The sequence below is a fragment of the Nocardia sp. NBC_00403 genome, assembly GCF_036046055.1.
Classification (GTDB): domain Bacteria; phylum Actinomycetota; class Actinomycetes; order Mycobacteriales; family Mycobacteriaceae; genus Nocardia.
In genome coordinates, this window is the sequence record NZ_CP107939.1 from 1,490,567 (window position 1) to 1,949,308 (window position 458,742).

Annotated in this window: 423 protein-coding genes, 7 tRNA genes, 3 pseudogenes and 1 riboswitch (1 of these 434 running past the window's edge); of the genes and pseudogenes, 253 read left to right on the plus strand and 180 right to left on the minus strand. The window is 66.5% G+C overall.

Annotation, left to right across the window (positions count from 1 at the left end; genetic code table 11):
- The first annotated feature begins 102 nt into the window (after window positions 1-102).
- From OHQ90_RS06425 to OHQ90_RS06450, 6 genes are all read left to right on the plus strand, one after another.
- Window positions 103-852, plus strand: a complete 750-nt coding sequence (locus tag OHQ90_RS06425) for a hypothetical protein (RefSeq protein ID WP_328408222.1) — start codon at window positions 103-105, stop codon at window positions 850-852.
- A gap of 488 nt (window positions 853-1,340) precedes the next feature.
- Complete coding sequence (locus tag OHQ90_RS06430) at window positions 1,341-2,384, plus strand: GNAT family N-acetyltransferase (RefSeq protein WP_328408224.1); 1,044 nt, start codon at window positions 1,341-1,343, stop codon at window positions 2,382-2,384.
- Entirely contained in the window at window positions 2,372-2,758 is a 387-nt protein-coding gene (locus OHQ90_RS06435) for a hypothetical protein (RefSeq protein WP_328408226.1), read from the plus strand. Before OHQ90_RS06430 ends, OHQ90_RS06435 begins: the two co-directional genes overlap by 13 nt.
- Window positions 2,755-4,047, plus strand: a complete 1,293-nt coding sequence (locus OHQ90_RS06440) for a KamA family radical SAM protein (protein WP_328408228.1) — start codon at window positions 2,755-2,757, stop codon at window positions 4,045-4,047. Before OHQ90_RS06435 ends, OHQ90_RS06440 begins: the two co-directional genes overlap by 4 nt.
- Before the next feature lie 147 nt (window positions 4,048-4,194).
- Window positions 4,195-5,628 (plus strand): MFS transporter, encoded by a 1,434-nt coding sequence (locus OHQ90_RS06445; protein WP_328412619.1) that lies wholly within the window; start codon window positions 4,195-4,197, stop codon window positions 5,626-5,628.
- A gap of 388 nt (window positions 5,629-6,016) precedes the next feature.
- Complete coding sequence (locus OHQ90_RS06450) at window positions 6,017-7,294, plus strand: ROK family transcriptional regulator (RefSeq protein ID WP_328408230.1); 1,278 nt, start codon at window positions 6,017-6,019, stop codon at window positions 7,292-7,294.
- A gap of 81 nt (window positions 7,295-7,375) precedes the next feature.
- On the opposite strand, the gene OHQ90_RS06455 is transcribed toward OHQ90_RS06450, so the two are convergent.
- Complete coding sequence (locus OHQ90_RS06455; protein WP_328408232.1) at window positions 7,376-9,013, minus strand: DUF2207 family protein; 1,638 nt, start codon at window positions 9,011-9,013, stop codon at window positions 7,376-7,378.
- Between the two features lie 273 nt (window positions 9,014-9,286).
- Here OHQ90_RS06455 and OHQ90_RS06460 point away from each other — a divergent pair, with 273 nt between their 5' ends.
- A complete protein-coding gene (locus tag OHQ90_RS06460; protein WP_328408234.1) occupies window positions 9,287-10,201 on the plus strand; it encodes a neutral zinc metallopeptidase in 915 nt (304 codons plus the stop codon).
- 110 nt (window positions 10,202-10,311) lie between these two features.
- Here the strand turns inward: OHQ90_RS06460 and OHQ90_RS06465 are convergent, their stop codons facing one another.
- On the minus strand, window positions 10,312-11,553 hold the full coding sequence (locus tag OHQ90_RS06465) for an ammonium transporter (RefSeq protein WP_328412620.1): 1,242 nt from the start codon (window positions 11,551-11,553) through the stop codon (window positions 10,312-10,314).
- Between the two features lie 167 nt (window positions 11,554-11,720).
- Entirely contained in the window at window positions 11,721-12,545 is an 825-nt protein-coding gene (locus OHQ90_RS06470) for a hypothetical protein (RefSeq protein ID WP_328408236.1), read from the minus strand.
- Window positions 12,546-13,005: 460 nt separating this feature from the next.
- Between OHQ90_RS06470 and OHQ90_RS06475 the strand changes: the two genes are divergently transcribed.
- The 4 genes from OHQ90_RS06475 to OHQ90_RS06490 all read left to right on the plus strand — a co-directional run bounded on the left by OHQ90_RS06475 (window position 13,006) and on the right by OHQ90_RS06490 (window position 20,695).
- On the plus strand, window positions 13,006-15,702 hold the full coding sequence (locus OHQ90_RS06475; protein ID WP_328408238.1) for a DNA polymerase III subunit gamma and tau: 2,697 nt from the start codon (window positions 13,006-13,008) through the stop codon (window positions 15,700-15,702).
- 291 nt (window positions 15,703-15,993) lie between these two features.
- A complete protein-coding gene (locus OHQ90_RS06480) occupies window positions 15,994-17,208 on the plus strand; it encodes an acetyl-CoA C-acetyltransferase (RefSeq protein ID WP_328408240.1) in 1,215 nt (404 codons plus the stop codon).
- A gap of 82 nt (window positions 17,209-17,290) precedes the next feature.
- Entirely contained in the window at window positions 17,291-19,441 is a 2,151-nt protein-coding gene (locus OHQ90_RS06485; protein ID WP_328408242.1) for a 3-hydroxyacyl-CoA dehydrogenase NAD-binding domain-containing protein, read from the plus strand.
- A 126-nt stretch (window positions 19,442-19,567) separates the two neighbouring features.
- Window positions 19,568-20,695, plus strand: coding sequence for an esterase-like activity of phytase family protein (locus OHQ90_RS06490; protein WP_328408244.1), 1,128 nt, complete (start codon window positions 19,568-19,570; stop codon window positions 20,693-20,695).
- 46 nt (window positions 20,696-20,741) lie between these two features.
- Here OHQ90_RS06490 and OHQ90_RS06495 read toward each other — a convergent pair whose 3' ends face one another.
- The gene (locus OHQ90_RS06495) at window positions 20,742-21,194 is read right to left on the minus strand and encodes a MarR family winged helix-turn-helix transcriptional regulator (RefSeq protein WP_328408246.1); all 453 of its coding nucleotides are present in this window, start codon (window positions 21,192-21,194) and stop codon (window positions 20,742-20,744) included.
- A 92-nt stretch (window positions 21,195-21,286) separates the two neighbouring features.
- Between OHQ90_RS06495 and OHQ90_RS06500 the strand changes: the two genes are divergently transcribed.
- The 3 genes from OHQ90_RS06500 (at window position 21,287) to OHQ90_RS06510 (ending at window position 26,221) form a co-directional block, all read left to right on the plus strand.
- Entirely contained in the window at window positions 21,287-21,769 is a 483-nt protein-coding gene (locus OHQ90_RS06500; RefSeq protein WP_328408248.1) for an SgcJ/EcaC family oxidoreductase, read from the plus strand.
- A 41-nt stretch (window positions 21,770-21,810) separates the two neighbouring features.
- Window positions 21,811-22,461: an SgcJ/EcaC family oxidoreductase gene (locus OHQ90_RS06505; RefSeq protein ID WP_328408250.1), complete on the plus strand. Its 651-nt coding sequence runs from the start codon at window positions 21,811-21,813 to the stop codon at window positions 22,459-22,461.
- 190 nt (window positions 22,462-22,651) lie between these two features.
- Entirely contained in the window at window positions 22,652-26,221 is a 3,570-nt protein-coding gene (locus OHQ90_RS06510; protein WP_328408252.1) for a protein kinase domain-containing protein, read from the plus strand.
- A 24-nt stretch (window positions 26,222-26,245) separates the two neighbouring features.
- Here the strand turns inward: OHQ90_RS06510 and OHQ90_RS06515 are convergent, their stop codons facing one another.
- Window positions 26,246-27,562 (minus strand): class I SAM-dependent methyltransferase, encoded by a 1,317-nt coding sequence (locus tag OHQ90_RS06515; protein WP_328408254.1) that lies wholly within the window; start codon window positions 27,560-27,562, stop codon window positions 26,246-26,248.
- The gene (locus OHQ90_RS06520) at window positions 27,559-28,998 is read right to left on the minus strand and encodes an FAD-binding oxidoreductase (protein ID WP_328408256.1); all 1,440 of its coding nucleotides are present in this window, start codon (window positions 28,996-28,998) and stop codon (window positions 27,559-27,561) included. The genes OHQ90_RS06515 and OHQ90_RS06520 overlap by 4 nt, the downstream gene beginning before the upstream one ends.
- Before the next feature lie 229 nt (window positions 28,999-29,227).
- Between OHQ90_RS06520 and OHQ90_RS06525 the strand changes: the two genes are divergently transcribed.
- Entirely contained in the window at window positions 29,228-29,662 is a 435-nt protein-coding gene (locus tag OHQ90_RS06525; protein ID WP_328408257.1) for an SRPBCC family protein, read from the plus strand.
- Between the two features lie 49 nt (window positions 29,663-29,711).
- On the opposite strand, the gene OHQ90_RS06530 is transcribed toward OHQ90_RS06525, so the two are convergent.
- From OHQ90_RS06530 to OHQ90_RS06550, 5 genes are read right to left on the minus strand one after another with little or no spacing between them, the layout of a single operon-like run.
- The gene (locus OHQ90_RS06530; RefSeq protein ID WP_328408258.1) at window positions 29,712-30,062 is read right to left on the minus strand and encodes a VOC family protein; all 351 of its coding nucleotides are present in this window, start codon (window positions 30,060-30,062) and stop codon (window positions 29,712-29,714) included.
- 16 nt (window positions 30,063-30,078) lie between these two features.
- Window positions 30,079-30,894, minus strand: coding sequence for a MerR family transcriptional regulator (locus OHQ90_RS06535; RefSeq protein WP_328408259.1), 816 nt, complete (start codon window positions 30,892-30,894; stop codon window positions 30,079-30,081).
- Window positions 30,895-30,942: 48 nt separating this feature from the next.
- A complete protein-coding gene (locus tag OHQ90_RS06540) occupies window positions 30,943-31,647 on the minus strand; it encodes a hypothetical protein (protein ID WP_328408261.1) in 705 nt (234 codons plus the stop codon).
- Window positions 31,648-31,697: 50 nt separating this feature from the next.
- Complete coding sequence (locus tag OHQ90_RS06545; protein ID WP_328408263.1) at window positions 31,698-32,516, minus strand: SGNH/GDSL hydrolase family protein; 819 nt, start codon at window positions 32,514-32,516, stop codon at window positions 31,698-31,700.
- A 20-nt stretch (window positions 32,517-32,536) separates the two neighbouring features.
- Window positions 32,537-33,244 carry a hypothetical protein gene (locus OHQ90_RS06550; protein WP_328408264.1) on the minus strand — a complete coding sequence of 236 codons (708 nt, stop codon included), beginning with the start codon at window positions 33,242-33,244 and terminating at the stop codon, window positions 32,537-32,539.
- A gap of 67 nt (window positions 33,245-33,311) precedes the next feature.
- On the opposite strand from OHQ90_RS06550, the gene OHQ90_RS06555 reads away from it, so the two are divergent.
- Window positions 33,312-33,827, plus strand: a complete 516-nt coding sequence (locus tag OHQ90_RS06555) for a MarR family winged helix-turn-helix transcriptional regulator (RefSeq protein WP_328408266.1) — start codon at window positions 33,312-33,314, stop codon at window positions 33,825-33,827.
- Between the two features lie 27 nt (window positions 33,828-33,854).
- Here OHQ90_RS06555 and OHQ90_RS06560 read toward each other — a convergent pair whose 3' ends face one another.
- A complete protein-coding gene (locus OHQ90_RS06560; protein WP_328408268.1) occupies window positions 33,855-34,454 on the minus strand; it encodes a hypothetical protein in 600 nt (199 codons plus the stop codon).
- 127 nt (window positions 34,455-34,581) lie between these two features.
- The gene (locus tag OHQ90_RS06565) at window positions 34,582-35,058 is read right to left on the minus strand and encodes a hypothetical protein (protein ID WP_328408270.1); all 477 of its coding nucleotides are present in this window, start codon (window positions 35,056-35,058) and stop codon (window positions 34,582-34,584) included.
- 321 nt (window positions 35,059-35,379) lie between these two features.
- Here OHQ90_RS06565 and OHQ90_RS06570 point away from each other — a divergent pair, with 321 nt between their 5' ends.
- The 3 genes from OHQ90_RS06570 (at window position 35,380) to OHQ90_RS06580 (ending at window position 37,026) form a co-directional block, all read left to right on the plus strand.
- Window positions 35,380-35,712, plus strand: a complete 333-nt coding sequence (locus OHQ90_RS06570; protein ID WP_328408272.1) for a YbaB/EbfC family nucleoid-associated protein — start codon at window positions 35,380-35,382, stop codon at window positions 35,710-35,712.
- Window positions 35,713-35,728: 16 nt separating this feature from the next.
- On the plus strand, window positions 35,729-36,337 hold the full coding sequence (recR, locus tag OHQ90_RS06575; RefSeq protein WP_328408274.1) for a recombination mediator RecR: 609 nt from the start codon (window positions 35,729-35,731) through the stop codon (window positions 36,335-36,337).
- Between the two features lie 65 nt (window positions 36,338-36,402).
- The gene (locus tag OHQ90_RS06580; protein ID WP_328408276.1) at window positions 36,403-37,026 is read left to right on the plus strand and encodes a LysE family translocator; all 624 of its coding nucleotides are present in this window, start codon (window positions 36,403-36,405) and stop codon (window positions 37,024-37,026) included.
- 33 nt (window positions 37,027-37,059) lie between these two features.
- Here the strand turns inward: OHQ90_RS06580 and OHQ90_RS06585 are convergent, their stop codons facing one another.
- Window positions 37,060-37,704, minus strand: a complete 645-nt coding sequence (locus OHQ90_RS06585) for a hypothetical protein (RefSeq protein WP_328408278.1) — start codon at window positions 37,702-37,704, stop codon at window positions 37,060-37,062.
- 43 nt (window positions 37,705-37,747) lie between these two features.
- Complete coding sequence (locus OHQ90_RS06590; protein WP_328408280.1) at window positions 37,748-37,957, minus strand: hypothetical protein; 210 nt, start codon at window positions 37,955-37,957, stop codon at window positions 37,748-37,750.
- A gap of 165 nt (window positions 37,958-38,122) precedes the next feature.
- Here OHQ90_RS06590 and OHQ90_RS06595 point away from each other — a divergent pair, with 165 nt between their 5' ends.
- The 4 genes from OHQ90_RS06595 to OHQ90_RS06610 all read left to right on the plus strand — a co-directional run bounded on the left by OHQ90_RS06595 (window position 38,123) and on the right by OHQ90_RS06610 (window position 46,477).
- Window positions 38,123-41,659 carry a transglutaminase family protein gene (locus OHQ90_RS06595; RefSeq protein WP_328408281.1) on the plus strand — a complete coding sequence of 1,179 codons (3,537 nt, stop codon included), beginning with the start codon at window positions 38,123-38,125 and terminating at the stop codon, window positions 41,657-41,659.
- A gap of 69 nt (window positions 41,660-41,728) precedes the next feature.
- Window positions 41,729-44,509: a circularly permuted type 2 ATP-grasp protein gene (locus OHQ90_RS06600; RefSeq protein WP_328412622.1), complete on the plus strand. Its 2,781-nt coding sequence runs from the start codon at window positions 41,729-41,731 to the stop codon at window positions 44,507-44,509.
- On the plus strand, window positions 44,506-45,420 hold the full coding sequence (locus OHQ90_RS06605; RefSeq protein WP_328408282.1) for a transglutaminase family protein: 915 nt from the start codon (window positions 44,506-44,508) through the stop codon (window positions 45,418-45,420). Before OHQ90_RS06600 ends, OHQ90_RS06605 begins: the two co-directional genes overlap by 4 nt.
- 4 nt (window positions 45,421-45,424) lie before the next feature.
- Entirely contained in the window at window positions 45,425-46,477 is a 1,053-nt protein-coding gene (locus OHQ90_RS06610; protein ID WP_328408284.1) for a zinc-binding metallopeptidase family protein, read from the plus strand.
- Between the two features lie 9 nt (window positions 46,478-46,486).
- On the opposite strand, the gene OHQ90_RS06615 is transcribed toward OHQ90_RS06610, so the two are convergent.
- From OHQ90_RS06615 to OHQ90_RS06635, 5 genes are all read right to left on the minus strand, one after another.
- Window positions 46,487-47,197, minus strand: a complete 711-nt coding sequence (locus OHQ90_RS06615; RefSeq protein WP_328408286.1) for a type 1 glutamine amidotransferase — start codon at window positions 47,195-47,197, stop codon at window positions 46,487-46,489.
- The gene (locus tag OHQ90_RS06620; RefSeq protein WP_328408288.1) at window positions 47,194-48,432 is read right to left on the minus strand and encodes a MurT ligase domain-containing protein; all 1,239 of its coding nucleotides are present in this window, start codon (window positions 48,430-48,432) and stop codon (window positions 47,194-47,196) included. The genes OHQ90_RS06615 and OHQ90_RS06620 overlap by 4 nt, the downstream gene beginning before the upstream one ends.
- Before the next feature lie 38 nt (window positions 48,433-48,470).
- Complete coding sequence (locus tag OHQ90_RS06625; RefSeq protein WP_328408290.1) at window positions 48,471-49,112, minus strand: pyridoxamine 5'-phosphate oxidase family protein; 642 nt, start codon at window positions 49,110-49,112, stop codon at window positions 48,471-48,473.
- A gap of 83 nt (window positions 49,113-49,195) precedes the next feature.
- The gene (locus OHQ90_RS06630; protein ID WP_328408292.1) at window positions 49,196-50,971 is read right to left on the minus strand and encodes a hydroxysqualene dehydroxylase; all 1,776 of its coding nucleotides are present in this window, start codon (window positions 50,969-50,971) and stop codon (window positions 49,196-49,198) included.
- Between the two features lie 305 nt (window positions 50,972-51,276).
- On the minus strand, window positions 51,277-52,254 hold the full coding sequence (locus tag OHQ90_RS06635; protein ID WP_328408294.1) for an EamA family transporter: 978 nt from the start codon (window positions 52,252-52,254) through the stop codon (window positions 51,277-51,279).
- Between the two features lie 108 nt (window positions 52,255-52,362).
- Between OHQ90_RS06635 and OHQ90_RS06640 the strand changes: the two genes are divergently transcribed.
- The gene (locus OHQ90_RS06640; protein ID WP_328412624.1) at window positions 52,363-53,259 is read left to right on the plus strand and encodes a LysR family transcriptional regulator; all 897 of its coding nucleotides are present in this window, start codon (window positions 52,363-52,365) and stop codon (window positions 53,257-53,259) included.
- Between the two features lie 59 nt (window positions 53,260-53,318).
- Here the strand turns inward: OHQ90_RS06640 and OHQ90_RS06645 are convergent, their stop codons facing one another.
- Together OHQ90_RS06645 and leuA are read right to left on the minus strand one after the other, a co-directional pair.
- Window positions 53,319-54,941: a MinD/ParA family ATP-binding protein gene (locus OHQ90_RS06645; RefSeq protein WP_328412626.1), complete on the minus strand. Its 1,623-nt coding sequence runs from the start codon at window positions 54,939-54,941 to the stop codon at window positions 53,319-53,321.
- A gap of 516 nt (window positions 54,942-55,457) precedes the next feature.
- Window positions 55,458-57,251 (minus strand): 2-isopropylmalate synthase, encoded by a 1,794-nt coding sequence (gene leuA / locus OHQ90_RS06650; protein WP_328408296.1) that lies wholly within the window; start codon window positions 57,249-57,251, stop codon window positions 55,458-55,460.
- 272 nt (window positions 57,252-57,523) lie between these two features.
- On the opposite strand from leuA, the gene OHQ90_RS06655 reads away from it, so the two are divergent.
- From OHQ90_RS06655 to OHQ90_RS06675, 5 genes are all read left to right on the plus strand, one after another.
- Window positions 57,524-58,291, plus strand: a complete 768-nt coding sequence (locus OHQ90_RS06655; protein ID WP_328408298.1) for a sulfite exporter TauE/SafE family protein — start codon at window positions 57,524-57,526, stop codon at window positions 58,289-58,291.
- 60 nt (window positions 58,292-58,351) lie between these two features.
- Window positions 58,352-58,522, plus strand: a complete 171-nt coding sequence (locus OHQ90_RS06660; protein ID WP_328412628.1) for a DUF1272 domain-containing protein — start codon at window positions 58,352-58,354, stop codon at window positions 58,520-58,522.
- Window positions 58,523-58,569: 47 nt separating this feature from the next.
- Complete coding sequence (locus OHQ90_RS06665) at window positions 58,570-60,153, plus strand: alpha/beta hydrolase (protein ID WP_442941335.1); 1,584 nt, start codon at window positions 58,570-58,572, stop codon at window positions 60,151-60,153.
- Between the two features lie 61 nt (window positions 60,154-60,214).
- Window positions 60,215-61,834, plus strand: coding sequence for a GMC oxidoreductase (locus OHQ90_RS06670; protein WP_328408301.1), 1,620 nt, complete (start codon window positions 60,215-60,217; stop codon window positions 61,832-61,834).
- Between the two features lie 123 nt (window positions 61,835-61,957).
- Complete coding sequence (locus OHQ90_RS06675) at window positions 61,958-62,803, plus strand: ion transporter (RefSeq protein ID WP_328408303.1); 846 nt, start codon at window positions 61,958-61,960, stop codon at window positions 62,801-62,803.
- Here OHQ90_RS06675 and OHQ90_RS06680 read toward each other — a convergent pair.
- The 4 genes from OHQ90_RS06680 to OHQ90_RS06695 form a co-directional block, all read right to left on the minus strand.
- Window positions 62,781-63,992: a low temperature requirement protein A gene (locus tag OHQ90_RS06680; protein ID WP_328408305.1), complete on the minus strand. Its 1,212-nt coding sequence runs from the start codon at window positions 63,990-63,992 to the stop codon at window positions 62,781-62,783. The two genes, OHQ90_RS06675 and OHQ90_RS06680, sit on opposite strands and share 23 nt — an antisense overlap.
- A gap of 67 nt (window positions 63,993-64,059) precedes the next feature.
- Entirely contained in the window at window positions 64,060-64,518 is a 459-nt protein-coding gene (locus tag OHQ90_RS06685; RefSeq protein WP_328408307.1) for an SRPBCC family protein, read from the minus strand.
- Between the two features lie 279 nt (window positions 64,519-64,797).
- Window positions 64,798-64,980, minus strand: a complete 183-nt coding sequence (locus OHQ90_RS06690) for a DUF1918 domain-containing protein (RefSeq protein ID WP_328408309.1) — start codon at window positions 64,978-64,980, stop codon at window positions 64,798-64,800.
- Window positions 64,981-65,025: 45 nt separating this feature from the next.
- Window positions 65,026-65,619: a TetR/AcrR family transcriptional regulator gene (locus OHQ90_RS06695; RefSeq protein WP_328412630.1), complete on the minus strand. Its 594-nt coding sequence runs from the start codon at window positions 65,617-65,619 to the stop codon at window positions 65,026-65,028.
- 61 nt (window positions 65,620-65,680) lie between these two features.
- On the opposite strand from OHQ90_RS06695, the gene OHQ90_RS06700 reads away from it, so the two are divergent.
- Both OHQ90_RS06700 and OHQ90_RS06705 read left to right on the plus strand, forming a co-directional pair.
- Window positions 65,681-66,256: a dihydrofolate reductase family protein gene (locus tag OHQ90_RS06700; RefSeq protein ID WP_328408311.1), complete on the plus strand. Its 576-nt coding sequence runs from the start codon at window positions 65,681-65,683 to the stop codon at window positions 66,254-66,256.
- A 37-nt stretch (window positions 66,257-66,293) separates the two neighbouring features.
- Entirely contained in the window at window positions 66,294-66,872 is a 579-nt protein-coding gene (locus OHQ90_RS06705) for a dihydrofolate reductase family protein (protein WP_328408313.1), read from the plus strand.
- A gap of 54 nt (window positions 66,873-66,926) precedes the next feature.
- On the opposite strand, the gene OHQ90_RS06710 is transcribed toward OHQ90_RS06705, so the two are convergent.
- Window positions 66,927-67,337: a YjbQ family protein gene (locus tag OHQ90_RS06710; protein WP_328408315.1), complete on the minus strand. Its 411-nt coding sequence runs from the start codon at window positions 67,335-67,337 to the stop codon at window positions 66,927-66,929.
- A 442-nt stretch (window positions 67,338-67,779) separates the two neighbouring features.
- Between OHQ90_RS06710 and OHQ90_RS06715 the strand changes: the two genes are divergently transcribed.
- Both OHQ90_RS06715 and OHQ90_RS06720 read left to right on the plus strand, forming a co-directional pair.
- Window positions 67,780-69,045, plus strand: a complete 1,266-nt coding sequence (locus tag OHQ90_RS06715) for an aspartate kinase (RefSeq protein WP_328408317.1) — start codon at window positions 67,780-67,782, stop codon at window positions 69,043-69,045.
- Between the two features lie 3 nt (window positions 69,046-69,048).
- Window positions 69,049-70,083: an aspartate-semialdehyde dehydrogenase gene (locus tag OHQ90_RS06720; protein WP_328408319.1), complete on the plus strand. Its 1,035-nt coding sequence runs from the start codon at window positions 69,049-69,051 to the stop codon at window positions 70,081-70,083.
- 94 nt (window positions 70,084-70,177) lie between these two features.
- Here the strand turns inward: OHQ90_RS06720 and OHQ90_RS06725 are convergent, their stop codons facing one another.
- Window positions 70,178-70,750 carry a TetR/AcrR family transcriptional regulator gene (locus OHQ90_RS06725; protein WP_328408321.1) on the minus strand — a complete coding sequence of 191 codons (573 nt, stop codon included), beginning with the start codon at window positions 70,748-70,750 and terminating at the stop codon, window positions 70,178-70,180.
- A gap of 92 nt (window positions 70,751-70,842) precedes the next feature.
- Between OHQ90_RS06725 and OHQ90_RS06730 the strand changes: the two genes are divergently transcribed.
- Entirely contained in the window at window positions 70,843-71,262 is a 420-nt protein-coding gene (locus tag OHQ90_RS06730; protein WP_328408323.1) for a nuclear transport factor 2 family protein, read from the plus strand.
- A gap of 65 nt (window positions 71,263-71,327) precedes the next feature.
- A complete protein-coding gene (locus OHQ90_RS06735) occupies window positions 71,328-72,356 on the plus strand; it encodes an aminotransferase class IV (RefSeq protein ID WP_328408325.1) in 1,029 nt (342 codons plus the stop codon).
- Here the strand turns inward: OHQ90_RS06735 and OHQ90_RS06740 are convergent.
- On the minus strand, window positions 72,263-73,612 hold the full coding sequence (locus tag OHQ90_RS06740) for a serine hydrolase domain-containing protein (protein ID WP_328408327.1): 1,350 nt from the start codon (window positions 73,610-73,612) through the stop codon (window positions 72,263-72,265). The two genes, OHQ90_RS06735 and OHQ90_RS06740, sit on opposite strands and share 94 nt — an antisense overlap.
- Before the next feature lie 73 nt (window positions 73,613-73,685).
- Window positions 73,686-73,934: a hypothetical protein gene (locus OHQ90_RS06745; RefSeq protein ID WP_328408329.1), complete on the minus strand. Its 249-nt coding sequence runs from the start codon at window positions 73,932-73,934 to the stop codon at window positions 73,686-73,688.
- Window positions 73,935-74,310: 376 nt separating this feature from the next.
- On the opposite strand from OHQ90_RS06745, the gene OHQ90_RS06750 reads away from it, so the two are divergent.
- Window positions 74,311-74,742, plus strand: a complete 432-nt coding sequence (locus tag OHQ90_RS06750; protein WP_328412632.1) for a Fur family transcriptional regulator — start codon at window positions 74,311-74,313, stop codon at window positions 74,740-74,742.
- 66 nt (window positions 74,743-74,808) lie between these two features.
- A complete protein-coding gene (locus OHQ90_RS06755) occupies window positions 74,809-76,278 on the plus strand; it encodes a catalase (protein WP_328408330.1) in 1,470 nt (489 codons plus the stop codon).
- Between the two features lie 662 nt (window positions 76,279-76,940).
- Here OHQ90_RS06755 and OHQ90_RS06760 read toward each other — a convergent pair.
- A complete protein-coding gene (locus OHQ90_RS06760) occupies window positions 76,941-78,431 on the minus strand; it encodes an HNH endonuclease signature motif containing protein (RefSeq protein ID WP_328408331.1) in 1,491 nt (496 codons plus the stop codon).
- A 203-nt stretch (window positions 78,432-78,634) separates the two neighbouring features.
- Here OHQ90_RS06760 and bla point away from each other — a divergent pair, with 203 nt between their 5' ends.
- From bla to OHQ90_RS06795, 7 genes are all read left to right on the plus strand, one after another.
- Window positions 78,635-79,537, plus strand: coding sequence for a class A beta-lactamase (bla, locus tag OHQ90_RS06765; protein WP_442941447.1), 903 nt, complete (start codon window positions 78,635-78,637; stop codon window positions 79,535-79,537).
- Window positions 79,538-79,655: 118 nt separating this feature from the next.
- A complete protein-coding gene (locus OHQ90_RS06770) occupies window positions 79,656-80,348 on the plus strand; it encodes a hypothetical protein (RefSeq protein ID WP_328408333.1) in 693 nt (230 codons plus the stop codon).
- A 560-nt stretch (window positions 80,349-80,908) separates the two neighbouring features.
- Window positions 80,909-81,403, plus strand: coding sequence for a hypothetical protein (locus OHQ90_RS06775; RefSeq protein ID WP_328408335.1), 495 nt, complete (start codon window positions 80,909-80,911; stop codon window positions 81,401-81,403).
- A 352-nt stretch (window positions 81,404-81,755) separates the two neighbouring features.
- On the plus strand, window positions 81,756-82,436 hold the full coding sequence (locus OHQ90_RS06780) for an arsenate reductase ArsC (protein WP_442941336.1): 681 nt from the start codon (window positions 81,756-81,758) through the stop codon (window positions 82,434-82,436).
- 304 nt (window positions 82,437-82,740) lie between these two features.
- A complete protein-coding gene (locus OHQ90_RS06785) occupies window positions 82,741-83,655 on the plus strand; it encodes an SCO2523 family variant P-loop protein (protein ID WP_328408337.1) in 915 nt (304 codons plus the stop codon).
- 70 nt (window positions 83,656-83,725) lie between these two features.
- Window positions 83,726-84,952, plus strand: a complete 1,227-nt coding sequence (locus OHQ90_RS06790; protein WP_328408339.1) for a cytochrome P450 — start codon at window positions 83,726-83,728, stop codon at window positions 84,950-84,952.
- Window positions 84,949-85,539, plus strand: coding sequence for a TetR/AcrR family transcriptional regulator (locus OHQ90_RS06795; RefSeq protein WP_328408341.1), 591 nt, complete (start codon window positions 84,949-84,951; stop codon window positions 85,537-85,539). The genes OHQ90_RS06790 and OHQ90_RS06795 overlap by 4 nt, the downstream gene beginning before the upstream one ends.
- Window positions 85,540-85,594: 55 nt before the next feature.
- Here OHQ90_RS06795 and OHQ90_RS06800 read toward each other — a convergent pair whose 3' ends face one another.
- Window positions 85,595-86,836 carry an FAD-dependent monooxygenase gene (locus OHQ90_RS06800; RefSeq protein WP_328408343.1) on the minus strand — a complete coding sequence of 414 codons (1,242 nt, stop codon included), beginning with the start codon at window positions 86,834-86,836 and terminating at the stop codon, window positions 85,595-85,597.
- 102 nt (window positions 86,837-86,938) lie between these two features.
- Between OHQ90_RS06800 and OHQ90_RS06805 the strand changes: the two genes are divergently transcribed.
- Window positions 86,939-87,559, plus strand: coding sequence for a TetR/AcrR family transcriptional regulator (locus OHQ90_RS06805; RefSeq protein WP_328408346.1), 621 nt, complete (start codon window positions 86,939-86,941; stop codon window positions 87,557-87,559).
- Here the strand turns inward: OHQ90_RS06805 and atzF are convergent.
- From atzF to OHQ90_RS06820, 3 genes are all read right to left on the minus strand, one after another.
- Window positions 87,556-89,295, minus strand: coding sequence for an allophanate hydrolase (gene atzF, locus OHQ90_RS06810; RefSeq protein ID WP_328408348.1), 1,740 nt, complete (start codon window positions 89,293-89,295; stop codon window positions 87,556-87,558). The two genes, OHQ90_RS06805 and atzF, sit on opposite strands and share 4 nt — an antisense overlap.
- Window positions 89,296-92,943: an urea carboxylase gene (gene uca / locus OHQ90_RS06815; RefSeq protein ID WP_328412634.1), complete on the minus strand. Its 3,648-nt coding sequence runs from the start codon at window positions 92,941-92,943 to the stop codon at window positions 89,296-89,298.
- A gap of 69 nt (window positions 92,944-93,012) precedes the next feature.
- Window positions 93,013-93,720, minus strand: coding sequence for a GntR family transcriptional regulator (locus OHQ90_RS06820; protein WP_328408350.1), 708 nt, complete (start codon window positions 93,718-93,720; stop codon window positions 93,013-93,015).
- Window positions 93,721-94,098: 378 nt separating this feature from the next.
- Here OHQ90_RS06820 and OHQ90_RS06825 point away from each other — a divergent pair, with 378 nt between their 5' ends.
- The gene (locus OHQ90_RS06825) at window positions 94,099-94,443 is read left to right on the plus strand and encodes a hypothetical protein (RefSeq protein ID WP_328408352.1); all 345 of its coding nucleotides are present in this window, start codon (window positions 94,099-94,101) and stop codon (window positions 94,441-94,443) included.
- Window positions 94,444-94,483: 40 nt separating this feature from the next.
- Here OHQ90_RS06825 and OHQ90_RS06830 read toward each other — a convergent pair whose 3' ends face one another.
- The 4 genes from OHQ90_RS06830 to OHQ90_RS06845 form a co-directional block, all read right to left on the minus strand.
- On the minus strand, window positions 94,484-94,960 hold the full coding sequence (locus OHQ90_RS06830) for a dihydrofolate reductase family protein (protein WP_328408354.1): 477 nt from the start codon (window positions 94,958-94,960) through the stop codon (window positions 94,484-94,486).
- A 280-nt stretch (window positions 94,961-95,240) separates the two neighbouring features.
- A tRNA-Pro gene (locus tag OHQ90_RS06835) sits at window positions 95,241-95,314 on the minus strand.
- Window positions 95,315-95,373: 59 nt separating this feature from the next.
- Complete coding sequence (locus OHQ90_RS06840) at window positions 95,374-97,017, minus strand: hypothetical protein (protein ID WP_328408356.1); 1,644 nt, start codon at window positions 97,015-97,017, stop codon at window positions 95,374-95,376.
- Between the two features lie 40 nt (window positions 97,018-97,057).
- Window positions 97,058-98,020, minus strand: a complete 963-nt coding sequence (locus tag OHQ90_RS06845; protein WP_328408358.1) for a metallophosphoesterase — start codon at window positions 98,018-98,020, stop codon at window positions 97,058-97,060.
- 133 nt (window positions 98,021-98,153) lie between these two features.
- On the opposite strand from OHQ90_RS06845, the gene OHQ90_RS06850 reads away from it, so the two are divergent.
- Window positions 98,154-98,618 carry a GatB/YqeY domain-containing protein gene (locus tag OHQ90_RS06850; protein WP_328408360.1) on the plus strand — a complete coding sequence of 155 codons (465 nt, stop codon included), beginning with the start codon at window positions 98,154-98,156 and terminating at the stop codon, window positions 98,616-98,618.
- Window positions 98,619-98,678: 60 nt separating this feature from the next.
- Here OHQ90_RS06850 and OHQ90_RS06855 read toward each other — a convergent pair whose 3' ends face one another.
- The gene (locus tag OHQ90_RS06855; RefSeq protein WP_328408362.1) at window positions 98,679-101,048 is read right to left on the minus strand and encodes a penicillin-binding protein; all 2,370 of its coding nucleotides are present in this window, start codon (window positions 101,046-101,048) and stop codon (window positions 98,679-98,681) included.
- A gap of 344 nt (window positions 101,049-101,392) precedes the next feature.
- On the opposite strand from OHQ90_RS06855, the gene OHQ90_RS06860 reads away from it, so the two are divergent.
- Window positions 101,393-101,716, plus strand: coding sequence for a WhiB family transcriptional regulator (locus OHQ90_RS06860; RefSeq protein ID WP_305082794.1), 324 nt, complete (start codon window positions 101,393-101,395; stop codon window positions 101,714-101,716).
- Between the two features lie 62 nt (window positions 101,717-101,778).
- Here OHQ90_RS06860 and OHQ90_RS06865 read toward each other — a convergent pair whose 3' ends face one another.
- Window positions 101,779-102,933 (minus strand): ArsA family ATPase, encoded by a 1,155-nt coding sequence (locus OHQ90_RS06865; protein WP_328408368.1) that lies wholly within the window; start codon window positions 102,931-102,933, stop codon window positions 101,779-101,781.
- Window positions 102,930-103,949 carry an ArsA-related P-loop ATPase gene (locus OHQ90_RS06870; RefSeq protein ID WP_328412636.1) on the minus strand — a complete coding sequence of 340 codons (1,020 nt, stop codon included), beginning with the start codon at window positions 103,947-103,949 and terminating at the stop codon, window positions 102,930-102,932. The genes OHQ90_RS06865 and OHQ90_RS06870 overlap by 4 nt, the downstream gene beginning before the upstream one ends.
- A 183-nt stretch (window positions 103,950-104,132) precedes the next feature.
- Between OHQ90_RS06870 and OHQ90_RS06875 the strand changes: the two genes are divergently transcribed.
- The 3 genes from OHQ90_RS06875 to OHQ90_RS06885 are packed head-to-tail and all read left to right on the plus strand — an operon-like array spanning window position 104,133 to window position 105,619.
- On the plus strand, window positions 104,133-104,303 hold the full coding sequence (locus OHQ90_RS06875) for a hypothetical protein (protein WP_328408369.1): 171 nt from the start codon (window positions 104,133-104,135) through the stop codon (window positions 104,301-104,303).
- Between the two features lie 16 nt (window positions 104,304-104,319).
- On the plus strand, window positions 104,320-104,778 hold the full coding sequence (locus OHQ90_RS06880) for a RidA family protein (protein WP_328408370.1): 459 nt from the start codon (window positions 104,320-104,322) through the stop codon (window positions 104,776-104,778).
- Between the two features lie 43 nt (window positions 104,779-104,821).
- Complete coding sequence (locus OHQ90_RS06885; protein ID WP_328408371.1) at window positions 104,822-105,619, plus strand: MBL fold metallo-hydrolase; 798 nt, start codon at window positions 104,822-104,824, stop codon at window positions 105,617-105,619.
- A 114-nt stretch (window positions 105,620-105,733) separates the two neighbouring features.
- Here OHQ90_RS06885 and OHQ90_RS06890 read toward each other — a convergent pair whose 3' ends face one another.
- Together OHQ90_RS06890 and OHQ90_RS06895 are read right to left on the minus strand one after the other, a co-directional pair.
- Window positions 105,734-106,408 carry a Crp/Fnr family transcriptional regulator gene (locus OHQ90_RS06890; RefSeq protein WP_011206875.1) on the minus strand — a complete coding sequence of 225 codons (675 nt, stop codon included), beginning with the start codon at window positions 106,406-106,408 and terminating at the stop codon, window positions 105,734-105,736.
- Window positions 106,409-106,556: 148 nt separating this feature from the next.
- Entirely contained in the window at window positions 106,557-106,799 is a 243-nt protein-coding gene (locus OHQ90_RS06895) for a hypothetical protein (protein ID WP_328408377.1), read from the minus strand.
- 118 nt (window positions 106,800-106,917) lie between these two features.
- On the opposite strand from OHQ90_RS06895, the gene nth reads away from it, so the two are divergent.
- Genes nth through OHQ90_RS06915 form a run of 4 tightly spaced genes read left to right on the plus strand, consistent with a single transcriptional unit; the run spans window position 106,918 to window position 110,253 of the window.
- Entirely contained in the window at window positions 106,918-107,724 is an 807-nt protein-coding gene (gene nth / locus OHQ90_RS06900) for an endonuclease III (protein ID WP_328412638.1), read from the plus strand.
- Window positions 107,721-108,350 carry a TlpA family protein disulfide reductase gene (locus OHQ90_RS06905; protein WP_328408379.1) on the plus strand — a complete coding sequence of 210 codons (630 nt, stop codon included), beginning with the start codon at window positions 107,721-107,723 and terminating at the stop codon, window positions 108,348-108,350. The genes nth and OHQ90_RS06905 overlap by 4 nt, the downstream gene beginning before the upstream one ends.
- Window positions 108,347-109,063 (plus strand): NUDIX hydrolase, encoded by a 717-nt coding sequence (locus OHQ90_RS06910; protein WP_328408381.1) that lies wholly within the window; start codon window positions 108,347-108,349, stop codon window positions 109,061-109,063. Before OHQ90_RS06905 ends, OHQ90_RS06910 begins: the two co-directional genes overlap by 4 nt.
- Window positions 109,060-110,253 (plus strand): MarP family serine protease, encoded by a 1,194-nt coding sequence (locus tag OHQ90_RS06915; RefSeq protein WP_328408383.1) that lies wholly within the window; start codon window positions 109,060-109,062, stop codon window positions 110,251-110,253. The genes OHQ90_RS06910 and OHQ90_RS06915 overlap by 4 nt, the downstream gene beginning before the upstream one ends.
- A gap of 35 nt (window positions 110,254-110,288) precedes the next feature.
- Here OHQ90_RS06915 and OHQ90_RS06920 read toward each other — a convergent pair whose 3' ends face one another.
- The 4 genes from OHQ90_RS06920 to acs form a co-directional block, all read right to left on the minus strand.
- Complete coding sequence (locus OHQ90_RS06920; protein ID WP_328408385.1) at window positions 110,289-111,224, minus strand: alpha/beta fold hydrolase; 936 nt, start codon at window positions 111,222-111,224, stop codon at window positions 110,289-110,291.
- 73 nt (window positions 111,225-111,297) lie between these two features.
- A complete protein-coding gene (locus OHQ90_RS06925) occupies window positions 111,298-111,804 on the minus strand; it encodes a phage holin family protein (protein ID WP_328408387.1) in 507 nt (168 codons plus the stop codon).
- Window positions 111,805-111,843: 39 nt separating this feature from the next.
- A complete protein-coding gene (gene nhaA / locus OHQ90_RS06930) occupies window positions 111,844-113,061 on the minus strand; it encodes a Na+/H+ antiporter NhaA (RefSeq protein WP_328412640.1) in 1,218 nt (405 codons plus the stop codon).
- Between the two features lie 180 nt (window positions 113,062-113,241).
- Window positions 113,242-115,197: an acetate--CoA ligase gene (gene acs / locus OHQ90_RS06935; protein WP_328408389.1), complete on the minus strand. Its 1,956-nt coding sequence runs from the start codon at window positions 115,195-115,197 to the stop codon at window positions 113,242-113,244.
- A gap of 442 nt (window positions 115,198-115,639) precedes the next feature.
- Here acs and OHQ90_RS06940 point away from each other — a divergent pair, with 442 nt between their 5' ends.
- From OHQ90_RS06940 to OHQ90_RS06955, 4 genes are all read left to right on the plus strand, one after another.
- Window positions 115,640-117,247 (plus strand): peptide ABC transporter substrate-binding protein, encoded by a 1,608-nt coding sequence (locus OHQ90_RS06940; protein ID WP_328408391.1) that lies wholly within the window; start codon window positions 115,640-115,642, stop codon window positions 117,245-117,247.
- Between the two features lie 63 nt (window positions 117,248-117,310).
- Complete coding sequence (locus tag OHQ90_RS06945; RefSeq protein WP_328408393.1) at window positions 117,311-118,237, plus strand: ABC transporter permease; 927 nt, start codon at window positions 117,311-117,313, stop codon at window positions 118,235-118,237.
- Window positions 118,230-119,183, plus strand: a complete 954-nt coding sequence (locus tag OHQ90_RS06950) for an ABC transporter permease (RefSeq protein WP_328408395.1) — start codon at window positions 118,230-118,232, stop codon at window positions 119,181-119,183. Before OHQ90_RS06945 ends, OHQ90_RS06950 begins: the two co-directional genes overlap by 8 nt.
- An 8-nt stretch (window positions 119,184-119,191) precedes the next feature.
- On the plus strand, window positions 119,192-120,883 hold the full coding sequence (locus OHQ90_RS06955) for an ABC transporter ATP-binding protein (RefSeq protein ID WP_328408397.1): 1,692 nt from the start codon (window positions 119,192-119,194) through the stop codon (window positions 120,881-120,883).
- A gap of 71 nt (window positions 120,884-120,954) precedes the next feature.
- Here the strand turns inward: OHQ90_RS06955 and OHQ90_RS06960 are convergent, their stop codons facing one another.
- The gene (locus OHQ90_RS06960; RefSeq protein ID WP_328408398.1) at window positions 120,955-121,821 is read right to left on the minus strand and encodes an alpha/beta fold hydrolase; all 867 of its coding nucleotides are present in this window, start codon (window positions 121,819-121,821) and stop codon (window positions 120,955-120,957) included.
- 87 nt (window positions 121,822-121,908) lie between these two features.
- On the opposite strand from OHQ90_RS06960, the gene OHQ90_RS06965 reads away from it, so the two are divergent.
- A complete protein-coding gene (locus tag OHQ90_RS06965; RefSeq protein ID WP_328408400.1) occupies window positions 121,909-122,385 on the plus strand; it encodes a MarR family winged helix-turn-helix transcriptional regulator in 477 nt (158 codons plus the stop codon).
- Window positions 122,386-122,401: 16 nt separating this feature from the next.
- A complete protein-coding gene (locus tag OHQ90_RS06970; protein ID WP_328408402.1) occupies window positions 122,402-123,148 on the plus strand; it encodes an oxidoreductase in 747 nt (248 codons plus the stop codon).
- 562 nt (window positions 123,149-123,710) lie between these two features.
- Here OHQ90_RS06970 and OHQ90_RS06975 read toward each other — a convergent pair.
- On the minus strand, window positions 123,711-124,550 hold the full coding sequence (locus tag OHQ90_RS06975) for an HAD-IB family hydrolase (RefSeq protein ID WP_328408404.1): 840 nt from the start codon (window positions 124,548-124,550) through the stop codon (window positions 123,711-123,713).
- A 478-nt stretch (window positions 124,551-125,028) separates the two neighbouring features.
- Here OHQ90_RS06975 and ssd point away from each other — a divergent pair, with 478 nt between their 5' ends.
- The 7 genes from ssd (at window position 125,029) to OHQ90_RS07010 (ending at window position 130,109) form a co-directional block, all read left to right on the plus strand.
- A complete protein-coding gene (ssd, locus tag OHQ90_RS06980) occupies window positions 125,029-126,141 on the plus strand; it encodes a septum site-determining protein Ssd (protein ID WP_328408406.1) in 1,113 nt (370 codons plus the stop codon).
- Entirely contained in the window at window positions 126,138-127,325 is a 1,188-nt protein-coding gene (locus OHQ90_RS06985; protein WP_328408408.1) for a TadA family conjugal transfer-associated ATPase, read from the plus strand. The genes ssd and OHQ90_RS06985 overlap by 4 nt, the downstream gene beginning before the upstream one ends.
- Window positions 127,322-128,113, plus strand: coding sequence for a type II secretion system F family protein (locus OHQ90_RS06990; protein ID WP_328408410.1), 792 nt, complete (start codon window positions 127,322-127,324; stop codon window positions 128,111-128,113). The genes OHQ90_RS06985 and OHQ90_RS06990 overlap by 4 nt, the downstream gene beginning before the upstream one ends.
- Before the next feature lie 171 nt (window positions 128,114-128,284).
- Entirely contained in the window at window positions 128,285-128,899 is a 615-nt protein-coding gene (locus tag OHQ90_RS06995; protein WP_328408411.1) for a type II secretion system F family protein, read from the plus strand.
- Between the two features lie 195 nt (window positions 128,900-129,094).
- Complete coding sequence (locus OHQ90_RS07000; protein ID WP_328412642.1) at window positions 129,095-129,280, plus strand: DUF4244 domain-containing protein; 186 nt, start codon at window positions 129,095-129,097, stop codon at window positions 129,278-129,280.
- A 26-nt stretch (window positions 129,281-129,306) separates the two neighbouring features.
- Window positions 129,307-129,648 (plus strand): TadE family type IV pilus minor pilin, encoded by a 342-nt coding sequence (locus OHQ90_RS07005; RefSeq protein WP_328408413.1) that lies wholly within the window; start codon window positions 129,307-129,309, stop codon window positions 129,646-129,648.
- Window positions 129,645-130,109: an Rv3654c family TadE-like protein gene (locus OHQ90_RS07010; RefSeq protein ID WP_328408415.1), complete on the plus strand. Its 465-nt coding sequence runs from the start codon at window positions 129,645-129,647 to the stop codon at window positions 130,107-130,109. The genes OHQ90_RS07005 and OHQ90_RS07010 overlap by 4 nt, the downstream gene beginning before the upstream one ends.
- A 326-nt stretch (window positions 130,110-130,435) precedes the next feature.
- On the opposite strand, the gene OHQ90_RS07015 is transcribed toward OHQ90_RS07010, so the two are convergent.
- Window positions 130,436-132,811 (minus strand): DEAD/DEAH box helicase, encoded by a 2,376-nt coding sequence (locus OHQ90_RS07015; protein ID WP_328408416.1) that lies wholly within the window; start codon window positions 132,809-132,811, stop codon window positions 130,436-130,438.
- Between the two features lie 436 nt (window positions 132,812-133,247).
- Here OHQ90_RS07015 and OHQ90_RS07020 point away from each other — a divergent pair, with 436 nt between their 5' ends.
- The 6 genes from OHQ90_RS07020 (at window position 133,248) to OHQ90_RS07045 (ending at window position 139,955) form a co-directional block, all read left to right on the plus strand.
- Window positions 133,248-133,454 carry a cold-shock protein gene (locus tag OHQ90_RS07020; RefSeq protein ID WP_011206895.1) on the plus strand — a complete coding sequence of 69 codons (207 nt, stop codon included), beginning with the start codon at window positions 133,248-133,250 and terminating at the stop codon, window positions 133,452-133,454.
- Between the two features lie 446 nt (window positions 133,455-133,900).
- Complete coding sequence (gene topA, locus OHQ90_RS07025; protein WP_328412644.1) at window positions 133,901-136,711, plus strand: type I DNA topoisomerase; 2,811 nt, start codon at window positions 133,901-133,903, stop codon at window positions 136,709-136,711.
- Window positions 136,712-136,796: 85 nt separating this feature from the next.
- Window positions 136,797-137,300, plus strand: coding sequence for a DinB family protein (locus OHQ90_RS07030; RefSeq protein WP_328408418.1), 504 nt, complete (start codon window positions 136,797-136,799; stop codon window positions 137,298-137,300).
- A gap of 366 nt (window positions 137,301-137,666) precedes the next feature.
- Window positions 137,667-138,872, plus strand: coding sequence for a DNA polymerase III subunit delta' (locus OHQ90_RS07035; protein WP_328408420.1), 1,206 nt, complete (start codon window positions 137,667-137,669; stop codon window positions 138,870-138,872).
- 98 nt (window positions 138,873-138,970) lie between these two features.
- Window positions 138,971-139,046, plus strand: a tRNA-Thr gene (locus OHQ90_RS07040).
- A gap of 528 nt (window positions 139,047-139,574) precedes the next feature.
- Window positions 139,575-139,955, plus strand: coding sequence for a hypothetical protein (locus OHQ90_RS07045; protein ID WP_328408422.1), 381 nt, complete (start codon window positions 139,575-139,577; stop codon window positions 139,953-139,955).
- A gap of 110 nt (window positions 139,956-140,065) precedes the next feature.
- On the opposite strand, the gene OHQ90_RS07050 is transcribed toward OHQ90_RS07045, so the two are convergent.
- Window positions 140,066-140,710, minus strand: coding sequence for a dihydrofolate reductase family protein (locus OHQ90_RS07050; protein ID WP_328408424.1), 645 nt, complete (start codon window positions 140,708-140,710; stop codon window positions 140,066-140,068).
- A gap of 387 nt (window positions 140,711-141,097) precedes the next feature.
- On the opposite strand from OHQ90_RS07050, the gene OHQ90_RS07055 reads away from it, so the two are divergent.
- A complete protein-coding gene (locus tag OHQ90_RS07055) occupies window positions 141,098-141,589 on the plus strand; it encodes a hypothetical protein (protein ID WP_328408426.1) in 492 nt (163 codons plus the stop codon).
- Window positions 141,590-141,688: 99 nt separating this feature from the next.
- On the opposite strand, the gene OHQ90_RS07060 is transcribed toward OHQ90_RS07055, so the two are convergent.
- Entirely contained in the window at window positions 141,689-142,738 is a 1,050-nt protein-coding gene (locus tag OHQ90_RS07060; RefSeq protein ID WP_328408428.1) for an alpha/beta fold hydrolase, read from the minus strand.
- 246 nt (window positions 142,739-142,984) lie between these two features.
- On the minus strand, window positions 142,985-143,254 hold the full coding sequence (locus OHQ90_RS07065; protein WP_328408430.1) for a hypothetical protein: 270 nt from the start codon (window positions 143,252-143,254) through the stop codon (window positions 142,985-142,987).
- A gap of 47 nt (window positions 143,255-143,301) precedes the next feature.
- On the opposite strand from OHQ90_RS07065, the gene OHQ90_RS07070 reads away from it, so the two are divergent.
- The 3 genes from OHQ90_RS07070 (at window position 143,302) to OHQ90_RS07080 (ending at window position 144,254) form a co-directional block, all read left to right on the plus strand.
- Window positions 143,302-143,478, plus strand: a complete 177-nt coding sequence (locus OHQ90_RS07070; RefSeq protein WP_328408432.1) for a hypothetical protein — start codon at window positions 143,302-143,304, stop codon at window positions 143,476-143,478.
- Window positions 143,479-143,543: 65 nt separating this feature from the next.
- A complete protein-coding gene (locus OHQ90_RS07075) occupies window positions 143,544-144,008 on the plus strand; it encodes a DUF2752 domain-containing protein (protein ID WP_328408434.1) in 465 nt (154 codons plus the stop codon).
- Between the two features lie 57 nt (window positions 144,009-144,065).
- Complete coding sequence (locus OHQ90_RS07080) at window positions 144,066-144,254, plus strand: hypothetical protein (protein WP_328408436.1); 189 nt, start codon at window positions 144,066-144,068, stop codon at window positions 144,252-144,254.
- A 19-nt stretch (window positions 144,255-144,273) separates the two neighbouring features.
- On the opposite strand, the gene OHQ90_RS07085 is transcribed toward OHQ90_RS07080, so the two are convergent.
- The 3 genes from OHQ90_RS07085 to OHQ90_RS07095 form a co-directional block, all read right to left on the minus strand.
- A complete protein-coding gene (locus tag OHQ90_RS07085) occupies window positions 144,274-145,623 on the minus strand; it encodes a M1 family metallopeptidase (protein ID WP_328412646.1) in 1,350 nt (449 codons plus the stop codon).
- Entirely contained in the window at window positions 145,623-149,594 is a 3,972-nt protein-coding gene (locus OHQ90_RS07090) for a Pls/PosA family non-ribosomal peptide synthetase (protein ID WP_442941338.1), read from the minus strand. The genes OHQ90_RS07085 and OHQ90_RS07090 overlap by 1 nt, the downstream gene beginning before the upstream one ends.
- A 149-nt stretch (window positions 149,595-149,743) precedes the next feature.
- Entirely contained in the window at window positions 149,744-150,166 is a 423-nt protein-coding gene (locus OHQ90_RS07095) for a MarR family winged helix-turn-helix transcriptional regulator (protein ID WP_328408438.1), read from the minus strand.
- Between the two features lie 83 nt (window positions 150,167-150,249).
- On the opposite strand from OHQ90_RS07095, the gene OHQ90_RS07100 reads away from it, so the two are divergent.
- Window positions 150,250-151,668, plus strand: coding sequence for a DHA2 family efflux MFS transporter permease subunit (locus OHQ90_RS07100; RefSeq protein WP_328408440.1), 1,419 nt, complete (start codon window positions 150,250-150,252; stop codon window positions 151,666-151,668).
- 1 nt (window position 151,669) lies between these two features.
- Here OHQ90_RS07100 and OHQ90_RS07105 read toward each other — a convergent pair whose 3' ends face one another.
- A complete protein-coding gene (locus OHQ90_RS07105) occupies window positions 151,670-152,314 on the minus strand; it encodes a LysE family translocator (protein WP_328408442.1) in 645 nt (214 codons plus the stop codon).
- A gap of 139 nt (window positions 152,315-152,453) precedes the next feature.
- Window positions 152,454-152,567, plus strand: a riboswitch (SAM riboswitch).
- A 46-nt stretch (window positions 152,568-152,613) separates the two neighbouring features.
- Between OHQ90_RS07105 and OHQ90_RS07110 the strand changes: the two genes are divergently transcribed.
- Entirely contained in the window at window positions 152,614-153,936 is a 1,323-nt protein-coding gene (locus tag OHQ90_RS07110; protein WP_328408444.1) for an aminotransferase class V-fold PLP-dependent enzyme, read from the plus strand.
- Between the two features lie 110 nt (window positions 153,937-154,046).
- Window positions 154,047-154,646: a Uma2 family endonuclease gene (locus OHQ90_RS07115; RefSeq protein WP_328408446.1), complete on the plus strand. Its 600-nt coding sequence runs from the start codon at window positions 154,047-154,049 to the stop codon at window positions 154,644-154,646.
- Between the two features lie 6 nt (window positions 154,647-154,652).
- Here OHQ90_RS07115 and OHQ90_RS07120 read toward each other — a convergent pair whose 3' ends face one another.
- From OHQ90_RS07120 to OHQ90_RS07130, 3 genes are all read right to left on the minus strand, one after another.
- Window positions 154,653-155,204, minus strand: a complete 552-nt coding sequence (locus OHQ90_RS07120; protein WP_411999740.1) for a flavin reductase family protein — start codon at window positions 155,202-155,204, stop codon at window positions 154,653-154,655.
- A 111-nt stretch (window positions 155,205-155,315) separates the two neighbouring features.
- A complete protein-coding gene (locus OHQ90_RS07125; protein WP_328408448.1) occupies window positions 155,316-155,789 on the minus strand; it encodes a YbaK/EbsC family protein in 474 nt (157 codons plus the stop codon).
- 49 nt (window positions 155,790-155,838) lie between these two features.
- Window positions 155,839-156,153, minus strand: a complete 315-nt coding sequence (locus OHQ90_RS07130) for a 2-oxo-4-hydroxy-4-carboxy-5-ureidoimidazoline decarboxylase (protein WP_442941448.1) — start codon at window positions 156,151-156,153, stop codon at window positions 155,839-155,841.
- Between the two features lie 197 nt (window positions 156,154-156,350).
- Between OHQ90_RS07130 and OHQ90_RS07135 the strand changes: the two genes are divergently transcribed.
- From OHQ90_RS07135 to OHQ90_RS07155, 5 genes are all read left to right on the plus strand, one after another.
- A complete protein-coding gene (locus tag OHQ90_RS07135) occupies window positions 156,351-157,172 on the plus strand; it encodes a crotonase/enoyl-CoA hydratase family protein (protein WP_328408450.1) in 822 nt (273 codons plus the stop codon).
- A gap of 89 nt (window positions 157,173-157,261) precedes the next feature.
- Window positions 157,262-157,768 (plus strand): MarR family winged helix-turn-helix transcriptional regulator, encoded by a 507-nt coding sequence (locus OHQ90_RS07140; RefSeq protein WP_328408451.1) that lies wholly within the window; start codon window positions 157,262-157,264, stop codon window positions 157,766-157,768.
- Entirely contained in the window at window positions 157,765-159,633 is a 1,869-nt protein-coding gene (locus OHQ90_RS07145) for an MDR family MFS transporter (protein ID WP_328408452.1), read from the plus strand. The genes OHQ90_RS07140 and OHQ90_RS07145 overlap by 4 nt, the downstream gene beginning before the upstream one ends.
- A gap of 147 nt (window positions 159,634-159,780) precedes the next feature.
- Window positions 159,781-161,016 (plus strand): sensor histidine kinase, encoded by a 1,236-nt coding sequence (locus OHQ90_RS07150; protein WP_328408454.1) that lies wholly within the window; start codon window positions 159,781-159,783, stop codon window positions 161,014-161,016.
- A complete protein-coding gene (locus OHQ90_RS07155) occupies window positions 161,004-161,648 on the plus strand; it encodes a response regulator transcription factor (protein WP_328408456.1) in 645 nt (214 codons plus the stop codon). Before OHQ90_RS07150 ends, OHQ90_RS07155 begins: the two co-directional genes overlap by 13 nt.
- Before the next feature lie 136 nt (window positions 161,649-161,784).
- On the opposite strand, the gene OHQ90_RS07160 is transcribed toward OHQ90_RS07155, so the two are convergent.
- A complete protein-coding gene (locus OHQ90_RS07160; protein ID WP_328408458.1) occupies window positions 161,785-163,293 on the minus strand; it encodes an alpha/beta fold hydrolase in 1,509 nt (502 codons plus the stop codon).
- A gap of 55 nt (window positions 163,294-163,348) precedes the next feature.
- A complete protein-coding gene (locus tag OHQ90_RS07165) occupies window positions 163,349-164,533 on the minus strand; it encodes a serine hydrolase domain-containing protein (protein WP_328408460.1) in 1,185 nt (394 codons plus the stop codon).
- Window positions 164,534-164,825: 292 nt separating this feature from the next.
- Here OHQ90_RS07165 and OHQ90_RS07170 point away from each other — a divergent pair, with 292 nt between their 5' ends.
- Together OHQ90_RS07170 and OHQ90_RS07175 are read left to right on the plus strand one after the other, a co-directional pair.
- The gene (locus OHQ90_RS07170; RefSeq protein WP_328408462.1) at window positions 164,826-165,065 is read left to right on the plus strand and encodes a hypothetical protein; all 240 of its coding nucleotides are present in this window, start codon (window positions 164,826-164,828) and stop codon (window positions 165,063-165,065) included.
- A gap of 164 nt (window positions 165,066-165,229) precedes the next feature.
- Window positions 165,230-168,268 carry an AfsR/SARP family transcriptional regulator gene (locus OHQ90_RS07175; protein WP_328408464.1) on the plus strand — a complete coding sequence of 1,013 codons (3,039 nt, stop codon included), beginning with the start codon at window positions 165,230-165,232 and terminating at the stop codon, window positions 168,266-168,268.
- Window positions 168,269-168,355: 87 nt separating this feature from the next.
- Here the strand turns inward: OHQ90_RS07175 and OHQ90_RS07180 are convergent, their stop codons facing one another.
- Window positions 168,356-168,847, minus strand: coding sequence for an inorganic diphosphatase (locus OHQ90_RS07180; RefSeq protein ID WP_328408466.1), 492 nt, complete (start codon window positions 168,845-168,847; stop codon window positions 168,356-168,358).
- A gap of 152 nt (window positions 168,848-168,999) precedes the next feature.
- On the opposite strand from OHQ90_RS07180, the gene dacB reads away from it, so the two are divergent.
- From dacB to hpt, 4 genes are all read left to right on the plus strand, one after another.
- Window positions 169,000-170,463, plus strand: a complete 1,464-nt coding sequence (dacB, locus tag OHQ90_RS07185) for a D-alanyl-D-alanine carboxypeptidase/D-alanyl-D-alanine endopeptidase (protein WP_442941339.1) — start codon at window positions 169,000-169,002, stop codon at window positions 170,461-170,463.
- 13 nt (window positions 170,464-170,476) lie between these two features.
- Window positions 170,477-171,592: a zinc-dependent metalloprotease gene (locus OHQ90_RS07190; RefSeq protein ID WP_328412654.1), complete on the plus strand. Its 1,116-nt coding sequence runs from the start codon at window positions 170,477-170,479 to the stop codon at window positions 171,590-171,592.
- Window positions 171,593-171,623: 31 nt separating this feature from the next.
- On the plus strand, window positions 171,624-172,691 hold the full coding sequence (tilS, locus tag OHQ90_RS07195; RefSeq protein ID WP_328408468.1) for a tRNA lysidine(34) synthetase TilS: 1,068 nt from the start codon (window positions 171,624-171,626) through the stop codon (window positions 172,689-172,691).
- A gap of 77 nt (window positions 172,692-172,768) precedes the next feature.
- A complete protein-coding gene (gene hpt / locus OHQ90_RS07200; RefSeq protein WP_328408469.1) occupies window positions 172,769-173,326 on the plus strand; it encodes a hypoxanthine phosphoribosyltransferase in 558 nt (185 codons plus the stop codon).
- Between the two features lie 12 nt (window positions 173,327-173,338).
- Here hpt and OHQ90_RS07205 read toward each other — a convergent pair whose 3' ends face one another.
- From OHQ90_RS07205 to OHQ90_RS07215, 3 genes are read right to left on the minus strand one after another with little or no spacing between them, the layout of a single operon-like run.
- Window positions 173,339-174,097, minus strand: coding sequence for a cyclase family protein (locus OHQ90_RS07205; protein WP_328408471.1), 759 nt, complete (start codon window positions 174,095-174,097; stop codon window positions 173,339-173,341).
- Between the two features lie 20 nt (window positions 174,098-174,117).
- Window positions 174,118-176,355, minus strand: coding sequence for a serine/threonine-protein kinase (locus OHQ90_RS07210; RefSeq protein ID WP_328408473.1), 2,238 nt, complete (start codon window positions 176,353-176,355; stop codon window positions 174,118-174,120).
- Window positions 176,352-178,778, minus strand: coding sequence for a serine/threonine-protein kinase (locus OHQ90_RS07215; RefSeq protein ID WP_328408475.1), 2,427 nt, complete (start codon window positions 178,776-178,778; stop codon window positions 176,352-176,354). The genes OHQ90_RS07210 and OHQ90_RS07215 overlap by 4 nt, the downstream gene beginning before the upstream one ends.
- A gap of 252 nt (window positions 178,779-179,030) precedes the next feature.
- Here OHQ90_RS07215 and OHQ90_RS07220 point away from each other — a divergent pair, with 252 nt between their 5' ends.
- Complete coding sequence (locus OHQ90_RS07220) at window positions 179,031-180,500, plus strand: amidase (protein ID WP_328408477.1); 1,470 nt, start codon at window positions 179,031-179,033, stop codon at window positions 180,498-180,500.
- 69 nt (window positions 180,501-180,569) lie between these two features.
- Here the strand turns inward: OHQ90_RS07220 and OHQ90_RS07225 are convergent, their stop codons facing one another.
- The 3 genes from OHQ90_RS07225 to OHQ90_RS07235 all read right to left on the minus strand — a co-directional run bounded on the left by OHQ90_RS07225 (window position 180,570) and on the right by OHQ90_RS07235 (window position 184,421).
- On the minus strand, window positions 180,570-181,460 hold the full coding sequence (locus OHQ90_RS07225) for a LysR family transcriptional regulator (protein ID WP_328408479.1): 891 nt from the start codon (window positions 181,458-181,460) through the stop codon (window positions 180,570-180,572).
- Window positions 181,461-181,908: 448 nt separating this feature from the next.
- Window positions 181,909-182,724 (minus strand): SDR family oxidoreductase, encoded by an 816-nt coding sequence (locus OHQ90_RS07230; RefSeq protein WP_328412656.1) that lies wholly within the window; start codon window positions 182,722-182,724, stop codon window positions 181,909-181,911.
- 77 nt (window positions 182,725-182,801) lie between these two features.
- Window positions 182,802-184,421, minus strand: coding sequence for an aldehyde dehydrogenase family protein (locus tag OHQ90_RS07235; RefSeq protein WP_328408481.1), 1,620 nt, complete (start codon window positions 184,419-184,421; stop codon window positions 182,802-182,804).
- Between the two features lie 162 nt (window positions 184,422-184,583).
- On the opposite strand from OHQ90_RS07235, the gene OHQ90_RS07240 reads away from it, so the two are divergent.
- Window positions 184,584-185,882, plus strand: coding sequence for a PucR family transcriptional regulator (locus tag OHQ90_RS07240; protein WP_328408483.1), 1,299 nt, complete (start codon window positions 184,584-184,586; stop codon window positions 185,880-185,882).
- A 23-nt stretch (window positions 185,883-185,905) separates the two neighbouring features.
- On the opposite strand, the gene OHQ90_RS07245 is transcribed toward OHQ90_RS07240, so the two are convergent.
- Window positions 185,906-186,130: a DUF2277 family protein gene (locus tag OHQ90_RS07245; protein ID WP_328408485.1), complete on the minus strand. Its 225-nt coding sequence runs from the start codon at window positions 186,128-186,130 to the stop codon at window positions 185,906-185,908.
- Window positions 186,131-186,364: 234 nt separating this feature from the next.
- On the opposite strand from OHQ90_RS07245, the gene OHQ90_RS07250 reads away from it, so the two are divergent.
- A complete protein-coding gene (locus tag OHQ90_RS07250) occupies window positions 186,365-187,198 on the plus strand; it encodes a DUF1266 domain-containing protein (protein WP_328408487.1) in 834 nt (277 codons plus the stop codon).
- Here the strand turns inward: OHQ90_RS07250 and OHQ90_RS07255 are convergent.
- Window positions 187,178-188,125, minus strand: a complete 948-nt coding sequence (locus OHQ90_RS07255; protein WP_328408489.1) for a hypothetical protein — start codon at window positions 188,123-188,125, stop codon at window positions 187,178-187,180. The two genes, OHQ90_RS07250 and OHQ90_RS07255, sit on opposite strands and share 21 nt — an antisense overlap.
- Before the next feature lie 386 nt (window positions 188,126-188,511).
- Between OHQ90_RS07255 and ftsH the strand changes: the two genes are divergently transcribed.
- The 19 genes from ftsH to OHQ90_RS07350 all read left to right on the plus strand — a co-directional run bounded on the left by ftsH (window position 188,512) and on the right by OHQ90_RS07350 (window position 207,555).
- Window positions 188,512-190,911, plus strand: coding sequence for an ATP-dependent zinc metalloprotease FtsH (gene ftsH, locus OHQ90_RS07260; protein ID WP_328408491.1), 2,400 nt, complete (start codon window positions 188,512-188,514; stop codon window positions 190,909-190,911).
- Window positions 190,912-191,187: 276 nt separating this feature from the next.
- Window positions 191,188-191,769, plus strand: a complete 582-nt coding sequence (folE, locus tag OHQ90_RS07265) for a GTP cyclohydrolase I FolE (RefSeq protein WP_328412658.1) — start codon at window positions 191,188-191,190, stop codon at window positions 191,767-191,769.
- Window positions 191,770-191,831: 62 nt separating this feature from the next.
- On the plus strand, window positions 191,832-192,659 hold the full coding sequence (folP, locus tag OHQ90_RS07270) for a dihydropteroate synthase (RefSeq protein ID WP_328412659.1): 828 nt from the start codon (window positions 191,832-191,834) through the stop codon (window positions 192,657-192,659).
- Window positions 192,656-193,027: a dihydroneopterin aldolase gene (gene folB, locus OHQ90_RS07275; RefSeq protein ID WP_328408492.1), complete on the plus strand. Its 372-nt coding sequence runs from the start codon at window positions 192,656-192,658 to the stop codon at window positions 193,025-193,027. The genes folP and folB overlap by 4 nt, the downstream gene beginning before the upstream one ends.
- Before the next feature lie 108 nt (window positions 193,028-193,135).
- Window positions 193,136-193,681, plus strand: coding sequence for a 2-amino-4-hydroxy-6-hydroxymethyldihydropteridine diphosphokinase (gene folK / locus OHQ90_RS07280; RefSeq protein ID WP_328408494.1), 546 nt, complete (start codon window positions 193,136-193,138; stop codon window positions 193,679-193,681).
- Window positions 193,678-194,154: a DUF3180 domain-containing protein gene (locus OHQ90_RS07285; protein WP_328408496.1), complete on the plus strand. Its 477-nt coding sequence runs from the start codon at window positions 193,678-193,680 to the stop codon at window positions 194,152-194,154. The genes folK and OHQ90_RS07285 overlap by 4 nt, the downstream gene beginning before the upstream one ends.
- Window positions 194,155-194,224: 70 nt before the next feature.
- Complete coding sequence (locus OHQ90_RS07290; RefSeq protein ID WP_328408497.1) at window positions 194,225-195,184, plus strand: DUF6779 domain-containing protein; 960 nt, start codon at window positions 194,225-194,227, stop codon at window positions 195,182-195,184.
- 185 nt (window positions 195,185-195,369) lie between these two features.
- The gene (locus tag OHQ90_RS07295) at window positions 195,370-196,302 is read left to right on the plus strand and encodes a Rossmann-like and DUF2520 domain-containing protein (protein WP_328412661.1); all 933 of its coding nucleotides are present in this window, start codon (window positions 195,370-195,372) and stop codon (window positions 196,300-196,302) included.
- Window positions 196,302-197,255 (plus strand): pantoate--beta-alanine ligase, encoded by a 954-nt coding sequence (panC, locus tag OHQ90_RS07300; protein ID WP_328408499.1) that lies wholly within the window; start codon window positions 196,302-196,304, stop codon window positions 197,253-197,255. The genes OHQ90_RS07295 and panC overlap by 1 nt, the downstream gene beginning before the upstream one ends.
- A 15-nt stretch (window positions 197,256-197,270) precedes the next feature.
- Window positions 197,271-197,762, plus strand: a complete 492-nt coding sequence (panD, locus tag OHQ90_RS07305; protein ID WP_328408501.1) for an aspartate 1-decarboxylase — start codon at window positions 197,271-197,273, stop codon at window positions 197,760-197,762.
- Between the two features lie 5 nt (window positions 197,763-197,767).
- Window positions 197,768-198,565, plus strand: coding sequence for a type III pantothenate kinase (locus OHQ90_RS07310; protein WP_328408503.1), 798 nt, complete (start codon window positions 197,768-197,770; stop codon window positions 198,563-198,565).
- A gap of 183 nt (window positions 198,566-198,748) precedes the next feature.
- Window positions 198,749-199,369: a cysteine dioxygenase gene (locus OHQ90_RS07315; RefSeq protein ID WP_328408505.1), complete on the plus strand. Its 621-nt coding sequence runs from the start codon at window positions 198,749-198,751 to the stop codon at window positions 199,367-199,369.
- A gap of 8 nt (window positions 199,370-199,377) precedes the next feature.
- Window positions 199,378-199,800, plus strand: coding sequence for a rhodanese-like domain-containing protein (locus OHQ90_RS07320; RefSeq protein ID WP_328412663.1), 423 nt, complete (start codon window positions 199,378-199,380; stop codon window positions 199,798-199,800).
- Window positions 199,801-200,097: 297 nt separating this feature from the next.
- Window positions 200,098-201,564 carry a lysine--tRNA ligase gene (gene lysS / locus OHQ90_RS07325; protein WP_328412665.1) on the plus strand — a complete coding sequence of 489 codons (1,467 nt, stop codon included), beginning with the start codon at window positions 200,098-200,100 and terminating at the stop codon, window positions 201,562-201,564.
- A gap of 116 nt (window positions 201,565-201,680) precedes the next feature.
- Window positions 201,681-202,040 (plus strand): histone-like nucleoid-structuring protein Lsr2, encoded by a 360-nt coding sequence (locus OHQ90_RS07330; protein ID WP_328408507.1) that lies wholly within the window; start codon window positions 201,681-201,683, stop codon window positions 202,038-202,040.
- Window positions 202,041-202,254: 214 nt separating this feature from the next.
- The gene (locus OHQ90_RS07335; protein WP_442941341.1) at window positions 202,255-202,878 is read left to right on the plus strand and encodes an FHA domain-containing protein; all 624 of its coding nucleotides are present in this window, start codon (window positions 202,255-202,257) and stop codon (window positions 202,876-202,878) included.
- A 159-nt stretch (window positions 202,879-203,037) separates the two neighbouring features.
- Window positions 203,038-203,709 (plus strand): anthrone oxygenase family protein, encoded by a 672-nt coding sequence (locus tag OHQ90_RS07340; protein ID WP_328408511.1) that lies wholly within the window; start codon window positions 203,038-203,040, stop codon window positions 203,707-203,709.
- A 75-nt stretch (window positions 203,710-203,784) separates the two neighbouring features.
- Window positions 203,785-204,726, plus strand: coding sequence for an esterase/lipase family protein (locus tag OHQ90_RS07345; RefSeq protein ID WP_328408513.1), 942 nt, complete (start codon window positions 203,785-203,787; stop codon window positions 204,724-204,726).
- Between the two features lie 267 nt (window positions 204,727-204,993).
- Window positions 204,994-207,555 (plus strand): ATP-dependent Clp protease ATP-binding subunit, encoded by a 2,562-nt coding sequence (locus OHQ90_RS07350; protein WP_328408515.1) that lies wholly within the window; start codon window positions 204,994-204,996, stop codon window positions 207,553-207,555.
- Between the two features lie 64 nt (window positions 207,556-207,619).
- Here OHQ90_RS07350 and OHQ90_RS07355 read toward each other — a convergent pair whose 3' ends face one another.
- The 5 genes from OHQ90_RS07355 to OHQ90_RS07375 form a co-directional block, all read right to left on the minus strand.
- Window positions 207,620-208,417, minus strand: a complete 798-nt coding sequence (locus OHQ90_RS07355; protein WP_328408517.1) for an LLM class flavin-dependent oxidoreductase — start codon at window positions 208,415-208,417, stop codon at window positions 207,620-207,622.
- Window positions 208,418-208,446: 29 nt separating this feature from the next.
- A complete protein-coding gene (locus OHQ90_RS07360; RefSeq protein WP_328408518.1) occupies window positions 208,447-208,716 on the minus strand; it encodes an SHOCT domain-containing protein in 270 nt (89 codons plus the stop codon).
- A gap of 173 nt (window positions 208,717-208,889) precedes the next feature.
- Window positions 208,890-209,576: a response regulator transcription factor gene (locus tag OHQ90_RS07365; RefSeq protein WP_328408520.1), complete on the minus strand. Its 687-nt coding sequence runs from the start codon at window positions 209,574-209,576 to the stop codon at window positions 208,890-208,892.
- Entirely contained in the window at window positions 209,576-210,937 is a 1,362-nt protein-coding gene (locus OHQ90_RS07370; protein ID WP_328408522.1) for a sensor histidine kinase, read from the minus strand. Before OHQ90_RS07370 ends, OHQ90_RS07365 begins: the two co-directional genes overlap by 1 nt.
- Window positions 210,934-211,086, minus strand: a complete 153-nt coding sequence (locus tag OHQ90_RS07375; protein ID WP_328408524.1) for a hypothetical protein — start codon at window positions 211,084-211,086, stop codon at window positions 210,934-210,936. Before OHQ90_RS07375 ends, OHQ90_RS07370 begins: the two co-directional genes overlap by 4 nt.
- Here OHQ90_RS07375 and OHQ90_RS07380 point away from each other — a divergent pair.
- Together OHQ90_RS07380 and OHQ90_RS07385 are read left to right on the plus strand one after the other, a co-directional pair.
- Complete coding sequence (locus tag OHQ90_RS07380) at window positions 211,085-211,987, plus strand: ABC transporter ATP-binding protein (protein WP_328408525.1); 903 nt, start codon at window positions 211,085-211,087, stop codon at window positions 211,985-211,987. The two genes, OHQ90_RS07375 and OHQ90_RS07380, sit on opposite strands and share 2 nt — an antisense overlap.
- Window positions 211,984-212,847: an ABC transporter permease gene (locus tag OHQ90_RS07385; RefSeq protein ID WP_328408527.1), complete on the plus strand. Its 864-nt coding sequence runs from the start codon at window positions 211,984-211,986 to the stop codon at window positions 212,845-212,847. The genes OHQ90_RS07380 and OHQ90_RS07385 overlap by 4 nt, the downstream gene beginning before the upstream one ends.
- Window positions 212,848-212,950: 103 nt before the next feature.
- Here OHQ90_RS07385 and OHQ90_RS07390 read toward each other — a convergent pair whose 3' ends face one another.
- On the minus strand, window positions 212,951-213,586 hold the full coding sequence (locus OHQ90_RS07390; RefSeq protein ID WP_328408529.1) for a TetR/AcrR family transcriptional regulator: 636 nt from the start codon (window positions 213,584-213,586) through the stop codon (window positions 212,951-212,953).
- Between the two features lie 109 nt (window positions 213,587-213,695).
- On the opposite strand from OHQ90_RS07390, the gene OHQ90_RS07395 reads away from it, so the two are divergent.
- From OHQ90_RS07395 to OHQ90_RS07420, 6 genes are all read left to right on the plus strand, one after another.
- Window positions 213,696-214,343, plus strand: coding sequence for an FMN-dependent NADH-azoreductase (locus tag OHQ90_RS07395; protein WP_328408531.1), 648 nt, complete (start codon window positions 213,696-213,698; stop codon window positions 214,341-214,343).
- Window positions 214,343-214,663: a DMT family transporter gene (locus tag OHQ90_RS07400; protein WP_328408533.1), complete on the plus strand. Its 321-nt coding sequence runs from the start codon at window positions 214,343-214,345 to the stop codon at window positions 214,661-214,663. Before OHQ90_RS07395 ends, OHQ90_RS07400 begins: the two co-directional genes overlap by 1 nt.
- A gap of 461 nt (window positions 214,664-215,124) precedes the next feature.
- A complete protein-coding gene (locus OHQ90_RS07405; protein ID WP_328408534.1) occupies window positions 215,125-215,340 on the plus strand; it encodes a ferredoxin in 216 nt (71 codons plus the stop codon).
- On the plus strand, window positions 215,337-216,737 hold the full coding sequence (locus tag OHQ90_RS07410; RefSeq protein ID WP_328408536.1) for an NAD(P)/FAD-dependent oxidoreductase: 1,401 nt from the start codon (window positions 215,337-215,339) through the stop codon (window positions 216,735-216,737). The genes OHQ90_RS07405 and OHQ90_RS07410 overlap by 4 nt, the downstream gene beginning before the upstream one ends.
- Before the next feature lie 37 nt (window positions 216,738-216,774).
- Window positions 216,775-218,052: a cytochrome P450 gene (locus OHQ90_RS07415; protein WP_328408538.1), complete on the plus strand. Its 1,278-nt coding sequence runs from the start codon at window positions 216,775-216,777 to the stop codon at window positions 218,050-218,052.
- A gap of 352 nt (window positions 218,053-218,404) precedes the next feature.
- Window positions 218,405-218,845, plus strand: coding sequence for an OsmC family peroxiredoxin (locus tag OHQ90_RS07420; RefSeq protein ID WP_328408539.1), 441 nt, complete (start codon window positions 218,405-218,407; stop codon window positions 218,843-218,845).
- A 70-nt stretch (window positions 218,846-218,915) separates the two neighbouring features.
- On the opposite strand, the gene OHQ90_RS07425 is transcribed toward OHQ90_RS07420, so the two are convergent.
- The 4 genes from OHQ90_RS07425 to mhuD all read right to left on the minus strand — a co-directional run bounded on the left by OHQ90_RS07425 (window position 218,916) and on the right by mhuD (window position 221,043).
- Complete coding sequence (locus OHQ90_RS07425; protein ID WP_328408541.1) at window positions 218,916-219,338, minus strand: hypothetical protein; 423 nt, start codon at window positions 219,336-219,338, stop codon at window positions 218,916-218,918.
- 114 nt (window positions 219,339-219,452) lie between these two features.
- Window positions 219,453-220,277, minus strand: coding sequence for a CbtA family protein (locus OHQ90_RS07430; RefSeq protein ID WP_328408543.1), 825 nt, complete (start codon window positions 220,275-220,277; stop codon window positions 219,453-219,455).
- On the minus strand, window positions 220,268-220,462 hold the full coding sequence (locus tag OHQ90_RS07435) for a CbtB domain-containing protein (protein ID WP_328408545.1): 195 nt from the start codon (window positions 220,460-220,462) through the stop codon (window positions 220,268-220,270). Before OHQ90_RS07435 ends, OHQ90_RS07430 begins: the two co-directional genes overlap by 10 nt.
- Window positions 220,463-220,728: 266 nt before the next feature.
- A complete protein-coding gene (gene mhuD / locus OHQ90_RS07440) occupies window positions 220,729-221,043 on the minus strand; it encodes a mycobilin-forming heme oxygenase MhuD (protein ID WP_328408547.1) in 315 nt (104 codons plus the stop codon).
- 1,128 nt (window positions 221,044-222,171) lie between these two features.
- On the opposite strand from mhuD, the gene OHQ90_RS07445 reads away from it, so the two are divergent.
- Entirely contained in the window at window positions 222,172-222,915 is a 744-nt protein-coding gene (locus OHQ90_RS07445; RefSeq protein ID WP_328408549.1) for an alpha/beta fold hydrolase, read from the plus strand.
- A 3-nt stretch (window positions 222,916-222,918) separates the two neighbouring features.
- Here the strand turns inward: OHQ90_RS07445 and OHQ90_RS07450 are convergent, their stop codons facing one another.
- Window positions 222,919-223,797, minus strand: coding sequence for an A/G-specific adenine glycosylase (locus tag OHQ90_RS07450; RefSeq protein ID WP_328412666.1), 879 nt, complete (start codon window positions 223,795-223,797; stop codon window positions 222,919-222,921).
- A gap of 168 nt (window positions 223,798-223,965) precedes the next feature.
- Here OHQ90_RS07450 and OHQ90_RS07455 point away from each other — a divergent pair, with 168 nt between their 5' ends.
- Both OHQ90_RS07455 and OHQ90_RS07460 read left to right on the plus strand, forming a co-directional pair.
- Window positions 223,966-224,589 (plus strand): carbonic anhydrase, encoded by a 624-nt coding sequence (locus tag OHQ90_RS07455; protein ID WP_328408551.1) that lies wholly within the window; start codon window positions 223,966-223,968, stop codon window positions 224,587-224,589.
- A gap of 122 nt (window positions 224,590-224,711) precedes the next feature.
- The gene (locus OHQ90_RS07460) at window positions 224,712-225,386 is read left to right on the plus strand and encodes a hypothetical protein (RefSeq protein ID WP_328408552.1); all 675 of its coding nucleotides are present in this window, start codon (window positions 224,712-224,714) and stop codon (window positions 225,384-225,386) included.
- A 651-nt stretch (window positions 225,387-226,037) separates the two neighbouring features.
- Here the strand turns inward: OHQ90_RS07460 and radA are convergent.
- Window positions 226,038-227,444: a DNA repair protein RadA gene (gene radA, locus OHQ90_RS07465; protein ID WP_328408554.1), complete on the minus strand. Its 1,407-nt coding sequence runs from the start codon at window positions 227,442-227,444 to the stop codon at window positions 226,038-226,040.
- Between the two features lie 112 nt (window positions 227,445-227,556).
- Window positions 227,557-228,225 carry a hypothetical protein gene (locus OHQ90_RS07470; RefSeq protein ID WP_328408556.1) on the minus strand — a complete coding sequence of 223 codons (669 nt, stop codon included), beginning with the start codon at window positions 228,223-228,225 and terminating at the stop codon, window positions 227,557-227,559.
- A 360-nt stretch (window positions 228,226-228,585) separates the two neighbouring features.
- On the opposite strand from OHQ90_RS07470, the gene carD reads away from it, so the two are divergent.
- The 6 genes from carD (at window position 228,586) to OHQ90_RS07500 (ending at window position 233,077) form a co-directional block, all read left to right on the plus strand.
- A complete protein-coding gene (gene carD, locus OHQ90_RS07475) occupies window positions 228,586-229,074 on the plus strand; it encodes an RNA polymerase-binding transcription factor CarD (RefSeq protein ID WP_011206964.1) in 489 nt (162 codons plus the stop codon).
- Between the two features lie 2 nt (window positions 229,075-229,076).
- Window positions 229,077-229,775: a 2-C-methyl-D-erythritol 4-phosphate cytidylyltransferase gene (gene ispD, locus OHQ90_RS07480; RefSeq protein WP_328408557.1), complete on the plus strand. Its 699-nt coding sequence runs from the start codon at window positions 229,077-229,079 to the stop codon at window positions 229,773-229,775.
- A 2-nt stretch (window positions 229,776-229,777) separates the two neighbouring features.
- Window positions 229,778-230,245, plus strand: coding sequence for a 2-C-methyl-D-erythritol 2,4-cyclodiphosphate synthase (gene ispF, locus OHQ90_RS07485; protein ID WP_328412668.1), 468 nt, complete (start codon window positions 229,778-229,780; stop codon window positions 230,243-230,245).
- Between the two features lie 66 nt (window positions 230,246-230,311).
- Window positions 230,312-231,739, plus strand: coding sequence for a cysteine--tRNA ligase (gene cysS, locus OHQ90_RS07490; RefSeq protein WP_328408558.1), 1,428 nt, complete (start codon window positions 230,312-230,314; stop codon window positions 231,737-231,739).
- Window positions 231,739-232,719, plus strand: a complete 981-nt coding sequence (gene rlmB / locus OHQ90_RS07495; RefSeq protein ID WP_328408559.1) for a 23S rRNA (guanosine(2251)-2'-O)-methyltransferase RlmB — start codon at window positions 231,739-231,741, stop codon at window positions 232,717-232,719. Before cysS ends, rlmB begins: the two co-directional genes overlap by 1 nt.
- 79 nt (window positions 232,720-232,798) lie before the next feature.
- Entirely contained in the window at window positions 232,799-233,077 is a 279-nt protein-coding gene (locus OHQ90_RS07500) for a DUF4190 domain-containing protein (RefSeq protein ID WP_328408561.1), read from the plus strand.
- A gap of 3 nt (window positions 233,078-233,080) precedes the next feature.
- On the opposite strand, the gene OHQ90_RS07505 is transcribed toward OHQ90_RS07500, so the two are convergent.
- The 7 genes from OHQ90_RS07505 to kstR form a co-directional block, all read right to left on the minus strand.
- Window positions 233,081-233,890: an enoyl-CoA hydratase/isomerase family protein gene (locus OHQ90_RS07505; RefSeq protein WP_328408563.1), complete on the minus strand. Its 810-nt coding sequence runs from the start codon at window positions 233,888-233,890 to the stop codon at window positions 233,081-233,083.
- A 701-nt stretch (window positions 233,891-234,591) separates the two neighbouring features.
- Complete coding sequence (locus tag OHQ90_RS07510) at window positions 234,592-235,767, minus strand: acyl-CoA dehydrogenase family protein (RefSeq protein ID WP_328408565.1); 1,176 nt, start codon at window positions 235,765-235,767, stop codon at window positions 234,592-234,594.
- A 260-nt stretch (window positions 235,768-236,027) separates the two neighbouring features.
- Entirely contained in the window at window positions 236,028-236,873 is an 846-nt protein-coding gene (locus tag OHQ90_RS07515) for a metal ABC transporter permease (protein ID WP_442941449.1), read from the minus strand.
- Between the two features lie 29 nt (window positions 236,874-236,902).
- The gene (locus tag OHQ90_RS07520) at window positions 236,903-237,790 is read right to left on the minus strand and encodes a metal ABC transporter ATP-binding protein (protein WP_328412670.1); all 888 of its coding nucleotides are present in this window, start codon (window positions 237,788-237,790) and stop codon (window positions 236,903-236,905) included.
- 189 nt (window positions 237,791-237,979) lie between these two features.
- Window positions 237,980-238,843, minus strand: coding sequence for a metal ABC transporter solute-binding protein, Zn/Mn family (locus OHQ90_RS07525; RefSeq protein WP_328412672.1), 864 nt, complete (start codon window positions 238,841-238,843; stop codon window positions 237,980-237,982).
- 246 nt (window positions 238,844-239,089) lie between these two features.
- The gene (otsB, locus tag OHQ90_RS07530; RefSeq protein WP_328408569.1) at window positions 239,090-241,660 is read right to left on the minus strand and encodes a trehalose-phosphatase; all 2,571 of its coding nucleotides are present in this window, start codon (window positions 241,658-241,660) and stop codon (window positions 239,090-239,092) included.
- Between the two features lie 282 nt (window positions 241,661-241,942).
- Entirely contained in the window at window positions 241,943-242,671 is a 729-nt protein-coding gene (gene kstR, locus OHQ90_RS07535) for a cholesterol catabolism transcriptional regulator KstR (protein ID WP_328408571.1), read from the minus strand.
- Window positions 242,672-242,878: 207 nt separating this feature from the next.
- On the opposite strand from kstR, the gene OHQ90_RS07540 reads away from it, so the two are divergent.
- From OHQ90_RS07540 to OHQ90_RS07565, 6 genes are read left to right on the plus strand one after another with little or no spacing between them, the layout of a single operon-like run.
- Entirely contained in the window at window positions 242,879-245,050 is a 2,172-nt protein-coding gene (locus OHQ90_RS07540; RefSeq protein ID WP_442941342.1) for an acyl-CoA dehydrogenase family protein, read from the plus strand.
- Window positions 245,051-245,075: 25 nt separating this feature from the next.
- Entirely contained in the window at window positions 245,076-246,140 is a 1,065-nt protein-coding gene (locus tag OHQ90_RS07545) for an acyl-CoA dehydrogenase family protein (RefSeq protein WP_328408575.1), read from the plus strand.
- Window positions 246,125-247,285 (plus strand): acyl-CoA dehydrogenase family protein, encoded by a 1,161-nt coding sequence (locus OHQ90_RS07550; protein ID WP_328408577.1) that lies wholly within the window; start codon window positions 246,125-246,127, stop codon window positions 247,283-247,285. Before OHQ90_RS07545 ends, OHQ90_RS07550 begins: the two co-directional genes overlap by 16 nt.
- A 34-nt stretch (window positions 247,286-247,319) precedes the next feature.
- A complete protein-coding gene (locus OHQ90_RS07555) occupies window positions 247,320-248,246 on the plus strand; it encodes a bifunctional MaoC family dehydratase N-terminal/OB-fold nucleic acid binding domain-containing protein (protein ID WP_328412674.1) in 927 nt (308 codons plus the stop codon).
- A complete protein-coding gene (locus tag OHQ90_RS07560; RefSeq protein WP_328408578.1) occupies window positions 248,243-248,644 on the plus strand; it encodes a MaoC family dehydratase in 402 nt (133 codons plus the stop codon). Before OHQ90_RS07555 ends, OHQ90_RS07560 begins: the two co-directional genes overlap by 4 nt.
- Window positions 248,637-249,815 carry a lipid-transfer protein gene (locus tag OHQ90_RS07565; protein ID WP_328408580.1) on the plus strand — a complete coding sequence of 393 codons (1,179 nt, stop codon included), beginning with the start codon at window positions 248,637-248,639 and terminating at the stop codon, window positions 249,813-249,815. The genes OHQ90_RS07560 and OHQ90_RS07565 overlap by 8 nt, the downstream gene beginning before the upstream one ends.
- Before the next feature lie 134 nt (window positions 249,816-249,949).
- On the opposite strand, the gene OHQ90_RS07570 is transcribed toward OHQ90_RS07565, so the two are convergent.
- Window positions 249,950-250,162 carry a hypothetical protein gene (locus tag OHQ90_RS07570; RefSeq protein WP_328408582.1) on the minus strand — a complete coding sequence of 71 codons (213 nt, stop codon included), beginning with the start codon at window positions 250,160-250,162 and terminating at the stop codon, window positions 249,950-249,952.
- 37 nt (window positions 250,163-250,199) lie between these two features.
- Between OHQ90_RS07570 and OHQ90_RS07575 the strand changes: the two genes are divergently transcribed.
- Window positions 250,200-250,640 carry an NUDIX hydrolase gene (locus OHQ90_RS07575; protein ID WP_328408584.1) on the plus strand — a complete coding sequence of 147 codons (441 nt, stop codon included), beginning with the start codon at window positions 250,200-250,202 and terminating at the stop codon, window positions 250,638-250,640.
- Here OHQ90_RS07575 and OHQ90_RS07580 read toward each other — a convergent pair whose 3' ends face one another.
- Complete coding sequence (locus tag OHQ90_RS07580; RefSeq protein WP_328408586.1) at window positions 250,641-251,042, minus strand: MerR family transcriptional regulator; 402 nt, start codon at window positions 251,040-251,042, stop codon at window positions 250,641-250,643.
- A gap of 40 nt (window positions 251,043-251,082) precedes the next feature.
- Between OHQ90_RS07580 and OHQ90_RS07585 the strand changes: the two genes are divergently transcribed.
- Window positions 251,083-251,970, plus strand: coding sequence for an NAD(P)H-binding protein (locus tag OHQ90_RS07585; RefSeq protein WP_328408588.1), 888 nt, complete (start codon window positions 251,083-251,085; stop codon window positions 251,968-251,970).
- A 76-nt stretch (window positions 251,971-252,046) separates the two neighbouring features.
- Here OHQ90_RS07585 and OHQ90_RS07590 read toward each other — a convergent pair.
- Both OHQ90_RS07590 and OHQ90_RS07595 read right to left on the minus strand, forming a co-directional pair.
- Window positions 252,047-252,166, minus strand: a pseudogene (locus tag OHQ90_RS07590) (DUF397 domain-containing protein); the annotation flags it as partial.
- 128 nt (window positions 252,167-252,294) lie between these two features.
- Window positions 252,295-253,077 carry a TetR/AcrR family transcriptional regulator gene (locus OHQ90_RS07595; protein ID WP_328408590.1) on the minus strand — a complete coding sequence of 261 codons (783 nt, stop codon included), beginning with the start codon at window positions 253,075-253,077 and terminating at the stop codon, window positions 252,295-252,297.
- Window positions 253,078-253,141: 64 nt separating this feature from the next.
- On the opposite strand from OHQ90_RS07595, the gene zapE reads away from it, so the two are divergent.
- The 6 genes from zapE (at window position 253,142) to OHQ90_RS07625 (ending at window position 259,105) form a co-directional block, all read left to right on the plus strand.
- Window positions 253,142-254,173: a cell division protein ZapE gene (gene zapE, locus OHQ90_RS07600; RefSeq protein WP_328408592.1), complete on the plus strand. Its 1,032-nt coding sequence runs from the start codon at window positions 253,142-253,144 to the stop codon at window positions 254,171-254,173.
- A gap of 536 nt (window positions 254,174-254,709) precedes the next feature.
- Window positions 254,710-255,654 (plus strand): DUF4129 domain-containing protein, encoded by a 945-nt coding sequence (locus OHQ90_RS07605; RefSeq protein WP_328408594.1) that lies wholly within the window; start codon window positions 254,710-254,712, stop codon window positions 255,652-255,654.
- Window positions 255,651-256,148, plus strand: coding sequence for a hypothetical protein (locus OHQ90_RS07610; RefSeq protein WP_328408596.1), 498 nt, complete (start codon window positions 255,651-255,653; stop codon window positions 256,146-256,148). The genes OHQ90_RS07605 and OHQ90_RS07610 overlap by 4 nt, the downstream gene beginning before the upstream one ends.
- A gap of 268 nt (window positions 256,149-256,416) precedes the next feature.
- Window positions 256,417-257,379 (plus strand): AAA family ATPase, encoded by a 963-nt coding sequence (locus OHQ90_RS07615; RefSeq protein ID WP_328408597.1) that lies wholly within the window; start codon window positions 256,417-256,419, stop codon window positions 257,377-257,379.
- A complete protein-coding gene (locus OHQ90_RS07620) occupies window positions 257,376-258,650 on the plus strand; it encodes a DUF58 domain-containing protein (RefSeq protein ID WP_328408599.1) in 1,275 nt (424 codons plus the stop codon). Before OHQ90_RS07615 ends, OHQ90_RS07620 begins: the two co-directional genes overlap by 4 nt.
- Entirely contained in the window at window positions 258,647-259,105 is a 459-nt protein-coding gene (locus tag OHQ90_RS07625; protein WP_328408601.1) for a hypothetical protein, read from the plus strand. Before OHQ90_RS07620 ends, OHQ90_RS07625 begins: the two co-directional genes overlap by 4 nt.
- Here OHQ90_RS07625 and OHQ90_RS07630 read toward each other — a convergent pair whose 3' ends face one another.
- On the minus strand, window positions 259,106-259,972 hold the full coding sequence (locus tag OHQ90_RS07630; RefSeq protein ID WP_328408603.1) for a MaoC/PaaZ C-terminal domain-containing protein: 867 nt from the start codon (window positions 259,970-259,972) through the stop codon (window positions 259,106-259,108).
- Between the two features lie 205 nt (window positions 259,973-260,177).
- Window positions 260,178-261,878, minus strand: a complete 1,701-nt coding sequence (gene kstD / locus OHQ90_RS07635; protein WP_328408605.1) for a 3-oxosteroid 1-dehydrogenase — start codon at window positions 261,876-261,878, stop codon at window positions 260,178-260,180.
- 114 nt (window positions 261,879-261,992) lie between these two features.
- On the opposite strand from kstD, the gene OHQ90_RS07640 reads away from it, so the two are divergent.
- From OHQ90_RS07640 to OHQ90_RS07660, 5 genes are all read left to right on the plus strand, one after another.
- Complete coding sequence (locus OHQ90_RS07640) at window positions 261,993-263,663, plus strand: FAD-binding protein (protein ID WP_328408607.1); 1,671 nt, start codon at window positions 261,993-261,995, stop codon at window positions 263,661-263,663.
- A gap of 1 nt (window position 263,664) precedes the next feature.
- Window positions 263,665-264,450 carry a 2-keto-4-pentenoate hydratase gene (locus tag OHQ90_RS07645; RefSeq protein WP_328408609.1) on the plus strand — a complete coding sequence of 262 codons (786 nt, stop codon included), beginning with the start codon at window positions 263,665-263,667 and terminating at the stop codon, window positions 264,448-264,450.
- Window positions 264,451-264,460: 10 nt separating this feature from the next.
- Window positions 264,461-265,372 (plus strand): acetaldehyde dehydrogenase (acetylating), encoded by a 912-nt coding sequence (locus OHQ90_RS07650; protein ID WP_328408610.1) that lies wholly within the window; start codon window positions 264,461-264,463, stop codon window positions 265,370-265,372.
- Window positions 265,373-265,384: 12 nt separating this feature from the next.
- Window positions 265,385-266,419, plus strand: a complete 1,035-nt coding sequence (gene dmpG, locus OHQ90_RS07655; RefSeq protein WP_328408612.1) for a 4-hydroxy-2-oxovalerate aldolase — start codon at window positions 265,385-265,387, stop codon at window positions 266,417-266,419.
- 242 nt (window positions 266,420-266,661) lie between these two features.
- Complete coding sequence (locus OHQ90_RS07660; protein ID WP_328408613.1) at window positions 266,662-267,189, plus strand: hypothetical protein; 528 nt, start codon at window positions 266,662-266,664, stop codon at window positions 267,187-267,189.
- A 37-nt stretch (window positions 267,190-267,226) separates the two neighbouring features.
- Here the strand turns inward: OHQ90_RS07660 and hsaB are convergent, their stop codons facing one another.
- Genes hsaB through hsaA form a run of 4 tightly spaced genes read right to left on the minus strand, consistent with a single transcriptional unit; the run spans window position 267,227 to window position 270,795 of the window.
- A complete protein-coding gene (hsaB, locus tag OHQ90_RS07665) occupies window positions 267,227-267,802 on the minus strand; it encodes a 3-hydroxy-9,10-secoandrosta-1,3,5(10)-triene-9,17-dione monooxygenase reductase subunit (protein WP_328408615.1) in 576 nt (191 codons plus the stop codon).
- A gap of 20 nt (window positions 267,803-267,822) precedes the next feature.
- The gene (gene hsaC, locus OHQ90_RS07670) at window positions 267,823-268,728 is read right to left on the minus strand and encodes an iron-dependent extradiol dioxygenase HsaC (protein WP_328408617.1); all 906 of its coding nucleotides are present in this window, start codon (window positions 268,726-268,728) and stop codon (window positions 267,823-267,825) included.
- Window positions 268,728-269,606: a 4,5:9,10-diseco-3-hydroxy-5,9,17-trioxoandrosta-1(10),2-diene-4-oate hydrolase gene (gene hsaD / locus OHQ90_RS07675; RefSeq protein WP_328408619.1), complete on the minus strand. Its 879-nt coding sequence runs from the start codon at window positions 269,604-269,606 to the stop codon at window positions 268,728-268,730. The genes hsaC and hsaD overlap by 1 nt, the downstream gene beginning before the upstream one ends.
- Window positions 269,607-269,631: 25 nt before the next feature.
- Entirely contained in the window at window positions 269,632-270,795 is a 1,164-nt protein-coding gene (gene hsaA, locus OHQ90_RS07680) for a 3-hydroxy-9,10-secoandrosta-1,3,5(10)-triene-9,17-dione monooxygenase oxygenase subunit (RefSeq protein WP_328408621.1), read from the minus strand.
- Between the two features lie 198 nt (window positions 270,796-270,993).
- Between hsaA and OHQ90_RS07685 the strand changes: the two genes are divergently transcribed.
- Window positions 270,994-272,205 (plus strand): Rieske 2Fe-2S domain-containing protein, encoded by a 1,212-nt coding sequence (locus tag OHQ90_RS07685; protein WP_328408622.1) that lies wholly within the window; start codon window positions 270,994-270,996, stop codon window positions 272,203-272,205.
- Window positions 272,205-272,534, plus strand: a complete 330-nt coding sequence (locus OHQ90_RS07690; RefSeq protein ID WP_328408624.1) for a hypothetical protein — start codon at window positions 272,205-272,207, stop codon at window positions 272,532-272,534. Before OHQ90_RS07685 ends, OHQ90_RS07690 begins: the two co-directional genes overlap by 1 nt.
- A 111-nt stretch (window positions 272,535-272,645) precedes the next feature.
- Here OHQ90_RS07690 and OHQ90_RS07695 read toward each other — a convergent pair whose 3' ends face one another.
- Window positions 272,646-273,056 carry a cupin domain-containing protein gene (locus OHQ90_RS07695; protein WP_328408626.1) on the minus strand — a complete coding sequence of 137 codons (411 nt, stop codon included), beginning with the start codon at window positions 273,054-273,056 and terminating at the stop codon, window positions 272,646-272,648.
- Window positions 273,057-273,074: 18 nt separating this feature from the next.
- Window positions 273,075-274,133 (minus strand): saccharopine dehydrogenase NADP-binding domain-containing protein, encoded by a 1,059-nt coding sequence (locus OHQ90_RS07700; RefSeq protein ID WP_328408628.1) that lies wholly within the window; start codon window positions 274,131-274,133, stop codon window positions 273,075-273,077.
- A gap of 96 nt (window positions 274,134-274,229) precedes the next feature.
- On the opposite strand from OHQ90_RS07700, the gene OHQ90_RS07705 reads away from it, so the two are divergent.
- The gene (locus OHQ90_RS07705) at window positions 274,230-275,153 is read left to right on the plus strand and encodes an AraC family transcriptional regulator (RefSeq protein WP_328408630.1); all 924 of its coding nucleotides are present in this window, start codon (window positions 274,230-274,232) and stop codon (window positions 275,151-275,153) included.
- Window positions 275,154-275,211: 58 nt separating this feature from the next.
- Here OHQ90_RS07705 and OHQ90_RS07710 read toward each other — a convergent pair whose 3' ends face one another.
- The 3 genes from OHQ90_RS07710 to OHQ90_RS07720 form a co-directional block, all read right to left on the minus strand.
- Window positions 275,212-276,267: a saccharopine dehydrogenase NADP-binding domain-containing protein gene (locus OHQ90_RS07710; protein ID WP_328408632.1), complete on the minus strand. Its 1,056-nt coding sequence runs from the start codon at window positions 276,265-276,267 to the stop codon at window positions 275,212-275,214.
- Window positions 276,268-276,419: 152 nt separating this feature from the next.
- Window positions 276,420-277,172, minus strand: a complete 753-nt coding sequence (locus OHQ90_RS07715; protein ID WP_328408634.1) for a DUF427 domain-containing protein — start codon at window positions 277,170-277,172, stop codon at window positions 276,420-276,422.
- Between the two features lie 41 nt (window positions 277,173-277,213).
- Entirely contained in the window at window positions 277,214-278,044 is an 831-nt protein-coding gene (locus OHQ90_RS07720) for an NAD(P)H-binding protein (RefSeq protein WP_328408636.1), read from the minus strand.
- A gap of 194 nt (window positions 278,045-278,238) precedes the next feature.
- Between OHQ90_RS07720 and OHQ90_RS07725 the strand changes: the two genes are divergently transcribed.
- The 4 genes and pseudogenes from OHQ90_RS07725 to OHQ90_RS07740 all read left to right on the plus strand — a co-directional run.
- A complete protein-coding gene (locus OHQ90_RS07725; RefSeq protein ID WP_328408637.1) occupies window positions 278,239-279,558 on the plus strand; it encodes a DUF2716 domain-containing protein in 1,320 nt (439 codons plus the stop codon).
- A gap of 618 nt (window positions 279,559-280,176) precedes the next feature.
- The gene (locus tag OHQ90_RS07730) at window positions 280,177-280,575 is read left to right on the plus strand and encodes a hypothetical protein (RefSeq protein ID WP_328408639.1); all 399 of its coding nucleotides are present in this window, start codon (window positions 280,177-280,179) and stop codon (window positions 280,573-280,575) included.
- Between the two features lie 110 nt (window positions 280,576-280,685).
- Window positions 280,686-281,252: a TetR family transcriptional regulator gene (locus tag OHQ90_RS07735; protein WP_328412676.1), complete on the plus strand. Its 567-nt coding sequence runs from the start codon at window positions 280,686-280,688 to the stop codon at window positions 281,250-281,252.
- Window positions 281,245-281,349, plus strand: a pseudogene (locus OHQ90_RS07740) (DUF397 domain-containing protein); the annotation flags it as partial. The gene OHQ90_RS07735 and the pseudogene OHQ90_RS07740, both read left to right, overlap by 8 nt.
- Before the next feature lie 226 nt (window positions 281,350-281,575).
- Here the strand turns inward: OHQ90_RS07740 and OHQ90_RS07745 are convergent.
- The 6 genes from OHQ90_RS07745 to OHQ90_RS07770 form a co-directional block, all read right to left on the minus strand.
- Window positions 281,576-282,010: a MarR family winged helix-turn-helix transcriptional regulator gene (locus OHQ90_RS07745; RefSeq protein WP_328408641.1), complete on the minus strand. Its 435-nt coding sequence runs from the start codon at window positions 282,008-282,010 to the stop codon at window positions 281,576-281,578.
- A gap of 169 nt (window positions 282,011-282,179) precedes the next feature.
- Window positions 282,180-283,235, minus strand: coding sequence for an acyl-CoA dehydrogenase family protein (locus OHQ90_RS07750; RefSeq protein ID WP_328408643.1), 1,056 nt, complete (start codon window positions 283,233-283,235; stop codon window positions 282,180-282,182).
- A complete protein-coding gene (locus OHQ90_RS07755; protein WP_328408645.1) occupies window positions 283,232-284,263 on the minus strand; it encodes an acyl-CoA dehydrogenase family protein in 1,032 nt (343 codons plus the stop codon). The genes OHQ90_RS07750 and OHQ90_RS07755 overlap by 4 nt, the downstream gene beginning before the upstream one ends.
- Window positions 284,264-284,318: 55 nt before the next feature.
- Complete coding sequence (locus OHQ90_RS07760) at window positions 284,319-285,461, minus strand: acyl-CoA dehydrogenase family protein (protein WP_328408647.1); 1,143 nt, start codon at window positions 285,459-285,461, stop codon at window positions 284,319-284,321.
- The gene (locus OHQ90_RS07765) at window positions 285,461-286,348 is read right to left on the minus strand and encodes an enoyl-CoA hydratase (RefSeq protein ID WP_328408649.1); all 888 of its coding nucleotides are present in this window, start codon (window positions 286,346-286,348) and stop codon (window positions 285,461-285,463) included. Before OHQ90_RS07765 ends, OHQ90_RS07760 begins: the two co-directional genes overlap by 1 nt.
- A complete protein-coding gene (locus tag OHQ90_RS07770) occupies window positions 286,348-287,901 on the minus strand; it encodes a FadD3 family acyl-CoA ligase (RefSeq protein WP_328408651.1) in 1,554 nt (517 codons plus the stop codon). The genes OHQ90_RS07765 and OHQ90_RS07770 overlap by 1 nt, the downstream gene beginning before the upstream one ends.
- A gap of 97 nt (window positions 287,902-287,998) precedes the next feature.
- Between OHQ90_RS07770 and OHQ90_RS07775 the strand changes: the two genes are divergently transcribed.
- The 5 genes from OHQ90_RS07775 to OHQ90_RS07795 all read left to right on the plus strand — a co-directional run bounded on the left by OHQ90_RS07775 (window position 287,999) and on the right by OHQ90_RS07795 (window position 293,782).
- Complete coding sequence (locus OHQ90_RS07775) at window positions 287,999-289,189, plus strand: acyl-CoA dehydrogenase family protein (RefSeq protein WP_328408653.1); 1,191 nt, start codon at window positions 287,999-288,001, stop codon at window positions 289,187-289,189.
- Window positions 289,186-289,995, plus strand: a complete 810-nt coding sequence (locus OHQ90_RS07780; protein WP_328408655.1) for an SDR family oxidoreductase — start codon at window positions 289,186-289,188, stop codon at window positions 289,993-289,995. Before OHQ90_RS07775 ends, OHQ90_RS07780 begins: the two co-directional genes overlap by 4 nt.
- Before the next feature lie 1,148 nt (window positions 289,996-291,143).
- Window positions 291,144-291,878 (plus strand): hypothetical protein, encoded by a 735-nt coding sequence (locus tag OHQ90_RS07785; protein WP_328408657.1) that lies wholly within the window; start codon window positions 291,144-291,146, stop codon window positions 291,876-291,878.
- Window positions 291,879-291,980: 102 nt separating this feature from the next.
- Window positions 291,981-292,589, plus strand: coding sequence for a TetR/AcrR family transcriptional regulator (locus OHQ90_RS07790; RefSeq protein ID WP_328408658.1), 609 nt, complete (start codon window positions 291,981-291,983; stop codon window positions 292,587-292,589).
- A gap of 8 nt (window positions 292,590-292,597) precedes the next feature.
- Entirely contained in the window at window positions 292,598-293,782 is a 1,185-nt protein-coding gene (locus tag OHQ90_RS07795; RefSeq protein WP_406235800.1) for an acetyl-CoA C-acetyltransferase, read from the plus strand.
- Between the two features lie 213 nt (window positions 293,783-293,995).
- Here OHQ90_RS07795 and OHQ90_RS07800 read toward each other — a convergent pair whose 3' ends face one another.
- Complete coding sequence (locus OHQ90_RS07800) at window positions 293,996-294,370, minus strand: cupin domain-containing protein (RefSeq protein ID WP_328408660.1); 375 nt, start codon at window positions 294,368-294,370, stop codon at window positions 293,996-293,998.
- A gap of 32 nt (window positions 294,371-294,402) precedes the next feature.
- A complete protein-coding gene (locus OHQ90_RS07805) occupies window positions 294,403-294,777 on the minus strand; it encodes a cupin domain-containing protein (RefSeq protein ID WP_328408662.1) in 375 nt (124 codons plus the stop codon).
- Window positions 294,778-294,860: 83 nt separating this feature from the next.
- Between OHQ90_RS07805 and OHQ90_RS07810 the strand changes: the two genes are divergently transcribed.
- The gene (locus tag OHQ90_RS07810) at window positions 294,861-295,307 is read left to right on the plus strand and encodes a MarR family winged helix-turn-helix transcriptional regulator (RefSeq protein ID WP_328408664.1); all 447 of its coding nucleotides are present in this window, start codon (window positions 294,861-294,863) and stop codon (window positions 295,305-295,307) included.
- 508 nt (window positions 295,308-295,815) lie between these two features.
- On the opposite strand, the gene OHQ90_RS07815 is transcribed toward OHQ90_RS07810, so the two are convergent.
- From OHQ90_RS07815 to OHQ90_RS07830, 4 genes are all read right to left on the minus strand, one after another.
- Window positions 295,816-296,907, minus strand: a complete 1,092-nt coding sequence (locus OHQ90_RS07815) for an NAD(P)H-dependent flavin oxidoreductase (protein ID WP_328408666.1) — start codon at window positions 296,905-296,907, stop codon at window positions 295,816-295,818.
- A gap of 64 nt (window positions 296,908-296,971) precedes the next feature.
- On the minus strand, window positions 296,972-297,730 hold the full coding sequence (locus tag OHQ90_RS07820) for a CoA-transferase subunit beta (RefSeq protein ID WP_328408668.1): 759 nt from the start codon (window positions 297,728-297,730) through the stop codon (window positions 296,972-296,974).
- On the minus strand, window positions 297,727-298,611 hold the full coding sequence (locus tag OHQ90_RS07825; RefSeq protein WP_328408669.1) for a CoA transferase subunit A: 885 nt from the start codon (window positions 298,609-298,611) through the stop codon (window positions 297,727-297,729). The genes OHQ90_RS07820 and OHQ90_RS07825 overlap by 4 nt, the downstream gene beginning before the upstream one ends.
- 4 nt (window positions 298,612-298,615) lie before the next feature.
- The gene (locus OHQ90_RS07830) at window positions 298,616-299,392 is read right to left on the minus strand and encodes an enoyl-CoA hydratase family protein (protein ID WP_328408671.1); all 777 of its coding nucleotides are present in this window, start codon (window positions 299,390-299,392) and stop codon (window positions 298,616-298,618) included.
- Between the two features lie 74 nt (window positions 299,393-299,466).
- On the opposite strand from OHQ90_RS07830, the gene OHQ90_RS07835 reads away from it, so the two are divergent.
- The 3 genes from OHQ90_RS07835 to OHQ90_RS07845 all read left to right on the plus strand — a co-directional run bounded on the left by OHQ90_RS07835 (window position 299,467) and on the right by OHQ90_RS07845 (window position 302,275).
- Window positions 299,467-300,264, plus strand: a complete 798-nt coding sequence (locus OHQ90_RS07835; protein WP_328408673.1) for an SDR family oxidoreductase — start codon at window positions 299,467-299,469, stop codon at window positions 300,262-300,264.
- 49 nt (window positions 300,265-300,313) lie between these two features.
- On the plus strand, window positions 300,314-301,225 hold the full coding sequence (locus OHQ90_RS07840) for an SDR family oxidoreductase (RefSeq protein WP_328408675.1): 912 nt from the start codon (window positions 300,314-300,316) through the stop codon (window positions 301,223-301,225).
- Window positions 301,226-301,951: 726 nt separating this feature from the next.
- Window positions 301,952-302,275, plus strand: a complete 324-nt coding sequence (locus OHQ90_RS07845; protein ID WP_328408677.1) for a hypothetical protein — start codon at window positions 301,952-301,954, stop codon at window positions 302,273-302,275.
- A 280-nt stretch (window positions 302,276-302,555) separates the two neighbouring features.
- Here OHQ90_RS07845 and OHQ90_RS07850 read toward each other — a convergent pair whose 3' ends face one another.
- Both OHQ90_RS07850 and OHQ90_RS07855 read right to left on the minus strand, forming a co-directional pair.
- On the minus strand, window positions 302,556-302,972 hold the full coding sequence (locus OHQ90_RS07850) for a helix-turn-helix domain-containing protein (RefSeq protein WP_011207048.1): 417 nt from the start codon (window positions 302,970-302,972) through the stop codon (window positions 302,556-302,558).
- A 363-nt stretch (window positions 302,973-303,335) separates the two neighbouring features.
- Window positions 303,336-304,499, minus strand: coding sequence for a steroid 3-ketoacyl-CoA thiolase (locus OHQ90_RS07855; protein ID WP_328408679.1), 1,164 nt, complete (start codon window positions 304,497-304,499; stop codon window positions 303,336-303,338).
- Window positions 304,500-304,598: 99 nt separating this feature from the next.
- On the opposite strand from OHQ90_RS07855, the gene OHQ90_RS07860 reads away from it, so the two are divergent.
- Window positions 304,599-305,909 carry a cytochrome P450 gene (locus tag OHQ90_RS07860; RefSeq protein WP_328408681.1) on the plus strand — a complete coding sequence of 437 codons (1,311 nt, stop codon included), beginning with the start codon at window positions 304,599-304,601 and terminating at the stop codon, window positions 305,907-305,909.
- Window positions 305,910-305,990: 81 nt separating this feature from the next.
- Here OHQ90_RS07860 and OHQ90_RS07865 read toward each other — a convergent pair whose 3' ends face one another.
- Genes OHQ90_RS07865 through OHQ90_RS07885 form a run of 5 tightly spaced genes read right to left on the minus strand, consistent with a single transcriptional unit; the run spans window position 305,991 to window position 310,488 of the window.
- Entirely contained in the window at window positions 305,991-306,407 is a 417-nt protein-coding gene (locus OHQ90_RS07865) for a nuclear transport factor 2 family protein (protein ID WP_328408683.1), read from the minus strand.
- Entirely contained in the window at window positions 306,404-307,294 is an 891-nt protein-coding gene (locus OHQ90_RS07870; RefSeq protein WP_328412679.1) for a TIGR03619 family F420-dependent LLM class oxidoreductase, read from the minus strand. The genes OHQ90_RS07865 and OHQ90_RS07870 overlap by 4 nt, the downstream gene beginning before the upstream one ends.
- Window positions 307,295-307,305: 11 nt before the next feature.
- A complete protein-coding gene (locus tag OHQ90_RS07875) occupies window positions 307,306-308,472 on the minus strand; it encodes a thiolase domain-containing protein (RefSeq protein WP_328408685.1) in 1,167 nt (388 codons plus the stop codon).
- Complete coding sequence (locus OHQ90_RS07880; protein ID WP_328408687.1) at window positions 308,469-309,500, minus strand: thiolase domain-containing protein; 1,032 nt, start codon at window positions 309,498-309,500, stop codon at window positions 308,469-308,471. The genes OHQ90_RS07875 and OHQ90_RS07880 overlap by 4 nt, the downstream gene beginning before the upstream one ends.
- A 10-nt stretch (window positions 309,501-309,510) precedes the next feature.
- Window positions 309,511-310,488 (minus strand): Zn-ribbon domain-containing OB-fold protein, encoded by a 978-nt coding sequence (locus tag OHQ90_RS07885; RefSeq protein ID WP_328412681.1) that lies wholly within the window; start codon window positions 310,486-310,488, stop codon window positions 309,511-309,513.
- A gap of 142 nt (window positions 310,489-310,630) precedes the next feature.
- Here OHQ90_RS07885 and OHQ90_RS07890 point away from each other — a divergent pair, with 142 nt between their 5' ends.
- Entirely contained in the window at window positions 310,631-311,668 is a 1,038-nt protein-coding gene (locus tag OHQ90_RS07890) for an LLM class F420-dependent oxidoreductase (protein ID WP_328412683.1), read from the plus strand.
- 22 nt (window positions 311,669-311,690) lie between these two features.
- Window positions 311,691-313,247: an acyl-CoA synthetase gene (locus OHQ90_RS07895; RefSeq protein WP_328408689.1), complete on the plus strand. Its 1,557-nt coding sequence runs from the start codon at window positions 311,691-311,693 to the stop codon at window positions 313,245-313,247.
- 825 nt (window positions 313,248-314,072) lie between these two features.
- Here the strand turns inward: OHQ90_RS07895 and OHQ90_RS07900 are convergent.
- The gene (locus OHQ90_RS07900) at window positions 314,073-315,071 is read right to left on the minus strand and encodes a sigma-70 family RNA polymerase sigma factor (protein WP_328408691.1); all 999 of its coding nucleotides are present in this window, start codon (window positions 315,069-315,071) and stop codon (window positions 314,073-314,075) included.
- 217 nt (window positions 315,072-315,288) lie between these two features.
- Here OHQ90_RS07900 and OHQ90_RS07905 point away from each other — a divergent pair, with 217 nt between their 5' ends.
- Window positions 315,289-315,708, plus strand: a complete 420-nt coding sequence (locus OHQ90_RS07905) for a VOC family protein (protein ID WP_328408693.1) — start codon at window positions 315,289-315,291, stop codon at window positions 315,706-315,708.
- A 58-nt stretch (window positions 315,709-315,766) separates the two neighbouring features.
- Here the strand turns inward: OHQ90_RS07905 and OHQ90_RS07910 are convergent, their stop codons facing one another.
- A complete protein-coding gene (locus OHQ90_RS07910) occupies window positions 315,767-316,549 on the minus strand; it encodes a crotonase/enoyl-CoA hydratase family protein (protein WP_328408695.1) in 783 nt (260 codons plus the stop codon).
- A gap of 61 nt (window positions 316,550-316,610) precedes the next feature.
- On the opposite strand from OHQ90_RS07910, the gene OHQ90_RS07915 reads away from it, so the two are divergent.
- Both OHQ90_RS07915 and OHQ90_RS07920 read left to right on the plus strand, forming a co-directional pair.
- Window positions 316,611-318,260: an acyl-CoA synthetase gene (locus OHQ90_RS07915; protein ID WP_328412685.1), complete on the plus strand. Its 1,650-nt coding sequence runs from the start codon at window positions 316,611-316,613 to the stop codon at window positions 318,258-318,260.
- Between the two features lie 129 nt (window positions 318,261-318,389).
- The gene (locus OHQ90_RS07920; RefSeq protein ID WP_328408697.1) at window positions 318,390-319,220 is read left to right on the plus strand and encodes a thioesterase family protein; all 831 of its coding nucleotides are present in this window, start codon (window positions 318,390-318,392) and stop codon (window positions 319,218-319,220) included.
- Between the two features lie 61 nt (window positions 319,221-319,281).
- Here the strand turns inward: OHQ90_RS07920 and OHQ90_RS07925 are convergent, their stop codons facing one another.
- Window positions 319,282-320,472: an FAD-dependent oxidoreductase gene (locus OHQ90_RS07925; RefSeq protein WP_328408699.1), complete on the minus strand. Its 1,191-nt coding sequence runs from the start codon at window positions 320,470-320,472 to the stop codon at window positions 319,282-319,284.
- 100 nt (window positions 320,473-320,572) lie between these two features.
- Here OHQ90_RS07925 and OHQ90_RS07930 point away from each other — a divergent pair, with 100 nt between their 5' ends.
- Window positions 320,573-321,244: a TetR/AcrR family transcriptional regulator gene (locus OHQ90_RS07930; RefSeq protein WP_328408700.1), complete on the plus strand. Its 672-nt coding sequence runs from the start codon at window positions 320,573-320,575 to the stop codon at window positions 321,242-321,244.
- 114 nt (window positions 321,245-321,358) lie between these two features.
- Here the strand turns inward: OHQ90_RS07930 and OHQ90_RS07935 are convergent, their stop codons facing one another.
- Window positions 321,359-321,625, minus strand: coding sequence for a hypothetical protein (locus OHQ90_RS07935; RefSeq protein WP_328408701.1), 267 nt, complete (start codon window positions 321,623-321,625; stop codon window positions 321,359-321,361).
- Window positions 321,626-321,683: 58 nt separating this feature from the next.
- Complete coding sequence (locus OHQ90_RS07940; RefSeq protein ID WP_328408702.1) at window positions 321,684-321,944, minus strand: AbrB/MazE/SpoVT family DNA-binding domain-containing protein; 261 nt, start codon at window positions 321,942-321,944, stop codon at window positions 321,684-321,686.
- A gap of 111 nt (window positions 321,945-322,055) precedes the next feature.
- Between OHQ90_RS07940 and OHQ90_RS39345 the strand changes: the two genes are divergently transcribed.
- Together OHQ90_RS39345 and OHQ90_RS07945 are read left to right on the plus strand one after the other, a co-directional pair.
- Window positions 322,056-322,340 (plus strand): Scr1 family TA system antitoxin-like transcriptional regulator, encoded by a 285-nt coding sequence (locus OHQ90_RS39345; protein ID WP_442941346.1) that lies wholly within the window; start codon window positions 322,056-322,058, stop codon window positions 322,338-322,340.
- The gene (locus OHQ90_RS07945; protein WP_328408703.1) at window positions 322,330-322,539 is read left to right on the plus strand and encodes a DUF397 domain-containing protein; all 210 of its coding nucleotides are present in this window, start codon (window positions 322,330-322,332) and stop codon (window positions 322,537-322,539) included. Before OHQ90_RS39345 ends, OHQ90_RS07945 begins: the two co-directional genes overlap by 11 nt.
- Window positions 322,540-322,686: 147 nt before the next feature.
- On the opposite strand, the gene OHQ90_RS07950 is transcribed toward OHQ90_RS07945, so the two are convergent.
- Both OHQ90_RS07950 and OHQ90_RS07955 read right to left on the minus strand, forming a co-directional pair.
- A complete protein-coding gene (locus tag OHQ90_RS07950; RefSeq protein WP_328408704.1) occupies window positions 322,687-323,796 on the minus strand; it encodes an acyl-CoA dehydrogenase family protein in 1,110 nt (369 codons plus the stop codon).
- Window positions 323,797-323,825: 29 nt separating this feature from the next.
- A complete protein-coding gene (locus OHQ90_RS07955; RefSeq protein ID WP_328408706.1) occupies window positions 323,826-325,019 on the minus strand; it encodes an acyl-CoA dehydrogenase family protein in 1,194 nt (397 codons plus the stop codon).
- 156 nt (window positions 325,020-325,175) lie between these two features.
- Here OHQ90_RS07955 and OHQ90_RS07960 point away from each other — a divergent pair, with 156 nt between their 5' ends.
- From OHQ90_RS07960 to OHQ90_RS08015, 12 genes are all read left to right on the plus strand, one after another.
- Window positions 325,176-325,364 carry a ferredoxin gene (locus OHQ90_RS07960; RefSeq protein WP_328408708.1) on the plus strand — a complete coding sequence of 63 codons (189 nt, stop codon included), beginning with the start codon at window positions 325,176-325,178 and terminating at the stop codon, window positions 325,362-325,364.
- A 141-nt stretch (window positions 325,365-325,505) separates the two neighbouring features.
- Window positions 325,506-326,405: a 3-oxoacyl-ACP reductase gene (locus tag OHQ90_RS07965; protein WP_328412687.1), complete on the plus strand. Its 900-nt coding sequence runs from the start codon at window positions 325,506-325,508 to the stop codon at window positions 326,403-326,405.
- Between the two features lie 301 nt (window positions 326,406-326,706).
- The gene (locus OHQ90_RS07970; RefSeq protein ID WP_328408710.1) at window positions 326,707-327,471 is read left to right on the plus strand and encodes an MlaE family ABC transporter permease; all 765 of its coding nucleotides are present in this window, start codon (window positions 326,707-326,709) and stop codon (window positions 327,469-327,471) included.
- Window positions 327,472-327,475: 4 nt separating this feature from the next.
- On the plus strand, window positions 327,476-328,327 hold the full coding sequence (locus tag OHQ90_RS07975; protein ID WP_328408712.1) for an MlaE family ABC transporter permease: 852 nt from the start codon (window positions 327,476-327,478) through the stop codon (window positions 328,325-328,327).
- Window positions 328,328-328,333: 6 nt separating this feature from the next.
- The gene (locus OHQ90_RS07980; protein WP_411997502.1) at window positions 328,334-329,554 is read left to right on the plus strand and encodes an MCE family protein; all 1,221 of its coding nucleotides are present in this window, start codon (window positions 328,334-328,336) and stop codon (window positions 329,552-329,554) included.
- Window positions 329,551-330,579 carry an MCE family protein gene (locus OHQ90_RS07985; protein WP_328408714.1) on the plus strand — a complete coding sequence of 343 codons (1,029 nt, stop codon included), beginning with the start codon at window positions 329,551-329,553 and terminating at the stop codon, window positions 330,577-330,579. The genes OHQ90_RS07980 and OHQ90_RS07985 overlap by 4 nt, the downstream gene beginning before the upstream one ends.
- Complete coding sequence (locus tag OHQ90_RS07990; RefSeq protein WP_328408716.1) at window positions 330,576-331,640, plus strand: MCE family protein; 1,065 nt, start codon at window positions 330,576-330,578, stop codon at window positions 331,638-331,640. Before OHQ90_RS07985 ends, OHQ90_RS07990 begins: the two co-directional genes overlap by 4 nt.
- Window positions 331,637-332,899: an MCE family protein gene (locus OHQ90_RS07995; RefSeq protein WP_442941347.1), complete on the plus strand. Its 1,263-nt coding sequence runs from the start codon at window positions 331,637-331,639 to the stop codon at window positions 332,897-332,899. Before OHQ90_RS07990 ends, OHQ90_RS07995 begins: the two co-directional genes overlap by 4 nt.
- Window positions 332,896-334,146 (plus strand): MCE family protein, encoded by a 1,251-nt coding sequence (locus OHQ90_RS08000; protein WP_442941348.1) that lies wholly within the window; start codon window positions 332,896-332,898, stop codon window positions 334,144-334,146. Before OHQ90_RS07995 ends, OHQ90_RS08000 begins: the two co-directional genes overlap by 4 nt.
- Window positions 334,143-335,570: an MlaD family protein gene (locus tag OHQ90_RS08005; protein WP_328408718.1), complete on the plus strand. Its 1,428-nt coding sequence runs from the start codon at window positions 334,143-334,145 to the stop codon at window positions 335,568-335,570. The genes OHQ90_RS08000 and OHQ90_RS08005 overlap by 4 nt, the downstream gene beginning before the upstream one ends.
- Window positions 335,567-336,400 carry a hypothetical protein gene (locus OHQ90_RS08010; protein WP_328408719.1) on the plus strand — a complete coding sequence of 278 codons (834 nt, stop codon included), beginning with the start codon at window positions 335,567-335,569 and terminating at the stop codon, window positions 336,398-336,400. The genes OHQ90_RS08005 and OHQ90_RS08010 overlap by 4 nt, the downstream gene beginning before the upstream one ends.
- Window positions 336,397-336,885: a h domain protein gene (locus OHQ90_RS08015; RefSeq protein ID WP_328408720.1), complete on the plus strand. Its 489-nt coding sequence runs from the start codon at window positions 336,397-336,399 to the stop codon at window positions 336,883-336,885. Before OHQ90_RS08010 ends, OHQ90_RS08015 begins: the two co-directional genes overlap by 4 nt.
- Before the next feature lie 39 nt (window positions 336,886-336,924).
- Here the strand turns inward: OHQ90_RS08015 and OHQ90_RS08020 are convergent, their stop codons facing one another.
- From OHQ90_RS08020 to OHQ90_RS08050, 7 genes are all read right to left on the minus strand, one after another.
- Window positions 336,925-337,875, minus strand: a complete 951-nt coding sequence (locus OHQ90_RS08020; RefSeq protein WP_328408722.1) for an SDR family NAD(P)-dependent oxidoreductase — start codon at window positions 337,873-337,875, stop codon at window positions 336,925-336,927.
- Between the two features lie 42 nt (window positions 337,876-337,917).
- A complete protein-coding gene (locus tag OHQ90_RS08025) occupies window positions 337,918-339,867 on the minus strand; it encodes an SDR family NAD(P)-dependent oxidoreductase (protein ID WP_328408723.1) in 1,950 nt (649 codons plus the stop codon).
- A gap of 33 nt (window positions 339,868-339,900) precedes the next feature.
- Window positions 339,901-341,409: an acyl-CoA synthetase gene (locus tag OHQ90_RS08030; RefSeq protein WP_328408725.1), complete on the minus strand. Its 1,509-nt coding sequence runs from the start codon at window positions 341,407-341,409 to the stop codon at window positions 339,901-339,903.
- A gap of 517 nt (window positions 341,410-341,926) precedes the next feature.
- The gene (locus OHQ90_RS08035) at window positions 341,927-343,375 is read right to left on the minus strand and encodes a sensor histidine kinase (RefSeq protein ID WP_328412693.1); all 1,449 of its coding nucleotides are present in this window, start codon (window positions 343,373-343,375) and stop codon (window positions 341,927-341,929) included.
- A 53-nt stretch (window positions 343,376-343,428) separates the two neighbouring features.
- Entirely contained in the window at window positions 343,429-344,163 is a 735-nt protein-coding gene (locus tag OHQ90_RS08040; RefSeq protein WP_328408727.1) for a response regulator transcription factor, read from the minus strand.
- Between the two features lie 899 nt (window positions 344,164-345,062).
- On the minus strand, window positions 345,063-346,631 hold the full coding sequence (locus OHQ90_RS08045) for an alpha,alpha-trehalose-phosphate synthase (UDP-forming) (RefSeq protein ID WP_328412695.1): 1,569 nt from the start codon (window positions 346,629-346,631) through the stop codon (window positions 345,063-345,065).
- A gap of 101 nt (window positions 346,632-346,732) precedes the next feature.
- On the minus strand, window positions 346,733-346,903 hold the full coding sequence (locus tag OHQ90_RS08050) for a hypothetical protein (RefSeq protein WP_328408728.1): 171 nt from the start codon (window positions 346,901-346,903) through the stop codon (window positions 346,733-346,735).
- A 165-nt stretch (window positions 346,904-347,068) separates the two neighbouring features.
- On the opposite strand from OHQ90_RS08050, the gene OHQ90_RS08055 reads away from it, so the two are divergent.
- From OHQ90_RS08055 to OHQ90_RS08065, 3 genes are all read left to right on the plus strand, one after another.
- Window positions 347,069-347,902, plus strand: a complete 834-nt coding sequence (locus OHQ90_RS08055) for an alpha/beta fold hydrolase (RefSeq protein WP_328408730.1) — start codon at window positions 347,069-347,071, stop codon at window positions 347,900-347,902.
- Window positions 347,903-348,033: 131 nt separating this feature from the next.
- A complete protein-coding gene (locus OHQ90_RS08060) occupies window positions 348,034-348,276 on the plus strand; it encodes an MbtH family protein (RefSeq protein ID WP_011207082.1) in 243 nt (80 codons plus the stop codon).
- 109 nt (window positions 348,277-348,385) lie between these two features.
- Window positions 348,386-348,457 (plus strand) — tRNA-Thr (locus OHQ90_RS08065).
- 307 nt (window positions 348,458-348,764) lie between these two features.
- Here OHQ90_RS08065 and OHQ90_RS08070 read toward each other — a convergent pair.
- Complete coding sequence (locus OHQ90_RS08070) at window positions 348,765-349,190, minus strand: HIT family protein (RefSeq protein ID WP_328408732.1); 426 nt, start codon at window positions 349,188-349,190, stop codon at window positions 348,765-348,767.
- A gap of 119 nt (window positions 349,191-349,309) precedes the next feature.
- Between OHQ90_RS08070 and OHQ90_RS08075 the strand changes: the two genes are divergently transcribed.
- On the plus strand, window positions 349,310-350,386 hold the full coding sequence (locus OHQ90_RS08075) for an alpha/beta fold hydrolase (protein WP_328408734.1): 1,077 nt from the start codon (window positions 349,310-349,312) through the stop codon (window positions 350,384-350,386).
- Between the two features lie 29 nt (window positions 350,387-350,415).
- Here the strand turns inward: OHQ90_RS08075 and OHQ90_RS08080 are convergent, their stop codons facing one another.
- On the minus strand, window positions 350,416-350,793 hold the full coding sequence (locus tag OHQ90_RS08080; protein WP_328408737.1) for a PH domain-containing protein: 378 nt from the start codon (window positions 350,791-350,793) through the stop codon (window positions 350,416-350,418).
- Window positions 350,794-350,975: 182 nt separating this feature from the next.
- Here OHQ90_RS08080 and purD point away from each other — a divergent pair, with 182 nt between their 5' ends.
- The gene (purD, locus tag OHQ90_RS08085) at window positions 350,976-352,244 is read left to right on the plus strand and encodes a phosphoribosylamine--glycine ligase (RefSeq protein ID WP_328412697.1); all 1,269 of its coding nucleotides are present in this window, start codon (window positions 350,976-350,978) and stop codon (window positions 352,242-352,244) included.
- A gap of 6 nt (window positions 352,245-352,250) precedes the next feature.
- Here the strand turns inward: purD and OHQ90_RS08090 are convergent, their stop codons facing one another.
- Window positions 352,251-353,213 (minus strand): M23 family metallopeptidase, encoded by a 963-nt coding sequence (locus OHQ90_RS08090; RefSeq protein ID WP_328408739.1) that lies wholly within the window; start codon window positions 353,211-353,213, stop codon window positions 352,251-352,253.
- Between the two features lie 167 nt (window positions 353,214-353,380).
- Between OHQ90_RS08090 and OHQ90_RS08095 the strand changes: the two genes are divergently transcribed.
- From OHQ90_RS08095 to OHQ90_RS08115, 5 genes are all read left to right on the plus strand, one after another.
- On the plus strand, window positions 353,381-354,544 hold the full coding sequence (locus OHQ90_RS08095; RefSeq protein WP_328408741.1) for a pyridoxal phosphate-dependent aminotransferase: 1,164 nt from the start codon (window positions 353,381-353,383) through the stop codon (window positions 354,542-354,544).
- A 128-nt stretch (window positions 354,545-354,672) separates the two neighbouring features.
- Window positions 354,673-355,311: a TetR/AcrR family transcriptional regulator gene (locus OHQ90_RS08100; protein ID WP_328408743.1), complete on the plus strand. Its 639-nt coding sequence runs from the start codon at window positions 354,673-354,675 to the stop codon at window positions 355,309-355,311.
- 83 nt (window positions 355,312-355,394) lie between these two features.
- Window positions 355,395-356,816 (plus strand): adenylosuccinate lyase, encoded by a 1,422-nt coding sequence (gene purB, locus OHQ90_RS08105; protein WP_328408745.1) that lies wholly within the window; start codon window positions 355,395-355,397, stop codon window positions 356,814-356,816.
- A gap of 78 nt (window positions 356,817-356,894) precedes the next feature.
- Entirely contained in the window at window positions 356,895-357,332 is a 438-nt protein-coding gene (locus OHQ90_RS08110) for an HIT family protein (RefSeq protein WP_328408747.1), read from the plus strand.
- Window positions 357,333-357,463: 131 nt separating this feature from the next.
- On the plus strand, window positions 357,464-358,423 hold the full coding sequence (locus tag OHQ90_RS08115; RefSeq protein ID WP_328408748.1) for an alpha/beta hydrolase: 960 nt from the start codon (window positions 357,464-357,466) through the stop codon (window positions 358,421-358,423).
- Window positions 358,424-358,486: 63 nt separating this feature from the next.
- Here OHQ90_RS08115 and OHQ90_RS08120 read toward each other — a convergent pair whose 3' ends face one another.
- Window positions 358,487-359,932 (minus strand): MFS transporter, encoded by a 1,446-nt coding sequence (locus tag OHQ90_RS08120; RefSeq protein ID WP_328408750.1) that lies wholly within the window; start codon window positions 359,930-359,932, stop codon window positions 358,487-358,489.
- Window positions 359,933-360,087: 155 nt separating this feature from the next.
- Between OHQ90_RS08120 and OHQ90_RS08125 the strand changes: the two genes are divergently transcribed.
- Both OHQ90_RS08125 and OHQ90_RS08130 read left to right on the plus strand, forming a co-directional pair.
- The gene (locus OHQ90_RS08125) at window positions 360,088-360,438 is read left to right on the plus strand and encodes an ArsR/SmtB family transcription factor (protein ID WP_328408752.1); all 351 of its coding nucleotides are present in this window, start codon (window positions 360,088-360,090) and stop codon (window positions 360,436-360,438) included.
- A 373-nt stretch (window positions 360,439-360,811) separates the two neighbouring features.
- On the plus strand, window positions 360,812-362,998 hold the full coding sequence (locus OHQ90_RS08130) for a S9 family peptidase (RefSeq protein WP_328408754.1): 2,187 nt from the start codon (window positions 360,812-360,814) through the stop codon (window positions 362,996-362,998).
- Window positions 362,999-363,009: 11 nt separating this feature from the next.
- Here the strand turns inward: OHQ90_RS08130 and OHQ90_RS08135 are convergent, their stop codons facing one another.
- Window positions 363,010-363,477, minus strand: coding sequence for a MarR family winged helix-turn-helix transcriptional regulator (locus OHQ90_RS08135; RefSeq protein WP_328408756.1), 468 nt, complete (start codon window positions 363,475-363,477; stop codon window positions 363,010-363,012).
- A 129-nt stretch (window positions 363,478-363,606) separates the two neighbouring features.
- On the opposite strand from OHQ90_RS08135, the gene OHQ90_RS08140 reads away from it, so the two are divergent.
- Together OHQ90_RS08140 and OHQ90_RS08145 are read left to right on the plus strand one after the other, a co-directional pair.
- The gene (locus OHQ90_RS08140; RefSeq protein WP_328408758.1) at window positions 363,607-364,254 is read left to right on the plus strand and encodes a nitroreductase family protein; all 648 of its coding nucleotides are present in this window, start codon (window positions 363,607-363,609) and stop codon (window positions 364,252-364,254) included.
- 82 nt (window positions 364,255-364,336) lie between these two features.
- Window positions 364,337-365,038, plus strand: coding sequence for a DUF2334 domain-containing protein (locus tag OHQ90_RS08145; RefSeq protein WP_328408760.1), 702 nt, complete (start codon window positions 364,337-364,339; stop codon window positions 365,036-365,038).
- Between the two features lie 155 nt (window positions 365,039-365,193).
- Here the strand turns inward: OHQ90_RS08145 and OHQ90_RS08150 are convergent, their stop codons facing one another.
- Window positions 365,194-366,648 carry a glutamate decarboxylase gene (locus OHQ90_RS08150; protein WP_328408762.1) on the minus strand — a complete coding sequence of 485 codons (1,455 nt, stop codon included), beginning with the start codon at window positions 366,646-366,648 and terminating at the stop codon, window positions 365,194-365,196.
- A gap of 124 nt (window positions 366,649-366,772) precedes the next feature.
- Between OHQ90_RS08150 and OHQ90_RS08155 the strand changes: the two genes are divergently transcribed.
- Window positions 366,773-367,654, plus strand: a complete 882-nt coding sequence (locus OHQ90_RS08155; protein ID WP_328408763.1) for a glutaminase — start codon at window positions 366,773-366,775, stop codon at window positions 367,652-367,654.
- Window positions 367,655-367,776: 122 nt separating this feature from the next.
- Entirely contained in the window at window positions 367,777-369,141 is a 1,365-nt protein-coding gene (locus tag OHQ90_RS08160; protein ID WP_328408765.1) for a dipeptidase, read from the plus strand.
- Window positions 369,142-369,145: 4 nt separating this feature from the next.
- On the opposite strand, the gene OHQ90_RS08165 is transcribed toward OHQ90_RS08160, so the two are convergent.
- Window positions 369,146-369,790 carry an MBL fold metallo-hydrolase gene (locus tag OHQ90_RS08165; RefSeq protein ID WP_328408766.1) on the minus strand — a complete coding sequence of 215 codons (645 nt, stop codon included), beginning with the start codon at window positions 369,788-369,790 and terminating at the stop codon, window positions 369,146-369,148.
- Between the two features lie 136 nt (window positions 369,791-369,926).
- Here OHQ90_RS08165 and purS point away from each other — a divergent pair, with 136 nt between their 5' ends.
- Entirely contained in the window at window positions 369,927-370,163 is a 237-nt protein-coding gene (purS, locus tag OHQ90_RS08170; protein ID WP_328408768.1) for a phosphoribosylformylglycinamidine synthase subunit PurS, read from the plus strand.
- On the plus strand, window positions 370,160-370,837 hold the full coding sequence (gene purQ, locus OHQ90_RS08175; RefSeq protein ID WP_328408769.1) for a phosphoribosylformylglycinamidine synthase subunit PurQ: 678 nt from the start codon (window positions 370,160-370,162) through the stop codon (window positions 370,835-370,837). Before purS ends, purQ begins: the two co-directional genes overlap by 4 nt.
- Window positions 370,838-371,452: 615 nt before the next feature.
- Here the strand turns inward: purQ and OHQ90_RS08180 are convergent.
- Entirely contained in the window at window positions 371,453-371,812 is a 360-nt protein-coding gene (locus OHQ90_RS08180; protein ID WP_328408770.1) for a hypothetical protein, read from the minus strand.
- Window positions 371,813-371,979: 167 nt separating this feature from the next.
- Between OHQ90_RS08180 and OHQ90_RS08185 the strand changes: the two genes are divergently transcribed.
- The 3 genes from OHQ90_RS08185 (at window position 371,980) to OHQ90_RS08195 (ending at window position 374,922) form a co-directional block, all read left to right on the plus strand.
- Window positions 371,980-372,405 carry a MarR family transcriptional regulator gene (locus tag OHQ90_RS08185; protein WP_328408772.1) on the plus strand — a complete coding sequence of 142 codons (426 nt, stop codon included), beginning with the start codon at window positions 371,980-371,982 and terminating at the stop codon, window positions 372,403-372,405.
- A 210-nt stretch (window positions 372,406-372,615) separates the two neighbouring features.
- Window positions 372,616-373,602 carry an aliphatic amidase gene (locus OHQ90_RS08190; protein ID WP_328408774.1) on the plus strand — a complete coding sequence of 329 codons (987 nt, stop codon included), beginning with the start codon at window positions 372,616-372,618 and terminating at the stop codon, window positions 373,600-373,602.
- 21 nt (window positions 373,603-373,623) lie between these two features.
- Window positions 373,624-374,922 (plus strand): M18 family aminopeptidase, encoded by a 1,299-nt coding sequence (locus OHQ90_RS08195; RefSeq protein ID WP_328408776.1) that lies wholly within the window; start codon window positions 373,624-373,626, stop codon window positions 374,920-374,922.
- On the opposite strand, the gene OHQ90_RS08200 is transcribed toward OHQ90_RS08195, so the two are convergent.
- Complete coding sequence (locus OHQ90_RS08200) at window positions 374,871-376,178, minus strand: glycosyltransferase 87 family protein (protein WP_328408778.1); 1,308 nt, start codon at window positions 376,176-376,178, stop codon at window positions 374,871-374,873. The genes OHQ90_RS08195 and OHQ90_RS08200 overlap by 52 nt on opposite strands.
- A 246-nt stretch (window positions 376,179-376,424) precedes the next feature.
- Here OHQ90_RS08200 and purL point away from each other — a divergent pair, with 246 nt between their 5' ends.
- Window positions 376,425-378,719, plus strand: coding sequence for a phosphoribosylformylglycinamidine synthase subunit PurL (gene purL, locus OHQ90_RS08205; protein ID WP_328408780.1), 2,295 nt, complete (start codon window positions 376,425-376,427; stop codon window positions 378,717-378,719).
- Window positions 378,716-380,479, plus strand: coding sequence for an alpha/beta hydrolase (locus tag OHQ90_RS08210; protein ID WP_328408781.1), 1,764 nt, complete (start codon window positions 378,716-378,718; stop codon window positions 380,477-380,479). Before purL ends, OHQ90_RS08210 begins: the two co-directional genes overlap by 4 nt.
- A 59-nt stretch (window positions 380,480-380,538) precedes the next feature.
- On the opposite strand, the gene OHQ90_RS08215 is transcribed toward OHQ90_RS08210, so the two are convergent.
- A complete protein-coding gene (locus OHQ90_RS08215; RefSeq protein WP_328408783.1) occupies window positions 380,539-380,829 on the minus strand; it encodes a YiaA/YiaB family inner membrane protein in 291 nt (96 codons plus the stop codon).
- Window positions 380,830-381,294: 465 nt separating this feature from the next.
- Here OHQ90_RS08215 and OHQ90_RS08220 point away from each other — a divergent pair, with 465 nt between their 5' ends.
- The 3 genes from OHQ90_RS08220 (at window position 381,295) to OHQ90_RS08230 (ending at window position 384,265) form a co-directional block, all read left to right on the plus strand.
- Window positions 381,295-383,028: an alpha/beta hydrolase gene (locus OHQ90_RS08220; RefSeq protein ID WP_328408785.1), complete on the plus strand. Its 1,734-nt coding sequence runs from the start codon at window positions 381,295-381,297 to the stop codon at window positions 383,026-383,028.
- Window positions 383,025-383,672 carry a CPBP family intramembrane glutamic endopeptidase gene (locus OHQ90_RS08225; protein ID WP_328408787.1) on the plus strand — a complete coding sequence of 216 codons (648 nt, stop codon included), beginning with the start codon at window positions 383,025-383,027 and terminating at the stop codon, window positions 383,670-383,672. Before OHQ90_RS08220 ends, OHQ90_RS08225 begins: the two co-directional genes overlap by 4 nt.
- 224 nt (window positions 383,673-383,896) lie before the next feature.
- Entirely contained in the window at window positions 383,897-384,265 is a 369-nt protein-coding gene (locus tag OHQ90_RS08230; RefSeq protein WP_328412699.1) for a sterol carrier family protein, read from the plus strand.
- A gap of 93 nt (window positions 384,266-384,358) precedes the next feature.
- Here OHQ90_RS08230 and OHQ90_RS08235 read toward each other — a convergent pair whose 3' ends face one another.
- Window positions 384,359-385,633, minus strand: coding sequence for a YhgE/Pip domain-containing protein (locus tag OHQ90_RS08235; RefSeq protein WP_328412701.1), 1,275 nt, complete (start codon window positions 385,631-385,633; stop codon window positions 384,359-384,361).
- Window positions 385,634-385,861: 228 nt separating this feature from the next.
- Between OHQ90_RS08235 and purF the strand changes: the two genes are divergently transcribed.
- From purF to purM, 6 genes and pseudogenes are all read left to right on the plus strand, one after another.
- Window positions 385,862-387,466, plus strand: coding sequence for an amidophosphoribosyltransferase (gene purF / locus OHQ90_RS08240; protein ID WP_411997469.1), 1,605 nt, complete (start codon window positions 385,862-385,864; stop codon window positions 387,464-387,466).
- Window positions 387,467-388,033: 567 nt separating this feature from the next.
- Window positions 388,034-389,614: an ABC transporter substrate-binding protein gene (locus tag OHQ90_RS08245; protein WP_328408789.1), complete on the plus strand. Its 1,581-nt coding sequence runs from the start codon at window positions 388,034-388,036 to the stop codon at window positions 389,612-389,614.
- A gap of 98 nt (window positions 389,615-389,712) precedes the next feature.
- Complete coding sequence (locus OHQ90_RS08250) at window positions 389,713-390,723, plus strand: ABC transporter permease (RefSeq protein ID WP_328412705.1); 1,011 nt, start codon at window positions 389,713-389,715, stop codon at window positions 390,721-390,723.
- 92 nt (window positions 390,724-390,815) lie between these two features.
- Window positions 390,816-391,676, plus strand: a pseudogene (locus OHQ90_RS08255) (ABC transporter permease); the annotation flags it as partial.
- 520 nt (window positions 391,677-392,196) lie between these two features.
- Window positions 392,197-393,933: an ABC transporter ATP-binding protein gene (locus OHQ90_RS08260; protein ID WP_328408790.1), complete on the plus strand. Its 1,737-nt coding sequence runs from the start codon at window positions 392,197-392,199 to the stop codon at window positions 393,931-393,933.
- 208 nt (window positions 393,934-394,141) lie between these two features.
- The gene (gene purM, locus OHQ90_RS08265) at window positions 394,142-395,221 is read left to right on the plus strand and encodes a phosphoribosylformylglycinamidine cyclo-ligase (protein WP_328408791.1); all 1,080 of its coding nucleotides are present in this window, start codon (window positions 394,142-394,144) and stop codon (window positions 395,219-395,221) included.
- A 179-nt stretch (window positions 395,222-395,400) separates the two neighbouring features.
- Here the strand turns inward: purM and OHQ90_RS08270 are convergent, their stop codons facing one another.
- The 4 genes from OHQ90_RS08270 to ygfZ all read right to left on the minus strand — a co-directional run bounded on the left by OHQ90_RS08270 (window position 395,401) and on the right by ygfZ (window position 398,696).
- A complete protein-coding gene (locus OHQ90_RS08270; protein ID WP_328408793.1) occupies window positions 395,401-395,619 on the minus strand; it encodes a DUF3073 domain-containing protein in 219 nt (72 codons plus the stop codon).
- A gap of 174 nt (window positions 395,620-395,793) precedes the next feature.
- Window positions 395,794-396,747 carry an asparaginase gene (locus tag OHQ90_RS08275; RefSeq protein ID WP_328408794.1) on the minus strand — a complete coding sequence of 318 codons (954 nt, stop codon included), beginning with the start codon at window positions 396,745-396,747 and terminating at the stop codon, window positions 395,794-395,796.
- A 55-nt stretch (window positions 396,748-396,802) separates the two neighbouring features.
- Window positions 396,803-397,504 carry an MOSC domain-containing protein gene (locus tag OHQ90_RS08280; RefSeq protein ID WP_328408796.1) on the minus strand — a complete coding sequence of 234 codons (702 nt, stop codon included), beginning with the start codon at window positions 397,502-397,504 and terminating at the stop codon, window positions 396,803-396,805.
- A 73-nt stretch (window positions 397,505-397,577) separates the two neighbouring features.
- Window positions 397,578-398,696, minus strand: a complete 1,119-nt coding sequence (ygfZ, locus tag OHQ90_RS08285; protein ID WP_328408798.1) for a CAF17-like 4Fe-4S cluster assembly/insertion protein YgfZ — start codon at window positions 398,694-398,696, stop codon at window positions 397,578-397,580.
- 185 nt (window positions 398,697-398,881) lie between these two features.
- On the opposite strand from ygfZ, the gene OHQ90_RS08290 reads away from it, so the two are divergent.
- The 6 genes from OHQ90_RS08290 (at window position 398,882) to OHQ90_RS08315 (ending at window position 407,381) form a co-directional block, all read left to right on the plus strand.
- Window positions 398,882-399,802, plus strand: coding sequence for an aminodeoxychorismate lyase (locus OHQ90_RS08290; protein ID WP_328408800.1), 921 nt, complete (start codon window positions 398,882-398,884; stop codon window positions 399,800-399,802).
- 183 nt (window positions 399,803-399,985) lie between these two features.
- Window positions 399,986-401,485 carry a cytochrome ubiquinol oxidase subunit I gene (locus OHQ90_RS08295; protein WP_328408802.1) on the plus strand — a complete coding sequence of 500 codons (1,500 nt, stop codon included), beginning with the start codon at window positions 399,986-399,988 and terminating at the stop codon, window positions 401,483-401,485.
- Between the two features lie 10 nt (window positions 401,486-401,495).
- Window positions 401,496-402,563 carry a cytochrome d ubiquinol oxidase subunit II gene (gene cydB / locus OHQ90_RS08300; RefSeq protein ID WP_328408804.1) on the plus strand — a complete coding sequence of 356 codons (1,068 nt, stop codon included), beginning with the start codon at window positions 401,496-401,498 and terminating at the stop codon, window positions 402,561-402,563.
- A gap of 4 nt (window positions 402,564-402,567) precedes the next feature.
- Complete coding sequence (locus OHQ90_RS08305) at window positions 402,568-404,439, plus strand: ABC transporter ATP-binding protein/permease (RefSeq protein ID WP_328408806.1); 1,872 nt, start codon at window positions 402,568-402,570, stop codon at window positions 404,437-404,439.
- Window positions 404,440-404,480: 41 nt separating this feature from the next.
- Complete coding sequence (gene cydC / locus OHQ90_RS08310) at window positions 404,481-406,379, plus strand: thiol reductant ABC exporter subunit CydC (protein WP_328412707.1); 1,899 nt, start codon at window positions 404,481-404,483, stop codon at window positions 406,377-406,379.
- Between the two features lie 561 nt (window positions 406,380-406,940).
- The gene (locus tag OHQ90_RS08315; protein WP_328408808.1) at window positions 406,941-407,381 is read left to right on the plus strand and encodes a hypothetical protein; all 441 of its coding nucleotides are present in this window, start codon (window positions 406,941-406,943) and stop codon (window positions 407,379-407,381) included.
- Window positions 407,382-407,554: 173 nt separating this feature from the next.
- Here OHQ90_RS08315 and OHQ90_RS08320 read toward each other — a convergent pair whose 3' ends face one another.
- The 6 genes from OHQ90_RS08320 to OHQ90_RS08345 form a co-directional block, all read right to left on the minus strand.
- Window positions 407,555-408,259 carry an FABP family protein gene (locus tag OHQ90_RS08320; protein ID WP_328408811.1) on the minus strand — a complete coding sequence of 235 codons (705 nt, stop codon included), beginning with the start codon at window positions 408,257-408,259 and terminating at the stop codon, window positions 407,555-407,557.
- A gap of 285 nt (window positions 408,260-408,544) precedes the next feature.
- Window positions 408,545-408,850, minus strand: a complete 306-nt coding sequence (locus tag OHQ90_RS08325) for a DUF1416 domain-containing protein (protein WP_014981486.1) — start codon at window positions 408,848-408,850, stop codon at window positions 408,545-408,547.
- A 4-nt stretch (window positions 408,851-408,854) separates the two neighbouring features.
- Window positions 408,855-409,688, minus strand: a complete 834-nt coding sequence (locus tag OHQ90_RS08330; protein WP_328408814.1) for a sulfurtransferase — start codon at window positions 409,686-409,688, stop codon at window positions 408,855-408,857.
- A 31-nt stretch (window positions 409,689-409,719) separates the two neighbouring features.
- Window positions 409,720-410,217, minus strand: coding sequence for a DUF4395 domain-containing protein (locus OHQ90_RS08335; RefSeq protein ID WP_328408816.1), 498 nt, complete (start codon window positions 410,215-410,217; stop codon window positions 409,720-409,722).
- Window positions 410,218-410,508: 291 nt separating this feature from the next.
- Window positions 410,509-410,946, minus strand: coding sequence for a thioredoxin family protein (locus OHQ90_RS08340; protein ID WP_328408818.1), 438 nt, complete (start codon window positions 410,944-410,946; stop codon window positions 410,509-410,511).
- On the minus strand, window positions 410,943-411,758 hold the full coding sequence (locus OHQ90_RS08345; protein WP_328408820.1) for an LmeA family phospholipid-binding protein: 816 nt from the start codon (window positions 411,756-411,758) through the stop codon (window positions 410,943-410,945). The genes OHQ90_RS08340 and OHQ90_RS08345 overlap by 4 nt, the downstream gene beginning before the upstream one ends.
- 239 nt (window positions 411,759-411,997) lie before the next feature.
- On the opposite strand from OHQ90_RS08345, the gene OHQ90_RS08350 reads away from it, so the two are divergent.
- From OHQ90_RS08350 to pstB, 6 genes are all read left to right on the plus strand, one after another.
- Window positions 411,998-412,765, plus strand: coding sequence for a winged helix-turn-helix transcriptional regulator (locus OHQ90_RS08350; protein ID WP_328408822.1), 768 nt, complete (start codon window positions 411,998-412,000; stop codon window positions 412,763-412,765).
- A 2-nt stretch (window positions 412,766-412,767) separates the two neighbouring features.
- Window positions 412,768-413,661: a mycothiol synthase gene (gene mshD, locus OHQ90_RS08355; RefSeq protein ID WP_328412709.1), complete on the plus strand. Its 894-nt coding sequence runs from the start codon at window positions 412,768-412,770 to the stop codon at window positions 413,659-413,661.
- A gap of 245 nt (window positions 413,662-413,906) precedes the next feature.
- A complete protein-coding gene (gene pstS / locus OHQ90_RS08360; RefSeq protein ID WP_328408824.1) occupies window positions 413,907-415,022 on the plus strand; it encodes a phosphate ABC transporter substrate-binding protein PstS in 1,116 nt (371 codons plus the stop codon).
- An 88-nt stretch (window positions 415,023-415,110) separates the two neighbouring features.
- Window positions 415,111-416,082 (plus strand): phosphate ABC transporter permease subunit PstC, encoded by a 972-nt coding sequence (gene pstC, locus OHQ90_RS08365; protein ID WP_328408826.1) that lies wholly within the window; start codon window positions 415,111-415,113, stop codon window positions 416,080-416,082.
- The gene (pstA, locus tag OHQ90_RS08370; RefSeq protein WP_328408828.1) at window positions 416,082-416,984 is read left to right on the plus strand and encodes a phosphate ABC transporter permease PstA; all 903 of its coding nucleotides are present in this window, start codon (window positions 416,082-416,084) and stop codon (window positions 416,982-416,984) included. The genes pstC and pstA overlap by 1 nt, the downstream gene beginning before the upstream one ends.
- Window positions 416,985-417,002: 18 nt before the next feature.
- The gene (pstB, locus tag OHQ90_RS08375) at window positions 417,003-417,779 is read left to right on the plus strand and encodes a phosphate ABC transporter ATP-binding protein PstB (protein ID WP_328408829.1); all 777 of its coding nucleotides are present in this window, start codon (window positions 417,003-417,005) and stop codon (window positions 417,777-417,779) included.
- Between the two features lie 168 nt (window positions 417,780-417,947).
- Here pstB and phoU read toward each other — a convergent pair whose 3' ends face one another.
- On the minus strand, window positions 417,948-418,610 hold the full coding sequence (gene phoU / locus OHQ90_RS08380; RefSeq protein WP_328408830.1) for a phosphate signaling complex protein PhoU: 663 nt from the start codon (window positions 418,608-418,610) through the stop codon (window positions 417,948-417,950).
- Between the two features lie 302 nt (window positions 418,611-418,912).
- Between phoU and OHQ90_RS08385 the strand changes: the two genes are divergently transcribed.
- Genes OHQ90_RS08385 through OHQ90_RS08395 form a run of 3 tightly spaced genes read left to right on the plus strand, consistent with a single transcriptional unit; the run spans window position 418,913 to window position 421,577 of the window.
- Window positions 418,913-419,977, plus strand: coding sequence for a multicopper oxidase domain-containing protein (locus OHQ90_RS08385; protein ID WP_328408832.1), 1,065 nt, complete (start codon window positions 418,913-418,915; stop codon window positions 419,975-419,977).
- Window positions 419,978-419,982: 5 nt separating this feature from the next.
- Window positions 419,983-421,164: a ZIP family metal transporter gene (locus OHQ90_RS08390; RefSeq protein WP_328408834.1), complete on the plus strand. Its 1,182-nt coding sequence runs from the start codon at window positions 419,983-419,985 to the stop codon at window positions 421,162-421,164.
- Entirely contained in the window at window positions 421,161-421,577 is a 417-nt protein-coding gene (locus OHQ90_RS08395; RefSeq protein ID WP_328408836.1) for a Rieske (2Fe-2S) protein, read from the plus strand. Before OHQ90_RS08390 ends, OHQ90_RS08395 begins: the two co-directional genes overlap by 4 nt.
- Before the next feature lie 369 nt (window positions 421,578-421,946).
- On the opposite strand, the gene OHQ90_RS08400 is transcribed toward OHQ90_RS08395, so the two are convergent.
- From OHQ90_RS08400 to OHQ90_RS08410, 3 genes are all read right to left on the minus strand, one after another.
- Window positions 421,947-424,121, minus strand: a complete 2,175-nt coding sequence (locus OHQ90_RS08400) for an LCP family protein (RefSeq protein WP_328408838.1) — start codon at window positions 424,119-424,121, stop codon at window positions 421,947-421,949.
- A 167-nt stretch (window positions 424,122-424,288) separates the two neighbouring features.
- On the minus strand, window positions 424,289-425,431 hold the full coding sequence (gene dusB, locus OHQ90_RS08405) for a tRNA dihydrouridine synthase DusB (protein WP_328412710.1): 1,143 nt from the start codon (window positions 425,429-425,431) through the stop codon (window positions 424,289-424,291).
- Window positions 425,432-425,586: 155 nt separating this feature from the next.
- Window positions 425,587-426,453 carry an SDR family oxidoreductase gene (locus OHQ90_RS08410; protein ID WP_328408840.1) on the minus strand — a complete coding sequence of 289 codons (867 nt, stop codon included), beginning with the start codon at window positions 426,451-426,453 and terminating at the stop codon, window positions 425,587-425,589.
- Between the two features lie 745 nt (window positions 426,454-427,198).
- On the opposite strand from OHQ90_RS08410, the gene OHQ90_RS08415 reads away from it, so the two are divergent.
- Window positions 427,199-427,399 carry a hypothetical protein gene (locus tag OHQ90_RS08415; RefSeq protein WP_328408842.1) on the plus strand — a complete coding sequence of 67 codons (201 nt, stop codon included), beginning with the start codon at window positions 427,199-427,201 and terminating at the stop codon, window positions 427,397-427,399.
- A gap of 90 nt (window positions 427,400-427,489) precedes the next feature.
- Here OHQ90_RS08415 and OHQ90_RS08420 read toward each other — a convergent pair whose 3' ends face one another.
- The 3 genes from OHQ90_RS08420 to OHQ90_RS08430 form a co-directional block, all read right to left on the minus strand.
- Window positions 427,490-428,455 (minus strand): acyl-ACP desaturase, encoded by a 966-nt coding sequence (locus tag OHQ90_RS08420; RefSeq protein WP_328408844.1) that lies wholly within the window; start codon window positions 428,453-428,455, stop codon window positions 427,490-427,492.
- A gap of 328 nt (window positions 428,456-428,783) precedes the next feature.
- Window positions 428,784-429,374, minus strand: coding sequence for a DUF937 domain-containing protein (locus OHQ90_RS08425; protein WP_328408846.1), 591 nt, complete (start codon window positions 429,372-429,374; stop codon window positions 428,784-428,786).
- A 157-nt stretch (window positions 429,375-429,531) separates the two neighbouring features.
- Window positions 429,532-429,604, minus strand: a tRNA-Lys gene (locus OHQ90_RS08430).
- 870 nt (window positions 429,605-430,474) lie between these two features.
- Between OHQ90_RS08430 and OHQ90_RS08435 the strand changes: the two genes are divergently transcribed.
- From OHQ90_RS08435 to OHQ90_RS08460, 6 genes are all read left to right on the plus strand, one after another.
- Window positions 430,475-431,140 carry a TetR family transcriptional regulator gene (locus OHQ90_RS08435; protein ID WP_328408848.1) on the plus strand — a complete coding sequence of 222 codons (666 nt, stop codon included), beginning with the start codon at window positions 430,475-430,477 and terminating at the stop codon, window positions 431,138-431,140.
- Between the two features lie 94 nt (window positions 431,141-431,234).
- A tRNA-Glu gene (locus tag OHQ90_RS08440) sits at window positions 431,235-431,307 on the plus strand.
- Between the two features lie 28 nt (window positions 431,308-431,335).
- Window positions 431,336-431,409, plus strand: a tRNA-Asp gene (locus tag OHQ90_RS08445).
- Between the two features lie 59 nt (window positions 431,410-431,468).
- Window positions 431,469-431,545: transfer RNA gene (locus OHQ90_RS08450), tRNA-Phe, on the plus strand.
- 202 nt (window positions 431,546-431,747) lie between these two features.
- Window positions 431,748-431,930: a hypothetical protein gene (locus OHQ90_RS08455; RefSeq protein WP_328408850.1), complete on the plus strand. Its 183-nt coding sequence runs from the start codon at window positions 431,748-431,750 to the stop codon at window positions 431,928-431,930.
- Between the two features lie 488 nt (window positions 431,931-432,418).
- A complete protein-coding gene (locus tag OHQ90_RS08460) occupies window positions 432,419-433,120 on the plus strand; it encodes a polyprenol monophosphomannose synthase (RefSeq protein ID WP_328412712.1) in 702 nt (233 codons plus the stop codon).
- A gap of 85 nt (window positions 433,121-433,205) precedes the next feature.
- Here OHQ90_RS08460 and OHQ90_RS08465 read toward each other — a convergent pair whose 3' ends face one another.
- Both OHQ90_RS08465 and OHQ90_RS08470 read right to left on the minus strand, forming a co-directional pair.
- Window positions 433,206-434,702, minus strand: a complete 1,497-nt coding sequence (locus OHQ90_RS08465) for an HAD-IB family hydrolase (protein WP_328408852.1) — start codon at window positions 434,700-434,702, stop codon at window positions 433,206-433,208.
- Window positions 434,702-437,161, minus strand: coding sequence for a glycerol-3-phosphate 1-O-acyltransferase (locus tag OHQ90_RS08470; protein WP_328408854.1), 2,460 nt, complete (start codon window positions 437,159-437,161; stop codon window positions 434,702-434,704). The genes OHQ90_RS08465 and OHQ90_RS08470 overlap by 1 nt, the downstream gene beginning before the upstream one ends.
- Window positions 437,162-437,345: 184 nt before the next feature.
- Between OHQ90_RS08470 and OHQ90_RS08475 the strand changes: the two genes are divergently transcribed.
- Together OHQ90_RS08475 and nbtS are read left to right on the plus strand one after the other, a co-directional pair.
- Entirely contained in the window at window positions 437,346-438,122 is a 777-nt protein-coding gene (locus OHQ90_RS08475; RefSeq protein ID WP_328408856.1) for a DUF2127 domain-containing protein, read from the plus strand.
- Window positions 438,123-438,179: 57 nt separating this feature from the next.
- Window positions 438,180-439,490 carry a nocobactin biosynthesis salicylate synthase NbtS gene (nbtS, locus tag OHQ90_RS08480; RefSeq protein ID WP_328408858.1) on the plus strand — a complete coding sequence of 437 codons (1,311 nt, stop codon included), beginning with the start codon at window positions 438,180-438,182 and terminating at the stop codon, window positions 439,488-439,490.
- A gap of 64 nt (window positions 439,491-439,554) precedes the next feature.
- Here the strand turns inward: nbtS and OHQ90_RS08485 are convergent, their stop codons facing one another.
- The gene (locus tag OHQ90_RS08485) at window positions 439,555-441,198 is read right to left on the minus strand and encodes a (2,3-dihydroxybenzoyl)adenylate synthase (protein ID WP_442941350.1); all 1,644 of its coding nucleotides are present in this window, start codon (window positions 441,196-441,198) and stop codon (window positions 439,555-439,557) included.
- 213 nt (window positions 441,199-441,411) lie between these two features.
- On the opposite strand from OHQ90_RS08485, the gene OHQ90_RS08490 reads away from it, so the two are divergent.
- Window positions 441,412-442,290, plus strand: a complete 879-nt coding sequence (locus tag OHQ90_RS08490) for an oxidoreductase (protein WP_328408860.1) — start codon at window positions 441,412-441,414, stop codon at window positions 442,288-442,290.
- A 78-nt stretch (window positions 442,291-442,368) separates the two neighbouring features.
- Here OHQ90_RS08490 and OHQ90_RS08495 read toward each other — a convergent pair whose 3' ends face one another.
- Both OHQ90_RS08495 and OHQ90_RS08500 read right to left on the minus strand, forming a co-directional pair.
- Window positions 442,369-442,992 (minus strand): disulfide bond formation protein B, encoded by a 624-nt coding sequence (locus OHQ90_RS08495; RefSeq protein WP_328408862.1) that lies wholly within the window; start codon window positions 442,990-442,992, stop codon window positions 442,369-442,371.
- Window positions 442,992-443,156: a DUF5993 family protein gene (locus OHQ90_RS08500; RefSeq protein ID WP_328408864.1), complete on the minus strand. Its 165-nt coding sequence runs from the start codon at window positions 443,154-443,156 to the stop codon at window positions 442,992-442,994. The genes OHQ90_RS08495 and OHQ90_RS08500 overlap by 1 nt, the downstream gene beginning before the upstream one ends.
- Window positions 443,157-443,506: 350 nt before the next feature.
- Between OHQ90_RS08500 and OHQ90_RS08505 the strand changes: the two genes are divergently transcribed.
- Complete coding sequence (locus OHQ90_RS08505; RefSeq protein WP_328408866.1) at window positions 443,507-443,977, plus strand: carboxymuconolactone decarboxylase family protein; 471 nt, start codon at window positions 443,507-443,509, stop codon at window positions 443,975-443,977.
- 295 nt (window positions 443,978-444,272) lie between these two features.
- A complete protein-coding gene (locus tag OHQ90_RS08510; RefSeq protein WP_328408867.1) occupies window positions 444,273-445,364 on the plus strand; it encodes a 3-deoxy-7-phosphoheptulonate synthase in 1,092 nt (363 codons plus the stop codon).
- 193 nt (window positions 445,365-445,557) lie between these two features.
- Here the strand turns inward: OHQ90_RS08510 and OHQ90_RS08515 are convergent, their stop codons facing one another.
- Window positions 445,558-446,103, minus strand: coding sequence for a class I SAM-dependent methyltransferase (locus OHQ90_RS08515; RefSeq protein ID WP_328408869.1), 546 nt, complete (start codon window positions 446,101-446,103; stop codon window positions 445,558-445,560).
- Between the two features lie 79 nt (window positions 446,104-446,182).
- Entirely contained in the window at window positions 446,183-446,752 is a 570-nt protein-coding gene (locus OHQ90_RS08520) for a GNAT family N-acetyltransferase (protein WP_328408871.1), read from the minus strand.
- A gap of 104 nt (window positions 446,753-446,856) precedes the next feature.
- Here OHQ90_RS08520 and OHQ90_RS08525 point away from each other — a divergent pair, with 104 nt between their 5' ends.
- Entirely contained in the window at window positions 446,857-447,780 is a 924-nt protein-coding gene (locus tag OHQ90_RS08525) for a sigma-70 family RNA polymerase sigma factor (protein WP_328408873.1), read from the plus strand.
- 61 nt (window positions 447,781-447,841) lie between these two features.
- Here the strand turns inward: OHQ90_RS08525 and OHQ90_RS08530 are convergent, their stop codons facing one another.
- Window positions 447,842-448,078: a hypothetical protein gene (locus OHQ90_RS08530; RefSeq protein ID WP_328408875.1), complete on the minus strand. Its 237-nt coding sequence runs from the start codon at window positions 448,076-448,078 to the stop codon at window positions 447,842-447,844.
- 172 nt (window positions 448,079-448,250) lie between these two features.
- Here OHQ90_RS08530 and OHQ90_RS08535 point away from each other — a divergent pair, with 172 nt between their 5' ends.
- The gene (locus OHQ90_RS08535) at window positions 448,251-449,429 is read left to right on the plus strand and encodes a pyridoxal phosphate-dependent aminotransferase (protein WP_328408877.1); all 1,179 of its coding nucleotides are present in this window, start codon (window positions 448,251-448,253) and stop codon (window positions 449,427-449,429) included.
- Window positions 449,430-449,437: 8 nt separating this feature from the next.
- Here the strand turns inward: OHQ90_RS08535 and OHQ90_RS08540 are convergent, their stop codons facing one another.
- Entirely contained in the window at window positions 449,438-450,124 is a 687-nt protein-coding gene (locus tag OHQ90_RS08540; protein ID WP_328408879.1) for a trimeric intracellular cation channel family protein, read from the minus strand.
- A 110-nt stretch (window positions 450,125-450,234) separates the two neighbouring features.
- Entirely contained in the window at window positions 450,235-450,879 is a 645-nt protein-coding gene (locus OHQ90_RS08545) for a LysE family translocator (RefSeq protein WP_328408881.1), read from the minus strand.
- Between the two features lie 138 nt (window positions 450,880-451,017).
- Between OHQ90_RS08545 and OHQ90_RS08550 the strand changes: the two genes are divergently transcribed.
- From OHQ90_RS08550 to OHQ90_RS08565, 4 genes are all read left to right on the plus strand, one after another.
- The gene (locus OHQ90_RS08550; RefSeq protein ID WP_328408883.1) at window positions 451,018-452,676 is read left to right on the plus strand and encodes a DNA repair helicase XPB; all 1,659 of its coding nucleotides are present in this window, start codon (window positions 451,018-451,020) and stop codon (window positions 452,674-452,676) included.
- Window positions 452,677-452,717: 41 nt separating this feature from the next.
- A complete protein-coding gene (locus OHQ90_RS08555) occupies window positions 452,718-453,386 on the plus strand; it encodes a DUF3239 domain-containing protein (RefSeq protein ID WP_328408885.1) in 669 nt (222 codons plus the stop codon).
- Between the two features lie 53 nt (window positions 453,387-453,439).
- Window positions 453,440-454,078, plus strand: coding sequence for a LysE family translocator (locus OHQ90_RS08560; protein WP_328408887.1), 639 nt, complete (start codon window positions 453,440-453,442; stop codon window positions 454,076-454,078).
- 72 nt (window positions 454,079-454,150) lie between these two features.
- A complete protein-coding gene (locus OHQ90_RS08565; RefSeq protein WP_328408889.1) occupies window positions 454,151-455,545 on the plus strand; it encodes a M1 family metallopeptidase in 1,395 nt (464 codons plus the stop codon).
- A gap of 7 nt (window positions 455,546-455,552) precedes the next feature.
- Here OHQ90_RS08565 and OHQ90_RS08570 read toward each other — a convergent pair whose 3' ends face one another.
- Window positions 455,553-456,377 (minus strand): hypothetical protein, encoded by an 825-nt coding sequence (locus tag OHQ90_RS08570; protein ID WP_328408890.1) that lies wholly within the window; start codon window positions 456,375-456,377, stop codon window positions 455,553-455,555.
- 314 nt (window positions 456,378-456,691) lie between these two features.
- Here OHQ90_RS08570 and OHQ90_RS08575 point away from each other — a divergent pair, with 314 nt between their 5' ends.
- Window positions 456,692-457,219, plus strand: coding sequence for an LppU/SCO3897 family protein (locus tag OHQ90_RS08575; protein ID WP_328408892.1), 528 nt, complete (start codon window positions 456,692-456,694; stop codon window positions 457,217-457,219).
- A gap of 16 nt (window positions 457,220-457,235) precedes the next feature.
- Here the strand turns inward: OHQ90_RS08575 and OHQ90_RS08580 are convergent, their stop codons facing one another.
- A protein-coding gene (locus OHQ90_RS08580; protein WP_328408894.1) for a helicase-associated domain-containing protein crosses the window boundary here: on the minus strand, window positions 457,236-458,742 show its 3' portion. 791 nt of this gene lie beyond the right edge of the window; 1,507 of the gene's 2,298 nt are visible here — the last part of the coding sequence; its start codon lies off the right edge, out of view; its stop codon occupies window positions 457,236-457,238.

A 458,742-nucleotide genomic window follows, 5' to 3' on the forward strand; every position in this document is an offset into this window, starting at 1 on the left:
TTGCCTATTTGGAATCTGTCTGCGTTTTTCCCTCGTCCCCTCGTGATTTCTCGTCGATGCTTTGCCCTCGGAAGCTCCACCTGAGATGAGGGATTGCAGTACATGAGGATGAGGAAGCTAGCCGTTGTCGCGGCGCTGGTGACCATCGCGACCGGGGTTGCTTCGGGCACCTCCGGCGCGGCGCCGGCGGCGACCGAACAGACCGGCGACGCAATCAATTTCACCGCCCAGACCACCGAAACGCAGTCGATCGTGACGATCGATGCCGGCTCGCTCGTCGTCGAGGACGACGCACTGAAGATCAAGGCCGCCGACGGCACTGTTGTCGCAGGCACGCCGCTGAAGTTCCGCATCGATGAGTTCGAGTTCCCGATCGCGACCGAAATCTCCGGCCGCACGGCGACTCTCACTCCGCAGATCGATGCGGCCAAGGCGGTCTACAAGCCGGTTGCCCTGCCGTATGAGGACAAGGCGCCGTGGAAGACCGAGTACGACCGTGAGCTGGCCGCCTGGACCCGGCTGACGAGCACCATCTCTATGGGTGCGACCGTCGGCACCCTGGTCGGCGGGCTCGGCGGCGCGGCCATCGGCTGCGTCCTCGGCGGCATCCTGGCCGGCACGGTCGCCCTCGGCACCATCGTCGGCCTGTTCGGTCCGTTCCTCCCCGCGGCTGCTGTCGGCTGCATTGCGGGTGTTGCCCTGGTCGGTGCGGTCGGCACCGTGCTGGGTCAGATCTTCGTCACGGCTCCGGTGGCGATCGGTGCGGTGATTCAGTACTTCACCACCATCAACCAGCCGTTCAACGCGCCGGCTGCCCCTGCCGCACCTGCTGCTCCGGCTCCGGCCAAGTAGGTCGCTGCGCGCAACCGACATCCGCGGTCGTCACCGCCGCGGAAACAGGCCCCGCCCGGTTTTCGACCGGGTGGGGCCTTTCGCTGTGGTCGGTCCGACCAGGCGGTTCTTCGGGCCACCGACGGATCGCAACCGTCGCCGCGTCCAGCCGGGCAGAATCCGGGTGCCGATGATGCGGGCGTCGCGAACTCCGGCCGCCACCCGGGTTCCCATTCCTGGACAGGATTCGGGTAGATCGGAAACCGCAGGGGCCCAGGAAGTTGCGGGCCGAGCGGGTGGAGTATCTGCGTCCTCTGAGACTCGGTCACAGCAACAAAGTGGCATCGCCGCGAGGTAAGGCCCGGTGTGCCGTTCCGGATTTTCACGCCTGGGGAGATGACCAAAATGTCGATACGTTACTCATCGTACCGACGGGTAACGGTACGATAATGAGCGATAAAGACTCCGGTGGGATCGCGTCTCATCGATCGGGAATCTGCAGGTGAGAGATGCATACGGAACTGAAATCCGTCGTGGACTGTCCTTCGGAATGGGCCACGCTCGAAGCCTCGACCCCGGACTATGCGGTGTCCACACGCTGGCTGGAGACGATGGGGCCGCTGCTTCCTGGCGAGCCGCGTTGGTTCGTCGCCAGCGTGGACGGGCAGCCGCAGGTCGGCCTGTACACCCGCTGGCTGGACGATCCGCCCACCGAGCCGCGGTACGACATTGCCGCAATCCTGCGCGGCGACATTCCGGCCTTCGGGGAACGTCTCGCCGCCGCGCCCGCGGCTGCCGCCGAGTCGCTGTACCCGGCCGTGCTGGCGCTGCAGCCCGGCTATACCTGTGCCGCCGCCGGTCCCGGTGCAACGGACCCGGCAATGTTGCACAACACCCTGCAGACTCTCAGCGGCTGGGCTGAACAACAGGGTGCGAAATCGGTGTCATTTCTCTATGTGCCCGAGCGACAACGTCTTCTGCATAAAGTCCTGGCCGACTTCGGCGCCCAACCGGTCTCGCTGTACCCGACCTGTGTGATGTCGGTCGACTTCGGTGATGTCGAGGAATTTTTGGCGCAACTGCCCCGCCAGCGCCGCGGTGACCTGCGGCGGCTGTTGCGCCGTATCGACGAGAGCGGGATGACGCTCGGAGAGGACGATCTCGGTGCGGTCCGCGACCAGGTCCTCGAGCTGCGCTCGAGCACGTTGCACAAGTACGATTCCGTCGCCGAGCGGGATGTCCAAGCCGCGACGCTGGATCGGATGATTCGCCATTACTCGCCCGAAGACCGCGTCGTGACCACGATCCGGCGCGCGGAACAGGTCGTCGGTTTCGTGCTGGCGCTGCGCCACGGCGACACCCTGCGGGCACTGTGGTGCGGACAGCAGCCGGATGCCTACGGCGCCTATTTCGTGATGGCCTACTACGGGCTGGTGGCGGCCGCGCTGAAACGTGGTGTCACCCATATCGACTACGGCACTCTCAAGTGGCCGCTGAAGATGTCTTTCGGCTGCGTCCTGGAGGAGCTGGCGGGTTATACGTGGACGCCGTGAACCCGGCCGCCGGAAGTCGGCTGTTCCTGCCCGGCCAGGCGATTTCACTGCTCGGCGATGGTGTGGCCGTGCTCGCGATTCCGCTTCTTGTACTGCAGTTGACGCACAACCGCGAGCGGTCGTCCTGGCATGGGCTCGGCGCCGAGTTCCGATCCGGTCTGCGCTATCTCGGCACGTCGCCTGTCGTATTGTCCCTCGCGGTATTGCAGGTAGTAGGTCTTCTCGCGGAATTCGAGCACAACGATCCTCGCCCGGCGTTCCTGACCGGTGCCGCACTCATCGCGGTGTCCACTCCGCTCGTCTGGATTACCGGACTCCGCCGACACAGTGACGTGTTCCCTCAGCACAGCGACGAGAAATTGGTGGCCCCATGAAACTGTACGTCGGCGAGCGGCTCGAAGAGATCGCCCGCGGGCGCGGCCTGCCCGATGACTATCTGCGTGACCTGCGCGTGGTGAGCAGCGTGCTGCCGTTCCGAGTGAATGAATATGTCATCGACGAACTCATCGACTGGTCGGCGGCACCGGACGACCCGATCTTCCGGCTCACCTTCCCGCATCGGGACATGCTGCCGACCGAGGTGTTCGCGAGTATCGCCGGACTGCACGACGCGGGCGCCTCGCGGGAGGTGCTGAACAAGGCGGCCGCGCAGGCGCGCGCAGAGCTCAACCCACATCCCGGTGGCCAACTCGAGGCCAACGTCCCGGTCCTGCATGGGCGGCCGGTGCTCGGTCTGCAGCACAAATACCGGGAGACGGTGCTGGTTTTTCCGTCGCAGGGACAGACCTGCCACGCCTACTGCGGCTACTGCTTCCGCTGGGCCCAGTTCGTCGGCAGCGAAACCCGCCAGGCGCTGTCCACGCCCGCAACCCTGGAGACGTATCTGCGGGAGCATCCTGAAGTCACGGACGTGCTGTTCACCGGTGGCGACCCGATGATCATGCGGACCGCGGTGCTGCGCCGCTGGGTGGATCCGCTCTTGGCACCCGACCTGGAGCATGTCGCGACGCTGCGATTCGGGACCAAAGCGCTTTCTTACTGGCCCGCCCGGTTCACTGAGGACGCGGATTCCGACGACCTGCTGCGGCTGCTCGAACAGTGCACCGCCGCCGGCCGGCATGTCGCGGTCATGGCGCACTTCTCCCACCCGCGTGAACTGCAGACGGCCACCGTGCAGCGAGCCCTGGCGCGGGTGCGGGAGACCGGCGCTGTGGTCCGGGCCCAGGCGCCGCTGGTCGCGCACGTCAATGACAACGCCGCAGCATGGGCTGAGCTGTGGCAGCAGCTGGTGGGGCTCGGCGCGATTCCCTATTACATGTTCGTCGAGCGAGACACCGGCGCCCGCAACTACTTCGAAGTACCGCTGGCGCGCGCACTGGACATCTACGTCGATGCGATCGCGCGCGTCTCCGGGCTGGCCCGCACCGCCCGCGGCCCGGTCATGTCCACGCACATCGGTAAGGTTTTGATCGACGGCGCTCCCACCATCCTGGGCACAAAGGTCTTCGCCCTGCGACTGCTGCAAGCCCGAGATCCGAATCTGGTCGGCGACCAATTCTTCGCCCGCTATGACCCCACCGCCCACTGGCTGGGGGACCTGGAACCAGCACTGGGCACCAAAATCCCCTGTAGTGCAGGTGATTTCGCCGATGCGGCTACGTGACTCGGAAGCGGTCGGTGCACTGCCTGGTTGAGCCGTCTGCTCCGGCTGAGCTGGTGGTCACGTGATCACAGCGACCAGGCGGTTTGTGCACCTGCATTAGATGCGTTGACATTTAATGCGCATGCATCTAAATTTACCGGCGTGACTATGACAGCTACCGCCCCAGAGGCGTTGAACACCGCATCAACCGATCACGTCCCAGGTCGTTGGGGGCCCAAGCTGTGGGCCGTGCTGTTCGTGGCGGGCCTGGCGATGTTCCTCGACGCACTCGACGTGTCGATGGTCGGCGTCGCACTCCCGTCCATCGGATCGGAACTCGGGCTGAACACCGAGAGCCTGCAGTGGATCGTCAACGGCTACATCCTCGGCTACGGCGGCCTGCTGCTGCTGGGTGGCAGGGCCGCCGATCTGCTCGGCCGCCGCCAGGTCTTCCTGACCGCGTTGGTGGTCTTCGGTGTGGCCTCGCTGGCGGGCGGACTCGTCGACGACGGCGCGCTGCTCATCGCGAGTCGCATCGTCAAGGGCGTCGCCGCCGCGTTCACCGCACCGGCTGCCCTGTCGATCATCACCACCACCTTCAAAGAAGGTCATGATCGCAACCGTGCGCTGTCGATCTTCACGGTCTTCGGCGCCACCGGATACGCCTCCGGGTTGATCGTTTCGGGTCTGCTCACCGGCATCGATTGGCGGCTGACCTTCTACGTGCCGGTCGTTGTCGTCGCCGCAGTCGTCGTCACCGCCTACATCGTGGTGCCGCGCAACATCGAAAAGGAAAAGGGCCGCATCGACTTCGCGGGCGCCGCACTGCTGACCGGTGGCATGCTCGCCGCCGTCTACACGATCGTCACCGCACCCGAAAAGGGCCTCACCGCAAGCGTGCTCGCCACCGCCGTCGCCGCCGTCGCGCTGCTCAGCGCGTTCTTCGTGGTGGAGAACAAGGTCGCCCATCCACTGGTCCGGCTGAGCATCTTCAAGGTCAAGTCGATCGTGCGGGCCAATCTGGCCGCGCTGGCAATCTTCGGTTCCTACATCAGCTTCCAGACGATCGTCTCGCTGTACTTGCAGAACACCCTCGGCTGGGAGCCGCTGAAGATGGCGCTCGCGCTGGCTCCGGCGGGCATCATCGTGGCGATCCTGTCGCCGGTCGCGGGCAAGCTCATCGACCGCTACGGCACGACTCCGATGATCATCGCCTCGATGGCCTCGTTCGTACTCGGCTACCTCTGGTTCATCGCCTTCGGCGGCAGCGCGGACCCGACCTACGTCGTCGACTACCTGCCTGCCTTCCTGCTGCTCGGCCTCGGCTTTGCGCTCGGCTTCTCCTCGGTCATGGTCCAGGCCACCGAGGGCATCGCCGACCACGAGCAGGGCCTGGCCTCGGGTCTGGTGCAGACCTCCGGTCAGATCGGCGGGGCGGTCGTGCTCGCCGTCGTCACCGGTCTGATCAGCGGTGGCGCTGCAACCAGCATCGCCCAGTACCGGCCCGGCCTGTACCTGGTCACCGTGGTCGCGCTGATCGGACTCGCCGCCTCGGCCACCGCACTGCTGGCCCGCCGTCAGGTGGTTGCCGAAGCCGCGTAAGGGGAAAGCAAGTCACCCGATGGGGTCGCCGTATCGGCGGCCCCATTCGGCATTTCTGGACCCATCGTGCGCTGGGCCACAGGGGATCGGAACCCGGTGTGGGCCAAGGATTTCGGAGCGCGCTACTATGTTGGGATTCGCCCGAGCTGTCGAGGGGGCTTGGTGGGCGGCGATTTCGGTGTTAACTTTGATCCCATGTCTACCAGCCGCCCGACCGCACTGCGGGTCACTTACGTGACCGCCGCACTGGGTCTGCGGCTGCCGCTGACGCGGGAACTGTGTCGTTCCTGCCGCTGCAGCTGAGCGATTCTTCGCACTCGCGCGCTGCCTCGTCGCCACACATGTAGGCACGTCCCGTAGTTACGGGACTTCGGCAAGGAATCTTCATATGTCCCTCACTCTCGAGCGACCCCTCTCCCGGGTTGCGAACGGTCGTGTTCGTGTTCAGCGTCCCGTTGTCGCACCGGAACTCCGCATCGCCGACAATCCGGCGGCAGCCGTGCTACGCGCCGCGACCGGTGGTCCGGTTTCCCGCGACAATGCCGCGCGCACAACGGGTTTGAGCATCGCGACGGTCAACCGTCAGGTGTCCGCGCTGCTCACCGCGGGCCTGCTGCGGGAACGTCCCGACCTGACCGCTTCGGGTGCGGTGGGGCGTCCGCGGGTGCCTTTCGAGATCGACCACGAGGCGTACCTGACCCTCGGCATTCACATCGGCGCCGCAGCCACCAAGATCATCGCGGCCGATTTGCGCGGGCGGATCCTCGGTGGACTCGCCATCGCCACCCCGCAGACCGGTCAGGACTTCGCGACCACGACCGTCGCCCGCAGCGCCAAGGCTTTCCTGCAGCGCTGGCACCGGCGCAAGGCGCTGTGGGCCGGTGTCGCGATCGGCGGTCGGGTCGACCCGCTCACCGGCGTGGTCGACCACCCCAAGCTGGAATGGAAGGGCGCACAGATCGGCTCGGTGCTCGGCGAGGTGCTCGAGCTGCCGGTTTCGGTCGCGCCGCATGTGGAGGCCATGGCGGCTTCCGAGCTGCTGCTTCCGACTCCCGACCAGCGTGACGCGCGCGGCGCCGGATCCGAACGCGGCAGCAGCCTGTACTTCTACGTCCGCGAAACCGCCGGTGTCGCAGTCACATTGGACGGCCGTGTGCACACGCCGAGCAACGGGCCCGGCTCGATCGCGCACCTGCCGACCGGCTCCGATGTCGTGTGCCCCTGCGGCCGGCGCGGCTGCCTCGAGGTGACGGTCGGTGACCGGTCGCTGCACGCGCGGGCCGTCGGACGCGGGATCATTCCGGCTTACAACGGCACCGCGGGTTCGACCATCGCCGATCTGTACCGGGCCGCCGAGGCGGGTTCCGAGCCGGCCGAGGAACTGCTTGCGGAGCGGGCGACCACGCTCGGCCAGACCGTGGCGCTGGTCCGGGACATGCTCAACCCGGACCGGGTGATTCTGGGCGGTCAGGCCTTCACCGGCTACCGCCCGGCCGTGACCCACGTGGCGCGCGCCTTCCAGCAGTCCTCGACCCTGCCGCCCACCGACATCCGAATCAGCGGATTCGGCGGCAAGGTCCAGGAGTTCGCGGCTGTGGTCACCTCGCTCAGCGCGCTCTACGCGGATCCGTTGTCCGCGATGCGCCGCACCGTGACTGTGGACTGATCGCTGGGACGACCGATCGCTAGGAGCTGACGGCCGGGCCATGAGCCCGGCCGTCGGTGTGCTCCGCCGGCTTGCCCTGACCTACCTGTTGCCGCCCGAAGTGCTGAAGAGTCCTTCGAGCGCGGTGATGAAGAATGGGAAGTGGCCTGCGAAGCGCTGGAGGTTGCGGTCGCGTTCGAAGCTGCCGAACCAGTAGAGGCCGGGTTGGGAGTCCGCGGCGGGGTTCAGGTCACGGAAGGCGCGGATCCAGTTGTCGGCGCGGCCGCTGATCACGGTGAAGGGGAGCGCCCTGGAGAACACGAGTTCCTGGTCGGCGGGCGGAATCTGTTCGCGCACAGTCACATCGAGGCCGCGCTGCAGTGCGCGGACCTGCCCGGCGAGCGCGCGGCCCGGTGCGGTGCGGGCAGGCAGGTAGCGGGGCAGCAGCAAGGTCGCGATGCCGGCGAGCAGGATGGCGACGCCGACCAGGGCGTGGCCGGAGGTGGCGGCGAGTGCGATGGTCGTCGCGATGCCCGCGACGATCAGGCCACCGCCGAGCCAGCTCGTCGGACCGAGGCCGGACCGTGCGATGAACGCGCCGCGGGCAACCGCGTCGGCGAGCATGGCGGTGCGGACCGGCTGGGCCTGCACGCGTCCTGGCGCGCGAAGCTCGGTGATGGTGACCGAGTCCGTGCCCGCGGGCAGCAGGGTCTGGTAGACCGCCTTCTCGTAGTCGCGCAGTTGGTCGTCGGGAGCGTTGACCCGGTTGATCCGCCAGTCGGAGTCGCCGATCGGAGTGATCCACAGATAGCGTCGCACCGCGAGATCCACCACCGTGGCTGCGATGTCGGCGGGGTCAGCGTGTTCGTCGAGCACCAGGCCTGCTTCGCCGGGCAGGATGCCGTCGGGGGAGGTGAACTGCACCCGGTCGCCCTCGCGCAGCAGCGGATCGATGGTGTTCGATCCGGTTCCGGCAGCGGCGTTTTCGCGCCGCGCCCGCAGCACGAAGGCGGCAAGTCCGGCCAGCGCGAGCAGTAGCACTCCGAAGGCGACGAGAACCGGTGTGGTGACAGCGAACGGGCCGGATTCGCCGCCGCCGTGGACGTCGGCGTTGGACGGGACCGTGCCGGGCGGCAGCTGCAATGTCAGGTCGATGGTGTCGCCCTTGTGCAGATCGGTCTGCTCCCAGAAGAGCACCCCGTCCGCCTCGATGTGCAGGTCGGAGCACTGTCTGAGGTTCCCGGGCGGGCCGAGTTTGCAGTCTACGATGCCCATTTCGTAGGACGGGCTGATCAACGATGCGCTGATCGAGGCGACATCGGCATTGATTATGCCCAGCCAGCGGAAGACCTGGGTGCCCGGCGCATCACTGACGGTGTTGTGGATCGCGTAGGTGAAGGTGGACTCGCCTGGTTTCGCGTCGATGGTGAACTGATCGTTCGCGACCGTCGCGGTGCCGGAGCCGTTGGTGTCGACATCGGTGACCTTGAAGACGCGTTCGACGTCCGCGCCGACCTTGAGCCGCAGCGGCAGCGACATCTTGAACTCGCCGCCGGCAGGCACGACCACCTGCTCGACGACCTCGAGCACACCCAGCGTGCTGAGTTTCAGATCGGCGGTGATGTGCACACCATCGGGCTCGGGCTGAGCGTGGGCAAACGGAGCGGCCGCAATCATTCCCGCGGTTGCGAGAATCAGCGCTGCGGCCCTAGCAGCGGCGCCCCCCCGAAAAGTCAGCATGGCTGCCTACTCTAGACAAGTTGCTATTCTGCGTCAGCGGCTGTCGGCGATCATGAGATGAGGGGGTACGGGGGAGTGACACAACCACCGTACGGTTATCGACCGGTTCCGCCTGGTGGGCGTCCGGTTCCGCCGCCGCCCGGCTATGGGCCCCCGCCCGGATACGGCCCACCGCCCGGCTATCAACCGCCTCCGGGATATGGCCCGCCGCCCGCATACGGTCCGCCCCCTGGTTATCCGCCGCCCGGATTCCGCCCGCCTATGCCGCCGCCGATGCCCTACGGCCCACCCGGCCGTCCGCCCGGCCCGCCCCGTAAACGTGGCGGTGGTTTGACGGCGCTGCTGCTGGTCATCGTGTTCCTGGTGGCGGGTTCCCTGGTGCGCTACGCGATTTCGACGGGTAGGCACAGCGCCGAGTCGTCGGGACCCGCGCCCAGCTTCACCTTCACGCCGGATCCCAGTGGCGCGGCAGGCCGCGCGGAGACAGGGACCAACCCGCTGCTGACCGATCCGAGCTCGACCCTGGTTCCCGCGCGCTGCAACTACTCGCCGTGGGGCACTCAGGTGGACGCGGCACGCAAGTTCTTCGAGTCGGCCGCGGGCTGCCTGGAGGCGGCATGGAAACCGGTGCTGGCCAAGTCGAATCTGCCGTTTCAGCCGCCTGCGCTCAATGTCAGCGCGACGACCTCGGGCATCACCACGCCGTGCACCGGAACCACCAGTAATTTCGCGGCCTTCTACTGCCCGGCGAACAAGACCATCTACATGCCGATCAGCCAGCTGCAGACCGAGCTGTTCAAAGACAACTGGGTGGTCTACCTTTCGGTGTTCGCGCACGAGTACGGCCATCATGTCCAGGCCATGTCGGGAATCCTGCGCAAAGCCAACAGCGAGCGGGTCGACGCGGGCGCGCGCAGCGAAAAGGGTCTGGAGCTCTCGCGCCGAGTCGAGTTGCAGGCCAACTGTTTCGACGGCATGTACATGGCGTCCGCGTCCGGCGGCGGCTCGCTGACCGGCAACCAGATCAGCCTTGCCAAGCGGGATGCGCACGGCCGCGGCGATCAGCGCGGCGATATGCGCGATCACGGCACCGCGGAGAACGGCGGCACTTGGTTCGAGACCGGTGTGGATAAAAACCGTGCGGCACAGTGCAATACGTTCACCGCTCCGGCTGGTGCGGTGAGCTGACAACGGCGTACGGCGGCACGGGCCCGGCGGCGGCACCTGCTGTTCGCCCGTGGACCGGTGTCGTCACAACACCGGTCCGATGCGGCAGCCAGGTGCTGCGTTCTCGCGGGTCAGCGGTCCCGGTCTTCGGCGCCGCCGTGCGGGTGGCCGAAGTGTCCCTCACCGAACCGGCGCGGCGCATGTCCGTGCACGCCTTCGGCATACGCGGTCTCGGCGTGCAGTGCGAAGTCGATGCCGGCGGTCTCGTCTTCCTTGGTCACCCGGAAGCCGATGACACGGTCGATGCCTTTGCCGAGTGCGAAGGTCACACCGAACGCGTACGCCGCGACCACGAGCACGCCGACGAGCTGCTTGCCGAGCTGGGTCGCACCGCCGCCGTAGAGCAGGCCCTCGACGCCGCCGGTCATCACCTGGTTGGCGAGCAGGCCGATCAGCAGCGTGCCGACGACACCACCGACGAAGTGCACGCCGACCACATCGAGCGAGTCGTCATAGCCCGCCTTGAACTTCCAGCCGACCGCGAACGAACACACCACGCCGGCCGTGAGCCCGACGATCAGCGCGCCGAGGGTGTTCACCGAACCACACGACGGGGTGATGGCGACCAAACCTGCCACCACGCCGGAGGCCGCACCGAAGGTGGTCGGCCGCCCGTCCCTGATCTGTTCGACCGCGAGCCAGCCGAGCATGCCGAGGCAGCCCGCGACCAGTGTGTTCAGGAACACCGCTGCCGCGACACCATTGGCGGACAGTGCCGATCCGGCATTGAAGCCGAACCAGCCGAACCACAGCAGACCCGCGCCGAGCAGCACGAAGGGCAGGTTGTGCGGACGCATCTGATCAATCCGGAAGCCGATGCGCGGGCCGAGCACGATTGCCAGCGCGAGCGCGGACGCACCGGAAGCGATCTCCACGACAAGCCCACCCGCGTAGTCGAGTGCACCGAAGGAGGCCAGCCAGCCGTCCGGACCCCACACCCAGTGCGCGATCGGCACGTACACCACCAGCGCCCACAACGGCACGAACGCCATCCAGCCGGAGAACTTCGCGCGGTCCGCGATCGCACCACTGACCAGTGCCGCGGTCAGGATGGCGAAGGTCAGCTGAAAGGTGGCGAACAGCAGCTCGGGAACCGAACCGTGCACGGTGTTCGGGTCGATGCCCGTCATGCCGAAGTGGCCGAGGTTGCCGATCAGGCCGCCGCCCGCGTCCTCGCTGAAGGCCAGGCTGTAGCCGGCGAGCAACCAGACCACGGTCACCAGTGGGATGGCGATGAAGTTCATCATCAGCATGTTGAGTACGCCGGTCGAGCGCACCATCCCGCCGTAGAAAATGGCCAGGGCCGGTGTCATCAGCAGCACAAGTGCAGTGCTGATGAGCAGCCAGGCGGTGGCCGCGGGATCGATGGTTGAAGACACGGGTAACTCCTTTCACGCAGGAATGCGTTGCAAGGAAATTACCGAATGGTCACGGTCCGGCCGCGCACCACCAGGTGTTTTAGCCGAGCGCGGCCCGTGGATCAGCGTTTCGGCTTACGGGCGAGCGCTCGCGCACCGCGACGGCCCGGCACCGGGAGGTCCTCGCGGACCGCCATCCACTCGGCGGTGGTGAGCCACAGCTGCTGGGTGCGCGCGTCGGCGGTGTCGTGGAAGACCCGGCGGCCGCGGTCGTCACGCAGATCGTGGGCGAGGACCGACCAGCGCGGCGGGCGGCCGTGCTCGGTCAGGTGCTCGTCGAGGAAGCCCGCGACCAGGGTGCCGATGGCGTTGACCGGGCGTAGCGAGACCCGGTTGCCGTACTTGGCGGAGTGGAAACGCCGTGCCGCGCACAGTGATCCTGGCTCGGCATTCGAGGCGATCCAGCCGGCGCGCTGAGCGCGCTCGATCAGCCAGAGGTGTTTCACCGCGCCGGGTGCGATATCGCCGATTCGGTCCCTGATCAGGGCCATCACCGGCTCGGACTGCAATACGTCGCGCCGGATGGGGCCGGTGCCGTGCGCGGTCCAGTGGTCGTGGGCCAGCTGGGCGAGGACACGGCCGAAATCGTCGATGCTGCGCTGGGCGCGGCGGCCGAGACGTTCGATGCGCTCGGCTTCGCGTCGCATCTCGTTCTGTGCGGTGAGGGTCCGGATGGCAGCCATGGTCGGCACCTGGCCGCGCTCGAGTAGTTCCAGGATCGCTGCGGCGGTCGCCGGGTCGGCGGCGGCGGCCACCGGCAGCGAGTCGCGCTTGATCGCGAAATCCTGTGGGCTGATCGCCCGGCTCAGCAGGTCGACGGCCGTATGGTTGTCGGCGAAGTCGGTGCTCGAAAGCCAGGCGGCGGCGATGTCGTCACAAGACGGCACGGGGAAACGGCCCTCCGGTGGAAGCGTCAGTGTTCGGCGAACTGCCTGCGGATTCCAGGTTGTGCCCCGGTCGGGATGAGGGACCGGCCGGGGCCACCAACCTGATGAAGGTTTGGCTACCGAAGTTGCCGATAACCACGGTAGCCAGCCGATAGCGTCGATGTCACTCGAGTTGATGGTTTCGTTATCTCCACAAACGGGCGGAAAACCGGGGCGTGAGTTCAACTAATGCTTGCCAAGAGGGGTGGTCAAACGACAAGGTGTCGGATTCGACCCCCGCTCGGCGGGCGATTGCTCTCCCGTTGCCGCCTTCGTCGCTGATCATCCGGGCCGAAATAATCTTTGTGCATCTTGTGATCTACATCACGTTTCGGGGCATGGGTTGGCGGCTGCCGCGCCGCGCCGGGTGCGTGCGCCTGCGGGAATGTTCTTTGTCGGTGCGCGCCGGTAACCTCTGGCCGTGGCTCTGTACCGGAAGTACCGACCGGCAACATTCGCTGAGGTGGTGGGCCAGGAGCACGTCACCGACCCACTGAGCACCGCCCTCGACACCGGCCGGATCAGTCATGCCTACCTATTCTCCGGCCCGCGTGGCTGTGGCAAGACCTCCTCGGCCCGCATTCTCGCGCGCTCGCTGAACTGTGTGCAGGGCCCGACCTCGACGCCGTGTGGTGTGTGCCCCTCCTGTGTAGCGCTCGGCCCCGGCGGCCCAGGAAACCTCGACGTGATCGAGCTGGACGCCGCGAGCCACGGCGGTGTCGACGACACTCGTGAACTGCGTGATCGTGCCTTCTATGCGCCCGCCGAGTCCCGGTACCGGGTATTCATCGTCGACGAGGCGCACATGGTCACCACCGCGGGTTTCAACGCGCTGCTGAAGATCGTCGAGGAGCCGCCCGCGCACCTGATCTTCATCTTCGCCACCACTGAGCCGGAAAAGGTGCTGCCGACCATCCGCTCCCGGACCCATCACTATCCGTTCCGGCTGCTGCCGCCCGCGACTATGCGTGGACTGCTCGGAAAGATCTGTGAGCAGGAGAACGTCCCGGTCGACGAGGCGGTGTATCCGCTGGTGATCCGCGCGGGCGGCGGCTCGCCGCGCGACAGCCTGAGCGTGCTGGACCAGCTGCTGGCCGGCGCGGGCCCCGAAGGCGTCACCTATCCGAGGGCGGTCTCGCTGCTCGGCGTCACCGATGTCGCGCTGATCGATGACGCCATCGATGCCCTGACCGTCGGTGACGGTGCGGCCCTGTTCGGCACCGTCGACCGGGTCATGGAGGCCGGCCACGATCCCCGCCGCTTCGCCGTCGACCTGCTGGAACGCCTGCGTGACCTGATCCTGCTCCGCGCCGTCCCCGACGCCGCCGATCGCGGCCTCGTCTCCGGACCGGGCGATGTGCTCGAGCGCATGCGCGACCAGGCGCAGCGTCTCGGTCCTGCCACCCTGGCTCGCCATGCCGAACTGCTGCACGAAGGTCTCGGTGAGATGCGTGGTGCGACCGCGCCCCGGCTGTTGCTCGAAATCGTCTGTGCCCGAATGCTGTTGCCCTCGGTATCGGATGCCGAATCGGCGACCCTGCAGCGCATCGAGCAGCTCGAACGCGGCATTGCCGGTGGCGTGGTCCCGCAGGCGACAGGTGCAGGCGTCGCATCGCCGAGCCCCGCGCCCGCCTCGGCACCGGTCGCGCCTGCGCAGGGCTCGGCCGCGGAGCCACCGCGTCGCCGCGGGGCGGAACTGCTGGCGGCGGCACGACGGGAGACTCGTGCCTCGAGCGAAGGCTCCGGAGTCGCCGAACCGAATGCCGCCGCGGGCCGGAATGCGCCCCCGCAATCGACCGCGCAGGCTCCCGCCGCCAAGCAGTCGGCTCCGCCGGCTCAGCACGCTCCGGTCCCCGACTCGACTTCTGTCGTTGAACCCGCTTCCGGCATTGGGCAAATCCCGGGCGCTGGACGTACCCCGGGCCAGGGAGAAGCCCCGGGCGCCGAGCAGGTTGTGGGCGCTGAGCAGGTTGCGAGCACTGAGCACGTTGCGGACGCTGGGCGCATCGCGAACGCTGCGTCGGCTCCGATCGCTCAGGCGACCCCCGTTGCCGCGGCTGCTCCGGTTGCCGAGCACGCCCCGGCAGTTGAGCCGCCGCCGGGCGGCCAGACCTCGGTCGCTGAGCAAACCTCTGCAGCTGGGAACGCATCAGCTGGTGGGCAGGTCTCCGGCGTTGGGCGAATCCCAGCCGCTGGAGATGTGTCGGTTCCTGGGCAGGCCTCGGTCGCTGGGCGGACCTCGGTTGCCGCTCACGCTCCGGACGCTGCCCCGGCCGCAGAGTCTACGGAATCCGCACCAGTGCAACAGATTTCGATGCCAGCGGCAACGGGTCGTGAGGAAGTCGATCCGGAATATGCTGCGTCAGCGCAGGCTCCAGCGGCCGCTCCGGTGCAGCAGGACGCCGATTTGTTGCGGGCGGTCGAGGCGGCTTGGGCGGATATTCGCGCGAAGGTGCGGGAGTTCGGGCCCACCGTGCAGGCATTGCTGTCCGGGGCGTCGGTGTCGCGGCTGGAGGGGAACGTGATCGTGTTCGCCCATCAGCACGCGCCGTTGGCGCAGCGCCTGTCCGATCCGCGGAATCTCGCGGCGGTCCGATCTGCGGTGCAGGCCGTGCTCGGCCGCGATCACGAGGTGCGATGGGAGGCCGGCGCGCCCGCGCCGCGACCGGCGGCGACCGCGGCCGCGGCAGGTCGCGGGCGGGGTGCGGGCGCCCGCGAAACCGGAAATGCGTCGGCACGTGAACCCGGCGCCGCGACGGGCCGCGGTTCGGATGCCGCCGCGCCGCCGCGATTCTCGCGGCCGAGCCAGGCTCGTGGCGCGGCCGCGGATACCGCGGGGAGCGGGAGTGGGCAGCGGCCGAGCGATGGTCCCGACGTACGGTCGCGTGCGGCCGAGGACGACATTCCGCCGCCGGATTTCCCCGACCTACCGGATGACCCGGGGCCGGTGGACTATGCGCCGGTGGATGGGGTGCCGCCACCTGCGACTCCGGAGGAAGAGCGGGAGATGCTGGCCGAGTCGGCAAAGCCGGTGGCCCCCGGCGAGCGGCGCGACCCCGACGAGATCGCTCTCGAATTGCTCGCGAGTGAGCTCGGTGCCACACGGCTGGATGGTTGACAAGCCCCGCCTCGACGACGTTAAGTTAACCGGAGTTCGCACACCACGGTAGTATGAACGGGTGGCCGTGAGCTCCGGTATGGCGAAGTTCTATGGTATGCCCAGGCGTCTGGGCGTCCGGAATGTTCGTCCGCCGCTGCTTGCCGAGTTTTATACAGCGTCAGGACGGTCGGTCGAAGGATCGGTCGACGAGGTTACCCGCGGCCGCGCCGGATAGGCGGCGCCACCGCAGAGAGCGCTTGGACGGACGGAAGTTCGGCCTTCGCACCCCAAGGAAGGAAACACTCCGATATGACCACAGAGGCCTACATCTACGAGGCCATCCGCACTCCACGTGGCCGCGGCAAGAAGACGGGTTCGCTGCACTCGGTGAAGCCGATCGACCTGACTGTTGGTCTGATCCAGGAGCTGCGTAACCGCTTCCCCAACCTCGAAGAGGACCGGATCTCCGACCTCATCCTCGGTGTTGTCAGCCCGGTCGGCGACCAGGGTATGGACATCGCGCGCACCGCCGTGACCGTGGCGGGCCTGCCCGACACCGTCGGCGGCTTCCAGCTCAACCGCTTCTGCGCCTCCGGCCTCGAGGCCGTGAACCTGGCCGCGCAGAAGGTCCGCTCCGGCTTCGACGACCTGGTCATCGCCGGTGGCGTCGAGTCGATGTCCCGTGTGGCCATGGGCTCCGACGGTGGCGCCTGGGCACTGGACCCGGCCACCAACTACGACACCTACTTCGTTCCGCAGGGTGTTTCCGCCGACCTGATCGCCACCATCGAGGGCTTCAGTCGCGATGATGTCGATGCCTACGCGGTGCGCTCGCAGGAGCTGGCCGCCGCTGCCACCACCGGCGGTTACTTCGCCAAGTCGGTCGTCCCGGTCAAGGACCAGAACGGCATCATCGTGCTGGACAAAGACGAGCACATGCGTCCCGGCACCACCGCAGAGGACCTTGCCAAGCTGAACCCGTCCTTCGCCGTCGTCGGCGAGATGGGTGGCTTCGACGCCGTCGCGCTGCAGAAGTTCCACTTCGTGGAGAAGATCAACCACGTGCACCACGGCGGCAACAGCTCGGGCATCGTCGACGGCGCCGCGCTGGTGCTGGTCGGCACCGAAGAGGCGGGCAAGGCCTCCGGCCTGACCCCGCGTGCGCGCGTCGTCGCCACCGCCACCAGCGGCGCCGACTCCACCATCATGCTGACCGGACCCACCCCGGCCGCCAAGAAGGCGCTGGCCAAGGCGGGCCTGACCCTCGACGACATCGACCTGGTCGAGATCAACGAGGCGTTCGCCTCCGTGGTGTTGAAGTTCCAGAAGGACCTGAACATCCCGGACGAGAAGCTGAACGTCAACGGCGGCGCCATCGCGATGGGCCACCCGCTCGGCGCCACCGGCGCGATGATCACCGGCACCATGGTCGACGAGCTCGAGCGCCGCAACGGCCGCTACGCGCTGATCACCCTGTGCATCGGTGGCGGCATGGGCGTCGCCACCATCATCGAGCGCGTCTAAACCCCAACCGAGACTTCAGATTCCACAGCGGCGTTCGCGTCAGGCCCGCGGACGCCGCTAATCCACAAGGAGACACAGAGCTGTGAGCGAGACCAACATGATCGGTTGGGAGCAGGATTCGGACGGCATCGTCGTATTGACGATGGACGACCCGAACCAGGGCGCCAACACGATGAACGAGCTGTACAAGAACTCGATGACCGCGACCGTCGAGCGCCTCGAAGCCGAGAAGGACAACATCACCGGTGTGGTGCTGACCTCGGCGAAGAAGACCTTCTTCGCGGGCGGCGACCTGAAGAACATGATGAAGGTCGGCCCGGAAGACGGCCAGGCCCTCATGGACGAGCTCGCCAACATCAAGGGCGCGCTGCGTCGCCTGGAGACCCTCGGCAAGCCGGTCGTCTCCGCGATCAACGGCGCCGCGCTCGGCGGTGGCCTGGAGATCACCCTCGCGACCCACTACCGCATCGCGGCCGACGTGCCCGGCGTGCAGCTCGGCCTCCCCGAGGTCAGCCTCGGCCTGCTGCCGGCCGGTGGCGGTGTCATCCGTACCGTGCGCATGCTCGGCCTCCAGGGCGCGCTGATGCAGGTGCTGTTGCAGGGCAACAAGTACCGCCCGGCGAAGGCCAAGGAAGTCGGACTGATCAACGAGGTCGTCGGCTCGATCGAGGAGCTGGTGCCCGCCGCGAAGGCGTGGATCAAGGCCAACCCCGAGGGCGGCGTGCAGCCCTGGGACAAGAAGGGCTTCAAGATCCCCGGTGGCACTCCGTCCACCCCGGCGTTCGCGGCGAACCTGCCCGCGTTCCCGGCCAACCTGCGCAAGCAGCTCAAGGGCACCAATATGCCTGCGCCGCGGGCGATCCTGTCCGCCGCGGTCGAGGGCGCGCAGGTCGACATCGACAACGCGTCGCTCATCGAGTCGCGCTACTTCGTGCACCTGCTGACCGGCCCGGTCGCGAAGAACATGATTCAGGCGTTCTTCTTCGACCTGCAGTCGATCAACAACGGTGGCTCGCGACCCAAGGATGTTCCGAAGAAGGAGATCCGCAAGGTCGGCGTGCTCGGCGCGGGCATGATGGGCGCGGGCATCGCGTACGTCTCCGCCAAGGCGGGCTACGAGGTCGTGCTGAAGGACGTCACCATCGAGGCGGCCGAGCGCGGCAAGAACTACTCCGAGAAGATCGAGGCCAAGGCCCTCTCGCGTGGCAAGACCACCGAGGAGAAGTCGAAGGCGCTGCTGGACCGGATCACGCCGTCCGCGGATGCGGCCGACTTCGCCGGTGTCGACTTCGTCATCGAGGCTGTCTTCGAGAACACCGAGCTCAAGCACAAGGTGTTCCAGGAGATCGAGGACATCGTCGACGCGGACGCACTGCTCGGCTCGAACACCTCCACCCTGCCGATCACCGGTCTCGCGACCGGCGTGAAGCGCCAGGAGGACTTCATCGGCATCCACTTCTTCTCGCCGGTCGACAAGATGCCGCTGGTGGAGATCATCAAGGGTGAGAAGACCTCCGACGAGGCGCTGGCTCGGGTGTTCGACTACACCCTCGCCATCAAGAAGACCCCGATCGTCGTCAACGACAGCCGTGGCTTCTTCACCTCGCGCGTCATCGGCACCTTCGTCAACGAGGCGATCGCCATGCTGACCGAGGGCATCGAGCCTGCGACCATCGAGCAGGCAGGTCTGCAGGCGGGCTACCCGGCCGCGCCGCTGCAGCTGTCGGATGAGCTGAACCTCAAGCTCATGCAGAAGATCGCCAAGGAGACCCTCGAGGCCGCCGCACACGGCGACGCCACCCTGGGCAAGAAGCGTCACCCGGCCCAGGACGTCATCGACTACCTGGTCGAGCAGGGTCGCCCGGGCCGCCTGGAGAAGGCCGGCTTCTACGACTACGACGAAGACGGCAAGCGCATCGGCATCTTCCAGGGCCTGCGCGATCACTTCAAGACGACCGCCGATTTCACGGTGCCGCTGCAGGATCTGATCGACCGCATGCTCTTCATCGAGGCGATCGAGACTCAGAAGTGCTTCGACGAGGGTGTGCTGATCACCACCGCCGACGCCAATATCGGCTCGATCTTCGGCATCGGTTTCCCGGCCTGGACCGGTGGCGTGCACCAGTTCATCGTCGGCTACCCGGGCGGCCAGGAAGCCTTCGTGGCCCGCGCCGACTACCTCGCCAAGACCTACGGCGAGCGCTTCGAGGTCCCGGCCTCGCTGCGTAAGTAGGCTGCGGCTTCGCAATAACGGCAAAAGCCCGTCATCGCTGCGTGCGGTGGCGGGCTTCGTCGTCTCTGGCAGTGATTTCGGGCGCTGTTCACCTGTCCGGCCGATCGCCTCGATACCGTGGCCGTCGTGGCCAGACGTAGACAAACCCTGTTCGCGGCGACCCTCGCGGTCGCGTGTGTCATTGCACCTGTCGCGAATGCGGCACCCCCGCGGGGCGCACCCGAACCGGTTGTGTTCGACGCTGCCGCATCCGTGCGGCTGCTCGGTGCGCAGGTCGTGCCGCACAACCTGGACTTCGACGGCACCACTGTCGGTGGCCTGTCCGGTATCGACTTCCAGCCTCGGACCGGCGAATACGTCCTGATCAGTGACGATCGTTCGGAGCAGAATCCGGCGCGGTTCTATACCGCGCGTTTCGGTGTGGACGAGACTGGTGTCGGCCCGGTGACCTTCACCGGGACGCATCCGCTGCGCACTCCGGACGGCGCTGTGTATGCGCCGAAGTCGTTGGACCCCGAGGAAATTCGGGCCGACCCGTGGACCGGTGACTACTTCTGGAGCCAGGAGGGTGAGCGGACCGAGACGGTCCGTGCCGATCCTTCGGTGCAGATCGCGCGATCCGACGGCAGCTTCGCGGGCCGGCTGCCCATTCCGAACAACGAGCGCATGCAACCTGCGGCGGGTCCGCGCCAGAACCTTGCGCTGGAAGGTGCGACCTTCGCCGCAGGTGGCGCGCTGTTCGTGACATCGGTGGAAGGACCGCTGCTGCAGGATGGTCCGGTCGCGACCACCGCGTCCGGCGCGCTGTCGCGGATCACGGTGCAGGCGCGCTTCGGCCCGCTGCTCGCGCAGTACGCGTACCCGCAGGAGCCGGTGTTCGCGGAGTCTCGGCCGGAACCCGGGCTCGGCATCAACGGTGTCGCTTCGATACTGGCCGCCGACCCGATCGATCCGACGAAATTCCTGGTGCTGGAACGGTCTTTCGTGTTCGGCGTCGGCAATAAGATCAGGATCTACGAGGCCGACATCAGCGCCGCTACCAATATTCTCGATGCACCGCTGGGCGACGCGCGTCCGGTCGCGAAGCGCCTGCTCGTCGACCTCGCCGACGTCGGTCTGCCGGACATCGACAATGTGGAAGGCATGACCTGGGGTCCGCGCCTGCCTTCGGGCGAACGGACCCTGGTCCTGGTCAGCGACAACAACTTTGCCGACCAGCAGCGCACCCAATTCATCGCCTTGGCCGTCCGTTGAACGCCGGCCCGTCGAACGCGGTGCCCGCCGTGCCGGCGGGCTTTCGTTATGAGTTGCGCAGCTCCTCCGCGGCCTCGCGGTACGCGTCGGCGGCCCGGGTGAAGTAGTCGAACAGCACTTCGCGCTGCTCGGGTGAATACCCTCCGATGATCTCGCCGATCCGGCGGCGGGCCGGGGCGAGGATCTCGTCGAGATCCGCAGGCTTGTCGACCAATTCGACGATGACTTTGCGACGGTCGCCCGGCACCGGGACGCGGCGCACGTAGCCGGCTTCCTCTAGCCGGTCGATCAGTCGGGTGGTCGGTCCGGTGGTCAGGCCGCTGCGGGCGCCGAGTTCGCCGGGGCTCATCGGACCGGTGAGCTCGAGGATGTTGAGCGCGTACAGGTCGGTCGCACCCAGGTCCACGGCTCGCGCACCGGCCTGTCCATGCAGCATGACCGCGCTCAGGTAGCGGCGGTAGACCTCGCTCGCGTCCTGGCGCATCGATGGTGTTGACACGGATACCTCTCTCTTCTAATATCTTCTTCAACGAAGAAACTTCTTCAGAGAAGAAAGATCTTCTAAGAAGAAATCTATCACGGAGGACCATCATGAGCAGCGACGACACCATCTTCGATACCGCGGACCGCAGCGCGCAGAGCCGGGAAATCCAGGGCGTGATCGCGGAACTGATCGACGCCTGGGGCCGCGGCGACGCCGACGCCTACGGCGCGGTCTTCACCGAAGACGCGACCTACACGAGCTTCCTCGGCACCTACTACCGCGGTCGCGGCGACATCGTCACCGCGCACCGCGCCCTGTTCGCCGGGGTGCTGAAGGGCACCCGGCTCGCCGACGACGTGCTGGACATCCGCTTCTACGGACCCGATACCGCGATCCTCACCAGCCGAGGCGACACCTACAAGGGCAAGCCGAAGCGGGCCGACCAGTTGTCCAAGACGCAGACCTACACCCTGGTCCGCCGGGACGGCCGCTGGTCGATCGCCGCCTTCCAGAACACCAAGCGCAAGAAGCTGCTCGAGCGCATCACCTACCTGTCCACTCCGGCCGCCCGCCCTGCTGCCGAACGCTGAGTCCTGTTTCCGCCCAGAACTTTTCACTCGAAGGAGCCGTCATGAACACCGACACCACGACCACCGAGACCGCAGCAACCGCGCCCCGCCCGCGCCGCCGCATCATGTCCCGCGTACTCGCCGCCTCCGCCATCACCCTCGGCGTCGCCGCGGGCGGCGGCTACCTCTGGCTGGACAAGACCTCCGACGTGCACAACCTCGGCACCACCGCATGCACCACCGTTACACCGTCCGGCGCCGCCGCTGCACCGCAGTCGCTACAGGAGATCTGTGACCTGCTCGACGAGCTCACCGGCGCCTGGGGTCGCGGCGACGCCGACGCCTACGGCGCGGTGTTCACCGAAGATGCCACCTACACCAGCTACGTGGGCACCTACTACCAAGGCCGCGCCGATATCGCCGAGGGACATCGTGCCCTGTTCGACGGATTCGTGAACGGCACGAAGCTGGCCGACTCGATCCTCGGCATCCGTTTCTACGGACCCGATACCGCCGTGGTGACCAGTCGTGGCGACACCTACAAGGGCGACCCGAAAAGCCCCGAAGACTTGTCCAAGACCCAGACCTACACCATGGTTCGGCAGGATGGTCGCTGGCTGATCGCCGCTTTCCATAACACTCAGCGTAAGAACGTCATGGAACGAATCTCGTTTCTGTACGACCCGGATACCAGGCCTGCCGCCGAGCGCTGAGACGACCGGTTTCCGGAGCAGGCGTGGTCGAAACCATGCTGTTGGGAAAGCCATCCACTCGGTGTCATTCCGCGCTACGTTGGAGGTGCGTAGACATATCGGACATCGCGAGAACTCTTCGCGGTGTCCGAGGTCCGCGTGCCGCATGATCGCCGGTGACGCCGATTCGATGTGAATTCGAGGTGGTCACATGAATCCACAGACGCGTTCGGGCAAGGTGAGCCCCGAGTCGACTCCGGCCGAATCGGATACGCAGCGACAGCCGTCCATCGGGATTGCCGACGAGTTGGAGGCAATGGGCCTGTCCGGCGCTGTCGAGATCGGCCGGGGCGGCTTCGGGGTGGTCTACCGCTGCATTCAGCAGGCACTCGACCGGGTGGTTGCGGTGAAGGTGCTGTCGTCGGAAATCGACGAGGAGAGCCGCGAACGGTTCCTGCGTGAGGAACAGGCCATGGGCCGGTTGTCCGGCCACCCGAACATTGTCGACATCCTGCAGGTCGATGTCACCCCGACCGGACTGCCGTTCATCGTGATGCCCTACTGCACGCGTGGTTCGCTCGAGCAGCTCATCCGCAATCGTGGGCCGCTCACCTGGGCGGATTCATTGCGCGCCGGGGTGAAGCTGGCCGGTGCGATCGAGAGCGCGCACCGCGCCCACATCCTGCACCGGGACGTGAAGCCGGCGAACGTACTGCTCAGTGGTTATGGCGAACCACAGTTGACCGATTTCGGCATTGCGAGGATTCCGGGCGGTTTTCAGACCTCGAGCAGTTTGATCACAGGCTCACCCGCGTTCACCGCCCCGGAGGTGCTGAAGGGCCAGGACCCGACTGTCCGCTCGGACGTGTACGGGCTCGGCGCGACATTGTTCGCCCTGCTCACCGGGCACGCTGCCTATGAAAGGCAGGCGGGGGAGAAGGTCATCGCGCAGTTCCTGCGGATCACCACCCAGCCGGTGCCCGACCTGCGCGAGCAGGACATTCCCGCCGACTTGGCCGCCGCGATCGAGCAGGCCATGTCCACCGACCCGCGCGAGCGGCCGGACACGGCCTACGACCTCGGCGAAATGCTGCGCAACGCGCAACGCGAGCACGATCAGGTGCCCGACGAGATGGCGCTGCTGGATACCGCCGTCGCGCCCGAATCGGCCGAGAACGCCGGCGTCGAATCGGCGGTCGCTCGACCCGCGGTGACCGCCCGCCGGAGTTGGCCGTTGACGCTGCGGCCCGCGGTGTCGCAATACTCGACCACGAACGGTCCGAACACGTGGCCGCCGACGGCAGTGACCAAGTTTCGCCCGCCGACTCCGGCCAGGGACCCGGTCCCGCGTCCCCGGCTGCTGGACACGCTGCGGGCGGGCGGGCGGCGCAGGCTCGCGGTGATCCATGCACCGGCCGGGTTCGGCAAGAGCACGGTGGCCGCACAGTGGCGAGCCGAACTGACCGAGGGCAGGGTGGCGGTCGCCTGGATCGGGATCGATCGTGCCGACGACAACGAGATCTGGTTTCTCGCCCACCTCATCGAGGCCATCCGCCGGGTCCGCCCCGATATCGGTGAGGGGCTCGACCAGGTGTTGGAGGAGCGGCCCGCCGACGCCGTCGCGTTCGTCATCGCCACGCTGATCGATGAGATCCACGCGGCGGGTTCCACCATCGTGGTGGTCGTCGAGGACTGGCACCGGGTCACCGACGCGGGCGCGCACCGGGCAATGGAGGCGTTGCTGGACAACGGATGCCACCACCTGCGCTTCGTGGTGACCAGCCGGGAACAGTCGGGTCTGCCGACCAGCAGGCTGCGGGTCTACGACGAGCTGGTCGAAATCGGGTCGTCGGCGTTGCGCCTGACCGCGGCGGAGACCAGGCAGATTCTGGTGGAGCGCAACGGTTTCGCGCTCACCGACACGCAGGTGGAGGAGATTCACACCGCCACCGACGGCTGGCCCGCCGCCATACAATTGGTGAGTCTTTCCTTACGCGGCAACGCCGATCCGGCCCAATTGATCGCCAATCTTTCCGAGGGCAATCACGGCATCCGTGAGTATCTCGCGGAAAATGTCCTGGACACACTCGAGCCCCAGATGCTCGACTTCTTGACGTCGATCTCGGTGACCGAGCGGGTGTGCGGTTCGCTCGCCGCGGCGCTGTCGGAGGATCCCGAGGCCGAACAGCTGCTGGAGCAGGCGGAGCAGCGCGAGCTGTTCCTCCAGCGCATCGCGCACGATCCGGAGTGGTTCCGGATGCAGCCGCTGTTCGCCGAGCATCTGCGCGCCCGGCTGGAGCGTGCCAACCCCGGCCGGCTCAAGGCGTTGCACCGCAAGGCATCCCGCTGGTATGCCGAGCATCAGCTGCTGCGCAAGTCGGTCGATCACGCGCTGTCGGCCACCGATCTGAAGATGGCGCTCGATCTGCTCGAGGGCGGCGGCATGGATCTGATCGACGGGTCCCGGCTCGCGACCCTGCTCGGCACCGTGGCGAAACTGCCTATGCAGCAGGTTTCTTCGCGATCCAAGCTGTTGATGGCGGTCGCGCGCGCCAATGTCAATCTGCAGCAGTCCAGTGCGGCGCGCACCGCGCTCGGTCGGCTGTCGAATGTGCTGGCCCGCGGATCGTCCACCGACGTCGAGGTGATCAGGCAACGGTGCGAGGCCGCGGTGCTCGCCGCCGCGGATTCGATTGCGAGAGACCACACCGAGGGCGTGCTCGACCGGGTGGCCGACTGCCTGCAGCGGCCGGATGAACTGCCTGCGTGGACGGTGTCGACCGCGGCGAACCTGACTTCGTTCGCGCGGTTGTGCGACTTCGATTTCGATGGCGCCCGCGAGATCCAGGAGTGGGCTGCGGAGTATCACGCACGATCGAAGGACCCGCTCGGCGCGGTCTTCGGACTCTGCGGGCAGGGCGCCGCGGCATATGAGCAACTCGATATCGCCACTGCCACAGTATGTTTTCAGCAGGCCTTCGAGACCGCACGCATTCGGTCGGGTCCGCGCTCGCACGGGGTGCGGGTGGCCGCCGCATTGCTCGGTGAATTGAGTTACCGCCGTGGTGATCTGACGATGGCCGATCGGCTGCTCGACGAAAGTCATCAGCTTGTCACCCGGGTCGGGCCGGTCGACTTCCTGATCTCGACCTTCGTCATCGGCGCCAGGGTCAAAGCGGTGCTCGGTGATATGCACACCGCCACCGCCCGGCTCGACGAAGGCGATCGGATCGCCTCCGACAACCGGCTGAGTCGGCTGGCCGCGCACATTCGTGCCGAGCGGCTGCGACTGGGACTGCTCACCGACACCGCGGCCAGGCGCGCGATCGATTCGGCAGGCTACGAGTCCGATACCTCCGGCACCATCCATCACGCCCACCGCATGACGGGGGCGGGCGCGCTGGCCGCGGAGGCGGAGGAGATCGCCGCCATCCGGGCACTGCTCGCCCAACGTCAGCTGCGTTCCGACGACCGCGCGGTGCGCAGAGCCCGCGCGCTGCACGCCAGGATGGTCGAACAGCATCGTCCCCGTGCGGAATTGGATACCGCGCTCTTGCTCGCCGAGTGCCTGGCCGACTCCGGTTGGGTCGGTGAGGCCACCGGACTGCTGCTGCCCGCGGCCCACACGTGTGCGGACCTCGGTTGGACTCGGCCACTGTTGGACGCCGGCCCCGGCGTGGTTGCCATTATTCGGGTGCTGCGCGCCGAAATGCATTCGGGCACTGGGCAATCCGGAGACGCGACACTGCCCGCTCTGTTCCTGGATGAACTCCTGGACTGAGCGGGCAGGTGCGCGATCGTGGTGCTATCCCTGCCACCAGGAGCGCAGCGGCAAGCCGGACTCACCGTTCGGGCCCAGCTTGACACCGAGTACCTGGTGCAGCTGAACCACGTTGCGCTGGAAGCCGAGTCGGCACCCTGCCATATACAGGCCCCACACCTTTGCGGTGCCCTCGCCGACTTCCTCGACGCACGCATCCCAGTTGGCGACCAGATTCTTACACCATTCGTGCAGGGTGAGGGCGTAGTGCTCGCGTAGGTTCTCCTCGTGCACCACCTCGAGCCCGACGTTCTGGATCTCGGAAATGATGCGGCCCGAACCGATCAGCTCACCGTCGGGGAACACGTAGCGGTCGATGAAGTCGCCTGCCTTGGTGCTGCGCAGGTTGTCGGGCCGGGTGATGGAGTGGTTCAGGAACAGGCCGCCGTCGCGCAGCTTGCTCTGGATGTACTCGAAGTAGTACGGGTAGTTGTGCACGCCGATGTGTTCGGTCAACCCGATCGAGGACACCGCGTCGAAGCCGACCTCGGGAATGTCGCGGTAGTCGGAGTGGCGCACCTCGGCCAGCTCGGACAGCCCCTCCTCGGCGATCTTCTGCTGCGCCCATTCGGCCTGCTCGGCCGAGAGCGTCGCACCGATGACCTTGACGCCGCGCTTGGCCGCGTAGCGGACCATACCGCCCCAGCCGCAGCCGATATCGAGCAGCCGGTCGCCTGTCTTCAGGCGCAGCTTGTCGAACACCAGGCGGTACTTGTTCTCTTGCGCCTGCTCCAGCGTCCACTGCTCGTCCTCGTAGACCGCGCAGGTGTAGGTCATCGATGGGCCGAGGACGTACTCGTAGAAGGTATTGGAGACGTCGTAGTGGTGGTGGATGGCCTCGGCGTCGCGAGTCTTGGAGTGGCGCAGCCCCTCGAGCGCGATCCGGCGCCAGCGCGGCAGGGTCTCCTGCGGCGGCGGCGCAATCGGGCGCAGCCGCTCCCAGCCGAGCGAGCGGGCGATCGTCACCAGGGCCAATGCCGAGGGGCGGCGGAACTTCAGCCCGTCCATCGCCTTGAGGATCTCGTAGGGATCGCCGGGGTGCACGCCGGCGGCCGTCATATCACCGGAGATGTAGGCGCGGGCCATACCGAGATCGCCCGGCGCGGTCGCCAGGTAATTGATACCGCGCGGGTTCTTCACCTCGAGCGCGAACTCCGAGTCCTCCGGGCCGGTCGCACTGCCGTCGTAGGCGGTGAACCGGATGGGAATTTCGCCATCGAGCAGCGTTTCGAAGACCTCAGCAATGCTGAGTTTGGTTCCCAGATCGGCGAAGACATCGGAACGGTCCTTGAATGTCGTCATTTGCGTTGCACCGCCTTCGAGTACAAGTCCAGCAGTCGCTGGTCCGGGTCGTAGCGCTTCTTCAGTTCGGTGTACGTCTCGCCCCCATAGAGGGCCGCGAAATCATCCTTGCCGTAGTACGAATCCGAGTACAGGGACTTATGACCGTCGAACTCGGTGACCGTCTGCTCGATGGCGCGGTTGGCCGCGCCCTCGGGCTGACCTGCGACCGTCGCAACAGCCGACCAGAATCCGACGTTCACGTAGGTGCGGTTGGGCTCCAGCGGGTACAGCGGCCACGGCCGACCGGTCCGCGCCTGGGCGCCGGTGTCGCGCAGCCGCAGCGGGCACAGCCACAGCGGCTCGATCGGGATCGCGCGCAGGAACCACTCGACGAAATCGGCGGTCCGCTCGACCGGGACCTCGATATCTTGCACGACGCGCTCGCGCGGTAGGTTGCCCTGGCGGGCCTCCAGCCGGTCGCCGATGTGGTAGCGATGGTCGAGCGCGATGAGCTTCCAGTAGAAGCTGCTGCGCCGGTAGCGCTTCGGCCAGAACCGGCGGTACTTCGGGTTCTGCGCGCCGAACGCCCGCGAGCACCAGAACCAGTCGGTGTCCCAGCGCCACAGGTAGTCGTGGATGGTCAACCTGTCGCGCTTGGGACGAGCGGAATCGTGCTGGATGGACCGGTAGTAGATGTCCATATCGGTGTAGTCGCTGACCGGGCCCGGCTCGTCGGTCTGTCGGCCGAGGGTCAGGTAGCTTTCCTCGGCGGTGAACACGACGCCGTCGAGATAGTCGACGCGTTCGCCGTCGTAGGTCTTCGCGGTGACGATCTCGGCCAGCGTGGCTTCCAGCGCCCGCAGGTCGTGGAAGCGGATGTGCCGCAGCGCCACGTAGGGCTGCACGGTCTCCAGCTCGATCTTCAGCCGCACGGTGTAGCCGAGCGTGCCGTAGGAATTCGGGAAGCCGCGGAACAGATCGGCGTTCTCGCCGTTCGGTGTCGCGGTGATGATCTCACCCGCCCCGGTCAGCACGTCCATCTCCAGCACCGACTCGTGCGGAAGGCCGTTGCGGAAGGAGGTGGACTCGATGCCGAGGCCGGTGACCGCGCCACCGAGGGTGATCGTCTTGAGTTGTGGAACCACCAGCGGCGCCAGCCCATAGGGCAGGGTGGCGGCGACTAGATCCTCGTAGGTGGTCATGCCCGCCACATCGGCGGTTTTGGCGGCGGCGTCCACCACAATGACCTTGGCCAGACCGGAAACATCGAGTCCGGGTGCGGGATTCTCGGCCCGGGCCCGGAACAGATTCGATGTCTTCTTCGCCAACCTGACGTTGGCGTCGTCGGGTATCGCGCGGTAACTCGCCAGTAGGCGGTCGACTCCCGCTCGATGCGCGGCGAACCCTGATTCGTGTGTGGCCGGCGCGTGTCCGGCCTTCCCCAACAGACTCACTGCCACTCCTCGACGCTAGTACGCACCTCGGTGCTCAGCCACCGAGAGGGCGCTGACGAGGGATAAATGTCACGCATCTGTTGCATCGGGAATACCTCCCGGAATGAGCCTTGCGGGAGCCTAACAGTGTGGCCGCGGCGGCGCAGCCGAACCTGGACGATGGCCCGGCCGCCGGGCAGGGCAGGATGGAGGGCGGTCGTTATACCGCATTCGGACAAGGGAGCTCATTGTGGGACAGGTCAGCGCCAGTAGTTCGATCGCCGTCTCGGCGGATCCGCAGCGCGCGCTCGAGGCCATTGCGGACTACGAGACGGTGCGTCCGCGCATCCTCTCCTCGCACTACAGCGACTACAAGGTCATCGAGGGCGGCAAGGGCGCCGGCACCGTGGCCGAGTGGACACTGAAGGCCACCGAGAAGCGCACCCGCAATGTGCATGCCGTCGTCACGGTGTCGGATTCGATGGTGACCGAGCGTGATTCGAACTCGACGATGGTGAACACCTGGACGGTGACGCCCGACGGTACGGGCTCGCAGGTCACGCTGCGCACCTCGTGGAAGGGTGCGGGCGGCGTCGCCGGTATCTTCGAGGGAATCTTCGCCCCCTTGGGACTGAAGAAGATTCAGGCCGAGGTGCTCGGAAACTTGCAGCGCGAACTGGCCTGACACAACACCTGGAAGCCCCGGCGAAAGCCGGGGCTTCGGTGTCGGTGGATCATGCCGCGCCGATATCGAAGAGGTTGCCCTCCGGATCCGCCAATGTCGCCCACTTCGCGCCGAACTCGTCGAAGTCGCCGATGTGCTCGGCGCCGAGGCCGATTGCCCGATCGATCTGCTCGCGCCAGTCGGCGGCGTGTAAGTCGAGATGGATCACATTCTTGCCGGGCGTCTTGTCCGGCACCTGGATGAACATCAGCACCGGCGCCAGGCCGGAGCCCATGCCGACCGTCGCGAAATGCGCGTTTGCCTCCGGATCCACCGGCTTGTCGAGCAATTCGGACCAGAAGGTCGCAAGCGCGGCGGCATCATGACAGTCGAACGTGATGTGTCCGAGTGTGAGTGTCATCGAGATTCTCCTCTGGCTAGAGCAGGCCGATGGGCCAGCAGACTTCGGTTCGGTAAGCCTCGGGGTCGTCGATCTGGTCGGGGCCGAGCACATACAGCTCACGGACGGGTTCGGCCAGTGCGTTGTCGTGCTCGGCGACATAGCTGCCCAGCGCGCCGTAGGTGCGGTCGACATCATCGAACGATCCATTGTGTACGGCGATCGCGAACCGGCGGGCGGGCAGCTCGATGAGTGTGAGTTCCTCGGGCAGCATCATCCGGGTGCCTGCCGGGACGGGGACGAACGCGACGACCTCGCCCACCTCTTCGGCAAAGAACTCCATCGAGTAGGTGGCGCCCGCGATACCGGCCGGCGCCATCTTCGCCGCCTCCAGCGTCTCGTAGAGCAGTGGAAAGGCCGAATCACACCAGGGGCCGACCGCCGGCCTGGTGACCGTGTCGACGAACGCGAGGACCGGCATCGCCGGAATCGAACGGTATTCGACGACAAGCGGTGCGGCGGGTGTCAGCAGCGAACGCAGTGAGGCGACCACGTCCTTGGTGCGCTGCAGTTCGGCCTCCATCCGCGCCAGGTGCGCGCGCAGCGCGGCGTTTCTGGTGTCCTCGTCGGAGGCGGCGAGCACGGCCTTGATCTCGGGCAGCGGCATATCCAATTCACGCAGCCGCCTGATCAAATGAGCCTGTGCGACCTGATCGGTCGAGTACCGCCGATACCCGGAACCGGGATCGACCGCGGTGGGCTCGATCAGCTCGATGTCGTGGTAGTACCTCAGCGTTTTCACGCTGAGGTACGTCAGCCGGGCGAACTCCCCGATGGAGACGGTCGCTGTCATGGCTTCCAGCGAACACCCTCCAATGAGGGGAGAGTCAAGCGGCCCGTGTCATCGCACCGGGTCCGGCATCGGCGCGGTGATGGTGGTGAGGTATTGGATGGCGGCCATAATCGCGATCGGCGCGGAGACGAACAATTGCCCGGCGACCGCGCCGAGTGCGCCGACCGCCAGCACACCGCCGAGGCAGCCGGCGGCGGCGGCTGGGAGGAACGCGCCGAAAAGCCCGACAATGGTCGCCGCGGCGACGGTGCCGGCCGCGACAGCGCCGAGCACACAGCCGACTGCTGCGCCGCCGATGCTGCCCGCCATGGTGCCGACCATTGTGCCGCTGGCGATCGTGGTGATCATGCGGTTCCAGGCCGCTTGTTCGCGCTGGTAGGGGGTCCGGAAGTCGGCCGTGTCCTCGAATGGCAGTGCGACAGGCGTGTAGACGGCGTGGTCCAGATCGAGGTGCGGGGTGAGGGTCGCGGTGTGGCCGTCGATGCGCGCGTCGATCGGGAAGACGAAATCATCTATCCGGAACGACAATTCGGCACCCCCGAGCAGAGTCCGATCGGGCGCGCGGATGGTGAACAGTCCGTCTTGCGCCGACATCGCGGCTTCGGTTTCCACGATGGCCGCGCCGTCGACGAGTCGTGCGGTGAAACCGGTTGGGCTGCTGGAGGTTTGATCGTCGGCTGTGGCTGCTACCGGGCAACCCAGCAGCACGCTGGACGCCAGCGTGATGGCGAGGACGACATTCTTGAATCGCATGGTCGAGTCCGTTCGGATGCTGTGGAACTGAGGAATGGTCGCCGGACAGCTCAGATGAGATCGGCCAGCGCGGCTACGACAGCGGTGGCGACCTGCCGCTGGCCGAGATCGGTCAGATGGACGCCGTCCTCGAGATGCGTGTCCGGCGTCGGCGTCGTGCGGGCGAGCACATCGATCGTCGGTTCGGGCCGTTCCATAAGGATCTGTGCGGTTACCTCGAGGTCCTTTGCCGACCAGCTGATCTGCGCTCGTTCGAAGTGGAGAAAAGCAGAAACGCGTGCCTCGTCCACCGCCGTCGGGGTAAGCCAGATCCATTCGGCGGAAGTCAGCTGGGATACACGTTCGTGCAGCCAGCCGAAGTTGCGCTCGGTTTCGGCGATGCTGACCAGTCGTGGTCCTTCCGGGCCGCCGATTCGCTGGGCATCGTTGGCGCCGAGCTGGCACAGCACCCAGTCCGGCTGGTGAAATCCCAGTCCCGGTAGCGAACTCAGCGCCTGTGTTGTGGTGGATCCGGACACGGCCAGGTTGGTCAACCTGATCGCGTCGTTCGGCCGTCGGATCGCGAGCAACTGCCGCAGGATCTCGAACCACGACAGCCGATCCGCCGTGCTGCTTTCGCCGATGGCGACCACGTGCTGTCCAGCGGCGAAGGGCAGTTGGTCGACCTGGGTCGCGATCACGGGGTCTTCGAGCAGCGTCGCAGCAGTTCGGTGGGTGCGCGCGGTGAAATCGGCACAGCGAGCCTGGTATGCGCCGACATCGAGTGTGAACAATCCGGCGATCTGCTCATCGGTGAGGCCGTTCAGATACGGCAGCGACTTCGCGGGCTGTTGGAAGCGCAGCAGTTTTTCGAGCATGTCGGGATTCATCGGTGATGCTCCTATCGAATTCAGTTGTTGGACAACGGAGTCGGGCGACGCCCGATCAGGAAGCCGACCGCGATCAGCCAGGCCAGTCCGGTGAAACGAGAGATGGGCAGCAGGAAAGCGGCGACGGGGAAAGTCAGAACGAGCGTGCTCAGCACCGAAGCCACCGCGATGGCCAGCCCGATCCGGATCACCCATGACGCGAAAAGCCGTGCGGGCAGGGCTGTTATCGCGATGCCCGCGATGAGCAGGCCGGTCGAAACGACGGTGCCGGGTCCGCCGACCAGGAAAGCGAGGTTGTGCAGCGCACGGACCAATGCGGGTTCCGCGGTGACCCCGCGCACGGTCAGGACCCAGGTGACCAGGCCGGAAGATGCGAGGAAGGCCACCGCGAGCACTCCGCCCGCCAGTGCGAGGGTGATGCCGGGGGCTTGTCTGCCCAGCGCGCGCAGGCGGGCCGTCACCGTCGCGACATAGATCGTCAGCGGGATCGTGCAGGCGAATTGCAATACCGCTCCGGTGCGCACCGCGTCCGGATAGGTGCGGAAGTACGTCAGCGCGTCGTCGGGGGAGCTGAACGGCGACGGGAACGGGGTTCCCTCCGCGCGGAACGTGCTGACGAGGAGCCCGGCGATGAACAACGCGGCGGTCATGAAGCCGAGGAGGCCGAGGGGCGGCTCGATCTCCTGCGGTGGCCGCAACGGTGGGTTGGCGGTTTGCGGTGTGGACACGGCTATCACTTCTCCTAAGTGAATCATTCATTCGAGTGAACGATATCGACATGGGTACGATAGCCCCGTGACCGAAGGTGAGCAAGTGCGGCGAGGCGACGGCGTGCGACGGCCGATGCGAGCGGTGTCGTTTCAGCTCGCTCAGCTCGGAGCGCATGCCACGCAGCGATTCGCCGAACGGATCGCCGAGATCGGGCTCACACCACCGGATGTCGGACTACTGCGGATGATCGCGAGTCAACCGGGTCGCAGCCAGCGTTCGCTGGCCGCGGAACTCGGCGTCGTGCCGAGCCGGGTGGTCACGCTGATCGACCAATTGGATGAGAAAGGCCTGGTCGAGCGGCGGCGCAGCGCGAAGGACCGCCGCAACCACGAGCTGTACCTCACCGGTGACGCCGAGCGACTGCTCGGCCGCATGGCGCAACTGGCCGTCTCGCATGAGGACGATCTGTGCGGCGATCTCGACGATGACGAATACGAGCAACTCGCCACGCTGCTCGGGCGCATCGCCGGTCGGCAGGGATTGGCTCCCGGCATTCATCCCGGTTACAAGACCATGTCCGGCGGCGGATCGGCCGGATAAGCGCCGATGTGGCCGAGCCGGATCCCGTCAGGGGGTAGCGAGGGCGAAGGTCAGCAGCAGTGTGGTCTGCAGGGCGCCGCGCCACCAGGAGTAGCCGAACCAGACGCCGGGGGTGACCTCGCGGATCTCGTCGTAGACGGGCGGGGCCGGGGAGGGGGTGTAGTTCAACGCCCAGGTCGGCATCCCATCGGCGATGGCGGGTGCGGTGTACACGTCCGCGCGCCAGCCTTCGATGCCCGCGCCGGTGATCCTGTTCATCAGGTAGTCGCCGTCGGGGCCGGTGTAGAAGGTCTTGCCGATCCATATTGCGGGCACGATCGACTGCGCGTAGATCGGCTGGAGCACCCAGCCGTTCTTCACGCCCATCGGGGCTTCTCCCGGTGTTGCGTCACGGAAAATGGCGATCTGCTGAGCCAGTCCGCAGCGCGAGCGCAGCGAAGCGATGGTTGCGGCGCGGTTGTCCGGATAGAGGACACAGCCGCCGCCGTAGTCGCGCGCCGCCACGACCGTGGAATCGTCGGTGCTGCCGGAGTCTGCCGAGGCAGTGGGGGCGTAGGCCGCTAGGAAGAGGTTCGGAAATCCGAGCGACAGCGTCAGTGCGCTCAGCAGAACTCGGCACGTACTCATCGCTGTCTCCAGAACTCACCGCATCATCAGGTCTCCCCCCACGTTCGAGGGTAAGGCGGCGCTGCCTGTCGGTAGCTGGGAATACCTGCGGCAGTGTCCAAGTCGAGATCTGCTCGCCGGCGGCTGTTCACGGAGTCGCGAGAGCGAAGGACAGAATCAGCATCATTGCCGGCGGTGCGTCATCGCGCCACCAGGAGTAGCCGAACCAGACGTCGGGGGTGATCTCGCGGATTTCGTCGTATACCTGCGGTGTCGGCGACGGGGCGTAGTCCAGCGCCCAGGTCGGCTCGCCGTCCAGGATCGCGGGTGCGGTATAGACCTCGGCGCGCCAGCCTTCGATGCCCGCGGTGGTGAGTCTGTTCATCAGGTAGCCGCCGTCGGGGCCGGTGTAGAAGGTCTTACCGATCCAGATGGCGGGCGACCACGACCGGATACTCACCGGGCGGATCACCCAGCCGTCCGTCACCCCCATGGGGACCGCGCCGCGTGGCGCGTCGTCGAAGATTGCATCCTGCTGTTCGGGGGAGCAGCGAAATCGCAGCGAATCTATCGTCGCCGCACGGTTTCCCGGATCGAGCAAACACCCGCCGCCATAGTCGGACACACCGTCGGCTCCGGCGTCCGCTGCTGCCGAGGAAATGCCTAACAAGCTGGCAAAACCCAGGGAACACGTGAGAATGCAGAGGATGAGTGCTCGGTTTGTGTCCATGCTATCTCCGGACTTGCGACACCGGCTTCCACCGGTTTCCGGCCCACTTCGATGGTAGGCCGCTCACGATCGTCTCCCCTTGGTTGGCAATCAATCCGTTACCAACCTTTGGTCGGCGGAGCCCGGGACGGCCGACCATTCGCCGATGCCGATCGGGGGAATGATCGAATCGGGGCTAGGCTGGACGGCGATACTTTCCGCAGAGAGGAACCAGCCGTGCAGCCCGGTGGTCAGTTCGACATGCAGCAATTACTCGCCCAGGCGCAGCAGATGCAGCAGGCGGTGATGGAGGCTCAGGCCGAGATCGCCGCGACCGAAGTCGAGGGTCAGGCCGGCGGTGGTTTGGTCAAGGTGACGATCAAGGCCACCGGTGAGGTGCTTTCGCTGACCATCGACCCGAAGGTCGTCGACCCCGACGATGTCGAGGGGCTGCAGGACCTGGTGATCGGCGCGGTCAACGACGCGATGTCCAACGCGCAGCAGATGGCGTCGCAGCGTCTCGGTCCGCTGGCGAGTGGCGGATCGCTGCCCGGTCTGCCGGACTTCTGATTCGGGGACGGAGCAGTTGTACGAGGGTCCGGTTCAGGATCTGATCGATGAACTCGGCAAGTTGCCGGGCATCGGTCCTAAAAGCGCGCAGCGCATAGCCTTTCACTTTCTGCAGGTGGAGCCGCCGGAGATCGACCGGTTGCAGGCCGCCCTGCAGAAGGTGCGTGACGGCGTGCAGTTCTGCGTGGTCTGCGGCACGGTTTCCGACAACGAGATGTGCCGTATCTGCGCCGATCCGCGCCGCGATCGCACCATGATCTGCGTGGTGGAGGAGCCGAAGGATGTGCAGGCCATCGAGCGCACCCGCGAGTTCCGCGGCCGCTATCACGTGCTCGGTGGCGCACTCGATCCGCTCAGCGGCATCGGCCCCGATCAGCTGCGGATTCGGGAGCTGTTGGCGCGCATCGGGAACCAAGAGGACGGCATCGATGTCACCGAGGTGATCATCGCAACCGACCCGAACACCGAGGGTGAGGCGACGGCCACCTACCTGGTGCGGATGCTGCGCGATTTCCCCGGCCTCAGCGTGACCCGCCTCGCCTCCGGGCTGCCGATGGGCGGCGATCTGGAATTCGCGGACGAGCTGACGCTCGGCCGCGCGCTGTCGGGTCGGCGCGCGCTGTAGCCCACCGATTCCAGCGGTGGTTTTCAGGGGTTGCGCTGCGCTGGACGCGGGTTACTGTGTCGGGGATGAGCATCGAATTTCTGCTGACCACGCTCGTCATCGTCGCCACTCCCGGCACCGGGGTGCTCTTCACGCTGGCCGCCGGGCTATCGCGTGGCGCGCGGGCCAGTGCGATCGCGGCCTTCGGATGCACGCTCGGGATCATCCCGCACATGATCGCCGCGGTCACCGGTCTTGCCGCGCTGCTCAACGCCAGCGCGGTCGCGTTCCAGACGTTGAAATATCTCGGTGTCGCCTACCTGCTGTACATGGCGTGGAACACCTTCCGTGACAAGGGCGCACTCGCCGTGCCGGAGGACGCGCCGGGTGAGCACACCGCGCCGTCGGCACGTCAGGTGATCACCTCGGCGGTATTGCTGAACATCCTCAACCCGAAGCTGACGATCTTCTTCTTCGCCTTTCTGCCCCAGTTCGTGCCGACCGGAGCGCCGAATGCGTTGGTGCGCATGCTCGAACTGAGCGGCATCTTCATGCTCGCGACGTTCGTCGTATTCGCCGTGTACGGCGCGTGCGCCGCAGCCGTGCGCAACCACGTCATTTCCCGTCCGATGGTGGTCACCTGGATGCGGCGCATCTTCGGCGCTTCGTTCATCGCTCTCGCGGGCCGGCTTGCCGTCCAAAATCAGTGAACCGCAGGCCTGTCGCCGCAGCGAGGGTTCGGATCAGAGGTCGACTCGGGTCCAGGCGAGGGTGTGCAGGCGAGTGCGGTCGTCGGTGGCCCACTCCCAGATCAGGTCGGCGACGGTCGAGGCGTCGGTGAGCGTGGTGCCGAAGTGCTTGTTGGGCGCGCCGTCTCGGTACTCGACGGTGAACGTGCCCGATTCGTCGCGATAGGTCTGCATGTAGACCTGGTCGGCGCGTTCCACGATCAGATACGGGTTCGGTGGGGCGAGCTCGGAAACCCACAGCTGCGCGGTTGCTTTCGTGAGATACGGGAATTCGCCCGCCCCACCGTGCGTGACGGCGGCGGGAACGCTGCCCGCCGGATCGATCAGCCAGGCGAGCTGGGGGTCGTAGACCGCGTATTTCAGCGGTGTCGCGAGCGCGAACAGCAACTGGCGGACGTAGCCGATCGCGTCATAGGGGCAGGGCACGTGCAGCACCGCACCGGTCGCCGCGCCACCGACCGCATCCGTGCCGAGGAAATGGTCGTCCTCGGGTAACTCGGCGTTGCGTCTATTCAGCTCCGCCGCCAGCAGCGCCACCACGTCTGTCTCGGCAAGACCCTGCTGGGTGGACAGGTAGGTGTCCACTTCGGCGAGCGTCGAAGCAGCACCGGACGGCAACAAGACGTGGTCGTAGTTCACCCCGGACAGGGTACGGGGCGGCTATCACGGCCCGACCGCGCGTTCAGGCGGTGCGGGTGCCGGGGGTGGTCGGTTCGGTGCATGCACAGCCGCCCGCGATATCGGCGCAGTCGATGACGAAGGCGTGCCGGGCGTGGTCGAGATCGATGCAGTCTTCGTCGGTGCATTCGGCGATCCGGCCGAGGTGGACGATGATGGTGCCGTGACAGTGGTCGACTGCGGATTCGCAGGACCGACACGTGGGTGCGCGCATATGACCTCCAGACGAGATCGATTCGTAATTCGGTCCTATCACCCGGGCGGGCGCGTCGGCGGGAAGTCGGCTGCGTGTCGCGCCACGGCATCGAGAACGCGGCTGTCCGGACACTGGCGATCCATGTCCCTCCGCATGTGCGCCACGGTGTGGTGAACTTGCTGTATGGGCATCAAGGTGTCGCTCGAACACCGGACCTCCTACACCTTCGACCGGCTCGTGGAGATTCATCCCCACGTGGTGCGGCTGCGGCCCGCACCGCACTCCAGGACCAGAATCGACGCCTACTCGATGCGGGTGACGCCCGCCGATCACTTCTGCAACTGGCAGCAGGATGCCTTCGGGAATTTCCTTGCCAGGCTGGTTTTTCCGAACCCGGCCGGCGAGCTGTCGATCACCGTCGGGCTGATCGCCGATCTCGAGGTGATCAACCCGTTCGATTTCTTCATCGAGGACTACGCCGAGCACTTTCCGTTCGGCTACAGCAGGGAACTCCTCGCGGATCTGGAGCCGTACCTGCGACCGGTGGACGAGGCTGGACCAGGTTCGGGACCCGGCGAGTTGGTCCGCGACTGGGTGCGCGCTCATGTGCCGAGCGACCAGCCGCGCACCATCGACTTCCTTGTCGCGATCAATCAGGCGCTGCGTCAGGACGTCGGCTACACGATCCGGATGGAACCCGGGGTGCAGTCACCCGACCACACGCTGCGCACCGCGATCGGGTCGTGCCGCGATTCGGCCTGGCTGCTGGTGTCCATCCTGCGCGAGCTCGGCTTGGCCGCGCGATTCGTCTCCGGATATCTGGTGCAGCTGGCCCAGGATGTCCCCGCACTCGACGGGCCGTCCGGTCCGCCCGCCGACTTCACCGACCTGCATGCGTGGACCGAGGCCTATCTGCCCGGCGCCGGATGGGTCGGGCTCGACCCGACCTCGGGTCTTTTCGCAGGCGAGGGGCACATTCCCTTGGCCGCGACACCGCATCCGACTTCCTCGGCCGCGATCACCGGTGCCACGGGCCGGACCAAGGCGACCATGGATTTCGCCAACACCGTCCGGCGCGTCCACGAGGATCCCCGAGTCACGTTGCCCTACACCGGATCCCAATGGGAGCGCATCACCGCATCCGGTGCCGCGGTCGACGCGCGGATGACCGCCGACAAGGTCGAGTTGACCATCGGCGGCGAGCCGACCTTCGTCTCGATCGATGATCAGACAAGCCCCGAATGGACCACCGACGCCGACGGCACGCACAAGCGTGAACGCGCGATCGATCTGGCCGATCGGCTGCGCCGGATCTACGCTCCGACCGGTCTCGTCCAGTACCGGCAGGGCAAGTGGTACCCCGGAGAACCGTTGCCCCGCTGGGAGATTGCTGCCGCATGGCGCACCGACGGCGAGCCGGTGTGGACCCGCCCCGACCTGCTCATCGACCCGTGGTCGCCACCGCGGGTCCTCGACTGGTCACCCGAAGGTGCCGCGTCGAGTGTCGAGCCGATGGCCGAACACACTGCACTGCAAGACAATTCCGTCGGCATGGTCGACACTTCGGCGATGCTGGGTCCTGGGCAGCCGGATCGGTCCACCGACCGTGCGGCAGTTCGGCGCATGCAGCGGCCCGTGTCCGCCGCTCGCGATTCGGCGCGCGCGCTGATCGCACATGTCGCCGCGCGCATCGGGCTGCCGGACACGCAGGTCCGGCCGGCCTTCGAGGATCCGCTGGCACGGCTGGCCGGTGTGGTCGGCGCGCCGGTCGGCGACCCCGTGGCGCCGGCCGAGGACATCGAACCGGATGCGGATTCGGCACCGGCGCGCCGCGCCCTGCTCGAGAAGCTCGATGCATCGGTGACCGAACCCGCCGCGTACGTGCTGCCGCTGTATCGGCGCGAGGACGGTTCCGGGTGGGCCAGCGCCGACTGGCGCTTGCGGCGTGGCGCGACGCCGCAGCACCCCGAGGGCCGAATTGTGTTGACCGACGGCGATTCTCCGGCCGGGCTGCGGCTACCGCTGGATTCCATCTCCTGGCGCACACCGCGGACGCCGCCGGACCGCGACCCACTGTGCGTCGGACCGCTGCTCGCGCCGCGAAGCGAACCGCCCGCAGTGGTCGAAGATCCGGACTGGGAGCCGACCACGGCACTGGTCGGCGAGGTGCGCAACGGCAGGCTGCACGTATTCCTGCCGCCACTGGCGGAACTCGACGACTTCCTCGATCTGGTGCGCCACGTAGAGGCGGCCGCGGCGGCGCTGGGCCCGTCCGGTCAGCCGGTGGTGCTGGAGGGTTACCCACCGCCGGTCGATGCCAGGCTGCGCACTCTGTCGGTGACTCCCGACCCCGGGGTGATCGAGGTGAACGTGCAGCCCACGGCGTCGTTCGCCGAGCAGTGCGAGCTGTTGTCGACGCTGTACGAGCAGGCGCGACTGGCGCGACTGAGCACCGAATCGTTCGATGTCGACGGCAGCCACGGCGGCACCGGCGGCGGGAACCACATCACCCTCGGCGGTGTGACGCCCGCGCAGTCACCACTGCTGCGCCGCCCCGACCTGCTGGTGTCCATGCTCACCTACTGGCAGCGGCACCCGGCGCTGTCCTATCTGTTCGCGGGCCGATTCGTCGGTCCCACCTCGCAGGCTCCGCGGGTGGACGAGGGCCGCGAGGACGCGCTCTACGAGCTAGAGATCGCCTTTGCCGAAATAGCCAGGCTGAGTGGAGAGTCGGCGCCGAAAGACGCCTCGCCGTGGTACGTCGATCGCGCGCTGCGTCATCTGCTCACCGACCTGACCGGCAACACCCACCGCGCCGAATTCTGCATCGACAAGCTCTACAGTCCCGAAACCGCAAGGGGTAGACTGGGATTGGTGGAGCTGCGCGGCTTCGAGATGCCGCCGCATTTCCAGATGGCGATGGTGCAATCGCTGCTGGTGCGCGGCCTGGTCACCCGATTCTGGTCGCAGCCCTTGCGGGCGAAGCTGATTCGGCACGGCGCGAATCTGCACGGCCGCTTCCTGCTTCCGCATTTCTTGATGGACGATATCGCCGAGGTCGCCGCGGATCTGCGCGCGCACGGCATCGATTTCGACACCAGCTGGCTGGACCCGTTCACCGAATTCCGTTTCCCGCGCATCGGCACCGTGGTGCTCGGTGCTGTCGAGATCGAACTGCGCGGCGCGATCGAACCGTGGAACACCCTCGGCGAGCAGACCGCCGAGACCGGCACCGCCCGCTACGTCGACTCTTCGGTGGAGCGGCTGCAGGTGCGCGTGGTCGGCGCCGATCGCGACCGTTTCGTGCTGACCTGCAACGGCATGCCGGTGCCCTTGCTCGCCACCGACAAGGCCGATGTGCAGGTGGCGGGAGTGCGCTATCGCGCATGGCAGCCGCCGAACTCGCTGCACCCATCGATCACCGTCGACGCGCCGCTGGTTTTCGACCTGATCGACGCCGAGACCGGACTTTCGCGCGGTGGCTGCACCTACCACGTGGCACACCCCGGGGGCATGGCCTACGACGACCCACCGGTGAATGCCGTGGCCGCGCAATCGCGCCGCAATCGGCGCTTCGAGGCGGCCGGGCACACTACCGCTCGGGTCGATCCAGGGGAACTACGTGCGAAGATGACAGCACAGTCCACCGATATCGGTGCGCCGGGCATTCTCGACCTACGCCGGGCCAGGACGGTATGGAGACTGGTCAGCAATCGGTAGGTCGACTGCGCGTCCATCCGGCGCGCAACGGCAACCTCTGGCAGCGGAAGTGAGGTCGGCGCGGTGACCATGCGCGACGAAGCGCAGCGTGCGGAGGACCACGAGGGTACCGGCCTCGACGTGCGCGAACAGATCGCCGAACAGTTCGCCCGCTATCGCGCCGAGGGTGTGGACAGTGCGGCCTACGACGAATGCGGCCGCCCGATGAACGGCTACTACGACGAACTGGTCGATGGCGACGGCCGGGTGCGGCGCATGTGGTCGGAGCTCTCCGCCGACTTCGTCGAGCTGGGCACCACCGGGCTCGGCAGGCTCGACAGCCGGGTGCGCAGGCTGATCGACGATGACGGCATCTACTACACCGAGGTGATCTCACCGCAAGATCCGGCGCTTCCGACGCCGTGGCGGCTCGACCCCATCCCACTGCTGGTTTCCGCCGACGACTGGACTCGGCTCGAAGCCGGCCTCGTGCAGCGGTCGCGGGTGCTCGACGAAGTACTGACCGACATTTACGGCGCGCGTCGCACCATCACTTCGGGCCTACTGCCGCCGGAGGTGGTTTTCGGCAGCAACGGCTACGTTCGGGCCGCGCACGGCATCACGGTGCCCGGTCGGCATCAGCTGTTCCTGCACGCCTGCGATATCAGCAGATGGAGTGACGGGCAGTTCCGCGCCATCGCCGACTGGGCGCAGGCCCCGTCCGGCGCGGGCTATGCGCTCGCGGATCGCCGCGTGGTGTCGACAGCGATCCCGGAGGCGTTCGAGCATTCCAATCCACGGCCGCTCACCCCGTTCGCGCGGGCGATGCGGCTGATGCTGATCGAATCCGCGCCGAACGCCGACGACGACCCCGTCGTGGTGGTGCTGAGTCCTGGCGTGCACTCCGAAACCGCTTTCGATCAGGCCTATCTCGCGTCGACATTGGGCTTTCCGCTGGTCGAGAGCGCGGATCTGGTGGTGCGTGACGGCGCGCTGTGGATGCGCTCGCTCGGCACGCTGAAGCGCGTCGATGTGGTGTTGCGCCGCGTGGACGCCGAATTCTCCGATCCGCTGGATCTGCGCCCGGATTCCCGACTCGGTGTGGTGGGTTTGGTGGAGGTGCTGCGGCGCGGCGCGGTGACCGTGGTGAACACCCTCGGCAGTGGGCTGCTGGAGAATCCCGCGCTGCCCGGATTCCTGCCGCAGATCTCGCGAGCACTGCTCGGTGAGGAGTTGGTGCTCGACAGTGCACCCTCGTACTGGGGTGGCGACAACGCCGAACGGTCGCACTTGATCGCGAATCTCGACCGCCTCATCATTCGGTCGACCGTCGACGGCTCGACGAACTTCGGGCCCGAGTTGTCCGCCGAGCAGCGTTCGGAACTCGCGGCGCGGATCGAAGCCCGTGGCTGGCAATGGGTGGGCCAGGACCCCGCCCAGTTTTCGGTGGCTCCTGCCGTCCAGGGCTACGGGGGTCTCGCCGCGTCGCCGGTCGGGATGCGGTTGTTCTCGCTGGCCCGCCGCGGTGGTTATACGGCGATGGCGGGCGGTCTCGGTCAACTGCGACAGCGCTTGCAGCCGGAACGGGTGGTCATCAAGGTTGCCGCCAAAGACATTTGGGTGCGCGCCGCGCCCACCGCTGTCGCCGCCATCGCCGCCGAGCCGGTGCACGAGGAACGCGAGCGCCGCGGCCCCGCCCTCGAAGCCGTCAGCTCGCCGCGCGTCCTCAACGACCTGTTCTGGATGGGCCGCTACAGCGAACGAGCCGAATCGGTGGTGCGCCTGCTCATCGCGACCCACGACCAGTACCAGGACTTCCGCTACCGCCCGTGGCTCGAAGGCGCGGACGCGGTCACGGCACTGATGTCGGCCCTGGCACGAACAACCGGAACGCTCGCGCCGGTCGATGACAGCCCGACGGCCGATTCGACCGATGACCGACAAGATGCGGACGATGTCGACGGGGCGTCGAGCACTGCGGCCAGTAGTTCAGCGCAGCAACAGCAGTCGATGTCAGCGAGCGCGCCGGAACAGGCTGCCAGCGGCGATCGGCCACCGGTCGCGGGGGCCTCGCGAGAAGGATACGAATATCTCGTGCGGCTGACCACCGATCAGGGCACGCCGGGTTCGCTGGCCTTCGCGATCGATCGGTACGAGGCGGCGGCGCGTGCGGTGCGTGATCAATTGTCAGCTGACACCTGGATGATTCTCAGTGCGGTAGATCATGCGTTGATCGAATATCGCGACACCGAGGGCGACCAGGAGGCCGCGTTGTCGGCCGTGCATTCGCTGTCGCTTGCCGCGCTGCTGTCGCTGTCGGGGATCGGCGCCGAATCGCTGGTGCACGACACCGGTTGGTACGTCATGGATATCGGTAAGCGCATCGAACGCGGGATCGCGCTGACCGCGCTGTTGTCGGCGGCGCTGACCGAGACCTATCCAGCGGAGGCCGAGCGGGTGGTGACCGAGGCGGTGCTGCGCGCCACCGAGTCCTCGGTGAGTTACCGTCGGCGCCACCGGGATTCGGTGCGGGTCTCGGCGGTCGCCGGCCTGTTGTTGTTCGACGCGGCCAATCCGCGCTCGCTGGCATATCAACTCGAGCAACTCGAGGTGGACTTCCAGGCGCTGCCCGCGGCGTCCGGATCGTCACGGCCACAACGATTGCTGGCCGACGCGCAACGGATGCTGCGCCGCGTCGACCCGAATGATCTGGACGTCACCGACGCCGACGGCAGGCGTACCGAATTGGCGGAGCTCCTGGAGGGTGTGCACTTGCGGCTGCGGAAGATTTCCGAATCGTTCGAGACCACGAGATTGGCGCTGCCAGTGGGTATTCAGCCGCTGTGGGGCAGCACACGGGTTGTCGGATGATCGGCCGCAAGGATTCCGCTCGTCGCTATCGGGTCGCGCATCGAACCACCTACTCGTACTCCGATGAGGTGAGCAGCTCGTATGGGCGCGCTTATCTCACGCCTCGGCAATTCCCCGGGCAGCGGCTGCTCTCACACGAGATCGACATCGATCCGGTGCCGTCGGATCGGTCGATCGGCACCGACGTCTACGGCAACACCACCTCCTACTTCCATGTCACGGCCGAACATCGAAAACTCGTCGTCACCGGCGCATCCGTGGTCGAGGTGGACATCCCGGACCACACCGACATCGGTCCGGCCGCCGAACCATGGGAGCACGCCCGACCGTCCGCGACCACCGGGCCGCTGGCGGTCGAGTTCACCCTGGACCTGCAACCGCCCGAAATCACTCCCGAAGTCACCGCCTATGCGGCCGAATCCCTGACACAGCGGCGACCGCTGCTGGACGCGGTGCGAGAGTTGAACACTCGAATCCATGCCGACTTCACCTACAGGTCGGGCTCCACCACCGTCTCCACCAAGGTCGCCGATGTGTTCGCCGCGCGCGCGGGCGTCTGTCAGGACTTCGCCAGGATCGGTGTCGCCTGCCTGCGGTCACACGGCCTCGCCGCCCGATATGTATCGGGTTATCTCGCCACCGATCCGCCGCCGGGCAAGGAACGGATGGTCGGCGCCGATGCCACCCACGCCTGGTCGGCGGTGTGGCTGCCGGGCGAGGCCGCACATGATCGGACCGGTCGTTGGATCGCCTTCGATCCCACCAACGATCAGTTGGCCGACGAGCGCTACGTCACCGTCGCGTGGGGTCGTGACTATGCCGACGTGCCACCGTTGCGCGGCATCATCTACACCGACGCCAAGGAAAGCTCTATTACCGTTTCGGTCGATGTCGCACCGGTAGCGGGGTAGCGGCGTGCGCGATTTCACCTGTCCGAACTGCGGCCAGCAATTGGCCTTCGAGAACTCCGTGTGCCTGTCGTGTTCCAGCCCACTGGGTTTCAGCCTCGCCGATCGCGCATTGCTGGTGATCGCCGATGCCACCACCGCGGAGCCGAACGGACATCCGGGCGGCGCGGTGGACGGGCGCAGGTTCCGCCTGTGCGACAACTTGCATGTCGCGCAGTGCAATTGGTTGGTGCAAGTCTCCGATGGTGCAACCGTGTCCGGTGGTCCGGTGCTCTGCGAGTCCTGCCATCTGACCCGCACCCGCCCGCACGACTTCGACGCCGCGGGCCTGCAGGCCTTCGCCGAGGCCGAAGCGGCCAAGCGCCGACTGATCATGGAGTTGGCGGAACTCGGACTGCCGATCGTCGGCCGCGACCAGAACCCGGAAACCGGTCTCGCGTTCGATCTGCTCTCCAGTGCGACAGACAGGGTCACCACCGGACACAAGAACGGCGTGATCACGCTGGATCTCGCCGAGGCGCACGACCCGCATCGCGAGCAGCTGCGCATAGAAATGGACGAGCCATACCGCACCCTGCTCGGCCACTTCCGCCACGAAATCGGGCACTACTACTTCGCGGTGCTCGTCGCTGATGACGAGGCACTGCAACGCTTCCGGGGTCTATTCGGCGACCCGTTCGCCGACTATCAGGCCGCGCTGGATCGTCACTATTCCGAGGGCCCCCCGCCCGGCTGGGACGGCAGCTACGTCTCCTCCTATGCCACCATGCACGCCGCCGAGGATTGGGCCGAGACCTTCGCCCACTATCTGCACATCCGCGACACCCTCGATACCGCGGCGGCTTTCGGCTTCGCACCGGCGGGCGCCACCCTCGACCGCCCGCAAGTAGGCCGTGCGGGCTTCGACAAGATCATCGACCTCTGGCTGCCCCTGGCCTGGGCCCTCAACATGGTCAACCGCTCCATGGGCCACCCCGACCTCTACCCCTTCGTCCTGCCCGACCCGGTGCTGGAGAAGATGCGCCTGGTCCACGAATTGTGTGGCGCCGCGGCCGGCTGAATGCTCCGGTCAGGCCCGCAGGCGTTCTCTGCGGAGTTGTTCGACCTCGGGGAGGTCCAGTGGTGCCAGCTCGGATACGCCGAGGGCACGGGCGAGTAGCAGGTCGGCGAGTTCGGGGTTGCGGGCCAAGGCCGGGCCGTGCATGTAGGTGCCGAGGGTGGAGCCCTGGACGACGCCTTCGAGCCCGTCGCCGACTCCGTTGCCGACACCGCGGGTGACATGGGCGAGGCCGGTCGCGTCGGGGCCGAGTGTGGTTCCGCCGCGGTGGTTTTCGAAACCGGTGAGCGGTGCGGTGAGACCGGCGAGCATGGGCGTGGTCGTTACCTCGCCGATGGCGCGCTTCTGCTGGGGTGCGGTGGTGACATCGATGAGGCCGACACCGTCGACGCGTTCGCCCGACGAGGTCTCATACCAGTTGCCGAGCACCTGGATGGCCGCGCAGATGGCAAGCACCGGTGCGCCTTTCGCCGCAGCCTGCTGTAGGCCGGGGTAGCGCTGCAGATGCCGGGTGGCCAGGCGCTGCGCCGAGTCCTCTGCGCCGCCGAGGGTGTAGATGTCCAGCGAGTCGGGAACCGGGTCGGCCAGGGTGATTTCGACGATCTCCGCGTCGTGGCCGCGCATCCGCAGCCGCTGTCGCAGCACGAGTGCATTGCCGCCGTCGCCGTAGGTGCCCATGACATCGGGCAGCACGAGCCCGATCCGCACTGTCGATTCTGTCATGCCGTCCGCCCCTCCAGGTCGCGGTTGAGATCACGGAACGCGGTGTAGTTCGCCAGCACCTCGACCCGGCCCGCGGGGCAGGAAGCGATGGCGCGCAAGGGATCCGCCACCGTGGTGTGTTCGACTCCGGCGTAGGTGAGGCGCACCGCCAGATCGGTGGCGCGCTCGCCCGCGGCAACCACCTGCACGCCCTCGAAGTGTTCGAAGCGCACGTCCCACAGCCAGGACAGATCCTCGCCGTCGGGCACCTGTCCGTTCACCGCGATCACCAGTCCGGCCGCGGTCGGCTCGATCATCGATAGCGCTTCTTGCCAGCCGGCCGGATTCTTCGCGAGCAGCAGGCGTGCGGTGTGCTCGCCGACCTGCACGGTCCGGTAGCGGCCCGCGATCTCCCGCACCGTTCCGGTCGCGGTCGCCGCCGCTGCCGGGTCGGCGCCGAGCGCGACCGCGGCGGCCACCGCCTGGGCGGCATTGCCGCGATTGGCGCGGCCGGGCAGGGCAAGCCGCAGCGGCAGTCGCAGACCTTCTGGGCCACAGAGCTTTTCGCCGTCGAGCCACCAATCCGGTTCCGGGCGTTGGAAATCTGTGCCGGTGCTGCGCCAGTGCGTGCCCTCCCAGAGGATCGGCTCGCCGCTGCGCGGACAGCTTGTCGCGTCCATCGCCCAGCCGCTGCCCGCAGCCACCCACACCACTTTCGGATGGTCGTAGGCAATGGAGGTCACCAGCACATCGTCGCAATTGGCGATCACCACGGCGTCGGGGTGTTCGGCCAGCCCGGCCCGCAGTTTGCGCTCGATCATGTTGATCTCGCCGACCCGATCCAACTGGTCGCGGCTGAGGTTCAGCAGCACGACGGCGGCCGGATTCAGCGCATCGGTCACGTGCGGCAGGTGCAGTTCATCCACCTCGATCGCGGCCAGCGGCGCGCCGAGATGGGTGCTCAGCGCGGCGACGATCCCGGCGTCCATGTTGGCGCCGTCGGCCTGCGTGGCCACCGCACCGAGGCCGCCCAGCGCGGCCGTGGTCATCCGCGTTGTGGTCGACTTGCCGTTGGTGCCGGTCACCAGCACCGTGCGTTTGCCACGGCCGAGCTGCTCCATCACCGTCGGATCGATCTTCAGTGCGATCAATCCACCGATCATCGAGCCTTTGCCGCGTCCGGCCTTCTGTGAAGCCCAAGACGCCGCGGCTGCCGCTCGCAGTGCAAGCCGCCCACGCACCGAAATATCTGCCACGCCGCGAGTCTATGTGGTGGGCTCGGGACCCGCGCTGGTCAGTCGCGGTAGAGCTTGGCGTTGTAGTTCTCCGGCGAGTAGTAGTGCTCGAGTTCCTCGATCGACTCGGTGATATCGCTGTGGACCTCTTTGACCAGGCAGGCGGGGCTCGGCAGGGTATCGACGGGCCACTGCTGCGGCTCCCACAGGTGGCTGCGAATGAACGCCTTGGCGCAGTGCAGGAAGATCTGCTCGACCTCGACCTCGACCGCGAGGATAGGGCGATGGCCCTTGACCACCATGTCGTCGAAGTAGGGCGCATCACGCACCAGGCGGGCGCGACCGTTGATGCGCAGGGTCTCGCGGCGGCCCGGGATCAGGAACAGCAGGCCGATGTGAGGGTTGGCGAGGATATTGAGGTAGCCGTCGGCACGGCGGTTGCCGGGACGTTCGGGTATCGCGAGGGTCCGATCGTCGAGCACCTGCACGAAGCCGGCCGGATCACCCTTGGGGGAGGCGTCGCAATTGCCGTCGGCGTCGCTGGTGCTCATGATCAGGAACGGCGAGTTCGCGATCCATTCGCGGTCCCTCGGGTGCAGCGTGGTGCGTTCCTTGTTCGCGGCGCGCGGCATGATTTCGCCGAGCAGCTGCCTGAGTTCGGTGGTGCCGGTGATCTCGTCGGTGCCGATGCTCTCGCGCATACTTCGATTGAACACCCGGTAGCGGCAGCGCCGCGATCGAATTCTGTTCCGGTGCGGGGAGATCGATCACACTTGTGCGCGCCTCAGATCTGGACGTCGAACAGGTTCGGTTGTCCCGCGGCATAGCGATCCGCGTCGATGCGACGGAACGGCTCCAATTCGGCGGCGCGATACAGCGTGTACATCCGGCACCGCTCGGCATTCGAGCCTGCCACATCGAGTAGCGCGTTCACCGCGGCCCGCGCGGATTCGTTGGCACCCTCCATGGTCGCGAGGTCGACGTTGGTGCGCACGTAATCGCCTGCCAGGAAAAGGTTTTCCAGCGCACCGTGTGGCTGCGGCCGATACTCCCATGATCCCGCGGTGTTGATGAGCAGCGGATCGGCGTTGGCGTTGCGCTGTTGGTCGGCCTGCCAGGTGATGCCGGGATCGAGGAACCACGAATGCAGATCGGCGTCGTGCAGCACCGCACCGCGGTCGTTGAGGTGCGCGGTCATCTGCGCCCACACCTCGCGTGCGATCTCCTCGCGAGTGCACTCCTTGGCCGGCTTGCCGTACAGCATGCCCGGGGTATTCCAGTCCGAGATGTCGACCGAGAGGCAGTCCTGCACGGTGCCGTCACCGAATTCGGTGAGCTTCCTGGTCCACAGCTGATTCTGGGTGATCGAGGTGAGCGACCACGGCGCATCGATGAAGGCGGTGTGCCCGCGTGAGATATCGGCGGGTGTGCGCAGGTAGAACTGGATGCCGTTCATCCAGTCGACGAACAATCCGTCCATTGCGGACAGGTCGGGCCGGACCGCGAGCACGTCCGGCGACCACAGCGCACGGGCCCGCTCGGCGGACAATGCCACCACGAAGTAGTCGGCGTCGACAGTGCGCTGCACGCCGTTCTCGTCGACGACGCGGGCCCCAGTGATCCGGCGATCGCGCACATCCAGCCCGCACACCTCGGCGCCGAGCGCGAATTGCACGCCGAGCTCACGCAGCCGGCGCACCCACGGGTCGATCCACGTCGCATTCGTCGGTCCGTTCAGCACGCGGTCCAGCGCGCCGTCGTTGCCGATCTCGAAGGGATTGCCGAGGAATTGCTCGCCCATATTGCCGATGGTGCGGACGCTGGCGATATCCTCCTTGGCCGCGACCATGATGCTGGTCAGGGTGCGGGAGAGCAGCGCGCGGAACTCGTGGGAGCGCTGATGTCCGCCGACATAGTCGCGCCAGGACATGTGCTCCCACTGCCCGAACCGGCGCGCGTCGCAGCTGGAGTTGAAGACGAGCAGGCGATCGGCGAAGTACAGACCTTCGGCCGCAGGCATTTTCAGCGCTGTGCTGATGGTCGCACCGACCGTCTCCCGGAACATCTCCGGGCGGAACGCGGTGCGGGCCCGTGGTCCGAGCGGAAGCCGGAAATCGTCGCCGTCGCGCCGGGCGAACCGCGCCTCCGGCACACCGATCAGGTTGTTCCAGACACCGTTCGGATTGCCGGGGAAGGGGATCCGCCGCATCGTGTCCGGAATATGTTGATAGAAGCCGGGAAAGAAACGGAACCCGTGTTCGCCGGGGAGATCCGGCCGACCCGCCGACCCGGTGCCCGGCACCGGAATACTGCGTGCCTTGCCGCCGAGCGCTCGACGCTCATAGACGGTGACCTGAAAACCACGCTCGGCCAGTTCGTGCGCCGCGGTCAACCCGGCGACCCCGCCGCCGAGCACCGCGACCCGCCTGCTGCCCGGACTTCCGGAAGCGGGCGCGGGCTGTAGCCCACCTGCGGTCAATGCCCCCGCTGTCGCCACCCCCGCCGCGACGGTGCCACGAAGCATCGCTCTTCGCGACACGGTCCATCGCTGTTCTGCCATGCGCAACTCTGCTGCCCAGCCTTTTCGGGACTACTAACACGCACTGCACACTGTAAAGCGGCCTATTCGGGGTCTAGCTACCCCACCCTGGTTAACCGCCGCCTGATGGTAAACCTCGGGGCTCTCGGCCGGGGGTGAACGAACGAACCAGCGCTGCCTTCGCGAGCGCTGATCGCCCGGCCCCTCGTGGCGGGACCGGGCGATCTGCACTGGCGCGTGTCGATATCGGCCGGCTACCGGGTAGGGATCGATCCGACGTGAGTCGATCGGTTCGGCATCACCCGGCCCAGCGGTACGACCGTGCGTCAGGCCTCCGCGAGTCGAGGTCGGCCGGCAAGTGTCGGCACCGGTGCTTCCTCGGAGGGGCGTGCAGTAGTCGGCTCCGGCGCTGGTTTGTTCGCGCCGACCCGGCTGCCCGCGGTCGTTGCCGCGAAGGCGCCGGCGATCACGATCAGCCCGCCGAGCACCGACAACACCGAGGGGGTCTCGCCGAGCGCGGCCCAGGCGGCGACGATGCCGACGACCGGGACGAGCAGCGACATGGGCGCGACCGTGCTCGCCGGGTAACGGCTCATCAGGTATGTCCACAGTCCCGAGCCCGCGACCGTACCGAGCACGACGATGTAGGCGAGACCGAGCAGCGCGGGCCAACCGGTGGGGGAGCCGATATCGGTCATGGCATCCAGACCCGTGGTCGGTCCCTCGATCAGTGCGGACAGCGCGAACATCGGGATCGGGGACACCACTGTCATCCACAGGGTGAGATGCAGCGGGTTGACCGCACCACAGGTCATCGCCAGCCGCGAGCCGATATTGCCGAAGGCCCAGCCGAGCCCGCCCGCCAGCGTGAGCAGCATCGGCAGCAGCGGGGCGTGCTGCGCGCGGTCCAGGCCGATCACCGCGATGCCCGCCACCGCGACGGCGATGCCGAGCAGTTGGATCGGCCGCAGCCGCTCCCGCAGGAACAGCGCACCGAGGACGACGGTGAACGGCGCCGAGGATTGCAGCACCAATGAGGCAAGCCCCGTCGGCATTCCGGCTCGCATCGCGGTGAACAGGAACGCGAACTGCAAGATGCCGAATCCGGTGCCGTACAACAGCAACCAGCGCAGCGGCACCTTCGGGCGCGGAATGCAGAACACGACCGGCACCGCGATCACCGCGAAGCGCAGTGCGGCGAAGAAGAAGGGCGGAAAGTGGTCGAGCCCGACCCGGATGGCGATGAAGTTCAGCCCCCAGAGCAGGACGACGGTAAGGCCGAGCAGGCGGTCACGGTTGGTCACGCTTTCTATCGTGAACAGCTCGACTCATAAGAACAATCGAATTAATATGCACTATTTATGTAGCATTACTGAATGGTTACTTCGGACGGCGCATCGGCAGGGCCGCCCATGGCGGTCGAACGCTTGCGGGTGTTGCGCGAATTCGCGGACCGCGGCACTGTCGCGGCCGTCGCGACGGCGCTGTCGATGACACCGTCCGCGGTGTCGCAGCAACTGAAGGTGCTGGCCAAGGAGGCCGGTGTCGCACTGCTCGAGCCCGACGGCCGCCGGGTTCGGCTCACCGACGCGGGGCAGGCCCTCGTGCTGCGCGCCGACGAGGTGCTGGCAGCCATGGACCGGGCCGTCGCCGAGATGGCGCATTATCGGGGCTCGCCGCGCGGGCGGGTCCGGGTGGCGCTGTTCCCGTCGGGTGCCGCACTGCTGCTGCCGTACGTGCTGCCCGCGATGGCCGACAGCGGAGTCGAGGTCGTGGCCGGTGACGTAGACCTGCCGCCATCCGAGGTGCCGCGCCTGCTCGCGGACTACGACATCGTCCTCACTCATCGGGACGAGCGCGCCTCCTCGATCGCCGGTCCACGGGTCACCACCAGGGTGCTCATGCGGGAACCCACCGATGTCGTTGTCGCGCCGACACATCCGCTCGCCGGCCGCACCGAGGTGACCCCCGCCGAGCTCGCCGATGAGACCTGGCTGAGTGTGCGCGGCGGCTTCCCCGTCGACGACGTGCTCCGCTCGATCGCGACCATGACCGGTGTCGAGCCACGTATTGTGCAGCGCCTCAACGATTTCCGGGTAATCGAGACCCTCGTCGCCGCGGACTACGCGGTGGCGCTCATGCCCCGCTTCGCGGTAGCCCACCCCGATCTCGCGGTGCTGCGCCTGTCCGGCGTCCGCGCCGCCCGCCTCTACGAACTGGCCACCCGCCCGCACGCCGAGCAGCGGCCCGCCATCGCCGCCGTGCTGGCGGCCTTCGAATCCGCGGCCCGTCGGGTGACTGCCGAATAGTGCCGCGACAAACAGCGCGGCCCGGCGCAAAAGCGCCGGGCCGCTGAGGTTTCGAACTATTAGTACCGTCCGGGCGGGCCGCCTCGGTGCTGCTGTGAACCGAGGTAACCGAAATCGTCGGCCACCATGGCGGCAAGCTCCAGCAGTGCGCGCCGGGTCGGCTTGCTCACCAATTCCAGGTCGATTTCCGCGCCCTCGGCGAGATGGTCGTCGAAGGGCACCACCTGCACGGCGCGGGTGCGGTCGAGGAACAGCTTGCGCAGCTGGTCGAGGTCGACCGTCGAGGCGCCGCGGCGCGATGCGTTGACCACCACGACGGTGCGCTCGACGAGCTTGCTGTACCCGTGGTGGTCCAGCCAGTCCAGCGTGGCCGATGCGCTACGCGCGCCGTCGATGGCGGGCGAGGTGACAAGCACCAGCGAACTGGCCATGTCCAGCACGCCTGCCATCGCCGAGTGCATCAGGCCGGTGCCGCAGTCGGTGAGGATGATGTTGTAGAACGACTGCAGAATGCCGATGGCCTGGCGATAGTCGGCCTCGCTGAAGGCCTCCGAGACCGCCGGGTCCTGTTCGCTGGCAAGCACTTCCAGCCGGCTCGGCGCCTGCGAGGTGTGCGCGCGGACATCCGAGTACCTGGTGATGTGCTCGTCTTCGAGCAGGTTGCGCACGGTGGATCGGGTCTGGCGTGGCACCCGGTGGCCGAGCGTGCCGAGGTCGGGGTTGGCGTCGATCGCGATCACGCGATCACCGCGCAGCGTCGAGAACGTCGATCCGAGCCCGACTGTGGTCGTGGTCTTGCCGACGCCGCCCTTGAGCGAGAGGATCGCAATTCGGTAGTCACCGCGCACCGGTTGATTCACCCGGTCCACGAGATCGCGGTAGACCACGTCGGCCGCGGATTCGCCGGGATTGACCACACCGCCGGTGGCCTTGTGCACGGCCCGGCGCCAGCCGCTGCGCGGCGCCTTACGTGCGCGCTTGAGCAGGTTCAGGTCGTTGACCGAATGCCCGGGCTGTCCCGGCTGCGGCATGTGCTGCGGCTGAAAGGGCTGCTGCGGCTGATGGGGATTGTGTTCGCCCTGCCAGCCGGGAGGCGGCACTTGGCCGCCCATCGGTCCGGGTCCGGGCTGCCCGAGAGGCGGCTGACCCATGGGCGGGCCGGGCTGCTGGTACATCTGCTGCTGCGGCGGCGCGGGCGGCTGCATCGGCGGGGGCGGCGGCGCCCAGCTGTAGATCGGCCCGCTGCTCTGATCGGCCTGCGGCTGATCCTGCGGCACGCGCCGGACGAGTCCGTCGGGACCGATCTCCTGCCGGTACTCGCTGTAGTTCTGCTGCTCGGGCGCGGGTTGCACCGGATGGCTGCCGCTCTCGGTCGGACCGGCCGGCCCACCGGGCTGATAGGGGCCCGGCTGATACGGCCCTGGCTGGTAGGACTCTGCGTGCGGAATCGGCTGCGGGAACTGCCCGGTGCTGTACGGCGCGAACGGTTCCTGCGCACCGGGCGGTGCGAATCCGTCGGGCGGACCGTAGGACTGCTGCGGCGCGAACGGTTCCTGCGCACCGGGCGGACCGTAGGACTGCTGCGGCGCGAACGGTTCCTGCGCACCGGGCGGTGCGAATCCGTCGGGCGGACCATAGGACTGCTGCGGCGCGGCCTGTGCATACGAGGTGGTCTGGTCCATCGGACCCGCAGCAGGCGGGAAGCCAGCGAACTGCGGCTCCGGTTCCGGCGGCGCGGGCGCGGCCGGTAGCTCGGCAGCGGGCAGGTCCGCCGAATCCGTTGTGGATTCTTGCGCTTCGGCGTCGCCGGACAGCTCGGGCGTGACCTCGGCGGCCGACGGTTCGACCCCCTCGTCAGGCGCTGCGTGGTGTCCGTCGGCTTCGGTGGTGACCTCGGCCGTATCTACCGAATGACTCTGCAGCCAGGGCGGAGAAGTCGGGTTGTGGTCGTTTGTAGTCACAGTTCCCCCATCTGCTCGGGAATTCGAGCAGAGAGCTCGGCGCTTGAGTGCGAACCAACGCTAGCACGGGGTTCGGTGACCCGCCCCGCAGTGCTGACAGCGGACGCGCCAGGCAGACACGCCACTGATGTGGCCCGATTGTCGGTCTCTGCCAACAGGATCGAGAGACGGACGCCCCGGTCGGCGACTATGTCGCGCACCAGGACGTCCGGCTCCTACCGTACTCGTCGACCGAGATCAGTGGGCCCGGTTCACCGCGGAGACCACCCCGCGCAGCGACGCGGTGGTGATCGACGTGGCGATACCGACACCCCAGACCACCTTGTCGCCGATCGCGCACTCCACGTAGGCGGCGGCCTGCGCGTCATCGCCGGCGGACATCGCGTGCTCCGAATAATCCAGCACGCGTACGTCGTAACCGATGGTTGCCAGCGCGTCCACGAACGCGGCGAGCGGCCCGTTGCCGTTGCCGTTGATCTCCTGCTCGACGCCGTCGAGCTTGACGATCGCGGAAATGGCATCGACGCCGCCATCGGTTTCCGACGCGGTCACCTTCTGCCGCATCCGCTCCAGCGGCAGGATCGGGCTCAGGTACTCCTCGGAGAAGACGTCCCACATCTCCTTCGGGGTGACCTCGCCGCCCTCGCCGTCGGTGATCTTCTGCACCGCCTGGGAGAACTCGATCTGCAGCCGTCGCGGCAGCACCAGGCCGTGATCGGTCTTCATGATGTAGGCGACGCCGCCCTTGCCCGACTGCGAGTTGACTCGGATGACGGCCTCGTAGGTGCGGCCGACGTCCTTCGGGTCGATCGGCAGATACGGGACCTCCCAGACGATGTCGTCCACGTCGGAGTCGGCCGCGTCGGCCGTGGCCTTCATCGCGTCCAGGCCCTTGTTGATGGCGTCCTGGTGACTGCCGGAGAACGCGGTATACACCAGGTCGCCACCGTAGGGGTGGCGCTCGTGCACCGGCAGCTGGTTGCAGTACTCGACGGTGCGACGGATCTCGTCGATGTTGGAGAAGTTGATCTGCGGGTCCACGCCGCGCGAGAACAGGTTCATCCCCAAGGTGACCAGGCAGACGTTGCCGGTGCGCTCGCCGTTGCCGAACAGGCAGCCCTCGATGCGGTCCGCGCCGGCCTGGTAGCCCAGCTCGGCGGCGGCGACCGCGGTGCCGCGGTCGTTGTGCGGGTGCAGCGACAGCACGATCGAGTCGCGGCGGGCCAGGTTGCGGCTCATCCACTCGATCGAGTCGGCGTAGACGTTCGGGGTCGTCATCTCGACGGTCGCGGGCAAGTTGATGATCATCGGCTTGGCCGGGGTCGGCGCGATGATCTCGGTGACCGCGTCGCAGACTTCCTTGGCGTAGGACAGCTCGGTGCCGGTGTAGGACTCGGGGCTGTACTCGTAGCGCCAGTTGGTGTCCGGGTACTGCTGCTCGATCTCCAGGCACAGCTTCGCGGCATCGGTGGCGATCTTCTTCACCGCGGCCTGGTCTGCACGGAACACCACACGCCGCTGCAGGACCGAGGTCGAGTTGTAGAAGTGCACGATCACGTTCGCCGCGCCCGCGCACGCCTCGAAGGTGCGCTCGATCAGCTCGGCACGGCACTGGGTCAGCACCTGGATGGTGACGTCGTCGGGGATCGCACCGTCTTCGATGATCTCGCGAACGAAGTCGAAGTCCGTCTGGCTCGCCGAAGGGAAGCCGACCTCGATCTCCTTGTAGCCCATCCGCACCAGCAGGTCGAACATGCGGCGCTTGCGGGCGGGGCTCATCGGGTCGATGAGCGCCTGGTTGCCGTCGCGCAGGTCGACGGCACACCAGCCGGGCGCGCGATCGATGATCTTGTCCGGCCAGGTGCGGTCGGGCACCGCGATCGGCTCGACCTCCTCGGCGAAGGGCCGGTACCGGAAGGTCGGCATCGAGGAGTTCTTCTGGGTGTTCCAGCCGGGCTGGTCGGCCGGGGCGGGCTTCGACGGCGAGGCGATGGTGCGCGAGCCGGATACGAAGACATCAGCGGTGGACATACGGTTTCTCCGAGTGGGTGTGGTGGATCCCATATATACGGGTCGACCGGCGCGGCAGAACCCCGCGACGGGAGGCCGGTCCGATCAGACCCCGTCGCGGCGGCTGAGAAGAAGTGCCCGCTGCATGATGTCCGGGAGTTTACCGTGTCGCGATGCGGGCCCGAAAGCCCGGTCCTGTCATCCGGTCATCCGATGTTGCCGATAGCGTTCCGACCGGGCATACACACGCTTGTACGGACTCGGTCCGACGGGACGTCGAAGGAACTGTTCTTATGACTTGGCTGGAACAACTGGCCGTTTTCGGCGCGGGCATCGCGGCGGGCGGCATCAACACCATCGTGGGATCGGGCACTCTGATCACCTTCCCGGTGCTGCTGGCATTCGGATTGCCGCCGGTGACGGCAAACGTGTCGAACACGATCGGCCTGGTCCCAGGGGGGATCAGCGGCGCGATCGGGTATCGGCGCGAACTCGAAGGCCAGCGGGCCAGGCTGCTGCGGCTGGGCACCGCGTCGCTGTTGGGCGGCACCACCGGCGCGGTGCTGCTGCTGACGCTCCCCGCATCGGCATTCAAGGCGATCGTGCCGGTGCTGATCATCGCCGCGCTGGTGCTCGTCGTGGTGCAGCCGAGGTTGGCGCGCTGGGTGAAGCAGCGCAGGGAGACCGACACCGGCCCGGAACCCGAGCACGGCGGCTTGATCTTGTTCGTCGCGGTTTTCGCCGCGGGCATTTACGGCGGCTACTTCGGCGCGGCCCAGGGTGTGCTGTTGATCGGATTGCTCGGAGTGTTCGTACACGAGGACATCCAGCGCCTGAACGGGGTCAAGAATGTGCTCGGACTGCTGGTGAACGCCGTGTCCGCGGTCGTGTTCACGATGGTCGCCGATGTCGATTGGCGAGTGGTCGCGCTCATCGCGGTCGGCTCGGTCATCGGCGGACAGCTCGGCGCCAAGATGGGCAGGCGGTTGCCGCCGAACGTGCTGCGCGGGGTGATCGTCGTCGTCGGGATCATCGCGGTCGTCCGGCTGTTGATGGCATAGGTCCGGACACAAAGATCTACCGTGGGACGTGACGATGGAGGTAGCAGCATGGCACTCGAGATGCGCACAGTGTGCGAGCGCTGCGATGTCGGCCTGACCGCGGACGGTCCGGCCCGAATCTGTTCGTACGAGTGCACGTTCTGCGAACCGTGCAGTCGGGCTATGGACGGCGTGTGTCCGAACTGCGGCGGCGAACTGGTGACCAGGCCGAGGCGAGTGGTAACCGCCTGACCTGACCTCACATAAGGAGGACGACGCGGGCATGGTGTGGGCACAGGATGAGCGCTGTGGGTAAGTCGAGGATCGCCGTATTCGGCGTGTTGATCGCGCTGATGCCCGCGTTGGGCGGCTGCGGTGCGTCGGCCGAGCGGGAGTCGAAGCAGCAGCAGTCGAGAGCGGCCGAGCTGGTCGCGCAGGCCGATGCCGCGCCGACGCCGCGCCTGGACTGGGCGCCGTGTGCGGAGCCCGCATCGAGCAGGTACCAGTGTGCTGTCGCGGCCGTTCCGCTCGACTATGCGCAACCGAATGGGGCGACCATTCCGCTCGCGGTCCTCCGCCAGACCGCGGGCGACCCGGGCGGTCGCATCGGCACGCTGTTCACCGCGGCCGGTGGACCGGGGGGATCGGGACTCGAACAGGCAGCCCTCGGCGAACTCTTCCCCGGCGAGGTGAGTCGTCGATTCGATGTGATCATCTTCGATCAGCGCGGGGTGGGACGCAGCTCACAGGTGCGCTGCTTCGCCGATCCCGAAGCGCAGCAGCGATTCTGGGCGAATTCCCCGCAGCCGCCCGGCAATGCCGAGCAGGAGCGCGCCGCCGAGCGTGGCAGTCGCGAGCTGGCGGCGGGTTGCGCGGCCCACAGCGCCGCGCTGCTGCCGCATCTCACCACCGTCGACGCCGCGCGCGACCTCGACCTGTTGCGTCGCGCGGTCGGCGACGCCAAGCTCACCTATACGGGCGCCTCCTATGCGAGCTATCTCGGCGAGGTCTACGGCGCGCTGTTCGGGGACCGAGCCCGCGCACTGCAACTCGCCGCGATGATCGATCCGGACGCGTACACGAACAACGCGGGCGCCGCGGTCGCCGACACCGCGATCGGCACCGAGGAAGTGTTCGGCGAGTTCGTCCGGTTGTGCACCCAGGCCGGCCAGCCGAAGTGCGCGTTCGCCGGCGAGGATGCGCGGGCCCGCGATCGCGCCCTGCTGGACCGGTTGCGGCAGGGCCCCGTCGAGGTCGGGCGCGGCGAGACCGCGGTGCAGGTGAGCTATGGCGAAGTCGTCCAGGCACAGGCGATGTTGCTCTACGACTCGCAGCAGGGCTGGTCCGCGCTTGCCGAGCTGCTTGCCGAACTGGAACGCGGTGCCGACGGCAATCCCGGCACCGTGCGGAAAATTTTTGCCGCAGAACCTCTCTCGTTGAATTTCCTCGACTCCTTCACCGCGATCACCTGTGCGGACAGCAACTTTCCCGAACGACCGGACCAGTGGCCCGAGCTGGCGCGCGAATTCTCCGGCAACGCACCGACTTACGCCGCATTCTGGCTGTACCTGCGGCAGCCGTGCGCCTCGTGGTCCACACCACGGGACGGCTATCCGCAGCGGTATACCGGCCCGTGGACATTGCGCTCGGAGGTTCCTGCCCTGCTGTTCAACAATCGTTTCGACCCGGTGACCCCGCTGGCGTTCGCGAAGCGCGCACAACAGGAGCTCGGCAATGCGCGGCTGGTCGTCGTCGTCGACGGTTACGGGCACGAGCCGGCCGGCGACTGCCCCCGCCGGCTACAGGAGCGCTATCTGATCGACCTGCGACTCCCGGATCCCACCGTCTCCTGCACTGCCGATCGGGCGCCGTTCGGCGGATGACGCGACGGCCATTTGCCGTGTAATCTGCGCTCGGCCATGCGTGATGAGGGAGGTGGCCTGGGTGCAGAGACGTGCCTTTTTCAGGGCGGCTGGTGCTGCTGCGTTGCTGGGTGCCGGGGGCACGGCGCTGAACGTCGGGACTGCTGTGGCGGATCCGGTCTGGCATGGGTTGTTCCGCACCTGGGTGCCGGAAATCTTTGCGCCACTTCCTGATCCGCCTGCACACTCGCCCGCAATCGTGATCGGATCCGGTTTCGGGGCTGCGGTCACCGCATTGCGCCTTGCCGAAGCCGGGATCGCGAACACGGTGCTGGAGCGCGGCTCGCGCTGGCCGAACGATCCGTGGCGGGAGATCTTCACCAGCGACGACCTGCCGGACGGCCGCGGCTTCTGGCATCGCAACACCTTCACCGGTGTCACCAAGGTGCCGATGCAGTTCGCCAGATTCGGCGGCGTGCTCGACTGCACCGAGTACCCCGGCATCGATGTGTGGCGGGCGGCGGCCGTCGGTGGCGGTTCGGTGATCTTCACCGGCGCGATGGTCGCACCCGAACGCCGGTTCTTCGACCATGTCTTCGGTGGCACCGTCGACTACGGCGAAATGGACCGCATCTACTACCCGCGGGTGCGAGAGATGTTGCGGCTCAACCCGGTTCCCGCGGACCTGTACGGCTCGGCACCCTTCACCCACTCCCGCGCCTGGGACGACCAGGTGCGCAGGGCCGGCTACCAGCCGATACCCAACGACTCGATTTTCAACTGGGACATCCTGCGCGGCGAACTCGCGGGCGGCACCCGCCCGTCGGCGATCGCGGCCCGCAGCAACCTCGGCAACTCCAACGGCGCGAAGTTCGACCTCAATCAGAACTACCTGCGGTACGCGCAGGGCACCGGCAAGTCCGCGGTGTATCCGGGCCATCGGGTCGAGGCCATCGCGCAGGAGTCGGGCGGCCGGTATTCGGTCATCGTCGCCAAACTCGCGCCGACCGGCGAAGTGCTCGGCACCCGCACCCTCACCTGTGATCGGCTGTTCCTCGGCGCCGGCTCCATCGGCACCTCGGAACTGCTGGTTCGGGCTCAGGCCACCGGCACACTGCCGAATCTCAACGAACACATCGGCGACGGCTGGGGCAGCAACGGCGACGTTGTGCTCGCCCGTGGCGCAAGCGAACTGGCAGGACTCGGTCAGGCGGTACCGAGCGTCAGCCGGATCCTCGACGAATCGGCGGTGCCGCTGACCCTCGAAAGTTGGTACGTCCCCGGCATTCCGTTCGAGACCGGCGCGCTGGCCTCGCTCGGCATGGTGCTGGATCCGACGCGGGCTCGATTCGGTTACGACCGGGCGAGCAACCGCGTCGGGCTGTCCTGGCCGACCCGGAACCGGGACGAGACGGCGGCCGCCGCCCGCGCGGTCGACCAGCGCATCGCCGAACGATCCAATGCGCTGGTCCAATTCGGCGCCCTCGGGTACGACGCGAACGCGAATTTCACCGCCCACCCGCTGGGCGGGGCGGTGCTCGGCCTGGCCACCGACCGCAACGGCCGGGTGCACGGCCACCCCGGCCTGTACGTGATGGATGGCGCCGCCATTCCCGGCAGCACCGCGACGGTCAACCCGTCGCTCACCATCGCCGCGCTGGCCGAGCGGAACATCGAAGCGATCGTGCGCGCCGGGAAATAGCCGCTGCGATCGGGGCGGGTCTGCACCGAGAAGGTGATCAAGCCGTTGCACGTGTGGGGAGTGCGCTCGGCGGCGGCCGATTACTCTCGGCCGGGATCGTTCGGCGTCGAAGGGATTCCTCACGTGGCAGCTCCGACCACCGTCTCGGGTATCGACGAAGCGCCGGAGCCGGACCGCTTCTTTCGCAAGCCGCCCGCCCTGTGGAGCGACCTGGTGATGCTGGCGCTTGCCGTCGTCTCCGTGGTGCTGGTCGCCTGGGTCACCTTTTTCCCGGTCGCAGCACACACCTACCGGGTGATCGTGATCATCGACTACTCGGTGTGCGCGATTTTCGCCGCGGAGTTCCTGTGGCGCTGGCGCCGGGCGGGTTGGCCGTGGACCTACCCGTTCATCTATTGGTACGAGGTGCTGGGCATGATCCCGGTAACCAGCCCGTTCGTCCGAGGGTTCCGGTTGCTGCGGATCGTGGTGATCGCGGTCCGCGTCGGTCGCGTCGCGGACCGGGCACTCGGCGATCGGGTAACCGCCGCGGTGGTGAACCGGTTCGTGAAGACAATCGTCGACGTCATCAAACGGCCGATGACCATCGCCGTCCTCGACGAGGTCGGGCATGTGCTTCGTTCGGGTCACTACACCCGCAATATCGCGGCGGCGTTGCAAGAGAACCGCGTCGAAATGGACGAGATGATCCTGGAGCTCATCAAGAAGGACCCGCAGGCCGGGCGGGTCCGCTACATCCCGTTCCACGACGACATCATCCGGCTGATCGCCGACACCACATTCCGCATCGTGTTCCAGGTGCTGGAGGATCCGCGGACCGACGAGCTGGTCTCGGACATGCTGCGCGAGAACATCGACCAGATCAGGACGGCCGTACACAACGGCGTGCGCGTCGAGCCGTCCGCCTACGGCCCGTCACACCCCGAGGCGTCGGTGCGCCACCACCTCAGTCGTGTACCGCGTGCCTGATCTCGTCGCGCGGCTGCGCGTACCTGGTTGTCTCCCAGAGGATCAGCACAACGAGCACCGCGCACAGGATCGACAGTGACGCGAGGGCGGGCAAGGCAGCCGCCAGTGGGATCAGCGCGAGCAGCGCCACCGCGGCCACCACACGCACGACCGTGACCTTGCCCGTCGCGTAGTGCTTGAACCCGACGAGTGCGAGCAGATACAGCACCACGCCGCCGTACAGGCAGAACAGCGGGACTCCGTACAACGCGTCCTTCAGGGTGTGGTGCGATGCGTCGCCCACGTAGTAGAGGACTTTCTTCAAACCGAGCGACAACGCGATGATTCCCACGATCATCGGGAAGTGCCAGAACGTGTAGCAATTCCGGGCGATCTTGATCTGGCGTTCGCCCTCGGCCTCGGCGAGCGCGTGTTCCACCGACAGCGCGGCGACGTCGAAATATGCCCACCACAGCAGCCCCGAGATACCGAGGCCGAGTAGGGCGCCGACCGCGATCGGCCACGAGATGGGCAGCCCGGCCACGCCGATACCGATGGAGACGATCGATTCGCCGAGCGCCACGATGATGATCAGCCCGTATCGCTCGGAAAAGTGACTGGCCGAATTCACCCGCCAGTCCTCACCTGCCAGGAATGTCCACAGCATGTCGCCCACGATCGCGGCAGTCCACAGGCCGATCTGCACTGTGCCCGAGGTCGTCGCGGCAATCACCAACAGGGTGGTGCCGATTGTGATCGAACCTGTCCCCCACTTCATCGCCTGCCTGCGCAATTGCGCATCTTCCGCGCTGGCCAGCCGGAACATGACCAGGTGCACCAGCCGCACGACCAGGTACGCGATCGCGAAAATCAGCGGGCCGTACCAGCCGCCCTCCAGATCGCGGAACGCCTCGGGAATGGTGAGCGCCGCCAGGAACACCCCGCCCATGGCGACGAACATGGCGATCCGGGTGATGCCCTCGTCGGCGCGCAGGACATTGCCGAGCCAGGAGTACGCGATCCAGACCCACCACATCACCGCGAGCACCAGCGTCGCGCGCAGCAGGTTCTTGGCGCTGGTCTCCTCGGCGGCCAGGCCGGTCACCATGGTGAAGGCGAAGACGAGAACGAGGTCGAAGAACAACTCGAGCTGAGTTACCGAATCACCTTCGGAAACCTGCCGCAGCCGAATCCTTGTGGAACCGATCATGACGCACATTTTCGCACCTCTGTGCGACAGGTGCGCGCCGGATCCGCTGCGCACAGGCTACTGGCTGCTACCCGGCCTCGATCGTTTCGGTCTCCGAAAATCGCTCGGCGAAATCGATGAAGTTCGCCACCACCTCCTCATTCGAACGCCGCAGCGTGCGACTGACAAGGAGCCCGGGAACCGGAATCGGCAGATACAGCTCGACGTGATACCAGACGTCGGTGCCGTCCTTGCCATCGGAGATTTCGAACCAGCCCCCGCCCTTCACGCCGCGCGTGCTGTCGGTGACCTCCCACGCGGACCGGCTGTCGGTCCAGTCGTATTCCAGGACCTGTAGATCCGAGCCGCCGATCAATTCCGCCTTGACGAACACCCGTCGCGGCCGACCCTGGTCATCCCGGGAAGCGACGCGTGCATCGAGGTAGGAGTTCGACCATTCGGGAAGCGATTCGACCGCGGCCAGAGCATCCATCACCTGATCAGGGTCGGCATCGACGACGAATCGGATATCGGTTTTTGTGCGCATCCATACCTCCGCCCCCGCCCATTTACATCGGCGATTGTGCCCAGCGACACATACCGTCGTCAACTGTGTGGTCAGTGGCTGAGACCACCTCGGGTCGCCGACGTATCGCGCATCACGCCGATGTCGACCGATCGCCAACGGGGCGAACGAATTCCGGATTCGCGGCGGCGCCGAAAAGCGAATTCGCCGGTCCAGCCGACTTGTCATCGGGGGATCGGTGCGTGCGGTGGCGGGGCATGGCCGATCGCTGTCCGGCCAGGCCGCGGGTGTTCGGGCCTGCTACTTAGACTCGATCACCGCGTCCGGTCCCGGATAGACGAGCGACTCGTGCCCGTCGGCGAAACGCACCAGGTAGGGCGGTCCGCCTTCGGGTCCGCGGACTTCGATGATCTCGCCGTGGCGGTCACCTTGGCCCACAACGTGCCCGTGTACCAGCAGTTGGTCTCCGACATTCGCCATCATTGCTCCATTATCGAATGCAAGTGATGCGCGTCACAAGCGCCGATGTCAGTCCCGGCCCCCGATGATCCTTTCGACCGCGGCCTCGATCAGTTCTTGGCTCTGTTCCTCGGTGAATACTTCCGGCAGCGTGAGCCGGTCCACGATCAGCCAGTTCAGTGCCAAATAGAGCAGCAGCACCGATTTCTCGTCGCCGGGCAACCCGGAGTCGAGGTGGTTGCGCACATTCAAGTCGATGTCTGCGCGCACTCGTTCGGTGAGTACGGTGCGCAGTTCCGGCCGCCTGGTGGCCTCCAGTCGAAGCTCGAGCAGGGCCAGGTAGCCGGTGCGGAACGCCTCGATGCGTGCAACGACCTCCCGCATGAGCTCGGTGATGTTCGCGCGGGTCCTCGGCCCCTCTGTCAGCTTGGTCATGGTCGCCTCGCTCGGCTGTAGCCGCTCGTAGAACCGGCTACCGACCTGGGTCAGCAGGTCGTCGCGGTTGGCGAAGTAGTTCGATGCCGTCCCTGCGGGCACGCGCGCTTCCTTGTCCACCGCGCGGAAGGTCAGCCCACGTGCGCCTTCCTGCGCGAGCACCTCGATGGCCGCATCGATCAACGCTTGCCGTCGTTCCGGGTTGGTCCGCACTTGACACCACTCCATCTGTAGTACTACTTTCACGAAATCACTTCAGGCAGAGTACAACGGATGAGGCGGTTTGGGTATGCGAAAGCTTGTTTACTACGTCGCGGTTTCTCTCGACGGATACATCGCGGGTCCGGCGGGCGAGTACGACTTCTACCCGTTCGACGCCGAGATGGCGGCCTGGATCAACCAGCGGTACCCGGAGTTCGTCCCCACCTTTGCGCGCTCACACTTCGATATGGCGCTCGACGAACCCGGCAAGCGTTGTGACGCGGTGCTGATGGGTCGCGGCTCCTATGAACCGGGCCTGGCCGCCGGTGCGACCAGCCCTTACGCACACATGAAGCAATACGTCGTTTCCAGCACGCTCGGCCGAATCGATGACCCGAAGGTAGAGCTGGTCGAGAGCGACCCGGTCGGCCTCGTGCAGCGGTTGAAGAAGGAAGAAGGCGGCGATATCTGGCTCTGCGGCGGCGGCAAGCTCGCCGCGCAACTGCTCGACGAGCTCGATGAATTGATCATCAAGAGCTACCCGGTCGTCGCGGGTGGCGGCATACCGGTCTTCGCCGGCGAGTTCCGACCGACACTGTTCGCGCCGACGCAGCGCAAGGAATTCGGCAACGGTGCGCAGGTCACCTGGTTCACCAGGGCCTGACGACACCCCCGACTACTCCAGAGAAAGCGGTACCGATATGCGAAAACTGGTCTACTTCGTCGGGATGTCCCTCGACGGTTACATCGCGGGCCCGAATGGTGAGATCGACTTCCTCCCAGTGCCGGAAGACATGCTGAGCTGGATTCGCACCGAGTATCCCGAAACGCTGCCCACCCATGCGCGCCCGCATCTGGGGTTGGCCGTGGATGAACCCAATCGCAAGTTCGACACCCTGGTGATGGGTCGCGGCACCTACGAGCCCGGCCTTGCCATCGGCGTGACCAGCCCGTACGCCCACATGCGGCAGTACGTGGTGTCGAGCACGCTGGGTCGGATCGACGACCCGGCGGTGGAACTGGTCGAGAGCGACCCGATCGGCCTGGTCCGCGCGCTGAAGCAGGAGGACGGCATGGACATCTGGCTCGCGGGCGGCGGCAAATTCGCGGCCGCCCTGCTCGACGAGATCGATGAGCTCGTCATCAAGGGTTATCCGGTGGTGGCGGGTACCGGCACACCTGCCTTCGCGGGCGAGTTTCGTCCGACGCTGTTCACGCCGACGCAGCGTCGCACGGTCAGCACCAATGGCACACAGGTCACGTGGCTGCGCCGGGCCTGATCGGCCGACAGCGGCACGATCGGGAAGCGTGGGTCGCGAATTGCGCTCCTGAGCTCATGCGCTGGTGAGGAAGGACAGGCGCACCTGGCGGTCGGGATTGTCGACATTGAGATCGACGAGGGCGATCGACTGCCAGGTGCCCAGCGTCAGCGCGCCGCCGATGACCGGGATGGTGGCGTAGGGCGGGATCAGCGCAGGCATGACGTGGGAGCGGCCGTGGCCGCGGGATCCGTGCGCATGCCGCCAGCGGTCGTCGGCGGGTAGCAGGTCGCGCAATGCGGCGAGCAGGTCATTATCGCTGCCCGCGCCGAGTTCGAGCACCGCGATTCCCGCGGTGGCATGTGGCACGAAGACGTGCAGCAGACCGTCGCCGCCCGCCTCCCGCGCGAACTGCGCGCACTGCGGCGTGATGTCGTAGACGACTTCGCTGTGCCCCGTTGCCACCTCGAACACCGTGCTCTTCATGGTTTCCATCGTGCGGGTAGCCGCGGTGTCGCTCAACCGGACTCGCCGTACCAGTGCACTCGGCGCGCAGCCGCGACGCCGAAGCCTTCGCCACCGTCTTCACTCCGGATGCGGACTACGTCACATTCCTCGGCGCCCACACACGCCGGATGTGGTGGTCGTGCATGGCAAAGGCGCAGTGTGAAGGGCCGCAAGCGACGCAACCGCCGCAACACCAAAGTCCAGACGACCGTGCTCGTTCGGCGGGACGGCGAGTGGCTGATCGCGGCGTTCGGAGAACACCAAGTATCGCTGGTTGCTGGAAGCCCTTTCGGCCGAGTTCGATTCGCGAATGGCCCCTTCGATCCTCGTGAGCTGAGGAGGTACCGACAAATCCACTGGACCCGAGTCGGTAGTCTTGGTGGCTGTCAGCAGCTGATTGTCGATCTTGGAGGACCCTGTCGTGGCTCTCGTGGTTCAGAAGTACGGAGGATCCTCGGTAGCAACCGCCGAGCGCATCCGGCGCGTCGCTGAACGGATCGTGGAGACGAAGAAGCAGGGCCACGATGTGGTGGTCGTCTGCTCGGCGATGGGTGACACCACCGACGAACTGCTGGACCTGGCGCAGCAGGTGGCGCCCGCGCCGCCGGCCCGCGAAATGGACATGCTGCTCACCTCCGGTGAGCGGATCTCCAACGCGCTCGTCGCCATGGCCATCCATTCGCTCGGCGCCGAGGCGCGCTCGTTCACCGGCTCGCAGGCCGGCGTGATCACCACCGGCGCGCACGGCAACGCCAAAATCATCGATGTCACCCCGAGTCGGCTGCGCAGCGCGCTCGACGAAGGGCTCGTCGTGCTCGTCGCGGGCTTCCAGGGCGTCAGCCAGGACAGCAAGGACGTCACCACGCTCGGCCGCGGCGGCTCCGACACCACCGCGGTCGCACTTGCCGCGGCGCTGGAGGCCGACGTCTGCGAGATCTACACCGATGTGGACGGCGTCTTCACCGCCGACCCGCGGATCGTGCCGGACGCCCAGCAGCTCGAGCAGGTCTCCTACGAGGAGATGCTGGAGCTCGCGGCCTGCGGCGCCAAAGTGCTGATGCTGCGCTGCGTGGAATACGCGCGCCGCTACAACGTTCCCGTGCATGTGCGCTCGTCCTACACCGACAAGCCGGGCACCTACGTTTACGGATCGATGGAGGACATCCCCTTGGAGAAAGCAATCCTCACGGGCGTCGCGCACGACCGCAGCGAGGCCAAGGTGACAGTGGTCGGACTGCCGGACGAACCGGGCTACGCGGCCAAGGTCTTCCGGGCCATCGCCGATGCCGAGATCAACATCGACATGGTGTTGCAGAACATTTCCAAGATCGATACGGGCAAGACCGACATCACCTTCACCCTGCCGAAGACCGACGGTGCGCGTGCGGTGGAGATGCTGACCAAGCGTCAGGACGAGATCGGGTTCTCCCAGGTGCTGTACGACGACCACATCGGCAAGGTGTCGCTGGTCGGCGCGGGCATGAAGAGCCACCCCGGCGTGACGGCTACCTTCTGTGAGGCGCTGGCGCACGCGGGCGTGAACATCGACCTGATCTCCACCTCGGAAATCCGGATCTCGGTGCTGGTCCGGGATAGCGAACTGGACGAGGCCGTCAAGGTGCTGCACCGGGCCTTCGATCTCGGCGGCGACGAGGTCGCCGTTGTCCATGCGGGAACGGGGCGATAAGCCATGGGAGTTCGGGTAGGCGTCGTCGGCGCGACCGGTCAGGTCGGCGCTGTCATGCGAAAACTGCTGGAGGAGCGTAACTTCCCGGCCGACGAGATCCGGTTCTTCGCCTCGTCGCGCTCGGCGGGCAAGACGCTGCCGTGGCGCGGCGGCGAGATCGTCGTCGAGGACACCGAGACTGCCGATCCCTCCGGTCTCGATATCGCACTGTTCTCCGCGGGGGCGACTATGTCGCGCGTGCAGGCGCCGCGTTTCGCGGCGGCGGGGGTCACGGTCATCGACAATTCGTCGGCCTGGCGCAAGGATCCCGAGGTCCCGCTGGTCGTCAGCGAGGTGAACCCGGAGCAGACGCGCAATCTGGTCAAGGGCATCATCGCCAACCCGAACTGCACGACCATGGCGGCGATGCCGGTGCTCAAGCCGCTACATGATGTGGCAGGGCTGCGGCGCCTGATCGTTTCCAGCTACCAGGCGGTGTCCGGCAGCGGGCTCGCCGGGGTCGAGGAGCTGGCTTCCCAGGTGCGCGCCGTGGTCGGCGACGCCGAAAAGCTGGTGCACGACGGCAGTTCGGTGCAGTTCCCCGCGCCGAACAAGTACGTCGCGCCGATCGCTTTCGACGTGATCCCGCTCGCGGGCGCGCTCGTCGACGACGGTTCCGGCGAGACCGACGAGGATCAGAAGCTGCGCAACGAGAGCCGCAAGATCCTCGGCCTGCCCGAACTGCTCGTGAGCGGTACTTGCGTGCGTGTCCCGGTCTTCACCGGCCATTCGCTGTCGATCAATGCCGAATTCGCGGAACCGATTTCGGTGGAGCGCGCCAAGGAACTGCTGGCCAAGGCGCCGGGTGTCAAGCTCGTCGATGTGCCGACCCCACTGCGGGCTGCCGGCATCGACGAGTCCCTCGTCGGTCGCATCCGCCAGGATCCCGGTGTGCCGGAAGGTCGTGGTCTCGCCCTGTTCATCTCGGGCGACAACCTGCGAAAGGGCGCTGCCCTCAACACCATTCAGATCGCCGAGGTCCTGCTCGCCGACCGCTGAGTCCGGCAGGGCGCATCGAACCATCGAACGGCGCGGTGGTCCACAACGGGTGGACCACCGCGCCGTTCGACGTTCGTGCCGCATTCGACGCGGTTCAGTGCCGCCGTAGGCCGTCGAACATGACCATGAAGCTGCGCCGGCGCTGATCGTCGTTCGCGCCGGTGCTCTGCGCAGCGATGAAGGTGCCCTTGATGATTCGCATCAGGTCGTCGATACCGATATCGGTGCGGACCGCGCCGGATTTTTGGGCGCGCCGGAGTAATTCGGCGATCGCGCGGTTCATTTCGGCTACGGGTGCGAGGTGCTCGGGGGAGAGCTGTCCGCCGACGGCGTCGGCGAGGTCGCGTTTCAGACCACCGTCGGTCACCATCACGTCGAGGAAGTCGAAGAAGGCCCGGCCAGGGTCGTCGGCGGTGGACAGGTCGCGTGCTTGCGATGTCATACGCTCGATGCGGTCCACGATCGCGGCTTCGAACAGGGCTTCCTTGGTGGGGAAGTGTCGGTAGACGGTGCCCGCGCCGACGCCGGCCCGTCGTGCGATCTCGTCCAAGGGCACCGAAAGACCTTCGGCCGCGAACGCCTCCTGGGCGGCAGCCAGCACGCGGTCGCGGTTGCGGCGTGCGTCGGCGCGCAGCGTCCGCGGTTCCTGTTTCGGCGGATCGGTCACGAACGACGAGTTTACTGCCCCCATTGACAAACGGGGCGACCGTTCCGAATTATAAGCGGGGTATACGTTCCGCTTATTTGGAGAGGTGTTTCATGGTGGAGTCTTCGGTGGAAAGCCCGCGCGAGCTGGTCGAACGCTTGTTTGCGAGCCTGCCCGCGCGCGATGCCGACGCGTTCGTACAACTGCTCGCAGCCGATGCGGTGTTCGAGATGCCCTTCGTCGTGCCCGGCATGCCGACTCGATTGGTCGGTCGCGAGGAGATCCGGGCCCATCTCACACAACGCTGGTCGGACCTCTCGGGCATCGAAGTGCACGACATCTATCCCGAGGTGCACGAGACCACTGATCCCGAGGTGATCCTGGTGGAGGCAGAGGTCGACATGACGGTGCCCGGCGCGCAGCGGGCTCGGATCCGTACCTCTGTCAACGTCGTCCGGGTGCGCGACGGAAAGGTCGTGCTGTTCCGCGATTACATGGATACGGCTCGACTCGCCCGGCACGCCGAGCGCTGATCGGGGTGGCGGGCGGGCCGAAAATTGGCTCGCCCGCACGCCGTTTCGGTTGCTAGCCTCCGGCAATGGCGAACCCGCATGCTCAGGTGTACTTCGGCGACCGGATCGTTGCCGCCGACGCGGCATCGGTGAATGTCGCATCCTCGGCAGTTCTCTACGGCCTGAGTGTCTACACCGTGTTCCCGGTGCATGTGGATGGATCGGCGCGCACCGCTTTCCGGTTGGACGATCACTTCCGGCGACTCGAAGAGTCCTGCAAGATCATCGGCATCGATCGTTTCGCCGCCGAGTGGGATTTCGTCAAGTTTCGGGCCGCCGTTGTCGAGCTGATCGAACGGAACGCGCCCGTCACCGATGTCTTCGTGCGGGCGACAGTGCATGTCGTCGAGTCGATTCCGGGCACCAGGGTTCGTGGCTGTGCGATTCAGGTGAGCATGTTCGTTTATGACGCGGTGCCGATCGTCCCGCAGGACGGCATGCGGCTGAAATCCAGTCCGTGGCGGCGCATTCCAGACAATGCGATTCCTTCGCGCGCGAAAGTCAACGGCGCTTATGTGAATTCGGTGCTGGCCAAGCAGGATGCCATCGACAGCGGCTACGACGACTGCATCTTCCTCGACGGCAACGGCCATGTCTGCGAACTCAGTGCGGCCAACATTTTCCTGGTCCGCAATGGCACCCTCATCACCCCCGACGTGTCCTGCGACATCCTCGACGGCATCAACCGACGCACCATCCTCACCCTCGCCGCCGAGGACGGCATTCCGTTCGTCGAACGGACGGTAGATCTGACCGAGCTGTATATCGCCGACGAGGTTTTCGTCTCCGGCACGTCCGCGGGTGCGGCTCCGGTCACCGAGGTCGACGGCCGACTGATCGCCGATGGCCGCCCGGGACCGATCTCTCAGGCATTGCGCAAACGCCACGCGGCGGCACTGCGCACCGACGAACTGCACGGCTGGGTCACGAATCTGGCCGAGCCATCGGTCCAGCAGCCGATTCAGCGAATCCCGGGCGTGCGCGGATCGGGGCCGAGGCATACCAGAATGACGCAGCCGGGCGCGGTGTCCGCGAACGGTGGGGCCAGCGGGTAGTTCAAGCAGGCGAAGACATTGCAGCCCGGATATGCCGCCGGCCCGATTCCGAAGACCGCGAGCAGGATGTTGTTATCGACGAATCGGCTCGCATCCAGTCGCACCGGCGGCTCGATGTAGGGGCCCGGGTCGGGAAGCGGCCTTTCGTCGAACGCGGCGAACAGCCTGCGGAAGAATTCGTACGGCAGTTCCGCGATGTTCTGCACGATTCCGGACAGGCCCTGGCTGCTGACGTTCCCGTAGACCCCGGTCCAGACCACAGTCAGGTCCAGGCTGGGGATGATGAAGACGTCCTGCATGCCGAGCCCGGACATCGCATACACATCGGGGGGTAGGAAGGTGGCGGTCTCCGCGCACCCGGGCCCGGTCCAGAAGAGGTACCCGTAGCAACTGTTCGTCGCCGAGGGCTCCCGCGCCTGCCGCAGATACTCCTGCGACACGAGTTGTTTGGTGCCCCAGCGCCCGTTGTTGCTCACCAGCAGGCCCAGCTTCGCGAAATCGTTCGGCGGGATCATCAGGTGCGCGTATCCGTAGGTGTGTCCGGAGCGATCGCGCGCCCAGTAGTAATCGCCGCGAGCAATGCCGAGCGGATCGAACAGCTCCCGCTGCGCGAATTGTTGCAGTGGTTCGCCGACCGCCAATTCGATGACATACGCGAGCAGGTCGACATTGCGCTGGCTGTAGCTGAACGCCGTGCCGGGCGGGTCGTTCAGTGGTACACCGAGCGCCTGCACCGCGCTGTTCGGGTCGATTGGAATCACTCCCGTAATGCCCTCGGTGAGCACTCCGACTTGCATGCCCGAGCTCTCGGTGAGCAGGTTCTCCACCGTGATCGACCGATGGACTTCGTCACCGAGTCCCGGCGGCAGATATCGATCGATCGGCGCATCGATGTCGAGTTTGCCTTGGTCCCATGCCATTCCGGCGAGCACCGAGACCACGCTTTTGGTCGCGCTCCAGATATTCCACGCGACGTTTCCGGTTTGATCGTTCGTCGGCCCCTCGCCGATCAGACAGTTGTGCCGGAAGACCTGCACATTCAACCGATTCCGCTCGCCGGCGAAGGCCATTGCTTCGGCCAGCCGCTGCGAATCCAGCCCCACCTGTTCCGGCGCCGCCCGCTCCGGTTCCCGCCCGGACGACACCCCGCATGTCCGCTGCTCGGCCGAGGTCGCCTGCGCACTCCCGGCGAACACACTCCCCGCCACCAGCGATACCGCCGCGATTCCTGCCAGGAATCCGTAGAAACGCCCCATGGCCAAAGGCTATCGTGCCGGCACCCGATGCACCGGGCAACAGGCTGAGCGTCGGCCAGGCAAAAATTTGGCGCTACAAGGAGACCGAATTGCCGGGTTGCCCGAGGGCGCAGAGCAGTTCCGCCCCCTCCAGCACTCGGCGCGGCCCGATCTGATCGGGCAGAACCGTTGCCGCTGACTGCGTTCCGGCGTGGTCAACGTCCACAACCGGCGCAGGCACCCCGGCGGCGACCGTGTCGATGACGCGCGTCGCGAGCTCGGACCTTCGCACACCGGTGGCATCGATCGTGGTGATGGCGATGGCAGCCGCGAGGGATGCCATAGCCGCATCCCTCGACCACCGCGTCGCGGACCACGAATCGAGCGCTCCGAATGGGAGCGTCACCGAATATGCGAAGCGCCGCCAGATCGTCAGACCTGGCGGCGCTGAGCCGCCGGACGCCACGCCAGCGTCACGACTCGGTGCCGACGTCCCACAAGCGCCTCTCGGCGAGTGGTCGCTCGAAGCGACAAAAGGGGTGAGGCCCGGGGCTGTCCGGACGCCGACAGAGGTGGTCAACCGTGCCGCGCTGCGATCTATTCCGCATCGTCGAATGTGACTCACGCCACGCGACGGCACGCTCTCGGCACACGAGGTGTGATTACTTGACAAACTCATTCTCTTGACTAATTCCAGAAAAGAGGCAACCATCGTGGGCATGCACACCGACATCACCGATCCGCGCGAACAGTTGCGCGCGGCAGGCCTGCGGGTTACTGCCCCGCGGGTCGCGGTGCTGAATGCGGTCGCAGCCCGACCGCATTCGGACGCCGATCGGCTGGCCGCCACGGTCCGGGAAGCATTGGGTTCGGTATCCACGCAGGCCGTCTACGACGTGCTTCGGGCCTGCGTGCACGCCGGAATCCTGCGGCGTATCGAGCCGGCCGGTTCGGCCGCGCGCTACGAGACCCGGACCGGGGACAACCACCATCACCTGGTGTGCCGAAGCTGCGACACGGTCGTGGACGTGGACTGTGTTGTGGGCAGCGCCCCCTGCCTGGAACCCGTGGACGACCACGGTTTCACGATCGATGAGGCAGAGGTCGTCTTCTGGGGTCTGTGCAGTACCTGTCGTTCCCGAGAACGGTAGTCACCCCGACAGCCCGGGACAGCCCATCCCCGGGACGTTTGTTCCATCAACCGAGGAGGCTTCGACATGACCGAGCCGACAACCACCAACACCGGTACCCCGGTGCAGAGCGACGACGAGTCGCTGACCGCGGGCGCCCAGGGCCCCATCCTGTTGCACGACCATTACCTCATCGAGAAGCTCGCCCAGTTCAACCGTGAGCGGGTGCCGGAGCGGATCGTGCACGCCAAGGGTGCGGGCGCCTACGGTGAGCTGGTCGTGACCAACGATGTCAGCCGCTACACCAAGGCCAAGCTGTTCCAGCCGGGCGCGCGGACCGAGTCGCTGGTGCGTTTCTCCACGGTGGCCGGTGAGCAGGGCAGCCCCGACACTTGGCGCGACCCACGCGGTTTCGCGGTGAAGTTCTACACCGAGGACGGCAACTACGACCTCGTCGGCAACAACACTCCGGTCTTCTTCATCACCGACCCGATCAAGTTCCCCGACTTCATCAGGTCCCAGAAACGCCTGCCCGGCAACGGACTTCGCGATCACACCATGCAGTGGGACTTCTGGACCCTGCGCCCGGAGACCGCGCACCAGGTGACCTGGCTGATGGGTGACCGTGGCATCCCGAAGACCTACCGCCACATGAACGGCTACGGTTCGCACACCTACCAGTGGATCAACGCTGCGGGCGAGCGCTTCTGGGTGAAGTACCACTTCAAGACCGACCAGGGCATCGACTACCTGACCCAGGCCGACGCCGACCGGATCGCCGGCGAGAACGCCGACTATCACCGCAAGGACCTCTGGGACGCGATCGAGCGCGGCGAGTTCCCGAGTTGGACGGTGCACGTGCAGGTCATGCCGGTCGCCGAGGCCGCGGGCTACCGGTTCAACCCGTTCGACCTGACCAAGGTGTGGTCGCACCAGGACTACCCGCTGATCGAGGTCGGCAAGTGGACCCTGAACCGCAACCCGGGCAACTACTTCGTCGACATCGAGCAGGCCGCCTTCGAGCCGTCGAATATCGTTCCCGGCATCGGTTTCTCGCCGGACAAGATGCTGCTGGGCCGGGTGTTCGCCTATGCAGATGCGCACCGCTACCGGATCGGCACCAACTATGCGCAGCTGCCGCCGAACCGCGCCAAGGCCGCCGAGGTGAACTCCTATTCCAAGGAGGGCTCCATGCGCTACGAGTACAACGACGCGAGTGTGCCGGTGTACGCGCCGAATTCCTTCGGCGGCCCGCACGCCGACCCGGAACAGGCGCCGGATGGCGGCATCTGGGAGTTCGATCCTACGGTCGTGCGCGCGGGCTACCTCGAGCACGCCGAGGATGGCGACTTCACCCAGGCGGGCACCTTGGTACGTGAGGTGCTCGACGATGACCAGCGAGATCGCTTGGTGAACAACATCGTCGGCCACGTACTCGGTGGGGTGCAGGAGCCGGTGCTGAGCCGGGTCTTCGAGTACTGGAAGAACGTGGACTCCGATCTGGGCAAGCGGGTCGAGGAAGGCGTGCGTGCAGGACTGAACGGCGCATCGGCGTAGCAGACCAGGACGTCGGGCGGGTGCTCACCTCGCTAGGTGTGCACCTGCCATGCCCTCAACTTTCAGGCGTCGCGATGGAGCGGTGGCGTGCGGGGCGTTCGAGCCGGGTGTCATCATCTGCGTCGGCCAATGCACAGCAGTCGGCCTCAGGCGCGGAGAGCAATTCGGAGACGTCCAGCAAGGCGCGCCCTCCCGAGCTTTCCGGGCAGTGCTGGGTGCGTCGTGTGCCGTACCCGACTTGCTCTGCCGCGGCTTGGGCGGGCAGGCACACAGCTTCCAGCGTGGTCGACTGGCTGTGGTTGCGTTGCGGGCATTTCGAAGTGACGAGTGCCATTTGGGGTGACGGGCGCAGAGGCACTGTTGTTCTGGGTGAGGGTGGGGCCTCAGGCGTTGAGAGCAGTTCGGAGATATCCAGCAGGGCGCGCCCTCCCCGGGTTTCCGGGCAGTGCTGGGTGCGTCGTGTGCCGTACCCGGCTTGGTCTGCCGCGGCTTGGGTATGCAGGCATTCGGCTTCCAGCGTGGTCGACTGGCTGTGGTTGCGTTGCGGGCATTTCGAAGTGACGACGCACAGCCGTTGGTGCTCTGGGCGAGCGTGGGCGGCCAGTTCTACGCGCGCGGCAGTTGGTCTGTGTTGGGTGCGCGCGGGTCACTCGGACTGTTGTTTATGCCGCATGACTGTCTGGCCGCTGGAGTTGCTTCAGCCGGTGGCGGTGTTGTTGTCGCTGTTGTTCGTCGCGGTGATGGATGCGGGCCATTGCTTCGGCAAGGAGTTCGCCGGGGTGGTGGCGATGGTTGATCTGTGGTGTGCGGGTGGGGTCGATGTGTGGCGGGGCGATCCATGCGGTGCGGCCGGGGTGCTGCGAATCCGGTCCCAGCACAATAGTTTTCCAGCCGCCCGGCCCATCGTGGACGAGGGCGTGGCAGTGATCGCAGGCCAGGGTTTCGTTGCCGATATCGGTCGGGCCGCCCTTGATCCAGTCGGTCACGTGATGGGTGGCGCACAGGCTGGCGGGGGCATCGCAGCCGGGGCGGGTGCAGCCGCGCACCGATGCGATCAATGCCATCCGCTGTGCCGCGGTGGCGAGTCGTTTGGCGCGCCCGAAATGTAGTGGCAGTCCGTTGTGGTCGAACACTGCAAGGAAAGGCTGTGACTGTTCGGCGAGCTGCAACGCTTCAATGAGGGGGACGGTGCCGCCCGTTGCGGTGGTCGCGACTCCGGCCGCGCGTTCGACGTCGGCGATGCTCATCGTCAGGATGGTGGAGACCGGCAGCCCGCGATATGCGCCGAGCTTGTCGGCCGACATCCCGGGTTGCAGCAGCGCTACCAGGGCATCGTGATTGCGCTGCGCGGCGGTGCGGGTGTCGCGTGCGGCCGCGGCAACCATCGCTTCGCGGTCCACGTATTCGCAATCGCCGGAAGGGCTTTCCGGATCGTCGGGGTTGTTCATCCCGGGCCGGGCCAACTTGGCGACCACGGGATCCAGCAAGGCGCGCAGAGTGGGGGTGAGCTCGCCGCGGATGGGGGACATGCCATCGGCGCGCTGGCGTCCGATCATGATTCCGCGCATCCGCTTGCGATCCTGGTCGTCGGTGAGCTTTCCATCCGGGTCCAGGTAGGCGAGGATCGCATCGCCCACCTTGGCGATATCGTCGGGTGAACCGGTGCGTGCGTGTTCGGCCAGAACCTCTTCGGCCGCTTCGAATTCCGGGTCCGCGGTCGAACCGGGGACTCGCTTCAATATCGCACCGATCCGGTTGGCATGGTCGGCGGAGATGTCCCCATCCGCCAGGGCGGCAGCGGTCCGAGGGTGTCGTGGCTCATGCGTTTCCCCCGACATGTCGCGCCAGGTGCCGAGGCAGTGCGCTGCCGCGATGCGACGGCCCGCTTCCTGACTGGACAGGCGCAGGGTTTCCATCAGGAATCCCTTCGGTCCGTGCGCCCCTGCTCGGGCCGGAATGTGGCGTTCGACGACCTCCACGGTCAACCGATTGGCGAGCGCCGTCAGCATTCGTGCGCTGCGTTCGACATCGCGCAGCAGTTGGGTGACTTTGTCGTCGGATAGACCGGTGAGAGGTTGTTCGAGCAGGTCGGTGACGGCGCTGAGCAACGGGTCGGCGACCCGTTGCTCAGCTATCTCACCGTTCGAACTCATGTTCTAATAATATCGAGCAGGACTGGCTTTTGCACTAGAAAACGCCATCTGATCTGCGCCTTTTCACAATATGGTCGTGATCCGGGCAGGGGAGACGTCGCCGGGAAGTGTGCTGCGTGCTACGTGGTGTCTCACGGACCATCTGGGCATAGGCCCGTTTGTTCGGCTACCCGACCGCCTGACACAGTGAGGGCATGTTTCGGCTGACACGTAACTATCGGGTAGTCATCGCCGCCGCGCTCGCGCTTCCACTGCTCGCCGCCTGCGGCACCGATTCGCAAGCGGCGCAAGAGCTTCCGAGCACGGCCGCGCCGGTGCGGGCCGCCGCACGGATCGCGGACCTGGAGATGCGCTACGAATCCCAGATCGGTTTGTTCGCCGTGGACACCGCCACCGACAAAACCGTATCGAACAGCGCCAACCAGCGTTTCCCGTTGTTGTCCACGTTCAAGACCCTTGCCGTGGCGGCATTGCTGAAGGCCCATCCGCTCGACACCGGATATTTCGACCGCGTCATCCAGTTCGCCGAGGCCGACCTCGTCGCGAACTCACCCGTCACCAGCACGAAAGTAGCCACCGGAATGTCGGTCGCCGAGCTGTCCGAAGCGGCGATCACCCGCAGCGACAACACCGCCGCCAACCTGCTGCTGCGCGAACTCGGCGGCCCCGCGGAGGTGACAGCGTTCCTGCGCACACTCGGCGACCAGGTGAGCAGGCTGGACCGCTGGGAACCCGAACTCAACTCCGCCGTCCCCGGCGATCCACAGGACACCACCACCCCCGCCGCGCTCGCCGCCGACTATCGCGCCTTGGTCCTCGGCGACGCGCTCGGCAGCCCGGAGCGTGACCGATTGATCTCCTGGTTGAAGGCAAATACCACCGGCAACAAGCGAATTCGCGCCGGTGTCCCCGCCAACTGGACAACCGGCGACAAGACCGGCACCGGAGCCTACGGCTGCCTGAACGACGTGGCGATCACCTGGCCCGACGGCGGCCGAGCCCCGATCGTCATCGCGGTACTCACCCGCAAAGGCACCGCGGACGCCACGGGAGATGACGCGGTAATCGCAGACGCCACCAAGCTCGCGACCGAATCCCTGCGCTGATTCTCGACAGCTCACCCTCGTCCTCGCGGCCGGAACCAAGGTTGCTGTTCGAAATTGGAACGGTCGATTTCGAGCGAGTCCGGTTCCCCGAGCAACCCGTGCGACGTAGCTTGACCCAGTGGCTGCCGACGACGACACCTCATCGCCGAACACTAGCCAGGAGCCTGTCGGTCCGCCCGAACCGCCGGCTCCGGAGGTGTCGTCGTCGGACCTGGCAGCCCTCCAGCGCCAACTGGAACTCGCGAAGCGCAGCGGGCGGTACGCGCTGATCACCGCGATTGTCTCGGCTGTGATCTCGGCCAGCGCGTCGGCGTGGTCATCTATCCACGTGAGCAGCACGGCCATGGACCGGCAGCAGCGATTCGCGGCAGCGCAGGCCGTCCGGTCGAATCGCGAATCCGTCTACGTGGATTTCGTTGCTGCTTACAGTGGCCTCGTAGGGCAGCTGGGTCGGCTGCGCGCCGCCTTGCAGTTCCATCCACCGGATTTCGTGTACCTGTCATCGGAATTCAACAAGCTCTTCGAACCGATGCAAATCCTGCTACGTGCCGAAACCGCAGTCCGTATCGTGGGCAGCGAGATGGGCCCAGCCCTCGCCCGCTGGGATAAGACACTGCGGGCACTCACCGTGGGCCCCGAGTCCTTGGAGGTCGTCCGGGACCATCTCGATCAATACCGGGGTCGGTTTACAGACGACGACCAATGGCGTCGAATCTCGACCGTGGGAATATCGGCGATCGAGAGATTCTCGACGAACACCGCCGTGGATGAGATCGCCGAGCGCGCCCGCGAAGACCTGGGCTCCGGATGATCACATCGGCGAAACCGGTCGCCGAAGCTCGGGCTGATCAGTTCGGCGAGGTATCGCGGCCAGGGTTCGAACCGGCATCCGTCGACGCGGCCTGCGGTCCTCGCGGCCGCCGCGCTGTCGCTGGTGCGTGAACGCAAGTCCGATGCTGTGGACCTCGACGGCACCGACGCGGAGCTCGCCGAATCCATCGACTGACAGCCGCGCCGTAAACCGCTCCGCCCCTGACCGTTCCGGTCAAGGGCGGGCGGTTTCGATCGCTTGTCACAGGCTGCGGCTACACCGCACTACAGCAGGCCCCACCAATACAGCAGGGTAGCCAGTATCCACACGACCACGGTTTCCATCGCCGCTCCAATCTCCTTGGCGCCCTCATCTCCATCATCCGCCGATTCGGGCTCACATGGTGGTAACTCGACCGGTTCCCGCTGATATCGACGGCTCTACCTGCGGTCTTGTGCCTACAAGATCTTCTTAAGGGCGTGCCAAGCTCCGGGCTGCATTGTTTGTGTCAACACCGGAACACACCGGAAAACAAACACCGGACCCGACAAGGACAGACGATGATCGGCAAGCTGACCACCGCCCTCGCTCTCACGACCACCGCAGGCGCCCTGGTGTTCGGCGCGGGCACCGCGATCGCGGACACCACCGGCCACCCCGGCGCCGCGCTCACCGGCCAGGCTACCTGCACCCACAAGAGCGATCGAATCGAGATCGAGATCGCCGCCCCCATCGTTTACGCGCAGGTAGGCTACCGGCCCGGCGAACACCAGTTGATCCGGTACCGCACCGTCGTCTACGACGCGGCCAAGGGCACCCTGGCCGTCGCGAGCGAGTGGGAGAAGGGCAAAGCCACCGACACCAAGGCTGCCGACATGGACGGCGCGGAGCTGAAGGTGCTTCGCAACGACCCGAACGCCTACAAGGTCATCCAGCAGGTCGAGTGGCTGGCGCCGGACGGGGAGAACCCCGTCGCCGGCACAGATCTCTACGCCACCGGCTACCAGATCAAGGACGGCCGCACCGTCCTCGGCACTTTCGAGTACTGCCAGTAGGCAGCGCCAGGGGAAACAAGCCACCACCGGGGGGTGGGAACCGGGCACGACCTGTCTTCGAGGGGTTGACAGGTCGCGCCCAGGGAAAAGGCCAGCCGGGCCGGTCCACGAGGGGTGACCGGTCCGGCCGGCTTTCGTTAGAGCGCAGACACTTTCGGATGGCTCTTCCAGGAGCTGACCGGCAACCGCCACTGCCGAAGGTAACCATTCGATGCACGCCGACGATCCCACCCAGGTATGGGTCGGGCCGGTTCACGAGGGGTGACCGGCCCGGCCGCTTTTCCACCGAACATGGTCGGTGTCACCGGCTGTTCGTTTGCCGGACCTGATCAGGGGCTGACAGTCTGGAAAGGTGTCTCAGCCCGAAGCGTCCGACCCGACCGAAAGCTCAGCCACTCCGACCCCGTACCGTCTTTTGTCGCTCGATCATCAGACCGCCCTGGACAACGCCGAGTTCCGGCTGCGCGAAGAGTTCGCGACCATGTTCGATCAGGAGACGATCCACCGCTTCCTGTACGGCTCATACGAGGGTTTCGCCGCCCGCGCCACGGTGACGATCTACCTGCCACTGCTCGCCGAAAGATTCGGCAGGCAGCGTCTGCAGGCCCTGGCCAAGGTGGAAGGTAAAGTCCCGCAAACCCGTCCGACCGTGCTGTTCTTGTGCACGCACAACGCGGGCCGCTCCCAGATCGCCCTCGGCTACTTCACCCACCTCGCCAAGGGCCGCGCCGTCGCCTGGTCCGGCGGCTCGGACCCGAGTGGCGCCCTCAACCCGGCCGCGATCGAGTCCATGGCCGAGATCGGCATCGACATCGCCGACGAATACCCCAAGCCGTGGACCGACGAAATCATTCGCGCCACCGATGTCATCGTCACCATGGGCTGCGGCGACACCTGCCCGCTCGTGCCCGGTCCCCGCTACGAGGATTGGATCATCGAAGACCCGGCCGGTCTCGACATCGAGCAGGTCCGCCCTATCCGCGACGACATCGGCTCTCGCATCGAGAAGTTGCTCACCGAACTCGGCGTGTAGTTGTGACGTTGCGACCCTGGCGCCGCCGATCGGCCAGGCGGTCACGGAATTACTTGCCCCGGTGTCCGTTTCGGAACCTGATCGCCGAACATTGTGCGTCGATCAGCTGCTCTGCTCACTGGGGTTGGCGCACACTCGAAGACGTCGGTGTTCGCGGCATGGAGAACGGGGGGCTGATGCGTATTCGGCCACGGCAACTGCTCGACACCCGTCCCGCCACCGCGTTCAGTCTGGCCGACGCTACCCTGATCGGGCTCGACGAGCTGGCGTATGCCCGCCGGGACGCGGAAAGAGGCAAGCGCGCATGCTCGTCTTCTCGACCTCCGACAAGGGCGGCGCCGGCCGATCGGTGACCAGCTGCAACCTCGCCTACCGACTGTGCCTGAGCGGCAAGAACTCCGCATATCTCGACTTCACGTTCGGCTCGCCGACGGCGGGAGCATTGTTCGAGATCGACGACGTCGCACGTGGCGCGACTTCCGGCGGACTGCACTCGTATCTGCTCGGCGGTGTCGGATTCCCCGCCGGAGTCGATGTCCCTGCGATGACCGACCGGGCTGCCTTGCGCAGTTCGGCTTCTCGCTCGGCCGAGCTGGTGTTGTTTCCCGGCGACGAGGGTGGTGCCGAATTCCTGACCGTCAACGACGACATGGTGCATCGGTGCGCGGATCTGCTGTCGCAATTGGAGCGCACATTCGAGGTGGTCGTTGTCGACCTCAGTGCCGGGCGTTCGGCCGCATTGGAGTTGGCGCTGAGAGCCACTGCGCTGCCGCAACTTCGAGCGCATACCGTGCGCTGGCTGGTGTTCCATCGTTGGAGTAGGCAGCCCATTCTGGCGGCGGCCGGGCTGATGCACGGCCCGAACGGGTTGCTGCGGGTCGGGCGGGAATGGGGGCACGATGCGGGTTGTCTGCTCGAATCGGTTCGGTATGTCCGAACGGCAGTCCCGTCGGTCGCCGCGCTGAGCATGATGAGCCACCCTGCTCAGGCGGCATGGTTGGCCGATCAAGACGCGGTGCTCGAACGGCTCGCCTCGAGCAATCGGCTGGGCGCGAGCGCACTGCTGGGCACAACACCGGTGGAGCCCGTGCTGCAATGGCGTGAACAGGTCATTCTCGATGTGGATGTCGACGCGCACATTGCCAACCCGGCGACCGCCGACGCGTTCGTCGAGCTGGCGCATCGGCTCCTCGACGATCGGACATGGGAATCGTTCTGACGCGGAACACCAGATTCAGGACCTCCGGGACACGGTAGACAAAATATTGAATCTGTCTTACCTTCACTACATGTTGCTCCAAGAGTATCGTAATGCTCCGAGGTTCGAACTGCGGTCGGGTGCGACGTGGAAGTCGCCGTGGGGGATGTATACCGCGCTGCGTGAGCAGGATCCGGTGCATCATGTGGTGCCGGAGGGGCGGCCCGAGCACGACTACTGGGTGCTCACTCGGCACGCGGATGTGTATGCGGCAGTGCGGGATACGGAGACGTTCTCCTCCAGCGAAGGGCTGACGGTGGAGTACGGGGAGCTCGAGCAGATCGGGCTGACCGACAATCCGCCGCTGGTGATGCAGGATCCGCCGGTGCACACCGAATTTCGGCGACTGGTTGCGCGTGGGTTCACGCCGCGGCAGGTCGTCGACGTCGAGCCGGTGGTGCGTGGCTTCGTCAGGCAACGCCTGGATCAGCTGGCCGAGCAGGGTGGGGGCGACATCGTCGAGCAACTGTTCAAGCCGCTGCCGAGTATGGTTGTCGCGCACTATCTCGGGGTGCCGCCGGAGGATCGCGGGCGCTTCGACGGATGGACCGATGCGGTGGTTGCGGGGAGTATCGACGCGCGCAACACCCATGCGCAGCAGGCTTCGATCGAGATGCTCGGCTACTTCGCCGAACTGATCAAACGGCGTCGCACCGACCCGGGCGACGACACCGTGTCGCTATTGGTGCAGGCGGGCCTGGCCGCGGACGACGACGATGTGCGCGGCCTCGTCCAGATCCTTGCCTACACTTGGACGATGGTTGCGGGCGGCAATGACACGACAACCGGATTGCTCGGTGGCGCGGTGCAATTGCTGCAGCAGCGCCCAGAGCAGCGCGCGGAGCTCGTGGCCGACAAGGACCGCATCGAGATCGCGATCGAGGAACTCGCCCGGCTGACCTCGCCTGTGCAGGGACTGGCCCGGACAACGACCCGAGAGGTCGAATTGCACGGCACGACGGTGCCAGCGGGACGCAAGGTGCTGCTGGTCTACGGCGCGGCCAACCGTGACGACCGGGCCTACGGTGCCGACGCCGAGGAACTGGACATCGACCGGAATCCCCAGCGGATACTGACCTTCGGCCACGGCCCGCATCACTGTCTCGGTGCGGCGGCAGCGCGGATGCAGGCCCGAGTTGCCTTGGCGGAGTTGCTGGATCGCTTTCCCGACTACGTCGTCGACATCGATGCGATCCAGTATGCATCGGGCCCGTACGTGCGCAGGCCGACCATGATCCCGTTCCGGTGCACGGCATGAACGGTGACTGGTTGGCCGACGGCCGGGCCGAACTGGCGTCCGAACGCATCCTCGACGCGGTGCGCACGCTGTTCTTGGAGAAGGGTGTCAGCGGGGTCGGTATGGCCGAAGTCGCCGATGCTGCAGGGTGTTCCAGGGCGACGCTCTACCGCTACTTCGACAACCGTCAGGCGCTGTATGTGGCCTTCGCGGGTCGCGAGGCGCGGCAATTGGTCGAGCGGGTGTGGCGCGATCGGCCCGACGATGCGAGCGCCGACCGTGCCGAGCAGCTGCTCGACGGCGTTGCCGCGGTGCTCGCCGAGGTGCGCAAGACGCCGCACCTCGCGGTGTGGTTCGAGCCTGCCAACTCCGGAATCGTTGCCCAGCTGTCGAATTCGTCGCACGTGATCGATGCGATCGGCACCGGATTCGTCGCGGGCTATCGTCCCCGATTGGCCGCGGCCGCGGCGCGGATGCTCGGGCAGTGGGTGGTGCGGGTGGTCGTTTCTTTGCTGACGCTGCCCGGCGCGGGGGCGGACGAGGAGCGAGCGATGCTGCGAAACTTCCTGCTGCCCTTCCTGCTCGACGAGCGGACCGTCATCGAATGACCATGACCGGCGCCGTGGTGGAGCGCCGGTCATGGTTGGTTCCTACGGCGGGCAATTACCCGACGGCCTGGGTCGAGTAGTCGGGCAGGTCGTAGGTGTCGGTCCCGCTGAGCATCTTCATCATCAGCGGCTTCATGATCTTGGCGGTCATCAGCTTGCTGACCATATGACCCGCGCGAATCCCGAAGCGGGTCTTCGGGGTCATCGCCTTCAGGCCGCCCGGCGGCAGCTCCTGCGCCTTGGCGACGAACGGCCGCAGCACCTCTTCGTAGCGGGTGAGCGCCTGCTGCGGATCACCGGCGTGCGCGACGATTTCGCCGGCCAGCACGTACGCGCCGACCAGGGCCATCGCGGTGCCCTGACCGGTGAGTGGCGAGCCACAGTAGCCCGCGTCGCCGAGCAGTACGACGCGGCCCTTCGAGTAGGTCGGCATGTCGATGCGCGCCAGCTCGTCGAAGTAGAAGTCGCCCGCCTCGGCCATGGCATCGCTCACCGTGTTCGCAATGGTGCCGCCGCCTGCCAGCCGCTCGCGGATCAGCTGCTGCTGTGCGGGGATATCGCGGCGCAGTGCCGGATCGGCGTCGGTGCGCATCGTGATGATCGCCTTGCAGGTGGTCGGGTCGTAATCGGGACGGAGACCGACATTGGTCGCGCCGACCAGTGAGTTCATCGTGAACCAATTGTCTTCGGTGCCTGCGGGGGTCGGCAGCGTGAAGAAGGACATGTACCCGCCGAGGTAGGTCGAGAACTCCGCTTCCGGGCCGAACACCAGGCGCCGGGTGGCGGAGTGCAGTCCGTCCGCGCCGATCACGATGTCGAAGCGTTCGGTGCTGCCGGAGGTGAAGGTGACATCGACGCCGGTGTCGTCCTGGCTGATGTCGGTGATCCATGTGCCGTAGCGGTAGTCGACGCCGCCCGCTTCGGCGAGCGCGTCGAGCAGTACTTGATTGAGGTCACCGCGGGTGAGTTCGATTTCGGCCACGGCGCCCTTGCCGTCGAACATCTCGGCGGGCATGCGCAGCAGCTCCTTGCCTTCGCTGTCCACCATGACGATGCCGCGCTCGTCGAGCTGGACCTTCCGGATGCCGGGCATCAGGCCCATCCGCTCCGCGACCTCGCTGCTCGGCCCGCGCAGGTCGACGGCCTGACCGCCGGGGCGGGGCGCGTCGGCGCGCTCGACCACGGTGGCCCGGATGCCGGCTCGGAGCAGCTGCAGAGCAACGGCATTGCCGCCGATACCGCCGCCGGAAACGAGGACGCGAGGCTGGTCGGTGGGGGTGGCGGAGTTGGCATTCATGTTCTGATCCCTTGCTTTGACTCGAATGTCTTAGACATATGTTTAACAGAGTCTTGCACATTTGTCTAGTACAAATGTGCAAGACGGACGTACAGTGAAGGCATGGGAAACAGAGAAGAGCTGCTCACGGCGGCGCGCACCTGCCTCTACCAGCGCGGATTCGCGGCGACCACGGCTCGCGACATCGCGGATTCCGCCGGGGTGAGCCTGGCGGCGATCGGGTACCACTTCGGATCGAAGGACCAATTGATCAGCGAGGCGATCACCGAGGCGATCGGCGACGGCATCGACGATGAACTGGAAAACCTGATCCGGACGGTGGGCGCGGGACGTTCGCTCGCCGAGTCGTTTGCCGCGACTTGGGCAGGCATCGGCGCGATCTTCCTTCGCAACAAGGAAGGCATTGTCGCGTCTGCGGAGAACATCATCCGGGTCCATCGATCGTCGGATGGGCAACGCTACATGGAAAGGGCTGGTGCGCAAGCCGTCAGTGAAATCGCGGCAATCCTCGGCAAGGTGTACCCGGAGCTGTCACAGATACAGGCCGATGCGGTCGGCCGGTTGTATTACACGCTGCTGAACGGTCTTTCGATCCAGTGGATCAGCAATCCGGACGGCACGCTGCCGACCGGTGACGACTTCGCTGTCGCCCTTGCCGCACTGGTCCCGCAACCGGCAGCGCCCGGGGGTGTCCCGGGCGCTGCCGGTGCGGAGCCGGCCTAGTTCTGGCGCTGGAGATAAGCCTGCCAGCCGCCGAACGAGGTGATATCCGTCGCCGCCTCGGCGGCGTCATACGTGCAGGCGAAACCGATAACCGAACGCCCATCGGACAATTCGATGCTGGTCAGCGCCATCGGCGCGGGCAGCGCGGCAAGGAAGCGGCCGAGGCCGGCCTCCGAGACCCGGAACAGCTCGCCCAGGATCGGCGCACCGAGACCGTCGCCGTGCCGGACAAGTCCGGGCTTGGGCGGCGTGGTGTCCAGCGCGGTGAGCCGGTAGGCGGCGGTCGTCGTGATCTCGCCTGCGAACCTGGCCCCGATCTCCGCCAACTGCCAGTGCAGCGGTTGGTCACGCAGGTGCGCACCGAACACCGCGAGTTCGGTACCCCGATCGACCAGCGCGGGGGGCGGGTCGGCGCCGACGATGCGGGCGGCGATATCGACCGCGACCTGGTCGGCGAAGGCAGGGACGACGACCATCACCCCGAATGGCAAGCCCGCCGCGGTGGGCAGCCCGGGGGCGGCCACCGCCGCCATGTCCAGCAGGTTGCAGAAGTTGGTGTAGGTGCCCATCCGCCGATTGATACCCACTGGGTCCGCCTGGACCGCGGCGATACTCGGGTGCTCGGTGGTCGTCGGCAACAGCAGCCCGTGGAAGTCGGCGAGCAGCGCGGTCGCCGTGACTCGCACCCGCGCAAGGGTGTCGAGATCGTCCGCGAATCCGGGACCGGTCGTCGCGCGTGCGGCGTCGATGATGGCCGTCACCGTCGGATCCGCGCCCGCAGGCGCGGTGTCGAGGAACTTGCCGACCGCCGCATAGCGTTCGGCGACGATCGCGCCGTCGTAGAGCAGTCGGGCCGCGTCGAGCAGCGCCGAGATATCGACTTCTTGCGTGGCGATTCCGGAATCGGTGACAGCGACGACGGTTCGGACGAAAGCCTCGCGGTAGGGCTCGCTCAGGGCCGCGAGATCCTCGGCGCGTGGAACGGCAAGGCGCAGTTGGTCCGGCGCGGCGAGACGGACGTCCGCGGGCCAGCTCCGGCTGCGTGGATCACGGATCTCCGGGCCGGCCATCAAGGCCGCGGCGGCGACGGCCCGATCGAGGTCGGTGGCGAAGACCGTGACGGCGTCGTAGTCGGCGCACGCCGGGATGACGCCGTGGGTCGGGATGATGCCGAGCGTCGCCTTGATGCCGACGATGCCGTGCAGTGCCGCGGGCACCCGGCCGGACCCCGCGGTGTCGGTGCCTATGCCGATATCCGCGATTCCCAGCGCGACCGCGACCGCCGATCCCGAACTCGAACCGCCGGAGATCAGCTCCGGATGATGCGCATTGCGTACCGCGCCGTACGGGCTGCGGGTGCCGACGAGGCCAGTGGCGAACTGGTCCAGGTTGGTCTTGCCGAGCACGATCGCGCCCGCCGCGACCAACCGCTGCACGGCCGCCGCGGTGACCGTCGCGGGGTAGGCGAATTCGGGGCAGGCCGCGGTGGTCGGCAGCCCGGCCACATCGATGTTGTCCTTGACCGCCACCAAGATCCCGGCCAGCGGCAGCGCCGCACCCTCGGCGAGCCGCTGTTCGACGGCGGCCGCGTCGGCGGCGACGTCGCCTTCCTCGCGCAGCGTGATCCATACCTCTTGTCGATCCACCTCGGCGATGCGCCGATAGGCGGCGGCGACTCGCTCGGTGGGCGAACGCTGCGGCTGCGCTGCGATGTTGCCTAGGACGCCTGCGGTCATTCAGTCGACTCCGATCACGGCTAGAGGGGTGCCCGGTTCCACTTTGGCGCCGGGGGTCGCCAATACCTTCAGCACCGTGCCCGGGCCCGGGCTGTGCACCGGTAGTTCCAGTTTCATGGCTTCGAGGATCGCGACCGGCGCGCCCGCGGCCAGCCGCTGACCGACCTCGATCTCGACCCGCCAGACATTGCCGATCATCGGTGCGGTCACCACCGTCGCGTTCGGCGGCAGTCCGGCCAGCGGGTCGACGGCGGGTTCGATCGGGGTTTCGACCGTCGAGCCGCGTTCGAACTCGCCGGCAGCCCGCCAGGCGTTCTTCTCCGCTGCGAAGGCGATGGCCTGCCTGGTCTCGAACTCGGCGATGGCGTCGGCATTGTCGGCGAGCATGCGCAGATGATCGGTGAGGGCGAAGGTGCCCTCGCTCACCTCGGCGTCGAATCGGCCCGCCTGCGCGGCGGCGCGATATTCGAGCAGCTGCTCCGCGTTCACCTCTTCCCACACGATGCGGTCGAAGAACCGGAACAACCAGGGCGTGCCCGCCTCGAACGGCGCGGACTGGCGGTAGCTCGACCAGATCGGCACGGTCCGGCCGATCAACTGGTAGCCACCGGGGGAGGCCATGCCGTACACGCACAGGTACTTGCCGCCGATGCCGACCGCATCCGAGGGGGTCCAGGTGCGCGCCGGATTGTATTTGGTGGTGACGAGGCGGTGCCGCGGGTCGAGCGGAACGGCAAGCGGCGCACCGAGATACACATCACCGAGACCGAGCACGAGATATTCCGCGTCGAAGACCGCCGAGCGGACGTCCTCGACGCTGTCGAGTCCGTTGATGCGGCGAATGAATTCGGTATTCGAGGGCAGCCAGGGCGCGGTGTCGCGAACACCGCTGCGGTAGCGGTCGATCGCCGCGGCGATGGACGGGTCGTCGAACGACAGCGGGAGCCGGATCGTGCGGCTCGGCACGACGAGTTCGTGGGTGGCGGGCAGTTCACGCTCGAGGTCGATCAGCGTGCCGAGCAGCCGATGCTGCGGCAGCACATCGGGATCGAAGTGCATGTGCAGCGAACGGACGCCCGGCGTGACATCGATGATGCCGGGTAGTCCGGAGCCCGCCAGCGCCTCGGCGAGGGCGTGTACCCGCATGCGCAGACCGAGATCGAGGACCATGTCGCCGTATTCGACCAGGATGTTGTCATCGCCGCCGCGGAGATAGGCAACTCGCGGTCGATCGGCGTCCGCGTCGAGCGCACCGAGTATCCCGCGATCATGCAGTCCGGCACGAGGATTCGCGATGGTGTCGCGCGCGCGTGCGATGTTGGAGCCGGATTCCGACGGCCGAAGCGCAGCGGCCGCCGCGTCGCCGACGGGCACGAATCGAATGGTGTCGCCCGGGCGCAACTGGCCCAGCTTCCAGCGATGCGCAGAGACCACCGTCAGCGGGCAGGCGAATCCACCGAGGCTCGGGCCGTCCGGGCCGAGCAGGATCGGAGTGTCGCCCGAGACATTCAGTGTGCCGACGCTGTACGGGTTGTCGTGCAGATTGGACGGATGCAGCCCGGCGTCGCCGCCATCGGTGCGCGACCAGGCCGGCTTGGGTCCTTCGAGCCGGATGCCCGTGCGATTCGCGTGGCTGCCGACCTTCCACGGATGCGCGTAGAACTGGGCCATGTCCGTGTCGGTGAAATAGGCGGGGGAGGTCTGTGGGCCCTCGCCGACGGCCAGGTGCCAGACGTGCGTGAACTCCGGTCGTTCCTCGATCGGGACCTCGCGCGGTTCGGCGAGGTCGGTCCGCGGCGGCAGCACACCGAGAACATCGCCTGCGACAACGGCTTTCCCGGTGACGCCGCCGAAGCCGCCGAGGGTGAAGGTGGCCGCACTGCCGTGATAGAGCGGCGCATCGATGCCGCCACGCACCGCGAGGTAGGTGCGCAGTCCGGTTTCGGTCGGTGCGCCGACATCCAGAATCGAGCCCGCCGCAACGGAAATCGGCCGCCACATGTCCGCAGGCCGTCCGTCGACGGTGATCTCGACCTGGGCGCCGGTGACACACACGACGCTGGGTTCGCAGAAGCGCAGTTGTGGGCCCTGCAGGGTGCATTCCAGCGCGGGCGCGCCCACCGGATTCCCGACGGCGGCGTTGGCCTGGGTGAACGACAGGTCGTCCATCGGGCCGGAGGGGGGAATTCCCACCTGCCACAGGCCGATTCGGCCCGGGTAGTCCTGGATGGTCGTCATGGTCCCGGCGCGCAGGACATCGATGCGACGGCCATGTGGGCGGATGTCGGCCAGCGTTGTCGTGACGTGCTGCGCGCTCAGCACTCTGGCATCGGCGCCGGCCGCGCGCAGCTGCGGGAGATTGGTCTGCACCCCGTAGATGCGGGTTGCGGCCAGCGCGTCGGCCAATTCCGCGAAGGCCGCCGCACGGGTGAGCCCGGCCGCGATCACCTTCGCAAGCAGCGGGTCGTAGTAAGGGCTGACCTCGGTACCGGTGTCTATCCACGTGTCGATCCGGGTGCTGGTGCTTGGTTTGCGTCTCGATCGGGTGGCTTCGTCGACGGTTTTCGACTTCGGATCGTTGTCCGTGCCGCCCACCCAGGTCTGCGCCGGGAACGTGGCGGCGGTGATCAGCCCGGCGCTCGGCCGGTAGTCGTGTCCGGGGTCCTCGGCGTAGACCCGTGCTTCCACGGCCCAACCCTCGATGACGGGGCCGCTCTCGGGCAGCTCGTCCACCATCGAGGTGTCACCACCGGCTAAGCGCAGCATCCACTCCACCAGGTCGATGCCGGTGACCGCCTCGGTGACCGGATGCTCCACCTGCAGACGTGTATTCATCTCCAGGAACGACGCCGCGCCACGGTCGGTGTCGTAGACGAACTCGACGGTGCCCGCCGAGCGATACCCCACCGACCGCGCCAGCTCACGCGAGGCCGCAAGCAATTGCTCCGACAGTTCCGCACCGAGACCGGGAGCGGGAGCTTCTTCGATCACCTTCTGATTGCGCCGCTGCAGCGAGCAGTCGCGGGTGCCGAGGCTGACGACCCGACCGTAGCCATCGCCGAACAACTGCACCTCGACATGCCTGGCCCGCGCGACGAAGCGTTCGAGGAACACTCCGGTCGAGGAGAAGTTCGTCGCGGCAAGTCGCTGCACCCGCTGAAACGCCGCGCGCACCTCGTCGGGGGTGCTGCAGGCCTGCATGCCGATGCCGCCGCCACCACCGACCGCCTTGAGCATGACCGGGTAGCCGATCCGCTCGGCCTCGGCAACGGCGTGATCGGCCGAATCGAGCAGGCCGCTGCCCGGGATGAGCGGCACTCCCACCGACCGGGCGGCCTCGCGTGCGGTGTGCTTGTCACCGAAGATGCGCAGTTGCTCGGGTGTCGGACCGATGAACGCAATGCCCGCGGCCGCTACGTCACCGGCGAAATCGGCGTTTTCCGAAAGGAATCCGTAGCCCGGGTGCACCGCGCCTGCGCCTGCCGACAGGGCGGCCTCGATCACCCGATCGGCGCGCAGATACGACTCGGCGGCGGCGCTCGGTCCCAGATGTATTGCCACGTCAGCGATTTCGACGTGGGGAGCGCCCACGTCGGCATCCGAGTAGACCGCGACCGTCTTCAGCCCGAGCGCGCGTGCCGTCCGCATCACCCGGCACGCGATCTCGCCGCGATTGGCGACGAGCACTGTATCGAAGTCCAGTGTCACCGTTACTCCCTATTCAGTTGCGAGGGACATCGCGGCGATGGCCCGTGTCACCCGATCGAGCACCACATCCAACGAGCCGCCGATGTGGGTGTGCAGCAGGCGATATGCCAGCGAAAGATCTGCTGCCAGAACGGCATCCAAGATGCCGAGATGCTCGGATATAGTGGTCTCGATCCGGTTGTTGACCATGAAGTCGTACATCCGCACATGCCGGATTCGTGAGTTCACCGACTTCAACGACCGGACCAGTTCGGCGTTGCCCGCCGCGGTCAGCAAGGTGACATGGAATTCCTCGTCACGGACCACGAAACCCGGCTCCTGCTCCGGCGGGTCGGCGCGCAACTCCAGCCAGCCGGCGCGCTCGGCCTCCAGTAACGCGTGGTCATGGCGGACCGCGGGATTGTCGATCGCTCGCTGAATTCCACCCAGCTCCAACGTGAGTCGCAACTCGTACAGGTCACGAATCAGCGGAATGCTCGGCCGGACCGGTGTGAAACCGTACTCTTCGCGCTGTAGTAACCCATCCGAGCACAGCACCGTCAGCGCCTCGCGGATCGGTGTCCGCGAAATACCGAACCGCGCCGCGAGCTTGGGTTCGGTCAGCCGCTCGCCGAACCTGATGTCACCGTTCATCAACTCGCCGCGCAGCGCCGTATAAACCACGTCCCGCAATGGCCGCCCGGCCGCATCGGCCAGTGTGGCCACCCTTGTCGACATGCATGTATACGCTATGGACCTCGCGTTTCGCCGAGATGTCCGCAAGTTAGCAAGGGGTAAGCGTCTCCTCACCGCCGTGCGGTCGCCGGACCCCGGGTGGCATGAGTATTCCGCGCCGACACATGCGTCGGCGGGCCCGCCATGGGATTTTCGAGCGAACGCCGGGTGGACAAATGTTCACAGTGTCGACCGTGTGACCGGGAGGACACGGCAACACCTGGCAACACCAATGCGCTATCGCAGGACACATTGGCGCAGAAGGCTATTGGATAGCCCCGGCGCCGGGTCGACGCCGCGCCCTCGGCGGCACACCGACCGACTCCAGTCGCCGGCCGGTGGCACAGCCCCCGGCGCCGGGCGCCACGAAAGAGAAGCCTCGTGGAGGTAACGGTGGACGGGTTCGTGCTCTTCGGACTGTTGGCTCTGGTGTCCGGGCTGTTGGCGGTCATCGCCGCGGCGGTGTGGTGGCCTGCCCCCTCCCGAGACCGCCTCGGTGTCCGCGATGGATACCCGCGGATCGAACGCGAGCGGCTGATCGGGGAGGGCTGGTCTGCTGGTCGGCTGCACGAAACGCCGGAAGTACCGTTCACCGTCATCGAAGCCGGCCGGGTACTCCAGCGCCATCGCCAATGCCATATCGACCGGTGCGCCAGAAAGTCCGCGGCGTTCCGGACTCTGCTTGCCGCCGGACTGCTCGAGGCCGATGCGTTCCGCAGGCTTTGAGTGTGCCTCATATGGCTCGACGCAACGCCTCCTGCGCCGGTCAGGCGCGCTTCGGCTCCAGGTGCAATGCGGTGATCCCGCACTCGAAGGGTGTGGCGGCGACCATGCTGAACTGCTTGTTGGCGCCCGGGTCGCCGAAAACGGGCAAGCCCGCGCCGATCGCGGTCGGGTTGACGAACAGGTGCAGCTCGTCGATCAGGCTCGCGGCAATCAGGTTCGAGACGAGGGTGCCGCCGCCGTAGACGATGATGTCGCCACCCGGCTGTGACTTCAGCTTGTTGATGATCTCGGCGAGGTCACCGCCCGCGACGACGGTGTTGTCCCACGGTGACTCGGCGAGGCTGTTGGAGATAACGACCTTCGGCGTGTTGTTCATCTGGTCGATGGCCACCTGGGGCTCGCTCTCGGGGTTGGAAGCCCAGTGCGGGATGAACCCTTCAGCGAGCTTGCGACCGAGCACGATGGTGTCGACCTGCGCGGTGAGCGCACGATGTAGGCGCCGAGGTCGTCGGTCCACGGGAACGTCATCCAGTCCATCTCGCCGTTCGGGCCGGACATGTAGCCGTCGACGGTCATCTGGACCTGGAGCTTCAGCTTGCGCATGGGTGCTTTCCTTCGGTTGAGCGGGTCCGTCCGGCCCGCTGTGTTCTGTGCCTTCAGCTTGGACGAACCGGTTTACGGATTGTTTACGGTTTTCCGCCGTCGGCATTGCACCACAGCAGCAGGGCACCCACACACGAGTAAGGCCCCCGACCGCCGAAGCGGTCAGGGGCCTGACTGTCGTCTCAACCAACGAGTCGGGGTGACAGGATTTGAACCTGCGACCTCTTCGTCCCGAACGAAGCGCGCTACCAAGCTGCGCCACACCCCGTTGTTGAACCTGAGGTAGCTTACAACAGCAAGGGTCTAGACGTTAAACCGGCAGGTCAATCAGCCTTCGTGCGCGCGGACGCTGGAGAAGATCTGCATAGCGGTCGCGACGTCGACAGCCTTGGGCACACCGGTGTCGGCGGCGATCACCATGACGAAGCTGCCGTTCTCGGTCGGTGTTGCGAAGGTGTAGACCGAGTATTCGGTGGCGCAGCCCGGTTTGGCCTGGGGAATGGTTCCCTTTGTCTCGACGAACATGCCCTGCTGGCTGCCGTCGAGCGAGCTGAGCGGTTGGCCGCCGCTGGGCGTCGCCGGCGCGTCGTGGTAGGCCAGCTTCGCGGTCTTGGTACCGACTTCCGTTGCGGCACTTGCTGAATCGGGATCCTTGGAGCCGGTCAGGAACGAGACGGTGCGGGTGGACCCTGGGCAGTAACTCTTGCCTTCGCTGGCGTACCCCTTGCCGACGACGGCATTCGGCGGTTCGCCGAACCCGCCGATGGTGCCCTCGGAGGCGACGGCCCAGTCGGCGGGCACGTCATAGGCCGCGCCGCGGTCCGGCGAGACGACCACCTGGTAGCCGGGCACGACCGGTGGTTCGTTGCGAGTGCCGGTCCCGGTCGGGGCCGGCTTGGCGCCGGTCGGCTTCGTCGCCGACGGCTGCGCGCCCGCCGTGGGCGTCAGCGCACTCACCATCGACGGTGACGTGTCCTGCGCGCGAGTGTCGTCCGACCCGCGATCGGCGACGACCACCGCGGCGATCGCACCACCGGCGACCACGATCGCCGCCGCTGCGGCAGCGAGCCACGCCTTGCCGTGACCGCCGCTCGGCCGGCCGTGCGGACCGTAGCCGGGCGGAAAGTGCTGGACCGGCGCACCGTAGGCCTGCGGGGCAGCACCGTACTGGTTCGCGGGGAACTGATCGAGCGGGGGAACCTCGCCGTACTGGGCGGGTTGTGCCGGTGCGGCGGGCTGCCATTGAAGAGTGGGTTCCGGCTGCGCTTGCGCTCCGGAGCTCGGTTGCCACTGCAGCGTTGGTTCCGGTTGCGGCGGCGCTGCGGGCTGCCATTGAAGGGTGGGTTCGGGTTGGGCCGATCCGGTCGAGCTCGGGGCCCATTGCGGGCTCTGCGGCGTCTGCTGGCCCGCGCTGGATCCCCACTGCTGGTTCTGCGCGCCGGGCGCGGGCTGCCACTGATAGGTCGGCTCGAGTTGGGCCGACCCGCTCGGAGTGGGAGTCCATTGCTGGTTCTGTGGTGTCTGTTCGCCCGCGCCAGGACCGAATTGCTGGTTCTGTGGTGTTTGCGCACCGGGCGCGGGCTGTCGTAGGAGGGTGGGTTCGAACTGCGCCGACCCGCCGGGAGCCCAGTGGGCCGGTGGCGTCGGCCCATCCGGGACGGGTTGCCATTGCCGGTCCGGCGGTGGCTGTTGGTCGCTGCCGGACCCCCACTGCTGATTCAGCTGCGGCTGCCCGCTGGGCTGCCACTGCAGCGTGGGGTCGGGTTGCGGCGGCGCTGCGGGCTGCCATTGGAGTGTCGGCTCGGGGTGCGCCGCGCTGGGCGGGGGAGCCCACTGTTGGTTCGGCGGTGTCTGCCCACCGTCGTCCCCTTCGGGGCCGAATTGCCCTGGCCCATACGGCTGTTGCTGATGCGCCGCACCGGGCTGTCCCAGAACCGTCGGGTCATTGCGCCGGTCGTCGAATCCATTCACCGCTGTCCCCTGCCTGACATCCAAGTCTCGGCAAGCGACCCTAGCGGGCGATGGCCTCCGAGGCCGAAACGCCCTGCCCGCTATCGGTAAGCGGCCGCCTCGGTGGTGCGGCGACCAGTGTCACCAGTGTCGCCTCCGGCCGGCAGCAGAAGCGGTACGGCGCCCACGGTGAGGTGCCGAGCCCGGCGGAGACGTACAGCTGGGTGTGGTCGCCCCACTTCGACGCGCCCTTCACCCGGGAGCGATCGATGCCGCAATTGGTCACCAGCGCACCGTATCCGGGCAGGCATAGCTGACCGCCGTGCGTGTGCCCGGCCATCACCAGGTCGTAGCCATCCTCGGCGAAACGATCCAGCACCCGCGGCTCCGGCGAGTGGGTCAGACCGATGCTCAGCTGGGCCAGGGGATTCGGGGCGCCTGCGACGGTGTTGTAGCGGTCGCGCTGCAGATGCGGATCGTCGACACCCGCGGTGGCGATGCGGATGCCCGCCACCTCGACATCGCGGCGCACATGGGTCAGATCCAGCCAGCCACGTTCGGTGAACGCCGCGCGCAGGTCCTTCCACGGCAGCGGCGCGCCGTATACGCGGCGGTGGTCCTTCTTGAAGTACTTCATCGGGTTCTTGGGCACCGGCGCGAAGTAGTCATTGCTGCCGAAAACGAAAAGACCTGGGCGGGAAAGCAATCCGCCGAGGGCCTGGACCACCGCGGGCACCGACTTCTGGTGCGACAGGTTGTCGCCGGTATTGACGACCAGGTCCGGCTCCAGCCGATCGAGCTCGCGCAGCCACTGCTGCTTGAGCTTCTGACCGGGCATCATGTGCAGATCGCTGATGTGCAGCACCCGTAGGGATGCCGAACCCGGCTGCAGCACCGGCATGGTCGCCTCGCGCAGCACGAAGGCGTTTCGTTCGATCAACGAGGCGTAGCCGACACCGGCCACCGCGGCCCCGGCGGCTCCCAACGCGGTTCGTCGGATGGCGGAGGTCGAGATTACGGGCATTTGCCCAGCATAGGTGACCCCGCTGAGGATCGCTGAGTGTGTTTACGCACAAGCGTCCGGATGCGGGGCCCGAAACCGGACCGCACGGCAAATGTAGTGGGCCGGACCCGAGCGAGCGGCTACCGTGTGGCACATGTCGGAACTCAAATCGCAGCTGCGTGCGGACATGACCGCCGCGATGAAAGCAAAGGACAAGCTGCGCCTCGCCACCTTGCGGATGCTGCTGGCCGCCGTCCAGAACGCCGAGGTCGCGGGCTCGGAGGCGCGCGAGCTGTCCGATGCCGAGGTCATTGCCGTGCTGCAGAAAGAGGCGAAGAAGCGCAGCGAGTCGGCCGAGGTCTACACCCAGGCGGGTCGCGGCGAGCTGGCCGCCAACGAACACGCCGAGGCGCGGATCATCGACGAGTACCTGCCGACCCAACTGTCCGACGCGGAGGTCGCGGATGTCGCCGACACCGCGATCGCGCAGGTTGCCGAGCAGCTGGGGGAACGGCCCGGCATGCGTCAGATGGGCCAGGTGATGAAGGCCGCGACCGCGATCGCCAAGGGCAAGGCCGACGGTTCGCGTCTCTCCGCCGCCGTCAAAGCACGCCTGTAGCCATATCCTTCCGAAAACACCGCCGACCCGGCGCGTTGCGTCCGGGTCGGCGGTGTTCTGCTATCTCGGGAAGCCGGGGATCGGGATCGGAATCGGGATGGGTGGCAACCGCGGTGGCGGCGGCAGCCCGGGGACGCCCGGCGGCGGCCCCGGTGGTGGTGCGGCCCGCTCGGTGCCGTCACTGATGTAGATGGTGATCACCGAGCCGGGAATCGCCGAACCGTTCGGTGCGGTACCCATTACGGTGCCCTTGGGCTGCGATCCGACTCCGTTCACCGGCGAAACCTGGAAGCCCGCCGCCACCAGCTTCGCGGTCGCCTCGCCCTGCGACATGTTTGCGACATCGGGGACCTGCGCGCCGTTCGACCCGCGGACGTACTTGTCGTCCAGGGGCGGCAGCGCCGGCGGCGGGAAGTTCTGCACTACCGGCCTGATCGCGTTGAACCAGGTGCGCGCCGGTTCGTTACCACCGAACAGGTTGCCGTCGCCGCAGCCGCGCAGCGGGAACGAGCAGATCTCGCCGGGTGTCGGGCTGTCGCCGTAGACGTAGGCCGCCGCGGCGAGGGAGTTGGTGAAGCCGACGAAGGCCGAGGACCGGTGGCTTTCGGTGGTTCCCGTCTTGGCGGACAGCGGGAGCTTCCAGCCGGTCGACTGGGCCGCGGCTGCCGCGGTGCCGCTGATGTCGTCCTTGCTCATGGCGTTGGCGAGGGTGTTGGCCAGGCCGGGCTCGACGACCTGCTCGCAGGCCTGCTGGGTCAGCGGCACCACCTTGCCGGAGCGGTCGATCACTTCCTTGATCGGCGAGGCGGGGCACCACCGGCCGCCGGAGCCGAGCGTCGCGGCGACGTTCGACAGCTCCAGCGGGTTGATCGCGACCGGGCCGAGGGTGAACGAGCCGAGGTTCTGGTCCTTGATCATGTCCGCGAGGCTCTGGTTGCCGTGCCCGGAGCTGCCCGGTTCGGTGTAGGAGCGCATGCCGAGCCGCACCGCCATATCGACGGTCGGGGTGACGCCGACGGCCTGGATCAGCTTGACGAAGGCGGTGTTCGGCGAGGTGGCCAGCGCCTCGGTCACCGACATCGGCGACTTGTACCGGCCCGCGTTTTCGACGCAGTAGGTGGCGGCCGGGCAGCCGCGCGCGCCACCGTTACCCATGCCTCGTGCCTCGAACCGGCCCGGCACGTCGAGCTGGGCGTCGATGCCGAGGCCCTTCTCCATGGCCGCGGCGGTGGTGAAGAGCTTGAAAATCGAGCCCGCGCCGTCACCGACCATCGAATACGGCTGCGGCTGCACGGTTTCGTTGGCGTCCCGGTTCAGGCCGTAGGTGCGACTGCTGGCCATCGCCAGCAGCGGATGCGAATCCTGGCCGGGCCCGACCACCGACATGACCTGGGCGATGTCGTCGAGGTTCGGGTTGGCGGCCTCGGACACCGACCGCTTCACCGAGTCCTGCAATGCGGGATCGAGGGTGGTTTTGATCAGGTAGCCGCCCTTATCGATCTGCTCGCGGCTGATGCCCGCGTTGGCCAGATACTGCAGCGCGTAGTCGCAGAAGAAGCCGCGATCGTTGGCCGCGATGCAGCCGCGCGGCAGGCCCATGGGCTCCGGCTGCACACCGAGAGGTTCTTCTTTGGCTTTGCGGAATTCGTCGGCGCGACTGGGGATGTTCTGGATCATCGTGTCCAGCACGGTGTTGCGCCGAGCGGTCACGCCGTCGGGATTGGTGTAGGGGTTCAGCTTCGAGCTGCTCTGCACCATGCCTGCGAGCATCGCTGACTGCGGCACGTTCAGGTCGGCGGCGTCGATGCCGAAATAGGTGTGCGCCGCGTCCTGGATGCCGTAGGAGGCGTTACCGAACGGGACCAGGTTCAGATACCTGGTGAGGATCTCGTCCTTGGTCAGCTCCGAGTCGAGAGTGAGCGCCATCCGGATCTCGCGAATCTTGCGCGCGGGAGAGGTCTCGATAGCGGCGCGGCGCTCGGCGTCTGTCTTGGCGACGACGAGCAGCTGGAAGTTCTTCACGTACTGCTGGTCGAGCGTCGACGCGCCCTGCTGGACCTCGCCGCTGGTCGTATTGGTGAGGAAGGCGCGCATCGTGCCCTGCCAGTCCACCCCCGCATGCTCGGCGAAGCGCCGGTCCTCGATGGAGACGATCGCCAACTTCATGTTGTTGGAGATCTTGTCGCTGGGAACCTCGAAGCGGCGCTGCTCGTAGAGCCAGGCGATCGGTGCTCCGTTCGCGTCGACCATGGTGGAGACGGCGGGGGCGGTGCCCTCGACCAACTCCGCTGACACGTTGTCGACTGCGTCGGCGGCACGGTTGGACACGAACCCGAAGCCGCCTGCGAGGGGGAACAGCATCCCTGCAATGAGCACCGCGGCCAGCGCGCAGCTGCCGGCCAGCCTCGCGAGCGTTTGTGTGATCGGCACGATCCTCAGCCTACGGGGTGGTGTTCTGACCGGATCTTGCGGTTCGCGAGGCCGTACGGGCGTGTCGTCAGAAGGGTTTCGGCGTGTCGCAAGTGGGCCAACTGCGTGTCGAGTCGACCGCCCGGTTCTCTATCACGTTTGGAGGGACGGACGTACCAAAAAGTCTCAGAACGGTCTTGCGCTCGGGGCATACCTTTACCTAGATTGAGAACCCAGTGTGATAGAGCTAACACTCAAATGTGGAATGTGGTGCAGTTCGCAGCGGGGATTGGGTTGCTGCGAGGCTGACACGCGATTCTGGAGCGCCGTTCAACCGGTGTTCGGACTGCAAAGGGGCACACCAAATGCACATGACAACCCCCATCGCTCGATTGGACGTAGAGCAGGCCGAAGCGAGGATCGCCTGGGTGGCCCAGGCGCGATGCAAGGAAGTAGATCCCGATCAACTGTTCGTCCGTGGCGCTGCCCAGCGCAAAGCTGCGACTATCTGCAGGCACTGCCCGGTGCTGATGCAGTGTGGGGCCGACGCACTCGACAATCGAGTCGAGTTCGGTGTGTGGGGAGGAATGACCGAGCGGCAGCGGCGTGCGCTGCTCAAGCAACACCCTGAGGTGACTTCCTGGTCGGACTTCTTCCAGGCGCAGCGTCAGCATCAGGTCGCGATCTAGTCCCTAGCCGAAACACCACCGAGCCCGTGAAAGCGGGCTCGGTCGGCGTTGAGCGGCCTATATCAATCAGATATCACGACCGGCTCGGGAGCGGGGGTCCCGGTGAGCTGATCTCCGACCGCTTGCAGCGCTTCCAGATCGGAAACTTCGAACGGCAGCGCCGTCACCGAGACGATCGGAACCCGCGGATGCGCGCCCGTGAAACGGTGCAGCAGATGCAGTTCGCGCTTCGCGGTGGCAACCCGCTGAGCATGGATGCGCAGCACCGACGAGGTGATCGGGTCGGTCTCGGCCAATTGGTCGGCGGCGGTCAGCGCGTGATCGGCCGACAGCGTGCTCAGCACCGGATGCGTCCGGTTCAGCACCAGACCGGCCAACGGCATGCGTTCGGTCGAGAGCCGGTCGACGAAGAACGAAGCCTCGCGCAGCGCATCGGGCTCGGCGGCCGCGACCACCAGGAAGTGCGTGCCCGGCTTGGACAACATCGCGTAGGTCCGGTCGGCGCGATCCTGGAATCCGCCGAACAGCGATTCCAGTGACTGCAGGAAATTCGACGCGTCCTTGAGCATCTGGCCGCCGACGATGGTGGACACACCGCGCACCGCCAGGCTCATCGCGCCGGTCACCAGTCGGGTGACGCCGCGGCCAGGGGCCATGATGACCCGGATCATCCTGCCGTTGAGGAAGTTTCCGAGCCGCTTGGGCGCGTCGAGGAAGTCGAGGGCGTTGCGCGACGGTGGTGTGTCGACCACGATCAGGTCCCACTCCTTGCGCCCCGCCAACTGCCCGAGCTTCTCCATCGCCATGTATTCCTGCGTGCCGCCGAAGGAGGAGGCGACCGTTTGGTAGAAGGGATTGGCGAAGATCTGCTCGGCTTTGTCCGGGCTGGTGTGCTCGAGCACCATGTCGTCGAAGGTGCGGCGCATATTGAGCATCATCGCGTGCAGTTCGCCCTTGGCATCGGGGCCCAGCGGCACCCGCTGCGGGGCGTTGTCCAGATCGGCGACGCCGAGTGATTGGGCCAGTCGGCGGGCCGGGTCGATGGTCAACACCACAACCTTGCGGCCCAGCTCGGCCGCGCGCAGCGCGATCGCCGCCGCGGTGGTGGTCTTGCCGACGCCTCCGGAACCGCAGCAGACGACGACCCGAGCGGTCCGGTCTGCAATTATTTTCGAAATATCCAGTGGCACAGCCACATTCGAGCTCGGCGTGCTCATCGGACTCCCTGCGCGCTCAGATGTTCGGCCAATTCGTACAGGCCGCCGAGGTCGATACCGTCCGCGAGGGCCGGCAGATACAGGCGCGACACCTCGACCTTGGCGAGTTCGGCAGCGCTGTCGTCCTGCGCCTGCAGAGTGGCCGAATGCTCGACGGTTTCGGTGATCAGACCCTGGAAGTCCTGGTCGGACAATGAGATACCGGCCTTGGCGAGTGCGGCCCCGATGGCGTCGCCGTCGATATCACCCTGCGCGGCTTTGCCGCGCACCTCGGTGGGTAGTAGACCTTTGCTCGCCCGGTTCACGATCACCGCGCCGATCCGCAGATCGGCGGCGGTGAGCTCGGCGATCGCGTCGGCGGTCTCCTGCACCGGCAGTGCTTCGAGCAGGGTGACCAGGTGAATCATCGTCTGATCGGAGTGCAGCAGCTTCGAAACACCCTCGGACTGCGAGGCGATCGGCCCGCCCTTGGCCACCTCGGCCATGGCCTGGGTGACATCGAGGAAGCTGGCGATCCGGCCGGTCGGCGGTGCGTCCACCACGATTTCGTCGTAGGCGAGCCGGCCCGCCTTGTCCTTGCGGACCACGCACTCCTTGATCTTGCCGGTCAGGATGACGTCACGCAGACCGGGTGCGATCGTGGTGACGAACTCGATGGCGCCCATGCGGCGCATCGCCCGTCCGGCGAAGCCGAGGTTGTAGAACATATCCAGGTACTCGAGGAAGGCATGCTCGATATCGAGTGCGAGCGCGACCACCTCGCCGCCGCCGTCGGCGGTGGCAATCCTGGTTTCGGTCGGCGGCAACGGGGGCAGATCGAACAGCTGGGCAATGGACTGCCTGCTCTCCACCTCGACAAGCAGTACCCGCCGCCCACCCGCGGCGAGGGCCAGCGCGAGTGCCGCGGCGACCGTGGACTTCCCGGTTCCCCCTTTTCCCGACACGTAGTGCAAGCGGGCTTTTTCCGCGCGCGCCGGCCAACCCGTTTCTAGCCCCGGCTCCGCCGAAATAGGCACTGCTGTTGGTACTCCCACGATCGCGAGCCTATAACCCGCTCTGAGATCGCGCCCGAGGGATAGGGTTACTGGCCGGTTTGACGCCCGTTCTGTACCAGACAGTGGGGCGGCGCGGTCTGCGAGGCTGGTGCAGACACCGTGCCGCGGGCGCGGCGAATCCCGCGCATCTATACGCTCACCGCTATGAGTGATGCGAGTGATGTGACCGTGTGGGAGTACGCAACCGTTCCGCTTTTGACGCACGCGACCAAGCAGATCCTCGACCAGTGGGGTGAAACGGGCTGGGAGCTTGTCACCGTGCTGCCCGGCCCGACCGGCGAGCAGCACGTCGCCTACCTCAAGCGCCCGAAGTAGAGAAGGGACCAGACCAGTGACCCAGTGGGAGAAGAACCTCGCCCGACTCGGACTGACCCTGCCCCCGGTGGCGGCGCCGGTTGCGGCCTATATCCCGGCGATCCGCACCGGTTCGCTCGTCTACACCTCGGGTCAGCTGCCGTTCGTCGACGGGAAACTGTCGATAACCGGCAAGGTCGGCGCTGAGGTTTCGGTCGAGGATGCCAAGGCTGCCGCGCAGCAGTGTGCACTGAACGCACTCGCGGCGGTGCACGACCTGGTCGGTTTGGACGCGGTAGTGCGGGTGGTCAAGGTAGTCGGATTCGTGGCCTCCGCGCCCGGATTCGGGGGCCAGCCTGCGGTGATCAACGGCGCATCGGAGCTTTTCGGCGAGGTGTTCGGTGACGCGGGCGTGCACGCACGTTCTGCCGTGGGCGTGTCCGATCTGCCCATGGACACCCCGGTCGAGGTCGAGATAATCGTCGAGGTGCGTTAAACAGGTTCTCGGAACACCAATTTCGATCGACTGGGGTAATCCGATGACGACGCTGACTCATCCCGCATACGGGCAGCTGCGGCAGGTCACGCCGAGCGCGGCGGTCCTGCTCGCGGACAATCCTGGGCAGATGACCCTGGAGGGCACCAACACCTGGATTCTGCGCGCACCGGGTGAGTCGGGCTATGTGGTGGTCGACCCGGGGCCGAAGGACAAAGCGCACAGCGAGGCCATCGCCCGGGTCACCGAGGGCAATATCGTCCTCACGCTGATCACCCATCGCCATCACGATCACACCGGTGGCATCGACCGTCTCGTCGAGCTCACCGGTACTCCGGTGCGGGCCGGGACGGCCGAGTTCCTGCACGGCTCCGAGGCAACGCTGGTCGACGGCGAGGTGATCGAGACGGCCGGACTGCGCATCACCGTCCTCGGTACCCCGGGACACACCCTCGATTCGGTGAGTTTCGTGCTCGACGATGTGGTGCTGACGGGTGACACCATTCTCGGCAGCGGCACCACGGTGCTCGATTCCAGCGACGGCACCCTGGCCGACTATCTGAACTCGCTGGATCGGCTGGTAGAGGTGGGCGCCGGGCGCGCACTGCTGCCCGCGCACGGACCGGATCATCCGGATCTGGAGCCGGTTGCCAGGTACTACATCGCGCATCGGCACGAACGCCTCGAGCAGGTGCGCGAAGCGCTGCGCGTGCTCGGACCGGACGCGGGTGCGATGGCGGTGGTGCGGAAGGTGTACGCCGACGTCGACAAGCGACTGTGGCTGGCCGCCCGCAGCTCAGTGCAGGCGCAGCTGGAGTATTTGCGTAGTCAGCACGCCTGAGAGCGGAACGTCACCCGGGCGAACGCCAGGATCCAGTCGCAACAGCAGAGCGTGCGTTACGACTCGATCCCGGCGTTCGCCGGGACGACGTATGGAGCTGCCCGAGGGGGCGGCTCAGCGCGCGCGCCGGGCCAGTCGCTCGGAGTCGGAGATGAGCACGCTCTTGCCCTCCAGCCGCAGCCAACCACGGTGCGCGAAGTCGGCGAGCGCCTTGTTCACGGTTTCGCGGGAAGCGCCGACCAGCTGGGCGATCTCCTCCTGGGTGAGGTCATGGGTGACCCGCAGCGCGCCCGCCTCCTGGGTGCCGAAGCGCTGAGCCAGCTGCAGCAGCGCCTTGGCAACCCGGCCGGGAACATCGGTGAAGATGAGGTCGGCGAGGTTGTTGTTGGTGCGACGCAGACGCCGAGCGAGAACCCGAAGCAGCTGCTCGGCGATCTCCGGCCGCTGGTCGATCCAGGACTTGAGTGCGTCACGGTCCATGGTGACCGCGCGGACCTCGGTCACGGTGGTTGCGGTCGAGGTGCGCGGGCCGGGGTCGAAGATCGACAGCTCACCGAACATGTCGGACGGACCCATGATGGTCAGCAGGTTTTCCCTGCCGTCCGGGGAACGTCGTCCGATCTTCACCTTGCCGGACGTGATGATGTACAACCGGTCGCCGGGTTCGCCCTCGTTGAAAATTACGTGGCCGCGCGGAAAATCCACGGGCTGCAGTTGTTTGGCGAGAGCCGCTACCGCGGTGGGCTCTACGCCTTGGAAGATGCCTGCTCTGGCGAGGGCCTCGTCCACGAATGTGCTCCTTATGGGAAATGGCTCTGTCCTGGACCGAAGCGATTCGGCCAACAGCGCAGTCTACGCGGCATTGGGGCAGCGCAGTGACAGACACCACGTAACGAGTGGATTGCGCGGCACGCCGATACCGGGTTCGGTCCCGTGTTCAGCTAGCGCGAGCGATGTCCAGTTCTTCTTCACGGGACCGGCGCTTGCGCATCCGTGCCACCGCAGTCGGCAGTCCGAGCTTCGTCAGCTCCTTCACCTCAGGGTTGCTGGCCTTATCCAGGTACTGCTGAACCTCTTCGTCGGGTTCGAGAAGTTTTCGGAGCCGATTCTCGACCCGCTCCATGCCCAGTGCGAACAGCATCAACAGCACTGGGAAGAGCACCACAGCGAGTCCTTGCATATCGAGCAGTAAACACGGCTGAGGTCTCAGATGGAACACGGCAGCTGATCTGAACGGGCACCGTTGTGGGGTGGTTCCGTATGGTGGACGGGTGCGTGTCTCCCCCTCCACCGCTGCCATGAGCGGGCCTTCGCCTGCTGCCGCGGCAACCGATACGCAGCCGGTGACGGTCGCGGTTCCGAAACGGAAAAACCGGGCCCGACAAGCGGAAACTCAGCTCGGCCTGGTCCGAAGGGCCCGTCGGATGTACCGCACTCTCACGGTCGCATTTCCTGATGCGCATTGTGAGCTGGACTTCACAAACCCCCTCGAATTGGCCGTCGCCACAATACTTTCCGCGCAGTGCACCGATGAGCGCGTGAACCTGACCACACCCGCACTGTTCGCGAAGTACCGGGACGCACGCGCTTATGCCGAGGCAAACCGCGCCGAGCTGGAGGAATGCATCCGCCCGACCGGGTTCTTTCGTAACAAGACAAGTTCGCTGATCGGCCTCGGGCAGGCGCTCGTCGAACGGTACGACGGTGAATTACCTCACACTCTCGACGAACTGGTGAGGTTGCCCGGCATCGGCCGTAAGACTGCGAACGTCATTCTCGGCAATGCTTTCGACGTGCCGGGAATCACGGTCGACACCCATTTCGGCCGTTTGGTGCGGCGCTGGGGATGGACCGCCGAGGAAGATCCGGTGAAGGTCGAGCACATCGTCGGTGCGCTGATCGAGCGCAAGGATTGGACGATGCTGTCGCACCGGGTGATCTTCCACGGACGCCGGGTGTGCCATGCCCGCAAGCCGGCCTGCGGTGTGTGCGTGCTCGCGAAGGATTGCCCTGCGTTCGGGGCCGGCCCGACCGACCCGGAGACCGCGGCGAAGCTCGTGAAAGGTCCGGAGGCGGAGCACTTGCTCGAGCTGGTGGGCAGGTGAGGCAGGTTCCTGTCGCGGCACGCTTGGCATTGGCCGGATTGATCACCGCGGTGGCACTCGCTGTCGCGCTGTGGCCGCGCGGCGACGACACTTCGGTCGACGGCGCGCAGATCCATCCGAGCGCACCGGTGCCCGAGCAGTTGCGAGCCGCCGCCGGACTGGCACCGTGCCCACGGCCCGCGGCGGACGCGGTCGGGCACGGCCCGCTCGCCGGAATTACGCTGAGCTGCCTCGCCGACGGCAAACCCGTCGACGTGGCCGCCGCACTGGCCGGCAAGCCCGCACTGTTGAATCTGTGGGCGTATTGGTGTGGGCCGTGCGCTGAAGAGTTGCCGTATCTGCAGGAGTACGCCCGACGAGCGGGGAACGCGATTACCGTGCTGACCGTGCACAGCGATCCGGATGAGGCAAGGGGGCTTGCACTGTTGGCCGACCTGAAGGTGACACTGCCGGGAGTGCTCGACGCGAGCACCAGGGTGCGTAACGCCGTCGGAGTGCCCGCGGTGTTACCGGTGTCGGTGCTGCTACGCGCCGATGGGTCGGTCGCGAAGGCGATCGTGCGCCCGTTCGATGGTGTCGAGGACATCGCCGACACCGTCGCGAACGAACTGGGAGTCGCGGCATGACAACTCCCACACCGGAAAACATTCCGACCTGGCTGCGCAAGGCGACCGAGCCGACCACCGATGCCACCGACACGCTGTCGTTGGCGCGTGCGATGCGCCGGGCCATGACCATTACCAGCGCGCCGCGTCAGGCGGCGGTGCTCGTGTTGTTCAGCGGCTCACCGGAACCGGATCCCATTGCACTGGGCGGGTTGCCCGCCGACGCGGACGTGTTGCTCACCCAGCGCGCGTCCACCATGCGCCAGCATCGCGGCCAGGTCGCCTTTCCCGGGGGCGAGGTCGAGGTAGCTGACGCCGGACCGATCGACACCGCCCTGCGCGAGGCGTGTGAAGAGACCGGGCTGGAGCGCGAAGGCGTGGAACCCCTTGCGGTGCTACCGAAGTTGTTCGTGCCGCCGTCCCGATTCGATGTGACCCCGGTTGTCGCCTACTGGCGCACGCCGCGCGCGGTCGGTGTGGTGAACGAGACCGAGACCGAACGGGTGGTTCGGGTGCCGCTTGCCGAGCTGCTCGATCCGGCGAACCGCTTTCTGGTGCGCGGCAGTCTCGGTTACCAGAGTCCTGCCTTCCAGGTGGACGGGATGCTGGTGTGGGGGCTGACCGGCGGTATTCTGGCCGGCCTGTTCAAAGCCGCAGGCTGGGAACGGGATTGGGATCGAAACGATGTACGTGACCTCGAAACTTCGCTGGCTGCAGTGGGGATGACCTTATGAGTTCATCGGCCTGGCTCGACATCGCCGTCGTGCTGCTCGCACTGTTGTGCGCATCGTCGGGCTGGCGATCGGGCGCGGTCGCGTCTGCGCTCGCCTTCCTCGGCGTCGTGCTCGGCGCGGTTGCGGGCATTCTGATCGCGCCGCACATCCTGATCCACGTCGACGAGGGCCGCACCAGAGTGCTCACCGGCGTGCTGCTGATCGTGGTGCTGGTGATCGTCGGCGAGGTCGCGGGCATGGTGCTCGGCCGGGCCGCGCGCGGCGGCATGCGGCATTCGCTGACCCGCAGCGTGGACAGTGCGGTGGGCGCGGTGCTGCAGGCGGTGGCTGTGCTCGTCACCGCATGGCTGCTCGCGCTGCCGCTGGCCTCCTCCTCGCAACCGGCCATCGCCACCGCGATCAATGGGTCCCGGGTGCTCGCCGATGTCAACGAGGTCGCCCCCAACTGGCTGCGCAGGCTGCCGAACGAATTTTCCAAGCTGCTCAATACCTCCGGGCTGCCGGACGTCATCGGTCCGTTCGGGCGCGCGCCGATCGCGGCGGTCGAACCGCCCGACCCGAGTGTGCTCACCAGCCCGGTCGCGGCCTCGTTGCAGCAGAGCGTGCTGCGCATCCGCGGTGTCGCGCCGAGCTGCCAACGGGCGCTCGAAGGTTCCGGCTTCGTCATCGCGCCGGAGCGGGTCATGACCAACGCGCACGTGGTCGCGGGCACCACCAGTGTTCAGGTGGACACCGCACGCGGTCCGCTGGACGCGACCGTCGTGCTGTTCGATCCGTCGAAGGACGTTGCGGTGCTGGCGGTGCCCAACCTCACCGCACCGGTGGTAGAGCAGGCCCCTGCGCCCGCGCGCTCCGGCGACAGCGCCATCGTGCTCGGTTACCCGGGTGGCGGGCCCTACACGGCCAGCGCGGCCAGAGTCCGCGAGACCTTGGATCTGACCGGGCCGACGATCTACCGCAACGGCACCGTGGAACGCGAGGTCTACACCGTCCGCGGCCAGGTCCGGGCAGGCAATTCCGGCGGTCCGCTGGTAGATGCCGACGGTCAGGTGCTCGGTGTCGTGTTCGGCGCCGCGGTCACCGACGACGACACCGGCTATGTCCTGACCCTGGCCGAGGTCCGTGCCCAATTGGACATCGCACCGGCCGAGAACACGGCGGTCGGCACCGGGGCGTGTGTGCTGAGTTGATCCGGCTGTCGGGCGCGTTCGCGCCCGACAGCCCGTCAGGCGAGCAGCTTGGCCAGTTCCACGGTGACGGCTTCCGGGCTTTCCTGATGGGCGAAGTGTCCGGCGGCCGGGATGGTCACCGAGCGTCGCTGCGGTGACCACCGCAGGCCGCGCTGGACGGTGCCGTGCAGCAGGTAATTGTCCAGTTCGCCGTGCATGGCCAACACCGGGATGTCGATGGGCACGCGCATGGTTGCCATGAAGCGCCTGCCGTCGGGACGCCACTGGCTACGGAAGGCCCAGCGCTGGTATTCCAGCGCACAGTGCGCCGCACCGGGAATTTGGATGGCCGAGCGCATCCGCCGTGCGGTGTCGACGAATTCGGCGGTGCTCGACCATGATCCGCTGACGCGCTGGCGCAGCAGCCGCTCGACCTCGAAGCCGTCCCGGGCAGTCAATAGGCCCTCGGGGTATCTGGGCAGCTGATAGCGCAGGAAGTTCGGCAGCCAGGCCCTGCGCTGGCGGCCGTCCCGCAGCACCGCGTTCTTGAGCGCCGCCGGATGTGGCGAGCTCACCAGTGCGATCGAACGCACCAGCCGCGGGTGCAGCACCGCGGTCGTCCAGCACACCAGCCCGCCCTCGGCATGGCCGACGAGGGTGGCCTCGGTGTAGCCGAGCGCCCGGATGAGCCCGGCGACATCACCCGCGAGCGTCCAGCCGTCATAGCCGCGCGGTGGTTTATCGCTGTCGCCGTAGCCGCGCAGGTCCACCGCCACCGCCCGATAGCCGAGTTCGGTGAGTCCGGTCAGCTGGTGCCGCCAGGACCACCAGAAGTCCGCGAAGCCGTGCAGCAGCACGACCAACGGCGCATCAGCACGGTCGGGAGCGGCCTCCACGACATGGAATCGAATGCCGTTGGCATGAACGTCCCGATGCGTCCATGGTCCGTCGAAACGGACGCTGGACGGATCCGGAAATGAGTTCGACGACACGCCGATCGAGCCTAGTGGTCGGCGTGCGGTACCGCCTAGTCGGCGCGGCCGGACGGAGTCCGCGGTGGTCGCCTCAGCCGCGCGGCTTGTCGAGGGAGAGCTGTTCCTCATGCGCGCTGGAGCCGAAGCCGCTCGGCAAAACCGTGCGGGCCTGTTTCAGCGAATCGATCGTCTTTTCCGGTGCGCGCAGCTTCTTCACTCGCAGATAGCCGAGTCCGGCCAGCGCCACAGTCGCGGCGACCATCAGCAGGAACACGATCAGGAATGCCGCCCACCGTGCCAGCCAGACATCGAGCAGCTCGCCGAGGAAGAAGAAAAAGAAGAACGTGCTGAACAGCAGCACGGTGAGCGCGAGGATGAAGTAGACGCTGCCCTGCAGCCCCTTCTTGATCTCGCCGGTGACCTCGGCCTTGGCCAGCTCTACCTCGGCGCGCACCAGTGTCGACATCTGTTCGGTCGCGTCGCGGACCAGGCTGCCGAAGGTGGCCGACCCGTTGGGGTTGGCGTCGGTGAGCGGAATCGATGTGACCGTGTGGTCACGCCTTGCGCCGGTTCCGTTACCGCCGTCTGTGAAACTCACTTGGTCGACCCTTCTCCCTGTCCCGACACTGCTTCGGCCTCACTCTTCTGGTTGTAGCGCACGTGCGTCACGACGCGCCTGGTGGACACGCCCACGCCGCAACAGTAGCGCCGAACCAGCGAGCGACGCCGCCATTGATGTCACCAACACCGCTGCCTTCGCCAATTCGATGGCGGAGCCGTCTCCGACGTCGGCCAGCGCGAGTTCTGCCACAAGAAGGCTAACCGTGAAGCCGATCGCGCCGAGCACCGACAGTGCGAACATGTCGCGGTAGCCGAGTTCGGCCGGGCGTTTGGCGACGCCGAACCGGATTGCCAGGCAGCTGATCCCGAAGATGCCGATGGTCTTGCCGAGCAGTAGCCCGAGAATGATGGCAAGAGACAGCCTGTCGGTGAACAACTGCCCGAAGACCTTCCCGTCCAACGGAACTCCGGCGGCGAACAGTGCGAACAGCGGCACGCACAGTCCGGCCGAGATCGGCTGGATCAGGTGCTCGAGCCGGGTGGCAGGCGCTTCGTGCTCGCCTTCGTCGAGCCGAACGCGGGTCAGCAGGCCGAGCCCGACGCCGGCCAGGGTCGGATGGATGCCCGCCTCGTGCAGGGCGTACCAGGCGATCAGCGCCAGCGGCAGATAGACCAGCGGCGAACTGATCCGCCGGTGCTGGGCCAGCGCCCAGCCGCCGAAACAGGCCGCGGCCGCCAGTAGCCACAGGATCGCGACCGAGCTGGTGAACAGCACCGCGATCAACAGGATCGCGAGCAGATCGTCGACCACCGCGAGGCTGAGCAGGAACACCCGGGCGCTGGCCGGAATGCGGGAACCGGTCATGGCGAGCACGGCCAGCGCGAAGGCGATATCGGTGGCCACCGGAATGGCCCAGCCACGATCCATACCCTCGGTGCCGAAGCCGACCAAGAACGCGATCAGCGCGGGCGTGGCAACGCCGCCGACCGCCGCGACGATCGGCAGCGCGGCGCGCTTGGGATCGGCGAGCTCACCGACGACGAGCTCGCGTTTGAGCTCCAGTCCCGCGACGAAGAAGAACACGGTGAGCAGACCGTCTTTGGTCCAGTCGGCCAGGGTCAGATCCAGGTGCAGCGGGGGGATGGGCAGCACCGTCTCGGTCATCGTCACGTAGCCCTCGCCCCACGGCGAGTTCACCCACAGCAATGCGGTTGCGGCCGCGATCAGGAGTATTGCGCCGCCGACGGTTTCGGTCCGCAGATACCGGGTCAATTCCGAGCGCACTTGGGTGATCACGGGAAACCTTCCGGCCGGCTGGTCAAGGCTGCGGACGCACAACCCCACCGAATCGGCTTTCAGGTACGCGACCGCATGCCGACCAGACTTCCCGGCACACCTTACGCAATCCTAACGGATAGGGCCGGTGACGAATATCGTCACCGGCCCTATCATGTGCCGTTTATCCGCAACGGATCAGGCGCGACTGGACCGGATCGCCTCGAAAACATTCGGATCGACCAGGGTCGAGGTATCGCCGAGTTCGCGGCCCTCCGCGACGTCGCGCAGCAGTCGGCGCATGATCTTGCCACTGCGCGTCTTGGGCAACTCGGGCACGACGTGGATCTCCCGCGGCCGTGCGATCGGACTGATCTCGCGTGACACTTCCGCCTCGAGCTCGTCGACCAGCGCGGCTCCGGTGTCCTGGGCCTCGGCGGTCAGGATGACGAACGCGACGATGCCCTGACCGGTGGTGTTGTCGCTGGCGCCGACGACAGCGGCCTCGGCAACACCCGAGTGCCCGACCAATGCGGACTCCACCTCGGCGGTGGAGATGCGGTGGCCGGACACGTTCATTACGTCGTCGACCCGGCCGAGCACCCACAGGTCGCCGTCGGCGTCGAGCTTGGCGCCGTCACCGGCGAAGTACCAGCCCTGCTCGGCGTAGCGCTCCCAGTAGGTGGCCCGGTACCGCTCCATATCGCCCCAGATGCCGCGCAGCATCGACGGCCACGGCTGGTCGAGCACCAGGTAGCCGTTGGCCTCGGTCTCCCCGAGTTGCACCGGCTTACCTTCTTCGTCGACGACGGTCGCCGAAATACCGGGTAGCGGTGTCATGGCTGCGCCCGGTTTGGCGGCGGTGACGCCGGGCAGCGGAGAGATCATGATGGCGCCGGTCTCGGTCTGCCACCAGGTGTCCACGATCGGAGCCGAGCCCGCGCCGATCACCTCGCGGTACCAGCGCCATGCCTCCGGGTTGATCGGCTCACCCACCGAACCGAGCAGCCGGATGCTCGACAGATCATGCGCGGCCGGAATCTCCTTACCCCACTTCATGAAGGTCCGGACCAGTGTCGGGGCCGTGTAATAGATGCTGACACCGTACTTTTCGACGATCTGCCAGTGCCGGTGCTCGTCCGGGAAGTTCGGCGTGCCCTCGTAGACGACCTGGGTGGTCCGGTTGGCGAGCGGGCCGTAGACGATGTAGCTGTGTCCGGTGACCCAGCCGATGTCGGCGGTGCACCAGTAGACGTCGTGTCCGGGCTTGTGGTCGAAGACGTTGTGGTGGGTGTAGGCCGCCTGGGTCAGGTAGCCGCCGGAGGTGTGCAGGATGCCTTTGGGTTTTCCGGTGGTGCCGGAGGTGTAGAGGATGAACAGCGGATGCTCGGCGTCGAACGCTTGCGCCTGGTGGTCCGGGGAAGCCTGCGCGACCGTGTCGTGCCACCACACGTCACGGCCCTCGGTCCACGGCACCTCGATGTTGGTGCGGCGCACGATGAGCACGTGCTCGACGCTGTGCGGCACATCGCCGTGGGCGTAGAGCGCTTCGTCGACGGCTTCCTTGAGTGGGGCGGACTTGCCGCGCCGCCACTGCCCGTCGGTGGTGATGATCAGGCGTGCGCTGGCGTCGTCGACGCGCTGGCGCAGCGCGGTGGGGGAGAAGCCGGCGAAGACGACCGAGTGGGTGAGCCCGAGGCGGGCACAGGCCAGCATCGAGACGATGGCCTCGGGAACCATCGGCATATAGATGGCGACTCGATCACCTGCCTCCAGGCCGAGTTCGGTGAGGTAGTTGGCCGCCCTGCTGACCTCGGCGAGCAGGTCGCGGTAGGTGATGTCCTTGGAGTCGCCCGGCTCGCCTTCCCAGTGGATGGCGACCTGATCGCCGTGGCCGTCCAGTACGTGCCGGTCGACGCAGTTGTAGGCGACGTTGAGTTTGCCGTCGACGAACCACTTCGCGACGGGTGCGTCGCGCCAATCGAGGACCTGTGTCCAGGGCTGATCCCAGTGCAGCCGTCCGGCCTGTTCGGCCCAGAACGCGTCGCGATCCGCCGCGGCCCGCTGATACAACGAGGCGTCTGCATTTGCCGCCGTGGCGAATTCCGGGTTCGGTGGGTACGAGTCCGTGTGGTCGGCGGTGGTATCGGTCATCTCGTCTCTTCCTTCACGAAATCTGCAGCGCTCGATTCGACGCGCCCGGTGTGGGCCAGTTCGACAGTAATCAACTGTGACCCAGGCCGCGTCCGGTGTGCCCACCGGGTTTCGATCCCGTCACCGCGGCGCGTATCCGGCCCGATCGCCTGACAAACCGACCCCGCGCTAGTTATCGTCTTCTTCAACCTCTTAGAACACCGGATGGCCCCAGCGTCGGCATAGTTCCGGTAGATCAGCGTTTTCATCGCCAAGTTTTGCGTGTTTCGGCCATGTTGCCGGATTGGTAACAAGTGGAACGAACCTTGGTCAATCCGATGACAACGGTCGTCCGAATAGCTACTGTCCCAGGCATTCCAAGGCGATCGAGTCGAGGCGCGCTGGGAAGGACTCACGCGTGCGTCGCGGATCCCCTTCGCCTGTCTCGAATCGGGAGAACGCGTTGAGATTCAACAGAGCTACAGCGTTGATCGCGGCAGTACTGCTGGCCACAAGCCTCGGGCTGTCCGCATGTTCGTCGAGCGATAGTGCCGACGCCGACATTGTCACGACGAACGGTGGTGAACCACAGAATCCGTTGGTGCCCACCAATACCAACGAGAATATGGGTGGCCGCGTAGTCGACCGGCTGTTCGCCGGGCTGAAATATTACGACGGCAAGGGCGTGGCCCACGACGAGCTGGCGGAGTCGATCAAGACCACCGATCGGAAGAATTACACGATCGCCATCAAGCCGAATTGGAAGTTCACCGACGGCAGCACGGTGACGGCCAAGTCGTTCGTCGATGCCTGGAACTACGGTGCGCTCGGCACCAACGCCCAGCTGCAGAGCTACGTGTTCACCCCGATCGTCGGATTCGACGAGGTGTCGGCGGAAAAGCCGACGGCACAGACGATGTCGGGCCTGAAGGTGGTCGACGATCGCACATTCACTGTCGAGTTGAAGCAGCCGTCCATCGACTTCGAGACCGAACTCGGCTACGCGCCGTTCTATCCGCTGCCCGAGGCGGCGTTCAAGGACATGAAGGCCTTCGGCGAGAACCCGATCGGCAACGGCCCGTACAAGTTCGCCCGCACGGGCGCGTGGGAGCACAACGTCAAGATCGACTTGGTGCCCAACCCGGATTACCAGGGCGGCCGCCCGGCCAAGAACAAGGGCCTGCGGTTCGTCATGTACCAGTCGTTCGACACGGCCTATTCGGATCTGCAGGCGGGCAATCTCGATTCCCTCGACACCATCCCGGACAGCGCGCTGACCTCCTACAAGAAGGACCTCGGTGATCGCGCGATTCTCGCGCCGACCGCGCAGAACCAGCACATCGGTGTCCAGGCCAATGTCGCGCACTTCGGCGGCGAGGAAGGGCTGCTGCGGCGCAGGGCGATCTCGATGGCGATCAACCGCCAGCAGATCTGCGACACCATCTTCAACGGCACCAAGACTCCGGCGCGTGACTTCACCGCAAGCACCCTGCCCGGGTTCGACGGGAATCTGCCCGGCTCCGAGGTGCTGAAGTACAACCCGGAGGAGGCCAAGAAGCTGTGGGCGCAGGCCGATGCCATGTCACCGTGGTCGGGTCGTTACGAGATCGCCTACAACTCCGACGGCGGCCACCAGGCCTGGATCGAAGCCGTTGCCAACAGTGTGAAGAACACCCTCGGTATCGACGCGGTCGGCACCCCGTTCCCGACCTTCAAGAACATTCGGGATCTGGTGAACGCCAAGACGATCGGTAAGGCATTCCGCTACGGCTGGCAGGGCGACTACCCGACCATGCTGCAGTTCCTGACCTCGCAGTACTACAGCTACTCCGATACCAACAACGTCGACTACAAGAGCGCCGAATTCGATGGCCTGCTCGACGCCGCGCTCGCGGCGCCGACGCTCGAAGAGTCCTACAAGATCGTGGCGAAGGCCCAGGCGCTGCTGATCAAGGACATGGCCGATATCCCGGTGCTCGACTACCTCGCCGCGGCGGGACGGTCGGACAAGGTGACGAAGGCCGAACTCGCGTGGAACGGTCTGTTCGACTTCGAGAACATCGAGAAGTAGCCGCTCGGCTCGGTCGTGCCGCCAACCCGGCGGCACGACCGTGCCGCTCACCCAGGAGACGAAATGGCCTGGTATGTCATGCGGCGTCTGCTCCAGATGATCCCCGTGTTCCTCGGGGCGACGCTGCTCATCTACGCACTGGTCTTCCTAGTTCCGGGCGATCCCATCCACGCGCTGGCAGGCGATAAGCCGATGACGCCTGCGGTGGAAGCCCAACTTCGCGCCCGCTATCACCTCGACCGCCCGTTCTTCGTGCAGTACCTGCTGTACCTCAAGGGCATCTTCACGCTCGATTTCGGCACGGCCTTCTCCGGCAGGCCGGTACGCGACGAGCTCGCGCGGGCCTTCCCGATCACGATCAAGCTGTCGCTCATGGCGGTCCTCATCGAGGGCATCTTCGGCGTCATCTTCGGATTGATCGCGGGTCTGCGCAAAGGCAGGCTCTTCGACTCGACCCTGCTGGTGGTGAGTCTGGTCATCATCGCGGTGCCGATCTTCGTGATCGGCTTTCTCGCCCAGTTCCTGCTCGGCGTGAAATGGGGCATCGCGCCGGTGACCGTCACCGGCAAGGCGAGTATCGGCGAACTGCTCGTCCCGGCGATCGTGCTCGGCTCGCTGTCGTTCGCCTATGTGCTCCGGCTCACTCGAAACTCGGTGGCGGAGAACATGTCCGCCGACTACGTGCGGACCGCGACCGCCAAGGGGCTGAGTAGACCCCGTGTCGTCACCGTGCATATTCTGCGCAATTCGATGATCCCGGTCATCACCTTCCTGGGCGCCGACCTCGGCGCCCTGATCGGCGGCGCCGTCGTCACCGAGGGCATCTTCAACATCCCGGGCGTGGGAGGCACGCTCTACCAAGCGATTACGCGCGGTGAACCACCGACGGTGGTGTCCTTTGTGACGGTCCTCATCGTGATCTTCCTGATCTCGAATCTGCTCATCGACCTGCTCTACGCCATGCTCGACCCGAGGATTCGATATGCCTGACCTCGATAAACACGTCCCGGACAGGCAGCGGCACTTCGTCGCACCGCCCGACGAGGTGCAGGTTCTCGCCACCGACCAGGTCGACGAATCCGGTTCGCCGACCAGCATCTGGCAAGACGCATGGCGGCAGCTGCGCCGAAATCCGATCTTCATCGTCGCCGCGCTGCTGATTGTCTTCATCGCGGTTGTCGTGCTCTGGCCGGGACTGTTCAGCGATCAGGACCCGCGCTATTGCAACGGCGATTTCAGTATGGATCCGCGTGGGCCGGGCCATCCGTTCGGCTTCGACAAACAGGGCTGTGACGTCTACACCCGAACCGTCTACGGCGCACGGGCTTCGGTGATGGCCGGTCTCGGCGCGACAACGCTGTTCCTGTTCATCGGTGGCACGCTCGGGGCGCTCTCCGGCTTCTACGGCGGGCTGCTCGATTCGGTGGTGTCACGGATCGCGGAGATCTTCTACGCGATTCCGCTGATGCTCGCCGCGATCGTCATCATGCAGCTGCTGGATTCACGGACCATCTGGACGGTCATCCTGATTCTGTCCGCGTTCACCTGGCCGCAGGCGGCACGCATCGCACGCAGTGCGGTGATCGAGGCCAAGAACAGCGAGTACGTCACGGCGGCAAAAGCATTGGGCGTCTCTCGAATACGGACCCTGCTGCGCCATGTGTTGCCGAATGCGGCAGGACCGCTGATCGTGGTCACCACGATCTGGCTCGGCGCGTTCATTGTCACCGAGGCGACCCTGTCCTACCTCGGGGTCGGGCTGCCGCGCACGATCGTGTCCTGGGGTTCCGATATCAACACCAATCAGCACGAGCTGCGCGGTGGTTCGCCGATCCTGTTCTATCCCGCGACAGCATTGGCGCTCACCGTGCTGAGCTTCATCCTGCTCGGCGACGCGGTGCGGGACGCGCTCGATCCGAAGGCCAGGAAGAGGTGACCGCGGCGATGTCCGATAAACCACTGCTCGAGATCGAAGATCTCAACGTCTGCTTCAGTTCCGAGGGCAAGCAGATTCCGGCGGTCCGCGACGTCAGTCTGTCGGTCTATCCAGGTCAGACGGTGGCGATCGTCGGTGAATCCGGCTCCGGGAAAACCACCACCGCGCACAGCATCATCGATCTGCTGCCCGGCACCGGACAGATCACCTCCGGCTCGATCCTGTTCGACGGAAGAGATCTCGCGAAGGCATCGAAGAAGGATATCGTCGCCGTGCGCGGCAGCGGCATCGGTCTGGTCCCGCAGGACCCGATGTCGAACCTCAACCCGGTGTGGAAGGTCGGGTTCCAGATCAGGGAAACGTTGGCGGCCAACGGAATAGCCAAGGGCAAGGCCGCCGCGAAGCGGGCGATCGAACTGCTGGAGGAAGCGGGGATGTCGGACGCGCAACGCCGGGTCAACCAGTATCCGCACGAATTCTCCGGCGGCATGCGCCAGCGTGCGCTCATCGCAATCGGACTGGCGTGCCGGCCCAAACTACTGATCGCCGACGAGCCGACCTCGGCGCTCGACGTCACCGTGCAGCGGCAGATCCTCGATCATCTCGACGGTCTCACCAGCGAACTCGGCACGGCGGTTTTGTTGATCACCCACGATCTCGGTCTCGCCGCCGAGCGCGCCGAGCACCTGGTGGTGATGTATCGCGGTCGGGTGGTGGAATCCGGTCCCGCACTCCAGATTCTGCGTGAGCCACAGCATTTGTACACCAAGCGGCTGGTGAACTCGGCACCCTCGCTGGCCTCGCAGCGGCTGTCCTCGGTGCGTGAGCGCGTCGAGATACGCAAACAGGCCGTTCAGGTCGCGGAGGAGGCGGCCGCGGCCGACACGGAGTCGGCAGCGGTCTCCGATGGCGTGGTGGTCGCGGAGAATTTGACCAAGGCATTCAAGATGCGCGGCAATGCGCCGTGGAAGTCGTCGGACTTCATTGCGGTCGACGAAGTGTCATTCCGGCTCGAGCGCGGCACCACCACGGCCATTGTCGGTGAGTCCGGATCCGGCAAATCCACTGTCGCGCAGATGGTTCTCGGCTTGCTGGAGCCGACGTCCGGGAAGGTGACCTTCGACGGCAAGGAGGTCGCGAAGCTGGACCGCAAGGGCGCCTTTGCGTTCCGCCGCCGGGTGCAGCCGATCTTCCAGGATCCCTACGGCTCACTGGACCCGATGTACTCGATCTACCGCACCATCGAGGAACCGTTGCGCACGCACCGGATCGGCACCTCCAAGGAACGCGAAGCGACGGTGCGGGAATTGCTGGACAAGGTTTCGCTGCCCTCGACGGTGATGCGCCGCTATCCGAATGAGCTGTCCGGTGGTCAGCGTCAGCGCGTGGCCGTGGCCCGTGCGCTGGCACTGTCTCCGGAGGTGGTGGTCTGCGATGAAGCGGTCTCCGCGCTGGATGTGCTGGTGCAGGCCCAGATTCTGAAGCTGCTCAACGATTTACAAGCGGAGCTCGGGCTGTCCTACCTGTTCATCACCCACGACCTGGCCGTGGTCCGGCAGATCGCCGACGAGGTGCTCGTGATGCAGAACGGCAAAGTCGTCGAGGCCGCCACCACCAACGAGGTCTTCGACAATCCACGAGAGGAGTACACCCGGCGGCTGCTGGACGCGATTCCGGGACGCGATCTGTTGGCGGGGTAGGTGTTGCCGTCACCCCGCTGAGCTGGACGGCACGCCGATCAGCGCGGTGGCCACTGCGGCTCGCCGACGGATCAGGCCGTGTGCGCGAGGATGGCGGCGACAACCGAATCCCATTGTGCCCGTGGTGCGATCTCGTGCCCGGTGTGCTCCATCGCGAGTAAGCGGGCGCCGGGAATCTCCGCGGCGAGGGCTCGACCGTGCCCGATCGGGAAGAGTGGATCCTCGGTGCCGTGTAGTACCAGGGTCGGCGCGACGATCTTTCCGAGCCGATCCCGCCACGGCGCACCGGGATCGATCATGAACGGATTGGTCAGTTGGGCCGCAATGTCGTTCGCGCGGTCGATGATTCGCTCGGCCTTGGCCCGCCGGGCCGCGGTGTCGAACGGCAGACTTGCCGCGGTGAAAGGGCGATCGGCCTCGACGAGGTACTCGACAACGGCGGTCCGGTCCGACCAGTCCGGTTCGGCGCCCTCGCCCGCGAAGAAGGCTCGGAGTTCGGGGGTCATCTCCGGGAGGTCGGGGTATCTGTGGCCGGGACCGCCGGGTGTCGAGGAGGCGAGGGTCAGGGTGGCGACCCGATCGGGGTGATCGAGTGCGGCGAGTTGCGCGACCGCCGCACCCTGCGACATGCCGATCAGGTGCGCCTGCCGCAGGCCGAAGACGTCGAGCAGGCCGAAGACGTCGGCGACCAGATCTCGCAGCCCATATGGCGGCGCACCCACCGGATACGTGGCGGACCGGCCCGCGTCCCTGCTGTCGTAGCGGATCACGCTGCGGCCGCCTGCCACCAGGCGCTCGATGAATTGTCCCTCCCATGCCAGGAGTGATTCGCCTGCGCCGTGGATGAGCAGGATTGCGGGCTGCTGCTCCGGGGCGCCGAAAGGCTCTGTGCACAACTGGGTTTCGTTGACATCGTGGGTGTTCTGGTAGCCGGTCACGTGCACCGCCTTTCAATTCCGTTACATGTAACGGATACCATATCGGCAACTTCGTTACATGTAAACAAGAACCGGTAGGCTGGTTATATGCCCAAGACATCGAACCGTCGCGCGGCCGGTGATACGCGGACCGCCTGGGCGGCCTACCGGCGGCTGCCGCTGCTCGTGGACACCGAGATCGCCCGCGATTTGGAGTCCCGCACCGGGCTGTCGATGCCGGACTATGACGTGCTCACCGCCGTGACGGAGATGGCGGCCGAGCAGGAATGCGTGCGGGTGAGCGGCCTTGCGGCGCGGATGCACTGGCCGCACAGCCGCCTGTCCCGCCAGCTCGGGCGGATGGAGCGGCGCGGCCTGGTCGCGCGTGAGCCGTGTGAACGTGATGGGCGCGGTGACGACGTCGTGCTTGCCGAACCGGGGCGGCAGGCGCTGGCAGCGGCAGGGCCTGTCCACCTCGCGTCCGTGCATCGGCACTTCCTCGACCTGCTGACTGCCGAGCAGCTCGCGGCGCTGACCGGGATCGAGGAGACCATCGCCCGGCACCGAGCGGCGCTGAGCGGCTGAACTAGCCTCGTATCCCGTGACCGATCCGCTACAGCCTCTCGTCGATCTGCCCGGTGTGCGCGACAGCGCCGATCGGGCCCGCGACGCGCTCGCCGACGTGCATCGGCACAAGGCGAACCGGCGCGGCTGGCCGACCACGGCCGCCGAGGCCGCGGTGCGTGCGGCCCGGTCGTCCGCCGCGATCGACGGCGGTTCGACCGAACTGCCCGCCGACGGCCGGGTCGGCGATCCGATCCTGGCCGGGTCGCTGCGGGTGGGGCAGGCGCTCGACGGCGATGCCCTGCGCAACCTCGCCGGCACCTGGCGGCGTGCCCCCTTGCAGGCGCTGGCTCGGCTGCACCTGCTGGCCGCCGCCGATCTGGTGACCGACGAGGCGCTGCTCGGCCGGCCCCGTTCCGACGCAGGCGTTGCCGAACGGCTCGACCTGCTGGTGCAGACGGTGCTCGGGTCCACCGCGCCTGCACCGGTTGTCGCCGCGGTGGTGCACGGCGAGCTGTTGGCGTTGCGGCCGTTCGGCACGGCCGACGGCATCGTCGCGCGGGCGGCGTCCCGACTTGTCGCGGTGTCCAGTGGGCTCGACCCGCACAGCCTCGGCGTGCCCGAGGTGTTCTGGCTGCGTCGGCGGCAGGCGTATCTGGATGCCGCAGCCGGGTTCGGCACAGGAGAGGCGACTGCCGTCGGCAGCTGGGTGATCCTGTGCTGTGGTGCCTTCGAGGACGGCGCTCGTGAGGCGAGGTCGATCGCCGATTCGGCGTCGGGATAGGCGGTTGCCTCGCCTGCGCTCGGCCCAGCGCGCGGTTGCCTCGCCTGCTCGGGCCAAGTGGCCCCTACACGTCAAAGCGGGCGGCGTTGTCGTTGAACGACCTCACCGCCCGCTAGCACGGAAACCCGGTTACCAAGCGTGCTAGGTGGGTTGTGGTCTTCGGCCTCGGCGATAATTCGAACTCCGCCGGTTCATCCCCGCAACCTGTGCGAGGCCCTCGCCGTCGACAATTCGAATCTCGCAGGCCCACAACGCTTCTGCCCTTGTCGCGGCGCGCTCCGCGTGGGTACCTGGCATCCGTGCTGGGAAGGGTGGACGGGAGACTGAGCCTTCTCTTCCGGCTCTGCCTTGGCCTTCCGACCTTCCGTAGTTACCTTTTTACACTGTGACAGCCCTCACATCAAGGCTTCGGAAAACATTCAATAATCGGCGTGTTCATCGGCGTTTCGTGGTTAAATCCCTGGTCGCGACATCGCGAACGCCATGTCGGCAAACGCTTCGGCAAGTACCCCGCTGGCTCCCTAGCAGCCAGTGTGGCAGGCAAGCTTGTATCAGTTAAGCCTCAGCGGCGGCGGCGCAGTAACCGGTAGCTGAGTGCGCCCGCCACCACCGCGCTCAATCCGACCACCGCGGTCGCGGCAAGGGTGGTAGACGACGGGGTCTGGAAGCGAGACCACAGCGAAACCGGGTTGGAGAACGTCAGGGTCGGCCAGCCCTTGGCCAGCGCCTCGCGCCGCAGGTTGCGATCGGGGTTCACCGCCGTCGGATGGCCGACCGCGCCGAGCATCGGCAGATCGGTCACCGAATCGGAGTAGGCATAGCACCGCGAAAGGTCGTAACCCTCACTGGCAGCCAGCTTTTCGATCGCGGCGACCTTGCCTTCGCCGTAACAGTAGAACTCGACCTCGCCGGTGTATCGACCGTCCGCGACGACCATTCGCGTTGCGGCGGTGTGCGAGGCGCCGAGCGCCTCGGCGATCGGTCCGACGATCTCTTCGCCGGAAGCGGACACGATCACCACGTCGTGACCGCGGATCTTGTGATCGGCGATGAGATCGGCCGCTTCGGCATAGATCAGCGGGTCGACCAGCTCGTGCAGCGTCTCGGCCACAATGGATTTCACTTGTTCGACGTCCCAGCCCGCACACATGCTCGTCAGGTGGGCGCGCATCCGCTCCATCTGATCGTGGTCCGCGCCCGACAGCAGGAACAGGAAGTGTGCGTAGCTGCTCTCGAGCACCGCGCGGCGGTTCAACAGACCCTGTGCATAGAACGGCTTGCTGAACACGAACGTGCTCGATTTCGCGATCACTGTCTTGTCGAGATCGAAGAAGGCAGCGACACGTCCGCCGCCGGTGGTTTGTTGGTCCGGAAGCCCGGTTCGTTCACCCTCGGCAGTCACCCGTTCAGAATAGGCGGTGACTGCGCCTCCGCTCCGTCAAGCGCAGGCGACGGACGGACTGCGTCCGGCTGTGTCACTTCGGGCGGTGACTTCGGACTGCAAACCGGTTCTGTCGAGCGCGTTTTGGAGACGAATTCGGGCGGGTAGCGGGTCGTGTTCCGAGGCCTCGCGGTGGGTTTGCCCTGGAGACGCCGGGCCGGTGACAGCCATAAAGTTCTCCGACGACAGACTTGCGTTGTGGCCGGGGCTTGGGTGTAGTATTGCTGGCACCTGGACATGGTCCAGGCGCGTTCAGCCCGACCCCCCGGGGCTGAACCCGACGGCCCCAGCCTCCTCCCCCCCCGGCTGGGGCCGTCCTCTATTCAGGGGACGGTTCGACTTCTCTCTCTCACTCCGGATCTATCCACATCCCCAGAGTTATCCACATTCGGCATATTGCCTCTATTGCACTGCTTCGGCTTCGACCACGCTGACCTGCATGGATTTCGAAGCTGCGCCGCCGGTCACGACGCCGCCGGCACTCGTGCTCATCAGCGATACCCGCCTTCGGGACGAAGTGCGGCGTGTCGCGGCCGCTGCGGAACGCGGGCTCGACGAACGCGAGCTGCCGATGGGCAGGCACGCCTGGACCGGTGCCCCGCTGGTGATCCTCGACACAGCCATGGCGGGGGAGTGCGCGGCGGTCGGATATCTGCGGCGTGTCGGGGTCGTTCTGGTGACCGACGGCGAGCCGGACCTGTGCGATTGGCAGGCCGCCGCAGCGGTCGGAGCCGAGCGGGTGATCGCGCTTCCCGGCGCCGCTGTCGGGCTTATCGAGAAGTTTGCTGAGTACGGTGAAAATCGGATGGGGGACGGTGTGGTCGTCGCGATTGCCGGGGCCGGCGGCGGTGCGGGCGCATCCGTTCTCGCCGCGGCCACCGCTCTGCGCGCCGCTGCCGAACGGTTCCGGCGAGACACCGTGCTCGTCGATGGCGCACCGCTCGGCGGCGGCCTCGACCTGCTACTCGGCATCGAGATGACCGCAGGGCTGCGCTGGCCCGATCTGGTGATCGAGGATGGCCGGGTGTCTGCGTCGGCACTGCACAATGCACTGCCCGCAGCGGCCCCCGGGCTCGCCGTGCTGTCCTGTGGACGCGGTGGTGCCGGACGCTTGCCGAGCGAGATCGGCCCCACCGCGGTGCACGCTGTCGTCGAAGCAGGCCGTGCCGCAGGCGATTTGGTGGTTTGCGACATATCCGGCGAGCGCGGCCCGCACGCCGACCAAATGCTCGACTCGGCGGACCTCGTGGTGCTGGTTGTTCCGGCCAGGCTGCGCGCGATGGCCGCGGCAGCATCCGTCGCCGCCTACATCGGCAGACGAAACCCCAACCAGGGCTTGGTAGTACGTGGCCCAGCACCCGGCGGGCTACGCGGAAACGAGGTTGCGGAGGTACTCGACCTGCCGCTGCTCGCCGCTGTCCGAGCCCAAGCGGGCCTCGCCGCCCGCCTCGAACGCGGTGGCCTGACCGTCCGTCGCCGGGGCCCCCTCCGCGACGCGGCAGACGCGGTGCTGTCGGTGCTGAGCGCCCCCGCAGGGCGAGGCCTGCGATGAGCGCCTTGGTGACGTCCGAGCTGCTGGATCGGGTGCGGGATCGCCTTGCGGGCGGGCCGGGGGACCCGGATCCGGCGCAGGTGGCAGCCGCTATTCGGGCCGAGGCAGGCGGGGTCCTCGGTGACACGGATCTGCTGCGCGCACTCCGGTTGTTGCAGACGGAGATGACCGGTGCCGGGGTACTGGAGCCGCTGCTGCAAGATCCGCAGGTCGCTGACGTTCTGGTCACCGCGCCGGATGCCGTCTGGATCGACCGGGGTCACGGGTTGCGAAAGACGTCGGTCACGTTTCCGGATGAGGCCGCCGTGCGCAGGCTGGCGCAGCGGCTTGCCCTTTCGGCAGGGCGGCGGCTCGACGATGCGCTGCCGTGGGTCGACGGCAGACTTTCGGGAAGGGAAGGAGCGCTGGGAGATTCCTTCGGTGTCCGGCTTCATGCGGTCTTGGCGCCGGTGGCGCACGGCGGTACCTGTGTTTCACTGCGCGTGCTGCGTCCCGCCACACAGGGGCTGGATGCGCTCGCGGCCTCCGGCGCGGTGGCGCCGGAGGCGAAACTGCTGTTGGAGCGGATCATTCGAGCCCGGCTTGCCTTCCTGGTCGTCGGCGGCACCGGCGCGGGGAAGACCACCTTGTTGTCCAGCCTGCTGGCCGAGGTCGGGCCCGAGGAACGAATCATCTGTGTGGAGGACGCGGCGGAGCTCGCGCCCCCGCATCCCCATGTCGTACGGCTGGTCGCGCGCACCGCGAATGTCGAAGGCGTCGGCGAGGTGACGGTGCGCGACCTGGTACGCCAGGCACTGCGGATGCGACCGGACCGGATCGTGGTCGGTGAGGTGCGCGGCGCGGAGGTGGTCGACCTGCTCACCGCGCTCAACACGGGACATGACGGGGGAGCCGGGACCGTGCATGCGAACTCGCCCCAGGAGGTTCCCGCGCGCCTGGAAGCCCTTGCGGCACTGGGAGGTATGGACCGGGCTGCACTGCACAGTCAGCTCGCCGCCGCGGTGCAGGTGGTGATGCACGTGCATCGAAGGGCGGATGGTTCTCGCGGACTGCGCGAAATCGGTGTCGTCCGGCGCGACGACTCCGGACATGTCCGCATCGCGGCGGCCTGGCGAGCCGACCACGGCCCGGCTGTGGCTGCTACCGAACTGGCCGACCTCCTCGACGAACGGCTCGACCGATGATCGTGGCACTGACGTGTCTGGTACTTGCGCTGTTGAGCGCTCCGGCGCCGAGGGCACGTCGCCGCTTCATCGACCTGTTCGTTCCCTCCGGCGTCACGCGGAAACCACAGCGCAGCAGCCTGTTCAGCGTAGGTATCGGGATCGGCATCGCCGCGACAGCTGTCGCCGGACTCGGCCCGCTGATCGCTGCGGCGCTGGTGACGGGCACAGTTGGTATCCGGCTTCGTCGTGCTCGGCACGATCGCTTACACAATGTCGAATGCGCGTACCTGCTCGACGCGGTCGAAGCCGTCATCGGGGAGCTGCGGGTAGGTGCGCACCCGAGCGCGGCCGCCGCGGTCGCGGCACACGAATCCGGCGGCGCGGCGGCGCGTGCATTCGCCGTCAGCGCGGCCCGCAGCCGACTGGGCGGTTCGGGCGCTGACGGTCTGCGCCACCCGGACTCCGTGGTGGCCCCCGAGCTGGCCGGGATAGCCGACGCCTGGCGGGTCGCCGAACACCACGGCCTCGCCCTCGCCGAACTACTGTCCGCGGCGCGTGCAGATCTCCAGGGTCGCATCCGTTTTCGTGGCCGAACCGCGGCCGCACTGGCAGGTGCCCGCGCCACCGCCGCTGTCCTGGCCTGCCTCCCTTTGCTCGGCCTCGCCCTCGGCCAACTGATGGGCGCCGCACCGCTGAACATCCTGTTCGCCTCCGCCGCAGGCGCCGTCCTGCTTCCGCTCGGCACCGGCCTCGCGTGCGCGGGCCTGCTGTGGACGGATGCGATCACTCGAAAGGTGCTGGCATGAAACGACTTGTGGTCGAGCTTGCGGTGGCAGGTCAGCCGAGTCACCGCTGCGCGGGCGGCCGCCGGAATGGCGGCTCGCCAGGGTCGGTGATCGTGCGAAGGATCGGCTCGACAAGCGCGGTACAGCTCGATTGCCGGGCGCGGCGGCAGTCGAATGAAGGGAGGGGGAGTGATGGGGATTTCCGGTGGGGTGGTGTTGCTGCCGGCGCTAGCGCTCGTGGTGTTGCCTGGGCGGGTGGCGGTGACCCGGCGACTACGGTCGCTGCGCGGCGGTGGTTCGGAACCACTGGTCAGGGTGCCGGGGCGCAGGGGTAGCGATGATCCGCTTGCGGTCGCTTCGGTGTTCGATCTGCTCGCCGCATGCCTGCGGGCGGGGCTGCCGATGGCGGGTGCGGCGCGGGTGGTGGCGCCGGGCGCGCCGGCGGTGCTCGGTGCTGCGCTGGTCCGAGCCGCCGATCTGCTGGCGCTCGGGGCGGACGCGGCGACAGCATGGGAGCGAGCGGCCGCAGACGCTGTGGGCAGGCCGGGAGCGGCCGAGGTCGAGTCGCTCGCACGGATGGCGCGGCGTTCGGCGCGGTCGGGAGCGTCGCTGGCGGTGGCCATCGGCGAGCTGGCCGAACAGCACCGTGGCGCGGTCGAGGACATGGCGGCGGCACGCGCCGAGCGGGCCGGAGTGATGATCAGTGGCCCACTCGGACTGTGTTTTCTGCCCGCGTTCATCTGCCTGGGCATCGTGCCGGTGGTGATCGGTCTCGCGGGCCGAGTCCTCGAGGGCGGGCTGCTGTGAGCGCGCGAATCACGCAACCAGGACACCGGACCGACGTTACGGCAGGTCGGCGAGGCGCGATCGTGGCCGAGCATGCTGCCACGCCGGGGAGGGCTTGCCCGCGCGGATCGGCCGCGCGGGCCGGAGTGAGAGGGGAAGACGGTGCGAATCGAGCGGATGACGGACCAGGCGCTGCATCGACTGGGCGTCGTATATATGGAGCTGAGATCGCGACTGGTGCACGCGGTCGTCGCGGACGAGGGCATGAGTACCGCGGAGTATGCGATCGGGACGATCGCGGCAGCTGCCTTCGGGGCCGTCCTGTATGGGGTGGTGACCGGCGACAGCATCGTGAATGCCTTGACGAAGATCATCGATCGGGCGCTCAACACCGCGGTGTAGCGAGTCCGATAACACACTGCGGTGCAATGGTTCTCGGTGACGAGCAGGGTTCGGTGACGGTCGAGGCTGCCATCGCGTTGGCCGCGGTCGTCGTTGCCGTGGTGCTGTGTCTCGGTGCGATTCTCGCGGCATCGGCACAGGTGCGCTGTGTCGATGCCGCTCGCGAGGCGGCGCGGCTGGCGGCCAGGGGTGACCAGTCGAACGCGGTGTCGGCGGCCGAGCGGGTTGCTCCGCCCACCGCCGATATCACGGTGCGCAGCGAGGGTGACCGCGTCATCGCGGTCGTTTCCGCCCGTTCTCCGCTGTTGCCGCTGTTGGTGCTGCGCGCGGACGCTGTCGCGGTACGCGAGCCGGGAGTCGCGCGGTGATCGAACAGCCGGCCAGGGGCACTGTGTGTTCGGCCGCACAGTGGCTGCGTGCAGTGCGGTACGGGACGGCGAACGGTCTGCTCTCGGATGGTCAGGTGCTGAACAGGCGGCGGGCGGAGCAAGGCGGCGCGACGGTGTTGGCCTGCCTGGCGCTGGTGGGGCTGATCGGGGCGACGCTGCTGGTCGGTCAGGTCGGTGTTGTGGTGGTGAGTCGGCATCGCGCGCAGGCCGCCGCGGATCTCGCGGCATTGGCTGCGGCCGGTGCGTTGGAGCAAGGGGCGGAGGCGGGATGTGCGCAGGCATTGGAGATCGCGCGGCGCATGCGAGTGCGGATTCACGAGTGTGAAGTCACGCAGTGGGATGTGACCGTCACTGTCGTGCGGAATGTACCAATAGGTCTGTATGGAAACTGGACTGTTCGAGCAGTCGCTCGTGCGGGTCCTGTCGAAGATGGAGTGTGACCCGCGCGTACCCACACTCGAAGTGGTAGGCGCGAGGCCGTGCAATTCGGTAATTGGAATGATCGAATAATTGCGGTCGCACATCAATTCCCGCGAGCAGCCGGACAAAGCAATGAATAAATGCGCATGTCGAGACGGAAAGTCTGTGGCAATACTCCAGTTAACATGAATCTATTCCTTTTTATTCGACCGCGTGCCGGGCCCGGCGCGACCGTGCCCGCCCGCCGGTTCGTGCTGGTGATCCTCCGGCCATCGGACGTCGGGTCACGCAGCGGGGTCGGCACGGTCACGGATCGAGCTCGGCGGCTCGACCTGGGGCGGGACGCTCAGGGGGCAGCGTTCAATTCGGTAAGGACGGCTGCGAGCAGACGCCCTGCGGCCGCCTTGTCCAGCGGGTGGTTGCCGTTGCCGCACTTTGGCGACTGCACGCAGGACGGGCAGCCCGCCGCGCACGCACAGGATTCGATCACCGCGAGAGTCGCCGACAGCCAGCGCCGCAGCTGCGCGAAACCGCGCTCGGCGAAGCCTGCACCACCAGGCTGTCCGTCGTAGACGAACACGGTCGGCAGACCTGTATCCGGGTGTTCGGCGGTGGACACGCCGCCGATATCCCAGCGGTCGCAGGTCGCCACCAGCGGTAATAGGCCGATTGCCGCGTGTTCGGCGGCATGCAGCGCGCCTGGGGCCCGCTGCGGGTCGATGCCGGCAAGGGCAAGCAGCTCGGGTGTCACGGTGTAGAGCACCGCGTGGGTGGACAGGGTCTGGGCGGGCAGATCCAGCTCGACCAGGTCGAGTACTTCACCGCTGAGCAGCGTGCGTAGATAGCCGATGACCTGGCTGGTCACCCGCACCTGCGTCAATGCGGTGGTCACGCGGCCGTGGCGATGCTGTGCCGTCGTCGCGTCGACCACGATGGAGGTAACCGACCTGGCGCTGGTGGTCCAGCCGGGATCGGCGGCGTGCACGAACGCGACACCCTCGTCCAGGTCCAGCTCGTCGACGACGTAGGTATCGCCTTGATGCAGGTGAACCGCGCCTTCGTGCAGCGTGGCAGTGGCGCGTCCGGCGTCGGCCGTGCCGAGCAGCCTGCCGGTCTCGCCGTCGACGATGGCGACCGGCGTGCCGATGCCACCGCGCACGTCGACCGCGTCGTGCGGCTGGGTTTCCGCGGTGACATACCAGCGTGCGCCCCCCCTCGCCCCGGCGATAACCCGGCGCCGAATCAGCCCCTGACCTGTGAGGTCGGTAAGCAATTCGCGGGCGTCGAGTGTATCGACTTCGGCATCGGTGAGCGGAAGTTCCAATGCCGCGCACAGCAGTTGTGGGCCGAGCACGTAGGGGTTGTGCGGGTCGGTGATGGTGGCCTCGACCGGCTTGTCCAGCAGGGCCTCCGGGTGGTGCACGAGGAAGGTATCGAGTGGATCGTCCCTGGCCACGAGCAGGACCAGGGAGCCTTGCGTGCGGCGTCCCGCGCGACCGGCCTGCTGCCAGAACGAGGCGACGGTGCCGGGGAACCCGGAGATCACCACGGCATCGAGCCCTGCGATGTCGACGCCGAGCTCGAGCGCATTCGTGGTGGCCGCGCCGAGTAATGCCCCGGTGGACAGCGCGGTCTCCAGGTCCCGCCGGTCCTCCGCCAAATAGCCCCCGCGATAGGCGGCCACCCGCTCGGCGAGACTCGGATCGGTCTCGGCCAGCAGCCTGCGTGTCTCCATGGCGGTCAGTTCGGCCGCCCGGCGGGACCGGACGAAGGTCAAGGTTCGAGCGCCTTCGACCACCAGATCTGCCATGATCCTGGCCGCCTCCGAGGTGGCCGAACGGCGAATGGGAGCGCCATTTTCACCGGTCACCGCGGTGAGCAGGGGTGGCTCCCACAGTGCGACAGTGCGCGGTCCCTGTGGCGAGCCGTCCTCGGTCACCGCGACGCAAGGCGCGCCGATCAGCCGGGATGCGGCGGCCGCGGGTTCTGCCGTCGTGGCCGAGCACAGCACGAATATCGGGTCCGCGCCGTAGTGCGCGGCGATTCGCTGCAACCTACGCAGCACCAGCGCGACGTGCGAGCCGAAGACGCCTCGATAGGCGTGGCATTCGTCCACCACCACATAGCGCAGCCTGCGCAGCACCCTGGCCCAGCGCTGGTGCGAGCGCAGGATGCCGATGTGCAGCATGTCGGGATTGGTGAAAATCCAGCGGCCGTTCGCCCGCACCCACTGCCGGATCTCGGCCGGGGTATCGCCGTCGTAGCCGGCCGGATGAATATCCCGGAGCGCGCCTTGGTGCGTCAGATCGTTCACCGCACGCAGTTGATCAGCGCCCAGTGCCTTGGTCGGAGCGAGATAAAGGGCGGTGGCCCGTGGGTCCTCGCCCAGCGCCGTCAGGACGGGCAGCTGGTATCCCAGCGATTTACCGGATGCTGTACCGGTGCTGACCACGACGTGCGTGCCGCCCGCCGCCAGGTCGGCGGTCCTGGTCTGGTGCGTCCACGGCGCCGCGATGCCGGTGGCGCGGAACGCCTCGACCACCTCGGGCGCCGCCCAATCGGGCCAGTTGGTGGTGGCCGCCGCCCGGGCGGGCAGCTCGACGACGTGCGTCAGCCGAGGGTCGCCGCCGGGGACTCCACTCAGGACACGATTCAGCAACGATCGCCCGTAGCCGAGATGGTTGCTGGCACGCAACCGGGTTGTCGGTTCGGTCGGATTCATGACTCGGGCATCGCGACACGCACAGAAAGTGTGAAACGTGTGCGCTTTGGAAGCTTCACCTGCCATTTCGATACCCAATAGCGACCTGGGTCACAGCCGGATTGCCAGACGCTCACTCGGTTATCAGGAAGCAAACGAACCTCAAGTCTAGATTCCAGCATTGTGTCCCTCACCTGCGCATTCGCAAGATCAACTTTTTTGCAAATTGTCGGTAACTCGACTGTTGAATTGCTCGGAGACATGGTTCACTGGTTCCTGGTCGCAAGCTTCTGTGTTCGAGGGACGGATCCAAAGTCCAAACCGTCAGCAGGATCGATGTTGCGAACGGTGTGCTTGGTGCTTTCCTGCAGGGGGAACCAACAGTACAACGATCGGAACGGACCCGGTGGGCGAACCTACTTGTCCACCGTTCCGGTAAGAAAAGAGAAGGAACAGAATGGCACAGGGAACTGTGAAGTGGTTCAACGCGGAGAAGGGGTTCGGCTTCATCGCGCCCGAGGACGGCTCCGCTGACGTCTTCGTCCACTACTCGGAGATCCAGGGGTCCGGCTTCCGTACCCTCGAGGAAAACCAGAAGGTCGAGTTCGAGGTTGGCCAGGGCACCAAGGGCCCGCAGGCCACCGGAGTTCGCGCGCTCAGCTGAGCACGCAACGATCCACAGCGCGTCCCTCACCACCGGCAACGGAGGTGAGGGACGAGCTATATCTGGGGCAGATACAACGGACACGCGCACAACCCAAGCGCGCCAATGCCATTCGGCCTGTCGACCCGATCGGCGCACGTCGGAGCCCTGGTGGCGACAGTCGAAACGCCAGGCCGCGAACACGCCGCGCGGTAGGTGCCGCTAAAAAACAGGGCATACTGGTCGGCAATGACGCGCGTACGCTCTGTGGTTCGGGTCGCAAGCACCCGACCACACACAGCGTCAAGGTATAAACGTGTCTGGTGGCGCTAGAAGGCTGTCGCCGCCGCTTGCCCCAGCCGCGCAGTGCATGAACAGCGTCGCGCGGGTCGACAGGAAAGGTGTATTCGCCGGTGGCAACACGAGACCGCGGTGCAGCCGACCAGGGCCGTCCCCTGCGTCGTCTCGTGATCGTCGAGTCCCCGACCAAGGCCCGCAAAATTGCGCCCTACCTGGGCCGCAATTACACGGTCGAAGCCTCGGTCGGTCATATCCGAGACCTTCCACGCGGTGCGGCAGACGTCCCTGCCAAGTACAAGGGACAGTCCTGGGCCCGTCTCGGCGTCGACGTCGACAACGACTTCGAGCCGATCTATGTGGTGAGCCCGGATAAGAAGGCCAAGGTATCCGAGCTCAAGAGCCTGCTGCAGGATGCCGACGAGCTCTATCTGGCCACCGACCCCGACCGCGAGGGCGAGGCCATCGCCTGGCATCTGCTGGAGACCCTCAAGCCGAAGGTCCCGGTTCGGCGCATGGTGTTCCATGAGATCACCGAGCCCGCCATTCTCGCCGCCGCGGCCGACACCAGAGACCTCGACAACGACCTCGTCGACGCGCAGGAGACCCGCCGCATCCTCGACCGTTTGTACGGCTACGAGGTCAGCCCGGTGCTGTGGAAGAAGGTCATGCCGCGGTTGTCGGCAGGCCGGGTGCAGTCGGTCGCCACCAGGGTGATCGTGCAGCGCGAACGTGAGCGGATGGCATTCCGCTCCGCCGAGTACTGGGACATCGCGGCGAAGCTCGATGCAGGCGGGGAAAACGGTGATGCCACCAACCCGCGGACTTTCGGGGCGCGGCTGGTCAACGTCGCGGGAGCCCGAGTGGCCAGCGGCCGGGATTTCGGTCCGGACGGGCAGCTCAAGGGCAACGGCGTCGTCGTTCTGGACGAGGCGCACGCGCGGCGGCTCGCCGCGGCCCTCGACGGCGCCGACATGGTGGTGTCTTCCGCGGAGGCCAAGCCCTACACCCGTAAGCCGTATCCGCCGTTCATGACCTCGACGTTGCAGCAGGAGGCGGGCCGCAAGCTGCGGTTCACCTCCGATCGGACCATGCGGGTCGCGCAGCGGTTGTACGAAAACGGCTACATCACCTACATGCGTACCGACTCGACCACCCTGTCGGAGTCGGCGATCGCTGCGGCCAGGTCGCAGGCGACCCAGCTCTACGGCGCGGAGTACGTGCACCCGACACCGCGTCAGTACACCCGCAAGGTGAAGAACGCACAGGAAGCACACGAGGCGATCCGCCCGTCCGGCGACACCTTCGCCACCCCCGGCCAGCTGCACGCGCGACTGGACAATGACGAGTTCCGGCTCTACGAGCTGATCTGGCAGCGCACCGTCGCCTCGCAGATGGCCGACGCCAGGGGCACCACGCTCACGCTGCGGATCACCGGCGTCGCGAGCAGTGGCGAGGAATGCGTGTTCTCGGCCTCGGGTCGCACCATTACCTTCCCCGGCTTCCTGAAGGCCTACGTCGAGAGCGTGGACGAAGAGGCGGGCGGTCAGTCCGACGATGCCGAGTCCAGGCTGCCTGCCCTCGACGAGGGCCAGAGCGTCACCGCGGTGGAGCTGAATCCCGATGGGCACAGCACCAATCCGCCCGCGAGATACACCGAAGCATCGCTGATCAAGACGCTCGAAGAGCTCGGCATCGGACGTCCGTCGACCTATTCGTCGATCATCAAGACGATTCTGGACCGCGGCTATGTCTACAAGCGCGGTAGCGCGCTGGTGCCGTCGTGGGTGGCGTTCGCGGTGATCGGCCTGCTGGAGTCGTATTTCGGCAGACTGGTCGACTTCGACTTCACCGCAGGCATGGAAGACGACCTCGATGCCATCGCCGGTGGGCGCGAGCAGCGCGGAAACTGGTTGTCCGGCTTCTACTTCGGCGGAGATCACGGTGTCGAGGGTTCGGTCGCTCGTTCCGGCGGACTGAAGAAGATGGTCGGAGAGCGCCTCGACGAGATCGACGCCCGCGAGGTCAACTCGATCAAGCTCTTCGTCGACGAGGACGGCCGCGATGTCGTCGTCCGGGTCGGCCGGTTCGGGCCGTACCTGGAGCGGATGGTCACCAATCCCGATGACCCCGAGGGCGATTCGATTTCGCAGCGGGCCAACCTGCCCGACGATCTGCCGCCGGACGAGCTGACCCCCGAGGTTGCCGAGAAGCTGTTCTCCACCCCGCAGGAGGGGCGTTCGCTCGGCACCGATCCGGTGACCGGACACGAAATCGTCGCCAAGGAAGGCCGTTTCGGTCCGTACGTCACGGAGGTGTTGCCGGAGCCACCCGCCGAGGAGACGCCCGCGAAGAAGACCGCGAAGAAAGCGGCGGCGCCGAAGCCTCGAACCGGATCATTGTTCAAGACAATGGATCTGGCCACGATCACCCTCGACGACGCGCTGAAACTGTTGTCGCTGCCGCGCGTTGTCGGTGTCGACCCTGCCAACAACGAGGAAATCACCGCGCAGAACGGGCGCTATGGCCCATATCTGAAGAAGGGCACTGATTCTCGTTCGCTCGAGAATGAGGATCAGCTGTTCACGGTGTCGCTCGAGGAGGCGTTGCGGATCTACGCCGAGCCCAAGCGACGTGGCAGGCAGGCCGCAAGCGCGGCGTCGCTGCGCGAGCTCGGCAATGACGCGGCCACCGGTAAGCCGATGGTGATCAAGGACGGGCGGTTCGGCCCGTATGTCACCGACGGTGAGACCAACGCCAGCCTGCGCAAGGGCGATGAGGTCGAGTCGATCACCGACGAGCGGGCCTCGGAACTGCTTGCCGATCGGCGGGCCCGCGGGCCGGTGAAGAAGAAGGCCGCGGCCAAGAAGGCGCCTGCCAAGAAGACCGCGGCCAAGAAGACCACCGCGGCCAAGAAGACCACCGCCACGAAGACCGTCGCGAAGAAGGCCGCTGCGAAGACCACCGCCAAGAAGTCCTGAGCACACCTCGGCGCCCGATCATCCGGGCGCCGAGGGCTCGGATGTGGTGTCGTAGCGTGCGAATCGTTGATGCGAAAGGACCCCGATGACAGCCGAACAGGAACGTGAGGATCTCATCGCCGCACTGGCCGGTCAGCGCGAGCTGTTCCGGATCACGCTGCGGGGCATCGACGAAGACCAGGCAAGGCAGCGCACTACGGCCAGCGAGTTGACCCTTGGTGGGTTGCTGCACCATCTGGTCAGCTGCGAGCGGCACTGGGCGACGGTCATCGAGGAACGCGACGAGACCGCCGAACTCGACGTCTCGAAGTTCGACGGCGAATATGCGATGGGCCCCGAGGAAACGGTGGCGGGTTTGCTCGCCGAATGGGATGCGGTGGCAGCGGGAATCGCGAACCTGATCCGCGCCGAAGCGAGCCTGGACACCTCTATCCCCACCCCGACCACCCCGTGGACACCCGACCGGGTGTGGTGGACGGTGCGTTTCACGGTGCTGCACATCCTGCGCGAGATCACCCACCACAGCGGGCATGCCGACATCATCCGCGAGGCGCTCGACGGCGCGAACACCACGTATCAGCGGGCCTGATTCCGCACGGCCGGGGCAACATGGATGTCGTGAGCACGGAATTCCCTGAATGGATCGTCATCGAGGGCTACCAGAATCTTCCTGGCCGCCCGCATCCGAGGTCGGCCATCCGCGCTTGACTGCGTGAGCGAGGCATCCACTGGATGCCCTTCTTCGACAACGAAATTCGCTTCGACGTGGCCTGCGGAAAGGGCCGGGACGGCCGTTGGCGTGGTTCGGTCATGATCTACGTCTCCGGGGAGGCGGCGCAGGCGACCGTACCGACCCCCTGGTGGCATGCCGCAGCGGATCGCAACGCTGGGTGGTGGTAGGCCGCCGTGGGCGGCGCGGATAACGGTGTCGGTGGGGACAGCTAGGGTGTACCGCGTGGCGGGTGTCTTCGATCGGCTGGTCGGCCAGGATGTGGTCGAGTCCGAACTGACTGCTGCCGCTATCGATGCCCGCGGGGGCAGTATTTCCGGCGCGATGACGCACTCCTGGCTGTTCACCGGGCCGCCAGGATCGGGTAGATCCGTTGCGGCGCTGTGCTTTGCGGCCGCATTGCAGTGCACCGACGAGGGCACGCCAGGGTGTGGGCGCTGCCACGCGTGCACGACGACGATGGCGGGGACCCACGGTGATGTGCGTCGGGTGATCCCCGAAGGACTGAGTATCAGCACCAAGGAAATGCGCGAGATCGTGCAGATCGCGTCGCGGCGGCCGAGTACCGGCCGCTGGCAGGTGGTGGTCATCGAAGATGCGGACCGGCTGACCGAGGCGGCGGGCAATGTGCTGCTCAAGGTTGTCGAAGAGCCGCCGGACCGCACGGTCTTCCTGCTCTGCGCGCCATCGGTGGACCCCGAGGACATCTCGGTGACGCTGCGCTCCAGGTGCAGGCATGTACATCTGGTGACGCCGTCGGTGCCCGCCATCGCGCAGGTCCTGCAGGACCGTGACAAGCTCGACGCGAAGACGGCCACCTGGGCGGCCTCGATCAGCGGCGGGCACGTCGGTCGGGCGCGGCGTCTTGCCACCGACGAGCAGGCGCGCGGGCGTCGACAGCGCGCGTTGGCCTTGGTGTCCGCGGTGGCGCGGCCGGGCGCGGCGTACGCGGCGGCCGACGAGTTGGTGAAGTCCGCCGACGACGAGGCCAAGCAGATGAGCGCAACCCGCGACGAACGCGAACGGGAGGAACTCGCGACTGCGCTCGGTGCGGGTGGCACCGGCAAGGGCGCGGCAGGAGCGACCCGCGGCTCGGCCGGAGTGTTGAAGGATCTGGAGCGCAGGCAGAAGTCCCGCGCCACCCGAACCGGCCGCGACGCACTCGACCGCGCCCTGATCGACGTCGCCGGCGTATACCGCGACGCGCTCGCGGTCCGCTTCGGCGCCGCGCGCAACGGTTCCGGTGTCGCACTAACCCACCCGGACATCTCCGACCAGATTCACGATCTCGCCGACCGCGTCCGCCCCGAGGGCCTGCTCCGCTCGATCGAGGCCGTCCTCGCCTGCCGCGAGGCCCTCGACCTCAACGTCAAGCCCCGCTTCGCCCTGGCCGCCATGGTCGCCACCCTCATGTCCGCCCAATCCGCATGACGATATCCGGCCATTTGGTCCCGCCGTCGTAACGACGATGACCACCCGTTTTCGCGATCCGGCCACCGAGGCGATAGACTCGCGACGCCGAAAGGCACGCCGCCTTAGCTCAGTCGGTAGAGCGCTTCACTCGTAATGAAAAGGTCGGGGGTTCGATTCCCCCAGGCGGCTCCACCTTTTCTTCATCCACGAACCCTTTGACGACAGTCAGGCTTCGTCGAGGGCCTGCGTAGGCGCTGGCCGACCCCGTTGATTCCGTGGCTCGAGCGCGGCAGCGGCTACAGGGCGTGCCGCCGCTGGTTCCGGTGTATGCATACCGGTTTCTACCGGCCGGATGTGGAAGCTCTGGACACCCTGCCCTGTCAGTGTTGGCAGCTTGGGGACATCATTTGTTACAGCGGTGACCTGAATACCTGGGTCTGTCTGGAGTTCGCCGATGTCGATGATGACGACTGGCACAGCGAGCAGTGGAAGTCTCGGGTGACCGTGCCGTTTGGCGCGACTACATGTGGTGAGGCACGCCTGACGCGCCGATGGCCGCGCCGCGGATCACGAGAAATACTTGCCTCCGCTCCATTCTGACCAGGACGTCTGGCCGCAGGGCGTGGTGTCGAGTAATAGCGGCGTCGGCCAGCGAGCCGGGAGTTGTTGTCTGACAGTATGGTTGGAATTCACTGGTGCAACCTGAGGAGTCAATACTCGATGAGAAGTCTTCGGAACTCTGTTTCGGTCGCGATCGCGTTGGCCGCGGCTGGTTTGGCCTTGAACGCGCCGCAGGCGTCGGCCGAGATCGGGGTTCAAGTCATGATCGCGGGGGGTGGGCTCAGCAATGGGTTCGGGACGGGCTGTAGCTACGAGGTGGTCGCGAACGGCGCCACGGGTGTGGGTATGGAGTTCTATGACAACGGTGTCTTGTTCGCCGCGACGGAGGGGAGTCCGACCCCGAAGACGCACGTGGCCAGATGGGCTCCGGCGACGGCTGGGACGCACACCATCCTGGTCAATCAGAACGGGGATGCCAAAACTGTCGTCCTTACGGTCGGTACCGGGATCAACGCGGGAAGTTCTTGCCTCGTGATCTAGCCAGTCGACCACCGCGCCGTGGCCAGTTGAGGTCGGCGCGGTATACGGCTACTCGAGACCGGCGGCTGGACCGGGGCTCGGCCGAGCCCCGGTCCAGGTGGTCAGCCGGTTCAGCGGCGCCAGAAGAAGTGGTGGACAACGCCGCTCGGGCTCGGGATCTTCTCCAGGTGGAAGCGGTCCTGCAGGTGATCGGGACTGTCCCAGAGTTGTTCGCCGTGGGCGAGTTCGACGGGCGCGACAGCGAAGTGCATGGTGTCGATGAGGTCGGCGTCCAGGAATGCACGCACCGTGGCGACCCCGCCGCCGATCCGCACGTCCTTCCCGTCGGCGGCCGCCTTCGCCTGCTTCAAGGCGTCCTGCGGCGATGCGTTCAGGAAATGAAACGTTGTTTCTCCCAAGGTGAACGAGGGTCGTTCATGATGGGTGAGAACGAATACTGGTGTGCGGAACGGCGGTTCCTCGCCCCACCAGCCCTGCCATTCGTAATTCTCCCACGGGCCGCGCTGCGGTCCGAACTTGTTGCGCCCCATGATCTCGGCCCCGATGTTGCGTGCGAACTCGCGCGTGCAGTAGTCGTCGAGGCCGCGTGTCCCGCCGGGGTCGGTGCGGTTGACCCAACTCGCTGTCGCCCCGGCCCACGAGAACATAGCCTCGTGGTCGGCGTGCCCGAAAGGACGCTCGAGGCTTTGCCCGGTTCCCGCGCCGTACCCGTCGCTGGAGACGTTGAAGTTATGGACACGCACGAGCTGTGTCATCAATACACCCTCTCTGATTGCAATATGCAACTAGTTTGCCCGGGGTGCTTGTAAAGCGCAAGCGGTCGATGCGGGAGGTTTCATGTCCGACGTGCCGCGCTCCGGCGCCCCATCAACGGCGCGATCGAGCTGATCGGTGACCGCCGGACGCTGCTCGCGCCGCGGACGTGCTGTTCGGCGACCGCCGCCATTTCCGCCAGCTTCAGTCGCGGGCGGAGCGAGGCATCTCTCCAACGTCCTGGCCGACCGGTTGCGCACGTTGGCCGATACGAGACTGCCAACCCGCGACAACGCCGGACGGCGTGCCGCCGACCGCCGCGCCGATCCCGCGATTTGAGAACTTCTGACTGGACACCATGCGACCGAGTAGCGGGCGATACTCGATCCATGACCGCCGAACGTGAGATGGCCGAGGACCCTTCGGCTGTTCCTGTGCAAGGTGATTCAGGCTCGATCATCTATGACGAGATGCTCGACACTCATGTCGAGATCCAAGACATCATCAGTGCTTCACGACTAATGGGCCTCGAATCCATGTCGTTCGATCAGTTGATGACCTACATCACGGCGAAGCGCGAGTACCAGGCATCGGCGTACTCCGATACAGAGGCTGTCGACCGGGCTCGGCGCGACCATGAGCTGCAGGCGGAGTCGAGGCGCACCGAGCTCGTGAAGGAAGAGGCGGAAGCAAGGAACAAGATCCTGGAGGCTCGCTTCCGTGCCGGACTCGCCGCCACGCTCGTGGCCGGCACCGTCGGCGGGGTTATTTTCGGCATTTTCAAAGGTCTTCCAGCACCGGAGTTGACGCAATACCTGGCGCCGGTGTCGGGACTGGCCGGAATTGTCGTTGGTTACTTCTTCGGGCGTGAAGCGAGATGAGATGATCGCCTCGTATGCTCGAGCGAGCACTGATACGCGGGAACGTGGGTGTTGCTCCTGGGCCGGGCGACGTTGGCCGGCCCAGGAGAACAGTGGGGGTCAGCCTGCGACAGCGGTAGGGTTCGCGCGCTGGATGACGTGTTCGAGTTCGGTGTTGAAGCGATCGGTGGCTTCGACGTTCCCGAGGTGGCCGGTCGGCCAGATCTGGTAGTCGGCGAGATAGCCGGTGCGGGAGAGTGTTTCGACGATCGGACGGGACATGCTCTCGGGGAGCAGATGGTCGTTGCTGCCCGCGATGATGGTGGTCGGGACGGTCAGATGCTGTGCGGCGTCACCGAGTTGGACATCGACCAGTGCCGCGGCGTGGCGGCCGCGGGTCAGTGGGCGGCAGGAGCGGACGACGCCGAAGGCGAAGTCCACCTGGTCGTCGGTGGCGTCCTCGGTCATCACGCGCGCCTTGAAGATCGCGCTCGCCGGCCAGCCGCCGGGCAGCGGAACCGGTGTGGTCAGCACTGTTTCGGCAACGAAGTCGGGCAGACGCACGGTGGAGCCGAAGAGTGTGACGGGCTTGTTCGCGATGGTCAGCGGCCTGTTGAGTAACGGAAGCACCTGGCTGTCGGCCCGGACATTGCCCGAGGTGGTATTCAGCAGTACGACGGCCGACGCGCGGCGCTGCACCTGTTCGGGGTAGCGAGCCGCCCACGCCTGCAACGTCATTCCGCCCATGCTGTGCCCGACGAGCACGGCGCGCTGACCGCGGCGCAGGGTGGCGTCGAGGACGGTGGACAGGTCGTCGGCCAGCGATTCCGCGCCGATGTCGACGGTGCCGAGTTGGCTCTCGCCATGGCCGCGCTGGTCGTAGCAGACCACGCGGTACCGGTCGGCGAAGGCATTGATCTGGGGATTCCAGTACTCGATGCTGCAGCTCCAGCCGTGGATCAGCACGATCACCTCGCCGTCGGCGGGGCCGTAGGCATGCACTCGAAGGCGGGCGCCGTCCACGGTGGTAACGGGGATGACCTCGGGTGGAACGGTGGGCGCGTTCAACGATGTGGTCCGGTAGGTACGCGATCGCAGTCCGGCACGGTAGGGGGCGGTCAGGGCGCCATTTCGCGCCTCCGCCAGCGTCCTCATCGACTTCACCAGCATTAGAGCACTCCTTTGTGTCTGCCGACACAGTACCGTGCAAGCAAGGTGCTTGCTAGTGCAAGCGCTCGCTTCCGGTAAACCTTGCCCATTCACGTGGATACCCGATATCGGACGGGCGAAGGCCTCTTCCAGAAGAAACATCGGGCACGCGTGAGCTCTTCCCGATACCCCGAACGACGCCGAATCGTCACCCGTAGGGGTTATCGAGACCTTGGGGGAGCGCTGTTATCCGGTGGCGGTGGCCGGTCAGCTGATGGGGTAGAGGGCGGCGATGGCCTCCGGCATGACCAGGCAGACCTGGTCGTCGGGATGGAAATCGCCGGGGATGTCGCGCCGATTGGGTGCCCGAACGAAAACCACCACGGAGGAACCGTCGCCGGGATCTATTTCCACCGCGACCGAGCCTGGGTAGTCACTGTCCGGAGGTACCTGCCAGTGACCCACATGCCCGAATTCGAGCTTGCGAGCCGCACTGACCCCGAATCCGTCGAGCCGGGTAACACCAGCGGCATCCACGTCGAGAAATTGTACTCTAGCTGCGGAAACGCCGGAGTTCTTTGATCATGAGCGGACAAGTTCTTCGATCAGCGGTGGACGACATCAACGCGCTGTACGCGAGGTTGGCCGCGAAGAGCTACCGCTATGCCGAGCCGGGCTGCCCGGAGGACGGACCAGGCGGGCAGGGATTCGAGCTGGTCGACCCGCCGGGCAACAGCTTGCGCTTCGCCCAACCCCACTAGCGCCTTGCCGAGCGGGATTTCAGCGGGTGGCGGCGGCGGGTCCGGCACGGTTACCGTTGGTGCTTGTGGAGACCACGCACGTAGCATCCGGCCCGGCGGCGCACCCGGACCCGGAGGGTGCGAATCGCTCTGGGTGGCGCGCCCTCGGGGTGCCGCTGCTGGTAGCAGGTGTTGGTGTCGGAGCCGCGGTGCTCCTGCACTTCCGGGATCCGCACAGCGAGGGCTCCTACGGGATTTGCCCCGTCTACGGGCTGACGGGGTACTACTGCCCGGGCTGCGGCGGGCTGCGCGCCATGCACAACCTCACCGACGGCCACCTCATCGATTCGCTGCACAGCAATGTGCTCGCCGTGCCGCTGGTCCTCGCTTTCGTCCTGCTGGTGAGTGATTGGGCGGTGCGCGCCTGGCGTGGTCAGCGCATGCGCTTGCCGCGGATCGGTCGCAGCACGATGTGGGTGATATTCGGTCTGTTCGCGGTGTACTCGGTACTGCGCAACACTCCATGGGGAAGTTGGCTGACGCCGGTATGAGCGCCGCGCGACGTGGCACCCGCGAGATTTTCTGCGCGAACCGGGGAGGCTTCGATCATGCGTGACTCTTTGAAGGACCGCATCCGCGCGAAGCTGCTGCGCCAGCTGGCCGAAGACGGCACTCCGGACGCGGAGCAGGACGATCCGCGGCAGATCGCGGTGGAAGCAGATCTCGATGCGTTGAACGGCGTCGCCGAAGACGACCCATTGATCGAAGAGCTGGCCATCCGATATCTCGTTTTCTGAGACCACCGCCGAGCCGGAGTCAGGCTCCGGTCGAGACACCGTTGTGGGGCGGCAGTTGCGGCAGCGGCTCGCTGAGCAGCCAGGCATCCCAGAGCGGGCGCAGTGGGACGAGGCTGTAATGGCCTGCCAGGTCGGTGAATTCCTCGGTGGTGACCGAGGCGTGCCGGTAGCGGACGGTCCATTCCCGGAGCAGATCGAAGAACGACCGGTCGCCGAGTTCCAGCCGCAATGTGTGCAGGGCGAGCGCGCCTCGCTTGTAGACCCGATCGTCGAACATGCGCTGCGGGCTGGGGTCGCCGACGGTGATGTCCTGCGGCAGCCGCGCCAGGTTGTGCCTGGCGGCCCGGGCCAGCTGGTCGGCGGTGGGCCCGCCTGCGGCCTCGGACCAGATCCATTCGGCATAACAGGCAAAGCCCTCGTGCAGCCAAATGTCGCGCCACTGCCGGATGGTGAGGCTGTTGCCGAACCACTGGTGCGCCAGTTCGTGTGCGACGAGCCGTTCGGCGCCGCGCCTGCCGTCGCAGTGGTTGGCGCCGAAGATCGAAATGCCCTGGGCCTCGATGGGGATTTCCAGCTCGTCGTCGGTGACGACCACCGTGTATCCCTCGAAGGGGTAGGGGCCGAAAAGCTCGGTGAACAGGTCCATCATCTGCGGCTGGCGGCCGAAATCGTGGTCGAAGGCGGCGCGCAGCCGGGCGGGCACGATGGCCTGCATCGGCACCGAGCTGTGCGCGGAACCGATCCGATGTTTCTGGTACGGGCCGATCTGGATGGTGGCCAGGTAGCTCGACATCGGCTCCGGCTGTTCGTACACCCAGGTGGTCTGACTCGCCTTGGTCTGTTTGCGCATCAGGGTGCCGTTGGCCAGCGCGTAGTAGGGGGTGTCGGTGGTGATCGAAATCCGGTAGCTGGCTTTGGAACTCGGGTGGTCGTCGCAGGGGAACCAGGACGCGGCGCCATTGGGCTGGCTGGCCACCAGCGCACCCTCGGTCAGTTCCTCCCAGCCCACCTCGCCCCACGGGCCGCGCACCGGTCTCGGAATCCCGCCGTACTGGACGACCAGCGACAACACCCCACCCGCCGGGATGCCATGCTGCGGCGTGACGACCAGCTTGCCGTGCTGGTGCACATATTTCGCGGGCTTGGCCCCATTCACGAACACCTTGGAGACGGTGAGCGACTGGGAAAGATCCAGCGCGAACCGGGGCCGGATGGCGGTGGTCACCGCGGTGATCTCGGCGCGGCCTGCCAGCCGGTTGCCGGCTACCTTGTAGGCGAGGTCGAGCTCGTACCGTGATACCCGATAGCCGCGATTTCCGTTCTGCGGCAGGTACTCGTCGATGGGCTCTTCGTAGAACTTGCCCGGCATCAGCGTGCTGTCCCGGCCTCGCTCGGCCTCGGCGCCGGACTCGACCACGGTGCGATCGGATTGCCCCACCAACGGGTGGACGGCGGCACCGTGTCACCGCGCATGACCAGCGAGGCAGGGCCGATCGTCGCGCCGTCGCCGATGGTCGCGGCCGGCAGTGCGACGCAATGCGGGCCGAGGGTGGCGCCCGCGCGGAGGGTGACGGTGTCCATGGCCATGATTCGATCGTGGAAGAGGTGGGTCTGCACCACGCAGCCGCGCTCCACGGTTGCGCCATCGCCGAGAGTCACCAGGTCCGCCTCCGGTAGCCAGTAGGACTCGCACCATACCCCGCGGCCGATGCGCGCGCCGAGTCCTCGCAGCCAGAGATTGAGCACCGGCGTGCCGGTTGCGGCGCGCGCGAACCAGGGTGCGGCAACGGTTTCGACGAAGGTGTCGGCCACCTCGTTGCGCCACACGAACGAACTCCACAGCGGATGTTCCTCGGCCCGAATGCGGCCGACCAGCAACCACTTTGCGGTGATCGCGCTCGCACAGGCCACCGCGCCCGCGGCCATCAGCACCAGGCCGCTGAGCACTGCGGCGGCCGGATAACCGACCGATTGCGCCGTCCATGCCAGGGTGAACAGCACGCCGAGTCCGATGGCGAAGGTCACCAGCACCGGGAATAGCCTGCACGTTTCGACGACGGCGCGGGCCAGTTTGAGGCGCAGCGGCGGATGGAAGGTGCGCTCGGCATCGCCGGTCTCGGAGGCGCGGCGCAGCCGGACGGGTGGGCTACCGAGCCAGGAGGAGCCTGCTTTGGACTTGGACGGTGCGGCGGAAAGCACCGCGACAAGACCGTTTTTCGGCACCCGCCGTCCGGGCGCCGTCATCCCGGAGTTGCCGAGGAACGCACGTTTGCCGATCTTCGCGTCGCCGATGCGCAGCCAGCCGCCGCCGAGTTCGTAGCTGGCGATCATGGTGTCGTCGGCGAGGAAAGCGCCGTCGGCGACGGTAGTGAATTTCGGCAGCAGCAGCACCGTCGACGCCTCGACGCTCTTGCCGACCTTCGCGCCGAGCAGGCGCAGCCACACCGGGGTGAGCAGGCTGGCATACAGCGGGAACAGGAAGTTGCGCGCCGAATCCAGCAGTCGCTCGGTGGCCCAGGCCTGCCAGCCGACGCGGCTGCGCACGGGGTGATGGCCTTCGACGAGCCCGATGCTGAGCAGCCGCACCGCGACCAGCGTTGTCACCGCGTACACGATGAGGCTCAGTAGCGTGGCGAGGGGCAGGATCGCGAAGCCGCGGCCGAGCGCGCCTGCCAGGGTGCGGGCGTCGCGGATGAACCAGGCGATGAACGCGCCGCCGGCGCCGACTCCGAGAATCGGCATGGCGGCCAGCGCCATCGAGGTCACGCCGAAGATCGCGATCCAGTGCGCGGCCCGTGCGGGGGCGTGGTCGGGCCAGCGGTGCTGGGCCTTGCCGACCTTCGTCGCGGGCGAGCCCGCCCACTCCTGTTCTGCCTTGACCTTGCCCGATACCGCGGAGCCCGGTGCGATCTCGGCATTCTTGCCGATCTTGCTGCCGGGCAGCAGGATCGACCGCGCACCGATCACCGCGCCCGGACCGATGACGATCGGTCCGATGCGCACCACATCACCGTCGATCCAGTATCCGGACAGGTCGACCTCGGGTTCCACGCTGCAGCCGTCGCCGAGTGCGAGCATTCCGGTCACCGGGGGCAGGGTGTGCAGGTCGACGCCTTTGCCGATCTTCGCGCCGAGTGCGCGTGCGAAGGGCACCATCCATGGTGCGCCGGAGAGGCTTTCGGCCCCACTGGCCTCCGACAACCGGACCGCGGCCCACAGACGCAGGTGCACCGATCCGCCGCGCGGGTAACTGCCGGGCGATATGCCGCGCAGCAGCACGCGGGCCCCGGTCGCACAAATGACCATGCGACCGGGTGGGGAGATGAAGAGCAGGAATGCGGCAAGGGTCCACCACCAGGACAGGTGCGGCAACCACGGCAGCGAGCCGGACCAGCCCGCGATATTCCCGACGATCGCCAGCCAGGTGAGCCACTGCATGCCCGTCAGGGTCGAGAGCGGAACGGTCGCGAGCACCTGGATCCATTGGGCGCGCAGCGGAGTCGGACGCACGACACGCGTTTCGGTGGCGGCCGTCGGTGCGGTCTCGTCCAGCAATTCGGCGAGCGCGCCGAGGCGGGGATGGTCGTAGAGATCGGCGACCGCGATGCGCGGATAGCGTTCGCGCAGCGCGGTGACCAGCTGTGCGGCCGCGAGTGAGCCGCCGCCGACGTCGAAGAAATCGGTATCGGGGCTGGTGACCTCGGCGCCGAGGATCGCATCCCACAGTCCGGCAACCCATTGCTCGGTGGCGGTGAGATCCTGGCTCGAGGTGTCGGTGTCGTTCGGCAGCGGCCAGGGCAGCGCGTCGCGGTCGACCTTGCCCGAAGTGCGGGTGGGCAGTTCGGGGACCACGGCGAGGCGTGGCACCAGTGGTGCCGGGAGTTGTTCTGCGAGTACAGCTCTGGCGGCGGAGAGGTCGAAGTCGGCTCCGGTACCGGTCAGGTAGCCGACCAGGATCTTGTTGCCCGCCTTGGTGGTTCGGATCGCTGCGGCGGCGCCGGTCACGCCGGGCAGGTGTTGCAGCGCGTTGTCGATCTCACCGAGCTCGATGCGGCGGCCGCCCAGTTTGATCTGGTCGTCGGCGCGGCCGAGGAAGACCAAGCCGGCGCGGTCGTTGCGGACCAGGTCACCGCTGCGGTAGGCGCGGTTCCAGCCGACCGACGGAAGCGGGGCGTATTTCTCGGCGTCCTTCACCGGATCGAGGTAGCGGGCCAAACCGACTCCGCCGATCACCAGTTCGCCGGATTCGCCCTCGCCCACCGGATTCCCCTCTCCGTCGACGACGGTGAGATCCCAGCCGTCCAGCGGGAGCCCGATCCGAACGGGGAAGCTTCCGTCCAGCAGCGCCGCGCAGGCGACGACCGTTGCTTCGGTGGGGCCGTAGGTATTCCACACCTCACGGTCGGAATCTTCGTTTCCGGCAAGGCGTTCGGCGAGTTCGGGTGGCACCGCTTCGCCGCCGAAGATCAGCAGCCGGACGGGGTCGAGTGCCTCGGCGGGCCAGGTCGCGGCCAGGGTGGGAACCGTGGAGACGATGCTGATCTCCCGGCGCACCAGCCAGGGGCCGAGGTCGGCTCCGGTGCGAACCAGGGCGCGGGGTGCGGGCACGAGGCAGGCGCCGTTGCGCCAGGCCAGCCACATTTCCTCGCAGGAGGCGTCGAACGCGACCGAGAGCCCGGCGAGCACCCGGTCACCCGGTCCGATCGGGGCGTCCTGCAGGAACAGTCGCGCCTCGGCGTCGACGAACGCGGCGGCGTTGTGGTGGGTTACCGCGACACCTTTCGGGGTGCCGGTGGAACCGGAGGTGAAGATGATCCAGGCGTCGTCACCGGGGGTGGGGCGCAGGGGCGAGTCATCGGTGGTGTCGGCGACGGTCGAGTCGGCTCCCGCCGCGATCCGTGCGGCGCCTTCCACGGTCGTCTTGATGCCCGCCCCGGTCACAATCGCGGTGACCTTCGCCTCGCCGAAGACCAGCCTGGCACGTTCGTCGGGGTCGTCGGCATCGACCGGCACGTACGCGGCGCCCGCGTGCAGGATGGCCAGGATAGTGACGTAAAGCTCATGTGTGCCGGACGGCATCCGCACGCCGACTCGGTCGCCCGGCCGCACGCCCGCCGCGATCAGGCGGGCGACTCCGGTCTCGATCTCGGCGCGCAGCTCGGTGTAGCTGAGCACCATGGTGCCGTCGTCGATGGCGGCGGCGTTGGGGTAGGCGGCGGTGGTGCTGGTCAGGATGTCGACAAGGGTCCTGACCTGCGGAGCGAGCCCGGCGCGCAGCAGCGGATCCGATGCGATCGGGTCCTCGTCCGCAACGGCGTCGACCTGCGACTGCAGCATCACGTCCTGCCCACCTCTCATAGACCTGCCTAGCGCTTCACGAGTGTTGTTTCACAAGAGGGTTACCAATCGGCAAACGCCATGGTGACCAACAGTCCACGGTACCTGCGGTACCGGGCCTTAGTCGTCAACGAACCGGGTGGTCGGTCCGCTCAGTCGTCGTATCCGAGGGCTTTCAGCGCCAGCCGATGCAGGGTCTTGCGTTCCTCGTCGTCGAGGCGGCGCAGCACCTCGGCGGTGGCCTGTTCGATCAGCTCGTCGGTGCGGCGCCGCTCGACTCTTCCGGCTCGAGTGATGGATAGGCGGTATTTGCGGCGATCGCCCGGATCGCGCGTGCGGACCACGAACCCCGCCTGCTCCAGTCCGTCGATCATCCGGACGACCTCGCTGCGATCGATGTGCAGCGCGTCCGACACCTGCTGCTGGCTGAGCTCGTCGTTGTCTTCCAGGTGAACCAGCACCCACTGATCGCGCAGTGACGAGCCGACCTCGGCTTTGAGCGCCTGATTCAGTTTGCCGAACACATACGTCGGGAAACGCAGCAGGCCGGGCGGGTGCGCGGAGTCGGCGGACATCCCGGAATTCTACCCATTGTTGACTGGCCAGATTGTTGATAACCTCCGCAATCTACAGCCTCAACAGATTTTGGGAGGGGTCCATGACGGACACTCGGAACGCGGTCACCGCAGGTCGAACCGCGCTGGAACCGATCACCGCACAGGTGTGGCGGGTAGCCGGCGTCGTCGTCTTCGGCGCGGTGATGAGCATGTTGGACACCTCGCTGGTGAATATCGGGCTCAACGTGATCGCGCGCGATCTCGGCGCATCGCTGGACAGTGCGCAGTGGCTCGCCAGCGCCTACCTGCTCGCGCTCGCGGTCACGTTGCCGCTGTGCGGGTGGCTCGGTCGGCGGGTCGGGACGGACCGGGTGTGGCTCGGTGCGTTGGTTGCTTTCACGGTTGTCTCCGGCCTCTGCGCGTTTGCTCCGAATATCGGCTGGCTCATCGCGTTGCGCGTCGCGCAGGGATTGGCCGCTGGGCTGCTGGTGCCCGCCGGGCAGACATTGATCGGCCGGGTCGCGGGCCCACAACGGCTGGGGCGGGTGATGAGCGTGGTCGGGATCGCGGTGGTTGCCGCGCCCGCGATCGGGCCGACCATCGGCGGCGTGCTGCTTGCCCAGCTGTCGTGGGAATGGCTGTTCCTGATCAATATTCCGTTCGGCGCGGTGGCATTCGTCCTCGCACGGCGCGTGCTGCCGCGCGAGGACGTGCGCGGCAGCGGCGAGCCGTTCGACGTCGCGGGGTTCGTGCTGATCGGGGCCGGGCTGTCGCTACTGGTCTACGGACTCGGCGAATTCGGCAGTAGGGGAAGGTTTTCCGCGGTGTCGGTGTGGGTTCCCGTGCTGGTCGGTGTGGTGGCGCTCGGTGGCTTCGTGCTGCGCTCGGTGCGCAAGCATGGGCCGAAGGTCCTCGATGTCGGCTTGTTCGGCAATCCGATTTTTGCGACCGCGAACGTGGCCAACTTCTTCGCCGGCGTGGTGATGTTCGGGTCGATGCTGTTGCTGCCCTTGTACTTCCAGCTACTGCATGGCAAAGGGCTGATAGCCACCGGACTGTTGCTGCTCGCATTCGGTCTCGGCGGCATCGTCGCGATGCCGGTCGCGGGACGGCTGACCGACCGCTACGGCGGTGGTGTCGTCGCGGTGGCCGGCAATGCGTTGATCGTCGCGACCACCGTGCCGTTCGCGCTGTCGGACGCCTCGCTGAATTCCGTGCTGGTGCAAGCGTTACTGCTGGTCAGGGGTGTGGCGGCGGGACTGACCGGAATGCCCGTCGTGGCGGCAGCCTATGCGGCGGTGGGTCGCGAGCAGCTCCCGGATGCCGCATCGTTCGTCAATATCTTGCAGCGGGTGGGTGGCGCTGTCGGTGCGGCATTGATGGCGGTCGTCCTCTACCGTGTGGCCGCGGCGGGTGCGTCCGTCGATGTGGGCTTCCAGCGGTCGTTCTGGTGGCTCACCGGAGCGGGAGCTGTCGCGCTCGTTGCCTCGATCCTGTTGTGGCGCAAGGAAAAAGGGTGACCTAGGCGGCGGAGGCAGCAGTGCCGATGCCGAGCGCCGCGAGGACGGCCGCGCTCGCCTGCTCCAGGCGAGCGCGGACCTTCGGCTTGCGCAGCATCGCCACGGCGCGCGAGGCGGCGATCGCGAGCAGCACCATCTCCACCGCGGCGATGCTCGATTCGACCGCGCCGAGGGCGAGGGTGTTGGCGAAGGTGACGTCGGTGAGGAACTGGGGTAGCACCGCCAGGTAGAACAGGCCGACCTTCGGGTTGAACATGCACGACACCAGCCCGGCGGCGAATGCCGAGCGAATCGAGGCGGGAGCTCCGGAATTCGCCTGCGCGGTAACCGCTTCGGCCGGGTCGGAGGTAGCACGTCGCTGTCGCCGGTGATCGATCAGCGCCCGAACTCCCAAGTACACCAAGTAGATTCCGCCGACGATCTTGAGCGCGCGATAGGCCGTTGCCGACTGCTCCAGCACCGCGGCGACGCCCGCCGCGACCACAAACGCCCACACGATGCCGCCGAGCGCCGATCCGATCGCCGCCGCGATTCCGGGTCGCGCGTCCACGATCGAGAAGCGCAGCACCAGGAACGAATCGGGGCCGGGCGTGATCGACAGCAGTACGCACAGGCCGACGAAACTGAGCAGCAGGGAAAGCGTCACCCACCGATGGGACCGCACATCACGACATTGCGCAACCGGTTTCGACGTGCCGAAACCATGCTCGCCGGGCCCTGGCCGCGGGCGCCGTTTTTCCGATTCCGGTTGACAGCCGCCGGTGCGGTCTGCCAGTCTCGGTGCAGGTCATGAGTACCAGCATCAAGCCCTGGCTAGCTGGTCGGCAACCCTCCTCCGCGGTGGGGTGCTCCAGGTGACGACCTGGCCGCCGCCCGACCGGGCGCGGCAAGCGCGGACTCGTAAACCCCCTTGGTTCCGGGTCCCATAGCCGACGGGATTTCGTGATGACTGCTGTTGTGGACCAGACCTGTGCCGCCCTCGCCCGGGTCTCCGGCGACGACCTCCGGGTGCCGCTCGTCCAGGGCGGAACGACCACCTACGCGAACTTCGACTACGCCGCGAGCGCACCGGCATTGGCGCAGGTCACCGACCGGGTGCAGCAGCTGTTGCCGTTCTACGCGAGCGTGCACCGCGGTGCGGGCTACGCCTCGCGGATCTCCACCGAGTGCTACGAGGCGGCTCGTGGTTCGGTGGCCAGATTCCTCGATGCCGACGACGACCAGGTGGTGGTGTTCACCCGCAACACCACCGACTCGCTGAACCTGCTCGCCGCGTGCGTGCCCGGCGACACCGTGGTGCTGGATATCGAGCACCACGCCAACTTCCTGGCGTGGACACGCAAGGGTCGTCGCGTAGTCCGCGCCGCCGATACCGTGGCCGAGACCATCCGGCTGCTGGTCGCCGAACTGTGCAGCAAGCCCGCCGCGCTGCTCGCGGTCACCGGTGCCTCCAACGTCACCGGCGAGGTGCTGCCGTTGGAGCGGCTGGCCACCATCGCTCACCAATGCGGCGCGCGCATCCTGGTCGATGCCGCGCAGCTGGCTCCGCATCGCCGAATCAGCCTGCGCGACAGCGGCATCGACTACCTCGCCTGCTCCGGGCACAAGCTGTACGCGCCGTACGGCGCGGGTGTGCTCGTCGGGCGCCGCGATTGGCTGGATGCCGCCGATCCGTATCTGGCAGGCGGTGGCGCGGTTCGCGAGGTCACCACCACCGGTGCCGACTGGGCGCCCGCGCCGCAGCGCCACGAGGCAGGCTCGCCGAACGTCCTCGGCGCGGCCGCGCTCGCCGCCGCCTGCGACGCGCTCTGTGCGATCGATCCCGAAACCCTCGCCACCCACGAACGCCTGCTCGCCGACCGGCTCCGCGCGGGCCTTTCCGCCATCCCCGGCGTCAACCTGCTGCGTATCTGGGACGACAGCCCCGACACCGTCGGCATCGTCGCCTTCACCCTGGACGGCTTCGTCCCTGGCCATGTAGCCGCCTATCTCTCCGCCGAACACGGCATCGGCATCCGCGACGGCCGCTTCTGCGCCCACCCGCTGCTGGCTCGCCTCGGTCTCGACGGCGCACTGCGCGCCAGCATCGGCCTCGGCACCAGCTCCACCGACGTCGACCGCCTCGTAGATGCCATCGCCACCCTCGTCGAATCCGGTGCCGGCTGGAACTACGCCGCCACCGACGGCCTCTGGAACCCCACCCCGGAAACCCGCCCCTTCACCAGCCCCGACACCACCGACGGCGCGGCACCCTGCCGCATCGGCTGACCGGTCTTTGCGTGGTTGTCCGCGATCACCCTCGGCATCGAAGATCTTCACAGCGGCACTTCGCTCTATAACATCGACACCATGGCCGAGGGCATCGATGAGCAGCGTCTATGACTACCTTGCCCGCATGGGCCAGCGATCCGGGCGCTCTGCTCATCACTGAAGAGGGCTACGACATATTGCCGGAAGATGTGCAGCGGCAGATCGAGGTCGTCGACGGTCACGTGATCTTCTGCCGCAGTGGCAGCTTCCAGCACAACAACGTTGCCAGACGGTTGGCGAACAGTGTGGAGCAAGCGAGGCCTGCCGAACCCTGCACCGGCGTGGTGACCGACTTCGAAATGCACTATGTCCGAAGCCGTCCGGGGAGCCCGCGGTTTTCGTTCCGTCGTCCCGACGTGGCGTTGCATCGGTGCATCGATGAGGACCGGAAGCTGACAACTGCGGACGTGCTGTTGGTGGCCGAGGTTGTGTCGCCGGGGTCCGAATACACCGACACCGTCGATAAGCGCGCCGAGTATGCGCACGACGGGATACCGATCTATCTGGTCGTGCACTTGGACGCCGAACGGCGGGTCAAGATCATCCAGGAGTATCGCCTCGACTGGGCCAGTCAAAGTTATCGGCTCGCGGAGACACACCAGGATGTGCTGCGACTCAGCGAGCCCTTCCCGGTCGAGATCTTCTTCAGCGCGCTGGACGTCGGGTAATCGGGCTCATTCGCCGAGGGCGCTCGGGCGGTGGTAGCGGCCGTTGTAGTAGAGCAGCGGCGCGGCGGCCGGTTTTTCATCGGTGTTGTCGTGGACACGGGTGACCAGGCCGACGGCGAGGGTGTGGTCACCGATGGGGATGAGCTGTTGGATGACGGCGCGGACCCAGATGGGGGTGCCGTGCAGGACCGGCTCACCGGTGTCGAGGGTGGTCCACAGTGAGCGGTCGGTGAAACGTTCCTCCGCGGCGCGCGCGAAGCGCTGGGCCAGGTGGTGCTGGTGTTCACCGAGGAAGTGGATGACCACCGAGTCGGCTTTCAACAGAGCGGCGATGCTCGAGGAGGTGTGCGCGATATTGAAGGAGACCAGCGGGGGTTGCAGCGACAATGACGCGAAGGATGTCGCGGTGAAGCCGACCGGGCCGTTCTCGGAGCAGAGCGTGACGACCGTGACGCCCGCGGGATAGTGGCGCATGGAGGCGCGGTATTGCTCGGCGGTGATGCCGCTCAGATCGTCGGGAATCCGGAAATTCGAGGCGGGCCGTTGTGCTTCGGTCACAGGTCGAAGCTACGCCCGGTTCGAGGGTGATGGGAGCCGACGTCGTTGTTCGATTGCTGTTCGCACCGGCTGCCGCGCTGCTCGCATGGAGTAATCGCAACCGGTCGAGATTCAATCCACGTCGATCGGAAGTCCGGCGGTGATGCGCACCAGTTCGCGAAAAGACGTGCGGAATATGGTGTCCGGATGACCGCCTGCGGCCCACAGCTCGCGATGCTCGGAGAGTGCGGTATCGACCCAGGTCGGCAGGTTGGTGGGGTGGCCGACCGGAGCGACGCCGCCGATCGGCTGGCCGGTGACCTCCCGCACCATCGCGGCGGGGGCGTGGGTCAGGGTTCCCTCGAGCCGCTCACCGGTGTTGCGCAGATCGACCTGATGCGCGCCGGAAACCAGCAGGAGCACCGGGTCCTCGTCGAGTAGGAACACGAGTGATTTCGTGATCGCCCCCACATCGACGCCGAGTGCCCGCGCGGCATCGGCGGCGGTTGGTGTCGGTGCGGGCTGCGTGACGATGACACCGTGATGGCCGCGCGCGATCAAGGTGTCCGCGACCCGGCATGCGACCGGTGGTAGGGACCTGCGCATGAAACAAGGGTAGAGCGATTGCGGGCGATACGCCGGGCAAGTGAATCGGTCAGTAATCCGGGTAGCCGTCGGAGGGCCCGAGCATGGTGTCGATGTGCGCCCGGGTGATACGTGCGAGCTCGGTGACGACGCGCTGCGAGAACTGTTCGTGCACAACCGCATCGAAGGCGCGATCCAGATCGGGCTGGGAGAGCGCGAGTAGTTCGACATCGACCTTGGCCAGCAGCGCATCCCGGTCCGGGAACGGACGAGCGTCGGCGATCGTGGCTGCCCAGGTGACATTGCAGCAGCATTCGTACAGGGCATGAACGGCTCGGCCGCGACTGATCGTATTGAAGCGGTCGAGACCGATTCCTTGATGCATCAGCACGATGACCTCCGAGCCCGGTGAGCAAGTTTGCTGATTCGTTCCATCATGGAGCCGGCGTCGGACGAGGACCAGCGCGCCGCACCGTTCTTTGCACAGCATTTACATGCGGCGTTCCCTGTGCGGTGCCGGCTGGTACCGGCATTTCCGGGATCCCGAGTCTTGGTCTCCGTTCGGCTCGATACGCTGTACAAATGACTGATTGGCAGGCTTTCACCGTCGAAACCAAGGACCACGTCGCCCAGGTGACGCTGACCGGTCCGGGCAAGGGCAATGCGATGGGACCGGATTTCTGGCGTGAGCTGCCGGAGATCTTCCGTGGCCTGGACGCTGACCCCGAGGTGCGCGCGATCGTGCTCACCGGTTCCGGCAAGCACTTCTCCTATGGTCTCGACCTGGGCGCGATGGCGGGCACGTTCGGTTCGTTGTTGGCCGATAAGGCGTTCGCCGCGCCGCGCACCGATTTCCTGTACGAGGTGCGCCGGATGCAAGCGGCGGTGACCGCGGTGGCGGACTGCCGCAAGCCGGTCATCGCCGCAGTGTCGGGTTGGTGCATCGGCGGCGGGCTCGACCTGATCGCTGCCGTCGATATCCGCTACGCGAGCGCGGAGGCGAAGTTCAGCCTGCGTGAGGCAAAGGTGGCGATCGTCGCCGATATCGGGTCGTTGCACCGGCTGCCCGGCATCATCGGTGAGGGGCAGCTGCGCGAGCTCGCCTTCACCGGCAAGGACATCGACGCCGCGCGTGCCGAGAAGATCGGCCTCGTCAACGACGTGTTCGCCGATCAGGACGCGGTGCTCGACGCGGCACACGCCACGGCACGCGAGATTGCGGCGAACCCGCCGCTGGTGGTGCAGGGCGCGAAGGATGTGCTCGAGCAGCGGACCAAGGATCAGGTGGCCGCTGGGTTGCGCTATGTGTCCGCGTGGAATTCCGCATTCCTGCCCTCGGAGGACCTCACCGAGGCCGTTCAGGCGGTGTTCGAGAAGCGGGCACCGGAGTTCAAGGGCCGGTAAAGGCCGGTAAAACGTTTGCCCTGGCCGCAGGCCCGTCTACATACTTGCATCACACAACTAATTGATTCACGCAAGTAAGGGTAGGCCGAGTGGACGCTGAAGATGAGTCGGTCGAGACGATCGCGATCCAGCTCACGCGGCTACAGCGGCACCGCGACCGGGTCGCGGCGCAGTTGCGCACCGGCGACGGCGTGGATCCCGCGGCATTCGCGATCCTGTTCCGGCTGCTCTGCGACGGACCGATGCGCTCGGGCGCACTCGCCGAGGCGGTGCATTCGGACGCCTCGACGGTCAGTCGACAGGTCACGCAGCTGGTGGAGCGGCAGCTGGTCGAGCGGCAGGCCGATCGATTCGACGGCCGTGCCACCGTGCTGGTCGTCACCGAGCACGGCCGCGCCGTCGCGGAGCAGATCCGCAGGCGCAGGCACGAAAACCTGACCAGGGTGATGGCGGCTTGGACGCCGCAGGACCGGGCCCTCTTCGCCGGGCTGCTCCGGCAGTTCGTCGACGATTTCGAGCAGGCCAAGCCCGCCATGCTCGCGGCCATCCGCAGCAACCAGGACTTGTACAACAGTGAGACGGAGAACGATTCGTGACCGCACCGGCAACCGTGGAGGAGTCCACCGGTTTCACCCACCGGCAGATCTTGACCATCCTCAGCGGCCTGATGCTCGGCATGCTGCTCGCGGCGCTGGACCAGACCATTGTGTCCACCGCGATCCGCACCATTGCCGATGATCTCAACGGCTACTCGATGCAGGCCTGGGCGACCACGGCCTATCTGATCACCGCGACGCTGGCGACGCCGCTGTACGGCAAGCTGTCCGACATGTTCGGCCGTAAGCCGTTCTTCATGGCCGCGATCACCATCTTCGTGGTCGGTTCGCTGCTGTGCACAATGGCGCAGTCGATGTACCAGCTCGCGGCGTTCCGCGCCTTCCAGGGACTCGGCGCGGGTGGCTTGATGTCGCTGGCGCTGACCATCCTCGGTGACATCGTCGGTCCGCGTGAACGCGCCAAGTACCAGGGGTATTTCCTCGCGGTGTTCGGCACCTCCAGCGTGGTCGGCCCGGTGCTCGGTGGCGTGCTCGCAGGTCAGGACACGATTCTCGGGGTCAGCGGCTGGCGCTGGGTCTTCCTGGTCAACGTGCCGGTCGGGCTGATCGCGCTCGGCGTCGTATCCAAGGTGCTCAAGCTGCCCAAGCGCCCGAAATCCACGGACCGGGTCGACTGGTGGGGCGCGTTCGTGCTCGCCGTCGGGTTGGTGCCGCTGCTCATCGTCGCCGAACAGGGCCGCGAATGGGGTTGGGGCAGTGGGCGTTCGGTGCTCTGCTACGTGATCGGCGGGCTCGGCATCATCGGGTTCGTGCTGGTCGAGAAGGTGTTGAAGGACAAGGCGCTGATCCCGCTCCGGATGTTCTCCAACCGCACCTTCGCGCTGGGCGTTGTCATTTCCTTCGTCGTCGGCGCCGCGATGTTCGGCGGTATTTCGCTGCTGCCGCAGTACCTGCAGGTGGTGCGTGGTGCGAGCCCGACGCTGGCAGGTCTGCAGATGTTGCCGATGGTGCTCGGGCTGATGACGGGGTCGGTCGTATCCGGACAGCTGATTTCGCGCACCGGCCGCTACCGGGCCTTCCCGCTGATCGGTGCGTCGATGCTGACGCTCGGTCTGTTCCTGCTGCACTTCCTCGACGCCGACAGCCCGCTGTGGCTGGTCATGATCTTCATGGCCTGCACCGGTTTCGGCCTCGGCAACCTGATGCAGCCGCTGACCCTGGCGGTGCAGAATGCGTTGCCGCCCAAGGACATGGGCGTGTCCACCGCTGCCGCCACCTTCTTCCGGCAGATCGGCGGCACGCTGGGTGTCGCGGTGTTCCTCTCGATTCTGTTCGCACAATTGACCCCGAACATCTCCACCGAGATGAAGTCCGCGGCCACCGATCCGACCTTCCAGCACGCGGTCGTCCAGGGCGCGCAGAGCAGCAACCCCGCCGATGCCGCACTCGCGAAGGGCCTGCTCGCACAGGACACGTCGGCGGCGAGTGATGTGCTGAAGGACAGTTCGATCATCCAGCAGCTGAACCCCGATCTGGCGCGGCCGTTCAAGGTCGGGTTCGCCGAATCGATGTCGACGGTGTTCCTGACGGCGACCGCGGTCGCGCTGCTCGCGCTGATCCTGGTGCTGTTCTGGAAGGAGGTGCCGCTGCGGATGATGAGCGGAATCCAGGCGGCCAAGGGCGACGCAGCGGAATCGGCGAACGGTGCGAGACCGGATGCCGTGGAACGCACGGGACTGCCGCTCGCGGGTGGCGAGGTGTTGAATCCGTCGGAAGATGCCGTCGAGGCCGTGGCGACGTCGGCCAACGGTGCCGCGAGTTCGAACGGCGCGGCGAGTTCGAACGGTGCCGCCAGTTCGAACGGTGTCGGAACGAAATCGGTAGGTAGCGCTGATTCGGCGTGAACAACCCACCCTGTCGCCGCCTGGTTCCGCCAGTCTCGGCGGTGCCGGGCGGCGGCAGTTTCCGGTGGGGCGGTACGGCGGTGCGGGCATCGGCGCGAGCAGCGTGGGCTACGGTCGCGTCGTGACGATGTCGTGGGTGCGCTGACCATGCACTACCTCCGGGACCGGCTGCGGCGGCTGCCGTCGGCGATCGGTTACCTGGTCATCGGTGGCGTCACCTCGGTCTTGTCCCTCTTTGCCGTGATCGGACTGTTGCTGGTGGTCGCGCTGAGCCTGGTCGGTGTCGGGATTCCGGCGATACCCGAGGCGCTGCGGGTACTGCGACCCCTGATCGGCGTCGAACGCCGCAGGGCGGCTCGGCGGCTCGGCGAGCCCATCGAAGCGGTCTATCGGCCGATGGAAGGCGACCTGCGCAGGCAGCTTGCCACCGCATTCACCGATCCGGCCAATCGCCGCGATATCGGGTGGCTGCTGCTGCACGCGGTGACCGGAATCTATGTCGGGGTGCTGGCCGTCGCGCTGCCGCTGAGCGCGCTCAATCAGCTGGTGATTCCGGCGTATTGGCGGTTGGTTCCCGCCGGCTCGATCGCCAACTTCGGTATTGTGGTCGACTCGTGGCCGACGGCATTGCTGAACGTGCTGATCTCGGTGCCGGTCGGAGCCGTGGCCTTACAACTGCCCGTGATCGCGGGATGGCAGGCCACGGCGGCCAAGATACTGCTCTGCCCACCGGAGGATGTCCTGCTGGCCGACCGGGTGGCGGCGCTGACCGCGACACGGGCGGCCGCGCTGGATGCGCACGGCGCGGAGTTGCGTCGGATCGAACGCGATCTGCACGACGGTGCACAGGCCAGGATCGCTGCGGTGATCATGCAGCTCGGCCTGGCCGACCAACTGCGCGAACAGGATCCGGCGGCGGCACAGGGATTGGTGCGCAAAGCGCAGGACACCGCGACGGCGGCGTTGGCCGAGCTGCGCGATGTGGTGCGCAGCGTGTACCCGCCGGTGCTCTCGGACCGCGGTCTGGCGAGCGCGATCTCGGCGCTTGCCGCCCGCAGCGCCATCCCGGTCGTGCTCGACCTGAGCCACGTGGGCAGGCGGCCCGCCGCTGTCGAGGCAGCCGCCTATTTCGTCATTGCCGAGGCGCTCACGAACGCCACCAAACACTCTGGCGCCGAATCCATTTCGATCGTGCTCGGTGGTGCGCCGGAGGTGCTGGCGATCGAGGTCTCCGATGACGGCGTCGGCGGCGCCGGGGAGGCCTACGGCGGCGGGCTCGCAGGCATCCGGCGGCGGGCCGAAGCGCTCGACGGCCGGATGGAGCTGACCAGTCCGGACGGTGGCCCTACTGTGTTGCGGGTGGAGCTGCCGTGCGGGTCATGATTGCCGAGGACGATGCCCTGCTGCGCGAGGGTCTCGTGCTCCTGCTGAGCACCGCGGGCATCGAGGTGGTCGCGGCGGTCGACAATGCCGACGACTTCCTTGCCGCGGTGGCCGCCGATCGACCGGACGCCGTCGTCGTCGATGTCCGGCTGCCCCCGACCTTCACCGACGACGGGCTGCGTGCGGCGGTGCGTGCCCGCACCATGCACCCGGGCCTTCCGGTGCTCGTGCTGTCGTCGTATGTGGAGGACAGCTACGCCGCGGAACTGCTCGGCGACGGTGCGGGCGGCGTCGGCTATCTGCTCAAAGAGCGAGTCGGCAAGGTCGACCGCTTCCTGGATTCGCTGCGCCGGGTCGCCGACGGCGGCACCGCGATGGACCCCGAGGTGATTTCGCAATTACTGGTGCGCCGCACCGCCGATGACCCGCTCGGCGCGCTCACCGCCCGGGAGCGGGAGGTGCTCGCGCTGATGGCGGAGGGACACAACAACACGACGATCGCCGAGCGGCTGGTGGTCAGCGAAGGTGCTGTGCACAAGCACATTCGCAGTATTTTCGCGAAGCTCGGGCTGTCGGCCGATGAGGTGGGCCACCGGCGGGTGCTCGCCGTGCTCGCGTATCTGAACGCGTGATCGTGACAGGCCGGGCGCGCCGAATCGCCTGAACCTCGGTGCGGCTCAGGCGATTATCTCCTCCGCCGTTCCGGCAGACGGCGCAGTCATGGCGCACCCGGGTCCCGAGATTTGCCGGGACGATGGTGCGGCGGTGTCAGTCGGCTCGGCAGGTGAGGTCGGCGGCGGGCAGGGTGCCGTCGCGGAGGTAGGTGTTCACCACGTCGTAGGTGCAGGTGTTCGGGTAGTTCCCGAAGATCCAGTGGATCGGGATGTCCTGCAACGTGACCATGCGGGACGCCGACAGGTCACGGCGCATGGCCACCGCCCCCTGGTGGGCGGTGCGGGTGTCGCCGGTGGACTGGACGATCAGGGCGGGGACCGCATTGCGCACCTGGGTCGGCGGTTCGGCGGGCGGCGCCCAGAAGGCACACGGGGTGATGTTGTTGACGAACGCGCCGAAGACCGGTTGGGTCGCGCGACCGGCTTCGATATTGCGCCAGTACAGGGTTGGGTCACGAGGCGTTGCGACGTCACCGCACATGATGGCCATCTGGGCCGAATTGTCGCGCGGCTTCGCCTCGAGCATGAACGAGAACATGGCGTCGAGTTCCGGTGCGATCTCGACCGGTTTGCCTTCGGCAGCGTCGGCGACCTGACGGATCTGCCCGGCCAGCTTTTCATAGTTGCGCGGGTCGTCCAGTCCGACGAACAGCATCATCGGCAGTGTGTGGTCGTCGATGGCGAACTCGCCCAGCCGGATCGGGTCCGCGGCCGCGCGCCGGATCAGATCGACGATCTTGCCGCGGACCTGTTCACGGGTGGCGCCGAAGTGGTACTTGCCGTCGTCGGCCGCCATGAAATCCGCCCACAGGTCCAGCGCGGCCTCGTTGGTCGGGCCCATGTCCTGCATCATGCCGACCGCGCCGTACCGGTCCGGATCGACGCTGCTGTCCAACACGATCCGGTCGCTGCGCTCCGGAAACATCTGGGTGAAAACCGCGCCGAGGTAGGTGCCGTAGGAGGTGCCGAAGTAGCTGGCTTTCTCGGCGCCGAGCGCACCGCGGATCACATCCATGTCCCGCGCGGTGTTGCGAGTGGTGAAGTATCGCAGGCGCTCGCCTTCGGTGGCGGTACAGCGAGCGGCCAGATCGCTTTGCGTAGCAACGGATTCCGCGAAGCCGACCGCATCGATCCCGGCGGATTGCAAGCCGAAGCCGCGCGGCCAATGGCAGTCGAGCGGCGACGAGCGCCCGACACCGCGCGGATCCATGCCGATCAGGTCGTATCGGGCCCGCACGTCGGGGGTCATGCCCGCACTGACCTCGACCATGAAATCGAGTCCGGGGCCACCGGGGCCGCCGGAATTGGACAGCATCACTCCATGCCGCTGCGCCGGATCGGTAGCGGCCATCCGCGAAATCGCCACCGTGATCGTTTCGCCCTGTGGTTCGGAGTAATTCAGCGGCACCGAGATATCGGCGCATTGCGCGCCCGCCGGGTCGAGGCGTGGGTCGTCGCACGATTTCCATTGCAGCTGTTGGCTGTAGAAGCGGTCCAGCGTCGGACCGTGGGCATCGGCGGGGGCGGCGCAGGCCAGACCGGTGCCCGCGAGGAGGGCGGCGAAGGTGGTCCGGACGGCCATCGTCGCCTTATGGCGTTTCACTGTCGATTCTCCGATGCTCGATCGAATACGAAGGTGGGGGCGTGGGTTTCGTGGGTCAGCCGCCGCAGATGGCGACCTTGAAAACGTTCTCGACCGCGTCGAACTCCGCTTGGTTGGTCGGCAGTTGATTCGTGGACACCACGACCGCGGTGCCGTCGGCGGCGACGCCGGTGCGGACCTCGAAGCCGGGGATGCTGCCGCCGTGTCCCCAGACCTCTTTGCCGCAGGGCACGGGGCGATGGATCAGCCCGAGTCCATAGCCGGCTCCCGGCTCGCGGTCGAACGGCACGGTCCGCTGCATTTCGGCCAATTGCGCCGCGGGCAAAAGCTTTCCGCCGAGTAGCGCGCTGAAGAACCGATTTACCTCCGCGCCGGTCGAGATCATCGCGCCCGCTGCGCCGGCCCAGGAGGTTTCGGTGTTCGTGAAATCGACGCGCTTCCCCTCGACCGAGTGGTAGCCGGCCGGATGCGGATCGCGGATTCCGGTGTCGCCGGGCGCGGGAAAGTAGGTCGCCCGCAGGCCGAGCGGTTCGATGATCCGGCGGGTGATCTCGGCGGCGGGCGATCGACCTGTCACCTTCTCGATCAGCATACCGAGGACGATGTAGTTGGTGTTGGTGTACTCGGCGCGCGCGCCGGGTTCGTAATTCGGCGGCATGGCCATCGCCCTGCGGACCAGCTCCGTGGGCTCGAAGCGCTGCCACCGGATGGCTTCGGAGGTGGGGTCGAGCTGGGTGCCCTCGCTCGCCATGCCGCCGTCGACCGTGCCGTGACCGAGGTAGTCGGGGATGCCGCTGGTGTGCTGCATCAACTGCCGCACCGTGATTCGGTGGCCGTCGTTCCCATTGCCCTGCACCACGCCGGGCAGGTACTGCTCGATGGGGGCGTCGAGCTGCACCTTGTCTTCGGCCACCAACTGCAGGAGCACCGTTGTCACGAAGGTCTTGGTATTGCTGCCGATCCGGACTTGTGCGTCCGCGGCGAATGGAGTGCCGGTCTGCAGATCGCCGACCCCGGCGGTCAGGACTCGATGCCCGCCGCGGCCGTCGATGACCGCCTGAATGCCGGGGTAGCCGCTCGCGACGACCTGGTCCAATGCCCGCACGAGCGCCGGAGACGGCGCCGCCGTCGGGGTGGCGGGCGTCGAGGTGTCAGCACTGCATGCGGTCGCGGCGAAGATCGCCCCGAGTGTGATTCCGGACAGCGCGACCCTGGTGGAATTTCGCCGAATGATGTTCATGAGCAGTGATTTCCTCCAGTTCGAGCCCGGGAGTCGTCAGTGCTCCCTTTCGGATTCGAGCCTAGGAATTCCGGCGTACACCGCCCATGCCACGCGTACCCGAATTCGGAGTACCGGCTGCGGGGGTGGCGCGGTAGTGCCAGCACTACCACCAACGGTTTCGGCTTCGGGTGGCGAAGGTGAAACCTCCCGAGGGCTTGGTCGATCGAACCCTAGGGGTGGCTGTTCAAAACACTCGAACTCCATAACGTGAGTGCGGTCAGAATCAACCTCGCTTTTCAGGAGCAATGAAATGCGTCTCAAATCCTTCCTTGCCGCGGGCCTGCTGGCCACCGCTGCCGTCGCCGGGGTGTCGACTGCAGCGAGTGCCTCGGCCGCACCGGAGTACCGCGCGACCGCGACCGGTTACTACTACGACACTTACGCGACCTACGGCGGCTGCCGTGCCGACGGTGAATCCCCCGTTACCGGCGGCTGGTACTGGGAATGCGTGGAAACCTGGAGCGGCTGGGATCTGTACATCTATTACTGATCGAATCCGCGGACCAGAGAGGGACATTCGGCTATGCCGGGTGTCCCTTTCGCCGTCATGAAAATCTCATCAATGCTCTGATTGAGTGTCATTTCGATGGTGCAGGGTCATCGATGCTCATCGATGCTCATCGGTGTCGCGGAGTGGTCGGAGATGGGGAATACATGTTGAGGTTCGCTGTGCTCGGTGAGGTTCGTGCTTGGCGCGGCGAGACGGAAATCAACCTCGGATCCAGGCAGCGTCGGGCGCTGCTGGTCGCGCTGTTGCTGCGCCACGGGCGCGCGGCGACCGTTCACGAGCTGGTGGTTAGCGTGTGGGGCGAGCATCCGACACCGAGCGCGGTCGGTGCGGTGCGCAACCACATCCTGCACCTGCGCCGGGCCCTGGAACCCGATCGTCGGGCCGGCGCGCCACCCACCGTGCTCGTCGGTGTCGGCGGCGGATACATGCTGCGGCTCGAGCCGGGCGCGGTCGATGTCGAGCTCGTCGAGGACTGCCTCGCGCAGCTCAGCGGGGCCGACACTCTCGACAGAGTGGAATCGGCAAGGCAGCGACTGGATTCCGGGCTGCGCTTGTGGTCGGGCACGCCGCTGGCCGGCCTGCCCGGTCCCTACGCCGATCGGCAGCGCACCCACCTGATCGAACGCCGCGCCGCCCTGCTCGAACAACGCATCGAACTCGACCTGCGGCTGGGCCGCTACACCGAAGCCATCGCCGAACTGGCGCCGCTCAGCGTCGAACATCCGATGCGCGAACAGACCCGCGCACTGCTGATGACCGCGCTGTATCACGCGGGCCGCCGAGCGGAAGCGCTCGCCGTGTACGCCGACACTCGGCACATGCTCATCGAGCGGCTCGGCATCGAACCGGATAAACGGCTCGCTGATCTGCACCAGCGCATGCTGTGCGCCGAGCTGCCTGCACCGGGACTTGTCGAGGAGGCGCCGGCGTCACTGCCCGGCGCCCGTCGCACACTGATGCGGGTCGCCCAGCTGCCCGCCGACATCGCCGACTTCACCGGCCGGGCCGAGACGATCCGGCGCATCACCGACCGGCTCACCCGCACCGACCGCAGTGCCGTCCCCGTCTGCGCGATCGGCGGCATGGGCGGGATCGGCAAGAGCGCGCTCGCTGTGCACATCGCTCACAGCATTCGGGATCGGTTCCCGGACGGGCAATTACATGTGGATCTGCATGGATTCGCGCACCCGCCGGGGCAGCACGGGACCGAGCGTTCCGGGACGCCTGCCATCGACACCCTCGGTGATTTCCTGCGCGCTCTCGGAGTACCCGAGGGCGAGATCGCCCCCACCCTTGCGGAGCGCTCGGCCCAATACCGCAGCTGTTTGGACGGCAGGCGCGTGCTCGTCGTGCTGGACAACGCGCGCGACGCCGAGCAGGTCACCCCGCTGATTCCCGGCACGCCCGGTTCGGCGGTGCTGATCACCAGCCGATCGGCGATGGCCGAGCTACCCGGTGCACTCGACGTCCGCCTCGGTCTGCTCGGTCGGGACGAAGCGCGCGACTTGCTGGCCACCCTCGTCGGCGTCGATCGGGTCGCCGCCGAGCCCGCTGCGGTGGAAGATGTGATCACCGCGTGCGGCGGGCTGCCGCTCGCGGTGCGGATCATCGGGGCGCGGCTGGCCGCACGGCCGAGTTGGACCGTCGGCTGCCTGGCCGAACGGCTCATCGACGAGCAGCAGCGTCTCGGGCTGTTGCGCACCGGCGATCTGGCCGTGGAAGCGGCGTTCCAATTGAGCTACGACCAGCTGCATGCCGAACAGGCCACAGCATTTCGGATGCTGGCGGTGCCCGGCGTCGCCGAGATTTCGCTCGACGGTGCGGCCGCGATCCTGGGTGCGGACCGAGTGCTGATCGAGCAGGTCTGTGAATCCCTTGTCGATCTCAATCTGATGGAGTCCACCGCACCCGGCCGGTACAGCTATCACGATCTGTCGCGGTTGTTCGCGCGTGACCTACCGCCCTGCCCCGCCGTCGATCCCGCGTCCGGACCGCTGTCACGGCTGCTGGATCACTATCTCGCCACCGTGAAAAACGTGGTGGCGGTGTGCAATCCGGGCACTCGACTGCCGGAGCATCTGCGCAGCACCGGTTCGAAGGGGATGTCCTTCGCCGACAGTACGGCCGCGCAGGCGTGGCTGAGCGCGGAACGCCCGAATCTGGTCTCGCTGTATGAACAGGCCGCGCAGGTGGGCGGGGCCGGGCTGCCGGTGGCCGCCGACATCGCATGGGCCACTGCGGAGTTGATCGATGGCGGGCCCAACTGCCAGGAGTTGGCGCGGGCCCTGGAACTGCTGCTCGACGCGGCGCTGCTCGAGGGTGACCGCGCGGTCGAATGCCGGGTCAGGGTCGCGCTCGGCGCGATCTTCACCTACGCGCTCGGTGCGATACGCGCGGGTCGCGATCATCAGCGGATCGCGCTGTCCCTGGGCGGTGACTCGGGCACCGATGCCAGGCTGACGGCCTTTGCGGCGCAACTGCTCGCCTCGTCCACTCGAATGGGCGTCGAGGACGCCGCGTCGCTCGCGCATGGCGACCGCGCGATCCGATTGGCGCGTCGCGTCGGCGATCCGGCGATCGAATGCACCTGCCTGGTGCACGCGGGCAAGACATTGTCCGACGCCGGTCGATTCGCCGAGGCCGAGGAACACGCCCGCAGCGCCATGGCGCTGGCCGCCGCGATCGGCAATACGGCGCTGGAGGCGCTTGCCACGCATGAGCTGGGGGTGAGCCGCAGCTATCAGGGCGATCATCGCGGCGCAGTGGCGCTGTGCGGTCATGCGGTTCGGCTGGCCAGGGCCAGTGGCGTGCTGCTGCGGGAGGGTTGGGCGCTGGCCCGTCTTGCCCACGTGTACCTGATGGCCGGGAGGCTGACCGAGGCCGAGCCGGTCGTCGACGGCGCGGTGCGGGTGTTGACACGGGCGACCGGTCCGCTGCACCGCGCACGAGTGCTGGTGCTGCACGGTGTGATCCTGCAAGGGCTCGGACGGGCGGCGGACTCCGCTCGAGTGTTCCGGGCGGCGGCCGAGATCTTCGCACCGATGGAGGATGCGCATCTCACCCACGAGCGGCTCGATCACGAGCTGGAAGCGCCGATCGTGCTGCTGCTGCGCGAACATGTGGATCAGGTCATCGCCGAGCGTCGTCGATCCCGTCACTTGCTCGTCATCGAGCGCCCGTGACCTGGTGCACGGAGGGTTGGAAGCATCGAAACGACAAGAGCGGGAAGTCCGCTCGCGTTGGACTTCCCGCTCTTGTACGCCGGGGAATCAGTGGCCGCCGTTGTCCTGCAGTCGCTTGAAGGAGGCCTCCACCTCGGCCTCCGCCTCGGCGCGGCCGACCCACTCCGAGCCCTTGACGAACTTGCCCGGCTCGAGATCTTTGTAGCGCTCGAAGAAGTGCTTGATCGCCGCAAGCTCGAACTCCGGCACATCGGCCAGATCCTGGATGTGGTCCCAGCGCGGGTCGCCCGCGGGAACGCAGAGCACCTTGTCGTCGCCGCCCGCTTCGTCGGTCATCTTGTACATCGCGACCGGGCGCACCTCGATCAGCACGCCGGGAAACACCGAATCGGGGAGCAGGACCAGCGCGTCCAGCGGGTCACCGTCCTCACCGAGGGTGTTCTCGATGTAGCCGTAGTCGGCCGGGTAAACCATGGATGTGTAGAGGAACCGGTCGAGCCGGACCCGGCCGGTCTCGTGATCGACCTCGTACTTGTTACGGGAACCCTTGGGGATCTCGATGGTGACGTCGAACTCCACGCCATCTCCTTCTTTCGATGCATGTATGAGCCGAGCAGGCACGAACTGCCGACTTGTCAGGTTGTTCGGGGGAACGGTTGCGCAACGAGGATAGTGTGGTCGGCGAGCACATGGGTGCGGCAGGCGGCCGCGTTGAGGAGAGACGGCGGGACGTGGTTGGTCGGAGCAGTAGAAATATCGGTGGTCTGGCCGCCCGGCGGCGCCGCAACATCTGGGTCGGATTCTCGATTGCCCTGGTCGTGCTGCTGGTGGCGAGCGGAGCAGTGCTGCTTGCCCTGAAGCCGTGGACGGATGATTTCCGGCACGGCGGGCTGACGATCGCGGCCCCGCCCGCACCGGTCCGGCCGTTCCCGCAGGTTGCGCCCGCGCCGTCGAATGCGCCCGCGCCGACCCCCGCCGGCATCGCCGCCGCGCTCGCCGCCGTCGTCGGTAATCCGGATCTCGGCGCGTTCGCCGGATCGGTCAGCGATGCCGACAGTGCGACCGTGCTGTGGAGCGGTGACGCGAACAAGCCGATGATCCCGTCCTCCACCGCGAAGATCCTGACCACGGCCACCGCGCTGCTTACGCTGCCGCAGGACCATCGGGTGACCACTCGCGTGGTGGCGGGCTCGACGCCGAACGAGCTGGTGCTGGTCGGTGGCGGTGATCCGACGCTGACCGCGCAGCCCGACGGCAAGGGTTACTACCCGAACGGTCCGCGCCTTTCGGACCTGGTGGCCCAGATCCACGCGGCGGGCCGCGCGGTGGACACCATCGTGGTGGACATCTCCGCGTTCGCCGGGCCGACCATGGCGCCGGGCTGGGAACCCGTCGATATCCCCGAGGGTTCGATCGCGCCGATCGAACCGGTGATGATCGACGGCGGCAGGCTCGATCCCCTCGTCGAATACTCCCCGCGCACCGCGACCCCGGCGCTGGATGCCGGACGGCGACTCGCCACTGAACTCGGCCTCGACCCGGGCCGGGTCCGTATCGGCACGGCAGGGCCCGGTGCGCAGCAGATCGCGAGCGTGCAGTCCGTACCGCTGCGGGACCGCCTGCGCGAGATGATGGTCCACTCCGACAACGTGCTCGCCGAGGCGATCGGCCGCGAGATCGCGGCCGCGACCGGCGCCGAGCCGTCGTTCACCGGGGCGGTCGCCGCGGTGACCGCCGCGCTGAGCCGGGCCGGATTCGATCTCACCGGAATGTCCATGCAGGACAACAGTGGACTATCGACGGAGGATCGGGTGCCACCGCGGCTGCTCGACAAGATCCTGGCGACCGCGGCCAAGCCGAGCGGATCCAGCGCCGTGCGGCCGAGCAACACCATGGCCAGGCCCGAAACCGATCGGCTCGCGGTCACTTTGGCGCCGCTACTGGATGACCTGCCGGTGGCAGGTGCGACCGGCTCGTTGGCAGGCCGCTACGTCAGTCGGGATCGGGCTGGCGCGGGTTGGGTACGTGCCAAGACCGGAACTCTGTCGGTGGCCAGCACGTTGGTGGGTTATGTACTCGACCACGATGGACGGGTGCTGACGTTCGCGTTGATGTCCAACGATCGGCCGCCGGAGGCCAGCAGGCCCGCGTTGGACGCGATAGCAGGCACGCTGCGCAATTGTGGATGCTCATGACGGGTGGATGACGATGTTCGAAGGCGCTGACAAAACAGCCGATGCCCGCTCGGGGCCAGATAGCGGCGCCTCCGAGCGGCGTCGTTCCGGATTGTCCGGCGCCGTCGATTGGCAGCTGGCCGCGCGCACCGGTGCGGCTCTTGTCCCCGCTGGGCCGCGGACTTCGCGCTATTCCGCCGAACGGGTCGTCGCCGAACTGGCCGACGCGTCGATAAGGGCCGAAGGGCCGGTCCGCGAGGTGAGCGGCTTGCTCGACGACCAGCCGGTCCCCGCGGCGAGGATCGTCGACCGGCCCGGCTGGATCGCGGCAGCCGCCGATTCCATGGGCCAGCTCACCGGCACCGGACTCGATTCCAACACCCAGCGTGGTGTGCTCGTGGGCAAGCCCGCGGGCGTGCAGGCCGGGGCAATGCTGGCCTTCCTGTCCACCGCGATCCTCGGCCAGTACGACCCGTTCACCGGTCCCGACGGCACGCTGCTGCTCGTCGCTCCCAACATCATGGCGGTGGAACGCGCACTCGGTGTTTCGCCGTCCGACTTCCGCTTCTGGGTCTGCCTGCACGAGGTGACCCACCGGGTGCAGTTCTCCTCCGCGCCGTGGCTCGCGGAATATATGCGTGCCAATGTCGACACTCTCGGCGCGGTCGGTGACGAGCCGCTGGCGGAGATGCTGTCCCGGCTGCTCTCCGAGCTACGGGACCGCCGCAGTGGCGCCACCACCGACGATCCGAGCGCGCGTGGCGTCGTCGGCCTGCTGCGCGCCACCCAGGCGCCGCCGCAGCGCGCGGCGCTGGATCGGCTGCTGATGCTGGGCACGCTGCTCGAGGGCCACGCCGACCATGTGATGGATGCGGTCGGACCGGCCGTCGTCCCGTCGGTCGAACAGATCCGCGCCGCTTTCGACAAGCGCCGCAAGCGTCCGACCAATCCGCTGCAGCGCCTGCTGCGGGCCCTGCTCGGCGTCGACGCGAAGGTGGCCCAGTACGTGCGCGGCAAGGCCTTCGTCGACCATGTCGTCGACCGGGTCGGCATGGCGGAGTTCAACACGGTGTGGACGGATGCGGACACCCTGCCGCGGTTGGACGAAATCGACGACCCGCAGCGGTGGATCACCCGGGTATTGGGTTAGGCCATTTCACTACCCTCGGTAGGCTCCTGATATGAGCGGTGCGGGACGAACGACGTCACGGGACCCGCAGGTGGGGGCCGGGAAAACGGTGCCTCGTCTCCCCGAGACCGAGGCGGTGCTCGAAGTACGCAGGGCAGTGCGGGGCTGGCTGGCGGAGTACGCGCCGGAGGTTTCGTCGGGAGTTGCGGTCGCATTGTCGGGCGGGGCCGACTCACTCGCGCTCGCTGCGGCAGCGGTGGTGGAGGCGGGGCAAGTCGACGCACTGGTTGTCGACCATCGGTTGCAGCCGGACTCAGGGGAGGTCGCGGCCGTCGCCGCGGCGGCCGCGCTGAAACTCGGTTGCCGGTCGGCTCGAGTGCTCGCGGTGCAGGTCGGCAGCGCGGGTGGGCTGGAGGCGGCGGCGCGGCAGGCTCGCTACGCAGCACTGGACGCGGCACGGGCCGGGTTGCCGGTCTTGCTCGGACACACCCTCGATGACCAGGCCGAGACGGTCTTGCTCGGCCTGGCGCGCGGGTCGGGCGGACGTTCGATCCAGGGGATGGCGGCTTTCGCCGATCCATGGGGCAGGCCGCTGCTCGGAGTTCGACGGTCAGCGACCAGGCAGCTGTGCGCGGATCTCGGGTTGACGCCCCACGAGGATCCACACAACTCGGCGCCGGAGTTCACCAGGGTGCGGCTGCGTACCGAGGTGTTGCCGCTGCTGGAGGACGTACTCGGCGGCGGGGTGGCGGCCGCGCTCGCACGCACCGCCGAACAGTTGCGTGCCGACGGTGCGGTACTGGATGCGCTGGCGGGCGAACTGCTGCGGGCCGCGAGCGTCGACTCGAACAGCGAGCACCCTGAGGGCTCCGACAGTAATGGGGTGAGCCTGTCGATCGAGACCCTCGCCACTGCCCCCGCCGCGCTGCGCCGCCGGGCGATCCGGGCCTGGCTGCTCGCGGGCGGTGCGAAAGCCCTGACCGGCAAGCATTTACACGCCGTCGACGAATTGATCATCGCCTGGCGCGGTCAGGGCGGCGTCGCTGTCGGCGGCGGCGGGCCGGGCAGCAGGTTGGTCGCGGCGCGCGAACATGGCAGGCTGACTATGCGTCTGCGCTGATGACACATAAAGCACAGGCCGATGACACATAATGGATCGGTCGCTCGGGATCAACACCACGGAAGGACACAACTGACGTGTACGGGGATGACATCGCGTCGGTGCTGATCACCGAGGAACAGATCGCCGCCAAGACGCAGGAACTGGCCGAGCTGATCGCCAAGCGCTATCCCGCCGATGCCCCCGAAGGCGATCTGCTGCTGGTCGGCGTGCTCAAGGGCGCGATCTTCTTCATGACCGACCTGGCCAAGGCGCTGTCGATTCCGACCCAGATGGAATTCATGGCGGTGTCCTCCTACGGGTCGTCCACCTCGTCATCCGGCGTGGTGCGCATCATGAAGGATCTGGACAAAGACATCGCGGGCCGCAATGTGCTGATCGTCGAGGACATCATCGACTCCGGTCTCACGCTGTCCTGGCTCAAGCGCAATCTGTCCACCCGCAACCCGGCCTCGCTCGAGGTTGTCACCCTGCTACGTAAGCCCGATGCGCTGCGCACCCACGTGGACGTCGCACATGTCGGGTTCGACATCCCGAACGAATTCGTCGTCGGTTACGGCCTCGACTACGCCGAGCGCTACCGCGACCTGCCCTACATCGGCACCCTCGACCCGAAGGTCTACGGGGGCGAGTGAGAACACCGCTGCTCATTCCGGCGCCCGCCGGAATGCGCCCGGTATCGACGTTTCCACCGATCTATCGGTGATGAGCGCGAATATCGTTGCGGGCGAACCCGACCCGCCTCGATACAGCGCACCGCCGACGAGCACCCAGGCGCCGGTGACGGGCAGCGCGGCGAGATTGGCGAGGCATTCCAAGCTGATTCGGTGCTCCCGATACAGCAATTTCGACACCGCATAGGTGTCGTCGCTGCCGAGATCCGGTCCGAAGGTGTCGATACCGAGCGCGCCGCGGTGGCCGAGACGGCCGGTGCGCAACAGCCATTCCATGGTCTCGACCGCGAAACCCGGCTGCTGATCCCCGGTTTCGGTGGTGCCGAGGAACTCCGGAGTGCCCCATTTCGCATCCCAGCCGGTCCAGGCGATCACCGCGGACCCGTCGGCGATGCGACCGTGCCTGTTTTCCCATTCCTTGATGTCGGCAACGGTGATCGCGTAGCCGCGGTCGCGTTCGCACTCATCCCGCACATCGATCTTCACCGCAGGCAGCAGCAAGTCTTCGAGGTCGAGCTCGTCGGCGGCCAGGCCGTCGGCGTGGAAATGAATCGGTGCGCCCCAATGGGTTCCGGTGTGCTCGCCCTGCTGGATGTAGCGCAGGTAGTAGCCGTCGTTCGCCACTGTCGCCGCGATATCCGTGCGAAATTCCGGGTCGCCGGGAAACAGCGGTGTCGTCGCCGGATCGTGCACATGCGACAGACTGACCAGACGTCCGAACGGAGCATTCATCGCTGCTGATTCTCCATCGCTCACGGCGCGGACGCGGCGTCCGCGTTCTTGTGCAGATGTGGCGCGGTCACTCGTTCCAGCGCGCGTAGATCGTTCTCCAGTGCTCGGAACAGGATATACACCGCGATAAAGGCGATGATGCTGCCGATGCACAGCACCCGCACATTGACGATGATCTTGTCGAGTTCCGACGGTGCGAGCAGGGTCGCGCCCGCGACGGCGAGCAGTGGAATCGACGCCGCGAGGCTCAGATAGAACCCGGCTCGGCGTCGCAGCCCGTGCAACCGCGCCGCGTCCCGCTCATGGATCTCGCCGTGACTCAGGAACATCGGGTAAATGCACCGGATCCCGTAGAAGTTCACCAGAAAGAACGGATAGGTCAGTGCGATGGCGCCGCTCACCACATGTAAAGCCACGAAATGGGCGTAGTCGGCCGCTGCGACGCCGTCGGCGGTCTGGTGCAGGGCGACCGGGAACGAGATCCCCGACAGCAGCCACATCGAGATGATGACCAGGACCGCGCGGTCGCCGAGCAGCACCGCATCCGTGCGGGTACGGTGCAGCACCTCCGGGCTGTAGCGGACCCCGGTGCGCAGTCCGTGCGGCACCGAAATCAGGTATCTGCACAGGTAAACGAGCACTGCGGTGCCGACGGAGAAGGACACCACATTCACCACAGCGGTGAAGATCTCGAATTGGTGCTGGGCCACCTCGGTTTGGCGATAGTGCATCGTCTTGGCGTTGTGCTCGACGTTGTACACCGAGGCGAGGGCATTCGGTACCGCGATCGCGAGCGAAACCAGCAGGATCCGCCACGGCCGCAGGCGCCGTCGCCAGCTGCGTTCGGGCGGGTCGACGAGGTCGCGCGCGCGTGCATCCAGGCAAAGATCCAGCTGCTGCGCCAGCGTCGCGCCGTTCGGCCAGCGCTGTTCGGGTTCCGGCTCCAGGCAGGTAAGCAAAATCCGGCGCAATGCGGCCGGGCAATTCGCCGGAATGCGCTCCAGCGCAGCGCTTCGCACGCCGCGTTTGCGATGGTCGAGCGCGTGGTGCGGCTGGGTTGCCGCGGTGTCGCCGTCGTCGTCGAACGGGAGACTGCCGGTGAGCATTTCCCACAGCAGTACCCCGAGGGAAAAGATGTCGCTGCGCGTATCCGGTTCGGGCGCGGCCGGATCGAGGGCCGCTGCCAGCTCCTCGGGCGAGCGGTAGGCAGGCGAATCGTCTTGTGCGATGGGCCTGGTCGTGTCGGGTAATGCGAAATCGGCGAGCTTCGGGATGCCCTCGGCCGTGAACAGCACATTCGACGGTTTGATCGCGCGGTGTGCCACCCCGTTGCGGTCGGCGTAATCGAGCGCGTCCGCCAGTCGCCGACCGATCCATGCGACCGTCTCCGGCCAGCTGAGCTCGGCGATCTCGGCGCGCACACTCGAATCCGTCTGCCGGATCTCGCCTTTCGCCTCCATGGCCGCGTCCACCGCCCGCAACAGCAGCGCGCCGCCCGCTGACTCCGGGCCGCGCCGCCGCTCGGCGAGCAGGTCGAACGCGGTGCCGCCGGGCAGATACTGCATGTACACCAGTCGCAGTGCCGCCGAGTCGACGGGCATGCGCTGATCGAAGACCCGGACGATGTGCGGATGGTCCAGCTGCGCCATAGTGCGCGGCGCGACGCTGGCACCCGCGGAAAAACGCACGGCGACAAGGCGCTGCATGGAACGCTGCGTGGCGAGGAAGACGCGGCCGAGTGCGCCTGTCCCGAGATCGGTGCGCAGATCGAAGTCGTCCACGCGCTGTCCCGGCGCCAGATCGGCGACGAGCGCGGCGGCCTGTGCGCTATCGAGTTCGGCAGGGGCACTGTGGTTTTCGGCATCCTCGCCGTCGGCGTCGGCGTCGGCGCCGACCGCGGCGAGACGCTCGCGCACCTCGGTGGCCAGATCCGGATATTCGGCGAGGAAATCCGCCGCCTCGACGGGGGCGTGCCTGCGCCGAATCAGGAACTCCTCGTACACCAGATCGGCCAATATCGGACTGTGCTCGATCTCGGGAAATTCCTTGCAGTACTCCTTGATTCGCTTGCCGCGACCGGGCCGGATCCAACGCTGCCGTAGATCGATGCGCACCAGGTCGGTGAGCACGGCTAGCCGCACCTGTGCGCCATCGGGCACATAATCTGTGAGCAACGGTGGGTCGGGCCTGCCATCGCGCAGGCAGCGTTGCCAATCGGCGTCGAACCTGGCGACATGATCGAGGCCGGGTTCGATCACGCCTTGGTCTCCGCCCCGGCGGGAGCGGCGGGCTCCCGTCCGATCGCATCACTCGGCGCGACCACCCGCTCCAGCGCGCGCAAGTCGTCCTCCAAGGCGCGGAAAAGCAGGTAGGAGCCGATGAACGCGACGATGCCGCCCGCACACAGCACTCGGACCGCGAGGATCACCGCCGGAATATCGGCCGGCGGCAGGAACGTCACGCCCGCCACCGCGAGCAGCGGCACCGACGCGGCGACCGCGAGATAGCCATTGGCGCGGCGGTCGAGGCCGCGCAGCCACACCGCGTCGTCGGTGCTGATTTCGCCGTGCCGCAGGAACACCGGATATATGCAGCGGACCATGTAGAAGGCCACCAGGAAGAACGGATAGGCCACGGCGATCGCGCCGCACACCACGATCGAGGTGAGGAAATGCACTACCGCGCTCATCGCGATCTCGCCGGTGGACAATTTCAATGCGATCGGGAAGGTGATGCCCGCGAACACCCACAGCGAGAACACGATGACCACAGCTCGATCGGCGAACAGCAGTGAGTCGGCTCTAGCTCGTCGAAGTGTGTCCGCGTCGTATCTCCTGCCTCTGCGCAGCCCGTATGGAACCGTCAGCACCAGGCGTGACAAATAAAGAATCAACGTCGCGCCGAGTGGGAACAGCACCACATTCACCACACCGGTGATGACCAGGAAGGTTTCCTCGGCGTCCGCACTCATTCTGCTGACGATCAAGTGTTGGTTGTGCAGGATGTTGTAGATCGAGGCGAGCACATTCGGTATCCCGATGGCCAGCGCGACGATCAGCAATCGCCACGAGCGCAGCTTCAGCCGCCAGCTGCCGCTCGGTGGGTCGACCAGGTCCCGCGCGCGTGCGTCCATGCACAGGTCGAACTGCTTGGCCAGCACCGCACCACTCGACCAGCGCCGGGAGCGGTCGGGTTCCAGACAGGTCAGCAGCACCCGGCGCAGTGCTGCGGGGCAGTTGGCGGGCAGCCGGGCCAGTGCGGCGGTATCCACACCCGACGTGCGCCGCTCCAGCATCGCCTCGAGTGTGGTGTCGTCGCCGTATTCATTCGCGCCCGCGGTGGTGTCATCGAACGGTTTTGCGCCGGTCAGCAATTCCCACAGCACCACGCCCAGCGAATAGATGTCGGAGCGGGTGTCCAGATCGGCTGCCGTGCGTTCGCTGCCGGGGTGGCAGGCTTCCAGCTGCTCGGGTGACATGTAGGCCAGCGATCCACCGAAGTAGGCGACCGGGCTGGTGTCGGCCACGTTGCGGCTGAAGCTGATGTTGAAGTCGGCCAGCTTCGGTACCGCCTCCGCGGTGAGCAGCACATTGGCGGGCTTCACATCGCGGTGCAGGACGCCGTGTGAGGAGGCGTATTCGAGTGCTTCCGCCAGTCTGCGTCCCAGCCACGCCACGGTTTCCGGCCAACTGAGCGCGGCGATTTCCGCGCGCACACTGGAATCGGTCGGGCGGATCTCGCCCTTCTCCTCCATGGCCGCGTCGACCGCGTCCAGCAGCAGCCGTCCGGTGCGTTCGGCGGGCGGTGTGGCGCGGATCCAGCGCAGCACGCTGAGCAGCGTGCCGCCCGGCAAGAACTGCATGTAGAGCAAACGCAGCCGCCGCCCGCCGCTGTCGCGCATGTCCTCGGAGCCGAGCAGGCGCTGATCGAAGACGCGCACGATGTAGTCGTGGTCGAGCTGGGCAAGCGTCTGCGGCTCGGTGCCGTGGTCGGCGGAGATCTTCACCGCGACCAGCCGCTGCAATGAGCGCTGCCGAGCCAGGAAGACCCGTGCGAACGCGCCGGTGCCCAGACCGGTCAGCAGATCGAAATCATCGATCCGCTGACCGACTTCGATCCGGTCGAGCGCGTCGTAGTGCCCGGGGCCGGTCCCGACCGTGGTCGGGGTCGCGGCCGCCGTCCCGGTCAGGTCGGAAGTTGCGCGGGTCACCTCCGTATTACGAGGAGACTGGGTGGTTTGGTTCACCTGCGCGGTTTTGGTCGCGGCAAGCGCGGTCACGGTCGGGTCTTCCACCACCGCCCGCCGCGTGCTCTGATCTATCTCGTCGGCATTGAGTAATGCCCGCAGCTCGGCCGCCTGCGCCGGGAATTCACGCAGGCATTCCCGCGGATCCACGCGCTCGCCGCTGTGCCTGCGGATGACGAACTCCTCGTACACCAAGCCGGCTGGGATGTCGTCGGGTTCGAGTTCGGGAAATTCCGCACAGTAATCGGCCAAGCGTTTGCGCGGTGCTGCGGACCCGGCCTGCCGCACCCACCGGTGACGCAGGTCGACGCGGATCAATTCGATCAGCGCCTCCTGCCGCAGTGTGTGCGCATCGGGTAGGTAATCGGCGATCTCGGGCGGTCGCTGTGGCGATTGCGTGGCAGCCGATTTCCACGCTGTGGCGAACGCTTCCACGGCACTACCGTGACTCACTCCGGTCGTGGAACCCGAAGTGGATTCGGAACTTCTCTCGGAATTCGTACTCATTCTCGGACCTACTGGTTCCGCGGAGACCGAAGAATCCGCACTGGTCGGTCTGTACGTGTGGCGGATAAATTCCGCCACACCCGACGACATCGTCCCCCGAGCAGTATCCGAAATGATAACTTGCGCCTCAACAGCGGATCACCCGATTTCGACAACGATGCGACGGGGGAGAACCAGCACATGCACAATGAGGCCACAGCGGTGGCGGACGGTACGGCCGTAGCGCAAGCAGCTCCGCAGACAGTAGCCGCCCAGCGGATCCCCGCGGGCGTGAACCAGGCAGCAGGTCCGAATTCTCCGATTGATCCCGGCGCGCCGCGCGGACCCGCCGTGGCGATCGCCGCCGGCGTGCGGGACGGTTCGACCAGCCCGACCGAGGTGCTCGATGCGGTGCTGGAGCGCCTCGCTGCCGACACCCGGAAGCTGAACGCGTTCACCGTCGTTCGCTCGGCCAAGGCGAAGGCCGAGGCGCTCGCGCTGGAACAGCGCTCCGATCTGGATGTGCTCCCACTTGCGGGCGTGCCGATCGCGATCAAACACAACCTCGAGGTCGAGGGCGAGACGAACCTGTGCGGTTCGGCCGCCACCGATACGCATCCGGCGGCCGCCGACCATCCCGTGGTGCGCAGACTGCGCGCCGCGGGTGCGGTGATCGTCGGATTAACCGCGGTTCCCGAGCTGGGTCTGTGGGCGATGACCGACGGCGAGGGCCGCACCACCCGCAACCCGTGGAACGCCGCACGCAGCGCCGGCGGCTCGTCCGGCGGATCGGCGGCGGCGGTCGCGGCCGGGCTGGTTCCGGTGGCGCACGGCAACGACGGACTCGGTTCGCTGCGTATCCCCGCGGCGTGCTGCGGGGTGTTCGGGATAAAGCCGGGCCGTCACACCGTGCCCGCGGAGGTCGGCGTCGACTCGTGGGGGGGCATGGTCGAAAACGGTGTGCTCGCAACAACCGTCGGAGATGCGGCGCTCGCGCTATCGGTGCTGGCGGCCAGGCCGGACCTAGCCGAGGTCGAGCCACCCGGCCGACTACGCATCGGGCTAGCCGTCGCGCCACCGTCCCGCTTCTTCCGGGTCGATCGGCACTGGACCGCGGCAGCCCGCGCCGCAGGATCGGCTGCCGCCGCGGCGGGACACCAGGTGGAACCGGCGACGCTGCCCTATGGCGAAACGATCAGTTCGGTCCTGTTGCGCTGGCTCGCCGTCGGCACACGGGACGCCGCGACGCTGGCCCATCCGGACCGGCTGCAACCGCGCACCCGCCGCCACCTCGCGCTCGGCAGGCTGGTGCAGCGACTTGGTTTGGTCCGCCCCGGTCAGGTCGACCGGGTAGAGGCACGACTCCTGGAATTCTTCGAGCGCTACGACGTCGTGATCACGCCGACGCTCGCCGGGGCGCCACCGAAAGCCCGAGCCTGGCACACCAGGGGCTGGCTGGCCAATGTTGTCGCCAGCTCCCGATTCTCACCATTCACCCCACTGTGGAACATGGTCGGCTGGCCTGCCGCGTCGGTGCCGATGGGGATGCATCCCCGCTCGGGCACGCCGGTAGCCGCGCAGCTTGCGGGACCGCCCGGCAGTGAATCGACCCTGCTGCGGTTGTCCGCACAACTGGAAGCGCTGCACCCCTGGGAGCGCACCGCGCCGTGACACTGGCGCGCCTGACGTCGTGACGGTGGCGCGCCGGACGGTCGTGACCGCGGCGCGTCCCGTGATCCGTCAGGCGACCGACGCCTGTGGTGCCTGCGCGGAGAAGCCGCCGTCGGCGGCGCGGCCTGCGAACTCGAGGATGGTGGGGCGACTGTCGTCGGCCCGCCATGCCACGGCCAGTTCGCATGGCGCGAGCCCGGTCACTGGGCGCGCGGTCAGACCGGGCCACCGGTACATCGGGACATTGTTCTCGGCGAGCAGGCAGACGCCGAGGCCGAGACTCACGGCCTCCAGCTTGTCCTCGGCAGTCGCGGCTTCCGCGCCGATCTTCGGCTGACGTCCGTTGCGGGCGTCGTTGCCGAGCCAGAAGTCGCGCACCGCACCGGCCTCGGTGGGCAATGCAATGAACGGCTCGTCGAGCAGATCGGCGAACTCGATGCTCTCCTGATCGGCGAGCGGATGGTTCTCCGGCAGTAGTACCCAGCGCGGCTCGGTGCGCAGCACCTGCCAGCGGTAGCGGTTCGGGTCGGGCAGCGGCAGCCATACCAGCGAAAGGTCGGCCTGCCGTCCGGCGAGGCCGCTGGACGGGTCGGTCCAGGACGCCGCGTGCAGGGCGAGTCGATGACCGCTCGCGCTTTCCAGATCGTTGATCAGACCGCGGCCGAGCGCGGATTGGATGCCGACACGCAGCACCTCGCCCGCTTCCTGGAGCGAGACGTTGGTGACCTCCCAGAGTTCCAGGATCTTGCGGGCACCTTCGAGCAGTTCCTTGCCCGCGACGGTCAGCGCGACACTGCGCTGGTTGCGGTCGAACAGGACCACGTCGAGCTGGCGTTCCAGCTGACGAATCTGACGCGACAGGGTGGGTTGAGCGATGTGCAGCCGCTGTGCGGCGTTGGTGAAATGCAGTTCCTCAGCGACAGCGACGAAATACCGCAGGTCGCGCAAATGCGGGTCCATAGCCCCTTGCTATCAGAATCGGTCCTGAATTTCCAGCCTAATTAGGCCGGAAAGTTCGGATAGTGGCGCAGAAACAGTCGACGGGTTTGTTAAACACAGCATATTGCCTGTCGTGGTCATTTGCACCATCGAGCCCGCGAACTTCTCGCATCCGCCGTGGGTATGGCTTCCGCAGGCGGTTATGGACGGTTGACCAGCGGCTATGGGGGTCGAAGTGTCCCCGTGTGGCTCGATACGGACCGCTGGGGGATTGCCCCGCCAACGCCAGGGAATCGACGTCGAGGCCCGTGGGGGCCGCTATCGGATTCATATGTGATATTCGTCACAAATGAGTTTGCCGTGTGGATCGGACTGCCCACGTCCGGCCGTGGCGTGACGCCGCCCCGGACAGCCGAAAGGCGCGGCAGTCGTGCATCCACGACCGCAGCGCCTCGATGCGTGCACAGGGTCAGACGCTGCGCGCTCGGTTCTCGTAAGCCTTGCGCTTGTCGGCATCCACGGCGCCGAGGAACGCGTCGCCGGAACCGAGCGCCCGTGCCAGGCCATCGGCAACGGATTCCGGAAGCAGGTTCACCAACTGCGAGATGAACCCGGCCATCGCCGTCACCCTGACCTTCGACTTCGGTGCGGCGATCAACCCGACGATGGCATCGGCGATCTCCTCGGGCTCCGCCGAACGCAGCAACTTCGGGCCGCTCACCCCGGAACCGAGTTCGGTATTGGTCAGCGTCGGCAACACCGAGGAGAACTCGACGCCCGACCCCCGATACTCCTCGCGCAGTGTGTCGGTGAACCCGAGCACCGCGTGCTTGCTCGCGTTGTAGGTGGCCAGACCCGGGATGTGGGTCTCGCCCGCCAGCGACGCGATATTGATGACGTGCCCGCGCTTGCGCGGCAGCATCCGCGCAAGGCCGAGCTTGGAGCCCAGAATTACGCCGTAGACATTGATATCGAGGATGCGCCGGGTGATCTGATCCGGCTCGTCGACCAACTTGCCGGTTGGCATGATGCCCGCATTGTTGATCAGCACGTCGATGGGGCCGACAGTGCGTTCCACCGCATCGAGGAAGCTCTCGAACGAGGTGGAGTCGGTGACGTCGAGCTTGCCGTAGAACTCGAAGTCGCGTGCGGCCCCGGACTCCTTGACGGTGGTCTCGTCGATATCGCCGATCGCGATCTTCGCGCCGAGCGTCTGCAGCGCGGTCGCGGTGGCCAGCCCGATGCCCCGTGCACCACCGGTGATGACGACGACCTTCCCCCGGATCTTTGCCGCATCTGTGTTGGATCGGCGGCCGTGGTTACGCGGTGCTGCCGCCTCCGGACCCGTCGCGCGCGCCGCGGTCACTTGGTGTCTCCCTTGAGCTTCAGCAGGGCCGGAATGTCGATGCGGCGCAGGCCGCGGGCGCCCGCGGCGCGCATCGCGCCGACCGCGAACAGCAGCTTGGGCATCTGGTACGGGAACCAGAGCAACTCCTTCTGCGGGGTCGGCAGGATCGGCTTGGTGATCGCCTGCTGGCGGCAGTACTTGCGGACGCCGTTCGCACCGCCCCAGCGTGCCCCGACACCGGACTGCCCCCAGCCGCCCATCGGCAGGGCGAAGTTGAACAGGTTGGAGAAGACATCGTTGATATTGACCGCACCCGCATTCAGCCGGCGTGCAACGCGTTCGCCGCGATCCTTGTCGCCGGTCCATACCGAGGCGGACAAGCCGTAGACCGAGTCGTTGGCGAGCCGAACCGCCTCGGCCTCGTCGGCGACCTTCATCACCGGCAGCGTCGGACCGAAGGTCTCCTCGTTGATGCACGACATGGTGTGGTCGACATCGACGAGCACGGTCGGCTCGAAGAAGGTTCCGACGCCGGTGCGCTTGCCGCCGGTCAGCACCTTGGCGCCGGCCGCGACGGCCTCGTCGACATGGCGCTGCACGATCCGCACCTGGTTCTCGTTGGCGAGCGCGCCGACATCATGCTGGGGCTCGCGGCCGTCGAGGCCCTGGCGCAGGTCCTGCACCGCGGCGGTCAGCTTGGCGACGAAGGTGTCGTAGACCGGCGCTTCCACATACACCCGCTCCACCGAGATGCACACCTGGCCGGCATTGAACATGCCGCCGAAGGCGATGCCGTGCGCGGCCCGATCCAGGTCGGCGTCGGCAAGCACGATGGCCGGATCCTTGCCGCCCAGTTCCAGGCTGTAGGGGATCAGCCGCTCGACACAGGCCGCGGCGATCTTGCGGCCGGTGGCGGTCGAGCCGGTGAACTGGATGTAGTCGGCGTTATCGACCACCGCGGCGCCGGTCGCGCCAGTCCCGGTGACCACGGCGAACACCGGCGGCGCACCGATCTCGGCCCAGCCGCGGGCCAGTTCGAGTGCGGAAAGCGGGGTCACCTCGGACGGCTTGAGGAGCACGGCGGCACCGGCCGCCAGCGCCGGAATCACGTCGATCACCGGCATGGCCAGCGGGAAGTTCCACGGCGTTATGACGCCGACGACCGGGTAGGGCTTGTACACCGTGGTGAGCTTCTTGACCCGGCCCAGCGGGCTGTGCGGCGAGGGGTGTTCGTCGGCGAGGAACTTCGCGGCGCGGCGCGCGTAATAGCCGGTCAGATCTACCGAGAACGCGGGATCGATGAGGGCGTCCACGCGCGGCTTGCTCGTCTCCGACTGCAACACATCGGCGAGGTGTTCGGTGTTGTCGAGCAGCCAGTCCTGCAGCTTCAGCAGCCATTGTTTGCGGCCGTCGGGGCCGATGGCCTCCCATTCCGGCTGATAGAGCCGAAGTTCGCGCACCTTGGCTGCGACCGCGTCCTTGTTCTGGTCGGGTACGGTGCCGACGACCTCGCCGGTACCGGGATTGCGCACCTCGATGACGGCCGGCTCGACCGCAGGCTCGACCTTCTTCGCGGGCGTCTTGCGTGCCGGGGCCTTCTTGGCCGCGCCGGTCGCGGATTCGGTGTTGGTCACTGCTGTTCTCCCACTGACGTTGTGCTGTGCACCGCTGGCGAACGAATACTGTGAATCAGTTCACTGACCTATGATCGTGGCACAAGTGTGCGGGACTTTCTTGGACCGATTTGTCAACGAATGCGGCAGAATTTGTTCTCGAGGCACAAATCGGAGGAAATCATGACGTACAGCGCGCGAGCCAGGGCCGACGCGGTCGGGCCCAGCAGCGAAGTAGTACGCGACTGGCTCGTCGAATACGTATACGAAACGATGCGCAGCGAGGCGCTGGAACAGGTCGTCGACCGACTCGACGGCGCGATCGTCGCGCGCATCCCGGAGCTATCCGATCGCGATATCCGCCGCGACCTCGCGGCGAGCACCCGCGCACACGCCAGGGTGGTACTGAGCGGACTCACCAGCGACACTTTCGAATTCACCTTGCCCGAGGAGGCGCACGCATTCGCGCGCACGCTGGCCCGGCGCGGCTATGACCTGCGGCTGCTGCTGCGGACCTATCACGTGGGGCAGGAGGCGGTGCTCGAGTACATGACCGAGGCCATCGACAGGCGGACACCGCCACCAGAGATCGAGCGCGCGGTACTGCTGCGCCTGTTCGAGCGGTCGACCAGATGGGTGAGCACCTCGGTGGAGATGCTCACCGACACCTACATGGAGGAGCGGGAGCGGGTGCTGCGCGCCGCCCTCAACCGGCGCACCGAAACCGTGCACGCCCTGCTGGCCGGTGACGAACCGGATGTCGAGCAGGCCTCGCTGCGCCTGGGCTACCGGCTCGGCCAGCAGCACCTTGCCTTCGTGCTATGGACCGACGAGCCCGCGGGCGGTGACGGTGAGACGAGTGGTCTGCTGGACCGGGTCGCCGCGCGGCTCGCGGTGGCCCTCGGCAGCGGCCGAGTCCTCAGCATGCCGTCGGGTGCCAGCGGGATGTGGGCGTGGGTCGGCCTCGACGATGAGCAGCACGCCGCGGAACTGGCCGCGCCGGGTCGGTTGGCGCGCATGACCGCGGGACTGGTGGAGCCGCCGGTGCGGGTCGCCTTCGGGGTGCCCGCCGTGCAGGTCGCGGGTTTTCGGCAGAGTCATCGTGAAGCGGTCGCGGCCAGACAGGTCGCCGAGCGCGGGCCGGTGGATGCCGATCGGGTCACGAGCTATCGCGAGGTGGAGATCGCCCACCTCGTAGGCGGCGACGACGCGGCCATGCGCGCGCTCATCGGCAGGGAGTTACGCGTGCTTTCCGGTCGTGACGCCAATGCCGCACGGCTGCGCGAGACGCTGCACGCTTACCTGAAAAGCCATCGCAGCCCGGAGGCCGCGGCGAAACTGCTTGGGGTGCACAAGAACACGATTCGCTACCGGATCCAGCGAATCGAGGAACTGCTCGGTCATCCGATCGAAGCGCGCAGTCTGCCGTTGGAACTCGCGCTGACCTGCGTCGCTACTTATGGTGTCGACGCGCTGCCGTGATCGGATGGTCGACGCTGTGGCCGTTACTCTTCGCGGGGCGGCTCGACTCTGCCGTCGGGTAGATCGGCAAGCAGCTGGGTCGTTGCTGCGGCAATGGCCGCGACGGCCTTGTCGACGGCGGCTTTCGTAGTGGTGCTCAGGCCGGAAACGCCACCGACCGTGCGCACGTACTGCAGTGCGGCAGCATAGATTTCCTGCTCGGTAGGGGCAGGATCCAGGCCACGCAGGAGGGTGATGTTTCCACTCATGGATGCACATTAGCCCTCTGTACCGTCTGCGGCAGGGCAAGAATCCCAGGACAGGGAAAAAACAGGAAAAAATCAGGTTTAAATTGCTGGGACGGCGAACGGCGCTTGTCGGACGCGCACTGTGGTGGTTGCTCGGGTCGCCACCGGCGGATCGAATTCCGCCGGCCCGACACCGGTCGATTCCCTTGGCGATTACTCAGGTTGTTTCAAGATCGATGGGGAACAATCGGGGGCATGCCTGCCCGCGGTGTGCCCACTCTGACCACGTTCCCCTACGAAGAGCTGGACAAGCGGGAAGAGGACCATTGGTCCGGCGCCGCGGTCTCCGAGAACGAACTGCGATCGTTGGCGCTCGGCGCCTTCTATTCGGCCCGATGGGACGCCTTCCACGACGCGCTGCTGCTCGGCCCCGAACGCGAACATCCGCTCGGTGATCGCCGCGAACTCGCTATCGACACGCTGACCGGTGCCTGGGGCATCACCGACGGCACCGAGGCGCAGGCGTCGATGGAACAGCTGCTCGACGGCATGCACGCGCCGCTGTACGCCATGGTGCATCCGCTGGTGATGGCCTCGATCAACGCGAGCGAGCGGGATCGGTTCGGCGAGCGGGCCGATCGGCACCGCGCCTTTCTGCGTCAGGTCGGCTCGTTCCGTGGCATGGACAATCCCGAGGCGCTCGTGCGCGATTACGACATCTGGTCGCAGGCGATCAAGATCGGTTTCACCGATCACCTTGCCCGGCCGCTGCCGAGTGATATCCACGCCTGGGACCTGGCCCGGGTTGTTGCGGTGGCTCGAATGGCTTTCACCGCAGGCTATCTCGACTCCGACGTCGCATGGGGCTACCTGGCGCGCGCCTTGCCGCTGGCGCAGCGCAAATATAAGAACTGGCGCCAGTTCGGCGATGCCTACCTCACCGGCTGGACCTACTGGCAGGCCTGCGAGGACCTGGCCGAACTCAAGAACGGCGGCGTCGACCGGCGCATGGAACTGCTGCGTCTGTGGACCCGCCCGACCAGCCCGTGGCGGCGGATCGGTTTGCAGTCAGTTCCCGTCGGGGAGTGACCGCAGGATCCCGCGCCCGTAGCGCTGGAACTGCGTGTCGTCGACCATGCCGAGCGAATGCCGCTCGACCAGTAGCTCCCACTCGGAATACAGCTGCGAGACACCGGGATCGGCCGGACCTGCCGCGCCGTCCGCGGAGTCACGCCGGACGGCGAAGTTCACCGCGCAGGTGACCCGCTCGGTGTCGGCCCGGTCGGTGCCGGTGAAATGCAACGTCATATTGCCGTCGTGCACGTCGATGCCGGTCTCGCCGCGGATCGAGCCGATCTCACCCGGCGCCGGCGCTGAGCCCTCGGTGGTGCGGGCCCACAGCACGGCGGGGATGGGTAACTCGTATGCGTAGCGCGGACCGGTGCCGATGGAAACGAACAGCACCCGTCCGGTGGTCGCCGCAAGCAGTCCCGGTCCGCTGCCCGCAGGCGGGTGCGCCACCGCGATCGCGGTCTCCAGCACGTATTCGTCCACTGTGACATAGCGATGCAGTGCGGCTATCGCCGACTTCGCTTCGCGCTTGGGTGCCATCCTGCGCACGGCACGATCCACGTCCGCGCGTGTCGGTCCGGCCTTGCCCCACGCAGGGGCGGGCGGGTTCAGATCGGGGGCGGCCACGTCGATGCGCTGCGAGCTCGAGATCTGATCGTTGATCCGATCGACGATCTCGGTCGCTGCGGGGACATCGTGTTCTGCTATCAATACCGGTAGAGGGGTGCGGTCCGCCGGCACGCCTGTGAGCACCGGAGTGGGGTAACGAAGGTAGATCTCGATTACGACGGCGTCATCGGCGCGCCGGTTCAGTCGGACCTTCAGCAGGTCCGTGACCGGCACATCCAGTACGCGCTCGCCATCGGTGCCCGGTCGCAGGACGATCAGTCGCCCGCGCCCGTGCCGCACTATCGCTGTGGGTGTCCGTAGCTCGACTATGTCCATACCCCCTGCGCTCTTGTCTGATTTGCGGCGCTCGCGGTGCCCTGCGTGGTTACGCTGCGCTACCGCCTTCGGGCCCGTCGCTCACGCCGCAGTGTTGTGTCGTCGCTCACGATAGGCCGAACATGCCATGATTGTGACCACTTGGAGTAACCCGACCGGAGACCTCGGGAACCACCGTCGTTCCCCGGCCGTTTACCTGTCGAACTGCACCAACTGCCGAACTGCGCGATGTATCGAGTAGACCGTACGCGGTAACGTGGCATGTCCGCATCCGAACCCACCCGGAATCCGGCTGGGAGCAGGGTGAGAACTGGCACCGCCGACCCCGACGCTTCGCAGGCATGCACCGGAGAACCGGAAAGGACTGGCCGCCCGGCCTACGCTCTATGAACCGCAAGACTGTGTTTCGCACCCTGGCCATAGTCTCGGGCATCTTGCTCGTGATCTATGCGTTCAGCTATTTCGGCAATGACACGCGCGGCTGGAAGAGCGTCGACACCTCGGTGGCGTTGACTCAGCTGAACGACAAGAGCAACGTCAAGAACGTCCAGATCGACGACCGCGAGCAGCAGCTGCGTATCGAGCTGAACAATGGCAACGACGCAACCAGTGGCTCCAACAAGATCATCGCCAAGTATCCGGGCGGTGGCGAGGCGTCCGCGCAAGTATTCGAAGCTCTGCAGAAATCCGGCGCGCCGTTCAACACCGTGGTCAAACAGGAGAGCTGGTTCACCCAGATCCTGCTGTTCGTGCTGCCGATGGTGATTCTGCTCGGCCTCTTCATTTTCGTGATGTCCCGGATGCAGGGCGGTGGTCGCGGCGGCATGATGGGCTTCGGTAAATCGAAGGCCAAACAGCTGTCCAAGGACATGCCCAAAACCACATTCGCGGATGTGGCAGGCGCCGACGAGGCTGTCGAAGAGCTGTACGAAATCAAGGACTTCCTGCAGAACCCGGTGCGCTATCAGGCGCTCGGCGCGAAGATTCCGAAGGGCGTGCTGCTCTACGGTCCGCCGGGAACCGGTAAGACGCTGCTGGCCCGCGCCGTCGCAGGTGAGGCGGGCGTGCCGTTCTTCACCATCTCCGGTTCGGACTTCGTCGAGATGTTCGTCGGTGTCGGCGCCTCCCGGGTGCGCGACCTGTTCGAGCAGGCCAAGCAGAACAGCCCGTGCATCATTTTCGTCGACGAGATCGACGCGGTCGGCCGCCAGCGCGGCGCCGGCCTCGGCGGCGGTCACGACGAGCGCGAGCAGACCCTCAACCAGTTGCTCGTCGAGATGGACGGCTTCGGCGACCGCACCGGTGTGATCCTGATCGCGGCCACCAACCGCCCCGACATCCTCGACCCGGCGCTGCTGCGTCCGGGCCGGTTCGACCGGCAGATCCCGGTCAGCAATCCCGACCTCGCCGGTCGTCGCGCCATCCTGCGGGTGCACTCGCAGGGCAAGCCGATCGCGCCCGAGGCCGATCTCGACGGTCTGGCCAAGCGCACCGTCGGCATGTCCGGCGCGGACCTCGCGAATGTGATCAACGAGGCCGCCCTGCTCACCGCGCGTGAGAACGGCGCGGTGATCACCGGCGAACAGCTCGAGGAATCGGTCGACCGCGTTGTCGGCGGTCCGCGCCGCAAGAGCCGGATCATCAGCGAGCACGAGAAGAAGATCACCGCCTACCACGAGGGTGGCCACACCCTTGCCGCGTGGGCGATGCCGGATATCGAGCCGGTCTACAAGGTCACCATCCTGGCCCGCGGTCGCACCGGCGGTCACGCCATGACGGTGCCCGAGGACGACAAGGGCCTGATGACCCGCTCGGAGATGATCGCCCGCCTGGTGATGGCGATGGGCGGCCGTGCGGCCGAGGAACTGGTGTTCCACGAGCCGACCACCGGTGCGTCCTCGGATATCGACCAGGCGACCAAGATCGCGCGCGCGATGGTCACCGAATACGGCATGAGCGCTCGCCTCGGCGCGGTGCGCTACGGCCAGGAACAGGGTGACCCGTTCCTCGGTCGCTCGATGGGCATGGGTTCGGACTACTCGCACGAGGTCGCGGGCGCCATCGACGAGGAGGTGCGCAACCTGATCGAGGCCGCGCACACCGAGGCGTGGGCGATTCTCAACGAGTACCGCGACGTGCTCGATGTCCTCGCGACCGCGCTGCTGGAGCGAGAGACGTTGCACCGCAAGGATCTCGAGGAACTGCTCGCCACGGTGGAGAAGCGGCCGCGGATCACCGCGTTCAACGACTTCGGTGATCGACTGCCCTCGGACAAGCCGCCGGTGAAGACGCCGGGCGAGCTGGCCGCCGAGCGCGGCGAGCCGTGGCCGCCGCCGGAGTCGCCGGTGCCGCCGGTGCCCGCGGGTACCGCTGCCAACGGCTACCTCGAGCCGGGCTACCAGAACCCGCCGCAGTACGGCTACCCCACACCGCCCGCGACCGGTTATCCGCTGCCGCAGGCCCCGACGGCGGCCTACCCGCGCCAGGGTGGTGCGACGCACGGCTCGCGGCCGGACTACGGCGCTCCGGCCGGTTGGTCGGCGCCGGGCTGGCCGCCTCGGGACGAGCCGCAGCAGCAGCCCGGGCAACCGGGCTACGGCGGCGGCCGGCCGGGTCAGGGCGACCCGCAGACACGGCACGGCTATCAGCAGCCGTGGCATCAGCCACCGGGTGGCCAGCCGGGTCCCGGTCGCGGCGATCAGGGCGGCTACGACGAGCAGGGACGGGCCAACCCGGCCGACGAGGGCGACAATCGCGATTGGGATGGACCGAACGGTCGGCACTGAAACGGTGGCGGCGGTCTCGGGACCCGAGTGGTCCCGAGCTGCCGCCTTCGGGCCCGTCGTTCGTGCCACGGCCAGCGACGATTAGGCTCGACCATCGGGGTGCCGAGTAATTGCCGGCACCCGAGATTTTGGAGGTGTCCTCGATTGTCGGCCAAGAATCATGTCGGCGGCCACGCGCTAGCGGAGTCGGGCGGTGGCCAGTCGGAGAACGGCCAGTCGGACAACCGCGAGCACCACGGTGCAGGCTCGGCTGTTGCCAAGCCGGAACTCGTCGCCCTGGAGACCGGTAGGCCGTTCGACCAGGACCGCGCCGAAGCCGCAATCCGAGAGTTGCTGCTCGCGGTCGGGGAGAACCCGGACCGTCCCGGCCTGCTCGACACCCCATCCCGCGTTGCCCGCGCCTACCGAGAGATGTTCGCCGGCCTCTACATCGAGCCGGATTCGGTGCTGAACACCACCTTCGACGAGGGCCATCAGGAGCTCGTGCTGGTGCGCGACATCCCGATGTACTCGACCTGTGAGCACCACCTGGTCTCTTTTCACGGTGTCGCGCACGTCGGGTACATCCCCGGCCCGCACGGCCGGGTGACCGGACTATCGAAGCTGGCGCGGCTGGTCGATCTCTACGCCAAGCGCCCCCAGGTGCAGGAACGCCTGACCAGTCAGATCGCCGATGCTGTCATGCGCAAGCTGGACCCGCGCGGCGCGATCGTGGTGGTGGAGGCCGAGCATCTGTGCATGGCGATGCGCGGCATCCGCAAGCCGGGCGCAAGCACCACCACCTCAGCGGTGCGCGGCCTGCTGCAATCCAGTGCCGCCTCGCGGGCGGAGGCCCTCGATCTCATTCTGCGGAAGTGAGTGAGTTCGCGGTGTCCGGTCCCGGGAATGTCACTCCACGTGGGGGACGCTCCTGCGTGGTGATGGGTGTCGTCAATGTCACCAGCGACTCCTTCTCCGACGGCGGCAAGTACCTCGACCCCGGTCTGGCCATCGCACACGGCATCGAGTTGTTCGAGGCCGGCGCGGACATCGTCGATGTGGGGGGTGAATCGACTCGCCCCGGCGCCGTCCGGATCGATCCGGAGACCGAGGCGGCTCGGGTGGTTCCCGTTATTCGCGGCCTGGTTGCCGCGGGCGTGCCGACCAGCGTCGACACCATGCGCGCCAGTGTGGCCGATGCGGCGCTCGCGGCCGGAGTCAGCGTGGTGAACGACGTCTCGGGTGGTCGCTCCGACCCGGACATGGTGAAAGTCGTCGCCGCGGCCGATGCGCCGTGGATTCTCATGCATTGGCGAGCGGGCGCCGACTATCGGCACACCGGACCCGCCGACCAGTACGACAATGTCGTCGCCGAGGTGCTCGCCGAGCTGTCCGCGCAGGTGGAGCTGGCCGTTGCGGCCGGTGTCGATCCGGGCAGGTTGATCCTGGATCCCGGCCTAGGTTTCGCCAAGAACGCCGAACACAATTGGGCACTGCTCGGTGCGCTCCCCGAATTGGTCGGCAACGGATTGCCGATTCTCATCGGAGCGTCGCGCAAACGTTTTCTCGGCGCGCTACTCGCCGATGCCGCGGGCCCCCGCCCACCGGATGGTCGCGAGACCGCCACCGCGACCATTTCGGCGCTGGCCGCCCAGCATGGCGCCTGGGGCGTGCGCGTGCACGATGTCCGCGCCTCCCTGGATGCCATTGCCGTCACCGACGCCTGGCAGCGCGCCGCCGGGCAGAATTCGCGAGGAGCCGACCGATGAGCGACCGAATCGAGCTGCGCGGCCTGCGTGCCTTCGGCCATCACGGAGTATTCGAGCACGAACGCCAGGACGGGCAGGAGTTCATCGTCGACCTCACGGTGTCGGTCGATTTCGCCGTTGCCGCTGCGTCCGACGATCTCGCGGCCACCGTCGATTACGGCAGGCTGGCCGAACGGGCCGTGCGTATCATCCAGGGCCCGCCGCGCAATCTCATCGAGACGGTGGTCTCCGAGATCGCCGACGACGTAATGACCGATCCGCGCATCCAGTCGGTCGAGGTGGTGGTGCACAAACCGTCCGCGCCGATTCCGCATACCTTCGCGGATGTGCGGGTTGTCACCGCGCGGCACCGGGAGCGCGCGGCGTGACATTCCGCGATGATGCGCCGACGACCCGCGAGGTGTGTTCGTGAGCGAGCGAACCATGTCACAGCGCGCGGTGCGCTCGATGGAGCCGAGCCGCAGCGAGGCGGCGTCGTGAGTAGGGCCGTGCTCTCGATCGGGTCGAACCTGGGGGACCGGCTCGCCCATCTGCGCAGTGTGATCGACGGTTTCGGACCGCGGGTCGTCGCGGTGTCGCCGGTGTATTCGACCGCGCCGTGGGGCGGGGTCGAACAGGAAGACTATCTGAATGCCGTTGTGCTGGTGGACGATCCGGATTTCGACTGCCGAGACTGGCTGCTCGGTGGCAGGCGGCTGGAGCAGGCTGCCGATCGGGTTCGCGAGGTGCGCTGGGGCGCAAGGACTCTCGACGTCGATGTGATCTGGTGTGCCGGAGCGGACGGTACCGCCTGCCGCAGCGCAGATCCGGAACTGACACTGCCGCATCCGCAGGCGCACAATCGGGCCTTCGTCCTCATCCCGTGGCTGGACGTCGAACCGGACGCGGTGCTCGAGGTCGACGGCATTACCTTGCCGGTGCGCGATCTGGTTGCTGGACTCGACGCCGCCGAACGCGCCGGCGTGCGAGCGACCGAGTTTTCGTTGGCATCGGCCAAGCCTGCGGAGGGGTCGTTGTCGTGAAGCTCAAACCGACCCGAATCTGGGATCTGCTGGCGAATGTCGTCACCGCGGCTGTCATCGCGTGGGTCGCCACCCGGCTGGCCTACAGTAATTTCCCGCCGATATCGAACTTTGCGGGCGCGTCGCTATACCCGGTGGCCGCGATCGAGGTGGCCCTCGCCTTCGTGATCCGCAGCCGGGTCAACGACCACGAGATCGGTAACGGCACCCACCAGCTGCATCCGATCACCGCGGCCCGCGCGGTCGCGCTGGCGAAGGCGTCTGCCCAGGTAGGGTCGCTCGCGGCCGGAGTCTGGCTGGGTTTCCTGTGCTGGGTGCTGCCGCAGCGCGGCACGTTGCGTGCGGCCGCGGCGGACAGTCCGAGTGCGGTCGTCGGCATGCTCGCGGGGGTGGCACTGGTTGCTGCAGCACTGTGGCTCGAGTATTGCTGTCGTGCGCCGGACGATCCTTCGGACGATCCAGCAACTACATAGCAAGTATTCTTTGCGGAATAGCCACAGCTGATTAGTAGCGTGGCTCGCCATCCACGCTACCCTGGCGTCCATGGTTTCACCCTCCCGTAGCAGCAGTTCCCGTCGGCGGCGGGACGATGCGGGAAAATTGTTCATTGGTGTCTTGATTCTGTTCGGTCTGGTTGCCAGCGTTTTCCTCGTTTTCAGCGACAGTCTGCAATTTGTTCGAATCGGCCTCGTTGCGGCCCTGTGGGCGGCCGTGGTCGGCGCCCTGGCTGCCACGCGGTACCGCAAAGAGGCCACGATCGACAAGGCGAAGGTTCGCGACCTGCAGACGGTGTACGAGCTCCAGTTGGAGCGCGAGATCACCGCCCGCCGCGAATACGAGCTCGGCATCGAGTCGCGCGTGCGCGCGGAGGTGGGGGCGGACGCCACCGAGATCGCCGCGCTCCGCGCCGAACTCACCGTACTCAGGCAGAGCCTGCAGCGCCTCTTCGACGGCGATCTGCCGATGGACCGGCCCGCGCTGCGCGCGGACGCGACCCGGATTCACGAGCTCCCCAGCGCGCTCGCTGATCCGGCGAACGATAGCTCTGGGAATACCGACGGTCGCGGGTACATGGGCCCTCAGCAACCACGCAGCAGTGTCACCCCGGTGTTCGTCGCGGATCATCCCGAGCCGCCGATGTTCGCAAGCCCTTTCGACGAACCGGTCACCGCCGAGACCGCCGTGGTCCCGCTCGAGTCCGACGACGAGCTGAGCGCCGCCGAGATCACCGACGTCGAGATCGATCGGCACTCCGAGCCGCTCCAGCCGACGCACGGCTGGGCCGACGCCTTCACCGAAGAGCCGCCGCCCCCGATCCAGCCGCAGCCGGCGCCACAGCCGCAGGCGGCCCGCCCCACCACCTCCGCGCCATCGGTCGGCACCCCGACCTCCCGCCGCCGCCGCCGTGTCGACCCCGACGCGGACTCCGGCAATTCCTCGCGGCGTCTCTCGGTGGCCGAGATCATGGCGAACCTGCAGTCGGAGGAAAACGGCCGCAGATAGCAGCACTGCGGTGTAAATCACGCCGGTGCCGCATGGCATCGGCAAACCCGAGGCCGATATCCTCGTGACGTAACGTCCGGTACCCGCATGGCGGGACTGGAACGGATCAAGCGCTGGGACGGACGAGTGTCCGGCCATCGCACTTCGAGAGGACAACGTTGACCTCGAGTTCTGGCAACGAGCCGGTGCGTGCCGGCACCGAGCCTGCGGGCTTCGACCCCGCGCCCGCACGACTGACGGTGGGAATCGTCTCGGCGGGACGCGTCGGCTCGGCACTCGGTGCGGCACTCGAGCGCGCCGGGCACGTGGTGTTCGGCGTCGCCGCGATTTCCGATGCTTCCGTGCAGCGGGCGCGTACCAGGCTGCCCGATTCCGAGATCCTGCCCGTCGAGCAGGTGGCGGCCCGCAGCGAGTTGCTGCTGCTCGCGGTGCCCGACGCCGAATTGGCCGGGCTGGTTCGTGGTCTCGCCGGTGCGGGCGTGGTGCGGCCGGGCACGATCGTGGCGCACACTTCGGGCGCCAATGGTGTAGCCGTGCTCGCCCCGCTCGCCGCGTTGGGCGCGCTGCCGCTGGCCATCCATCCCGCGATGACCTTCACCGGCCACGACGAGGACCTGGCCCGGCTCGGCAACGCCTGCTTCGGGGTCACCGCGGCCGACGAGGTCGGCTTCGCCATCGCGCAGGCCCTGGTGATCGAAATGGGCGGTGAACCGGTCCGCGTCCAGGAGGAGAACCGCCAGCTCTATCACGCGGCTCTGGCCCATGGCAGCAATCATCTCGTGACGGTGATCGTCGATGCAGTCGCCGCGCTGCGCACCGCGCTGTCCGGTCCGGGCCTGCTCGGCCAGCAGGTCGTCGACGATCAGCCGAACGGTTTGGCGGAGCGGCTGCTTGCCCCGCTGGCCTCTGCCGCGCTCGACAATGCGCTGCGCCGAGGCCAATCCGCGCTCACCGGCCCGGTGGCGCGTGGTGACACGGACGCCGTTGTGGCGCATCTGGCCGCGCTGGAAGCCGTCGATACCCGGCTGGCCGCGGGGTATCGCGCGCTGTCGCTGCGCACGGCCGAGCGCGCCAAGACCAATCCCGCCCTGATCGAACTGCTGGAAGGACGCCGATAATGGATCCGAAATTGCGCGGTACCTTCCGGCCGGGCGAGCTGACCGTGCACCACGATCCCGCGGTGATCCAGGCGGTCTCGAAGGCGCTGCGCGGCGTCGGCCGCACCGTGGGCCTGGTGCCGACGATGGGTGCACTGCACGAGGGACACCTGGAGATCGTGCGCCGCGCCAAGCGGACCAACCAGGTCGTGATCGTCTCGATCTTCGTGAATCCCCTGCAATTCGGTGCGGGCGAGGACCTGGACAAATATCCGCGCACCCTGGACGCCGATGTGGAGCTGCTCCGCAAGGAGGGCGTGGAATTGGTGTTCGCACCCAGCGCGGCCGATATGTACCCGGACGGCATGCGGACCACGGTGCACCCCGGTCCGGTCGGCGCGGAGCTGGAGGGCGCGAGCCGCCCGACGCATTTCACGGGTGTGCTGACCGTGGTCGCCAAGCTGTTGCAGATCGCGAAGCCGACCGAGGCATTCTTCGGTGAGAAGGACTACCAGCAACTCACGCTGATCCGGCAGCTGGTTCGCGACCTGAACTTCGACGTGAAGATCGTTGCGCTGCCGACCGTCCGCGAGCCCGATGGTCTCGCACTGTCATCTCGCAATCGGTACCTGGATGCGGCGCAACGGGAATCGGCGCTCGCCCTGTCGGCTGCGCTGGCCGCCGGCAAGCACGCGGGCGGCCTGGGTGCGGAAGCCGTGCTCGCCGCGGCGCGTGGTGCCCTCGACGCCGCGGCAGGCGTCGAGCTCGACTATCTCGAATTGCGGTCATCGACCCTCGGTCCCGCGCCCGCCAACGGAAATGCCCGGCTGCTCGTCGCGGCCAAGGTCGGCGCCACCCGGCTGATCGATAACACGGCCGTGGCGCTCGGTGCGCCGGTCGACGGCGGCCATCCCACACTTCCCGATTCGCGCGCAGCCGCGGACGACTCCCAGCCTGCCCAGGCCAACATTTAGGAAAGGGCGACGACGATGTTGCGCACCATGATGAAGTCGAAGATCCACCGTGCCACGGTGACCCATGCCGATCTGCACTACGTCGGCTCGGTGACCGTCGACCAGGATCTGCTCGACGCCGCCGATCTGCTCGAGGGCGAGCAGGTCTGCATCGTCGATATCGACAACGGCGCCCGCTTGGAGACCTATGTGATCGCGGGCGAGCGTGGTTCCGGCGTGATCGGAATCAATGGCGCCGCAGCCCATCTCGTCCACCCCGGTGACCTGGTCATTTTGATCGCCTACGGGATGATGGACGAGGCCGAGATCCGCGAGTACGCCCCGAAGGTGGTATTCGTCGACGATGCCAACCGTCCGACCGACCTCGGCTCGGATCCGGCGCATGCACCGGTGGGCTCCGGCCTGGTCACCCCCCGCACATTGACCGCCGCAGTGTCCGAGGCGCCATTCGCGGGGCCCGCCGTGGTTTCGCAGGCGGCCGCCTCCGTGCCCGTCGCGCACGTCTGACGGCCATGCTGCTGGCCATCGATGTCCGCAACACCAGCATCGAGCTGGGCCTTTTCTCCGGCAGCGGCACCCACGCGAAGCTCGCCAGGCACTGGCGGATGCACACCAATCCACTGCTGACTGCGGACGAGTTCGCCATGCAGGTGCGCGGCCTCGTCGGCGCCCAGGTGGAGGAAATCGTCGGGGTCTCGGCACTGTCGACGGTTCCGCCGGTGCTGCGTGAGATCCGGACGATGCTGCATCGCTATTGGGAGAATCTGCCGCATGTGGTGGTGGAACCCGGTGTGCGCACCGGAATTCCGCTGCTCGTCGACAACCCCAAGGAAATCGGCGCCGACCGTATCGTGAACACCCTTGCCGCACACCATCTTTACGGCACCGCCGCGATCGTCGTCGATTTCGGCACGGCGACCACCGTCGATCTGGTTTCGGCGAAGGGCGAATTTCTCGGCGGGGTGCTTGCGCCCGGTGTGGAGATTTCCAGCGAGGCGCTGATCGAGCGCGCCGCGCTGCGCCGGGTGGAGTTGGCGCGCCCGCGCTCGGTGGTCGGCAAGAACACCGTGGAGGCTATTCAGTCCGGCGCGATTTTCGGTTTCGCGGGCTTGGTCGACGGCCTGATCGATCGGATACGCGACGAATTCGATGCCTTTGCCGGTGATGATGTGACGATCGTCGCAACCGGTGCGAGCGCGCCGCTGATCGTCCCCGAGTCCGAAACAATCGACCACCACCAGCCGCATCTGACCCTGACCGGCCTGCGTCTGGTCTACGAACGTAACCAGCGCAGGAAGGGAACTGCTTGATGTCCCCGCTTTCCACTATTGGGAAGGCGAAAGGAAATCGAGTGGGCGGTTCACGCTCTGCTACACTCGCAACCGTGTATTTCCGTGTGCGCACCCAGGAGTGTTGTCGAGGCTGATCCAGCCTCGACCGTTCGAGGCTGACCAAGTCCCTCGACCGTCGATACACTTCCTGGAGATTCGCTCATGCGTTCTTCTGTTCTTTCTCTTTCTTCCGCACGGGACGCCCTTTCGGCTACTCCGCCGCTGGATCGTGCTGTCGCACCCGCACTGCCAACCCGCCTGCGTCCCGCCGATCTGCTCCGGCTGACCGACGAGGGTGCCGAGGACGTGCTCAGCGGCCGCTACGACCATCTGCTCCCGGCCGAGGGGGTGTGGCCTGCCGAGGAACGCTGGGCGACCAGGCTACTCGCCGACGACGAGGTCGATGTCTGGCTGATCAGCTGGACCCCCGGCAAATCCACCGAATTGCACGATCATGCCGGATCGCTCGGCGCCTTGACCGTACTGAGTGGCGCTCTCTCCGAATTCCGTTGGAACGGAAAGGAATTGCGGCGCCGCACGCTCACCGCGGGTGATCAGGCCTCGTTCCCGATCGGCTGGGTGCACGACGTCATGCGTGCGCCTGCCGGCCCACGTCCGGTTACCGACAACACCGCCGAGTCCGTCGGCCCACTCGATCCGACGCTCAGCGTGCATGCCTATTCGCCGCCGCTCACTGCCATGTCCTATTACGAGGTCACCGGCCACGGCACCCTGCGGCGCACCCGAACCGTCCTCACCGACCAGCCCGAAGGCGATATGTAATGACCCGTTTGACCATCGATCAGATGCTGGACAACGCGCGGGCCCAGCTGAACCGGATCTATGCGTTCGAATTGCCGGAGGCGCTCGCACGGGGCGCGATTCTGGTGGACATCCGTCCCCAGGCCCAGCGCGGCCGTGAAGGCTCGCTGCCCGGCGCCCTTGTGATCGAGCGCAATGTCCTGGAATGGCGATTGGACCCCACCAGTTCCGCGCGTTTGGCACTGGCCGCCGATCATGATGTGGAATGGATCATCGTCTGCTCGGAGGGCTATACCTCCAGTCTCGCCGCCGCCGCGTTGCAGCAACTCGGACTGCATCGGGCGACCGATGTGATCGGCGGCTACCAGGCGATGAAGGCGGCGAGCCTGCTCACCATCGGAATCCAGGCGCCGCACTTCGCGCGTGCGGTGGATGCGCTCGCCTCGCTGTAATTGCCGACGATTTAGTTCTATCTTGAAATAGTCCGTGGCACAGTGGGTTTCGTGTACGACCTGGTCTCGCGGGGGATCTCGGCCTACGAAAAACCGGTCGCGGTCGCGCGCGGGAACCGCTGCCGACTCGTTACTCTGCAGTAGTGCACGGGCGGCTCGCAAAACGATTTCCGGTGCCCGCTAGTGTTGTTGGATGTGAGCACCCCGAACACGCCCTCGTCCGGTCGCTCTGCGGGTTCGGTTCCTGCGGAGCAATCAAGCCCAACCGCGCCCGAAGTAGATGACGCGCCGGAGCAGATACGGATTCGCAGGGAGAAGCGCGAGCGCCTGCTCGCCGACGGTGGTGAGGCATATCCGGTCGTCGTGCCCCGCACGCATACCCTCGCCGAAATTCGGTCGGCCTATCCGGATCTGGCGGCGGACACGCAGACCGGCCTGCAGGCCGGTGTAGCGGGCCGCGTCATATTCATGCGTAATACCGGCAAGCTATGTTTCGCGACACTGCAGGAGGGTGACGGCACCAAGCTGCAGGCGATGATCAGCCTGAACGGTGTCGGCGCCGATGCGCTCGCGGCGTGGAAGTCCGATGTGGACCTCGGTGACTTCGTTTTCGTGCACGGTGAGGTCATCTCGTCGCGGACCGGCGAATTGAGCGTTATGGCCGATTCCTGGTCCATGGCTGCCAAGTCGCTGCGGCCGCTGCCGGTCGCGCACAAGGAGATGAACGAGGAGTCCCGGGTTCGGCAGCGTTATGTCGATCTGATCGTGCGCCCCGAGGCCAGGGAAATGGCCAGGACCAGGGTCGCGGTCGTGCGTGCGATGCGCAATGCCTTGGAGCGTCGCGGATTCCTCGAGGTCGAGACCCCGATGCTGCAGACACTGCACGGCGGTGCGGCGGCCAGGCCGTTCGTCACTCGTTCGAATGCCCTCGATATGGACCTCTACCTGCGAATTGCGCCGGAACTGTTCCTCAAGAGGTGTGTGGTCGGCGGCCTGGAGCACGTCTTCGAGATCAACAGGAACTTCCGTAACGAGGGTTCGGACTCTACGCATTCGCCGGAGTTCGCGATGCTGGAAACATACCAGGCATACGGCACCTACGACGATGCACAGCGCATGACCCGAGAATTGGTGCAGGAAGTTGCGCAGGAGGTGTTCGGCACGCAGGTGGTGACTCTCGCGGACGGCACCGAATATGATCTGCGCGGTGAGTGGACAACAGTAGAGATGTACCCCTCGCTGTCTGATGCACTGGGTGTCTCGGTCACTCCGGAAACGTCGGTTTCGGAATTGCGCGCACTTGCCGATCGGGTCGGTCTGGAAATTCCGGAAGACAAGGGCTATGGCCACGGCAAACTTGTAGAAGAACTGTGGGAACACCAGTACGGCGACAAGTTGTACGCCCCCACATTCGTGCGCGACTTCCCGGTGGAGACCTCGCCGCTCACCAGACAGCATCGGAGCAATCCTGGAGTTACCGAGAAGTGGGACCTCTATGTGCGCGGCTTCGAGTTGGCAACGGGCTATTCGGAGTTGGTCGATCCGGTGATCCAGCGCGAGCGGTTCGTCGACCAAGCGCGGTTGGCCGCGCAGGGTGACGACGAGGCCATGCTCCTCGACGAGGACTTCCTTGCCGCGATGGAGCACGGCATGCCTCCGACAACGGGTACAGGTATGGGAATCGATCGGTTGTTGATGGCACTCACGGGATTGGGAATCCGCGAAACGATACTGTTCCCAATTGTGCGTCCAGTCACTCGCTGACCATCGGATTCCATACCGCAGCTCCCCGTCTTGGAATTTTCGAAATTCGGGGTATTCTTGCCTCGGGTAATCGGCCTAGTATGCGGGTCGCACGATTTCGAGAGGACGTTCATCTCATGGCAAAGAAGGTCACCGTTAGCCTGATCGACGATGTCGACGGTGAGTCCATCGCGGACGAGACCATCGAGTTTGCGATCGACGGTGTTTCGTACGAGATCGACCTGTCGTCGGCAAATGCGTCGAAGCTGCGCGACGGGCTGGAAGAGTGGGTTTCGAGTGCTCGGCGCGTGAGCGGCCGACGTCGCGTCAAGGCTGCGGTCGCGGCGGCTGGAAGCCCGAAGAGCCGGGTCTCGATCGATCGTGAACAAAGTGCTGCAATTCGCGAGTGGGCGCGCCGTAATGGCCACAAGGTGTCCGCACGGGGTCGAATCTCCGCCGACATCACCGATGCGTACAACAAGGCTGCGAAGGCCTGAGTTTCTCTATTTTCGGGCTGCCGCCCGGGCAAATCGTGCGACGCCCGGGCGGCAGCTACTTTTTTTGATAGGTCTTCGATATGGCAAGAAGGCCGCACGCGGTGACGCTGCCGCGCCGGGCCGCCGCGATCTTGCTCGCCGAACCGGGACACGGCACCATGGAAACTGTGCAGACGATGTCACCGACGGTATGGAGAGATGGGGGATCGGGGCAGTGACTGCATTCGTCGGATCATTGTTGCGGTTCACTGATGACGAGGGACGTCAGCAGGAGCTGATGCTCACCGCGGACCAGCAGCGCATCACCATCGGCCGTTCCCCGCAGGCCGATTTGGCGTTGCCGTGGGACGCCGAGGTCTCCCGCCTGCACGCGGCCGTCGAGTATCTCGGTGCGCATTGGACCATCGTCGACGACGGCCTGTCCCGCAACGGCACCTTCATCAACGGCGAGCGGTTGGTCGGCAGGCGCCGGCTGATGGCGGGCGATCGAATTCGGGTCGGCACCTCGCTGGTGTCATTTCATGATTTCGGTGGCGTGGCCGATGAGGCCACCAGGACCTCGACCGGCTCGATACCGACATTGCGCTCACTCACCGAGACGCAGCACGCGGTGTTGATCGCACTGTGCCGTCCGTACAAGAACGGGGCGGGCTTCGCCACCCCCGCCTCCAATCAGCAGATCGCCGACGAACTGTTCCTCAGCGTCGATGCGATCAAGACACATTTGCGTGCGCTGTTCGCCAAGTTCGGCGTGGAAAGTCTCCCGCAGAACCTCAAAAGAGTGCGCCTCGCAGGCCTCGCCATGCAGAGCGGTCTCATTTCCGACCGGGATCTGTGAGCCGTCCTTCCATCCCATGGTGCGGGCTGCGACAGGCGTAGACGATCGCGTAGTCGGCCGAGCGTCTCAGCCATGGAGGGTCGTGCTCGGGGGCTGTTGACTAAGAGTCATGACACGGAGCGACAAGGGCTCCGACAGTTCCACGGTAGGAGAAAAACCATGACCGCCTTTCGGATCGCAGCACTAGTGGCGGCCACGCTCACCACCGGCCTGATTGCCGGGCTGTTCTACGCCTACGCGAACTCGGTGATGCCCGCCCTGAATCGCACCGACGACCGCGCCATGATCGACGTGATGCAGAAGATCAATGTGGTGATCATCAACCCGGTGTTCATGATCGGGTTCATGGGCACCGTCGCCTTCTCTGTCCTGGCGGCAGCACTGCACTTGGGCAAGGAGCATCGCACCACGCTGATCTGGGTCGCAGTGGCCTTGGTGCTCAACATCATTGCCTTCGCGGTGACCTCCGGAATGAACGTCCCGCTGAACGATCAGCTCGCCGCCGCGGGTGACCCCGCATCGATCGTCGATCTGGCCCAGGTTCGCGCCGACTTCGAATCCGCTTGGGTCCGTTGGAATATCGTGCGCGCCGTGTTCCACACCCTGGCCTTCCTCGCGCTGATCGGCGCGCTGTTCGTCGCGGGTATGCAGCACGCTCGCAGCACCGCCGCCGTGGCCGGTGCGTCGGTGGGTTCGGCGCCGGGCCGATTCGTCGCCCAGCAGGCGCCGCAGCAGGGAACGCAGTCGCAGGTGCCCGGGCAGTTCTCCGCGCCGCATGCGCACAACCAGTACTCCGCACAATTCGGCGCACCGGCTTACCGCCAGGCCTGATAGTCCGCGGTTTCGCCCCTGCCGGGGCCGAGTGCACGGTAGCTTTCTGGAACACGTTCCAATCTGGGAGGCTTCATGCGACGGGCTCCAGGCGCCGCATTCATCGCAATCGTGCTCGCCGCGCTGTGGATCAGCGCGGCGAGTTCCGCGTATGCGGAGCGTTATACGGTCGACTACAACTTCTTCTCCGGCATCCCCGCCGAACTGATCGACCACGGTGGCTCGCTGCCGGGCTCCAACGACTGGTCGTGCCGCCCGAGCGCCGAGCATCCGAACCCGGTCGTACTCGCCCACGGCACCGGTGGTGGCGCGCAGACGAATTGGGGCGTGTATGTGCCGCTGCTGGCCAATGAGGGCTACTGCGTCTACTCGTTGACCTACGGCGCTTACGGGCTGCCCTGGCCCCTCTCAGCCGTCGGCGGGATGCTTCCGATGGAGCAGGGGGCGGCACAGTTCGGGGCGTTCGTCGATCGCGTCCTCGCGGCCACCGGTGCGAGCCGAGTCGATGTGGTCGGGCATTCCCAGGGCACGGTGGTGCCGAACTACTACGCGAAGCGATTGGGTGGCGCCGACAAGATCGACAAGTACGTCTCGATCGCACCGGCATGGCGCGGTACCAACGCGGGCGGCGCCGGCGCGATCGCCGCGTACGCCGACCGGCTCGGGCTCGGCCCCGCATTCGAGGCGACGGTGGGTTCGCTGTGTCGGGCCTGTATGCAACTTCTCCAGGGTTCGCCCTTCCTGACCCAGCTCAACAGCGATGGCGTCTACGCGCCGACCATCACCTACACCAATATCGTCACCGCATACGACGAAATCGTCGTCCCGTACACCTCGGGGTTCGTCCCGGGGCCGAACGCAACTAACATTGTTGTTCAGGACGGGTGCGCGCTGGACTACTCCGACCATCTGGCGATCGCAGGCAGCCCACGTGCGGCACGTTACGTGCTCAACGCACTCGACCCTTCCCACCCGCGGGACGTCGGGTGCGAGTTTGTTCCCCCGTTCACGGGGTAGCGCGCACACGGCGAGCCGGGGCCGGGTCGGGTCCATGTTCGCTGAGGGCAAAACCTCGGTGGAAACGAATCCCGCAACGTTCACGTTATGAGTGAATGACCGTGCCGCCGCTGGTCCGCAATAGGGTGGACTGGAGGCGGCGGGAACCCCTGCCAACTAGAGTAGAGGCGGGGGCCGCAACCCCCGGGCTTCATGGCAGGCTGGCGCCACAGTCGAACACTGAAGCGTCGGACGCCATAGACGTCGAAGCAGGAGAGTGAGGGAGCGATGTTCGAGAGGTTCACCGACCGCGCGAGGCGTGTCGTTGTCCTGGCCCAAGAAGAGGCCCGGATGCTCAACCACAACTACATCGGCACCGAGCACATCCTGCTTGGGTTGATCCACGAGGGCGAGGGTGTCGCAGCGAAGTCGCTGGAGTCCCTCGGTATTTCGCTGGAGGGTGTGCGCAGCCAGGTGGAGGAGATCATCGGTCAGGGCCAGCAGGCTCCGTCCGGTCACATCCCGTTCACCCCGCGTGCCAAGAAGGTGCTGGAGCTGAGTCTGCGCGAGGCGCTGCAGCTCGGCCACAACTACATCGGCACCGAGCACATTCTGCTCGGCCTGATCCGCGAGGGTGAGGGCGTCGCGGCGCAGGTGCTGGTCAAGCTGGGTGCGGATCTCAACCGCGTGCGCCAGCAGGTCATCCAGCTGCTGTCCGGATACCAGGGCAAGGAGCCGGTCGAATCCGGTTCCCGCGGCGAGGCGGGCACTCCGTCCACTTCGCTGGTGCTCGACCAGTTCGGTCGCAACCTGACCCAGGCCGCGCTCGAAGGCAAGCTCGACCCGGTCATCGGCCGCTCGAAGGAAATCGAGCGCGTGATGCAGGTGCTGAGCCGCCGCACCAAGAACAACCCCGTGCTGATCGGCGAGCCCGGTGTCGGTAAGACCGCTGTCGTCGAGGGCCTGGCGCAGGCCATCGTCAACGGCGAGGTCCCCGAGACCCTCAAGGACAAGCAGCTCTACACCCTCGACCTGGGTTCCCTGGTCGCGGGTAGCCGCTACCGCGGTGATTTCGAAGAGCGCCTGAAGAAGGTGCTCAAGGAAATCAACACCCGCGGCGACATCATCCTGTTCATCGACGAGTTGCACACGCTCGTCGGTGCGGGCGCCGCCGAGGGCGCGATCGACGCGGCCTCGATCCTGAAGCCGAAGCTGGCCCGTGGCGAGCTGCAGACCATCGGTGCGACCACCCTCGACGAGTACCGCAAGTACATCGAGAAGGACGCCGCACTCGAGCGCCGGTTCCAGCCGGTGCAGGTCGGCGAGCCGACGGTCGAGCACACCATCAACATCCTCAAGGGTCTGCGTGACCGCTACGAGGCGCATCACCGGGTGTCCATCACCGACGGTGCGCTCGTCGCCGCCGCAACGCTGGCCGACCGCTACATCAACGACCGGTTCCTGCCGGACAAGGCGATCGACCTGATCGACGAGGCCGGTGCGCGCATGCGCATCCGTCGCATGACCGCTCCGCCGGACCTGCGTGAATTCGACGACAAGATCGCCGATGCGCGCCGGGAGAAGGAAAGCGCCATCGACGCGCAGGACTTCGAGAAGGCGGCGCGCCTGCGCGACAAGGAAAAGCAGCTGGTCGCCAAGCGCGCCGAGCGCGAAAAGCAGTGGCGCTCCGGTGATCTCGACGTGGTTGCCGAGGTCGACGACGAGCAGATCGCGGAGGTGCTCGCCAACTGGACCGGCATCCCCGTCTTCAAGCTCACCGAGGAGGAGACCACCCGTCTGCTCCGCATGGAGGACGAGCTGCACAAGCGGATCATCGGCCAGGAAGATGCCGTCAAGGCCGTCTCCAAGGCGATCCGCCGCACGCGCGCCGGCCTGAAGGACCCGAAGCGTCCCTCCGGTTCGTTCATCTTCGCCGGTCCGTCCGGTGTCGGTAAGACCGAATTGGCCAAGTCGCTGGCGAACTTCCTGTTCGGCGACGATGACGCGCTCATCCAGATCGACATGGGCGAGTTCCACGACCGCTTCACCGCATCGCGGCTCTTCGGTGCCCCTCCCGGGTACGTCGGCTACGAAGAGGGCGGCCAGCTCACCGAGAAGGTGCGCCGCAAGCCGTTCTCCGTGGTGCTGTTCGACGAGATCGAAAAGGCACATCAGGAGATCTACAACACCCTGTTGCAGGTCCTCGAGGACGGTCGTCTCACCGACGGCCAGGGTCGCACGGTCGACTTCAAGAACACCGTGCTGATCTTCACCTCGAACCTGGGTACCTCGGACATCTCCAAGGCCGTCGGTCTGGGCTTCACCCAGAGCAACGCCGAGGGATCGAACTACGAGCGGATGAAGCTCAAGGTCAACGACGAGCTGAAGAAGCACTTCCGCCCCGAGTTCCTCAACCGCATCGACGACGTCATCGTCTTCCACCAGCTCACGACCGAACAGATCGTGCAGATGGTGGACCTGATGATCGGCCGCGTCGCCGTGCAGCTGAAGAACAAGGACATGGCGATCGAGCTGGCTCCGCAGGGCAAGGCGCTGCTGGCCAAGCGTGGTTTCGATCCCGTGCTCGGCGCCCGGCCGCTGCGCAGGACCATCCAGCGCGAGATCGAGGATCAGCTCTCGGAGAAGATCCTCTTCGGCGAGATCGGCCCAGGACAGACCATTGTGGTCGACGTCGAGGGCTGGGACGGCGAAGGCTCGGGCGAGGACGCCAAGTTCACCTTCACCGGCAAGGCGACGCTGACCAAGGAGCCCGCGACCGAAGAGAAGCCGGAAGTCGTGCTGACCGCCGCAGGCGAAGGCACCACCGAGGCAGCTGCTTCGGGCGAATAAGCTCCAGCCGCATCGAAAAGGCCTTCCCCCACTGGGTTTCCAGTGGGGGAAGGCCTTTTTCGTGCTAGTGCGCGAACCTGGTCAGCATCGGTGCGAAGTCGCGGGCAAGGTCGCCGGGGACGACCAGTTCGTCGATTCCGTATTTCTCCCTTCGGGATTCGAGCACATCGATGATCGCGGCCGGATCGGAATCCAGCACACCCGCTGCCCCGCCCGCCCGCAGTTCGTCGGCGGTGAGGCCGAGGTGTGTGCCGAGCCAATATGGGAGCCGGTCGCCGATGCCGACCAATTGGTGGGTGAAGCGAATGTCGCGATCGGTGTTGTCGCGCACCACGCGCACCATCTCGGCCAGCTGTTCCTCGGTGGCCTGCGGGCTGGCTGCCAGCAGGATGCGGTCGGCGAATTCGGCTGCGGCGGAAAGCATTCGCGGGCCATTGGCCGCGACGACGATCGGCGGGGTCGGGTCGACCTGTGCGCGCACCGCGGCGACCGTTGCGGCGAGGATGCCGCGCCGCTCGCTTGCCGAGCCCCACGGCATGCCGAGCCGGCCGGCATCCGAGCGGGCCTCCGGACGCCCCGAGCCGATGCCGAGCTCGAACCGCCCGTCGGAAAGCAGTTGCAGCGCTGCGGTTTCCCGCACGGTCGTGGCAGTGGTGCGCAGGGGTGCGGCAATCACATTGGGGCGCAGCCGCACCGTGGTGGTCACCGCGGCCGCGGCCGCGAGCGCCGGGAAGGGCGACGGGGTGTTGAGGGTGTCCGGCATCAGGATCGTCCGATAGCCCTGTTGCTCAGCGCCCTGGACGGCGCGCACCCAGTCGGTTCCCGAGCGTGGGCTGAGGACAATGCCGAAATTCATGCTCATGGTGGGGTCTCCCGTGATTCGGTGCAGGATCAGCTCTTGGCGGGGCGCTTCGGCTCACGCAGCACGGCCAGCCTGCTGCGGTACTGATCCTCGGTGATCTCGCCGCGCGCGAACGCGGTGCGCAATGCGCCGATCCCGCTCTGATGTCCGATGAATCGATGGCGGACGACGAAGACGACGACCATGAAGGTGACCCAGAACAGGAGCGGGAAGATCCAGAAAAACGGCCATGGATGCCAGCCGTTGTCGTAGTGATCGGCCAGGAAGGTCAGGGTTTCGGGTTGGGTGAAAATATTCATGCCGAAAGCCTGCGCCGCACACCCCTACGGGGGCATCGGCCGCGCGGCGCTACCTGCCCTACGTCTGGACGCGTACGAAAATGCCCGTCCGACAGCGCATCGGTGCCGAAATACCCGATGTTTGCCGCGGCGGAATGCGAGCCGCTGCGAGGCGGTGACCGCGGTGTTGCTCGCTATTGCCAGCCGGGGCGGACCAAACCGGATTCGTAGGCCATGACGACGAGCTGGGTGCGGTCGCGGGCGTCGAGCTTCATCAGGATTCGGCTCACGTGGGTGCGGGCCGTGGCCGGGCTCATGAAGAGGCGCTCGCCGATCTCGGCGTTGGTGAGACCCTCGGCAACCAGGGTCATCACCTCGCGCTCACGGTCGGTGAGTTCGGTAAAGGCCGCGGGCGGCGGTTGTTTCGCGTGTGCGGAGAATTCGGCGATCAGGCGGCGGGTGACACCGGGGGACAACAGTGCGTCACCCGCGGCGACCACCCGGACGGCGCGCACGAGGTCGGCCGGTTCGGTGTGTTTGACCAGGAAACCCGTCGCACCCGCGCGCATTGCCTCGAAGACGTACTCGTCGAGCTCGAAGGTGGTCAGCACGACGACCTTCACCTCGGTGAGCTTCGGGTCCTCAGCGATCATTCTGGTGGCGGCCAGTCCGTCGAGGATCGGCATCCTGATGTCCATCAGCACCACGTCGGGGGCGAGCCCGCGGGTCATCCGCACGGCCTGTTCACCATTGTCGGCCTCACCGATCACCTCGATGCCGTCCTGGGCATCGAGCAGTGCGACGAAACCGCCGCGCACCAGCGCCTGATCGTCGACGACCAACACCCGGATCGGCGCCTCGGTTGCGCGATGGTCTGTCATCACACCTCCTGAGCGGTGGAACCACTGGGGTTGTCCGCGTCCTCGGTCGGCACGCTGGCGGGTAGCCGGGCCGCGACCCGGAATCCGCCGCTCGGCCGTGGGCCTGCGGTGAGTGCGCCGCCGAGCGCGTGCGCCCGCTCCCGCATGCCGATGACGCCGTTGCCCCCGCTGGATCCGGACCGGGTGCCGGTGGGGCGGGTGTTGTCGACGGTGATGTCGACCGAGTCCGCGGTGTAGCGCACGGTCACCGTCGCCGCAGCGCCCGGCGCGTGCCGTGCCACGTTGGTGAGTGATTCCTGGATGATCCTGGCCGCTGCCACGTCGATGACGCTCGGCAGCCGGTGCGCGGTGCCGATGATCCGGGTGTCGACGATCAGTCCGGCGGCACGGGCCCGCCGCAGGAGGGTGTCCAGATCCTCGATGCTCGGCGCGGGCGTCCGTGGCGCTGGAGTGGGGCGAAGTGGTGGCGGTTGTGATTCGGACTGCCTGCTGTCCGGGTCGGTCGAATAACGTTGCGCGCGTTTCGAATCGCGGCCTGCGGTGGAGCCGCGTGTGGTGCCGTCGGTCCGCTCGAGCAGGGGCTCGGCCTGCGCCTCGGCGGCCGTCGCACCGGTGCGAATCGCGTGCAACAACGTGTGCACCTCGGCCAGTGCGTCCTTGCTCGCGGTCTTGATCGCGGCCAGCGCCGACTCCGCCTGCTGCGGTTTCTTGTCGAACAGTTCCAGCGCCACCGATGACTGCACATTGATCAGCGAAAGGCTGTGGGCCAGCACATCGTGCAGCTCGCGTGCGATAGCGAGCCGCTCCTCGCTGGCCCGCCGCTGCCGCTGCGCCTGCTCGTCGCGGCGGGCGGCTTCGGCCCGCTGTCTGCGCGCCACCAGCACCGCCTGTCGTTGCCTGATGCCCTCGGCGATCGAAACCAGCACGCCGAGCCAGGCGATCATCCCGAAAGCCAGCCACGGGTCGGCGGGGTGCCCGATCAGCGCGGGCAGTGGCCAGACCAGTGCGAGATAGCCGATCGGCACGAGCGGATAAGTCCACCACCGCGACCCGATGACTGCCGCGGAAATAAAGGCGATCACCAGCGAAATGAAGATCGGGCCGTAGCCGTAGCCGCGCAGCAGATACACCGCACAGGACGTGATCGTCACAAGTAGCACGGGCAGCGGCTGTGATCGGCGCAGGAGCAGGGCGATGGGTCCGACGAGCAACAGCGTGTAGCCGAGCACGTCCAGCGAGTGCACGCCGGTTTGGCGCATGTTCGCATTGCGCCCACCGGCAAGCTGGATCACCCCGACGACGAACGCGAGGCCCCAGTCCCGAACGACCGGGCCACGTTTCGATTCCCCTGGCGCTGTCACCCCTGCAGCCTATTAGGCCGCTGCGCGCTCAGCGTCCGCCGCGCTGCGTATTTGCCGGGTACGTCGCGGACGTAGGCCTGGATACGTACGTCGGCCTGCGCCGCGCGGCGGATGTGGCGGACCTGGTCGGGGGCGGATTCTCGGGGCATGACAGATTCCATCGTGGTCACCGCAGGGCTGACCAAACGCTACGGCGCCCACACCGCCGTCGACCGCGTGAGCATGAATGTCGGGGCCGGTGAGATCTACGGATTCCTCGGCCCGAACGGTGCGGGCAAGACGACCACGTTGCGCATGCTGGTCGGCCTGATCCGCCCGAGCAGCGGCACCGCGACCGTGCTCGGCCATACGCCGGGTGACCCGGCGGTGGTCCGCCGCATCGGTGTCCTGATCGAGGGCCCCGGCTTCTATCCCTACCTGTCCGGCCGCGACAACCTGCGGGTGCTCGCGAAATACCGGGGCCTGGACCGTGCCGCTGTCGACGAGGCGCTCGACCGGGTCGGACTCGCGGGCCGCGCCGACGACAAGTTCCGCACCTATTCCCTCGGTATGAAGCAGCGCCTCGGCGTCGGCGCGGCCCTGCTCGGCCGTCCCGATCTGCTGATCCTCGACGAACCGACGAACGGCCTCGACCCGCAGGGCATGGCCGAAATGCGGGAGCTGATCACCACTCTCGCCGGTGACGGGCACGCGGTACTGCTGTCGAGTCACATGCTCAGCGAGGTGCAGGAGATCTGCGACCGCGTCGGCGTCATCTCCGGTGGCAACCTGCTCGTGGAATCCACTGTGGCCGAATTGCGTGGCGCCTCTTCACTCTTGCTGCGTGCCGAGCCGCTCGAATTGGCCTTCCCCGCGGTGCGACAGGTGGTCGGTGATCGTTCAGCGCTGTTGACGGCGGGCGGCATTCGGATCGAATCCGGTGCCGACACTGCTCCCGCTGTCGCCCGCGCGGTGATCGAGGCAGGCGCGGATCTGCTGGAACTTCGAATCGATGAAAAGTCCCTCGAAGAAGTCTTCTTCGAAATGACCCAGCTGGAGGCGGCGAAATGAATGGGCAGGCAAGGAAGGATCTGCTGGCGAGCACCAGCGCTGAGCTGCTCCGGCTGCGGAAGTGGCCTGCATTCTGGATCATTCTCGGCACCTGGATTCTCTTGAATCTTACGTTCTCGTACCTGTTCAACTACCTCGCCTACAGCTCGGGCGAATCGTCGCGTATGTCGAACGGGCAGCCCAAAGAGGTACTGCTGCAGCAAATGTTGCCCGCGGCCGTCCCGGAAGTCTTCACGCAGGGCATGGCCATGTTCGGCGGCGCGTTGATGCTCATCCTCGGTGCCCTGAGCATCGGCAGCGGATATGGGTGGGGCACCTGGAAGACAGCGTTCACCCAGGGGCCGTCGCGGATCACCTCGCTCGGCGGTGCGGTGGTGAGTCTGGCATTCGTGGTTGTGGCGCTGGTCTGCGTCGCTTTCGCGGCGGATATCGGTGTCGCGTCGATCATCGCGCTCTCGCAGTCACAGTCGCTCGCGCTGCCCGGTTTCGGTCCGGCGGCGAACGGAATCATCACCGGGACAGCAATTCTCGGAATGTGGACGCTGGCAGGTGCGCTGATCGGCGCAATCGCCCGTGGTCCTGCGCTTGCGGTAGGTCTGGGTCTGGTGTGGGTGCTGGTTGTAGAGAATCTGCTGCGCGGTGTCGCCGGAATATTCGAGCCGATCAAGGTGATCACCGATCATCTGCCCGGCACGGCGGCAGGATCGATGGCCGGTGCGATGCGCACGGTGCAGGGCCCGGCGACGCCGGGTGTGCTCGACACTCTGTCGCGAACCGAGTCGTTGATCGCGCTCGCCGGCTATATGGCCGTGTTCGTTGCGGGCACATTGTTATTGGTGCACCGGCGAGACATGGTCTGATTGTCGGCGGAATTCGGAATACCTCGAAACCGTTGGCGGACAACAGTTCGTCAGCGGTTTCGGCATGTTCCCGCTTGCCGGGCCGAGTGGTGCGGAATTCCGATCAACTCGTGGCCGAGCCGATGACGAAATGAGCCAGCCTGCTCAGCGCCTCGGCAATGTGCGCCGCGCTCGAGCCGCGTTCACGTTGATGCTGAAAAACCTCGGCGGCCAATGGCGCGAGCAGCGGATCAACCAGTGCGTCGGGATCTGCGACGCCCCCGGCGACAAGCAGCGACCGCACATGCAGATACCAGAACCCGTATGCACCGGTGCGGAACCGCGCCCCACCACTCTCGGCACCGAGCACCAAATGCGCATGTGCTTCGAGCAATTCGACCATGGCCGTGTAAAAGGCCGCGAGCCGCTCGTCCGGCGGCGCGCCCGGCCCGAGCGGCGCAGCGCCGCGCAGCAACTTCTCCTGCAGCGCGCGCTCGTGCTCGTCCAATAGCGCGACGGCGATCGAATTCTTGTCCGGATACCGGCGATAGAGCGTGCCGCGGCCGACGCCTGCCGCCTTGGCGATGTCATCCATCGTCACGGTGCGCGGATCGCGGGTGGCGAACAGTTCGGCGGCGGCGGCGAGGACCTTGGCGCGATTGCGTGCCGCGTCGGTGCGCTCGGTAGGCGCAGGCGCGATCGCTTCCGGCGGTGTCGCACTCGACGAAATGCCGGTGAGCAGGTCGGATCGGGGGTCCATGTCTCCGACTGTAGTCGATTCGAAGATAAGTGGACAAGATGTCCACTTAGCGCTAACCTCATTCTCGACACGAAGCGGACATGATGTCCAGTTAGTTGGAGGCCTGACAATGAGCACACTGCTGCACCTCGACGCGAGCGCCCGCCGTCACTCGATCAGTCGCGAGGTGAGCGCCGCGTTCGCCGATGCCTGGCGCGCCGAGAACCCCGAAGGCGGTTATCGGTACCGGGATCTGGCGGCTGATCCGGTGCCGTTCATCGGCGAGGCATGGACCGAGTTGTGCGATGCGGTGCTCGCCCTCGGCAGCACCGACCTGGATCGGCTCCCGGAACTGGTCCGCACCCCGGCCCAGGCCGAAGCTTGGGCGATCGTCGCCCCGCTGCTGGCAGAGCTACTGGCCGCCGATGTGATCCTGATCGGCACCCCGATGTACAACTACTCGATCCCCGCCTCGCTCAAGGCGTGGCTCGATCAGGTGACCTTTCCGCGAATGTCATTGGGACACCGGCGTTTCGTCGTAGCCACCGCCCGCGGCGGCGCCTACTCGCCGGGCGCTCCCAAGGCCGCGTTCGACTACCAGGAGCGCTATCTGCGCGACTTTTTCGCAGGCCACTTTGCGGTGCACGACACCGTCTTCGTCAACGCCGAACTGGCCAACTCCCGTCAGGACCCACTTCTGGCGACAAAGCGCGGCGAGCACGACGCGTCCTACGCCGCCGCCATCGACACCGCCCGCAACCTCGCGAAGCAGTACTGATGAACTGGATCGTCCTCGGCGTGGCCGGCGTGGTGGAGATCATCTGGTCGCAGAGCATCAAACCCACCGAGAACTTCACCCGCCTCATCCCCACCGTCATCTGCTTCATCCTGGGAGCCGTAGCGGTCTACCTACTGTCCCGAGCCATGCAGACCCTCCCCGTCGGCACCGCCTACGCGATCTTCACCGGCATCGGCGCCGTCGGCGCGATCGGCCTCGGCATCATCGTCAACAAGGACCCGCTCAGCGCAGGCAGAATCCTCTCCCTATCCCTGATCCTCGGCGGCATCGTCCTCGCCCGCGTCACCAACCCGGACTGACAAGCTGAAGGGCCCGGCTCATGTTCTTCGCGCAACGTGACAACTGCAGGGTGGGAATCGAGCTGCAGCCCCACGCCGCCGCACGCAGATGGTGATCTTGCCGGGAGTGAATGGGATTTTCGGCGACTACTACCGGAACCCCGGCCCGGCCGCCCAAAGGGACGCGACGACGAGACGAAGCAGGCGCTGACTCGAGGCGGCGGACCTCTGCCTGTTTCACCACCCTGCTCGACACCATCGCTCAGCGCCGCAGCGCCGGCAAAGACACGGTGCGGGATTGCAGCGAAGCTGGTGGTGCCTCCGTGCGGAAACGCCGTTGACGGGACTCTTTTGCGGGTGACGGCGGGACTCATATTCCTCCGGCGCCCGGCGTACGATAGCGGTGGCTGATCCGGGGTCGGTGGCCCCGCCGGTCGGCGACCGAGGTGGATGCGAGGAAGTGGCTCACAAGGGAGCTGAGTATGCGCATCGTAGTGGATCTGAACAAGTGTCTGGGATACGCGCAGTGTGTCCCGCTGGCGCCGGATGTGCTGAAGCTGCTCGGTGACGAGGCGCTCGCCTACGATCCCAACCCTGATGAATCCCAACGCCAGCGGGTGCTGAGGGCGGCGGCGGCATGTCCGGTTCAGGCAATCATCGTGGAGACCTACACTCCCGCTGAGGGTGACCCGATGTGAGCGCGGCATCGCTGGTCGCCGAGCTGGTGGCAGCGTTTCGCGCGGAAGGCCGCATCGTGATCGTGGGCGCCTCGCTGGCCGGGTTGCGCGCCGCGGAAGCGTTGCGAGAGCGCGGTTTCCGCGGCAAGCTCACGGTGATCGGCGACGAGCCGCACGAGCCCTACGATCGTCCGCCGCTGTCGAAGCAGGTGCTCGAGGGATGGGTACACCCCGACCACACCAGGCTCCCGCGACGGCGGGCCGTCAACGCCGACTGGCGGCTGGGGGTGGCCGCCACCGGCCTGGATCGGGTCAACCGCCAGGTGCTGCTGGCCAACGGGGACAAGGTCGACTACGACCGGCTGCTGATCGCCACCGGGGTGCGGGCACGGCCGTGGATCAATCCTCGAGAAGCCGCGCTCGAGGGTGTTTTCACAGTTCGCACCTGCGATGACGCCACACGCCTGCAGGCCGCGCTGCACGCCGGCCCTCGGCGGGTCCTCATCATCGGGTCGGGATTCATCGGATCGGAGATGGCCTCGGTGTGTTGCAAGCTGGGCCTGCCGGTGACAGTCACCGAACGCGCCGACGGGCCGCTGGTCGGCGCGCTGGGCGGGGTGATCGGTGATATCGCCGCCAGGATGCAGCGCGATGCGGGGGTCGACCTGCGCACCGGGGTCGCGGTCGAGGCGCTGGAGGCAGATGACGGCGGCCACGTGCGGCAGGCTCGGCTTTCCGATGGAGCCACCCTCGATGTCGACGTCGTGGTCGCGTCACTGGGCTCGATCCGCAACGTCGAGTGGCTCGAGGGCGCCGGGCTGGCCAGCGGCTTCTGGGGGGTGGGTTGCGACGCCGGCTGCCGCGCGTTCGACATCAACGGCGTAGTGACCGACAACATCTTCGTCGCCGGCGACATCGCGCGCGCCCCGCACGTGCTCTACGAGTACCAGTTCATCTCCATGGAGCACTGGGACAACGCGGTGTCCGGAGCTCAGGTAGCTGCCAACAACATGATCAACCTGGAGACCGAGCGGTGCCCGCACCTTCCGCTGCCGATGTTCTGGTCGGCCCAGTTCGGCGTCAACATCAAGGGTGTGGGGGTGTGCTCGTTCGGCGACGAGATCGTGTTCACCCAAGGTTCGCCTTGCGAGCGCCGCTTCGCCGCCGCGTACGGCCGTCAGGGGCGCATCGTCGGCGCCGTCACGTTCGACCACGGCAAGTGGCTGGACTACTACAGCGCTCTCATCGAGCGGTCGGCGCCGTTCCCGCCGCCACCACCGGGCTACGACCAGCCTGCGGGCGCGACACCGATCCCGGCGCGCTTCCCGGATCCGCGCGTGCCCACCGAGATTCCCACCGTCGTGCTCACCGGCCACGACCCGACCACGCGGGGTGCCGAGTTTCGTCGGCGGAGCTGACATCGCACGCCACTGCCCACCGAATCAAGGAGGGATTATGACCGTAGAGACTGCCTGGGCGGAGGCGATGACCTACGACAACCGCGCCGATCCGTACCCGTTCTTCGCCGAGCTTCGCAAAACTCCCGTCGTGCAGGTGGCCGACAACCTCTATGTCGTCACCGGCTACCGCGAACTGCTGGCGCTCGCGCACGACCCACGGATCAGTTCCGACGTCCGCCGCAGCCCGCTGGCAGCCCACCTAGCGGGCGACGCCGAACCGCCCGCGGGCGTCGAAGACTTGCAGGCGCACGGCGGCCGTCAACCGAGCATCATCGTGTCCGATCCGCCGAATCACGACCGGGCCCGCCGGCAGGTGATGCGCCACTTCGGGCCGCCACACTCGCCCGACCTGATCCCGAGCATGGAGCCCGGCATCGTCGGGCTGTGCAACAAGCTGCTCGACGACATCAAAGCCCGAGAATCAACCAGGTTCGACGTGGTCGACGACTACGCCTATCCCGTACCGGTGACAATGATCTGCAAAATCCTCGGGGTCCCCCGCGCCGACGAACCAACCTTTCACGTCTGGATCCGTGACCTGTTGACGGGTCTGGATCTGGGCCCGGATGCCGCCACCGACGAAGGACGGGCCCGCGCAGCAAAAGGCCGAGCCGCCGGTGCGGCACTGCGGCACTACCTCGCCGAGCTGATCGAGCAATACCGTCACCAGCCCGGAGATGGACTGCTGTCGGACCTGGTCAACGACACCGAAGGGCCGGACGGTCCGATGTCACCGCAGGAGGCGGTATCCAACGCGCAGTTGTTGCTCGTCGCCGGCCACGACTCCACGGTCAACACCATCTCCAACTGTGTGATGACCCTGCTACGCAACCCCGGCTCGTTCGAGCTGCTGCGGCAGCGCCCGGAACTAATTCCACGCGCCATCGAAGAAGTCCAGCGACTGCAGTCGGCCGTGCAGTTCTTCCCCAGCCGCAGCGCCACCGACGACATCGAGATCGCCGACACCGTCATCCCGAAGGGCGCGGCGGTGCACCTGATGTACAGCGCCGCCAACCGCGACCCCACCCGCTTCGCCAACCCCGACCAGTACGACCCCGAACGCCCCGACAACGAGCACGTCGGCTGGGGCAGCGGTATCCACACCTGCATCGGCGGCCCGCTAGCGCGGCTCGAAGTCAACCTCACACTGGAAACATTCCTGCGCCGCGTGCAGAGCCCCCGCCTGGTAGACGACCCACCGCCATATCGCCGAAGCCATATCTTCCGCGGACCCCTACACCTCATGATCGACGTCGACCACATCACCGACTGAAGAACACATGGGACTGCCTCGGCTTCGGTTGACTCCAGGTTTACGCATCCGGTGTCTATGTCATCCTTGAAACAGGCTGGGGAGAGCGTATTTCAGTCCCATGGTGCGGGCTGAAGTGACGAGGCAACCTGTCCTCGTGGCCGCAGGTCACACGGTACTGTCGGCCCCATGACCGGCGGTGACGCGTTTAGAGAGCGCACTGGTAACTCACCGGGCAGGGGCCAACTCGGCAACTCGCCTTACCGCCGGCCGCCAACGCCATCCTCGCAGCACCTGAGCCTGGCCTGAAGACGCGGAGAGGCAGGACCGGTAGGTTCGGTGTGTTTCACGTAACAACATCGAAAGGACCGTGATGCCCACACGTACCGCGCGCACTGCTTGGACCGGCTCTCTGCAGGAGGGTTCGGGACAGGTCGAGCTGGCCAGCTCCGGCGTTGGCAAGTACGACGTGTCGTTTCCCAAGCGTGCCGCCGACGATGCCGACGGCACCACCAGCCCGGAGGAACTGATCGCGGCGGCACACTCCTCATGTTTCGCGATGGCCCTCTCGGCGCAGATCGCCAATGCGGGCGGCACCCCGGAGAGCCTGGATGTCACCGCCGACGTCACCCTCGGCCCTGACCTGGACGGCGGATTCCGCATCAGCGGCATCAAGCTGACCGTCCGCGGCAGGGTCACCGGCCTCGACGCCGACGGTTTCGCCGCTGCGGCCGCCGCCGCAAAGGCGGGCTGCCCGGTCAGCAAGGCGCTGACAGGCGTCGACAACATCACGCTGGACGCCGCGCTCGCGTAAGCAGGGTGATTTCCCGGTTCCTCGCACCTGCTCCGACAGCGGTCCGAGGTGCGAGGAACCGAGTGCTTTATCAGGACGACCAGGCGGTACGAAAGTAGCGGCGGGCCGTGGGGTGGTACATCGCGGGGATCGCGATCAGGACGGCGAGAATGTGTCCGGTCCGGAAGATCCCGGTGATCACCGCCGACGGGCTGAGATTGTCGAAGAGATCGCCGATTTCTTGGGCGGACAACGTCGCGGCCGCGGGCTCGATGATCAGCGAGGCGAGTCCGACTATCCCGATGCCGATGGTCAGAACGATGCGGGCCCAACGGGCGCCGTGCGCCATCCGGATGGCGACGCCGAGAACCACCAGGTAGATGACGCCCCGCACCGCTAGGCCGGTGGTGAGAGAACCCACATCGGCGCTGGGGCTGTCGAGATGCACCGCGACATAGGTCAGGGCCTCGCCGACGCCGCAGAGCAGTGCGGCGACGAGGCCGGTGAATGCCACCGAAACAGCGCGCGGTGGGCGCACAGAATGTTCGGCGCGCAAAGGTGCTGGCCAAATGGAAAAGGCAGTGCCGGTCATGAGACCAACACTGCCTTCGACCTTCCGAAGCGCGGATCAGCCCGCGGTAGCGACCTGCTCTCGTACCGGAGTGCTAGGGCGCGTGGCGAATTCGGTGAGTGCCGCGAAGCCCAAGCCGAGGAACGCCCACAACGTGGCCGATTCGGCCAGCGAGGCCGCCCGGAACTGCCACAGCAGGGTCGCGGGGAAGTCGGCCTTTACCTCGTTCACGCCGGGCAGCAGGATATAGCCGACCGCCGCGATCAGCACGAAGGCCCCGACACCGGCGATCAGCCGGAACGTCTCGAGCTGTGTCGCAAGGGCTTTGTAGACGAACACGCCGATGCCGACGGCCGCGAGGCCGAGCAGCACCGCCGCCACCCACAGCCAGGTGCGGTCGTTGATCGTTTCCGGATCACCCACCGCGGGCGGGTTCGCGGGGTACTTGAAGAACGGCACGGCCACGATCGCCGCCCAGCCGCCGACGGCCAGGCCGATCGCGAGCTTGGGGCCCGACAGTGTGGTGTACCGACGCGCGAAATGCGCCGCCGCGGCGAAGATGGCGCCGAACGCCATTCCCGCGAGGCCGAGCGCGAGGAATTGACCAGCCTTCTGTCCGCTCCGGCTGACCAGCGGTTCTTCCTCGTCGCCGTGTGAATGCCCTGCGGTCGACTCGGCATGCGCCGCTTCCGCAGCGGAATTGGCCTCTTCGATGGCAATGGCAGCGTCCACCTTGGGCTCGCCGACGAAGTAGCCCACCGTACCGGCCAGCAGGCCGGCGATGAGGCCGGCCAGCAGGCCACGTAACAGCAGGGTTTTGAGCGAACCGAGCAGTGGGACGGCAGCCGGCAGAGTCGGCGAAGTAGGAGAATTCAGTGACATGGAACACCGAGCAGGTGACGTCCGTCGTGCATCAGCTCATGCATGAACATCCCGCTACGCGAGATGGCCCCCTGGTCGAATCCGACCAGGTACAGCGTGAGGAGTGCGAGAAGAACGACGCCCACAGCGATGAGCAGTGTGGCGAGTGAATCGGTTGCCCGGCTCGGTGAATGCGCGATGGCCATTCGAATCCTCCTAGGGATGCGCGTCCCGTCGAGTGGTCGGTGCGATGGTGCCGGCGTCTGGCTTTCCGGCACCAGGACTCGAAAACGACCCGTCGATGCATGGAACACAGTGGCGCGACCGCTCCGGATTTGCACCGGAATTACCGCGTCACCATCGCGTTTATCTCCTCGAACTGTGACACCTGCGAGTGCCCGACGTCAATACGGCCGCCGGGTTACCGACGCCACGGTGGGCGAGTCAACCGGCCGGGTGCGCCGGTCTCGCCTCAGGAAGCGGGTTTCGCGGCGACGTCGAGCACGACCTCGAATTCCAGCAGCGACGCACCCGTGGAAACCGGCTTCTGCCGCTCGCCCGCATGCGCCTCACGCGCAGGCCCATCCCGCCACGCCGCGAAGGATTCCTCCGAATCCCACTGGGTGACAACGAAGTACCGGTTCTCGCCGGCGACGGGGCGCAACAATTGGAAGCCGAGGAATCCCGGCGAGCCCTCGACCGCATGCGCGCGGTGAGCGAACCGCTTTTCCAACTCGGGGCCCGCGCCCTCAGGGACCTCGATTGCATTGATCTTCACAACTGGCATTGGTTGATTTTGCAGCGCCTGCGGCGCTGCGTGTTCGCGGGGCTGTGTTTTTTGGCAGCGCCTTCGGCGCTGCGTGTTCGCGGCCCCCTTGGTCTCGCTTCCGAGCCGTCGAGACTCGCGACTTCGTCGCATGCGCTTCGACGGCTCGGAAGCGAGACGGGCCGCGAACTTTAGTGCTCGGTCTCGCTTCGCTCGGAAGGCGTCATTGTGCCGGGTGGGTGCGTTGGTAGTTGAGCTTGCGACTTTGGTTTAGACGCTTAGGGGGCTGTCGGCGCTCAGGGGGCTATAGGTGGGATGCGCCCCGAACTCTGTGCTCGGGTCTCGCTTCGCTTGGAAGGTGTCATCGTGCCGGGTGGGTGCGTTGGTAGTTGAGCTTGCGACTTTGGTTTAGGCGCTTAGGGGGCTGTCGGCGCTCAGGGGGCTATAGGTGGGATGCGCCCCGAACTCTGTGCTCGGGTCTCGCTTCGCTTGGAAGGTGTCATCGTGCCGGGTGGGTGCGTTGGTAGTTGAGCTTGCGACTTTGGTTTAGGCGCTTAGGGGGCTGTCGGCGCTCAGGGGGCTATAGGTGGGATGCGCCCCGAACTCTGTGCTCGGGTCTCGCTTCGCTTGGAAGGTGTCATCGTGCCGGGTGGGTGCGTTGGTAGTTGAGCTTGCGACTTTGGTTTAGGCGCTTAGGGGGCTGTCGGCGCTCAGGGGGCTATAGGTGGGATGCGCCCCGAACTCTGTGCTCGGGTCTCGCTTCGCTTGGAAGGTGTCATCGTGCCGGGTGGGGGCGTCGGTAGCTGAGCTTGCGACTTCGATGGATGGGTCTCGGGCCGCTGTAGAGGTGGGATGCGCTGCGAACTCTGATGCTCGGTGTCGCTTCGCTCGGAAGTGTGCCGAGTGGGGCGTCGGTAGCTGAGCTTGCGACTTTGGTGGACACGCCTTGGCTGTTGTGGTGGGGGCCTCGGGCCGCGAACGCTGGTGCTGGGTGTTGTTGCGTTCGGAAGGCATCGTCGTGGTCGTGGGAGTGCGGTTTGATGGGGAGGTCGCGACTTGTTGCATGCGCCTGCTGCGCGCTAGTGGTCGCAAATGGTGCTCGTAGGGTGGGTCGTGGTCGCGTGATCGGCGAACGTATTGTCGCTTTCAATGTTGCATGACGAAGGTGGGGCAGGGGTTCCGATCCTGCTGTTGCACGGGTTGATGGGCAGTGCTCGCACCTGGGGTGGTCAGCTGGAGTGGCTGCGGGGGTTCGGGCATGTCTATACGTTCGATGCTGCTGGGCACGGTCGACCGGCGCCCGCTGAACTCACCACCGAGGCGTTTATCGAAGACTTGGCGGCGGCGACCGCGCAGATCTCCGAGCCCATGGTTGTGATCGGGCATTCGATGGGCGGGTTGCACGGGTGGGTCTTTGCTGCGGCCTATCCCGATCGGGTGCGTGCGCTGGTTGTCGAGGACATCGCACCGGATTTCACCGGACGGACGGCTCAGGATTGGGCGGCGATGATCGAGGCGTGGCCGCCGTTTCCGGACGAGGATGCGGTGCTGGATTTTTTCGGTCCGGTCGCTGGGCGGTATTTCCTGAATTCGTTCGAGCGCGGGGCGGACGGCTATCGGCTGCACGGTTCGGTCGAGACCTTCCGTGATATTTCCGAGGAGTGGGGCACCCGCGATTTCTGGGCGCAGTGGAAGGCGATCACGGTGCCCGCGCTGCTGATCGAAGGCGAATTCACCATTACGCCGGCGGGGCAGATGCGGCAGATGGCCGTCGTCCACCCGGACGCCGTCTATGTGAAGATCCCGAACTCCGGCCATCTCGTGCACGACGACCAGCCCGAGCGGTACCGCGCCGAGGTCGAGGTGTTCCTGCGCCGGGTCCTCGGCGAGTAGCTGTCAACCGACCGGTTGCCCGCCCTCGCCCGCGAGCGCGAACAGGCCCTCGGCGGTCTGCTCGATCAGTCCGTCGATGAGCAGCGAATCCAAGGCGCGGTCGCGTTGGCCCGGGTCACGAGTCCAGGCCAGGTCGAGGCGGACCCGTTCCACCGGTCCGGTGGCATCGCGCAGTACATCGAGCAGCCTGCCCCGAGCCTGCCGGTCGGTGCCCTCGTACTTCTGGGTGCGCCGAACCACCTCCGACACCGGCCGCCCCGAGGCCACCCACGCGCACTGCGGCAGCGGGCAGCGATCGCAGTCGGGGGTTCGCGCGGTGCACACCGTCGCACCGAGTTCCATCAGCGCCGCGGAAAATACCGCGGCCCGATCGATCTGCCGCGGCAGCAGCGCCTCGGTCTCGGGCAGATCGCGCGCGGACGGGTTGCCCGCCGCCGCGCGGCCGTGCACCGCGCGAGCCACGACTCGGCGAACATTGGTGTCCACCACCGGAACTCGCTGACCGTAGGCGAAACAGGCCACCGCGCGCGCGGTGTACGCACCGATCCCGGGCAGCCCGAGGAGTAGGTCGACGTCGGTGGGCACCTCGTCGCCGTACTGCTCGGCAAGCACCCGCGCGCATTCGTGCAGCCGCAGTGCGCGGCGCGGATATCCGAGCTTGCCCCACGCGCGCAGCACCTCGGCCTGCGACGAGGCGGCCATCGCCGAGGGCACCGGCCAGCGGGCCACCCACTCGCGCCAGATCGGCTCGACTCGCACCACCGGCGTCTGCTGCAGCATGATCTCGCTCATCAGAATCTGCCACGCCGTTACCTCGGCCCGGCGCCAAGGCAGATCCCGTGCGGTGCGCTCATACCAGTCCAGCAACACCTCAGCGTCGATGCTCTTGTGCGCCGAGTTGCTCTTGCTCGGTGCACCCGCGCCCTTGTGCGCTGCGCCGCTCTTCGGCACCGCCCTCACCGTTCCTCGTGTGTTTCGGCCAGTCGATATTTGCCAACCCGTAACGAAACGAACTCGCTGGTAACCAATCTGATGTGCACAATGGTCGGTATGCCTGATTCCAACCCGATCAGTGCCTGGAAATCCCTCCGCGAGGGCAACGAGCGCTTCGTCAACGGCAGTCTGCTGCATCCTAGCCAGGGTGCCGTGGACCGAGCCAAGCTCGTCAGTGGCCAGCACCCGTCCGCAATCCTGTTCGGTTGCGGAGACTCCCGCGTCGCGGCCGAGCTCATCTTCGACCAGGGCCTCGGCGACATGTTCGTGGTGCGCACCGCGGGCCATGTGGTCGACAGTTCGGTGCTGGGGTCGATCGAATACGGCGTGCAGGTGCTGAACGTGCCGCTCATCGTGGTGCTCGGACACGACAGCTGTGGCGCAGTGAAGGCCACCATCGACGCGCTGGACGGCGGCGAGGTGCCGGGCGGGTTCATTCGCAGTGTGGTCGAGCGGGTCACGCCGTCGATTCTGATCGGTCGCAGGGAGGGTCTGTCCACCGTCGACGAGATGGAGGCCAGGCATGTGGTGGAAACCAGCAGGCTGCTCATGCAGCGCTCGATGATCATTTCGCAGCGGGTGGCCACCGGCGAGTGCGCGATCGCCTGTGTGACCTACAAGCTGGCCGACGGTCGGGTGGAGCTGCAGCGTGTCGTCGGCAACATCGGCGAGCTCGCCTGAATCGATCACTGGAGCGTTTCCCCAGCGTGCGGGGCCGAATTCGGTCGCCACGTTCGCCTTTTCCGCCCCGACACGCCGGAGCCCTGAGTCGCTGCGCCCGATCGTGCCCTTACCGTTGAGGCGTGCTGGAACCGAATGGACCGCTGCCTCCGGAGATCTATTGGCGTCGCCGCGTTCTTGCCATCGGAGTCCTGGTCGTGGCGCTCGCGCTGGTGATCTGGCTGGTGGTGATGTTCGCGCGTGGCGGTGATTCCCCCGTCAGCGCCAAGGCGGCGGCGAGCTCGTCGTCGGTGACCAAGGCTGCCGAAGGCTCGTCGGTCAAGCCCTCGACCAGCGCGGAATCGAGTGCACCGAAGGCCTCCGGCAGTGCGTCCGCGACGCCGAGCGGCAGCCCGGTGGCACAGGGCCAGTGCCCGGATCAGTCGCTCGCCGTGCGGGTGACGGTGGAGCAGCCCACCTACAAAATCGGTGAGACGCCGGTGTTCGGCATCGTGATCACCAATATCTCGACGTCGCCGTGCTCGCGCGATGTCGGCTCGGGCCTGCAGCAGGTTTCCGTGCTCACCCTCGACGGCCAGCGCAGGCTGTGGTCGAGCACCGACTGCTACCCGGATGGCCAACCCGATGTCCGGACGTTGAACCGCGGCGAACAGGCGGCCTTCACTGTCACCTGGTCCGGCTCGACGTCACAGCCCAACTGTGCAGGCGACCGCGTGCCGGTGCCTGCGGGCGCGTATGCCGTTGTCGCGCAACTCGGTTCGGTACGTAGCTCGGTAGAGCCTTTCAACATCGCTTGAGTTTTTTGCAGCGCCTTCGGCGCATGCGCTTCGACGGCTCGGAAGCGAGACGGGCCGCGAACTTTAGTGCTCGGTCTCGCTTCGCTCGGAAGACATCATCGTGCCGAGTGTGGGCGTTGGTAGTTGAGCTTGCGACTTCGGTTTAGGCGTTCAGGGGGCTGTAGACGCTCAGGGGGCTGTGGAGGTGGGATGCGCCCTGAACTCTGGTGCTCGGTCTCGCTTCGCTTGGAAGGTGTCGTCGTGCCGAGTGGGGGCGTTGGTAGTTGAGCTTGCGACTTTGGTTTAGGCGCTTCGGCGGCTGTGGATGTGGGATGCGGCCCGAACTCTGGTGCTCGGTGTCGCTTCGCTCGGAAGGTGTCATCGTGCCGAGCGGGGGCGTCGGTGACTGAGCTTGCGACTTCGGTGGATGGTCTTCGGCTGTTGTGAAAGGTGGGACGGCCGCGGACGCTGGTGCTGGGTCTCGCTTTGCTCGGAAGGTGTCATCGTGCCGAGGGGGTGCGTCTGTGGTGATGGTTGCGACTTTGGTGGATGCGTCTCGGGCGCATGTGGCATGGGCCGGGCCGCTCATTCTGGGCTCGAGTTCCGCTCGGAGTCTGTGTTGTAGCGAGTGCGGGCGCGGTGGCGACGTCGCGAGGGTGGTGGATGTGCTGGTTAGAAGTCAGCCGCCTTCTCGGCGGGGGCCTTGCGGGGTTTGCGGAGACTTGCGAGGCGGATGGCCGATTTCAGGTCGGTGACCTCGTGGACTTTCATGCCGCTCTTGGACCGCTCCAATCCGGGTGGCACCAGAGCTGTGGTGAAGCCGAGTCGTTCGGCTTCGGCCAGTCTGCGCGCGATTCCGGTCACCTTGCGCACCTCGCCTGCCAAGCCGACCTCGCCGAGAATTACCCAGCCGGGTGGCAGTGCGATGTCGGATTCGGCGCTGGCGATGGCCAGCGCGATGGCCAGGTCGGCGGCGGGCTCCAGCAGCCGCATGCCGCCGACCGTCGCGGCGTAGACGTCGTGTTTACCGAGGAAGACTCGGCCGCGGCTCTGCAGTACAGCAAGGACCATCGCGACCCGGTTGTAGTCGAGGCCGCTGACCGCTCGGCGTGGCTGCGGAATCTCGGTGTTCACCGTGAGCCCCTGGACCTCGGCGACCAGCGGTCGTTTGCCGTCCATGGCCACGGTGACCGCGGTGCCGGGCACCGAATCGGTGCGGTGGTGCAGAAACAGCCCGGACGGGTCGGTGACGCAGGCGATGCCGTCGTCGTGCAGTTCGAAGCAGCCGACCTCGTCGGCGCCGCCGAAGCGGTTCTTGATGCCGCGCACCATGCGCAGCGTGGAGTTCTTGTCGCCCTCGAACTGCAGTACGACATCCACCAGGTGTTCCAGGGTGCGCGGGCCCGCGATATTGCCGTCCTTGGTGACGTGTCCGACCAGCAGCACCGCGATCCCGCTCGCCTTGGCGAGCGAGGTCAGCGCCGCGGCCACCGCGCGCACCTGGGTGACGCCGCCGATGGTTCCGTCCACATCGGGCGCGAGCATGGTCTGCACCGAGTCGACGACGAGCAGCGAAGGACGCACCTGCTCGACATGCCCGAGCACCACCGAAAGATCCGACTCCGCCGCGAGGTACACCCGCTCGTGCACCGCGCCGGTGCGGTCGGCGCGTAGCCGGACCTGACCGGCCGACTCCTCCGCGGTGACATACAACGACTTCTCGTCGCGCTGATTCGCCCACCGATGGGCGACCTCGAGCAGCAGCGTGGACTTGCCGACTCCCGGCTCGCCGGACAGCAATACGACCGATCCCGGGACGATGCCGCCGCCGAGCACCCGATCGAGCTCCGAGACGCCGGTCGGCCTGGCCTGTGTCACCTTCGAATCGATCTGCGAGATCGGCGCCGCCGCGGTGCTGGGCAGCATCGCCCGTCGCCCCGCGGGTGCGCCCGCACCGCCCGCCGACCCGGCTACCTCGTTCACCGTGCCCCACGCGCCGCACTCCGGGCACTTGCCCACCCACTTGGCGACCTCGTGCCTGCAGGCCGAGCACTGGAAGATCGACTTGGTCTTTGCCACAGGCGCACCTTACGTACCACGTCCGACAACCGGACTGGACAGAAAAGAAAACGGCTGCCGCGCCCTGCGCGACAGCCGTGTTCACCCCGCGCGACGGCGGGTCACAACCAGCTCAGTGGCTGCCCTTGGCGGGCTCGGCCGCGCCGGACTTGTCGGACTCGTGCCGCTCGGTTCCGGTGCCGGCATCGACGGGCACCTGGACCTGAACGGTGCCGCCCTGCTTGAAATTGAACTTGACGGCGTAGGTGAGGCCCGGGGTGATGTCCCTGGTCAGGCCGCTGATCTCGATGGTCGCAGGCTTGGCGGCCGGATCCTGGGACGGCTTGTCGCCGGTGGCGGGCGCACCGTGCCCGGTCGTCGGCGCCGCGTCATGGGCATCGGGCTTGGCCCCGCCGTGCTCGGCGGACGCTCCCGCAACAACGGTCTGCTGCGGCGCGATCTCGAACTTCGCATCACCCGCGGGCCCGGTGATTTTCACGGAGCCGAGGTCGGTGGTGATGCTGGTGAGCTCGTCCGGAACCGACTCGCTGTTGTTGATGACCGACAGCGCGATGAGCGCCTTGCCGCCCTGCACATTGTTGTAGCCCTCGCCGGGGTAGACGATGTGCACGTTGCGCAGCGAGATCTTGTTGATGTCGGCGTGGTTGCCGTTCACGGCGGCGACCTGCGTCGCGGTCTGTGAGATCTGGCCTGCACCGCAGCCGGACAGTGCGAGCGCCGCTCCGGCGGCGAGTGCGGCAACCGTCACCATGCGACGTCGCGCCCCCTTCGAGGCGGTCACAGCTTTCAGGGCAGTCACGGGTTGTCCCTCCATGTCGACCGGGCACACTCCGCTAGGGAGAGTAGTAACTAGGGAGCGTAGTAGTTGGCTCAACCGGGCGGGCGCGGGGGCTCGCGACTCGCGGGTGGTTGATAACAGTTCGGTCGAATGTCGCCGGGTTGCGCGGGTGCTGCCGGCCGCACTGATCGGCCGATGTGGTAATCACGCCGGTCGTTAACTCGTTCTGGCACAACGTAATGCACACCAGGTGGGTTATGTCAACCCCCGCGATGTGCTCGTTGTGGCCCTGACCTGCACCGTTGATCGCGCCGTTACCGAGTCGCATGTTAAACTGTGAACATCGAAAGGGGCACGGGACACATGATTTTTAAGGTCGGAGACACCGTCGTTTACCCCCACCACGGAGCGGCGCTGATCGAAGCAATCGAGACTCGCACCATCAAGGGTGAGCAAAAAGAGTATCTGGTCCTGAAGGTCGCCCAAGGTGACCTGACTGTGCGCGTTCCCGCAGAGAACGCCGAGTATGTCGGCGTGCGTGACGTAGTTGGCCAGGAGGGTCTCGATCGAGTCTTCCAGGTGCTGCGGGCGCCGCACACCGAAGAACCGACTAACTGGTCTCGTCGCTACAAGGCCAACCTGGAGAAGCTCGCCTCCGGCGATGTGAACAAGGTTGCCGAGGTCGTCCGCGACCTGTGGCGTCGTGAGCAGGACCGCGGTCTGTCCGCGGGTGAGAAGCGCATGCTCGCCAAGGCCCGTCAGATCCTTGTCGGTGAACTCGCGCTTGCCGAGGGCACCGATGACGGCAAGGCCGAGACGCTGCTCGATGAGGTTCTCGCAGCGGCTTCCTGACCGTGAATGTTGTACACAACGGCGGTTGCGTCGTTGCGTTGGTACCTGCCGCCGGCCGTGGCGTTCGTTTGGGTGAAAACACGCCCAAAGCGTTCGTCGCAGTCGGCGGCACACCTATGGTCCGACTGGCCGTAGACGGCCTGATCGCCTCCGGGGCGGTCGACCGAGTCGTGGTCATGGTCCCCGCCGAATTCGTGGAGAGCGCCGTCGCCCTACTGCCTGCCACGGACTCGGTGCAGGTGGTCGTCGGCGGCGCCGAGCGCACCGACTCGGTGCGCGCCGGCATCGGCGCGGCGCCGGACGCTTCCTACTTCCTCGTGCACGACGCCGCCCGAGCCCTGACGCCGCCCGAGCTGATCGCGCGAGTCGCCGCCGAGTTGCGCGCGGGCCACCGCGCGGTGGTCCCCGCGCTGCCCGTCGTCGACACCATCAAGTCCGTCGATTCGCACGGCGCAGTGACGGGCACCCCCGACCGCGCGGGCCTACGCGCCATCCAGACCCCGCAGGGCTTCGCTGCCGATCTATTGCGCGCTGCCTACGCGACCGATGTCCAGGCCACCGACGACGCCGGGCTCGTCGAGCTACTCGGCACCCAGGTGCGCACGATTCCCGGAGACCCATTGGCTTTCAAGATCACCACTCCGCTCGATCTCCTGCTCGCGCAGGCGGTGCTCGACCGCATGGATGCGAGGACATCGTGAGCATGCGGGTCGGCATCGGTAGCGATGTGCACCCTGTCGAGCCGGGCCGGCCCTGCTGGATGGCCGGATTGCTCTTCGACGGCGACGACGGCTGCGCGGGGCACTCCGACGGCGATGTCGCGGCGCACGCACTGTGCGATGCGCTGCTCTCGGCGGCCGGACTCGGCGATGTGGGAGCGGTGTTCGGCACCGGAAGGCCCGAGTGGGAAGGTGTTTCCGGCGCGGCGATGCTCGAGGAAGTGCGTAGGTTGCTGGACGAAGCCGGCTTCGGCATCGTCAATGCGGCGGTGCAGGTCATCGGCAATCGACCCAAGATCGGTCCGCGCCGCGCGGAGGCGCAACAGGTGCTCGGCAAACTCCTCGATGCACCGGTCTCGGTCTCCGGAACAACCACGGACGGACTGGGTCTCACGGGTCGCGGCGAGGGTGTCGCGGCAGTGGCTACCGCGTTGCTGGAGACGCGGGTATAGCATCCGGCCGGTCACACCCCGAGCCGGGCCGTGAACCCGCAGGTACACCAGCTAGTATCGACGGTCGTGACGCTGCGCCTCTTTGACACCGACACGCGGACCGTGCGCGATTTCGCGCCCTTGGTCCCCGGCCGTGCTTCGGTATATCTCTGTGGCGCCACCGTTCAGGGTGAGCCGCACATCGGTCATGTGCGCAGCGGAGTCGCGTTCGATGTGCTGCGGCGCTGGCTGCTTGCACACGATTACGACGTCTGGTTCATCCGGAATGTCACCGACATCGAGGACAAGATCCTGACCAAAGCCGCCGAGGCCGACCGGCCGTGGTGGGAATGGGCCTCGACCTATGAGCGGGCCTTCGATCGCGCCTACTGCCTGCTCGGTGTGCTGCCGCCGTCGGCGGAACCGCGGGCAACCGGTCACATCACGCAGATGGCCGACCTGATGCAGCGGCTGATCGAGCGCGGGCACGCCTACGCCTCGGAGGGCAACGTCTACTTCGACGTGCTCAGCTATCCGGACTACGGCAAGCTGTCGGGTCACCGGATCGGCGATGTGCACCAAGGCGAGAGCCTCGGCCACGGCAAGCGCGACCCCCGCGACTTCACGTTGTGGAAGGCCGCGAAGCCCGGCGAGCCGTCCTGGCCGTCGCCGTGGGGTCCCGGCCGCCCCGGCTGGCATCTGGAATGCTCCGCGATGGCCGAGTTCTATCTCGGCCCTGAATTCGATATCCATTGCGGCGGTATGGATCTGGTGTTCCCGCACCACGAGAACGAGATCGCCCAGTCCAAGGCCGCCGGTGACGGCTTCGCGCGCTACTGGCTGCACAACGGCTGGGTGACCATGGGCGGCGAGAAGATGTCCAAGTCGCTCGGCAATGTGCTTTCCGTGCCGAATGTGCTCAAACAGGTTCGGGCCGTGGAACTTCGGTTCTACCTCGGCAGCGCGCACTACCGTTCGATGCTGGAGTACTCGGACAAGGCGCTGCACGACGCCGCGCAGTCATATCAGCGCATCGAGGCCTTCATTCATCGGGTCGTGGAGCGGGTGGGTGACATCCCGGTCGGGAAGTGGACCGACGCGTTCGCCGCTGCCATCGACGACGACCTCGCCGTGCCGAAGGCGCTGGCCGAGATCCACTCCGTGGTCCACGAGGGCAACAAGGCGCTGGAGGCGGGCTCGATCGACACCGCCCGGGATCTGGCCGGACAACTGCGCGCCATGCTCGGCATTCTCGGCGTCGATCCGCTCGATCCGCATTGGTACACCCCCGAGGACAACTCGGTCGCACTCGATGCGCTCGACGTGCTGGTGCGTGCGGAGCTCGAGCGCCGCCAGCAGGCGCGCGCCGACAAGGATTGGGCGAGCGCCGATGCCGCGCGGGACCGGCTGCATGCCGCAGGCATCGAAGTGACAGACACCCCTGACGGTCCGGAATGGTCGCTGGCCGCTACAACATCATCGCCTGGCGCGGTGCAGAGTGGAAAGGCGAACTGATGGCAGGCAACTCACAGCGTCGAGGCGCAATTCGTAAGGGCGGCACCAAGAAGGGCGCGGTCGTCGGCTCCGGTGGGCAACGCCGCCGCGGCCTCGAAGGGCGCGGCGCGACGCCGCCCGCCGTCGAGCGCACCAAGCATCCCGCGGCCAAGCGGGCCGCCGCCAAGGCGAAGGCCGAGGCAAAGGGGCGTCCGGGTCCTCGCGGTGCGGCAGGACGCGCAGCAGGACGCAAGAACGACGATGCGCCGGAGATGGTGCTCGGCCGCAATCCGGTCGTCGAATGCCTGCGTGCCGGTGTTCCCGCGACGGCGCTGTACGTCGCGGTCGGCACCGAGAACGACGAGCGACTGACCGAGAGCGTGAAGATCGCCGCCGACGCGGGCATCTCCATCCTCGAGGTGCCGCGCACCGATCTGGATCGGCTGAGCGCCAACGGTTTGCATCAGGGCGTCGGGTTGCAGGTGCCGCCGTACCGGTATGCGCATCCGGACGATCTGATCGCCAAGGTGCGGGAATCGGCGGAGCCCGCCCTACTGGTGGCGCTGGACAATATCTCCGATCCGCGCAACCTGGGCGCCGTGATCCGCTCGGTGGCGGCGTTCGGCGGGCAGGGTGTGTTGATCCCGCAGCGTCGCAGTGCGAGTGTTTCGGCGGTGGCCTGGCGCACCAGTGCGGGCGCCGCGGCCAGGCTCCCGGTCGCCCGGGCCACGAACCTGACTCGCACACTGAAGGATTGGGCCGCCCAAGGCTGCCAGATCGTCGGCCTCGACGCGGGCGGCGACACCACCCTCGACGACTTCGACGGCCGCGAGCCGACCGTCATCGTCGTCGGTTCGGAAGGCAAGGGCCTGTCGCGGCTGGTCCGTGAGACCTGCGACTCGATCCTCGGCATCCCGATGGCGGGCCCGGTGGAATCGCTGAACGCCTCGGTCGCGGCGGGTGTGGTGCTCTCCGAGATCGCCCGCCAGCGCCGCGCCTGAGCGACGAATCGACACAGTCCGACAAACTCGGGCACGCCATTGAGCGGCAAAGTGGCTCTCGCCCCGTAGAATTCGGGCGGTGGTGATACCCAACCAGCCCATCGGCCAGCCGGTCGAACATCCGAATGCGACGGCTGTGTTGTTCCTGGGCGCGGCCAGTCTGATCTGCTGTGGTCTGCTCGGGCCGGTGGCCTGGGCTCTCGGCAAGCGTGCCCTCGACCAGATCGAGGAATCCGGCGGCGCCTACGGTGGCCGTGTTCAGGTGATGGTCGGGTACATCCTCGGCATCGTCGGCACGATCCTGATGGTCTGCTGGGCCGTGCTCGTCCTGTTGATCATGATCAACGGCAACGCGTAGGCATCAATCGAGGCTCGGGCGCTCGGATTTGCCCTTGCTGTCCCACGCGGGCCATTCCTCGCTGATGCTGCCGGTCCAGTTGGGCTGTCTGCGATCGCGGAAGGCCGCCATCGCCTCGCCGCCATCGATGCTCTTGGCGACGTGCTCGTTCAGGTCACCCTCGAGTTGGCCGACCACGGTCGGGCTCATGCCGAGCCCCTCCCACAGCAGTCGCTTCGACAACGCGACCGGCAGCGGCGCCGACCCGTTCGCGATGTCGTGCGCGATCGCGAGCGCGGTCGGCACCACTTCGCCCGCGGGCAGGCAGCCGTTGGCGAGGCCCATTGCCTTGGCCTCGTCGCCGTCGAAGGTCCGGCCGGTCAGCATGATGTCCGCGGCATTGGCCATACCGACCAGCCGCGGCAGCGTCCAGTGCGCGTAGCCGTCGGCGAGCACGCCGCGGCGGACCTGGTTGAGCCCGTACACCGCATCCCGCGCCATGTACCGCAGATCGCACTGGAGAGCCAGCGCGAGCCCGATACCGACCGCGTGACCGTTCACCGCGGCGATCACCGGTTTACGTACCCGCCACGGCGGCGGCTCGATGGTCGCACTGACATCACCCACCCGATTGGAAAGGTCAGCGCCCGCGCAGAACGCGGGCGGCGTGCCGGTCAGGACGACCGCGCGAATCGCATCCTCGGCGTCGCAGCGTGCCAGCGCGGCACTGAGTTCGGCAGCCATCGCCGGCGTGACGGCGTTCTGCTGAGCGGGACGATTGAGCGTGAGCACGGCGATGCCCGCAGAGACATCGACGAGCAATTCCGGACTCATGCCACTGGATGTTAATGGAGTTTGATTTGCAGCGGGCTGTGTGTTTTTGGCAGCGCCTTCGGCGCTGCGTGTTCGCGGCCCCCTTGGTCTCGCTTCCGAGCCGTCGAGACTCGCGCCTGCGGCGCATGCGCTTCGACGACTCGGAAGCGAGACGGGCCGCGAACTCTAGTGCTCGGTCTCGCTTCGCTCGGAAGGCATCATCGTGCCGAGTGGGTGCGTTTGTGGGGGTCTTGCGACTTTGTTGTGGGCGCTTGGGGGGTTCGGAGGTGAGATGGGGGTCGCGAACTTTGGTGCTGGATGTTGCTGTGTTCGGTAGACATCATCGTGCCGAGTGGGTGCGTTTGTGGGGGTCTTGCGACTTTGTTGTGGGCGCTTGGGGGGTTCGGAGGTGAGATGGGGGTCGCGAACTTTGGTGCTGGATGTTGCTGTGTTCGGTAGACATCATCGTGCCGAGTGGGTGCGTTTGTGGGGGTCTTGCGACTTTGTTGTGGGCGCTTCGGGTGTTCGGAGGCGAGATGGGGGTCGCGAACTTTGGTGCTGGATGTTGCTGTGTTCGGTAGACATCATCGTGCCGAATGGGCACGTCTGTGGGATCTTGCGAACTGTTGTACGCGCTTCGGCTGCTCGGACGCGAGACGGGGCGAACTCTTTTGCTGGATCTCGCTTCACTCGGAAGGTGTCATCGTGCCTAGTGGGGGCGCTCAGTTGCTGCGCAATACCTTGCGGCCGATGGCGTACTTGTGGACCTCTGTCGGGCCGTCGTAGAGGCGGAAGGCGCGCATGTCGCGGAAGATCATTTCGACTACGGTTTCGTCGCTGATGCCGATCCCGCCGAGCACCTGCACGCAGCGATCGGCGACCTTGAACAGTTCTTCGGAGACGAAGGCTTTGGCGATGGAGCTTTCGTGGCGCGCCTTCTCGCCCTGGTCCATCAGCCAGCAGGCGTGCCAGATGGTCAGGCGGCACTGGTGCAGTGCGATCTCGTTGTCCGCCAACATGAACGACACGCCTTCGTGGTCGCCGATCGGCTTGCCGAATGCGGTGCGGGTCTTGGCGTAGTCGACCGCGATGCTCTGTGCCCGCTCGGCCGCGCCGAGCCAGCGCATGCAGTGGGTGAGCCGGGCGGGGGCCAGCCGCAACTGCGCGTAGCGCAGCGCCTGGCCGGTCTCGCCGAGCAGTGCCGACTGGGGCAGGGTGAGGTTGTCGAAGCGGACGACGCCGTGGCCGCCGACGTAGTTGCGGTCCATCGTGTTCATGGTGCGCTCGATGACGATGCCGGGCTGGTCGCCGTCGGTCAGGAACAGCGTCGGGCCTTCCGGCACGTGCGGGTTCGGCGCAACCTTGGCCATGATGATCCAGGTCTTCGCGCCGTCGGCGCCGGTGATCAGCCACTTGCGGCCGTTGATAGTGAAGTTCTCGCCGTCGAAGGTCGCGGTGGTGGCCAGCTGGCCCGGGTCCGAGCCCGCGCCGTCCGGCTCGGTCATCGCGAAGACGGTGCGCTGGTGGCCGGCAACCGCGGGGGCGAGGTGGCGTTCGACCTGCTCGGGGTTGGCGATCTTGGAAAGCAGGAACATATTGCCCTCGTCGGGCGCGGCACAGTTCATGGCGACCGGGCCGAGGGTGGACCAGCCCGCCGCCTCGTAGATCACGGCTTGCTCGATGTGCGTGAGCCCGCGCCCGCCGAGAGACTCCGGGGCCTGGACGGTCAGCAGCCTCTCGGCGCGGGCCAGTTCGACGAGTTCCTGCCTGAGCTCATCGGTCGGGCCGTGCGAGGTCAGCCGCGGGTCGCGCTCGAAGGGGACGATCTTGTCGATGACGAACTGGCGTACCCGGTCGCGTTCGGCGGCGAGTTCGGCGGGAATCGTGAAGTCGATCATCGTTGGTCACCATTCGTTCGGGGGCGCGTCCGTCGAGCATACGAAACCTCCGCAGCCCTACTGAAGGCACCCGCCCTCAGCCATCGGAGATGTCGATCGCGCAGACTTCATGCGAATCGGAGTTCGCCAGATCTGTCGAGAATCCGGCCGGTGTTTCGAGCGGTCGATGTACGCGACGGTTCCGACACCGTGCTGCACCGCTACCGGGTCGAGCGGTCCGAGGTGATCGGTGCGCGGTCGCGTGTCCGGCGCTCGGCGGCTCAGGCGGTCCGGGCGGTCCGGGCGGCGCGGCGGCGCTGCGGCCCGACCACGCGGCAGATCAGGTAGATCAGGAACGAGATCGTCGTGACGAACGTCGACACCGGAACGCCGGGCGCGAGCGACAACAGAATGCCGCCGACGGCGGCGATCTCGGCGAACACCACGGCAAGCACGGTGGCGCGCACCGGATTCGCGGTCAGCTGCGCCGCCGCCGCTGCCGGGGTGATCAGCAGCGCGAGCACCAGCAGGGCCCCGACGATCTGCACGCCGAACGCGGCCGTGATGCCGAGCATGACGGCGAACACCACCGACAGCGCCCGCACCGGTACGCCGCGGGCCAGCGCCACCTCCGGATCGGAGCTGGCGAACAGCAGTGGCCGATAGACCATGGCGAGCACGGCGAGCACCAGCACCGTGCAGGTCGCCAGCAGCGCGAGGCCGCTGTAGCCGACGCTGACCACCTGACCGGTCAGCAGTGAGAACTTCGATCCGGCGCGTTCGGGACCGAGCCAGAGGAACAGTACCGAGAGCCCGAGCCCGAACGACAGCACCACCGCGATCACCGAATCACGTTCCCGCGCTTTGGTTCCGAGCACGCCGAACAGCACCGCGGCCACGACGGAGCCGACGATCGCGCCGAGGCCGACCCCGATCCCGGCAAGCAAGGCGGCGGCCGCACCGGTCAGCGAGAGCTCGCTGGTGCCGTGCACCGCGAAGGACATCTGTCTGCTGATGATCAGCGGGCCGATGGCGCCCGCGAGCAACCCGAGCAGGGCAGCGGCCAGCACCGCCTGCTGGACGAAGGAGTAGGACAGCAGGTTCACGGTGGTGGAGAAGTCGAACATCTTCGACACCACACCCGAGAGTTTGTCGATCACGCGCGAACCCCGCTCGGCTCGGTCTCGGTTGCGGAAAGCCGCGAGTCGGGCTCGGATGGCACGGCGCCATGGCAATGCTGGGCGCCGGCCGCGCCGAGCGCGTCCATGGTGTCTCCGGTGCCGACCACGACCAGCCTGCCGCGTACCCGCAGCACGTCGACCTCGGTCTGATACAGCTCCGACAGCACCGCCGAAGTCATCACCTCGTCCGGCGTTCCGATCCGGAACTTCCCGTCCACCAGGTACAGCACCCGATCCACCAGCGGCAGAATCGGATTGATCTCGTGCGTCACGAACAGCACCGCGGTGTCGTGGGTGCGTCTGCGCCGATCGATCAGCTCGGACACCAGCCGCTGATTGGCCAGGTCCAGGCTGAGCAACGGCTCGTCACAGAGCAGCACCTTGGGATCGCCGACCAGCGCCTGCGCAACCCGCAGCCGCTGCTGTTCGCCGCCGGACATGGATTCCAGTGGCGCGTAGGCGAATTTCTCGGCGCCGACGTCGGCGATGGCGGCCGCGACCTTGCGCTTGCGTGCCGCCCGCCCGCGCAGCCCCACCCCCCAGCGGTGTCCGTCGACGCCGAGTCCGACCAGGTCGACGCCACGCAGCTGCACGCCTGCGTCGATGGTCTTCTGTTGCGGCACATAGCCGATGTCTGGATTGCCCGCGCGGGCGGGCGCGCCTGCGATTTCGGCGGTTCCCGAGCTGAGGGCGAGCTGTCCGAGCAGCACCTTCAGCAGCGAGGTCTTGCCGGATCCGTTCGGCCCGAGCACCGCGACGAACTCGCCTTGCCGAATGTCGAGATCCAGTCCCTGCCAGAGCGTGCGGTCGCCGAACGACATCCGCGCGGCGTCGAGATGGACGGCGGCCTCATCGTTGCTCATCCGCGACGGCAACCGCCGTTCGACCGGTTCGGCATGTTCGGTCAGCGCGGTTCCCTCACTCATCTCGGCACATCTCCGCCCGCATCGGGCTCGCCCCTGGTGGCGCAGGCTCGGCCACCGGCCGCATCAGCGCGGTGCTCGGCGACATCGGTATGGTCCATGGCCGCATCGGCTCAGCCCCCGGCGACATCATCTCAGCGCCACGGCGAGAGCCTGGGCGTTATCGGTCTGCCACTGAATGTAATCCACACCCGCGGGCAGCGTTTCGGTCACCTCGACGACAGGGAGGCTCGCAGACTCCGCCAACGCGCGCAGATTCTTGGTGATCTTGTCCTGGGTCTGCACGTTGTAGACCAGGGCGCGGACCTTCTTGCCGGTCAGCAGATCCTGGGTCGCGGCGACGGCAGCGGGGGCCGGATCGGTCTCCTGCTCGATCGCTTCCTGGAACTCGTGCGGGGTCAGATCCGCGGCGCCCGCGGCGACGAGCAGGTAATGCGCGAGTGGTTCGGACTGCAGCACCGGCGTTTTCGGGTGCTCGGCGGCGATCTTGGTGGCGATGGCGGTGATCGCGCCCAGCCGGCTCTTGAACACCGCGGCGCGGTCGGTGTAGGCGGCGGCGTGCGCCGCGTCGATCTCGCCGAGTGCTGCGGCGATTCGGTCGGCGACCGTACCGACGGTGCTCAGGTCGTAGAAGACGTGCTCGTTCTCGTCGCTCTTGTCGGTGCGGGATTCGAAGGCGTCGACGGTGCGCTTGCTCTTGCCGGATACGGCTTTCTCGATGAACTCGTCGTAGCCGCCGCCGTTGTAGACGACCAGATCTGCATCACTGATCTTCGCGGACTCCACCGCGGAGGTCTCGTGGGAGTGCGGATCGGCCGACGGATCGCTGACGATGGCTGTCACTGTGGCGTCCGGCCCTGCAATGGTCGCGGCGATGCCACCCCACACATTCGTCGATGCGACGACGCTCGGTTTGTCGGAGTCCTTCGAAGCGCCGCACGCGGTGAGGGCGAGTGCGGTGGCCACTCCCACGCTGATGCCGGCGAATTTCATGGCAATTCGGGATCTCACGCGGGGGTACTCCTGGCGGCGCTCTGGATCTCGCAGCGCTGTGTTCCGACCGACCCGCAAGTAGTCGCTGGCGGCAGTGCTCTAGATCATAATGGAAATCGTTACCGTTTTACTTTAGCAAGAGTCCCCGCTGAGCACGAGTCGGTGTTTCCTGCATCACTCGAATACGAGCCGGGCCCGCGAACAGGGAATCGTTCGCGGGCCCGGGTTATGTGGTTGTCGAAGCGGCTAGACGAGCGCCTCCACCGGCTTGCCGAGCAGCTGGGCGCAACGCAGCAGGCCGAGATGGCTGTAGGCCTGCGGGTGGTTGCCGAGCGAGCGTTCGGCCACCGGGTCGTACTCCTCGCTGAGCAGGCCGGTCGGGCCCGCGACGTCGACCAGCTGGGCGAACAGCGCCTCGGCGTCGGAGCGCTTGCCGATCAGCAGATACGCCTCGACCAGCCAGGCCGCGCACAGATGGAAGCCACCCTCGCCGCCGGGCAGGCCGTCGTCGTGGTGGTACCGGTACACGGTCGAGCCGCTGCGCAGCTCGGCCTCGGTGGCAACGACCGTCGCCGCGAACCGGGGATCGGAAGGCTCGATGAGCCCGCTGAGACCGATGTGCAGTGTGGCCGCGTCCAGGTCGGTGCCGTCGTAGGCCGCGGTGTAGGACTGGACCTCTTCGTTCCAGCCCTTGGTCTTGACCTCGTCGGCGATGATGTCGCGCAACGTGACCCAGACCGGATCGATCTGCCGATCGAACTTCTGCGCCAACGTGATCGCCCTGTCGATGGTCAACCAGCCCATCACCTTGGAATACACGTGGTGGCGCGGGTTGCCGCGGATCTCCCAGATGCCGTGGTCGGGTTCCTGCCAGCGCCGCTGCACCGCGGAAACCATGGCGTGCACCAGCTCCCAGTCGGCATCCGGCAGCGCGTGCGCCGGATCGGTGATCCCCTTGTGCTCGCGGCCATGGGCCAGCGACGCGATGAGGTCGACAATCGGACCGAAAACGTCCAGCTGCACCTGCATATTCGCGGCGTTACCGACGCGCACCGGCCGCGATCCCGCATAACCCGGGAGCTGATCGATCGACGCCTCGGGCGGCAGGGTCTCGCCGTACAACGTGTACAGCGGGTGCAGGCGCTCCGGGCCGGGCAAGGTCTCGAGCACCCGGTGCACCCAGCCGAGGAATTCCTCCGCCTCGGTGAGTGAGCCGAGTGAAACCAGCGCCTGTGCGGTCAGTGAGGCATCGCGCAGCCAGCAGTAGCGGTAGTCCCAGTTGCGCACGCCGCCGATGTCCTCCGGCAGCGAGGTGGTCGCGGCGGCCAGGATCGAACCGGACGGGGCGTGCACGAGCCCGCGCAGGGTGAGCGCGGAGCGCTTCATCAGATCCGGCTTCAGCGGCGGCAATTCGAGCTTGGCCGCCCACTGGGCCCAGTAATCCTCTGCGTCCCTTCGTCGTTCCGGCTCGCTGGTCATGGCGGGCGCGAGATCCTGCGTGCCACAGCGCATTTCCAGCACGATCGGACCGTCCGACGGATCGACGACGGCGCGCGCCGAGCTGTGCATGCCGTCGGTCTGGATCTCCCATTCCACGCCGGGGGAGCGCAGCACCATCGGGTCGTTGGTGCCGAGCACGCGCAGCCCGGTCGGTTCGCATTCGATGGTCACCGGCACCTGGCCGAATTCCGGTCGCGGTGCGAAGGTGACGACCGCTTTGGCGTCACCGGTGATCACCCGGGTCAGGTCGGTCCTGGTCGGCGCGACGTCGTGCGGCAGGTAGTCGACCACTTGCAGGCTGGCCCAACGGGTTTCGACGGTCATGGTGCCGTCGATGTAGCGCTGCGAGAGCGGCAGCCCCGGCCGTTCCGGAGCGATGGTGAAGTGGCCGGCGTCGGGTCCGCCGAGCAGGTGTGCGAACACCGCCGCCGAATCCGGTTCCGGATGGCAGAACCAGGTGACCGTCGCGTCCGGCGTCAGCAGCGCGACCGAGCGCGGACTCGACAGCATGGTCAGACGCTCGATGCGCGGCGCGCTCGCGCCCGCCAACCAGGTGCGTCGCTCTTCGAGCAGGAAGGCCAGCGCCCAGGACACGCACTCGGTGTTGTCGACCCGGAACTTGGCCATGCTCTCGCCCTTGCCGACCTTGATGCCGACATCGGGGCCCGAGAGCATGCGGAAGGCCTTCTCGTCGGTGACGTCGTCGCCGAAGAACACCGCGGCGGACGCGCCCTCCTGGTGTCGGACGGTATCGAGCGCGACGCCCTTGTCCGTCTGGATCACCGCGAGCTCGATGACTTCCTTGCCCTCGGTCACCTGCACACCGACCCAACAGGCCGGCCCTTGCCTGACCTGTTTGAGCGCGCGGAGGCCGATTTCCGGGCTGGCATTGCGCACATGCAACGCGACGCTGGCAGGTTTGATCTCCACCGAGGCGCCGGGGTTGTCCGCGGCGATCTGGGAAAGAGAGGTCTGCACTTCTTGCAGCAGCTGTTTAGCGTCGTTGTCGATGGCATGCACGAAGCCGACATCGAATTCCGAGCCATGGCTACCGATGAGTTGCACCTCGACCGGGAGTCTGGACAGTGCCGCGAGATCCCGCAGCGCGCGGCCGGAAATAACGGCCGCGGTCGTTCCCGTAAGGCCGGCGAGCGCGCGCAGCGCGCTCACCGATTCCCGGTGGGGAAAAGCCTTCGTCGGGTCGGACACGATGGGCGCGATCGTCCCGTCGTAGTCCGATGCGACCAACAGCCGTGGCACGCGCGCAACCGTCGACAATGCACGGCGAAGTTCAAGTGGCAGATCCTGTGCGCTCACGCATCCAACCTAGTGATCGGAGGAGTTTTTTCAGGGGCGCGGTGAACAATACTGTGTTTAATTTGTCGCACATACGCGCGCCGGTGTGCGTGCGCACGATTGCGTCCTGGCTTATCAACCATCTAGTGGATTTGCCCAGCTGGCGTGCTTTTACCCAACTTCCAGCGTGGGCTGGCTCACTTCGGCCGACTCGCGCGCAGGTGCTCCCGGTGGTGGTGAGCCCGCCCGACGGAGTTGCCTGGAATCAACTGGATCCGTGCTCGTCCGGGTGCGGGCCCCGCCTCACTTGCGGTTCTCGCCCAACAGGAGATCGACCGTCAATTCCAGGCGCTCGGTGACATCGGTCGCCGAGGCGCGCCTGGTCAGCCAGGCCACCAGGTTGGAAAGCCACACGTCGCTGATGACCCGCGCAATCGCCAGCTGGCGTTCGGTGGGCTCGCCGTCGTTCATGGCACGTGCGAACACCCGATCCATCACCTTGCCGACCCGGTCGACCTCGGCGGCCGCCGACGCGTCGGCGAACATGAAGGCTCTGGTCATGGCCTCGGTGAGCAGCGGGTCGCGCTGCATCATCCTGGTGATCTGGGTGAGCAGCAGATGCATGCGTTCGCGCGGCGACTGTCCGGCCAGCGGCTTTCGTTTGCCCTCGATCTGCTCGAATTCCCGCGACAGCGCGGAGACGAGCAGATGCACCTTGGAGGGGAAATAGCGATACAGCGTCCCGACGGCGACATCGGCGCGTTCGGCCACCGCGCGCATCTGCACCGCGTCGTAGCCGCCCTTGGAAGCCAGCGCCAGGGTCGCGTCCAGAATTCGCTTCCGGCGTTCCCGCTGTGCGGCCGAACTCAGCTCGTCCTCACTGAGCGTGGTGACCGTCGCGGTAGGCGGTGCTGCATTCGATTGGCGGCGTTCGCGGGCCCCTGCGTGGTCACGCTCCGCTACCGCCTCCGTGGCCGTCGCTCGCGCCGCCGGGCTCGAGTCGGCAGGCTGGGATCGGGAGGGACTGGCCATTGATGAGAGTCCTTTCCGGAAACGTCGTTCCATCGGCTTGCTTTTGGGTCGTTGGCGTGCGCTTTCGACCCGCAAGGCGAGTTCGTCTCTTGACTTCCGCCCAGCTAGGATATTAGAACATGTTCTAGGTGTGGGAGTCACGCCGGAGAGGCGGTACGGAGTGTGACCATCGCCACCACTGACGAGCATAAAGCCGTTCAGGAGTCGATGCGTGGATGGGCCGGATCGGTGCATCCAATTGCAACAATGCGCGACGACGCCACGAACTTCTGGCGCGCGTACTGGCCCGCGCTCGCGGACCTCGGAATTTTCCGGGTCGCGGTCGCCGAGGATGCGGGCGGCGCGGGCGGCTCGGTCGCCGACCTCGCCGTTCTTATCGAACAAGCAGCGCATGATCTGGTGGGTGGACCGGTGCTGGCAACGGCATTGGCGAATCTGGTTACCGGGGGCGCCATCGATGAGGACCTGCCGTGCGGTGTCGCGCTCGACTTCATTGTCGAATCCGCAGTGAGCGTACCGGCCGCATCCGATGAGCTACTGCTCACCGGTGTCTGGGATTCGGTGCTCGGCGCGGCGCCCGAAACCGCGGTGCTGCTGCCGGTGCAAACCCCGAATGGGCAGCGCTGGTGCCTGATTCCGGCGGATGCCGACGGTCTGCGGGTCGAAGCGCTGCCGCCGTTGGACCCCAGCACCCCACTGGCCAAGGTGCACTGCGCCGAGGTACGGGTGCCCGCCGAGCGCGTGTTCGAGTCGCCGCACCCGGTCGAGGATCTCGTGGTGGTGCTGGTTGCCGCCGAGCTTGCCGGCCTGGCCGGCTGGTGTTTGGAGACCGCGGTCGAATACGCCAAGGTGCGTGAGCAATTCGGCCGTCGGATCGGGTCTTTCCAAGCGGTCAAACATATTTGCGCCTGGATGCTGTGCCGGGCCGAGCTGATCCGTGCCGTCGCGGCCGACGCCGCTGCCGCGGTGGACGAAGGCGGGGCCGAGCTGCCGATCGCGGCCGCGATCGCCGCGACCATTTCCCTCGATGCCGCGGTCGAGACCGCGAAGGACTGCATCCAGGTGCTCGGTGGCATCGGATTCACCTGGGAGCACGACGCGCACTTCTATCTGCGCCGTGCGATCGCCCTGCGGCAACTGCTCGGTGGTTCGGCCCGCTGGCGGGCCCGAGTGACCGAGCTGACCCGCGCGGGCCGCCGCCGCGCCACCGGAGCGGACCGGGTTTTCGCCGCGGCGCGAGCGACGGACCCGGATGCGGTAGCGGAGCGTGACCACGAAGACAGCCAAATGAACACTGTCGATGGTGTCGCCGCCGACGGCGCAAGCACAAACGAACTGGCCGCCGAGGTGGCCCGTATCGCCGCGCTGCCCGCCGAGCAGCGACGCGACGCCATGGTCGAGGCCGGGCTCGTCATGCCGCACTGGCCCGCGCCCTATGGCCGTGGCGCGGATCCGATGACGGGGCTGGTGATTTCGGAGGAACTGCGCCGCGCCGGGCTGGAATCGCCGGACCTGGCGATCGGCGGCTGGGCGGTGCCCACCCTGCTGCAGCACGGCACACCGGAGCAGATCGAACGATTCGCGTGGCCGACGCTGCGCGGCGAGGTCGTCTGGTGTCAGCTCTTCAGCGAACCGGGAGCCGGTTCGGATCTGGCCGCCCTGCGCACCACCGCCAAGAAGGTCGACGGCGGCTGGGTGCTGCGCGGCCAGAAGGTGTGGACATCGTTGGGCGACAAGGCGAACTGGGCGATCTGCCTGGCCCGCACTGACGCCGAACTGCCCAAGCATCGTGGCATCAGCTACTTCGTCGTGGATATGCACAGCGCGGGACTCGAGGTGCGCCCGCTCGTGCAGATCACCGGTGAGGCGCGCTTCAGCGAGGTATTCCTCGATGATGTCTTCGTTCCCGACGACGGTCTGGTCGGTGCGCTGAACAACGGCTGGAAGATCGCCCGCTCCACCCTGTCGACCGAGCGGGTCGCCATGGGCGGCAACGGAATCGGGCCGGTGCTCGAGGAGCTCATCGCCAAGCTGCCCGCGACCGGACCCGGCGCAGAGCTGCTGAACGATCGGCTCGGTGGCTTCGTCGCCGACGCGATCGCTGGACTATTGCTCGAGCAGCGCGCCGCAGTGCGGATGCTGGCGGGTGGCGATCCCGGTGCGCAGAGCAGCGTGCGCAAACTCGTCGGTGTCCGCCATCGCCAGGCGGTCGCCGAATTCGCCGTGGAGACGGCAGGTGCTATCGGTGCGCAGGACTCGGAAGTGGCAAAAGAGTTCCTGCTCACACGCTGTTTGTCGATCGCTGGGGGAACCGAGCAGATTCTGCTGACCGTGGCTGGTGAGCGGATCCTCGGACTACCCCGCGATACGGACAGCTAGTCGACAAGTCAACTGGGAGAAAAGCGTGGACTTCACCAGGGACGAGGGCCAGGACGCCGTGGCCGAGGTCGTCGTGAGTTTGCTGGAGCATGAACCGGCACGCGATATCGAGCTGTGGCCGAAGCTCGTCGACAGCGGATTGCTGTCGGTCGCCTTGCCGGAGCGCTTCGGCGGTGATGGCATGGGCCTGCCGGAAGTAGCGGTGCTGCTGACCGAGTTGGCCACCGACGCGGTGGCGGTGCCCGCCGTCTCGACGCTCGGTTTCGGGCTGCTTGCGCTGCTGGACGCGTTGCCCGAGAGCGTTGCCGAGCAGGTGTTCCCCGAGGTGGCCAAGGGCGCCGTGCTCACCGCGGCGTTGAGCGAGCCGGCCAACCCGTTTGTGGTCAAGCCGGAAACCATGGCGGTCACCGAGGGCGGTTCGGTGCGCATCACCGGTCGCAAGGTGGCGGTGCCCTACGCGGACCTTGCGCGCTGGCTGCTGATTCCCACCAATTCCGGTATCGCGCTTGTCGAATCGGATGCCGAGGGCATCACGCTCACACCGTCGCCGGTGTCCGGCGGCATTCCCGAGTGCAGTGTGCGCCTGGACAATGTCGAGATTCCGGCCGAGCGGCTGCTGCCCGGCGGCATCGCACAGCTGCACCGGCTCGCGGTCGCGTCGATCGGCTCCGTCGCGGACGGGCTGCTGAAGGGCGCGCTCGTCTTGACCGCCGAACATGTCCGCACGCGCAGACAGTTCAACAGACCGCTTGCCGAATTCCAGGCGGTGGCGCAGCAGATCGCCGATCTGTATGTCGTCTCGCGCACCCTGCACGCCGCCGCCGTATCGGCGAACTGGGCGCTGGCGCACGATGATCCCGGCCAGGCACACCAGGAGCGGATCGACGACGATCTCGATGTCCTGGCCTACACCGTGGCGTCGGAATTGCCCGCGGCCATGCAGAAGTGTCATCACCTGCACGGTGGCCTCGGCGTCGACATCACCCACCCGATGCACCGCTACTACTCGCAGGCCAAAGACATCGCGCGCTGGCTCGGCGGCGAATCGTTCCGACTCGATCGATTGGGGGCCAGATGTTCATCGACCTGACCGCGGAGCAGCGCAAGCTGCGCGATGAATTGCGTTCGTACTTCGCCGATCTCGTGACTCCCGAAGAGGAAGCCGAGATGGCGCTCAACCGACACGGCGACGCCTACCGCGCGGTGGTGCGCCGGATGGGCGCGGACGGTTGGCTCGGTGTCGGCTGGCCCAAGGAATACGGTGGCCAGGGCTTCGGTCCGATGGAGCAGCAGATCTTCTTCAATGAAGCGGTCCGCGCCGATGTGCCGCTGCCGCTGGTGACACTGTTGACCGTCGGGCCGACGCTGCAACAGTTCGGCACCGACGAGCAGAAGGCCAAGTTCCTACCCGGAATCCTCTCCGGTGATATCCATTTCGCGATCGGTTACTCCGAACCCGAAGCGGGCACCGACCTGGCCTCGCTGCGGACCAGTGCCGTGCGCGACGAGTCCGGCGACTGGATCGTCAACGGGCAGAAGATCTTCACCACCGGTGCGCACGAGGCCGACTTCGTCTGGCTGGCGTGTCGGACCGGATCGGTCGAGTCGCGGCACCGCGGCATCACGATCCTGATCGTCGACACCACCGACCCCGGTTATTCCTGGACCCCGATCATCACCTGCGACGGCGCCCACCACACCAACGCCACCTACTTCGACAATGTCCACGTCCCGGCGAACATGCTGGTCGGCGCGGAGAACCGAGGGTGGAAGCTGATCACCACCCAGCTCAACCACGAGCGGGTGAGCCTCGGCCCGTCGGGCAAGATCGAGCAGCTCTACGACAAGGTGCGCGACTGGGCGCAGCCGCGCGGTGTGCTCGCCGAGGCCGACGTGCGTCGTTCGCTCGGCCGTATCCACGCCATGGTCCGGCTGAACGAGCTGCTGAACTGGCAGGTGGCAGCCACCGTCGACGGTGACCAGGCCACGGTGATCGCCGATGCGTCGGCGACCAAGGTGTTCTCCACCGAATCGCTGCAAGAGGCGGGCCGGCTCGCCGAGGAAATCATCGGCCGCTACGGCGATCCCGCCGATCCGGCTACCGCCGAATTGCTGACCTGGCTGGACCGCAGAACCAAACAGAACCTGGTGGTGACCTTCGGCGGCGGCGTCAACGAGGTGATGCGCGAGCTGGTCGCCTCGTCCGGGCTGCAGTTGCCGCGAGTACCGCGATAGTGAACAACCAAAGGAGCCGCGCGTGCCGGAAACCATGACTCCGGAAGCGATTACCGCCGCCGCCGAGCACATCATCGCGGCCGGGGACTGCGCGCCACGTCCCGGGCGTGACCCGGTGAACCAGCCGATGATCAACAACTGGGTCGAGGCGCTCGGGGATGCCAATCCCATCTACGTCGACGAAGAAGCCGCACGGGCCGCAGGTTTCCCCGGCGCTGTCGCACCGCCTGCCATGGCCCAGGTGTGGACGATGTTCGGGCTCAACGGTTCGCGCCCGGACGACGATCCGATGGCCAAGGTTACCGAGCTGCTCGACGGCGCGGGCTACACCTCGGTGGTCGCCACCGACTGCCAGCAGACCTACCACCGGTATCTCACCGTCGGTGAGCAGGTTTCGGTGACCAGCAGGCTGGCCGAGATCCGCGGCCCCAAGCGGACCGCGCTGGGGGAGGGCTGGTTCGTCACCTTCCAGACCAGCTGGCAGGTCGGCGACGAGGTCGTCGCCGAGATGCTCTTCCGCCTGTTGAAATTCGCGCCCGGCACCGGCGCCGCACCGAAAGAACCCGAGGGGGCCCGCGTCAAGCCGCTGGTCTCCTGGGACACCGAGTTCTTCTGGGAAGGCACCAAAGCAGGCGAGCTGCGGATCCAGCAGCTGCCCGACGGCACGCTGCGGCACCCGCCGATCCCGGCGATCTGGAAAGACAAGTCCGAGCAGACCGACTATGTGGTGGCCTCGGGACGCGGCGAGGTATTCAGCTACGTCGTGCATCACGCTCCGAAAGTGCCCGGTCGGCAGCTGCCGTTCGTTGTGGCGCTCGTCGAATTGGAAGAAGGCGTGCGCATGCTCGGTGAACTGCGCGGTATCGACCCGGCCGAAGTGAAGATCGGGATGCCGGTCGAGGTCGAGTTCGACAAGCTCGACGACGAGGCCGTGCTGCCGGTCTGGCGGGTGTGCGCATGACCGCCGTGCAGGTAGGCACCGTGCTGCCGGAGCTCGTCATCGAGGCCGACCCGACCTTTGTGGTCAGCACGGCCCTGGCCACCAGGGATTTTCAGGATGTCCACCACGACAGGGACAAGGCGATCGCCCGCGGTTCCAAGGACATCTTCGTCAATATCCTCACCGACACCGGGCTGGTGCAGCGCTTCGTCACCGATTGGGCCGGTCCGCGCGCCATAGTGAAGTCGATCGCGCTGCGGCTCGGTGTTCCGCTGTATTCCGGTGACACCCTGACCCTTTCCGGCACGGTGACCGAGGTGGCAGGCGACGAGGTCCACATCGACATCGTCGGCAAGGACAGCCTCGGCGACCACATTACGGCGAAAGCCGTTATCTCCTATCGGGGTTCGAATGACTGAGCAAGGTATCTCGGGCCGCGCGGCCATCGTCGGGATCGGCGCCACCGACTTCTCCAAGGACTCCGGGCGCAGCGAACTGCGGTTGGCGACCGAGGCAGTGACCGCGGCGCTCGCCGATGCGGGCCTCACGCCCGCCGATGTCGACGGCCTGACGACCTTCACCATGGACACCAACACCCAGGCCGCGGTCGCGCGTGCCGTCGGGATTCCACAGCTGAAGTTCTTCAGCCACATCGGTTACGGCGGTGGCGCGGCGTGCGCCACCATCCAGCAGGCGGCGATGGCGGTTGCCACCGGCGTCGCCGACGTCGTCGTCGCCTATCGGGCGTTCAACGAGCGCTCGGTGTCGCGCTTCGGTCAGTTCTCCACGGCGCTGGCCACCGCACCGACCTCATCGGGCATCGACGCGGGCTGGTCCTATCCGCAGGGGCTGGGCACACCGGCCGCCCAGGTGGCTATGGTCGCCCGCCGCTACATGCATGTGTACGGCGCGACGAGCGAGGACTTCGGCCGGGTGGCCGTCGCCGACCGCAAGCATGCCGCAGTGAACCCGAACGCCTTCTTCTACGGCAAACCGATCACGCTGGAAGAGCACCAGAATTCGCGTTGGATCGCCGAACCACTGCATCTGCTCGACTGCTGTCAGGAGTCCGACGGCGGGGTGGCGATCGTTGTCACCAGTGCCGAACGCGCCCGCGATCTTCCACAGCGTCCGGCCGTAATCGCCGCCGCCGCACAGGGTTCCGGTGCCGACCAATACGTGATGACCAGCTACTACCGCGACGCCATGACGGGTCTGCCGGAGATGGGCCTTGTCGGTGCGCAGCTCTGGGCACAGAGCGGGCTACGCCCCGACGATATGCAAGCCGCCATCCTCTACGACCACTTCACCCCGTTCGTCCTCATGCAACTGGAGGAACTCGGCTTCTGCGGTCGCGGCGAGGCCAGGGACTTCATCGCCGACGGAGCCATCGAAGTGGGCGGCCGCCTCCCACTGAACACGCACGGCGGCCAACTCGGCGAGGCCTATATCCACGGCATGAACGGCATCGCCGAGGCCGTCCGCCAAATCCGTGGCACCTCCGTCAACCCGGTCCAGGATCTGGAGAACATCCTGGTCACCGCGGGTACCGGGGTACCTACCTCGGGTCTGGTGCTCAGCGCGAACTGATCTGATCCCGGCGTTGACCGGGATCGCATGGCCGTCGCCGGGATGCGGGATATTGTCTGCCGCTATCCCGGCGACCAGCCATGCCTGCGATCGAATGCAGCCAGGATGTCGCCTGGTATCGACGATGAGCGCCGTCACTCGCCGAAACCTCGGGCGAGCTCGGTACCGATTTCCTCGGCGGTGAGTGGTCCGCTGCTGCGGTACCCGCCGGTTGTCGGGCGTGGTCTCGCCGCAGTTTCGTCGATCAGCCTGTCGATCTGCTGTGCCGGCGTCAACCCGTGGGCTGCCGCTAGCCGATGCAGCCTGTCGCGGGTTGCCTTCGGTACCTTGATGGTTATAGCGGTCATGCCGCAGGGTAGACCGATCTGCCCTGGGAGGAGTTCGATGACCGACCGGCACCTTGTCGACGCTCATATCCTGGTCATCCGTGACGGTGAGCTGTTGCTCAGCAAGCGACGTAGCGACGACGAGTTCGACGGCCTGTGGCATCTGCCCGCCGGCAAGCTCGAAGCGGGTGAGTCCGTGGCCGTCGCGGCGGCGCGTGAGGCGCACGAGGAGGTCGGCATCGTCATCGACCCTGCGGACCTTCGACTCTTTCACGTCGCCCATGTGATCGGCTCCGGTCGCGAAGCCCGCCTCGGCCTGTTTTTCGAGGTGCTGCGCTGGATCGGCGACCCGGTCAATCGCGAACCGGACAAGTCCTACGAACTGCGCTGGTTCCCACTCGACGCACTGCCCGAGGACACACTTATCCGTTACCCACTCGCCGGAATCCGCGCCTATTTCTCTGGAAGCACCTACAGCGAACGCGGTTGGAATCACTAGCTACTGCGGTTCCCTGCGAGGTTCGGGGTCGCGGACGAATGTCGTGCACTCAGGACAGTCGTCGAGGTACCGATGGCGGCACTCGACCGTGTGTTGGAGGAAGGTGATCGCCTGTTGCCTGCTGGCCACTTCGCCCTCGAGCGCGGCAATCTTCGCTCGCACAACCGCTTGTGCTTGCGACTTCTCAGGAGCCATCGCGGCGGCGACCTCGGGCAATGAGAGCCCGACTCGTCGCAGCTTCAACACGGTTCGTGCTCGCTCCAGGCAGCCATCGTCGTAAATGCGGTAGCCGCTTGCATTTCGACGCACCGTAACCACTCCCGCTTGCTCCCAGTGCCGCAAGACGTGGGCTTCGATGCCGAGCTGCGCGGCGGCATCGCCGATAGTCATGGACTTGGTCATGCTTGCCTTAATGTCGACCTGAACCTCTAGCCTCTCGAGCATGCCAGATAGTCCTCGACACCTTGATGCTCGTCCGAGATCGATCCTTGTCACCGGTGCGACCGGCAACGTCGGCCGTGAGATCGTCGAGCGCCTGCGAAGCCACGACGTGAATGTTCGCAGCCTTGCCCGTCGACACATCGAATCGCGACCAGGGTTCGAGTCGGTGGCGGGTGACCTGACAGATCCTGCCGTCGTCCGCGCGGCGCTCGCCGGCATCGACGCGGTGTTCCTCATCTGGCCACTACTCGACACTGCTCCTGCCGAACCCCTTCTCGCCGAGCTCAGCGCAATTCAGACGCACCTGGTCTATCTATCTTCGACAGCCGTTGACGACCCAGCGGCCCACCAAAGCGACCCGATCGTTCAGGTGCACGCCGACATGGAGGCCCTGCTCCACGGCGCGGGTCTGCATCCCACTGTGTTGCGCAGCGACACGCTGGCCTCCAACACACGTGGCTGGGCCGCACAGCTGCTGGCAGGCGATGTTGTCCGCGGGCCGGACATTGCGCGTACGGCCGTCGTCGACGAGCGCGATGTCGCTGCCGCGGCCGTCGCGGCGTTGCTCGCACGCAATGAGGAACTCGATCGAGACTCGTACCTGTTGACCGGACCTGAACTACTCAGTCGGTCGGATCAGGTCGACCTCCTCGGCGCCGCACTCGGACGGCCTCTGCGATTCGAAGCAGTCCCCTCCGAGCTCGCGCGCGCACGAATGCTCGCAGACGGCCGCAATGAGCAACTGGTCGACGCCTTGCTCGCGGCGTCGACACATCGACCCGATTCCACCCTCGTCACCGATCATGTGGAAAGGCTCACCGGCCAACCTGCCCGCACCTTCGCGCGGTGGTCATTCGACCACGCCGCCGAGTTCACCCGCCGCCGGTAGTCAGGCACGCCAGTCGATTTCAGACGAACGACAGCAGGCCCCGGTCGTCGCCGGGGCCCGCGGTCTGAAGCCGGATTCAGGGCTGGTTGAATTCGCCGTCGTTCACGCCTGCGGTGAACGCATCCCACTCGCTGGGGGTGAAGACCAGCGCGGGACCGTTCGGGTTCTTGGAGTCACGGACGCCGACACGGCCATCACTGAGGCGTGAACCACTGAGCCCTGGACAGGTCGCTCTTCACGGTACAAACTTCTTTGCTACCCACTGAAGCAGGTTCCTGCTCTCTGCAAAAACCCTGAGCGCGAGATCCGAATCGAAGGGTGGCGCTATGTCGAATCTTGCCGACCGCTGCGGAGGTAGCGCGACAGCAGTGCGGTGAGTTGGTCGACGCTCTCCGGTGTTCCCGCTGGTAGCTGACTGCGGGCTCCTGCGAAGCGATCGAACACCGCCCCCTCGATGACGGCGACGAAATCGGCTGCGGCCGTTGCTGGATCCGCGAAATCCAAGGCGTGGAAGAGGTCTCGTGCGCGTTCGACAGAGAACAGGCTGTGCACCAGCCGCGGGTGCAGATCGGGATCGGCCAGGAGATCGATGAGCAGCGCGTGTCGGACGATCAGGTGATTGCGGCGGTCCGCGAGTAGCTGGTCGAGCCAGGTCGCGATGGCGCGGGCGATGTCGCCGGTGTCGATCGGCAGTGTGCCCTGTGCGGTCGGAGTTGGATTGTCCAGCTGGGCCCGGCGCAGTGTCGATTCCGCGCGACCCGCGTGATCGGCTCGCGTCGCGAAACTCTCCTCGGGCTGTTCGTCGAGGTGCTGTGCTGGAGTGGCCGCAGATTCCGTGGCTGCGGATCGGGCGTCGGCGGATTGTGTGGCCACGAGCCGGGGGTCGGCGATCCGGGCGGCGAGGAAGTCTGTGCGGGAGCGGCTGGTGATGCGGTCGGTGATCGCTTCGATGAGTGCGCGTTTAGTGCGGAAGTAATATGAAGCGGATCCGGCGGGCAGGTCGAGCGCGGTGTCGATGGCCCGGTGGGTGAGGGCTCGGATGCCTCGGGTGGCAATCACATCGATGGCGGCGTCGACTATTAGTGCGCGTCGGTCGGTTGTGGACATCGTCACCTTCTCTGGCGGACGCAACTCCTGATCCTCTACAACTGTAGAGGATCAGGAGGATGTTGTGGATACCAGTGCGATCGAATTGAATGCCGACCAGCTGCGGGTTGCCGCTCGACTCGGCGAACTCGTCGATCGGCGCGGCCGCCCGGTCAAGCGTCACCGGGGGATCTACCTGCACGGCAGGCCTGGTCGCGGCAAGACGATGCTGATGGACCGATTCTTCGCGAGTGTCACATCGAATCGCAAGCGCCGCTTCCATTTCCACACCTTCTTCGCCCAGTTGCACACGACCCTTGCCGCTTCCGGGGCCATCGATCGCGCCATCGACACCTTGCTCGGTGACGCCGACCTGGTCTGCTTCGACGAATTCCATGTGCACGACATCGGTGATGCGATGTTGATAGCCCGAACCCTCGACGCACTGTTCGCCCGGCACATCGTGCTGGTGGTGACGTCGAACTACCCGCCGCAGGAGTTGCTGCCCAACCCGCTGTTCCACGACCGCTTCGTGCCGACAATAGACCGCATCGTCGCCCACCTGGATGTCGTCTCGGTCGACGGCCCGCTCGACTACCGCACCCGCGCTTCGCACGCGGGCGGACCGACCGGATTCGTCGCGGGACGATACGTGGTCCGCCCGGCGACGGGCGAGGTCGAAGCAGACCCGTCCCATCCTGGGGTCACCTCCTGCGGGGCGGATGATGTCGAGGTAGCCATCGGCGTTCGGCACGTCCACGCTCGAGCCGTCGACGGTGCATCGATCGTCATCGACTTCTCTGCCCTATGCGGCACGCCGACCTTGTCGGCGGACTATGTCCAACTGGCCCAACGCTTTTCGAACTGGACCCTCTGCGATGTGCCCCGCCTACGCGATGTGCCACCCGACTGGGCGATGCGCCTGGTGAACCTGGTCGACGTGCTCTACGACGCAGACCTTCAGCTCACCGTGTCGGCTCGAGTGCCACTGACGGATCTGGTCGCCGACGTTGCGCTCCCTGATATCTCGCGCACCGCCAGCCGGTTGAGCGAACTCACCCAACCCGACCTGCCCACTATCCAATCGCCACCCAATTTGGCAACAGCGGTGGCGTAACCCCGTCCGACGTACTTCATCGACACCCGTGCCCGCTTCGGGTGGGCGCGGAAAGTGCGGAGCGGTTCGCTACCGGGCACGCGGTCCGCCACTGGGGGCATGGTGTTCCTGCGCTGAGGTGGTCATCGACGGTAGTCGAACGGTGGCTGGTGACCACGACGGTTTCTCCCCTTTCGATGGTGGCTCTCGATACCGGACTGCAGCCGGTTGACCGGGCTGGAACTCGACGCCGCGCTCCTGACGGCGAGAGGCGCTCACCCACATCCTCGCTGTAAGTCGGGGACGGCACCCGACGCGCCCAGCACTGCCCGGGTAAACCCTTGGTAGGCAAACCCCTCGAACAGGTCCACAATATTCGGCTACGGCATTTGTGATGGGGTCCGAACAGGGGCGATAGCGCGTGCTGATCGGGCTGGAGGTGTGGTGGTGCAGTTCGAGACGCGGGAGTCCTAAGTATTCGATTCGCGCTCGCGCGGACCGCTCGGCATGTAACTATGTGGCTGTTTTGTGCAGTACTCAGAGGTGGCGGTAACGAAGTGGCCGGGGCGCGAGCGCCGATATTGCGCGTGATCGTGCTGATCACGCTGGTTGCGTTTGCCGCGATCGCATTGCGTGGACACATCCCGGGCGCGGCGGGGCCCGCGCAGCCCCGATCGAGTCCGTCGGCGCTCGCGGTGGCGTTGACGCCGGTGCTGCTCACCGTCTCGATCGTCATTCTGATCGCCGGAGTAATCGCAAGTCAGCATCGGCTTCCGCTCGCCATGCCGGTGTCGGATCGCGTCGTCGACCACAGGCCGGGACGGCTCGGCAGGTTCGGCTTGCTGGTGCTTGCCGTGCTGGCAGGTCTTTCACTGGTGATCGCGGCGGCGTCCGCGGTCTTCTTCGTCGGCGTCGGCCGTGAAGGTGGCGCCGAGCGGCCGCCGCCCCCCACCGGCTCCGCCGAACCGACCGAACAAGTTGTCAGCACACCCGCCGACCCGTCGGGGCCGGCCTCCCAACTGACCGGCACCGCGCTGCTGTTGGCCACGGTCGCGGCTATCGTGCTGGTCGCCGTCGCCATCATCGGCCTGGTGGTGGTCGCGGTGGCGGTCCGGCACCGACCGGTTCCGGTGGCACCGCCACCTGCCCCGGCCGCGCCGACCGAGGCCGGCTCACTGGCGCGGGCCGCCGAGATGGGCCTTGCCGCGATGAATGCGCCGGGCCAGGACCCACGTACCGCGATCATTGCCTGCTACGTCGCGATGGAGCACGGCCTGTCCTTCGATCGCGCTGCCGCGCCGCTGGCCTCGGACACCCCGATGGAGGTGCTGGCGCGCGCCTTCGAACGCGGTGCGCTGCACGACGCATCCGCACGGGAACTGGTCGCACTGTTCGAGGAGGCCAGATTCAGCCCGCACTCGATGCTCGAATGGCAGCGGATGCGAGCCGAACAGCTGCTGCGCATTGTGCTCGCCGATCTGCAAGGTGAGGTGCGGGTATGAATCGTATGGGAATCGTGCTCGGCGCGGCCGCGGTTGTCGTGCTGATCGAGCTCGTCACCTTCGGCAAGGCGCGCGAAGCCATGCTGATGCTGGCCGGAGTCCCGGTCGCGCTCGCGCTTTTCCAGCTGATCTGGTCGCTGCGCGCCAAGCCTGCACACAGCGACCACAGCGATACCGACAACATCGAGAACGGCCCTGCGGAGATGCTGTACCACTGGCACGCCAGGGCGGAGATGCTTGCCGACCGGGCCGACGGGACCCGTGCCGAATGGGATCGGCACTTGCGGCCGCTGCTGGCCAAGGAGTTCGAGTTGTCCACCGGTCTGCGGGTCGCGAAGAACCGCAGGGCGACAGAGGCCGCCGGAATACTGCAGTTCGGCCCGGAACTGTGGCGCTGGGTGGATCCGGCCAACTCGGCCTTGCGCGATCAGACGACTCGCGCACCTGGGCGGGCGGCGCTGGATGAGATCCTGCGTCGGCTACAGGGGATGTAATGCGTGGCATGAGGGATCAGGCCCGGAGGAGGCAGCGTGTGTAACCAGGTGGGGCCCCGATCATGCCCATCGAACTCTGGCATGAGAGGTCAGGCCCGGAGGAGGCAGCGTGTGTAACCACGTAGGGCCCCGATCATGCCCATCGAACTCTGGCATGAGAGGTCAGGCCCGGAGGAGGCAGCGTGTGTAACCACGTAGGGCCCCGATCATGCTCAATTGATTGCCGTCTACAGAGGATGAATGGGTTGAGGCAAGTGCGGGAAGTCAAATGACGATGCCGATGGACGCGACGGTCCAGCGCAGCGAGGCGGTGCTTCGGGAGTTGTCCCGGGTCATCGTCGGCAAGCGGGACGAGTTGCAGCTGATCATGATCGCCGTCTTGTCCGGTGGTCATGTCCTGATCGAGGACCTACCCGGTCTCGGCAAAACGCTCATCGCCAGATCTTTCGCCGCCGCGTTCGGGCTGGAATTCACCCGCGTGCAGTTCACGCCGGACCTGTTGCCCGCGGATCTGCTCGGGTCGACCATCTACGACATGACCTCGGGCCGGTTCACTTTCCGGCGTGGGCCGGTGTTCACCAATCTGCTGCTCGCCGACGAGATCAACCGGACGCCGCCGAAGACACAGGCGGCGCTGCTGGAGGCGATGGCCGAGGGCCAGGTCAGCATGGATGGCGAAACCTATTTGCTGCCACAGCCTTTTGTTGTGCTCGCGACCGACAATCCGATCGAGTACGAGGGCACCTACCCGCTGCCGGAAGCGCAGCTGGACCGGTTCGCGATCCAGCTGCGGCTCGGTTATCTCTCCGAGCACGACGAGACGCAGATGATCCGCCGCCGTCTGGAGCGTGGCTCGACACCGCCGACGGTGGGGCAGGTGGTGGACGCGAACGGGCTGCTGGAAATGCGGCAGTCGGTGGAGTTCGTCACGGTGCACCCCGATGTGGTCGGCTACGTCGTCGCGCTCGCGACCGCCACCCGCGGGCATCCGCAGGTGGAGGTGGGTGCAAGCCCGCGCGCCGAACTCGACCTGGTGCAGATGTCGCGGGCACGAGCCTTGCTGCTCGGCAGGGACTACGTGATTCCGGAGGATGTGAAAGCGCTGGCGATTCCCGCGATGGCACACCGGATCACGCTGCGCCCGGAGATGTGGGTGCGCCGGATCCGCGGCGAGGACGTCATCGGCGAGCTGTTGCGCCGCCTTCCGGTTCCGCGCGCTTCGGTGACATGAGACATCGCGACGCGAGCGCGACCGTCGAGGTCGAATTACAGTGGCGGCCTGCGCCATTGGTGTTCATGCTCGCGGTGTGCGCGGCCTCGGCGCTGCTGCTCGCGGTGGTATCGGGCCGCTGGCAGCTCGTGGTGTTCGCCGCGCCGCTGCTCGGTGTGCTCGCCACCGCATCGTGGCAGCAGTCGCCGACCAGGATTCAGGTCGACGGCGGTGGGACGCTGCGGTGTTTCGAGACGGAGGAGGTCGTGCTGACGGTCGCGGCCTACGTCGAGACCGGGCACGCATTGCTGCGCTGCAAGCCGGAACCGGTGGAAAGGCTCGGGATCGAGGTCGAGGAGGCGAATGATTCCGGGACGGCTCCCGCCGGGCTGCGGATGGCGCTGACGGCCGACCGTTGGGGGCGGTATCCGCTGTCGGTACGGATTTCCGCGCTCAGCCCGGCGGGACTGTCGGTGGCCTCCGCGGTGGTGCCCGCCGGTCAGCTGTTCGTCTATCCGATCACCGATCCGCAGCGCATGCGGCTGCCGCGCACCGAGCTGCCCGAACGGCTCGGCACCCACCTGACTCGCAAATTCGGTCCCGGCGTCGAGTACGCCGATATCCGCGCCTACGCCCCCGGCGACCAGTTGCGGATCGTGAACTGGCCGGTGAGTGCGCGCCGCGGCAGGCTCTACGTCACCGAGCGGCTGACCAACCGTTCCGCGGATGTGGTTGTCCTCGTGGACACTTCGCAGCAGGCGCCGGGGCCTGCCACCGAGTCCTTGGAGCTGTCGGTGCGCGGCGCGGCGCAAGTGGTGCAGTCGACATTGCAGGCCGGTGACCGCACGGCGGTTGTCTGCCTCGGCCAGTCACCGCGCTGGCTGCGGCCCGATATCGGCCGCCGCCAGTTCTATCGGATCGTCGACACTGTGCTCGATGTCGGCGACGAGCACATCCCGACGACCGGCACGCTCGCTCCGCACGGGGCAGTGCCGATCGGCGCGATCGTCGTCGCCTTCTCCACCCTGCTCGACACCCAGTTCGCGCTGGCACTGATCGATCTGCGCAAGCGCGGGCACGTCGTGGTCGTCGTGGATGTCCTGCGCGGCACGCCCTTCCATGATGATCTCGATCCGACGCTGGCCAGAATGTGGCAGCTGGAGCGCACATCGATGTACCGGGACATGGGCACCGTCGGCGTCGACATCGTGGCGTGGCCGGATGGTGTGCGCCTCGATGAGGTCATGCGGCTGATCCCGGAGCACCGACGCACGGTTCGGGTGCGCCGATGATCCGTTTCCTCGCCGTCCTGTCCGGTGCGCTGCTGGTGACATCGGTGACCCTCATGACGCCATGGGCAGGCATCCCCGCGTTGATACTGGTCGCGGCGGGCTGGTGGTTCCGGCTCGCGGCCGTCGCAGCGGTGCTGCTGGCGATCGGCGTGCTCGCCGCCGCCGACACCGGTGTGCTCGCCGCCGCGGCGACGGGATTGGTCGCCACCACCTACCTGCTGAACACCGCGACGGTGTCGGCGCCGATCGGTGTGGTCCCGACGACGGTTCCCTCGGTGGTCGGCGCCGTCGGATTCACCGCCGCGGCCGTCGGTGCGGCGCTGCTGCCGCTGCGCCTGGCCTGGGCTCCGATAGCGGCGCCGATCGCGGTGATCGTGTTGTACGCCCTGATAGTTCAGGGTCTCGCCGCTCGTCGCGGCCGCACCGGAGACGAATCCGCCACGGCCGCGGACTGATCAGGCGGGCAGGAAACGCAGCGTGACGTCGCCGAGCACGGGGGCGTCGTCGCGTTCGACCACGGTGGCCGCGATGGTCAGCTCGTTGCCTTCGCGCCAGATCCGGGTGCGCAGGGTTTCACCCGGGTAGAGCACCCCGGCGAAGCGCGCACGGAATCCGGTGACCCGGCTCGCATCCGAGTCGAGCACGGTGTCGGTGGCGGTCTTGCAGACAATCCCGTAGGTGCACAGTCCGTGCAGGATCGGGTCGGGGAAGCCTGCGGCGCGGGCGAATGCGGGGTCCGAATGCAGTGGGTTGCGGTCGCCGCACATCCGGTACAGCAGCGCCTGCTGCGGCAGCGTCGGTGTGATGACATCGAAATCCGGTGTGCGATCGGGCAGCACCGACTTGGTGCTCGGGCCGCGTTCGCCGCCGAAACCACCCTCGCCTTTGGCGAAGATGGACGAGCGCGCGGTCCACAGCGGCTCGCCGTCGGAACCGGTGACCGTCTGCTCCTGCACGACGACGGCGGCGGAACCTTTGTCCCAGAGTTCGGTGATCCGACCGGTGCTGGTCGCCTTGCCCGCGGCCGGGATCGGGCGGTGTACCTCGACCTCCTGATGCCCGTGCACCACCTTGGCCAGATCGATATCGATGCCGGGGAACCGCACCGTGGGCGGCTCGGTGTCGTGCAGCGTCGCGGCGACGGTCGCGAAGGTCGGCAGCACCTGCGGGCCGCGGTCATCGAGATAACGCAGCTCGGCGGGGTCGGTCCAGCGGGTGCCCGCACCCAGCCCGAGCTGATAGAGCTGCACGTCGGACGGCGTCCACGCGAACTCCCGGCTCGGGAGCTGCGCGCCGAGCGCGATTTGCGGGTCGATGGGCATCGAGTTCTCCTTGTGAGTGCTTGTGGACAGCTTCCGCAGTCCGGTGCAGGCGGCCATCGGTCGGACGCGTCCTTGCCGGGTCGATCCGAGGCGACCTCCGGTCCGTCCCTCGCGGTGACGGTGGCCTCGGATCGATCCTGCGGCGTCCGTATCGGACCGGGCAAGGGGGCCGTCCGGTCGGTGAGACGGACGCCGCGTCGATCGGTTACGCCTCGGCGGCGGCCTTGTTCGACAGCTGCTTCTTCCGCTCGGCGATATCCAGCACCGCCAGGTAGCCGAAGGCGATGGCGGGTCCGATGGTGGCGCCGGGGCCCGCGTAGGTGTGGCCCATCACCGGAGCACTGGAGTTGCCGGAGGCGTAGAGGCCCTCGATCACGGTCTGGTCCTCGCGCAGCACGCGGCCTGCGGTATCGGTGACCAGCCCGCCCTTGGTGCCGAGGTCGCCGGGCACGATTTTGGCCGCGTAGTAGGGGCCCTGCACCAGCCCGGCCAGGCACGGGTTCGGCTTCACGGTCGGATCGCCGTAGTACCGGTCGTAGTGGCTGTCGCCGCGGCCGAAGTCCTCGTCCTTGCCGAGCTCGGCGAAGGTGTTGAACCGGGCGACGGTTGCGGCGAGGGTGTCGGCGGGCACGCCGATTTTCGCCGCCAGCTCCTCGAGTGTGTCCGCCTTGACGATGTTGTCGTTTTCCATCCAGCGGGACGGAAACCGCAGACCAGGCTGCAATCCGGCGAAGATGTAGCGGTTCCGGTAGCGCTGGTCGAACACCAGCCACGAGGGAATGTTCTCGCCGGGACCTTCACCTTGCCCGTATTCGCCGCCGTACATGGTGTGCACAGCCTCGACGTAAGGAGCGGACTCATTACCGAATCGCTTGCCGTCGGCGTTGACCATGATGGTGCCGGGCAGATTGCGCTCGGCCAATGCGAACCACGGCCTGTCGCCCTTGAACACGGTCGGCCCCCACCAGGCGTCCTCCATGAAGCCGACGGCGCCGCCTGCCTCCATGCCCGCGATGATGCCGTCGCCGGTGTTGGCGGCCGCACCGGTGGTCCACTCGGTGGTGATCGGCTGCCGCTGGTATTTCGTTCGCATCTCGGCGTTGTGCTCGAAACCGCCGCTGCCCAGCACAACGCCGTAGCGCGCGGTGAAGGTGACGGGCTCGCCGTCCTGCAGCGCCTCGACGCCGGTGACCACCCCGTTGTCCACGATGAGCTTGGTCAGCGGAGTGTTCAGCAGCAGCGGCACCTTCGCGTCCATGACGCCCTTGCGCATGGCCGCGATGATGGCCTGACCCATCACCATCAGGTGCTTGCGGGTGAACTTGGCCCAGTAGGTGCGCGCGCCGACCCGCAGGGCCCGCATCATGCCCTTCGGATGGCGACGGATCAGGTTCAGGCGTACGAAGTCGGCCTGCGTGACCGCCACGTTCAGCGGCGCCTTGGCGTACGGCGGCTCCAGCTTGAACCTTTCCTCGCCGAGGATCATGGCGTTGAACGGCTTCGGCTCGCACGAGCGCCCCTCGCCCTTGCCGCCGGGGGCCTCCGGGTAGTAGTCGGAGTAGCCGGGCACCCACTTCATCTGCAGCGGGGTGTGATCGAGCACGAAGTCGAACGCTTCCGCGCCGCGGTCGATGTAGGTATCGATCCTTTCCTTCGGCACCACCTCGCCGATGATGCTGTGCAGGTAGGTGCGCGCGACCTCGCGGTCGTCGGGCCGCCCGGACGCCAGCAGCGCCTTGTTGCCGGGGATCCACACGCCACCACCGGAGCGGGCGGTCGATCCGCCGTAGTGCGCGGCCTTCTCGATGATCACCGCGCTGAGCCCATGGTGTGCCGCGGCGAGGGCGGCGGTCATGCCGGCAGCGCCGCTCCCGACCACCACCACGTCGTATTCCCGATCTGTCATGTAGAACACGTTATAGAATGGGGCGGCCGTTGGTCTATGTTGTGTGGCAGAAGACTTGCTCGGCGTTCCATTAGTCGGGAAAACTTGTTTCAGTTTCAGACCGGAGTGGAGTACATGGGCCTCGAATGGGACCTGGCCGCCGACGTAGTCGTGGTCGGATACGGCGCCGCGGGTGCGGCGGCCGCGCTGGAAGCGACGGATGCGGGTGCGCAGGTACTGGTACTGGAGCGGTTCGCCGGTGGCGGTGCATCGGCGTTGTCCGGCGGCATCATCTACGCGGGCGGCGGCACATCGGTGCAGCAAGAAGCGGGTGTGCGTGATACGCCGGAGCAGATGCTCGCCTATCTCGAGCGTGAAGTCGGCACCGCTGTCACACCCGAGACGCTGCGTCGCTTCGTGGCCGAGAGCCCCGCGATGATCGAGTGGCTGAAGGGCCACGGCGTGCCGTTCGAGGCGTCGCTGTGTCCGTACAAGACCTCGTATCCGAACGACAGCTACTACCTCTACTACTCGGGCAGTGAGGTTTCCGGCTACGGCCGCGAGGTCGCGACGCCCGCGCAGCGCGGTCATCGGGTCAAGGGCAAGGGCACTTCCGGCAAGAAGCTGACCGGCCCGCTGGCCGCATCGGCCTCCCGGCGTGGTGTGCGGGTGGAAACCCTCACGCAGGCAACCCGTTTGATCGTCGATGACGACGGCACCGTGATCGGCGTCGAATGCCGGACGCTGCGCGATGCCCCCGGCCGGATCAGGGATCGCTACACCCGGATGGCGAAAATCGCCGCCAAGCCGGGCATTTACTATCCACCGCTGCGCAAAGCCATGGAACGACAGCTGGCGAAGATGGATCGGCGCTACCGCACCACTATTCGGATCCAGGCCAGGCGCGGCGTGGTGCTCAGCGCGGGCGGGTTCATCGCCAATCGCGCGATGCTGCAGGAGCACGGGCCGCGGTACCGCGGTGGCCTCGCCCTCGGCACCACCGGCGACGACGGCAGTGGAATCCTGATGGCGCAGCAGGTCGGCGCGGCGACCGATCGGATGGGCAATATCTCGGCCTGGCGATTCATCTTGCCGCCCAGCGCTTTTACCGGTGCGGTGCTGGTCGACGCGGACGGCAGGCGGGTGATCGACGAAACCAGGTACGGCGCGGCAGTCGGGCACGCGCTGATCACCGAGCACGACGGCAAAGGCTGGCTGCTCGCCGATGACGACCTCATGCGCACCGCCATCTCGCAGATCGGCGGCCAATCCGCCTGGTTCCAGCGCGGACAGTTCGAGGCGATGCGGCGGACCGCGGTGCGCGGCGTGACCCTGGACGCGGTGGCGGCGAAGGCCGGTGTCGACGCGGACGGCTTGCGTGCCACCGTGGCCGCCCACAATGCCGCCATCGAGAACGGCACCCCCGACCCGGTCGGCAAGCCCGCCGAATTCACCAAAACGGTAGGGGCAGGGCCGTTCTGGATGTTGGATGTGGGTATCAAGCCGAGTGTCATCAACCCGTGTCCGATGCTCACCCTCGGCGGCGTTGTCGTCGACGAAGGCACCGGAGCAGTGAAATCGGCTGCCGGAATCGATATTCCCGGCCTGTACGCGGCGGGACGGACAGCGGTCGGGATCTGCTCGGACTCCTATGTCAGCGGATTGTCTCTTGCCGACTGCATCTACTCCGGCCGTCGCGCGGGAAAGTCCGCGGCAGGCAGCGAAACCAGCTCGCGGGCGGCCGCGTCCGAAGGGGTCCTTGCACGGGCCGCGATGCCCGAGCCGACAACAGTGGAAGGAAACTAGCGTGCTGTCCGACTCGGTACGAACCGAATTGGCCGATGAACTCGAAGTCGCCGAGCGCGACCGGGTGGCCATCGACCCCCTCGTCGCCAGGCATCCCGATATCGATGTCGTCGACGCCTATGAGATCCAGCTGATCAATATTCGGCGCAAGCTCGACAACGGGGCCACGGTGGTCGGCCACAAGGTCGGGCTCTCATCGCTCGCGATGCAGCAGATGATGGGCGTCGACGAACCCGACTACGGTCATCTCCTCGCGGACATGGAGGTCTTCGAGGACGTTCCGGTCGAAGCGTCGCGCTACCTGTTCCCGCGAGTGGAGGTCGAGGTCGGCTTCGTGCTCGGCGCCGACCTGCCCGGCGAAGACTGCACCGAGGCCGATGTGCTCGCCGCGACGGTCGCCTACGCGCCGTCCATCGAACTGATCGATTCCAGGATCAAGGACTGGAAGATCGGGCTCGCCGACACCATCTCCGACAATGCGTCTTCCGCGGGCTTCGTGCTCGGCGCGGCACGGGTCGCGCCGAAAGAGCTGGATATCAAGGCCATCGACGCCGTGCTCACCCGCAACGGTGAGGTGGTCGCGGAGGGCCGCAGCGACGCGGTGCTCGGTGATCCGGTCATCGCGGTGGCGTGGCTGGCCCGCAAGGTCGCCGGTTTCGGCGTGCGTTTGAAGGCCGGCGACATCGTGTTGCCCGGTTCCTGTACCCGTGCCATCGACGCCCGCCCTGGCGATGCGTTCCACGCCGAGTTCGCCGGACTCGGTTCTGTTCGTTTGCAATTCAAGTAGGAGGCCTGCCGTGTCCGAAACGGGGACCGTCACCGCCGCGATCGTCGGATCCGGCAATATCAGCACCGATCTGCTGTACAAACTACTGCGCTCCACCACGGTGGAACCGCGCTGGATGATCGGCATCGACCCGGAGAGCGAGGGTCTGAAGCGGGCTCGCGGGCTGGGGCTGGAGACCTCGCACGAGGGCGTCGACTGGCTGCTCGGCCAGTCCGAGCTGCCGGACCTCGTCTTCGAGGCGACCTCGGCGTACGTGCACCGCGCCGCCGCGCCGCGGTACGCCGAAGCCGGCATCCGCGCGGTCGATCTCACGCCCGCCGCCGTCGGACCCGCCGTGGTGCCGCCGGTGAACCTCGGCGCGAATGTCGATGCGCCGAACGTCAATATGATCACCTGCGGTGGCCAGGCCACCATCCCGATCGTTGCGGCCGTGTCGCGCGTGGTGCCGGTCGCCTACGCCGAGATCGTCGCCTCGGTGTCGTCGGTTTCCGCCGGACCGGGCACGCGCGCCAATATCGACGAATTCACCAAGACCACCTCGCGTGGCGTGGAGACCATCGGTGGCGCCGAGCGCGGCAAGGCGATCATCATCCTGAACCCGGCCGAGCCGCCGATGATCATGCGCGACACCATTTTCTGCGCGATCCCGGAAGACGCCGATACCGAAGCCATCGCCGAATCCATCCACCGGATGGTCGCCGATATCCAGCAGTATGTGCCGGGCTACCGGCTGCTCAACGAGCCGCAGTTCGATCCGCCGTCGGTGATTTCCGGTGGTATGGCGAAGGTTTCGGTGTTCGTCGAGGTCGAGGGTGCGGGCGACTTCCTGCCACCGTACGCGGGCAATCTCGACATCATGACCGCCGCGGCCACGCAGGTCGGCGAGGTCATGGCCAAGCAGATCCTCTCGGCCCGGGTGTAAGGAGCTCCAACCATGACATATTCCGCAGAACTCGACATCCGCGTCACCGACACCTCGCTGCGCGACGGCTCGCATCACAAGCGCCATCAGTTCACCGGCGAGGATGTCCGCAATATTGTCGCGGCCCTCGACGGTGCAGGCGTTCCGGTCATCGAGGTGACCCACGGCGACGGCCTCGGTGGCTCCTCGTTCAACTACGGCTTCTCGAAAACCCCTGAGCAGGAACTGGTCAAGATCGCCGCCGAGACGGCGAAGCAGGCCAAGATCGCCGTGCTGATGCTGCCCGGTGTCGGCGTCAAGGAAGACATCAAGGTCTCCCAGGACAACGGCGCCTCGATCTGCCGCATCGCCACCCACTGCACCGAGGCCGACGTCTCGATCCAGCACTTCGGCCTCGCGCGCGAACTCGGCCTGGAAACCGTCGGCTTCCTGATGATGTCGCACACCCAGCCGCCGGAGGCGCTCGCCAAGCAGGCCCGCATCATGGCCGACGCGGGCTGCCAGTGCGTGTACGTGGTGGATTCGGCAGGAGCCCTTGTCCTGGAACAGGTTTCCGATCGCGTGGCGGCCCTCGTCGCGGAACTGGGCGATGACGCCCAGGTGGGTTTCCACGGCCACGAGAACCTGGACCTCGCGGTCGCCAACTCGGTCTACGCGGTCCGTGCGGGCGCCAAGCAGATCGACGGCAGCGCCCGCCGTTTCGGCGCGGGCGCGGGCAACACGCCCGTCGAAGCCTTCATCGGCGTCTGCGACAAGCTCGGCATCGAGACCGGCATCGACTTCTTCGCCATCGCCGACGCCGCCGAAGACGTCGTCCGCCCCGTCATGCCTCAGGAATGCCTTCTGGATCGCCAAGCCCTCATGATGGGCTACGCGGGCGTCTACTCCAGCTTCCTCAAGCACGCCGAACGCCAAGCCGAACGCTACGGCGTCTCGGCCGCCGAAATGCTGGTCCGCGCAGGCAAACGCAAACTGGTCGGCGGCCAGGAAGACCAGCTCATCGATATCGCCCTGGAACTCCAGCGCGAAGCGACCGTCTCAGCCTGACCCCGTCTCGGCGCCACCAGGGCCGCGCCCGGCCACCAGCCGGCCGCGGCCCTTCGGTTGCCACAATCGAAGTTCCCACTTCGCGCGGGCATTTCCTCTTGGTTACCCGGCTTCTATACTGGCCAGTGCAAGCCTGGTCGGGTGTCGGCAGTGGTCTTCGGCGGTCGGCGTTCGATGGTTACCCAATCGAGGTCGCTTTGCGGGTCGGTGTAGCGGCCGAAGCCTCTCGCGAGGAGGGCTGCATGACTGATCCGGTCCACACAAAGGTCTGTTTGACCTGCCGGGAGTACGCGGATCCCGCGTTGGCGGTGTTTCTGGTTCCGGAGCCGCTGGTCCGTGGCGGATGCATTCTGCATCTGTTGGAGCAGACGCCGCTCACTTCCGCGGCCCCGCATCTCGATGCCGGTTTGATGGAACTGGTCCAAACCCAGGTCGAGCCGTACAGCTCCGTGCGTGCGGAGTTCCGGGATTTCCCCGCGCGACTACCCGACTACGCGCGCACCCGCGCCATCCTGCACGACCACTTGATCATCGATCCCGCCCCGATCGGCCTGGACACCGCCGACACCGCCGATATGACGCGCCTGGCATCACTCCCGGAACTCCCGATCGGCCCCCGGCGCGTCGACGACTTCCAGGACTACGCCGTCCGCATAGCCATGCTGGCCATCTACCGTCATTTCGAAATCGACCAGCGCATTCCCCTCCTTTACCACGGCTACGCCGATCCCACGAACGGCTGGTTCGCCCTCCGCGCCGCCTCCGCCTGAGCTCCGAATCGGGAGTGCACCCAATCACTACATGGGGCTACAGCCAGGTGTCCAACGTCGTCGTGGTGAGGAAGTGCTCGAGGTCGTGGCGCCAGGGGGCCGGGACGGTCTTGTCCGGTTCGATGGCGCTGTACTGGCCGCGGTAGAACAACAGCGGCCTGCCGGAGGTGGTCGACTCCGACAGGGCCAGCACTCGGCCGATCACGATGTAGTGATCGCCGCCGTCGACGACGCTGTCCACCGTGCACTGGATGGTGGCCAAGGCATCGTCCAGGAGCGGAAGCTCCAGTTCTGAAGTGTGCCAACTGGTTTCGGCGAACTTGTCGGGTTCGCGGGAACCGAAGCGGGCACACAGCTGCTGCTGCTGCTCGGCGAGGACATTCACGCAGAAGCGCCCGGACTGTTCGATCGCCGCCCAGGACCGTGAGGTCTTGGTGGGGCAGAACAGCACCAGTGGCGGTTCGAGGGAGAGGGCGGCGAACGACTGGCAGGCGAACCCTATCGGGGCGCTGTCACCATCGAAGGTGGTGATCACCGTGATGCCGGTGGCGAACTGGCCGAGTACGTTGCGGAACTGCCGTCCGTCGATGGCGGGATGATCTTCAGTTGTCATGGTGTCGCTCGCCCCGTTCATTACTGCTGTCGCATCCCGACCGTGAAGTCGTGACCCCACAGGCTCACCGCGGTGGATTCCCGGGCGATCCATGAATGATCGTCGACTTCGAGCCCTTCGCAACCGAATTCGACATCGAATCCGCCAGGGGTCTTCATGTAGAAGGACAGCATCTTGTCGTTGACGTGCCTGCCGAGCGTCGCGGACATTTTCACCTTCTTGCGCAGCGCCCGATCGAGGCACAGCCCGACGCTGTCGGAGCCCTCCACCTCGATCATCAGATGCACGATGCCGCTCGGTGTCGGCATCGGCAGGAAGGCGAGCGAGTGGTGGCGCGGGTTGCAGCCGAAGAAGCGCAGCCAAGCCGGTTCGCCGTCGGCGGGCCGCCCGACCATTTGCGGTGGCAGCCGCATCGAGTCGCGCAGCCGATAGCCAAGGACATCCCGGTAGAACGTCAGCGAGGCCTGGTCGTCCTTGGTGCTCAGCACCACATGGCCGAGTCCTTGTTCGCCGGTGACGAACGTGTGCCCGTAGGGGCTGACCACGCGCCGATGTTCCAGCGCCGCACCGTGGAAAGCCTCCAGCGCATTGCCGGAGGGATCCTCGAAACGGATCAGCTCGTCGACCCTGCGGTCGGCCCGTTCGGCCGCGGTGCCCTCCTTGAAGGGCACCCCGGCCGCGTCCAGCCGATCCCGAATATCCTGCAGCTCACCGGCATTGGCGGTCTCCCAGCCCGAGACCTGCAGCTGGTCCCGCTGGCCGGGCACGATGACGAGCCGAGCCGGGAAGTCGTCCATCCGCAGGTACAGCGCATTCGGATCGCTGCCCTTGCCCTCGACCATGCCGAGTACCTTGAGGCCGTACTCGCGCCAGGCCGCCATGTCGGTGGCCTCGATGCGCAAGTACGCCAATGATCGAATGCCCATCACTTCTCCTTGACGCCGGCGAGGAAGTCGCTTGCCAGCCGGTTGAATTCGTCGAACTTTTCCAGCTGCGCCCAGTGGCCGCAACCACCGAATACGTGCAGCTGAACTCGTGGAATCAGTTTCGTCGCCACCAGCGCGCCGTCGAGCGGATTCACTCGATCTTCTCGACCCCAGATGAGCAGCACCGGTTGGCGCAGCTTGTAGGCGTCGCGCCAGATCATGCCCTTCTCGAAGTCGGGTCCGGAGAACGACTTTCCCATCGCCCTGGTCGCCGCCAGCGACTCCGGCGTGCTTGCCGAGGCGAAGCGCTCGTCGATCAGTTCTTCGGTGATCAGCGACTGGTCGAAGACCATGATCCGCAGGAAGGCTTCGATGTTCTCCCTGGTCGGCGTGTAGTTGAACTTCCCGAGTTGCTTCACGCCCTCGGTCGGGTCCGGCGCGAACAGGTTGACGTTCAACCCGCCGGGGCCCATCAACACCAGCTTCCCCGCGCGCTCCGGGTAGTCCAGCGCGAACCGCACCGCGGTACCGCCGCCCAGCGAATTGCCGAGCAGATGGACCCGGCCGCTGATCTCCAGGTGATCCAGCAGGTCCTTCAGTGCCGACGAACTGTGCACGAAGTACTGCGGATGGTCGACCGGCTTGTCCGACTGCCCGAACCCCGGCTGATCCACCGCAAGCACGTGAAAGTTCTGCGCCAGCACCGGGATGTTGCGTGAGAAGTTCGACCAGGAGGAGGCGCCGGGCCCGCCGCCGTGCAGCAGCACGATCGTCGGGCCGTTGCCGACACCGGCCTCGTGGTAGTGCAGCCGAAGATCAGGGCGCACCTGCGCATAGCGCGAGGTGGATTCGAAGGTGAGTTCTATGGTCGAGGTCATCACGCCTCCGATGTCGTTGTGGTCATTACACCATGCCGTCGGTGACGGGCAGCCCGAACTCGTGGGTGCCGTACATGAGATAGGCACGCTCGGGATCGTTTGCCGCGTGCACCCGGCCCGCGTGCGCGTCCCGCCAGAAACGCTGCAGCGGAGTGCCGTTCGCGAGTGCGGTGGCGCCCGAGCTCTCGAAGAGCTTGTCGATGGAGGCGATTGCCCTTCCGGTGGCGCGGACCTGATCGCGGCGCGCCCGCACCCGCAGGTCGAACGGAATCTCCTTGCCCGCCACCAACAGCGCGTATTCATCGGCGACGTTGCCCGACAGCTGCCGCCACGCGGCATCGATATCGCTGGATGCCTCGGCGATCCGGACCTTGGCGAACGGGTCGTCTTTGGCCTTCTCGCCCGCGTAGGCGGCGCGGATGCGCTTGCCCTGATGTTCGACGTGCGCCTCGTAGGCGCCGTAGGCCATGCCGACGATCGGTGTCGCGATGGTCGTGGGATGGATGGTGCCCCACGGCATCTTGTACACCGGGTCGGTGTTCTGCTCCAGGCCGGGGGAGGCGAGCTCGCTCATCTTGCGGAAGCTGAGGAAACGGTGCGACGGCACGAAAACCTCGTCCACCACAACGGTATTGGATCCGGTGCCGCGCAGGCCGACCACATTCCACACGTCATCGATGCGGTAGTCGGTGCGCGGGATCAGGAAGCTGCCGAAGTCGACCGGCTTGCCGTCCTTGATCACCGGGCCGCCGAGCACCGCCCAGGTGGCGTGGTCGGAGCCCGAGGACCAAGCCCACGCGCCCTTGACGATGTAGCCGCCGTCGACGACGGTGCCCGCGCCCATCGGAGCGTAGGACGAGGAGATGCGGACCTCGGTGTCCTCACCCCACACGTCTTCCTGGGCTTGCTGCGAATACAGCGCGAGGTGCCAATTGTGAACGCCGACAATGCCTGCCACCCAGCCGGTGGACCCACATGCGCTCGCGATCTTGCGGACCGTGTCGTAGAAGGTCACCGGGTCGGCCGCGTAGCCGCCCCACTGCTTGGGCTGGAGCAGACGGAAGAACCCGGTCTCCTGTAGCGCCTTCATTGATTCGTCGGGGATGCGCCGCAGGTCCTCGGCCTCCTGCGCGCGCTCGCGCAGCGTCGGCAATAGCGCTTCGACCCGTTCGGTCACTTCTTGCGTCATCTCGGGACCTGCTCCTGCCTGGTCGGATTGATAACCGGTACTCATTTGCCTCTGAGACTAGAACAGGTTCTTATTTATGTCGAGAACCGCCGTTCATCTCGAACAAAGTATGGACATGTGCTGGAAGTAGGCCGAATCGCTGGCGTGTAACGCGACATTTTTGTAACGTGTTCTAGTACAGAAGGAGGAGGAATCGCGATGGCAGTTACCCCACAGGGGAGCGGTGCGAAGGTTCGAGAGCTCGATGTGGGCTCCGCACCCACCCGATATGCGCGGGGATGGCATTGCCTCGGTCTGGCGAAGTCGTTCCGCGACGGCAAGCCGCACGCCGTCGAGGTGTTCGGCACCAAACTCGTGATCTGGGCCGATACCAATGACGAACTGCGGGTGCTCGATGCCTACTGCAGGCACATGGGTGGCGACCTGAGCATGGGCGAGGTCAAGGGCGACGACATCGCCTGTCCGTTCCACGACTGGCGCTGGGGCGCCAGTGGCAAGTGCACGGCGATTCCCTATGCGCGGCGGGTGCCGCCGCTGGCGCGTACCAGGAAGTGGACAACGCTGGAGCGCAACGGTCAGCTGTTCGTCTGGCACGACCACGAGGGCAGCCAGCCGCCGCCGGAAATCACCATTCCGCACATCGAGGGTCCGTACACGGACTCCGACGGCAATCCGACCGAGCAGCTCGACAGCGGATGGACCGACTGGACCTGGAACTCCCTGTTGATCGAGGGCGCGAACTGCCGCGAGATCATCGACAACGTGGTCGACATGGCCCACTTCTTCTATATCCACTTCGCCTTCCCGACGTACTTCAAGAACGTTTTCGAGGGGCACATCGCCACCCAGTTCCTGGAGACCAAGGGCCGTCCCGACATCGGCATGGCCTCCAAGTACGGCGGCGATACCCTGCTGAAGTCGGAGGCGTCGTACTTCGGGCCGTCGTACATGATCAATCCGCTGATCAATATCTACAGCGGGTACGAGGTCAAGAGCGTCCTGATCAATTGCCACTACCCGGTGTCGCAGGACTCTTTCATGCTGCAGTGGGGCATCACGCTGGAGAAGCCGCAGGGCGTCGACGGTGAGATGGCCGACAAGCTGGCGGCGAAGATGACCGAGGGCATCAGTGTCGGCTTCCTGCAGGACGTCGAGATCTGGAAGCACAAGTCCAAGGTCGAAAACCCGCTGCTGTGCGAGGAAGACGGCCCCGTCTACCAGCTGCGTCGCTGGTATGACCAGTTCTACGTCGATCTGGCCGACGTGACGGAGAAGATGACGCAGCGCTTCGAGTTCGAGGTGGACACCACCAAGGCCAACGAGGCGTGGGAGGCCGAGGTTGCGGAGAATCTGCGGCGCAAGGCGGAGGCCGACGCGGCCGAGGCCAATCAAGCGGAGGCAGGTGTCTGATGGCTGCGACCTGGGCCAAAGCACCCGACTTCGCCGACCAGCCGACTCGGCGGGCCGCGGTGCAGGCCCAGACCGTGGTCGACAAACAGCGCTACCTGGAGGACGGCCTCACCCCGCTGCGGTGTCAGGCATGCGACAGCGAAGTCCTGGTGCGCAAGAGCAGTTCGCACCAGACCTCGGTGCAGTGGAAGGGCAATCCCGCCGCCCACTGCCCGGTCTTCGCCCAACTCGCGGCCAAGGGAAACGCACCCGGCCGCCCCGACTCCTGCCCGAACTTGGAGAAGACCATCAAGTGGGCGGTGGACGAAGGCGTCATCGAAGTTCCGTGATACCGGATCAGGCCTGAGTGGCCGCTATTCGGCGGAAGTGCGCAATCCTGCACGTTTTCCGGGGATGGAACCTGCGCGCATACCAGCACTAGCAGGGCTCGAACCCGCTGCTCAGTCCAAACGGAAGTCGGCGAAATCGAAGCCGGGCGAGACGATGCAGCTCACCAGTGCATAGTCTGCGCCCGCAGGTCGCGCGGCCTGGCTGACACCGCCGGGCACCACCGCCTGCAATACCTGACCGTGCTCGACATCGGGACCGAGGATGATCTCCTCGCCACCGATGTCGAGCACCAATGGTCCGCCGCGGTGCCACAGCCACACCTCGTCCGATTGCACCGTGTGCGGTGCGGACCTCTCGCCGGGCAGCAGCAAGAAGTAGATCCCGGTCGCGCTCGCGCGCATACCCGTGTACCCCTCGGGCGTGAATTCCACAGCGCTGCGCCATGTTTCCCGATACCAGCCGCCCTCCGGGTGCGGTTCCAGATCGAGTGCGACGGCGAGCGGCGGGCGAGTGTCGGTCATGAATCGACTATGCCCGACTCACAGCTCTTCGATGCGCCAGGTGATGCCGAAGGGCGTGAGCGCGTCGAGGAAGTCGGTGGCGTCGAAGGCCTCGGCCGCGGCGAGTGCGCCCGGCTTGCTCGTGCCTTCGGCGAGCCGGATGGCGGCCTCCACGGCCATCAGCGCCGAATCGCGGTAGGTGTGGCCGCCGCTCACGATGCCGCGGACGCGGTCGCCATTGGTGCCATAGGCGTCGACGACGAGGTCGTAGCGCAGGTCCGAGCTGGGATTCTCGGGCAGCGATTCGATGATCTCCGCGGTGAAGCCGCTCAGTGTGTTGTGGACCTGCGTGGGCAGCACGCCCTCGACGTGGGAAACATCCGAGTGCCGGGGGATGGTGAGCACCGGCGGCAGTGGGAATTTCGTGACGGCGGTGGGTTCGGTGTCGCCCGGGATCGTCAGCTCCACATGCTTGATCGTTGCGCCGGTGCGGAATTCACCGTCCGCGAAGTGCCAGCCGCCGCTGCGGAACCAGTCGAGGTTGGCGAACACCGTTTTCGCGCTGCCTTTGGAGCCGTTCCCGCCGCTCTTGCTCAGATGGCTGAGCACGATTTCGGCGGGACCTGGCACAGCGCGGGAAGTCAGGTAGCCGAGCAGATCGCCGGGCAGGCTGCTATCGGTGATCCCGGAAACGACGGTGACACCGGCCGCCTCGGCGCGGGCCGCGTAGTCGTCGAACACCTGCTTCGAGAACCGTTGCTCGCCGGAGATATCGGTGTAGTGCGCTCCGGCGTCGATCGCGGCCGCGAGCACCGCCGCGCCGTGATCGATGTAGGAGTGCAGGCTGCTGATCACCGCGTCCACGCCGCTGAACGCGGCAACGAGAGCGTCGTGGTCGGTGAGCGCTGCCACCCGGATCTCCGCGGCCGGGATGTCCGCGGCTGCGGCGGCGGCACGCAGGCGATCGGCATTGCGGCCCACCAGGATCGGGGTGACGCCGCGGCGATCCAGTTCGGTGAGCAGGTGGCCGCCGGTGACGCCGGTGGCGCCGTAGACGGCGATCGTCTTGGTGGTTCCGGTGGCGTTCGTGTTTGTCATGAGCCCAACGGTATTGCTGGATTCTGGGTGAATCCATGGCTATTTTGCTCAGAATCATGTCCTGAGCGCTCAACGATTAAGCGCTATGGTGAGTGGGTGGACATTCTCAGCGAGACCATCGCGGCCATCCGCACGGGCAACCCGGCCTCCGGCATGTTCGTCCGGCATGCCCCCTGGGGACGCAGCTACCCGGTGGTTCCCGGTGCGGGCTTTCATGTGGTGTTGCAGGGTTCCTGCTGGCTGGTGCCGCCGCAGGGCGAGCCGGTCGCACTCGGCGCCGGTGACGTCCTGTTCATGCCGAGGGGCGCAGACCATGATCTGGTAGATCGTCTGGACAGCCCGGTCACCGAGACGGCGCGGCCCGGCGAGCCGCGCGACATCCCCGGGGCCGGTGCGCGCACCGCATTGCTGTGCGGGGCATACGAACTCGGCAGACAACGCAGTCACCCACTACTCGACGAGCTACCCGAATTCATCCACCTCCCCGCGCGCCCGGGCCGCCACCCCTCGCTGCGCGCGACCGTCGACCTGCTCGCCGCCGAGATCGCGGAGCCGCGGCAGGGCAGTGACGCTGCGGTGCCCGCCATCCTGGAGACCCTGCTGCTGTTCATCCTGCGGGCCTGGTTCGACGAACAGGCCGCGGCCGACGAGTCTGCCTCGGGCTGGGCGGGCGCCTTCGCCGACCCCGCGGTCGCCGCCGCCCTGCGTGCTGTGCACGAGGAACCCGCCCGCGCCTGGACCGTCCCCGACCTCAGTGATATCGCAGGCGTCTCCCGCGCCACCTTGGCCCGCCGTTTCACCGCTACTGTCGGCGAGCCGCCATTGGCCTACGTCACCCGCTGGCGAATGCTGACCGCGGCTCGTCTCCTGCGCGATACCGACAGCTCGCTGAACACCATCGCCCGAAAGGTCGGCTACACCTCGGAATTCGCCTTCGCCAAAGCATTCAAGCGCGAATACGGCCGCGCCCCTGGCCGATACCGTCGCGCCGAGGACAAGCCACCGCTGATCGCGGTCTGAATCGGCGCCTCCCTTGCAGGACAGTGTATTTCGCGGCCGGATCGCCGTGTTTCACGGCTTACGGTTCGATGCGCCAGGTGATACCGAACCGGGCGAGAGCGTCGAGGAAGTGCCCGGCGTCGAATGCTTCGGCAGCCGCAAGGGCTCCTGGCTCGGTGGTGCCATCGGCGAGCCGGACCGCGGCTTCCACCGCCATCAGCGCCGAGTCGCGATAGGCGTCCGTGCCGCTCACCACGCCGCGCACTCTACGGCCGTCCCCGCCGAATGCGTCGACGACGAAGTCATAGCTCAGCCCCGAAGTCGGTTCGTTCGGGAGTGATTCGACGATTTCGGCAGTGAGGCCGCCGAGCTGACTGTGGAATGCGGTGTCGAGCACGCCCTCGACGTAGGAGACCTTCGAGTGGCGGGGAATGGTGAGCACCGGGGGCTGCGGGAACTTCGAGACGGTGGTGGGTTCGGTGGCGCCGGGAAAGGTCATCTCGGCGTGCCTGGCGGCCGCGCCGGTGTGGAATCCGCCGTCCTGGAAGTGCCAGCCGCCACTGCGGAACCAATCCAGGCTCGCCAGTACGGTTTTCGCGCTGCCCTTGGAACCGTTGCCTTCGCTCGTACCGTGCAGGCTCATGGAGATCTCCACCGGACCGGTCAGGCGTCGGGAGGTCAGGTAGCCGAGCAGGTCGCCGGGGAGATTGCTGTTGGTGATGCCGGGGACCACCGTCACGCCCGCCGCTTCGGCGCGCGCCGAGTAGTCGTCGAACACGCGCTCGAGGAACAGCTGCTCTCCGGACAGGTCCGTGTAGTGCGCGCCCGCGTCGATCGCCGCCGCGAGAACCGCCGCGCCGTGGTCGACGTAGGAGGGCAGGCTGCTTATCACCACATCGGCACCGGTGAATGCCGCAACGAGAGCGGCCTGGTCGGAGACCTCCGCGACCCGAACCTCTGCGTTCGGGAGCCCGGCGGCGGTCGCGGCGGCGTGCATGCGACCGGCATTGCGGCCCACCAGGATCGGGCTGATACCGCGACGGTTCAATTCGGCCAGGAGATGGCCGCCGGTGACTCCGGTGGCGCCGTAGACGGCGATGGTCTTGGTGGACTCGGTGGCTTTCGCGTTGGTCATGACTCAAACGATATGGCCAGTCGATGAGTAAATGAATGGCCTGATCGCTCGTGATGATGTCTGAAACACTCATGGCCTGCCGTGCGCGGAGGTGTCGGGTCGAATGAGGTCCGACATCCAGGCCGGTGCGCTGCGCCGACACCTGTCGTCGGTCAGCTGAACGGCGTGTGCGGGCGGTCCTGGAGTTCGTCGTCGAGGTAGATGTCGACCTTCTCGTTGAAGAAGCAGGCGAGCCCCGCGATCTTCTGGCTTTCGGGCAGCGGCGTGCGATAGCCCCACACGAGGTCGGGGTATTCCTTGTCGCCGATGCGGATGCTCCAGTAGTCGGCGGTGCCTTTGTACGGGCAGCTCGAATGGGTCTGCGAGGGGCGCAGCAAGTCCATGCGCACATCGGTCAGCGGCAGGTAATACCGTGGGGGAAGCCCGGTTTCGAAGAGGATGCGTGGCGAACGGGAGTCGGCGACGGTGACGCCATCGATCTCGACGCGCACGTGCCGCGAGCCGGCCAGGATGTCGATCCGGGAGTACGGATCGCGCGGATGGACGTAGACCGGCTCGTCCTCCTCGAACCATTCGTCCATCGAGTTCCAGTCCAGCCGGACCAGATCATCGAGTTCGGAGAATGGCGAATCGTGATAGCGCAGCGCGCCGCCCGGCGCGCTTGCGCCGTCGACCACCACGTCGTACCCCGTTGCCTCGCCCCGGCTGGGGGAGTGTTTCGTGATGCCGTTCGGCTCGAGCTTCGCGTGCAGGTCGGCGAGCGGCACGTAGTAGGTCGGGTAATGCGGGCTCTCCCAGACCAGGACCGGCCGCGCCGTATCGGCGACCAGTTGTCCGCCGAGATAGACCCGCACCCGCTTCCGGCTCGTCTCGATCTTGACGCGACCCCGCTGCTCTTCGGTCATAGTTCCCGACCGTACTCCGGAAAAGCGACGAAAATCCGAAGTCAGTGCGCCGTCCAGACGCCCGTTGCGGCGGCCGCACCGGCATAGTCACGAAAGTCGCGCGGTTCGCGGCCGAGAATCTTCTGGACGCCGTGCTCCACCCGGGCATTGCGGCCGTCCATGAGTTTGGTGAACAGATAGATCGACTGTTCGACCTCGGCCGCCGACCTGCCGTGCGCGGTCAGCGTCGCGGCGTACGCATCTGGCGGCACCTCGACGAACCGGATGTCGCGCCCGCTGGCTGTGCCGATCTCGGCGACCGCGTCGGCGAAGGTCAGCAGGCGGGGGCCGGTGAGTTCATAGATCGCCCCCGAATGCCGCGGCTCGGTGAGGACGGTCGCCGCGACGTCCGCGATGTCGTCGGCATCGATGAACGCTTCGCCCACCGCGCCGACCGGCAGCGCCACCCGCCCGGCCCGCACGTCGTCGCGGAGAAACCCTTCATCGAAGTTCTGGTCGAACCAGGCCACCCGCAGGATCGTCCACTCCGCACCCGAGTCCTGTAGTCGGCGCTCGCTGTCCACCCCGACCTCGGCCCGCTGTCCGGACAACATGACCAATCGCCGGGCGCCCGCGGCAACCGCCTGCTCGGCGAAAGCGCCGATCACCTCCGGCGCCCCCGGCATCGCCACATCGGGGGAGTACACAACGAAAACGGCGCTGATCCCATCCAGCGCGGCGGCCCAGGTCGCCGGATCGGTCCAGTCGAACCGCGCCGTCCCCGTCGTGGAACCCACACGCACCGGCCGGTTTACGGCACGAAGTCGCTGCACCAGGCGTCGACCGCTCTTGCCGGTCCCGCCGAGCACCAGCGTCTGCGCTGTCTCCAACATGCTGCTCCGTTCGACCGAAGGGATCTCCGCACGCAAGGCTCCGACTCGGCGGACGCTACCTGGCCTGCTGGGACGACTCCGCGCAGGCGCGCCGAACTGTTGGCGATCGCCGGCACACACATCCCGCGTCCCGAAAAGGCTGATCGCGGAGTCGTCGCGAGGTCGGCGGCGGGTGCGATGGGATGATATGTGGAATGGGCTCGAGGACGGAGAGCGTCGAAGAATTGTTGGCGCTGTATGACGCTCAACTTCGCGGTCGGCGGCCGGCGCCGCAGCCGGTGGGCAGTGTGATCGAAGAGGACGGGCCGGTTGTCCGAATCCACTACGGCACGCACGCGAGCATCGAGCATCGAGCCTTGCCGGTCGAGGGCCTGGATGCGCTCATCGCCCGCCAGCGCGATGCCTGTGACGCGCGCGGTGAGCCCGCGGAATGGAAGGTTTACGCGCATGACAGTCCTGCCGACCTATCGCGGCGGCTGCGGGCTGCGGGTTTCATCACGGGCAGAAAACGCGCGGTCCTGGTTGCGCCGGTAGGACAGATCACCGCTGTCGAGCCGCTGACGGCGGGGGCGGTCGTGGCAGAGGCGTTCGACCACCGACACATTCAGGATGTTGCCAGGTTCGTCGCCGCAGCCGGACCGCACCAGATCGCTTTCACCGAATTCCTTGCCGACGGAAGGTCGTTGCGGTGGGAGGACCATGTGCTGGTCGCCACGCAGGACGGCCGGATACGGGCCGCCGCATGGGCCGCTCACCTCGCGCACACGAACTTCATGGCCATCGGCGGGATCGTGGATCCGCAGGGCGTGTTCGCCGATCACCTGTGCGGGTGGGATTGGCAACGCTCGAACTCGATCGGTGCGAACGGCGAACCCGAGGTGGGTTACGTGGTCGCCGAGGCCGACGGCGAGCTGCAATCCGCGCTGGAAGCAGCAGGCATGCGCGTCATCACCACGGTCACTGCCTATCACTGGTTTCCGGAGGAACCGCCCGTGAAGACGCGCCCCGTCCGGCAACTGTTCGACGACCGTGAATACGACGCGCTGTGGAATCGCTTCTATGCCGAGTTCGAGTTCCGCCCGAGTACCGCGACCTCGCCGGGCATTACCGAACCGACCGCATCGGCGACCTGGCATTTGGGAGTACTCGACCTGACCGACGCCGAACACGATGGCGTCGAACAACTTCAGCGCATCATCCGCGCGGGTCTGCTCGCATGCCATAGGCCCGGCGAGGTGCTCTATTGGCTCGACTGGCAGCACGTCGGATACCGCTTCGATCCGAGCCGGGTGGGTGGTGCAGGCCGGCCGGACTGGCCCGGTTCCGCATACCCGGACGGTGACTACCACATCTACGCGACGCCCGACTTTCGGCTCGGAACCTTCGGTCACCCTTGGGAATACACGGTGTGCGTCTTTGGTGATCAGCTGCTGTCGGAGGTCGAGCACAAGCTCACCGCTCTACTCGGCACCCCCATTCGCCGCAGCGGCCACCCCGTCGGCGCCACAGAGTGAGGTTGTCGGGTTGTCTTCCGCCCCATAGCCGCCTTCTATATTTCGCGTTGTTTCGCTCGTTCAAGCATTCGAGCGATCCGGATTTGTCCCCATTCTTCGATATCGCTGATGCTCCCCATGCCCAATCCCCTTTCGGCTGCTCAGAGATCGCCAGTGTCACAGATCAAGGCCCCAGATATAGGCGCTCACACGCAGCCGGGGCAAACCTGCGCTCGCTCCCGGGATAGCGCACACGCTGTTGATGTAGTGGTTCATCTGCTCGACTGCCATCAGCCGGCGAGCGGCCGACGCGCAGGCGGCGTAGTGCAGGACTGTCGTTTGCCACCGTTGTGGGACCACCACGTTGCTAGTCGTGGGACCACCGACAGCAGGTGATCCGCTGAGAGAACATGTTCCAGATCCGCTATGTGGACCGATCATGGCTACGGCAGCGGAGTGATGAACGTCGGCATGGGGCGCGGTGCCGGTTTAATGTCCGGCCCGTTTCGCCATGCCGCGCTCCCGAACCGGACAGGCCAGCTTTCCCGGCACGGTGTCGCGGCACTCACACTTGAACGTGTTCAACAAACAGCCTAACCTCATAGTTGAACACGTTCAAATAAGTAAGGAGCTGGGACAATGAACCTCGTCGTCGCCACATACGCGACCTACGCGACCATCAGCTTGGCGCTCACGTTCTGGGTGGCACGCACCCTGCACCGCACCGGCGCACGGTTTCTGGTGGATGTCATGAATGGAGACAGCGATCTCGCCGAAGTCGTGAATCATCTGCTGGTCATCGGGTTCTGGCTCGTCAATGCGGGCTTCGTGGCGCTGGCCTTGCGCATTAGCGGCCCAGTCATCGATGCGCGCGCCGCAATCGAGGAACTCGCCATGAAACTCGGCATGGTTCTGCTAGTGCTCGGCGGCATGCACTTCGCAAACCTGATCGCCCTGAACAAGATCCGCCGCAGCAGGCGCCAGGAGAAGCAGGCCACCGTCCCTCCCGTTCCGGTCGCCGCAGCCGCACTAGCCTGAGCCGCATGACCCGCCCCGAGCCCGCGACCGCGCGCGGCGAGGAAACTCGCCAGCAGATCATCGACGCCGCCCTGCGCCTGTTCGAGCAGAACGGCTACACGAAGACCACCATGCGCGCGATCGCGGGCGAAGCCGGCGTCAGCGTCGGCAACGCCTACTACTACTTCACTTCCAAGGAACACCTGGTTCAGGGCTTCTACCAACAGATCCAGACCCTGCACGAACAGCAGGTCGAGCAGGCCACCCGCGGCGACTCTCTCGCCGCCCGATGGCAGACGATGGAACTGGCCTTCGTCGACGTAGCCGCCCCCTACCACGAGTTCGGCGGCAAGTTCTTCGCCAGCGCCGCCGAGCCCACCAGCCCGCTCAGTCCATTCAGCGACGAAAGCCGGCCCGCCCGAGAGGCATCCACCGCCATCATGCGCATCCTGGTCATCGGCAACGACGTCAAGGGTGACAAGCGGCTGATGGCCGAGCTACCGAATCTGCTGTGGCTGGCCCACATGGGCATCGTCCTGTTCTGGGTCCACGACCGCAGCCCCGACCAGGAACGCACCCGACTGCTGATCCGCCGAATCGCCCCACTCGTCGAACGCGTCGTGGCGCTGTCGAGACTCCGTCCACTGCGCCCCGTCCTGTACCCAGCCCTGGATCTCATCAAGGACCTCGGTAAGTGACTCCAAGAACCCGACCGGCCCGGCACTGGTGTTCACTCCTGGCGAGTGGGACGCCTTCACCGCTGGCGTGAACGACGGCGAGTTCGACCGTCAGTAGGTGTTTCGCTCGATCAGGTTACGAGCCCGGTCCGTCCTTCGGATCGGGCTCGAACTATGTGCAGCCCTCGTGCGGGGCACTAGGCATGCATTGGATCGACCAAGCTGATCCCCTTAAAGGCGCTCACGCTCGCAAACGGCCCATACGGCTTTCGGTTGCCCGGTCTGCTTGTTGGCGGTCGGTGCGGGAAATCGTCATGCTCATCGGTATGCCATCTCGATGTCGATCAGTGCTGCGGCGCAGCCTTTTTCAGGGCGTCCAGCAGTTCGTTCAGATCTGTTTCCATTCGGGCGAGTCGGTCGGTGTCGAACTCGGACAGTCGGGTCGCGAGTGCGGTGCCGAAGGCGCGGCGCGCGTGGTGCAGCCGGTCACGACCGGCCGGGGTGAGTTCGACGACGACGGCCCGGAAATCGTCGGGGTCCTTGCGCCGGGAGGCGTAGCCGTCCGCGACGAGCCGGCCGATCAGCGCCGTTGCCGCCGGCTGTGAACATCTATCGATGCGGGCGAACTCGCTGACCCGCATAGCGCCGTGTTCGTCGAGCACCGCCAGCGCCCGCAGCACGGCCCGCGGCAGATCGTCGCCGCTGATCACCCCGGCCAGCCGGGTCAGCCGACCGGCGGTGACGAGTAGATTGACCACGCTGTCTTCTGCTGATGTCACCTGAGACTGCTGCACCCGAGTATTATTTCATAAGCTAACTATGCAAACCGAGGAACTGCGTCACGCAGGTTACTGCCTGCGGATACGTTGCCGTTCGGACGCGAAAGCGCCTCGGGGAGTGCAATGACTCCGCCGAGGCGCTCGGTCGATGATGACGGGGAGGAGATAGCTACACCGGTTGGGGCAGGGGCCGGTGGGGCGTGCCGAACAGTTGGGCGTCGCCGTGGGCGCGCTTGAAGAACAGGTGCGCGTCGTGCTCCCAGGTGATGGCGATGCCGCCGTGCAGTTGGACTGTTTCGGCAACGATGGTGCTCAGCGCCTCGGAGCAGTGCACGCGTGCGGCCCAGACGTCCTCTGCGGCCGAGGGACTGTTCGCGGCGACGGCGGCGGTCGCCGCGTAGGAAGCGGACTTGGCGGATTCCAGCAGCACATACATGTCGGCCATGCGGTGCTTGAGTGCTTGGAAGCTGCCGATCGCGCGGCCGAACTGCACCCGGGATTTGGTGTATTCGACCGTCATGTCCAGGCACTGCTCTGCGGCCCCGACCTGCTCTGCGGCCACTGCCGCCCAGGCGATTTCGTGCAGGCGTGTCGTGACTGCCGCCGGATCGCCGGCGCCGAGCCTGCGGGCGGCGACCGCAGTGAAGTTGACCTCGGCGAGCTTACGGGTCGGGTCCATGGTCGGGAGGGCGCGTCGGGTAATGCCCTCGGTCGCGGCCTCGACCTCGAACAGGCCGGTGGGCGTCACCACGATGAAGGTGTCGGCGTGGGTGCCGTCGAGTACGTAACTGGCTGTGCCGGTGAGTGTTCCGTTGTCGGCATGCACGCCGGGCTCATCCCAGCCGCGCCGGCCCGCCCAGCACACCGCGATCGTGCGGGTGCCCTCGGCCACCTCGGGCAACAGTCTGTTGCATGCGTCGACATCGCCGGACAGCAGCACGGCCTGCGCGCCGAGCACGGCCGAGCCGAGCATCGGGACCGCGGCCAGCGTGCGCCCCAATTCGCTGACCACCAGCAGGGATTCGACGAGGCTCGCGCCGAAGCCGCCGTATTCCTCCGGAATCGCGAGCGCCGCAACGCCGATCTGCTCGCACAGCAGTCGCCACAGCGTCTCGTCGTAGCCGAGTTCGGTGTCCATGCCCGCGCGCACCGCGTCACGGCCTGCATGCTTGGCGAGCAGCGCACGGACGGAGCTGACGAATTCGAGATGCTCGGTGCTTGTCATACCGCACCCCGCAGGCCGCGGTCGCGCACCGTCTCGTCGCGCAGTGCGCGGGCGATTCGTGAGCGATGCAAATCCGGTGAGCCCCATGCAGACCGGAGCGCGGTGACCTTGGTCAACCACAGCGACAGGTCGTACTCGGCGGTGTAGCCGATGGCGCCGTGCACCTGCAGGGCAGCCCTTGCCGCCTGGTAGGCGGCATCGCCGCAGGCGACAACGGCTGCCGACACATCGCGGCTGCGGGTGGGCTCGGCCATGGTCAGCGCAGCGCGCAACAGCAGCGGTTCGGCGAGGTCGAGACCGATCAGCACATCGGCGAGCTTCTGTTTGACGGCCTGGAATTCGCCGATCGGCTTGCCGAACTGCTTGCGCTGCTTGGCGTATCCGGTGGCGGCGTCGAGCAGCGCCCGCCCGGCACCGAGGAGCTGAGCAGCGGCGGCAAGTGCGCCGGTGTCGAACGCGACCGCGATGGCTCCGGGCACTTGTTCGCCGGTGGCGACCACGTCGTCGGATGCGACGGTGAACAGCCGCCTGGCCGGATCGACCGACCGCACCAGACCGGTCCGATGCGCGGTGGACAGCTGGTCACCGTCGGCGATCAGCAGCACTTCCGCGGTGTCCGCGTCGAGCGCGACTGCGTCCTGGTCGGGCGAGGCGAAAGCTACGGTTCCGAGCGCCGCACCGTCCGCGAAGCCGGGCAGCCATCGTGCGGCGAGTGCGGCATCCGGAAGAGCTTGCAGCAGCGCAGGAATCGCGGCCGCGGTCTCGACCAGGGGTCCTGGCGCCGCGGCCCTGCCGATTTCCAGGAAGGCGACGACGAGGTCGATCGGGTCGGCGCCGATTCCGCCGTTGCTTTCCTCGACCGTCAAGCCGAGCACGCCCGCGCCGGCCAGCTGGCGGATCAGCGACCGGCCGGGCCGGGGATCACCGGCCGCCCAGGCACGAACCGCCGCGGGGGTGCGTCCGGCATCGAGCAGCTTGCGCACGCTCGTGCCGAAGTCGAGTTGTTCCGGGCTGAGCGCGAATCTCATCGAGCCCTCCTTTCCGTACGCGATTGCCGCGTCGTCGAAGCAGACCGATGCACACTCATCGGCTGCTCCCTCTCGGTAGTCCGAGCAGCCGCTCGGCGATGATATTGCGCTGAATCTCGTTGGTGCCCGCGTAGATCGGGCCCGACAGCGAGAACAAATAGCCGTCGGTCCACCGGCCGGCCCGCTCGGCGGCGGCGCCGAGTACCTCCAGCGCGGTTTCGTGCATGGCGATATCGAGTTCGGACCAGAACACCTTGGTGATCGAGGATTCCGCGCCGAGCTTGCCACCCTCGTTCAGCCGGGTGACCGTCCCGAAGGTGTGCAGCCGGTAGGCCTCACTGCCGATCCAGGCGTCCACCACCGCATCCCGCTGCGTGGTGTTGGTGCGGTCGCCTTCGTCGAGCCACAGATCGATCAGCCGCTGTGCGGTCGCGCTGAACCGGCCCGGGCTGCGCAGCGAAAGCCCCCGCTCGTTGCTGGAGGTGCTCATAGCCACCCGCCAGCCGTCGTTCGGTTCTCCGATGACGTCGCGATCGGGCACGAAGACGTCGTCGAGGAATATCTCGGCGAAGCCGGGCTCGCCGTCCAGCTGGGGGATCGGGCGCACCGAGACACCGTCGGCCGTCAGCGGGAACATCATGTAGGTGAGCCCGCGGTGCCGCTCGGCCTCGGGATCGCTGCGGAACAGCCCGAATGCCCAGTCCGCGAACGATGCTCGCGAACTCCAGGTCTTCTGCCCGCTCAGCAGCCAGCCGCCCGTGGTGCGGCGCGCGGTGGAGCGGATGCCCGCCAGGTCGCTACCCGCCTCGGGCTCGGACCAGGCCTGCGCCCAGATATCGTCGCCGCGCGCCATCCGCGGCATGATGCGGTCGAGCTGCTCTGGGGTGCCGTGCTCGAAAAGTGTCGGCGCGAGCAAGAAGATGCCGTTCTGGCTGACGCGTCCCGGCGCGTCCGCGGCGTAGTACTCCTGCTCGAACAGCACCCACTCCAGCAATGAGGCGTCGCGGCCGCCGTATTCCGGTTGCCAGGAAACGACCGAAAGGCGCGCGTCGGCGAGGGTGCGTTCCCATGCGCGGTGCGCCTCGAAGCCGGCCTTCGTATCCATCGAGGGCAGCGGCTGCTCAGGTTTGTTGGTGGCGAGGAATTCGCGGACTTCCCGCTGGAATTCCTGGGTCGCCGTATCCAGATCCAGATCCACTACGTCGTTCCGTTCTGCTCGGCGGTGCTCGCCGTCGCCTTCATGGATTTTGCGTTCATGCCGCCCAACGAGTCCGCGCCGACCTCGGCGTTGTGGGCGTGGGCGAAGTGGTGCAGGCCGAATACCGAGTCCATGCCCGCACGCATGCCCATGAGGTCCTCGGCCTGATTCACCGCCTTCTTGGTCAGTGCGAGCCCGAATCGCGGCATGGTCGCGATCTTTTCGGCGAGCGCCAAGGTCTCGGCCTCGAGTTCGACACGCGGCACGACCCGGTTGACCATGCCCCACTCCTTGGCCTGGGCTGCGCCGAACCGGTCACCGGTGAACAGGAACTCCTTGGCCGCGCGCGGTCCCATCACCCACGGATGCGCGAAGTATTCGACGCCCGGGATGCCCATGCGGACAACGGGATCGGAAAAGAAGGCATCGTCGGAGGCGATGATCAGATCGCACACCCAGGCCAGCATCAGCCCGCCCGCGATGCAGGCGCCCTGCACCATCGCGATGGTCGGCTTCGGAATCTCGCGCCAGCGGCGGCACATGCCGAGATAGACCTCGAGCTCACGCGCGAAGCGCTGATCGCCGCCCACCTTGTCGACGTGGTCCCACCACAGCGCGGCCTTGTTCGGGTAGCGCACGTGGTGATCGCGCCCCGGTGTGCCGATGTCGTGTCCGGCGCTGAAGTGTTTCCCGTTGCCCGCCAGCACGATCACACCGACCTCGTCGTCCTCGACGGCGCGTTCGAAGGCGGCGTCGAGGGCGTAGGTCATCACCGAGTTCTGCGCGTTGCGGTAATCCGGTCGATTCAAGGTGATGATCGCGACCCGGCCGCGCCGTTCATAGGTGACGACGTCTCCTTCGTCGGGAACACCGGCTTCGTCCGACATTACGACTTCTCCTCACGTAGTTGACGCTTGAGCACTTTCCCGGCGGCGCTGTAGGGCAGCTGATCGCGGAATTCGATGAGCCGCGGCACCTTGAAGTTGGCCAGCACGGTGGTTGCGTGCGCGAGAACCTGGTCTTCGGTCAGGGCGGATCCCGGCTTGCGGACCACGTAGGCCTTGCCGACCTCGCCCATCCTGGTGTCCGGCACGCCGATGACCGCGGATTCGGTGACGCCGTCCAGCCGGGCGAGTGCCTGTTCCACTTCCGCCGGGTACACGTTGAAACCGCCCGAGATGTACATGTCCTTGAGCCGGTCGGTGATCTTCAGATAGCCGCGCTCGTCGAGCGTGCCGATGTCGCCGGTGTGCAGCCAGCCGTCGGCATCGATGGTCTCGGCGGTGCTTTCCGGATCGTCCAGGTAGCCGAGCATCACGTTCGGGCCGCGCAGCAGTACTTCACCGTCGGGGCCCAGGCGCAGCTCGAAGTCGGCGATCGGCCGTCCGCAGGTGCCTGCGATGGTCGCCGCGTCGTCGTCCGCACGGCACATGGTGCCGAATCCCGCGGCCTCGGAAAGGCCGTAGCCGGTGATGACCACATCGAAATCGAGCTCCGAACGCATCCGCTCGACCAGCACCACCGGCACGGTCGCCGCGCCGGTGACCGCGACCCGCAGCGTGCTCAGGTCGAACTTGTCGCGATCGGGGAAGTCGAGAATCGTCTGATAGATCGTCGGCGGGCCCGGCAGCACCGTGATCTGCTCGTCGCTGACCAGCCGCATGGTGGCAGGCACATCGAACACCGGCTGCGGGATGATCGCCGCGCCGGTGACCAGGCAGGCCAGGATGCCCGCCTTGTAGCCGAAGTTGTGGAAGAACGGGCTGACGACGAGATAGCGGTCGGTGCCCGCGAGGGTGGTGCACTCGGCCCAGGCTCGCACCACCGACAGCGCTTGCCGATGCGCGACCAGGGTGCCCTTGCTGCGTCCGGTGGTTCCCGAGGTGAACAGGATGTCGGAGATGTCGTCGGGGGCGACGGCGAGCGCGCGCTTTTCCGCCTCGGCGACGGTGACGGGTTCCGCGGCGGCGGGCAGCTCCGACCAGTTCAGCACGTTGTCGCCGGCGGCCGTTGTGCCCGGTTCCACGGGGATGACGACCACGGTGTCGATAGCCAATTCCGGTGCTGCCGCGCGTAGTTCGGCGAGTCGATCGCGCCCGAGGAAGGTGCCCGCGATGAACAGCGCCTTCGCGTCGACCCTGGCGAGCACATCGGCGGCCTCGTCGGCGACGTAGCGGGTGTTGAGCGGCACGAGGGCCGCGCCCGCATAGTGGGCGGCCAGCGCCGCGATCACCCAGTGATGGGTATTGGGTGCCCACATGGCGACCCGGTCGCCTGCTTGCACCCCGCGCGCGATCAGTGCTCGCGCCACCTCCTGGACCGACGTCAGCAACTGCGTCCAGTCGAGCCGGACGTCGCCGTCGCCGACGGCGGGTGCGGCACCGAACGTGCGTGCGGCGTGGTGCAGTGCCAGCGGTGTCGTTTGAGCAGGGGTTGTCACGGTTGTCCTCACCGTCGGTGCGGTCATTTGATGCCGATACTCAGTCAAAGTCATCAGGCTCTAACAAAGCAAGTGCTTGGTAGGTTATCCTACCGGCGTGGTTGCGATCCAGACCTCAGATTCCGACACTGCCGCACAGGACGCGGGCTTTTCCGCAGAAGTGCGCCAGTGGTTGGACGAAAACCTCAACGGAGAATTCCGCGAGCTGCGCGGACTAGGCGGGCCGGGCCGGGAACACGAGGCGTTCGACGAACGCCTCGCCTGGGACCGGCACCTGGCCGCGTCCGGCTGGACCTGCCTCGGCTGGCCCAAGGAATACGGCGGCCGCGAGGCGTCCGTGCGGCAGCAGGTGATCTTCCACGAGGAGTACGCCAAGGCCAATGCGCCCGCCAGGGTCTCGCACGTCGGCGAGGAACTGCTCGGGCCGACGGTCATCGCCTTCGGCACTGATGCGCAGAAGGCTCGGTTCCTGCCGGGCATTCGCAATGTCACCGAACTGTGGTGCCAGGGCTACTCGGAACCGGGCGCGGGCTCCGACCTGGCGGCCATCACCACCACCGCTCAGCTGGATGGCGACGAATGGTCGATCAACGGCCAGAAGATCTGGACCTCGCTGGCCCACGTCGCCGACTGGTGCTTCGTCATCGCACGCACCGAACGCGGCTCCACGCGTCACAAGGGCCTTTCCTACCTGCTGGTTCCCATGAAACAGCCGGGTATCGAGGTGCGCCCGATCATCCAGCTGACCGGAACCTCGGAATTCAACGAGGTCTTCTTCGACAACGCGCGCACCGCCGCGGACCTGGTGGTCGGCGCGCCCGGCGACGGCTGGCGCATCGCGATGGGCACGCTGACCTTCGAACGCGGCATCTCCACGCTCGGTCAACAGATCAGGTTCGCCCGCGAACTCGCCGATGTCGAGGCGCTCGCCCGACGCACCGGCGCGGCCGACGATCCACTGATCGCCGACCGAATCGACAAAGCTTGGGTCGGACTGCGTGTGCTGCGCGCCCACGCACTGCGCACGATGGAAGGCACCGGCGCCGACGACGGGGGACAGGCGTCGGTCTCGAAGCTGTTGTGGGCCAACTGGCATCGCGGTCTCGGCGAACTCGCCATGGCGGTGCTCGGTCCCGCCGGCCTGGTCGCCGACGAGAACGATCTGAACGAATGGCAGCGGCTGTATCTGTTCACCCGCGCCGACACCATCTATGGAGGTTCGAACGAAGTGCAGCGCAACATCATCTCCGAGCGCGTGCTCGGTCTGCCACGGGAGGCGCGTCCATGAGCGACAACACCGCACGGCCGCTGTCTGTTGCACCCGAGCCCATCCCCGGCCACGGTCTGTTGACCGGCCGGACTGCCGTCGTCACCGCCGCGGCAGGCACCGGAATCGGTTCGGCCACGGCACGCAGGCTGCTCTCGGAGGGTGCCGATGTCGTCGTGTCCGATTGGCACGAGCGGCGTCTTGCCGAGACCGAGGTCGAGCTGAAGGCCGAGTTCCCGGATCGCCGGGTGGCGTCGATCGCCTGCGACGTGCAGAGCACCGAGCAGGTCAACGAGTTGGTGCGCGGCGCGGCAACCGCATTCGGCCGCATCGACATCATGGTCAACAACGCGGGCCTCGGCGGCGAGACCCCGGTGGTCGATATGACCGACGAACAGTGGGACCGCGTCCTCGACATCACCCTCAACGGCACCTTCCGCTGCACCCGCGCGGCGCTCGGCTACTTCCGCGATGCGGGCCACGGCGGTGTGATCGTCAACAACGCAAGCGTTCTCGGCTGGCGTGCCCAATACGGCCAGGCGCACTACGCCGCCGCCAAGGCGGGCGTGATGGCGCTGACCCGATGCAGCGCGATCGAGGCTGCCGAACTCGGTGTCCGGATCAACGCGGTGGCCCCGAGTATCGCGAGGCACGCTTTCCTGGACAAGGTCAGTTCGACCGAATTGCTCGACCGTCTCTCCGAAGGTGAAGCGTTCGGCCGAGCCGCCGAGCCGTGGGAAGTCGCTGCGACCATCGCGATGCTGGCAAGCGACTACACCTCCTACTTGACCGGTGAAGTCGTCTCGGTCAGCAGTCAGCGCGGTTGAGCTGTGTTTTTTGGCAGCGCCTTCGGCGCTGCGTGTTCGCGGCCCCCTTGGTCTCGCTTCCGAGCCGTCGAGACTCGCGACTTCGTCGCATGCGCTTCGACGGCTCGGAAGCGAGACGGGCCGCGAACTCTAGTGCTCGGTCTCGCTTCGCTCGGAAGACATCATCGTGCCGAGTGGGGGCGTTGGTAGTTGAGCTTGCGACTTTGGTTTAGGCGATTAGGCGGCTGTAGAGGTGGGATACGCCCCGAACTCTGGTGCTCGGTCTCGCTTCGCTTGGAAGGTGTCGTCGTGCCGGGTGGGGGCGTTGGTAGTTGAGCTTGCGACTTTGGTTTAGGCGCTTCGGCGGCTGTAGAGGTGGGATACGCCCCGAACTCTGGTGCTCGGTCTCGCTTCGCTTGGAAGGTGTCGTCGTGCCGGGTGGGGGCGTTGGTAGTTGAGCTTGCGACTTTGGTTTAGGCGCTTCGGCGGCTGTGGAGGTGGGATACGCCCCGAACTCTGGTGCTCGGTCTCGCTTCGCTTGGAAGGTGTCGTCGTGCCGGGTGGGGGCGTTGGTAGTTGAGCTTGTGACTTTGGTGGATGGTCTTGGGCTGCTGTGGAGGTGGGACGGGGCTGTGGACTCTGGTGCCAGGTCTTGCTGCGCTCGGAAGGCGTCATTGTGCCGAGTGGGGGCGTCGGTTACTGAGGTTGTGACTTCGGTGGATGCGTCTCGAGCGCTTCCGGCATGAGACGGGCAGCGCACTCTGGCTCGGTATCACTGCGTTCGGACGGTGTCATCGTGCCGAGCCGGTGCGTAGGTAGCGGGGCGTGCGACTTCGGGTGGGCGCTTGGGTTGCGCAGGGGGTAGGTGGGCGGTGATCTCGAGTGGTGAGCCTCGCTGCGTGTCGAAGGCCTCATCGCGCAGATAGGGTGCCTCGGGTTGATGCTTGCGACCTTGCTGGATGCGTTTGTGTCTGCCCCAGGCGGCTGTGGAGGGCATGCGTAATACACGCTTTTCGGTGGCTGTCGGTGCTTGAATGCGATCGCATTCCGACCTCTGGGCTTTGCTGCAAAGCGGGCGTCTGATCAGGGAAAAAGGATGGCGCGTTGTGTCTGCGGGTGTGCCATGCTGAATGTGGTCGGATCCCGCACTCCCCAAAGGGGCGATGGCTATGGGCTTGGATCGCCCACTTGCCCGCGAGCAACTGGAACTCGAATTGGTGCGCGAAGTGGTACTGGCCAGGCGTCGCCTGGACAGCTTGGTGCTTGCCGCGCTGACTCTGGGCGCCGAACTGATGGATCACTTGTCCGAGCGGGCGACCGCCACGCGGGCCGCGCAGATCCTGGAACGGTATGCCGTCGACGAGAGCGAAGTCGCGCGCGATCCGCGCGGCGCGTTGCGCTCGGATGTAGCCCGCGATAACGCACGGGCCTGCCGGATCGGGCTCAGCGTCGAGCCGGGTAAACCCGCCTCCGAACACGATCGGCGCAGACAGCGGCAGAAAGCGCTGCTGTGCGAGGTGCGTGCTGATCTGCTGGAGGTGGTCAGCAAGTGCAGGAAGTTCCGATTCGATCGTGTGACGTTCGCGGACGAGATCGCGCAGGGGCTGTGCGCCGCGACCGACAAGCTGGTGGTCGGTGCGGATATGGACACCTATCAAGCCTGGCAGCGGGGCATGGTGCTGAAGCTGAACGAGGTGCCGGTGCCCTTCGGGCCGCCACGGGTGATGGCGACCGTGGATGCCGGGCCAGGGCGCGGTCAGCTCATCGTCGAGTGGGACAGCTGTGAGCGCCGTCTTGCCCTGGTCGCGCGGATGGCACGCGCGGGGATCTCGCCTGTGGTGATCTGCGACCGGTTGCTTGCGGACCTGTCGGTCTCGTCGCCGCTGCGGTATTCGGAGCGCTGATTAGCAGGTGCGGCGTGGTCTGCACGGCCTGCCACCGGCTGTCGGAGTAACCGGAGGGCGTGTCGTCTCGACCAAGCAAATGCTTGGTTGTATTATGACGACGTGACCGCACCAGACGCCTCGAAATCAGCACGGCGCAATGAACTGCTCGCACTGGCAGCCCAGCTGTTCGCCGAGCGGGGGCTGCGCGCGACCACTGTGCGCGATATCGCCGATGCGGCCGGAATCTTATCGGGGAGCCTCTACCACCATTTCGATTCCAAGGAGTCGATGGTCGACGAGATCCTGCGCGACTTCCTCGACGACCTGTTCGGGCGCTACCGGGAGATCGTCGGTTCCGGGCTCAGCTCGCGAGACACCTTGGAAGCCTTGGTACTTGCCTCCTACGAGTCCTTCGACCGCTCGCATGCGGCCGTCGCGATCTACCAGGCCGAGGCCAAGCGCCTGCGCGGCTCGGAGCGGTTCACCTATATCGCCGACTACAACCGCGAATTCCGCGAGCTCTGGCACCGAGTACTGACCAGCGGTGTGCAGGACGGCAGCTTCCGGCCCGAACTCGACGTCGAGCTGGCCTACCGCTTCCTGCGCGACACCGTGTGGGTCGCGGTGCGGTGGTACGAGCCGGGCGGCGCGATCACCGTCCAAAACCTTGCCAAGCAATACCTCACCATCGTGCTCGACGGGCTCACTGTGCCCGAGTCCACCAAGTAGGAGATTCCATGTCTGCACCTGCCCGCCGTCCCTACGCCCCGCTGCGCGATGCCTACGTGATCGACGCGGTGCGCACACCGGTCGGCAAGCGCAACGGCGCACTGGCCGCCGTGCATCCCGCCGACCTCGGCGCGGCCGCATTGCGCGGACTGCTGGACCGCACCCCGATCGACCCGGCGGTCGTAGACGATGTGATCGTCGGCTGCGTCGACAACATCGGCCCGCAGGCGGGCAATATCGGCCGTACGGCGTGGCTGACTGCCGGATACCCGGAGGAAGTCCCCGGCGTCACGGTCGACCGGCAATGCGGATCTTCCCAGCAGGCCATTAATTTCGGCGCCCAGGCCATCATGAGCGGCACCGCCGAGGTGATCGTCGCGGGCGGCGTGCAGAACATGAGCGCAATCCCGATCTCGGCGGCGATGCTCGCGGGCAAGGAGTACGGGTTCGATTCCCCCTTCGTCGGGGCCACCGGCTGGGATCATCGCTACGGCACCGGCGAAGTGTCGCAGTTCAACGGCGCGCAGCTGATCGCCGACAAGTGGGACATCAGCCGGGAAGACATGGAGCGCTGGGCTCTTCGCAGCCACGAACGGGCGCGCGATGCCATCAAGAACGGTCGCTTCGACAACGAGATCGTGCCCGTCGGTGACTTCTGGATCGACCAGTGCCCGCGCGAAACCACGCTCGAGAAGATGGCGTCACTGCCCGTGCTCGCCGAGGGCGGCACGCTGACCGCCGCGGTCGCCAGCCAGATCTCCGACGGCGCGAGCGCGACGCTGCTGGCCTCCGAATGGGCCGTCGAGGCATACGGTTTGAAGCCGCGCGCGCGCATCCACCACGTCAGCGCCCGCGGCGCCGATCCGATCATGATGCTCACCGGCCCCATCCCGGCGACCAAGTGGGCACTGGAGAAGTCCGGCCTGACCATCGAGGACATCGATGTGGTCGAGATCAACGAGGCATTCGCGCCGGTCGTCCTCGCGTGGCTGAAGGAGATCGGCGCGGACCCGGAGCGGGTCAATGTCAACGGCGGCGCAATCGCCCTCGGCCATCCGCTCGGCGCCACCGGTGCAAAGCTTTTCGCCACCCTCCTCAACGAGCTGGAACGCGTCAACGGCCGCTACGGCCTGCTCACCATCTGTGAAGGCGGCGGCACCGCGAACGCCACCATCATCGAACGCTTGGGCTGAGCCCGCCGGCCTACTGAGCAACCGAAGGCCGCCCCTTGGCGCCGATTCCAAGGGGCGGCGTCGATCTTTGTGCGCACCTCCGCCCCATCGAGATCAACAACACCTCACTGCGGCATCGCACGAGCGGGAATTCGCATGCTCGGCGGGCAGTAGCTCGAGTGCCAGGCCTGTTCAGTCCGCGAATTCGACAGCTACTCGGCCGGCGACCGCGGGTCAGCGCGCCCAGGGTGCGACGACTGGCGGCTGACCGGGAATGAGCCCCTGCCCGCCGACGGGCAGCATCACGACGGCCTCGAACGGTTCATCGCTCGGATTAGACATGGCGAATAGCTCGTGTGCGGGCACGATGAGTGCGTCTCCGGCTTCCACGGTGAGGATTTCGCCGCCTAGGGTGACGGTCATCGTGCCGGACAGTGCGATGAAGATCTCCTCGCGATCCAAGGCATGCGCCGGCGCGTCGACGCCCGGTTTGATGGTGAGTCGCCACGCGCTGTTCTCGGTGGACCCGCGGCTGGGTGCGGCCAGGCCGACGAACGCGGCGTGTTCGTTCTCGAATCGAGGGGCGCGGTCGGCGGTGATATGTGGCATGACTCTCCTGTGTAGTCGATTGTGTGCGTTGACTATTGGGCCCAGGGTGGGCTCACTCGGTCGCCACCGGGCGTTTGGGCGTAGGCGCCCACCGGCAGGATCGCCACCGCCTCGAACGGTTCGTCGCCTGGCACGGACACTCGGAAGACGGTGTGGGCCGGGATCACCAGTGCGTCTCCGGCGCGGAAGTCGTAGGTTTCGCCGTCGATGGTGGCGCGGGCCTTGCCGGCGAGGGCAATAAAGATCTCTTCCCGCGAGACCGCGTGCTCGTGGCCGGGATTGCCCGGGTGCATGGTGAAGCGCCAGACGCTGTTCTCGGTGGAGCCGCGGCTGGGTGCGGCCAGGCCGACGGCGGTCATGAGGGGAGCGTCGAAGATGGGTGCGTCGGCGGATTTGATGAGTGGCATGCTGTGACTCCTAGCATTAAACCAAGGTGTTCAACTCTGGTGTACAACTAGAGTTGAACATATTGCCGGGAGGAGAGTCAAGGATGGATTTCGGCGTCCTGCTCGGGCAGGCGTATCAGGCGTTCGTCTGGGAGCTGCACGCGCATCTGGCCGAGCGCGGCCATCGCATGCTGGGCGCCTCCTACGGCTACGTGTTGCGCACGTTGTCCGAGAACGCGCTCACCGCAAGCCAATTGGGGGAGCGCCTCGGGATCACCGCGCAGGGTGCGGCCAAGATCGTCGACGAAATGGTGCGGCACGGCTACGTGGAGCGGCGCCCGGATCCGGCGGACAAACGCGCCAAACTGCTGTGCCTGTCGGACCGGGGTCGCGACACGCTGGACGCTGTGCGGGAATTCCACGCCGAGTACGAGCGAAGGCTGGTCGCGCGGGTGGGTGCAGACCAGGTCGCGACGGTACGGGCGGTGTTGGGTGAGATCGTCGGCACGGCAGTGGATTCCGGCGCGGAGCGGACCTTCCGGCCGCGATGAGGCCCGCTGTGCGCGCATGTCGGCGGCGGTGATGAGCACAGGGGCGTGCGCTGCGGCGGCCACCGTCGAAGCGACGGCTGAGCGGCGAATTACGCGGCAAGGGCTCTGCTCGCGGCGACCGCTCCGGAGCGTTTCGATGCGATGGGGTGGTGTCGCCGGGTACTGGTGGTGTCGACGGACGCTGATGGGGACAGGGCTGCTCGGAGGTCTTCGTAACGTGGGTGCCGGGCGTTGACGCTTGATGCCAGGATCGCCCTGGTTCACCCACCGCTCGGGCAGCTCCATGTGGGCTCACGACCAAGTAGCGGGGGAGCATCGGCTGCCGGAAGTACCCAGGGCGGGTCCGGATCGCCCGGCGTCACCGAGCGCGACCAGCAGCCGAGTGGCACATGGTGGAGAGGATTTCCCGGCTGTTGCCGTAGCGATGTGCCACTCGTGACGTACGAATAGGCCGCCCCCGGACGGCAGGATCGGGAGCGGCCCTCGTCAATCGAAGGGGGTCTTTCGGTCAGGGCGCGCTCGGAGTGACTTTGTGGTGCTCGGTGAGTGCGGTGATGGCGTCGATTCGTGCCACGGCGTCGACGATGATGCGGTCGATGAGTTCCTGGCAGGTGGGCAGGTCGTCGATGATGCCGGTGACCTGGCCTGCGGCCAGGACTCCCGCGTGGGTATTGCCCTCGACGAGGCCCGCGCGCAGCAGCATCGGAGTGTTGGCGGCCATGACGACCTGGGACCAGGTGAGGTCCTTGGCCTTTCGCATGGCGAGACCGTCACGGACCAGGGTCGACCACTTCATACCGGTCATACCCTTGAACTTTGCTGCGTTGGAGACTGCGGCGGCCAGGCCGCGCCAGCGGCCCGAATGCTCCAGGCGCTGCACCAATTCCGTATTCAGCACCCGGTGCGGCATGCCGTCGACCTTGAGGGAGACCACTGTGTCCTGAAGCTGCCTCGCCAGGTACTCCTGCTTGACCGCATCGGGCACGGTGCTCTCCTGCGTGAGCAGGAAACGGGTGCCCATCGCGACACCTGCCGCGCCGTAGGCCAAGGCGGCGGCCAGGCCGCGCCCGTCGAAGAACCCGCCCGCCGCGACAACGGGAATGTCCACGGCGTCGAGCACCGAAGGCAGCAGCAGGGTGGTGGCGACCGGGCCGGTGTGCCCGCCGCCCTCGCCGCCCTGCACGATCACCGCGTCCGCGCCCCACGAGGCGACCTTCACGGCATGCTTCGCCGCGCCGATCGACGGAATCACCACGACCCCAGCATCTTTCAGCTTGGCGATGAGGTCCTGTTTCGGCGCGAGCGCGAACGATGCGACCGCCACCTTCTCGCGGATCAACAGGTCGATGCGCTCGCCTGCGTCGGTCGCGTCGGCGCGGATGTTCACGCCGAACGGTTTAGCGGTCTGCGCCTTGGTTTTCGCAATCGCCGCTTCCAACTCCGCGAAGGTCATGGTCGCCGAGGCGAGAATGCCGAGACCACCGGCGTTGGCGGTGGCCGACACCAGACTCGGGCCCGCCACCCAGCCCATACCGGTCTGCACGATCGGGTGCTCGATGCCGACCAGTTCGGTCAGCGGGGTTCGCAATGGTCCACTCATGACTCCACCTCCTCGACGCCGGGCTGTGCCCTACGCGCAGCACGCTGTATCACGATCGGCTCACTCATACCGGTACCTCCGATTCGCGAACCTTCTTGGGGTCGAGCACATCTCGGATCAACCGCAGCTGCTCGGCGGTGGGCAGCGGGGTCTCGCCCGCGTCGGCAAGTCCCGCGATCTCGAAGGAGGTGTTCTCGGCGACCTCGGCAGCGGTGACGCCCGGGTGCAGGCTGCGCGCCCGCATGGTGTGATCGGGGCCCTCGAAATCGAAAACGCCGAGATTGGTGACCACCCGGTGCAGGTGGTGGAACCGGAACGCCGGATTGGCCGGATCGATCTTGTCGTAGCCGACGCCGGACACGATGTCGACCGTGTCGACGAAGACCCGCTTCGTGTGCCGCGACACCCAGTAGCTCGTCGCATGGTTGATGGTGTTGCCCGGCGCGCCGCGCACCCCGAACATCTGCCTGCTCGGCTGTTGCAATGGGCCGAAGGCCGACAGGTTCTGGTTGCCGAACCGATCGATCTGGTTGGCGCCCATCACCACATGGCGGCGGCCGGAGGCCACCACATCGAACACCCTGCGGAACGGAATCCAGCCCTCGATCGGCGACTTGCCGCCGATCGGGGGAGTGTCGGCGAACAGCAGCGCCTCGCCGTCGGAAAGCAGCAAGTCCGGCTCGGTGGTGAGCTTGGCCAGGCGCGCCCCGATGATCGACATCGGCGACATCGGGCTCGCCATGATTTCCCCTGCACCGCTGAATATCTCGGCGCACGCGACCGCGCAGATCTCGGCCCTGGTGCTGGTCTCGGTGCTCGTCACTTCGACGCCTCCTGTCCAAACTCACGAACGGCGGCCTGGTACTCCGCTTCGGAGACGGCCAGATACTTGTCGACGAACTGCTGCCAGGTTTCGGGCGTCTTGGCCGCTTCCACGTAGTGGCGCTGGAACTTCTCGTCACGGCCGTAGCTGTCGCCCGCCAAGGTGAAATGCGCGCCATTGGGCGCCTCGACGACGCCGTCGACCATCATCCGGTTGAGCAGCAGTGATTGCAGCGGAACGGTTTTCACGAGTTCTTCGGTTTCGACTACGCGTTCCACCGAGACGTAGCGGCGGTCGGCGGCCAGGCAGTACAGGTCGTCGAAGTACGGATCGACACCGGTGTAGCCGGCGTTGCCGTGCCGGTCGCCGATGTTCAGATGGACCAGCGCCGCATCGAGTTTCAGTGCAGGCATCGCGACGAGCGTCTCGGCCTTGCCGTCCGCGTCGGCGTACGGGGAGGTGACGGTCCGCAGTTCGCCGTCCCAGAAGTTGAGGACATCGGACCCGAGTCCGGCACGGATCGGCAGGAACGGCAGTCGCGCGGCGGCCGCTTCCAGCCCGCACTTGAGCATGCCCTCGTCCATTTCCCGCGCCACCAGCGCACCGGACGTGCGTGCCTTGGAGAACCACGGATCGTAGAACGGCGGCGAATCCAGCGACACGAAGCCGTAGTAGGCCTTGCGGACCTTGCCTGCCGAGCACAACAGCCCGAGGTCGGGTCCGCCGTAGCTGACCACGGTCAGGTCGGTGATGTCCGAGCGCAGAATGGCCCGCACCAGGGCCATCGGCTTGCGCCGGGAACCCCAGCCGCCGATGCCGATGGTCATTCCGCTGCGCAGTTCGCCGACGAACTCGTCGAGCGACATTCGCTTGTCCCGCATGGTCTTAGTTCCCCTTGCTCTCTGCTGCCTTGCGCGCCGCCAGGTCGTCGTCGAAGCGGGCGCGGATCTCGTCCGCGACGCCTGCGAGGTTCAGCTCGAAGGTGAAGCCCTGCTCGAAGCGGTAGCTGCGGTGCACGTCCTGCACGTCGATGCCGTTGAGTGCGCGCTTTGCCGCGCGAATCACCCGGCCGTCTTTCGTCGCGATGTTCTTCGCGACTTCCATTGCGGCGGCGTCGAGTTCAGCGCGCGGCACCACCTGGTACACCGAGCCGAAGTGCTGCAACTGTTGTGCGGTGATGGTGCTCGCGGTGTAGAACAGCGCCCGCATCAGGTGCTGCGGCACCAGTCGCGACAGATGGGTGGCCGCGCCGAGCGCGCCGCGGTCGACTTCGGGCAGGCCGAAGGTGGCATCGTCGGACGCGATGACGACGTCGGCATTGCCGACCAGCCCGATCCCGCCGCCGAGGCAGAAGCCCTGTACCGCCGCGATCACCGGAACGGGGCAGTCGTAGACCGCCGCGAACGCCTCGTAGCAGCCGTGATTGGCGTCGATCAGTGCCTGATGGCCGGGTGTGCGCTGCATTTCCTTGATGTCGACACCGGCGTTGAACCCGCGGTTCTCCGCGCGCAGCACGACAACCTTGGTCTCTTGGTCGCGCCCTGCCGCGCGGATCTCGTCGGCAATGGCGAACCAGCCGTCGGACGGTATGGCGTTGACCGGCGGGTAGTCGACCGTGACCACGGTGATGCCGGTTGATTCGGAGTGACGGTTGATCCCCATCGCATATCCCATCGTGCGTGCCGGATTAGCTCGGCGCATTGGCAAAGCAAGCAGTTGCTTGGTAGGTTAGCACGGTGGCACTCGAAATCGATCTCGCCGGCAGCGTCGTTCTGGTCACCGGAGGTGTGCGCGGGGTGGGCGCCGGGGTGAGCAAGGCTTTTCTCGCCGCGGGCGCGACGGTGGTGGCGTGCGCGCGGCGGCCGGCCGACAACCCGGTGCGCAGCGGTGGGCGCGAGATCGAATATCTGCCGTGCGATGTGCGCGACGCCGGCTCGGTGCAGGCGCTGATCGACACGATCGTCGAGCGGCACGGTCGTCTCGACCACCTGATCAACAATGCCGGCGGCGCACCGTTCGCCCTCGCCGCCGAGGCGAGCAAGAATTTCCACGCCAAGATTGTCGAGTTGAATCTGCTTGCGCCGCTGCTTGTTTCGCAGGCGGCGAATGCGGTGATGCAGCAGCAGTCCGGCGGCGGATCGATCGTGATGGTGTCGAGCGTGAGCGGGCACCGGCCCTCGCCCGGCACTGCCGCCTACGGGGCCGCGAAAGCGGGCATGGACAGCCTCACCGCCTCGCTCGCGGTCGAGTGGGCGCCGAAGGTTCGGGTGAATTCGCTGGTCGTCGGCCCGGTCGAGACCGAACAGAGCCAGTTGCACTACGGCGATCAGGACGGCATCGACGCGGTGGGCGCGACAATCCCGCTCGGGCGGATGGCCGCGCCCGACGACATCGGCCGTTGCGCGGCCTTCCTTGCCTCCCCGCTGGCTTCCTACGTCAGCGGCGCGACGTTGCTCGTGCACGGTGGCGGGGAGCGGCCCGCTTTCCTTGCGGCGTCCAATGCGGTGGTCGGCGGACAGCGGGCCGACGCCTGACTCGGCAGATCTGACCTAACAAGACAAATACGACAGAGGGACAACAGGTATGGACACCGAGCAGATCTGCGCCGGGCGCACCGTCATCGTCACCGGCGCGGGCCGTGGCATCGGCAGGGCGCACGCGCTCGCCTTCGCCGCCGCGGGAGCCCGGGTGGTGGTCAACGACCTCGGCTCGGCGCTCGACGGTGCGGAAACCACGGAGACACCCGCCGAACAGGTGGTCGCGGAGATCAAAGCGCTCGGCGGCGAGGCCGTCGCCAACGGCGACGATATTGCGGACTGGGACGGCGCTCGCAATCTCATCCGGCAGGCCGTCGACACGTTCGGCGGTCTCGACGTACTCGTCAACAACGCGGGCTTCGTGCGTGACCGCATGCTGGTCAACCTCGGCGAGGACGAATGGGACGCGGTCATCCGGGTCCACCTCAAGGGCCACTTTGCGACCATGCGGCACGCGATCGAATACTGGCGTGGCGAATCCAAGGCAGGTCGCCCCGTCGACGCCCGCATCATCAACACCAGCTCGGGCGCCGGCCTCCAGGGCAGCGTCGGCCAGGGCAACTACGGCGCGGCCAAGGCGGGCATCGCGGGCCTCACCTTGACCGCGTCCGCCGAATTCGCCCGCTACGGCGTCACGGTGAACGCCATCGCACCGGCCGCCCGCACCCGAATGACCGAAACCGTTTTCGCCGAAACCATGACGGCCCCCGAAGACGGCTTCGACGCAATGGCCCCCGGGAACATCTCCCCCTTGGTCGTTTGGCTCGGCAGCCCGCAGTCCGCAGGCGTCACCGGCCGCATGTTCGAGGTCGAAGGCGGCAAAGTGGCCCTAGCCGACGGCTGGCGCCACGGCGTCGCCGTTGACCGCGGCGCCCGCTGGACCCCCGCGGAACTAGGCCCCGTAGTCGCCGACCTGATCGCCAAGGCAATTCCGGCGGAGCCCGTATACGGCGCCTGAGCATTGCCTGCCCCCGACTGCGCGCGCGAACCGACTCTGAACAGCGCGCGCCCAACCAGCCGAGACGCACGGCGCACCTGAGGCGCACGCCCAGCCGGGCCTCGTAGCCTCAGCCGCCGCGTGTGGCGTCACAGTGACACCCACCCACCCACCCACCCCAGCCAGCCAACGCCGAGCGCAGTGAAATGGTGGTTCCAACCCCCCACCCCCAACCACCATTTCACCCCGTTCTCGAGAATGGGTTCTCGAGAACGGCACCACAGCCAGATGACCACGCCGGAACTCGACACCGCGCACCTGGCTGCGGGAGGTAAGCCGGGGACGGCACCCGACGGGCCCAGCACTGCCCGGTAAACCCCGGGCAGGCACACCTTTCCGGGACGGCATCGTGGTGGGTTCGTTCCCGCAACGCACCCCGCTCGGGCCCGGTTCGGGTGCGCACGTTGCGTTGGGATGGTTATCAGGGCAGTGCCGGGCACATCGTGTGCCGTACCCGGCTTTCTCTTCCGCAACCTGAGTAGGCAGGCACACAGCTTCCGGCGTGCGGACTGGCTGTGGTGGCGTTATAGAGATCCACCTTCGGGGGCGTGGTGTTCGCTTCCGGCGGTTCCGCCGTTGTCGGGATCGGCTCCGCCGCGCTCGGCACCGGTTCGGCTGCTATCGGAACTGGTTCTGCGGCAGTCGGTTCCGCCGCACTCGGTTCGGCGGCGCTCGGTTCGGCTCACTATGATCGATTGGTTTCCCGAGGTGATCGCGCACGAGCAGGCGAGTTCTTCCACGCAGCTCGAGGCGTCCGATCAGGTGGCGCAGATCATGGACGCGCTGTATCTGCAGTCGGGTGGCGGTGTCGAGCTGATCGCCGCGGGCCCATCGCCGTCGTCACCGGTCGAGCGCGCGGACCGCGTCGCGGAATGGGTACGTAATCCATTGGGCGAGGTAGCAGTAGACGCGCGGTGGATTGCTCCGCCCGAGGGAATCAGTCCGCGCGGTTGGGTCCAGACCATCGCTCGCGCCTATGAGGCGTCAACTCCCGTCCACGCCTGGAATTGATCAACTCGCCGCAATGCTGATCATCTCGAGGCATTCTTCGTGAACACCCCGTATTGAATCCCCTGACACAACAACGAATCCGGCTCGGCGATCGCCGAGCCGGATTCGTGTATGCCCACTCGGTATCCGATCAACTGATTTCGTACACGCATGGGTAAGTCGCGGGGACGCCGATAACCCACCCCCGCGCTCTCCGCCAGCCCATAACTTTTGGGGCACCCGACCCATGACGCAGTACGGTGCGACCCGAAGGTCGCACCGTACTGCACTCTAGGAGAACCTATTCGGTACCGTCCGGAGGAATTTCGGGCAAGCCTTCGCTTGCTCGCAACTTCTCCGCCATGGAGGTGAGGAGGTTCTGTGATTCTTCGGACAGGTCGAACGCTCTACTCGACAACCGCCGCAGTCCATAGCCCTGCAGCTGGGACAACAACTCCAGATCGTGATCGATCTTGGCGGCATAGATGTCGTTGAAGAAGTAGTCCGGCTTGACCTTGAAGAACTTGGCCAGTGCAGCCACCGTTTCGTCCGACGGGTTCGTCCGCTGACCCGACCGCAACTGCGAGAGGTACGGTTTCGAGATCGGATGCCCGGAGGCTGTCAGCGCAGCCGCAACCTCCGCGTTGGTGTGCGGCTTGCGCCCCGGGGGATGCACGGTTTCGAACAGCTTGTTCAGCCGCGCCGCGAAATCAGCCATTGTGAGCCGCCCAATTCCCTTCGCTGTACTAACAGTCGTTATCTCGGATACGTATCATTGATATTAGCGGCTCAGTAACTGAAAACCTACGCCTGATTCAGGATTTCCTTGAAGCTTCTAGGTCCAGCTGCGGCGAAGTGACTGCGACCGTTGCGTTTGCGGGTCACCCCAACGGCTCTTGCGAAGGGGTGGTGTTCTCCGGTTCTGGCCCGTCGCAGGGGTCTCGCCCCGCAGATCGATGATAGCCTAAAGATAGCTGACGTCTCATCTACTTGACCGCGGTGATCTTTGTGTGGCGTACGACACGTTTTGGCGGCTCTGGGATGAACGTTCAACCAATCGTGGGGAATTGGTTGACGACTCCTACAACCGCTCGATGATCGTGCCTGTCGCCAGTGCGCCACCCGCGCACATGAGCACCATCGCCGTACTACCCCCGGTGCGCTCCAGTTCATGCAAAGCCGTTGTGATGAGCCGAGATCCGGTGGAGCCGACCGGGTGCCCCAGTGCGATCGCGCCGCCGTTGACATTAACCCGGTCCATGTCCGGATTGTGTACAGATGCCCACGAAAGTGCGACCGACGCGAATGCTTCATTGATCTCGAATAGATCGATGTCACCGATATTCATGCCCGACCGCTCGAGCAGCCGGGTGCAGGCCTGAACTGGGCCGTCGAGATGGAACTCGGGCTCGGCGCCGACCACGACTTGCGTGACAATCCGGGCGCGCGGCCGCAATCCCGCTCGCTGCGCGGCCTTTTCGTCCATCAGCAGCACCGCGGCCGCGCCGTCGGAGATCTGTGACGACGTACCCGCGGTGTGGATGCCGCCTTCGAGCACCGGCTTCAGCTTGGCGAGGCTTTCCAGGTTGGTGTCGCGCAGGCCCTGGTCCTTGGTCACCTCGAGCTTCTCGCCGGTGAGGTTGCCTTCCTTGTCGACGGCGGGTGCGGCCACCGAAAGCACCTCGCGATCGAAGCGGCCCTCGGCCCAGGCCTGTGCGGCGCGCTGCTGCGAGCGGACGCCGAGCGCGTCGACATCGTCGCGAGTGATGCCACGCCGCTTGGCAATACGTTCGGCCGCCTCGAACTGGTTGGGCAGATCGATGCTCCATGACGCGGGCCTGCGCGGGCCCGCGTTCGTGCCGACGTTGGCGCCCAAGGGAACTCGGCTCATGGCTTCCACGCCGCAGGCCATGCCGATGTCGATGGCATCGGTCGCGATGAGCCCGGCGATCAGATGATTGGCCTGCTGGGCCGAACCGCACTGCGTATCGATGGTGGTGGCCCCGACCTGCCACGGCAGGCCGGCATGCAGCCAGGCGACCCGGGTGATGTTGTTGGACTGCTCGCCCGCCTGGGTGACGCAGCCGCCGATGACCTGCTCGACAAGGGCGGGGTCCAGGTGCGCCTTCTCGAGCAACCCGCGCTGCGCGAGGCCGAGCAGTTCGGCGGCGTGCAGGCCCGCGAGCCAGCCGCCGCGCTTGCCGATCGGGGTGCGAGCGGCCTCGACGATTACTGGTGTGCCCATGACCAACCTTTCCGTTGGGACAGAAAACTGAAACGTGTGTCCACGTTAGCGATAGGTGGATCTCTCCAGTTCTTCCCTCGATATCCAGCCTATGCTTCAATGATTGTAGAACGTGTTTCAGTTTGTCGAAGGAGACATCTGGTGGTTGACCCTCGGAATGCCCGGCCCAATCTGCCGGACGGGTTCGACGTCACAGACCCGGACATTTACGCCGAGCGTGTTCCGGTCGAGGAGTACGCGGAACTGCGCCGGACCGCCCCGGTCTGGTGGAATCCGAAATCACCCGAGAAGGGTGGATTCCATGACGACGGCTTCTGGGTCGTCAGCAAGCACGCCGAAGTCAAGGAAGTCTCGCGGCGCAGCGATGTGTTCTCCTCGTTCGAGAACACCGCGATCCCGCGCTTCAATGACGAGATCACCCGCGAGGCGATCGAACTGCAGCGGTTCGTCATGCTCAATATGGACGCGCCGCAGCACACCAAACTCCGCAAGATCATCTCGCGTGGCTTCACCCCGCGCGTGATCAACGGGCTGCGCGCGGAACTCAAGGCCAGGGCCGAGTCGATCGTGCAGGCGGCGGTGGCGTCCGGATCCGGCGACTTCGTCACCCAGGTCGCCTCCGAACTGCCGCTGCAGGCCATCGCCGAGCTCATCGGCATCCCGCAGGAAGACCGCATGAAGGTGTTCACCTGGTCGAACGATATGACCGGGTACGACGATCCGGAGAACGAGGCCGACCCGGTCGCGGCGTCCACCGAGGTGCTCGGCTACGCCTACCAGATGGCCGCGGCTCGCAAAGAATGTCCGGCCGACGACATCGTCACCAAATTGATCGAGGCGGATGTCGACGGCGACGAACTGACGCCGGAGGAGTTCGGCTTCTTCGTGATCATGCTGGCCGTGGCGGGCAATGAGACGACCCGTAACGCGATCACCCACGGCATGGCGGCCTTCCTGGAGAACCCGGACCAGTGGGAGCTGTTCAAGAAAGAGCGCCCGGCCACCGCCGCCGACGAGATCATCCGGTGGGCGACACCGGTCACCTCGTTCCAGCGGACCGCGCTCGAGGACACCGAACTCGGGGGAGTGCAGATCAAGAAGGGCCAGCGGGTGGTCATGCTCTACCGCTCGGCCAACTTCGACGAGGATGTGTTCGAGCACCCGGAGAAGTTCGATATCACCCGAAAGAACAACCAGCACTTGTCTTTCGGTGGCACCGGCGCGCACTTCTGCGTCGGCGCGAACCTCGCGCGGATGGAGGTGGATCTGATCTTCAACGCCATTGCCGACTACATGCCCGACATCACCAGGCTGGGTGACCCGAAGCGCCTGCGTTCCGGCTGGCTCAACGGTGTCAAGGAGTTCACGGTCGACTACAACACCTCGGGCGGCTGCCCGGTCGCGCACTGACGACGACAAAGGGCCCTCGCAACCGCAGTTCCTGTGCCGGTGCGAGGGCCCTTTGTCGTGCTGCCCCGAGGGGCGGCGAACTCAGCCGACGGGCTCAGCGGTCGCCATAGCGCGGTCGACCTCCCAGAAAGCCCGCAGCGCAGCGATTTTGCCCGTTCCGTCCACCTTGTAGGTGAACACGCCTTCGGCATCGATGTGATGGCCACCGAGCGTGGAGCGAATGGTGCCGGTGAAGGCGATCTCGTTGCCGCAGGCGAAAGAATCGCCGAACAGGAACTCGATGGAATCGGTCTTCGCGATCGCCATGTCCCAGAACGCCGCGATGGCTTCCTTACCTCGGTGGCCCTTGCCCTCGGGATCGAAACCCGAAGGGCCGACCGGATCTTCGACGATGCCGTCCTCGGCGAACAGCGCGACCCACGCCTGCTTGTCCCTGGCTCGCACCGCGGCTTGCGAGGCGAGTCCGGCGGCCCGTGCTGGATGTTCGGTAGTGGTCATACGCCTGCCTTCGCGACGATGGGTTCCTCGATATTCTTCGCGGCGAAGCGGCGCAGCGAGTCCTGCTTGGCCGCGAGTTCGCCGTCGAAGCCGATGCCGTCGGCCAGCCACGGAACGACGATCGCGTCGGTGACCCCGGCATCGGCCAGATCCTGGTATCCGGTGCGCCCGTATCGGTCGATGCATACCGCTTGGATCTCGAATGGCTCTGCCGCACAGCCGAATTCGGCACGCAGCGCTTCGAGCTTGCCGATGGTCAGGCATAGCTCGTCGTAGGTCATCATGGCCGAGGTCCAGCCGTCGCCGACCCGGGCGGCACGCCGCAGCGCGGGCTCGGTGTGTCCACCGATGTAGAACGGCACCGGCTCGGTCGGCGCCGGGCTGATCTGTAGTGGATCGAAGTCGAAGAACTCGCCGTGGAATTCGACCATGCCGCCGCCGAGGACCAGCTTGATAACCTCGATCATCTCGTCCACCCGTGCGCCGCGGCGGGCGTAAGGCACCCCGCACCACTCGAATTCCTCTGGCGCCCAGCCGATCCCGACGCCGAAACCGAACCGATTGGCCGACAGGTTGGCTACCGAGCCGACCTGCCTGGCCAGCAACAGCGGGTTGCGCGAACCCAGCTTGAGCACGTTGGTGTAGAAGCGGATCCGGCTGGTCACCGCCGCCATCGCGGTCGCACCGATGAGCGGGTCGACCCAGGGCGTCTCCGGTCCCCAGAAGCGGCTGCCGTCGGCGGTGTAGGGGTACTTCGCCGACGCGGACTTCATGTAGAACAGCGAGTCGGGCAGGGCGATCGAGGCGAAGCCGCATTCCTCCGCCGTCTTCGCCAGTTCGGGGAGCTGCTCCAGCGGACTCAGTGCGATGCCGAGGGTGAATTTCATCGGTGCGGTGCTCATCGGCGCTCCGACCCGACCACCCACATCGAGAAGTACTGCGAGCCACCGCCATACGCGTGGCCGAGCGCCTTCTTGGCATTGTCGACCTGATAGGCCCCGGCCCGGCCCATCACCTGCTTGGCGGCCTCGGCGAAGCGGATGAGCCCGGACGCGCCGATCGGATTCGAGGAGAGCACCCCACCGGAGGGGTTGACCGGCAGTGTGCCGCCGATTTCGGTCTCACCCTTGTCGGTGAGCTTCCAGCCGTCGCCAGGCGGCACGAAGCCGAGGTTCTCCAGCCACATCGGCTCGAACCACGAGAAGGGCACATAGATTTCGGCGACATCGATTTCGGCGAGCGGGTCGGTGATGCCTGCCGCCTTCCACAGCGCGGCGGCCGCGTCCTGGCCTGCCTGCGGGTTCACCTGATCGCGCCCGGCGAAAGTGGTCGGTTCGGTGCGCATCGCGGTGCCGTGCACCCATGCCACCTTCTTGCCCGTGGCTTCGACGGCGGTCGCTGCTTCCTCGTCGCCGATCACCACCGCGCAGGCGCCATCCGACGACGGGCAGGTTTCGTCGAAGCGGATGGGGTCCCACAGCATTTGCGATGCGAGCACCTTCTCCAGCGTGATATCCGGCTGATGCAGGTGCGCGAGCGGATTCTTCGCACCGTTGCGGCGATCCTTCACCGCCACCATCGCGCCGATGTGTCCGGGCGCGTTCGAACGGCGAATGTAGGAACGGACGTGCGGCGCGAAATACCCGCCCGCACCCGCGCCGACCGGCATGGTGAACGGGACCGGAATCGACAACGCCCACATGGCATTCGATTCCGACTGCTTCTCCCAGGCGATCGCGAGCACGCGCTTGTGCACGCCGGCCTGCACGAGGTTCGCGGCGACCACGCCGGTCGAGCCGCCGACCGAGCCTGCGGTGTGCACGCGCAGCAGTGGTTTTCCGGTGGCGCCCAACGCATCCGCGAGATACAGCTCGGGCATCATGACGCCCTCGAACAGATCGGGTGCCTTGCCGACCACGACCGCATCGATATCGGCGATGGTGAGGCCCGAATCCTCGAGCGCGCGATCGATTGCCTCGCGACACATGCCCGCCATGGACACGTCGGTCCGTTTCGTCACGTGATGGGTTTGTCCGGTGCCGAGCACCGCAGCGGGGAGTGTCATCGAGTCTCCAAAACGGTCACAAGATTCTGCTGCAGCACGGGGCCGCTGGTGGCGTGGGCGAGTGCGCGATTCGCGGTGCCCGCCATGATGGCCTCGGCCGCGAAGCCGATCCGCTCCAGGCCTGCGGCGAACATCGGGTTGGCCGCCAATGCGCCACCCGAGGGGTTCACCGTGGTCTCGGGCTTCAGGCCGATCGCCTCGGCGAGGATCAGCTGCTGGTGACTGAACGGCGCATGCAGCTCGGCAATGTCGAAGCCGCTGGTGTCACCGCCGGTAACCGCATGGGCGGCAGCCGAAGTCGAGGGGGAGACGGTCAGATCGCGGGCGCCGAGCTGAGGCGTGTCGACGCGGTGCGCCATGCCGGAGATCCAGGCCGGACGCGCGCAGAGCTCGCGGGCCCGGTCGCCGACGGCGAGCACGATCGCCGCCGCACCGTCGGTGATGGGTGCGACGTCATGTGCGCGCAGCGGGTCTGCGACATACGGTGTGTCGAGCAGACTTTCGATGTCGCCGGCAGCGCCCGCCGCCACGGCGGCCATATCGCGCTCGGTCCAGCGACCGGCATCGAGTCCGGCGCGCGCCTGTAGGCCCGCGATGGACAGCGAGTCCGGCCACAGCGGGGCGACCAGATAGGGATCGAGCTGCATGGTGAGGATCTGCCGCAGCGTGCCCGCCGAAGACTTGCCGAAGCCGTACACCAGTGCGGTCTTCGCCTGCCCCGAGCGCAGTTTCACGAACGCCTCGTAGAGCGCCCATGCGGCGTCCATCTCGACATGGGATTCGTTGATCGGCGGTACCGCGCCGATGGCGTCGATCGCCGAAATGAACGAGAAGGCCCGTCCGGCCAGATAATCGGAGGAGCCGGAGCACCAGAAGTCGATATCGGACTTGGTGATGCCGAGGTCGGAGTAGAGCTGCTGGAAAATGGGCACCAGCATCTCGACACCGTTGGTAGTGCCGAAGGTTTCCGGGACGTGCGGTGCGTGGGCGAATCCCACGACCGCGATGTCGGTGGCGTTGTCGGTCACGTGGGCCTCTCTAGAGGTGATGGGAGTAGGTGTCGTATTCGGCGTCCGGCTCGCCGGTGGGACGGAAGTGGTCCACGTTCTCCAGCCCGTAGCCCCATTCCTCGCGCGGCTTCCACACGGCCTCAACCCGCATGCCCATCCGCACTTCGCTGGCCTCGCAGCCGAGGACGAGGTGCAGGACCGGGATGTCGGCGCCGTCGAGCAGCACATAGGCCGCCACGTACGGCGGCTTGATCCGCTGACCGAGGAACGGCACGTTCACGATGCAGAAGGTGGTGACGGTGCCGCGGTCGGGCAGCTCGACGATGTCGTCGGTCGGCCTGCCGTCGGTCGGGTTGGCGCCGCGCGGCGGGAAGTACACCTTGCCCGCGGCGTCGGTCCGCCCGCCGAGCAGCTTGCCTTCGGCCAGCCCGCGCAGGTAGATGGTCTCCTGCGGCGAGGCGGTGTGTTTGTAATCCAGGTCCACGGGAGTGGTGATCACCGTGATCGGCTCGCCATCGTCGACGGCTTCCGCCGGCGCGTGCGATGTTTCGCCCGGCTCGAAGCATGCGATGTCCTTGATGCTGCCCGCGGTCTCGGTCGCCCACCTGGCGACGACGCGCTGGCCGGTGTGGATGGCACCGGGCTCGGCCACGTCGACGGCGTGCAGCAGGGTGGTGTCCGCGCCGTCGAGTTTGATCAGCGCCCACGCGAAGGGGCGATCGAAGGGTTGTCCGGGCAGTGGATCGTGCACCCAGGTCCACGATTCGACAGTGCCGGTGTCGGCCACATCGACGAACTCGGTGAGCGGCGCGGAGGTGATCGGATCGTATTCCGGTGGCGGCACGAGCACCCGCCCGTCCGAACCGCGTACGCCGACGATCTTGCGGCTGCGCAGCTTGGTCAGGAAGTTGCCGATCGTCGGTCCGACCGATCGGGTGTAGTCGAATCGCACCCGAAGGGGCGCGCTGAGTACGTCGGGCACGGTGCGCCCACCGCTACCCTCGATGGAGTCGCTGCGCGACGCAGTGTTCAATTCCGACCCTCTCTCATTCGCGATTGTGCCGGATGCAGTATTCCCCTGAGTCACAATGTCGAGTAGAACAGGTTCTTATTCTGCTGGCAAGAAGTTGGCTGGAAAGAGGTCGATGGTGAAGTTCGGATTGCAACTCGGGTACTGGATGGCACAACCACCGCAGAATGCCGGTGAGTTGGTGATGGCCGCCGAGGCGGCCGGGTTCGACGCCGTATTCGCCGCCGAATCCTGGGGGTCGGACGCCTTCGGCCCGCTGATGTGGTGGGGATCCTCGACGCAGCGGGTGCGGCTGGGCACCTCGGTGGTGCAGATGTCGGCGCGTACGCCCGCCGCGACCGCCATGCATGCGCTGACACTGGACCATCTCAGCGGCGGCAGGGCGATCCTCGGCCTCGGCGTCTCCGGTCCGCAGGTGGTGGAGGGTTGGTACGGCCAGCCGTTCGCCAAGCCGTTGCAGCGCACCAGGGAGTACGTCGGGATCGTTCGTCAGGTGCTGGCGCGGCAGGCCCCGGTCACCAATGCCGGACCGCAGTACCCGCTGCCGTACACGGGCCCGGGTTCGACCGGGCTCGGCAAGCCGCTCAAGCCGATCGTGCATCCGCTACGAGCGGATTTGCCGATCTGGCTCGGCGCGGAAGGCCCGAAGAATGTGGCGCTGACGGCCGAGATCGCCGACGGCTGGCTGGCGATCTACTACGCGCCGCGGCTGGCCGGGATGTACAACGACTGGCTCGACGAGGGTTTCGCCAGGGCGGGCGCGCGGCGTTCGCGGGCGGACTTCGAGATCGCCGCGAGCTGCCAGGTGGTGCTGACCGACGATGCCAAGAGCGAGATCGAGCGGATGCGCTGGATCATGGCGCTCTATATCGGCGGAATGGGCGCGCCGGAGATGAACTTCCACGCGCAGGTGTACCGGCGGATGGGGTACGAACGCGAGGTCGACGAGATCGGCAGGCTCTTCCAGGCGGGCAAGAAGGCGGAGGCGGCGGCGTTGGTCCCGGACGAGCTGATTCTGGACACCGCGATCATCGGCGACGAGGAGCATGTTCGTAAGCAACTCGGGGTGTGGGAAGCGGCCGGTGTCACCGAGATGCTGGTGTCTGTTCCAGATATCGAGCAATTGCATCGGCTCGCACCCCTTGTACAGATGTAGAACACGTTCTAGATTCGTAGGGGTGACGACGCAGGAGTCAGTAGAAATTCTCGGTTTCTGGAATATCGCGAAAGCGGAACCCGATCGGATCGCCTTGGTCGACCCGGTCGGCCGCGAGGTGACGTATCGCGAATTGGCCACGCTGGCCAATCGATACGGCACCGGCCTGCGGGCGCTGGGCCTACAGCCCGGCGACGTGCTCGTCAGCATGGTGCACAACTGCGTCGAGGCGGTCGCCGCCTACTTCGCGGCGTACCAGGCCGGGCTGTACATCGTGGCGGTGAACTGGCACCTGACCGGACCCGAGGTCGCCTACATCCTCTCCGACAGCGAGGCAAAGGCGTTCATCGCCAGCGACCGGTTCGCCGCGGCCGCGATCGCCGCGGCCGACGAGGCCGGGCTGCCGGCGTCGGCACGCTTCGCGGTGGGTGAGATCGAGGGCTTCAAGTCGGTGGCCTGGCTCGGCGCGGCCGACACCGGCAGGCCCGACAACCGGACCACCGGTGCGCCGATGCTCTACACCTCGGGAACAACGGGGCGTCCCAAGGGCGTTCGCCGCCCTTTGACCGGCGCCGATCCGGATGTCGTTCCACCGCACACGAATGCGTTCTTCGGGCTGTTCGAACTCGCGCCCTACGACAACCACGTGCACATCTGCGGCTCGCCGCTCTATCACACCGCGGTGCTGAACTGGGCGACCATCTCGATTCAGCTGGGACACAAGGTTGTTCTGATGGATCGTTGGGACGCCGAGGAGATGTTGCGGCTCATCGAGAAGCATCGGGTGACCCACAGCCACATGGTGCCGACCCAGTTCCACCGGCTGCTCGCACTGCCGGAGGAGGTGCGCGCCAAATACGACGTTTCTTCGCTGCGCAGCATGGTGCACGGTGCGGCGCCGTGTCCGCAGGAGACCAAGCGGCAGATGCTGGCGTGGTGGGGCCCGACGGTCACCGAGTACTACGCGGCCACCGAGGGCGGCGGCACGGTGATCAATGGCACCGAGTGGCTGCTCAAGCCCGGCTCGGTCGGCAAGGCCTGGCCATGGTCGGTGATCAAGGTGCTCAGCGAGGAAGACGGCTCCGAAGTGCCCGCCGGCGAGACCGGGCTGGTTTACATGAAGATGGGTGCGTCGAGCTTCGAGTACCACCATGCCAAGGAGAAGACCGAGGAGTCGAGAGTCGGTGACCTCTTCACCGTCGGCGACATCGGCCATCTCGATGAGGACGGCTATCTCTACCTGCACGATCGTCGATCCGATCTGATTCTCTCCGGCGGCGTGAACATCTATCCCGCCGAAATCGAAAGCGTGCTGGTCACCCACCCGAAGGTCGCCGATGTGGCGGTTTTCGGTCTGCCACATGCCGATTGGGGTCAGGAAGTGAAAGCCGTAGTCCAGCCCGCCAACGGGTTCGAGGGCGACGACAACCTCACCGCCGAGCTACTCGCCTTCGCCGCAACACAATTGGCAAAGTACAAGATGCCACGCTCGATCGACTACCTCCCCGAACTCCCCCGCGACCCCAACGGCAAGCTCTACAAGCGCAAGCTCAAGGAAAGCTACCTGGCCGCGTCCTAGCCACCGCTTCGCACCGAACACCCTGTGTTGCAACCAGATACCTGGTACACGGGGTGTTCGGTTGCAATACGGTGCTCGGATCGACAAGGGTGAAGATCGACAGGGTGCAGCTGCCATCGAGGCCGGGCACTGACCGATCGCATGCCGGGGTCGATAAGGTCCGAGAACGCCACCACAGCTAGTCCGCACGCTGAAAGCCGTGTGCCTGTCTCACAAAGTTGCGGAAGAGAAGGTCGGGTACCCCACCCGACGCCCCCAGCACTGCCCAGTAAATCCCTTGGAGTGCAACCAAACTGGACAGCATGCCCCGGGGTCGGAAAGCTGAGCTCACCCTCCCAAACCCGACACCGTGAACTGGTCGGCTTCACTACGCTCGATAACTAAAGTCTTGCGACGCAACCACAGCCAGTCCTCACGCTGGAAGCCGTGCGCCTGCCTTCCCAGGCTGCGGAAGAGAAAGTTGGGTACCCCGCCTGACGCCCCCAGCACTGCCCGGTAAAACCCTTGGAGTGCAACCAAAACTGGACAGCATGCCCTGGGGTCCGAAAAGTTGAGCGCACCCTCCCCACGCAACACCGTGAACTGGACGGCCAAGGCTGGGTAGCGTGCCCCCGCTCGACGAGCAAACTCGCGTCCCAGCGGTGTTCCGGGCAGTGCTGGGTACGTCGTGTGCCGTACCCGGCTTTCTCTTCCGCAGCCTGGGAAGACAGGCGACAACTTCCAGCGTGAGGACTGGCTGTGCTTGCGTTCCAGGCAGTTTCGGCATCGGCGGTAGTCGAATGGTGGTTGCGAAGGTGGTCCGCAACCACCATTCGACTACGTTCGTCAGATCTCTTCGCGTAGTTCGGGGGGCAGGCCGAAGAGGGGGAACAGCTTTTCGGTGTCGAGGAAGAAGTTGAGACCGGCGATGGTGGCGCCGTCGAGTTCCAGGACGGTGATCGACCACGGCATCCAGACGCCGGGCTTCTCGCTCGGCTTGTAGTGGCCGAAGGCAGGGAGGCCGTTCGCGCCCTCGAGTCGAACCATCCTGGCGTTGCGGCAGGCTTGGCCGGTGCCGAGCATGAACGCGGCCACGTTCTCCGGGCCGGAGATCCACAGCTCGATCGGGGGCATGGACAGTGCGACATCCGCTTTCAGCAGGGTGGTCAGCGTGTCCATGTCGTAGGCCTCGAACGCCTTGACGAAGTTGTCGACCAGTTTGCGCTGGTCCTCATTGGTCTCGTCGTAGGTGTCGGTGGTTGTTGGCTGCACCTTCGACATGGTCGCCCGTGCGCGCTGCAGCGCGCTGTTCACCGATGCGGGCGACATGGTGAGGGCCTCGGCGGTCTCGCTGGCCGAGAAGCGCAGCACCTCGCGCATGATCAGGATGGCGCGCTGGGTGGCCGGCAGATGCTGACAGGCGGCGACGAACGCCAGCCGCAGTGTGTCCTTCGCGCTCGCGTGCTCGGCCGGGTCCGAACCGAAGGCGAGGGCATTGGGGATCGGTTCGATCCAGACGTAGTCGGGCTGCGCCATGGGCAACGGGGTGTCCGGCCGCGACGGCCCGGACAGATCCATCGGCCGGGCACGGCGCTGTGGACCGTCGATCATGTCCAGGCAGACATTGGTGGCGATCCGGTACAGCCAGGACCGTAGGCTGGCACGGCCTTCGAACGAGTCGTAGGACTTCCATGCACGGGTGAAGGTCTCCTGCACCGCGTCTTCTGCCTCGAAGGACGAGCCGAGCATTCGGTAGGCATATGCGCACAGCTCCCGCCGGTGCCCCTCGAACGAGGAGAGCACATCGGGGGCGAGGCCGGCGGTATTGCCGGACAAGTCGGTCATGGAAGTCACCATGCCACAGCCCACCGACACATCACAGACCCGATGAACGTCGTCTGCCTGCCGAATCAAGATCATCATCACTAGTTGCGGAGCCACGTCGACGCCGGTTGGCGGGCCGCACTACTCCCGGCAGCGATGAGTTCTCGGCCGACGGCCCGTCTCTACTGGTGAACCGAAAAAACGGCTCACGCATGGACCGAGGAAAAGGACGCCGAACATGAGCAGCAAGATGATCTTCATCAACCTACCCGTCACTGATCTGGGCCGGTCGAAGAACTTCTACGAGGCTCTCGGCTGGAAGGTGAACCAGGACTTCACCGATGAGAACGCCGCCTGCATCGTGGTCGACGACAACATCTGCCTGATGCTGCTGACCAAGGAGTTCTTCCCGACCTTCAGCAGCCGCCCGCTCTCGGACACCGTCTCGACCATCGGCGCCGCGTATGCGATCGCACTGTCCAGTGCCGAAGAGGTCGACACGCTCACCGCCGCGGCACTGGGCGCCGGGGCCGGCGAGGAGGTCAACGAGGACAAGCGCGCGCAGGAGGCGCAGGTCGGCATGCACGGCCGCACGTTCATCGACCCCGACGGCCACCAGTGGGAGCCGTTCTGGATGGACTACCCAGGCAGCAACTGAGCCATAACGAAAACGACCCCCGGCGCGGAATGCGCAGGGGGTCGCTTGCTTTCGTTGTTCAGCTGCCGGTGAATGTGGGCTTGCGCTTTTCTGCGAAGGCCTTCGGGCCCTCCTTGGCGTCGGCCGACTTGAAGACCGCCGTGCCCAGTTCGGCGTCGATCTTGAAGGCCTCTTCCTCGTGCATGCCCTCGGTGTCGCGGATGGTGCGCAGGATGGCCTGGACCGCGAGCGGGCCGTTGGCCGCGATCTGCGCGGCCAGTTCGAGCGCCTTGTCCAGCGCGGTGCCGTCCGGCACCACATGCCCGATCAAGCCGATTTCCTTGGCCTCGGCCGCGGTGACGTGCCGACCGGTGAGCAGGATGTCCGCGGCCACGGTGTAGGGAATCTGGCGCACCAGCCGGACCGCCGAGCCGCCCAGCGGGAACAGGCCCCAACGTGCCTCGGACACACCGAATTTCGCGCTCTCGCCGGCAACCCGGATATCGGTGCCCTGCAGGATCTCGGTGCCACCGGCGATGGCAGGACCCTCGACCGCCGCGATCAGCGGCTTGGTGAGCCGCCGGCCCTTGAGCAGCGCCTCGATCTTCGACAGATCCCAGCCGCCGCCCTTGAAGGAGTCGCCCGGGTGCTGGGTCGTCATCGCCTTCAGATCCGCGCCCGCGCAGAACGCGCCGCCCGCGCCGGTCAGGATCGCGACCCGGATGTCGGGATCGTTGTCCACCTGATCCCAGGCGTCGCGCATGATCGCCATCATCTCGCCCGACAGCGCGTTGCGGGCCTCGGGACGATTCATGGTGACGATGAGGACGTGATCGCGCTTCTCGACGAGGCAATCTGGCATTGGTGATTCTCCTGACTTTCAAGCCTTGTCAGAAACAGTAACACGTTCTATTTTTAGGTTTGTGAGCTACAACATAGCCGACCTGGTCGAACACGCCATCGATCTCATGCCCGACCGCGTAGCGCTGGCCGACGACCGCCGTGAGGTGACTTACGCGCAGCTCGAGGAGCGGGCCAACAAACTGGCCAACTACCTGCTGGAGCAGGGTGTCCAACCGGGTGACAAGGTGGGCATCTACTCGCGCAACACGATCGAGGCCGTCGAGGCCATGGTCGCGATCTTCAAGGCTCGCGCCGTGATGATCAACGTGAACTACCGATACGTCGAGAACGAGTTACAGCATATCTTCGACAACTCGGACATGGTCGCGCTGATCCACGAGCGCCGCTTCACCGACAGAGTGGCCGGTGTCCGCCCGAACACTCCGCTGCTGAAGACCGTCATCGTCGTCGACGACGATACGACCGGCACAATCCCCACCGCGGCGGATTCGGTGGAATACGAGACGGTGCTCGAGCAGTCCTCCGGAGAGCGCAATTTCGGCGATCGCTCCCCGGACGACCTCTACATGCTCTACACCGGCGGCACCACGGGCCTGCCCAAGGGCGTGATGTGGCGGCAGGAGGATGTCTGGCGGGTGCTCGGTGCGGGCATCAACTTCGTCACCGGCGAATACGTCGACGACGAATGGGAATTGGCCAAGGTCGGCGCGGCCAACCCGCAGATGGTGCGCTTCCCGATTCCGCCGATGATCCACGGCGGCTCGCAATGGGCCACCTTCCACAGCCTGTTCGGCGGCGGCAAGGCCGTGATGATCCCCGAGTTCAGCGGGCACGGCGTGTGGCAGCACATCGACCGCCACGCCATCAATCTCATCTTCATCACCGGTGACGCGATGGCACGGCCGATGCTGGATGCGTTGATCGAGGGCAACCCGGAAACCGGTAAGCCCTATGACCTTTCGACGCTCTACGTGATGGCGAGCAGTGCGGCGCTGTTCTCCCCGGCCCTCAAGGACCAGTTCCTGGAGCTGCTACCGAACCGGATGCTCTCGGACTCCATCGGCTCTTCGGAGACCGGTTTCGGTGGACTGTCCATCGTCACCAAGGGTGCGACGCACACCGGTGGGCCCCGCGTGAAGATCGATGCGTCCACCGTGGTGCTCGGCGAGGACGGCAACCCGGTGGAGCCCGGTTCGGGTGTAGTCGGCATTCTCGCCCGCAGCGGCCACATTCCGCTCGGCTACTACAAGGACGAGGCGAAGACGGCGGCAACCTTCAAGGAGATCAACGGCGTTCGCTACTCGATCCCGGGCGACTATGCGCGGGTCGAGGAGGACGGCACCGTGACGATGCTCGGTCGCGGTTCGGTGAGCATCAACAGCGGCGGCGAGAAGATCTACCCGGAAGAGGTCGAAGGTGCGCTCAAGTCGCACCCGGAGATCTTCGACGCGCTGGTGGTCGGCGTCGAAGACGAGCGCTGGGGTCAGCGGGTCGTCGCTGTTGTGCAGTGCCGCGGCGACAACCGCCCGTCACTGGAAGAGCTGCGCCCCATGCTGACCAATGAGATCGCGCCCTACAAGCAGCCGCGCAGCCTGTGGTTCGTCGACGAGATCAAGCGCTCGCCCGCAGGCAAGCCGGATTACCGCTGGGCCAAGGAGCAGACCGAGGTGCGCGCCGCCGATGATCACCTCGAGGCGAGCAGCAAGTAAGAAGTAGGGGCGAGGCGCTACCGGCGAGGGCTGCCGCGACATGCGGCGGCCTTTGCCGTTTCAGCAGTCGTCCGCGGTGTTGGTTCAAGCGATCTGCCAGCAGCCGCGAGCGGTAGACAGGAGATCGAATTGGCAACGCCCTATGCATTTTTCGCCGCGACCGGACACGGCTTCGAGCCCCTGCCGTTCGCTGTCAGCGCGTGGTCGTCGACGATGATCAATGGGCCTGCGATCTGTGGCCTCCTGGCGAGGGCGTTGGAACTGCAGCATTGTTCGGCCGAATTCACGCCCGCCCGGTTGACGGTCGACCTGTTCCGGCCGACGCTCAACAAGCCGGTCACTGTAGTGACCGAGTTGGTCAGGGAGGGGAAGCGGATCCGGGTCGCCGATGCCGCGCTGATGCAGGACGGCGCGGATGTGGCTCGCGCGACGGCGATCTTCTTGAAACGGTCGGTGCAGCCGCCGGGAGAGGTCTGGACCAGGGGCGACGGGCCGCGGCCGCCCGAGGTACCGATCGCCGACGGACCGACCCCGCCGCTGTGGAACAGCGACGGTCGACCCGATGGCTGGTCGTCGCGGATCGGCGAGCATCAGAACGGCGGGCGCAAGCGCACCTGGCAGGTGCCGATGTCGGTGATCGAGGGGGAGACGTCTTCGCCGTTCGCCGGCGCCGCGATGATCGGTGAGGCGACGAGCATGATGACCAACTGGGGCAGCGAGGGCATCGGGTTCATCAACACCGATCTGACGCTCGCGCTGGCGCGGCCCGCTATCGGGCCGGAGATCGGGTTGGAGGCCGACAGTCACATCAGTGCCGACGGGATCGCTGTCGGCAGTGCGACCCTGTTCGATCGCTCCGGGTCGTTCGGGACCTGCATGGTGACCGCACTGTCGAACGCCGATCGGCAGGTCGACTTCGCCGACGGCTCTGTATTCGTGGCGCGAGCGGGCATCCAGTAGGAATTCCAGCAGATCGGCCCGCCAGTTGACCTGGCGGGCCGATCTTTTCGGTCTCGGTGACTCAGCGGTTGGCGAGCTCGGCCAGTTGGAAGGCCAGCTTGTTGCGGACCGCGGGGATGCGGATCACGAGCGACATGACGGTATTGCGGAGCAGGCGGGCAGGCCGCGGGCGCAGGGTGGCCATCTTGGTCATCCGGTCGGTGAAGGCGACGACGCCGAGTGCCACTGGGCGCCGGGTGGCTTCGTAGGCGTCCAGGGTGGCCGCCGGCTCGCCTTGGATGACTCGAACGAGCAACGGGCCGAGGAAGGCCGCGTCCTGAATACCGGTGTTCATACCCTGTCCGCCCGCCGGGCTGTGCACGTGCGCGGCATCGCCTGCCAGCAGCACCCGGCCTGCGCGGTAGTGGTCGGCGACGCGGTGGTGCACCCGGAAGCGTGAGCTCCACAGCACCTCACGGACTTTCACCGCGCCACCGGGGCCGCGGGTATCGAGGATCGACTGGATATCGGCGGCGTCCGGGTGTTCGGGGGCTTCGTCGAGGGTGGCGACGACCCGGTAGCGGTTCGGTTCGGCGTCGTCGGGCAGTGGCGCGACGACGGTGACGCCCTCGGGTGAAAGGTGCAGCGCCACTTCGTTTCGTGCGATCGGCCAGTCCATCCTGACATCGGCGAGCACGAAGGAGGCCGGGTAGGTGTCGCCGGTGAACCCGATGCCCGCTTGCTCCCTGACGACGCTGTGCATACCGTCGGCGCCGATCACGTAGTCGGCCCTGATGGTCCCCGGTGCGCCCGCGCCGTCTTCGTAATCCACTGTGACGCCGTTGTTCTCGTCGGCGATCTTGGTCACCTGGTACGGTCGCCGCACCTCGCCGCCCGCCTTGCGCAGCCGGTCCAGCAGCACCGTCTCGGTGGTGTCCTGCGGAACCATGAGGGTGTAGGGGTACTCGGTAGGCAGTCCGTCGAAGCGCACGGTGGCCAGCGTCCGCCCGCCGTCGTGCACGGTGAAGGTGGGTACCACGATGCCGCGTGCGATGAGTTCATCGGCAATGCTGAGCTCGCGCAGTACCTCGAGGGTCCGTGCGTGCACCACGGCGGCGCGAGAGGTGTTGGCGCCCTCGGCGAGCCGGTCCAGCAGCACGAAGTCGATGCCGGCGTCGGCCAGCGTGACCGCGGCGGTCAGTCCGGCGGGCCCGGCGCCGACGATCACCACAGAGGTGGTGTCCGGCAGTTCGTTGCTCGGGGTGGTGCTCATCGGAACTCCTTGGTCAACATCTGTGGGCCAACGCTTGTTGGCTTAACGGTAGACCGGCCCGCTCTCGAAAGTCAACACTTGTTGGCATACACTTGTTGGCATGGCCGTCGTCCCAGATCAACAGCCTGCGCGCCGCTCCGATGCCACCCGGGCGGCGATCCTCGAAGCCGCCCGCGCCCGCTTCGCGGCGGAGGGCTTTCGCAAGGCGACTATTCGCGCCATCGCGGCAGACGCTGCGATCGATCCGTCCATGGTGATGCGCTACTTCGGCAGCAAGGACGGTCTGTTCGCCGCCGCGGTCGACGTTGAACTGAATCTGCCCGATCTGGCGTCCGCGGAGCCGGACGCTGTGGGCGAGTTGCTGGTCCGCCGCTTTCTGGCGATCTGGGAGGACCAGCCCGACAACAAGGTCCTGCTGATTTTGCTGCGATCCTCCATCGCCGACGAAGCAGTGAGCGAACGCTTCCGGCAGGTCTTCGCCGAGCAGGTGTTGCCTGCTGTGCTGCGCTTCGGCGACCCCGCCGATGCGCAGCGCCGCGGCGGATTGATCGTGACCCAGCTGCTCGGGCTTGCCCTGTGCCGCTACGTGCTGCGGCTGCCGCCGGTGGTGGGGCTTTCGCGAGAGCAAATCATCGTGGATATCGCACCGACGCTGCAGCGGTATCTGACCTCGAGCCCGATCGAAGCCAGTTCGGGGCGGCACTCGACGAAATTCACGGCGGCCGACCATGCACTGGAGGTCAGTGTCGAAGTCGATCAGCGACCCATCTGATGTTGCGGCGTGTTCAGGGGTCGGGCGTGATCAGCTCTACGGTCGGGAAGTAGCCCCGATACCGGGCAGTATCGCGTGTCAGCAGTCGATAACCGGCGACAGCGGCGTGCGCGCCTATGTAGAAGTCGGGCATTGGGGACCGCTTCTCGCCACCATTGCGGCGGTAGCGCTGAAATGCCTTTCCTGCCAGAAAGCCGGCACGGAACGGCAGTGCTTCATGCTCGAACTCATCGGCAGGCAGCAAATCGTCCAGATCTTCGACGGTGTCGTATCCGACGGAACTTCGGTGTAGATGATCGGGTTGATGACAACCCGCCCGGAATCGAGGGTCTCGGTGATTCGATTCGCTGACCACGCACCCCATTTCTCGTCGTTGGTCATGACATCGAGCAGGACGCACGAGTCGATCAGGGTGGCCGGTCCGGCGATGGGTGTCGGACTACTCGCCACGGAGCAGGTCCATGATCTCGTCGGTGCTCATGCCTTCGATATCTCGGCTCGCTGCGGTGCCGCGCAGCCGACGGACAAGGCGTTGGCCTCGGGTGGGGGCACCTTCGGTACGCACGATCCGGAGCGTGCCATCGACTTCGACGATCTCGACGTCATCGCCCTCGCGCAGATTGTGCTTGGCGCGAAGCTGGGCGGGGATCGTTACCTGGCCTTTGCTGTTGAGCAGCACAGTAGCCTCCTCGGGCAGCATCTGTAATACGCCTATTACGTAATACTAGTGAGAACAGGGTGGTCAGCGCCGTGGTATCGACGGTCGGGTCGGCGCTGGCGCTGGCGGTTGATGCGGTGGGCACCCGCGGATATGGATGCTCGGCCGAACGTCAGCATTCGAATCCTGCCCTTCAGCGCGGGCCTTCCGTTGGGGGTGGCGGTTGGCCCGTTCGTCAATCTCGAGTTCGGTGTCGACAGCGAAGGGGAGCCGATCGAGCCTCCTGGTGTCTATGTCGAGAACTTCGCCGGCGATCTATATCTGACGAAGCCAGATACCGTACGGCGCTACCATCAGGCGTACGAGAGCATTCGCCACCAGGCTCTGGATGAGGTGGCCGGCCGGAGCCTGCTTCGGCAGCGAAGGAGTGCACGTTAACATCGATCTGGCCGATGCCGAATGGTTCAAGAGCAGTCGTAGCGGCGTTGTAGGGAACTGTGTCGAGGTCGCATTCCTCTCGAATAACCTTGTCGGCGTTCGTGATTCGAAGAACCCCTCCGGCCCGGCGTTGCTGTTCACTTCGGCCGAGTGGTCGGCCTTCACAGTCGCGGCGGCGCACGGCGAGTTCGACCGCTGACTGCTCACACCGCACGCCATCGCAACCGGCAGTCCAACGAATAAGGCCGAAATGATCGCGACAGGGCCGCGGTCATCAGTGAGTTACCACAGCAATCGGCCCGCCGGGGCAGGACCGGCGGGCCGATTCGGGTGCGGAGTTCCTGGGTCAGGCAGGAGTTTCCGCGAGGAGAGAGCCGATGGCCCGGAGGTGGTCGGTGGCCGCGCCCAGTGCGAATTCGTTGTGCTTGGCGGCGGTGAAGTAGTTGTGCACGATGTGGTCGCGGTCGATGCCGACGCCGCCGTGCACGTGCACGACGGTGTGCGCGACGCGGTGGCCCGCATCGGCCGCCCAGAACTTCGCGGTGTGCACCGCCGCGGCGCTCGGCAGGTTCTCCGACAGCTGCCAGGTGGCCTGGGTGACGGCCAGGCGCAGGCCCTGTACGTCGATATAGCCGTCGGCCAGGCGCTGCGCAACGGCCTGGAAGCTGCCGACCGCCTTGCCGAATTGCTCACGCTCGCGGGCGTAGTCGGCGACGAGTTCCAGTGCGCGTTCGACGGTGCCGAGTTGCTGGGAGCTCAGTCCGAGCCAGGCCCTGGTCAGCAGCCAGTCCAGGATCTCGGCGCCGTTGTCGACGGTGCCGACCAATTCGGCAGGGGTGTCGGTGAATTCGAGCGAGTACTCGGCGCTCAGGTCGGTCACCTGCTGGGCGGTAAGCTGGACCGAGGCGTCGGACGGATCGACGAGGAACACCGCGGCACGGCCGGAAACCGTTGCCGGGACCAGGACCCTGGCGGCCTGCGCGGCGACCGGCACCGCGAGCTTGGCGCCGGTCACCCGCCAGCCGCCACCCCCCTCGACCGCCGTGGTTGTCGGCTTGGTCGGCTCCCAGTTCTGCTCTTCGGCCAGTGCCGCCGTGAGGATCGCGCTGCCCGCACCGGCCTGGGTGGCCCAATCGCGTTGCGCGTCATTGCCGAACGCGGCCAGCGCGCCGGCACCGAGCACAACCGACCACAGGTACGGCACCGCGGCGACATACTTTCCGAGCTCACGCAGGATGGCGCTCTGCTCCAGCGGCCCGAAGTCGTTGCCGCCAACCGTCTCCGGCAGCGCCGCTGCCAGCACGCCGGTTTCGGCAAGAGAGGCCCACAGCGGTTCGTCGAAACGCACGGCTGTCTTGTCGAGTTCGCGCAGCCGGTCGGCGGTGACCAGCTTGCCGCACACCTCGCCGGTCAATCGAGCGAGATCGAGCTGGGCCTCGGTGGGGGTGAAATCCATGGCGATCTACCTACTTTCGAAAGTCTCGCTCAGCGCGCCGAGGCCGGCTGCTTGAGGGCGGTCATGGCGATGATGTCGCGCTGGACCTCGTTGGTGCCGCCACCGAAGGTGAGGATCAGCGCGGCCCTGTGCATCCGCTCGAGTCGCCCGCGCAGCACCGAGCCGGGGGAGTCCTGCCGCAGGTAGGCCTGCGGGCCGAGGATCTCCATCAGCAGCCGGTAGGCCTCGGTGGCCAGTTCGGTGCCGTACACCTTGCAGGTGGAGGCATCCCACGGACGTGGCGCGGCGTCGCCGCCCGCATCGGCGCGGCTGGCGATCTCCCAGTTCATCAGCTTCAGGTACTCGACTTTGGCGTGCACTCTGGCGAGGTTGAGCTGCACCCACTCCTTGTCGATCACCCGCTGGCCGTCGGCCGATTTGGTGTTGCGTGCCCACTCCACGGTCTGGCTCAGCGCGAGGCCGAGCGGTCCTGCCGAGGTGAGTGCCACCCGCTCGTGGTTGAGCTGGTTGGTGATCAGCGCCCAGCCGCCGTTCTCCTGGCCGACCAGCGAGCTGGCGGGGACGCGGACGTCCTGGTAATACGTGGCGCTGGTATCCGGGCCCGCCATGGTGTGCACCGGTGTCCAGGAGAAGCCCTCGGCCGTGGTCGGCACGATGAGCATGCTGATGCCCTTGTGCTTCTTGGCGGTCGGGTCGGTGCGCACAGCGAGCCAGATGTAATCGGCATAGGCGATCAGGCTGGTCCACATCTTCTGGCCGTTGATCACATAGTCGTCGCCGTCGCGCACCGCGGAGGTGCGCAGGCTGGCCAGGTCGGTGCCCGCGCCCGGCTCGGAGTAGCCGATAGCGAAGTGCAGTTCGCCCGCCGCGATCTTGGGCAGGAAGAACTTCTTCTGCTCCTCGCTGCCGTAGTGCATGATCGTCGGCGCGACCGAGTTGATGGTCAGGAACGGCACCGGCGCGCCCGCGATGGCCGCCTCGTCGGTGAAGATCAGCTGGTCCATCGTCGGCCGGTCCTGGCCGCCGAACTCCTTCGGCCAAGCCAGGGTCAGCCAGCCGTCGCGGCCCATTTCCTGCACGACCTCGCGGTACACGTTGCCCTGCCCGTACTCGCCGGTCTGCGAGCTCAGCGCCGCACGGCGCTCCGGGGTGATCAGCCGCGCGAAGTAGTCGCGCAGTTCCTCGCGGAGCTGTTCCTGCTGCGGCGTGTACGCAATGCGCATGGCAAATACCTCATGCCTTCGTTCGATTGGGTTCAACCGATCATTGCATATGAACTGAAACATGTTCCAGTATTGAGGGTGAATCCGGTTGATGACGGCACACGCCGTCACCTCGGGTTGTTAGGCTTCGATCACAGTCTTGTCAAAGGAGTTGCCATGAAGGTCAGTGTCGATCTGGACCAGTGCGAGGCGAACGGAATCTGTGTCGGAATCGCCCCCGACGTCTTTGAACTCGACGACGAGGACGTGCTGCACATCGTGGCGGCGGAGGTACCCGCCGACCGGCTCGCCGATGTGGAGGATGCGGTGGCGCAGTGTCCGAAGGCTGCGCTGCGGTTGGAGTAACCCGGTCCTTGCTCTAGATAGGAACACGTTCTAGAGTCGGCCCGTGAGTGAGCGCAGCGAGCGAACCAAGAACACAGGGTGCGCGTCGCGCACGGCGGAGCCGAGCGCTAGCGAGGTGCAGCCGTGAGCGATGAAGAAGTGATGGGCAACACAGACCTCGCCGGGCGGGTGGCGATCGTGACCGGGTCCGGCGCGGGGCTGGGTCGGGCCGAGGCGCTCGCCCTGGCTGCCGCGGGCGCGTCGGTGGTGGTCAACGACCTGTCGGAGTCGGACGCGGTCGCCGACACCCTCGCCGAGATCAGGGCGCTCGGCGCCAAGGCGGAGTTCGTCGCGGGCAGCATTGCCGAGCGTTCGACGGCCGATGCGCTCATCCGTACCGCGGACGAGGCGTTCGGCGGTGTCGACATCGTGGTCAACAATGCGGGCATCACCCGCGACCGGATGCTGTTCAACATGTCCGACGAGGACTTCGACGCGGTGATCGCGGTGCATCTGCGCGGCCATTTCCTGTTGTCCCGCAATGCGGGAGCCTATTGGCGCGCCAAATCCAAGGAAGCGGGCGCGCCGATCTACGGCAGGCTCGTCAATACCTCGTCGGAGGCGGGACTGCTCGGGCCCGAGGGGCAGGCCAACTACGGGGCCGCGAAGGCGGGCATCACTGCGCTGACGTTGTCCGCCGCACGCGGCCTCTCCCGCTTCGGCGTGCGCGCCAACGCCATCTGCCCACGGGCGCGGACCGCGATGACCGAGGCCGTGTTCAGTGCGGCGCCCGAGGGTGGCGTCGATCCGCTCGCGCCGGAGCATGTGGCCAGACTGGTCACCTACCTCGCCTCGCCCGCCGCCGACGCGGTCAATGGCCAGGTCTTCGTGGTGTACGGGCCGATGGTCGCGCTGATGGCGGCGCCGACGGTCGAGCGGCGGTTCGACGCGGCAGGTGACCAATGGTCAGCGAACGATTTGGCCGCCACGCTCGGCGGGTACTTCGCCGATCGGGCGGAAGGTCGTACATTTTCCGCATCCTCATTACTCGATCTCGGCTGATTCGCTCGCTGATGGCGGGTGCCATCGGTCGACATGCTGATCATGTGACCAACTGTTGATCGCCGGCCTGGCGCTTGGTAGACATGGGAGTCAAGGGTGTGCCACGGCTCACAAGGCTCAGGTCATGCATTTCTGACACACGTTTCAAATTGAGATCCTCGCGTCTAAGAGAAGTGCAGTTCAAAGTTGGCGAAAAGCTTCCTACGACAAAATGAACATGTTCTAATCGTTGAGGCAACGACGCCTCGAGGGGGCATCACGCTGTGAGCTGTGCAAGCAGGATGATCAAGGAGGATCGCGAATGAACGAGGTCCTCGCTGTGCCGTTGCGTGCGGTGGGCGGTTTTTTCGAACTGGTCGCCGACGTCGCCCGCGCAAGCATTCGACGCCCTTTCCAAGGGCGCGAATTCATTGATCAAGCCTGGTTCATTGCCCGCGTCTCCATCGTTCCGACGCTGCTCGTCGCGATTCCGTTCACGGTGCTGGTCAGCTTTACGCTGAACATCCTGCTTCGCGAAATCGGCGCCGCCGACCTCAGCGGCGCCGGTGCGGCATTCGGTGCGGTCACCCAGGTGGGACCGATCGTCACCGTGCTCATCGTGGCAGGCGCAGGTGCCACCGCGATCTGCGCCGACCTCGGCGCCCGAACGATCCGCGAAGAGATCGACGCGATGCGCGTGCTCGGCATCGACCCGGTCCAACGACTGGTGGTGCCGCGCGTGCTGGCCTCGACCTTCGTCGCACTGATGCTCAACGGCCTGGTCTGCACCATCGGCATCGTCGGCGGCTTTCTGTTCTCGGTGTTGCTGCAGGATGTGAACCCCGGCGCTTTCGTCAACGGCATCACGCTGCTCACCCATCTGCCCGAACTGATCATCTCCGAGGTGAAGGCCGGCTTGTTCGGACTGATCGCCGGGCTGGTGGCGTGTTATCTGGGCCTGAATGTCAAAGGTGGTCCCAAGAGTGTCGGTGATGCGGTGAATCAGACCGTCGTCTTCGCCTTTATGGCCCTGTTCGTGGTGAATGTCGTGGTCACCGCCGTCGGTATCAAGTTCTCGGCGCGGTGATCACATGGCATTCGTGATCGAATCCCGGTTCCCGCGTACGGTGCGGCGAGTGCGTCGAGTTTCCGGCTCACTCGATTCGATGGGCAAGCATGCGGTGTTCTATGCGCAGACGCTGGGATCCATCCCGCGTGCGCTGGTGCATTATCGGACCGAAACGATCCGATTGATCGCCGAGATCAGCATGGGCACAGGTGCTTTGGCTGTTATCGGCGGCACCGTTGTCATCGTCGGATTTCTCACCCTGTTCACCGGCGGCACCATTGCCGTTCAGGGTTACAGCTCGCTGGGCAATATCGGTGTCGAAGCACTGACCGGATTCTTCGCGGCGTTCATCAACGTACGCATTGCGGCGCCGGTGATTTCGGGCATCGGCCTCGCCGCAACCATCGGTGCGGGCTCGACCGCGCAGTTGGGTGCGATGCGGGTGGCCGAGGAGATCGACGCGCTGGAATCGATGGCGATCCGGCCGGTGCCCTACCTGGTCGGCACCAGAGTGCTGGCCGGGATGATCGCGATCGTGCCGCTGTACGCGCTGGCGGTCATCTGTTCGTTCATCGCGAGCCGGTTCGCGACGGTGGTCATCTACGGGCAATCCGCGGGCGTGTACGACCACTACTTCTCGACGTTCCTGATTCCCAGCGACATCCTCTGGTCGTTCGCGCAGGCGATCTTCATGGCCTTGGCGGTCATGATGATTCACACCTACTACGGCTATCACGCCGCGGGCGGGCCGGTTGGTGTGGGAATCGCGGTAGGTAATGCGGTGCGGGCCTCGTTGGTCGCGGTGGTCACGGTGACACTGCTGATCTCGCTGGCCATCTATGGCACCTCCGGCAACTTCCATCTCTCCGGGTAAAGCGGTATGGCGCAATCGAAGCAAGCAGAACGCGGCCTGGCAGCAGCCATGCGCGGTGGGCTCGGACTGAAACTGGCGGGCGCCGCGATGGTGCTCACCCTGGTCGCCATCGCCGCCGTCGCAATGATCATGTTCGTCGGCGGCTTCACCAAGACGGTCACCGTCACGGTCGACGCACCGCGCAGCGGCCTGGTCCTGGACCCCGACGCCAAGGTGAAGGTGCGTGGGGTGGAGATCGGCCGTGTTTCGGCGATCAACCAGACCGGCGACGGTGCGAAGCTGAAGCTCGCGCTGGATCCAGAACTGCTGAAACTGGTTCCGTCGAATGCGGGCGTCGACATCCGTTCCACCACCGTATTCGGCGCGAAGTACATCAACTTCACCGTGCCGCAGCAGCCCTCGTCGACGTCACTGCAGCCCGGCGCGACCGTGACCGCCGCGGCGGTGACCGTCGAATTCAACACCTTGTTCCAGCATCTGTCGGACCTGCTCGGCAAGATCGAGCCGGAGAAACTGAACGCGACGATGACCGCGCTCGGCACCGCGCTGCAGGGGCGGGGTCAGAAGCTGGGTGAGCTACTTGCACGCAGCGACGCGTACCTGAAGGACATCAACCCGTATCTGCCCACCCTGCAACAGGATCTGATCAAGACGGCCGATGTCACCGAGCTCTACGCCGACACCGTTCCCGACCTCCTGCGCACCGTGAACAATCTCATCACGACGAGCAACACCTTCGTCGACGAGCAGAGCGGCCTGGACAACGTGCTGGTGAACCTCATCGGCCTGGCCGACACCACCGGCTCGGTGTTGCGGGAGAACGAGAATCAGCTCGTCACCGCGCTGGATCTGCTGCAGCCCACGACCAGTCTGCTGAGGGAGTACGCGCCCGCGCTCGGCTGCGTCATCAATGGCATCGGTCCGCTGATGCCGACGGCCGAGGCCATGTTCGGCGGCATAAAGCCAGGCATCGGGATGAACACCAACTTCATGTTCGGCGCCAAGCCCTATACCTATCCGGATGATCTGCCGAAGGTGAACGCCACCGGCGGTCCGCACTGCGAAGGCGTCGTGAACCGAGTGCCCGGCAGCCACGCCGACTATGTCGTGACCGATACCAGCCAGGGCACGGTGTACCAGCCGAACACGGGATCGCCGCGATTGAACGAGGCGCCCAGGGTGTTCCAGCTGTTGTTCGCCGGGCTGCCGGGGGTGCCCACGCCGTGAAAAATACTGGAACAGCAATCAAGTTGGCCATCTTCACCCTGGTGATGACGCTGGTCTTCGCCGGGCTCGCGATCGTGTTCAGCCAGGTGCGTTTCGCGAGGGAGTACGGATACCACGCGGTGTTCACCAGCTCGTCGGGGATGCTGCCCGGCTCGAAGGTGCGCATCGCCGGCGTGCCGGTCGGCACGGTCACCTCGATCAAGGTGGGCAAGGACCATCTGGCGCACGTCGAGTTCGATGTCGACCGCAACTACCGGTTGCTCGCGAGCACACGCGCGACGATCAAGTACGAAAACCTGGTCGGCGACCGGTATATGGAACTGCTCGAAGGACCCGGCTCGACGCATGTGCTCGCCGACGGCGGCACCATCGGCAAGGAGCAGACCGCGCCCGCGCTCGACTTGGACATGCTGCTCGGTGGCTTCAAGCCGCTCATCCGTGGCCTCGATCCCGGGCAGGTCAACGATCTGACCAACGCACTGCTGCAGATCTTCCAGGGCCAGGGTGGCACGCTGGTGCAGCTGTTGAACAGCGGCGGCTCGTTCGCCAAGACCCTCGCCGACCGCGATGCGTTGATCGGCAGTGTGATCAACAATCTGAACACGGTGTTGGAGACCATCGACCAGCGCGGCGACCAGTTCGCCACCACACTCGACGAATTGCAGCGCCTGGTCAGCGGTTTGGCCGCCCAACGGGATCCGATCGGTGACGCACTGCCCCGAATCGCCGGAGCCACACGCGATCTCACCGATCTGCTCGGTCAGGCGCGTCCTGATCTGCGCGCGACCATCGAGCAGACCGGGCGCCTGGCCACCAATCTCGACGGTGGTTCCGACACCGTGCAGTGGGTGCTCGAACGCCTGCCCGCCACCTATAAGCAGCTGATCCGCATCGGCGCCTACGGCTCGTTCCTGCAGCTCTACATCTGCGGCACGAACATGCTCGTGGATGGCCCCGACGGCAAGGTGTTACAGGTCAACCTGCCCGGGGAGCAGACGACCGGAAGGTGTGCGCCGAACAAATGAACGAGAAGCGATCACCAGTCATCACCATCGGCGTCGTCGGCATTGTCGTCGCGATCGCGGTGGCACTGTCGGCACTGCAATTCGACCGGCTGCCGTTCATCCGCGGTGGCGCCACCTTCACGGCGTACTTCGCCGACGCGGGTGGTTTGGTGCCCGGCGACCCGGTGCAGGTCGCCGGGGTGCGCTCGGGCCGGGTGGAGGATGTCCATCTGGACGGGGCCAAGGTGCTGGTCCGGTTCACCCTCGACGAGTCGATCGTGTTGGGACAGAAGACCTCTGCCGCGGTCAAGACGAACACCGTGCTCGGCCGCAAGTCGCTGGAGGTGACACCGGAGGGTTCGGGCGCATTGCGTGCCGACGACACGATTCCGCTGGAGCGCACCACCTCTCCGTATTCGCTCAACGACGCGCTCGGCGACCTCGGCCGCACGGTGCAGGGGCTGGATATGGATCAGGTCGACAAGACCCTCGACGCACTGTCGGCGACTTTCGCCGACACCCCCGCGCCGCTGCGTTCCGCGCTGGACGGGGTGACCGCGTTGTCGCGCAGCATCAATGCCCGCGATCAGGCGCTCTCGGAGCTGCTGACCCGTGCGCAGAGCGTCACGAAGATCCTCGCCGACCGGAGCAACCAGATCAACGCACTGCTGTTGGACGGCAACGACCTGCTCGGCGAGCTGGATCGACGCCGCGGCGCGATCGCGCAGTTGATCGTGTACGTCAACGGTGTGTCCCAGCAGCTGTCCGGACTTGTCGCCGATAACGAGGCGCAGCTGAAACCGGCACTGGACAAGTTGAATTCGGTGCTCGCGCTGCTGCAGCGCAATAAGCAGAACCTCAGCGAAGCGCTCGATGGACTCGGACCATATTCGGCGGCGCTCGGTGAACAGGTCGGCAACGGACCCTGGTTCAACGCCTACGTGGTGAACGCGTCGAGCACCGAACTGCAGCCGCTCGTCGATGCCCTGGTATGGCCGCAGCATCTCCCGGAGGACCTGCGCAATATCTTCACGAACCCGGGACCCTCGATCGGGCCCGCAGTCCAGGAGCCGCCGCGATGAGCATGCTGACCACTGTTCGGAAGCTGCCGCGCTGGATGCTGGTCATCGCGGGAGTGCTGGTCGCCGCCCTGGTGCTGACCGGCGCGTACAGCGGCATCCTCCGGATCGGGAAGACCACGATCACCGCGTACTTCCCGTCCACGACGGGTTTGTACGCGGGTGACGATGTGCGGGTGCTCGGCGTCAAGGTCGGCAGCATCGATGCGATCGACCCCGGCCGCGACCGGGTGAAGGTGCGGATGACCATCGATCGCGGGGTCGACATTCCCGCCGACGCCCGCGCGGTGATCATTTCGCCGTCGTTGGTTTCGGCCAGGTTCATTCAGCTCGCACCCGCCTACACCGGTGGCCCGAAGCTGGGCGACGGCGCGGAGATCGGGCTCGATCGCACCGCGGTGCCCGTCGAGTGGGACGACATCAAGGCCGAGCTGTCCAAGCTGGCAACGACTCTCGGCCCGGTGGGCGACGACACGCAGGGTTCGTTCGGGCGCTTCATCAACACTGCGGCCGATAATTTGGACGGCAACGGTCAGAAGCTGCGCGACACGTTGCGGGAGCTGTCGGCGACCTTGAGCACGCTGTCCGACGGCCGCACCGACCTTTTCGGCACTATCCGGAATCTGCAGAAGTTCGTCGAGGTGCTGTCGTCGAGCAACGAACAGATCGTGCAATTCGGCGGCAGGCTCGCCTCGGTGTCCTCGGTGCTGGCCGGTGTCTCCACGGATCTCGGTGCCGGACTGGACAATCTGGATGTGGCCCTGGCCGATGTGAAGCGATTCCTGGAGGGCAGCGGCGCCGAACTCACCGAGGGCGTGCAGCGGCTGGCCGACGTCACGCAGATACTGGTGGACAAGCAGCCGGAACTGGAGCGGGTGTTGCATGCGGGACCGACGGCACTGGTGAACTTCTATCAGATCTACAAGCCGGCGACCGGTACGGTCAGCGGTGCGGTCGCACTGAACAACACCGCGGATCCGCTCAGCTTCCTGTGCGGATCGATCCGGGCGCTGGAGGCCAATGATTCCAACCGCTCCGCCGATCTGTGTGCCCAGTACCTTGCACCCGTGATCAGCTCGCTGGCCATGAATTACGCGCCGATACTGCTGAATCCGGCCTCCAGCGTGACCGCGTTCCCCAACCAGTTGGTGTACAGCCCGCCGAGCCTGGCGGCGCGGGCACCATCGACGGCACCGCAGCAGGCGCCGGTAACCGTGCCGAGTGGGCTAGAAGGACTGGCCATTCCGGGAGGAGGGCGATGATGCGACCGCGTTCGATGCGCAGGATAGGTGCCCTCGCCATTGGCATCGCGGTGACGCTCGGCGTCTCCGGCTGCCAGTGGGACGGTCTGAATTCGCTGCCGATGCCCGGCACCCAGGGGACCGAGAAGGGCTCCTACGCGGTGCGCATCCAGATGCCGAATGTGACAACGCTGACCAGGAATTCACCGGTGCGCGTCGACGACGTGACGGTCGGGACGGTGACCAAGATCGAGGTGGAGGGCTGGCATGCGCTGGTCACCGTTTCGATCAATCCCGATGTGAAGCTTCCGGCCAACGCGGTCGCGAAGATCGGTCAGACCAGCCTGCTCGGCAGCAACCATCTCGAGCTGGCCCCGCCGACCGATGTCGCACCGCAGGGGCAACTGCGCGCCGGTGACCTCATTCCGCTGGACCGCGCCGGCATTTACCCGACCACCGAACAGGTGCTTTCGTCGCTGTCGGTGGTGCTCAACGGCGGTGGCATTTCGCAGCTGGAGACGATCACCCGCGAGCTCAACGCCGCGTTGCACGGTCGCGAGAACGACATCCGTGATCTGCTGCCGCAGCTGGCCGAACTCACTACCAATCTCGACGCGCAGCGCAACGACATCATCAGGGCCATGAGCGGATTGGATCGCCTCGGCGGCCAACTCGTCCAGCAGCGTGATGTGCTGGCCGCCGGCATCGAGCAGATCCACCCCGCGCTCACCGTGCTCGCCGATCGCACCGCGAATATCACCGCCGCGATCACCGCGCTCGGTGAGCTGAGCGATGTCACGCAGCGGATCGTCGCGGCGGGCGGTGAGAACCTGAAGTCGAATCTGCGCAGCCTCGCGCCGCTGCTGCAGACACTCGCCGACACCGGCGACAATCTCATCGAGTCGCTCAAGATCCTGCTCACGTTCCCGTTCCCGATGAAGAACCTCGACAACGCGATCAAGGGTGACTACCTCAACCTGTACATCACCATAGATATGACCGCGAAACGGCTGGATACCAACTGGCTCACCGGAACACCGCTCGGCGGCCGGTTCGGCGGCGTCGAAGGTGTCCTCGGCGGCTTCGCGCCCGATACGGCCACTCAGAACGGGAACCCGGCGACCGGGCCACTGCAACCGCCGCCCACCCAAGGCCGGCCGACGCCGACCATCCCTGGTCTGCCGCCGATACCGGGGCTGCCCGCCATTCCAGGACTGACCGTGCCGTTGCCGGGAGCCACTGCGCCACAAGGGGGTCCGGGGCGATGACGCTCACCCGATTCGTTCGCATCCAGCTGTCGATCTTCGCCGTGCTCACGGTGATCGGCCTGGTGGTGATGGGCGGTATGTACGTCCAGCTGCCCGCGATGTTCGGCATCGGACGCTACGACGTGATCGTCCGCCTCGATGCGACCGGCGGCCTCTACCAAACGGCGAACGTCGCGTATCGCGGCACGAATGTCGGTGTGGTCAAGGAAGTTCGGCTCACCGAGGACGGTGTCGAGGCCGAACTGTCCATCGACAGCGATTACAAGATCCCGTCCGATGTGGACGCCTGGATCCGCAGCGTTTCCGCGATCGGTGAGCAGTACGTCGATCTGGTGCCCGTCGAGCAGCCCAAGGGCGGCAACCTGGCCGCCGGCTCGGTGATTCCGGTGGATCGCACCAAGCTGCCACAGGATGTGGGATCGCTGCTGGACCAGACCGACCGGCTGCTGTCCAGCGTCGCCGACACCAGGCTGCGTCAGGTGATCGACGAGGCATTCCAAGCTTTCAACGGTGCGGGCCCCGATCTGCAGCGGTTCATCGATTCGGCGGCCCTGCTGGTGCAGGAGGCGCAGAACAGTGCGGATCCGACCAAGAAGCTGCTTGATCAGATCGGGCCGCTGCTGGACACCCAAATTCAATCGGATGCGGCCATCCGTTCATGGACACGCGATCTGGCCACGGTGACCGACCAACTGCGCGCCCACGATCCCGCGCTGCGCAATCTGCTGCGCGACGGTCCCGCCGCGATGCAACGGGTCAGCGCACAGTTCAACGACCTGCGACCGACGCTGCCGTTGTTGTTGCGGAATCTGGTCAGTGTCGGGCAGGTCGCAGTCACGTATCACGCTGGGCTGGAACAACTTCTGGTGGTTTTCCCGCCGTTGATCGCGGCACTGGAGACGATCATCCGTGGACCGATGGAATACGGCGTGATGGTCGACTTCATGGCTGTTGTCAACGATCCGCCCGCGTGCACCACCGGGTTCCTGCCCGCGGATCAGCGCCGCTCGCCGAGTGAGCTGGACTCGATCGGCACCCCGCCCGGCCTGTACTGCAAGGTGCCGCAGGATTCGCCCATCGAGGTGCGCGGCATCCGCAATACACCCTGCATGGAGGTGCCGGGTGTGCGCGCTCCGACTCCGGAGCTGTGCCGCACCGGGTATGTGCCGGAGGGGAACAACCCGCCGTTCGGTCCGGTGCAGCCGGTGGCTCCCGCGAGCGCGCCCATCGCGCCTGCCGCAGTGCCCGTCGCCCCCGCGAGCTACGGTGGCGGCACGCCGGCGGCCGCTAAGCCCTACGACCCCGGCACCGGCGTATACATCGGTACGGACGGACGCACCTACCGACAAGGCGACGTCGGGCGGGGCGGATCGGGCACGGTACCGTCGAGCTGGCAGGCAATGCTTGAGGAGCAGCAACGATGAGTGAGATCAACGAAGATGCTCACCGCGCGCGGCGACGCGCGGTGCGTTCGGCGGGGCCTCCGGTCGAGGAGGCCGGGACGGGCGAGTCCGCGGCTGCCGCGGACTCGATGTCCGGGGTCGCGAAGGGCTTCTCGGCTCGCGCAGTGGCGCTCGGCGCCGCGGCCGGACCCGAGGACACCGTGACTGCTGGTGCCGCCGCGACGTCGGCCGCCTCGAGTGTGCCGGACGCCGAGCCGACGCCTGTCGATGGCAGCCGGGTCGACCTCGGCAAATCACGGGCGGAAACCGCGAAGGACGCCGACGAGCCCGGCGACTCCGGGCAGGCCGAGGAAACGAAGGAAGGCGGGGGACGCACCCGCATCCTGGCCGCGGCCGCGTGCGCACTGCTGGCCGTCGCCGCGGTGATCGGCGCGGGCTGGTCGGTCATGGCGATGAAGTCGGTCGACGACCGCGATGCCCGCCGCACCGAGTACACCCAGACCGCCAGGCAGGCGATCCTCAACCTCACCACCATCAGGGCCGATTCCGCCAAGGAGGACATCGACCGGATCCTTTCGGTCGCCTCCGGCCAGTTCAAGACCGAATTCGACGGTCGGGTCGACCCGTTCCTCAACATCGTCAAGGAGGCCAAGGTCGTCTCCAACGGCGAGATCGTGGAGGCCGCGGTCGAGAGCGACGACGAGGGCTCGGCAAAGATCCTCGTCGCCGCAAAACAGACACTGACCAACGCGGGTCAGGCCGAGCCGCAGACGCGGTTCTACCGGTTCCGGGTCACCGTGACCCGCAACGATTCCGGGCTGTCCGCGTCCAACGTGGAGTTCGTGGGATGAGTGGACTACGAGGCAAGATCCTGCTGCTCGTCACGGCCGTGATCGTGGTCGTGGCGGGAATCGTGGCCGGTATCAACGGGTATCGGTACTGGGATGATCGGCGATCGGAGCAGTCACGCACCGAAGCGGTCGACGCGGCCGACCGCACGGTGTCGGCGATGTTCACCTACGACTACAAGACCGTGGACACCGAGCTGCCGAAGGCGGCCGATCAGCTCTCGGCGAGCTTCCGCGACGACTACCTGAAATTGATCAAGCAGGCCATCGCGCCGGGTGCCAAGGAGAAACAGCTCAGCGTCAAGGCGACCACCGAGGCGCGCGGCGTGGTTTCGGCCGATCGCTCGCGTGCGGTTGTCCTGATCTTCCTCAACCAGGTCACCACCAGTCAGGAATCCCCGCAGGGCACTTCCACCGGCAGCCGGGTCCGGGTCACCCTGGACAAGAGCGACGACCACTGGCTGGTTTCGCAGGTCACGCCGATCTGAGCCGGTGCACCACCCTGTTGTCGGTGCACCGGCAGCAGTTCACGATGCCATGAGCAGGGCGCGGTCGGCTGCGGTCGGAAACAGCGCGCTATAGGCCCGCATCAGTGCGGCGAAGCGTGGATACAGCGCGATCGGTCTGGTGCGGATTGCCCGCACCAGCCATTCCGCCGCAGCCTCCGGGGCGAGAGTCGGAACACCACGGTAATCCTCGGTTCCATCGATCATGGGCGTCTGCACCAGCGGAAACTGAACCGTTGTCGCGGCGATGCCCCGGCTGCTCAGCTCCGCACCGAGGCTGCGGCCGAAGGCGGTCAGCGCCGTTTTGGAACCACCATAGGCGGAGTACCTCGGCATGCTGCCCATGTGCGCGCCCGCGGTACCGACATTGATGATGTGGCCGGTGCCGCGCTCGAGCATGGCGGGCAGCAGTTGCATGGTCAGCGCGACAGCGCCGAAGTAGTTGATTGCCATGGTGCGCTCGAAGTCGTGCAGGATCCGCCGGTCGCCCGGCTCGCCCTGCTCGTAGCGCTGTAAGGAGTCGGTGATGCTGCGCCGGATCGATCGGCCGGCATTGTTGACCAGGACGTCCATGCCGCTCCACCGGGTACGTACCTCCGCGGCGAGCGCGGTGACCGACTCGGGGTCGGTGAGATCGCAGGCGATCGCGTGCGCCATGCCGCCCGACTCGGTGATCTCGGCGCAGAACCGGTCCAATTCCGCGATCCGGCGCGCCACGACGACGACCTCCGCGCCGAGTCCGGCGAACCGGTGCGCCGCGGCCCTGCCGATTCCGGACGAGCCGCCGGTCACCAGGATTCGCAGTCCGGTGAAGTTCGCGCCGGATGGTCTCGCGCCACCGGGTGATCGACCGCCCTTGGCCATCGGTTGCAGCAACCATCGGATGGTTCCGGCCTGGATGGCCTTGCCGACCTTGCCGTTCTTACCCGCTTCGACATCGGCCATCAAGGTGCGGTATCTGTCGAGGTTCAATGCGTTGTCCTCAGCTCTCGATTTTCCGGATCACGGGATGGGTCAGCGCTCGGCGGTGGCCAGGTAGCGCTGGTGCATGACGCGGTCCTTGTGCCGTGGCGCGATCAATCCCCAGGCTTCCCACAGCGCGGCCTTGGTCATCACTATTCGCTTGGGGCGCTTGACAAGTGCCTTCACAATGAGACCCGCCGCCCATTCGGGTGTGCGGACCTTGAAGGCCCGGTAGTCGCCGGGCGCGATCATCGGTGTGCGTACCAGCGGCAAGTGGATCGTGGTGAAAGTGACGCAGTCACTGGAGGTTTCGGCGGCGGCGACATCGGTAAATTTGTTCAGCGCCGCCTTGCTGGCCAGATAGGCCGCGAATCGTGGTGCGCTCACTTGGACGGCTCCGGTACTGATGTTCACGATATGGCCGAACTTGCGTTCCCGCATCTGTGGCAGCAAGGCCAGCGTCAGCCGCAGTGCGCCGAAGTAGTTGACCGCCATGGTGCGTTCGAAGTCGTGCAAGCGGTCGGTGGACTGCCCGAGTGAGCGCCGGATGGAGCGCCCCGCATTGTTCACCAGCATGTCCACGTGGCCGTGGTTTCCGAGGATCTGCTCGACGATCTGCCCGGTGGCCTCGGCATCGGTGATGTCGCACTGGTATCCGTACGCGCTGCCGCCGCCGGTTCGGATGTCCTCGACCACCTGCGTGAGTTCGGGGCCGCGCCTGCCGATCAGCAGCACGGTGCCGCCCTCCGCGGCGACCGCGAGGGCGGCGGCCCGTCCGATTCCGGAGGTGGCCCCGGTGATCAAGACTTGACGGTCCGCCAACGCCCCGGCCGGTGCTTGCGGCCGACCTTCGGCATCGGATGCTGGTTGCGCCCCCTCGATTTCCTGGACCAGCTCCGGGCGTGGTCCGCCGTTCTCCAGCCAGGTGATCCACCGCGCCGTGGTCGGCCAAGTCACTCCGGTTGCTCCGCTACCCGCGACCAGACCGAAGTGGCTCGCCACGGCGCAGACCTCGTATGCGGCGGCTTTCGGCGCGGCGCGGCCTACCGCGCGCACCGCCGCCGGTGTTGCGATGGTGTCGTACTTGCCGGCGAAAGCGAGTATGGGGCACGTGATTTCGGCCAGTGTCGCCAGCCGGTCGCCGATAACGATGCTGCCGGAAAGCAGTCTGTTCCTGCCGATGAACTCGCGCACCAGATCCGCGGCCGCCGGGCCCGGATAACCGACCCACCCGTCCTTGGCGAGGAAGCGCCGCCTGCGCTCGTCGGGCAGCAGCGCCTCGCGGTCGTGGAGTTGCCGCAGGAACGCCCGGCGACGGCGCACGGTGTTCATCGGATCGAGCATCTTGAACCAGGTGCGCAGCATGCCCTCGGTGATGCGCATCCTGCCGATCACATTGTCGGCCAAGAAGTCTGCCGCATTCGCCATGATCTCCGGTGGCAGGCCGAAGGGCAGCGCGGAGGTTTCGGTGTCCACCGGGCTGCCACAGGTGATGATGCTCGCTACGTGGGTACCGCGTCGGTACGCGGCGGCCTGGTAGGCGAACATACCGCCCTGGGAGAAACCGAGCAGGTGGACGTCACGGCCGGTGTCGCGGTGCACGGTGGCGATCGCATCGCTCACTGCGATCACGTGATCGGCGATCGTGCGCTGCCAGCCGTGTTCTTCCTCGGCGGGCGAACCGAAGTCGATGACCCATGGATGTACGCCCGCCTGCCGCAGCGTGGCCACCGCGCCGTGGTGTGCATCGAGGTCGTAGAGATCGGCCGACAGCATGAGCGTCGGAATCATGAGGACCACCGGGGGATTGCTGCCCGCAGCCGATTCCGGCGGTTGGTAGCGGCGCAGTCGGTACATCGCCCGCTGCTCGGCAATGTCGAACGGCAACGGCTCGTTCCCACCCCGGAGGCGGCCGTGCCTGAGCACCTCGAATCCGTTCTCCAGTCCGGCCCGCAGTTTGGCCCGCCGGCCGGGTCGCGCAGTGTCGATCGTCGAGTGCATTGATTCCCCTACCCTTCTGAAAACGAAAATCGGTCAACCCCTGACCAGTTGGTCGCGCAGCAGACTTTTGAGCACCTTCCCCGCGGCCGAGAGCGGCATCGCGGCGACGAAGTCGATGGCGCGCGGCACCTTGTATCGGGCAATCGAAGCGGCTGCGTGCGTGCGTAATTCGGCCTCGGTGGCCCGCGCGCCGGGTGCCAGCACCACCACCGCGTGCACCCGCTCGCCCCACCGCTGGTCGGGCAGGCCGATCACCGCGCACGCCGCCACCGCCGGATGTGTGGCCAGGGCGTTCTCCACCTCGCTGGAGTAGACGTTCTCGCCGCCGGTGATGATCATGTCCGTGAGCCGGTCCACGATGTAGACGAAGCCGTCGTCGTCCATGTATGCGGCGTCGCCGGTGTGCAACCAGCCATCGCGCAGCACCGCGGCGGTCTGTTCCGGCTGTCGCCAATATTCGCGCATACAGCCGTCGCCGCGTACCAGCAGTTCGCCGACCTCGCCGCGGGGTGCTTCGCTCCCGTCTCCGGTCGCTATCCGCACTTCACAGTGCGCTGCCACCCGGCCCGCCGAGCGCAGCCTTGTTCCGCCTACTTCGTGATCCTTGCGGGTCAGCGCGGTGACGATAGCGGTCTCCGTGGTGCCGTATCCCTGCACGAAGCCCGCGCCGGGCAGGGCACGGCGGGCCCTCTCCAGGAGTGTCGCGGGCATGGGCGCCGCGCCGTAGCCGAGCGCCCACAGGCTGCTGGTGTCGAAGCTTCCCAGGTCCGGGTGGTCGAGCAGCATGCCGAGCATGGTCGGCACCAGCGTCACGCTGGTCACCCGGTATTTCTCGATGGCAGCCAGCACCGATCCCGGCTCGAAGGAGGGGAGGAAGACAACGGTGCCGCCGTGGTAATTCTGGGTGAGCCAGCACGATAGGGCCGCGATGTGGAACATCGGCGCCGTCAGCAGCGAAACGCCCCCCGCCTGCGCGGTTTCGTGGCTCACCGCGGAGGTCATCAGGTTGCGGTGTGTCATGAGAACGCCTTTGGCCGACCCGGTGGTGCCGCCGGTGTACAACAGTGACGCGGGCGCGTCCTCACCCGTACGCAGATCCGGCACCGGTTTCGTGTTCGCCACCAGGTCCTCATAGCCGAGCATGTCGTGAGCGGGCGATCCGTCACCGCAGTAGACACCGGTGAGTGCGCCTGCGGTCAGCTCGGTGACGAGCGACAACCGGCTGTCGTCGGCCAGCAGCAGGCTGGGTTGCGCATCCCGCAGTGCGCCGGTGATTTCGGCCGGGCTCCATCGAATATTGATCGGATTCACCACAGCGCCGCACCACCATGTCGCGAAAAAGATCTCGTGGTACCGGTCGGAGTTGAGCGCGAGAATCGCCACCCGATCTCCCGGCCGGACGCCGATCTCCCGGAAGGCGCCTGCTAGACGGGAGATCCGCTCGAACGACTCCCGGACGGTGCGTGTGCGGCTCCCGGAAACGGTCATCGGGAGGTCCGGCGTCTGCTGGAGTGCACGGTGCAGTGCGTGCGTCGAGTACATGCGATAACCCCCTGTGGTCAGCGATCAGGCATCGTTGATCCGTTGGTGCGCAGTGCCTTTCGTGCGGCCGAGCGGACCGATCACGGCGTGCATCGATAGTGCTGCGACGGTGCGGCAAATCCCCTTCGTTCGGCGCCGTCGCTGTATCAGCGGAGGGCGCCGGTCCCGTGGTCCATATTTACCTAGAACATGTTCTACCGTCAACACTTTAGGGAGTATCGGCGTGGATGCGGGCTTTACCAGTGGGTATGTGGAGGCTGGTGATGTGAGGTGAGAGTTTGTGAACTAGAACTAGTACAGGTTTCATTCACTTGCCTGCGGCCTGTGTCATCTGCTCGTGGGGTGGTTCTGTGGCGGGCCGCGAAATGATCGTGAAAGTGCTTGTCGTGCACACGGTTCCGGCGTTGGTGGCACGGCGGGGGCATATCCGGCTGTTTCCATTTCGACGTAACAAGACCGAGCATCACGATCACGTCGAATTACGAAGTCTGGCAGTCGATTACGAGATGCGGCAGTCCTACGCGCCCGCTCGTCGTGTCGATCGCGGAAGATGCACCGTGAAAGTGGTGCCCGATCCTGGCACGCTGTCTGCGGTAACCGTTCCGCCATGGGCGGCTACCAGGGCTTGGACTATCGATAGCCCGAGGCCGGTGCCGCCGCTGGCGCGCGTCCGGGAGTTGTCGGTGCGGTAGAAGCGTTCGAAGATGCGCTCGGCCTCGTCGGCGGGCAAGCCAGGGCCGGTGTCGGCGACTTCGAGCAGGATCTCGTCGAGCTCGGGCGTCAGGCGTACTTTTACCGAGGCATCCGGCGGGGTGTGGGTGAGTGCATTGTTCAGCAGATTGGCCAGCACCTGGCGCAGCCGCTCTTCGTCGCCGTTCACCTCCAATGTGCCTTCGCCGGAACATATTTCCAGTTCGATGGAACGATGCGGGCCGTCCGAGCCGTCGGCGGCCGCCATCGCCCTGGCGTTGTGCACGGCATCGCTTGCGACGGCGAGCAGATCGACGGGGCCCTGCTCCAGCGGGCGCTGCGCGTCGAGCCGGGCCAGCATCAGTAGATCCTCGACCAGCAGGCCCATGCGTTGGGCCTCGCGTTCGATCCGGTCCATGAACAGGGCCGGGTCAGTGGTAGCACCCTGGCGGTAGAGCTCGGCGAAGCCGCGGATCGTGGTCAGCGGCGTGCGCAGTTCGTGGCTCGCGTCGGCGACGAAGCGACGCATCTTCGCCTCGGAGCGGCGTGCCGCGGACTCCGACGCCTCGGTCGCCGCGAAGGCGCTTTGGATCTGGGCGAGCATGCCGTTGAGTGATTGCGACAGTCGATCGATCTCGGTATTGGTGCCGCGCACCGGAACTCGGCGAGTCAGATCCCCCGCGGCGATCGCGGCGGCGGTCTTCTCGACCCCGCGCAACGGCCGCAGGCTGCGCCGGATCACGAAGTAGGCGGCCACCGCGAGTGCGGCGAGGACCGCGGCGCCGACTATCAGTTGGAGCATGATCAGCCGGCGGACGGTCTCGATGTTCTGAGTGAGCGGCACCGCCACCGTCGTGGTGGCGTCCGGTGTTCGCACGGTAATGGCCCGCCACTGAACCGACGCGCCGTTCTTGGAGCCGACCGTGGTGGGCTTGGTGATGGCGACAATCCCCGGCGGGGGATCGCGGTCGGTCCGCCATGGCGGCGGATCCGGCAGCGCAGGTTCGGCATCCGCAATGAACGAAGGGGTCTCGAGCCGGATGCCGTTGCCCGCGTTCGGTTCGGACCGGATGTAGAAGACGCTCGGCAAATGCGGTGGGCCGGGTGGTGCAGGCCGTGGTGGCCGCATCCACGCTGTCGAGGCATCCCGCAATTGCTGATCGGTGCGGCGCATCAGCGAATCTTCCAAGACGGAGGTGACCACCATTCCGGAAGCCAGCAGACCGAGCCCGGCCAGGACAACAAGGGCCAGCACCAATGTCACCCGGAGTGGGATCGCCGACCACCTCCGTGAGAGCCTGCTGCGGACTTTCCGACTGCGCGCGTCCGTCACTTCTCGGCCTGTCGCGCGCGATTAGGCGCGCGCATCACATAGCCGACACCCCGCAGCGTGTGGATCAGACGCTCGTTTCCCGTATCGACCTTCTTGCGCAGATACGACACATAGGTCTCCACCACACCGACCTCACCCCCGAAGTCGTAGCGCCACACGTGATCCAGAATGCGCGGCTTGCTCAGCACGGTGCCCGCGTTCACCATGAAGTAGCGCAGCAACGTGAATTCGGTGGGGGACAGCGGAACCGGCTCGCCCGCCTTCCACACCTCGTGGGTGTCGTCATCGAGTTCGATGTCCTCGAACCGAATGCGCGAACTCTCCCGCACCGGCGCGTGGTGACCGGACCTGCGCAGCACCACCCGCAGCCGCGCGACAACTTCCTCCAGGCTGAACGGCTTGGTGATGTAGTCGTCCGCGCCGAGAGTGAGTCCGGCGACCTTGTCCTGCACTTCGTCACGTGCGGTGAGGAACAGCACCGGCGCGTCGATGCCGTCGGCGCGCAGCCTGCGCAGCAGCCCGAAGCCATCCATGCCGGGCATCATCACATCGACGATCAAGGCCTGCGGCCGGAAGCTGCGCGCCTTGTCCAACGCCTGCGCGCCGTCAGCCGCGGTATCGACCTCGAAACCCTGGTAGCGCAGACTCACCGACAGCAATTCCACAATCATCGGCTCGTCGTCCACCACAAGGACCCGGGCCTCGGGTGTGCTCTCCGCGGGCGCGCTCATTGTTTCATCGTCCGACACCTGCCTGGGAACTCGCTGGACCTTTACTGGGTGATTCCTGTGTATCCAACAAGGTCGCGACAATCCCTGCTGACGCCCCCACTCGGCACGATGACACCTTCTTAGTGCAACGCGCCCCAGCGCTGGAGTTCGCGACCCGTCCCACTTCCACACCAGCCAAGCGCATCCACCAGGTCGCGACAATCCCTGCTGACGCCCCCCACTTGGCACGATGACGCCTTCCGAATGAAGCGAGACCCAGCACCAGCCCGTCCCACTTCCGCACCAGCCGAAGCGCTTCCACCCAAGTCGCAAGCTCCACTACTGACGCCTCCGCTCGATATGGTGAGGCCCTCGAGCGCAGCAAGACTCAGCATTAGAGTTCGTCGGCCCCTCCCACCTCCACAACAACCGAGGTACATCCACCAAGGTCGCAAGCCCCGCTACCGACGCCCCCCAGCGCGATGATGTCTTCCGAGCGAAGCGAGACCGAGCACCAGAGTTCGGGGCGCATCCCACCTCTACAGCCCCCTGAGCGCCGACAGCCCCCTAAGCGCCTAAACCAAAGTCGCAAGCTCAACTACCAACGCTCCCACTCGGCACGATGACACCTTCCAAGCGAAGCGAGACCCGAGCACCAGAGTTCGCGGCGCATCCCACCCCCACAGCCGCCGAAGCGCCTCGACCAAAGTCGCAAGCTCAACTGCCGACGCCCCCACTCGGCACGATGACACCTTCCGAGCGAAGCGAGACCGAGCACTAGAGTTCGCGGCCCGTCTCGCTTCCGAGCCGTCGAAGCGCATGCGACGAAGTCGCGAGTCTCGACGGCTCGGAAGCGAGACCAAGGGGGCCGCGAACACGCAGCGCCGCAGGCGCTGCCAAAAAACACAGCTGCCAAAAAACTAGCGGGATTCCGGGTATACGTCGTCGTCGGTGAGCAGGGCGCTGCCTGCGACCTGGTCTTGGGCCAGGGCGTCGAGGAAGGAGCGGGCCCAGCGGTCTACGTCGTGGGCGAGGACTTGGCGGCGTAGTGAGCGCATGCGGCGGCGTTTGGTGTCGCGGTCGTCCTCCAGTGCGGAGCTGATGGCGTCCTTCACGCTATCCAGGTCGTGCGGGTTGCACAGGTAGGACTGACGCAATTCGGCTGCGGCGCCGGTGAATTCGCTCAGCACGAGGGCGCCGTTGAGGCCGCTGTGGCAGGCCACGTACTCCTTGGCTACCAGGTTCATGCCGTCGCGCAGCGGGGTCACCAGCATGACGTCGGCGGCCACGAAGAAGGCGAGGAGTTCGTCGCGCGGGATGGGGCGGTGCAGATAGTGCACCACCGGGTGGCCGACCTGGGAGAACTCGCCGTTGATCCGGCCGACCTGGCGCTCGATGTCGCCACGCATCTGGATGTAGCTCTCCACCCGCTCCCGGCTCGGTGTCGCCAGCTGCACCATGACCGTCTCCGCCGGATCGATCCGGCCCTCCACCAGCAGTTCCTCCAGCGCCCCCAGTCGGATATCGATGCCCTTGGTGTAGTCGAGCCGGTCGACGCCGAGCAGAATGTTCTTCGGGTTGCCGAGCTCGGCGCGGATCTTCGCGGCACGTTCCCGTACCGACCTGCGCCGGGAATGTTCGTCGAGTTCGGCGGAGGCGATCGAAATCGGGAACGCGCCGACCCGGACCGTACGGAACCCGACCTGCACGACACCGAGCTTGGAACGCACGCCGACGCTCCCTCGGGACGTCGGCTGTCCGGCCAGCCGCCTGGCCAGGTACAGGAAGTTCTGCGCGCCACCGGGCAGGTGGAACCCGATCAGATCCGCGCCGAGCAGACCGTCGATGATCTCGGCCCGCCACGGCATCTGCATGAACAACTCGACCGGCGGGAACGGGATGTGCAGGAAGAAGCCGATGGTCAGATCGGGGCGCAGCATGCGCAGCATCTTGGGCACCAGCTGCAGCTGGTAGTCCTGTACCCACACGGTCGCACCCTCGGCGGCCACCTTCGCGGTCGCCTCGGCGAAACGACGGTTCACCTGCACATACGCGGTCCACCAGCTGCGGTCGTAGACCGGCCGCACGATCACATCGTGGTAGAGCGGCCACAGCGTGCCATTGGAGAAGCCTTCGTAGTAGTCGGAGACCTCCTGGGCGGTCAGCGGCACCGGGTGCAGCTCGAGCCCGTCCTCGATGATCGGCTCGACATCGATGTCGGGCACGCCCGCCCAGCCGACCCACGCCCCCTTGTTGTTGCGCAGCACCGGCTCCAATGCGGTGACGAGGCCACCGGGGCTGCGTTTCCAGCGGGTGGAGCCGTCGGGCAGTCGCTCCAGGTCGACAGGAAGTCGATTGGCGACGACGACGAAGCCGGAACCGGCGCCGTTCGTCTCGGCGCGATCGGTTGTCGCCGCGGTGAACACGGCGCCATCGGGCGATGGGTCTGGAAGGGCGTGCTCGGAGTCGTCGGACGGCTGGTCAGTCATCTGGTCCACTCACGCATCCTTTGCGCGTCGATTTTCCCGCTGTGGTTATCGGTCTATCGACGGCGCCGTTGTCGTCGAGCTCGAGTTGGTCGACTCGGTCGCTACTCGCCTCGGCCGCCGGGTCCGATGCCGAGCATCGACAACAGCATCCGGCACTCGTCCGCGTCCTCCGCGTACGCGGCGACGACGCGCTGCGCTTGGCGGGCGGTCTCATCGGCAAGTGGTTCCAGATCGTCGTCCGCGATGTCGTTCGCGCTGCCCTTCGCGGCCATCTTCTTGTCCTCCCGGCTCGGTACGCTCGTACGTGCGAGTAGTCAATGGTATCCGGACCTGGTGCGCGCGCGCCGCACCCGGATACCTGTTCGCCCGGTCGGTGCGCCGCCACGTCGGTCCCTATACCGTGGGGGCCCAGCACAACTCCACGAAAGGGTTCGAAGATGCCGTTGGCCACGGTGAACGGAATTTCCCTCAACTACCAGGTCAAGGGCGACCGAACCAAGGGAACGGACACGCCGGGATCGGCGCCGCTGGTCGTGATGATCATGGGGACGGGCAGCCCGGGACGAGTCTGGGAACTGCATCAGGTTCCCGCGTTGGTCGCCGCGGGATACCGGGTGTGCACCTTCGACAACCGCGGCATCGCACCGTCCTTCGAGGCCGCCAACGGCATGACCATCGACGAGCTGGCCGCCGACACCGCGGGACTCATCGAACTGCTCGGCGAGGGTCCCGCGCTGGTCGTCGGCACCTCGATGGGGTCGCGGGTGGCCCAGGAATTGGCGCTCGCCCGTCCCGATTTGGTGCGCAAGGCCGTGTTCATGGCCGGTCACGGCCGCCTCGACCAATTTCAGAAGACGCTCTCGCTCGGCGAGCACGACCTCGACGCCAGCGGTGTGCAGCTGCCCGCGAAATATGAGGCCGCGGTGACCGCGGTGATGAACCTGTCGCCCGCGACCCTCGCCGACCCGAACGCTGCCCGCGACTGGCTCGACCTGTTCGAGTTCACCGGTGGCCCGGTGACGCCGGGTATCCGCGCGCAGCGCCGGATGGACCACGACTTCGACAGGGTGCAGGCCTATCGAGGGATCAAGGTGCCGTGTCTGTCCATCGGATTCGCCGATGATCGGATGATCCCGCCCTATCTGTCACGCGAGGTCGCCGAGGTGATTCCGGGCGCGCGCTACCAGGAGATTCCCGATGCGGGCCATTACGGCTACCTCGAGCGGCCCGAGGCGGTCAACAAGATCCTGCTCGATTTCTTCGGGGCCTGAGGTAACCGCCAACACGTAACGTCTACCTTGCTAGGGTCGACACAACGCTCGGGGATCTTCCGACGCTCCAGCAGCGGCGGACGGGTCCAAGAGTCGATCCCGTACACGCGCCAGTATCCAGTGAGGTGAAATTGAGCACCAACCCCTTCGATGACGAAGACGGCCGCTTCTTCGTCCTGGTCAACGACGAAGAGCAGCATTCGCTGTGGCCGGCCTTCGCGGAGGTCCCGGCCGGATGGCGAGTCGTTTTCGGCGAGGACAGCCGTGCTGCCTGCGTCGAATACGTCGAAAAGAATTGGACGGATATGCGTCCGAAGAGCCTGCGTGACGCGATGGCCGCCGACGATGCGGCCCGACAGGGCGCCCAGTCCTGACCCGCGGCTAGATACTGCGCCGGGACGTTCGATAGAACTGCCGCTGCGTGGCACCGTAATCCGGTGTCACGCAGTCGGCGCGCCCGGTTATGATGGTCACCGTTTTCCCGCCTCCTTAGCTCAGTGGTAGAGCACTCGCCTTGTAAGCGAAAGGTCGTCAGTTCAATCCTGACAGGGGGCTCTTTCAGCCGCTGCGCGGCTGAGCTCAGTGGTAGAGGCTCGGCCGTTGTTGTAAGCGAAAGGTCGTCAGTTCAATCCTGACAGGGGGCTCTTTCAGCTGCTGCGCGGCTGAGCTCAGTGGTAGAGGCTCGGCCGTTGTTGTAAGCGAAAGGTCGTCAGTTCAATCCTGACAGGGGGCTCTTTCAGCCGCTGCGCGGCTGAGCTCAGTGGTAGAGGCTCGGCCACTCGTCCAGCCGCTTCAACGAAAAGGGCGGTCACTGCGCATCTTTGCGCGTGACCGCCCTTCGGCGTTTTCGTGAACGACGAGCTCAGTCCGGGACGTGTGCGCCGTGGCCGAGGTCGCGCAGCGCCTGCTTGATCCTGGCCTGGGCCTCGTCGAGCGACTCGGGGGAAGGGTGGTGGTCGGCGCTGGAGATGTCGAAGTTGCCCATGGTGAATGCCGGAAAAACGTGCACGTGCAGGTGTGGCACCTCGAGGCCGGCGATGAGTAGGCCGGCGCGCGGCGCGTCCCAGGCCTGGCGGACTGCTTGCCCGATCTTCTGGGCGACGCCGTTGAGCCGGGCGAAGATCTCGGCGTCGACGTCCTGCCACTGGTCGATTTCCTTGCGGGGCACCACGAGGGTGTGACCGGGGGTGATCGGGGCGATGGTCAGGAAACCGACGAATTCCTCGTCCTCCCAAACGAATCGGCCAGGCAGCTGACCGTCGATGATCGCACTGAAAACAGAAGCCATGCCCGCAGGCTACGCGCAGGCCCTCGGGTCGGTGTGGCGGCAGCTGGAGGTTGACACCGCTCTGAAACTGTGTCTAGCATACACATATTAGTTTCCGTTGGACACAATTTAGGAACAGCATGATCACCATCACGCTCGCCGCCACTGCCGCCGCAATCTCCGCCGCCCCCGCCGGCCTGCTCGGTCACCGCCAACTGCGTCGCCGAAGCAACGCGAAGGCGCTGCGTATCGACACCCGGAACGGCATCTCCGAAGCCGGCTTCGTACGCATCGGCGGCATCGACCAGTGGATCGAGATCCGCGGCGAGGACCTGGCCAACCCGGTCCTGCTCGACCTGCACGGCGGTCCCGGCGCCACGAACACCTACTTCGCCAACCGGACCCGGGAGTGGGAGCGGCACTTCACCATCGTCCGCTGGGACCAGCGCGGCACCGGCAAGACCTTCGGTCGCGGCGACCAGGGTGAGATGAGCTTTCAGCAGTTGTGCACCGACGCGCTGGAGGTCACCCGGTACGTACAGCGCAGGCTGCGCACAGACAAGGTGGTGCTGCTCGGCAACTCCTTCGGATCGGTGCTCGGACTTCGCCTCGCGCGAAACCACCCCGAGCTGTACTCGGCATACGTCGGTACCGACCAGAACATCCTCGGCGGCGAGCGCGACGACAGCCTGTTCTATGCGACCGTGCAGCGACTGCGCGACAACGGAAAGCGTTCCGACGCAGCGAAGCTGGAGCAGATCGGCCCGGACGAAACCAAGTGGTCGGCGGCGGACTGGGGCCTGCACGCCAAACTGAAGACCAGCTCCGACCCGTTCCTGGTCGAGATGCTGAAGAAGCTGATCCTCCCGTCGATGTGGTTCTCACCCCAGCATGGGCTGCGCGATCTCAAAGACGGCGCGAGTGGCATGAAGTTCTCCGAGCAGCTCGGCGTCGAGTCCGTGCACTTCGATTCCTGGCGCGACGGAACGCGATTCGAGCTCCCGTTCTTCATCTTCCAGGGCGAACACGACACCCTGATGCCCGCCGATCGGGCCCGCCGCTACTTCGACGACGTGCAGGCCCCGCACAAGGAGTTCGCGCTGATCACCGACGCCACCCACTTCGCGTCGTGCTGGCAGCCCGCGCAATTCCTCGAGCTGCTGCTGACTCGGGTGCGTCCGGTGGTGACCGGTGATCAGACGCGGCTGCCCGCGTAGGCCTTTCAGTGGTGTAGGGCGCGTGCGACCTACACCGCGACGAAATGCGACAGGATGCCCTGCACCTCATAGATATCGACCTGGCGGTTGAACCGCTTCTGGATCGGCTCGTGCGAGCCGGAGATCCAGATGGCGAGTTCGGCATCCAGGTCGAAGGTGCCCGCGGTCTCCACCGAGAAGTGGGTGATCGCCCGGTAGGGGACGCTGTGGTAGCTGACCTTCCGGCCCGAGAGACCCTGTTTGTCGACGAGGATCAAGCGTCGGTTGGTGAACAGGATGGCATCGCGGACAAGCAGATACGCGGCATAGATCTGTTCACCGTTGCCGAGAAGTTTCGCGTACTCCGTCTGTGCTTGGCCGGGATCGATACGCCCGGCATTGCCCATCAGTCCGTCGATCAGACCCATCGTAAGCACGTCCTTTGCGCAGTCTGGGTGCGAGATGCGGGCACAACCGGGCCCACACCGGTTCTCTCCAACCATCATCCCTGTCTGTTTCACCGGCGGCGGGGAAGGCGACAACTGATGTCGGATGTTCACTCCGCCGACTACCGGGCGCGCGGGAATCGGCACACTTTAAGCTGATGGCCGTGCGAGTACTCGTCATCGGTTCCGGAGCCCGTGAACATGCCCTCGTCCTTGCGCTGCGCCGGGACCCCGCGGTGAGCGCGCTCTACGCGGCGCCAGGCAATGCGGGGATCGCCCAGCACGCCGAGATCCGCCCCGTGGATCCGTGCTCGGCAGAGGCGGTGGTGGCGCTGGCCACCGAGCTGGCGGCGGATCTCGTGGTGATCGGCCCCGAGGTGCCGCTGGTGCTCGGTGTCGCCGACGCGGTACGCGCGGCGGGTATCGCCTGCTTCGGTCCCTCCGCCGCTGCCGCGCGGATCGAAGGCTCCAAGGCATTCGCCAAGGACGTCATGTCGGCGGCGGGGGTGCGCACCGCGCACAGCGAGATCGTGGACACCCCGGCCGAGCTCGACGCCGCGCTCGACCGCTTCGGCCCCACCTGGGTGGTGAAGGACGATGGACTGGCCGCGGGCAAGGGCGTTGTGGTGACCGCGGACCGGCTCGCGGCCCGCGACCACGGCGCCGAACTGCTCGAAAATGGTCATCCGGTGCTGCTGGAATCCTTCCTCGACGGGCCGGAAGTTTCGCTGTTCTGCCTGGTCGACGGTGAAACCGTGGTTCCGCTGCTGCCCGCGCAGGATCACAAGCGCGTCGGCGACGGCGACACCGGACCCAACACCGGCGGCATGGGCGCGTACACGCCGCTGCCGTGGCTGCCCGCCGAGACCGTCACCGAGATCGTGGAGGACGTGGTCAAGCCGGTCGCCGCCGAACTGGTGCGGCGCGGCAGCGCGTTCTCCGGCCTGCTCTACGCGGGTCTGGCGATCGGCGCGGCAGGCCCCGCCGTAGTGGAATTCAACTGCCGCTTCGGTGACCCCGAGACGCAGGCGGTGCTCGCACTGCTGGAGAGCCCGCTGGCCGAGCTGCTGAACGCCACCGCCACCGGCACCCTTGCCGATGTCGCCGCACCGCGCTGGCGGGACGGCTCCGCCATCACCGTGGTGGTCGCCGCCGAAAACTACCCGGGCCGCCCGCGCATCGGGGACGTCATCACCGGCGCGGGAGACGGCACGCGCGAGGACTCCACGGTCCTGCACGCGGGCACCGCGCAGCGCGAGGACGGTGCCCTGGTCTCCGCGGGCGGCCGGGTCCTCAGCATCGTCGGCGTCGGCGCGGATCTGTCGGAGGCCCGCGCGCACGCCTACGAGCGCGTCGCCTCGATCAAACTCCCCGGCAGTCACTACCGCACCGACATCGGCCTCGCTGCGGTCGAGGACCGGATCACGGTCTGAGGCGAGTTATCCGAAGGTGAGGCCGTGGACCGCCAGCCATTGCTGGGGGTCCACGTGCTGGCCGCCGAGGATGACCTCGAAGTGCAGGTGCGGACCAGAAGAATCGCCGCGGTTGCCCATGCGCGCGATCTGCATGCCCGCCGGGACGCGCTCGCCGACGGACACGAAGAAGTCGTACATGTGCCCGTAGACCGTGATGGTGCCGTCGTCGTGCCGAATGCGCACCCATAGCCCGAAGCCCTGGGCCGGGCCCGCGTCGATGACGGTGCCGTTGGCGACGGCGTAGATCGGCGTGCCGATCGGTCCCGCGATATCGATGCCGTTGTGGAAGGTGCCCCACCGGGAACCGAATCCGGAGGTGAAGATGCCTCGGGTCGGCAGCACGAAGCCGGTGCTGTCCGGCACGATCGAGCCGGGGTACACCGGCGCGCTGCCGGTCATCCACGGCTGCTGTTCCCCGGCCACCGCGGCGGCGGCCTCGGCCTTGGCGCGTTCGAGGGTGCTGCGCGCGGCGGCGGCGACCACCGCCTGCTCGCGGAGTAGCTCGCCGTTGGCGATCGCGTTGAGGTACCTGCGCACCGACGGCGGGGTCGACTGCATCTGCTGCGGATAGGCGAAGGCAACGCGTTGGGCTTCGCCCGGACCGGGAACCCGGTCGGTGACCCCCCAGGTGAACGACGAATCGGCGGCGGCGAACAGTGCCGTCGCGCAGAGACCGGCGATCAGGATCCGATGCTTGCGCAAGAGCGCGCGGTAGTCGGGCTCCAGCCGCCGCTGCCAGAGCTCGCGCGGGTCGGGCCGCGGTCGCTGCCGCAGGTTGTGCAGTTCGCGCTCGGCGCGCGCAATCAGGGCGCTGACGTCGCGGTGGGGGCGTTCCTGCGGCTTGGCACGCCAATCCCGCGGAATGACCCCGATGCCACCCACTCCACGTACGCGTTCCAGTCCCGCGCGGCGAGCTTTGTCAAGCATTGAGCCGACCATAGCCTGATCGCGGACCCGGAGAAGCCCGACCGCGCGCCGACACACCTCGTTCGGGGACGCGGAGCACTCCTGATCGACCTCCGGTGTCGATAGCGCCCGACAAAAGCCGGGCGTCAGCGAAGCGGTGCCGGGCTCGACCATCTACCGTCTGTCGGGTGCCAAGAGAATCTCGCCGGTCGACCATTCCACCTTTCTACGTGATGGATGTCTGGAAAGCCGCCGCGGAGCGCGCCAGATCGCACGGTGATGTGCTGGTGCTCGCGGCGGGGCAACCGTCGACGCCGGCGCCGGCGCCGGTGCTACGCGCGACGAAGGCAGCGATCGATTCCGAATTGCTCGGCTACACAGAGACTTTCGGGATTCTGCCGTTGCGGGAGGCGATCGCCGAGCACCACCGCGACACCTACGGTTACCAGGTCGAGGCCGACGACGTGGTGGTGACGACCGGTTCCTCCGGCGCGTTCACGCTCATCTTCCTCGCCGCCTTCGACCCCGGCGACACCGTCGTGGTGGCCCGTCCCGGCTATCCGGCCTACCGAAACACCTTGGCGGCGCTCGGTTGTCGCGTCGTCGAGCTCGATTGCCGCGCCGGGACCAGGTTCCAGCCGACCGTAGCGATGCTGGAGGCGCTGCCGGAGCCGCCTGCGGGTCTGGTGGTCGCGAGCCCGGCCAATCCGACCGGCACGATGATCGATCCCGCGGAACTCGCCGCCCTGTCGCGCTGGTGCGACGCGCACGGAACGCTGTTGATCTCCGACGAGATCTACCACGGCATCACCTATGTGGGCGATAGCGCGGGCACCTCCTCGGCGTGGGAGACCTCCCGCGAATCGGTGGTCATCGGCTCGGTGTCGAAATACTTCTCGATGACCGGCTGGCGATTGGGCTGGATGCTGGCGCCCAGCGGTTTACGACCCGCGTTGCAGCGGCTCGCCTCGAATATGACGGTGTGCCCGCCCGCGATTTCGCAGTACGCGGCGCTGCACGCATTCGGCGCGGAGGCGAAGGCCGAGCTCGACGGGCATGTCCGGCGTTACGCGGTGAACCGGCGGCTGCTGCTGGACGGTCTGGCCGAACTCGGCATCACCGACCTGGCGCCTGCCGACGGCGCGTTCTACGCCTATGCCGATATCGGCCACCTCACCGACGATGCCAGGAAGTGGTGCGCGGACGTGCTCGACCACACCGGGGTCGCGCTCGCGCCCGGCCTCGACTTCGACACCGTCGCAGGACATCGGACCGTGCGCTTCTCGTTTGCCGGAGCCACCGCGGACATCGAGGCGGCGCTGGTTCGGCTGGGTCACTATCTGCGTGGCTGATCCTCGTGTCCGGCAACGAGTTTGCACAGTTCGTCACCCCGAAGGTCCAGATGCGGTAAAACAACGATGGCTGGGTTTCCTCTCTGATTTCGCACGGATGAACTGATGACGACTGGCACGATGGCACGGTGATAACCGCGACGACCCCGAAAGGCGAACGGCGTCGCCAGGCTCTGGTAGCAGCCGCCGCCGAGTTGTTACTCGAAGGCGGATTCGATGCGGTACGGCATCGCTCTGTTGCGACGCGCGCCGACCTTCCGTTGGCGTCGACCACGTACTACTTCGAGTCGCTCGATGATCTGATCGCGCGGGCGGTCGAATTCAGTGGCAACGCGGAGCTGGACGCGATGCGGCACCGGGTCGGCGACGTCAGCCACCGGCGGCGCGGTGGCGAGGCGACGGTCGATCTGGTACTCGATCTCCTGGTGGGGACCGATGGCAACGACGAAGACGCCCGCGGGCAGCTGATCGCGCGTTACGAGCGTTCGGTGGCCTCGGCGCGGCACCCGGAACTGCGGGATGTGCAGCTACGACTAAGAGCGCAACTGGACGAGCTGCTCGCCGATGTGCTGCGCCGGTCCGATCGAATGGTGCGGCCGGAGCAATTGCGCAGGCTGGTAGCCGTCGTCGACGGCGCCGTGGTGGCCGCCTTGAGCGAATTCGACCCGGAGCCAAGGCGAATGGCGCGTGGCGCGCTGCTCGAGGTGATCGATATCGTCGCGCCCGCTACGCCGCAGCAGATCGATAGGTTCCGGGCACTAGACTGACGACACGTGAGAGAGCGCAGCGAACGAGCCATAGACACAGCGCCCTGGCTGACGACGGAGCCGAGCGTCAGCGAGGCGCGGTCGTGAGCCTTGTCCCTAATGTCCTCGCCACTCGATACGCCAGTCCGCAACTGGTGCATCTCTGGTCGCCCGAGAACAAGATCGTGCTCGAGCGGCGGCTGTGGCTGGAGGTGTTGCGGGCCCAGTCGGAACTCGGCATCGAGCTGCCGGCCGGCGTGATCGCCGATTACGAGCGGGTGATCGACCAGGTCGACCTTGCCTCCATCGCCGAGCGTGAGCGGGTCACCCGCCACGACGTGAAGGCCCGCATCGAGGAATTCAACGCGCTGGCCGGGCACGAGCACGTGCACAAGGGCATGACGAGCCGCGATCTCACCGAGAACGTGGAGCAGCTGCAGATCCGGCTCTCGCTCGAGCACGTGCACGCGCACGGCGTCGCCATCGTGGCTCGGCTGGCCGAGCGCGCCGCCGAATACCAGGCGCTGGTGATGGCGGGCCGGTCGCACAATGTCGCGGCGCAGGCCACCACGCTCGGTAAGCGTTTCGCTTCCGCGGCCGACGAGCTGTTGATCGCGCTGACCCGGTTGCGCGAACTCATCGAGCGGTATCCGCTGCGCGGCATCAAGGGCCCGATGGGCACCGCACAGGACATGCTCGACCTGCTCGGTGGCGATTCGGCCAAGCTGGCGAGGCTGGAGCAGCAGGTCGCCGGGCATCTCGGCTTCGCCACCGTACTGACCAGCGTCGGCCAGGTGTACCCGCGTTCGCTGGACCACGACGTGCTTTCGGCGCTGGTGCAGGTTGGTGCGGGCCCGTCGTCGTTCGCGCACACCATCCGGCTGATGGCGGGCCACGAGCTGGTCACCGAGGGCTTCCAGCCCGGCCAGGTGGGCAGCTCGGCGATGCCGCACAAGATGAACACGCGCTCCTGCGAACGCGTCAACGGCCTGCAGGTGGTGCTGCGTGGTTACGCGTCGATGGCCGCGGAGCTGGCGGGCGCGCAGTGGAACGAGGGCGACGTCTTCTGTTCGGTGGTTCGGCGCGTCGCGCTGCCGGATGCCTTCTTCGCGATCGACGGCATGATGGAAACCTTCCTCACCGTGCTGGCCGAATTCGGCGCCTACCCGGCCGTTGTCTCTCGTGAACTCGACCGCTACCTGCCCTTCCTCGCCACCACCCGGATGCTGATGGCGGCGGTCCGGGCCGGTGTCGGCCGCGAAACCGCGCACGAGGTGATCAAGGAACACGCGGTCGCCGTCGCCCTTGCGATGCGTGAACAGGGGCGCGAACCCGACCTCCTCGACCGCCTCGCGGCCGATGACCGCTTCCCGCTCGACCGCCCGGCTCTCGACGTCGCCCTTGCCGACAAGTCGGCCTTCATCGGCGCCGCCGAAGCCCAGGTCTCCGAGGTGATCGCCCAGGTGCAGAAGCTCGTCGACTCCTACCCGGAAGCGGCGCGCTACACGCCGTCGCCGATCCTCTGACCGCCGCCGCTCCCGCCGATCACACGCTGGTCGGCGGGAGCCGGGCGGGGTGCTCGCGTGCGCTCGTTAGGGTGCTGTGTGGACCCTTACACGATTTTTGCCGACATCATCGCCGGGCGGGCGCCCGCGAGCACGGTGTACGAAGACGACGATGTGCTGGCGTTTATGGATATTCGGCCGATGACGCCGGGGCATCTGCTCGTGGTGCCGAAGGTGGCCGCCCGCAGTCTCGCGGAGCTGGATCCGTCGGTCGGCGGGAAGTTGTTCCAGGTGGGGCAACAGTTGGCGGCGGCGCTGCGGGTGTCGGAAGTGGGCTGCGACGGAGTGAACTTTTTTCTGGCCGATGGGGTGACCGCGGGCCAGGAGGTGTTCCATGTGCACCTGCATGTGATCCCGCGCAGGCCGGGTGACGGCTTCGGTCTGCGTGGCCGACCGACCAGCCCGAAACGGGCCGACCTCGATTATCTGGCCGGGTCTATTCGCGGCGCGCTCGGGCGGAGTGCGCAAGCTTCGTAAAGCGCTGTGTGGGCGGCGGGTAGCGTCGACCCGTGGTTTGCTGAAGAAATGCCCGAATGCCATTTTCCGCCCGCGACAGCTATCGGTGAGTTAGTTTGACTGCCAACTGTGGTGGGCTGATGGAGCGGGACATGCGACGAAGAATTGTTGCTGCAGTGGTGCTCTCTTTTTCGCTCGGTGTGCTCGGACCCCTCGTGTCGCTGCCTGCGCAGGCCGCGGCCGCCCAGGTGGTCAGGATTGATGACCTCGGCCCGACCAAGTCCGCGGTGTTCATCGAGTCACCGTCGATGGGCAAGATCATCCAAGTACAGGTACTGCACCCGAGAGGCGGCGGCGCCCGCCCCTCGTACTACCTGCTCGACGGCCTGGATCCCGGCGTCGGACAGAGCACCTGGACCAACGCGACCGATGCCGAGAGCTTCTTCGCGAGCCAGAACGTCAACGTGGTGCTCCCGGTGGGCGGCCAGGCCAGCTACTACACCGACTGGCAGCAGGACGACTCGCGGTTCGGCCGCTACCGGTGGGAGACCTTCCTGACCGAGGAGCTACCGCCGATCATCGACGACCGCTTCGGTGGCAACGGTGTGAACGCGATCGGCGGCCTGTCCATGGGCGGCAACGCGGCCTTTATTCTTGCGGTCCGCAATCCCCAGCTATATCGCGCGGTCGCGGGCTACAGCGCCTGCCCGGACACCGGTCTTGCCCAGGCTGCGGTGATGTTCTCGATCGCCAACCGCGGTGGCAACCCGATGCGGATGTGGGGCGTGCCGGGCAGCCCCGCCTGGTCCGAGCACGATCCGGCGCTGCTGGCCGAGCGACTGCGCGGCAAGACGATCTACCTGTCCACCGGCACCGGAATCCCCGGCCCGTACGAGGCCGACATCAAGCCGCAGTTGGCCGAGAACATCTTCCTCGGTGGCCCGGTGGAGGTCGGCGTCAACGTGTGCACCGTCTCGTTCGAACAGCGTCTGCGCCGCATGGGCATCCCCGCGCACGTCGATTACCGCCCCACCGGCACCCATTCCTGGTCCTACTGGCAGGACACCCTGCACGCCTCGTGGCCGACCATCGGCCAGGCAATCGGGGCCTGACTCTGCTGTGCAGGAACGACGAGTCCGGCCCGACATAGGGCCGGGCTCGTCATTCGTCGTGGGCTATCCCGCGACGACCGGCGGCCGACCGGCGGACACCGCATCCGAATCGGTGACCCGGTGTCGGGGCAGCACGAGGACGACAACCAGCCCGAGCGCCATCCCGGCTGCCGTCAGAACGACCACAAACGACTCGCCGTGCGCGGTGGCCTCCCGCAGAGCGGCACCGGACTTGCCCGCGGTGCCGAGTTCGGCGAGGACGGTGAAGATCGCAAGGCCGATGGCATTTCCGATATTCATTGCCGTCGACGCGATGCCGTTCGCCACCCCCTGTTCGTGCGCGGCGGTGCCCGTTGCCGCGGTGATCCACATGGCGGTCCAGACGATGCCCTGGCCGATACCGGAGATCACCAGGCCGGGGACCAGTGCGGCGAAACTCGAATCCGGGTCGAAGCCGACCGCGAGGACGACCGTGCCCGCCGCTCCGACAGCGAAGCCGATGAGCAGGGTGGTGCGACCGCCGATGCGAGTGGTGAGTCGCTCACCGAGTTGCGTGCCGGTGGCGATGGCCAGGGACGGCACCAGGAAGGCCAGGCCGGCCTGTAGTGCGCTGTACCCGTGGACGCCCTGCATGAGCAGCGAAAGGAAGTACGGGAGCACGCCGAATGTCGCCATGTACAGAAAAGTGACCGCCATGCCGACGGTGAGACTGCGGTTGCGCAACAGCCGCAACGGCACCAGCGGATCCGCGCTGCGCGCCTCGATGGCTGTGAACAGCGCGAGCAGCAGCACCGCAGCGACGAAAGCAACCACGACAAACGGGCTGCCCCAACCCGCTTCGGGCCCCTCGACGAGCGCGAACACCAGCACGGTCGCCCCGACGGTGACGCTGAGCGCGCCGGGCAGATCGAAGGAGCGACGCGGGCCGCCCGCTGGATCGCGCGGAATCACCACCAGTGCGGCGAGCGCGACGATGCCGGCGAGCGGAACATTCACGAAAAAGACTGCCGGCCAACCGAAGCCGTCGGTCAGCACGCCGCCGAGCAATGCGCCGACCGTCAGACCGCTCGCCCCGGCGCCGCCCCAGATCGCCAGTGCCCGATTGCGTTTCGGGCCCTCGTCGAACAGGGTGTTGAGCAGTGCGAGCGTCGAGGGCAACAGCAGTGCACCGCCGATGCCCTGAACGGCGCGGGCGATGATGATGGTTATCGGGCTGCCCGCAAGTCCGCCGATCAGCGACGAGACGGCATAGATCGTCAGTGCGAGCACGAATATCCTGCGGCGGCCGAGCAGGTCGGCCGCGCGCCCGCCGAACAGCAGGAAGCCGCCGGCGAACACGACGTATGCACTGACGACCAGCTGCTGGGTCTGGCCGGGAAAGCCGAGGTCGGATCCGATTTCGGGGAGTGCGACGAAGACGATATTGAGGTCGAGCGCGAAGATCAGCTGCGCGAACGCCAGCAGTGCCAGCGTCCAGCCCAGCCGTTGGCCGGTGAGTGAGGTGGGCATCTGAGTGCACGCCTTTCTGGCTGCGTGAGACGGAGGTGTCGAACGGTGGGGCCCACACCGTTCGACCGTACGTATAATGGCGTACATTTGGACTGTACTAGTCAATACGTACGATCTGTCAAGGGATTGTTCGTATATCGCGGTACTATCGGACTATGGTTCTTCAGCACCCGAACCGCGATCAGATCCGCATCGAGAACGTGCTCTCGGCACTGGGCAACCCGATCCGGCTCGCCGCCGTGCGCGTGCTCGCCGAAGGTGGCCAGCACAACTGCACAAGCGTGCTCGAGCTCATCGAGGTCAACGCGAAATCGACGATGACCCACCACTGGCGCGTGCTGCGCGAGGGCGGCGTGATCCACCAGATCCCCTCCGGCCGCGAAAATCTCGTCTCACTGCGCCGCGATGACCTCGACGCCTGCTACCCGGGCCTGCTCGACGCGATCCTGACCGGCGCCCGAAGCGACGAAGCCGTCCCCTCCGGAACCCCCTCGGCTCGCCCCTGACAGCACGCCCATCCCCACGGCTCGGCAACGCTCCGGGACTACCGAGGGCTTCGGTGCTTTCGTGCAGCGCTGTCCCGTTCGAGAGGTGTGCTGTTGCGGTCTACCGGGGGCTGTCCGAGCCGGCGGGCGGGCGGATGGCGCGGGCTATGGCGATGATCACGCCGCCTGCGGCCGGGACCGCGGCGCCCAGGAGGATGGGGCCCGCCGGCGGGCCGAGGACCTCCACGTCTTCGGTGCGGTGGATCACCGTGTAGTAGACGTGGTCGGTCGGGGCGGCCTCGAAGGTGTGTCGCCGCCCGATAAAACAGACCGCTCATGGCGGAGTTGCCCCGCCAACACGCCGACACCGGGGTGCGCCGCTACGGTGGATCCCATGGCTCTCGACACAGGTACCGGAACGATCCCTAACCCCGACGGCGGGTCGGCGGTGGTGACGGCGCCGATCGCCAAGACGGTCCCGACCGAGCGGGTGCACCACGGCGATACCTTCGTCGACGAGTACGAGTGGCTTCGGGACAAGGAGAACCCCGAGGTCGTCGCGTACTTGGAGGCGGAGAACGCCCACACCGAGGCGCAGACCGCGCATCTGCAGCCGCTGCGGGAGAAGATTTTCGACGAGATCAAGGCGCGCACCCAGGAGACCGATCTTTCGGTGCCGACGCGGATGGGCGAGTACTGGTATTACTCGCGCAGCTTCGAGGGCAAGCAGTACGGCGTGCACTGCCGCTGTCCCATCGATGCCGACGTCGAGGGGATCGACGCGTGGACGCCGCCGCAACTGGAGGTGGGCACCGAGATCCCCGGCGAGCAGATTCTGCTCGATAGCAATGAGCAGGCCGAGGGCCACGATTTCTTCGCGCTCGGCGCGTTCTCGCTGAGCCATGACGGCAATCTGCTCGCCTACTCGGTCGACACCGCCGGTGACGAGCGGTACGTGCTGCGTTTCAAGGACCTCCGCACCGGCGAGTTGCTCGCCGACGAGATCGTGGGGACCGCGCCCGGTGCGACCTGGTCGCTGGACGGCTCGCACATCTTCTATCAAACGGTCGACGAATCGTGGCGGCCCGACACCGTGTGGCGCCACCACCTCGGCGCCGCCACCGACACCGACGTGCAGGTGTTCCACGAGCCCGACGAGCGCTACTGGGTGAGCATCGGCGCCACCCGCTCGGAGAAGTACCTGATGATCTGGGTCGGCTCCAAGATCACCACCGAGGGCTGGGTACTGGAATCCGACAATCCCGAGGGCGAATTCCGCGTCATCCTGCCGCGCCGCGAGGGCGTCGAGTACTCCGCCGAGCATGCGGTGGTCGGCGGCGAGGACCGCTTCCTGATCCTGCACAACGATGTCGTCGACGGAGTGAAGGCGGAGAACTTCGTGCTCGCCGACGCACCGGTCGCCGACCCGTCGAAGATGACCCTGCTGATCGGGCATCGTGACGACGTGCGGATCGAGGACATCGACTGCTTCGCCGATCACCTGGTCCTCAGCTACCGTCGTGAGGCGCTGACCAGGGTGGCTGTCTGGCCGCTGACCGAAGCCGGGTACGGCGAGCGCCGTGAGCTCGAGTTCGATCTGTCGCTCTTCGCGGTCGGCTCGGGCGCCAATCCCGAGTGGGAGCAGCCGACGCTGCGGATCGGCCTCACCTCGTTCATCACGCCGCTGCAGGTGTTCGACTACGTGCCTGCCACCGGTGAGCTGTTGCTGCGCAAGGAGCAGCCGGTGCTCGGCGGATACGACCCGAACGACTATGAGCAGCATCGTGATTGGGCGGTCGCCGCCGACGGCACCCGGATTCCGATCTCGTTGGTGTGGAAGAAGGGCATCGACACCTCCACGCCGAAACCGTTGCTGCTCTATGGTTACGGCTCCTACGAGGCCAGCATCGACCCGTCGTTCTCGGTCTCGCGGCTGTCCATGCTCGATCGCGGCATGATGTTCGCGGTCGCCCACGTGCGCGGCGGCGGCGAGATGGGCAGGCTCTGGTATGAGAACGGCAAGACGCTCACCAAGAAGAACACCTTCACCGATTTCGTGTCTTGTGCACGGCATCTCATCGATACCGATGTCACCTCGGCTGACGTCATGGTCGCCGACGGCGGCAGCGCGGGCGGCCTGCTGATGGGCGCGGTGGCGAACCTGGCGCCGGAGCTGTTCGCCGGCGTCCTCGCGAACGTTCCGTTCGTCGATCCGCTCACCTCCATCCTGGACCCGTCCCTTCCGCTCACTGTGATCGAGTGGGACGAGTGGGGTAATCCCTTGGCGGACAAGGACGTCTACGACTACATGAAGTCCTACGCGCCGTATGAGAATGTCGTGGCCGCCGACTACCCGGCCATCCTGGCCGTCACCAGCCTCAACGACACCCGCGTGCTGTACGTGGAACCGGCCAAGTGGGTCGCCAAGCTGCGTGCCACCAAGACCGGCGACGCCCCGCTGCTGTTGAAGACCGAGATGAGCGCAGGCCACGGCGGGGTCAGCGGCCGCTACGAGAAGTGGAAGGAAGTCGCGTTCGAATACGCCTGGATGCTCGACATCGTCGGACTGGCCGACGCGTAGCCGAGTCCGGGTTACTCGGCAGGCTGGGGCACCAGGAGCTTGCCGAGTAGCGCGGTGAGCTGAGCACGCTCGGCGGGGGTCAGCGCCGCGAAGGTTGCGTCCAGGTGGGCTGGGATGGCCGCTTCCGCCGCGCGCAGCCGGTCGATGCCCGCGTCGGTGACGGTGACGGCATAGGAGCGGCGGTCGTGCGGGTTGCGCTCGCGGCGTACGTAACCCGACTTCTCCAGGTCGTCGCACACGCTGACCATCACGCTGCGATCTATCCGCAGTTCCTCGCTGAGTGTCTGCTGTGAGCAGGCTCCGACCGCGGCGAGCATCTTCAACACCAAGTGCGGACCTACCCCGAGACCTTGGGCGCTCGCATGCATTTCGCCCGCTCGGGCGACGGTGGCCGAGGCGCGGCACAGCGCGATATCGAGCCGCTCGGCGGCCAGGCGCGGGAAGTAGGTCGGCTTGGCGTTCTGGTCGGTTGTCGGCATGGTCCCCTCACTGTGGCTGCCCCGAGCCTAGCATTATTCATCTGCACTCCAATCGTTTGACAGCAGATTATCTTCAGGAATACGGTCTGATCGTCTGCTCACAGACGAATTCGGCCCGAGGAGTGTGGGATGACCCTGGATCTGACCCCGGATGAGCTGCTGTCCACGACCCGCGCGGTGCGCAAACGGCTCGACTTCGACCGCCCGGTGCCGCGCAAGCTGATCGAGGAGTGCGTCGACCTCGCGACCCAGGCCCCGACCGGGCGCAATCGGCAGCGCTGGCATTTCGTGGTCGTCACCGACAAGGCAAAGCGCCGGGTGGTGGGCGACCTCTTCCGCCGCGCGCTGACCCACGGAGCCGGACAGCCGTTGACCGCCGACGACATGCGCCGCATGAACTTCGCCCCCGGCTCGACCGCGGCCATCTTCGACGGCCTGCGCTACCTCGCCGACAACATCCATCGGGTGCCCGCGATCGTGATCCCGGCCATCGAAGGCCGCACCGACCGCGCACCGGTCGATATCCAGGCGGGCACCTGGGGCTCGATCCTGCCCGCCGTGTGGAGCTTCATGCTCGCGGCCCGCGCTCGCGGTCTCGGCACCACGTGGACCACTGCGCAGGGCCCACTGGAACGCGAACTCGCCGCGGCACTCGGCATTCCCTACGACAAGGTGATGCTCGCAGCCTTCATACCGCTGGCCTACACCCTCGGCACCGACTTCAAGCCTGCCGTGCGGGTGCCTCGGGCCGAAGTGCTGCACTGGGACCGCTGGTAGTCGACAAGAGCGTGACGGGGTGTTCGTCGCGAGGTCATCCGTGCTGCACGCTCAGTACATCTGGCCAGGGCACCGTGGGTTCATGACCGCTCAGCTGATCGTGTCCGTGTCGGGGATCAGGGACACCACCCGAAATGCCGCGATCGAGTTCGGCGCGGAGATGGATCGGCGTGGTGTGCCGATGTCGCTGCTGGTCGCGCCGCGGCTCAGGGGGCGGTATCGGCTGGTCGACGATCCGGCGACGCAGGCATGGCTGCGCGGTCGTCGCGCGCGGGGCGACGCCATTGTGCTGCACGGTTACGACCAGGCGGCGACCAAGCCGCGCAGGGCCGAGTTCGCCACCCTGCCGCACCACGAGGCGCGGTTGCGGCTCACCGCGGCGGATCGGGTGATGGAGCAGGTGGAGCTGCGCACCAGGCTGTTCGCCGCGCCGCGGTGGGACGCTTCGGCGGGGGCCATCGAGGCGCTGCCGGAGGTCGGGTTCCGGCTCGCGCTCGGGCTGACCTCGATGCTCGACCTGGAACGTAACGTGGCGCAGAAAGCGCGCGTGTACGGCATCGGCGAGGGCTTCCGTGCCGAGCCGTGGTGGTGTCGCGCGCTGGTGATGGGTGCGGCCCGCACCGCACGCCGCGGTGGCGTGCTGCGTCTGGCCATCTCGGCCGCCCAGCTCGACCGCTCGGGTCCGCGCCAGGCCATTCTCGACGCGGTCGATCTCGCCCTGCTGCACGGCGCGGTCGGTGATGTCTATCGCTGGGAATCGTTCACGGCCGCACGGGCGGCGTGAACCGGACAGGCGCGGGCGACGGCGGTGGCCGCGGTCGCCCGCGACAAGGTCGGGTGAATGGTGTGGTCGGCACCGCCCCGCGAAGCGCCGCCGCCCGTATGGCGTAACCGGGCGGCGGCGCGCGGCGGGTCTTATGTCGTCGTCGGTCCTCGTTACTACTTCGCTTTTTTCGGGGTCGCCTTGTTGTCCGGTACCGCCGCCGTCGCAGTGTGCGTGAAGCCGCCCGCCTCCGCCTTGGTGAGCGGCGTCGTCAGCGGATGCCGCACCAACTGGTTCATGCCGCGGATGACATCCGACAGCAGTATTTCCGCCATATCGATGGTGAACCCGTGCCGAATGAGGGCGCGCATGATGGTTTCATTCTCGCGGTCGGCGGGCAGCGGGTAAGCGGCGATCAACCAGCCGCGGGTGCGCAGCCGATCCGACAGGTCGTAGAGATTGAAGCCTTGGTCCGCTTCGTCTTTCAGCCGCCACGACACCGCAGCGATGCCGTGTTGCGGATTGCCCGCGTGGATCATTTCGAAAGGACCGAGTTCGCGCAGGCCTGCCGCCAAGTGCTTTGCCACGTGGTAGATCTGGGACTGCACCCGGGTGTAGCCGATGCGGCCGAGCCGGATGAACTCGTAGTACTGGGTGATCACCTGCCCGCCGGGGCGGGAGAAATTGAGGTTGAAGGTGGCCATACTGCCGCCCAGGTAGTCGACGTTGAAGATCAGCTCCGGCGGCAGGTCGGCGGCCTCGCGCCAGATCGCCCAACCGGAGCCGAGCGGGGCCAGGCCGGTCTTGTGGCCGGAGGCGTTGATCGACTTCACCCTGGGCAGCCGGAAGTCCCAGATCAGATCCGGTGCGGTGAACGGCGCGAGGAACCCGCCGCTCGCGGCGTCCACATGAATGGGAATGTTCAGGCCGCTGACCCGCTGCAGCTGGTCGAGAGCCTTGGCGATCCCCTCGACATCCTCGTACAGCCCGGTGAAGGTCTGCCCGAAGGTCGGCACCACCATGATGGTGTTCTCATCGCAGTAGGCCGCCACATCGTCGGGATGCATGGTCAGGCGATCACCGCGCAGCGGGATCTGCCGAATTTCGACGTCGAAGTAGCGGGCGAACTTCTCCCAGCACACCTGTACCGGACCGCAGACGAAGTTGGGTGTCCCGGTGCCGCCCCGCTTCCGCCAGCGAACCTTGGCGGCCAGGCCGCCGAGCATCGCGGCCTCGCTGGAGCCGGTGGTCGAGGTGCCGTGCGTGCCCGCCGGATCGGGGGAGTGCCACAGGTCGGCGACCATCCGCACACAGCGGCGCTCCAGTTCGGCCGTCTGCGGGTACTCGTCCTTGTCGACAATGTTCTTGTCCAGGGATTCGGCCATCAACCTGCGTGCCTGGTCGTCCACCCAGGTGGTGCAGAAGGTCGCCAGGTTCATCCGGGAGACACCGTCGAGCATGAGTTCGTCGTGCACGATTTCGTAGGCGACCTGGGGGAAGAGCTCCAGCGCCGGGAACCCGGATTTCGGCGCGGTCCTGCTGAGGCCGGGCATCGCGAAAAGGTCGTCGGGATCAGGGGTGTCGGACATCGAAATAGCCTCCCGAGTAGCGGCTCGCTTGATGTTTGCCATGCTGCGGATAGTAGTGTCGATGATTTGAAATTGATTGCTGTACCTGCATATTCATCGAAACAATAATGGATGCCAATCGTTTACTATGCGCACCATGGACTATCGGCATGTCATAACGCAAGTGATGTCTGATACAGAATCGAGCATCGGTTCCGGCCAGGTCGCCGACTACATTCCCGATCTTGTGAAGGCCGATCCGAAGCAATTCGGCTTCACCATTGCCACCGTCGACGGGCACGTCTACAGCGTGGGGGAGGCGCACACGCCCTTCGCTATCGAGAGTATTTCCAAGGTCTTCGCGCTGGCTCTGGTGCTCAGCAGGAAGGAAACGCCGATTTGGCAGCGGGTGGGTCGCGAGCCGTCCGGCACGCCGTTCAACTTGCTCATCGAACTGGAGGCGGAAAACGGCATCCCGCGCAATCCGTACATCAACCCCGGTGCCATCGTGGTCGCCGACCAATTACTGCACGACACCGGCAATGGCCTCGAGGCGCTGCACGCCCTGCTGCGCGCGGAAACCGGCGCTGCGGATCTGCAAGTCGACAGCGTGACGGTCGAATCCGAGGAAGGCGCCGGAGACCGCAACCGGGCGATGGCCTATCTGATGGCCAGTTTCGGCAACATGATCAATCCGGTGCACCAGGCGCTCGACCATTATTTCCGGCAGTGCTCGATCGCCATCACCTGCGAGCAGCTCGCCAAGGCCGGTCTGCTCGTCGCGCGGGACGGGCTGCGCGAGGACGGCTCCCGACTGCTGCACCGCGCCGATGCCAGGCAACTCGTCGCGCTCATGACCACGTGTGGGACCTACGATGCCGCAGGGGAATTCGCGTACCGGATCGGTCTGCCGTGCCAGAGCGGTGTCGGCGGCGGCATCCTGTCCATCGTGCCCGGCAAATGTTCGGTCGTCGCCTGGGGGCCCGGTCTGGACGCGAAGGGCAATTCGGTGGCGGGCGCGGTCGCCCTGGCGTCCTTCGCCAGGACGACCGGCTATTCGGTGTTCTGACCGGTGCGACACAGACCGATCGGTCGGGTGAATTCGCCGTCGCCCCGACCGATCATCTCGGTGCATACCTGGCGCACGTACAGGATATGAAGGTCGACAACACAACCAAGTGAGGCGCTGGCATGACTTCCGACGAACCCCGTACAGCCGAACTGCGCAAGCGGGTCGCGGCTCTGATGCCGCAGGCGAAAACCGATCTCACCCAGCTGGTTTCGTTCAAGTCGGTGGCCGATGCCCGGCAATTCCCGCCGGCGGAATGTCACCGGACCGCCCAGTGGGTGGCGGATGCGTTCGCCGCGACCGGGCTGACCAAGGTCGGTCTGCACGAAACCCCCGACGGCAGCAAAGCTGTCATCGCCTCGCGCCCCGCGCCAGCTGGCGCGCCGACGGTATTGCTGTACTGCCACTACGACGTCCAGCCGCCGTTGGACGACGCCGCATGGCGCACCCCGGTCTGGGAGCTGACCGAGAAAGACGGGCGCTGGTACGGCCGCGGCAGCGCCGACTGCAAGGGCAATATCGTCATGCACCTCACCGCGCTGCGGGCGCTCGGTTCGGAGGTGCCGCTCGGCATCACACTGGTGGCAGAGGGTTCCGAGGAACAGGGCACCGGCGGGCTGGAGCGGTTCGTCGAGGCCAACCCGGAGCTGTTGCGCGCCGACGCGATCCTGGTCGGCGACTGCGGTAACTTCGCCGTCGGCGTGCCGACCCTCACCGAAACGCTGCGCGGCAATGTGAATGTGGTTGTCACGATCGAAACCCTTGCGGGCCCTGTGCATTCCGGCATGTTCGGCGGACCGGCTCCCGATGCGCTCGCCGCGTTGATCCAGCTGCTGGCCTCGTTGCGTGACGCGCACGGCAACACCACCGTGTCCGGTCTGTCGAACGACCAGCGGTGGACCGGCGTGCAGTATCCGCAGGAGCAGTTCCGCGCGGACGCAGGCGTGCTCGGCGGGGTCGAACTGACCGGGGACGGCACCGTCGCCGATATGCTCTGGGCGCGACCGGCTTTGACGGTGCTCGGCATCGATGCGCCACCCGTGGTCGGCTCGTCGGCATCCATCCAGCCTTCGGCGCGGGCCAGGCTCAACCTGCGTATCCCACCGGGCACCGACCCGGAGCAGGCATGGAAAGCGCTCACCGCGCACCTGCACGCGAACACGCCGTGGCAGGCGAAGCTGACCCTGGAAGCCGAGGCCACCGGCGCACCCTTCAAATCCGGCAGCGGTGGACCGGCCCGCGTCGCGATGGAGGCCGCGCTCGCTGCCTCCTATGGCCGGCCTGCGACCACGCAGGGCCAGGGCGGCTCCATCCCGCTGTGCAATGTCTTCGCCGACACCTACCCGGACGCCGAGATCATGCTGCTCGGCGTCGAGGAACCGAAATGCCTGATCCACGCCCCCAACGAGAGCGTGGACCCCAGCGAGATCGAGCACCTGGCCTTGGCCGAAACCCTGTTCCTGACCAGCTACGCCGAGCTGGCGTAGAGACCTACAGCTCGGCGGTGTCCTCGGGCTGGATCACCCTGAATTCGGTATCTGCGGGTCGCATTTCGGCAAACCTGCCGAAGAAGATGCCCTGCGCTTCGGGCACGACAATGCCGTAGTGGATGGGGAAGGCGGTGCGTGGACCGACCGCACGCAGGTAGTCGACGGCCTCGCTGATCCGCATCCACGGCGCGACGGCAGGCAGGGCGAGCACACCGACCGGCACCGGCGGCACCCACAGCGAGTCGCCGGGATGAACGAGCTGTGCGGGGTCCTCGGCCGTGCCGAGCTGGAACACGGTGTTGTCGATCACCGGGATTTCCGGGTGGATCACCGCGTGCCTGCCACCGCCACCGGTGATCTGCAGGCCACCGAGCGTCAGCACGTTGCCTGCGTGCACCGCTTCCCACGGTGCGCCGCGTTGCTTCGCAGTCTGCGGATCGGCAAGCAGCCGGGCGCCGGGATTGGCCTCGATCAGGGCGTCGATCCGCAGTGGATCGATGTGATCGGGGTGCTGATGGGTGACGGCGATCGCGTCGAGTCCGGTGATGCCTTCGAAGCCGTGCGCGAAGGTACCGGGATCGAACAGCACCTTCTTGCCGTGCAGTTCGACGAGAATGCAGGAATGGCCGAAGTGGGCTATACGCATGTGGCAAGGCTATTTGGCACCCAGCCGGTTGGCTATTGGCACCCTGTCGATTCCGAGCCGACCCCGAAGGCGGCTCGGACGGCTCGGACAACTACGCTGCACAGGTAACACCCCAATACCACCTGAGGAGCAACGCGTGGCACGAGTCGTGGTCGAGGTGATGCCGAAGGCCGAGATCCTGGATCCGCAGGGGCAGGCAATCGTCGGCGCGCTCCCGCGTCTGGGATTCGCCGGAGTCTCGGATGTCCGGCAGGGCAAGCGATTCGAACTCGACATCGACGACAGTGTCAGCGATGCGGAGCTCGAACAGATCGCTGAGGCGCTGCTCGCCAACACCGTGATCGAGGAATGGAAGGTCGTCCGCGTCTCATGACTGCGCGCATCGGGGTCATCACGTTTCCCGGCACGCTCGACGACGTCGACGCGGCGCGTGCGGTGCGGCTGGCAGGCGCGGAAGCGGTCAGCCTGTGGCACGCCGACGCCGATCTGAAGCAGGTCGACGCGGTCGTCGTGCCGGGCGGCTTCTCCTACGGCGACTACCTGCGTGCGGGCGCCATCGCCCGGTTCGCGCCGGTGATGGGGGAGGTCATCCGCGCCGCGGGCCGCGGCCTGCCGGTGCTCGGCATCTGCAACGGCTTCCAGGTGCTGTGCGAGGCCGGCCTGCTGCCCGGCGCGCTGACCCGCAACGAGGGCCTGCATTTCATCTGCCGCGACGAATGGCTGCGCGTGGAATCGGCTGATACCGCGTGGACCTCACGGTACGAGGTAGGCGCGCAGATCCTCGTCCCGCTGAAGTCCGGTGAGGGTCGCTTCCAGGCGTCCACCGCCGTGCTCGACGAGCTCGAGGGCGAAGGCCGGGTGGTATTCCGCTACGCGGGCGCCAACCCGAACGGCTCGCAGCGCGGCATCGCGGGCATCGCCTCGGCCAACGGCCGCGTTGTCGGCCTGATGCCCCACCCCGAGCACGCCACCGAGCCCTTGACGGGCCCGAGCGACGACGGCCTTGGTCTCTTCCTTTCGGTTCTGGACACCCTGGTCGCTGTGTAGTTTTGGCTGTGTTTTTGGCAGCGCCTGCGGCGCTGCGTGTTCGCGGCCCCCTTGGTCTCGCTTCCGAGCCGTCGAGACTCGCGCCTGCGGCGCATGCGCTTCGACGGCTCGGAAGCGAGACGGGCCGCGAACTCTAGTGCTCGGTCTCGCTGCGCTCGGAAGACATCATCGTGCCGAGTGGGGGCGTTGGTTGTTGAGCTTGCGACTTTGGTTTAGGCGCTTGGGCGGCTGTGGGGGTGGATGCGCCGCGAACTCTGGTGCTCGGTGTCGCTTCGCTCGGAAGGTGTCGTCGTGTCGGGTGGGGGCGTTGGTTGTTGAGCTTGCGACTTTGGTTTAGGCGCTTCGGCGGCTGTGGGGGTGGGATGCGCCGCGAACTCTGGTGCTCGGTGTCGCTTCGCTCGGAAGGTGTCGTCGTGTCGGGTGGGGGCGTTGGTTGTTGAGCTTGCGACTTTGGTTTAGGCGCTTCGGCGGCTGTGGGGGTGGGATGCGCCGCGAACTCTGGTGCTGGGTCTCGCTTCGCTCGGAAGGTGTCATCGTACCGAGGGGCGCGTTGGTGGGATGCTTGCGACATCGGTGGATGTACGCGGGTCGGGCGGGAATGTCACGATCGCTCACTTAAGTGATGCGGTCGACTACGTCGAAGTCGATGCCGTCGGCGCGGGCGATGTAGCCGTGCTGGATTGCCTGATTGCCGAGGAAACCTCTAGTGCCGCACGGGGTTTCGAGTAGGACGCCGTTTTCGAGTGCGGCGTGGATATCGGGTACAGCGAGTGAGCCCACCGTCGATGCGAGCGCGCTCGAGGTGTGGATGGCCTCGTAGCTGGGGTTGCTGAAGCTGGTCGGTGCCGGGGCGAAGCTGCCGTGCAGGTTGCGGTAGCGGGCCATGCGGGCGCGGCCGTCGGGTGTGCGTTTGTCCAACGATATTCGTGGTACGAATTTCGCGTCCCAGAATTCCGGTGCTGCCGTTGATTTCATCGACGGCAAGCGAAATTGCCGCGTCACACGAGGCGGCGACGATACCGCCGGGACCTTGCGTCGGAACGATGTTGAGGATCTCGATCGTCCCGTCTTGGCTCTCGCCGAACGCTGACATTCGGTACTCTTCTTCTCGTTCGGGCGAAATTCAGGGCAGGCAGGAAATAATGACGACCATTGTAGGCGGATATTCCACGCTGCATGGTGCGCTGCGTGCTGCGGAACGCCGTTGGCTGAGTCACCTCGACGATGCACTGTGTGCCAGGCAACTATCGGCCGATCAGTGGTCGATGCTGTCGAATCTGTCCAATGAGGCGGGCATCACGATGAGCGAATTGGCGATCAGATCGCAGCTGGCGCCGTCGTCGGCGACCAGGCATGCGGACTTTCTCGCGGAACGCGGGCTGATCTTCCGGCTGGCCGCGGAGGGTGATCGGCGGCGGATTCTGATCGGGCTGAGCAGGCTCGGCGTCGAGTTGGTCGAGTCGGTGCAGGCCGAGGAGGCGCGTGCGGAGCAGCAGCTGCGGACCAGGATGGGTGCGCGCCGTTACGCCGAACTGATGCGGCTGCTCGAACTCGTTTCCGCGACCTGACTTTCGACGGTCCGGATTTCGGTAACACGGTGTTCGACGAATTGCTGCGAATGTAAATCATCCGATGAAATCTCCGGCGTGCATGTCGCTCGGGCAAATCATCCGATGAATGTCTCGAAAGTCCGGTTCATCGGCAGTAAGTGCACAGAATGCCGTTCCTTCGGTTATGTTTCCAAACAGAATTAGTTTGGTCGATCGTCAGGAGCGAAGATGGGCTACGAAGCGGTTGTGTCGAACCCCGATGCGGTGTATGTGGCCGTCATCAACCACATGATGCCGCGCTTGCACACACGTGCCGAAGTGCTGGCGAACTGCTACCGGATCGGTCATCTGATCGATGGTCTGAGGCGGGGTCATCGCGATCTGGATCTGATTGTGCTGCCGGAGTATTCGGCCATGGGCGTGATGTACGACGAGACCGAGCTGTACTCCACCGCCGCGGTGATCCCCGGCGACGAGACGGAGGTCCTTGCCGAGGCGTGCCGCCGCAACGGGGTGTGGGGCGTGGTCTCGATCGCGGGCGAGCGGCATGAGGAACACCCGCTGCGCGCCCCGTACAACACCGCCGTGCTGATCAACGACCACGGCGAGATTGTGCAGCGTTACCGCAAGATCGCACCCGCGGCCGAAGGCGAAGCCTGCTACCCGGGTGATACGACCTATGTCTGCGAGGGCCCGAAGGGCATACAGATTTCCCTGATCATCGGCGAGGACGGCAACTATCCCGAGGTGTGGCGCGACTGCGTGATGAAAGGCGCCGAGCTCGTGGTGCACTGCCAGAGCCTGCGCGGGTGCGCCGCCGAACAGCAGCTCGCCATGGCCAAGGCGATGGCATGGGCCAACCGTGCCTACGTCGTGGTCGGCGGCGCCGCCGGCTTCGACGGAGTGCATTCCTACTGCGGCCATTCCGCGATCATCGACGCCGAGGGCCGGGCGCTCGCGCAGTGCGGGTCGGAGCCGAACGAGGTGCGCACCGCGCGACTTTCGGTCCGGACGGTGCGCGAGACGCGGTACTTCGACCGCAACCAGTTCGGCCCGCACAGCCTGCTGCATCGCGGCACGACAAGAGACGCGCACGCGCACGGACTCGCGGACTGCCCGCTCGACTTCTACCGGACCTGGATCAACGATCCGGTCAAGGCGCAGGAACAGGTCCAGGAGATCGTCGACCGGGTCGGCGAACCGGCGGCGCGGTGAGGGCTGCCTAGGATCACAGGCATGCCCGTTTCCAGTACCGATGCCACCGCCGCCGGATTGTGTGCGTTCATCGACGAGTCGCCCTCGTCGTTCCATGTGTGCCGTACGGCCGCCCGTGCGCTGGAGGCCAACGGCTTCACCCCGCTCGAGGAGTCGGCGTCGTGGCCGTCGGACGGGCCGAGCAGGCACTACGTGATTCGCGGTGGTTCGCTGATCGCCTGGGCGACCGCGGACTCCTCCGGCGACATGCCCTTCCGTGTCGTCGGTGCGCATACCGACAGTCCGAATCTGCGGGTGAAGCAACATCCGGACCTCGCCGTTGCGGGCTGGCAGCTGGTCGGGCTCGAGCCCTACGGCGGTGCGCTGCTGAATTCGTGGCTCGATCGCGAGCTCGGCATCTCGGGTCGGCTGAGCGTGCGCGACGGAAATGTGGTGCGCGACCAACTGATTCGGATCGATGAGCCGATCCTGCGAGTGCCGCAGCTGGCGATCCATCTGTCCGAGGATCGGCGCGGCGTCACGCTGGATCCGCAGCGCCACGTCAACGCGATCTGGGGTGTCGGGTCCGCACCGCGCTCGTTCCTCGCTTTCGTCGCCGAGCACGCCGAGGTCGACCCGTACGAGATCCTCGGCTGGGAACTGATGACCCACGACCTGACGCCGAGCAAGTTGGTCGGGCGCGACTTCGATCTGGTCAGCGCGCCCAGGTTGGACAACCAGGGCACCTGCTACGCGGGGCTGCATGCGTTCCTGGCCGCGGTCGCCGAACCGGGGGCCGCCATTCCGGTGCTGGCGATGTTCGATCACGAGGAAGTCGGCAGCCAGTCCGATCGGGGTGCGCAATCGGATCTGCTGCCGACCGTGCTGGAGCGCATCGTGCTGGCCCGAGGTGGCGGCCGCGCCGAATATTTGGCCGCGCTGGCCGGATCCGTGTGTGCCTCCGGCGATATGGCGCACGCGACACACCCCAACTATCCGGACCGGCACGAGCCGGCGCACCGGATCGAGGTGAACGGCGGCCCGGTGCTCAAGGTCAACCAGAACCTGCGCTACGCCACCGATGCGGCGGGTGCGGGTGCGTTCGCGCTGGCCTGTGCCCAGGCGCAGGTGCCGTTGCAGCGCTACGTGCATCGCGCCGATCTGCCGTGCGGTTCGACCATCGGCCCCATGACGGCCGCGCGCACCGGCATGTCGACCGTCGATGTCGGCGCACCGCAGCTTGCTATGCATTCGGCTCGCGAGCTGATGGGCGCTGCCGATGTTGTGGCCTACGCCGCGGCGCTTGCGGCCTTCCTGACACCCGCTCCGGCCGGGCGGTAATTGACAACGGCGACAACGAATATCGCGAGGGTGGCGAGCACATAGGCGCTGCCGATGAGCTGTTGCCACCAGGCCCAGCCGAGCTCGCGATCGTGCTGGTGTGGCAGCAGCCACTGCGGGCCGATCGCGAACATCACCGTGCCTGCGGCGACGGTGCCGATGAACCACCGATTGCGCCTGCCGCGCTCGATGGCGTCGGCGGCGACAACAAGTGCCGGTGCGATCCAGACCCAGTGATGCGACCAGGAGACGGGGGAGACGAGCAGGACCGCGGCCGCGTTGACCATCAGCGCGGCCACGTTCGAGCCCGCCTCGATGAGCCTGCGCATCCAGATCGCGGCGAGCCCGAGCGCCACCAGCGACAGCGTGATCCAGATCAGGGTCGCCAGCGAATCGGAGACGCCGAGCCGGAAGGCCATGCCCTTGAGCGACTGGTTGCCCGCGTAGTACGGCGGCCCGATCCGTCCGGTGTCGGCCAGTGTGTTGAACCAGTACTCGACCGAATCGCCGGGAAACAGCAGGAATCCGAGCCCGACCGCCGCGATCGCCGACACCACCAGGGTGCCCGCCGCCTTCCAGTCCTTGCGCAGCAGGAAATACAGGAGGTAGCCGGCCGGGATAAGCTTCACCGACACCGCGATGCCGATCAGCATGCCGCGCGGCCAGAACGGTTTGCGCACCAGGCAATCCATCGTGATCGCCGCCATCAGCACCAGGTTGATCTGCCCGAACCCGAAGGTCTGGCGCAGCGGTTCCAGCAATTGCAGCAGTGCGACCGCGGTGATGACCAGCGGGAGGACGACCATCCGGTCCAGTTCCGGGCGCAAGCGCGCGAGCACAAGCCACAGCGTGATGCCGAGGCTGAGCACGGATGTGGCGAGGACCAGCACCTCGGCCAGCAGCAGCGGCATCAGTGCCAATGGCGCGAAGAACAGCGCGGAGAGCGGAGGGTAGGTGAACGGCAGCCCGATCCCCATCACCGGCGGCATCGGCCCGTACAGCTCGCCGTCGTCCAGCCAGACCCGAGCGCCGGTGCGATACACCTGTAGATCGATATAGCCGCTCCACCAGTGCACGAGCAGCGAGACGGCGGCGGAAACGACGAAAAGGGCGACGGCGCCGATCAGCCGGCGCAGCTGCCGGTTCGACATCGGGGGTCGCGACAACACCGGGTCGGTCGCTGCGGATTCCGGGCGCACATGCTCCGAGGTGACGGGCTGCTCAGCCGGTTCCGCAATCCCCGATCTATCGCTCACCGCCAAAGCGTAGCGGTTGCGATGTCGGGCGATGTGTGCCGACCGAGCCATTGGCCGCGGTCTACACCATGTCTTGCGTCACATTCCGCCAACGGGATTCGGCGGCGTAACCGTCCGGTATCGGTGCGCAAAACCGGCTAACCGGGCGGCGGGTGCGATGCGGCCCACTGTCCCTCGGGGGCCACAGCTAAACTTCGAGGCGAATCCCCAGCTTCGCGCTCCGGCCCGAAAGGACCCTGGTACTCCGTGACTCCGCAGGTCGACACCGTCAGCGCAGCCGCAGCAACTCCGGATATCTCGCAGCCCTATAAAGAACTAGGTCTGAAAGATGACGAGTACGCGCGGATCAAGGAGATCCTCGGCCGCCGGCCGACCGACGCCGAACTGGCGATGTACTCGGTGATGTGGAGCGAGCACTGCTCCTACAAGTCCTCGAAGGTGCATCTGCGTTACTTCGGTGAGACCACCACCGACGAAATGCGGGCCTCCATGCTCGCGGGCATCGGTGAGAACGCCGGCGTCGTCGACGTCGGCGACGGCTGGGCGGTCACCTTCAAGGTGGAAAGCCACAACCATCCCTCCTATGTCGAGCCCTACCAGGGCGCGGCCACCGGCGTCGGCGGCATCGTGCGCGACATCATGGCCATGGGTGCCCGGCCCATCGCAGTGATGGACCAGCTGCGCTTCGGCGCGGCGGACGCGGCCGACACCCGCCGTGTTGTCGACGGTGTGGTGCGCGGTGTCGGTGGTTACGGCAATTCCCTCGGCCTGCCGAATATCGGCGGCGAGACCGTCTTCGATGCCTCCTACCAGGGCAACCCGCTGGTCAACGCGCTGTGCGCGGGCGTAATGCGGGTCGAGGACCTGCATCTGGCGTTCGCGTCCGGCACCGGCAACAAGATCATCCTGTTCGGTGCGCGCACCGGGCTCGACGGCATCGGCGGCGTTTCGGTGCTCGCCTCGGACACCTTCTCCGGTGACGAATCCGGCGCCGGCCGCAAGAAGCTGCCGAGCGTGCAGGTCGGCGACCCGTTCACCGAGAAGGTGCTCATCGAGTGCTGTCTCGAGCTGTACGCCGCCAAGTTGGTCGTCGGTATCCAGGACCTCGGCGGCGCCGGGTTGTCCTGCGCCACTTCGGAACTGGCCGCGGCGGGCGACGGCGGTATGCACATCGACCTGACCAAGGTGCCGCTGCGCGCCAAGGGCATGACCCCGGCCGAGGTGCTCTCCAGCGAATCGCAGGAGCGCATGTGCGCGGTCGTGACGCCGGAGAATGTCGACGCCTTCATGGCCGTCTGCCACAAGTGGGACGTGCTCGCGACGGTGATCGGTGAGGTCACCGACGGCGATCGGCTGGTCATCAGCTGGCACGGCGAGACCGTTGTCGACGTGCCGCCGCGCACCGTCGCCCACCAGGGCCCGGTCTACGAGCGCCCGGTCCAGCGCCCCGACGAGCAGGACGCGCTCATCGCCGACAGCACCGACAAGCTGACCCGCCCGAAGACCCCGGACGAGCTGCGCGACACGCTGCTGCAGATGATTTCCAGCCCGCAGTTGTGCAGCCGCAAGTGGATCACCGAGCAGTACGACCGTTACGTGCGCGGCAACACCGTGCTCGCCGAGCACGCCGACGCGGGCGTTATCCGCATCGACGAGCAGACCGGCCGCGGTATCGCGCTGGCCACCGACGCGTCGGGGCGCTACACCAAGCTCGACCCTTACACCGGCGCGCAGCTGGCGCTGGCCGAGGCCTTCCGCAATGTGGCGACCACCGGCGCGACACCGAAGGCCGTCACCAACTGCCTCAACTTCGGTTCTCCCGAGGATCCCGGTGTGATGTGGCAGTTCCAGCAGGCCGTGCGCGGTCTCGCGGACGGTTGTGTCGCGCTCGGCATTCCGGTGACCGGCGGCAACGTCAGCTTCTACAACCAAACCGGCCAGGACGCCATCCTGCCGACCCCGGTTGTCGGCGTGCTCGGTGTCATCGATGATGTGCACCGTCGCATCCCGACCGGCCTCGGCCTGGAGCCGGGCGAGACGCTGATCCTGCTCGGCGAGACCCACGACGAGTTCGGCGGGTCCATCTGGTCCCAGGTCGCCCACGACCACCTCGGTGGCGTGCCGCCCAAGGTCGACTTCGCCCGCGAGCAGCTGCTCGCCGAGGTGCTGACCTCGGGTTCGCGCGACGGCATGATCAGCGCCGCGCACGACCTGTCCGAGGGCGGTCTGATCCAGGCTGTCGTCGAGGCTGCGCTGGCCGGCGAAACCGGTTGCCGCATCCTGCTTCCCGAGGGCGCGGACCCGTTCGTGACGCTGTTCTCCGAGTCGACGGGCCGGGTGCTTGTCGCGGTGCCGCGTTCGGAGGAGACCCGCTTCACCAAGATGTGCACCGCGCGGGAGCTGCCGTGGGTGCGCATCGGCGTTGTCGACCAAGGCGCTGATTCCGTCGAGGTCCAGGGCCAGTTCAGCATCCCCATGGACGAATTGCGCGCCGCGCACGAGGGCACGCTGCCGAAGCTGTTCGGAGCCAGCGCCATTTGACCGGGGCTGGGGCTCGAGCAGTCTCAGTACGTCTACGCGACGGCGTTGGCACGATTGTCGGCGCCGTCGAGCGGTTCTTCCATCCCAACTACGCCGGGCTCGTCGTTGCCACGGTCTTCTTCGCCTGGTCGTTGACTCCGTCACTGCTGCCGCGCGATTGGCTGTTCGAAGGGTTGGTCAGCGGCATCAACGCGGCCATCGGCTATGGGGTCGGCTGCGTGCTGGAATGGGTGTACCGCAGGTGGATTCGGCCCAGCGTGCACTTGCCCGCCGCGGTGACGCACGTGCTGGAGAAACAGCCGAACTGGCTGCCCGGCGCGGTCAAGGTCGCGATCGTGGTGGCCTGCGTTCTCGTCGCTGTCCAGATGCTCGTGCAGTCGGCGCGGTGGCAGCGCGAGATCACCGCACTGATGGGTATGGATCCGATCACCACCTCGGGGTTCCTGCGCACCGGCGCGTTGAGTGCCCTGGTGGGTGCGATCGCCATCGGGGCATTTCGAGGCGTCCGGTGGCTGGTTCGGTGGGTTGCGACCGAGCTGACCAAGTGGGTGCGCATCCCACGCCGGGCGGCGCTGCCCGTCGGCTTCGTGCTCGTCGCGTTTGCGGCGATCCTGCTCTTCAACGGTGTGCTGTCCAAAGCCTTTTTCAACGTGGCGAATTCGGCATTCAGTGTGCGCAACGGCCACACCTCGCCGAATGCCGTGCAGCCGCAGGGGCCGGAGCGGTCCGGCAGCCCGGCCTCACTGGCGGCATGGGAGACGCTCGGCTCGGAGGGGCGCTGGTTTGTTTCCTATGGTCCGGACGCCGCCACCATCAGTCAGATCACCGGCAAGCCCGCCCGCGAGCCGATTCGGGTGTACACCGGACTGGAGTCGGCCGACGGGCCGCAGGCGCAGGCGGAACTCGCGGTGGCCGAGCTGGAGCGCACCGGCGCGTTCGACCGCAAGGTGATCGTTGTGGTGACCACAACGGGCACCGGATGGGTCGACTCGACCAGCGCCGAATCCGTCGAGATGATGTACGGCGGCGACACCGCGATCGTCGCGAGTCAGTATTCGTATCTGCCGAGTGTGCTGTCGTTCCTGTCGGACAAGGAGAAGGCGACACAGGCCGGAAAGCTGGTGTTCGACAAGGTTTACGAGCATTGGTCGGCGCGGCCCGTGGACGCAAGGCCGAAGCTGCTCGTCTATGGCGAGAGTCTCGGCTCCCAGGGTTCGGAGGGCGCTTTCACCGGCCTGGCGGATATCCGTGCGAGGGCCGACGGGGTGCTGTGGGTCGGGCCGCCGAACTCGAATCGTCTGTGGAGTGAGCTCACCACACGCCGGGATCCAGGTGCGCCCGAGATTCTGCCGACCTATGCCGACGGGCTGGTGGTGCGCTTCGCCAACGATCGCGGCGATCTGGCGAAGCCGTCGGACACCTGGCTTTCGCCACGCATCGCCTACCTGCAGCATGCCTCGGACCCGGTGATCTGGTGGACGCCCGACCTGCTGTTCACCGAACCCGATTGGCTGCGGGAACCGCGTGGGCCGGATGTGTCCGCGACGATGGCCTGGTATCCGATCGTCACGTTCTGGCAGGTCGCCGCGGATCTGCCCAACGCCCAAGGCGTTACCGACGGGCACGGGCACCGCTACGGCACGCTGGTGCTGGACGGCTGGGCCGCGATCGCACAGCCGCCGGGGTGGTCGGCGGAGCTGTCGGATCGGATCCGGAACTACCTGGAGTTGTCGGCCATCCGCGAGCGTCAGCTCAAGTAAACGCACCACCTGGGCGGACCTGGACCCCTCGTGTGCCGGGCCCGCTCAGGTGAGCGCCGTCAGGCGACGGACTTGAACGGATCGTGCTCCGCGATCAGTTTTTCCATCCGCGCCTCGTCGATGCGCCTGCGCACACTCGCGGTTTCCTGTTGGTCGCGAACCACCTTCGCCAGGGTGAAGGTGCTCGACACCAGGAACAGGACCGACATGGCCAGAAAGCCGCGCTGTGAGATGTCCAGTGGGAGATAGCAGATGCCGACGCCGGTCCCGAAGAAGCTGACGCCGAACGCGATCGCGGCTTGCGCGAGGAATGCCGAGGTGGTCTTCGGCTGTGCGTTGGAGGTGCTCATGGGTACTGAGTCTGCTGGCCCGGTCGCCTGGGCGACCGGGTACAACTACTCGAGCGAAATGGGTAATTGCCGCGCGGTCCTTAATCTCTTGCCCACCAGGGCAATTAGTTGATCGGGCCCACTTCTCCCGACATACCGAGCGACCACGGAGCGAGTTTTACGAGCGACCGTTCGCGGCCGGCTCGCGTCCGAGTGGCCGAAGCGCATGCGACGAAGTCGCGAGTCTCGGCCGCTCGGACGCGAGCCTTCGGGGCCGCGAACACGCAGCGCCGCAGGCGCTGCAAAACAAACACAGCCGCGAACACGCAGCGCCGCAGGCGCTGCAAAACAAACACAGCCGCGAACACGCAGCGCCGCAGGCGCTGCGAAAACCAACACAGCATACTGGTCGGGTGATGATCGTTTCGGACCCGCCGATGCCACCCGTGCCCGACCGTCGCAGCGTGCCGTCACGCTGAGCCGATCGTGCTCGAGACCGTTACGACCCTGACGAAGCTGCGTACGCGTGGCGTCGTTGTCGTGCGGCGCGCCGAGGACATCATCGACCTGAACTATGTGGGGCTGATCGTTGCGACGGTGTTCTTCGCGCTGTCGGTGACGCCTTCGCTCGTCCCGCGCGACTGGCTGTTCCAGGGCCTGATCAGCGGTGTCAATGCCGCGCTCGGCTACGGCCTCGGCTGCCTGCTGGAGTGGGTGTTCCGGGTGTGGATTCGACCGCGAGTCACCCTTCCCGCACCGCCGACCTGGGTGCGCTACGCGGTGAAATCCGCCATCCTGCTGACCGCCGCACTGAGCGCGGGCCTGATGCTCGTGCAGTCGGCGCGCTGGCAGCGGGAGATCACCACGCTGATGGACATGGAGGGCACCACCACCCCCGCCTACCTGCGCACCGGACTGCTCAGCGTGGCCGTCGGCGCGGCGGTGGTCGCCGTCTACCGGACGCTGCGCGAGATCATCCTCTTCCTGGCCCGCCAGCTCAATCGCTGGGTGCGGGTGCCGCGCGAGCTCGCGCCGACCGCCGGGTTCCTGGTGCTGGTACTGCTGGTCGTCACAATCTTCAACGGCGTGGCCTCGCGCGCTTTCTTCGCCGTGGCCAACTCGGCCTTCAGCGTGCGCAACGATTACACCTCCCCCAACGCGGTGCCGCCGTCTCAACCCGAGCGGTCCGGCAGCCCGGCGTCATTGGCGAAATGGGACTCGCTGGGTTTCGAGGGTCGGTGGTTCGTTTCGCACGGTCCCTCCGCCCGTCGGATCACGGCGGTCACTGGTCGGCAGGCCCGCGAGCCGATCAGGGCCTATGTGGGCTTGGAGTCGGCGGCCGACGGCGAGGCGCAGGCGCAACTCGCGGTATCCGAGCTGGAGCGCACCGGTGCCTTCGACAGGAAGGTGATCGTGGTGGTCACCACCACCGGCACCGGCTGGGTGAATTCGATGGCGACCGGTGCCATCGAGTACATGTACGGCGGCGACACCGCGATCGTTGCCTCGCAGTACTCGTACCTGCCCAGTGTGCTGTCGTTCCTCGCCGACCGCAGCAAGGCCATGGACGCGGGCAAGCGGCTCTTCGATGCGGTGTACCAGCATTGGAAGGCACGGCCGCCGGAGTCTCGGCCGAAGCTGCTCGTGTACGGGGAGAGCCTGGGTTCGCAGGGTTCGGAGGCGGCCTTCGATGGGCTCGCGGACCTGCGAGCAAAGATCGACGGCGCGCTGTGGGTGGGTCCGCCGAACTCCAATCGGCTGTGGCAGCAGTTCGTTTCGCGGCGCGACCCCGGGTCCCGGGAGGTGCAGCCGGTGTACGCGGATGGCCTCGTCGTCCGATTCGCCAGCGACAGTGCCGATCTCGTCAGACCGGGTCCCGAATGGCGGTCACCACGCATCGCGTATCTGCAACACGCTTCCGACCCGATCGTCTGGTGGTCGCCCGATCTGATCCTGTCCCAACCGGATTGGCTCTCGGAGCCGCGCGGCTCCGATGTCTCCTCGCAGATGCGCTGGTGGCCCTTCGTCACCTTCTGGCAGGTTGCCGCCGACCTCACCAATGCTCAGGGCGTCACCGATGGGCACGGTCATCGCTACGGCAGTCTGGTACTCGATGGCTGGGTAGCCGTGGCGCAGCCGCCGGATTGGACCGCGGAGCTCTCCGACAAGATCCGCGGGCAACTCGAGGCCGCCGAGGACTACGAGCGGGAGACCAAGTGAGTGACGGCGGCGGGGTCGCGAAGAGTGCTGCTGCTATTGCCACTGCGCTGCTGTGGAGCAATGGGCTGCTGCCGCGTCTCGGTCTCGATGTGCGCGGCAGGACCGCTGCCAATGCGGGATTCGCCACCGGGTATGCGCTGGTGTTCGGTAGCAGGGCGAACTGGTGGTCGGTTCGTGGACTGCGCTATGGGCTGGCGTCGGCGGCCGTTGTTGTCGCGGGCTACGGTGCGGCCGTGGCTGTTCCGGGTGTGCGGAGCCGGCTGCGCGAGTTCGCCGATCGTGGCCCGGATGTCACGCCCGCGGAGTGGATCGCCGTGCATATCCCGATCGGCACGGTCTACAGCGAGGAACTGGTCTTCCGCGGCACCCTGGATCCGTTGCTGGACACTACCTTCGGCACACGAGCGGGAATTCTCCTCGGCGCGAGCACCTTCGGCCTGTGGCATATCCACCCGGCCCGCGCCGCGGGCGACAGTGTCCCGGTGACCGTTGCCGCGACCGCGCTCGGTGGCCTCGTCTTCGGCCTGCTCCGCCGTCGCTCCGACAGCGCCGCCGCTCCTGCCCTGCTGCACCTGGCCGTCAACGCGGGCGGAGCGCTCGCCCCATGGCTTGCCGCTCGGTGGGCTCATCGATCGACGCGCTGACCGAGCGGCGACTCGCCGTGCGACCCCTGACTGGTCGGTGCCGGTGGACTCGCGCCGTGCGATGGGGGTCATTGCGCGGGCCGGCACGCATTTGTTCGACGTCGGTGTGTGCCGAGTCGGCGGCGGCAGGGCTTGTTCCGTGCGGTCTGGCCCCGGCTCGGCATTCGGTGACGGTGCGCGTCGGTATTCTCGGCACCGTGGCGGGAAAGTCGACAGTGGATCCGATGGCGTTGCGGGTGGCGGTAGCGGCGGTGAGCGAGTGGTTGCGGGACGAATCCGCCCCGACACCGGCCCGGACCGAGCTCGCCGCGGCGGTTCGCACGACTGTGCGTGCACTGGCCGCGTCCGCGCCCGGGCATTCGGTGGAGGTGCGGGTGCCGCCGTTCGTCGCGGTGCAGTGCATCGAAGGGCCGCGGCACACCAGGGGCACGCCGCCGAATGTCGTCGAGACCGATCCACGCACCTGGCTGCTGCTCGCCACCGGCCTGCTCGAATTCGCCGGCGCGGTGGACGTCGGTGTGGTGACCGCGTCCGGGAGCCGGGCCACGGAGGTCGCGCACTGGCTGCCGGTCACTCGGCTGGTCACGGACTGACGAGCATCAGTCGTCGGCCCCCGCGCCTGCCGACCGGTTGAGCAGCGCATTCCCGTGTGCGGTCGCATCGGTCCGGACGCGGTGTCCGGCCGATCAGCCGGCAGCGGGGGCGGCCGCGCCGCGGTGCAGGCCCTCGCGGTCGTAATAACGGGTGATGATCGCGCCGAAGACCAAGCCGAGCGCGAGCCCGAGCACGACCATCCAGAAACCACGGGCCAGACCCGCGTCATAGTTTCCGTCGAAGTAGAGGATGGCGCGGACGCCGAGGAAGACCTGATGCATCGGCTCGAATTCGGCCAGCCAGCCGAAGTACTTCGGGGTGGCCTCGATCGGCACCGTGCCGCCCGAGGAGGGCAGGCCGAGGACGATGAACAGGATCAGGTTCACCAGCAGGCCCGCGGAGCCGATCGCGGCGAGCACCGAGAGGCCGGTGATACCGACGGCGATGATCGCGAACGCGCTGTAGAGGAACAGACCGAGCGGATGGTCGATCGGCATGCCGAGTGCGTGCGCGACGACGAGGTAGATCGCCGCGACGATAGTCGCCGTCAGCACCATCACCCCCCACTTGGTCAGCAGCGTGTGGAAGCGCGAGATCGGCGTCGGCGGGAAGTGCACAAACCATGGTCCGTACTCGGTCGGCACGAAGCCGAGCGCGGCATCGACCATGGTGTGAATTGTCATAGAGCCGACCAGCCCGGCCAGGAGCAGCAGCAGGGCGAAGAAGAAGGCGGTGAGACCCTGGCCGGTTCCGCTGGGCAACGGCCGGAACGGCTCGACGACGATCTGTAGCGGATCCGCCAACGCGATTCGGGTGGCCCCGGTCAGTTCCGGTGCCGGTGGCCCACCAGGCGGCCCGGCCAGCTGGGCCCGCACCTGATCGGTCAGCTGCTTGCCGACCTGCGCGTTCACTTGCGGCAGCGCCTGGGCGCCGATGCGGTTGACGATCTCGGTGGCGAAGGCGCCGGTGCGCGGATTGGTCTGCAGCGTGATGATCGGGCGCTCGATATCGCCGGGAATCACGCTGCCGACGCCGAAAATGCCGAGCCGCTTGCTGAAATCGCTCGGAATGATGATGGCGCCGTAGACCTTGCCGTTCTGCATCTGGAGTTGCGCCTCGTTGATGCCGAGCACGCGCAGGTCGATTCGGTCGGCGGGCACGGCCTGCTCCAGACCGGCGGCCACCTGGTCGCCGAAAGTGACCCGCTTCTCCTGACCAGGCGCACCGATCGTGTCGCCGACATCCTGGTTGACGAGCGCGATGGGGAAGTCGTGCAGGTTCTGCTCCGGATCGACGACATAGTCGAGGTACATGATGCCCAGCAGCGTGGTCAGCAGGGTCAGGACCGCGACGGGCAGCAACACCATGCGAAGCCGGCGGCGCCGCGGTGACCCTCCCGTTGCGCCCCCTGCTGTCCCGCCACCGGTGTCCGCACTGTCGGTAGTCGTCACGGGTCGCACGGTAACAGCTGACCCGGTCGGAATCGGGCAGCTTACCGCGGCGATTGCTGCCCGGATGCGGCGTCGGTGATCGCGCACGGAAAATCACCCGTAGAATGACCATTGCCCCCAGCCCGCCCGAACAGGGAGCAAACGGTGACCAACGCCGAACTGCCGGTCGACAGCAGCATGCCTGTTGAAATCAACTCCGCCGTCACACCGGATCAGGATGAGAACGAGCCACGCGAAGAGTGTGGTGTGTTCGGAGTCTGGGCGCCGAGTGAAGACGTGGCCAAGCTCACTTACTACGGCTTGTATGCGTTGCAGCACCGTGGCCAGGAGGCGGCGGGCATCGCCGTTTCCGATGGTTCGCAGATCCTGGTCTTCAAGGATCTCGGGCTGGTCAGTCAGGTGTTCGACGAGCAGACCCTGGCCGCTATGCCGGGTCACATCGCCATCGGCCACTGCCGCTACTCCACCACCGGCGGCGTCACCTGGGAAAATGCCCAGCCGATCTTCCGTACCACCGCCGTCGGTTCCGGACTTGCCTTGGGCCACAACGGCAATCTGGTCAATACCTCCGAATTGGCAGGCCGGGCAAGGGAGCTCGGGCTGATCGGCGGCGCAACCGTGTCCGGCGGCCGCCCGGCGCCGATCGCGGCGACCTCGGACTCCGATGTGGTGACCGCGCTGCTCGCGCACGCCGCGGCGGACTCGAGCATCGAGCAGGCGGCAATGGAGCTGCTGCCGACGCTGAAGGGCGCGTTCTGCCTGACCTTCATGGACGAGCACACCCTGTACGCCGCGCGCGACCCGCACGGTGTGCGTCCGCTGTGTCTCGGCAGGCTCGATCGTGGCTGGGTTGTTGCCAGCGAAACCGCCGCACTCGACATTGTCGGCGCGGCCTTCGTCCGTGAGATCGAGCCGGGCGAACTACTGGCGATCGACGCCGAGGGTGTCCGGTCGATGCGCTTCGCCAACCCGGAGCCCAAGGGCTGTGTCTTCGAATTCGTTTACCTGGCCAGGCCGGACAGCACCATCTCCGGTCGTTCGGTGCACGCCACCCGGGTGGAGATCGGACGGCTGCTCGCCAAGGAGCATCCCGTCGAGGCCGACCTGGTGATCCCGGTTCCGGAATCCGGCACTCCGGCCGCGGTCGGTTACGCCCAGGGTTCCGGCGTGCCCTACGGGCAGGGCCTGATGAAGAACGCCTACGTGGGGCGCACCTTCATCCAACCGAGCCAGACCATTCGCCAGCTGGGCATTCGACTCAAGTTGAATCCGCTGCGCGAGGTGATCCGCGGCAAGCGGCTCATCGTGGTCGACGACTCCATCGTGCGCGGCAACACCCAGCGCGCGTTGATTCGAATGCTGCGTGAGGCAGGCGCATTGGAGATCCACGTGCGGATCGCCTCGCCGCCGGTGAAGTGGCCGTGCTTCTACGGCATCGACTTCGCTTCGCGCGCCGAGCTGATCGCAAACGGTGCGGGCGCGGAAGACAGCTACGCCGATATGGTCGAGGGCGTGCGCCGCTCGATCGGCGCCGACACCCTCGGCTACATCTCCACCGAAGGCATGATCGCCGCGACCGAACAGCCGCGCTCGCGGCTGTGCTGCGCGTGCTTCGACGGCGACTACCCGATCGCGCTGCCCACGGAGGCGGCGATCGGCAAGAACGTGCTCGAGGGCATGCTCAGCGGGCAGTCCGAGGCCATGCTGCTGGGCGACAACGCGAATGCGAGCGCGCTGAGCCGTCCCTGAGGGTCGGTGTCGCGGGTGCGCCGCAGGTGCCCCGGGAACTCACGCTGTTGTCGAGCCTTGCTCTGTTCGAGTCCTCTCTGTCCTGAGAACTCGCGTATTCGTATCGGCGAAGGCCGCGAATTACCGTGGTCTACGCGCGTTGTGATGAACCGCTGAACCCCGACCCGATTGCGCGTCGGCGAAGCCGTGTCCAGCCTTCCTGGGGTGCGGTGAACGAGCAAAATCACTTGCGGTGTTTCGGCGCTATGCGCCTTGGGTACCGCCGCACCGCTGTCCAGTCACGTGACATGGCATCCTCGAGACACCCCAGCCGCCGTTTCGGCGTGAACCTGGTCATTCGACCGGTGAGCGGGGGGTTGCCGCTGCGCCATAGGCAACGGCTGATAACGCCCCGGCAATTTTTCTTTGAAAACGCAACCTGTCGGAAATGGTTCCTGGGTACGGTGCCCGGTTATATCGGAAGTTCACCGTGTCCGTACCGGGGCCTGTGATCCAGGAGAACGCGGTGCGGCGCTCGAGAAGTGGGGCCTGATGTTGGTTTCAAGGACGCCTGGAGAACGAAAGCGGATGCGAGCCTTCGCGGCCATCGGCGCGGTAGCGCTACTGGCGGCCGGTCTCGCGGGCTGTGGTTCCGGACGGACCGGGGAGGGAGGTGGCGGCGCCGGGCTGGTTGCCGGCACCACGGACAAGATCTTCTCATTGGATCCCGCCGCCGCATACGACAACGGATCGCTGCTGGTCGAGACGCAGATCTATTCGTATCTGCTGAACTTCACCCCCGGTGATGCGACGCCGAAGCCGGACGCCGCGGAGAAATGTGAGTTCTCCACACCGACCACGTACACCTGCAAGCTGAAGTCCGGGCTGAAGTTCGCCAACGGGAATCCCTTGACCGCCACCAGCGTCAAGTTCTCCTTCGACCGGATGGTCAAGATCAACGATCCCAACGGACCCGCCTCACTGCTGGGCAATCTGGACAAGACCGACGTCGTCGATGACCTGACCGTCGCGTTCACCCTGAAGGTCGGCAACGATCAGACCTTCCCGGCGATCTTGCCAACCCAGGCCGGTCCCATCGTGGACGAGAAGGTCTACCCGGCCGACAAGGTCATGGCCGATGAGGACGTGGTGAAGGCCAAGGGCTATTCCGGGCCGTACACCATTGCGAGCTACGACAAGAACAAGCTGGTCGAGTACAAGGCGTACCCGGACTACAAGGGCATTCTCGGGACCCCGAAGACCTCGACGGTCTCCACCAAGTACTACGCGACTTCCGACAACATGAAGCTCGACCTGCAGAACGGTGCGCTCGATGTCGGCTACCGGTCTTTCACGCCGACCGACATCGAATCGCTGCGCGGCAACGACAAGGTCAAGGTGTACGACGGTCCCGGCGGTGAGCTGCGCTACATCGTGTTCAACATGAACACCATGCCGGGCGGCACGCCGGAGCAGAAGCTCGCGGTGCGTAAGGCCATGGCGTCCTCCATCGACCGTCCGGCGCTGGCCGAGGGTGTCTACAAGAGCACCTACAAGCCCGCCTACGGTTATGTGCCGCAGGGTATGCCGGGCGCCGCCGAGCCGCTCCAGGAGCTCTACGGCGCGAAGCCGAACAAGGACGCGGCCGCCAAGTTCCTCGCCGATGCAGGTGTGGCGACGCCGGTCGAGCTGAACCTGCAATACAACCCGGATCACTACGGCTCCAGCAGCTCCGAGGAGTACGCAGCGATCAAGTCCCAGCTCGAGGCATCCGGGCTGTTCAAGGTGAACCTGCAATCCACCGAATGGGTTACCTACCAGCGTGAACGTGCGCGTGACGGCTACCCGCTCTACCACTTCGGCTGGTTCCCGGACTTCCCGGACGCGGACAACTACCTGACCCCGTTCTTCGCGCCGAACAACTTCCTGCAGTCGCACTTCGAGGATCCGAAAGTCACCGCGCAGCTCACCGCGGAGGTGACCGAGCCGGACAAGGACAAGCGGGTCAAACTGATCGAGGCCGTGCAGCGTGACCTCGCGCAGAACTACCTGCCGACGCTTCCTTTGTTGTCGGGTAAGCAGATTGCGGTAGCGAATCCCAAGGTCCAGGGGGTGCCGCAGACACTCGACGCCTCGTTCAAGTTCCGCTACACGGTACTGAGCAAGTGACATCCGGTGAAGCCGGGCTCGAGGCATCGCCTCGGGCCCGGCGGTTCGGGCTGCTGCGCCGCGTCAAGGGGGGTGGCGGGGATTCCCGTCAGCTCGCGCTGTTGCGGTACTTGGGGATTCGGCTGCTGCTGATTCTGCCGACCGCATGGATTCTGGTGACGGTCGTGTTCTTCCTGATGCGGGTGATCGGCGATCCGATCAGTGCGGCGATGGGCGGCCGCATGACCCAGGAGCAGATCGAAGTGCGCAAGGAGGCGGCCGGGTTGAATCGGCCGATCCTGACCCAGTATTGGGAGTACATCTCCGGGCTCATGCACGGGGATTTCGGTCACTCCCAAGACAATCGGCAGATCAGCGAGGTCGTGACGACCTACGGTGCGGCGACCCTGGAGCTGGTGTTCTGGGCGCTGCTCGTGGCCTTCGCGGTCGGCGTGCCACTGGGCAGATACGCGGCGACGCATCGTGATTCGACCGCCGACGCCGGGCTGCGGATGTTCGCCATCCTGGCCTACGCGGCGCCGGTCTTCTTCGTCGGCATGCTGCTCAAGTTGGTCTTCGCGGTGAAACTGGACTGGTTGCCGGTCGCGGGCCGGGCCAGTACACCGGTGGAGCTGGAGCTGCAGCATGTTTCACCGAAAACCAACATCATGGTGATCGACGCGATTCTCTACGGAGACGGCGGCTATCTCGTCGACGTGCTGAAACATGCTGTGCTGCCCGCGATTGCGCTCGGCCTGCTGACCGCGGGGATCTTCCTGCGGCTGGTGCGCATCAATCTGATCCAGACGCTACGCAGCGACTATGTGGACGCCGCGCGGGCCCGCGGGCTCTCATCGCGCGTGGTGACCGGCCGACATGCCGTGCGTAACGCGATGATTCCCATTGTCACGGTGATGGGTATGTACATCGCGATGATGCTGGGCGGGGCGGTGCTCACCGAGACGACCTTCGAATGGAAGGGGCTCGGCTATCAGCTCGCGGAGTATCTGCACCAACGTGACTTCATCGCGGTGCAGGGCATTGTCGCGTTCGTCGCACTCGCCGTCGCAGCCATGAGCTTCCTGGTGGATGTCATCGTCGCACTGATCGACCCGAGGGTGAGGTTCTGATGACCGCACCGGAATTGGCCAACGAGCCGGTGATCGTGCCGCCGGTGTCGCCCGGCGGGCGCAGGCGATTGCCAGGGCTGCGACTGTTGACGATGACCGCAGGGTTGCAACGGGTGACGCTGATCATCGGTCTCGGCCTGGTCGCGCTGTTCGTGCTCACGGCGATCTTCGCGCCGTTGATCGCCCCCTACGGGCTTGCCCAGAACTCTTCCGACGGAGTTGCTTTCGTTGCACAGCAGCCGCCGTCGGGGCAGCACTGGTTCGGGACATCGGTCCGCAGTGAGGACGTGTTCTCCCGGGTGATCTATGGCGCGCGCACCGCGCTCTATGTGATCGCCATCTCGCTGACACTGTCGTTGCTCATCGGTGTGCCGCTGGGTCTGGTGTCCGGATACGTCGGTCGCTGGGTCGACCGGATTCTCGTGCTCTTCATGGATGCGATCTACGCGTTCCCGACACTGCTGCTCGCCATCGTGGTGTCGATCGTGGTGGCGGGCGGCCAGTCGAGCAGCTTCGGCGGCGTGCTCTCCGCCGCGGTGGCGATCACGGCGATCTATGTGCCGCAGTACTTTCGGGTGGTCCGCAACGCCACGGTGGCGGTGAAGAACGAACCGTATGTGGATGCGGCCCGTGTCACCGGTGCCTCCACCACGCGAATCCTGTTCCGGCACATCCTCGCCAATGTCACCCAGTCGTTGCCGGTGATCATCACCCTCAACGGCGCCGACGCCATCCTGACACTGGCCGCGCTCGGCTTCCTCGGTTTCGGCATCGAGCCGACCCAAGCCGCGGAATGGGGTTACGACCTGAACAAGGCGCTCAACGATGTCTCCAACGGCATTTGGTGGACCAGCATCTTCCCCGGTACCGCCATCGTCCTCGTGGTGCTCGGCATGACGCTGGTCGGCGAGAGTCTCAACGAGGCCCTCAACCCACTGCTGCGGACCCGCCGTGCCGTTGCGGTGTCAGCGGACGACAGTCTCCCCGCTGAAGCCGCTGAAGCCGCTGAAGCCGCTGAAGCCGCTGAAGCCGCTGAAGCCACCGAGGTCGCCGAAGCTGCGGAGGTCGGCGAGGTTGCCGAGGTCGGCGAGGTTGCCGAAGCTGCGGAGGTCGCCGAAGTCGCTGAAGCCGATGGCGGCGAGAATTCCACTGCCGCAGTGGAAGCCGATGCCGGCGCAGGCGATAGCTCCGCGGATGGCGGTGGCCGTGCTGCGCTGGAGAAAGCCGATCCCGACGAAATCTCGGGCGGCACCGGCGAAAAGGCTGTCGCGGCTGCCGAAGACACTGCGCTGGACCAGGCCGATCCGGACGAAACCGCGAGTGCTGCCGACGACAAGGCTGCCCCTGCGGATGGTGGCGGGGCCGCACCGGGCAAGGCCGATGCCAGCGAATCACCGAGTGCCGGAACCGAAACCGATGCTGCCGCCGACGGCAGCACCGAGCCGGGCGAGACGGTGCGGAAGGACAAGACCAATGAGTGAGCCAGCTGTGGTGGCCGATCGCCGACCGGCGTTGTCGATCGAATCGCTGTCGGTCACCTTCGCCACCGATGCCGGGCCCGTCTACGCCGTCAGCGATGTGTCCTATGAGGTGTTTCCCGGGGAGGTCCTCGCGATTGTGGGGGAGTCGGGCTCCGGGAAGTCGGTGAGCTCCCGCACGGCGATGGGCTTGCTGCCCGCGACCGCGCGGGTACGCGGCCTTGTCACCCTCGGCACCGAGGCCATCACCTCGATGAGCGAGAAGCAGCTCACCGCGCTGCGGGGTGGCGCGATCTCGATGGTGTTCCAGGAGCCCGGCCTCGCGCTCGACCCACTGTTCACCGTCGGCTTCCAGATCAGCGAGGCGCTGCGGGCGCACAGCGACATGGGGCGCAAGGCAGCCAAAGCGCGTGCGGTGGAATTACTTCGGCTGGTCGGTCTGCCCGACCCCGAGCATCGGGTCGATTACTACCCGCATCAACTCTCGGGCGGGCAGAAGCAGCGCGTGGTGATCGCCATCGCCATCGCCTGCGAGCCGAAGGTGATCATCGCCGACGAGCCGACCACCGCGCTCGACGTCACCGTGCAGGCCGAAATCCTGGAGCTGCTGCGCGATCTGCGCGATCGCATCGGCAGCGCGATCGTGCTCATCACCCACAACATGGGGGTGGTCGCCGACCTCGCCGACCGGGTCGTGGTGATGCGCGACGGCCGGGTGGTCGAGGAGGCGCCGGTGGACGAGCTCTTCGCGAATCCGCACGCGGACTACACCCGCGCGCTACTTGCGGCCGTGCCCCATCTCGGCACCGAACAGCTCCAGCACGGCCCACCGAAGGATGTGACGATCGCGGGCGACCCGGTGCTCGAGGTGTCCGATCTGGTCGTGCAATTCCCGGGGCCGTTCGGCAGGCCGGCGTTCCGTGCGGTGGACAACGTGACCCTGTCCATCGGGCCGGGCGAGACGCTCGGACTCGTCGGTGAATCGGGCTCGGGCAAATCGACCATCGGCCGCTGCGTCGCCGCGTTGCAACGCCCGACGTCGGGCGTTGTCCGGGTCCGCGGGCAGGACATCGCCGGGCTGTCGCAGCGACAGCTGCGGCCGATCCGGCGGCGCTTCGGTTTCGTCTTCCAAGATCCGGCCAGCTCGCTCAACCCGCGGCTCACCGTCGGTGACTGTGTCGCCGAGCCGTTGATCGTGCACAAGATGGGCACCGCGACCCAGATTCGCGACCGGGTGCGGCATCTGCTCGAAGACGTGCAACTGCCGGCCGGCACCGATCGCCGCTACCCGCACGAACTGTCCGGCGGCCAGCGCCAGCGTGCCAGTCTGGCAAGGGCCCTTGCGCTGGACCCCGATCTGCTGGTCGCCGACGAGCCGACCAGCGCACTGGACGTCTCGGTGCAGGCCGCCGTGCTGGAGCTGTTCGGCCAGCTGCAACGCGAATGCGGGTGGGCCTGCCTGTTCATCAGCCACGATCTCGCCGTGGTCGATCAGCTGGCGGATCGGATCGTGGTGCTACGCGATGGCGCGGTGGTCGAACAGGGCGATCGGGATCGGATTCTGCGTGCGCCGCAACAGGAGTACACGCAGCGCCTGGTTGCCGCCGTGCCGGTCCCCGATCCGGTGGAACAGCGCCGCCGCCGGGCCCGGACCGCAGGCCTGTTCGCGACCGAGCCCGGCGAATCGAGCATGACTCGCACCCAGGTGGTGACGGATGGGGATCCGACGTGACAACCGATTTCGCTCGCGCATGGGTAACTCACCGGGTACATCCAGAACTCGACTCGCCACGTGACCGCCGGTCCGCGCGGAAACTGTCGTGGCAGTTACCACCGGCGAAAGTCGCGGAGAGGCGGGGGAGCGCTGTGTGCTCGTTATCTGGCTCCGGTAGCGTGATCAGGCATCTATCCGCCGATTCGGTTTGGAGCTTTCCCCGAAAATGACTGAACAGACACCTAGTGGCGCCGGTGCCTCCTACGCCGCAGCGGGCGTGGACATCGAGGCCGGTGACCGCGCCGTCGAGTTGTTCGGACCATTGGCGAAGAAGGCCAGCCGTCCCGAAGTCCAGGGTGGCCTCGGCGGATTCGCCGGACTGTTCGCACTGAAGGGTGGCTACCGCGAGCCACTGCTCGCCGCCTCGACCGACGGCGTCGGTACCAAGATCGCTGTCGCGCAGGCCATGGACAAGCACGACACCGTCGGGCTCGACCTGGTTGCCATGGTCGTCGACGATCTGGTGGTGTGCGGCGCCGAGCCGCTGTTCCTGCAGGACTACATCGCCGTCGGCAAGGTGGTGCCGGAGCGGGTCGCCGAACTGGTCTCCGGCATCGCCGAGGGCTGCGTGCAGGCAGGCTGCGCGTTGCTCGGCGGCGAGACCGCCGAGCACCCCGGCCTGATGGATCCCGACGATTATGACCTGTCGGCTACCGGTGTCGGCGTGGTCGAGGCCGATGCGGTGCTCGGCCCGGACCGAGTGCGTCCCGGCGACGTGGTGATCGCGATGGGCGCGTCGGGCCTGCACTCCAACGGTTACAGCCTGGCCCGCAAGGTGCTGCTCGACATCAGCAGGATGTCGCTGACCGGGCACGTCGAGGAGTTCGGTCGCACGCTGGGCGAGGAGCTGCTCGAGCCGACCAGGATCTACGCCAAGGACTGCCTGGCGCTCATCGCCGAAACCGATGTGCGCACCTTCGCGCACGTCACCGGTGGCGGTCTGGCCGCCAATCTGGGCCGGGTGCTGCCCGCGGGTCTGGTCGCCGAGCTCGATCGCGGCACCTGGAATCCTGCGCCGGTCTTCAAGATGATCGCCCAGCGTGGGCGGGTCGAGCGGGTCGAGATGGAGAAGACCTTCAACATGGGCGTCGGCATGGTTGCCGTCGTTGCGCCGGAGGATGTCGACCGGGCGCTTGCGGTGCTGACCGCGCGGCACATCGAATGCTGGACCCTCGGCACCGTGAAGAAGGCCAAGGATGCGGACGCGTTGCGCGCGGTCCTGGTCGGTGAGCACCCGAGGTTCTGACCGCCGCGGTCGGACACCATCGAACGCACAACAGAGTCCCACATCGGATGATGCGGGACTCTGTTGTCGTATGCAGGTGATTGTGTTGCAGGCCTAGATGTTCGCGTCCGTCAACACAGGGTCAATCGACGCATGAAAGCGGGGGAGGCCCTGGCCTCCCCCTCATACGTAGACGTGTGTCAGCGGCGCCAGTCGTCGTAGTTATCGTCGCTGTCCCAGCGGGACCGCGATTCGTCGACATCGTGCTCGTCGGAGATCACATCACTGCGCTGCGCGGTGTGGGGAGCACTGCTACCCGCCAACTCGCGCTGAAGGCTCGTGAAGTCGGTCGACGGAGAGCTGTACTTCAGCTCGCGTGCGACCTTGGTCTGCTTTGCCTTAGCCCGGCCACGGCCCATGGCTGACCCCCTCGCGTCACTGCGGGGCGGCCTGGGGTGGTTTGGCGGCCCCGTTCGAATTGATATCTTCCTGACAGACACTTTAGCGTGTGTCAGGCAGTCTCGCTTCCATGAGTGGGTGAAGAACTCGTCGAGTGGTGCCGTTTGCCCCGTTGTCGCCCTCAACGCTCGGGCTTACACCACCCCGGGGATGGCGCGGATGACGCCGACCCGAGCGCCGCCGCCGAGCACCGCGGGCGCCGCGAGCTCGGCATGCGCGTCGGTCCACTCGACGCCCATTCGGTGCAGAATGGCCAGCGTCAGGGGGATGCGAGCCCGATCGTGGCCGTCATCGATCTTGTACGCGAAGGCCGTTCCGTCCGGTAGCGCACCGGCATGCACCCCGTCGGCGCCGATCTTGCAGACCAGGCCGGGGGTCGCCTGCATAATCAATAAATCGGGTGCGTTCGTGCCGGAAATCACTCGCGGATGGGCGCGAATCGCGTCGGCGACGCGCCGTTCCGGCGCCTCGGGATCGGCCGTCGCCATGGTCGCGAAGGCGCGCGCGAGGTTGACCAACGAGACCGGAATGATGGGCAGCCCACAGCCATCGATACCGAGATCGGTCTCCGGTTCCCCGGTGAGGTCGGTGATGGTGGCGATCACCGACTGCTGCAGCGGGTGCGCCTCGTCGAGGTAGCCCGTGGTCGGCCAGCCGTTGACGGCGCAGGTGGCGAGCATCGCCGCGTGCTTGCCGGAGCAGTTCATGAAAACGGGGCTCGGCTCGACGGATCCGGCGAGCGCCGCGGCCCGCGCTTGCTCGCCCGACGGCAGGTCGGGCGGGCAAGCGAGAGCCTTCTCGTCGAACCCGAACCGGTCGAGCAGCCTGCGCACCAGCGCGACATGATCGGGCTCGCCGTAATGCGAGGCCGTCGCGATGGCCAGCTCCGCGTCGTCGAGCGGTTCGAAGCCGTTGCGCAGCAGCGTGATCGCCTGCATCGGTTTGTTGGTCGAGCGCGGGAAGATCGGCAGGTGCACCTCGCCGAGCGCGAGGGTCGGCTCACCGTCGGAGCCGACGATGACCGCCGAGCCGCGATGCACGCATTCGCGGAAACCGGAACGGACGACTTCGACCAGCTCGACGCTCATGACAGCACCTCGCCGAAGATCGGTTGCGTGGTGTCCTCGGTTTCACTGCGCTCGATCACAGTTGGGCTCCCGTCGCGAGTTCGTCGGCGCGCTGTTGTCGGGCGAGTTGTTCGTTCGCATGGCGGCGTGCGTGTCGCTCGATCTGCATTCGCACGTCGTCGGAGATCGACGGTTCGGCCTCGAGCAGCATCGCGAGCCGGTCCATGTCTTTGCCGGTGAACAGATCACGGACGGTCACGCCGTGCTCGGGGACGTGCACCACCCGCACTTCGTCGCAGGCGCCGATGCTGCCCTCGGACAGTACCCGCAGGTAGGCGCCGGTATCGCTCTGCAGGGTGAAGCGCCGGACCCACTGTGCCTCGTTGCTCCAGTGCTGGAAGGTGGCGCATGGCACGCGCGGTGCGCTCACCTCGAGCAGTGTGTCGCCGATCGACCAGCGGGCACCGATCACCGCGTCGCTGACCGCGAGTCCGGAGATCCGCAGGTTCTCACCGAACCAGCCTGCCGGCAGGTCGCGGCCGAGCTCCGCGGCCCAGCGTTCGGCGTCGGCCTGGGCATATGCGTAGACGGCCTGATGGGTACCGCCGTGATTCTTGATGTCGCATACGTGATCGCCGTCGAGGCCGAGCGACCGCACCGTCAACCGACCGGGCTGGGGCCGCTTGTCGATCGCGGTCTTGCCGACCCGGCCCGGCACCTCGAGTTCGGCATGCACGACACAGACCGCGAGCACGCGGGCAGAGTCATCGGGTTGCATCGGGCCTACCCCTCTGTGTTTTGTGTGTCACGCCCGCGGCGCATGGACCTTTCGCCACCACAGCCGAACCAGCTCAGCGCCCGCGTAGCCGGTCGACCGCGAGTCTGCCCGCTTGGGGTGCGTCATCGGCGGGCACCGAATCCGGATCGATCGCGGCGGCACACGGTCCGGCCGTCAGTGCGGTATCGGCGGGGATGGTGCGCTTGATCAGGGCAAGAGCGATCGGGCCGAGTTCGTAGTGGTCGATGATGGTGCCGATGCGGCCGACCGCGCGACCGCCCGCGGTGACGTCGTCGCCGACGGCAGGACGGTCGTCGGCGGAGCCGTCGAGGTGCAGCAGCACCAGATGGCGCGGCGGTTTGCCGAGGTTGTGCACTCGGGCGACGGTTTCCTGACCGCGGTAGCAGCCCTTGTTCAGGTGGACCGCGCCGTGCTCGTCGATCCCGCCGATCCAGTGCGCCTCGTGCGGGATGGTCCGCTCATCGGTGTCCAGCCCGACGCGCGGGCGCAGTGCCGCAACACGCAGCGCCTCGAAGGTCCACATGCCGGCGGGTTCAGCGCCCGCGGTGCTCAATCGGGTCCACAGATCGTCGAGCTGCGCACGCGGAATCACCAGATCGAAGGAATCGCCGGTCGGCCACGGCATCCGGCGCAGGAAGCCGCCGCCGGGCAGCGGCACCGCATCGTAAGTGTCGGGCAGCGGCTCGGTCAGGCCGAGCGCCTCGGTCAGTCGGCCGGCCTGCGGACCGAGCAGGCTCAGCACTGCGTAGTCGGCGGCCTCTTCCGGCTTGGCGTCGGCCCAGAAGACCATCTTCTTCAGGAAATCGAGGAGCGCGGTTCCGCGGTCGGCCTCGGTGTCGATCCACAGCGTGCCGTCCAGATCGGTGAGCACGAAGTGGTGCAGCACTCGGCCGTTGAGATCGAGATCCAGATTCTCCGCCGACTTCCGGTCGCCCAGGTTCGCGATGTGCTGGCTGCTGATGGTGTGCAGCCAGGTCAGCCGTTCGGCGCCGGTGATGCTCAGCACGAATCGGTGCGACCGATCGACGATCGCCACCCGTTCCACGGCTGCGCGTTGCTCCCCGAGGGGATCACCGTAGTGCCATGCGACGGCGGCATCCGGCGAACCGGGTGCTCCCGCGACGGCGCCCGGGACAACAAGGATGGGGCTCGGTACAACGACCACGGACACGCCAACCACTCTAGGCGGGTGCCGAGCGTCATGCCGTAGTCGGGCTACCGGCGGGTGTCCGATCGGGGAGCGGCACAGGAAACTTCGCCGCACAAGTCGCGCTCGGTCCGATACCAATCGGAATGGCCGCGAAACATTTGCCGTGACGTAGGCGCGGCCGGCGAACAGGGCCTACGCTTCCTCGCATGGTAGATCGAGTTCTGGTAACACTCGATGGCGCGGTCCGGGATCCGGACGCGCCGTTGTTATTTGCCGACGATATCGGCGTGCTTCGTGGTGACGGTGTTTTCGAGACGGTGCTGGTGCGGGCCGGCAATCCTTGCGCGATCGAGTTTCATCTAGGCAGACTGCGTCGTTCGGCGCAGGCGCTGGACTTGCCGGAGCCCGAATTGGGGCGGTGGCGCGAGGCGGTCGAGCAGGCGGCGAAGGAATGGGGCACCGAACGCGAGGGCCTGATGCGGCTGGTGTTCACGCGGGGTCGCGATACCGAACTTTCCGGCGCCAAGTCCTCGGTCACCTCCGGTGATCTCGCCGCCGCGGTGCCGGTGCCGACTTGCTATGTGCTGGTGCTCCCGGTGCCGGAGCGGGTGCAGCAGGCCAGGACCGATGGTGTGTCGGTGGTGACGCTGTCACGCGGTATTTCGGTGGATCTGGCGCAGGCCGCGCCGTGGCAGCTGCTCGGCGCGAAGACGCTGTCGTACGCCTCCAACATGGCGGCGCTGCGGTTCGCACACCGGATGGGCTCCGACGACGTGATCTTCACGAGCACCGAGAACCGGGTGCTGGAGGGTCCGCGTTCGACCGTGGTGATCGCCCGCGACAAGCAGCTGATCACTCCGCCTGCCAAGAACGGCATCCTGCCCGGCGTCACCCAGCGGGCGCTGTTCGCCGAGGCGGAGAAGGCGGGCTGGAAATGTGAATACAAGTCGCTGTTCACCGCCGATCTGCTCACCTGCGACAGCATCTGGATGCTGTCGAGCATCACGCTGGCCGCGCGGGTCAACTCGTTGGACGGTCTGCGCATGATGGCGCCGGACAATGCCGGGGAGATCGTCGAGCTGGTCGATCGAGGCGTCGGCAGGGCCGGTGCGATCGGGGATTGGTGAGCGCCGCGGGACGTCCTTTCCCGTGATCTTCGTCCTACGACGACATGTAGGAGTTGTTGGCGAGCTCGGGAAATGGCCGTCCTGAGCCCGACAGCACGGTGTGTCGCGCGTTAAGTCTTCTTGATCGGGCAAGCCTCCAGCGTAGCCTTTACTACGACATGTCGTAGATCGGCTGGAGGTCGAATGAGCGTCTTGGACATCTCGCGCTGGCAGTTCGGCATCACGACCGTTTATCACTTCATTTTCGTCCCGTTGACGATCGGCCTCGCCCCGCTCGTCGCGGGTATGCAGACCGCATGGGTGGTAACCGGCAAGGAGCACTGGTACCGGCTGACGAAGTTCTTCGGGAAGCTGTTCCTGATCAACTTCGCGCTGGGCGTCGCCACCGGCATCGTGCAGGAATTCCAGTTCGGCATGAACTGGAGCGAGTACTCCCGCTTCGTCGGCGATGTGTTCGGTGCCCCGCTGGCGCTGGAGGCGCTTGTCGCGTTCTTCCTGGAGTCGACATTTCTCGGCCTGTGGATTTTCGGCTGGACCCGGCTGCCCAAAAAGCTGCACCTGGCCACCATCTGGCTGGTCGCCATCGGTGTGAATGCCTCCGCGTACTTCATCGTCGCGGCCAACTCGTTCATGCAGCACCCGGTCGGCGCGAGGTACAACGCCGAACGCGGCCGCGCCGAGCTCACCAGCATCTGGGAGGTGCTGACCAACAACACAACCCTCGCGGCCTTCCCACACGTCGTCGCGGGCGCCTTCCTCACCGCTGGCACCTTCGTCGCAGGCATCGCCGGCTGGTGGATGGTTCGGAATGCGCGCAGCGGCGACGAGACGAAAGTCGCCGAGGCGCGGGGCATGTGGCGTTCGGCGGGGCGTGCGGGCATGTGGGTGATCGTGGTGTCCGGCATCGCGATCTTCTTCACCGGTGACATCCAGGGCAAGCTGATGTTCGAACAGCAGCCGATGAAAATGGCGTCGGCGGAGTCGTTGTGCCACACCGCAACCGATCCGGACTTCTCGATCCTCACGGTCGGCACGCACAACAACTGCGACAGCGTCACGCACGTGCTCGACGTGCCCTATGTGCTGCCGTACCTGGCCGAGGGCAAGTTCGAAGACGTCACCCTGGACGGCGTCGTCGACCTGCAAAAGGCGTACAACGAGAAGTTCGGGCCCGGCGACTACCGGCCCAACCTGTTCGTGACCTACTGGTCCTTCCGCGCCATGATCGGCCTGTCCGCCGGTGCGATCGGGCTCTGGCTGGTCGGCATGTGGCTGACCCGCCGCGGTCGCGTCGCGGATCAGCGCTGGTACTCGTGGCTGTGCCTGCTCGCTATCCCGACGCCGTTCCTGGCCAACGCCGCGGGCTGGGTGTTCACCGAAATGGGCCGCCAGCCCTGGGTTGTCGCGCCGAACCCGACCGGCGATCCACAGCTGCGGCTGATGGTGCAGCAGGGCGTCTCCGACCATGTCGCAGGCACGGTGATCACCTCGCTGGTGGTCTTCACGCTGCTCTACGGTGCGCTCGCGGTGGTGTGGTTCTACCTCATGCGCCGCTATGTGATCGCCGGACCCGAGCAGCCGACCGTCGGCCCGCCCGGCGGCGGACCGGACGATACGGATGGTCCTGTCGGCCGCCATCGCGCCGCAGAGCCTGCCGTCGAACAGCTTTCCTTCGCTTACTGAGGAGCCGACGATGAGTTTGCAAGAGTTCTGGTTCATTCTGATCGGCGTCCTGTTCACCGGCTACTTCGTGCTGGAGGGCTTCGACTTCGGGGTCGGCATGCTGATGCCCATCCTCGGCAAGGGCAGCGATGCGCGCAGGCGCGTGGTGCTCAACACCATCGGCCCGGTGTGGGACGGCAACGAGGTCTGGTTGCTGACGGCGGGCGGCGCGATGTTCGCGGCCTTCCCCGAGTGGTACGCGAGTCTGTTCTCCGGCTTCTACATCGCGCTGCTGCTGGTGCTCGTCGCGCTGATCCTGCGGATCTGCGCCATCGAATACCGGAGCAAGATCGACGACCCGAAGTGGCGGGCCCGCTGCGACATCGGCATCGGAATCGGCTCCTGGATACCGGCTTTGGCCTGGGGCTGGGTGTTCGCCAATGTGGTGCGCGGAGTACCGCTGAACGAGAAGAAGCAGATCACCGGCTCGGTGTGGGAGCTGCTCGGACCGTACGCACTGCTCGGTGGGCTCGCGACCGGGCTGCTGTTCGCGCTGCACGGTGCGGTCTTCCTGGTGTTGAAGACCGGCGGCGAAGTGCGCGACGACGCGGTGCGGACGGTGCGGCTGCTGCTGGTGCCGACGGCTGTCGTCGTCGGTGCCTTCGGCGTGTGGACCCAGCTCGCCTACGGCACCGGCTGGACCTGGATTCCGTTGGTGCTCGCGGTGATCGGGCTCCTGATCGCCGGCGCGGCTTCGTTCGCCCATCGGGACGGTTGGGGTTTCACCGGCACCACGCTCACCGTCGCCGCCGCGACCGTGCTGTTGTTCGGGTCGCTGTACCCGAATGTGTTGCCCTCCACCATCAGCGACCTGTTCGACCTCACCATCGACAACGCGTCGTCCACGCCGTACACACTGAAGGTGATGAGCTGGGCCGCGGTGATCGTCACTCCGGTTGTGCTGGCCTACCAGGGCTGGACGTACTGGGTGTTCCGCAAGCGCATCACCGTCGAACAGATCCCACCGCCCATCGGGCTGCCGGTGCAATCGGCGCTGCCGGTGGAAACGGCCGTCCCCCAGGATTCGAGCAAGGACTGATTCCATGGCCCGCCCGCCCGTCGATCCGCGCCTGTGGCGGCACGCCCGTTCGGCCCGCCGCTATTTGGCGCTGAGCGTGGTGCTGTCGCTGGTGATCACGATCGCCATCGTGATCACCGCGGTCGCGTTGGCTCGTGTGCTGGCCGGGGTCATCACCGACCCCGGGCAGCGCACCCTCGGCAGGTGGATGACCGAACTTGTTGTCCTGGCCTGCGCCATCACCGTTCGGGTTGTGGCCACCTGGGTGCAATCACGTCTGGCGCACCGAGCCGGCGCCGCGGTGGTGACCGAGCTGGAGACCGCCGTCCTGGCCGCAGGCGCCCGCATGGCGCCACGCGAACTCGAAACCCGCCGAACCGAACTCGCGGTCGTCGTCGGCACCGGCCTCGCCGGCCTGCGCGCCTACCTCACCGGCTACCTGCCCGCCCTGCTGCTCGCCTGCCTGGTGCCACCGATCGTGCTGGTGGTCATCGCCGTGCACGACCCGATCTCCGGCGGTATCGCCCTGGTGACGCTCCCGCTGATCCCGGTCTTCATGATCCTCATCGGCCTGCTCACCCAGGGCCGTGCCGAAGCCACCCTCGCCGCGACAACCCGCCTCTCGGATCAGCTGTTGGACTTGTTCGCCGGTATGCCGACGTTGCGGGCGCTCGGTCGGGAGGGCGGTGCGGTCGAATCCAGCACCACTTCGGGTCGGACGCGAGTGCGACCCGACCAGGATGCGGGTCTCGGCGCGAGCAATCGGGTCCAGCGGGCCGGCTCGATGGAACATCGGGTGCGCGAGCTCGGAGATGCGTTGCGGCAGCGCACCATGCGCGCACTGCGAATCGCGTTTTTGTCGTCGATGGTGCTGGAGCTGCTCGCGACTTTGAGCGTCGCGCTGATCGCGGTCTCCATCGGCCTGCGGCTCGTGTACGGCGAGATGAGCCTGTATGCCGGATTGGTGGCGCTGATCCTGGCCCCCGAGGTCTACTTGCCGCTGCGGATGGTCGGCGAGCGTTTCCACGCCGCCCAGGACGGAATGGCGGCTGCCGACAAGGCTTTTGCCGTTCTGGAGCCGGAATCGACGGCTGCTGAGCCGGGGATGCCCGGTTCAGCAGCCGCCGGTCCGGTCGGCGCGTCCGACGGGGTCGATCACCGTCGCTCGTCCCACGGGGCGGGTGCGGCCTTCGGTGGCGTCATCGCGGTGCGTGATCTCGCGGTCCGCGCCAGGGACGGTTTCGCACCGGCCGGCCTTTCGGCGGTGCTACGCCCCGATGCGGTCACCGTGCTGGCCGGTCCCAATGGGAGCGGGAAATCCACCACCCTGCAGGCGATCCTGGGGCTCATCACGCCGGATCGGGGATCGGTGACGGTAGACGGAACCGACGTCCGCGACCTCGATGCGGACGCCTGGTGGGGTCGGGTGGCCTGGTTGCCGCAGCGCCCTGTCCTGGTGCCGGGAACCCTGCGCGAAAATCTCGAACTGCTCGGCGCCCACGTGCCGGACAAGTCGGCACAGGGCGCAGCGCGAGTCGTCGACGAGCTCGAAGCCGCCTGCCTGGCAACCGGATTCGACGCAGTTCTCGCCGGCCTGCCGCGCGGCTGGGAGACGGTCGTCGGCGCCGGCGGTGTCGGGCTCTCCCTGGGGCAACGCCAACGCTTGGCCCTCACCAGAGTCCTCGCCGCCGACCGTCCGATACTGCTCCTCGACGAACCGACCGCCCACCTCGACCCCGACAGCGAGGCCGCCGTGCTGGCAGCCCTGAAACAACGCGCCCGTGCCGGAGCCACCGTCATCGTCATCGGCCACCGCCCCACCGTCCTTGCCGCCGCCGACCACATCATCCGGGTCCGCGCCGAAGCACGCGACCCCCGCACGGTGGTGCCGCGATGAGCACAACCACGGAGGTAGTGGGCGGGAAGGTGGTAGCGGGCATGGTCGGCGATATGCGGCGGATGTGGCGGTTGCTCGCGTTGTCGCCCTGGCGGATCGCGGTGGCGATCGGGTGGGGCACTGCGGCGTTGGGCAGTGGACTCGGGTTGGCGGCGTTGGCGGCGTGGTTGATCGCGCGGGCCTGGGAGATGCCGCCGGTGCTCGATCTGAGCGTTGCGGTGGTCTCGGTGCGGGCGCTGGGAATTTCGCGTGGGCTCTGCCGGTACCTGGAACGTCTTGCTACACATGATGTCGCGTTGCGCGCGATGACCACGGCGCGGTCGACCGTCTACCGGGCGCTGGCCCGCTCCGACGTCTGGATGCGACGGGCCCTGCCCGAGGAGGCCGGTCCAGATTGCGCGGTTTCCGGAGAGTCCGGGGGCGCTGTTGGTCAGCCCGACACCGATCTCGGGCGTGGGGCTGCGGCGGTGGGAAGGTTCGGTGGGTCGGGGCGCGGCGCTGCCGTGGCCGCGTCGGGTTCCAGCGGCGCCGCGCAGTTGCGTCGCGGGGATCTCCTGGTTCGAATCGGTGGCGATATCGACGATCTGGGCGCGGTGGTCGTGCGCGTCTTCGTGCCGATCGTGGTGGCGATCCTCGTGTCGGCAGCCGCGATCGGGCTGCTGGCGACTATTTCGGTGGCAGCGGCCGTGATTCTGGCTGCGGCGCTGGCCGTTTCGGGGATCGTCGCGCCTGTGTTGTCGGCATTGGCCGCACACGAAGCAGAGACGGCCGTGCGGGCCGATCGCGCCGAGTTCACCGCGCAGGCGGTCACCGTGCTGGACCACGCGGCCGAGCTGCGCGTTGCCGGCCGTCTGGCTGCGGCGCTGGCGGCCGCGAACAGTGCGGGGCAGCGTGCAGTGGCAGCGGAGGATTCGGCGGCGTCACGCAGCGCGTGGGCCGCCGCAGCGACACCGCTCTCGATCGGCGCGAGCGCGCTCGGCGCGCTGCTGGTCGGAATCGCGATCTACGGGCCGAACGGCGGCGGTTCCGGTGCGATGACGCCGATGGCACTCACCATCCTTGTGCTGCTGCCACTCTCGGCCTTCGAGGCGGTGGGCACGCTGCCCGCCGCCGCGCAGGCGCTGACCACCGCTCGTGGCGCTCTGCACCGGCTCTTGCCGGCCGAGGGCGGGAACCCTGCTACCCAAGAGCTCCCAGCGCGTTGGCCGGCGGGACGCACCGCTGACACGAGCGACGAGGACCGAGGGCGGCGCAGCTCTTCGCGAGAATTTTTGGTGGACGGCCGACCCGCCGGCCCGGGTGGCTCGGACCGAAAACGGCACGGATCATCCCCGGACCTGTTGCTGGACAACATGCCCGACCGCCCCGCCGGACGCAGGATCGCCGTTGTCGGCCCGAGTGGTGCGGGCAAGACGACGCTGCTCATGTTCTGGGCCGGGCTCTTCGATACCCCGCACCCCGGTGTCACCTTCTTCGCCGAAGACGCCCACCTGTTCGGCACCTCGGTCCTGGAGAACCTGCGCGTCGCGCGTGGCGACGTCACCGAGGCCGACGCCGAACAGGCCTTGCGCGCGGTCGGTCTCGGCGACTGGCTGGACGCCCTCCATGACGGCCTGCACACCGATCTGGTCGGCGGCGCCGCCGCCGTCTCCGGTGGCCAACGCCGGCGCATCCTGCTCGCTCGCGCCCTGATCGCGCCTGCTCGAGTCCTGTTGCTCGACGAGCCGACCGAACACCTGGAAGCCGAAGCGGGCGCCCAACTGTTGCGCGATCTGCTCGATGCCGACAGCGGCCTGATCGAACCCGATCGAATTGTGGTCGTCGTCACACATCAACTCCCGCCGGACCACCGCGCCGACGCGATCGTGCGGGTCTCCGCATCAGGCCAGGTCAGCGCCATATTCTCGGCATCGGAACCCGCGGTTTCCGCCCACCGATAAATTCCGTTGCCGACTCGCGGACACCTCGCTAAATTCGTCCTTACACAAGGAAGGAGGTGGTTCGAGAAATGTATTTTTCCAGGACACGTGAGGTGGCTGCGCGCTAGCGCCACCGCTACAGGATTCCCGCGCGAGCGCTAGCGAATCCAACGCAGTCACCCGGCCCCCGAGCTCCCGGTCCAGTCCGACCGGGCCTTGTGTGAGTTGCATCCACAAGGAAAGGCTCGGGGGCCGTTCCCTTTATGCCGAAGATCGGCCCGCTGGCGGATTACTGGCGGATCGAGTGTCGAGATGCGGATGCTGTCGTCGATGCCTGAGAACTCGATCCGGCTACCAACGGCTACGGCTTTCCCATCGACATCGACCAGGCCGAAATCGACCGCCGCGGTTGAGAATCAGCCGTAGGTGCTGAAGCTGGGGTGGCAGCCATGACCGCTGTCCCTCGATGGCGGATCAGATTCGGGCGCAGGACGGGTCGCGGCCGCGACACGGGCAGGCTCCTCGCGACGGACGGCTGGAACGATACAGTTCATCGGTCGGTTCTATGAAGGGGTATCCGGGTTGGCATCGGAGAGTCTTGCTGCGGCGATCGGTCGGCGCATCACGGCGGTCAGGCGCGTGTTCTATGTGCACGGTGAGGATGTCGACCGTTCGGAGGGGCCGATCGAGTTGACGTTCGACGAAGGCACCGTGCTGCTCTTCGATGCCGGCAGTGATGGTGAGGAGCTGCGTGTTGTTCCGGCGGCGTGGCACGACCCGTTCGCCGGTGTGTCCGAGCCCGAGTACATCGAGTACGTGGCGGAGTCCGGGAAGTACACGGCTTTCGATGTCGGTTCGGAATATCCGTACTCGCAGCTGGTCGGAAGCCGGGTCGCCGCGGTCTCCGAGTCGCGCCTGCACGACGAACGACTGCGCGGCGCGGTTCTGGAGGTGAGCGGTTTCACCTTGGCGGTGGAAACGGTCGCCGACGAACTTCTGGTGACCTGTGATCCTCGCCGGTGATCGGTATCTGCACACCGACCCTGATGAGACTCCTGCTCCAGTGACGACGCACGTGCGATGACCACAGGGCCGGTGTCGTGCGGTGGTTCACCAGGTACCTGCCCCAGGCAGCAGATCGCCCCGCCCTCATGGTGATTCGAGGTGCGGGGCGTGGCGTGCTGTGTGGTCGTCGACTATCCGATGTACCGCTGGAGCCGGGCGGAGAGGCGGGGTTCGAGGGGGCCATCGGCGACGACGCGTTCCTCGACGTAGGCCAGGTCGCCACCCTCGACGATGCCGTACAACCGCTTGGCGCCGCCGACGACGATGCCGGATTGGCTGCGGATCACGACGTCGGTGGCCAGTTCCCAGGAGGACTGGGTCAGCGCGGTGCCGTAGAAGAGTTCGACGATGCCGGTGCTGTGGGTGAGCAGCAGTTCGATGACCTCGTCATCACCGTCGATGCCAACGCGCCAGAAGCCGCTCTCACGCAGGTCTGGGCCGCCGTAGGAACCGTCGGACTCGATGAACCAGGAGCGTGAGTCCCAGGCCAGGTAGTCGCCGCCGTCATGGGAGACGATGATCTGCTGGCCGAAGCGGTAGTCGCCGCGCTCAGGGGAGTTGCCCTCGCCTTCACCGCGCCACACACCGACCATCGGCAGCAGCGCAAGCATCGAGGAGCTCAGATCCGGGCCGAGTCGCAGGTTCGCGGTGTCTTCCGGCAATGGCAGATCCGGGAGGACCGGAATGTTGCGCGCACCGGTTGCTCTCGCGCGTTCGACCGCATCGGCCACGGCTTGATCGCCGCTGCGGCGAGACGGCTCGGCCGGAGCGGCGCCGTTCATGTGTTCACTCGCTCGCTCGGCCGGATCGGAACCTTCGCTCGCGAGCTCGCTCATGCCTGTGTCTCGCTGGCGCTCGACTCAGGCATGCGCGAAGCGCGCTGATACACGATTCGCTCGCTGCGCTCGCTCATGACTCGGTGAACAGCCGGTAGAAAACGTACAGGCCGAACCAGCCGATAAGCACGGCCACGGCCACCAGCAGAATCTCGAAGAAGAGGACCACGTTTGGAGTCTAACGACTTGCTCGCCGCCCAGCACAACGGCCCCGGAGCTTCCCGATGGAATCTGGGAAACGCCGGGGCCGTCGACGACTTACGGTCGCTGATGGGACCTCAGCTATTACTTCGCGACGGCGACGTCGACCGGGTGGATGCCCGCGCCGTCGGGGCGGATCTCCGCAGAGCCGTTGCCGGCCGAGGAGAGTGCCCGCACGGTCCATGCGCCGGGAGCGGCGAAGAACCGGAAGTCACCGGTGCCCGAGGCGACGACCTCGGCGGTGAAATCACCGTTGCCGTCGAGCAAGCGCACGAACGCGCCGCCGACGGGCTGGCCGTCGGTGCTCAGGACACGGCCGGTGATGACCGTTTCCTTCTCCACATCGACTCCGGCCGGAATGGCCTGACCCTGGGTAGGTGCTGCGCACATGTGATCAGGCTCCCAACTCGATAGGTGCACCGACGAGGGAGCCGTATTCGGTCCAGCTCCCGTCGTAGTTCTTGACATTCTGGTGGCCGAGCAGCTCCTGCAGCACGAACCAGGTGTGCGAGGAACGCTCGCCGATGCGGCAGTAGGCGATGGTGTCCTTCTCGCCGTCCAGGCCCGCTTCCCGGTAGATCTCGGTGAGCTCGGCATCGGACTTGAAGGTGCCGTCCTCGTTCGCGGCCTTGCTCCACGGCACGTTGATGGCGCTGGGGATGTGGCCGGGGCGCTGGCTCTGCTCCTGCGGCAGGTGGGCGGGGGCCAGGATCTTGCCGGAGAACTCGTCAGGCGAACGCACGTCGACCAGGTTCTTGGCGCCGATGGCGGCGATGACCTCGTCACGGAAGGCACGGATGGTCAGGTCGGGCGCGGCAGCCTTGTACTGGGTGGCCGGGCGGCTCACAGCGTCGCGCGAGAGCGGACGGCCTTCGAGCTCCCACTTCTTGCGGCCACCGTCGAGCAGCTTGACGTTGTTGTGGCCGTAGAGCTTGAAGTACCAGTACGCGTACGCGGCGAACCAGTTGTTGTTGCCGCCGTAGAGCACAACCTCGTCGTCGTTCGCGATGCCGCGCGCCGAGAGCAGATCGGAGAACTGCTCCTGGTTCACGAAGTCGCGACGAACCTGATCCTGCAGGTCTTTCTTCCAATCGAGCCGGACGGCACCCTCGATGTGGCCGCCGTCGTAGGCGGAGGTGTCCTCGTCTACCTCGACGAAGACGACGCCGGGGGCGTTGAGGTTCTCTTCGGCCCAGTCAACGGAGACCAGGACATCGGAGCGGGCCATGTTGTTCCTTTCGGGGTGGTGACTTGCAGTGTCAGGACGAAGCCGGGGCGGGGATGGTCCGGCGGAAACGGGCGACCAGTGGATAAATCTGGCAACCCAGGCAGATTCCGAACGCCGCGTTCAGGAACGCCGCGAACAGGGCGAAGCCGGCGAACACCGCGCCGACGACGGTGGAGCCGGCCAGGAAACCCAGCAGGCTGACGGCACTGAAGACCAGGCCGAGCAATTGGGCGAACCGCAGCGGTGCCACGGGTTCGGTTTCGGTCGGCGGGCCGACGCGCGGTGCGACCAGCGCGGCGTAGATCCGACCGTAGGGGCTGCGCCGCGGGCCGGTGGCGGCGCCGATCGCGAAGACCACCGCTTGGATCGCGATGAGCACGCCGGCGGCCGCGGTGGACAGAGTGGCGGCGATCAGCACGACGACGAGGACGGTGGTGGTGACCCACGCGGCGAAGCGCGGTCCACGGACGTCGACGGAATTGAAGGGAATGGCTTGCCCGGAGGCAGTGTTACGGGTTTCGGCAGACATTGTGCGTACTCCTGCGCTGAATGACTCTGACGGCTGAAAAATTGCCAGTTCGCCGGGGGATCAAGAGATCACTCGCACGGCGGACAAAGGTCGGCGTCAGAAAATCTGAACGGACCGACCGGTCAGCGGCACAGGCAGCAACAACCACCGAGGCGACACAGATCAACTGTGCGGCGTCGGGTGAGCATCAGCTCGTGGTCGGATTGCACGAAAGGCAGTTTACCCGGTTCCGAGGGGAAATTGGACCCCGGGTTCGTCACATCGGCTATAGAGCCTATTCAGGCCCTGTTTTTACACCGTCAGCGGCTCGAGTGCGGTGTGTAGATCGGCAGTCTTCGGGACGCCGGAGATACGGAAACGCTCCCTGCCCTCCCGGTCGAAGACGAAGGTGGTCGGCAATGAGAGCACATTCAGCTCTTTGGCCAGCGCGGGTTCGGCATCGATGTCGACCTCGATGTCCAGCGGCGGGTTCGGCGCATCCGACAGACCTTCGGTCACCCCGGCGACCACCCGGCGCACCGCCACGCACGGGCCGCACCAGTCGGCGGAGAAATGCAGCACTGCGGGCCCCGCACCGCTCACTCCGGCGGCGGCGAGCAATTCGGTGCGCGCCGCCTCGGTCGGTGTGATCGTGTCGGCGGCACGCAATTTCCCGTCCCTGCGCCGTAGCGCTGTGCCGACCGCCAGTGCGGCAAGCACCATCACCACCAATATTGTGATTTCGATCATGGCCGCTGCAATCTATCCAGGTCGATCGTCACATTCTCCCCTTTGCCTTCGACAACGATCTGGCCGCCTTGTGCGGAGACCTTCGTCGGCCGCAGACCGAAGGGCAATTCCTTCGTGTCGATGGTGCGCGTGAAAAGCTCCAGCACCGCCGGTCGGTCGGCTTCGGGGACGACCGCGGTGGGGGTGAGTTCGGTGCTGGTGCCGCGGTAGAAACCGGTCGCGACGATCCGCACCTGATCACCGTCGAGCAGCAGATCCGCCTGCACGCTGACCTTGTCACCACCCAGCGGCGCGCCGGGCACGGTCGAGGCGAGCGGTGTGCCGGGCAGCGTGCCGGTGAGCACCAGTGCGCCCGCCGTCGTCATTCCGGATCCGCCCGATCCGCCCGTTCCGTCGGATTTATCCGCAGGTCGCGAATGCACTTGCAGGTCCGGGATTTTGAACAGCCTGCCCAGCTCGGTGGGCTCGAGACGCATCCTGCCCTCGACTCGTTCCACCGGGACTCGGCGCACGCTGCTGTCGACGAGATCGCCCAGCGGCAGATGCACTCCGGTCAACGTCGCCTCGGCCGAGATTTCGCCGGGGATGTCCGGGCGCACGATACGTGCGCGGATGTCGACATTCTGGAATCGACTCTCCAGCACCTGGCCGAAGAAGGGGAACCCGTAGATGGTCACCTGGGGGTCGGCGATGAGATCGGCGCCCTCACGCAGAGCGCGCGATACGCGATACTCGGAGTAAGCGGCGGCGCCGAAATCGATGACGACCACCAGTCCCGCGAGAACCAGCAGCCCGATAATCAGCTTGCGCATGGACCCAACCCTAATAGCACTGCCGGACGGAGTCCGTCGCCAGTCGCGCCGAGCAGCTCGAAGGCGAGGCGGCCGCCCAACTGGCAGCTTGTTGTGGGTATTGCCTATGCGTTGCTTACCCGGATGGCGTGGTAATCGGGGTTCACGCGCTAATCTTGCACCGATTACCTGTGATTAGCGACGTGGCTTCGGCGGTTACTGCTGTTGTCGTCGGAGCGACGAGATGGGAGGAGGGCTTTGTGGAGCTGCTCCTGTTGACCTCCGACCCCAACCCCGAGTCGGTACTGCCTTCGCTCGCGCTGCTGGCGCACAACGTGCGTCCGGCACCGACCGAGGTAGCGTCCCTGCTGGAAGCAGGCACCGCGGATGTGGCACTTGTCGACGCGCGCACCGACCTGGCCGCCGCGCGCGGCCTGTGCCGACTGCTCGGGAGCACCGGTTCGTCGGTGCCTGTCGTCGCTGTGCTCACCGAGGGTGGCCTGGTGGCTGTGAACGCCGATTGGGGCCTCGACGACATTCTGCTGCCCGGCACCGGGCCCGCCGAACTGGACGCCCGATTGCGGCTGCTGGTCGGTCGAACCGGTGGTGTGGCAAGCCCGGAGAACACCGGCAAGATCACCCTCGGTGAGTTGGTGATCGATGAGGGCACCTACACCGCTCGGCTGCGTGGGCGCCCGCTCGATCTCACCTATAAGGAATTCGAACTCCTCAAGTACCTTGCGCAGCATGCGGGCCGGGTGTTCACCCGGGCCCAGCTGCTGCAGGAGGTATGGGGATACGACTTCTTCGGTGGCACCCGCACGGTCGACGTGCACGTGCGTCGCCTGCGCGCCAAGCTCGGCAGTGAATACGAGTCGCTGATCGGCACCGTGCGTAATGTCGGCTACAAGGCGGTGCGGCCGTCCAGGTCGGCCGCCAAGGGTGAGCCGGTCCCGTTCCATGAGGATGAGACCGAGGGCACCGACGAAGCTCCGTTCGCGCCCGTGAACGGCTCCGTGCCGCAGTGACGATGCGCTGGATCGAACAAGTCGATGCCGATGCTGCGCGTTCGGTGCGTGAACTGCTCGACCGAGCGACCGTCGCCGACGGCGTCGCCCCGATCTCCGAGCAGGCCGTGTTGTCGTTGACCGCCGCCGATGACGCACGACACCTGATCGTGCATCACGACGGCCCGATCGCGGGTTACGTGAATCTGGTTCCCGCGCATGGTGAGCACCCGGCGATGGCCGAGGTCGCGGTCGATCCGGCCGCTCGTGGCCACGGCATCGGGACCCAGCTCGTCAACGCAGCGCTCGCCGCAGGCGGCACCGGCACTCGGGTCTGGGCGCATGGCAATCGGCCCCAGGCGCAGGCCGTCGCGGCCCGCCTGGATTTGGTGACCGCGCGCGAGCTGTGGCAGATGCGACGCGCTTTGGCTACACCTGAGCTACCCGAGCTGGAGGTCCCGGCGGAGATCGTGGTGCGCACCTACGCGGGTCCTGCCGACGACGCCGAACTGCTGCGGGTGAACAAGGCCGCGTTCGCTTGGCATCCGGAACAGGGCGGCTGGACCGAGCGCGATATCGAGGTCCGTAGCAACGAGCCGTGGTTCGACCCGAAGGGCCTGTTCATCGCGGCCGCTGCCGCCGATCCCGGTCGTGTGCTCGGATTCCATTGGACCAAGGTGCATTACGACGAGGACCCGGCGATCGGCGAGGTGTACGTGGTCGGCATTGATCCGGCGGCGCAGGGTCGGGGGCTCGGCCGCCTGCTCACTCTCGCCGGACTGCGTTACCTGCGCGAACGCGATCTCGCCGAGGTGCTGCTCTACACCGAGGCCGACAACGCCGCGGCCGTGCACACCTACACCCGGCTCGGATTCGCTCCCGCGCATGTCGATGTCGCCTATGCGGCCCGTGACTGAATAGAAAGCGGCCCGGTGGGGTTGCTCGAGTAACACTGGGGCAAATCTCACACCTGCCGGGCTCAATCGCGCCGGGCTGTTCACTCGGCGTTCACTCAGCTTGGTCCAACTGTCAACCGGGCGAATCTACGTTACTTATGGGCGGCGCAGCTGCCTGGTGCGCAAGTTCCTCGCGAACGGCACCACAACACCCGCCCGGGCCGGTGAGGGACCGGGCGTGTCGGACGTGATTCCCCGGAGGAATAGTGAACTTCAAGCGCAGCAGCGCCTTCGTCGGCGTGCTGGCCGTCGGAGCGATGACTCTCGCCGCCTGTGGCAGCGACGACAACTCCTCGACCAGTGACACCAGCAACGCCGCCAACACCAGCGTCGCCTGCGGCGGCAAGAAGGCCCTCAAGGCCAGCGGTTCGTCGGCGCAGAAGAACGCCATGGAGCGTTTCATCGCTGCCTACGAGGCCAACTGCGATAGCAACACCCTGAACTACACCTCGAGTGGCTCCGGCGCCGGTGTCAACGAGTTCCTCGGCGGCCAGACCGATTTCGGTGGCTCCGATTCGCCGCTGAGCGCCAAGAAGGAAGAGCCTGCCAAGGCTCAGGAGCGCTGCGGCGCCCCGGCATGGAACCTGCCGACCGTCTTCGGCCCGATCGCCGTGACCTACAACATCGACGGCGTCACCGACCTCGTGCTCGACGGCCCGACCGCGGCCAAGGTCTTCAACGGCGCGGTCACCACGTGGGATGCCCCGGAGATCAAGGCGCTGAACCCGAACGCCAAGCTCCCCTCGGACAAGATCGCCGTGATCTTCCGTAGCGACGAGTCGGGCACCACCGACAACTTCCAGCTCTACCTCGATGCGGCATCCGACGGCGCGTGGGGCAAGGGTTCGGGCAAGGTCTTCGCCGGCGGTGTCGGTGAGGGCGCGAAGGGCAACGAAGGCACCTCGGCCGCGATCAAGAGCACCAAGAACTCGATCACCTACAACGAGTGGTCGTTCGCGAAGTCGCAGAACCTGTCCATCGCGCAGATCGTCACCTCCGCGAGCAAGGACCCGGTCAAGCTGACCGTCGCGTCCGCGGGCAAGGCCATCGACAGCGTGAAGCTCAAGGGCGAGGGCAACGACCTGGTGCTCGACACCAGCTCGTTCTACAAGCCGACCGAGGCGGGCGCCTACCCGATCATCCTGCCCACCTACGAGATCGTGTGCTCGAAGTACGCCGATGCCGACACTGCCAAGGCGGTCAAGGCCTTCCTGACCTCGGCGACCACCAACGGCCAGAAGGGCCTTGACGAGAGCGGCTACATCCCGATCCCGGACAAGTTCAAGACCAAGCTGACCACCGCGATCAACGCCATCTCCTGATCGCATCGTCATGACCGTGCACCCTGAGGTGACCGCTGCGGGCTCGTCGGACTCGACGGGCCCGCGGGCGGCTGGAGATACTTCCCTTATGCCGAGTGAACCGAGCACCGAACCGGCCAAGAAGGTTCGTCCTGCCCACAGCCAGCGGGCCGAGATCATCTTTCGGTCGCTGGCCACGGCAGCCGGTGCCACCATCGTCGCCGCCATCGCGCTGATCGCGCTGTTCCTGCTGATCCGCGCGTGGCCCTCGGTCATGGCGAACGAGGCGAACTTCTTCGCCAGTACCGAGTTCGTCACCAACAACGCCGACCACCTACGCTTCGGCATCCGCGACCTGCTCATGGTCACGGTGCTGAGCTCGATGCTGGCCTTGGTGATCGCGGTGCCCGTCGGTGTGGGCATCGCGCTGTTCTTGACCCACTACTCGCCCAAGACAATGGCGCGTCCGTTCGCGATGCTGGTCGACCTGCTCGCCGCGGTGCCGTCGATCGTCTTCGGCCTGTGGGGCGTGCTCGTGCTCGCGCCCCAGCTGGAGCCGGTGGAGACGTTCCTGAACCGGAACCTCGGCTGGTTGTTCCTGTTCTCCGACGGCAACGTCACGATCTCCGGCGGCGGCACGATTTTCACCGCGGGCGTGGTGCTCGCGGTGATGATCCTGCCGATCATCACCTCGGTCTCGCGTGAGGTCTTCAATCTGACTCCCGCCGCGCACATCGAGGCCGCCCATGCGCTCGGTGCGACGAAGTGGGAGATGGTCCGGATGACGGTGCTGCCCTACGGTCGCAGCGGTGTCATCGCGGGCTCCATGCTCGGCCTCGGTCGCGCCCTCGGCGAGACGATCGCGGTGCTGCTCGTGCTGCGGACTTCCGCACAGGCCGGGCACTGGTCGCTGTTCGACGGTGGCTTCACCTTTGCCTCCAAGATCGCCTCTGCGGCTTCGGAATTCAGTTCGCCGCTGCCGACCGGCGCCTACATTGCGGCCGGCTTCGTGCTGTTCGCGCTGACCTTCGTCGTCAACGCGCTGGCACGTCTGGTGGCCGGTGGAAGGGTGAACGGATAATGACCACGACGACACTCGACAAGCCGGTCAAGGCGCCGACCTTCCGTCATGTCAGCGCGAGCCGCCGGATACGCAACAACCTTGCCACCGGTGTGGTCTGGGCTTGCTTCGCCATCGCGCTCGTGCCGCTGGTCTGGGTCCTGCTCATGGTGGTGACCAAGGGCTTCGAGGCGATCACCTCGCTGAGCTGGTGGGAGAAGTCGCAGAAGGGCGTGCTGCCCGATCAGTTCGCGGGCGGTGTCTACCACGCGATCTACGGCACCATCGTGCAGACCGCGGTGGCCGCGGTCATCGCGGTGCCGTTGGGCATCATGGCCGCGGTCTACCTGGTGGAATACGGGCGCGGCTGGCTGGCCAAGACCACCACCTTCATGGTGGACATCCTCGCGGGTGTGCCTTCGATTGTCGCGGCGCTGTTCATTTTCGCACTGTGGATCGCCACGTTCGGCTTCCCGCAGAGCGCCTTCGCGGTGTCTCTCGCGTTGGTGCTGCTGATGCTGCCGGTGGTCGTGCGCAGCACCGAGGAAATGCTGAAGCTGGTGCCCGACGAGCTACGCGAGGCGTCGTATGCTCTAGGTATTCCGAAGTGGAAGACGATCCTGCGGATCGTCGTGCCGACCGCATTGCCCGGCATGCTGAGCGGCATCCTGCTCGCCCTTGCCCGCGTGATGGGCGAGACAGCGCCGGTGCTGGTGCTCGTCGGCTACAGCAAGTCGATCAACACCGACCTCTTCGACGGCAATATGGCCTCGCTGCCGCTGCTGATCTACCAAGAGCTGTCGAACCCGGAACCCGCAGGCCGACTGCGGGTGTGGGGCGCGGCGCTGACGCTGATCCTGATCATCGCGCTGCTGTACGTGGCCGCGGCGGTCGTCAACAAGCTGCTCACGCGGAACCGATAGAAGCGAACGGATACTCAGATGGCCAAGCGGATCGACGTCAAAGACCTGAATATCTATTACGGCAAATTCCATGCGGTTGCCGATGTCAAGCTGTCGGTGCTGCCGCGCAGCGTGACTGCCTTCATCGGGCCGTCGGGTTGCGGTAAGTCCACCGTGTTGCGCTCGCTCAATCGGATGCACGAGGTCACCCCGAACGCTCGCGTCGAGGGCGCCGTGCTGCTCGACGGCGAAGACATCTACGGCTCGCAGGTCGACCCGGTGGGTGTGCGCCGCACCATCGGCATGGTGTTCCAGCGGCCGAACCCGTTCCCCACCATGTCGATTCGCGACAATGTGGTGGCCGGGCTGAAGCTGCAGGGCGTGCGCAACAAGAAGGAGCTCGACGAGGTCGCCGAGCGCTCGTTGCGTGGCGCCAACCTGTGGAACGAGGTCAAGGACCGGCTCGACAAGCCGGGCGGCGGCCTCTCCGGTGGTCAGCAGCAGCGGCTGTGCATCGCGCGTGCGATCGCGGTCTCGCCGGACGTGCTGTTGATGGACGAGCCGTGCTCGGCGCTGGACCCGATCTCCACCCTGGCGATCGAGGACCTGATCACCGAGCTGAAGAAGGAATTCACCATTGTCATCGTCACCCACAACATGCAGCAGGCCGCGCGCGTGAGTGACCAGACCGGCTTCTTCAACCTGGAGGCCCAGGGTAAGCCCGGCAGGCTGATCGAGATCGACGACACCGAGAAGATCTTCTCCAACCCGGGCCAGAAGGCGACGGAAGACTACATCTCCGGCCGCTTCGGTTAAGCATGGACAGACAAAAGGCCCGCACTCGATGTGCGGGCCTTTGTCGTGCTCGAGCGTGTTGCGCAACAACTGATTTCGTAGGTACCCGGGTACGCCCGGAACTCATCCGCGCCCTCGACCGCCGGCTCGCAATGCGAGCCGGGCGGCGGCGGGAAACCGGCGAGGCGGTTACGCTTCGGCGTCGGGGTCCGCGGGGAGGACACCGGTGACGAGGAAGATCACGCGGCGGCCGATCTCGACGGCATGGTCGGCGAAGCGCTCGTAGTAGCGGCCCAGCAGCGTCACGTCGACGGCCGCGGCGACGCCGTACTTCCAGTCGCGATCCATCAGCAACGTGAAGAGGTGACGGTGCAGGTCGTCCATCGCCTCGTCGTCCTCGTTGAGCTGCGCCGCACGCTCCGGGTCACGGGTCTCGAGTACCTCTTTGGCGCCCGCACCCATGTTCACCGCGATGCGGCCCATTTCGGCGAAGTAGCCGTTGACCGATTCCGGCAGGGCATGGTTGGGGTGGCGGCGTCGCGTGACCTTGGCGACGTGCAGCGCGAGTGCGCCCATCCGGTTCACATCGGCGACGATCTGGATGGCGCTGACCACCTGTCGCAGATCGCCCGCGACGGGCGCCTGCAGCGCAAGCAGGGCAAACGCCTTCTCTTCGGCGTCCTGGATCAGTTCCGCGATCCGGTCGTATTCGCTGATCACCGACTCGGCAAGGGCGAGGTCGGCCTGGAGCAGTGACTGAGTGGCCCGGTCCATGGCCGAACCCGCCAGGCCGGCCATCTCGCCCAGCAGGTGGGCAAGATCGGCCATTTGCTCGTTGTAGATGACACGCATGATCAGACACTAGTGCCCTGCGCTGACCTAGTCACGAACACAGGGTTAATGAGTGGTGCCAGTCGTTGCGCTGGTGTTGCCGCAGCTGAGAGCAGTGCCCTGGTTCCGGCATTGTGCGCGGCAGCCGCGGGTGCGATATCGAACCGCGGCGTGTCCGGGATCGGATTCGATGTGACCATCGCTGTTTTGCCGCACATCGGACCCGTCATGACCAGGCGACCAGTTCGTATTCGGACTATTGAAAGATTATTTTCGGCCTGCCAAACTATGGAAATCGCTCGCTCTAATTACGACAGGCTGGGATGACATCTTCAACACGGCGCCGGTTCATGCTCGGCGGTACCGTCGCGGCTTCGACGGGGCTCGCACTCGGAGCGTTGCCGCTGCGCGACTACGGCCCAGCCACCGCGGACTCGCCGCCGGCCCCACCCGGACATCCCGCACACCACCCGAATACGAGTGCGCACGGCGGCGGGGTCGACGGGCCGACGTTCCGTAAGGGCGCAGTCGTCGATCACGCCGCTAACGGGTTCGACCCGACCGAGGTCCTCCGTGATTTCGACTACGGCAAGACCTCGACGCGCCCGGACGGCCGGACCGTGCGTGAATGGGAGGTCTTCGCCAGTGACGAGGACATAGAGATAGCGCCGGGAGTGCGTTTCCCGGCGTGGACGCTGAACTCGCGGATCCCGGGCCCGACCCTGCGTTGCCGCGAGGGCGATCTGCTGCGGGTCCATTTCACCAACGGCTCGCACCACCCGCACACGCTGCATTTCCACGGCATCCACCCCGCCGAGATGGATGGCATTCCGGGTATCGGTCGCGGCGTCATCAACCCGGGCGAGAGCTTCACCTACCAGTTCGACGCGACACCGTTCGGCCTGCACTTGTTCCACTGTCATGTCGGCCCACTGGCCGAACACATCGCCCGCGGCATGTACGGGACCTTCATCGTCGATCCGCCGCAGCCCCGGCCGCAGGCCGACGAAATGGTGATGGTGATGCACGGCTACAACACGACTTTCGATGGCGAGGGCAACCAGCTCTACGCGGTCAACGGGATTCCGTTCCACTTCATGCACGAGCCGGTCCGGGTGAAGCGCAACGAACTGGTGCGCATCTACCTGGTCAACGTGCTGGAGTACGACCCCGTCAACAGCTTCCACATCCACGGGAACTTCTTCGACTACTACCCCACCGGAACCCGGTTGCAGCCAACGGAATACACCGACACCATCGTGCAGGGGCAAGGCCAGCGCGGCATCTGTGAGCTGCGCTTCCCGCACCTGGGGCGGTACATGTTCCACGCTCACAAGACCGAGTTCGCCGAACTCGGCTGGATGGGCATGTTCGAGGTGACGGAGTAATCGCGATGACCGCCACCGTGCACACCCGCAGGCCGTGGATTCTGGGACTGATCTCGGTCGCCCTCCTGGCGATCGCACTGGCCGGGTTGGCCCTGCTCGGCGGGCGCACCCTGCCCGAACGGACCGGCCCGCCCGTGGAAGAGATCGCGGTCGAGCACACCACACTCACACCCGGTGCAATCGAGCTGACGGTGCGCAATACCGGGCCCGACGCGGTGTCGATCGCCCAGATTTTCGTCAACGACGCATACATCGACTTCACCGGCCCGACCGAGCCGATCGGCCGATTGGCTTCGGCCCGGTTACGACTGGACTATCCGTGGCAGGACGGCCAGCCCTACAAGATTTCCATGCTGACCTCGACCGGTCTGGTGATCGAACACGACGTCCCCCTGGCCGTCACCACACCGGAACCCAACGCGTCGTTCTTCGGCCTGATGGCGCTGCTCGGGATCTACGTCGGCATCGTCCCCGTCGTGCTCGGCATGTTGTTTCTGCCCGTCATGCGGGTCGCGGGCAGCCGAGCCGTGCGGGTGCTGCTCGCCGTGACGGTGGGTCTGCTGGCGTTTCTGGCGTGGGAAGGCGCCAGCGAAGGCTTCGAGCTCGCGGGCCGCTCCGGTGGTGCGTTCGGCGGCACGGCCCTGGTCGTGCTCGGCGCGGGTCTTGCCTTCCTCGGACTGACCGCGGTGGATCAGTGGCTGCGCAACCGCCGCCGGGCCGCCGAGGCCGCGGGCGGTGCCGGCGTGCGGCTGGCGCTGATGATCGCCATCGGTATCGGCCTGCACAACCTCGGAGAGGGGTTGGCCACCGGATCCGCCTATGCCGTAGGCGAATTGGCGCTCGGCACCTTCCTGGTCATCGGTTTCACCATCCAGAACACCACCGAGGGCCTCGCGGTCGTGTCACCACTGACCGAGCGACGTCCACCACTGCTGACCCTGCTCGGTCTCGGACTGATCGCCGGAGCCCCCGCCATCGTGGGCGCCGTTCTCGGTGCGACAGTGAACAATGCCGAGCTGTCCGCCCTGCTGCTCGGCGTCGGCGTCGGCGCGATTATCCAGGTCATCGTGCAGATCGCCCCCAGCCTGCGTGAATCGGCCGGCCGGAGTTTCGACGCGATGGCACTCGGTGGCGTCGCGGTCGGACTGCTGGTGATGTACTCGACCGGGTTGCTGGTGGCCGCATGAACAACGGTGCCACACCGCATTCCGATCCACCGCCGTGCGCCGGGTGCACGCGGCGCGGCGTGTTGCTCGGAGCCGGCGCTGCCGCCGCTATAGTTGCCGCCGGATGTGCAAGCGGCAGTGCGTATTCCGGGCCGTTGCGGGTTTCGCTGGCCGAGATTCCGATCGGCGGCGGACGGATATTTCCACAGCAAGGTCTGGTGGTGACCCACCCGACCCCCGGTGAGGTCCGCGCCTTCTCGGCCGTCTGCCCCCACCAGGGCTGCGCCGTCGCCGAAATCGGCGACACCATCGAGTGTCCCTGTCACGGAAGCAAATTCAGCATCGCTGACGGTTCGGTGCTGCGTGGCCCGGCTCGCGAACCATTGGCCGCCCGGACTGTCGCTATTGAGGCGACCGAGATCGTCGTCAGATGACGACCGCTGTCTGGAGGTGAGTCTGCCGCGTGCTCGTTGCGTGGCGCCGAATCGTCGTCCACAACAGTGACGAGATCACCATGTCATCGACGACGGCGGGTCGGCGCGGTGCTGCGGCGGCACGGCGGGCCATCGAGTATCCCTGTGACGGAAGCAAATTCAGCATCTCTGACGGTTCGGTGCTGCGTGGCCTGGTTCGCGAGCCACTGGCCGCTCGGACTGTTGCCATCGAAGCCACCGAGATAGTCGTCCGATAGCGGGGGCCGACAATGCCCGAAGGTGCGTCTGCGCAGCGGGACAGGCTGTCTGTGCATACCATCGCAGACCACCTGCCCGAGGCACGTGCGTTCACCTCGGCTCGGGCCGCTGCTACTTGCAGGTTTCGTCGGCAGCGTTGACGTGTTCCAGGTCCGAGGGAAGTGCCACCGGCGTTGGGGACGAGGAGGTGCTGATGTTGACGTTCGAGATCGGATCGCCCACCGGTGTCGGCGGGCGGATGTTGCCCGTGTAGTCGGCGCCGATCACCACTTCGATGATGCCGCCGAGATCGCTCGACTGCTCCATCGTCGCTCCGGGTAGCGAGCTGGCCACCGTGGCCGCTTCGGCCTCGTGTCCGGCCCCGTAGCGGACCTTGGAGGCCACCTCCGAGTTGCCGAGGGAGTAGTTGGCGGTGTTGTAGATCGGGAAGCCCTGGTTGCCGAATTTGGTGGCTGCCTTGTTCGCCGCGCCTACCGTGGTCGAGCCATTGGAGACCAGCAGTGACACCGTGCTCGGATCCACGGCGATCAGCTTCGGCGGCGTGGGGGGAGCCGAAGGGATCGAACCGGGCGCGGGCGCGACCTTCTTCTCACCGGGCAGCGGTTGGTCGTCTCGGATCGCCTTGAAGATGGCCTTGATGTCGGACTCGCGCGGGATCTCGTTGCCGTAGGAGGTGGTGCCCGCGGTCGGGATGGTCAAGAAGGTCACCGCACCGGCGTCCATCTTCTGGAGGGACCGCCCGAGAGTCAGCAGATCGCTCGGTTCGACCCTGTGGACAAAGGTCGCGGCTTTGAATGCCTCGATGAAACCGTTCAATTTGCCCGGATCGAACAGCACCTTGCTGGACAGGGCACCGCGTAGCAGTGAGGCGAGGAACCGCTGCTGCCGGGCGATGCGGTCATAGTCGCTGCGCTCCTCGCCGTAGACATGCCTGGCGCGCACATAATTCAACGCGGTCTCACCGTTGATCCGCTGCTTGCCTGCTGTCTCGAGGACCGTGCCGAGAATTTCGTCCCTGACCGGCTTCGGTGCACAGACCTCGACACCGCCGACCTGATCGACCATTGCTTCGAAGCCGGCGAAGTCGATGCTGATGAAGTGATTGATGGTGCTGCCTGTCAGTCGCTGAATCGTCGAGACGAGGCATTTGGGGCCGCCGAGGGCATAGACGGCGTTGAGTTTGTCGCCGATCGCGGAGGGAAACGTTTCCTGGGTGTAATCACCCTTGTCGTTGTCCCAGCCGTTGCACTGCGGCCGGGTCACGTCGAGGTCGCGCGGGAACGACACCACGACGACGCGCGAGCGGTTCTTGGGGATATGGACCAGCATGGCGGTATCGGCGCGCGCGCCCTCGGCGTCGTCGATGGTGCCCGCTCCGAGCTTTCCGTTGACACCCGCGCGGGTATCGGTGCCGACGAGCAGGAAGTTCTCGTCGCCGAGCTGAGCGCCGGAGTCGACGACGTCTTCGGAGTTGTCGTCGATCGCTTCGACCTGGTTGAAGCCGTTGGCGGTCGCGTTTATATAGCTCCAGCCTCCGCCGGTGACCAGGACCGCGACCGCCGCGCAGATCGAAACGCTGACGCGTCCGGCGATCTGAAGCCGCTTATTGCGGCGCTGCTTGGACGCCGCGAGCCGTGACAGCGGTGGATTGCCGACCGTCTTCGGTTGTGCGGCCCGATCACCTTTATCGGATGCGGTCGTCGGCCATCCGGCACCGCGGCGTTTGGTCTTGGCGGGTTCGTTGACCGGCGGGATGATGTCGGTGACGACCTCGGGTGGTTCCTGTGCGCCGGGTGCGGACGATGCCGATCGCCTGGGGTCCTCGGCGGTGCGCCGGGCGGCGGGGCGGGTGGCGGACGGTGCGCCCGCGATGTCGTCGACGACGGGGGAGGCCACTGCGCGGCGGGCGCCGGTGACGCCTGCCGACCGCGCCGGTTCGGTCGGTCGTTGCGGCGCGCTGCCTGCGGGCCGTGCTTGCGGGGTGCCGGATTCGCGCGGGGGCGTGCTGTCGGCGGGTCGCGCGGTCTCGGGACGCCGGGCGGGCCGGCCGGTCGGCGCGGCTTCGCCCTCGGTAGCCGCCCTGCGCCTGCGGCCGCCGCGTTCGTTGTCGACCTTCTGGACGAGGTCCTGAACTGTCAGCGGTGCCGAGCCGGATTCGGCGTCGGTATGCCTGGACCGCCGGGATGACCGCGTGTCGTCACGCTCGTTGTAATCCGCCGTGGGATACCGCTCCCACGGGGCGCGATCTCCGGGCCGAGGCGAACGCCCGTGCCGATCGTCACCCACCAACGAACCTCACTTTTCGTCTACGCCGCATGGCTTATCGAGTCCGAGCCGGGTTCGCCCGGCATGACCGATTCCGCCAATGATAACGATTCCGCCACGACGAGCCAGCCCAGCGGGAAATCGAATAGGCCACACGGGTGTTTCGCGTGGTGCGTGGCCTGCTGAAATCAGCCGCCGCTGTGCATCAGATCCGCGCCCTCCGGTACCGCGGGATCCTCCGGATCGTCGAGCCAGCCGTGCGGCAACGCGACCTTGCCCGGCGAGCCCTGGCGTCCGCGCGGCCCCTCGGCGTCCCGCGGGAACGGGGCGTCCGGATCGAGCTGGCCGATCAGATCCTGCAATTCGGTCAGCCGCGACACCGTGGCGAACGACCGGCGCAGATCCGCGCCGACCGGGAAACCCATCAGATACCAGGCCATGTGCTTGCGCAGATCTCGCATGGCCTTGTCCTCGCCGAGGTGCTCGGACAGCAGCGCCGCGTGCCGGTAGAGCACCTCGCCGACGCGTCCGAGGTTCGGGGCCTCCGGGAGCGGCTCGCCGCGCAGCGCCGCCTGCAGTTCGCCGAACAGCCACGGCCTGCCGAGGCAGCCGCGGCCGACTACGACACCGTCGCAACCGGTTTCGTCCATCATCCGGACGGCGTCGGCGGCGGCGAAGATATCGCCGTTGCCGAGCACCGGGATCGTTTGTACGGCTTCCTTGAGCCTGGCGATGGCGGTCCAGTCGGCCTGGCCGGAATACCGCTGTGCGGCCGTGCGGGCGTGCAACGCGACGGCCTTGGCGCCCTCGGCCTCGGCGATGCGGCCCGCGTCGAGATAGGTCAGATGATCGTCATCGATACCGATACGGAATTTCACCGTCACCGGGACGCCCGCCGATTCGGCGCCGCTGACCATGGCCTGCACGATTCTGCTGAACAGGGCGCGCTTGTAGGGCAGTGCCGCGCCACCACCGAGCCGGGTGACCTTGGGCACCGGGCAGCCGAGGTTCAGATCGATATGGTCGGCCCACCCCTCACCGACGATGATGCGCACGGCCTCGCCGAGAGTGGCCGGGTCTACACCGTAGAGCTGCATGGAGCGCGGGTGCTCGTCCTCGTCGAAGGACATCATGTGCAGCGTCTTCTCGTTGCGTTCGACCACTGCGCGCGCGGTGATCATCTCGCAGACATAGATCGAGGTGGAGCTGCCGAACTCGCGGCACAGCTTGCGGAATGCCAAGTTCGTGATGCCCGCCATCGGCGCCAGCACCACCGGCGGATCGACCGGATACGGTCCGATCCGCAGCGTGGTCTTCGCCTCGGTAGTCATCGTCACGCCGTCCAGTGTCTCATCAGGGGCCGCCAGACCCCGAAGCTGCTGGTGCGCGACGTGCGCTGATTCACTCCCTGACCTGATGACGGACCTGCCCACCCAGCAGCCGAGTCGCCGTCGACCGAGCAGTCCCCGAGCCCGACCGAAAGGACCTACTCCCCCCGGAGTCGACGGTGGTAGATCTCCCGCACCGCGGCATCCGGCTGCGCGTAAGCGGTTGTCGCACCGGTGAATCGGGCCACTGCGAGCTGTGCACGGTAGGGCAGCAGCTGTGCCGACTTGATGATGGCGGCGAGCCTGCGTGGCACGGTCACCATCGGCTTCTCCCGCTGCACCGATGTGACGATGGCCGCGGCGACGTCTTCGGGGTCGACGGTGGTCAGCGGGGTGATCCACCTCGGCATATTCGCACCGGCGGACAGCTCGGTGCGCACGATGCCGGGCAGCACCGCGCCGACGTGCACGCCGTGCTCTTTCATCTCGAGGTGCAGCGCCGAGGTGAAGCCGACCACCGCGTGCTTGGTCGCGCAGTAGGTGGCGAGGCCGGGGAAGCCTTGGGTTCCGGCCAGGGAGGCGATGTTGATGAGGTGGCCGCTGCCGCGGTCGGTGAATCGTTTGACGGCCAGTCGGGAGCCGTGGATCACGCCGTTGAGGTTGATGTCGATGATGCGGTCGGTCATTGCCTCGTCTTCGTCGGCGAACAGGCCGGTCGGCATGATGCCGGCATTGTTGACCAGCACATCCAGCGGACCGAGCTCGCTGTCCACCGAGTCGAGGAAGGCGGCGAAGGAGGCACGGTCGGTGACGTTCAGCGGCAGTCCGACGATCTTGGCAGCGGGGTCCGCGCCCAGCTCCGCCGCGGTCTTGGCGACCAACTCGACATCGATGTCGCCGATCGCGACCGCGGCGCCCGCGGCGAGGAAGGCTGCCGCGGTGGCGCGTCCGATACCGCGCGCGCCGCCGGTGATCGCGACGACCTTGCCTGCGAGTGGGGTCGCGTCCTTCGCTGTGCTGGTCATATTCTCGGCCTTCCTGCGTGCTCGTCCCGTGGGATGTGGCCGTGCAGCGCAGCGCGCCGTTCGCGGCCGGTTGCGCTGCTCGTTCGGCGCGGATACCCCAAGTGTCGAGGTTCGCAGCCGGAATCGTCGGCGGATTCGCCATGCATAGTTCGGCCGAAGCGCGGTGCCGGCGCGCGCGGCGGTATAGCCGCAGGGTCGAGGGGCCTACGGCGCGGTTATCCGACCTCAGTAGCTCCGTACTGCGAGTAACACCTGCCGTTGGCGGTGGGAGCGTCTCGACACACCAGACTCATCCGAGAGGTCGCATGACAGCACGGATCGAAGACACCGGTACGGGCGGGGACGACGCCGCGACAGGCGCGCCGACGGCGGGACAGACAACCGCATCGCCAACCGCGGCAGCATCGGCCGCGAAGCCCGCCCGCCCGGGAACGGTGTCGATCCGGATTTCGACGGTAATCCGGGGCGCCGTCATTGCTGTGCTCGTCGTCGCGGTCTGTGTGCTGAGTGGACTGCTGTGGTCGGCTCGACACGATATAACCCAGCGAAATGATCACGCCGCGGACGACGGAAAGCCGAGCAGGTCGCCACCGAATACTCGGTCGGCGCGGCAACGGTCAACTATCAGGACATCAATGCCTGGGTCGCGAAGCTGGAGGCGAATACCGCGCCGCAGCTGGCTAACAAGTTCGAGGCGACAGGGCCCGAACTCGAACAGATTCTGGTGCCGCTGAAGTGGACCTCGATGGCCACGCCGATCACCGCAAAGGTGATGTCGGAACAGGACGGCATCTTCAAGGTGAATGTATTCGTCAACGTGAGTTCGACGAATGCGCAAAGCCCCGAGGGTGCGCAGACCTCGGTGACCTACAACGTCACGCTGGATAAGAACTCGGGCTGGAAGATCACCGATGTCGGCGGCGTCGACGGTGCACTGCCCCGATGAAATAGCTGACCATGGCAATAACGAGATAGCGGGACATAAACGCGCCGCCGCCCGGATATCCGGGCGGCGGCGCGTTTATGTCGGTGGGGATCAGCCCGCGGCAACCCCGGCCAGCTCGCGCTTCTTCGCCTCGCGGGCCAGCATGCGGTCGCGCTGCTCTTCGAACTTGACCACGTCGCCCGCCAGCTTCTCCAGGAAGATCGCGAGTCGATCGCGGACCGCCTCACCACGGGGGGTGAAGTCGGTGCGTTCGAAGATGTCCCACTTCTTGAGGACTGGCTGCACCACCTCCTCGAGGTGCTGGCGCAGGTCGTAGATGCCGTGCTTGGCCATCAGCACGCCGTTGCGACGGAAGTTGGGCATGCCTGCGCCCGGCATCTGAAAGTTCTCCAGGATCAACGTGATCGCCTCGATGGACTGATCCGGCGACAGATCCAGCGCCGCACCGCACATGTTGCGGTAGAAGATCATGTGCAGGTTCTCGTCGGCGGCGACGCGCTGCAGCATGCGGTCGGCGATCGGGTCGTCGCAGACCTTGCCGGTGTTGCGGTGGCTGACCCGGGTGGCGAGTTCCTGGAAGGTCACGTAGGCGACCGAGTGCAGGAAGCCCGCGTCGGCCTCGGTGGGCGAGGCGAAGCCGTTGGTCATGTGGATCATGCGCGCCTCTTCGAGGGCGACCGGATCGACGCCGCGCGTGACAACCAGGTAGTCGCGCATGACGATGCCGTGGCGGTTCTCCTCGGCGGTCCAGCGGCCCACCCACGTGCCCCATGCGCCGTCCTGAGAGAAGTTCTCGGCGATCTCACGGTGGTAGGAGGGCAGGTTGTCTTCGGTCAGCAGGTTGGTGATCATGGCCGCCTTGGCGACCTCGTTCAGCCGGGACTGCTCCGGGTCCCAATCCACCCCGCCGAGTGCCGCGAAATTGCGGCCTTCGTCCCACGGGACATAGTCGTGCGGATGCCATTCCTTTGCCAGGGAGAGGTGCCGGTTGACGTTTTCTTCGGCAACCGGCTCCAACTCCGTGAGCAGCTCGAGTTGAGTCAGATCCCTTGCCATGCATATGCCCTTCATGTGTGCGTGCGCTCTTGCAGGTCGTCCCCCCAAGGTAGGACCGTGCCGATGCGGCCATACCTTACGGCACCGTAAGTGTGATGCGAAACGCATCTGCCTGGCAATCGATGCCCTGGTGATACACGTCATACGCCTTCGTTGGCGCTCGGCGACCGCGTCGAGTCTATGGCTTCGGCCCGCAACGAGGGGAATATCGCTACGGGCCGAGAGTTGTTAGCCCATCGTGCTCGATCACACAGTGTGCCTTGATGCGGGACTGCCGCTGGCGGCAGGACCGGCTCGCACGGCCGACATCGAGTGTCGCAGCGCTGCTTCAGCGCTTGCCGCCGAAGAGACTGCCGAGCACGTCCCGCAAAGGGCCACCTGCGTTCTTGGCCAGTGCCTCGCCGATCGCGCCGCCGATGCCGCCGCTCTTGCTGCTGCCGCCGAGCAGCCCGCCGAGCAGGTCGCCGATGGCACCGCCGCCTGTCTGTGTCTGCGGTGTGCCTGTGCCACCGCCGCCACCGGTCAGCTGCTTGGCCAGATAGGCGAGCACGATCGGGGCGAGCATCGGCAACAGTTTGGACACCAGGTCGTTGCCGCCCGTGCCCTCGGTAGCGCCGAGCGCGCTGATCACCGTGTTCTTCTCTGCACCGAAGACGTTGTCGACGATCTTCGAGCCGTCCGCGACGTCGACCTCATCGATATCGACCTGGCCCTCGCCTTCGACGAGGTCGCCGTGGTTGTCGAGCGCGCCGACCAGCGAGGCGGCGCCTTCCGGCTGGGTGGCATTGGCCTGCAATCCGCCGAGCAGCGTCGGCAGCGCCGCCTTGACCGCGTTGGTCGCGGTGCTCTGGTCGACGCCGAGCTTCTCGGCGATCTGGGCGATGGGTACCTGGGAGAGCAAATCATCGAAAGAAGTCATCAGATCCGCCTGTCGTCGAGGGTGTCCCGGATGTACAGGTACGCGCCCACAGTAGGGGAAAGCCCGCGGGCGGTGTGGTGTTGATGGCCGGAGCGGGCGCGTCGCCCATCGATGAGAAAGGTCGGGCGTCCGGTACGGAACCGGACGCCCGACAAGGTGCCCCCAGTAGGGCTCGAACCTACGACCTGCGGATTAAAAGTCCGTAGCTCTACCAACTGAGCTATAGGGGCGCGGAGGGACAGTGTAGTGGGCCTGGCGCGTATCCGGTAACCGGGGCGGCGGCGCGTCCCATGCCGCCGGGTGCGGCCGGTGCCTGCGCCGTGCCGGCCGCGCCGAGAGGCGGTGTGGCACGCGCCGAGAGGCGGTGTGGCAGCGGGTAACAAAGGGTGCGAGCGCGACGATGCTGCCGGTAAACATTTGGTACCCAGCTTTGTTCATTTCGCCGAGACATGGATATCATCGAAACATGTTGCCTACCAAAGTCTTTGGATTTGCGGGGGGCGCGGGGCCGAAGCTCGGGGGAGCGCGTCGTCGGCGCGAGCTGGTGCCGCGCGTCGAATGGACACGTCATCGGTCGGCCGGTCGACTCGGGTGAACGTGGCTGCGACGCTGTCGAATTCGGAAATCGAGCAGGCGACCCGAATTGATTGCGAGATGTTTGCCGTAACAGATAGTCGAGTCTGCCTGCAACCCTACTCTCCAGTTTGCCGCGTGTCGGATGACGATTCCGGGTACGGTGACGACTTGGTGAATGCCGGAAGAATCGCCGTCTTGCCCGGCGTTCCGGAATTCGGCCGATCGTTGTTGTGTTCGAACGTGTCGCGACCGGTATGGCCGATCGTGGCGAACTACGAATCGACGCCGGGGGAGGCAGATCCGAGACGAAGAAATACCCGGGTGCGCACCCCCTGCGGCGCACCCGGGCAGGAAAACTATACCAGCTGGTGTTTTTGAGGTTTTTCGCAAGTTTTCGTACCGAAAGTTTGAAACTGGGCGAAAACCCGGTTTGAAGTATTGATAAAACTCATAACTTCGCGCCAAGGGTCTGTTCCTTTGGGGGCATCGATTGGCGGCGATTAGGCTTCGGAGGCGTTTCGAGCATGGCACGGCAGCAAGAGCGGGCCCGCCGGACACGCGCGGCGATTATCAGGTCCGCCGCCGTTGAGTTCGGGAAGAGCGGCTATGCCGCTGCATCGCTCAACCGCATATTAGAAGGATCGCGCGCGACCAAGGGCGCCATGTACTTTCATTTCGATTCCAAGGAGGATCTGGCTCGCGCCGTACTGGAGACGGCGGTCGAGCGCTATCGCGCCTCGGCCGAACGTTGGCTCATCAGAACGGATCTCGGTGCGCTGGACATCCTGCACGGCATGATCGACGAGATGGCGCTGCGATTGGAGCACGACATCATCGTCCAGGCCGAGTACCGGTTGATCATCGAGCCCGACTTCTATCGGGACGTGCAAACCGGTGGTGGACGGATTCTCGGCCGCGCCACCAGGATGCTGACCATCCGTGCTGTCGAGCAAGGGCAGCTGCGCACCGACGCGGACCCGGATCGCTTCACCCGCACGCTGGCCGCCGCACTCGCGGGTCAGCGCTACATGGTGGACCTCTTCGGCGGCGGGTCGGATCTGCGCGCCAGGTTCCAGGAGGCGCTCGAGGTGATCGTCGAGGCCATGGCCACTCCAGAGTGGGCCGAGAAGTTCCGCAAGGATGGGTGGCAGGCTCGAGCTCGCCTAGAAGACCTCGGTTTAGGGCTGTGACCAGCCGGTTTGGAAAGCGCTACCGGTCTGTCATAAGCTAACCGAGCTCCCAACGGACACCCGTTGAAAGCCGGTCTGGAGGAATCCAGGACGAGCCCCCTTCGTCTAGCGGCCTAGGACGCCGCCCTTTCAAGGCGGTAGCGCGGGTTCGAATCCCGTAGGGGGTACGGTCTTCGGATCGTTGGTAGCACGCAAGGCCCTGTGGCGCAGTTGGTTAGCGCGCCGCCCTGTCACGGCGGAGGTCGCGGGTTCGAGTCCCGTCAGGGTCGCAAGATAAGTGCCGGAGCAATCCGGCACTTCGCGTATGGCATTCAATACGGGTGCCTGCGGCCAGGTAGCTCAGTTGGTACGAGCGTCCGCCTGAAAAGCGGAAGGTCGCCGGTTCGATCCCGGCCCTGGCCACCAAATCCCTCTGACCAGCTGGTCAGGGGGATTTTCGCGTTTCATACCTCCATTGTTCGGATCGGGATTTACGTCCGGCTCCCGGCTCAGGACACGTTTGGCCATCGGGCCCTCCGATGTGGTCACCTTCGTCCCAGGCCAACGGTTGTGTCGGGCTTTGCCCGAAATCTCGGATCGGCTGGGGGATCGGTGGGATGCTGGGGGTATGGCTGAGCGCTGGTATTACTGCCTGAAGCACAACCGGGCCGAGCAGGGGCGGCAGTGTTGGTTCCGGGATCGGATGGGGCCGTATCCGGATCAGGCCACCGCTGAGCGGGCGTTGGAGATTGTGCGTGCGCGCAATGAGCGTGAGGATGCGCGGGATCGGTCGTGGCGCGAAGGCGAATGAGGAAAACCGCGGCGCGGTGCACGTCGTTGTGACACGACGGGCGCCGCGCACAACCGGGTCAGACCATCGCGAAGTGCGTCTTGTCGTCGCCGACGGGCATCGTCTCGATGCTGGCCGAGTCGTTGACGACGACGGCGGTCCAGGAGCGAAATGGGTCCTTGTCGTCGTCCGGCACGCCGAGCAGCTCGCTGGAAGGTCGAGCAGTTTCGTTCGGGTGTGAACCAGAAAAAGCTTGGCGAGCGGACCGGCCGTGGTGCAGGCAACAGAATGTCGGTGCGCCCGAGGCATTTCCGGGCGACTGTTGCACAGGTATCTGGTTCGGCCCCGGAGGTGGGACGAAAGTTGACGGAACGTCGGGGAGTGCGCTCAGGTGCTGTTTAGGTCGATCAAGTACGGTTTCCTGAAATCAGACGAATGCTCGGGGTCCTGTCGTGGGCTCGGGGCTGACAGGTGAGCAGGGAGGGCGACCCTTGAGGGTTACCGTTGTTGTGCCGACCTACAACGAGCGGGAAAATCTGCCGGTTGCGGTGGAGCGGCTGACGGCGCTGCCAGTGCCCGACCTGCATGTGCTCGTGGTGGATGACAATTCGCCGGACGGGACAGGTGAGGTCGCCGACAAGTTGGCGGTCGAGCTGCCGAACGTCGTCGGCGTGCTGCATCGCACCGAGAAGGACGGATTGGGCCGGGCCTACATCGCCGGGATCACCCGGGCGCTGGACGAAGGTGCCGACGTGGTGATCCAGATGGACGCCGACCTATCCCATCCGGCCGAGGTGATTCCGGCCATGCTGGAGAAGCTGACCACCACCGATGCCGGCGTGGTTCTCGGATCGCGCTACGTGCCGGGCGGGTCGACCGCCGCGGAGTGGAAGTGGTATCGCAAGGCGCTCTCGTCGTGGGCCAATTTCTACGTGAACCTCATTCTGCGGCTCGGTGTGAAGGACGCCACCGCCGGTTTCAAGGCGTGGAAGGCGGATACGCTGCGCGCGATCGACGTCGCCTCGATCCGCAGCAACGGCTATTCGTTCCAGGTCGAGATGAACTATCGGACGATCAAACAGGGCATCACGATTGCCGAGGTGCCGATCCGTTTCGAGGAGCGCACCCTCGGCGCATCGAAGATGAGCCTCAAGGTGCAGCTGGAGTCGGCCCTGATGCCGTGGAAGCTGCTCTTCGGTCGCAAGGTGTAGCCGAACGCCCAGGGTCCCGCGTCGTACTCGAATGCGGGGCGCTGGGCTTTGTTCGACAACGCTCGTCTCGTTTTGCCCGAAAGCGCTAGTCCGCGTCCGGTTTCGGCCAGTTCAGCAGCGTGTCGAGGTAGAGCTGTCGTACCGACTCGACCTCGTCGTGCATATCGTCGGGATCCCAGCCGCTCACATCGATGGGCGCGAGGATCGCGACGTCGACCGTGCCCTTGCGCGCGACCATCGAATTGCGCCACGAGATTTCGCCCGCGTTGCGGATCACCACCGGGATCACCGGCACACCGGCCTGTAGCGCGATATGGAACGCGCCCTTCTTGAACGGCAGCGGGCTCGGTGTGTACGAGCGATGGCCTTCGGGGGCGACGGCGATGGATAGACCCGCGCGCAGCGTTTCCACCACCGGCGCCAGCGCGGCCTTCGCCTGCGCGGTATTCGAGCGATCGATGAATGTCACTCCGACGAAACGCATCAACGGCCCGAATATCGGATTACGGGTCAGTTCCTTCTTTCCGATGCCGGTGACGCCGCCCGCCAGGACCTTGGGCACGATGATGACGTCGAATTGGCTCTGGTGGTTGAAGAGAAATACCGCAGGCCGCGGTGTGCGCGCATGCTCCGCGCCGGAGACGCGGATTCGCACACCGATAGCCCCGAGGGTGCCGCGCGTCGCATAGGCCATCAGTCCATCGGCCATCTTTCTGCGCTGCCGTGTGTAGGACTTGGCGATCACGCCGAGGAAGGCGCCGCCGAGGAGTGCGGCGAATCCCGCGATCGTCCGGCCGTAGTCGGCCGGGCTCGGGGTCTGCCGTGGCCGGAACGTCAGCTTCGGCCAATCCTGTTCGGCGGCTACCACGCTGAGCCGTTTATCGGGATTCACCGCCACCGGATGGCCGACCAGCGACAGCAACGGCAGATCGGCGAGTGTGTCCGAATAGGCGTAGCTGCGGCCGAGGTCGACGCCTTTTGCGGCCGCGAAACTGCCGACCGCATCGGACTTGCCGTTGCGCCACAAGGTCTTTCCCTCGACGTAGCCGGTGAGGATGCCTTCACTGGTCGCCATCGGGGTGTACAACACGTGCTCGATGCCGAGTGCGGTGGCCGCGGGCGCTACCTGGAACCTGGTCAGCGAAGTGGCGAGCACCAGGGTGTGCCCGGCGGCCTCATGGGATCGGATGAGCTGCCATGCTTCGGGATACAGGCGCCCGTAGATGGATCGTTCGAAGAGACGTTGGCCGAGCGCGTCGAGTTCCGCCTCCGGCCGCCCCGCCAGCGCGTGCATGGACAGGTGCACGAACCGCCCGTACTCGCCGTCGGTGAGGCCGTTGCGAATGCCGCCGAGCAGCGTTGTTGCCGCTGTGGGCGCGTTCGGCCGGAAGACGCGCCGTAACAGCGAGGGCCGGGCGAACCCGTCCACGACGGTGCCGCCGAAGTCGAAGACAGCGGCGATTTCGGGTCCCTGCGGGCCCGACCGGATCGCGGCGATCGCCGCCTCGAGATCCGTTGGCGCAGTCTCGCTGTGCGCGATAGTCGCGCCTTCCTGCTGCGCCGTAGTGTTGTGCGCACCCATCACGGCTCCTGTACTAGTCGGTTCGACGGATCCAAGGTGGCGGCCTGGGAAATACGGTTGCCGATGGCGCGCAGTCGCTCGGCGAACTCGAGTCTGCGCTCGGTCAATTCGGCCCTGCGTTTGGCCGAATCCCGCCCGACCGGTGTCAGCAGCCCGTGGTTGTCCGCGAGTTTCAGCGCGCTGGTGAATAGTTCGGTTGATACCGATTCCGGGCTGTGCAGCCGCTGCTGCAGCATCATCTGTTTGCCGACCCGGACGCACTCGTCGATGAACAGCTTGCGGTCGATCTCCTCGGCGGGGTCACGGGCGGCAAGCCGTTCGGCCACCACCAGTTGCGCGTCGAAGAAGGAACGCAAGGTGCGGTGCGCCATCATGAATCCGGAGGCGGTGAGGGTGGCGAGCACATCGGTGCCGAAGGTGTCCTCGGTGGTGTGGGTGTGCCATTCCGGGTCGAGCACCAGCATTTCCGTGGTCATCTGTTCGGCGAACTCGGACCGTTCGGGGAAGAAGAAATCGAACTTCAGCAGGTCGCGCAGTCGGAACGCCTCGTCCCAGCCCGCCTTCAGCTGGTGCGGTGCTGGTGTGTCGAGCGCGGTCAGGATGGACAGTTCGAGGATCGCGCGGTTGATGAACCAGTGCACGGCGCTGTTGCGGTAGAACGCGGCTTCCAGGTGGGCGCCCGCCTCGATCGAGTAGACCGGTTCCAGCCCGCCGCGATAGACGGTGACAACCTTGGCCAGCGACAGCTGTTCCAGCACCACGGCGAGGCTCTGTTCGTCGCGCAGTGCGTCGAGCTCACCGCTGGGCAGCGCGCGCTTCTCGATGTAGTTCAGCACCGGATCGAGCACTGCGCGCACCTCGCCGCGGGTCAGCGCGCGTCCGTGCACACCGAGCAGTGCCAGGGTGGCCAGCGCGTTCACCGTGATCGGGGTGACGGCGTTGATGCCGACGGCGACCTCGAACGCCAGCCGCTGCACGGCCTTTCGCTCCCGTTCGGCGATCTCTTCCTCGGCGGCAGTGGAGCCCGGCCCATCCAGCGCCGAATCGGTGCTGTGTAGCGGAATGGACAGCAGTGGCGTGACGAGCGGATCGCCATACGCCGCAAGCCGGTCGCGCGCGGACAGCGGCTCGCCGAAGCTCACGTAGACGTGTCCGGCCGAATGTTGCTGGCTGCGAATGTAGCGCGCCAGCCAGGCCAGGCCCTCGGGCTTCTTCTGCCCGCCCGCCTGTTCGGTGGCGATGGCGCCGAGTTCGTTGAGCCGCTCATAGGTGATCGACACCGGCACCAGCATGACGTCGTCGATGCGATTCGAACGGACAGCGGCGGCAAGATAATTCAGTAGCCCGTAGCGCGGCGGTCGTAGCTTGCCGGTGCGGGTGCGGCCGCCCTCGAAGTACCACTCCAGGTTGAATCGCTTGGCGAGCAGGTAGGCGAAGTATTCCTCGACCACCGCCTTGTAGACCTCGTCGTCGCCGAAGCTGCGCCGGATGAAGACGGTGCCGGTGCGCCGGGCGATGGGGCCCATCGGCCAGAAGCTGAGGTTCGCGCCGCCGATCACATGGTTCGGCGGAAAATCATTGCGGGCCAGCACATCACCCAGCACGAATGCGTCGACGTAGGAGCGGTGCGAAGGTAGGAATACCAGCGGATAACGCCGGTTGAGGGTCCGCAGTCCGGCGAGCCCGGATTCCTCGGTGTGCACCTTCCAGGTAGAGGCGTGCACCGGCCGCATCGCCTGGGTGAACAGGTCCGAAACCAGCCTGCTCTGTGCGGCGACGAGTTCCTGCAGCCCCTTCTCGGCCCTGCGGTACACCTCGTGCGGGCTTGCGCCGATCTGGTCGGCGATGACGTCGAGCCGGTGCAGGAAGTCGGGAGAGTCGAGGATCTCCTCGGCCACCAGCCGCGGCACCTTGTACCGATCACCGATCACATTGCGTTCGGCGCGTTCCAGCACCACGAGCGCGGCGCGCACAATGGCGCGGGCGAACGGCTCTGCGGAGCCCGCGATGAACATCGCGGTGGCTTCGGGGTTATTGGCGCGCAACTCGCTGAGCAGCGCGGGCTGCCCGGTGAGCACGACGTGTCGGTCCGGCGACTTGCCGATCAATCTGCGCTGGGCAAGCCAGTGCGGCTTGCGCGGATTGCTCAGCAGCGCCAGGTCGGCGAAGGTGACACGGCGGACCCCGTCGCGTTCGGGGGGCAGCCACAGCACCCGCACGGGGACAACGAGTGGATCGTCGCTGCGGCCGGCCAGCCGGGTGGCGATGGCATCGGCGTCCAAGTCCAATTGGGTGACGGGTGCGTGCACGCCGAATTCCTTGGCGATGCCGTCGTCGGTGAGCCAGGCGCCGACGAGCTCGCGTTCGACTCTGGAGCTCGCGTCGACGAGGGCCACCACCGATCCGGGGGTCGTTGCTCGCTGAGCCTGCGCGGGTGAGTCCCCGCGGTGATCAATCATGACCAGATCCCTCCGCAACTGACGATCCCCCTATTCAAGCCCGCCACGGCATTCCGCGCAGGAACTCCGGCTCGCGAGTTCGCCGTGTGTCGGCTGTCGGGCCCGTTGGGCACCGCCCTGACCTTTGCCGGTCCGAGCGCGGCTTCGGTCCGACCGCGTCCGGTGCGCCCATTAGGCTGCGCGCATGGACTGGGCATTGCGCGCATGCGGCTGGCACGGCCACTACACCTACGCGCCGGACGAGCCCGAACTACGGGATCGGCTGCGCGTCGGTACGGTCGCCGGGGAAGCGTGGCGGTGCCTGCGGTGCGGCACCTTCGTGCCGGGCGACCCAGTCGGCTCCGGGCCTGCCGATCACGCGCCGGAGGTGCCGCGCGGCAGATTGCTGCGGGACCGCTGGCTGATGCGTGCGCTGGCGATCGAGCGGTTGCTGCGTGGTCTGCTCCTGGTAGCGGCCGCGGTGGTCGTCTTCAAATTCCGCTCCTCCCACGAGACCATGCGGGCGGCATTCGATCAGGATCTGCCGCTGTTGCGGCCGTTCGCCGATCAGATCGGCTGGGACATCGACCGATCCAAGCTCGTACGGCTGGCCGGCGAGGCGTTCGACCTGTCGAACAACACCTTGCTGTGGATCGGGTTCGGCATCCTCGCGTATGCGGGTTTGCAGGTGCTGGAGGCGGTCGGGTTGTGGCTGGTCAAACGCTGGGGTGAGTACTTCGCGGTCGTCGCGACGAGTCTGTTCCTGCCCTTGGAGGTCTACGAGCTGACCGAGAAGATCACCGCGTTGCGGATCGGTGCGCTGGTGGTCAATATCGCGGCGGTGGTGTGGTTGGTCTACAGCAAGCGGTTGTTCGGGCTGCGTGGGGGCGGTGCGGCGTATCACGCCGAGCACAGTGCGGAGAGCCTGTTGAGTGTCGAACGGGCGGCGGTTGCTGTGGCTGTCGGCACACTTCCGGTCTAGTCAGGTAATGCTAACCTTACTTCTCAAAGTTAGGTCAGCATTATCTTTGGAGGATCGTTGTCGACCACGGAGCGCTTGCGCCTGGAGTACGTGACCGATCCGGCGGCAGCGATGTCCCGGCTGGCCGCCGCCGATCGGTTCGGCGAGTACGTCATGTACGAGCGCCTGGGGGAATGGGTCTTCGCGGCCGATCCGCTCGGCAGTGTGGAACTGGACGCGCACGAGCTGCGTGTGGTGTGGGAGGGACGGACCACCGCCAGTGTGTGGGACGGCAGCCCCGCGAGCGTCATCGACCGCGCGCTGGGCGCGCTGCCGCTCGGCGGCCGCCAGGCATACGGCTGGATCGGATTCGAATTCTGTGCGTGGGCGCTGGAGGCCACCGCGCATCTGCATCCGCGGACGGCCCTTGCGCACCTGATGATTCCGCGCATCGAGGTGGCGATCGGCGAATTCGGCGTGCGCATCTCGGGTGCCACCCCGGCCGAGACCTGCGATATCCACGATCTCATCGCGGCCTCGCAGGAGAGCGAACTACCGCAGGCGCATCCGGCGGACGTCCGCCTGGATCCCACCGGATATCGCGATCGAGTCGCCGAGGCGGTCGGCGAAATCCGTTCTGGCCGTTACCAGAAGGTCATTTTGTCCAGGAAGGTCGAGCTGCCTTTCGTGGTCGACGTGCCCGCCACCTACCGGCTCGGTCGCGCCAACAACACCCCGGCCCGCTCGTTCCTGTTGCGGCTCGGCGGACTCGAGGCGGCGGGCTTCAGCCCGGAACTGGTCGCTTCGGTGGACCAGGATCGGGTGGTCACCACCGAACCGCTGGCCGGCACCCGCGCCTTCGGGCGTGGCCGCGATGCCGACATGGCGGCCAGGGCCGATCTGATCACCGACCCGAAAGAAATTGTCGAGCACGCTATTTCGGTGCAGACCTCGTTCAAGGAGATCACCTCCGTCGCCGATCCCGGGACGCCCGTGGTCTCGGACTTCATGGCGGTTCGCGAGCGCGGCAGCGTCCAGCACCTCGCCTCCACGGTGCGCGGCAGGCTCGCCGCCGACCGCTCCAGCTGGGATGCGCTCGAGGTGCTGTTCCCCTCGGTTACCGCGTCCGGCATTCCGAAGCGTGAGGGCGTCGACTCCGTATTCCGCCTCGACGGCGCACCTCGTGGACTGTATTCCGGTGCGGTGGTGACGATTTCCCCGACCGGTGCCATGGAGGCCACGCTGGTCCTGCGGGCGGTTTACCAGAACACCGAGGGTGCGTGGCTGCGTGCGGGCGCCGGCGTCGTCGGCCAGTCGCTGCCCGAGCGCGAGTTCGAGGAGACCTGCGAAAAGCTGGGCAGTATCGCCCCGTATGTGGTGAAGGCCTAGCAGTCGGATCCGCTGCGAAGAGGCCGGGCCGTCGGAAACTCGGCCGGGCCTCTTGCGTTCGCCGTCAGGCTTCGGCGCGCAGCGCTTTCTTGTCGATCTTGCCGACAGCGGTGAGGGGCAGGGAGTCGACCTGCCGCAGGAGGTCGGGGAGTTTGTAGGTGGCCAGACCGCGGTCGGTGAGGAAGGTCTTGACCTCGGCCAGGGTCGGCATGGCGGCGTCGACCACCAGTACGGCGCAGACCTTTTCGCCGAGGGCGGCGTCGGGCAGGCCGACCGCAGCGGCGTGCCGAACGGCGGGGTGGGCGAGCAGGTGTTCTTCCAACTCGTCGCAGGAGATGTTCTCCCCGCCGCGGTTGATGACGTCCTTGATGCGGCCGGAGACGATCAGGTGGCCGGTGGGGAGGCGCCGGACCAGATCTCCGCTGCGGTAGTAGCCGTCAGGGGTGAAAGCGCGGGCATTGTGCTCGGGGGCGCGGTAGTAACCGCGAATGGTGTAGGGGCCCTTGGTGAGCAGCTCGCCTTCGGCGCCGGGAGCGACGTCGTTGCCGTCGGCATCCACCACGCGGACCTCGTCGGCAGCAGAGAGCGGGCGACCCTGGGTGGTGCATACGGTGTCGGCGGAATCGTCGAGACGGGTGTAGTTGAGCAGGCCCTCGGCCATGCCGAACACCTGTTGCAACCGCACCCCGAGGGCGGGCTCGACATCGCGGGCGTTCACCTCGGCCAGCCGGGCGCCGCCGACCTGGAGCAGCCGCAGCGATCCGAGATCGGCCTCCTCCCATTCGGTTGCCGCGCACCATAACTGGGCCAGCGGCGGAACCACGGCCGTGACCGTGACCCGGTGCCTTTCGATCACGGCGAACGCATTTTCCGGACTCGGATCGGTGAGGAAGGCGATCGCGCCGCCCACCCCGATGGTGCCGAGGATGCCGGGGCAGGCCAACGGGAAATTGTGTGCCGCGGGCAGCGTCGCGAGGTAGACGTCCGCCTCGGTCAGTTCGCACACCTCGGCGCTCGCGGTGGCGTTGTAGACATAGTCGTCGTGGGTGCGGGCGATCAGCTTCGGCAGGCCCGTCGTGCCCCCGGAGACCAGCATCAGCGCGATATCGCTCGGATCGATGGTCGGCAGCGAATCACCTTCGCGCGGAACAGAATTCAGCTCGGTAAAGGTTCCTGGATTGCCCAGCACCAGCACCTGCCGCACAGTCGGGACGGACTGCTGGACGGTCGCCGCGAGGTCCCGGTAGTCGAAGTCGCCGAGGCGGTCGGCGATGAGATAGGCGACCGCACCGGAAAGGCGGGCCAGGTGTTCGATCTCGGCGCGGCGGTGCGCAGGCAACGTGAGCACCGGGATGATCCCCGCACGGAGCAGCCCGAACAGCACGGTCGCGAACTCCGGCACGTTCGGCAATTGCACGACGACTCGATCGCCCGGCGTAATCCCCAGCGCCAGCAGCCCGTGCGCCATGCGGTCGGCATCGGCATCGAGTTGCGCGTAGCTGCGCCCGACGTCGCCATCGAGCAGTGCGGTGCGATCCGGATGTTGTCGCGCCGTGGCACGCAGCAGATCATCGAGTGGGCGACCGGTCCAGTAGCCCGCCGCACGGAATGCGTCGGAGTCGGCCGCGGGGAAGGGTACGTAGCCGTCGTCGCCGGTGCCGTTTCGAGCGACGTGCAAGCGGTCGCTAGCGGTGGGTGTCGAAGTCACGGTCGGCCTCACAAGTGGGAGCGCAGCAGATACGCACTGCCGGATCGGGGTCTCTGAACATAGGTTAGGCAACCCTATATCAACGGCTCGGCAATCGCCCTCCCGTGTCGATCCGTCGAACGACGGTGGTCGAGTAACGGCAGCGACAGCAACGTGGGCGCGTGGGGCCGTGCGCACGCCGAATTCACCTCCTATCGGACTAGACTCGCCCACATGGGTGGCTGGGACACATCGAACATTCGCGATCAGGGTGGCCGGACGTTCATCGTCACCGGCGCGAACAGCGGGCTCGGCGCCGTGACGGCGCGAGCGTTGGCCGGTGCGGGGGCCGAGGTAGTGCTGGCCTGTCGCAATGTGGCCAAGGGGGAGCAGGTTGCGAGCGAGATCGGAGCGCGTGCGCAGGTACGCAAGCTCGACCTCGCCGATCTGGCCTCGGTGCGGGAGTTCGCCGATTCGGTGGACAAGACCGACGTGCTGATCAATAACGCCGGTGTGATGGCGGTGCCGCTGGGCCGGACCGCCGACGGTTTCGAAATGCAGGTCGGCACAAACCATCTCGGCCACTTCGCGCTGACCGGTCTACTCCTGGACAAGATTTCCGATCGAGTGGTCACGGTATCCAGTGGTGCGCACCGCACCGGCAAGATCGATCTGGATGATCTGAACTGGGAGCACCGCAAGTACCAGCGCTGGCCCGCATACGGCCAGGCGAAGCTGGCCAACCTGATGTTCGCCAATGAGCTGCACCGCAGGCTGACCGCAGCGGGCTCGCCGAAGATCTCGGTTGCCGCGCACCCCGGCTACGCCGCGACCGAGCTGCAATCGCACACCGAATCGGTTCAGGACACGATCATGGCCTACGGCAACCGGCTGCTGGCGCAGAGTGCCGAGATGGGTGCGCTGCCAGAGCTTTTCGCGGCCACCGAGAAGATCGAGCCGGGCGCGTTCTACGGGCCGGACGGCTGGCTCGGCCTGCGCGGCTACCCCGCCCGCTCCAGCTCCAGCGCGGCGTCGAAGGATGCCGAAGTCGCGCGTGGGCTGTGGGAGCTGTCGGAGAAACTGACCGGCGTCACCTACAACTTCGGCAAGTAGCCTACGGCTTCGGGAAGTAAACGGCGGCCGGATGTCCCTGCATACGGGACGTCCGGCCGAATCCGTTCGGGGCGAGGCTCAGCTCAGGATGTGCAGGTCGTAGAAGAGCTGGTAGCGGTTCGGTTCGTCCGGCAGGAACCAGTGGAATCCCTCGAGCAGGAACACCGCGACGAGATTGATCGCCAGCACGATACCGAGGAACCACAGCGCGATGCGCCCGACCATGCGGTGCGGTGTGGCGGGGATGGCCGGTGCGGCGGTTTCGTGCGAAAACGACAGCACGACACCGATAGTCGCGATCGCGGCAACGAACAGGATCCACGCCCAGACGTACAGGTGCAGACCGAGCATCGGGTCGCCGTAGCCGGGATCGCCGGGCAGGATGTGCAGCATCGTCTGCCACCAGGTCGCGAATCCGCCTGCGACACAACCGACTATGGTCAGGCCCCAGCCCTTGGTGTAGTCGTGGGCCTCGATCGTCCCGTTCATGCCCTCGCGCACAATGGACGCGGCGCCCAAGGCGGCAAGCGCCATGAACATGCGCTGCACGATGCACAGCGGGCACTGGTACTCCCACGCACCGAACTGGCACGCGAGCCCGCCGCAGATGACGCCGGTCCAGCCGATCACGAAAATTACCGCGAGCCAGTATTGGATCTGGCCGAGGGCCCTTCGCGTGGTCGATGGCCGGATCGTCGTCATCAGTAGCTCAATCCGAGTCCGAGACTGTTGGTGATGTGATGCACGAGCAGCAGTACCGTCGCGAGCAGCAGCACCCACCACGCGCCGACCACGACCCGTCGGGAGCGTTGCTGGAACAGGGCGACCATGGCCGCCAGCAAACCGCCGAAGATGAGCGTGTCCATGGCAGAACGGTACTAGTTTCCGGCTCTCACCAGCCAAGATAGTGTGTTGACACGCCGCGAGGGCGGGTCGTTCGACGCGCCGGACAGTGCGCTGCGCCCGCGGGCTGCGCAGCGACTGTATCGGTCTGGGTCCGTCGTGCACGGCCTCGAACGGTCTCCGGTACCAAGGCCTGCGAAGCAAGTCGGAGCGCTCACCGTCGGCAGCCGGGCGATGCGGCTCGCCCCGGCTCCGGGGCGTAGTCGATGACGGCAGAGTCGAGTGGTCCAGTTCACATTCGAGCCGGTGTCACACATCGATTCGCTGTGTCGTCCTCACTGTGAAGCCATCGAATAGAAAAGGAAGTAATCTCATGGACGCTCGGATGAATCTCTACGCCAACCCGGTCGCCGCCAGCTTCACCAAGCGACTCACCATGGCGGGCAAGGTCATCGGTGATTCCGCGCTGCCTGCCGCCACCTACGAGCTCGTCAAGATTCGGGCCAGTCAGATCAATGGCTGTGGTTACTGCACCGACATGCACACCAAGGACGCAGCGCACGCAGGTGAAACCTCCGTGCGGCTCAACCTTGTTGCCGCGTGGCACGAGTCGACGGTGTTCACCGAGGCGGAGCGGGCCGCGCTGGCGCTCACCGAGGAGGCCACTCGCATCGGCGACGGCCGCAGCGTCAGCGACGAGGTTTGGAACCAGGTGCGCAAGCACTACGACGAGGACCAGACCGCCGCGCTCATCGCCGCCATCGCGATGATCAACGCCTGGAACCGGATGAATGTCATCGCCCGCACACCCGCGGGCAGCTATGAGCCCGGCCAGTGGGGGTGAGCGGCATCTCGGCACCAGCGCCGAGCCGAACGTCGCGATCGGTAGCAGCAAGCTGCCGATCGTGACGTTCGGCTCATTCGGCGCGACCGCGCGGCGCCGTGCGTTCACTGGTTGGTACCTGCCTGGTACAGTCGCCGACGTGCAGCGCGTGTATTTCTGGTTTAGCGAGCCGGCCCCGGGTGGGTCGGTCTGCGGCAACCTCCTGCGCTGACCAACTTTCCACCCCGAGCCGGATGACGACCGGCTCGACGGGTTTCCGTCAGTGAGTCGGCCTGACGTAAAGGAACCCACAACGATGACTACTGCTGCCGATGTCGATGCGCGGCATTCCGATCTCGATGATCAACGCACCCTCAGCGTGAGCCCATTGCGCTCACCGGCCGAGGTGCGTCGGGTGCATCCGATCACCGATCAGCTCGCCGACACCGTGCGTGCCGGCCGCAAGGCCACCGTCGACGTGCTCAATGGCGACGACGATCGCCTGATGGTGATCGTCGGTCCGTGTTCGGTGCACGATCCCGCCGCGGCGCTGGATTACGCGCGCCGCCTCGCCGCCAAGGCCGCCGAACTCGACGATCGGCTGCACGTGGTGATGCGGGTGTACTTCGAGAAGCCGCGCACCACTCTCGGCTGGAAGGGGCTGATCAACGATCCGCACCTGGACGGCTCCTTCGATGTCAACACCGGTCTCGGTTTCGGCCGCAAGCTGCTGGTCGACATCACCGCGCTCGGCCTGCCGGTGGCGTGCGAGTTCCTCGACCCGATCACCCCGCAGTACATCTCGGACCTGGTGTCCTACGGCGCCATCGGCGCGCGCACCGCGGCCAGCCAGGTGCACCGCCAGCTCAGCAGCGCGCTGTCCATGCCGGTCGGCATCAAGAACGGCACTGACGGCGATGTACAGGTGGCCGTCGACGGTGTGCGCGCCGCGGCCGCCAGCCACGTGTTCCCCGGCACCGACCTCGACGGGCGCGCCGCACTCATCCGCACCTCCGGCAACCCCGACTGCCATGTGATCCTGCGTGGCGGCAGTTCCGGCCCGAACTACGATGCCGCCTCGGTCGCCGAATCGTGCATCCGGCTGGAGAAGGCCGCGCTGCCGCAGCGGATCGTGGTGGACGCCAGCCACGGCAACAGCAACAAGGACCACAACAAGCAGGTCGATGTGGTCACCGATATCGCGAAGCGACTGGCCGCAGGTGAGCCGGGCGTTGTCGGTGTGATGCTGGAGAGCTTCCTTGTCGCAGGCCGCCAGGACCTGACCCTCGGCCACGCCGACGAGCTGACCTACGGCCAGTCCATCACCGACGCCTGCCTGGACTGGGAGACCACCGCCCGTCAGCTCGACCACCTGGCCGCCGCGGTCGCGCAGCGACGGGATAGCTGAGGCCGCACTGCCTTCGGTGCACGCTGCGACGCCTCGGCTGATACCACCCGGGCTCGGTGAAAGCCGAGCAACTCGCTCGGTGCGAGCCGGGACCAGCGGTGGAGCTGAGGTGAAAGCCGGGCCGAGTGTGGATCTCGGCTGTGGCAGTGGGTCGCCGCATGGACAACGGTCGAGAACCGGTGCGGCTGTTCGGCTATCGCGGTGTGGCAATGATGCCGAGCAGGTCTCCGGTGAACACGACCTCGATGTCGAAGGTGGCCGCTGTCAGGTAGTCGGTGAGGTGACCAGGGGCCGGCTTCGGGCTCGTCGACACGGCGGCGTCCGGCCGGCCGTAGCCATAGAACAGGCAGAGCTTGCCGTTCTCGGCGAGGCAGTCGCGGACGAGGGCGAGTTCCGCCGTCGGCCTCTTGGTCCAGAACACGTTCACATTGACGGCGAAGATGATGTCGAATCCCGCCGCGTCCGGGCCGATCTCGTCGAGCAATTGCTTCTTGCGCAGTTGCTCGAGCCCGGCCTGCACCAGCCTGACCCGTCCTGAATCGATGTGCACGGCATGGCGTTTCGCGGCGCGGGCGATCGCGGTCGGGGAGCGATCGACGCCGACGACCCGCCCGTCGCGCAGTCGCTCGGCGAGATAACCGAGCGAATCGCTCGACCCCGGCCCGATTTCGAGGATGTAATCGTCCGGGCGCACCAGCATGGTTTCGATGATCCATCGAAACCGTTCGTCAGCCGCCATCACAGCAATCTAGGAGGTCGCGGCCGCGGGTGGGCCCGATTTGCGGGGGAGCCGTATCGACCCGCGGCCGATCGACGGATCAGACGCCCTGCGGCCAGCCGTCCGCATAACCCGGTGGATCGGTGGCGAGGCGGGCGGCAAGCCAGCTGTCGCGGCGGACACCGCGCTGCAGGCGGCCGAGCCTGGCCAGGCCCTCATAGCGAAAACCATTGCGGCGGACCACCGCCGCCGAGGGATGGTTGCCGACGAAGGCGTGCCAGGCGATACGAGCAAGGGCCATGCCGTCGGGGTCGAAACCGAAGTCACACACCAGCGTGATCGCGCGCGACATCAATCCGCGTTCGCGGTGTTCGGGCACGAGCCAGAAGCCGATCTCGTGCGCCGACTCGTCGACGGCTCGCAGCGCGATCATCCCGATGACCGGGCCGTCGGCCTGCAGTCGAAGCGCCCAGGTCGGGTTGTTCGCCGCCCAGCCCCGCGTCACGAACTCGTCGAGGAACTGCTCGGCGTGCTCCCGGTGGTACGGCACCGGAATCGTCACCCATGCGGCGAGGGACGGATCCTGGCAGCATTCGACGATGGTGTCGATATCGGCCGCAGTCGGCGGCGACAACCACACCGTTTCGTCGGACAGTAGGCGTTCCTCCATCCGAGCATGATGTCATGCGGGCAAGCCCGGAATCATCCGGATTTCGCATGACCGGACGCATGCCGTGGTAATCGGGCCGTGGTGTAGACCGTAGAATCGGGTCGATGGTTGCCGCTCTTCTCGCCGACTTGTTCGAATCGCATCGGGCACATTTGCTTTCTGTCGGGTACCGCCTGACGGGCAGCGTCGGCGATGCCGAGGACGCCGTGCAGGAGAGCTTCCTGCGGCTGGCGGGTGCGCACCAATCCGAGATCGAGGATCTACGCGCCTGGCTGACCACGGTAGTGAGCCGAATCTGTGTGGACCGCTTGCGCAGTGCCGCGGTGCGCAGGGAAAGCTATGTGGGGCAATGGCTGCCGGAACCGGTGGTGACCGCTATCACGCCATCCAGCACACCCGACCCATTGGACGCGGTGGTCCGCAAGCAGGAGTACCGCTTCGCGGCCATGGTCGTGCTGGACACACTGACGCCGCCGCAGCGAGTGGCATTCGTTCTGCACGACGGTCTTTCGGTGCCGTTCGATGAGATCGCCGACATCCTCGGGGTCTCCGCGGACGCAGCGCGGCAGCTGGCCGTGCGTGCCCGCAAGGCCGTGGCGCACACCCCGCCTGCGGTGCCGGACGACGAACACGACGCCGCGGTGCAGCGGCTGCTGACCGCCTTGAGTTCCGCCGATATCAGTGCGGTAACCGCTGCGCTGCATCCGGATTCGACAATGATCGGCGATGCCAACGGCACCACCGCAACCGCGATCAACGTGGTCGGCGGCGCCGACCGGATCGCTCGCTTCCTACTCGGTCTTGCCCGCAAGTACGGGCTGGACGGCTCGACCGACACCCCGTCGGTCGAGCTCGAATTCGCCGTGGTCAATGGGCAACTGGGTCTTGTGGTTCGGTGGTCGGTGGCGGGAGATTGGCCAAGCACCCATCGGACCAGGATCATGGGCTTCACGGTTCGCGACGGATTGGTCTGGGGCGCTTACGATATCGCCAATCCCGACAAGCTGTCGGGAGTTCATCTCGGGTGAAGTGACGCCAGGTCTGGCCCTCATCGCCTGGCCTGGCGCCACTTGTTTTATCGCCCGCTGGTTACGGTGTCGACGAACCGTTGAACCAGTTGCCCGTCGACGAACCGCTGAACCAGTTCCCGGTGGATGACCCGAGGCCGCCGCTGCCGGTCGATGATCCGAGCCCGAGGTCGGGTGTCGAGAAGCCCAGGAATGAGTCTCCGATCAGCAGATGCGCGATGTTGCGAAGCAGACCCAGCACTGATCCGGCGACCTCCGACGCGGCCGGATGCAGTAATAGGTCGAGGTACGAGGCCATAATCGCCCCTTTCGAGATTCGCCGTGCGGCGAGATGTGAGGTAGAACACGGCGAGGCTAGCCGCCATCGGGATAACGCACAACCATGCAGGTAGAGCGCCCAAATGAGAAGTGAAACATAGCCATTCGCTATCTAATGGCAACAATAGCGACCGCTGGGCTACTCTCCGGATATGCCCACGCGTCCCGCCACTGTCGCCCGCTTGCGCCCCTTCGCCTCGACGATCTTCGCCGAGATGACCGAGCTCGCTATCCGCCACGATGCGGTCAATCTCGGCCAGGGCTTTCCCGATACCGACGGCCCGGCCGGGATGCTCGAGGTCGCGCGGCGGGCCATCGCCGACGGCCTCAATCAGTACCCGCCGGGGCGTGGCATGCCGGTGCTGCGTCGCGCCGTTGCCGACGATCGCGCCCGCCGCTACGGCACCCAGTACGACCCGGACACCCAGGTGCTGGTTACCGTCGGCGCGACCGAGGCGATCAGCGCCTCGATGCTGGGCCTGGTCGAGCCGGGCCAGGAAGTCGTGCTGATCGAGCCCTATTACGACTCCTACGCAGCCGCGGTGGCCTTGGCCGGTGCGACGCGGCGGACGGCTCGGCTGGTGCCCGACGGTGACCGCTTCGCCCTCGACCTGGACAGCCTGCGCGCCGCCATCACGCCCGCCACCCGGATGCTGGTGGTGAATTCACCACACAACCCGACCGGAACCATTCTCGGCCGCGCCGATCTCACGGCGATCGCCGACCTCGCCTGTGCGCACGACCTGCTGGTGCTCACCGACGAGGTGTACGAACACCTCGTCTACGACGGCGCCGAGCACATCAGCATCGCCACGCTGCCCGGGATGGCCGAGCGCACCATCGTGGTGTCCAGCGCGGCAAAGACTTTCAGCGTCACCGGATGGAAGACCGGCTGGGCGTGCGGTCCGGCGAATCTCATCGATGGTGTGCTCGCCGCCAAGCAGTTCATGACGTTTGTGGCCGGTGGTCCGTTCCAGCCCGCTGTCGCGCACGCTTTGAACAATGAACTCGGCTGGGTGGCCGGCCTGCGAGACACTTTGTCGGACAAGCGCCTCCGGCTCTCGGCCGCGCTCGCGGACACCGGGTTCGAGGTGAAGGCCAGTGCGGGCGGCTACTTCGTCTGCGCCGACATCACCCCGATGGGGGCCTCCGATGGGCTTGCCTTCTGCCGGGAGCTGCCGGAGCGGATCGGCGTTGCCGCGGTGCCGGTCAGCGTGTTCGCCGATGACACCGAGGCATGGAATCGGCTGGTGCGCTTCACCTTCTGCAAACGGGACGAGATACTGGACGAGGGTGTCCGGCGGCTGCGTGCAGGCGTGCGCGTGAGCTGAGGCGGCTGTCAGCGCAATGTTCCGTCCGGGCGCATGGTGTGCCTGGCCAGCGGCGCGCGCCACCGGTAGCGGCGCGCGAGCAACCGGACCGCAATGGCGATCAGTGCCGCGAGGAAACCCGTCCAGGCCCGGTAGGCGTCGAAATGCAGAAGTACCGCTGTGGTCGCCGCGCCGAAAAGAGCAGGCACCGCGTACAGCTCCTGATCCGGCCGCAGCACGCTCGGCACCTGCCCGCAGAGTACGTCCCTGATCACGCCACCCCCGATGGCGGTGACCATACCGAGCAGCGCCGCGGTCGGGGCGCCGGTGCCTTGGGAATAGGCGACGACGGTGCCGGTGACGCAGAACAGGCCGAGCCCGACCGCGTCGGCGATCTCGAGCGGGCCGCGGGTCAGCCGGCTGGTCGGATGCCGGAAGAACAGGACGAGCGCGGTCAGCAAGGATGCGCTGAGGTAGGTCAGGTCGGTGAATGCCGAGGGCGGTGTGCGTCCGATGAGCAGGTCGCGGATGACACCGCCACCGAGCGCGGTGCTACAGGCCAGCACCGCCATGCCGAAGATATCGAGGTTCTTGCGCACCGCGAGCAGCGCACCGGAGGTCGCGAAGGCGATCACGCCGAGCAACTCGCCGATCCGTTGTGCGGCATTGACCGCCGAGTCGAACTGTGTCGCCATGATGTCGAGTTCGGCGCCCATGAATCCATTCCCTTTCCGAGTGCACTCTGCTCGAGCAGAGTTGCACGACGGGGGAGCTGTGAGATCCGCGACACCCTGGTTACCGGTGCCGGATGGGGTCACCGGCGCGATCAGGCCGGGGTCGGCCGTGCGCGGTCGGTCGCGAGCAGCACCGCGATGGCGCCGAGCATCGAGCCCATCACGTATCGCTGTACGCGCAGCCACAGCGGCCTGCCGGTCAGGAAGGTCGAGATGCCGCCCGCGCCGAGCACGATCAGGCAGTTCACCGCCAGCGCGACCGTGATCTGCACCATGCCGAGGCACAGACTCTGCAGCCACACCTGCCCGTGGTCGGGCACCACGAACTGCGGAATCAACGCCATGTACATGATCGCGATCTTGGGGTTGAGCAGATTGGTGACCATGCCCATGGCGAACAGCCGCCGCGTCGGATCGGCGGGCAGTGTCGTCGGTGCGAACACCGAGGTGCCGCCGGGGCGCAGCGCCTGCCAGGCCAGCCACAAGAGATAGCCCGCGCCCGCCACCTTCACCGCCAGGTACAACCCGGGGACCACCGCGAACACCGCGGTGATGCCGGCGGTCGCGGCCGCCAGATACACCGCGAAGCCGGCTGCCACCCCGCCCAGCGACACCAATCCGGCCCGGCGTCCCTGCGAGACGGTGCGCGAGACCAGGTACATCATGTTCGGGCCCGGAGTGAGCACCATGCCGAGCGCCGCCGCCGCCACGCCGATCATCGCTGCCGTCTCGATCATGGTTCCGATCGTCGCCGATGGACCCGGCCCTCGTCTCGGTCCAGTTCGATGTCGCTGGACATGTGACCCGGACCGTTCCGCCCGCTGGGCTGTCGGTGGGTTCAGGGAGAATGGTCCGGAGCCAAACTAGGAGGCACCGTGACCGACGGTCCGCTGATCGTTCAGAGTGACAAGACGCTGCTGCTGGAGGTCGACCACGAGTTGGCCGATGCGGCGCGGCAGTCCATCGCGCCGTTCGCGGAGTTGGAGCGGGCGCCGGAGCACGTGCACACCTATCGGGTGACGCCGTTGGCGCTGTGGAATGCGCGGGCCGCCGGGCACGACGCCGAGCAGGTGGTGGACGCGCTCGTGAGTTTCTCGCGGTATGCGGTGCCGCAGCCGCTACTGGTGGACATCGTCGACACCATGGCCAGGTACGGGCGGTTGCAATTGGTGAAGCACCCGGCACACGGGCTGGTCCTGATCAGCCTGGATCGGGCGGTGCTCGAGGAAGTGCTGCGGCACAAGAAGATCGCGCCGATGCTCGGCGCCCGCCTCGACGACGACACGGTGGTGGTGCATCCCTCGGAGCGCGGGCGGATCAAGCAGATGCTGCTGAAGATCGGCTGGCCGGCGGAGGATCTGGCCGGCTATGTCGACGGCGAGGCCCATCAGATCGACCTGGACTACACCGGCGGCGCCTGGCACCTGCGCGACTACCAGGAGATGGCAGCCGATTCCTTCTGGGCCGGCGGCTCCGGTGTCGTGGTGCTGCCCTGTGGCGCGGGCAAGACGATGGTCGGTGCTGCGGCGATGGCCAAAGCGAAGGCGACAACGCTGATCCTCGTCACCAACACCGTGGCAGGCAGGCAATGGCGCAGGGAACTGCTCGCGCGGACCTCGCTGACCGAGGACGAGATCGGCGAGTACTCCGGTGAACGCAAGGAGGTCAGGCCGGTCACCATCGCGACCTATCAGGTGATCACCCGCCGCACCAAGGGCGAGTACAAGCATCTCGAGCTGTTCGACAGCCGCGATTGGGGCCTGGTCATCTACGACGAGGTGCACCTGCTGCCCGCTCCGGTCTTCCGGATGACCGCCGACCTGCAGTCGCGCCGCCGGCTCGGCCTGACCGCGACCCTGGTGCGCGAGGACGGTCGTGAGGGCGACGTGTTCTCACTGATCGGTCCGAAGCGCTACGACGCCCCCTGGAAGGACATCGAAGCGCAGGGCTGGATCGCCCCGGCCGACTGCGTGGAGGTCAGGGTGACGCTGACCGACGCCGAACGGATGTCCTATGCCACCGCGGAGCCGGAGGAGCGCTACAAGCTGTGCTCGACCGCTCGCACGAAAATTGCTGTGGTCGAGTCGATCCTGGCCAATCACAAGGACGCGCCGACGTTGGTGATCGGCGCGTACTTGGATCAGCTCGACGAATTGGGCGTCGCATTGAATGCGCCGGTGATCCAGGGGTCGACGAAAACCAAAGAGCGCGAAGAGCTTTTCGAGGCATTCCGGCGCGGCGACATCCCTGTTCTCGTGGTGAGCAAGGTCGCAAATTTCTCCATCGATCTGCCGGAAGCATCAGTAGCGGTGCAGGTTTCGGGAACGTTCGGCTCGCGTCAGGAAGAAGCCCAGCGGCTCGGCCGACTGCTGCGACCGAAACAGGATGGTGGCCAAGCCCACTTCTATTCGGTCGTCGCGCGTGACACGTTGGACGCCGAATACGCCGCGCATCGCCAGCGTTTTCTCGCCGAACAGGGGTACGCCTATCGCATTATGGATGCCGATGACTTGCTGGGGCCGGCCATCGGTTAAGTGGAGACGAAATCTCCGCAACGTGTGTTAGGAATGAGGACGTGCGACGTTTCGAATTCGCGGTCGACCGCGGGCATGCCCACGCGGTCAACGAGGTCTTCGCCGACCTGCGTCGACTGCGCATTATGGCCATCGCGGCCGCGATCATCGCCGCGACGGCCACCACCTACCTGATCTGGCTGAATCATCCGTGGGCCTATCTGCTGGCCGTCGCATTCGCACTCGGAGCCGTGACCGCACTCTGGGTGGCGCTGTGGACGCCGCGCAAGGAAGGCATCGACAAGCTGTACGCCGATGGGGAACTCATCCCGGCGGTGGTCTCCGAGACCCATCCCGGCGGGGTGGTACTGCTCGCGCTGGTCGACGTGTCGAAATCTGAGGCGTCCGATCCGGTCTATGCCCTGGTGATCAGGAAGGTTCGTGACCTGCCCGGTCATGAGAAGCGTGCGGGCGAACGGGTGCCGTCGGTCGCGGTGCGCACCGATCGCGCGCCACGGCAAGTCGGCGAGCGGTGGCAGTCGGTCAGCGCGATGCCGATCGCATGGGGCACTCGCGACGGCGGGGTCATCGAACGGGCCCGCGCCGCGATCAGTGAGGTCGAATGGCGATTGCTCACCGACAATCTCGCGCTCGCCGACAAGGTGCGCCGCGCCCCGGCCAAGCGCCTGCTGCTCGACCCGCACCAATTGCCCGGCGATCTCGGCGCATGAGTTGACCTGTGATGTTCCGGAATTCGGGTTGCGCGGACGCCTAGACTCGGAAGATGGTGCCCACAACTAATCTGCTGGCGTTCTGTGCCGCATCTCTGCTGATCATCATCATTCCCGGGCCCGGCGTCCTGTTCACGATCGGTCGGGCACTTGCGCTAGGCCGCAGGGCCGCCCTCGTCTCGGTGCTCGGGCACGCGGTTGGGGTTTTCGTCGCGTTGCTGTTCGTCGCCGTCGGCCTCGGCGCCCTCGTCGCGACCTCCGCGCTTGCACTCACCGTGGTCAAGGTCGTCGGCGCGCTGTATCTGATGTACCTCGGGGTCCAGGCGTTCCGGCAGCGCAAGGCGTTGCGGGAGGTATTGGGCGCGCGGGTCGATGCATCGTCCGACACCAAGGTCTTCCGGCAGGGTGTGCTCGTCGGGTTGACCAATCCGAAGTCGATCGTCTTCTTCTCGGCGGTGCTCCCGCAGTTCGCCGACCCGGATGCGGGCGCGATGCCGTTGCAGTTCCTGATCCTCGGCACCATTTTCCTTGGCATCGCCCTGGTCTCCGATAGCGCCTGGGGCATGCTTGCGGCCTCGGCGCGCTCGTGGTTCGCACGGTCGCCGCGGCGGCTGGAGGCAGTTGGCGGCGCGGGCGGCGTGATGATCTTCGGTCTCGGCGCGTCGGTTGCGCTGACCGGCACTGCCGACTGAGGCGACTACCATCCACCGAGGTCGGTATGCCGGTGCCGGAACGCAGGGGTGGCGGAAAGGGGTGGTGGTCGAATGAGGTTGTCCGGCATGTTGTGTGCCGCGGTGGCGGGTGTGCTCGTCACCGTCGCCTCGGCGCCCGCGAACGCGGATCCGCTGACCGGTGCACCCGGTCTCGGCGATCCGTACTACCCGATGGACGGCAATGGCGGCTACGACGCTCGTCACTACGACGTCACCCTCGACTACGACCCGCCGAGCAGGCAACTTACCGCGACAACCCGGATCGACGCGATCGCCACCCAACCGCTGCGGGTGTTCAACCTCGACTTCGATGGTCCCGATGTGCGGATGGTGTCGGTGAACAACCTGCCCGCCGCCTTCGACCGCAACGGCGAGCACGAGCTGACCGTGACACCGCTGCTGCCGCTGCTGCCCGGCCTGCCGTTCACCGTGACGGTCGACTACGCAGGCCCCGCCGCGGACGTCGAAGCGGAGGGCTGGACCGTCGCACCGAGCGGCGGCGCCTTCGTCGCGGGTGAACCGCATTCCGCGGCCACCTGGTACCCGCTCAACGACACACCGCTGGACAAGGCCACCTTTGCGCTGCACGCGACCGTCCCCGCGGAATGGGAAGTCATCTCCAACGGCGTCCGGACACAGAACGCGGTCACCGGCGCCAACCGGACGGTCACCTGGGAGTCGCACCAGCCGGTGCTCGGCTATCTGACCACCGTCGCCATCGATCGCTTCACCTATCTCGAGCAGCGTCGCGCCAACGGCACGCCGCTGCTCAGTGCCTTCGCCCCGGACGCGCAGGACAGCAGGGCGACCGAAGAGCGGTTGCCCGAGATCCTGGACTTCATCGAATCTGTGTACGGCCCCTACCCGTTCGAGGCGGCGGGTGGCATCTACGTCGACACCGAGCTGGGGTTTTCGTTGGAAACCCAGACCAGGCCCATTTACGCGCCGTGGACCGATCTGCAGACCGTCGTGCACGAAATCGCCCATCAGTGGTGGGGCGATTCGGTATCGGTGCGGCAATGGTCCGACATCTGCCTGAACGAATGCTTCGCCAGTTACACCGCCGATTATCTGTGGCCGGAGCGAATGGAAGGCGCCGATGTCGACGCCGATTACCGCGACACCATCCAGAAATACCGTGACGTACAGGAGTTCTGGGACATTCCGTTGGCGAATCCTGGGGTCGGAAACGAATTCACCTCCGTCTACTACCGCGGCCCGCTGTTCTTGCACGCACTGCGTAAACAGCTCGGCGACGACATATTCTTCGCCGCTGTCCGGGAATTCAATGTCGCCCATGCCTACGGCAATGCGTCCATGTCGGACTTCCGCACTTTCGTGCAGTCGAAATCCAGGACCGATCTGACCGGGTTCTTCGGCTCCTGGCTCGACCAGGCGGCGATGCCTGCCGACGAGTACCTCTTCCCGGGATCCCTACGCGGCTGACCACGCGTCATTCGGTGTCGATACGCTCGCGGACCTTATCCACCCAGCGCTCCACACGGTCGAGTTGCTTTTGCGCCGAACGCAATTGATCTTGCGCGGCTCGGTCGGTGGTGCGGGCGAACTGCTTCTGCTGTTCGGCGTGGGCTAGTTCCTCGCGCAGCGCGACAAGGCGAGACTTGCTCTCGGCCAGTCGATTTGCTGCATCATCACTGGCGGACTGCGCTGAATCCCTTGCCGTGCGCGCTGATTCGAGTGCTTCGAGCGCCTCGTCGAGTTCCTGGCGTGCGGTGTTCGCGGATCCGGTGTCCGCGGGCTCGGGTGTCACCGCGGTGTCGGCGACCGCGGCGAGTGCCGGGCCTGCCGGCCCGAAACCTTCGTAGGTCGCGGAGGTGGCCAGGGTTCCGGTGCGGACCTGGTCGGCGACATCGGTATCAGCGAGTGCCGCGGTCAGCGTCTGCCCCACCTCGCGCAGCACCCCCACACCGACCGGATGACCGTGCTCGGCGGCCAGTGCCCCCGCCCGTTTGGCGAGGGCGTGCACGACCTGCTGGCGCTGTGCGGTGAGGCTGCGCAGCTGGTCGGCGGACAACTCCCGCTGCGCGGTGCGCAGCGCGGCGCCCAACTGCAGCAGCGCGTCGACCTCTGCCGGAACTACGCGGGCCAACAGGTTCACCGTCCACGCTGTGACCGTGGGTCTGCGCAACTTGCCGATGGCCGCGGCGAGCTCTTTATCGCCCGCGTCCTTGGCGGCTTTCACCCGATCGGTCCTGGCCGCCACGAACTCACCTGGGGCGAGTCCGTACAAGTCGACGGCAACCTCCGCGAGGGTCATACTTTCCAAGCGTAACGATCCAGCCTCTTCGAGCGACACAGAGCTCGGATTGCTTGACCGCCCACCGTGTGGGCGAACTGCGAAAGGCATTGATAGTGGACTTCTTTGGGATTCAACTCCTCGGCCGCCTGCTGCCCTCCATCCTCGGCCACTCGATGTTGGGAATGTACGGCCTCGGCATGCACTGACCACCTCTGCCCGCGGGCCGGGCACACCGAAGATCGTCCGAAGTGCAGATGCGGTTCCGGCGACCGTGAGGGTATCCTCTCCGCGTTCACGACTGCCGTGAACGCGTTCGGTGAAAGAGGTTTCAGGTGAAGATCCCAGGAACGAGGCTGCTGGCACGAATTGTGCTTGCCCTCCTGGCGGTGGCCGCGGTTGCGGTCGCGGTGACCGGTTGTTCGGCAATCAAGGACGCGAGCAAGTCCGATACGGCAAAAGCCAAAGTCGGTGACTGCATCAATGTCATCAAAGGCTCGGCCGTCGACTCCAAGACCGAGCCGGTCGATTGCTCGTCGGAGAAGGCCGTGTACAAGATTGTGCAGACCTACGACACGAAGACCGATTGCTCGGAGGATTACACCTCCTACGAGGAGACCTTGAACGGGGGCACCACCGCATTCCTGTGCCTCGCGCCGAATTTCAAGCAGGGCAGCTGCTACATCGACAACAACCTCACCGGATACCAGTTCGCGGATTGCGCGTCCACCGAGGCCGCTTTCCGGGTGATCCAGCGGATCGACGGACAAGTCGACGAACTGCTCTGTGGCGCGGAGTCGGAGAAATTCCTGACCGTCTCCGATCCCAAGACGACTTTCTGCCTCGGCAGGCCGAAGGCCTGAGCTAGCGCCGAACCGCTCATTCCAGTAGGGCGACCGATGCGATCCGGTGCAGGGTGAAGTGCCGGACCGCGCCGGTGACCGGGTCCAGCGCATCGAGCTGGCCGTTGCCCACCTTCAACGGCTCGACAACGCGCTGGGTCGCGATGCCCGAAGCGTCGACATAGCCGATATTGACCGACCGCCGCACCCGCGCCGCCAATTGCAGCAGCGCAAGGGTCGCGGCGGTACTGGTTCGGGTGCCGTCGGGGCGCACTGCCTGCCCGTTGCGGGCGCTTGCGGCTCGCTCGCCCGCGCGCAGTTCGGCAACAAGCAGCGCCAGCTGTTCGGTGCTCGGTGGTGTCGGTCGATAGGGCTGGCGCGCATTCGGCCGGATCATGATGCGTGCGCCACGCGGCCGCAGATCGACGATGGTGCCTGCCGAATCCTCACCTGCGGGCGCAAAACCGGCCGCGCGTAGCTGCTCGAGCAGCTCGCCCAACGGGGCCTGGGCAATAGCAACGGTAGGGGCGATCGCCCGCAGCGCGAGTACGGTCGCCACGGGTGCGGCAAGGACCTGCGCGAGTAGTGCTGGGTCGTCGCTGCGCACGAACGACTGCGCCATCCCGGCCCGCAGCTGCCCGTGCCGCCTGGCCACATCGTCGATCAGATAGGTCAGCGCCTGCGGGATCGGCGTGCGTGAGTGCATCGTGAACAGCGCATGCAGTTCGGCCGCCGTCATACCGGCGTCCAGCGCGCGCCGCACCGAGGTCTCGCCGATCCGGTACACGGTTGCCGCGCCCGCCGATTCGACATCGGCGACCAACGCGATCTGCTGCTGGAGGTCCGCTGTCAGTGGGCCGGGTGCGATGACCGTCAGATCGGCCTGCACCAGCACGTGATCGACAGGGGCAGGCAATGCCGACTCCATGGCGGCCTCGGCGTCGGCCGCGCCGGTCGGCGCGCCGTGCAAGAGTGCCCTGGCCGGTGAGCCGAGCGCGCCACGGCCGACGAAGCCGAGCGCCGCCGCTTCCCGCAGTGTGTTCTCGACTGCCTCCGAGCGAAAGTGCCTGCGCCAGCGCGGTTGCCGCCACGCCATGATCCTGCCGACATCGGCGGGGTCCAGCGCAGTGCCGGAGGGATATTCGCCGAGCAGATTCAGCATCGCGCGCCGATCGCGGGGCGCGTGCGGGGTGCGCAGCTCGATCGCCAGCGCCGCGAGCGGCTTGTCGTTGGCGTCGCGCATCCCGATCATCCATGGCATCCGGTCCAGGTCGAGCCAGGCCAGCGCGAGGGTGACCCAGCGTCGGGCGAGTGGGGCCTCGCGCCAGCTGTCGGCGGCAGAGGTCGGCGCCCAGAAGTCATCGGTGGAGTCGAATTCTGGTGGCGGATCCGGTAGACCCTTCTCGACCAGCTTCGCCGCCGCGAGCAGTTCGACGAGCAACCCGGCCCGGGCTTCGTCGACTCCGGTCTGTTTGGCGATGCGACGCAACTCCCGCACCCCGAGCCCGCCCGCCCGCAATGCCGGTGCCGGTGCCTGGCCCAGC

Bases quoted from the DNA above. Each gene is read 5' to 3' on its own strand.
- OHQ90_RS08070 (WP_328408732.1), bottom strand. From the start codon at position 349,190: ATGGCTTCTGTTTTCAGTGCGATCATCGACGGTCAGCTGCCTGGCCGA.
- OHQ90_RS06820 (WP_328408350.1), bottom strand. From the start codon at position 93,720: ATGTCGACAAGGGTGGCCACACTGGCCGATGCGGCCGGGCGGCCATTG.
- OHQ90_RS08425 (WP_328408846.1), bottom strand. From the start codon at position 429,374: ATGACTTCTTTCGATGATTTGCTCTCCCAGGTACCCATCGCCCAGATC.
- OHQ90_RS07830 (WP_328408671.1), bottom strand. From the start codon at position 299,392: ATGGGGATCAACCGTCACTCCGAATCAACCGGCATCACCGTGGTCACG.
- hsaA (WP_328408621.1), bottom strand. From the start codon at position 270,795: ATGACGCAAGAAGTGACCGAACGGGTCGAAGCGCTATTGCCGACGCTG.
- OHQ90_RS07130 (WP_442941448.1), bottom strand. From the start codon at position 156,153: ATGCATCAAGGAATCGGTCTCGACCGCTTCAATACGATCAGTCGCGGC.
- OHQ90_RS07765 (WP_328408649.1), bottom strand. From the start codon at position 286,348: ATGTCGGACGAAGCCGGTGTTCCCGACGAAGGAGACGTCGTCACCTAT.
- OHQ90_RS07175 (WP_328408464.1), top strand. From the start codon at position 165,230: ATGTTGAGGTTCGCTGTGCTCGGTGAGGTTCGTGCTTGGCGCGGCGAG.
- OHQ90_RS07840 (WP_328408675.1), top strand. From the start codon at position 300,314: ATGGACACCGAGCAGATCTGCGCCGGGCGCACCGTCATCGTCACCGGC.
- OHQ90_RS07245 (WP_328408485.1), bottom strand. From the start codon at position 186,130: ATGAGTGGAAACATCACCCTCCTGCGTGGCCTGGATCCTGCCCCTACC.
- OHQ90_RS06625 (WP_328408290.1), bottom strand. From the start codon at position 49,112: ATGCGCGAGAGCATCGGCACCGACGAGATCACCGGCACCACCGAACTC.
- OHQ90_RS08015 (WP_328408720.1), top strand. From the start codon at position 336,397: ATGAGTGGACTACGAGGCAAGATCCTGCTGCTCGTCACGGCCGTGATC.
- OHQ90_RS07390 (WP_328408529.1), bottom strand. From the start codon at position 213,586: ATGGACCCCCGATCCGACCTGCTCACCGGCATTTCGTCGAGTGCGACA.
- OHQ90_RS06875 (WP_328408369.1), top strand. From the start codon at position 104,133: ATGAGTGATGCGAGTGATGTGACCGTGTGGGAGTACGCAACCGTTCCG.
- OHQ90_RS07050 (WP_328408424.1), bottom strand. From the start codon at position 140,710: ATGACACAGCTCGTGCGTGTCCATAACTTCAACGTCTCCAGCGACGGG.
- OHQ90_RS07070 (WP_328408432.1), top strand. From the start codon at position 143,302: ATGAGCGGACAAGTTCTTCGATCAGCGGTGGACGACATCAACGCGCTG.
- OHQ90_RS08455 (WP_328408850.1), top strand. From the start codon at position 431,748: ATGGCTGAGCGCTGGTATTACTGCCTGAAGCACAACCGGGCCGAGCAG.
- OHQ90_RS07240 (WP_328408483.1), top strand. From the start codon at position 184,584: ATGACGTACAGCGCGCGAGCCAGGGCCGACGCGGTCGGGCCCAGCAGC.
- OHQ90_RS07420 (WP_328408539.1), top strand. From the start codon at position 218,405: ATGCCCACACGTACCGCGCGCACTGCTTGGACCGGCTCTCTGCAGGAG.
- OHQ90_RS08135 (WP_328408756.1), bottom strand. From the start codon at position 363,477: ATGCCGACAACCGACCAGAACGCCAAGCCGACCTACTTCCCGCGCCTG.
- OHQ90_RS08125 (WP_328408752.1), top strand. From the start codon at position 360,088: ATGGTTCTTCAGCACCCGAACCGCGATCAGATCCGCATCGAGAACGTG.
- OHQ90_RS06945 (WP_328408393.1), top strand. From the start codon at position 117,311: ATGGCCTGGTATGTCATGCGGCGTCTGCTCCAGATGATCCCCGTGTTC.
- ssd (WP_328408406.1), top strand. From the start codon at position 125,029: ATGGATTTCGAAGCTGCGCCGCCGGTCACGACGCCGCCGGCACTCGTG.
- OHQ90_RS08345 (WP_328408820.1), bottom strand. From the start codon at position 411,758: ATGCGCAAGCTGATTATCGGGCTGCTGGTTCTCGCGGGACTGGTGGTC.
- OHQ90_RS06915 (WP_328408383.1), top strand. From the start codon at position 109,060: ATGAGTTCATCGGCCTGGCTCGACATCGCCGTCGTGCTGCTCGCACTG.
- OHQ90_RS06460 (WP_328408234.1), top strand. From the start codon at position 9,287: ATGCCCTACGGCCCACCCGGCCGTCCGCCCGGCCCGCCCCGTAAACGT.
- OHQ90_RS08510 (WP_328408867.1), top strand. From the start codon at position 444,273: ATGACTACTGCTGCCGATGTCGATGCGCGGCATTCCGATCTCGATGAT.
- OHQ90_RS07355 (WP_328408517.1), bottom strand. From the start codon at position 208,417: ATGAGCATGAATTTCGGCATTGTCCTCAGCCCACGCTCGGGAACCGAC.
- OHQ90_RS07110 (WP_328408444.1), top strand. From the start codon at position 152,614: ATGACTGCTGTTGTGGACCAGACCTGTGCCGCCCTCGCCCGGGTCTCC.
- OHQ90_RS07080 (WP_328408436.1), top strand. From the start codon at position 144,066: ATGCGTGACTCTTTGAAGGACCGCATCCGCGCGAAGCTGCTGCGCCAG.
- OHQ90_RS07795 (WP_406235800.1), top strand. From the start codon at position 292,598: ATGTCTGCACCTGCCCGCCGTCCCTACGCCCCGCTGCGCGATGCCTAC.
- acs (WP_328408389.1), bottom strand. From the start codon at position 115,197: ATGACCGATACCACCGCCGACCACACGGACTCGTACCCACCGAACCCG.
- OHQ90_RS07630 (WP_328408603.1), bottom strand. From the start codon at position 259,972: ATGCCCATCGACCCGCAAATCGCGCTCGGCGCGCAGCTCCCGAGCCGG.
- OHQ90_RS08185 (WP_328408772.1), top strand. From the start codon at position 371,980: ATGACGACCATTGTAGGCGGATATTCCACGCTGCATGGTGCGCTGCGT.
- OHQ90_RS06955 (WP_328408397.1), top strand. From the start codon at position 119,192: ATGTCCGATAAACCACTGCTCGAGATCGAAGATCTCAACGTCTGCTTC.
- OHQ90_RS07715 (WP_328408634.1), bottom strand. From the start codon at position 277,172: ATGACCGAAGAGCAGCGGGGTCGCGTCAAGATCGAGACGAGCCGGAAG.
- OHQ90_RS08420 (WP_328408844.1), bottom strand. From the start codon at position 428,455: ATGGCAAGGGATCTGACTCAACTCGAGCTGCTCACGGAGTTGGAGCCG.
- OHQ90_RS07555 (WP_328412674.1), top strand. From the start codon at position 247,320: ATGACTCCGGAAGCGATTACCGCCGCCGCCGAGCACATCATCGCGGCC.
- OHQ90_RS07960 (WP_328408708.1), top strand. From the start codon at position 325,176: ATGAAGGTCAGTGTCGATCTGGACCAGTGCGAGGCGAACGGAATCTGT.
- OHQ90_RS07435 (WP_328408545.1), bottom strand. From the start codon at position 220,462: ATGGCCATCGCGCATTCACCGAGCCGGGCAACCGATTCACTCGCCACA.
- OHQ90_RS07550 (WP_328408577.1), top strand. From the start codon at position 246,125: ATGTTCATCGACCTGACCGCGGAGCAGCGCAAGCTGCGCGATGAATTG.
- OHQ90_RS08025 (WP_328408723.1), bottom strand. From the start codon at position 339,867: ATGCACTCGACGATCGACACTGCGCGACCCGGCCGGCGGGCCAAACTG.
- OHQ90_RS08570 (WP_328408890.1), bottom strand. From the start codon at position 456,377: ATGACCCTCGCGGAGGTTGCCGTCGACTTGTACGGACTCGCCCCAGGT.
- OHQ90_RS07430 (WP_328408543.1), bottom strand. From the start codon at position 220,277: ATGTCACTGAATTCTCCTACTTCGCCGACTCTGCCGGCTGCCGTCCCA.
- OHQ90_RS07125 (WP_328408448.1), bottom strand. From the start codon at position 155,789: ATGCGCAGGTCCCTACCACCGGTCGCATGCCGGGTCGCGGACACCTTG.
- OHQ90_RS07955 (WP_328408706.1), bottom strand. From the start codon at position 325,019: ATGCGCATTGCGTACACGCCGCAGCAGGAACAGCTCCGCGAGGAACTG.
- OHQ90_RS06630 (WP_328408292.1), bottom strand. From the start codon at position 50,971: ATGGCAGAACAGCGATGGACCGTGTCGCGAAGAGCGATGCTTCGTGGC.
- OHQ90_RS07315 (WP_328408505.1), top strand. From the start codon at position 198,749: ATGCGTTCTTCTGTTCTTTCTCTTTCTTCCGCACGGGACGCCCTTTCG.
- OHQ90_RS08270 (WP_328408793.1), bottom strand. From the start codon at position 395,619: ATGGGCCGTGGCCGGGCTAAGGCAAAGCAGACCAAGGTCGCACGCGAG.
- OHQ90_RS08305 (WP_328408806.1), top strand. From the start codon at position 402,568: ATGGCCCGCCCGCCCGTCGATCCGCGCCTGTGGCGGCACGCCCGTTCG.
- OHQ90_RS08195 (WP_328408776.1), top strand. From the start codon at position 373,624: ATGCCCGTTTCCAGTACCGATGCCACCGCCGCCGGATTGTGTGCGTTC.
- OHQ90_RS07400 (WP_328408533.1), top strand. From the start codon at position 214,343: ATGAACTGGATCGTCCTCGGCGTGGCCGGCGTGGTGGAGATCATCTGG.
- dmpG (WP_328408612.1), top strand. From the start codon at position 265,385: ATGACATATTCCGCAGAACTCGACATCCGCGTCACCGACACCTCGCTG.
- OHQ90_RS07570 (WP_328408582.1), bottom strand. From the start codon at position 250,162: ATGACCGCTATAACCATCAAGGTACCGAAGGCAACCCGCGACAGGCTG.
- OHQ90_RS07085 (WP_328412646.1), bottom strand. From the start codon at position 145,623: ATGCCGGGCAAGTTCTACGAAGAGCCCATCGACGAGTACCTGCCGCAG.
- OHQ90_RS08180 (WP_328408770.1), bottom strand. From the start codon at position 371,812: ATGAAATCAACGGCAGCACCGGAATTCTGGGACGCGAAATTCGTACCA.
- OHQ90_RS06895 (WP_328408377.1), bottom strand. From the start codon at position 106,799: ATGCAAGGACTCGCTGTGGTGCTCTTCCCAGTGCTGTTGATGCTGTTC.
- OHQ90_RS07340 (WP_328408511.1), top strand. From the start codon at position 203,038: ATGACCGCCTTTCGGATCGCAGCACTAGTGGCGGCCACGCTCACCACC.
- OHQ90_RS07560 (WP_328408578.1), top strand. From the start codon at position 248,243: ATGACCGCCGTGCAGGTAGGCACCGTGCTGCCGGAGCTCGTCATCGAG.
- OHQ90_RS06950 (WP_328408395.1), top strand. From the start codon at position 118,230: ATGCCTGACCTCGATAAACACGTCCCGGACAGGCAGCGGCACTTCGTC.
- carD (WP_011206964.1), top strand. From the start codon at position 228,586: ATGATTTTTAAGGTCGGAGACACCGTCGTTTACCCCCACCACGGAGCG.
- OHQ90_RS08040 (WP_328408727.1), bottom strand. From the start codon at position 344,163: ATGAGCGCGCCCGCGGAGAGCACACCCGAGGCCCGGGTCCTTGTGGTG.
- OHQ90_RS07385 (WP_328408527.1), top strand. From the start codon at position 211,984: ATGAATGGGCAGGCAAGGAAGGATCTGCTGGCGAGCACCAGCGCTGAG.
- OHQ90_RS06885 (WP_328408371.1), top strand. From the start codon at position 104,822: ATGACGACGCTGACTCATCCCGCATACGGGCAGCTGCGGCAGGTCACG.
- OHQ90_RS07225 (WP_328408479.1), bottom strand. From the start codon at position 181,460: ATGGACCCGCATTTGCGCGACCTGCGGTATTTCGTCGCTGTCGCTGAG.
- hsaC (WP_328408617.1), bottom strand. From the start codon at position 268,728: ATGGGCATTCGATCATTGGCGTACTTGCGCATCGAGGCCACCGACATG.
- OHQ90_RS07640 (WP_328408607.1), top strand. From the start codon at position 261,993: ATGGGCCTCGAATGGGACCTGGCCGCCGACGTAGTCGTGGTCGGATAC.
- panD (WP_328408501.1), top strand. From the start codon at position 197,271: ATGTTGCGCACCATGATGAAGTCGAAGATCCACCGTGCCACGGTGACC.
- OHQ90_RS06595 (WP_328408281.1), top strand. From the start codon at position 38,123: ATGGGCATCAAGGTGTCGCTCGAACACCGGACCTCCTACACCTTCGAC.
- OHQ90_RS08470 (WP_328408854.1), bottom strand. From the start codon at position 437,161: ATGATTGATCACCGCGGGGACTCACCCGCGCAGGCTCAGCGAGCAACG.
- OHQ90_RS08535 (WP_328408877.1), top strand. From the start codon at position 448,251: ATGCCCACGCGTCCCGCCACTGTCGCCCGCTTGCGCCCCTTCGCCTCG.
- OHQ90_RS06455 (WP_328408232.1), bottom strand. From the start codon at position 9,013: ATGCTGACTTTTCGGGGGGGCGCCGCTGCTAGGGCCGCAGCGCTGATT.
- OHQ90_RS06710 (WP_328408315.1), bottom strand. From the start codon at position 67,337: ATGAAGAGCACGGTGTTCGAGGTGGCAACGGGGCACAGCGAAGTCGTC.
- OHQ90_RS08290 (WP_328408800.1), top strand. From the start codon at position 398,882: ATGGTAGATCGAGTTCTGGTAACACTCGATGGCGCGGTCCGGGATCCG.
- OHQ90_RS06540 (WP_328408261.1), bottom strand. From the start codon at position 31,647: ATGCGATTCAAGAATGTCGTCCTCGCCATCACGCTGGCGTCCAGCGTG.
- OHQ90_RS08435 (WP_328408848.1), top strand. From the start codon at position 430,475: ATGGCACGGCAGCAAGAGCGGGCCCGCCGGACACGCGCGGCGATTATC.
- OHQ90_RS08000 (WP_442941348.1), top strand. From the start codon at position 332,896: ATGATGCGACCGCGTTCGATGCGCAGGATAGGTGCCCTCGCCATTGGC.
- OHQ90_RS07855 (WP_328408679.1), bottom strand. From the start codon at position 304,499: ATGGGCACACCAGTAATCGTCGAGGCCGCTCGCACCCCGATCGGCAAG.
- OHQ90_RS06545 (WP_328408263.1), bottom strand. From the start codon at position 32,516: ATGAATCCCGACATGCTCGAAAAACTGCTGCGCTTCCAACAGCCCGCG.
- OHQ90_RS07510 (WP_328408565.1), bottom strand. From the start codon at position 235,767: ATGATCGACTTCACGATTCCCGCCGAACTCGCCGCCGAACGCGACCGG.
- OHQ90_RS06430 (WP_328408224.1), top strand. From the start codon at position 1,341: ATGCATACGGAACTGAAATCCGTCGTGGACTGTCCTTCGGAATGGGCC.
- OHQ90_RS08080 (WP_328408737.1), bottom strand. From the start codon at position 350,793: ATGGGTCTGATCGACGGACTGATGGGCAATGCCGGGCGTATCGATCCC.
- mshD (WP_328412709.1), top strand. From the start codon at position 412,768: ATGCGCTGGATCGAACAAGTCGATGCCGATGCTGCGCGTTCGGTGCGT.
- OHQ90_RS39345 (WP_442941346.1), top strand. From the start codon at position 322,056: ATGGATGCTCGGCCGAACGTCAGCATTCGAATCCTGCCCTTCAGCGCG.
- OHQ90_RS07395 (WP_328408531.1), top strand. From the start codon at position 213,696: ATGAGCACACTGCTGCACCTCGACGCGAGCGCCCGCCGTCACTCGATC.
- OHQ90_RS06720 (WP_328408319.1), top strand. From the start codon at position 69,049: ATGGGAGTTCGGGTAGGCGTCGTCGGCGCGACCGGTCAGGTCGGCGCT.
- OHQ90_RS07730 (WP_328408639.1), top strand. From the start codon at position 280,177: ATGAACCTCGTCGTCGCCACATACGCGACCTACGCGACCATCAGCTTG.
- OHQ90_RS08275 (WP_328408794.1), bottom strand. From the start codon at position 396,747: ATGAGCGTCGAGCTGGTCGAAGTCGTCCGTTCCGGTTTCCGCGAATGC.
- OHQ90_RS08140 (WP_328408758.1), top strand. From the start codon at position 363,607: ATGACCCTGGATCTGACCCCGGATGAGCTGCTGTCCACGACCCGCGCG.
- OHQ90_RS07375 (WP_328408524.1), bottom strand. From the start codon at position 211,086: ATGCCCCGAGAATCCGCCCCCGACCAGGTCCGCCACATCCGCCGCGCG.
- OHQ90_RS07190 (WP_328412654.1), top strand. From the start codon at position 170,477: ATGTTCGAAGGCGCTGACAAAACAGCCGATGCCCGCTCGGGGCCAGAT.
- kstR (WP_328408571.1), bottom strand. From the start codon at position 242,671: ATGGCCAGTCCCTCCCGATCCCAGCCTGCCGACTCGAGCCCGGCGGCG.
- OHQ90_RS08465 (WP_328408852.1), bottom strand. From the start codon at position 434,702: ATGGGTGCGCACAACACTACGGCGCAGCAGGAAGGCGCGACTATCGCG.
- ispF (WP_328412668.1), top strand. From the start codon at position 229,778: ATGCGGGTCGGCATCGGTAGCGATGTGCACCCTGTCGAGCCGGGCCGG.
- OHQ90_RS08245 (WP_328408789.1), top strand. From the start codon at position 388,034: ATGCGAGCCTTCGCGGCCATCGGCGCGGTAGCGCTACTGGCGGCCGGT.
- OHQ90_RS07615 (WP_328408597.1), top strand. From the start codon at position 256,417: ATGACGATGCCGATGGACGCGACGGTCCAGCGCAGCGAGGCGGTGCTT.
- OHQ90_RS06600 (WP_328412622.1), top strand. From the start codon at position 41,729: ATGCGCGACGAAGCGCAGCGTGCGGAGGACCACGAGGGTACCGGCCTC.
- pstA (WP_328408828.1), top strand. From the start codon at position 416,082: ATGACCACGACGACACTCGACAAGCCGGTCAAGGCGCCGACCTTCCGT.
- OHQ90_RS06740 (WP_328408327.1), bottom strand. From the start codon at position 73,612: ATGGGGCGTTTCTACGGATTCCTGGCAGGAATCGCGGCGGTATCGCTG.
- OHQ90_RS08055 (WP_328408730.1), top strand. From the start codon at position 347,069: ATGCCGTTGGCCACGGTGAACGGAATTTCCCTCAACTACCAGGTCAAG.
- OHQ90_RS07610 (WP_328408596.1), top strand. From the start codon at position 255,651: ATGAATCGTATGGGAATCGTGCTCGGCGCGGCCGCGGTTGTCGTGCTG.
- OHQ90_RS08525 (WP_328408873.1), top strand. From the start codon at position 446,857: ATGGTTGCCGCTCTTCTCGCCGACTTGTTCGAATCGCATCGGGCACAT.
- atzF (WP_328408348.1), bottom strand. From the start codon at position 89,295: ATGACCGCAGGCGTCCTAGGCAACATCGCAGCGCAGCCGCAGCGTTCG.
- OHQ90_RS06695 (WP_328412630.1), bottom strand. From the start codon at position 65,619: ATGGAGTGGTGTCAAGTGCGGACCAACCCGGAACGACGGCAAGCGTTG.
- OHQ90_RS07520 (WP_328412670.1), bottom strand. From the start codon at position 237,790: ATGAGCAACGATGAGGCCGCCGTCCATCTCGACGCCGCGCGGATGTCG.
- OHQ90_RS07930 (WP_328408700.1), top strand. From the start codon at position 320,573: ATGGCCGTCGTCCCAGATCAACAGCCTGCGCGCCGCTCCGATGCCACC.
- OHQ90_RS08395 (WP_328408836.1), top strand. From the start codon at position 421,161: ATGAACAACGGTGCCACACCGCATTCCGATCCACCGCCGTGCGCCGGG.
- OHQ90_RS07585 (WP_328408588.1), top strand. From the start codon at position 251,083: ATGCCAGATAGTCCTCGACACCTTGATGCTCGTCCGAGATCGATCCTT.
- OHQ90_RS07870 (WP_328412679.1), bottom strand. From the start codon at position 307,294: ATGAAATTCACCCTCGGCATCGCACTGAGTCCGCTGGAGCAGCTCCCC.
- OHQ90_RS07825 (WP_328408669.1), bottom strand. From the start codon at position 298,611: ATGCGGGACAAGCGAATGTCGCTCGACGAGTTCGTCGGCGAACTGCGC.
- OHQ90_RS07360 (WP_328408518.1), bottom strand. From the start codon at position 208,716: ATGAATATTTTCACCCAACCCGAAACCCTGACCTTCCTGGCCGATCAC.
- OHQ90_RS07575 (WP_328408584.1), top strand. From the start codon at position 250,200: ATGACCGACCGGCACCTTGTCGACGCTCATATCCTGGTCATCCGTGAC.
- dusB (WP_328412710.1), bottom strand. From the start codon at position 425,431: ATGACTACCGAGGCGAAGACCACGCTGCGGATCGGACCGTATCCGGTC.
- OHQ90_RS08495 (WP_328408862.1), bottom strand. From the start codon at position 442,992: ATGACGACGATCCGGCCATCGACCACGCGAAGGGCCCTCGGCCAGATC.
- OHQ90_RS07690 (WP_328408624.1), top strand. From the start codon at position 272,205: ATGGCTGCGACCTGGGCCAAAGCACCCGACTTCGCCGACCAGCCGACT.
- OHQ90_RS08030 (WP_328408725.1), bottom strand. From the start codon at position 341,409: ATGTACTCGACGCACGCACTGCACCGTGCACTCCAGCAGACGCCGGAC.
- OHQ90_RS07815 (WP_328408666.1), bottom strand. From the start codon at position 296,907: ATGAGTGGACCATTGCGAACCCCGCTGACCGAACTGGTCGGCATCGAG.
- OHQ90_RS07205 (WP_328408471.1), bottom strand. From the start codon at position 174,097: ATGAATGCTCCGTTCGGACGTCTGGTCAGTCTGTCGCATGTGCACGAT.
- uca (WP_328412634.1), bottom strand. From the start codon at position 92,943: ATGCGGACGGCACGCGCGCTCGGGCTGAAGACGGTCGCGGTCTACTCG.
- OHQ90_RS07990 (WP_328408716.1), top strand. From the start codon at position 330,576: ATGAACGAGAAGCGATCACCAGTCATCACCATCGGCGTCGTCGGCATT.
- OHQ90_RS08295 (WP_328408802.1), top strand. From the start codon at position 399,986: ATGAGCGTCTTGGACATCTCGCGCTGGCAGTTCGGCATCACGACCGTT.
- OHQ90_RS07540 (WP_442941342.1), top strand. From the start codon at position 242,879: ATGCGTGGATGGGCCGGATCGGTGCATCCAATTGCAACAATGCGCGAC.
- OHQ90_RS07875 (WP_328408685.1), bottom strand. From the start codon at position 308,472: ATGACACTCCCCGCTGCGGTGCTCGGCACCGGACAAACCCATCACGTG.
- OHQ90_RS07695 (WP_328408626.1), bottom strand. From the start codon at position 273,056: ATGACCGACACTCGCCCGCCGCTCGCCGTCGCACTCGATCTGGAACCG.
- OHQ90_RS08410 (WP_328408840.1), bottom strand. From the start codon at position 426,453: ATGACCAGCACAGCGAAGGACGCGACCCCACTCGCAGGCAAGGTCGTC.
- OHQ90_RS06730 (WP_328408323.1), top strand. From the start codon at position 70,843: ATGGTGGAGTCTTCGGTGGAAAGCCCGCGCGAGCTGGTCGAACGCTTG.
- pstB (WP_328408829.1), top strand. From the start codon at position 417,003: ATGGCCAAGCGGATCGACGTCAAAGACCTGAATATCTATTACGGCAAA.
- OHQ90_RS07970 (WP_328408710.1), top strand. From the start codon at position 326,707: ATGAACGAGGTCCTCGCTGTGCCGTTGCGTGCGGTGGGCGGTTTTTTC.
- OHQ90_RS08145 (WP_328408760.1), top strand. From the start codon at position 364,337: ATGACCGCTCAGCTGATCGTGTCCGTGTCGGGGATCAGGGACACCACC.
- ftsH (WP_328408491.1), top strand. From the start codon at position 188,512: ATGAACCGCAAGACTGTGTTTCGCACCCTGGCCATAGTCTCGGGCATC.
- OHQ90_RS07800 (WP_328408660.1), bottom strand. From the start codon at position 294,370: ATGCCACATATCACCGCCGACCGCGCCCCTCGATTCGAGAACGAACAC.
- OHQ90_RS07980 (WP_411997502.1), top strand. From the start codon at position 328,334: ATGGCGCAATCGAAGCAAGCAGAACGCGGCCTGGCAGCAGCCATGCGC.
- OHQ90_RS08260 (WP_328408790.1), top strand. From the start codon at position 392,197: ATGAGTGAGCCAGCTGTGGTGGCCGATCGCCGACCGGCGTTGTCGATC.
- OHQ90_RS06790 (WP_328408339.1), top strand. From the start codon at position 83,726: ATGTTGCTCCAAGAGTATCGTAATGCTCCGAGGTTCGAACTGCGGTCG.
- OHQ90_RS07415 (WP_328408538.1), top strand. From the start codon at position 216,775: ATGACCGTAGAGACTGCCTGGGCGGAGGCGATGACCTACGACAACCGC.
- OHQ90_RS06995 (WP_328408411.1), top strand. From the start codon at position 128,285: ATGGGGATTTCCGGTGGGGTGGTGTTGCTGCCGGCGCTAGCGCTCGTG.
- OHQ90_RS06590 (WP_328408280.1), bottom strand. From the start codon at position 37,957: ATGCGCGCACCCACGTGTCGGTCCTGCGAATCCGCAGTCGACCACTGT.
- OHQ90_RS06515 (WP_328408254.1), bottom strand. From the start codon at position 27,562: ATGACGACATTCAAGGACCGTTCCGATGTCTTCGCCGATCTGGGAACC.
- OHQ90_RS06440 (WP_328408228.1), top strand. From the start codon at position 2,755: ATGAAACTGTACGTCGGCGAGCGGCTCGAAGAGATCGCCCGCGGGCGC.
- OHQ90_RS07935 (WP_328408701.1), bottom strand. From the start codon at position 321,625: ATGACCAACGACGAGAAATGGGGTGCGTGGTCAGCGAATCGAATCACC.
- OHQ90_RS06800 (WP_328408343.1), bottom strand. From the start codon at position 86,836: ATGAATGCCAACTCCGCCACCCCCACCGACCAGCCTCGCGTCCTCGTT.
- OHQ90_RS08120 (WP_328408750.1), bottom strand. From the start codon at position 359,932: ATGCCCACCTCACTCACCGGCCAACGGCTGGGCTGGACGCTGGCACTG.
- panC (WP_328408499.1), top strand. From the start codon at position 196,302: ATGGATCCGAAATTGCGCGGTACCTTCCGGCCGGGCGAGCTGACCGTG.
- OHQ90_RS07505 (WP_328408563.1), bottom strand. From the start codon at position 233,890: ATGAGTCCGGAATTGCTCGTCGATGTCTCTGCGGGCATCGCCGTGCTC.
- OHQ90_RS06795 (WP_328408341.1), top strand. From the start codon at position 84,949: ATGAACGGTGACTGGTTGGCCGACGGCCGGGCCGAACTGGCGTCCGAA.
- OHQ90_RS07750 (WP_328408643.1), bottom strand. From the start codon at position 283,235: ATGACAAGCACCGAGCATCTCGAATTCGTCAGCTCCGTCCGTGCGCTG.
- OHQ90_RS07255 (WP_328408489.1), bottom strand. From the start codon at position 188,125: ATGGACATAGTCGAGCTACGGACACCCACAGCGATAGTGCGGCACGGG.
- OHQ90_RS06860 (WP_305082794.1), top strand. From the start codon at position 101,393: ATGCACATGACAACCCCCATCGCTCGATTGGACGTAGAGCAGGCCGAA.
- OHQ90_RS07455 (WP_328408551.1), top strand. From the start codon at position 223,966: ATGCCTGATTCCAACCCGATCAGTGCCTGGAAATCCCTCCGCGAGGGC.
- OHQ90_RS07710 (WP_328408632.1), bottom strand. From the start codon at position 276,267: ATGACCAACGCGAAAGCCACCGAGTCCACCAAGACCATCGCCGTCTAC.
- OHQ90_RS08385 (WP_328408832.1), top strand. From the start codon at position 418,913: ATGACATCTTCAACACGGCGCCGGTTCATGCTCGGCGGTACCGTCGCG.
- OHQ90_RS08565 (WP_328408889.1), top strand. From the start codon at position 454,151: ATGAGGTTGTCCGGCATGTTGTGTGCCGCGGTGGCGGGTGTGCTCGTC.
- OHQ90_RS06910 (WP_328408381.1), top strand. From the start codon at position 108,347: ATGACAACTCCCACACCGGAAAACATTCCGACCTGGCTGCGCAAGGCG.
- OHQ90_RS08160 (WP_328408765.1), top strand. From the start codon at position 367,777: ATGACTTCCGACGAACCCCGTACAGCCGAACTGCGCAAGCGGGTCGCG.
- OHQ90_RS07975 (WP_328408712.1), top strand. From the start codon at position 327,476: ATGGCATTCGTGATCGAATCCCGGTTCCCGCGTACGGTGCGGCGAGTG.
- OHQ90_RS06990 (WP_328408410.1), top strand. From the start codon at position 127,322: ATGATCGTGGCACTGACGTGTCTGGTACTTGCGCTGTTGAGCGCTCCG.
- OHQ90_RS06660 (WP_328412628.1), top strand. From the start codon at position 58,352: ATGCGCACAGTGTGCGAGCGCTGCGATGTCGGCCTGACCGCGGACGGT.
- OHQ90_RS06685 (WP_328408307.1), bottom strand. From the start codon at position 64,518: ATGCGCACAAAAACCGATATCCGATTCGTCGTCGATGCCGACCCTGAT.
- OHQ90_RS06560 (WP_328408268.1), bottom strand. From the start codon at position 34,454: ATGAGTACGTGCCGAGTTCTGCTGAGCGCACTGACGCTGTCGCTCGGA.
- OHQ90_RS08230 (WP_328412699.1), top strand. From the start codon at position 383,897: ATGGCGTTGCGGGTGGCGGTAGCGGCGGTGAGCGAGTGGTTGCGGGAC.
- OHQ90_RS07350 (WP_328408515.1), top strand. From the start codon at position 204,994: ATGTTCGAGAGGTTCACCGACCGCGCGAGGCGTGTCGTTGTCCTGGCC.
- OHQ90_RS07095 (WP_328408438.1), bottom strand. From the start codon at position 150,166: ATGTCCGCCGACTCCGCGCACCCGCCCGGCCTGCTGCGTTTCCCGACG.
- OHQ90_RS06845 (WP_328408358.1), bottom strand. From the start codon at position 98,020: ATGCCCGTAATCTCGACCTCCGCCATCCGACGAACCGCGTTGGGAGCC.
- OHQ90_RS08490 (WP_328408860.1), top strand. From the start codon at position 441,412: ATGGGTGGCTGGGACACATCGAACATTCGCGATCAGGGTGGCCGGACG.
- OHQ90_RS06500 (WP_328408248.1), top strand. From the start codon at position 21,287: ATGAGCAGCGACGACACCATCTTCGATACCGCGGACCGCAGCGCGCAG.
- OHQ90_RS06785 (WP_328408337.1), top strand. From the start codon at position 82,741: ATGCTCGTCTTCTCGACCTCCGACAAGGGCGGCGCCGGCCGATCGGTG.
- OHQ90_RS07055 (WP_328408426.1), top strand. From the start codon at position 141,098: ATGACCGCCGAACGTGAGATGGCCGAGGACCCTTCGGCTGTTCCTGTG.
- OHQ90_RS06865 (WP_328408368.1), bottom strand. From the start codon at position 102,933: ATGAGCACGCCGAGCTCGAATGTGGCTGTGCCACTGGATATTTCGAAA.
- OHQ90_RS06505 (WP_328408250.1), top strand. From the start codon at position 21,811: ATGAACACCGACACCACGACCACCGAGACCGCAGCAACCGCGCCCCGC.
- OHQ90_RS07220 (WP_328408477.1), top strand. From the start codon at position 179,031: ATGCACAATGAGGCCACAGCGGTGGCGGACGGTACGGCCGTAGCGCAA.
- OHQ90_RS06425 (WP_328408222.1), top strand. From the start codon at position 103: ATGAGGATGAGGAAGCTAGCCGTTGTCGCGGCGCTGGTGACCATCGCG.
- OHQ90_RS07720 (WP_328408636.1), bottom strand. From the start codon at position 278,044: ATGTTGGAGACAGCGCAGACGCTGGTGCTCGGCGGGACCGGCAAGAGC.
- OHQ90_RS07905 (WP_328408693.1), top strand. From the start codon at position 315,289: ATGAGCAGCAAGATGATCTTCATCAACCTACCCGTCACTGATCTGGGC.
- OHQ90_RS07865 (WP_328408683.1), bottom strand. From the start codon at position 306,407: ATGACCACTACCGAACATCCAGCACGGGCCGCCGGACTCGCCTCGCAA.
- OHQ90_RS08155 (WP_328408763.1), top strand. From the start codon at position 366,773: ATGTCTGATACAGAATCGAGCATCGGTTCCGGCCAGGTCGCCGACTAC.
- OHQ90_RS07345 (WP_328408513.1), top strand. From the start codon at position 203,785: ATGCGACGGGCTCCAGGCGCCGCATTCATCGCAATCGTGCTCGCCGCG.
- OHQ90_RS08005 (WP_328408718.1), top strand. From the start codon at position 334,143: ATGACGCTCACCCGATTCGTTCGCATCCAGCTGTCGATCTTCGCCGTG.
- OHQ90_RS06965 (WP_328408400.1), top strand. From the start codon at position 121,909: ATGCCCAAGACATCGAACCGTCGCGCGGCCGGTGATACGCGGACCGCC.
- folB (WP_328408492.1), top strand. From the start codon at position 192,656: ATGAGCGACCGAATCGAGCTGCGCGGCCTGCGTGCCTTCGGCCATCAC.
- OHQ90_RS07150 (WP_328408454.1), top strand. From the start codon at position 159,781: ATGCACTACCTCCGGGACCGGCTGCGGCGGCTGCCGTCGGCGATCGGT.
- OHQ90_RS07135 (WP_328408450.1), top strand. From the start codon at position 156,351: ATGACTGATTGGCAGGCTTTCACCGTCGAAACCAAGGACCACGTCGCC.
- OHQ90_RS06665 (WP_442941335.1), top strand. From the start codon at position 58,570: ATGAGCGCTGTGGGTAAGTCGAGGATCGCCGTATTCGGCGTGTTGATC.
- OHQ90_RS06690 (WP_328408309.1), bottom strand. From the start codon at position 64,980: ATGATGGCGAATGTCGGAGACCAACTGCTGGTACACGGGCACGTTGTG.
- OHQ90_RS06445 (WP_328412619.1), top strand. From the start codon at position 4,195: ATGACAGCTACCGCCCCAGAGGCGTTGAACACCGCATCAACCGATCAC.
- OHQ90_RS07000 (WP_328412642.1), top strand. From the start codon at position 129,095: ATGGAGCTGAGATCGCGACTGGTGCACGCGGTCGTCGCGGACGAGGGC.
- OHQ90_RS07845 (WP_328408677.1), top strand. From the start codon at position 301,952: ATGATCGATTGGTTTCCCGAGGTGATCGCGCACGAGCAGGCGAGTTCT.
- OHQ90_RS06805 (WP_328408346.1), top strand. From the start codon at position 86,939: ATGGGAAACAGAGAAGAGCTGCTCACGGCGGCGCGCACCTGCCTCTAC.
- OHQ90_RS08520 (WP_328408871.1), bottom strand. From the start codon at position 446,752: ATGGAGGAACGCCTACTGTCCGACGAAACGGTGTGGTTGTCGCCGCCG.
- OHQ90_RS08045 (WP_328412695.1), bottom strand. From the start codon at position 346,631: ATGACTGACCAGCCGTCCGACGACTCCGAGCACGCCCTTCCAGACCCA.
- OHQ90_RS08150 (WP_328408762.1), bottom strand. From the start codon at position 366,648: ATGGCAAACATCAAGCGAGCCGCTACTCGGGAGGCTATTTCGATGTCC.
- OHQ90_RS07925 (WP_328408699.1), bottom strand. From the start codon at position 320,472: ATGAGCACCACCCCGAGCAACGAACTGCCGGACACCACCTCTGTGGTG.
- OHQ90_RS07250 (WP_328408487.1), top strand. From the start codon at position 186,365: ATGCCTGCCCGCGGTGTGCCCACTCTGACCACGTTCCCCTACGAAGAG.
- OHQ90_RS08475 (WP_328408856.1), top strand. From the start codon at position 437,346: ATGGACTGGGCATTGCGCGCATGCGGCTGGCACGGCCACTACACCTAC.
- OHQ90_RS07940 (WP_328408702.1), bottom strand. From the start codon at position 321,944: ATGCTGCCCGAGGAGGCTACTGTGCTGCTCAACAGCAAAGGCCAGGTA.
- OHQ90_RS08280 (WP_328408796.1), bottom strand. From the start codon at position 397,504: ATGCAACCCGATGACTCTGCCCGCGTGCTCGCGGTCTGTGTCGTGCAT.
- OHQ90_RS07165 (WP_328408460.1), bottom strand. From the start codon at position 164,533: ATGAACATCATTCGGCGAAATTCCACCAGGGTCGCGCTGTCCGGAATC.
- OHQ90_RS07580 (WP_328408586.1), bottom strand. From the start codon at position 251,042: ATGACCAAGTCCATGACTATCGGCGATGCCGCCGCGCAGCTCGGCATC.
- OHQ90_RS07735 (WP_328412676.1), top strand. From the start codon at position 280,686: ATGCGCGCGATCGCGGGCGAAGCCGGCGTCAGCGTCGGCAACGCCTAC.
- purQ (WP_328408769.1), top strand. From the start codon at position 370,160: ATGACTGCGCGCATCGGGGTCATCACGTTTCCCGGCACGCTCGACGAC.
- OHQ90_RS06680 (WP_328408305.1), bottom strand. From the start codon at position 63,992: ATGATCGGTTCCACAAGGATTCGGCTGCGGCAGGTTTCCGAAGGTGAT.
- OHQ90_RS06655 (WP_328408298.1), top strand. From the start codon at position 57,524: ATGACTTGGCTGGAACAACTGGCCGTTTTCGGCGCGGGCATCGCGGCG.
- OHQ90_RS08545 (WP_328408881.1), bottom strand. From the start codon at position 450,879: ATGATCGAGACGGCAGCGATGATCGGCGTGGCGGCGGCGGCGCTCGGC.
- OHQ90_RS08050 (WP_328408728.1), bottom strand. From the start codon at position 346,903: ATGGCCGCGAAGGGCAGCGCGAACGACATCGCGGACGACGATCTGGAA.
- OHQ90_RS07330 (WP_328408507.1), top strand. From the start codon at position 201,681: ATGGCAAAGAAGGTCACCGTTAGCCTGATCGACGATGTCGACGGTGAG.
- OHQ90_RS08115 (WP_328408748.1), top strand. From the start codon at position 357,464: ATGCGACGAAGAATTGTTGCTGCAGTGGTGCTCTCTTTTTCGCTCGGT.
- OHQ90_RS08330 (WP_328408814.1), bottom strand. From the start codon at position 409,688: ATGGCCCGCTCCGATGTCCTGGTCTCCGTTGACTGGGCCGAAGAGAAC.
- OHQ90_RS06530 (WP_328408258.1), bottom strand. From the start codon at position 30,062: ATGACACTCACACTCGGACACATCACGTTCGACTGTCATGATGCCGCC.
- hsaD (WP_328408619.1), bottom strand. From the start codon at position 269,606: ATGACCTCGACCATAGAACTCACCTTCGAATCCACCTCGCGCTATGCG.
- OHQ90_RS07005 (WP_328408413.1), top strand. From the start codon at position 129,307: ATGGTTCTCGGTGACGAGCAGGGTTCGGTGACGGTCGAGGCTGCCATC.
- OHQ90_RS08390 (WP_328408834.1), top strand. From the start codon at position 419,983: ATGACCGCCACCGTGCACACCCGCAGGCCGTGGATTCTGGGACTGATC.
- OHQ90_RS07565 (WP_328408580.1), top strand. From the start codon at position 248,637: ATGACTGAGCAAGGTATCTCGGGCCGCGCGGCCATCGTCGGGATCGGC.
- OHQ90_RS06535 (WP_328408259.1), bottom strand. From the start codon at position 30,894: ATGACAGCGACCGTCTCCATCGGGGAGTTCGCCCGGCTGACGTACCTC.
- mhuD (WP_328408547.1), bottom strand. From the start codon at position 221,043: ATGCCAGTTGTGAAGATCAATGCAATCGAGGTCCCTGAGGGCGCGGGC.
- OHQ90_RS08075 (WP_328408734.1), top strand. From the start codon at position 349,310: ATGATCACCATCACGCTCGCCGCCACTGCCGCCGCAATCTCCGCCGCC.
- OHQ90_RS06755 (WP_328408330.1), top strand. From the start codon at position 74,809: ATGACCGAGCCGACAACCACCAACACCGGTACCCCGGTGCAGAGCGAC.
- OHQ90_RS06850 (WP_328408360.1), top strand. From the start codon at position 98,154: ATGTCGGAACTCAAATCGCAGCTGCGTGCGGACATGACCGCCGCGATG.
- OHQ90_RS08540 (WP_328408879.1), bottom strand. From the start codon at position 450,124: ATGGGCGCCGAACTCGACATCATGGCGACACAGTTCGACTCGGCGGTC.
- purM (WP_328408791.1), top strand. From the start codon at position 394,142: ATGACTGAACAGACACCTAGTGGCGCCGGTGCCTCCTACGCCGCAGCG.
- OHQ90_RS06605 (WP_328408282.1), top strand. From the start codon at position 44,506: ATGATCGGCCGCAAGGATTCCGCTCGTCGCTATCGGGTCGCGCATCGA.
- OHQ90_RS07755 (WP_328408645.1), bottom strand. From the start codon at position 284,263: ATGAGATTCGCGCTCAGCCCGGAACAACTCGACTTCGGCACGAGCGTG.
- cydB (WP_328408804.1), top strand. From the start codon at position 401,496: ATGAGTTTGCAAGAGTTCTGGTTCATTCTGATCGGCGTCCTGTTCACC.
- OHQ90_RS08560 (WP_328408887.1), top strand. From the start codon at position 453,440: ATGGTGCCCACAACTAATCTGCTGGCGTTCTGTGCCGCATCTCTGCTG.
- OHQ90_RS06745 (WP_328408329.1), bottom strand. From the start codon at position 73,934: ATGGCATCCCTCGCGGCTGCCATCGCCATCACCACGATCGATGCCACC.
- tilS (WP_328408468.1), top strand. From the start codon at position 171,624: ATGAGCGGTGCGGGACGAACGACGTCACGGGACCCGCAGGTGGGGGCC.
- OHQ90_RS08500 (WP_328408864.1), bottom strand. From the start codon at position 443,156: ATGGACACGCTCATCTTCGGCGGTTTGCTGGCGGCCATGGTCGCCCTG.
- OHQ90_RS07785 (WP_328408657.1), top strand. From the start codon at position 291,144: ATGGGCTTGGATCGCCCACTTGCCCGCGAGCAACTGGAACTCGAATTG.
- OHQ90_RS07660 (WP_328408613.1), top strand. From the start codon at position 266,662: ATGACTGATCCGGTCCACACAAAGGTCTGTTTGACCTGCCGGGAGTAC.
- OHQ90_RS06700 (WP_328408311.1), top strand. From the start codon at position 65,681: ATGCGAAAGCTTGTTTACTACGTCGCGGTTTCTCTCGACGGATACATC.
- OHQ90_RS08215 (WP_328408783.1), bottom strand. From the start codon at position 380,829: ATGAGCACCTCCAACGCACAGCCGAAGACCACCTCGGCATTCCTCGCG.
- OHQ90_RS08090 (WP_328408739.1), bottom strand. From the start codon at position 353,213: ATGCTTGACAAAGCTCGCCGCGCGGGACTGGAACGCGTACGTGGAGTG.
- rlmB (WP_328408559.1), top strand. From the start codon at position 231,739: ATGGCAGGCAACTCACAGCGTCGAGGCGCAATTCGTAAGGGCGGCACC.
- OHQ90_RS06735 (WP_328408325.1), top strand. From the start codon at position 71,328: ATGGCGAACCCGCATGCTCAGGTGTACTTCGGCGACCGGATCGTTGCC.
- OHQ90_RS08505 (WP_328408866.1), top strand. From the start codon at position 443,507: ATGGACGCTCGGATGAATCTCTACGCCAACCCGGTCGCCGCCAGCTTC.
- OHQ90_RS08235 (WP_328412701.1), bottom strand. From the start codon at position 385,633: ATGGTGTTGCTGCCCGTCGCGGTCCTGACCCTGCTGACCACGCTGCTG.
- OHQ90_RS07810 (WP_328408664.1), top strand. From the start codon at position 294,861: ATGGATTTCGGCGTCCTGCTCGGGCAGGCGTATCAGGCGTTCGTCTGG.
- OHQ90_RS08335 (WP_328408816.1), bottom strand. From the start codon at position 410,217: ATGTCTGCCGAAACCCGTAACACTGCCTCCGGGCAAGCCATTCCCTTC.
- OHQ90_RS07805 (WP_328408662.1), bottom strand. From the start codon at position 294,777: ATGCCACTCATCAAATCCGCCGACGCACCCATCTTCGACGCTCCCCTC.
- OHQ90_RS08325 (WP_014981486.1), bottom strand. From the start codon at position 408,850: ATGTGCGCAGCACCTACCCAGGGTCAGGCCATTCCGGCCGGAGTCGAT.
- OHQ90_RS07860 (WP_328408681.1), top strand. From the start codon at position 304,599: ATGATTGTAGAACGTGTTTCAGTTTGTCGAAGGAGACATCTGGTGGTT.
- OHQ90_RS08340 (WP_328408818.1), bottom strand. From the start codon at position 410,946: ATGATCGAAATCACAATATTGGTGGTGATGGTGCTTGCCGCACTGGCG.
- OHQ90_RS07850 (WP_011207048.1), bottom strand. From the start codon at position 302,972: ATGGCTGATTTCGCGGCGCGGCTGAACAAGCTGTTCGAAACCGTGCAT.
- nth (WP_328412638.1), top strand. From the start codon at position 106,918: ATGAGCGGGCCTTCGCCTGCTGCCGCGGCAACCGATACGCAGCCGGTG.
- OHQ90_RS07100 (WP_328408440.1), top strand. From the start codon at position 150,250: ATGACGGACACTCGGAACGCGGTCACCGCAGGTCGAACCGCGCTGGAA.
- OHQ90_RS06750 (WP_328412632.1), top strand. From the start codon at position 74,311: ATGCACACCGACATCACCGATCCGCGCGAACAGTTGCGCGCGGCAGGC.
- OHQ90_RS08530 (WP_328408875.1), bottom strand. From the start codon at position 448,078: ATGGCCTCGTACCTCGACCTATTACTGCATCCGGCCGCGTCGGAGGTC.
- OHQ90_RS07620 (WP_328408599.1), top strand. From the start codon at position 257,376: ATGAGACATCGCGACGCGAGCGCGACCGTCGAGGTCGAATTACAGTGG.
- OHQ90_RS06465 (WP_328412620.1), bottom strand. From the start codon at position 11,553: ATGACACCGGCCCTGGCCATTTTCTACGGCGGGATGGTGCGCTCGACC.
- OHQ90_RS08190 (WP_328408774.1), top strand. From the start codon at position 372,616: ATGGGCTACGAAGCGGTTGTGTCGAACCCCGATGCGGTGTATGTGGCC.
- OHQ90_RS07965 (WP_328412687.1), top strand. From the start codon at position 325,506: ATGGGCAACACAGACCTCGCCGGGCGGGTGGCGATCGTGACCGGGTCC.
- OHQ90_RS07515 (WP_442941449.1), bottom strand. From the start codon at position 236,873: ATGTTCGACTTCTCCACCACCGTGAACCTGCTGTCCTACTCCTTCGTC.
- OHQ90_RS07115 (WP_328408446.1), top strand. From the start codon at position 154,047: ATGACTACCTTGCCCGCATGGGCCAGCGATCCGGGCGCTCTGCTCATC.
- OHQ90_RS07060 (WP_328408428.1), bottom strand. From the start codon at position 142,738: ATGCTGGTGAAGTCGATGAGGACGCTGGCGGAGGCGCGAAATGGCGCC.
- OHQ90_RS07625 (WP_328408601.1), top strand. From the start codon at position 258,647: ATGATCCGTTTCCTCGCCGTCCTGTCCGGTGCGCTGCTGGTGACATCG.
- OHQ90_RS07030 (WP_328408418.1), top strand. From the start codon at position 136,797: ATGACAGCCGAACAGGAACGTGAGGATCTCATCGCCGCACTGGCCGGT.
- OHQ90_RS07045 (WP_328408422.1), top strand. From the start codon at position 139,575: ATGAGAAGTCTTCGGAACTCTGTTTCGGTCGCGATCGCGTTGGCCGCG.
- OHQ90_RS08165 (WP_328408766.1), bottom strand. From the start codon at position 369,790: ATGCGTATAGCCCACTTCGGCCATTCCTGCATTCTCGTCGAACTGCAC.
- OHQ90_RS06510 (WP_328408252.1), top strand. From the start codon at position 22,652: ATGAATCCACAGACGCGTTCGGGCAAGGTGAGCCCCGAGTCGACTCCG.
- OHQ90_RS07380 (WP_328408525.1), top strand. From the start codon at position 211,085: ATGACAGATTCCATCGTGGTCACCGCAGGGCTGACCAAACGCTACGGC.
- pstC (WP_328408826.1), top strand. From the start codon at position 415,111: ATGCCGAGTGAACCGAGCACCGAACCGGCCAAGAAGGTTCGTCCTGCC.
- OHQ90_RS07950 (WP_328408704.1), bottom strand. From the start codon at position 323,796: ATGGATTTCACCCCCACCGAGGCCCAGCTCGATCTCGCTCGATTGACC.
- OHQ90_RS06775 (WP_328408335.1), top strand. From the start codon at position 80,909: ATGATCGGCAAGCTGACCACCGCCCTCGCTCTCACGACCACCGCAGGC.
- OHQ90_RS06645 (WP_328412626.1), bottom strand. From the start codon at position 54,941: ATGGACCAGACCACCTCGTATGCACAGGCCGCGCCGCAGCAGTCCTAT.
- OHQ90_RS07685 (WP_328408622.1), top strand. From the start codon at position 270,994: ATGGCAGTTACCCCACAGGGGAGCGGTGCGAAGGTTCGAGAGCTCGAT.
- OHQ90_RS06615 (WP_328408286.1), bottom strand. From the start codon at position 47,197: ATGACAGAATCGACAGTGCGGATCGGGCTCGTGCTGCCCGATGTCATG.
- OHQ90_RS07290 (WP_328408497.1), top strand. From the start codon at position 194,225: ATGGTTTCACCCTCCCGTAGCAGCAGTTCCCGTCGGCGGCGGGACGAT.
- OHQ90_RS07170 (WP_328408462.1), top strand. From the start codon at position 164,826: ATGCGTCTCAAATCCTTCCTTGCCGCGGGCCTGCTGGCCACCGCTGCC.
- hsaB (WP_328408615.1), bottom strand. From the start codon at position 267,802: ATGACAACTGAAGATCATCCCGCCATCGACGGACGGCAGTTCCGCAAC.
- OHQ90_RS06480 (WP_328408240.1), top strand. From the start codon at position 15,994: ATGACCACAGAGGCCTACATCTACGAGGCCATCCGCACTCCACGTGGC.
- leuA (WP_328408296.1), bottom strand. From the start codon at position 57,251: ATGTCCACCGCTGATGTCTTCGTATCCGGCTCGCGCACCATCGCCTCG.
- OHQ90_RS07405 (WP_328408534.1), top strand. From the start codon at position 215,125: ATGCGCATCGTAGTGGATCTGAACAAGTGTCTGGGATACGCGCAGTGT.
- OHQ90_RS06985 (WP_328408408.1), top strand. From the start codon at position 126,138: ATGAGCGCCTTGGTGACGTCCGAGCTGCTGGATCGGGTGCGGGATCGC.
- OHQ90_RS06640 (WP_328412624.1), top strand. From the start codon at position 52,363: ATGGCGGTCGAACGCTTGCGGGTGTTGCGCGAATTCGCGGACCGCGGC.
- cydC (WP_328412707.1), top strand. From the start codon at position 404,481: ATGGTCGGCGATATGCGGCGGATGTGGCGGTTGCTCGCGTTGTCGCCC.
- OHQ90_RS08415 (WP_328408842.1), top strand. From the start codon at position 427,199: ATGGCCACGCCGATCACCGCAAAGGTGATGTCGGAACAGGACGGCATC.
- OHQ90_RS07595 (WP_328408590.1), bottom strand. From the start codon at position 253,077: ATGTCCACAACCGACCGACGCGCACTAATAGTCGACGCCGCCATCGAT.
- OHQ90_RS06705 (WP_328408313.1), top strand. From the start codon at position 66,294: ATGCGAAAACTGGTCTACTTCGTCGGGATGTCCCTCGACGGTTACATC.
- phoU (WP_328408830.1), bottom strand. From the start codon at position 418,610: ATGCGTGTCATCTACAACGAGCAAATGGCCGATCTTGCCCACCTGCTG.
- OHQ90_RS08130 (WP_328408754.1), top strand. From the start codon at position 360,812: ATGGCTCTCGACACAGGTACCGGAACGATCCCTAACCCCGACGGCGGG.
- OHQ90_RS07525 (WP_328412672.1), bottom strand. From the start codon at position 238,843: ATGAAATTCGCCGGCATCAGCGTGGGAGTGGCCACCGCACTCGCCCTC.
- OHQ90_RS07310 (WP_328408503.1), top strand. From the start codon at position 197,768: ATGCTGCTGGCCATCGATGTCCGCAACACCAGCATCGAGCTGGGCCTT.
- OHQ90_RS08010 (WP_328408719.1), top strand. From the start codon at position 335,567: ATGAGTGAGATCAACGAAGATGCTCACCGCGCGCGGCGACGCGCGGTG.
- OHQ90_RS06450 (WP_328408230.1), top strand. From the start codon at position 6,017: ATGTCCCTCACTCTCGAGCGACCCCTCTCCCGGGTTGCGAACGGTCGT.
- OHQ90_RS08320 (WP_328408811.1), bottom strand. From the start codon at position 408,259: ATGAGCGAGCTCGCGAGCGAAGGTTCCGATCCGGCCGAGCGAGCGAGT.
- folP (WP_328412659.1), top strand. From the start codon at position 191,832: ATGGGTGTCGTCAATGTCACCAGCGACTCCTTCTCCGACGGCGGCAAG.
- OHQ90_RS07910 (WP_328408695.1), bottom strand. From the start codon at position 316,549: ATGCCAGATTGCCTCGTCGAGAAGCGCGATCACGTCCTCATCGTCACC.
- OHQ90_RS07725 (WP_328408637.1), top strand. From the start codon at position 278,239: ATGGGCTCGAGGACGGAGAGCGTCGAAGAATTGTTGGCGCTGTATGAC.
- OHQ90_RS07365 (WP_328408520.1), bottom strand. From the start codon at position 209,576: ATGACAGACCATCGCGCAACCGAGGCGCCGATCCGGGTGTTGGTCGTC.
- OHQ90_RS06580 (WP_328408276.1), top strand. From the start codon at position 36,403: ATGAGCATCGAATTTCTGCTGACCACGCTCGTCATCGTCGCCACTCCC.
- OHQ90_RS07015 (WP_328408416.1), bottom strand. From the start codon at position 132,811: ATGAATCCGACCGAACCGACAACCCGGTTGCGTGCCAGCAACCATCTC.
- kstD (WP_328408605.1), bottom strand. From the start codon at position 261,878: ATGACAGATCGGGAATACGACGTGGTGGTGGTCGGGAGCGGCGCTGCC.
- OHQ90_RS07700 (WP_328408628.1), bottom strand. From the start codon at position 274,133: ATGACAAACACGAACGCCACCGGAACCACCAAGACGATCGCCGTCTAC.
- OHQ90_RS06760 (WP_328408331.1), bottom strand. From the start codon at position 78,431: ATGAGTTCGAACGGTGAGATAGCTGAGCAACGGGTCGCCGACCCGTTG.
- OHQ90_RS07780 (WP_328408655.1), top strand. From the start codon at position 289,186: ATGAGCGACAACACCGCACGGCCGCTGTCTGTTGCACCCGAGCCCATC.
- OHQ90_RS08515 (WP_328408869.1), bottom strand. From the start codon at position 446,103: ATGGCGGCTGACGAACGGTTTCGATGGATCATCGAAACCATGCTGGTG.
- OHQ90_RS07445 (WP_328408549.1), top strand. From the start codon at position 222,172: ATGTTGCATGACGAAGGTGGGGCAGGGGTTCCGATCCTGCTGTTGCAC.
- OHQ90_RS07900 (WP_328408691.1), bottom strand. From the start codon at position 315,071: ATGACCGACTTGTCCGGCAATACCGCCGGCCTCGCCCCCGATGTGCTC.
- OHQ90_RS07020 (WP_011206895.1), top strand. From the start codon at position 133,248: ATGGCACAGGGAACTGTGAAGTGGTTCAACGCGGAGAAGGGGTTCGGC.
- OHQ90_RS07995 (WP_442941347.1), top strand. From the start codon at position 331,637: ATGAGCATGCTGACCACTGTTCGGAAGCTGCCGCGCTGGATGCTGGTC.